Annotated in this window: 413 protein-coding genes, 2 tRNA genes, 3 rRNA genes, 1 other RNA gene, 2 pseudogenes, 1 riboswitch and 1 other annotated feature (2 of these 423 only partly in view); of the genes and pseudogenes, 238 read left to right on the top strand and 183 right to left on the bottom strand. The window is 57.1% G+C overall.

The features are described 5' to 3' along the window. The 3 genes from METAL_RS19370 to METAL_RS19360 all read right to left on the bottom strand — a co-directional run. Positions 1-181 carry the beginning of an alpha-E domain-containing protein gene (locus METAL_RS19370; protein ID WP_005375100.1) on the bottom strand. Its footprint begins 752 nt before the window's first position, so only the first 181 of its 933 coding nucleotides appear in the window; it begins with the start codon at positions 179-181; its stop codon lies beyond the left edge, outside the window. Positions 182-185: 4 nt separating this feature from the next. Further along, positions 186-1646 carry a circularly permuted type 2 ATP-grasp protein gene (locus METAL_RS19365; RefSeq protein ID WP_005375098.1) on the bottom strand — a complete coding sequence of 487 codons (1461 nt, stop codon included), beginning with the start codon at positions 1644-1646 and terminating at the stop codon, positions 186-188. A gap of 97 nt (positions 1647-1743) precedes the next feature. Beyond that, positions 1744-5046 carry a transglutaminase family protein gene (locus tag METAL_RS19360; protein WP_005375096.1) on the bottom strand — a complete coding sequence of 1101 codons (3303 nt, stop codon included), beginning with the start codon at positions 5044-5046 and terminating at the stop codon, positions 1744-1746. Between the two features lie 226 nt (positions 5047-5272). Between METAL_RS19360 and METAL_RS19355 the strand changes: the two genes are divergently transcribed. Beyond that, positions 5273-6019, top strand: coding sequence for a proteasome-type protease (locus METAL_RS19355; RefSeq protein ID WP_005375089.1), 747 nt, complete (start codon positions 5273-5275; stop codon positions 6017-6019). Positions 6020-6466: 447 nt separating this feature from the next. On the opposite strand, the gene METAL_RS19350 is transcribed toward METAL_RS19355, so the two are convergent. Continuing rightward, positions 6467-8095 carry an OprO/OprP family phosphate-selective porin gene (locus METAL_RS19350; RefSeq protein WP_245549552.1) on the bottom strand — a complete coding sequence of 543 codons (1629 nt, stop codon included), beginning with the start codon at positions 8093-8095 and terminating at the stop codon, positions 6467-6469. Between the two features lie 107 nt (positions 8096-8202). Here METAL_RS19350 and METAL_RS19345 point away from each other — a divergent pair, with 107 nt between their 5' ends. After that, positions 8203-8463: a hypothetical protein gene (locus tag METAL_RS19345; RefSeq protein ID WP_040578399.1), complete on the top strand. Its 261-nt coding sequence runs from the start codon at positions 8203-8205 to the stop codon at positions 8461-8463. Positions 8464-8494: 31 nt separating this feature from the next. Here the strand turns inward: METAL_RS19345 and METAL_RS19340 are convergent, their stop codons facing one another. From METAL_RS19340 to METAL_RS19315, 6 genes are all read right to left on the bottom strand, one after another. Next, positions 8495-9754 (bottom strand): coiled-coil domain-containing protein, encoded by a 1260-nt coding sequence (locus METAL_RS19340; protein ID WP_005375084.1) that lies wholly within the window; start codon positions 9752-9754, stop codon positions 8495-8497. After that, positions 9744-11036, bottom strand: coding sequence for a hypothetical protein (locus tag METAL_RS19335; protein WP_005375078.1), 1293 nt, complete (start codon positions 11034-11036; stop codon positions 9744-9746). Before METAL_RS19335 ends, METAL_RS19340 begins: the two co-directional genes overlap by 11 nt. 257 nt (positions 11037-11293) lie before the next feature. Continuing rightward, the gene (locus METAL_RS19330; RefSeq protein WP_005375077.1) at positions 11294-11593 is read right to left on the bottom strand and encodes a SemiSWEET family sugar transporter; all 300 of its coding nucleotides are present in this window, start codon (positions 11591-11593) and stop codon (positions 11294-11296) included. A 66-nt stretch (positions 11594-11659) separates the two neighbouring features. Further along, positions 11660-12964, bottom strand: a complete 1305-nt coding sequence (gene gltA, locus METAL_RS19325; protein ID WP_005375076.1) for a citrate synthase — start codon at positions 12962-12964, stop codon at positions 11660-11662. A gap of 59 nt (positions 12965-13023) precedes the next feature. Next, entirely contained in the window at positions 13024-13674 is a 651-nt protein-coding gene (locus tag METAL_RS19320; RefSeq protein ID WP_005375075.1) for a bifunctional 4-hydroxy-2-oxoglutarate aldolase/2-dehydro-3-deoxy-phosphogluconate aldolase, read from the bottom strand. Positions 13675-13933: 259 nt separating this feature from the next. Beyond that, positions 13934-15253 (bottom strand): MFS transporter, encoded by a 1320-nt coding sequence (locus METAL_RS19315; protein ID WP_005375074.1) that lies wholly within the window; start codon positions 15251-15253, stop codon positions 13934-13936. A gap of 156 nt (positions 15254-15409) precedes the next feature. On the opposite strand from METAL_RS19315, the gene METAL_RS19310 reads away from it, so the two are divergent. The 15 genes from METAL_RS19310 (at position 15410) to METAL_RS19255 (ending at position 23936) form a co-directional block, all read left to right on the top strand. Further along, positions 15410-17062, top strand: coding sequence for an AAA family ATPase (locus METAL_RS19310; RefSeq protein ID WP_005375073.1), 1653 nt, complete (start codon positions 15410-15412; stop codon positions 17060-17062). Between the two features lie 3 nt (positions 17063-17065). Next, a complete protein-coding gene (locus tag METAL_RS19305; protein ID WP_005375072.1) occupies positions 17066-17929 on the top strand; it encodes a general secretion pathway protein GspB in 864 nt (287 codons plus the stop codon). 288 nt (positions 17930-18217) lie between these two features. Further along, a complete protein-coding gene (locus METAL_RS19300) occupies positions 18218-18535 on the top strand; it encodes a hypothetical protein (protein WP_005375071.1) in 318 nt (105 codons plus the stop codon). Positions 18536-18675: 140 nt separating this feature from the next. Continuing rightward, positions 18676-18843, top strand: a complete 168-nt coding sequence (locus tag METAL_RS21335; protein WP_157203398.1) for a hypothetical protein — start codon at positions 18676-18678, stop codon at positions 18841-18843. 80 nt (positions 18844-18923) lie between these two features. After that, positions 18924-19289 (top strand): hypothetical protein, encoded by a 366-nt coding sequence (locus METAL_RS19295; RefSeq protein WP_031430318.1) that lies wholly within the window; start codon positions 18924-18926, stop codon positions 19287-19289. A gap of 27 nt (positions 19290-19316) precedes the next feature. Further along, positions 19317-19538, top strand: a complete 222-nt coding sequence (locus METAL_RS19290) for a hypothetical protein (RefSeq protein ID WP_031430317.1) — start codon at positions 19317-19319, stop codon at positions 19536-19538. A gap of 195 nt (positions 19539-19733) precedes the next feature. Then, positions 19734-19904 carry a hypothetical protein gene (locus tag METAL_RS21330; protein ID WP_157203397.1) on the top strand — a complete coding sequence of 57 codons (171 nt, stop codon included), beginning with the start codon at positions 19734-19736 and terminating at the stop codon, positions 19902-19904. Positions 19905-20118: 214 nt separating this feature from the next. Then, positions 20119-20697, top strand: coding sequence for a hypothetical protein (locus METAL_RS19285; protein WP_005375070.1), 579 nt, complete (start codon positions 20119-20121; stop codon positions 20695-20697). Continuing rightward, the gene (locus METAL_RS21325) at positions 20697-21437 is read left to right on the top strand and encodes a hypothetical protein (RefSeq protein WP_005375068.1); all 741 of its coding nucleotides are present in this window, start codon (positions 20697-20699) and stop codon (positions 21435-21437) included. Before METAL_RS19285 ends, METAL_RS21325 begins: the two co-directional genes overlap by 1 nt. Before the next feature lie 249 nt (positions 21438-21686). Next, on the top strand, positions 21687-22088 hold the full coding sequence (locus METAL_RS19275; protein WP_213069423.1) for a DUF4265 domain-containing protein: 402 nt from the start codon (positions 21687-21689) through the stop codon (positions 22086-22088). Between the two features lie 180 nt (positions 22089-22268). Beyond that, positions 22269-22553: a hypothetical protein gene (locus METAL_RS19270; RefSeq protein WP_031430312.1), complete on the top strand. Its 285-nt coding sequence runs from the start codon at positions 22269-22271 to the stop codon at positions 22551-22553. A 177-nt stretch (positions 22554-22730) separates the two neighbouring features. After that, entirely contained in the window at positions 22731-22928 is a 198-nt protein-coding gene (locus METAL_RS19265) for a type II toxin-antitoxin system VapB family antitoxin (protein WP_005375060.1), read from the top strand. After that, positions 22925-23335, top strand: a complete 411-nt coding sequence (gene vapC, locus METAL_RS19260; protein WP_005375058.1) for a type II toxin-antitoxin system VapC family toxin — start codon at positions 22925-22927, stop codon at positions 23333-23335. Before METAL_RS19265 ends, vapC begins: the two co-directional genes overlap by 4 nt. Then, positions 23332-23487 carry a hypothetical protein gene (locus tag METAL_RS21320; protein ID WP_157203396.1) on the top strand — a complete coding sequence of 52 codons (156 nt, stop codon included), beginning with the start codon at positions 23332-23334 and terminating at the stop codon, positions 23485-23487. Before vapC ends, METAL_RS21320 begins: the two co-directional genes overlap by 4 nt. A gap of 137 nt (positions 23488-23624) precedes the next feature. After that, positions 23625-23936 (top strand): immunity 53 family protein, encoded by a 312-nt coding sequence (locus METAL_RS19255; RefSeq protein ID WP_005375056.1) that lies wholly within the window; start codon positions 23625-23627, stop codon positions 23934-23936. 419 nt (positions 23937-24355) lie between these two features. Here METAL_RS19255 and METAL_RS19250 read toward each other — a convergent pair whose 3' ends face one another. Then, on the bottom strand, positions 24356-25402 hold the full coding sequence (locus METAL_RS19250; protein WP_005375055.1) for a hypothetical protein: 1047 nt from the start codon (positions 25400-25402) through the stop codon (positions 24356-24358). 627 nt (positions 25403-26029) lie between these two features. Between METAL_RS19250 and METAL_RS21315 the strand changes: the two genes are divergently transcribed. Then, complete coding sequence (locus METAL_RS21315; RefSeq protein WP_084675312.1) at positions 26030-26188, top strand: general secretion pathway protein GspB; 159 nt, start codon at positions 26030-26032, stop codon at positions 26186-26188. A gap of 86 nt (positions 26189-26274) precedes the next feature. Here METAL_RS21315 and METAL_RS19245 read toward each other — a convergent pair whose 3' ends face one another. Both METAL_RS19245 and METAL_RS19240 read right to left on the bottom strand, forming a co-directional pair. Further along, positions 26275-27468 (bottom strand): cytochrome-c peroxidase, encoded by a 1194-nt coding sequence (locus tag METAL_RS19245; RefSeq protein ID WP_005375054.1) that lies wholly within the window; start codon positions 27466-27468, stop codon positions 26275-26277. 48 nt (positions 27469-27516) lie between these two features. Further along, entirely contained in the window at positions 27517-28737 is a 1221-nt protein-coding gene (locus METAL_RS19240) for a hypothetical protein (protein ID WP_005375053.1), read from the bottom strand. A gap of 161 nt (positions 28738-28898) precedes the next feature. On the opposite strand from METAL_RS19240, the gene METAL_RS19235 reads away from it, so the two are divergent. The 6 genes from METAL_RS19235 to METAL_RS19210 all read left to right on the top strand — a co-directional run bounded on the left by METAL_RS19235 (position 28899) and on the right by METAL_RS19210 (position 34513). Beyond that, a complete protein-coding gene (locus METAL_RS19235; protein ID WP_245549426.1) occupies positions 28899-29108 on the top strand; it encodes a hypothetical protein in 210 nt (69 codons plus the stop codon). A gap of 138 nt (positions 29109-29246) precedes the next feature. After that, a complete protein-coding gene (gene gnd, locus METAL_RS19230; RefSeq protein ID WP_005375052.1) occupies positions 29247-30692 on the top strand; it encodes a decarboxylating NADP(+)-dependent phosphogluconate dehydrogenase in 1446 nt (481 codons plus the stop codon). 90 nt (positions 30693-30782) lie between these two features. Beyond that, positions 30783-30965, top strand: a complete 183-nt coding sequence (locus METAL_RS19225) for an addiction module protein (protein WP_245549425.1) — start codon at positions 30783-30785, stop codon at positions 30963-30965. A 452-nt stretch (positions 30966-31417) separates the two neighbouring features. Continuing rightward, complete coding sequence (zwf, locus tag METAL_RS19220; protein WP_005375049.1) at positions 31418-32902, top strand: glucose-6-phosphate dehydrogenase; 1485 nt, start codon at positions 31418-31420, stop codon at positions 32900-32902. Continuing rightward, positions 32903-33586 carry a 6-phosphogluconolactonase gene (gene pgl, locus METAL_RS19215; protein WP_005375047.1) on the top strand — a complete coding sequence of 228 codons (684 nt, stop codon included), beginning with the start codon at positions 32903-32905 and terminating at the stop codon, positions 33584-33586. 153 nt (positions 33587-33739) lie between these two features. Further along, positions 33740-34513, top strand: coding sequence for a DUF5765 domain-containing protein (locus tag METAL_RS19210; protein WP_005375044.1), 774 nt, complete (start codon positions 33740-33742; stop codon positions 34511-34513). 47 nt (positions 34514-34560) lie between these two features. On the opposite strand, the gene amrS is transcribed toward METAL_RS19210, so the two are convergent. After that, positions 34561-35646: an AmmeMemoRadiSam system radical SAM enzyme gene (amrS, locus tag METAL_RS19205; RefSeq protein WP_005375042.1), complete on the bottom strand. Its 1086-nt coding sequence runs from the start codon at positions 35644-35646 to the stop codon at positions 34561-34563. A gap of 136 nt (positions 35647-35782) precedes the next feature. On the opposite strand from amrS, the gene amrB reads away from it, so the two are divergent. From amrB to METAL_RS19185, 4 genes are read left to right on the top strand one after another with little or no spacing between them, the layout of a single operon-like run. Further along, the gene (amrB, locus tag METAL_RS19200) at positions 35783-36565 is read left to right on the top strand and encodes an AmmeMemoRadiSam system protein B (protein WP_005375040.1); all 783 of its coding nucleotides are present in this window, start codon (positions 35783-35785) and stop codon (positions 36563-36565) included. Positions 36566-36620: 55 nt separating this feature from the next. Then, a complete protein-coding gene (locus METAL_RS19195) occupies positions 36621-37220 on the top strand; it encodes an alpha-ketoglutarate-dependent dioxygenase AlkB family protein (RefSeq protein ID WP_005375035.1) in 600 nt (199 codons plus the stop codon). 18 nt (positions 37221-37238) lie between these two features. Next, on the top strand, positions 37239-38060 hold the full coding sequence (locus METAL_RS19190) for a nucleoside phosphorylase-I family protein (protein ID WP_005375034.1): 822 nt from the start codon (positions 37239-37241) through the stop codon (positions 38058-38060). A 50-nt stretch (positions 38061-38110) separates the two neighbouring features. Then, positions 38111-39289 (top strand): M20 aminoacylase family protein, encoded by a 1179-nt coding sequence (locus METAL_RS19185; RefSeq protein ID WP_005375033.1) that lies wholly within the window; start codon positions 38111-38113, stop codon positions 39287-39289. Positions 39290-39314: 25 nt separating this feature from the next. On the opposite strand, the gene ribA is transcribed toward METAL_RS19185, so the two are convergent. The 4 genes from ribA to METAL_RS19165 form a co-directional block, all read right to left on the bottom strand. Next, positions 39315-39929, bottom strand: a complete 615-nt coding sequence (gene ribA / locus METAL_RS19180) for a GTP cyclohydrolase II (protein WP_005375032.1) — start codon at positions 39927-39929, stop codon at positions 39315-39317. Positions 39930-39996: 67 nt separating this feature from the next. Continuing rightward, positions 39997-40614 carry a class I SAM-dependent methyltransferase gene (locus tag METAL_RS19175; protein ID WP_005375031.1) on the bottom strand — a complete coding sequence of 206 codons (618 nt, stop codon included), beginning with the start codon at positions 40612-40614 and terminating at the stop codon, positions 39997-39999. A 32-nt stretch (positions 40615-40646) separates the two neighbouring features. Further along, complete coding sequence (locus tag METAL_RS19170) at positions 40647-41495, bottom strand: sulfurtransferase (RefSeq protein ID WP_005375030.1); 849 nt, start codon at positions 41493-41495, stop codon at positions 40647-40649. A 5-nt stretch (positions 41496-41500) separates the two neighbouring features. Further along, positions 41501-42478, bottom strand: coding sequence for an NAD(P)H-quinone oxidoreductase (locus tag METAL_RS19165; RefSeq protein WP_005375029.1), 978 nt, complete (start codon positions 42476-42478; stop codon positions 41501-41503). A gap of 123 nt (positions 42479-42601) precedes the next feature. Here METAL_RS19165 and argC point away from each other — a divergent pair, with 123 nt between their 5' ends. Further along, on the top strand, positions 42602-43633 hold the full coding sequence (argC, locus tag METAL_RS19160; protein WP_005375028.1) for an N-acetyl-gamma-glutamyl-phosphate reductase: 1032 nt from the start codon (positions 42602-42604) through the stop codon (positions 43631-43633). 123 nt (positions 43634-43756) lie between these two features. Further along, positions 43757-44089 (top strand): iron-sulfur cluster insertion protein ErpA, encoded by a 333-nt coding sequence (gene erpA / locus METAL_RS19155; protein ID WP_036303796.1) that lies wholly within the window; start codon positions 43757-43759, stop codon positions 44087-44089. A gap of 57 nt (positions 44090-44146) precedes the next feature. Here erpA and METAL_RS19150 read toward each other — a convergent pair whose 3' ends face one another. Continuing rightward, on the bottom strand, positions 44147-45193 hold the full coding sequence (locus METAL_RS19150; RefSeq protein WP_245549424.1) for a M23 family metallopeptidase: 1047 nt from the start codon (positions 45191-45193) through the stop codon (positions 44147-44149). 393 nt (positions 45194-45586) lie between these two features. Between METAL_RS19150 and tyrS the strand changes: the two genes are divergently transcribed. The 6 genes from tyrS (at position 45587) to rrf (ending at position 52624) form a co-directional block, all read left to right on the top strand. Further along, on the top strand, positions 45587-46783 hold the full coding sequence (gene tyrS / locus METAL_RS19145; protein ID WP_005375021.1) for a tyrosine--tRNA ligase: 1197 nt from the start codon (positions 45587-45589) through the stop codon (positions 46781-46783). Between the two features lie 533 nt (positions 46784-47316). Then, positions 47317-48851: ribosomal RNA gene (locus METAL_RS19140) — 16S ribosomal RNA — on the top strand. A gap of 65 nt (positions 48852-48916) precedes the next feature. Continuing rightward, a tRNA-Ile gene (locus METAL_RS19135) sits at positions 48917-48993 on the top strand. Positions 48994-49062: 69 nt separating this feature from the next. Beyond that, positions 49063-49138, top strand: a tRNA-Ala gene (locus METAL_RS19130). 321 nt (positions 49139-49459) lie between these two features. After that, positions 49460-52355 (top strand): 23S ribosomal RNA (locus METAL_RS19125). A gap of 153 nt (positions 52356-52508) precedes the next feature. Further along, positions 52509-52624: ribosomal RNA gene (gene rrf, locus METAL_RS19120) — 5S ribosomal RNA — on the top strand. Together the 16S, 23S and 5S rRNA genes with 2 tRNA genes alongside form the textbook arrangement of a ribosomal RNA operon. 58 nt (positions 52625-52682) lie before the next feature. Here the strand turns inward: rrf and METAL_RS19115 are convergent. The 3 genes from METAL_RS19115 to METAL_RS19105 form a co-directional block, all read right to left on the bottom strand. Beyond that, entirely contained in the window at positions 52683-53594 is a 912-nt protein-coding gene (locus METAL_RS19115; protein ID WP_005375020.1) for an SDR family oxidoreductase, read from the bottom strand. A gap of 324 nt (positions 53595-53918) precedes the next feature. After that, the gene (locus METAL_RS19110) at positions 53919-54113 is read right to left on the bottom strand and encodes a hypothetical protein (protein WP_157203394.1); all 195 of its coding nucleotides are present in this window, start codon (positions 54111-54113) and stop codon (positions 53919-53921) included. 189 nt (positions 54114-54302) lie between these two features. After that, complete coding sequence (locus METAL_RS19105) at positions 54303-54635, bottom strand: cupin domain-containing protein (protein ID WP_005375017.1); 333 nt, start codon at positions 54633-54635, stop codon at positions 54303-54305. A gap of 95 nt (positions 54636-54730) precedes the next feature. Between METAL_RS19105 and METAL_RS19100 the strand changes: the two genes are divergently transcribed. The 14 genes from METAL_RS19100 (at position 54731) to METAL_RS19035 (ending at position 65822) form a co-directional block, all read left to right on the top strand. Further along, positions 54731-55162, top strand: a complete 432-nt coding sequence (locus METAL_RS19100) for an archease (protein ID WP_005375010.1) — start codon at positions 54731-54733, stop codon at positions 55160-55162. 10 nt (positions 55163-55172) lie between these two features. After that, complete coding sequence (locus tag METAL_RS19095) at positions 55173-56603, top strand: RtcB family protein (protein WP_005375009.1); 1431 nt, start codon at positions 55173-55175, stop codon at positions 56601-56603. A 12-nt stretch (positions 56604-56615) separates the two neighbouring features. Beyond that, complete coding sequence (locus METAL_RS19090; RefSeq protein WP_005375007.1) at positions 56616-56981, top strand: DUF2784 domain-containing protein; 366 nt, start codon at positions 56616-56618, stop codon at positions 56979-56981. A gap of 91 nt (positions 56982-57072) precedes the next feature. Next, positions 57073-58203 (top strand): GNAT family N-acetyltransferase, encoded by a 1131-nt coding sequence (locus METAL_RS19085; protein WP_005375005.1) that lies wholly within the window; start codon positions 57073-57075, stop codon positions 58201-58203. Between the two features lie 121 nt (positions 58204-58324). Then, positions 58325-58495 carry a rubredoxin gene (locus METAL_RS19080; protein WP_005375004.1) on the top strand — a complete coding sequence of 57 codons (171 nt, stop codon included), beginning with the start codon at positions 58325-58327 and terminating at the stop codon, positions 58493-58495. Positions 58496-58514: 19 nt separating this feature from the next. Further along, positions 58515-59528, top strand: a complete 1014-nt coding sequence (locus METAL_RS19075) for an NAD(P)/FAD-dependent oxidoreductase (protein WP_005374996.1) — start codon at positions 58515-58517, stop codon at positions 59526-59528. 40 nt (positions 59529-59568) lie between these two features. After that, on the top strand, positions 59569-60228 hold the full coding sequence (gene bluB, locus METAL_RS19070; RefSeq protein WP_005374995.1) for a 5,6-dimethylbenzimidazole synthase: 660 nt from the start codon (positions 59569-59571) through the stop codon (positions 60226-60228). Further along, positions 60212-61252, top strand: a complete 1041-nt coding sequence (gene cobT / locus METAL_RS19065; protein ID WP_005374993.1) for a nicotinate-nucleotide--dimethylbenzimidazole phosphoribosyltransferase — start codon at positions 60212-60214, stop codon at positions 61250-61252. The genes bluB and cobT overlap by 17 nt, the downstream gene beginning before the upstream one ends. A 60-nt stretch (positions 61253-61312) precedes the next feature. Further along, the gene (locus METAL_RS19060) at positions 61313-62146 is read left to right on the top strand and encodes an AlbA family DNA-binding domain-containing protein (protein ID WP_005374992.1); all 834 of its coding nucleotides are present in this window, start codon (positions 61313-61315) and stop codon (positions 62144-62146) included. 58 nt (positions 62147-62204) lie between these two features. After that, complete coding sequence (locus METAL_RS19055; protein ID WP_005374991.1) at positions 62205-62420, top strand: hypothetical protein; 216 nt, start codon at positions 62205-62207, stop codon at positions 62418-62420. A gap of 222 nt (positions 62421-62642) precedes the next feature. Next, on the top strand, positions 62643-63389 hold the full coding sequence (gene cobS / locus METAL_RS19050) for an adenosylcobinamide-GDP ribazoletransferase (protein WP_005374990.1): 747 nt from the start codon (positions 62643-62645) through the stop codon (positions 63387-63389). Next, the gene (gene cobC, locus METAL_RS19045) at positions 63374-63937 is read left to right on the top strand and encodes an alpha-ribazole phosphatase (protein ID WP_005374989.1); all 564 of its coding nucleotides are present in this window, start codon (positions 63374-63376) and stop codon (positions 63935-63937) included. The genes cobS and cobC overlap by 16 nt, the downstream gene beginning before the upstream one ends. Continuing rightward, positions 63934-65328 (top strand): cobyric acid synthase, encoded by a 1395-nt coding sequence (locus METAL_RS19040; RefSeq protein WP_005374988.1) that lies wholly within the window; start codon positions 63934-63936, stop codon positions 65326-65328. Before cobC ends, METAL_RS19040 begins: the two co-directional genes overlap by 4 nt. Further along, positions 65325-65822, top strand: a complete 498-nt coding sequence (locus tag METAL_RS19035; RefSeq protein WP_005374987.1) for a bifunctional adenosylcobinamide kinase/adenosylcobinamide-phosphate guanylyltransferase — start codon at positions 65325-65327, stop codon at positions 65820-65822. The genes METAL_RS19040 and METAL_RS19035 overlap by 4 nt, the downstream gene beginning before the upstream one ends. A gap of 60 nt (positions 65823-65882) precedes the next feature. Here the strand turns inward: METAL_RS19035 and METAL_RS19030 are convergent, their stop codons facing one another. Together METAL_RS19030 and METAL_RS19025 are read right to left on the bottom strand one after the other, a co-directional pair. Then, positions 65883-66452: a hypothetical protein gene (locus METAL_RS19030; RefSeq protein ID WP_005374986.1), complete on the bottom strand. Its 570-nt coding sequence runs from the start codon at positions 66450-66452 to the stop codon at positions 65883-65885. A 177-nt stretch (positions 66453-66629) separates the two neighbouring features. Further along, positions 66630-68705, bottom strand: coding sequence for a TonB-dependent receptor plug domain-containing protein (locus METAL_RS19025; protein ID WP_005374984.1), 2076 nt, complete (start codon positions 68703-68705; stop codon positions 66630-66632). Positions 68706-68813: 108 nt separating this feature from the next. Then, positions 68814-69023: riboswitch (cobalamin riboswitch) on the bottom strand. 209 nt (positions 69024-69232) lie between these two features. Between METAL_RS19025 and hemW the strand changes: the two genes are divergently transcribed. From hemW to METAL_RS19010, 3 genes are all read left to right on the top strand, one after another. Then, positions 69233-70366, top strand: coding sequence for a radical SAM family heme chaperone HemW (gene hemW / locus METAL_RS19020; protein ID WP_005374982.1), 1134 nt, complete (start codon positions 69233-69235; stop codon positions 70364-70366). 31 nt (positions 70367-70397) lie between these two features. Then, entirely contained in the window at positions 70398-71042 is a 645-nt protein-coding gene (pyrE, locus tag METAL_RS19015) for an orotate phosphoribosyltransferase (protein ID WP_005374981.1), read from the top strand. Positions 71043-71245: 203 nt separating this feature from the next. Then, positions 71246-73186: a dynamin family protein gene (locus METAL_RS19010; protein ID WP_005374979.1), complete on the top strand. Its 1941-nt coding sequence runs from the start codon at positions 71246-71248 to the stop codon at positions 73184-73186. 90 nt (positions 73187-73276) lie between these two features. Here the strand turns inward: METAL_RS19010 and trmB are convergent, their stop codons facing one another. The 3 genes from trmB to aroG all read right to left on the bottom strand — a co-directional run bounded on the left by trmB (position 73277) and on the right by aroG (position 76275). Next, positions 73277-73966: a tRNA (guanosine(46)-N7)-methyltransferase TrmB gene (trmB, locus tag METAL_RS19005; protein WP_005374976.1), complete on the bottom strand. Its 690-nt coding sequence runs from the start codon at positions 73964-73966 to the stop codon at positions 73277-73279. 248 nt (positions 73967-74214) lie between these two features. Then, positions 74215-75192, bottom strand: a complete 978-nt coding sequence (gene thiS, locus METAL_RS19000; protein WP_005374974.1) for a sulfur carrier protein ThiS — start codon at positions 75190-75192, stop codon at positions 74215-74217. Between the two features lie 3 nt (positions 75193-75195). Next, positions 75196-76275: a 3-deoxy-7-phosphoheptulonate synthase AroG gene (aroG, locus tag METAL_RS18995; RefSeq protein ID WP_005374973.1), complete on the bottom strand. Its 1080-nt coding sequence runs from the start codon at positions 76273-76275 to the stop codon at positions 75196-75198. Positions 76276-76299: 24 nt separating this feature from the next. On the opposite strand from aroG, the gene METAL_RS21310 reads away from it, so the two are divergent. Continuing rightward, positions 76300-76587, top strand: a complete 288-nt coding sequence (locus tag METAL_RS21310) for a hypothetical protein (protein WP_213069421.1) — start codon at positions 76300-76302, stop codon at positions 76585-76587. Positions 76588-76803: 216 nt separating this feature from the next. Next, positions 76804-78099 (top strand): OmpP1/FadL family transporter, encoded by a 1296-nt coding sequence (locus METAL_RS18990; protein ID WP_245549423.1) that lies wholly within the window; start codon positions 76804-76806, stop codon positions 78097-78099. Positions 78100-78153: 54 nt separating this feature from the next. On the opposite strand, the gene METAL_RS18985 is transcribed toward METAL_RS18990, so the two are convergent. Next, complete coding sequence (locus METAL_RS18985; protein ID WP_005374971.1) at positions 78154-79002, bottom strand: amidohydrolase family protein; 849 nt, start codon at positions 79000-79002, stop codon at positions 78154-78156. 329 nt (positions 79003-79331) lie between these two features. Here METAL_RS18985 and msuE point away from each other — a divergent pair, with 329 nt between their 5' ends. From msuE to METAL_RS18955, 6 genes are all read left to right on the top strand, one after another. Next, on the top strand, positions 79332-79898 hold the full coding sequence (gene msuE / locus METAL_RS18980; protein WP_005374969.1) for an FMN reductase: 567 nt from the start codon (positions 79332-79334) through the stop codon (positions 79896-79898). Between the two features lie 10 nt (positions 79899-79908). After that, entirely contained in the window at positions 79909-81090 is a 1182-nt protein-coding gene (locus METAL_RS18975; protein ID WP_005374967.1) for an acyl-CoA dehydrogenase family protein, read from the top strand. Between the two features lie 51 nt (positions 81091-81141). Then, complete coding sequence (gene sfnG, locus METAL_RS18970; RefSeq protein WP_005374966.1) at positions 81142-82233, top strand: dimethylsulfone monooxygenase SfnG; 1092 nt, start codon at positions 81142-81144, stop codon at positions 82231-82233. A 47-nt stretch (positions 82234-82280) separates the two neighbouring features. Continuing rightward, positions 82281-83426: an acyl-CoA dehydrogenase family protein gene (locus METAL_RS18965; protein WP_245549422.1), complete on the top strand. Its 1146-nt coding sequence runs from the start codon at positions 82281-82283 to the stop codon at positions 83424-83426. Between the two features lie 11 nt (positions 83427-83437). Then, a complete protein-coding gene (locus METAL_RS18960; protein ID WP_005374964.1) occupies positions 83438-84673 on the top strand; it encodes a bifunctional 3,4-dihydroxy-2-butanone-4-phosphate synthase/GTP cyclohydrolase II in 1236 nt (411 codons plus the stop codon). Between the two features lie 377 nt (positions 84674-85050). After that, a complete protein-coding gene (locus METAL_RS18955) occupies positions 85051-86238 on the top strand; it encodes a sigma-54 interaction domain-containing protein (RefSeq protein ID WP_084675309.1) in 1188 nt (395 codons plus the stop codon). Between the two features lie 67 nt (positions 86239-86305). Here the strand turns inward: METAL_RS18955 and zapE are convergent, their stop codons facing one another. From zapE to METAL_RS18895, 12 genes are all read right to left on the bottom strand, one after another. Next, positions 86306-87478, bottom strand: coding sequence for a cell division protein ZapE (gene zapE, locus METAL_RS18950; RefSeq protein WP_005374962.1), 1173 nt, complete (start codon positions 87476-87478; stop codon positions 86306-86308). Between the two features lie 99 nt (positions 87479-87577). Further along, positions 87578-90148, bottom strand: a complete 2571-nt coding sequence (acnB, locus tag METAL_RS18945) for a bifunctional aconitate hydratase 2/2-methylisocitrate dehydratase (RefSeq protein WP_005374961.1) — start codon at positions 90146-90148, stop codon at positions 87578-87580. Between the two features lie 102 nt (positions 90149-90250). Continuing rightward, positions 90251-91261, bottom strand: a complete 1011-nt coding sequence (locus METAL_RS18940) for an isocitrate/isopropylmalate dehydrogenase family protein (RefSeq protein WP_005374958.1) — start codon at positions 91259-91261, stop codon at positions 90251-90253. A 51-nt stretch (positions 91262-91312) separates the two neighbouring features. After that, on the bottom strand, positions 91313-91600 hold the full coding sequence (locus tag METAL_RS18935; protein ID WP_005374956.1) for a hypothetical protein: 288 nt from the start codon (positions 91598-91600) through the stop codon (positions 91313-91315). Positions 91601-92313: 713 nt separating this feature from the next. Further along, positions 92314-93234: a heme ABC transporter ATP-binding protein gene (locus METAL_RS18930; protein ID WP_213069420.1), complete on the bottom strand. Its 921-nt coding sequence runs from the start codon at positions 93232-93234 to the stop codon at positions 92314-92316. Between the two features lie 194 nt (positions 93235-93428). Further along, on the bottom strand, positions 93429-94499 hold the full coding sequence (locus tag METAL_RS18925) for a FecCD family ABC transporter permease (protein WP_005374953.1): 1071 nt from the start codon (positions 94497-94499) through the stop codon (positions 93429-93431). Then, a complete protein-coding gene (locus METAL_RS18920) occupies positions 94496-95359 on the bottom strand; it encodes a heme/hemin ABC transporter substrate-binding protein (RefSeq protein WP_005374951.1) in 864 nt (287 codons plus the stop codon). The genes METAL_RS18925 and METAL_RS18920 overlap by 4 nt, the downstream gene beginning before the upstream one ends. Then, a complete protein-coding gene (locus METAL_RS18915) occupies positions 95356-96324 on the bottom strand; it encodes a hemin-degrading factor (RefSeq protein WP_005374949.1) in 969 nt (322 codons plus the stop codon). The genes METAL_RS18920 and METAL_RS18915 overlap by 4 nt, the downstream gene beginning before the upstream one ends. Before the next feature lie 478 nt (positions 96325-96802). Continuing rightward, on the bottom strand, positions 96803-97360 hold the full coding sequence (locus tag METAL_RS18910; RefSeq protein WP_005374948.1) for a HugZ family pyridoxamine 5'-phosphate oxidase: 558 nt from the start codon (positions 97358-97360) through the stop codon (positions 96803-96805). A 316-nt stretch (positions 97361-97676) separates the two neighbouring features. Then, positions 97677-98831, bottom strand: coding sequence for a hypothetical protein (locus METAL_RS20160; RefSeq protein ID WP_051040429.1), 1155 nt, complete (start codon positions 98829-98831; stop codon positions 97677-97679). Between the two features lie 68 nt (positions 98832-98899). After that, positions 98900-101140: a PKD domain-containing protein gene (locus METAL_RS18900; RefSeq protein ID WP_005374943.1), complete on the bottom strand. Its 2241-nt coding sequence runs from the start codon at positions 101138-101140 to the stop codon at positions 98900-98902. A gap of 54 nt (positions 101141-101194) precedes the next feature. Then, positions 101195-103492 (bottom strand): TonB-dependent hemoglobin/transferrin/lactoferrin family receptor, encoded by a 2298-nt coding sequence (locus METAL_RS18895; RefSeq protein WP_005374941.1) that lies wholly within the window; start codon positions 103490-103492, stop codon positions 101195-101197. Positions 103493-103608: 116 nt separating this feature from the next. Between METAL_RS18895 and hemP the strand changes: the two genes are divergently transcribed. From hemP to METAL_RS18870, 6 genes are all read left to right on the top strand, one after another. Further along, the gene (hemP, locus tag METAL_RS22230; RefSeq protein ID WP_084675307.1) at positions 103609-103692 is read left to right on the top strand and encodes a hemin uptake protein HemP; all 84 of its coding nucleotides are present in this window, start codon (positions 103609-103611) and stop codon (positions 103690-103692) included. A gap of 138 nt (positions 103693-103830) precedes the next feature. Continuing rightward, positions 103831-103962: a sequence feature (AL1L pseudoknot), on the bottom strand. Positions 103963-104288: 326 nt separating this feature from the next. Continuing rightward, positions 104289-104957 carry a CerR family C-terminal domain-containing protein gene (locus tag METAL_RS18890; RefSeq protein WP_005374939.1) on the top strand — a complete coding sequence of 223 codons (669 nt, stop codon included), beginning with the start codon at positions 104289-104291 and terminating at the stop codon, positions 104955-104957. Then, positions 104947-106488 (top strand): efflux transporter outer membrane subunit, encoded by a 1542-nt coding sequence (locus METAL_RS18885; protein ID WP_005374937.1) that lies wholly within the window; start codon positions 104947-104949, stop codon positions 106486-106488. The genes METAL_RS18890 and METAL_RS18885 overlap by 11 nt, the downstream gene beginning before the upstream one ends. Next, the gene (locus METAL_RS18880) at positions 106485-107597 is read left to right on the top strand and encodes an efflux RND transporter periplasmic adaptor subunit (RefSeq protein ID WP_005374934.1); all 1113 of its coding nucleotides are present in this window, start codon (positions 106485-106487) and stop codon (positions 107595-107597) included. Before METAL_RS18885 ends, METAL_RS18880 begins: the two co-directional genes overlap by 4 nt. Further along, positions 107594-110707: an efflux RND transporter permease subunit gene (locus METAL_RS18875; RefSeq protein ID WP_005374932.1), complete on the top strand. Its 3114-nt coding sequence runs from the start codon at positions 107594-107596 to the stop codon at positions 110705-110707. The genes METAL_RS18880 and METAL_RS18875 overlap by 4 nt, the downstream gene beginning before the upstream one ends. A gap of 464 nt (positions 110708-111171) precedes the next feature. Then, positions 111172-112404 carry a TIGR03862 family flavoprotein gene (locus tag METAL_RS18870; RefSeq protein ID WP_005374931.1) on the top strand — a complete coding sequence of 411 codons (1233 nt, stop codon included), beginning with the start codon at positions 111172-111174 and terminating at the stop codon, positions 112402-112404. Between the two features lie 133 nt (positions 112405-112537). Here the strand turns inward: METAL_RS18870 and METAL_RS18865 are convergent, their stop codons facing one another. From METAL_RS18865 to METAL_RS18850, 5 genes are all read right to left on the bottom strand, one after another. Further along, a complete protein-coding gene (locus tag METAL_RS18865) occupies positions 112538-112885 on the bottom strand; it encodes a hypothetical protein (protein ID WP_005374930.1) in 348 nt (115 codons plus the stop codon). Next, positions 112882-113046, bottom strand: coding sequence for a hypothetical protein (locus METAL_RS21300; RefSeq protein ID WP_213069419.1), 165 nt, complete (start codon positions 113044-113046; stop codon positions 112882-112884). Before METAL_RS21300 ends, METAL_RS18865 begins: the two co-directional genes overlap by 4 nt. Before the next feature lie 201 nt (positions 113047-113247). Continuing rightward, entirely contained in the window at positions 113248-113637 is a 390-nt protein-coding gene (locus METAL_RS18860; RefSeq protein ID WP_005374927.1) for a type II toxin-antitoxin system VapC family toxin, read from the bottom strand. Further along, entirely contained in the window at positions 113634-113879 is a 246-nt protein-coding gene (locus METAL_RS18855; protein WP_005374926.1) for a type II toxin-antitoxin system Phd/YefM family antitoxin, read from the bottom strand. Before METAL_RS18855 ends, METAL_RS18860 begins: the two co-directional genes overlap by 4 nt. Positions 113880-114808: 929 nt before the next feature. Further along, entirely contained in the window at positions 114809-116062 is a 1254-nt protein-coding gene (locus METAL_RS18850; RefSeq protein WP_005372517.1) for an IS256 family transposase, read from the bottom strand. Between the two features lie 157 nt (positions 116063-116219). Here METAL_RS18850 and METAL_RS21905 point away from each other — a divergent pair, with 157 nt between their 5' ends. Further along, a complete protein-coding gene (locus METAL_RS21905; protein WP_005374923.1) occupies positions 116220-116927 on the top strand; it encodes a calcium-binding protein in 708 nt (235 codons plus the stop codon). Between the two features lie 554 nt (positions 116928-117481). Here the strand turns inward: METAL_RS21905 and METAL_RS18835 are convergent. The 6 genes from METAL_RS18835 to METAL_RS21295 form a co-directional block, all read right to left on the bottom strand. After that, the gene (locus METAL_RS18835; protein ID WP_005374922.1) at positions 117482-117751 is read right to left on the bottom strand and encodes a hypothetical protein; all 270 of its coding nucleotides are present in this window, start codon (positions 117749-117751) and stop codon (positions 117482-117484) included. A gap of 18 nt (positions 117752-117769) precedes the next feature. Continuing rightward, the gene (locus METAL_RS18830) at positions 117770-118240 is read right to left on the bottom strand and encodes a Tse2 family ADP-ribosyltransferase toxin (RefSeq protein ID WP_031430249.1); all 471 of its coding nucleotides are present in this window, start codon (positions 118238-118240) and stop codon (positions 117770-117772) included. Between the two features lie 368 nt (positions 118241-118608). Then, positions 118609-119076: a papain-like cysteine protease family protein gene (locus tag METAL_RS18825; protein ID WP_005374921.1), complete on the bottom strand. Its 468-nt coding sequence runs from the start codon at positions 119074-119076 to the stop codon at positions 118609-118611. A 259-nt stretch (positions 119077-119335) separates the two neighbouring features. Further along, positions 119336-119791 (bottom strand): PIN domain-containing protein, encoded by a 456-nt coding sequence (locus METAL_RS18820; protein WP_213069418.1) that lies wholly within the window; start codon positions 119789-119791, stop codon positions 119336-119338. Positions 119792-119987: 196 nt separating this feature from the next. Continuing rightward, positions 119988-120431, bottom strand: a complete 444-nt coding sequence (locus METAL_RS18815) for a DUF4952 domain-containing protein (protein ID WP_051040426.1) — start codon at positions 120429-120431, stop codon at positions 119988-119990. Further along, entirely contained in the window at positions 120428-121309 is an 882-nt protein-coding gene (locus METAL_RS21295; protein ID WP_157203391.1) for a hypothetical protein, read from the bottom strand. Before METAL_RS21295 ends, METAL_RS18815 begins: the two co-directional genes overlap by 4 nt. A gap of 581 nt (positions 121310-121890) precedes the next feature. On the opposite strand from METAL_RS21295, the gene METAL_RS21290 reads away from it, so the two are divergent. From METAL_RS21290 to METAL_RS18805, 3 genes are read left to right on the top strand one after another with little or no spacing between them, the layout of a single operon-like run. Then, complete coding sequence (locus METAL_RS21290; RefSeq protein WP_213069417.1) at positions 121891-122082, top strand: hypothetical protein; 192 nt, start codon at positions 121891-121893, stop codon at positions 122080-122082. 36 nt (positions 122083-122118) lie between these two features. After that, positions 122119-123813 carry an ABC transporter ATP-binding protein/permease gene (locus tag METAL_RS18810; protein WP_005374915.1) on the top strand — a complete coding sequence of 565 codons (1695 nt, stop codon included), beginning with the start codon at positions 122119-122121 and terminating at the stop codon, positions 123811-123813. 28 nt (positions 123814-123841) lie between these two features. After that, entirely contained in the window at positions 123842-124969 is a 1128-nt protein-coding gene (locus METAL_RS18805; RefSeq protein WP_005374914.1) for a glycoside hydrolase family 5 protein, read from the top strand. 364 nt (positions 124970-125333) lie between these two features. Here the strand turns inward: METAL_RS18805 and METAL_RS18800 are convergent, their stop codons facing one another. Further along, positions 125334-126350, bottom strand: a complete 1017-nt coding sequence (locus METAL_RS18800; RefSeq protein ID WP_005374913.1) for a glycosyl transferase family protein — start codon at positions 126348-126350, stop codon at positions 125334-125336. Continuing rightward, the gene (gene cyoE, locus METAL_RS18795; RefSeq protein WP_005374912.1) at positions 126347-127234 is read right to left on the bottom strand and encodes a heme o synthase; all 888 of its coding nucleotides are present in this window, start codon (positions 127232-127234) and stop codon (positions 126347-126349) included. Before cyoE ends, METAL_RS18800 begins: the two co-directional genes overlap by 4 nt. A 99-nt stretch (positions 127235-127333) precedes the next feature. Here cyoE and METAL_RS18790 point away from each other — a divergent pair, with 99 nt between their 5' ends. From METAL_RS18790 to METAL_RS18770, 5 genes are all read left to right on the top strand, one after another. After that, the gene (locus tag METAL_RS18790; RefSeq protein WP_005374911.1) at positions 127334-128686 is read left to right on the top strand and encodes a M16 family metallopeptidase; all 1353 of its coding nucleotides are present in this window, start codon (positions 127334-127336) and stop codon (positions 128684-128686) included. After that, entirely contained in the window at positions 128686-130002 is a 1317-nt protein-coding gene (locus tag METAL_RS18785) for a M16 family metallopeptidase (RefSeq protein WP_005374910.1), read from the top strand. The genes METAL_RS18790 and METAL_RS18785 overlap by 1 nt, the downstream gene beginning before the upstream one ends. Beyond that, positions 129992-130555 (top strand): 16S rRNA (guanine(966)-N(2))-methyltransferase RsmD, encoded by a 564-nt coding sequence (gene rsmD, locus METAL_RS18780; RefSeq protein ID WP_005374909.1) that lies wholly within the window; start codon positions 129992-129994, stop codon positions 130553-130555. Before METAL_RS18785 ends, rsmD begins: the two co-directional genes overlap by 11 nt. 254 nt (positions 130556-130809) lie before the next feature. Continuing rightward, positions 130810-131289, top strand: coding sequence for a pantetheine-phosphate adenylyltransferase (gene coaD, locus METAL_RS18775; RefSeq protein ID WP_005374908.1), 480 nt, complete (start codon positions 130810-130812; stop codon positions 131287-131289). Between the two features lie 15 nt (positions 131290-131304). Continuing rightward, entirely contained in the window at positions 131305-131553 is a 249-nt protein-coding gene (locus METAL_RS18770) for a YfhL family 4Fe-4S dicluster ferredoxin (RefSeq protein ID WP_005374907.1), read from the top strand. A gap of 66 nt (positions 131554-131619) precedes the next feature. Here the strand turns inward: METAL_RS18770 and METAL_RS18765 are convergent, their stop codons facing one another. The 4 genes from METAL_RS18765 to METAL_RS18750 form a co-directional block, all read right to left on the bottom strand. Then, positions 131620-132201 carry a Uma2 family endonuclease gene (locus METAL_RS18765; RefSeq protein WP_005374906.1) on the bottom strand — a complete coding sequence of 194 codons (582 nt, stop codon included), beginning with the start codon at positions 132199-132201 and terminating at the stop codon, positions 131620-131622. A gap of 239 nt (positions 132202-132440) precedes the next feature. After that, a complete protein-coding gene (locus METAL_RS18760) occupies positions 132441-133214 on the bottom strand; it encodes a hydroxypyruvate isomerase family protein (RefSeq protein ID WP_005374905.1) in 774 nt (257 codons plus the stop codon). Continuing rightward, positions 133214-134092, bottom strand: a complete 879-nt coding sequence (locus METAL_RS18755) for an NAD(P)-dependent oxidoreductase (protein ID WP_005374904.1) — start codon at positions 134090-134092, stop codon at positions 133214-133216. The genes METAL_RS18760 and METAL_RS18755 overlap by 1 nt, the downstream gene beginning before the upstream one ends. A gap of 89 nt (positions 134093-134181) precedes the next feature. After that, positions 134182-134583, bottom strand: coding sequence for an Hpt domain-containing protein (locus METAL_RS18750; protein ID WP_245549421.1), 402 nt, complete (start codon positions 134581-134583; stop codon positions 134182-134184). 140 nt (positions 134584-134723) lie between these two features. Between METAL_RS18750 and glnE the strand changes: the two genes are divergently transcribed. The 5 genes from glnE to METAL_RS18720 all read left to right on the top strand — a co-directional run bounded on the left by glnE (position 134724) and on the right by METAL_RS18720 (position 145309). Continuing rightward, a complete protein-coding gene (gene glnE / locus METAL_RS18745; RefSeq protein ID WP_005374903.1) occupies positions 134724-137576 on the top strand; it encodes a bifunctional [glutamate--ammonia ligase]-adenylyl-L-tyrosine phosphorylase/[glutamate--ammonia-ligase] adenylyltransferase in 2853 nt (950 codons plus the stop codon). A 902-nt stretch (positions 137577-138478) separates the two neighbouring features. Further along, positions 138479-138949 carry a hypothetical protein gene (locus tag METAL_RS18735; RefSeq protein WP_157203388.1) on the top strand — a complete coding sequence of 157 codons (471 nt, stop codon included), beginning with the start codon at positions 138479-138481 and terminating at the stop codon, positions 138947-138949. Positions 138950-139043: 94 nt separating this feature from the next. Continuing rightward, positions 139044-140387, top strand: coding sequence for a TolC family protein (locus METAL_RS18730; RefSeq protein WP_005374895.1), 1344 nt, complete (start codon positions 139044-139046; stop codon positions 140385-140387). Further along, positions 140384-141874, top strand: a complete 1491-nt coding sequence (locus METAL_RS18725; RefSeq protein ID WP_005374893.1) for an efflux RND transporter periplasmic adaptor subunit — start codon at positions 140384-140386, stop codon at positions 141872-141874. Before METAL_RS18730 ends, METAL_RS18725 begins: the two co-directional genes overlap by 4 nt. Before the next feature lie 12 nt (positions 141875-141886). Further along, entirely contained in the window at positions 141887-145309 is a 3423-nt protein-coding gene (locus METAL_RS18720) for an efflux RND transporter permease subunit (protein ID WP_005374892.1), read from the top strand. 105 nt (positions 145310-145414) lie between these two features. On the opposite strand, the gene METAL_RS18715 is transcribed toward METAL_RS18720, so the two are convergent. Genes METAL_RS18715 through METAL_RS18705 form a run of 3 tightly spaced genes read right to left on the bottom strand, consistent with a single transcriptional unit; the run spans position 145415 to position 146264 of the window. Next, positions 145415-145627: a GDCCVxC domain-containing (seleno)protein gene (locus METAL_RS18715; RefSeq protein WP_005374890.1), complete on the bottom strand. Its 213-nt coding sequence runs from the start codon at positions 145625-145627 to the stop codon at positions 145415-145417. Beyond that, a complete protein-coding gene (gene merP / locus METAL_RS18710; RefSeq protein ID WP_005374888.1) occupies positions 145624-145914 on the bottom strand; it encodes a mercury resistance system periplasmic binding protein MerP in 291 nt (96 codons plus the stop codon). The genes METAL_RS18715 and merP overlap by 4 nt, the downstream gene beginning before the upstream one ends. Positions 145915-145925: 11 nt before the next feature. Beyond that, the gene (locus METAL_RS18705) at positions 145926-146264 is read right to left on the bottom strand and encodes a mercuric transporter MerT family protein (RefSeq protein WP_005374886.1); all 339 of its coding nucleotides are present in this window, start codon (positions 146262-146264) and stop codon (positions 145926-145928) included. Between the two features lie 67 nt (positions 146265-146331). On the opposite strand from METAL_RS18705, the gene merR reads away from it, so the two are divergent. Beyond that, positions 146332-146742 carry a mercury resistance transcriptional regulator MerR gene (gene merR / locus METAL_RS18700; protein ID WP_005374884.1) on the top strand — a complete coding sequence of 137 codons (411 nt, stop codon included), beginning with the start codon at positions 146332-146334 and terminating at the stop codon, positions 146740-146742. 117 nt (positions 146743-146859) lie between these two features. Here the strand turns inward: merR and METAL_RS18695 are convergent, their stop codons facing one another. Then, a complete protein-coding gene (locus METAL_RS18695; protein ID WP_005374881.1) occupies positions 146860-148983 on the bottom strand; it encodes a copper-transporting P-type ATPase in 2124 nt (707 codons plus the stop codon). A gap of 407 nt (positions 148984-149390) precedes the next feature. Between METAL_RS18695 and METAL_RS21285 the strand changes: the two genes are divergently transcribed. The 4 genes from METAL_RS21285 to METAL_RS18675 all read left to right on the top strand — a co-directional run bounded on the left by METAL_RS21285 (position 149391) and on the right by METAL_RS18675 (position 152287). Beyond that, a complete protein-coding gene (locus METAL_RS21285) occupies positions 149391-149618 on the top strand; it encodes a hypothetical protein (RefSeq protein WP_157203387.1) in 228 nt (75 codons plus the stop codon). 46 nt (positions 149619-149664) lie between these two features. Next, entirely contained in the window at positions 149665-150564 is a 900-nt protein-coding gene (locus tag METAL_RS18690) for a hypothetical protein (protein WP_005374880.1), read from the top strand. Between the two features lie 385 nt (positions 150565-150949). Next, entirely contained in the window at positions 150950-151804 is an 855-nt protein-coding gene (locus tag METAL_RS18680) for an HU family DNA-binding protein (protein WP_005374879.1), read from the top strand. 60 nt (positions 151805-151864) lie between these two features. After that, the gene (locus tag METAL_RS18675) at positions 151865-152287 is read left to right on the top strand and encodes a hypothetical protein (RefSeq protein ID WP_005374878.1); all 423 of its coding nucleotides are present in this window, start codon (positions 151865-151867) and stop codon (positions 152285-152287) included. Between the two features lie 239 nt (positions 152288-152526). Here METAL_RS18675 and METAL_RS18670 read toward each other — a convergent pair whose 3' ends face one another. Further along, positions 152527-153483 (bottom strand): IS5 family transposase, encoded by a 957-nt coding sequence (locus tag METAL_RS18670; protein ID WP_005369238.1) that lies wholly within the window; start codon positions 153481-153483, stop codon positions 152527-152529. Between the two features lie 140 nt (positions 153484-153623). Here METAL_RS18670 and METAL_RS18665 point away from each other — a divergent pair, with 140 nt between their 5' ends. The 19 genes from METAL_RS18665 to gspD all read left to right on the top strand — a co-directional run bounded on the left by METAL_RS18665 (position 153624) and on the right by gspD (position 174632). Beyond that, a complete protein-coding gene (locus tag METAL_RS18665) occupies positions 153624-154154 on the top strand; it encodes a TlpA family protein disulfide reductase (RefSeq protein ID WP_005374877.1) in 531 nt (176 codons plus the stop codon). Next, complete coding sequence (locus METAL_RS18660; protein WP_005374876.1) at positions 154151-154378, top strand: DUF4266 domain-containing protein; 228 nt, start codon at positions 154151-154153, stop codon at positions 154376-154378. The genes METAL_RS18665 and METAL_RS18660 overlap by 4 nt, the downstream gene beginning before the upstream one ends. Further along, entirely contained in the window at positions 154365-156899 is a 2535-nt protein-coding gene (locus tag METAL_RS18655; protein WP_005374874.1) for a DUF3570 domain-containing protein, read from the top strand. The genes METAL_RS18660 and METAL_RS18655 overlap by 14 nt, the downstream gene beginning before the upstream one ends. A 243-nt stretch (positions 156900-157142) precedes the next feature. Next, the gene (locus METAL_RS18650) at positions 157143-158066 is read left to right on the top strand and encodes an FAD:protein FMN transferase (RefSeq protein ID WP_005374872.1); all 924 of its coding nucleotides are present in this window, start codon (positions 157143-157145) and stop codon (positions 158064-158066) included. 18 nt (positions 158067-158084) lie between these two features. Further along, positions 158085-159638, top strand: coding sequence for a fused MFS/spermidine synthase (locus tag METAL_RS18645; RefSeq protein WP_005374870.1), 1554 nt, complete (start codon positions 158085-158087; stop codon positions 159636-159638). 438 nt (positions 159639-160076) lie between these two features. After that, positions 160077-161003: a branched-chain amino acid transaminase gene (locus METAL_RS18640; RefSeq protein ID WP_005374867.1), complete on the top strand. Its 927-nt coding sequence runs from the start codon at positions 160077-160079 to the stop codon at positions 161001-161003. A gap of 2 nt (positions 161004-161005) precedes the next feature. Continuing rightward, positions 161006-162052, top strand: coding sequence for a lipopolysaccharide heptosyltransferase II (gene waaF / locus METAL_RS18635; RefSeq protein WP_005374866.1), 1047 nt, complete (start codon positions 161006-161008; stop codon positions 162050-162052). Positions 162053-162059: 7 nt separating this feature from the next. Then, the gene (waaC, locus tag METAL_RS18630; RefSeq protein ID WP_005374864.1) at positions 162060-163058 is read left to right on the top strand and encodes a lipopolysaccharide heptosyltransferase I; all 999 of its coding nucleotides are present in this window, start codon (positions 162060-162062) and stop codon (positions 163056-163058) included. A gap of 581 nt (positions 163059-163639) precedes the next feature. Beyond that, entirely contained in the window at positions 163640-165352 is a 1713-nt protein-coding gene (gspE, locus tag METAL_RS18625) for a type II secretion system ATPase GspE (RefSeq protein ID WP_005374862.1), read from the top strand. Position 165353: 1 nt separating this feature from the next. Then, positions 165354-166571, top strand: coding sequence for a type II secretion system F family protein (locus METAL_RS18620; protein ID WP_005374860.1), 1218 nt, complete (start codon positions 165354-165356; stop codon positions 166569-166571). A gap of 252 nt (positions 166572-166823) precedes the next feature. Beyond that, on the top strand, positions 166824-167249 hold the full coding sequence (gspG, locus tag METAL_RS18615) for a type II secretion system major pseudopilin GspG (RefSeq protein WP_031430208.1): 426 nt from the start codon (positions 166824-166826) through the stop codon (positions 167247-167249). Positions 167250-167339: 90 nt separating this feature from the next. Continuing rightward, complete coding sequence (locus tag METAL_RS18610; protein ID WP_005374857.1) at positions 167340-167837, top strand: GspH/FimT family pseudopilin; 498 nt, start codon at positions 167340-167342, stop codon at positions 167835-167837. After that, the gene (locus METAL_RS18605; protein WP_005374855.1) at positions 167834-168262 is read left to right on the top strand and encodes a type IV pilus modification PilV family protein; all 429 of its coding nucleotides are present in this window, start codon (positions 167834-167836) and stop codon (positions 168260-168262) included. Before METAL_RS18610 ends, METAL_RS18605 begins: the two co-directional genes overlap by 4 nt. After that, on the top strand, positions 168249-168965 hold the full coding sequence (locus METAL_RS18600; RefSeq protein WP_005374854.1) for a prepilin-type N-terminal cleavage/methylation domain-containing protein: 717 nt from the start codon (positions 168249-168251) through the stop codon (positions 168963-168965). The genes METAL_RS18605 and METAL_RS18600 overlap by 14 nt, the downstream gene beginning before the upstream one ends. Continuing rightward, complete coding sequence (locus tag METAL_RS18595; protein ID WP_245549420.1) at positions 168910-169968, top strand: type II secretion system minor pseudopilin; 1059 nt, start codon at positions 168910-168912, stop codon at positions 169966-169968. The genes METAL_RS18600 and METAL_RS18595 overlap by 56 nt, the downstream gene beginning before the upstream one ends. Beyond that, positions 169955-171073 (top strand): PilN domain-containing protein, encoded by a 1119-nt coding sequence (locus METAL_RS18590; protein ID WP_005374852.1) that lies wholly within the window; start codon positions 169955-169957, stop codon positions 171071-171073. Before METAL_RS18595 ends, METAL_RS18590 begins: the two co-directional genes overlap by 14 nt. Beyond that, complete coding sequence (gene gspM, locus METAL_RS18585) at positions 171054-171641, top strand: type II secretion system protein GspM (RefSeq protein ID WP_005374851.1); 588 nt, start codon at positions 171054-171056, stop codon at positions 171639-171641. Before METAL_RS18590 ends, gspM begins: the two co-directional genes overlap by 20 nt. Continuing rightward, entirely contained in the window at positions 171638-172396 is a 759-nt protein-coding gene (locus tag METAL_RS18580) for a hypothetical protein (RefSeq protein ID WP_005374850.1), read from the top strand. The genes gspM and METAL_RS18580 overlap by 4 nt, the downstream gene beginning before the upstream one ends. After that, positions 172386-174632, top strand: coding sequence for a type II secretion system secretin GspD (gene gspD / locus METAL_RS18575; protein WP_051040509.1), 2247 nt, complete (start codon positions 172386-172388; stop codon positions 174630-174632). The genes METAL_RS18580 and gspD overlap by 11 nt, the downstream gene beginning before the upstream one ends. A gap of 519 nt (positions 174633-175151) precedes the next feature. Here the strand turns inward: gspD and METAL_RS18570 are convergent. Then, positions 175152-176837 (bottom strand): lytic transglycosylase, encoded by a 1686-nt coding sequence (locus tag METAL_RS18570; protein WP_005374847.1) that lies wholly within the window; start codon positions 176835-176837, stop codon positions 175152-175154. 205 nt (positions 176838-177042) lie between these two features. Here METAL_RS18570 and METAL_RS18565 point away from each other — a divergent pair, with 205 nt between their 5' ends. Beyond that, positions 177043-177753, top strand: coding sequence for a class I SAM-dependent methyltransferase (locus tag METAL_RS18565; RefSeq protein ID WP_005374845.1), 711 nt, complete (start codon positions 177043-177045; stop codon positions 177751-177753). Continuing rightward, positions 177750-178196 carry a ribonuclease HI gene (rnhA, locus tag METAL_RS18560; protein ID WP_005374837.1) on the top strand — a complete coding sequence of 149 codons (447 nt, stop codon included), beginning with the start codon at positions 177750-177752 and terminating at the stop codon, positions 178194-178196. Before METAL_RS18565 ends, rnhA begins: the two co-directional genes overlap by 4 nt. 69 nt (positions 178197-178265) lie before the next feature. Here rnhA and METAL_RS18555 read toward each other — a convergent pair whose 3' ends face one another. Next, positions 178266-178643, bottom strand: a complete 378-nt coding sequence (locus METAL_RS18555) for a YajD family HNH nuclease (RefSeq protein WP_005374835.1) — start codon at positions 178641-178643, stop codon at positions 178266-178268. 450 nt (positions 178644-179093) lie between these two features. Here METAL_RS18555 and METAL_RS18550 point away from each other — a divergent pair, with 450 nt between their 5' ends. The 5 genes and pseudogenes from METAL_RS18550 to METAL_RS18530 all read left to right on the top strand — a co-directional run bounded on the left by METAL_RS18550 (position 179094) and on the right by METAL_RS18530 (position 195567). Beyond that, complete coding sequence (locus METAL_RS18550) at positions 179094-179624, top strand: REP-associated tyrosine transposase (protein WP_005374833.1); 531 nt, start codon at positions 179094-179096, stop codon at positions 179622-179624. 251 nt (positions 179625-179875) lie between these two features. Then, positions 179876-189022: pseudogene (locus METAL_RS20155) on the top strand (retention module-containing protein); the annotation flags it as partial. A gap of 283 nt (positions 189023-189305) precedes the next feature. Next, positions 189306-193619, top strand: coding sequence for a beta strand repeat-containing protein (locus METAL_RS21745; protein WP_040578389.1), 4314 nt, complete (start codon positions 189306-189308; stop codon positions 193617-193619). 1404 nt (positions 193620-195023) lie between these two features. Further along, the gene (locus tag METAL_RS18535) at positions 195024-195305 is read left to right on the top strand and encodes a type II toxin-antitoxin system Phd/YefM family antitoxin (protein WP_005374822.1); all 282 of its coding nucleotides are present in this window, start codon (positions 195024-195026) and stop codon (positions 195303-195305) included. Beyond that, the gene (locus METAL_RS18530) at positions 195298-195567 is read left to right on the top strand and encodes a Txe/YoeB family addiction module toxin (protein ID WP_005374820.1); all 270 of its coding nucleotides are present in this window, start codon (positions 195298-195300) and stop codon (positions 195565-195567) included. Before METAL_RS18535 ends, METAL_RS18530 begins: the two co-directional genes overlap by 8 nt. Positions 195568-196151: 584 nt before the next feature. Here METAL_RS18530 and METAL_RS18525 read toward each other — a convergent pair. From METAL_RS18525 to METAL_RS18510, 4 genes are all read right to left on the bottom strand, one after another. Next, a complete protein-coding gene (locus METAL_RS18525; protein WP_005374818.1) occupies positions 196152-197183 on the bottom strand; it encodes an Rpn family recombination-promoting nuclease/putative transposase in 1032 nt (343 codons plus the stop codon). Positions 197184-197294: 111 nt separating this feature from the next. After that, a complete protein-coding gene (locus METAL_RS18520) occupies positions 197295-197750 on the bottom strand; it encodes a DUF1249 domain-containing protein (RefSeq protein ID WP_005374816.1) in 456 nt (151 codons plus the stop codon). Next, entirely contained in the window at positions 197747-198163 is a 417-nt protein-coding gene (locus METAL_RS18515; protein ID WP_005374815.1) for a 6-pyruvoyl trahydropterin synthase family protein, read from the bottom strand. The genes METAL_RS18520 and METAL_RS18515 overlap by 4 nt, the downstream gene beginning before the upstream one ends. Before the next feature lie 5 nt (positions 198164-198168). Continuing rightward, positions 198169-198465, bottom strand: a complete 297-nt coding sequence (locus METAL_RS18510; RefSeq protein ID WP_005374813.1) for a PilZ domain-containing protein — start codon at positions 198463-198465, stop codon at positions 198169-198171. A 311-nt stretch (positions 198466-198776) separates the two neighbouring features. Between METAL_RS18510 and METAL_RS18500 the strand changes: the two genes are divergently transcribed. Together METAL_RS18500 and METAL_RS18495 are read left to right on the top strand one after the other, a co-directional pair. Continuing rightward, complete coding sequence (locus METAL_RS18500; protein ID WP_005374812.1) at positions 198777-199790, top strand: tryptophan--tRNA ligase; 1014 nt, start codon at positions 198777-198779, stop codon at positions 199788-199790. After that, positions 199787-200503, top strand: a complete 717-nt coding sequence (locus METAL_RS18495) for a hypothetical protein (protein WP_005374811.1) — start codon at positions 199787-199789, stop codon at positions 200501-200503. Before METAL_RS18500 ends, METAL_RS18495 begins: the two co-directional genes overlap by 4 nt. Positions 200504-200537: 34 nt before the next feature. On the opposite strand, the gene METAL_RS18490 is transcribed toward METAL_RS18495, so the two are convergent. From METAL_RS18490 to METAL_RS18480, 3 genes are all read right to left on the bottom strand, one after another. Continuing rightward, entirely contained in the window at positions 200538-201113 is a 576-nt protein-coding gene (locus tag METAL_RS18490) for a YigZ family protein (RefSeq protein ID WP_005374810.1), read from the bottom strand. A 418-nt stretch (positions 201114-201531) separates the two neighbouring features. Continuing rightward, on the bottom strand, positions 201532-202038 hold the full coding sequence (locus tag METAL_RS18485) for a hypothetical protein (RefSeq protein ID WP_005374809.1): 507 nt from the start codon (positions 202036-202038) through the stop codon (positions 201532-201534). A 45-nt stretch (positions 202039-202083) separates the two neighbouring features. Next, complete coding sequence (locus tag METAL_RS18480) at positions 202084-203490, bottom strand: P-loop NTPase family protein (RefSeq protein WP_005374808.1); 1407 nt, start codon at positions 203488-203490, stop codon at positions 202084-202086. A gap of 574 nt (positions 203491-204064) precedes the next feature. Between METAL_RS18480 and METAL_RS18470 the strand changes: the two genes are divergently transcribed. Further along, a complete protein-coding gene (locus METAL_RS18470; RefSeq protein WP_051040420.1) occupies positions 204065-204478 on the top strand; it encodes a hypothetical protein in 414 nt (137 codons plus the stop codon). Positions 204479-204687: 209 nt separating this feature from the next. Here the strand turns inward: METAL_RS18470 and nadB are convergent, their stop codons facing one another. Next, positions 204688-206340 (bottom strand): L-aspartate oxidase, encoded by a 1653-nt coding sequence (gene nadB / locus METAL_RS18465; RefSeq protein ID WP_005374806.1) that lies wholly within the window; start codon positions 206338-206340, stop codon positions 204688-204690. Positions 206341-206750: 410 nt separating this feature from the next. Here nadB and rpoE point away from each other — a divergent pair, with 410 nt between their 5' ends. From rpoE to METAL_RS18445, 4 genes are all read left to right on the top strand, one after another. Further along, positions 206751-207341: an RNA polymerase sigma factor RpoE gene (gene rpoE / locus METAL_RS18460; protein ID WP_005374805.1), complete on the top strand. Its 591-nt coding sequence runs from the start codon at positions 206751-206753 to the stop codon at positions 207339-207341. Positions 207342-207353: 12 nt separating this feature from the next. Continuing rightward, positions 207354-207920, top strand: coding sequence for a sigma-E factor negative regulatory protein (locus METAL_RS18455; RefSeq protein WP_005374804.1), 567 nt, complete (start codon positions 207354-207356; stop codon positions 207918-207920). Positions 207921-208006: 86 nt separating this feature from the next. Then, positions 208007-208897, top strand: a complete 891-nt coding sequence (locus METAL_RS18450) for a MucB/RseB C-terminal domain-containing protein (RefSeq protein WP_281023973.1) — start codon at positions 208007-208009, stop codon at positions 208895-208897. A gap of 215 nt (positions 208898-209112) precedes the next feature. Then, positions 209113-210519, top strand: a complete 1407-nt coding sequence (locus tag METAL_RS18445) for a DegQ family serine endoprotease (protein WP_005374802.1) — start codon at positions 209113-209115, stop codon at positions 210517-210519. A 335-nt stretch (positions 210520-210854) separates the two neighbouring features. Here METAL_RS18445 and METAL_RS18440 read toward each other — a convergent pair whose 3' ends face one another. From METAL_RS18440 to rnt, 4 genes are all read right to left on the bottom strand, one after another. Further along, entirely contained in the window at positions 210855-211283 is a 429-nt protein-coding gene (locus tag METAL_RS18440) for an HIT domain-containing protein (RefSeq protein WP_005374801.1), read from the bottom strand. Positions 211284-211300: 17 nt separating this feature from the next. Then, the gene (locus tag METAL_RS18435; RefSeq protein ID WP_005374799.1) at positions 211301-212329 is read right to left on the bottom strand and encodes a M14 family metallopeptidase; all 1029 of its coding nucleotides are present in this window, start codon (positions 212327-212329) and stop codon (positions 211301-211303) included. Continuing rightward, positions 212320-213747 carry a glutamate-cysteine ligase family protein gene (locus METAL_RS18430; RefSeq protein ID WP_005374798.1) on the bottom strand — a complete coding sequence of 476 codons (1428 nt, stop codon included), beginning with the start codon at positions 213745-213747 and terminating at the stop codon, positions 212320-212322. The genes METAL_RS18435 and METAL_RS18430 overlap by 10 nt, the downstream gene beginning before the upstream one ends. A gap of 571 nt (positions 213748-214318) precedes the next feature. Continuing rightward, a complete protein-coding gene (gene rnt, locus METAL_RS18425; RefSeq protein ID WP_005374796.1) occupies positions 214319-214948 on the bottom strand; it encodes a ribonuclease T in 630 nt (209 codons plus the stop codon). 122 nt (positions 214949-215070) lie between these two features. Here rnt and METAL_RS18420 point away from each other — a divergent pair, with 122 nt between their 5' ends. The 4 genes from METAL_RS18420 to METAL_RS18405 all read left to right on the top strand — a co-directional run bounded on the left by METAL_RS18420 (position 215071) and on the right by METAL_RS18405 (position 220821). Further along, positions 215071-215865 (top strand): MlaA family lipoprotein, encoded by a 795-nt coding sequence (locus METAL_RS18420; protein WP_005374793.1) that lies wholly within the window; start codon positions 215071-215073, stop codon positions 215863-215865. Positions 215866-216017: 152 nt separating this feature from the next. Next, positions 216018-219068: a putative Ig domain-containing protein gene (locus METAL_RS21900; RefSeq protein WP_005374791.1), complete on the top strand. Its 3051-nt coding sequence runs from the start codon at positions 216018-216020 to the stop codon at positions 219066-219068. Positions 219069-219812: 744 nt separating this feature from the next. After that, on the top strand, positions 219813-220004 hold the full coding sequence (locus tag METAL_RS18410) for a hypothetical protein (RefSeq protein WP_040578388.1): 192 nt from the start codon (positions 219813-219815) through the stop codon (positions 220002-220004). Positions 220005-220026: 22 nt separating this feature from the next. Continuing rightward, a complete protein-coding gene (locus METAL_RS18405) occupies positions 220027-220821 on the top strand; it encodes an MEDS domain-containing protein (RefSeq protein ID WP_005374789.1) in 795 nt (264 codons plus the stop codon). A 355-nt stretch (positions 220822-221176) separates the two neighbouring features. Here METAL_RS18405 and METAL_RS18400 read toward each other — a convergent pair whose 3' ends face one another. Further along, the gene (locus METAL_RS18400; RefSeq protein ID WP_005374787.1) at positions 221177-224101 is read right to left on the bottom strand and encodes a DEAD/DEAH box helicase family protein; all 2925 of its coding nucleotides are present in this window, start codon (positions 224099-224101) and stop codon (positions 221177-221179) included. Then, entirely contained in the window at positions 224098-226245 is a 2148-nt protein-coding gene (locus tag METAL_RS18395; protein WP_005374785.1) for a DNA methyltransferase, read from the bottom strand. Before METAL_RS18395 ends, METAL_RS18400 begins: the two co-directional genes overlap by 4 nt. A gap of 116 nt (positions 226246-226361) precedes the next feature. Here METAL_RS18395 and METAL_RS18390 point away from each other — a divergent pair, with 116 nt between their 5' ends. Continuing rightward, complete coding sequence (locus tag METAL_RS18390) at positions 226362-226763, top strand: transcriptional regulator (protein ID WP_005374783.1); 402 nt, start codon at positions 226362-226364, stop codon at positions 226761-226763. Between the two features lie 93 nt (positions 226764-226856). Here METAL_RS18390 and pyrC read toward each other — a convergent pair whose 3' ends face one another. Further along, positions 226857-227903, bottom strand: coding sequence for a dihydroorotase (gene pyrC, locus METAL_RS18385; protein WP_005374782.1), 1047 nt, complete (start codon positions 227901-227903; stop codon positions 226857-226859). A gap of 105 nt (positions 227904-228008) precedes the next feature. Here pyrC and METAL_RS18380 point away from each other — a divergent pair, with 105 nt between their 5' ends. From METAL_RS18380 to glmS, 22 genes are all read left to right on the top strand, one after another. After that, entirely contained in the window at positions 228009-228275 is a 267-nt protein-coding gene (locus METAL_RS18380; RefSeq protein WP_005374780.1) for an FmdB family zinc ribbon protein, read from the top strand. A gap of 84 nt (positions 228276-228359) precedes the next feature. Then, a complete protein-coding gene (gene aspS / locus METAL_RS18375) occupies positions 228360-230144 on the top strand; it encodes an aspartate--tRNA ligase (protein WP_005374778.1) in 1785 nt (594 codons plus the stop codon). Positions 230145-230268: 124 nt separating this feature from the next. After that, a complete protein-coding gene (locus METAL_RS18370; RefSeq protein WP_005374776.1) occupies positions 230269-230460 on the top strand; it encodes a type II toxin-antitoxin system HicB family antitoxin in 192 nt (63 codons plus the stop codon). Beyond that, positions 230460-230636 (top strand): type II toxin-antitoxin system HicA family toxin, encoded by a 177-nt coding sequence (locus METAL_RS21275; protein ID WP_005374775.1) that lies wholly within the window; start codon positions 230460-230462, stop codon positions 230634-230636. The genes METAL_RS18370 and METAL_RS21275 overlap by 1 nt, the downstream gene beginning before the upstream one ends. A 106-nt stretch (positions 230637-230742) precedes the next feature. Further along, positions 230743-231840: a quinolinate synthase NadA gene (nadA, locus tag METAL_RS18365; RefSeq protein ID WP_005374773.1), complete on the top strand. Its 1098-nt coding sequence runs from the start codon at positions 230743-230745 to the stop codon at positions 231838-231840. A gap of 157 nt (positions 231841-231997) precedes the next feature. Then, positions 231998-232537, top strand: a complete 540-nt coding sequence (locus tag METAL_RS18360) for a hypothetical protein (RefSeq protein ID WP_005374771.1) — start codon at positions 231998-232000, stop codon at positions 232535-232537. 42 nt (positions 232538-232579) lie between these two features. After that, a complete protein-coding gene (locus METAL_RS18355; RefSeq protein ID WP_005374769.1) occupies positions 232580-233254 on the top strand; it encodes a response regulator in 675 nt (224 codons plus the stop codon). Continuing rightward, a complete protein-coding gene (locus METAL_RS18350) occupies positions 233244-234668 on the top strand; it encodes a sensor histidine kinase (RefSeq protein ID WP_005374768.1) in 1425 nt (474 codons plus the stop codon). Before METAL_RS18355 ends, METAL_RS18350 begins: the two co-directional genes overlap by 11 nt. Before the next feature lie 80 nt (positions 234669-234748). Next, positions 234749-235861: an efflux RND transporter periplasmic adaptor subunit gene (locus METAL_RS18345; protein ID WP_031430142.1), complete on the top strand. Its 1113-nt coding sequence runs from the start codon at positions 234749-234751 to the stop codon at positions 235859-235861. A 10-nt stretch (positions 235862-235871) separates the two neighbouring features. Then, positions 235872-238976 (top strand): efflux RND transporter permease subunit, encoded by a 3105-nt coding sequence (locus METAL_RS18340; RefSeq protein ID WP_005374764.1) that lies wholly within the window; start codon positions 235872-235874, stop codon positions 238974-238976. Next, positions 238976-240265 carry a TolC family protein gene (locus tag METAL_RS18335; RefSeq protein WP_005374762.1) on the top strand — a complete coding sequence of 430 codons (1290 nt, stop codon included), beginning with the start codon at positions 238976-238978 and terminating at the stop codon, positions 240263-240265. Before METAL_RS18340 ends, METAL_RS18335 begins: the two co-directional genes overlap by 1 nt. A 161-nt stretch (positions 240266-240426) precedes the next feature. Continuing rightward, positions 240427-240720, top strand: coding sequence for an ATP synthase subunit I (locus METAL_RS18330; protein ID WP_245549418.1), 294 nt, complete (start codon positions 240427-240429; stop codon positions 240718-240720). A 21-nt stretch (positions 240721-240741) separates the two neighbouring features. After that, on the top strand, positions 240742-241518 hold the full coding sequence (gene atpB, locus METAL_RS18325; RefSeq protein ID WP_005374760.1) for a F0F1 ATP synthase subunit A: 777 nt from the start codon (positions 240742-240744) through the stop codon (positions 241516-241518). Positions 241519-241571: 53 nt separating this feature from the next. Next, positions 241572-241856 carry a F0F1 ATP synthase subunit C gene (gene atpE / locus METAL_RS18320; RefSeq protein ID WP_005374759.1) on the top strand — a complete coding sequence of 95 codons (285 nt, stop codon included), beginning with the start codon at positions 241572-241574 and terminating at the stop codon, positions 241854-241856. Positions 241857-241898: 42 nt separating this feature from the next. Further along, positions 241899-242369, top strand: coding sequence for a F0F1 ATP synthase subunit B (locus tag METAL_RS18315; protein WP_005374758.1), 471 nt, complete (start codon positions 241899-241901; stop codon positions 242367-242369). An 11-nt stretch (positions 242370-242380) separates the two neighbouring features. Next, positions 242381-242914 (top strand): F0F1 ATP synthase subunit delta, encoded by a 534-nt coding sequence (locus tag METAL_RS18310; RefSeq protein ID WP_005374757.1) that lies wholly within the window; start codon positions 242381-242383, stop codon positions 242912-242914. A gap of 12 nt (positions 242915-242926) precedes the next feature. Next, positions 242927-244468, top strand: coding sequence for a F0F1 ATP synthase subunit alpha (atpA, locus tag METAL_RS18305; protein ID WP_005374755.1), 1542 nt, complete (start codon positions 242927-242929; stop codon positions 244466-244468). 12 nt (positions 244469-244480) lie between these two features. Beyond that, positions 244481-245347 carry a F0F1 ATP synthase subunit gamma gene (gene atpG / locus METAL_RS18300; protein WP_005374754.1) on the top strand — a complete coding sequence of 289 codons (867 nt, stop codon included), beginning with the start codon at positions 244481-244483 and terminating at the stop codon, positions 245345-245347. Positions 245348-245382: 35 nt separating this feature from the next. Next, on the top strand, positions 245383-246786 hold the full coding sequence (gene atpD / locus METAL_RS18295) for a F0F1 ATP synthase subunit beta (protein WP_005374753.1): 1404 nt from the start codon (positions 245383-245385) through the stop codon (positions 246784-246786). A gap of 18 nt (positions 246787-246804) precedes the next feature. Beyond that, complete coding sequence (locus METAL_RS18290) at positions 246805-247227, top strand: F0F1 ATP synthase subunit epsilon (protein WP_005374752.1); 423 nt, start codon at positions 246805-246807, stop codon at positions 247225-247227. 239 nt (positions 247228-247466) lie between these two features. Beyond that, entirely contained in the window at positions 247467-248837 is a 1371-nt protein-coding gene (gene glmU, locus METAL_RS18285; RefSeq protein WP_005374751.1) for a bifunctional UDP-N-acetylglucosamine diphosphorylase/glucosamine-1-phosphate N-acetyltransferase GlmU, read from the top strand. Between the two features lies 1 nt (position 248838). After that, entirely contained in the window at positions 248839-250668 is a 1830-nt protein-coding gene (gene glmS, locus METAL_RS18280; protein WP_005374750.1) for a glutamine--fructose-6-phosphate transaminase (isomerizing), read from the top strand. A gap of 565 nt (positions 250669-251233) precedes the next feature. Here the strand turns inward: glmS and METAL_RS18275 are convergent. After that, complete coding sequence (locus tag METAL_RS18275; RefSeq protein WP_005374747.1) at positions 251234-252397, bottom strand: YncE family protein; 1164 nt, start codon at positions 252395-252397, stop codon at positions 251234-251236. A 147-nt stretch (positions 252398-252544) separates the two neighbouring features. Then, positions 252545-252916: a hypothetical protein gene (locus METAL_RS18270; protein ID WP_031430120.1), complete on the bottom strand. Its 372-nt coding sequence runs from the start codon at positions 252914-252916 to the stop codon at positions 252545-252547. A gap of 119 nt (positions 252917-253035) precedes the next feature. Here METAL_RS18270 and METAL_RS18265 point away from each other — a divergent pair, with 119 nt between their 5' ends. From METAL_RS18265 to METAL_RS21895, 3 genes are read left to right on the top strand one after another with little or no spacing between them, the layout of a single operon-like run. Further along, positions 253036-253224, top strand: a complete 189-nt coding sequence (locus METAL_RS18265; protein WP_005374745.1) for an AbrB/MazE/SpoVT family DNA-binding domain-containing protein — start codon at positions 253036-253038, stop codon at positions 253222-253224. Beyond that, positions 253224-253616: a type II toxin-antitoxin system death-on-curing family toxin gene (locus METAL_RS18260; RefSeq protein WP_005374743.1), complete on the top strand. Its 393-nt coding sequence runs from the start codon at positions 253224-253226 to the stop codon at positions 253614-253616. The genes METAL_RS18265 and METAL_RS18260 overlap by 1 nt, the downstream gene beginning before the upstream one ends. A 58-nt stretch (positions 253617-253674) precedes the next feature. Continuing rightward, positions 253675-253809 (top strand): hypothetical protein, encoded by a 135-nt coding sequence (locus tag METAL_RS21895; protein ID WP_281023971.1) that lies wholly within the window; start codon positions 253675-253677, stop codon positions 253807-253809. A gap of 118 nt (positions 253810-253927) precedes the next feature. On the opposite strand, the gene METAL_RS18255 is transcribed toward METAL_RS21895, so the two are convergent. The 9 genes from METAL_RS18255 to murJ all read right to left on the bottom strand — a co-directional run bounded on the left by METAL_RS18255 (position 253928) and on the right by murJ (position 266514). Next, the gene (locus tag METAL_RS18255) at positions 253928-254902 is read right to left on the bottom strand and encodes a FecR family protein (protein WP_005374741.1); all 975 of its coding nucleotides are present in this window, start codon (positions 254900-254902) and stop codon (positions 253928-253930) included. 228 nt (positions 254903-255130) lie between these two features. Next, the gene (locus tag METAL_RS18250) at positions 255131-255634 is read right to left on the bottom strand and encodes an RNA polymerase sigma factor (RefSeq protein ID WP_005374739.1); all 504 of its coding nucleotides are present in this window, start codon (positions 255632-255634) and stop codon (positions 255131-255133) included. 190 nt (positions 255635-255824) lie between these two features. Beyond that, positions 255825-256583 (bottom strand): ABC transporter permease, encoded by a 759-nt coding sequence (locus METAL_RS18245; protein WP_005374737.1) that lies wholly within the window; start codon positions 256581-256583, stop codon positions 255825-255827. Continuing rightward, entirely contained in the window at positions 256580-257305 is a 726-nt protein-coding gene (locus tag METAL_RS18240) for an ABC transporter ATP-binding protein (protein WP_005374735.1), read from the bottom strand. The genes METAL_RS18245 and METAL_RS18240 overlap by 4 nt, the downstream gene beginning before the upstream one ends. After that, positions 257305-259185: a TonB-dependent receptor gene (locus METAL_RS18235; RefSeq protein ID WP_005374734.1), complete on the bottom strand. Its 1881-nt coding sequence runs from the start codon at positions 259183-259185 to the stop codon at positions 257305-257307. The genes METAL_RS18240 and METAL_RS18235 overlap by 1 nt, the downstream gene beginning before the upstream one ends. Beyond that, the gene (locus tag METAL_RS18230) at positions 259185-260489 is read right to left on the bottom strand and encodes a Vgb family protein (protein WP_245549416.1); all 1305 of its coding nucleotides are present in this window, start codon (positions 260487-260489) and stop codon (positions 259185-259187) included. Before METAL_RS18230 ends, METAL_RS18235 begins: the two co-directional genes overlap by 1 nt. A gap of 115 nt (positions 260490-260604) precedes the next feature. Further along, complete coding sequence (locus tag METAL_RS18225) at positions 260605-261993, bottom strand: radical SAM/SPASM domain-containing protein (RefSeq protein WP_005374730.1); 1389 nt, start codon at positions 261991-261993, stop codon at positions 260605-260607. Positions 261994-262357: 364 nt separating this feature from the next. Further along, positions 262358-264655: a TonB-dependent receptor gene (locus METAL_RS18220; RefSeq protein ID WP_005374728.1), complete on the bottom strand. Its 2298-nt coding sequence runs from the start codon at positions 264653-264655 to the stop codon at positions 262358-262360. Between the two features lie 305 nt (positions 264656-264960). After that, positions 264961-266514: a murein biosynthesis integral membrane protein MurJ gene (gene murJ / locus METAL_RS18215; RefSeq protein WP_040578598.1), complete on the bottom strand. Its 1554-nt coding sequence runs from the start codon at positions 266512-266514 to the stop codon at positions 264961-264963. A gap of 104 nt (positions 266515-266618) precedes the next feature. Between murJ and rpsT the strand changes: the two genes are divergently transcribed. Beyond that, entirely contained in the window at positions 266619-266882 is a 264-nt protein-coding gene (gene rpsT / locus METAL_RS18210) for a 30S ribosomal protein S20 (protein WP_005374724.1), read from the top strand. A 167-nt stretch (positions 266883-267049) separates the two neighbouring features. On the opposite strand, the gene proB is transcribed toward rpsT, so the two are convergent. The 4 genes from proB to rplU all read right to left on the bottom strand — a co-directional run bounded on the left by proB (position 267050) and on the right by rplU (position 269930). Then, on the bottom strand, positions 267050-268171 hold the full coding sequence (gene proB / locus METAL_RS18205) for a glutamate 5-kinase (RefSeq protein ID WP_005374714.1): 1122 nt from the start codon (positions 268169-268171) through the stop codon (positions 267050-267052). After that, on the bottom strand, positions 268158-269195 hold the full coding sequence (gene cgtA, locus METAL_RS18200) for an Obg family GTPase CgtA (RefSeq protein ID WP_005374713.1): 1038 nt from the start codon (positions 269193-269195) through the stop codon (positions 268158-268160). Before cgtA ends, proB begins: the two co-directional genes overlap by 14 nt. A 147-nt stretch (positions 269196-269342) precedes the next feature. Next, positions 269343-269600 carry a 50S ribosomal protein L27 gene (gene rpmA, locus METAL_RS21270; RefSeq protein WP_005374711.1) on the bottom strand — a complete coding sequence of 86 codons (258 nt, stop codon included), beginning with the start codon at positions 269598-269600 and terminating at the stop codon, positions 269343-269345. 18 nt (positions 269601-269618) lie between these two features. Further along, positions 269619-269930 (bottom strand): 50S ribosomal protein L21, encoded by a 312-nt coding sequence (gene rplU, locus METAL_RS18190; protein WP_005374709.1) that lies wholly within the window; start codon positions 269928-269930, stop codon positions 269619-269621. A gap of 265 nt (positions 269931-270195) precedes the next feature. Between rplU and ispB the strand changes: the two genes are divergently transcribed. Both ispB and METAL_RS18180 read left to right on the top strand, forming a co-directional pair. Beyond that, complete coding sequence (ispB, locus tag METAL_RS18185; protein WP_005374707.1) at positions 270196-271206, top strand: octaprenyl diphosphate synthase; 1011 nt, start codon at positions 270196-270198, stop codon at positions 271204-271206. Positions 271207-271371: 165 nt separating this feature from the next. Beyond that, entirely contained in the window at positions 271372-271647 is a 276-nt protein-coding gene (locus tag METAL_RS18180; RefSeq protein ID WP_005374705.1) for a cupin domain-containing protein, read from the top strand. On the opposite strand, the gene METAL_RS18175 is transcribed toward METAL_RS18180, so the two are convergent. Continuing rightward, entirely contained in the window at positions 271644-272201 is a 558-nt protein-coding gene (locus METAL_RS18175; RefSeq protein ID WP_005374703.1) for a hypothetical protein, read from the bottom strand. The genes METAL_RS18180 and METAL_RS18175 overlap by 4 nt on opposite strands. A 203-nt stretch (positions 272202-272404) precedes the next feature. Between METAL_RS18175 and METAL_RS18170 the strand changes: the two genes are divergently transcribed. The 4 genes from METAL_RS18170 (at position 272405) to METAL_RS18155 (ending at position 275374) form a co-directional block, all read left to right on the top strand. Next, on the top strand, positions 272405-272944 hold the full coding sequence (locus tag METAL_RS18170) for a GbsR/MarR family transcriptional regulator (protein ID WP_005374701.1): 540 nt from the start codon (positions 272405-272407) through the stop codon (positions 272942-272944). 71 nt (positions 272945-273015) lie between these two features. Beyond that, entirely contained in the window at positions 273016-274302 is a 1287-nt protein-coding gene (locus tag METAL_RS18165; protein ID WP_005374699.1) for an NAD(P)H-binding protein, read from the top strand. Continuing rightward, positions 274299-274772: a DUF2269 family protein gene (locus METAL_RS18160; RefSeq protein ID WP_005374697.1), complete on the top strand. Its 474-nt coding sequence runs from the start codon at positions 274299-274301 to the stop codon at positions 274770-274772. Before METAL_RS18165 ends, METAL_RS18160 begins: the two co-directional genes overlap by 4 nt. A 2-nt stretch (positions 274773-274774) precedes the next feature. After that, positions 274775-275374 carry a DUF4166 domain-containing protein gene (locus METAL_RS18155; protein WP_213069415.1) on the top strand — a complete coding sequence of 200 codons (600 nt, stop codon included), beginning with the start codon at positions 274775-274777 and terminating at the stop codon, positions 275372-275374. Positions 275375-275747: 373 nt separating this feature from the next. Here the strand turns inward: METAL_RS18155 and METAL_RS18145 are convergent, their stop codons facing one another. The 5 genes from METAL_RS18145 to METAL_RS18125 form a co-directional block, all read right to left on the bottom strand. Continuing rightward, positions 275748-276212, bottom strand: a complete 465-nt coding sequence (locus METAL_RS18145; RefSeq protein WP_245549415.1) for a lipocalin family protein — start codon at positions 276210-276212, stop codon at positions 275748-275750. 108 nt (positions 276213-276320) lie between these two features. Then, positions 276321-276749 carry a hypothetical protein gene (locus METAL_RS18140; protein ID WP_245549414.1) on the bottom strand — a complete coding sequence of 143 codons (429 nt, stop codon included), beginning with the start codon at positions 276747-276749 and terminating at the stop codon, positions 276321-276323. 463 nt (positions 276750-277212) lie between these two features. After that, complete coding sequence (locus METAL_RS18135; RefSeq protein WP_005374692.1) at positions 277213-278550, bottom strand: McrC family protein; 1338 nt, start codon at positions 278548-278550, stop codon at positions 277213-277215. Then, positions 278547-280745: an AAA family ATPase gene (locus METAL_RS18130; RefSeq protein WP_005374690.1), complete on the bottom strand. Its 2199-nt coding sequence runs from the start codon at positions 280743-280745 to the stop codon at positions 278547-278549. The genes METAL_RS18135 and METAL_RS18130 overlap by 4 nt, the downstream gene beginning before the upstream one ends. A gap of 122 nt (positions 280746-280867) precedes the next feature. Next, a complete protein-coding gene (locus tag METAL_RS18125) occupies positions 280868-281140 on the bottom strand; it encodes a hypothetical protein (RefSeq protein WP_005374688.1) in 273 nt (90 codons plus the stop codon). A 455-nt stretch (positions 281141-281595) separates the two neighbouring features. Between METAL_RS18125 and METAL_RS18120 the strand changes: the two genes are divergently transcribed. From METAL_RS18120 to METAL_RS18105, 4 genes are read left to right on the top strand one after another with little or no spacing between them, the layout of a single operon-like run. Next, the gene (locus METAL_RS18120; RefSeq protein WP_005374687.1) at positions 281596-281841 is read left to right on the top strand and encodes a BrnT family toxin; all 246 of its coding nucleotides are present in this window, start codon (positions 281596-281598) and stop codon (positions 281839-281841) included. Between the two features lie 36 nt (positions 281842-281877). Beyond that, positions 281878-282087, top strand: coding sequence for a hypothetical protein (locus METAL_RS18115; protein ID WP_005374686.1), 210 nt, complete (start codon positions 281878-281880; stop codon positions 282085-282087). Between the two features lie 20 nt (positions 282088-282107). Further along, positions 282108-282362, top strand: a complete 255-nt coding sequence (locus tag METAL_RS18110) for a DUF4160 domain-containing protein (RefSeq protein ID WP_005374685.1) — start codon at positions 282108-282110, stop codon at positions 282360-282362. A gap of 3 nt (positions 282363-282365) precedes the next feature. Beyond that, positions 282366-282608 (top strand): DUF2442 domain-containing protein, encoded by a 243-nt coding sequence (locus METAL_RS18105; RefSeq protein WP_005374683.1) that lies wholly within the window; start codon positions 282366-282368, stop codon positions 282606-282608. A gap of 90 nt (positions 282609-282698) precedes the next feature. Here METAL_RS18105 and METAL_RS18100 read toward each other — a convergent pair whose 3' ends face one another. The 5 genes from METAL_RS18100 to METAL_RS18080 form a co-directional block, all read right to left on the bottom strand. Next, complete coding sequence (locus tag METAL_RS18100) at positions 282699-283229, bottom strand: REP-associated tyrosine transposase (protein WP_005374679.1); 531 nt, start codon at positions 283227-283229, stop codon at positions 282699-282701. A gap of 103 nt (positions 283230-283332) precedes the next feature. Next, entirely contained in the window at positions 283333-285333 is a 2001-nt protein-coding gene (gene recD / locus METAL_RS18095) for an exodeoxyribonuclease V subunit alpha (protein WP_005374677.1), read from the bottom strand. Further along, positions 285330-289025 (bottom strand): exodeoxyribonuclease V subunit beta, encoded by a 3696-nt coding sequence (gene recB, locus METAL_RS18090; RefSeq protein ID WP_005374676.1) that lies wholly within the window; start codon positions 289023-289025, stop codon positions 285330-285332. Before recB ends, recD begins: the two co-directional genes overlap by 4 nt. Beyond that, positions 289022-292516, bottom strand: coding sequence for an exodeoxyribonuclease V subunit gamma (recC, locus tag METAL_RS18085; RefSeq protein ID WP_005374675.1), 3495 nt, complete (start codon positions 292514-292516; stop codon positions 289022-289024). The genes recB and recC overlap by 4 nt, the downstream gene beginning before the upstream one ends. Before the next feature lie 207 nt (positions 292517-292723). Further along, the gene (locus METAL_RS18080) at positions 292724-293122 is read right to left on the bottom strand and encodes an RDD family protein (RefSeq protein WP_245549413.1); all 399 of its coding nucleotides are present in this window, start codon (positions 293120-293122) and stop codon (positions 292724-292726) included. On the opposite strand from METAL_RS18080, the gene METAL_RS21265 reads away from it, so the two are divergent. The 9 genes from METAL_RS21265 to egtD all read left to right on the top strand — a co-directional run bounded on the left by METAL_RS21265 (position 293112) and on the right by egtD (position 300984). Then, positions 293112-293387, top strand: a complete 276-nt coding sequence (locus tag METAL_RS21265; protein ID WP_213069550.1) for a hypothetical protein — start codon at positions 293112-293114, stop codon at positions 293385-293387. The genes METAL_RS18080 and METAL_RS21265 overlap by 11 nt on opposite strands. A gap of 191 nt (positions 293388-293578) precedes the next feature. Then, on the top strand, positions 293579-294955 hold the full coding sequence (gene pcnB, locus METAL_RS18075) for a polynucleotide adenylyltransferase PcnB (RefSeq protein WP_005374672.1): 1377 nt from the start codon (positions 293579-293581) through the stop codon (positions 294953-294955). A gap of 60 nt (positions 294956-295015) precedes the next feature. Further along, on the top strand, positions 295016-295519 hold the full coding sequence (gene folK, locus METAL_RS18070; RefSeq protein ID WP_005374671.1) for a 2-amino-4-hydroxy-6-hydroxymethyldihydropteridine diphosphokinase: 504 nt from the start codon (positions 295016-295018) through the stop codon (positions 295517-295519). A 1-nt stretch (position 295520) separates the two neighbouring features. Continuing rightward, complete coding sequence (panB, locus tag METAL_RS18065) at positions 295521-296312, top strand: 3-methyl-2-oxobutanoate hydroxymethyltransferase (RefSeq protein ID WP_005374670.1); 792 nt, start codon at positions 295521-295523, stop codon at positions 296310-296312. Between the two features lie 2 nt (positions 296313-296314). Next, entirely contained in the window at positions 296315-297160 is an 846-nt protein-coding gene (panC, locus tag METAL_RS18060) for a pantoate--beta-alanine ligase (RefSeq protein ID WP_005374669.1), read from the top strand. A gap of 199 nt (positions 297161-297359) precedes the next feature. After that, positions 297360-297746, top strand: coding sequence for an aspartate 1-decarboxylase (gene panD / locus METAL_RS18055; protein WP_005374668.1), 387 nt, complete (start codon positions 297360-297362; stop codon positions 297744-297746). A gap of 670 nt (positions 297747-298416) precedes the next feature. Next, entirely contained in the window at positions 298417-298698 is a 282-nt protein-coding gene (locus METAL_RS18050) for a DUF427 domain-containing protein (protein WP_005374667.1), read from the top strand. Positions 298699-298759: 61 nt separating this feature from the next. Next, complete coding sequence (gene egtB / locus METAL_RS18045) at positions 298760-300031, top strand: ergothioneine biosynthesis protein EgtB (protein ID WP_005374666.1); 1272 nt, start codon at positions 298760-298762, stop codon at positions 300029-300031. Next, a complete protein-coding gene (gene egtD / locus METAL_RS18040; protein WP_040578384.1) occupies positions 300028-300984 on the top strand; it encodes an L-histidine N(alpha)-methyltransferase in 957 nt (318 codons plus the stop codon). Before egtB ends, egtD begins: the two co-directional genes overlap by 4 nt. Positions 300985-301023: 39 nt before the next feature. On the opposite strand, the gene METAL_RS18035 is transcribed toward egtD, so the two are convergent. Both METAL_RS18035 and METAL_RS18030 read right to left on the bottom strand, forming a co-directional pair. Next, on the bottom strand, positions 301024-302157 hold the full coding sequence (locus METAL_RS18035; protein ID WP_005374664.1) for a PilT/PilU family type 4a pilus ATPase: 1134 nt from the start codon (positions 302155-302157) through the stop codon (positions 301024-301026). A gap of 55 nt (positions 302158-302212) precedes the next feature. Beyond that, a complete protein-coding gene (locus METAL_RS18030) occupies positions 302213-303250 on the bottom strand; it encodes a type IV pilus twitching motility protein PilT (protein ID WP_005374662.1) in 1038 nt (345 codons plus the stop codon). Positions 303251-303378: 128 nt separating this feature from the next. On the opposite strand from METAL_RS18030, the gene METAL_RS18025 reads away from it, so the two are divergent. Beyond that, positions 303379-304062, top strand: coding sequence for a YggS family pyridoxal phosphate-dependent enzyme (locus METAL_RS18025; protein WP_005374661.1), 684 nt, complete (start codon positions 303379-303381; stop codon positions 304060-304062). A gap of 14 nt (positions 304063-304076) precedes the next feature. Here the strand turns inward: METAL_RS18025 and METAL_RS18020 are convergent, their stop codons facing one another. The 3 genes from METAL_RS18020 to tusD all read right to left on the bottom strand — a co-directional run bounded on the left by METAL_RS18020 (position 304077) and on the right by tusD (position 305913). Then, on the bottom strand, positions 304077-304757 hold the full coding sequence (locus tag METAL_RS18020; RefSeq protein ID WP_005374660.1) for a hypothetical protein: 681 nt from the start codon (positions 304755-304757) through the stop codon (positions 304077-304079). Positions 304758-305160: 403 nt separating this feature from the next. After that, the gene (tusC, locus tag METAL_RS18015; RefSeq protein ID WP_005374659.1) at positions 305161-305517 is read right to left on the bottom strand and encodes a sulfurtransferase complex subunit TusC; all 357 of its coding nucleotides are present in this window, start codon (positions 305515-305517) and stop codon (positions 305161-305163) included. A 6-nt stretch (positions 305518-305523) separates the two neighbouring features. Beyond that, positions 305524-305913, bottom strand: coding sequence for a sulfurtransferase complex subunit TusD (tusD, locus tag METAL_RS18010; protein ID WP_040578594.1), 390 nt, complete (start codon positions 305911-305913; stop codon positions 305524-305526). A gap of 597 nt (positions 305914-306510) precedes the next feature. Here tusD and METAL_RS18005 point away from each other — a divergent pair. The 9 genes from METAL_RS18005 to rluB all read left to right on the top strand — a co-directional run bounded on the left by METAL_RS18005 (position 306511) and on the right by rluB (position 313671). Next, complete coding sequence (locus METAL_RS18005; RefSeq protein ID WP_005374657.1) at positions 306511-308172, top strand: multicopper oxidase domain-containing protein; 1662 nt, start codon at positions 306511-306513, stop codon at positions 308170-308172. Continuing rightward, positions 308169-308834 (top strand): hypothetical protein, encoded by a 666-nt coding sequence (locus tag METAL_RS18000; RefSeq protein WP_005374656.1) that lies wholly within the window; start codon positions 308169-308171, stop codon positions 308832-308834. Before METAL_RS18005 ends, METAL_RS18000 begins: the two co-directional genes overlap by 4 nt. Before the next feature lie 125 nt (positions 308835-308959). Beyond that, complete coding sequence (locus METAL_RS17995) at positions 308960-309235, top strand: hypothetical protein (protein WP_005374655.1); 276 nt, start codon at positions 308960-308962, stop codon at positions 309233-309235. Further along, positions 309232-309921 carry a tRNA (adenosine(37)-N6)-threonylcarbamoyltransferase complex dimerization subunit type 1 TsaB gene (tsaB, locus tag METAL_RS17990; protein WP_005374654.1) on the top strand — a complete coding sequence of 230 codons (690 nt, stop codon included), beginning with the start codon at positions 309232-309234 and terminating at the stop codon, positions 309919-309921. The genes METAL_RS17995 and tsaB overlap by 4 nt, the downstream gene beginning before the upstream one ends. A 73-nt stretch (positions 309922-309994) precedes the next feature. Further along, positions 309995-310615, top strand: a complete 621-nt coding sequence (locus METAL_RS17985; protein WP_005374653.1) for an L-threonylcarbamoyladenylate synthase — start codon at positions 309995-309997, stop codon at positions 310613-310615. Positions 310616-310630: 15 nt separating this feature from the next. Further along, on the top strand, positions 310631-311284 hold the full coding sequence (locus METAL_RS17980; protein WP_005374652.1) for a site-2 protease family protein: 654 nt from the start codon (positions 310631-310633) through the stop codon (positions 311282-311284). A gap of 32 nt (positions 311285-311316) precedes the next feature. After that, on the top strand, positions 311317-312138 hold the full coding sequence (locus METAL_RS17975) for a segregation and condensation protein A (protein ID WP_005374651.1): 822 nt from the start codon (positions 311317-311319) through the stop codon (positions 312136-312138). A gap of 14 nt (positions 312139-312152) precedes the next feature. Continuing rightward, entirely contained in the window at positions 312153-312833 is a 681-nt protein-coding gene (gene scpB / locus METAL_RS17970) for an SMC-Scp complex subunit ScpB (RefSeq protein WP_005374650.1), read from the top strand. Beyond that, positions 312778-313671 (top strand): 23S rRNA pseudouridine(2605) synthase RluB, encoded by an 894-nt coding sequence (gene rluB / locus METAL_RS17965; protein WP_005374649.1) that lies wholly within the window; start codon positions 312778-312780, stop codon positions 313669-313671. Before scpB ends, rluB begins: the two co-directional genes overlap by 56 nt. A 201-nt stretch (positions 313672-313872) precedes the next feature. Here rluB and METAL_RS17960 read toward each other — a convergent pair whose 3' ends face one another. Beyond that, a complete protein-coding gene (locus tag METAL_RS17960; RefSeq protein ID WP_051040506.1) occupies positions 313873-315255 on the bottom strand; it encodes a L,D-transpeptidase family protein in 1383 nt (460 codons plus the stop codon). 459 nt (positions 315256-315714) lie between these two features. Between METAL_RS17960 and METAL_RS17955 the strand changes: the two genes are divergently transcribed. After that, positions 315715-317328: a protein adenylyltransferase SelO gene (locus METAL_RS17955; RefSeq protein WP_005374644.1), complete on the top strand. Its 1614-nt coding sequence runs from the start codon at positions 315715-315717 to the stop codon at positions 317326-317328. Positions 317329-317466: 138 nt separating this feature from the next. Here METAL_RS17955 and METAL_RS17950 read toward each other — a convergent pair whose 3' ends face one another. From METAL_RS17950 to recQ, 9 genes are all read right to left on the bottom strand, one after another. Beyond that, positions 317467-318042, bottom strand: coding sequence for a CAP domain-containing protein (locus METAL_RS17950; RefSeq protein ID WP_005374643.1), 576 nt, complete (start codon positions 318040-318042; stop codon positions 317467-317469). Positions 318043-318190: 148 nt separating this feature from the next. Then, entirely contained in the window at positions 318191-318469 is a 279-nt protein-coding gene (locus tag METAL_RS17945; protein WP_005374641.1) for a hypothetical protein, read from the bottom strand. Positions 318470-318930: 461 nt separating this feature from the next. Continuing rightward, positions 318931-319200: a DUF2442 domain-containing protein gene (locus METAL_RS17940; protein ID WP_031430051.1), complete on the bottom strand. Its 270-nt coding sequence runs from the start codon at positions 319198-319200 to the stop codon at positions 318931-318933. Next, positions 319160-319333: a DUF4160 domain-containing protein gene (locus tag METAL_RS22225; RefSeq protein ID WP_425357676.1), complete on the bottom strand. Its 174-nt coding sequence runs from the start codon at positions 319331-319333 to the stop codon at positions 319160-319162. Before METAL_RS22225 ends, METAL_RS17940 begins: the two co-directional genes overlap by 41 nt. Positions 319334-319524: 191 nt before the next feature. Beyond that, entirely contained in the window at positions 319525-319791 is a 267-nt protein-coding gene (locus METAL_RS21720) for a hypothetical protein (RefSeq protein ID WP_245549412.1), read from the bottom strand. Positions 319792-320558: 767 nt separating this feature from the next. Further along, positions 320559-322256 (bottom strand): ATP-binding protein, encoded by a 1698-nt coding sequence (locus METAL_RS17930; protein ID WP_005374638.1) that lies wholly within the window; start codon positions 322254-322256, stop codon positions 320559-320561. A gap of 1008 nt (positions 322257-323264) precedes the next feature. Next, entirely contained in the window at positions 323265-323675 is a 411-nt protein-coding gene (locus tag METAL_RS21250; RefSeq protein WP_157203377.1) for a hypothetical protein, read from the bottom strand. A 243-nt stretch (positions 323676-323918) separates the two neighbouring features. Beyond that, positions 323919-324785: a hypothetical protein gene (locus tag METAL_RS21245; protein WP_005374635.1), complete on the bottom strand. Its 867-nt coding sequence runs from the start codon at positions 324783-324785 to the stop codon at positions 323919-323921. Positions 324786-324957: 172 nt separating this feature from the next. Then, a complete protein-coding gene (gene recQ / locus METAL_RS17920; RefSeq protein WP_005374634.1) occupies positions 324958-327081 on the bottom strand; it encodes a DNA helicase RecQ in 2124 nt (707 codons plus the stop codon). A 98-nt stretch (positions 327082-327179) separates the two neighbouring features. Here recQ and gshA point away from each other — a divergent pair, with 98 nt between their 5' ends. Then, the gene (gshA, locus tag METAL_RS17915; protein WP_005374633.1) at positions 327180-328787 is read left to right on the top strand and encodes a glutamate--cysteine ligase; all 1608 of its coding nucleotides are present in this window, start codon (positions 327180-327182) and stop codon (positions 328785-328787) included. Continuing rightward, complete coding sequence (locus tag METAL_RS17910) at positions 328784-329509, top strand: phosphoadenylyl-sulfate reductase (RefSeq protein WP_005374631.1); 726 nt, start codon at positions 328784-328786, stop codon at positions 329507-329509. The genes gshA and METAL_RS17910 overlap by 4 nt, the downstream gene beginning before the upstream one ends. A 369-nt stretch (positions 329510-329878) precedes the next feature. On the opposite strand, the gene mfd is transcribed toward METAL_RS17910, so the two are convergent. The 3 genes and pseudogenes from mfd to METAL_RS22025 all read right to left on the bottom strand — a co-directional run bounded on the left by mfd (position 329879) and on the right by METAL_RS22025 (position 334492). Beyond that, complete coding sequence (gene mfd, locus METAL_RS17905; RefSeq protein WP_005374630.1) at positions 329879-333340, bottom strand: transcription-repair coupling factor; 3462 nt, start codon at positions 333338-333340, stop codon at positions 329879-329881. Between the two features lie 385 nt (positions 333341-333725). Further along, a pseudogene (locus tag METAL_RS22030) lies at positions 333726-334124 on the bottom strand (IS5 family transposase); the annotation flags it as partial. Next, positions 334016-334492: an IS5 family transposase gene (locus METAL_RS22025; protein WP_031429487.1), complete on the bottom strand. Its 477-nt coding sequence runs from the start codon at positions 334490-334492 to the stop codon at positions 334016-334018. The gene METAL_RS22025 and the pseudogene METAL_RS22030, both read right to left, overlap by 109 nt. Before the next feature lie 88 nt (positions 334493-334580). On the opposite strand from METAL_RS22025, the gene METAL_RS21235 reads away from it, so the two are divergent. Further along, entirely contained in the window at positions 334581-334736 is a 156-nt protein-coding gene (locus METAL_RS21235; RefSeq protein WP_005374629.1) for a hypothetical protein, read from the top strand. A gap of 106 nt (positions 334737-334842) precedes the next feature. On the opposite strand, the gene METAL_RS17890 is transcribed toward METAL_RS21235, so the two are convergent. The 3 genes from METAL_RS17890 to METAL_RS17880 all read right to left on the bottom strand — a co-directional run bounded on the left by METAL_RS17890 (position 334843) and on the right by METAL_RS17880 (position 337088). Then, positions 334843-335976 (bottom strand): methyltransferase, encoded by a 1134-nt coding sequence (locus METAL_RS17890; RefSeq protein WP_005374628.1) that lies wholly within the window; start codon positions 335974-335976, stop codon positions 334843-334845. Between the two features lie 14 nt (positions 335977-335990). Beyond that, the gene (gene efpL, locus METAL_RS17885; protein ID WP_005374627.1) at positions 335991-336557 is read right to left on the bottom strand and encodes an elongation factor P-like protein EfpL; all 567 of its coding nucleotides are present in this window, start codon (positions 336555-336557) and stop codon (positions 335991-335993) included. Positions 336558-336635: 78 nt separating this feature from the next. Next, positions 336636-337088, bottom strand: a complete 453-nt coding sequence (locus METAL_RS17880) for a universal stress protein (protein ID WP_005374626.1) — start codon at positions 337086-337088, stop codon at positions 336636-336638. Between the two features lie 158 nt (positions 337089-337246). On the opposite strand from METAL_RS17880, the gene METAL_RS17875 reads away from it, so the two are divergent. Both METAL_RS17875 and METAL_RS17870 read left to right on the top strand, forming a co-directional pair. After that, positions 337247-341350, top strand: coding sequence for a hypothetical protein (locus METAL_RS17875; protein ID WP_005374625.1), 4104 nt, complete (start codon positions 337247-337249; stop codon positions 341348-341350). Positions 341351-341388: 38 nt separating this feature from the next. After that, positions 341389-342126: a tRNA1(Val) (adenine(37)-N6)-methyltransferase gene (locus METAL_RS17870; protein WP_005374624.1), complete on the top strand. Its 738-nt coding sequence runs from the start codon at positions 341389-341391 to the stop codon at positions 342124-342126. A 50-nt stretch (positions 342127-342176) separates the two neighbouring features. Here METAL_RS17870 and METAL_RS17865 read toward each other — a convergent pair whose 3' ends face one another. The 3 genes from METAL_RS17865 to METAL_RS17855 form a co-directional block, all read right to left on the bottom strand. Then, positions 342177-342572 (bottom strand): glycine zipper family protein, encoded by a 396-nt coding sequence (locus tag METAL_RS17865; protein ID WP_005374623.1) that lies wholly within the window; start codon positions 342570-342572, stop codon positions 342177-342179. A 90-nt stretch (positions 342573-342662) separates the two neighbouring features. Further along, positions 342663-345149, bottom strand: a complete 2487-nt coding sequence (locus METAL_RS17860) for an ABC transporter permease (protein ID WP_005374622.1) — start codon at positions 345147-345149, stop codon at positions 342663-342665. Continuing rightward, the gene (locus METAL_RS17855) at positions 345146-345811 is read right to left on the bottom strand and encodes an ABC transporter ATP-binding protein (RefSeq protein WP_005374621.1); all 666 of its coding nucleotides are present in this window, start codon (positions 345809-345811) and stop codon (positions 345146-345148) included. Before METAL_RS17855 ends, METAL_RS17860 begins: the two co-directional genes overlap by 4 nt. Before the next feature lie 27 nt (positions 345812-345838). Between METAL_RS17855 and METAL_RS17850 the strand changes: the two genes are divergently transcribed. Together METAL_RS17850 and METAL_RS17845 are read left to right on the top strand one after the other, a co-directional pair. Then, positions 345839-346465 carry an arylesterase gene (locus METAL_RS17850; RefSeq protein WP_005374620.1) on the top strand — a complete coding sequence of 209 codons (627 nt, stop codon included), beginning with the start codon at positions 345839-345841 and terminating at the stop codon, positions 346463-346465. A 3-nt stretch (positions 346466-346468) separates the two neighbouring features. Continuing rightward, positions 346469-346900 (top strand): GlcG/HbpS family heme-binding protein, encoded by a 432-nt coding sequence (locus METAL_RS17845; protein ID WP_005374619.1) that lies wholly within the window; start codon positions 346469-346471, stop codon positions 346898-346900. A gap of 229 nt (positions 346901-347129) precedes the next feature. Here the strand turns inward: METAL_RS17845 and ssrS are convergent. The 3 genes from ssrS to METAL_RS17835 form a co-directional block, all read right to left on the bottom strand. Continuing rightward, positions 347130-347309: non-coding RNA, 6S RNA (gene ssrS, locus METAL_RS21230), on the bottom strand. Between the two features lie 21 nt (positions 347310-347330). Beyond that, complete coding sequence (locus METAL_RS17840) at positions 347331-347633, bottom strand: cell division protein ZapA (protein ID WP_005374618.1); 303 nt, start codon at positions 347631-347633, stop codon at positions 347331-347333. Beyond that, positions 347630-347854, bottom strand: coding sequence for a TIGR02449 family protein (locus tag METAL_RS17835; RefSeq protein ID WP_005374616.1), 225 nt, complete (start codon positions 347852-347854; stop codon positions 347630-347632). The genes METAL_RS17840 and METAL_RS17835 overlap by 4 nt, the downstream gene beginning before the upstream one ends. A gap of 279 nt (positions 347855-348133) precedes the next feature. Between METAL_RS17835 and METAL_RS17830 the strand changes: the two genes are divergently transcribed. The 5 genes from METAL_RS17830 (at position 348134) to METAL_RS17810 (ending at position 353042) form a co-directional block, all read left to right on the top strand. Further along, positions 348134-348655, top strand: a complete 522-nt coding sequence (locus METAL_RS17830; protein ID WP_005374611.1) for a UPF0149 family protein — start codon at positions 348134-348136, stop codon at positions 348653-348655. A gap of 15 nt (positions 348656-348670) precedes the next feature. Further along, positions 348671-349981 (top strand): Xaa-Pro aminopeptidase, encoded by a 1311-nt coding sequence (pepP, locus tag METAL_RS17825; protein ID WP_005374609.1) that lies wholly within the window; start codon positions 348671-348673, stop codon positions 349979-349981. Then, entirely contained in the window at positions 349981-351192 is a 1212-nt protein-coding gene (ubiH, locus tag METAL_RS17820; protein ID WP_005374608.1) for a 2-octaprenyl-6-methoxyphenyl hydroxylase, read from the top strand. Before pepP ends, ubiH begins: the two co-directional genes overlap by 1 nt. 3 nt (positions 351193-351195) lie before the next feature. Beyond that, positions 351196-352416 carry a UbiH/UbiF/VisC/COQ6 family ubiquinone biosynthesis hydroxylase gene (locus tag METAL_RS17815; RefSeq protein WP_005374606.1) on the top strand — a complete coding sequence of 407 codons (1221 nt, stop codon included), beginning with the start codon at positions 351196-351198 and terminating at the stop codon, positions 352414-352416. Between the two features lie 173 nt (positions 352417-352589). Further along, the gene (locus tag METAL_RS17810) at positions 352590-353042 is read left to right on the top strand and encodes a hypothetical protein (protein WP_005374604.1); all 453 of its coding nucleotides are present in this window, start codon (positions 352590-352592) and stop codon (positions 353040-353042) included. 548 nt (positions 353043-353590) lie between these two features. Here the strand turns inward: METAL_RS17810 and METAL_RS17805 are convergent. Together METAL_RS17805 and METAL_RS17800 are read right to left on the bottom strand one after the other, a co-directional pair. Then, positions 353591-354940: a sigma-54-dependent transcriptional regulator gene (locus METAL_RS17805; RefSeq protein WP_005374603.1), complete on the bottom strand. Its 1350-nt coding sequence runs from the start codon at positions 354938-354940 to the stop codon at positions 353591-353593. Between the two features lie 4 nt (positions 354941-354944). Further along, on the bottom strand, positions 354945-356570 hold the full coding sequence (locus METAL_RS17800; protein WP_005374594.1) for a two-component system sensor histidine kinase NtrB: 1626 nt from the start codon (positions 356568-356570) through the stop codon (positions 354945-354947). A 125-nt stretch (positions 356571-356695) separates the two neighbouring features. Here METAL_RS17800 and sucC point away from each other — a divergent pair, with 125 nt between their 5' ends. The 3 genes from sucC (at position 356696) to METAL_RS17785 (ending at position 360475) form a co-directional block, all read left to right on the top strand. After that, complete coding sequence (sucC, locus tag METAL_RS17795; RefSeq protein WP_005374592.1) at positions 356696-357865, top strand: ADP-forming succinate--CoA ligase subunit beta; 1170 nt, start codon at positions 356696-356698, stop codon at positions 357863-357865. Then, positions 357862-358734: a succinate--CoA ligase subunit alpha gene (gene sucD, locus METAL_RS17790; RefSeq protein ID WP_005374590.1), complete on the top strand. Its 873-nt coding sequence runs from the start codon at positions 357862-357864 to the stop codon at positions 358732-358734. Before sucC ends, sucD begins: the two co-directional genes overlap by 4 nt. Before the next feature lie 121 nt (positions 358735-358855). Next, positions 358856-360475, top strand: coding sequence for an NAD+ synthase (locus METAL_RS17785; RefSeq protein WP_005374588.1), 1620 nt, complete (start codon positions 358856-358858; stop codon positions 360473-360475). 15 nt (positions 360476-360490) lie between these two features. Here METAL_RS17785 and mgtE read toward each other — a convergent pair whose 3' ends face one another. Continuing rightward, positions 360491-361933, bottom strand: a complete 1443-nt coding sequence (mgtE, locus tag METAL_RS17780) for a magnesium transporter (RefSeq protein ID WP_005374586.1) — start codon at positions 361931-361933, stop codon at positions 360491-360493. Between the two features lie 257 nt (positions 361934-362190). Here mgtE and METAL_RS17775 point away from each other — a divergent pair, with 257 nt between their 5' ends. From METAL_RS17775 to rdgB, 5 genes are all read left to right on the top strand, one after another. Then, positions 362191-363195 (top strand): DUF475 domain-containing protein, encoded by a 1005-nt coding sequence (locus tag METAL_RS17775; protein ID WP_005374584.1) that lies wholly within the window; start codon positions 362191-362193, stop codon positions 363193-363195. A gap of 71 nt (positions 363196-363266) precedes the next feature. Next, complete coding sequence (locus tag METAL_RS17770; RefSeq protein ID WP_005374583.1) at positions 363267-364472, top strand: ABC transporter permease; 1206 nt, start codon at positions 363267-363269, stop codon at positions 364470-364472. Between the two features lie 2 nt (positions 364473-364474). Beyond that, the gene (locus tag METAL_RS17765; protein WP_005374580.1) at positions 364475-365671 is read left to right on the top strand and encodes an ABC transporter permease; all 1197 of its coding nucleotides are present in this window, start codon (positions 364475-364477) and stop codon (positions 365669-365671) included. Positions 365672-365785: 114 nt separating this feature from the next. Then, positions 365786-366508, top strand: a complete 723-nt coding sequence (gene rph / locus METAL_RS17760; RefSeq protein WP_005374579.1) for a ribonuclease PH — start codon at positions 365786-365788, stop codon at positions 366506-366508. 148 nt (positions 366509-366656) lie between these two features. Continuing rightward, a complete protein-coding gene (gene rdgB, locus METAL_RS17755; RefSeq protein ID WP_005374578.1) occupies positions 366657-367268 on the top strand; it encodes an RdgB/HAM1 family non-canonical purine NTP pyrophosphatase in 612 nt (203 codons plus the stop codon). A gap of 66 nt (positions 367269-367334) precedes the next feature. On the opposite strand, the gene METAL_RS17750 is transcribed toward rdgB, so the two are convergent. Next, positions 367335-367649, bottom strand: coding sequence for a BON domain-containing protein (locus METAL_RS17750; protein ID WP_005374577.1), 315 nt, complete (start codon positions 367647-367649; stop codon positions 367335-367337). A 62-nt stretch (positions 367650-367711) separates the two neighbouring features. Further along, complete coding sequence (locus METAL_RS17745; RefSeq protein ID WP_005374575.1) at positions 367712-368032, bottom strand: BON domain-containing protein; 321 nt, start codon at positions 368030-368032, stop codon at positions 367712-367714. A 343-nt stretch (positions 368033-368375) separates the two neighbouring features. Here METAL_RS17745 and METAL_RS21225 point away from each other — a divergent pair, with 343 nt between their 5' ends. From METAL_RS21225 to METAL_RS17700, 10 genes are all read left to right on the top strand, one after another. Next, the gene (locus METAL_RS21225) at positions 368376-368552 is read left to right on the top strand and encodes a YezD family protein (RefSeq protein WP_005374574.1); all 177 of its coding nucleotides are present in this window, start codon (positions 368376-368378) and stop codon (positions 368550-368552) included. A gap of 97 nt (positions 368553-368649) precedes the next feature. After that, a complete protein-coding gene (locus tag METAL_RS17740) occupies positions 368650-370266 on the top strand; it encodes an alginate export family protein (RefSeq protein ID WP_005374571.1) in 1617 nt (538 codons plus the stop codon). Between the two features lie 117 nt (positions 370267-370383). Next, positions 370384-371388 carry a sulfate ABC transporter substrate-binding protein gene (locus tag METAL_RS17735; protein ID WP_005374569.1) on the top strand — a complete coding sequence of 335 codons (1005 nt, stop codon included), beginning with the start codon at positions 370384-370386 and terminating at the stop codon, positions 371386-371388. A gap of 329 nt (positions 371389-371717) precedes the next feature. Further along, positions 371718-372545, top strand: coding sequence for a sulfate ABC transporter permease subunit CysT (gene cysT / locus METAL_RS17730; RefSeq protein WP_005374568.1), 828 nt, complete (start codon positions 371718-371720; stop codon positions 372543-372545). A 12-nt stretch (positions 372546-372557) separates the two neighbouring features. Continuing rightward, entirely contained in the window at positions 372558-373415 is an 858-nt protein-coding gene (gene cysW / locus METAL_RS17725) for a sulfate ABC transporter permease subunit CysW (protein WP_005374567.1), read from the top strand. Positions 373416-373525: 110 nt separating this feature from the next. Continuing rightward, the gene (locus METAL_RS17720; RefSeq protein ID WP_005374566.1) at positions 373526-374575 is read left to right on the top strand and encodes a sulfate/molybdate ABC transporter ATP-binding protein; all 1050 of its coding nucleotides are present in this window, start codon (positions 373526-373528) and stop codon (positions 374573-374575) included. 281 nt (positions 374576-374856) lie between these two features. After that, the gene (locus METAL_RS17715; protein WP_005374565.1) at positions 374857-375756 is read left to right on the top strand and encodes a LysR substrate-binding domain-containing protein; all 900 of its coding nucleotides are present in this window, start codon (positions 374857-374859) and stop codon (positions 375754-375756) included. A gap of 322 nt (positions 375757-376078) precedes the next feature. Beyond that, on the top strand, positions 376079-377008 hold the full coding sequence (gene epsC, locus METAL_RS17710; RefSeq protein ID WP_245549411.1) for a serine O-acetyltransferase EpsC: 930 nt from the start codon (positions 376079-376081) through the stop codon (positions 377006-377008). A 47-nt stretch (positions 377009-377055) separates the two neighbouring features. Then, on the top strand, positions 377056-377988 hold the full coding sequence (locus METAL_RS17705) for a family 2A encapsulin nanocompartment shell protein (protein ID WP_005374558.1): 933 nt from the start codon (positions 377056-377058) through the stop codon (positions 377986-377988). Further along, on the top strand, positions 377972-379762 hold the full coding sequence (locus tag METAL_RS17700; RefSeq protein WP_040578383.1) for a family 2A encapsulin nanocompartment cargo protein cysteine desulfurase: 1791 nt from the start codon (positions 377972-377974) through the stop codon (positions 379760-379762). The genes METAL_RS17705 and METAL_RS17700 overlap by 17 nt, the downstream gene beginning before the upstream one ends. A gap of 278 nt (positions 379763-380040) precedes the next feature. Here METAL_RS17700 and METAL_RS17695 read toward each other — a convergent pair whose 3' ends face one another. From METAL_RS17695 to METAL_RS17625, 15 genes are all read right to left on the bottom strand, one after another. Next, on the bottom strand, positions 380041-380508 hold the full coding sequence (locus METAL_RS17695) for a cytochrome c (protein ID WP_005374555.1): 468 nt from the start codon (positions 380506-380508) through the stop codon (positions 380041-380043). A 94-nt stretch (positions 380509-380602) separates the two neighbouring features. Continuing rightward, entirely contained in the window at positions 380603-381319 is a 717-nt protein-coding gene (locus METAL_RS17690) for a cytochrome b/b6 domain-containing protein (protein WP_005374554.1), read from the bottom strand. A gap of 16 nt (positions 381320-381335) precedes the next feature. Continuing rightward, positions 381336-382229 carry a dienelactone hydrolase family protein gene (locus METAL_RS17685; protein WP_005374553.1) on the bottom strand — a complete coding sequence of 298 codons (894 nt, stop codon included), beginning with the start codon at positions 382227-382229 and terminating at the stop codon, positions 381336-381338. Between the two features lie 47 nt (positions 382230-382276). Continuing rightward, positions 382277-382684 carry an ExbD/TolR family protein gene (locus METAL_RS17680; protein WP_005374552.1) on the bottom strand — a complete coding sequence of 136 codons (408 nt, stop codon included), beginning with the start codon at positions 382682-382684 and terminating at the stop codon, positions 382277-382279. Then, positions 382684-383457 (bottom strand): MotA/TolQ/ExbB proton channel family protein, encoded by a 774-nt coding sequence (locus METAL_RS17675; RefSeq protein WP_005374551.1) that lies wholly within the window; start codon positions 383455-383457, stop codon positions 382684-382686. The genes METAL_RS17680 and METAL_RS17675 overlap by 1 nt, the downstream gene beginning before the upstream one ends. Positions 383458-383467: 10 nt before the next feature. Continuing rightward, positions 383468-384298 (bottom strand): energy transducer TonB, encoded by an 831-nt coding sequence (locus tag METAL_RS17670; RefSeq protein WP_005374550.1) that lies wholly within the window; start codon positions 384296-384298, stop codon positions 383468-383470. A 634-nt stretch (positions 384299-384932) separates the two neighbouring features. Then, positions 384933-386507 carry a cation:proton antiporter family protein gene (locus METAL_RS17665; RefSeq protein ID WP_005374549.1) on the bottom strand — a complete coding sequence of 525 codons (1575 nt, stop codon included), beginning with the start codon at positions 386505-386507 and terminating at the stop codon, positions 384933-384935. Positions 386508-386971: 464 nt separating this feature from the next. Beyond that, the gene (locus tag METAL_RS17660) at positions 386972-387679 is read right to left on the bottom strand and encodes a response regulator (protein WP_005374547.1); all 708 of its coding nucleotides are present in this window, start codon (positions 387677-387679) and stop codon (positions 386972-386974) included. After that, the gene (locus METAL_RS17655; RefSeq protein ID WP_005374546.1) at positions 387676-390387 is read right to left on the bottom strand and encodes a sensor histidine kinase; all 2712 of its coding nucleotides are present in this window, start codon (positions 390385-390387) and stop codon (positions 387676-387678) included. Before METAL_RS17655 ends, METAL_RS17660 begins: the two co-directional genes overlap by 4 nt. 1 nt (position 390388) lies before the next feature. Next, complete coding sequence (locus METAL_RS17650) at positions 390389-390586, bottom strand: hypothetical protein (protein WP_213069414.1); 198 nt, start codon at positions 390584-390586, stop codon at positions 390389-390391. A gap of 17 nt (positions 390587-390603) precedes the next feature. Next, entirely contained in the window at positions 390604-391725 is a 1122-nt protein-coding gene (locus METAL_RS17645) for a porin (RefSeq protein WP_245549410.1), read from the bottom strand. A gap of 50 nt (positions 391726-391775) precedes the next feature. Next, positions 391776-393344: a sodium:proton antiporter NhaD gene (gene nhaD, locus METAL_RS17640; protein ID WP_005374542.1), complete on the bottom strand. Its 1569-nt coding sequence runs from the start codon at positions 393342-393344 to the stop codon at positions 391776-391778. A 463-nt stretch (positions 393345-393807) separates the two neighbouring features. Further along, entirely contained in the window at positions 393808-395262 is a 1455-nt protein-coding gene (locus METAL_RS17635) for an efflux transporter outer membrane subunit (RefSeq protein ID WP_342633120.1), read from the bottom strand. A gap of 315 nt (positions 395263-395577) precedes the next feature. After that, on the bottom strand, positions 395578-396219 hold the full coding sequence (locus METAL_RS17630; RefSeq protein ID WP_005374538.1) for a TetR/AcrR family transcriptional regulator: 642 nt from the start codon (positions 396217-396219) through the stop codon (positions 395578-395580). 407 nt (positions 396220-396626) lie between these two features. Continuing rightward, positions 396627-397898 (bottom strand): MBL fold metallo-hydrolase, encoded by a 1272-nt coding sequence (locus METAL_RS17625; protein ID WP_005374536.1) that lies wholly within the window; start codon positions 397896-397898, stop codon positions 396627-396629. A gap of 116 nt (positions 397899-398014) precedes the next feature. On the opposite strand from METAL_RS17625, the gene METAL_RS17620 reads away from it, so the two are divergent. Next, positions 398015-398263, top strand: a complete 249-nt coding sequence (locus METAL_RS17620) for a hypothetical protein (protein WP_031430032.1) — start codon at positions 398015-398017, stop codon at positions 398261-398263. Positions 398264-398356: 93 nt separating this feature from the next. Here METAL_RS17620 and METAL_RS17615 read toward each other — a convergent pair whose 3' ends face one another. The 3 genes from METAL_RS17615 to METAL_RS17605 form a co-directional block, all read right to left on the bottom strand. Further along, positions 398357-399685 (bottom strand): efflux RND transporter periplasmic adaptor subunit, encoded by a 1329-nt coding sequence (locus METAL_RS17615; protein WP_005374534.1) that lies wholly within the window; start codon positions 399683-399685, stop codon positions 398357-398359. A gap of 138 nt (positions 399686-399823) precedes the next feature. Continuing rightward, positions 399824-402988 (bottom strand): efflux RND transporter permease subunit, encoded by a 3165-nt coding sequence (locus tag METAL_RS17610; protein WP_005374533.1) that lies wholly within the window; start codon positions 402986-402988, stop codon positions 399824-399826. Positions 402989-403328: 340 nt separating this feature from the next. Further along, positions 403329-403760 (bottom strand): hypothetical protein, encoded by a 432-nt coding sequence (locus METAL_RS17605; RefSeq protein WP_005374532.1) that lies wholly within the window; start codon positions 403758-403760, stop codon positions 403329-403331. A 499-nt stretch (positions 403761-404259) separates the two neighbouring features. On the opposite strand from METAL_RS17605, the gene METAL_RS17600 reads away from it, so the two are divergent. After that, positions 404260-405675: an FAD/NAD(P)-binding protein gene (locus tag METAL_RS17600; RefSeq protein WP_005374531.1), complete on the top strand. Its 1416-nt coding sequence runs from the start codon at positions 404260-404262 to the stop codon at positions 405673-405675. A 114-nt stretch (positions 405676-405789) separates the two neighbouring features. Here the strand turns inward: METAL_RS17600 and METAL_RS17595 are convergent, their stop codons facing one another. Next, positions 405790-406233 (bottom strand): CopD family protein, encoded by a 444-nt coding sequence (locus METAL_RS17595; protein ID WP_005374530.1) that lies wholly within the window; start codon positions 406231-406233, stop codon positions 405790-405792. Between the two features lie 64 nt (positions 406234-406297). Then, positions 406298-407890: an ABC-F family ATPase gene (locus METAL_RS17590; protein ID WP_005374529.1), complete on the bottom strand. Its 1593-nt coding sequence runs from the start codon at positions 407888-407890 to the stop codon at positions 406298-406300. Between the two features lie 323 nt (positions 407891-408213). On the opposite strand from METAL_RS17590, the gene METAL_RS17585 reads away from it, so the two are divergent. Then, entirely contained in the window at positions 408214-408600 is a 387-nt protein-coding gene (locus tag METAL_RS17585) for a hypothetical protein (RefSeq protein ID WP_031430023.1), read from the top strand. A gap of 375 nt (positions 408601-408975) precedes the next feature. Here METAL_RS17585 and METAL_RS17580 read toward each other — a convergent pair whose 3' ends face one another. Then, entirely contained in the window at positions 408976-409479 is a 504-nt protein-coding gene (locus METAL_RS17580) for a hypothetical protein (protein ID WP_005374522.1), read from the bottom strand. A 245-nt stretch (positions 409480-409724) separates the two neighbouring features. Between METAL_RS17580 and METAL_RS17575 the strand changes: the two genes are divergently transcribed. Beyond that, positions 409725-410300 carry a DUF2780 domain-containing protein gene (locus tag METAL_RS17575; RefSeq protein ID WP_005374521.1) on the top strand — a complete coding sequence of 192 codons (576 nt, stop codon included), beginning with the start codon at positions 409725-409727 and terminating at the stop codon, positions 410298-410300. A gap of 322 nt (positions 410301-410622) precedes the next feature. Here the strand turns inward: METAL_RS17575 and METAL_RS21220 are convergent, their stop codons facing one another. Then, positions 410623-410985, bottom strand: a complete 363-nt coding sequence (locus tag METAL_RS21220) for a hypothetical protein (protein ID WP_169740929.1) — start codon at positions 410983-410985, stop codon at positions 410623-410625. On the opposite strand from METAL_RS21220, the gene minC reads away from it, so the two are divergent. The 5 genes from minC to METAL_RS17550 all read left to right on the top strand — a co-directional run bounded on the left by minC (position 410894) and on the right by METAL_RS17550 (position 414041). After that, the gene (gene minC, locus METAL_RS17570; RefSeq protein WP_005374520.1) at positions 410894-411631 is read left to right on the top strand and encodes a septum site-determining protein MinC; all 738 of its coding nucleotides are present in this window, start codon (positions 410894-410896) and stop codon (positions 411629-411631) included. The two genes, METAL_RS21220 and minC, sit on opposite strands and share 92 nt — an antisense overlap. A 29-nt stretch (positions 411632-411660) precedes the next feature. Continuing rightward, the gene (minD, locus tag METAL_RS17565) at positions 411661-412470 is read left to right on the top strand and encodes a septum site-determining protein MinD (RefSeq protein ID WP_005374519.1); all 810 of its coding nucleotides are present in this window, start codon (positions 411661-411663) and stop codon (positions 412468-412470) included. Beyond that, positions 412470-412736, top strand: coding sequence for a cell division topological specificity factor MinE (gene minE, locus METAL_RS17560; protein WP_005374518.1), 267 nt, complete (start codon positions 412470-412472; stop codon positions 412734-412736). Before minD ends, minE begins: the two co-directional genes overlap by 1 nt. 30 nt (positions 412737-412766) lie before the next feature. Then, on the top strand, positions 412767-412964 hold the full coding sequence (locus METAL_RS17555; RefSeq protein ID WP_005374516.1) for a winged helix-turn-helix domain-containing protein: 198 nt from the start codon (positions 412767-412769) through the stop codon (positions 412962-412964). Positions 412965-413444: 480 nt separating this feature from the next. Beyond that, entirely contained in the window at positions 413445-414041 is a 597-nt protein-coding gene (locus tag METAL_RS17550) for a metal-dependent hydrolase (RefSeq protein WP_005374515.1), read from the top strand. Positions 414042-414484: 443 nt separating this feature from the next. Here METAL_RS17550 and METAL_RS17545 read toward each other — a convergent pair whose 3' ends face one another. The 5 genes from METAL_RS17545 to METAL_RS21215 form a co-directional block, all read right to left on the bottom strand. After that, positions 414485-415684 (bottom strand): HlyD family secretion protein, encoded by a 1200-nt coding sequence (locus tag METAL_RS17545; protein WP_005374514.1) that lies wholly within the window; start codon positions 415682-415684, stop codon positions 414485-414487. Positions 415685-415710: 26 nt separating this feature from the next. Then, complete coding sequence (locus METAL_RS17540; protein WP_245549409.1) at positions 415711-417258, bottom strand: efflux transporter outer membrane subunit; 1548 nt, start codon at positions 417256-417258, stop codon at positions 415711-415713. A gap of 26 nt (positions 417259-417284) precedes the next feature. Next, a complete protein-coding gene (locus METAL_RS17535) occupies positions 417285-418880 on the bottom strand; it encodes an MFS transporter (RefSeq protein ID WP_005374512.1) in 1596 nt (531 codons plus the stop codon). A 1039-nt stretch (positions 418881-419919) separates the two neighbouring features. Then, positions 419920-420876 (bottom strand): IS5 family transposase, encoded by a 957-nt coding sequence (locus METAL_RS17525; protein ID WP_005369238.1) that lies wholly within the window; start codon positions 420874-420876, stop codon positions 419920-419922. 252 nt (positions 420877-421128) lie between these two features. After that, on the bottom strand, positions 421129-421410 hold the full coding sequence (locus tag METAL_RS21215; protein ID WP_213069413.1) for a hypothetical protein: 282 nt from the start codon (positions 421408-421410) through the stop codon (positions 421129-421131). On the opposite strand from METAL_RS21215, the gene METAL_RS17515 reads away from it, so the two are divergent. Further along, on the top strand, positions 421397-421888 hold the full coding sequence (locus tag METAL_RS17515) for a glutathione peroxidase (RefSeq protein WP_005374510.1): 492 nt from the start codon (positions 421397-421399) through the stop codon (positions 421886-421888). The genes METAL_RS21215 and METAL_RS17515 overlap by 14 nt on opposite strands. Positions 421889-422050: 162 nt before the next feature. Here the strand turns inward: METAL_RS17515 and ylqF are convergent, their stop codons facing one another. Further along, positions 422051-422971, bottom strand: coding sequence for a ribosome biogenesis GTPase YlqF (ylqF, locus tag METAL_RS17510; protein WP_005374499.1), 921 nt, complete (start codon positions 422969-422971; stop codon positions 422051-422053). 76 nt (positions 422972-423047) lie between these two features. Between ylqF and METAL_RS17505 the strand changes: the two genes are divergently transcribed. Next, positions 423048-423281 carry a hypothetical protein gene (locus tag METAL_RS17505; RefSeq protein WP_005374498.1) on the top strand — a complete coding sequence of 78 codons (234 nt, stop codon included), beginning with the start codon at positions 423048-423050 and terminating at the stop codon, positions 423279-423281. Next, positions 423281-423892, top strand: a complete 612-nt coding sequence (yfbR, locus tag METAL_RS17500; protein WP_005374496.1) for a 5'-deoxynucleotidase — start codon at positions 423281-423283, stop codon at positions 423890-423892. Before METAL_RS17505 ends, yfbR begins: the two co-directional genes overlap by 1 nt. Before the next feature lie 115 nt (positions 423893-424007). Here yfbR and METAL_RS17495 read toward each other — a convergent pair whose 3' ends face one another. Then, positions 424008-424241 (bottom strand): hypothetical protein, encoded by a 234-nt coding sequence (locus tag METAL_RS17495; RefSeq protein ID WP_036303741.1) that lies wholly within the window; start codon positions 424239-424241, stop codon positions 424008-424010. A 135-nt stretch (positions 424242-424376) separates the two neighbouring features. Here METAL_RS17495 and METAL_RS17490 point away from each other — a divergent pair, with 135 nt between their 5' ends. Together METAL_RS17490 and METAL_RS17485 are read left to right on the top strand one after the other, a co-directional pair. Further along, positions 424377-425039, top strand: a complete 663-nt coding sequence (locus METAL_RS17490) for a DedA family protein (protein ID WP_005374494.1) — start codon at positions 424377-424379, stop codon at positions 425037-425039. Positions 425040-425069: 30 nt separating this feature from the next. Continuing rightward, positions 425070-428147 (top strand): efflux RND transporter permease subunit, encoded by a 3078-nt coding sequence (locus tag METAL_RS17485; RefSeq protein WP_005374491.1) that lies wholly within the window; start codon positions 425070-425072, stop codon positions 428145-428147. A 171-nt stretch (positions 428148-428318) separates the two neighbouring features. Here the strand turns inward: METAL_RS17485 and METAL_RS21715 are convergent, their stop codons facing one another. From METAL_RS21715 to METAL_RS17470, 3 genes are all read right to left on the bottom strand, one after another. After that, complete coding sequence (locus METAL_RS21715) at positions 428319-428651, bottom strand: hypothetical protein (RefSeq protein WP_005374489.1); 333 nt, start codon at positions 428649-428651, stop codon at positions 428319-428321. A 637-nt stretch (positions 428652-429288) separates the two neighbouring features. Further along, the gene (locus METAL_RS17475; RefSeq protein ID WP_005374488.1) at positions 429289-429990 is read right to left on the bottom strand and encodes an ABC transporter ATP-binding protein; all 702 of its coding nucleotides are present in this window, start codon (positions 429988-429990) and stop codon (positions 429289-429291) included. Next, complete coding sequence (locus METAL_RS17470) at positions 429987-431123, bottom strand: efflux RND transporter periplasmic adaptor subunit (RefSeq protein WP_005374487.1); 1137 nt, start codon at positions 431121-431123, stop codon at positions 429987-429989. Before METAL_RS17470 ends, METAL_RS17475 begins: the two co-directional genes overlap by 4 nt. A gap of 148 nt (positions 431124-431271) precedes the next feature. Between METAL_RS17470 and METAL_RS17465 the strand changes: the two genes are divergently transcribed. From METAL_RS17465 to dcd, 4 genes are all read left to right on the top strand, one after another. Beyond that, positions 431272-431892, top strand: a complete 621-nt coding sequence (locus METAL_RS17465) for a methylthioribulose 1-phosphate dehydratase (RefSeq protein WP_005374485.1) — start codon at positions 431272-431274, stop codon at positions 431890-431892. Then, complete coding sequence (locus METAL_RS17460; protein WP_005374483.1) at positions 431889-432449, top strand: 1,2-dihydroxy-3-keto-5-methylthiopentene dioxygenase; 561 nt, start codon at positions 431889-431891, stop codon at positions 432447-432449. Before METAL_RS17465 ends, METAL_RS17460 begins: the two co-directional genes overlap by 4 nt. Beyond that, a complete protein-coding gene (gene mtnC, locus METAL_RS17455; protein WP_005374478.1) occupies positions 432446-433138 on the top strand; it encodes an acireductone synthase in 693 nt (230 codons plus the stop codon). The genes METAL_RS17460 and mtnC overlap by 4 nt, the downstream gene beginning before the upstream one ends. A 66-nt stretch (positions 433139-433204) precedes the next feature. Continuing rightward, positions 433205-433771 carry a dCTP deaminase gene (gene dcd, locus METAL_RS17450; RefSeq protein WP_005374477.1) on the top strand — a complete coding sequence of 189 codons (567 nt, stop codon included), beginning with the start codon at positions 433205-433207 and terminating at the stop codon, positions 433769-433771. A 7-nt stretch (positions 433772-433778) separates the two neighbouring features. Here the strand turns inward: dcd and METAL_RS17445 are convergent, their stop codons facing one another. After that, positions 433779-434033, bottom strand: a complete 255-nt coding sequence (locus METAL_RS17445; protein WP_005374472.1) for a YcgL domain-containing protein — start codon at positions 434031-434033, stop codon at positions 433779-433781. 110 nt (positions 434034-434143) lie between these two features. On the opposite strand from METAL_RS17445, the gene METAL_RS17440 reads away from it, so the two are divergent. After that, positions 434144-434758, top strand: coding sequence for a CPBP family intramembrane glutamic endopeptidase (locus METAL_RS17440; protein WP_005374470.1), 615 nt, complete (start codon positions 434144-434146; stop codon positions 434756-434758). 166 nt (positions 434759-434924) lie between these two features. Here the strand turns inward: METAL_RS17440 and METAL_RS17435 are convergent, their stop codons facing one another. After that, positions 434925-435374, bottom strand: a complete 450-nt coding sequence (locus METAL_RS17435; RefSeq protein ID WP_005374469.1) for a hypothetical protein — start codon at positions 435372-435374, stop codon at positions 434925-434927. Positions 435375-435649: 275 nt separating this feature from the next. Between METAL_RS17435 and amoC the strand changes: the two genes are divergently transcribed. The 3 genes from amoC (at position 435650) to amoB (ending at position 438629) form a co-directional block, all read left to right on the top strand. Beyond that, positions 435650-436402, top strand: coding sequence for a bacterial ammonia monooxygenase, subunit AmoC (gene amoC, locus METAL_RS17430; RefSeq protein WP_005374468.1), 753 nt, complete (start codon positions 435650-435652; stop codon positions 436400-436402). A gap of 122 nt (positions 436403-436524) precedes the next feature. Then, on the top strand, positions 436525-437268 hold the full coding sequence (gene amoA / locus METAL_RS17425) for a bacterial ammonia monooxygenase, subunit AmoA (protein ID WP_005374467.1): 744 nt from the start codon (positions 436525-436527) through the stop codon (positions 437266-437268). Between the two features lie 116 nt (positions 437269-437384). Continuing rightward, the gene (gene amoB / locus METAL_RS17420) at positions 437385-438629 is read left to right on the top strand and encodes a bacterial ammonia monooxygenase, subunit AmoB (protein WP_005374465.1); all 1245 of its coding nucleotides are present in this window, start codon (positions 437385-437387) and stop codon (positions 438627-438629) included. Positions 438630-440303: 1674 nt separating this feature from the next. Here the strand turns inward: amoB and METAL_RS17415 are convergent. The 6 genes from METAL_RS17415 to groES all read right to left on the bottom strand — a co-directional run bounded on the left by METAL_RS17415 (position 440304) and on the right by groES (position 447080). Then, positions 440304-441149 carry a transglycosylase SLT domain-containing protein gene (locus tag METAL_RS17415; RefSeq protein WP_005374463.1) on the bottom strand — a complete coding sequence of 282 codons (846 nt, stop codon included), beginning with the start codon at positions 441147-441149 and terminating at the stop codon, positions 440304-440306. A gap of 288 nt (positions 441150-441437) precedes the next feature. After that, a complete protein-coding gene (locus METAL_RS17410; RefSeq protein ID WP_005374462.1) occupies positions 441438-442151 on the bottom strand; it encodes a M48 family metallopeptidase in 714 nt (237 codons plus the stop codon). A 4-nt stretch (positions 442152-442155) separates the two neighbouring features. Beyond that, a complete protein-coding gene (locus tag METAL_RS17405; protein WP_005374461.1) occupies positions 442156-442821 on the bottom strand; it encodes a transglutaminase-like cysteine peptidase in 666 nt (221 codons plus the stop codon). 37 nt (positions 442822-442858) lie between these two features. Then, positions 442859-444760 carry a bifunctional diguanylate cyclase/phosphodiesterase gene (locus METAL_RS17400; RefSeq protein WP_005374460.1) on the bottom strand — a complete coding sequence of 634 codons (1902 nt, stop codon included), beginning with the start codon at positions 444758-444760 and terminating at the stop codon, positions 442859-442861. A 322-nt stretch (positions 444761-445082) separates the two neighbouring features. Next, positions 445083-446741 carry a chaperonin GroEL gene (gene groL / locus METAL_RS17390; RefSeq protein WP_005374459.1) on the bottom strand — a complete coding sequence of 553 codons (1659 nt, stop codon included), beginning with the start codon at positions 446739-446741 and terminating at the stop codon, positions 445083-445085. Positions 446742-446792: 51 nt separating this feature from the next. Continuing rightward, a complete protein-coding gene (gene groES, locus METAL_RS17385; protein WP_005374457.1) occupies positions 446793-447080 on the bottom strand; it encodes a co-chaperone GroES in 288 nt (95 codons plus the stop codon). Positions 447081-447214: 134 nt separating this feature from the next. Here groES and METAL_RS17380 point away from each other — a divergent pair, with 134 nt between their 5' ends. The 3 genes from METAL_RS17380 to METAL_RS17370 all read left to right on the top strand — a co-directional run bounded on the left by METAL_RS17380 (position 447215) and on the right by METAL_RS17370 (position 452775). Next, the gene (locus METAL_RS17380) at positions 447215-447970 is read left to right on the top strand and encodes a HesA/MoeB/ThiF family protein (RefSeq protein ID WP_005374456.1); all 756 of its coding nucleotides are present in this window, start codon (positions 447215-447217) and stop codon (positions 447968-447970) included. A 739-nt stretch (positions 447971-448709) separates the two neighbouring features. Further along, entirely contained in the window at positions 448710-451556 is a 2847-nt protein-coding gene (locus METAL_RS17375; RefSeq protein ID WP_051040416.1) for a PAS domain-containing hybrid sensor histidine kinase/response regulator, read from the top strand. Next, positions 451546-452775: an EAL domain-containing response regulator gene (locus METAL_RS17370; protein WP_005374452.1), complete on the top strand. Its 1230-nt coding sequence runs from the start codon at positions 451546-451548 to the stop codon at positions 452773-452775. The genes METAL_RS17375 and METAL_RS17370 overlap by 11 nt, the downstream gene beginning before the upstream one ends. Positions 452776-452937: 162 nt before the next feature. On the opposite strand, the gene METAL_RS17365 is transcribed toward METAL_RS17370, so the two are convergent. After that, positions 452938-453144, bottom strand: coding sequence for a hypothetical protein (locus METAL_RS17365; RefSeq protein WP_005374450.1), 207 nt, complete (start codon positions 453142-453144; stop codon positions 452938-452940). A gap of 356 nt (positions 453145-453500) precedes the next feature. Here METAL_RS17365 and pqqA point away from each other — a divergent pair, with 356 nt between their 5' ends. The 3 genes from pqqA to pqqC all read left to right on the top strand — a co-directional run bounded on the left by pqqA (position 453501) and on the right by pqqC (position 455345). After that, positions 453501-453575: a pyrroloquinoline quinone precursor peptide PqqA gene (gene pqqA / locus METAL_RS21205; RefSeq protein ID WP_006892363.1), complete on the top strand. Its 75-nt coding sequence runs from the start codon at positions 453501-453503 to the stop codon at positions 453573-453575. Between the two features lie 116 nt (positions 453576-453691). Continuing rightward, entirely contained in the window at positions 453692-454603 is a 912-nt protein-coding gene (gene pqqB / locus METAL_RS17360; RefSeq protein ID WP_005374449.1) for a pyrroloquinoline quinone biosynthesis protein PqqB, read from the top strand. Positions 454604-454613: 10 nt separating this feature from the next. Then, positions 454614-455345, top strand: a complete 732-nt coding sequence (gene pqqC, locus METAL_RS17355; RefSeq protein ID WP_031430012.1) for a pyrroloquinoline-quinone synthase PqqC — start codon at positions 454614-454616, stop codon at positions 455343-455345. 56 nt (positions 455346-455401) lie between these two features. Here the strand turns inward: pqqC and corA are convergent, their stop codons facing one another. The 5 genes from corA to METAL_RS17330 form a co-directional block, all read right to left on the bottom strand. Further along, positions 455402-456370: a magnesium/cobalt transporter CorA gene (gene corA, locus METAL_RS17350; protein ID WP_031430010.1), complete on the bottom strand. Its 969-nt coding sequence runs from the start codon at positions 456368-456370 to the stop codon at positions 455402-455404. 180 nt (positions 456371-456550) lie between these two features. Further along, a complete protein-coding gene (locus METAL_RS17345) occupies positions 456551-459205 on the bottom strand; it encodes a cation-translocating P-type ATPase (RefSeq protein WP_031430008.1) in 2655 nt (884 codons plus the stop codon). 162 nt (positions 459206-459367) lie between these two features. After that, positions 459368-460810, bottom strand: coding sequence for a hybrid sensor histidine kinase/response regulator (locus tag METAL_RS17340; protein ID WP_005374432.1), 1443 nt, complete (start codon positions 460808-460810; stop codon positions 459368-459370). 15 nt (positions 460811-460825) lie between these two features. Beyond that, positions 460826-461188 (bottom strand): response regulator, encoded by a 363-nt coding sequence (locus tag METAL_RS17335; protein ID WP_005374430.1) that lies wholly within the window; start codon positions 461186-461188, stop codon positions 460826-460828. Positions 461189-461196: 8 nt separating this feature from the next. Continuing rightward, positions 461197-461373, bottom strand: partial view of a sensor histidine kinase gene (locus METAL_RS17330; protein ID WP_005374428.1) — the 3' end only. Its footprint extends 1755 nt past the window's final position; only the last 177 of its 1932 coding nucleotides appear in the window; its start codon lies beyond the right edge, outside the window — the gene reads right to left on this strand; the stop codon is at positions 461197-461199.

Here is a 461373-nt window from a genome sequence, read left to right as displayed (position 1 = left end):
GCTGAGCTTCGAACAGGTCCTGCGCGCCCGCCATCGCAATCAGCGGTTCCCAGGCCGGGGTAATGCCGCGCGGCAGGTCCAGATGCAGGGTCGCGTTGGCGGCCAGGAGGCGGGCGGTATTTTCGGCGCGTTCCAAATAACGCCCTACCCAGTAAATATTTTCGGCGACTCGCGATAGCATCTTTTTACTCCTTATCGATCGGTACGATCCAGGTATCTTTGCTGCCGCCGCCCTGCGACGAATTGACGACCAGCGAACCCTGCCTGAGCGCCACGCGGGTGAGTCCCCCCATCGTGACTTGCTGTTGATCGGCGCTGAGGATGAACGGGCGCAGATCGACGTGGCGCGGCTCCATGCGCTTCTCGACGATCGTCGGCACGGTCGAAAGCCCGAGCACCGGCTGCGCAATGTAGTTGCGCGGATCCTGTTTCAGGCGTTTGGCGAATTCCTCGCGTTCCTTTTGAGTCGAAGCGCTGCCGACCAGCATCCCGTAGCCGCCCGATTCATTGGCCGGCTTCACGACCCGGTTTTCGAGATTGGCGAGCGTGTCGGCGAGCGCCTCGGGTTCCATGCAGCGCCAGGTCGGCACGTTCGGCAGGACCGGTTTTTCGCCGAGATAGAATTCGATGATGTCGGGCACGTACGAGTAGACCACCTTGTCGTCGGCCACGCCGGCGCCGGGCGCATTCGCCAGCGCGACCTTGCCGGCCTTCCAGGCGCGGAGGAGCCCTGGCACGCCGAGCAGCGAATCGGGGTGAAAAGCTTCCGGGTCGAGAAACAGGTCGTCGACCCGGCGGTAGATCACGTCGACGCGCGCAGGGCCGCCGACCGTGCGCATGTATACGCAGTCGTCGCTGTCGACGTAGAGGTCGCGGCCTTCGACCAGTTCGCAGCCCATTTGCTGGGCCAGATAGCTGTGTTCGAAATAGGCCGAATTGTAGACGCCCGGCGTCAGCACGACCATTTCCGGGTATTCGATGTCGCGCGGCGACAACGCGGCCAAAGTGTCATAGAGTTGCGAAGGGTAATCGTCGACCGGCAGCGGCGCATAGTCTTCGAACAATTCGGGAAACACGCGCTTGGTGACCAGACGGTTTTCGAGCATGTAGGAGACACCGGAGGGCACGCGCAGATTGTCCTCCAGCACATACACGGTGCCGTCCCGGTCGCGCACCAGATCGGAGCCGCAGATGTGCGCCCAGACGCCGAAACGGGGCGAGATGCCGACGCACTGCGGGCGGAAATTGCTCGAACTGGCGATGATTTCCTGCGGGATGATGCCGGCCCGGATGATCTCCTGGTCGTGGTAGAGATCGTCGATGAAGCGGTTCAGCGCGGTCACGCGTTGTTTGAGCCCTTTCTCGATCGTATCCCACTCGTTCTTCGCGATAATGCGCGGTACGATGTCGAACGGCCAAGTGCGGTCGATCGCGCCCCGCGTTTCGTCCGAGTAGACCGTAAAGGTGATGCCCATTTCCTTGATCGCGAGATCGGCTGCCGTTTGCCGGGACGCAAGCTCGTCCGCGTCCATGCCGGCCAGCAACCTGGCGAGCTGTTCGCCGTGCGGGCGCGGCCGATTTTCGGTGTCGATCAGTTCATCCCAGACCTTGCCGGCTTCGTATGTTTTCCAATCGATGTTTTTCATGCAATTTTTCTCGCTTTTCGTAGGGTACGCTGTGCGTACCTTTTCAGGTTTCCCTACGCGCATAGCTCTCTATGGGGTACGCGCAGCGACCCTACCTTTATGTTCTGAGATCCAGCGTATAGGGGAACTCGTTGTTCACTTCCTCGCACGGCGCGATGACCGGCCCCGGCGTATGCCCATGTGCCCAGAACCGCGCCAGCCGCCGGGCTTCCGCCTCGTTCGCGTTGACCGGCAGGGTTTCGTAATTGCGTCCGGCCGGATGCCCGACATGGTAAGTGCAGCCGCCGAGCGCGATGCCGTTCCAACTGTCGATCAGGTCGAACACCAGCGGCGCCTGGGCCGGAATCGTCGGATGCAGGCCGGAGGCCGGCTGCCAGGCCTTGTACCGGATGCCAGCCACCCATTCGTCGCGGCGCGCGGTGCGGCGGAGCGGCACCCGGCGGCCGTTGCAGGTTACGACATGGCGGCCTTCGGTCAGCCCCCGCGCCTTGATTTCCAGCCGTTCGACCGACGAGTCGACGAAGCGGGACGTGCCTTGCGCGGTCACTTCCTCGCCGAGCACATGCCAGGGCTCGATCGCGAACCGCAGCGCCAGTTCCGCATCGCCGATCTGCACCGCTCCGTAATGCGGAAAGCGGAATTCCAGGAACGGCGCGAGCCAATCCATTGCGAACGGATAACCCCAGCGCTGCATCGTTTCGGTCACATCCTTCAGGTCGCCTGCAACAAAATGGGGCAGCAGAAAGCGGTCGTGCAGTTCGGTGCCCCAGCGCACCGGTTCGAGCTCGTACGGATGCTCCCAAAACCGTGCCACTAATGAACGTAGAAGCAACATCTGTACCATGCTCATCCGGGGGTGCGGCGGCATCTCGAAGGCGCGGAATTCGACCAGGCCGAGGCGGCCGCTCGGGCCGTCGGGGGCGTAGAGTTTATCGATGCAGAACTCGGCGCGGTGGGTATTGCCGGTCATGTCGGTCAACAGGTTGCGCAGTACCCGGTCGACCCGCCAGGGGGGCGGCTCCTGGTGCTGCGCGAGCTGCTTCAGCGCGATCGAGAGCTCGTACAGCGATTCGTCGCGCGCCTCGTCCACGCGCGGCGCCTGCGAGGTCGGGCCGACGAACAGGCCCGAGAACAGATAAGACAGGCCGGGATGGTGCTGCCAGAAGCGCAGCAGGCTGGACAACAGGTGCGGACGGCGCAGAAACGGCGAATCGGCGGCGGTATGGCCGCCCAGCGTGACGTGATTGCCGCCGCCGGTGCCGGTGTGGCGGCCGTCGAGCATGAATTTTTCGGTGCCGAGGCGCGCCAGGCGGGCTTCCTCATACAGGCTCTCGGTCAGTTCGGACAAGGCGGCCCAGTCGGCTTCAGGCGGCACGTTCACTTCGATCACGCCGGGGTCGGGCGTGATGTTGAAACGCTTCAGGCGTTCGTCGCGCGGCGGCTCGTAGCCTTCGAGCAGGATCGGAATGTTCAGGTCGGCGGCGGTGTTTTCGAGCGCAGCGACGAGCCGCAGCCAGTGTTCGAGATCGATCAAAGGCGGCAGAAACACATGCAGCCGGTTGTCGCGAATTTCGACGCAGAGCGCGGTACGGATCAGGTAACGGTCCCAATCGGCGGGGACCGCATCGGCAAAACCCTGTTCGCTGATGCCCGGATGCGGAGCGGCCGCACCGAGGCGGTGCGTGTAACGGGTCTGCAACGCGCTGTGATCGGCGGGCAGCGGCTTTTTCGGCGCGAAAGGATCGAGCGGAATCAACTGCTGGCGTTGATCGGCAGGCTCCCACAGCAGGCTGTCCAGCGGCAGCCGGTAACCCATCGGCGAATCGCCGGGCAACAGGAACATGTGTTCGCGGCGGAACTTCCAGCGCGACGAACGCCAGCAATCCTTGCTGTAGTCCCAGGCGATAAGCAGCACATGGCCGACGACCCGGTCGAGGCCCTGTTCGAAAACTTTGCGCAGGCGGGCCCGCTCGATCGGGTCGCGCAGCTTCGAATCGAGCACGTCGGCGTTCGCCGGCAGGTTGCCTTCCTTCCAGAGGTAGTAAAGCCCATCCTCGAAGCCGGGCATCGCATGGTCGGTCGGCACGCCGAGAAAACCGGCAAGGCGGCTGATGAAGCGGCCGGACAGATTGGTCTGCGACCGGAGGCGGTCCCGGTAAGCGGCGAGCAGGGCCGGGTTGCGCCAGACCGGCACGCCGTCGGTGCGCCAGAACACGCCCAGCGACCAGCGCGGCAGCTGTTCGCCGGGATACCATTTGCCCTGGCCGTGGTGCATCACGCCGCCTTCCGCCCAGCGGCGGTAAAGCCGGTGCAGCAGGTCCTCGGCGCGTTCGCGCTTGTGTTCGCCGAGCGCTTCGGTATTCCACTCGGGCGAGTCCATGTCGTCGATCGAGACGAAAGTCGGTTCGCCACCCTGGGTGAGCCGCACGTCGCTGCCGTGCAATCGTGCGTCGACCTGTTCGCCGAGCCTTTGAATGGCAGCCCATTGTTCCGCGCTGTAGGGTTGGGTGACGCGCGGATCCTCGTGCACCCTGACGACCCGGTTTTCGAAACGGAACGATACTTCGCACTTGTCGACCGCGCCGGTGATCGGCGCCGCGCTGACCGGGTCGGGCGTGCAGGACAGCGGAATATGGCCTTCGCCCGCGAACAGCCCCGAAGTGGGATCGATGCCGACCCAGCCCGCGCCGGGCAGATAGACTTCGGTCCAGGCGTGCAGATCGGTAAAGTCCTGCTCCGGCCCGGAAGGGCCGTCGAGGCTCTTCCGGTCGGCAGCCAACTGCACCAGATAGCCCGACACGAAACGCGCGGCCAGTCCCAGATGGCGCATGATCTGGACCAGCAGCCAGGCGCTGTCCCGGCAGGAGCCGGTGCCGAATTCAAGCGTTTCCTCGCAGCTCTGGATGCCGGGTTCCATACGCAGCGTATAGCCGATGTCCCGCTGCAGGCGGCTGTTCAATGCAACGATGAAGTTGACCGTATGGTCGGGCCGCTTCGGGATTTCCTGTAGCCATTGGCGCAGCCTGGGGCCGTTTTCCCGGATTTCGAAATAGGGCGCCAGCTCCTTGGCCAGCTGAGGTTCGTACCGGAACGGGAATTCGTTCGCGTAGTCTTCGATGAAAAAATCGAACGGATTGACCGTGACCAATTCGGCGACCAGGCTCACTTCGACCGAGAGCTTCCGGGTTTTTTCCGGAAACACATAGCGGGCGACATGGTTGCCGAAGGCGTCCTGCTGCCAGTTCACGAAATGCTTGGCCGGTTCGACTTTTAAGGAATACTGATGGAGCGGCGTGCGCGTATGCGGTGCAGGGCGCAGGCGGATCAGATGCGGCGCCAGCGCTACCGGCTGATCGTATTCGTAAACGGTAAGATGTTGAATCGCGATGGTCAGAGACATGGGCGTTCTCAAAAAAAGCTGCGTAATGAAGAAATGTCGAAAAACGGAACGGGTCTTGGCGTCTGTGCAGATATTTCAAAGCAAGAACCGCACCAAAAACTAGAGCTGTGCCGATAAAACAGTCCGGACGGCGTGAAGGGAACCATGCGGCAGGAAAAAAGTCGCTTTAACTAACCGCATCTTCTAAAATGGACGCGTTTTTTGATTTTTTCGGGGAGAAAATGCAATGACTTATTGTGTGGGGTTACTGTTGAAAGACGGCTTGGTGTTCGCGTCCGATTCGCGCACGAACGCCGGCGTCGATTATGTGACCTCGTTCAGTAAACTGCACATTTTCACGCCGGCGCCGGACCGGTTCTTCGTGCTGATGTCGTCGGGCAATCTGGCGACCACCCAGGGCGTATTGAACCGTATCGTGCGCGATCTGGAATATCCTTCGGATCGGGGGAGCCTGTTGACCGCGCGTTATATGTTCGAAGCGGCCGACTATATCGGAAAAATCAGCCAGGAAATTCAGCGGGAACACGGTCCGGCCCTGATGTCGTCCGGCGTCAGCGTCGAAACCACGCTGATTCTCGGCGGGCAAATCCAGGGGCAAAATCCCGGCTTGATGCTGATCTATCCGCAGGGCAACTATTTCGAAGCGACGCGCGAAACCCCTTATCTGCAGATCGGCGAAAACAAATACGGCAAGCCGGTGCTGGACCGTGCGGTCGGCGCCTTGACCGGCCTCGAAGAAGGCGCGCGCCTCTTGCTGGTTTCGCTCGATGCGACCTCGCGTTCGAACGCGACGGTCGGGCCGCCGTTCGAAGTCGCGATCTACCGGCGGGACGACATGAAGATCAACCACCACCTGAAACTGGCCGCGAACGATCCGTATCTGCTGCAATTGCAGCAATGCTGGAACGAGGGGCTGTGCGCCACGCTGCACAGTCTGCCGGTATTCGATTGGGAAACGCCGGCCTTGGGTTGAAGCCTGCATTGCGTATGCAGCCGGCTCTTCTGCTGTGCGGTTTCCCCCGGCTTTTGGGCTTAAAAGCTCCCGAGATCAGCGATTATTACGCCTCGCGGCTGCCGGGCGAGGCGGCTTTGGGAGTCAATTTTTCATATTGCGTGTAGGGAAGTCCTCACCTTCTGAAAGGTGCCCAGCCCCGTAGGGTACGCTGTGCGTACCTTCCATGTCGAAAGGTACGCACAGCGTACCCTACGGGAGCAGTCGTCCGGCAATCCCCTGATCGGGGCAGGCTCTGCCGGAATGAAGAGCTTTCCTTACGAAGGCCATATACCCAAAGTGAAAATGCTCTAGCGCCGACAGGAAGAGATTTCGCGCATAAAAAGAAGCCGCCCTGCAGGATGATTACAGGGCGGTTTTTATAGTGGCTATTGTAGAGTTGAAAACTATCCTGCCGAACTACGACGGTTACCAGTCGACTTGAACGCGGGTTTCAAGAATATCCAGATCGGCATTATTAAATGCCCGGCTTGTAGCATTTGCAGCAGTGCCGCCCGGAACGGTAGTGACGGCGCCCGTCTCGATGTCCAGGGCATGAACGTAATTCGCCATTACGCGGAGATGCGAATTGGGATACCAGTTGATACCGAACTTGGCTGTCGACGCGCGTCCGCCATTGATTATGCCGGAGTTCAAGTTCATGTAATCGTATCCGACCGCAAGTTCCCATGCGCCCCAGCCGCCGTGCATGTCGAAGTTGTGATTCGGTTTGATCCGGTCCCAGGCGGCGGTTTTAGCTTTATAGTTGCGTGATTCGCCGGTCAGGAAGTAGGTCATATAGCCGTAGTAACCTTCCAGCGATTCGTCTTTACTGTAGCCCTGACCGTGAATATTGGCTTGTATATATTCGCCTTGCACCGAGAATGGGCCATAAACCAGCGCGGTTTCGGCGCCCCACCGGTGGAGGTAATCGGCTTGAATGGCAGCTGCCGACTTAATATTGCCGGAAGTCAAATTTCCCGTATTCAAGATGGATGCACGATCTACGTTGGAGCCTATGCCGTTGGCGAAAATGACCCCCCCGTTGCTGTAGCTGCCATCGCCTTTGTAATTATTGTTAAAGGTAATGTACGATCCCGATGCGCCTACGTGCAGGAATTTGGTTTTGCTTTCCATCCACGGCAAGCCGGTCACGCGAAGGTTGGCTTCCCAGCTGGTATCACCGCCGCCGCCGTTCCGGTTGACGCCGCCATTAAGATTAATTGCACTGCCGGTACTCGTACCGTTAACTGCATTATTGCCATAGGCATTGTAGCCGCCGACCCCTTCGGTTTGCAGCGAGGTGCCGATTTGCCAGCGTTCGGTCGCGTAGTTCGCGCCGAAGCCCACCTTATAAGTATTCAGGTTGTCTACGAGGGTGTTGACGGCCATATTCCGTTCGATGAAAGTCGTATAGCGGTTGCTGGTCGCTTCTTCCAAGCTGAACGGTTCTTTAAAGGCACCGAATTTGACCGAGAAAGGCTTGGAAAAATTATAGCGAATGAATGCGTCGGTAATACCGCCCGCGTTCAAGCCATTGCCGCGCGTAAAATCGTATTCGAATTTATAGTCGGTATTTTTGAAAAAAGTTCCCTCGATGCCCAGACGCGCCCGGCGGAGTGTTGTGCCATCGTTTAATTCCGAGGGGACGCCTGTCGGGGTTACAAAATCTACAGGCAATTTCTGATTAATGTTGGCCTGTGAGTCGACCTGCATGCGCCCATTGATACCGGCGGTGAAATTGCCGTCTTTGGTAGCAAAATGTATCCCGTCGTCGAGTTTGAGATGAACCGACTCGGGTCCCGAAGCTTCCTGGGCATGCTCTTCGAGCGCCTTGATTTGATTGTCTTTTAACGCCATCTCTTCCCGAATCGCGGCGATCTCTGCGGCATTCTGTTGCTCGGCGGTTTTCGCGGGCGCATCCTCGACCCTTTCAAAGGAGCCCATGAGCTGCCGGTTCGAACCGGGCTCGGCGTAAATTTGCTTGGTTTTGACGTCGACATAGAGATCGATCGCAAACGCGGATGAAGATGCGCCGGCGCCCAAGACGGCCGCCACGGCCAAAGTCAGTTTGGAAATATGCATGTTGCTCACAGTGATGATTAAAACTGCGGCAAGGATAGAGAATAAAAATGACGGAAAAATGACGGAAATATTACGGTTTGATGACGGCGCAACAAATCGGTGAAGTCGCTGCGAATCTGCAACAACAAGGGAAAATCGCTGTACAGGCTTTCGATAAAGATGGCCCCAAGCAAGGGCCATCCTATCGAGAAGAAGGAAATTTTTTAATGCCGAATCGCTCACGGAAGGTCGGCAATTATGGAAAGCAATGGCCGGGTGATGATCCGCATGCCGGAAAGAAGCCGGTCCGTACGGCGGGTTTCCCGGCGCGCTTTTACCGGGATTTGCTTATGATGAAATAAAAAGGTATGAGGGGATTAAGGGGGGTAACGATTACTGGGCCTGCAATTGCGACAATCGATTCGCCGCCTCGATGTCGCTCTCGGCTTCCTTGATCGCCCGCGACAGTTCGGCGCGCTGTTTGTCCAGCACCAGCCACTCGATTTGCCGGTGCAGGTAAGCGTCCTTGTTTTTGGTGACTTCGACGCGCAGCTCCAGTTCCTTGATTTCGGCCTGCAGTTGCATTTCCTTCAGGCGGGTCTGGTGCTCGATGCGTTCGGCTTCGAGCTGCTCTTCGTATTTCTGCTGCTCCTGCTGCAGCACTTCCTGCGCCTTGTAGCCGGCCTGCAGCTCCCGTTCTTTCAGGATCGCTTCGTGTTCGAGCCTTTTTGCGTGCAGTTGCTGCTCCAGTTCCTGCCGGCGGGCCTGCTGTTCGAGCTCGAACTGCAGGGCTGCGGCCTGCTCGATGCTTTGCAGGTGCTTTTCGTGTTTGACCTTTTCTTCGTGCAGCTTCGCTTCGATCGTAAACTGATCGGCGTTCTGCTTTTCCTGCACAGCCAGCAGCTGGCGCTGGTTCTCCCGCTCGATCGCCAGTTTCTGCTGCTCCAACGCATGCAACTGGTTCAGGCGTTCGAGGCGTTCCTTTTCCAGCATCTGTTCCTGACGAGTCCGTTCGCGCGCCTGCCTCTCGCGGAATTCGAAATTTTTCTCCAGGATGCTCAGGTAAACCGCCTCCTGGGTAAAACGGCCGTCGAGGCCCCGGCTGTCTTCCAGGTCGGCGAACGACGGGGTCAGTGAGCAGACTGCGCGGCATTTGATGTATTTGACGGTCAACGCCTCGTTGATCGTTTTTTCGATCTGCTTTTCGGTGGCGAAAAGGCCCGATTCGATCCATTCGCCGTCGCGAAGATTTCTGAGCTCGGCATCGACGGTGGTCCGGATCAGCCCTTCATAGCCGGATTTGATATGCGCGTTGATGTCGGAGAGGATTTCGAGGTTGCGCTCGGCATAGCTGAAAGTCGCCTGAAAATGGATCTTCAATTGCGCCTCGATCGTGCAGAGTCCTCCGTAAAGGGCGGTGGAAACGCTGATTGGCCATTCGGCGACCGGTAAAGGATAGACGCGGTGGTAAAAGCGCGGAAAGAATTTGGCGGGATATTCGAACAACCGGTAATACGGCCCCAGTTTGGCAAGTACGACGCGGCTCTCGCCGTCGAAGCCGGGATCCCAGACCTCGGCTTCGGGGGCGTCGGAAAAAGTTTGCGGCGGCAGTCCGGCCAGCCAGGCGTCGAGCAACGCTTGTTTATTCGTCATCGGTCACCTCCACGGCGACCGGAACGGCCGGTCCGGAAGCGCGCATTGCCTGCTGCGCCTTCAGGGCGCGGATTTGCGCGCTCATCCGTTCTGCGATCAAAGGGTAAAGATTCGGCGCGAATTCGACAGACTTCGAATCGATCTTGCGCAGGAAACCGCGGCTCAATAAAAAGCCGACCGCGAACATCCGCGACCAGTCCGAATAGCGCCGGGCTTTTTCGATCTCCGATTTTTCGATCACCATTTCGAGTTCGTCGTTTTCGTTGATCCTGAACTCGGTAAACTGGCGGAGGCATTCGAAGGCCAGTTCCTGTTCGCGCTCGCTCAGCGGTCCCGGCGCGGTGAATTCCAGCCGGTAGGATAAAAACACCGTGAAAAAATCCGCCATGGACGCGCAGAGAAAGGCGAAGAGCGAAAAGTCCTTCCACATTGCGAACGACGGCGTAATGCCCTGCACGATTTCCGTATAAGTCATCAAAATCGGCATGTCCGGTGCAATGACGCCGTTGCTGGTCGCCATCTGATTGAATTTGAGCGAGACTTCCTGCAGGCTGGAAACGATTTTACGGTAGCGCGCTTCCGCATCGGGTGAACTCATGTTCCATTCGTTCAGTCCCGTTTGGAGTACGCGGATGTCCTGATTCAGTTTCTCGAATTCCTGCACGACCTGCGCCGCTTCCTTTTTCTTGGTTTCCAACACTTCGCGCTGGTAGCGGAAAAAAGGTCCCTGGCCGATCATGTTTTTTTGCGTCGGCGGGGCGTCCGGGTGAGTGCCGTAGTAAGCCTGGGTGACGCTCTCGGAAGCCTTGTCCAACTCGGCCTGCTGCTGTTTCAGGATCTTCGTTTTGGTGTCGGCGACGCTTTTCAGATAGGCGTTCACATCGGTGCGGATTTTGTTCAACCGGTCGATTTGAATGTTTTCCTTCTGGGAAATCTCGTAGAATTTGAAATACGAAAAGGTAATCGACGCGGAAACCGCCACCAGCAACGAAGCCAGCACGCTGAAAAAGCGCAGTCTGTTCGCTTTCCAGTGCATGCCGGCGATTTCCAGCGAGCTGATCACGATGATCGACTGGATCGCGATCGTGATGATCAGCGCAATCCAGGAAACGATAAAATGCGACAAGCCGTAAAAAGTGGTGAAACCGGTCGCCATACTCAGCATCAGCACGATCGGAATCGTCCATACTCTGAGGCCGGCAACGAACAGGGTCTGTATGCTGTTGATGATGCCGCCGAGCCCGCCGGAGTTGTGTTCTTTTCTGATTCTATTGATGTCCATCGTTGCCAGATTGGGGAAGTATCGCGCTTGAATCCCCGTAAATTAAAGAGAAACCGCCGTTTGGGAATGAGGCGCAGTCTATTTGATTTATAAGGAAAATGCAATCGGCCGCGCACCGCCGGCGCATTCGGGTTTCAGGAAACGGCCCGGCTGCGGGAGCCCGATAGCGGCGAGTCGTCACTATGAATTTGCATCCCGATTCATCGCAAAAAAGATATCAGCCGGGCTTCCGTCACGCATCTTCGATAAAACCGGAGTTATTCGGCCGCTGCCGCCGTATGGCTTTGTTCCCTGCCGGTCAGCCGGTTGTAAATTTTGACGTAAAGAATCGAGGCGGAAAGCAGCAGCGTGATCGAGTTTGCCGCAATGATCGCGTTATTGTGCAGAAAAATGCCGTAAATCAACCAAAGCGATACGCCCAGCGTAAAAATCGCGTACATCGACAGCGAGAGCGAGGCGGTATCGCGGGTTTTTAGGGTCAGGAGCGCCTGCGGCAGAAACGAGGCGGTGGTCAGCAGCGCGGCCAGATAGCCGATCAGTTCAGGAAGGGCCTGCATGATTTTTATCAAAACGTTGGAAAAAGACCTGCCGGGTTTTAAAAACCCGGCAGGTCTGCAATTAGCCTAAACGGTCCTGCCGTGCCGCGCCGGCACGTCGCGGCGGGTTGCTCCTGTATAGAGCTGCCGCGGCCGGCCGATCTTTTGCTCGGGATCCGCAATCATTTCGTCCCAATGCGAAATCCAGCCGACGGTGCGGCCCATCGCAAAGATCGCGGTAAACATCTTGCTCGGGATGCCGAGCGCGTGCAGCACGATGCCCGAATAGAAGTCGACGTTCGGATACAGTTTCTTTTCGATGAAATATTCGTCTTCGAGCGCTATCCGTTCCAGTTCGAGCGCCAGCTTGAACAAAGGATCGTCCTGCAGCCCCAGTTCGCCCAAAACTTCGTAGCAGGTTTCGCGCATCAGTTTGGCGCGCGGATCGTGGTTCTTGTAGACGCGGTGGCCGAAGCCCATCAGCCGGAACGGGTCGTCCTTGTCTTTCGCTTTGTTGATATAAATGCCGATGCGGGAGGTATCGCCGATTTCTTCCAGCATGTGCAGTACGGCTTCGTTCGCGCCGCCGTGCGCCGCGCCCCATAGACAGGCGATGCCGGCGGTGATGCAGGCGAACGGGTTCGCGCCGCTGGAACCCGCGAGCCGAACGGTCGAGGTCGAGGCGTTTTGTTCGTGGTCGGCGTGCAGGATCAAGATCCGGTCGAGCGCCCTGACCAGCACCGGATTCGGCTCGTATTCTTCGCACGGCGTCGCCAGCATCATGCGCATGAAGTTTTCGACGTAGCTGAGCTTGTTTTGCGGATACATGAAGGGCGATCCGGCGCTGTATTTATGGCACATCGCGACGATCGTCGGCACCTTGGCCAGGAGCCGGATCGCGCTCATTTCGCGGTCGCACTTCGAACGGATATCCAGCGCGTCGTGATAGAAGGCGGATAAAGCGCCGACCACGCCGACCATGATCGCCATCGGGTGCGCGTCGCGGCGGAACCCCTTGAAAAAGTTGGTCAGCTGGTCGTGCACCATCGTGTGCATCGTAATGTTGCGCTCGAATTCTTTCAGTTGGTCGAAGTTCGGCAGTTCGCCCCGCAGCAGCAGGTAGCAGACTTCCAGAAACGAACATTGCATGGCCAGTTGTTCGATCGGATAACCCCGGTACAGTAATATGCCGGCCTCGCCGTCGATATAAGTGATCGAGGACCGGCAACTGGCGGTCGAGGTAAAGCCGGGGTCGTAGGTGAACATGCCGGCCTGCTTGTACAGCGACTGGACATCCAGCACGCCGGGGCCTATCGTGCCGGACAACACGGGCAGCGTACACAGGGGTTCGGATTCGGGAGTGGATAGGACGATAGTGCTGGGTTTGCTCATGGTGTCAATCTCGGTTGGGACGCCGTTGCGGCGTGTTTTAGTGTCGATTGCGGAGTCAATTAATCGGGATTGGCGTTGACGATTGCCTGTCTCGAAAGCTCGGTGACTTTGGACCAGTCTTTCGCATTCAGCGCGTCCTGGGGAGCGAGCCAGGAACCGCCTACGCAGGCTACGTTAGGGAGTTTGAGGTAAGCCAGATAGTTATCGGGCGAGATGCCGCCGGTCGGGCAGAAAGTCGCCTGCGGGAAAGGGCCCGCAATCGCTTTCAGCATCGGAATGCCGCCGGCCGCTTCGGCAGGGAAAAATTTGAAGTGGTCCAGGCCGGATTCCATGCCCAGCATCAGTTCGGACAGGGTTGCGATGCCCGGAATTAATGCGATGTCGCCATTCACCGCCGCGTCCAGCAGGGAAGGGGTGATGCCGGGGCTGATCGCGAAGACCGCGCCCGCGTCCACCGCGGCCTGTAATTGCGCCGGATTCGCTATCGTGCCGGCGCCGACGATGGCGCCTTCGACTTCCCGGCTGATGCGTCGGATGGCTTCGAGCGCAACCGGCGTACGCAAAGTGATTTCCAGCACGCGAATGCCGCCTTCGACCAGGGCTTTTGCTAAAGGCACTGCGTCGTCGAGATTCTTGATGACCATCACCGGCATCACGGGGCCGGCGCTTAATACTTCGTTAGGCGGAATTTTCCAGTGCTGATTTGCCATGTGTTTCGTACGAATTCGGGTAGTTAAAGTCGGTCATCCTTGACGCCAAGTATCGCGGAATGCCCGGCGCAAGGCGCCGGACGATTGATTTTCGGCGAGAAGAACGGTTATTTCCCGGCTTCCAGGCAAAGGCCGTGGAACCCGAAAGGCCGGCGATTCTCTACCGAAACAATGAATTAAAGTTCACAACATTGTATCGGGCAAGGGACAAATGTCAAAACGGAAAGATAGGCCCATGAATTCAAAGCAATAATATCGATCAGCTATCGATTCGGCAGCCATTGCCGATTGGACCTGGGCTAGGCGCTTCTTCTTCCGGTTTCACCGCCACGAAAATCAGCAGGACACCCGACGCCATCGTCGCCGCCAGCAGCGGCAGCGCCAGCTTGAAATCGCCCGTCGCGGTTTTCAGCCAGGCGATCACATAGGGGCCCGCAAAGCCGCCCAGGTTGCCGATCGAATTGATTAGCGCCAGGCCCGACGCCTTGGCCGGTCCCTCCTTTAGTAGCCTATGCGGCAGCGTCCAGAACGGCGCCAGCGTGCTCCAGACGCCTGCCGCTGCGATCGCGATCGCGGCGATCGCCCAGACCGGCGAGGCGAGGTAGGGGCTCAGCGCGAACGCGGCGGCCGCGATCCAGGCGCAGATCACGATGTGCCAGCGCCGTTCGCGGGTCCTGTCCGAATGCGCGCCGACGATCACCATCGCGATTACGGCCGCGAGATAGGGCAGGCCGGTCAACAAGGCAGTGCGCACGTTGTCGAGTCCTGCCCAGCTCTTGATCAGTTGCGGCAGCCAGAGGCTGATGCTGTAATAATTGATCACCACCGCGAAATAGATCAGCGCCAGCAGCCAGACTTTCGGATGGCGCAGGGCCTGTTTCAGATCGGCGGCATGAGGGTGGGGAGCCGTTTCGCGTTCGGCAGCCAATGTCCTTTCGAGCCAGGCTTTCTCTTCACCATTCAGCCAGCCGGCTTCGGCCGGACGGTCGGTCAGCCAGAAATACAGCACAAAGCCGAACAACACCGAAGGCGCGCCTTCGGCCAGAAACAGCCATTGCCAGCCTTGCAGTCCGAACGCGCCGTCGATGCCGAGCAAGAGCCCCGCCAGCGGCGCGCCGAGCACGCCGGAGGCCGCGGTCGCGGTGATCAGCAGCGCGCCGTACTTGGCCCTGACCGGGGCCGGAAACCAGTAGCTGAAATACAGAATCATGCCTGGAAACGAGCCGGCTTCGGCAAGGCCGAGCAGAAAGCGCAAAATATAAAAACCTTGCGGAGTTTCGATAAACACCATCGCACAGCAAATCAGTCCCCAGGTAATCATGATCCGGGTCAGCCAGAGTTTCGCGCCGACTTTTTCCAGAATCAGGTTGCTCGGAATCTCGAACAGCATGTAACCGACGAAAAAGATGCCCGCGCCGAAGCCGTACACCGTGTCGCTGAACTGCAGCGCATCTTTCATCTGCAGTTGGGCGAAGCCGACGCACATGCGGTCGAGATAGGCCAGGATATAGATGATGTAGAGCGGGGGGAGCAGGCGCCAGGCCAGTTTGCGGTATAGTTGATTTTCGTTGATCGGCATGATGTGAATGGGGCGAGAGGCTGGGTGCCGGACGGCTGCCAGATTATATAGGGAAAATGCCCGCTATCGCCGAAGAAGGGGCATTTTTTACATCTTTTGACGGGTAATGGGTTAAAATCGGGGTTCATCCTAAATCTGTATTACCCGATTCCCGCTATGTACGAGCAGTATTTTCATTTTGCGGAATTACCGTTTTCGATAGCGCCAGATCCCCATTTCATTTATATGAGCCGCCGCCATCAGGAAGGCCTGGCGCACCTTTTATACGGGATTACCGTCGGCGGCGGTTTCGTCGCATTGACCGGCGAAGTCGGCACCGGCAAGACGACCCTGTGCCATTGCCTGCTCGGCGAATTGCCGGACACTATCGACATCGCGTTGATCCTGAATCCCAAGCTGAATGCGCTCGAACTGCTGGCGACGATCTGCGACGAGTTGGGGGTGGCCTACGATAAAGAGCGGCAGACGCTGAAACAACTGGTCGATGCCTTGAACCATTACCTGGTGGAGGCGCACGCGAACGGCCGGCGCACCGTGCTGCTGATCGACGAAGCGCAGAATCTGAGCATGGAAGTGCTCGAACAGGTCCGCCTGCTGACCAATCTGGAAACCAGCAAGACCAAGCTGCTGCAAATCATTCTGGTCGGCCAGCCCGAATTGAAGCAGATGCTGCGGCGGCAGGAACTCAGGCAGCTCAACCAGCGCGTCACTGCGCGCTACCATTTGCAGCCGCTGTCGCGCGCCGAAACCCGGGACTATATCCGGCACCGGCTGCGGGTTTGCGGCGGTGATCCCGATCTGTTCAAGGAGCGGGCGATCCGGAAAATATACAAATTGTCCGGCGGCATTCCGCGCGTGATCAATATCCTGTGCGACCGCGCCTTGCTGGGCGCCTATGCGGAAAACGCCGCGCACGTGACGCCGGGTAGGGTCAAAAACGCCGCGCAGGAAACCCTGGCGCCGGCCGGGCCGAAATGGCCGGCATGGCGTATCGCCCTGCTGGGGATGCTGGCGCTCGGCGGGGTGGCGGCCGGCCGTTATTATCTGTTTCCTGACCGGGACGCCGCGTTCCGGCACCGGTTTTTGGGCAGCCCATCCGAAACGGCGGAGGCAAAGTCCGGTCCGGCCGCTCCTAAATCCGTATCGGCGGCTCCAGCTCCCGTGCCGAAAACCGAACCGCTGCCTCCGAAGCAGGTTTCGTTTGCCGAATGGGTGACCGATACCCGCCTGACGCTGCCGCTGGGCTTTGCGAACGCACTGAGCGCGCTCGGAAAAACGGCTTCGCCCGTCGGGACGATCGATTGCGAGGCGCTCAAGGCCTTCGGCGTGTTATGCCAGTTCGGCAAGGCCAGTTGGAAAGAGCTGCTGGCGATGAACCGGCCGGTCATTCTGGAGTTTGTGCTGCCGGCCGAAGAAAAGCGCTACGCGCTGCTGACCGGCCTCAAGCAGGGAAACCCGGTATTGCTCGGAAACGACCGGCATGACTTTTCGCTGGCCGACGTGCTGAGTTATTGGAACGGCTACTATTTATTGCTATGGACGCCGACGATCGCCGATGCGCGAACGATTTTCCCCGGAGAACGGTCAGAGAGAATTGTCTGGCTTCGACAACAGATGGCGCTGTTCGACGGGTTGAATCCGCCCGTGGCGGCGCCCCAGCTATTCGATCAGGACTTGAAGACCCGGGTCCTCAAATTTCAGCACCAGCACCATTTGGCCGAAGACGGTGCGGTGGGAGTCCAAACCCTGTTTTATCTCGACAATCCGACCGAGGCGCCGAACAAGCCTCATCTGACCTTAACCGATTAACACATGTCTTATATTCTCAATGCCCTACGCAAATCGGAACGGGAGCGGCAGGCCAACCGGCCGGAAACCCTGACCGAACAAGTGCTGACGCCGCCGGCGCTGAAAAGCCGGAAAACCGCGATGGTGATCGGCGCTCTGCTGGCCGTCAATCTGCTGGCCCTGCTGCTGTTGGTCTGGTATTTGAAAAAAACGGACGATACGCCGGTGGCGGGAAGGCAAGCCGGCGCCCTGGCGTTACAGCAAAAAGCAGCGCGAAAGCCTCAACCGGGTGCGGTAAAACCGGCTGACGCTGATGCGCCTTCCGAAAAAGCGCCGGCCGCGGCGGCGCCGGCTCCCCAAATGATTAACCCTCCGGCGCCAACCGCCGCAGCATCTGCCACAAAATCGCCTTCAATCGAAGAACTGGCCGCGGCAAGCCGGGCCGCAGAGGAGAAAGGGCCGAAGCAGGCCATGTCCGGCAAACCCGAACGCGACGACCAAACCGCTCCCTCGACTGCCGCAACCGGCGCACGGGAGCAGGTCCGGAAGGAAAGACAGACAAAAAGGGCTCAGCCGGTGCTCGCGGCCGAAAGCCCGAGCGATTCCGAAAGCGATACCGAAAAAGGAAAGAGCGATGCCTCACCGCCGGGCCGGCAGGCCATTCCTTTATTCAAGGATTTGCCTTACAACTTCCGCAACTCCGTGCCGAAGATGGCAATCAACGTGTTCATGTACGCTGACAATCCCGCAGACCGCTTTGTCATACTGAACATGACGAAATACAAGGCCGGCCAGACCACCAAGGATGCGGTCGAGATCAGGGAAATCCGTCCCGACGGGATCATCGCGAGTTACGGCGGCAAAGTGTTTCGCATCGAGCGGCCTTGATGTGCCGGGGAAAAGGGCTCAGGCGTTCACCCGGCGTTCGGAAACGCTGCCAAGGCCGTCCCTCGGACGCTGGCTTTCGGTCTTCACGGGGCTTTAAATTGCCACGGTGACCCGTCGGTCAGTGTTTTCAAAAAAGCCTGCGTAACCCATAAGATACTTCAATGTTACGGAAACCAAATTTTAACTATAAGCACTTAGCAACAAGTCAACAGGCATTCCTGGCTTTCTGACGCTGCATTAACTAACACTGACGAAAATCAATACATGCGAACTTTTTGAAAGGCGCTTATGAATATTTTTGACCTGTTGGGTAATATAAAACTACGTCCAGGTCTATATTTAGGCGGGCGTTCTATTGTAAAACTGAGAAATTTTTTGGATGGTTACTACTATGCCTTGCTTGTCAACGGTATTAATGATGACGAAGCTTTCTGGAATAAATTTCAATTGTTTATTTCTAATAAATATCATATAGAAACATCACAAGGCTGGGATAAAATTATACTTTTCTTTTCTAATGATGAAGAAGATGCTTTCGAGAAATTCTTTGATTTATTTGAAGTATTCTGTGAGAAGGATTTGGATAAAAAATCCAATAATAACTAATGGGAACTTCAAAGCGAGTAGTAAGCCGTGTAGGTCGGGCACGCTTCTTGTGTCCCCCTAGGCATCAACTTAACAAAGTTATAAGCAGTATTCGATGCTTAACGGTCTGATAAATCAACTTCAGACAAAGAGGGTCATCGATGGATATTTTTTCAAGCATCGCCAGAGCGCTACAACGTATTCTCAACGAAAAAGCCAATGAATTGGCACAAAAACACGGCTTTATCAAGCGTCAGCGTAAAGTAAGCGGTTCGAATTTTGTGAAAGCCTTGGACGGCAGCTTGGTTCTTTTTCCGTCGGAGGGTTAGCGCGTGCCGGCTACAGCCACGGCTTAAAAATCTCGGCACAAGCGATCGATAACCGTTTTACGGAAGCTGCCTGCCGCTTTATGAAAGGCGTGTTGGACGCAGCGGCTGGCGAGGTGATTGCGGCCAGCCGTGCTGCCGAGATTGATTTGTGCAGCCGTTTTGAAGCCGTGTGTGTGATTGATTGCAGTACGGTAATCCTATCGGCTGAGTTGAAAGTTATTTGGCAAGGCATTGGCGGTCCGCCCGGAGACAGCCAGGCCGGCATGAAGATTGACACGCGGCTGGAATTGAAAAAAGGGCAACTGCATTTAGGCTATTTCAATCTTAAGCGCATGAAAGAGCAAGATGCGCGCGGCGAATACTGGATTTCCCGTTTGCAACCCCGAACCCAGGTTTATAACGACAAGGGGGAAGGGATTGACTTGGCTAATTTCCTACAAGCCTGAGTTAAACAAGGCGTTTTACAACATGAAATGGCCATCAAGGTCGGTACGTCGGAACGCTTGCCGGCCCGTTTAGTGTTGTGGAAACTGTCCGAGGAAGCGGCGAACCGGCGGCGGGCAAAAATGCATGAAAACGCCCGCAACCAGCGCCGAACCTTGAGCCGGCAAAGTCTGGCATGGGGTGACTGGAATCTTCTGATCAGCAATGTGGGCGTTGACAAGTTGAGCCATCATGAGTGTTTTCTGCTGTAGGGGGTCCGTTGGCAAATCGAATGGTTGTTTAAATGTTGGAAAAGCCACGGCGGCGTGGGCCATTCACGGAGCGAGAAACCTTACCGGGTACTTTGCGAACTGTACGCCAAATTACTGTGCGTCCTGGTACAACATTGGATTGTCCTCACCGGGCTATGGCGCCTCCCGGATCGTAGTTTGGTCAAGGGCTGCCAGATGATCAAAGAGCAATCGGCACGGCTGGCCGCCTGCATGGAAGACCTTGAGGCATTAACCGCGTTGCTCAAGGAATTAGCGGAACGGTTTAAACAGGGGTGTTCTTTAAATCCCAGGAAAAAGCACCCCAATACCTCGCAACGACTTAAATCAGGACGGGCTTTTTCTTAAGTTGATGCCTATGGGGCACGCTTTTTGTGCCCGACCTTTTCGATGCGACGGTATGAGGTCGGGGTTACGGATCATCGAGCCTCTTCGCCGCCCAAATGTCGGGCAACGGTGAAGCTGTTGCCCGACCTACCAGGCTACCAGGCTACCAGGCTATGCCTACGTCGGCAATAATCCCTTTAACCGGAACGATCCCCGCGGGTTGATTGCGGCCGATATGAAGCTACTGGCCGGCAACTTCAGCAACGAGTTCGGAGCGACGGCGAGTGCATTTGGCAGTGCTATCGCCAGCAGGCCCGCGTTGCAATCCTTTGCCGCCGGTTCTACACTCGGGGCGGGTTTAGGGCTTGCTACGACTTATCCGGTTGCCACAGCGGTAACATTATCATCTTTTGAATTGGAGAATCTGGCTTCCGGGGAGATGCCGGTTGGTGGTGTTTGGGGATTAAAACCACTGGCTCGTGGACAAGCAATTGAAAACTCGCTCGCTAGTACAGAATACAAAGATTGGTTTAGAATTGGTCAATTGAACAACGGTAAATTTCCTTTGGTTGACTTTCAACTTGAAAATAATTTGGTTAGTTTGAAGACAGTGAATACTAATGGTTCCAGTTGGCTGGGAAATATGCAGTCTCATATAGACGATTTAGCGGCCAGAGGAGCAACAGTAGATGGTGTTCCTGCTAATATGATTTTGGATTTACGAGTTCAACCAGGAGGATCTAATGCCGCTCAGTCTTTAATTGGATATGGACAGTCCCAAGGTGTTTCAGTAATGATTAAAGAGTTTCCTTAATGGTTGAAAAAATATATGTAATAAGTAGACTAGGTATGTTAAATGCCGATCTGATATTGAACTTAATATTAGATTTTTTTAAAAAGCGAGACATATCTGCTTCTGGTTATACACTCTATGGAGATGAGGTTCATTTAGAAGAAGTTGCTTCTATCCTTAAAAAAAAATCACGCCATACTTTTCTATTAAATGGGAATGGCTTTGAAATACACTTGGCTTCGGTGTTACGGTATCAGGTTGATATATTGAGTATTAGTGCCGAAAATGGAAAAAATATGTTTTGGGATGATTGGATTACTTCTATCAGTGAACAAGTAAAAGTTGTTCAAGCTTGGTTAGTTGATGCCGATTATGACTATTGGCAGAATGCCGAAGATTCTCTTCAATACATATCTCATGGTCGCCCGTGGGAACATTTGCCAAAAAGATCAAATGGATTGCCTCCTCCCCTTGAGAAACAAATTATTGATACCTCAAATAATCCGGGACACCGACGATTTTGTATGGGTTACCTTGAGGCAATTGGGGCTGTAATGTGGTTAGGAGATGATTTCTGGAGCTTAACTGGTGCCAATAAAAACGATCTTCTAAAGCAAAGTTGGCTAAAGTCGAGAGAAATACCGAATGGTTTGTTGCGTATTCAAGTTGGAAATACCTTATTTTCTACAGCTAGCGAGGGATCAGATGCTATCCAACTTATGCTAAGAGGGCTTTTGTTTCCAAGGGCCGTAGCCGTGTAGATACTCTGTTCAAAGTCAATCAACCCGTAACCCGTAACCCGTAAGGCGGAACCGGCTTTGCCGGGTTCCGCCATTCGGAACAATGACGATGCCGAACGAGCTCTGTAGGTCAGGCAATCGTTTTATCGTTGCTCGACGATCATGTGGCGATCCTGCTTCGGAATGTTGCGCGGATCTGAAACCCTGTCATCTTTCAAGGCATGGAAAATGTCGGGCACAAAAAGCGCGTGCCCGACCTACGAGGCTTATTTGGAAGAGAAAAATTCGAAGAATGAATGGGAGCAATTATGGGCCATACGCTTGGGAGACAAGCGCTTTTGTATTGGTTGCATCCCTTTTTTTGCTTTTGATCTTGCATTGGGAGATGAGGTAGAAACAGATGAAAACTATGTGATACAGCGGGTAATAAAGGAGTCGGGGCACTATACATTCAGGGTTTGGTTTGGAAACTCAACTGATCAAGAGATTAAAAATGAAGTACTTAAATTTATGGATAATCTTCCGGTTGAGTTAGAGTGGTCATCTGCTAATTTATTGGCAATCAGTGCACCCGATCCAAGTCAGGCTAAGCAAGTAGCTGATTACCTCTATACTCAGCAGAGTATGGAGTATCTTATTTATGAGACAGGTCGAACAACCCGTAACCCGTAACCCGTAAGGCGGAACCGGCTTTGCCGGGTTCCGCCATTCGGAACAATCACGATGCCGAACGAGCTCTGTAGCCGTGTAAGGCCGTAAGGCGCAATAACCAACGAGTATTGCGCCGAATGGGTAAACCAACTATACGGCGCAGCCTCGCTTATTGACGCCCTACAAATCCAATGGAAAAAGTTGACGGTTTCCGAACGGTCGTATTTAAAAGGCCTGGAGCCGGAAAAACATGGCGAATTATGTGCCGGCGCCTATCAGGAGCTCGCCCAGGGCTTTGGCGTGCGCGAATATGCGTTTATGTTTGCCAAAACCAAAGCCAATGAAGTACGCTTTAAAACCGGTACGGAATTTAAACGCGCTAATCTAGGCGGTAATAACTTTGCCGGGTCATTAATGCGGCGGGTGCTGTTTGCCTTGCATGAAACGGTCACTAAAGAGAATGTGCGAGAAGGCGTTACTACTTGAGGACGGAAGTCTCCGATTTTTAGGGCAACCGCAAGAAAATTATCGACATCTTGCGTTACTTGAATCCTCTTGCTCATATCGATCACATGCCGCATTGGGAAGTCGATGCGGAAGCAGCAAAAACCCTGGCAGAAACGATAAAGAACTTCAATGCCTAACGTGTGGAGGATAAATATCATGACAACACATCTTGCTATTGATGATGAATTAATTAATGAGGCGCTAACCTTAGGCCACTTTAAAACCAAGGAAGATACCGTAGTGACGGCGCTAAAAGAATTTATCAATCGCCGCAAACAATTGGAGATTATTGATCTATTCGGTCATTTTGACCCAGACCTCGATTATGATTACAAGAAGGGGCGTCTTTCTTGAAAGTATTGGTTGATACCTGCATCTGGTCGCACGCGCTCCGTTCTAAAAAGCCCGAGTTCGAAGCTCAGGTAAAGAGTTTGGAAATATTAATCTCAGGCCAACGCGTGCTGATGATTGGCCCTATTCGGCAGGAAGTCTTGTCGGGTTATAGTGACCCGAACAAGTTTGAGATATTAAAAACTAAGTTGAGTTATTTTGAGAATATAGCCGTTCTAGACGAAGATTATATTAATGCCGCTAAGTTCTACAATGAATGCCGTCAAAAAGGCATTCAGGGATCACATATCGATTTGCTGATCTGCGCGGTTGCAGTGCGGTTAAACGTACCCATCTTTACGACCGATAAGGATTTTGGATTTTATCAGCGGCACCTGCCCATCAAGTTGTACCCCGCAACAACGGCTTGATGGTATCCGGCCTGTCGCTTACGGTCAAGGACGCCAAGAATCAGCTGACCACCTACCAATACGACGGCCACGACCGCCAGACCAAAACCCTCTATCCGGACAAAACCACTGCCGGTGCCTCCTCGGCCAGCGACTACGAACAGCCCGCGTAGGGCCGTAGGGGCGATTAACGGAGTGTATTGCCCGATTCGAAGGCAAAATGCCTCAGATTACGCTAACGCTAATCGGAGCTACGCGGGCTTATCCAGACGAAATTCCAAGATAAATTCTTATTACTAACACTACAAATATGGAAAATACAGGCAGTATTTTAAAACGGCTTCAAGATTGGTACGTTTCTAGATGTAATGACGATTGGGAGCATACTTACGGCGTTTTTATCACTAATATTGACAATCCTGGCTGGTCTTTAAAGGTCGAGTTGAAGGATACTCCTCTTTATGAGCTAGCTTTTAAAGAAATTAAAATACAAAGAAGTGAAGAAAATGATTGGATTATATGCAAAGTAGAAGAAGGAAATTTTCAAGGATATGCTGGTCCCAATAATTTGGAGGAATTACTTAGTATTTTTTTAGACTGGGCTGAGGAAAATGATCGGTAAATTGCCAACGCGTAGCCCGCGTAGGTCCGAATAGCGGAGCGTATTCGGACGCATGTAGCCGTGTAATCGGGCAACTGCTTTATCGTTGCCCGACGATCATGTGGCGATCCTGCTTCGGGATGTTGCGCGGGTCTGAAATCCTATCACCTTTCAAGACATTGGAAATGTCGGGCACAAAAAGCGCGTGCCCGACCTACACGCCCAACCCGAATGGCGGAACCGGCTTTGCCGGGTTCCGCCATTCGGAACAATCACGATGCCGAACGAGCTCTGTAGCCGTGTAGGTCGGGCAACCGCTTTATCGTTGCCCGACGATCCTGCTTCGGAATGTTGCGCGGATCTGAAACCCTGTCACCTTTCAAGGCGTGGGAAATCCGTAACCCGTAAGGCGGAACCGCTAGCGCGCTTCGCCTTACGGGTTAAACACTTAAGTTAATTTGTTGAATGGTGCCTATTTTGCCGTCCTCAGTTAAATAAACGCCGGTATCGGTGACTTCTCCCAACGATTGATTATCGGTAGTACGTAATTGAAAGGGGGTCGTGGCGTGACCCAGATAAATAGCGCCTATGTTTTTATCACCCAACGCAATAAGCTGCTGGCTGCCGTCTTCATATCGCTGCCAGATTCTCAAACTGCCGTAGATCGGGTCGGCTTCGTCAATAAAGCCATTGCCGTCGCTGTCATATTGGGCTAGCTCTGAAAATCCATTATCTGAATTCGGGCCGAACAGTTCGGAACCGTTGTTGATAACGCCGTCGTTATTTTTATCCAGGGCCAGGAAACCGCTGCCCGGATTTAATATCGCAATTTGTTCGGTTATGCCGTTGGCGTCAAGATCGAATTCAAAACGTGTTTGCGATAGTTGCGCGGCATTGCCGTCGAAATTGATCACAAGGGGATCGATCTTCTTTTCGGGATCGCCGAGCCTGATTGAATTATTGGTTTCGATACGAAACTCGCGGCTCATATTCAGCGCGACTGAAAAATCTATGCTTCGTCCGTCTTGTGTTTGAATCGTGCCGGTTGCGGAAAAGTTTGTGCTTTCGGATTCCTGATAGACTGCCCGATGCTCATATATAAGTCCAAAGCCGGCAGAAGGCGGTTGATTGGCTGGCGGCGTTGTAGTGATCTCAATATTTGTAACGTTGGCGCCGATATTGGCAGACAATTCAGCGGGTGAAAACAGTTTAAAATCAAGGCCAGTTATTGCTTCAAACATATGCTTGACAATCAGCAGCGTAACGCTTTGGCTGGCATCAAGCGAGCCGCCGACATCTAACGACTGCTTCTCGATCTTAAGTGTCTGCGCGGAACTGCTTGGGCTAAACATATCGGCCAAACGCTCGTTTTTATTAGGCTCTGCCTGCACCGGAGTTTTCCAATACCGCAGAGATTCGGATTCTTGGGAGCTCTTTAACAAATGATGTTGGCTGTTTAATTGGATGGCGGAATTTTTTACGATCATTAGCTTAACCTCCTGAAATAAAAGTTGCTCACATGCGGTTATCGGCCAAGATCGAAATTAATTTAGCTGTGTAGGTTGGGATGGCCTCTCATTGAACTCTTAACAATGCGATAAGGTGCGCATCCTTAATTAGGCTGCTCGTTAGGCGCGGCGATCGAGACGCCAACGGCAATCTGAGCGACGACGGCGTTTGGATCTACGCCTATAACCTCGACAATCCACTGACCGCCGCCAACCAGACCGGTTTCAACCCGTAAGGTGGAACGCGCTAGCGCATTTTCGCTTTGTGTATGTGGCCTTCGTAAGGAAAACACGTCATTTCAGCAGAACCTGCCCCGGTCAGGGATTGCCGGACGACTGATAACCCCGTTCCCCACGTTTGAAGACCTACCGCCCGCATAAAATCATCGTCTGTGTTCGCCCGATTCTAAACGTTAAGGAGGGGATAAATATCCCGTCCGGCACCTGTATCTTACGGGTTCAGCCCGTAGGGTACGCTGTGCGTACCATCAATGTCGAAAGGTACGCACAGCGTACCCTACGGGGCTGGACTTAACCGCATGGTACCCTTCAGAAGGTGAGGGCTTCCCTACACGCGATATGAAAATGCTCTAGCGGTTCCGCTTTATGTATGCTGACAATCCCGCAGACCGCTTTGTCATACTGAACATGACGAAATTAAGATCGGCCAGACCACCAAAGAATGCGGTCGAGATCAGGGAAATCCGTTCCGACGGGGTCATCGCGAGTTACGGCGGCAGAGTGTTTCGCATCGAGCGCCCTTGATGGGCCGGGGAAAAGAGCTCAGGCGTTCACCCGGCGGCGTTCGGAAACGCTGCCAAGGCCTTCCCTCGGACGCTGGCTTTCGGCCTTCACGGGGCTTTAAATTGCCACGGCGATCCGTTTCTATAGCCGTCGGTCAGCGTTTTCAAAAAAGCCACCAGATCGCCGATTTCGCGCGGCGTGAGGCGCAGCGATCCCAATTCCCCGTGATTGACGTTGGCGATTACCTCCGCCGCCGGCCAGCACTTCTGCGCGCGTGCCTTGGCTTCGGTGGTCAGCGGGTTGCGGCAGCGCGGCTTGAGGTCGCGCGTGCTGTAAAACTCCACGACTCCGCGCAGGGTCTTGAAATAGCCGTTGTGCGTGTACGGCGCGGTAACGGCGACGTTGCGCAAGGTGGACACTTTGATTTTGCCTTCTTCCAACGGGGCATCCAGAATGCCTCCCAAACCCAGATCCACGAAGTAGGCGCCGTCGGGGTTGAATTGGGGAGCCAGGCCGTAGAACGGATTTTCCGGGTTTTTGGGTACGCCGATATTGTCGTAGCTGTGATCGGTAAACAGCGGCGGCGTGCCGTTCACCGGCCGATTGGGGTGGCAGGCCGCGCAATTGCCCTTGTTGCCGGCTTCGAAAACCGTCAGTCCGCGCCTTTCCTGCGCGGTAAACGCGGCTCTGCCGAATAGATAATAATCGTATTTCGAGCTGAAGCGGTTCAATACCGGGCTGCGCTCGAAGGCCGCGATCGCATCCGCAATACGGTCGTAGGCGACTCCGTTATCGTTCAGCGCGCCGGCGCCGTAGACGGTATCGAACATCGCTGCATAAGCCGCATTGCGGACTTTGTCGACTACCGTTCCGGGATCGGGATTGGCCATTTCGATGGGATTGAGGAAAGGCGCCTTGGCCTGGTCGGCCAGTGTCGAAGCGCGGCCGTCGAGGAACTGGCCGCCGAAATACAGACCTTCCCCGCGGTCGAAATGAAAGGCCGGCGCATAGGCCGAATACATTGCCGTCGGCGTATTGCGGTTGCCGAGCAGCCCGGCGATGACGCCTTTGGATGTGGGCCTGGATTTATCGGCATCGGTAAAGGCTGTCGCGGGGTTGTGGCAGGTGGCGCAAGCCTGCCCCGGCGGTTCGGATAAATGAGTGTCGAAGAACAATTGCTGGCCCAGTTGCTGCTTCGGGGTCAGATTCTGGCCGCCGGGCAGTATGGGGGCGGCAGCCCCGGCCGGCGCGGCGGCTAATCCGCCGGCAACGGCGATGAGGGCATAAAACTTTAATTTCATCGGAAAACCTGTTGTAAAGGCCGCTCGGCATGCCGGGCGGCGAAAATATCAGTAAATGAAGCCAACGCCGAGGTTGAATTCGTCGCCGAACGGCACGCCGAGCGGAACGAGTTTCCGATCCTGAATGTTGCGGTAATCCGCCTTGATGACAATATTGCTGATTGGCTTATAACTCAGGCCGGCTTGATAAATCCAGCGGTCCAGGCCGGTGCTCTGGTCGAACGGCATGCCGGTTGCCGGGTCTTTGGCCACGGAGGCCAGCGTGTTGTAACGTTCGACGCGGAAGAAAGGCGCCAGATATTGATTGCTGTCCTTCCAGAGGAACGGCATGATGTCGTGGGCCGCTTCCACATACCAGCCGTAATTTTCCTTGCCGACCGGGCCGCCCGCTCCCAGCAGAGGATTGAGGAATTCGGTGTTGTCGATCTTGCTCCAGGCTCCTAAAGCGCGAAGCTCCAGTCCTCGGTGCTTATATTCGATATGGCCTTCGTAAAGCTGAGTGAAAACGTTGACGGTATTGCCGTTGAAATCCACAATGTCTTTTTGCCCGCTGTTGCCGAGGAATGTCGAAGCGCCCACCATCAGGCCGGGCGCGAAGTTCGGCGAATAATCCAGTCGGCCGGTGAAGGCGAAGTCCTCGGCCTGGCTGTTGCTGCCGCCCTGGCGCCCTTCCGTGATGCCGACATTGCTGAATTCCTTGGCGTTCAATCCGTTCGTCGCATACATGCGGTATTGCAGGCCGGGCAGAATCTCGCCGAAAAGGCCGGCTCCCATTTCCCGCCAGGTCGATGGAATGATGTAGCGTTCCACGTCCGGACGATGGTTGCCGTGGAAGGTGGTGGGTTCGTGCATTTCGTTAATGAATCCCATCGGCATTAGCATCAGGCCGGCCCGGATGTTGTATTTGGGATCAAGCAGGAAATCGAGTTGGGAGAATTCCACCGAAACTTCGCCTTTTTCTTCGCCGCCTTCGCCGGTCGTGGCATGTTCGAATTCGAACTCGTTGTTCAGGATGATCCAGTCGTTGAACTTGTAACCGAGATAAATGACCGCGCGTTCCAGATCGGCGGTGTCCTTGTTGGTGGTGTTGTCGCCGCGCGCATTGGCGTAACTGGTGTACATCGCCTCGCCGTAACCGCCGATGGACAGGCCGCGGTTGACCCGGTAGACGTTGGAGGCGGCGGGGCCGAGGCCGTATTGGCTTTTATATTCGCGCGATTCCGGTATGAAGAGCTGGGTCTTGAGTTTTTCCACTTCGCCGGCGAGCACGTCGGTCTTGCGCTCCAGCTCGCCCTTGCCGCCGGCAGGCGCTGCCGCTGTAGCCGCTGCCGCCGGCGCGGCGGTGGCTTGTTGAAGCGCTTTGCTTTGCGCCTGCTGCGTTTCCTTCAGCAGGCTGATTTCCTGCGCATTTCCATCTGTTCTCGATGGGCATGCTGGTCGTGACCCTGACTCATCTGATGCTGATGACCGATTTTTCGATACGACTCAAAATCTGGATCAGCAGCCTGACCTATATTTCCGCGGTCGCGGATGAAGCGGGCGGCTGGCTGGTCCGTTTCGTGCACCCGGTGTTCGCTTATTTCAAGATCGGCGCATTTTTGCGCTGGAGTTTTCGCTGGCGGTCCTGTTGGCCGTGGTGATCTTTGCGATGATTCAATTCAGAATCAGGATGCGCCACGCCGGTTCGGGTTAAATCCCCGTTTTCTGCGCTTTTCTATCGGCCGTCCTTCCCGGCATGATAAAATTCGGCCCAACCCAATTTTTCTGGAGAACAACTGATGAAAGCGAATATCGGATTGATCGGCCTGGCGGTCATGGGCCAGAATCTGGTCCTGAACATGAACGACCACGGCTTCAGGGTCGCGGTCTATAACCGCACGACCCGGACCGTCGACGAGTTTCTCGAAGGTCCTGCCAAGGGAACCCAAGTGGTCGGTACCCATTCGCTCGAAGATCTGGTCGACAGCCTCGAAACGCCTCGCATCGTGATGCTGATGGTCAAGGCCGGCGAAGTGGTCGATCAATACATCGAAAAATTGATCCCGCTGCTCTCGCCCGGCGACATCATCGTCGACGGCGGCAATTCGCTGTTTACCGATACCGACCGCCGCACCCGCTATCTGGCGGAGAAAGGGCTCAACTTCATCGGCACCGGCGTGTCGGGCGGCGAGGAAGGTGCCCGGAATGGGCCTTCGATCATGCCCGGCGGCAACCCGGCGGCCTGGCCTGCGGTGAAGCCGATTTTCCAGGCGATCAGCGCGAAGGCGGACGGCGAGCCCTGCTGCGAATGGGTCGGCGAGAACGGGGCCGGACACTATGTCAAAATGGTGCACAACGGGATCGAATACGGCGATATGCAGCTGATCTGCGAAGCCTATCAATTGCTGTCCGAGGGACTCGGTCTGTCTGCCGACGAGATGCACGAAATTTTTGCTGAATGGAACCGGGGCGAACTCAGCTCCTATCTGATCGAAATTACCGCCAATATTCTGGCTTACAAGGACGAGGACGGCCAGCCGCTGCTTGAAAAAATCCTGGATACCGCCGGCCAGAAAGGCACCGGCAAATGGACAGGCATCAATGCGCTGGACCTTGGCATCCCGCTGACGCTGATCGGTGAATCGGTCTTTGCCCGTTGCCTGTCCGCGCAAAAAGACGAAAGGATCAAGGCTGCGAAGCATTTGCCGAAACCGCAGGGCCAATTCAGCGGCGACAAAAAAGCGATGATCGATGCGATCCGCGATGCGCTGTATGCCGCCAAGATCATTTCTTACGCGCAGGGTTTCCGACTGATGCGGGAAGCTTCGAAGGAGTATAAACTGTCGCTCAACTATGGCGAAATCGCGCTGATGTGGCGCGGCGGCTGCATCATTCGCAGCCAGTTCCTGAACGACATCAAGCAGGCGTATGAAAAAAATCCGGAGCTCGAAAACCTGCTGCTCGACGACTTTTTCGTCGCCGCGATGAAACAGGCCGAAGCCGGCTGGCGCAAGGCGGTGATCCTGGGCATCGAGCTCGGCATTCCGACCCCGGCGTTTTCGTCCGCCCTGGCTTATTTCGACGGCTACCGCACCGAACGCCTGCCGGCCAATCTGCTCCAGGCGCAGCGCGACTATTTCGGCGCGCATACCTACGAGCGGATCGACCGGCCTCGGGGCGAGTTCTTCCATACCGACTGGACCGGGCAGGGCGGCAAGGTCGCTTCGACGACATACAATGCGTAATTTGGATAGCGGCGTAGTCATAATTCATGCTACTTCGCTTTTCTCCGTTTTGAGGGCGAAAAATTCATGAATATTTCCGAGATATCACGAATGAGTCAAATCGAAAGGCTTCAAACGATGGAAATAATCTGGGATTCTCTTCTCCGTGAAGATGCGGAAATCGATACGCCCGATTGGCATGAAAGCGTGCTTGCCGACCGAAAGCTGAAAATTGAAGAAGGTAAAGCCCAATTCCGTGCTATTGAAGAGCTCAGAACAAAACGGGACGGATGAAAATAGAACATATCCGAATTCTCTCGGATGCCGAAGATGATCTTGAAGAAGGGCGCAAGTTTTACGGCAAACAGGGTAAAAACCTGGGTAATTACTTTTAGGACAGCTTATTGTCCGATATAGAGTCGTTAGTCATTTTTGCAGGCATCCACAAAAAAGAGTTTGGGTTTTACCGAATGTTCTCGAAGCGCGCTTCCCTTATGCAATTTATTATGATGTCAGCGGCAATGTCGCCTCAGTCGTTGCCGTACTGCCGATGCGAAGAAACCCGGCATGGGCAAAAACGAAAATGAGCGGCAGAACCCAAACAAACCGTAGGGCGGAATAGCGAAGCGAATTCCGCCAAATGTAAGGTATGGCCTATAAGGCGCAATAAGGCTATCTCCTAATTGCGCCGAGGGCTGAATTACCTCAATTACTCCCCAGAATTAACTCCAATACAAACCCGACCCATGAACGCCGAACCCTGTACCTACGTTATCTTTGGCGCCACCGGCAACCTCTCCCGAATCAAGCTGATGCCGGCGCTTTACCATCTCGATGTCGCGAAACAACTGCCCGAAGGCACGCGCATCGTCGCGATCGGCCGCCGGCCCTGGGATCAACAGAAATGGCTCGCCGAAGTCAGGGACATGATTCAGGCCAAGGTCAAGGACGACTTCGACGAAACGGCCTTCCAGAACTTCAGCCAGCGCCTGTGCTATCACCGGACCGATATTCAGCAGCCCGAGGATTACAAGGCATTGGCCGAACTTTTGAACGGTAAACAGCAATTCCCGCGCAATATCGCGTTTTATCTGTCGATCAGCCCGGCCGATTTCGGCACCGTGCTGGAACAACTCAGTCATAGCGAACTGTTCGACGAAGAATTCGGCTGGCGGCGCGTGATTATCGAAAAACCGTTCGGCTACGATCTGGACAGCGCGCAGGCGCTGCAAAAGCGCATCAGCCATTATCTGAGCGAGGAGCAGATCTACCGGATCGATCATTATCTCGGCAAGGGCATGGTGCAGAACGTGCTGGTGTTCCGGTTCGCGAACGTGATGCTGGAGCCGCTCTGGAACCGCAATTACATCGATCACGTCCAGATCACCCATTCCGAAGAGATCGGCATCGACAGCCGGGGCGATTACTATAACGGCGCCGGGGCGCTGCGCGACATGCTGCAAAGTCACCTGCTGCAGTTGTTGACGCTGGTCGCGATGGAGCCGCCGGTCTCGATGGAAGCCGAGGCGTTGCGCGACGAAAAGGTCAAGGTGCTGAAGTCGATCCGACCGATTCCGAAAGAAGCGGTGCATGCGCACGCCCACCGCGGCCAGTATGCCGCAGGCACGATCAAGGGCGAAAAGGTCAAGGGCTACCTGCAGGAAGAGGACATCCCGGCCGGCAGCGTGACCGAAACCTACGCCTCGATGAAACTGTACATCGACAATTGGCGCTGGCGCGGCGTGCCGTTCTATATGCGCACCGGCAAGCGGATGGCGAAGGCGCAATCGACCATCTCGATCTGTTTCCGGCATCCGCCGCTGCAATTCTTTCGCGACACGAACGTGAACTGCATGAATCCGAACTGGGTGCTGCTCGGCATTCAGCCTGAAGAATGCATCAAGATGGAAATGACCGTGAAGGAGCCGGGCCTGGAAATGAGCACCCGCTCGACCACGCTCGACGCGAGCTTCCGCAATCACGACGAGAAAGCGATCGATGCTTACGAAGATTTGCTGCTGGACGTTCTGAAGGGCGACCGTTCGCTGTTCCTGCGTTTCGACGAAGTCGAGCACGCCTGGCGCATCGTCGATCCGATCCTGCAGACCTGGGCGGTCGAGCGCGACTTTATCGCGACTTACCCGGCCGGTTCTTGGGGGCCGGAAGACAGCCGGCTTTTCGACAAAGACAACCAGACCTGGCGCAGTTCATTAACCCCGGAGTGCAAGTAAATGCAGAAAAACGTCCTCTGGCGGACTTTTTCGACCGCCGATCAGGTGGCCGAAGCCGCCTCCGAACAAATCCTCAAGACGGCCGAGGAGGCCATTGCGGAACGCGGCCGTTTCAAGCTGGTGCTGGCCGGCGGCACCACGCCCGAAAAAGCGTATCGCCTGCTCGCCAAGGCGGAAACCGACTGGTCGAAATGGCATATCTATTATGGGGATGAACGCTGCCTGCCGAGCGATCATCCGGACCGCAACAGCAGGATGGCGGCAAAGGCATGGCTTGCGCAGGTGCCGATTCCTGTCGCGCAGATTTTTACGATTCCGGCAGAGCTCGGCCCCGAAGCGGGGGCGCTGCAATACCGTCAGGCCGTCGCCGATGCGCTGCCTTTCGACCTGGTGCTGCTTGGGATGGGCGAAGACGGCCATACGGCCAGCTTGTTCCCCGGACATGTCCACAACCGCGACGAGCTGACCCATGCGGTTTATAACTCCCCGAAACCGCCTCCCGAGCGCGTTTCGATCAGTGCCAAAGCGTTGAGCGACACCCGCCGGTTGATCTTTCTGGTCACCGGCAAAAGCAAGCAGGAGCCGGTCAGGCAATGGCAGGGCGGCGCGGATTTGCCGGTCGCCGCGATCGAGCCTGGCTGTCCCGTCGAAATTTATATCGACAGCGACGCCTTGCCGGGCTGATTATTTTTTCCCGGCCGCCGGCGCTTGAATGCAGCGGCGCTTTTTCAGTTCGAGCCTCTGTAATAGAATAACCGGCCGAAGAAAGGGGGATGGCATCGTCTTCTTTCCCGGCAGAAAGTTTTATTCGATAACTATTATAAGAAGGTTCAAATTATGTGTTGGAGTGGAGAAGCGTCCGGCGTGCTGGCCGCCGCGGGGCTCAGTACCGCGGCTTATGTCGCCTACAAGGGGGAATCGAAGGAATTGTGGATTCCGTTGACTTATTTTGCGTTGATGGAACTGTTGCAGGCCGCCACTTATATTTATATCGATCTGTGCGGCAATCCGAAAAATCAGATATTGACAATGTTCGGCTATATTCACGTCGCGTTCCAGCCGTTTTTCGTGAATATGGTCGCGATGTACTTCATTCCGGAAAGCGTCAAACTGAAAATCCGTACGACCGTGTACACGATTTGCGCGATCGGCTCGCTGACGATGCTGGTCAAGATGTACCCGTTCGACTGGGCCGGCCATTGCGTGATCGGCACCGAAGGCTTTTGCGGCACCGGCGTCTGCTCGGTTTCCGGCGACTGGCACATCGCTTGGCAAATGCCGTTGAACGGCTTGTTGTCCGGTCCGCAGGAATGGCTGTTCGGCTTCGACTGGGGCCTGCATGCGCTGACCTATATCCTGGTTTCTTTCTATCTACCGGCATTGTACGGTTCCTGGCGTTTCGTCGCTTTCCATTACGTGATCGGACCGTGGATTTCCGACATCACGACTACCGATCCGAACGAATATGCCGCGGTATGGTGTCTGTTTTCGATCGCGCTCTGCGTCTCCGTGATCAAAACCCCCATCCGCAAGCATTTGCACGTCAAGACCTGGCTTTTTTACAGCAAATGCCAGCCTCCGGAACTCCGTACGGTCGAACAGACTTCCTAACTCGGTAAGATGAGCGAGAGTCCCAGGGATCAGATCGGTTCCGGAATTCAGCTCATCGCCACGCTGCGGCGTCTGGCTCCCCAGGAGCCGGGTCGTTCGGCGAAGACGCCGGCGCATGGCGTTCCGCAAAACGTGCAATGGCCTGTCGTGTCAAGGTTCCATTCGGATAGTTGATGCCAGTCCCGGCCGATCAGCAAGTTACCGCAGCTGTGGCAGTAGGTGCTTGAGGCCGACTTGTCGTGCACGTTGCCGACATAGGCGTAGCGGACGCCGTTTTCTATCGCGATCCGCCGGGCGTTCAGCAAAGTCTGCTTCGGCGTCGACGGTTTGTCGAGCATTTTCCAGTCGGGATGGAAGGCGGTGAAATGCATGGGTACGTCGGGGCCGAGATTTTCGACGACCCACCTTGCCATCTCTTCGATTTCCGCATCCGCATCGTTTTCGCCCGGAATCAGCAAAGTGGTCAGCTCCAGCCAGACCGGCGTTTCGTGCTTGATATATTTCAGCGTGTCGAGCACCGGCTGCAGGTGGCCGCCGGTGATCTGATGGTAAAAGCGTTCGCTGAACGCTTTCAGGTCGATATTGGCCGCATCCATCCATTGGTAGAATTCGGCTCGGGGCTCCGGGGTCACATAGCCGGCCGAAACCGCAACCGATTTCAGGCCGAGCTTGCGGCAGGCTTTCGCGGTGTCGACCGCGTATTCGTGGAAGATCACCGGATCGTTATAAGTATAGGCGACGCTGGCGCAGCCGTGTTCGAGCGCGGTCTTCGCGATCGCTTCGGGCGTGGCCTTGCTCATCAGCGTATCCATTTCGCGCGATTTGCTGATGTCCCAATTCTGGCAGAATTTGCAGGCCAGATTGCAGCCGGCGGTGCCGAACGAGAAGACCGGCGTGCCGGGCAGAAAATGATTCAACGGTTTTTTTTCGATCGGGTCGATCGCGAAGCCGCTGGAACGTCCGTAGCTGGTCATTACGACCTGGTGGTCAAGATTCTGTCTGACGAAGCACAGGCCGCGCTGGCCTTTGTGCAGCTTGCAAAAGCGCGGGCAGGCGTCGCATTGTACCCGTCCGTCTTCAAGTACATGCCAGAACCGGGTTTTGACGGTATCGGCAGAAATGAATTCAGTCATTACGACTCTCCAGGAACTATTGAATTTTCGATTTGTCTTTAGTGGTTGAAGTAATAAAATCAACCTGCAGTGCTGCTAATGGGCTGATAATCTTATAATCTAAGAATAAGATCGATTTTGGTGAAAAGGCAACATTATGAACAGACAACCCGCCGTTGCAGGAACTTTCTATCCTGCCGAACCTCAGCAACTTCATCTGCTGCTCGATCAATATCTCAATGATGCCGATACCGCGCCGAAAGTTCCCAAGGCGATAATCGTGCCCCATGCGGGCTATATTTATTCAGGACCGATAGCCGCCACCGCTTATGCGCGCCTGCTCAAGGCCCACGACCAGATCAGCCGGGTGGTGCTGATCGGCCCTTCGCACCGGGTCGGCTTTCATGGGCTGGCCATCACCAGTGCGCAAAACTTCGTTACGCCGCTCGGCAGTATCGAAGTCGATCAGCGAGCGGTGCACGCGATCGCCCAACTGCCGTTCGTCGATTATCTGGAGCAGGCGCACGTGATGGAGCACAGCCTGGAAGTGCATCTGCCGTTTCTGCAGGAAATGCTGGACGATTTCAAGATCGTGCCGATCGTGACCGGCGATGCGCCGGCCGAGCAGGTGGCCCAGGTACTCGGAATGTTATGGGGCGGCGAGGAAACGCTGATCGTGGTCAGCTCCGATCTCAGCCATTATCACGACTATGCGACCTGTCAGGAACTGGACAAGGCCACCAGTGCGGCGATCGAAAAGCTGCAATACGAAAGTCTGGGTATCGATTCGGCCTGCGGACGGGTAGCGATCGGCGGATTGCTGAAGCTGGCCCGGGACAAATCGCTGGCCGTCAAAAACATCGATCTGCGCAATTCCGGGGACACGGCGGGGGATAAGAAAAGGGTCGTCGGCTACGGGGCTTACGTGATCGAAGCCTGATCCCCGGCACCTTGTTTTTTGTCTCGCTGATCCTCCGCGCCGTTAAAATCGTTCTGTGATCGACCGGCCCAATCTTTGCCCTTTCGACGGTGAAATCTACTGGATCAAGGGCTTTTATTGCCCTCCCGAGGCCGACCGGTTATTCGACGATTTTTACCGGACCTTGGACTGGCAAGAGGAAGCGGTGCTGATTTTCGGAAAAGCGTGCAAGGTGCCGCGCTTGATGTGCTGGTACGGTGATCCGGAGACGATTTACCGCTATTCGGGCGTGGCGCATCGGCCCTTGCCGTGGACGGGCGAGTTGGCGGCGGTCAAGGCGCGAATCGAACTTTGCAGCGGCTACGCATTCAACAGCGTGCTGGCCAATTTGTATCGCGACGGACGCGACTCGATGGGCTATCATGCCGATAACGAAAAGGAACTTGGGATCAATCCGGCGATTGCATCCCTAAGCCTGGGCGATTCGCGCCTGTTCAGGCTGCGCCATAAAAAGCGCCGGGAAAACCTGGACATTGTGCTGGAACGCGGCGACTTGCTGGTGATGGCCGGCACGCTGCAGCATCATTGGCTGCATGCGTTGCCGAAAACCCGGCAGGTGAAACATCCCCGGATCAATCTGACGTTCCGCCGTATTCTGCCGACTTCCGGCCGTTAAGCTTTTCTCTTCGAACCCATGCCCCAATCCGCCCGGACGATTTTCATCCATACCGCCCTGTCTTGCGAAGCCCGGCCGCTGATCGACCATTTTCGGTTGAAAAAGGACCTGGACAGCCATCCCTTCGAACTGTACCAAAATGACCGGATTTGCCTGACCGTCGCCGGCATCGGCAAATGTGCGATGGCGGCGGGCGTGGCCTATACGCAGGCAAGGGTTGGCGGCGCCGATGTCCCGATCCTGCTGAATGTCGGGATTGCCGGCCACGCGGAGCATGAAGTGGGAAGCGTGTTCTTGGCGGGCAAAATCGCCGACGCGGATGCTTCGAAAAATTTTTATCCTCCGCTGGCGTTTTTGCCACCGTGCGCGCTCGAGACGGTCCGGACCGGATCGAGGCCGCAGTTGGATTATTCCGCGCCGCATCTTTACGATATGGAGGCGTCTGCATTTTACGAAACAGCGGTGCGTTTTTCGACCGGTGAGTTGATTCAATGCCTCAAGGTCGTTTCGGACAATCGGCAGGCGCCGGCGGTCCGGATACAGCCCAGACAGGTTACCGAACTGATTGCGGGGCAGTTGCCGGTTCTGGACCGGCTGTTGGCTGAGCTGTGCAGCCTTCGGGATTCGATTTTCTCGCCGGAACCCCGTCAATTCAAGGCTTTGCTTGGCCTTTTCCATTTTTCTGTAAGCGAACAGCGGCAATTGCGGAGTCAACTCTCGCGTTGGGAATGTTTGACCGACGGCAGACGGCTCGAAATCGACGAGGGCGGTTTCCGAAACGGCAAGGACGTTTTATTATGGCTTGCCCGGCAAATCGATGCGCTCGACTACGCCTTGTAAGAAGGGGCCGATGAATAAGAAATCGAATGAACTAAAAAGGAAATAACCGCATGACGATCACGAACGATCTGCAACCGCTTCACGAGGCCATGCGCGGCTGGCGGCAGCATCTTCACCGGCATCCCGAAACCGCTTTTGAAGAAGTCGAAACGGCGCGCTTCGTTGCGGAAAAGCTGAAGGCTTTCGGGTTGACCGTGCACGAGGGGCTCGGCAAGACCGGCGTGGTCGCGACCTTATCCTCGGGCATCGGCAAACGCACGATCGGTCTGCGTGCGGATATGGACGCGCTGTTTATCGAAGAGAAGAATACTTTCCCGTATAAATCCGAGCATCACGGCAAAATGCATGCGTGCGGGCACGACGGCCATACCGCGATGCTGCTCGGCGCGGCTAAGATATTGACCGAAAAGCCGAACTTCGACGGCACGGTGGTGTTCATCTTTCAGCCGGCCGAAGAAGGCCGCGCCGGCGCCAAGCGGATGATCGACGACGGTCTGTTCGAGCGTTTCCCGGTCGAGCAGGTGTTCGGGATGCATAACTTTCCGGATATTCCGGCCGGGCATTTCGCGGTCAGGCCGGGTCCGATGATGGCCTCGTTCGACTGCTTCGAAATCCGTGTGAAAGGCCGGGCGACCCATGCCGCAATGCCGCATTTGGGCACCGATGCGATCGTTGCGGCCGCGCAAATCGTCAATGCGCTGCAGACGATCGTCAGCCGGACAGTCGATCCGGCCGATTCGGCAGTGGTCAGCATCACCCAGGTGCATGCCGGCAATACCTGGAACGCGATTCCGGAAGAGGCCGTTATTCGCGGTACCTATCGCTGCTTTAAGCCGAGCGTGCAGCGGCTGGTCGGCGAAAAAATCGGCCGGATCGTGGATGGGGTTTGCGCGGGGCTCGGCGTTGCCGCGGAAATCGCCTTCAATCCCGAAAATCCGGGTTATCCGGTCACCTTCAACAGCGAGGTCGAAACGGCCTTGGCGACCCAAGCCGCGATCGCGGTAGCCGGAGAGGACGGTGTCGATCTTAGGCCCACGCCGTGCATGGGATCGGAGGATTTCGCGTTCATGCTGCAAGAAAAGCCGGGCTGTTATCTCTGGATCGGCAACGGTCCATCCCGTAACAGCTGCCTGCTGCACAATCCGCATTACGACTTTAACGATGAGATTCTGCCGACCGGCTCGGCTTACTGGGTAAAGCTGGTCGAAACCGTGTTACCTGCCCGCTGAAGGCAGGCAAGAGATGGCCGGAGTGCTATTCGTGTTCTTTTTTGCGCTCGAATAGCATGTGGGCCATCTTTTTGGCCTTGGTTTTCAGATAATCGAGATTGTCGTTGTGGGCGGCGGCGACGATCGGGATCCGGTTCACGACGTTCACGCCGAGTTTTTGTAGCCCTTCGATTTTCTGCGGATTGTTCGTGATCAGTTCGATCGATTTGACGCGGAGCGACTCCAGGATCAGCGCGGCAATGTCGTATTCCCGCTCGTCGGCTAAATGGCCGAGGTGAATGTTGGCATCGACCGTATCCATGCCCGCATCCTGCAGGTTATAAGCCTGCAGCTTTTTCAGCAGGCCGATGCCGCGCCCCTCCTGGCGCAGATAGATCAGAATGCCGACTCCCCTTTGCTCGATCATTTGCATCGCCATGTCGAGCTGTTCGCCGCAATCGCAGCGCCTGGAGCCGAGCACGTCGCCGGTAAAGCACTCGGAGTGGATTCGCACCGGCACCTGTTCGGCGCCCTCGACCCGCTCGCGGACCAGCGCGACATGTTCCTTGTCGTCGAGATTGTTGCGGTAATAATGCAGGATGAATTCGCCGTGCTGGGTGGGTATCGGCGTCTGGACTAAGTCTTCTACTGTCGGCTTCACGTCAATTATTAAAGATAAAAAGACCTTATATTTTACTCAAATCCGGTATTCGGGATAAATTTTCCGCTCATTTGACCGCTTCGATCAATTTGATGATGTCGCCGCTGCGTTCGTCGACCCGTACGTGCCGGAAGCCGCAGGCCTGCACGTTTTTGACCGTATTGCGGTTGATGTTCGCACCGACCGCCTTGACGACCAGCGGGTTCATCAGGTTCATCAGGCCGGCCAGCACGGCATGCGAACTGATCACATGCTCCAGCAGCAAAACGCGTCCGCCCGGCTTGCAGACCCGGTGCAGTTCCTTCAGGCCTTTCATTGGCGCAGGCACCGAGCAGAATACGAAGGAGGCGACGACCGTATCGAAACTGTTGCTCGCGTAATGCAATGACTGCACATCCATCAATTCCAGATCGACATCGACTTGTTTCCGGTGTTTTTTGTTCCGGGCCTGTTCGAGCATTTTCGGGCTGAAATCGATCGCGGTGATTCTTGCACCTGTTGGGTAGTAGTCGAAATTCTTGCCGGTACCGACGCCGACTTCGAGGATATGGGAGCCTTCCACGGACTCCCAAAGTTTTTTCCGCCAGCTCCTGAAAAACAGCCCCTCCATCATCGCTTCGAGGCCGTCGAAATAAGGCGCAAGCCGGTCGTAACGGCGCTGGATGGTGGTGCTGTCGATTTTCATGGGCGGATCCGAAGGCTTGAGTATTGGAAACGTTATTTGCCGGTCGCGACAGGCCGGTTTTTGTTTCGAATCCATTCGCTCCAGGAGCCCGCGTAAAGTTTCGAGCCTTTGAGGCCTGCATGTTCCATTGCGAGCAAATTGTGGCAGGCAGTGACGCCGGAGCCGCACATATGGACGACTTGTTCCGGCGGCCGCTCGCCGATCAGTGCCTGGAATTGCCGCCGCAACTGGTTGGTGGGTAGAAATTCGCCGCTGGCGGCCAGATTGGCCTGAAAAGGCCGATTCAGTGCACCTTTCACATGGCCCGCTACGGGATCGATCGGTTCGGCTTCGCCGCGGTAACGCTCGGGCGTGCGCGCATCGATCAGGCAAATCGATCGGGAGGCCAGACCGTTTTGCACGTGCGCGGCCGTCAGCCAGGACGCATCCTGCAGGTAAGGCCTGAAGATTGTAGGTTTGACCGCCGGCAGGGCGGTCGTAATCGGATAGTCTTTTTTTTGCCAGAGCTTGATGCCGCCGTCCAGTACCGCGACCTTGTTGTGTCCGAGGTAACGGAGCAGCCACCACAGACGTCCCGCAAACGCGCCGCCTGCGTCATCATAAACGACGACTTGGCTGCGGTTGTCGATGCCCCAATGGCCGAGTTTTTGCGCCAGTACGCGAAAGTCGGGCAGCGGATGGCGGCCTGTCCGGCTGGTAATGACCGATGACAGATCTTTGTCGAGATGAGCGTAGCGCGCATTCGGCAGATGCCCGTGCCGGTAATTTTTAGCGCCGAGCCCGGTGTCGGCCAACGCGAACCGGCAGTCGACCACGACCCAGTCCGGACGGTCGATTTGGGCTTTCAGGGCATCGGCGGAGATGAGTGTGCTGTAAGACATGCAAGTTATACCTTCAAGATGATTTTACCGATATGTTGGCCGGATTCCAGCCGTTCGTGCGCCTTGGCGGCTTCGCCGAGATCGAATACGCTGTCGATGACCGGCCTGATTTTACCCGAAGACAGCAAGGGCCAGACTTTTTCCTGCAATTGCCTAGCGATTTGCGCTTTAAACGGATCGTCCCGGGCGCGCAGCGTCGAACCGGTTAATGTCAACCGTTTCAGCATGATCTGCCAAAGGTCGATTTCCGCTTTAGCGCCGTGCTGGATCGCGATCTGTACCAGTCTTCCCTCGGTTGCCAGGCATCTCAGGTTCTTGGGCAGATAATCGCCGCCGATCATGTCCAGGATCATGTCGACTCCTTTGTTTCCGGTGAGTTGTCTGATCTCTTCGGCAAAATCCTGAGTTCGGTAGTTTATCGCGGCTGCGGCGCCGAGTTGACGGCAAAACTCGCATTTGGCATCGGAGCCGGCGGTCACCGCGACCCGGGCGCCGAAAGCGTTGGCCAGTTGAATCGCGGTCGTGCCGATGCCGCTGCCGCCCCCGTGGATCAGCAGCGTTTCGCCGGCCGCTAAACGAGTTCGATCGAAAACGTTGCTCCAGACCGTGAAAAAGGTTTCGGGCAGAGCGGCCGCCCGGATAAAATCGAGGCCTTCCGGAATCGGCAAGCACAGCGATACCGAGGCGGTGCAATATTCGGCATAGCCGCCGCCGGTCAGCAAGGCGCAGACGGCCTCGCCGATCTTCAAATGGCTGACGTTTTCACCCAAGGCTTCGATAATGCCGGCAATTTCCAGGCCGGGGATATCCGAGGCGCCGGGCGGAGGCGGATAGACGCCGCGGCGCTGTGCCGCGTCCGGGCGGTTGATGCCGGCGGCGGCGACCTTGATCAGGACTTGGTGCGGCAACACCGGGGGTAGGGGACGTTCAGCGAGGGCGAGCGCTTCAGGTCCGCCGGGCTGAGTGATTTCTATCGCGCGCATCGCATCAGGCACAGGTATGGGGGTATATCGTGAATATCCGGTTGATGATAACGATTTTTGAGAATTGGGAAGTATTATATACTCATGCAATTTCAAAGAAATGAACGAGAGGGATTTAAACCGATGATTCGAGCGGGAATAGTGGGCGGCACCGGCTACACGGGCGTGGAGCTGTTGCGGATTTTGGCCCTGCATCCGGAAGTCGAGGTTGCCGTGGTCACTTCGCGCGCAGATGCCGGGGTGCGGGTCGATGCGGTGTATCCGAGCCTGCGCGGCCATATCGACGCGGTGTTCACCGCGCCCGAGGTCGACACGCTGGCTGCCTGTGATGTGGTGTTTTTTGCCACACCTAACGGCACCGCGATGCTGATGGCCGAGCAATTGCTGGCACGCGGCGTTAAAGTGATCGACCTGTCAGCCGATTTTCGTCTGCAGGATGCAAAGGAATGGAGTCAATGGTACGGTATGGAGCACGCCTGCCCGGATTTGATCGCGGAAGCGGTTTACGGTTTGCCCGAGATTAATCGGGAGCGGATCAAATCAGCCCGGCTGATCGCTTGTCCGGGCTGTTATCCGACTTCGGTGCAGCTCGGCTTTTTGCCGCTGCTGGAAAAGGGGCTGATCGATTGCGATCATCTGATAGCCGACGTCAAGTCGGGCGTGAGCGGGGCGGGACGCAAGGCGGAACTTGCCGCATTGATGAGCGAATGCGGCGAAAGCTTCAAGGCCTATTCGGTTTCCGGGCATCGTCATTTGCCCGAGATCAGGCAAGGGCTGGCGTTGGCGACCGGCAAGCCGGTCGGGCTGACGTTCGTGCCGCATTTGACGCCGATGATCCGGGGCATTCATGCGACGCTATACGCGCGTCTTGAGTCCAATACCGAAGATTTGCAGGCGCTGTATGAACAAAAGTACAAAGACGAGATTTTCGTCGATGTATTGCCGAATGGCGCGCATGCCGATACCCGGAGCGTGCGGGGCAGCAATCGCTGCCAGATTGCGATCCACCGTCCGCAGGGCGGGCAAACGGTGGTGATTTTGTCGGTGATCGACAATCTGGTGAAAGGTGCCTCGGGACAGGCCGTGCAGAACATGAATCTGATGTTCGGCCTGGCAGAGGATGTGGGACTCAGCGCAGTCGCTTTGTATCCGTAAAGGCGAAGCACGGGATGGGCGGTAAATCTTGGCTTGCCCGGCAAGAGTCGAAATCTTGACTCTTTTACTGGGTATAGTCATAATTCCCGCCATACTTCAACTATTTTGTACATTGACAAGTTTATGGCAAATCCAATTAATTTTACCGACAGCGCGGCCGCCAAGGTCAGCGAACTGATCGCCGAGGAAGGCAACGATAATCTGAAGCTGAGAGTTTACGTGACCGGCGGCGGTTGTTCCGGTTTTCAATACGGTTTTACGTTCGATGAAGAAGTCAACGAGGATGATACCAGTATCGTAAAAGGCGGCGTGACGGTATTGATCGATTCGATGAGCATCCAGTATCTGCAAGGCGCCGAAGTGGATTATAAAGAAGACGTGAACGGTGCGCAGTTCGTGATTCGCAATCCGAATGCGACGACGACTTGCGGGTGCGGATCCTCGTTTTCCGCTTGATTTAAGATAAAAAAGGGAGCTTACAAGCTTTATATCAGTAGATTCAATGGATGAAATCTACTGATTCCTAACCAGCATGTTTCTGGATTTGGTCTGATACAGTTTCGCCAACAACGGTTTGGTCTGTTCTTTGAATTCGGCCAGTTGTTGATTGGCGAGGCGCATCGGGCGTTTGAGTTCCAATGACTCCGGATTTTGATGTATGCCGTCCTTCCGGAACTCATAATGCAGGTGTGGACCGGTCGCGAGCCCGGTTTGGCCGACATAACCGATCACTTCCCCCTGCATTACGCGGTCCCCGTCGTTCAAGCCGCGCTTGAAGCCGGAAAGATGTGCATACAGCGTCTCGTAATGATCTCCATGCTTGAGGATCAATACCTGCCCGTATCCGCCTTTCCTGCCTTTGAAAACGACTTCGCCGTCGCCCGCGGCTTTGACCGGGGTGCCTGTGCGGGCGGCATAGTCGACGCCTTTATGTGCGCGGATGCGATTAAGGACCGGATGCCGCCGGTGAGTATCGAAATGTGAGCTGATACGAGCATAATCGACCGGCGTGCTCAAAAAGGCTTTATGCAGGCTGTTGCCTTCGGGAGTGTAATATCCTGCATTGCCGTCGGCATCTTCGAACCGGACCGCCGTAAGAAATTTACCGCGGCTGACAAATTCGGCTGCATAGATACGGCCTCTTTTGGAGTTGCCCGTGTCGGAGCTGTTCTTATAGAGTACGGTAAATTGATCGCCGGGATGCAGATTTGATGCAAAATCAATGTCCCACGCGAAAATCCTGGTCAATTCGTCTATCAACTCGTCGGACAACCCCGCTTTGTAGCCGGCTTCGGCAAGATCGGTTTCGATGATGCCATAGGTTCCGGTCAACCCCGAGGACTCGACCGGTTCAGCCGATTCCAGATAACTGGAGCTCTGGCTGCCGAGTATGGCAATGGTCGAGGATGCGGGGGCGGTTTCGATAGGAGGAATGCCGCGCTGGCTGAATCTGGGAAAGTGCAGCTTGTTTTTTGCCAGCGGATAGAGAGTAGTGGAAATTCTTGCGGTGTTTGTTTCTTCCGTATCGAGAATGATCGGCTTTTGCTGGGCCTTTGCCAAAGTAGGCCTTTTTTTATATGGCGAAGCGGAGGAATGTGATCGTTCGGAAGATGATGCACGATGGTTCGCTGCTTTGCGTGAATGCAACTTGGAGCGCTTGGAGGCATCGCTCGCATGCTTTTTAATGGCCAAATGCGAAGTTCTGGCGTCCACGGTGGACGATGTAAGCGCCAGACCCACACTGATCAGCAAGGGGGCGTAAAATTGAATTTTCACGATGAAGAAGATTAAGTTATTGAAATTGAAACAATAAAGCAATAATTAACTCTATCCTGAAGTCATTGTACGGATTTTTTTGATATTTGCCAATTATAGATGGGTATTTTTTTCTTTATAATACCTATCCCACAATATTAATCGATTACTTATCTAGATTTTTAAGGGAGAAATAAGTTGCAAGCGGAAATAGTGGCGGACTTGTTAAGAGGAGCGCAAGATGTGCTGCTTGAGCAGGATCTTATCAAAAAAATTGAAGAAAAACGGCCGCTTAGAATTAAAGCGGGATTTGATCCGACGGCTCCCGATTTGCACCTGGGGCATACGGTATTGATCAACAAGCTGAAACAGTTTCAGGATCATGGGCATGAAGTGCTGTTCCTGATTGGTGATTTCACCGGCATGATTGGCGATCCGACCGGCAAAAACGTCACGCGTAAGCCGTTGACCCGCGATGAAGTGATCGAGAACGCCAAAACCTACGAAGAGCAAATTTTCAAGATTCTCGATCCGACTAAGACATTGGTCATGTTCAATTCCAGCTGGATGAATGCGATGTCGCCGGCCGATCTGATCCAGTTGGCCGCCAAGCATACCGTGGCGAGGATGCTCGAGCGCGACGATTTCAGCAAGCGCTATAAAAACGGTCAGCCGATTGCGATTCATGAGTTTCTGTATCCGTTGATTCAGGGGTATGACTCGGTTGCAATGAGAGCGGATGTCGAGTTGGGCGGGACCGACCAGAAGTTCAATTTGCTTGTCGGACGGCAACTACAGGAGCAATACGGCCAACAGCCGCAGGTTGTGATCACGATGCCCATTCTGGAGGGTTTGGATGGCGTCAACAAAATGTCCAAATCGTTAAACAATTATATCGGCATCACCGATACGCCGGATGACATGTTCGGCAAACTCATGTCGATCTCCGACGAACTGATGTGGCGTTATTTTGAATTGCTGAGTTTCCGTCCGATGACCGAAATCAGACAGTGGCGGCAGGAATGCCAGTTGGGGGCCAATCCGCGCGATTACAAGGTGCTGCTGGCGCAGGAGATCATAGAAAGATTCCATAGCGCGGCGGCGGCCCAAAAAGCACTCGAAAATTTCGAGGCCCGGTTCCAGCGTGGCGCGATGCCGGATGAGATCGAAGAGAAGGAAATCAAGATTCAGGGCGAACACTACGGTATCGCTAATATACTAAAAGACGCCGGTCTGACTGCCAGCACGTCGGAGGCGATCCGAATGATTAACCAGGGCGGAGTGAAAATCGACGGAGAGAAGATTTCCGACCCCAAGCTGGAAATTGCGGTGGGCGCGAGTCACGTCTATCAGGTCGGTAAAAGGAAATTCATGAAGGTGATGCTCGCTAATTGATCGAATGGATATTTGCAGTTGATTTTTTTATAAAAACTAAAGGGTTAACGGGTTTTTGGTTCTAAGGGTCGAGCAGAATTTCACAAAACCGTTTGCCAAGTCCGAAAAAGTGCGTATAATGCGCCTCTCTTTCGCCGGCGACGGCGAAGCGGCCGGGATGGCCCGTCGGATTCCGACAGAAACTGAAACGGATGGGTTGACAAATGGTTGAGCTAGGGTATAATGGCCGGCTCAATTCGCCAGAAGCAAGGCGGCTTCGGCGGAGCCTGAAAGGATTTCAGGTCAGGATGTCCAGAAAGGACACTGAGAAAAAAGAGTTGACAGGTTATAAAAGATCTTTATAATAGTCCGACTCAACGAGGCTTCAGCCTCGGCTCTTTAACAAGTCGATCAAAATAATTTGTGTGGGTGCTTGTGGTGGAATGGTCAGCAAAGAAACATTCGACCCAAGAACCGACGTTAATTCAAGTAATTTGCGTTGAATTCTGAAGTCGAGCCAAGATTGGCGACTGATCTATAGTCGCACCGAGATTGAACTGAAGAGTTTGATCATGGCTCAGATTGAACGCTGGCGGTATGCTTAACACATGCAAGTCGAACGGCAACAGGCCTTCGGGCGCTGACGAGTGGCGGACGGGTGCGTAACGCGTAGGAATCTGCCTGTTAGTGGGGGACAACGTGGGGAAACTCACGCTAATACCGCATACGCCCTGAGGGGGAAAGCGGGGGACCTTCGGGCCTCGCGCTAACAGATGAGCCTGCGTGGGATTAGCTAGTTGGTAGGGTAAAGGCCTACCAAGGCGACGATCCCTAGCTGGTCTGAGAGGACGATCAGCCACACTGGGACTGAGACACGGCCCAGACTCCTACGGGAGGCAGCAGTGGGGAATATTGGACAATGGGCGCAAGCCTGATCCAGCAATACCGCGTGTGTGAAGAAGGCCTGAGGGTTGTAAAGCACTTTTAATCGGGAGGAACATCTGATGGCGAATACCCATCAGTCTGACATTACCGATAGAAAAAGCACCGGCTAACTCCGTGCCAGCAGCCGCGGTAATACGGAGGGTGCAAGCGTTAATCGGAATTACTGGGCGTAAAGCGTGCGTAGGCGGCTGCTTAAGTCAGATGTGAAAGCCCCGGGCTTAACCTGGGAACGGCATTTGATACTGGGCAGCTCGAGTTGAGTAGAGGAGAGGGGAATTTCCGGTGTAGCGGTGAAATGCGTAGAGATCGGAAGGAACACCAGTGGCGAAGGCGCCTCTCTGGACTCAAACTGACGCTGAGGTACGAAAGCGTGGGTAGCAAACAGGATTAGATACCCTGGTAGTCCACGCCGTAAACGATGTCAACTAGCCGTTGGTCTTATTCGTAAGATTCGTGGCGCAGCTAACGCGATAAGTTGACCGCCTGGGGAGTACGGCCGCAAGGTTAAAACTCAAATGAATTGACGGGGGCCCGCACAAGCGGTGGAGCATGTGGTTTAATTCGATGCAACGCGAAGAACCTTACCTACCCTTGACATCCAGAGAATCTGTGAGAGATCGTAGAGTGCCTTCGGGAACTCTGAGACAGGTGCTGCATGGCTGTCGTCAGCTCGTGTCGTGAGATGTTGGGTTAAGTCCCGTAACGAGCGCAACCCTTATCCTTAGTTGCCAACGGGTGATGCCGGGAACTCTAGGGAGACTGCCGGTGATAAACCGGAGGAAGGTGGGGACGACGTCAAGTCATCATGGCCCTTATGGGTAGGGCTACACACGTGCTACAATGGCCGGTACAGAGGGCAGCGAACTCGCGAGAGCCAGCCAATCCCACAAAGCCGGTCCTAGTCCGGATTGGAGTCTGCAACTCGACTCCATGAAGTCGGAATCGCTAGTAATCGCGAATCAGAATGTCGCGGTGAATACGTTCCCGGGCCTTGTACACACCGCCCGTCACACCATGGGAGTGGGTTGCAAAAGAAGTAGGTAGTCTAACCTTCGGGAGGGCGCTTACCACTTTGTGATTCATGACTGGGGTGAAGTCGTAACAAGGTAGCCCTAGGGGAACCTGGGGCTGGATCACCTCCTTACAAAGATGCCTGACGCATCATGAGCATCCACAACAAATTATTTTGATCACGAAAGACATGAGCCTGGGCCTGTAGCTCAGCTGGTTAGAGCGCACCCCTGATAAGGGTGAGGTCGGAGGTTCAAGTCCTCCTAGGCCCACCAATGACCACGGTGAACATAGGCGAAAGGCATGGTGCAAAGTCTCCTGGCCTTGCAGTTTAAACCGACATTGGGGCCATAGCTCAGCTGGGAGAGCGCCTGCCTTGCACGCAGGAGGTCAGGAGTTCGATCCTCCTTGGCTCCACCATCAACTCTATAAAGTTTTCATGCACCGCCGCCGGCACTGCCTCGAAGCAGCGCGGACGGAGTGAACCGAGACTTTATAGAATTGATGAGTCCGCTCATCAATAGCTCTTTAACAAACTGGAAATCTGTAACGAAATCACACCATGGTATCACTGCCATGAAGTGATGTAACGAGTTCAAGTGAACTGACACAGAAAGAGTGACGAAGCTTCCTCACCGAAGCCGAGCCGTACTCGCTGTGCCAGCAAACAAGAACCCGTTCTCAAGCAGAACAAGCGAAAATGTCAGCTGATCGATAACTTCAGAATGATTGGGGTTATATGGTCAAGTGAATAAGCGCATACGGTGGATGCCTAGGCAGTAAGAGGCGATGAAGGACGTTGTAGCATGCGATAAGCCGCGGTGAGTTTGCAAACACACTTTGACCCGCGGATGTCCGAATGGGGCAACCCACTTGAGAGCACTCAAGTATCCTGCACTGAATCCATAGGTGCAGGAAGCGAACCCGGAGAACTGAAACATCTAAGTACCCGGAGGAAAAGAAATCAACCGAGATTCCCTTAGTAGCGGCGAGCGAACGGGGATTAGCCCTTAAGTTTTGGCACCTGTTAGTGGAAGGGTCTGGAAAGTCCCACCAAAGACGGTGATAGTCCGGTACACGAAAACGACGCCAAGATGAAGACGAGTAGGGCGGGGCACGTGAAACCCTGTCTGAAGAAGGGGGGACCATCCTCCAAGGCTAAATACTCCTTACTGACCGATAGTGAACCAGTACCGTGAGGGAAAGGCGAAAAGAACCGAGGAGATCGGAGTGAAATAGATCCTGAAACCGTATGCGTACAAGCAGTGGGAGCCGACTTTGTTCGGTGACTGCGTACCTTTTGTATAATGGGTCAGCGACTTAATCTCAGTGGCAAGCTTAACCGCATAGGGGAGGCGTAGCGAAAGCGAGTCTGAACAGGGCGTTCAGTCGCTGGGATTAGACCCGAAACCGGGCGATCTATCCATGACCAGGTTGAAGGTCAGGTAATACTGACTGGAGGACCGAACCCACTCCCGTTGAAAAGGTAGGGGATGAGTTGTGGATCGGAGTGAAAGGCTAATCAAGCTCGGAGATAGCTGGTTCTCCTCGAAAGCTATTTAGGTAGCGCCTCGTGTATCACTCTGGGGGGTAGAGCACTGTTTCGGCTAGGGGGGTCATCCCGACTTACCAACCCGATGCAAACTCCGAATACCCAGAAGTGCGAGCACGGGAGACACACGGCGGGTGATAAGGTCCGTCGTGAAAAGGGAAACAGCCCAGACCGTCAGCTAAGGTCCCAAAATCTATGCTCAGTGGGAAACGATGTGGGAAGGCCCAGACAACCAGGAGGTTGGCTTAGAAGCAGCCACCCTTTAAAGAAAGCGTAATAGCTCACTGGTCGAGTCGGCCTGCGCGGAAGATTTACCGGGGCTAAGCATAGTACCGAAGCTACGGGTTCATCGCAAGATGAGCGGTAGAGGAGCGTTCCGTACGCCTGCGAAGGTCGATTGAGAAGTCGGCTGGAGGTATCGGAAGTGCGAATGCTGACATGAGTAACGATAATGCGGGTGAAAAACCCGCACGCCGAAAACCCAAGGTTTCCTGCGCAACGCTAATCGACGCAGGGTTAGTCGGTACCTAAGGCGAGGCCGAAAGGCGTAGTCGATGGCAAACAGGTTAATATTCCTGTACCGGTCGCAACTGCGATGGGGTGACGGAGAAGGCTAGATCGGCTGCCGGTTGGAAGTGGCAGTGCAAGCCGGTAGGGAGAGCGCTTAGGCAAATCCGGGCGCTCAATCCCGAGACGTGATGATGAGCAGGCTCTACGGAGCCGCGAAGCGATCGATGCCAAGCTTCCAAGAAAAACCTCTAAGCTTCAGGTTGCGAGTGGCCGTACCCTAAACCGACACAGGTGGGTGGGATGAGAATTCTCAGGCGCTTGAGAGAACTCGGGTGAAGGAACTAGGCAAAATGGTACCGTAACTTCGGGATAAGGTACGCCTTGGTTAGGTGAAGTCCCTCGCGGATGGAGCCGAGCAAGGTAGCATAAAATTGGTGGCTGCGACTGTTTAGCAAAAACATAGCACTCTGCAAACTCGAAAGAGGACGTATAGGGTGTGACGCCTGCCCGGTGCTGGAAGGTTAATTGATGGGGTCAGCGCAAGCGAAGCTCTTGATCGAAGCCCCAGTAAACGGCGGCCGTAACTATAACGGTCCTAAGGTAGCGAAATTCCTTGTCGGGTAAGTTCCGACCTGCACGAATGGCGTAACGATGGCCACACTGTCTCCACCCGAGACTCAGTGAAATTGAAATCGCTGTGAAGATGCAGTGTACCCGCGGTTAGACGGAAAGACCCCGTGAACCTTTACTATAGCTTGACACTGGACTTTGAATCGACTTGTGTAGGATAGGTGGGAGGCTGCGAAGCGTGGACGCCAGTTCGCGTGGAGCCAACCTTGAAATACCACCCTGGTTTATTTGAAGTTCTAACCTCGGCCCGTGATCCGGGCTAGGGACAGTGTCTGGTGGGTAGTTTGACTGGGGCGGTCTCCTCCCAAAGCGTAACGGAGGAGCACGAAGGTACCCTCAGCCTGGTCGGAAATCAGGCAATGAGTGCAATGGCATAAGGGTGCTTGACTGCGAGACGGACAGGTCGAGCAGGTACGAAAGTAGGTCATAGTGATCCGGTGGTTCTGAATGGAAGGGCCATCGCTCAACGGATAAAAGGTACTCCGGGGATAACAGGCTGATACCGCCCAAGAGTTCATATCGACGGCGGTGTTTGGCACCTCGATGTCGGCTCATCACATCCTGGGGCTGAAGCAGGTCCCAAGGGTATGGCTGTTCGCCATTTAAAGTGGTACGCGAGCTGGGTTCAGAACGTCGTGAGACAGTTCGGTCCCTATCTGCCGTGGGCGTTTGAGATTTGAGGGAAGCTGCTCCTAGTACGAGAGGACCGGAGTGGACGTACCGCTGGTGTTCCGGTTGTGATGCCAATCGCATTGCCGGGTAGCTATGTACGGACAGGATAACCGCTGAAAGCATCTAAGCGGGAAGCCCCTCCCAAGATGAGATCTCACTGGGACGACAAGTCCCCTGAAGGGCCGTTGGAGACGACGACGTGGATAGGCACGGTGTGGAAGCGCAGTAATGCGTGCAGCTAACGTGTACTAATTGCCCGTGAGGCTTGACCATATAACACCCAATCGGTTTGGGTGAGGCGCAGAAGAAAACTGAGCCGACAGCTGACGCTTTAAAGCGAGAGAATTGAATGTTACAGATTTCCAAGGCAGAAGGCTAGCCTCCTGCCGATGATCGACCGCAGTACTTGTCGATCTAGCCAGTTTGCTTGGTGACCATAGCGAGCGTGAACCACCCGATCCCATCCCGAACTCGGCAGTGAAACCGCTTAGCGCCAATGATAGTGCGACAGGTTGTCGTGCGAAAGTAGGGAATCGCCAAGCTTTTAATACCCAACCCCCGCCCTCACCCCGAGGCCGGGGGTTTTTTTATGGCCGAGATTCAGGCCGCTCGCGTTTCGCCGCCCAGCAACGTCATGATTTCGCCATTGATGTAGCTGGAGTCGCTGTTCGAGGCGAAAAACACAAACGCCGGTGCAATTTCTTCCGGTTGGGCTGGTCGTTTCATTGGTGTGCTGCCTCCATGCTGGGCGACTTTTTCGGCCGGTTTATCGACGACGTTCAAAGGCGTCCACACCGGCCCCGGAGCAACGCAATTGACCCGGATGCCTTTATCCACCAGATTGAGCGCAAGCGATTTTGTGAAGGCATGAATGGCGCCTTTTGTGGTAGCGTAATCGATCAAATGCTTGTTCCCTTCCAAACCGGTAATAGAACCGCAGTTAACGATCGCATCGCCATCCTTCAAATGCTTGACCGCCGCCTTTGCCATGCGGAAATAACCATAGATATTGGTTTTAAACGTTTTATCGAATTGCTCGTCCGAGATATCTTCGACGGACTCCTGATTTTGCTGATAGGCGGCGTTATTGACCAGGATATTTAATTCACCGAATTCCTGGACGACTTTTTCCACGGCATTTTGACAAAATTCCGGACGGGTTACATCGCCGGCAATCAGCAAACAGCGACGGCCTTCTTTTTCGACTTGCCGCTGTGTTTCTTCGGCATCCGTTTGCTCATTAGGGAGATAAGTGATGGCGGAATCGGCGCCTTCGCGCGCGAAAAGGACCGCCACCGCACGGCCGATGCCCGAATCTCCCCCCGTGATTAATGCGACCTTATCTTTTAATTTATCTGCGCCCTTGTAAGCGGGGGCAAGATATTCAGGCCGCGGTATCATTTCCGCTTCAATCCCCGGACGCTCCTGATGTTGAGCGGGCAATGGGCTTTTCGGATATTTCTCGCTCGGCGTTTGTTCGTCGGGTGAGTAAGATTTAGCTTCTTTGGCCATAAACTTCCTCCTGTCATATACACTATACACTTGACTTTTTCCATAAGGCCTAACTCCGGCCCTGGAATAGGATCTTACAGTCCCTTGTCCGTGGGATGTATTTCGGATTCGATTGTTCAATCGGTCAAAGGAGGGGTGAGCAATCGGGAAAATAAAGTGAGAAGAAAAGCGAATCGTAAGCGAACCCTGGGGGCCCTATACGAAAATGCGAAGCTTGAAATCTTGATGATTAGAGCGGTCGGCGGGCCAGAGTGAAGCCCGTACTCATCAAGGCGGTTGGATAGACTTACTGAAGAATTTGGATAAGCGTACGAATGCTTTCAGTCAGCCGTGCAAACCGAACCAGTCTACAGGGTGAAATGAAGGGGAGGTCGCGGATTTTGCATTTTGAATCTGAAAAAAATCTTCGATGATGTATTCCAGACCATAAAAACTGATGCCATTGAATTCCTGGCAAAGCGATTCGAGTGAAGAACTCGGGTTATGGACCGGTGTATTCTGCATGTCAAATTCATCCATTTTGGTCACCCTGTGCATTTGGATCATAAACGTCCTGCAAGCGCAGGAATATATACCCGCTTAACCCGCATAGGACAAATAACGGGAAGAACTGTTTCTCTTCAATGAGATAATAGTCAACAGATACTGAATGCAGAGTGAACGAAATAAATGATCCCTTCGATCAGCTTTTCTGTAACAAGGCGAAGGCTAACGCCAATGGATCGCGATCCAGATGGTTTCCAGCACAGGATCCGTCCATTCGACGCGATGGCGGCGATGCGCAGGTATGAGTAAATAATCGCCAGGCTTCAGATGCATGGGGTTAGCTTCATCTTGGTAACTCAATGTCGCCCGCCCCTGAAGCAAGAGCACCCATTCATCCCAGCTTTGGTCATACCATTGATTCTCCGGGGTCGCATAACCTTTGGAAACGATCCGTTCGATTTCGATTCCGCCTTGTTTCAGCAGGGTTTCGAACAGTTCGTCCGGTAAGTGCTCCGGAACATTTGAGAAAAGATTGCCAAGCGTTGTCGAATGCATGTGTTATTTAACTGATTCGAAAATTGGGATTAATTATAGTGGAAGGCCGAATTTTGAACATGAACCTTTTATTCAGAGATCCGCCGGAAAAAAATATGCCGAGAGCACAGCTTCCGCATTGGGAACACTTCGATCATGACGCCGATATGGGAATCCGGGGCATTGCGCCGACGCTGGCCGGAAGCTTTGAACAGGCCGCCCTGGCCTTGACCGCCGTCACCACCGATCCGAATGCCGTCCGGAAAACCCGGACGATTTCAATAAAATGCCGAGCGCCGGATAATGAACTGTTATTTCTGGACTGGATCAACGAGTTGATCTACCAGATGTCGACGCAGCATTTGATTTTCGGCCGCTATGAAGTAAAGATTGAACAAGGCGAGCTGACCGCTACGGCCAGCGGGGAAACCGTGGACAGGGAAAGGCATCAGCCTGCCGTAGAGGCCAAAGGCGGCACCTTTACCGAATTGCGCGTTTACCGGAACGAAGAAGCCATGTGGGTCGCCCAATGCATTGTCGATGTCTAGGAGAAACGCGATGAATATCGGTCAGTTGATTCGGCGCGGCGAAACCTGCTGGGAAATTCCGCCCACGGCCGCCATGCGGGTGCCGGCCGTCATTTATGCGGATGAAGGGCTGATTCGCGCGATGGACCCAAAGGTCTACGAACAAATCACCAATGTCGCGACTCTCCCCGGCATCGTCGAAGCGGCGTATGCGATGCCCGATGCGCATTGGGGTTACGGTTTCCCGATCGGCGGCGTGGCCGCGTTCGATCCGGATCAAGGTGGCGTAATTTCGGCTGGCGGCGTCGGTTTCGATATTTCCTGCGGCGTGCGGACTTTACATACCGGTTTGACAATGGATAGGCTTGAATCGGACCCGCATAGGCTGGCGGATGAACTGTATCGGGCGATTCCAGCCGGGGTCGGCAGCCGCGGCAAAATACATTTGAATCCGCATGAAATGACCGCGATGTTGACCGGCGGCGCACGCTGGGCGATCGATCGGGGATTCGGGGAAGCAGCGGATCTGGAACGCATCGAAGAACGCGGCTGCATGGCAGGCGCCGATCCGGCCCAGGTTTCGGCGAGGGCTCGAGAACGGCAGCGGGAGGAAATGGGCACGTTGGGATCGGGTAACCATTATCTGGAAGTGCAGCGCGTCGTTGAAATCTATCACCGGCCGGTGGCGGAAAAGTTCGGTTTACGGACTGACGGCATCGTGATTACGATTCATTGCGGTTCCCGGGGGCTGGGTCACCAGATCGGGACCGAGTTTTTGAAAGAAATGGCGATGGCGGCCGCTCAATACAAAATCGCCTTACCCGACCGCGAACTCGCCTGCGCGCCGATCCGTTCGCCGCTGGGCAGGCGCTATCTCGGCGCGATGCGCGCCGCGATCAACTGCGCATTGGCCAACCGCCAGATATTGACGCATCTGACCCAGAAGGCGGTGGATACGGTGTTTCCCGGCGTCCGTCTGGAACTGCTGTATGACGTCTCGCACAATACCTGTAAAGTGGAACACTACACGGTAAACGGCCGCAAAAAGGAGTTGTATATTCACCGCAAAGGCGCAACCCGCGCTTACGGGCCGGGCCACCCGGATTTGCCCGAGGCGTTTCGCGAAGTCGGCCAGCCGGTACTGATCGGCGGTTCGATGGGCACCAGTTCCTATGTGCTGTGCGGGACCGAAAAAGGCGCAAACCGGGCTTTCAGTTCCGCCTGTCACGGCGCCGGCCGGGCAATGAGCCGGCACCAAGCTGCCAAACAGTGGCGCGGCCGCGAACTGGTGGACGAACTGGCCCGGCAGGGCATCATCATTCGCAGCCCTTCGTTGCGAGGAATCGCCGAAGAGGCTCCGCTGGCGTATAAAGATGCCGGAGCGGTCGTCGGTGCGGCGGACAAGGCCGGGCTGGCGCATAAGATTGCCAGGTTGGAACCGGTCATCTGCATCAAAGGCTAAGTTAACGTCCCTATGCTAAATCGGATATTTGCCGACCTGACCGTGGCTATTCACCTCGCCTTTATCCTGTTCGTGATATTCGGCGGGCTGTTGGTATTAAAATACCCCAGGATGATCTGGGTGCACCTTCCTGCCGCGATATGGGGCGCGCTGATCGAATTTGCGGGTTGGCTATGCCCCCTGACCCTGCTCGAAAACCGGCTGCGCTCGGCGAGCGGCGATCATTACGCCGGCGGATTCATCGAGCATTACCTCGTACCGATCATTTATCCTTCGATGTTGACCCCAAACATGCAGATCGTATTGGGATTTGGCGTGATTTTGCTAAATCTGGCCGTTTATGGAATGGTGTATGCGAGATGCCGCAAAATCAGCTAGCGCATCACTCGCTGGCCTGTAATTAGGGCCTTTCAATCAGATACGGATAAAATGCCGAGAGGGTAACGGCTCCACTTTATCGGGTTTGACCATGCAAGTAAAACAGATAGAAAGCATCGGCGATATCGCCGATGCGGACTGGAATGCACTGGCCGGGAGCGATTATCCGTTTATCCGCCATGAATTTCTGGCGGCGCTGGAAGAGAGCGGCTCGGTTTCGGAGCCGACCGGCTGGCTGCCGCGGCATCTGCTGGTATACGATGACGCAGAGCTGATCGCGTTGCTGCCTTTGTATCTGAAAACCCATTCGTACGGCGAGTATGTGTTCGATCAACAATGGGCGGCGGCTTACCACCAGCATGGCTTGGCCTATTATCCGAAATGGCTGACCGCGGTTCCGTTTACGCCGTGTCCGGGATCGCGCCTATCGATTAAAGAAACAATCGACCGGGCAAGCGTGATGCGGCTGATGCTTCAATTCATCCGGGAGCAGTCGATAGGCAAGGGAATCTCTTCATGGCACTGTCTGTTTCCTGTCGAACAAGAGGCCGGACAATGGCAATCCCAGGGATTATCGTTGCGTGAGGGCGTGCAGTATCATTGGTTCAACAAAGGCTATCGGAGCTTCGGCGATTATCTGGAAACATTCAATGCGGCCAAACGCAAGATGATCCGGCGCGAACGGCGAAAAGTCGGCGAAGCCGGGGTCGAAATGCGGCGCGTGCCGGGCGATCAGGCCACCGATGAGGATTGGCAGGCGTTTTACCGGTTTTATGCGCTGACCTATTTGAAAAATGCCTCGCAGCCTTATTTGGCGCCTGATTTTTTCAGGCGATGCGCCGCCGCAATGGGAGGTCGAATGCTGCTGGTGCAGGCGCTCAAACATGGAAAAACGGTCGCTGCGGCATTGAGCTTCATCGGCAGCGATACGCTGTACGGCCGTTACTGGGGCTGCGCCGAAGCGTTCGACGCCCTGCATTTCGAGGCCTGTTATTATCAGGGACTGGAGTATTGCATTGAACACAGTCTGCAACGCTTCGATTCCGGCGCGCAGGGCGAGCACAAAATCGCGCGCGGCTTCGAGCCGGTCCCGACCTATTCGGTTCACTGGCTGAAGGATTCCGCTTTTGCCGAAGCGATCGAAAATTTTTTGACGCGCGAGCGGCAGGCGGTAAAAATTTACCGGTTAAACGCGGCGGATTACCTGCCGTTTAAAAAATAATCGGCAACGCCGGTTTGAAAATGGTCGGAGAACTGATACAGTCAATCGTCTGTCTGATTCCGCACAAAACGCGGAACCGCATTTTGTTTTACCCAAGTTTTTCCAGAAGAGAGGAATGATCATGTCGGATTACAAAAGATACCAGTGCACGATTTGCGGGCATATTTACGACGAGAGCGAAGGCGATCCCGACAGCGGCGTGGCGCCGGGCACCCGCTTCGAAGACATTCCGGATGATTGGCGCTGCCCCGAGTGCGGCACCGTCAAAAGCGATTTCGAGTTGATCGACTAGGACGGGTACGGGATATCGCATGCAAGTCGTAATCATTGGCTCCGGCGTCGCCGGAGTGACTTTTGCGGAGAAATACCGCGCCCTGGATGCCGATGCGGAGATTACCCTGGTGACCCGCGAGAACGACGGCTATTATTCCCGGCCCTTGCTTTCGCGCGGCTTCAGCAAGGATACGATCGAAGAAACGATCGTTCTGAAGCCGTTCTCGGCGCTCAGGGAAAACCGTATCGAGGTGATCAGCGGTGCCGAAATCACCGCGATACACCGTATCCCGCGCCGGGTCGAGGTGGCGGGGGCCTGCCAGGAAAAATCGCTCAAATACGACAAACTGATCATCGCCCAAGGCTCCGCCGCCTTCGTTCCGCCGCCGCTCCAGCCTTACCGCGAACTGTTTTTTTGCCTGAACAGCCTGGCCGATTTAAAGGCGCTGCGCAAGTTCCGCCACGGTATCTTGAGCCAAAACCGCCGGCCGGACTGGGCGATCATCGGCGGCGGCTTGATCGGCTGCGAAGTGGCTTCCGATCTGGCCATTTCCGGCGACAGCGTAACGCTGTACCATGCGATGAACCGGTTAATGGAACGCCAACTGGCCGAAGAGGATTCATTGTCGTTGTTCGAAAACCTGAATCACGCCGGTGTCGACGTATTATTGAATCAGTCTGTCCATAGCCTCGCCGACGAGAACGACAAAGTGTGCGTGTTGACCGAAGCGGCGGCCGAATTCGATGCGGTGATCGTGGCGTGCGGCTTCAAGCCGCGCACCGGACTGGCCGAGCAGGCGGGATTGGCGGTCGGGCGCGGAATCAAGGTCGACGATTGCCTCCGAACCGAAGACGAGCATATCTATGCGCTGGGCGATGTCGCGGAACTGCCGAACGGCAGGCTGTATGCCTACATCATGCCGATACGCCATCAGGCGAACTGGCTGGCCGCCCATCTGGCCGGTCAGGAACACGGGAGCTGGACGCCGCCGGTTTTTAGCACCAAAGCGAAGGTGCACGGTTTCGAGGCGGCGCATCCTTACCATCTCTGAGCTTTGAGTTTGCAGCGAACGCTCGATTCTTACCGGTCCGATGACTGAACACCGTTATTCCGAGGCGGAGCGCGCCGCCGTCTACCGGGCGATCTACGAGCGCCGCGACATGCGCCATTTCCTGCCCGATCCGATCGCTTCCGATGTGCTCGGGCGCCTGCTCGATGCGGCGCATCAGGCGCCCAGCGTGGGTTTCATGCAGCCGTGGCGGTTCATTCGGATTACTTCGAACGCCTTACGCGGGCAAATCCATGCGCTGGTCGAGCAAGAGCGGGTCCGGACCGCCAAAGCGTTGCACGAGCGCGAAGACGAATTCATGAAACTGAAGGTCGAAGGTATTCTCGACTGCGCGGTCGTATTGGTCGCGTCGCTCTGCGACCAGCGCGAAAAGGCCGTGTTTGGCCGGCGCACGATGCCGGACATGGACCTCGCTTCGCTGGCCTGCGCGATCCAGAATCTCTGGCTGGCGGCGCGTGCTGAAGGCTTGGGCATGGGCTGGGTCTCGCTGTTCGAACCTGAGGAACTGAAACGCCTGCTGGCGATGCCCGAAGGCAGCCGGCCGGCCGCGATTCTGTGCCTGGGCCATGTCGAACGGTTTTACGAAAAACCGATGCTGGAACAGGAGCGCTGGGCGGAGCGGATGCCGCTCGACGAGCTGTTGTTCGAAAACCGCTGGAACAGCCGTGCCGGCGATATTTGATATTCAGCCGCTGCCACGGATCCTGGAACGGGCCTTGCAGTCCAGAATCGATCAAAAGACCAAACCGCTCGGCGCGCTGGGGCAACTGGAAACCTTGGCGCTGCGGATCGGACTGATACGGAACAGCCTGACGCCTTCGCTGGATAAGCCCTGCATTATCGTATTCGCGGGCGACCACGGCATCGCCGCGGCTGGCGTCAGCGCTTATCCGCAAACGGTTACCGCGCAGATGGTCGCCAATTTTGCCGCGGGCGGCGCAGCGATCAATGTGTTTGCCAGGCAGCATCGAATCGATTTGCGGATCGTCGATGCCGGCGTGAATGCCGACCTTTCGGCGCTGCCCGGTTTGATTCATGCCGGTATCGGCAAGGGCACGGCCAATTTTCTGGAACAGCCGGCGATGACGCTCGAACAAGGCGAAACGGCGCTCGGCAGGGGGGCCGAGCTGGTGCAGCAACAGTATGATCGGGGCTGCAACTGCATCGGTTTCGGCGAAATGGGAATCGGCAATACGTCTTCCGCGGCGTTGATCATGCACTGTCTGACCGGCTTGCCGCTGGAACGCTGCATAGGCCGGGGGACCGGTCTTGACGATGCGCAACTGCATCATAAATTCGAGATTTTAAAACAGGCGTTAACCTGCCATCCGGGATTGACCGGCGCAACCGAAGTCTTGGCCACCTTCGGCGGCTTCGAGATCGCGATGATGGCGGGCGCCTATCTGAAAGCCGCCGAACTGCGCATGCTGATCGCCGTCGACGGCTTTATCGCCTGCAGCGCCTTGCTGGCGGCGGCGAAGATTTATCCTGCCGTGCTTGACTATTGCGTTTTCAGTCATATGTCGGGAGAACAGGGGCATCGGGCCTTGCTGGAACATCTGAATGCAGAGCCTTTACTGAATCTCGACATGCGTCTGGGCGAAGGTTCCGGTATCGCGCTGGCCTATCCGCTGCTGCGGTCGGCGGTCTCGTTTTTGAACGAGATGGCCAGCTTCGAGCAGGCCGGCGTCGACCCAAAGCGGTGAAACTGCTGAAAATCCCTATCTTCACGATCCCTTTTCGCCCTGCGGAAAACTGAAGCGAGCATGAAGCGATTTTTCATCCTGATACTGAGAATCTGGCGGCAGCAATTGAAACTGTATTTGGCCGCGGCCTTGAACGGCGCGCTGATCGGCGTGCTGATTCTGGCGCCGAGCTACGATTATATCAGCGCGCGCGAGCAGTCTGTGGATCCGCTCTCTTCGTTCGAGTATATGTTCGGGCAGATCGCCGACATGGTGATGGGCAGGATTTCGCACAATAACTTGATGCTGCTGATGTTCTATGCGGAAATCGGCGCGGTGGTCGGATTGCTCTCGCTCTTTTTATTCAGACTGATCCATCAGCGTTTCGTCCATATCGATTATTTGAAAATGGAACTGGACAAGGATTTGCCGTCGATCATCCGCCAGGGCGAAGGCCCTCACCTGGAATTCAAATCGTCATTGCGCTGGGACATGGCGGAATCGCGGATCAATCGTGCGCTGGAAGGCGTGATTCTGAAGACCGTGGCCGGATTCCTGAACAGTTCTATCGGCGGCACTTTGCTGATCGGCGTGGCCGACAACGGCGAAGTGATCGGGCTGGAGAAAGATTATCAAACCTTGAAGCGGCCGGATCAGGACGGCTTCGAACAGGCGGTGATGACGGCGATTTCGGCGAACCTCGGCGCCGACCTGTGCGCTTTCGTGCACGTATTGTTCCATGTGATCGACGGCAAGCACGTCTGCCGCCTGATCGTCTCGCCGGCGAACCGGCCGGTGTTCGTCGAGCAGGGCAATACGCAAAAATTCTATGTGCGCACCGGCGGCGCGACCCGCGATCTGAATATTAAGGAGGCGCTGGATTTTATTGCCGGACGTTGGAAAGGGACCAAATAAAAAATTTTTGCCGGCGGCGCTCGTGTTACGATGAACCGATTCGAAAATGGAGATTAAAATGCTATTACATGAGCAAATTATTGAGGAAATAAAGCATATTCCAGCCGAAAAGCTCGCCGAAGTATACGATTTGATACATTATTTCCGTTTGGGATTGCAGCGTGAAAAAGAACAGCAAAATACAGCCCGAACCTATCCCTTGCGTGGTACAAAAATTCGCTATTCAGAACCGACCGAGTCGGTGGCACTGAATGATTGGGAGTCGCTCCGGTGATTTTGTTGGACACCCACATTTGGATATAGAGTCAACCCGTTTGCCTCAACCTTTTCACCGCGATCCCGCCGATCAAATTATCGTGGCGACAGCCCGGCTCTATGATTGTCCCTTGATGACGGTAGACAGTAAAATTACCAATTACCCGCATGTCAGATCATTGCGCTAAAGCAAGCCGATCCCATTCCCGAAGTGGAAGCCTCAATTCACTCATCAAGCTCAATGTTCAATCTAAAACGTTTGTTGTTGGCGCTTAGCTTTTATACCCGTTTGCCGTGCCCGAAAAATCTCGATTATCAACAATTGCCGCAATCGGCGATCTTTTTGCCGATGATCGGGTGGATTGTCGGCGGCTTGTCGGGGGGGGCATATTATCTGGCGGTGCAGCTCTGGCCGACGACGGTCGCGGCGGTGATTGCGCTGATCGCCGGTATCTGGATCACCGGCGCTTTTCACGAGGATGGCTTCGCGGATGTTTGCGACGGCTTCGGCGGCGGTTACGGTAAGGAACGCATCCTCGCCATCATGAAGGATTCGGCGATCGGGGTATACGGCACGCTCGGCCTGATGCTGCTATTGCTGCTGAAGGTCGGTTTGCTCGGCTCGCTGGACGTTCGCATCGTGCCCTGGATTTTGCTGGCGGGACACAGCATGAGCCGGCTGATGCCGTTGCTCTTGATGCGGCGATACCGTTATGCGCGGACCGAAAACAGCAAAAGCGGCGGCGCGATGTTCCGGCCCGGTTTTGCCGATCTGGCGTTTGCGGCTGCCATGGCGCTGCTGCCGTTCGTTTTCCTCCCGGCCAGTTGTCTGCTGGCGACGTTGCCGTCCGTGTTTTCCACACTGTGGCTGGGCCGGTATTTCAATCGGCATATCGGCGGCTATACCGGCGATTGTCTCGGCGCCTGCCAACAGGTCGCCGAAACGGTGTTCTATCTGGGCGTCGGCGCGTCATGGACATCTATCTGATCCGCCATACCCGGACCGCAACCGAAATCGGGCTGTGCTATGGCCAAACCGACGTGGCACTGTCGCCGGGTTTCAGCGAAGAACTGGCGGCTCTGCGGCAAAAGCTGCCTGCTTCGGTCGAGTGTTGCGCGGTATACAGCAGTCCTTTGACGCGCTGCATGCAATTGGCCGAAACGTTATCGCCGAGCGTGATTGTCGACGACCGGCTGCTTGAACTGAATTTCGGCCGATGGGAAGGCCGCCGCTTCGACGAAATCGAGCCCGATTTGCTCAGCCGGTGGACCGGCAATTTCGTCGAGACCGCGCCGCCCGACGGCGAAAGCTTCACCGATCTTTGCGAGCGCGTCGGCGGCTTCTGGCAGGAGCTGTTGAGTCAGCCGCACGAACAGGTGCTGATCGTGACCCACGCGGGCGCGATTCGTGCTCTGCTTGCACGGGTGCTGGACCTGCCGCCGGCGAATGCATTCCAATTGCGCATCGATCCCGGCTCGGTGCACAAGCTGCGCCGCCAGCACGATTATACTTATATCGATTATCTGAACCGATGATGAAACCGTTGGCCGTGTTCGGCACCGGTTCCGACGCCGGCAAAACCACCCTGGTCATGGCGTTGTGCCGGATTTTCGCCGACCGGGGAATCAGGGTCGCCCCGTTCAAGGCGCAGAATGTCTCGAACAATTCGGCGGTGACCGTCGAAGGCGGCGAAATCTCCCGTGCACAGTGTCTGCAGGCCGAAGCGGCGCGCACGGAGCCGAGCTGCCGCTTCAATCCGGTGCTGTTGAAATCGCAAGGCAGCGGTTCGGTGCAGGTGATCGTGAACGGCAAGGTCCATCGAAACCAGTCGATCGCCGATTATTACAACCACATCGGCGCTTTGCAGGCCGAGGTTGAGAAGGCGTTCAACGGCCTTCGAGCGGATTTCGACCTGGTGGTCGCCGAAGGCGCAGGATCGCCGGTCGAACTGAACCTGCTCGACAAGGATTTATCGAACACCTTCGTCGCCAAAACGTTCGGCACGAAAAACATCCTGGTCGCCGACATCGAGCGTGGCGGCGTATTCGCCTCGATTTACGGGACGCTCGAATTGATGGACCCGGTGATGCGGGCGAACCTGGCCGGGGTGATCGTAAACAAGTTCCGCGGCGACCGGCGCTTTTTCGACGAGGGCGAAAAGATTATAGCCGAGCGTTTCGGTGTGCCGGTGTTGGGCGTCGTGCCGTTCCGGCCGCTGAACATCGACATGGAAGATTCGCAGTCGCTGCAGAACTACCGCCAGCGCCTCGGCGCGGTCAAAGTCCGGGTTGCGGCGATTGCCTATCCGGGGCTCAGCAATTACAACGACCTGGACGCGTTGATCGCCGATCCCGAACTCGACGTCGAGGTAGTGCACCACTATCGCCCGCTGGCCGGCTTCGACATGGCGCTGCTGCCGGGCAGCAAGACCGTGATCCGCGATCTGCACTGGCTGAAGAAAGAGGGGCTGTTTGCGGAACTGCGACAGTTTAACGGACCGATATTCGGCCTCTGCGGCGGCTATCAGATGCTGTGCAACAGGCTGCACGATCCCGATGCGCTCGAACACGATGTGCCTTGCATCGAGGAAGCGCTGGGGCTGATCGACGACGAGGTGATCTATCGAAGCCCGAAAATACTCGCGCGCGGCGCTTACCGGCTGTTTTCGGAAGAGGCGGTGCAGGGCTATGAAATCCACTGCGGCCGCCTGCAGAAACATCCGTTGTTTTACCATCAGGGCCGGATTTCGGGGACGCATGTGCACGGGGTGTTCGATCATGACGCGTTCCGTACCGGTTATTTCCGGGCGATCGATCCGGCTTACCGGGGATTTTGCTATCCGGCTTACCGCGAGGCGGAAATCAGCCGGTTTGCGGAAACGGTCGCCGCGCATGTCGACATCGACCGCATTCTGGCGGCGTTATGAAAACCTTGTTTACCGGCGGCGTCAAAAGCGGCAAATCGCACCTGGCCGAGGCGTATATTCTGGAACAGGCGGGCGGCCGCAAGCCTTATTATTTGGCGACGACCGAGTTTGTCGATGATGAAATGCGGGAACGAATCAGGATTCATCGCCAGCGCCGGCAGGATGCGTTCGTCACGATCGAGGAGCCGGTCAACCTGCTGGGGGTCCTGCAGCGCTGCCCCGGTCCGGTGCTGGTCGAATGCATTTCGATGTGGCTGAACAATCAGCTCTACCATGGCGCGATGGAGGCGGACATCCTGGCCGAACTGGAAGCGGCGATGCAATTGCCGTGCGCGATGGTGCTGGTGTTGAACGAGGTCGGCCTCGGAATCATTCCGGACAATGCGCTGGCCAGGCAGTATGTCGATTTATCCGGCAGGGCCGCGCAACTGATCGCGGCCCATTGCGAGCGGGTGTTTTTCTGCTGTGCGGGGTTAAAGCTGCAGATGAAATAGGCAGCCGTCAGGTAGGGTGGATAAGCGGTAGCGCATCCACCTTGCGAGAGAGACGGTCTATTAAGCCGATGTGTGGCGGCTTTGAAGCGCCGGCAAAAAAGCCAGTAATTTGACCAGGGCGTAGCCCGCCGCGACATAAAGCAGAGTCGAGCCGACATAGGGCAGATAATACTGCAGGCCGCCGGCAATATAGGCGCTCAGGGAAACCTCCTCAAAACGTCCGGAAAGCAGGTAAAAGCTGCCGTTCGAAATGAGGAAGGCCGCCGTCGAGGCCAGCATCAGCATGCCGACGTTCAAAGGCAGACCGATCCGGTCGAAGGTTTTATATCGGCCGCAATAACGGCCGGCCAGCCACATCACCCCGTAAGTCGGAATCATAAAGACATAGGCCGGCGAAATGCAGTAAGCGCTGGTACCGTTCGCGATCGCCAGATAGTCGATCAATCCCGCCAGGATCAACAGGAATGCGGGCAGGGCGGGTTTCCGGTAGAAGCCGGCAAAGAAAAACACCGCCAGCGACGCATCGGGCAGATGCAGCGCATCGCCGAAATGATGATAGCGGGTCAGCACCATCAGCGCGATCAGCGGAATGGGTAAATACTTCGTTTGCAGCCATTGTGTCGTGTTCATCGGATTATCTCCTGTCAATCGGTTTGCGAGTCTGTCCGTCCGGCAGCCGGTTATTATAAAGGATAAGGGCGGAGAAGTTTCGCTCCGCGGAAGATTAAAGTATCCAACAGTTGGAGGCGTTTATCCAGCGGATTATCGAGTTCGACGCTTAACATGCCGTTGGGGTTTGATAGGTTGTCAAAAGCGGTAGCTGACGGAGCCCTGAAAAGTTCGTTGGTAATTGGTGGGATATACCACGGGGTTAGCGGTTCCGAAATCGACGAATTGCCCGTTCGCGCCGTTGAATAAATTTTGGATCGAAAAATCGACCGTCCAGTGTTTGCGGTCCGCCAACTGGTAAGTAAAGGTGGTCGCGTTGTAAGCCTGTTGTTTGCCCAACGAGTTGTCGAAGTCGCCTTCCGCATAACTGTCCGATTGATATTTATGGGAAAGGCTGATCGTATGATAGGGCAGCGGCAGCAGCGTACTGGTGAATTGTTTGCCGAGCGTCGCGAGTACGATGTGTTTCGGTTGGGCGGCGATTTGATAGGCTTGCGAGCCGACCTTGGCGCGCGTATCCGTATAAACGTAGTTGGCGCTGGCGTAAAAAAGAGCGAAATCCTTGTATACGGAGAGTTCTACGCCGTACTTGGAAGACGCGTCGTAGTTGGTGTTGTTGAAGGTGGAGCTGTTATAGAAAATCTCGTTGTTCAAATCCGAATAATAAAACTCCGCTTTCGCTTTAAACGTATCTTCCAGGTGTTTATACCCGATCGAATAGGTATCCATTTCCATCGTATTGATGAAACCGTTGAAGGTCTTTCCGATCAGCGTAAAGTCGGGAGCATACACCGGAGAAAAGAAACGGTCGATGTCGGGCGATTGAAATGCGTGCGAATAACCTGCAAATACGGCATCGTTCCTGGCCAGGGAGAAATTCGCCGCCGCGTTCACGCTCGCAGGGTTGACGGTTTTCGATAAAGGCTTGTTCGCTCCGTCGTTGTTGTGTTTGAAGGTGATGAAAGCCTGCCGGAAGCCCGCATTCAAAGACAAACGTTCGTTCACGAAATAGTCGGCCGAAATAAAGCCGGCGACGTTGTTTTTTTCGGTGACCTGGCCCGGTTCCGCGCGCAGATTGTCGTTCAGGTCGAAACCGGCCAGCACGGCGAAATCGTTCTGGATCGTCTGCAAGGTGAAACGATGGTCTTCCCCTTCGTAATGCGGCAGATAATTGTAGGCAGGGTATTTCAAATCCTTGGTTTTATTGGCATAGGTATAGGCAGCATTCCAGCGGTCGCTGAATTTGTATTTCATCGTGGTTACCCAGTCTTCTTTATGCACGATATTGCGCGAACCGTTGGTGACGGCGGCATTGGGGTCCCGATTGAAGGTGTCCAGGGACATCGGACCCGTATAGACGACATTGGAGTCGTCCTTGATGAAAGAGGTGAGGATTTCGAAATTGTCCTTTTGCAAACCCCAGGTCGCTTTGCCGTTTAAATTTTCGGTCGTATCCTTGCTGCCGTCCGCGAGCACCGGTTTTTTGCCTTCCGCGTCGAGGTAGGTGAAATTGCCGTCCGCCAAAATCTTGAACCCTTTAAAGTCGGTGACGGAGCCGAGATTGATGTGTTCGAGCTTGGTGTTGTAGGTGCCGAAACCCGACCTGACCGAACCGTACCACGGCTTTCGGTCGAATGAATTGTTGGTGCGGATGACGATGGTGCCGGCGCCGGCATAATCGCCGTAAAGCACCGAACCGCTGCTTTTGACCACTTCGATTTTTTCGATCGAATCGATGGGCACGGAGCCCAATTGCTGCGGCACCATGTCGATTTGATTCAACGAAACGCCGTCGACCAGGATGTTGATGTTTTGATAGCCGTCGCCGTTGCCGAAGCCGCGCATCGACAGCCGGGGCGTGATGACGTTGCCGAAGCTGGGGTCCGCCTGGATTTCGGTATTGTATTTGAAGAAATCCAGCAGATTGCTGACGCCGCTCTGCCGGATATTCTCTTTCGAATAGATGGTCACCGACTTGGGGGACAGCAACTCGTCCGCTACCGACGAGTTGGCAGTAACGGTCACCGGAGAAAGCAAGGCTTTATCCTGCGCTTTGACGTTGTAAGTTTCGACCGCTTCTTTCGCCGAAGGCAATTGATAGGAAGGTTTGATTTCTTTTTCTTCTTCGCTTGGGGTATCGGCGTTTTCCGCGGCCCATAACGGCGCCGAAAACACTAGGCTGGAAAACAAGAAATAAAATCGTGGATCGAGCATTTTATCCTCTGCGCCGCCCGCGCATCTGGGGGATTGACAGGGCGGAAGATGAAACGCAGAGAAAGACGGGCGTTGCCGCGGCTTTATCGTGCACAGCCCTCCGCTGTTCCGAATGATACTTTCCAGGCCGGTCTCCGGGCTTATAAGCGGCTGGTTGCCGGCGTCATCGCCTTCCCGTGCCTGAGCACAGTGGCGTATCGATGACGCTTGACTTATTTACCGTTGCGGGGGCAGCGCCGGCCTTGGAGTTTCCTCACCGGCTTCCCGTTTAACCGTTGATTTTGAAGAACCAACGGAACCTTAAAGCAGGCGGCAATTATAGAGGGTGGGGGAAGGATGTCAATCAGAAAGAAGTATTTGCGAATTTCGCCGCAAGGAGTCCGGGCAGGGCGCGTCGGCGCTGGCGTAATGTGCCGCACCGTCGGCAATTGGCGGCAGGTTCGGTTTTTGGGCGCGTTTCCGAATGCCCTCCTAGGGGGCGAACATGATAAACTGAACGTTTCGCCAATCATTTTTCCAGATAGCCGTTGCCGCCGCTCAGCTTATACATTCACATTCCCTGGTGCATCAAAAAATGCCCGTATTGCGATTTCAATTCCCATGCGGTGAAGGACGGCGCGCCGGAGGCGGCTTATATCGATGCCTTGTTGCGCGATCTGGCCGAGGATATCCGGCGCTATGCGATCAATAGGCCGATCCGGAGCATTTTCATCGGCGGCGGCACGCCGAGCCTGTTTTCGCCGGAAGCGTTCGACCGCTTGCTCGACGGAATTGCGGAACGGGTGCCGTTGCAGGACGATGCCGAGATCACGCTCGAAGCGAATCCCGGTACTTTTGAAAGCCGTAAATTCGCAGAATTCCGTGCGCTCGGGATCAACCGGTTGTCGATCGGGATTCAAAGTTTCGATGATCGGTTCTTAAAGGTGCTCGGCCGGGTGCATTCGGCGCGCGAGGCGCTCCGCGCGGTCGAGATTGCGCAGCGGTCCGGCTTCGACAATCTGAACCTGGACTTGATGTTCGGCTTGCCGGATGCAAGCGAAGACAGTGCCGTCAACGACATTCGGATTGCAATCGGCCTGGAGCCGGCGCACCTTTCGTTTTACCAGTTGACGCTGGAGCCGAATACCTATTTCCACAAATTTCCGCCGCGGCTGCCGAGCGACGAGTCGATTTTCGCGGCGCAAAAAGCCTGCCAGGCGCTATTGGCCGAGCACGGCTATGCGCAGTACGAAATCTCGGCTTACGCCCGGCCCGGCCGGCAATGCCGGCACAATCTGAATTATTGGCGATTCGGCGATTATCTGGGCATCGGCGCCGGCGCGCACGGGAAAATTTCCCTGGCATTACCCGGAAACATCGTCCGCACCTTCAAACCGAGAGGCCCTGAGCAATACCTTGCCGATACGCACCGGCAAGGCGGGGCGCAGGCGATTCCGGAAGCGGAGCTGCCGCTCGAATTCGTCATGAACCGTCTGCGCCTGAAGCGGGGTTTTGCGCTCGACGGCTTCACGGCGGCGACCGGCCTTGCGCCTGCCGCGCTGGAGCCGGGCTTGTCGGTCAATTGCCGGCAAAACCTCCTGATCCGGCAGGGCGACCGTTTTGTGTGTTCCGAAAAAGGCTGGGATTTTCTGGATACGGTTTTACAGAATTTCATCGCCTGAAGCTTTCTTTACTCTAAATATCTTTATTGCCATGCACGATTATCAAGTACAGTTCATCCGTTACGCGCTCGAATGCGGCGTCCTGAAATTCGGCGAATTCCAGTTGAAATCCGGCCGCAGCAGCCCCTATTTTTTCAATACCGGCCTGTTCAATACCGGCGCGAAGCTGGGCCGACTCGGCCGTTTTTACGCGCAGGCCCTGATCCGGTCCGGCATCGAAACGGACGTTCTGTACGGGCCCGCCTATAAAGGCATTCCGCTGGTCAGCACGACTTCGATCGCTTATGCGGAATTGACCGGAGGCGATATGCCTTTCGCGTTCAACCGTAAGGAAAGCAAGGATCACGGCGAAGGCGGCACGCTGGTCGGTGCGCCTCTGACCGGCAATGTCGTGATTCTGGACGATGTGATCACGGCCGGCACCTCGGTCAGGGAATCGGTCGAGATCATTCGCGCCGCAGGCGCCGTGCCTGCCGGCGTGGTGATTGCGCTGGACCGCCAGGAAAAAGGTCTGGACGACCGTTCGGCGATCCGCGAAGTCGAGGAACGTTACGGTATGCCGGTCGTTTCGATCGTTACGCTGTCGGATATTATCGGTTATCTGACCGGGCATGCCGGAGAGCGGCCCGGCGTATTGGAGGCGATTACGGCCTATCGCGACCGCTATGGCATCTGATCGAACATGCCGTGGCAGACAAAAAACAACCCATGCCGTTACGCCTCGATTGATTATGGTCTACACTTAAAAGCAAATTCGCCTGAGGAAACGCTTGCGTTTCCGATAGCCGGGTTTTTTTGTAACCGTTTGAATCTCAACATCTTGTTGGTCCAGACATTCGACTCTTAACCGACGCATATCGAAGAATAATAAGGCTTGCCATGAGGAATCTGGAATTTAAAGAGCAAATGCGCGAGTATTCACAGTGGCGTTCGAAGCTGATGCAGGCGATCGAAATGTATCAGCAGTGGCGCCTGCGCTACGGCATGCATGACGCCGAAAGCGACAATACGATTTTGAACCTGCTGAGCGGCCTCAAATCCGACCGCATTACGCTGGCGTTTGCGGCTGAATTTTCCCGGGGCAAGACCGAACTGATCAATGCGCTGTTTTTCGCCGAAACCGGCCTTCGGCTGCTGCCTTCCGCGCCGGGCCGCACCACGATGTCGCCGACCGAATTGTTCTGGGACGAAGAAGGCGGCAGCTATATTCGCTTATTGAATATCGAAACGCGTCTGGAAGATGTTTCGCTAATCGAATTGAAGCAAGAGCCGCAGCGCTGGAAGCATATTCCGCTGGATTGCAATTCCCCTACGCAAATGCAGGAAGCGTTCAAGGAGCTGACGGCGAAAAAGTCGGTGGATCGCGAGGTGGCCGAAAAACTGGGCTTATGGAGCAAGCGCGAAGCCGCCGAACAAGGCAACCTCAATCTCGCCAAAGTCGAAATTCCGTGCTGGCGCCATGCCCTGATCAGCTTTCCGCATCCTTTGCTGAAGGAAGGCTTGGCTATTCTCGATACGCCCGGCTTGAACGCACTCGGCACCGAGCCGGAACTGACTTTAAGCATGTTGCCGAGTGCCCAGACAATCGTATTCCTGCTCGCCGCGGATACCGGCGTGACCAAGAGCGACCTCGAAATGTGGCGCAGCCATGTGTTCAAGGTCAGCAGCGGCAGCAAGCAAAGCGTCGCCGTCGTCATGAACAAGATCGACGCGATGTGGGACGACTTGACCGGCGAAAAAGGCTATGAAAGTGCGATCCACTCGCAGATCAAGGCGTCGGCCGACATTTTGAGGATCGATGAAAAAGCCATTTTCCCCGTATCGGCCAAGCAGGCGTTACTGGCGAAGGTCAAGCACGATCCGGAGCTTCTGGAGAGAAGCCGCCTGGCGACGCTGGAAAATTATCTGGCCAACGATATTCTGAAAGAGCGCCGGACGATCCTGATGAATGCGATCGTCCGCGACATCGGCTTCATGGTCAACGAATCTTTGAGTCTGGTCGACGTGTCTTACAGCAATGCGATTTCCCAGCTCGAAGAAGTCAAGAAGATCGATTTCGAAAACAAGGACATGACCGGCAAGCTGCTGGCCGAAATGCGCGACAGGCAGAATCAGTACATGGCGACGGTCGAAAATTTCCAGACCAGCCGCCAGGTGTTTCTGACGCAGGCGAAAATGCTGGTCGATTCGTTCGGCAAAGAGCGGGTCGACGAAATCGTGAAACGGACCCGCGAAGACATGGCGAAAAGCCTGACGACTTACAGCATGAAGCAGAACATGCGCAAACTGTTCGACGAGCTCCGCGATCTGTTGCAGGATTCGGTCGATTTGACGAACGAAACCCGCCGGCTGATCAAGGCGATTCACAAAAAATTCAAGGATGAATACGGTTTTGTCGAAATCGAGCCGCAGCTTTTTTCGATTGCGGCCTATCAGCTCGAACTGGAGCAGATTTTCGCCGAAGGTGAAGCATTCCGCGCCAGCGCCAAAACGACGATGACCGAGCAAAGCATCGTGATCAACAAGCTGTACGGCACGCTGATCGCGAAGGCGCGGCATATCCTGAAACAGGCGCACGACGACGCGGCGACCTGGAGCAGCAACGTGATGACGCCGCTGATGCATCAAATCAAGGACTACAAGAAACAGATCGACGGCCGTCTGCTGATGCTCCGGAAGATCAACGAATCGAAAGGCAACGTCGCCGAAAGCATCACTGCCCTGGAAGAACAATTGAAACAGATCAGAAAGCAGCGGGAAGAGCTGGTCTTTATGATCAAGATGATGCGGACGGAAGGTCTGCAGTTCGACAACAAGTGAGATGGATCGGCCGTTATTCGACATCTCTTCCTGGCGAAGACCTGCCAGGTTTTTAAAACCTGGCAGGTCTGAACAACAAGCTCGGACCGCTCAGGCCTTGCTGAAGATCAGATCCCAAACTCCGTGCCCCAGCCTGATTCCGCGCTGTTCGAATTTGGTTAAGGGGCGGTAGGCGGGGCGCTCGCAAAATCCCCCCGCTTCACTGGTATTCGCCAGTTTTTCTTGTTCGGACAATACCGCCAGCATGTGTTCCGCATAGGGCTGCCAGTCGCTGGCGGCATGAAAATATCCGCCCGCTTTAAGCTTTTTGCTCAGCAGTGCGATAAAGCCGGGCTGCACGATCCGTCTTTTGTGATGCTTCTTTTTCGGCCAGGGGTCCGGAAAAAACAGGTGGGCGCCGCTCAGGCTGTCGTTCGGAATCCGTTTTTCGAGAATCTCGACCGCATCGTGGCAATAGATCCTGACGTTGGTCAGATTCCGCTCCGCCAGCAGCATCAGCAGGTGGCCGACGCCGGGCCGATGCACTTCGATACCGATGTAATCGATCTCCGGATTTGCCGCCGCCATCTGTGCCAGACTTTCCCCATTGCCGAAGCCGATTTCGACGCAAAGCGGCGCATGGCGGCCGAAGACTCCGGCAAAATCATAATCGGCGTTCGGATCGAGTCCGTAAGTTTTCCAGTGATGCTCCAGCGCATGCTGCTGGCCAGCGGTCAGCCGCCCCTGGCGGCGAATGAAACTCTGAATTTTGCGGGGAAATGAAACTTCGGTGGAGAGCATACACGCGTTGTAGGGTACGCTGCGCGTACCGTTTCTGATGATTTCGGGGTTTCGTTATATTGGTAAGGTACGCATAGTGTTAATGCCGTTAAGTTAAGGTAGGCGCGTCATTCCGGCAGGGAATGCCGGAATCCAGTTGCCACGGATGGCAAGCTTTATACATCCCTATAGTCTGGATCTCGGCAATCCATGCCGAGATGACGGCTTAACTTAGCGATAGCGCATAGCGTTTGCAGAAATAAGAAGGATTAAAAAAACAATCCTTCCAGCGGCGAAGAGGCGGAAGCGAAGCGTTTCTTGGGCATCCGTCCCGCTAAAAAGGCTTCGCGGCCGGCCTCGATACCCTTCTTCATTGCAGAGGCCATCAGCACCGGATTTTTCGCAGCCGCGATCGCGGTATTCATCAACACCCCGTCGCAGCCGAGTTCCATTGCAATCGCCGCATCCGATGCGGTGCCGACGCCCGCATCGACCAGAATCGGCACCTTGGCGTTTTCGACGATGGTCAGGATGTTATACGGATTGCGGATGCCGAGACCGGAGCCGATCGGAGCTGCCAGCGGCATCACCGCCACACAGCCGATTTCTTCGAGCCGTTTCGCGGCAACCGGATCATCGTTGGTGTACACCATCACGTCGAAGCCGTCCTTGACCAGTTGCTCGGCGGCGATATAGGTCTGCGCCACGTCCGGGAACAGCGTCTTCGGGTCGGCCAAGACTTCCAGCTTGACCAGTTTATGGCCTCCTAACAGTTCCCTGCCCAGGCGGCAGGTACGGACCGCTTCTTCGGCGGTATAACAGCCGGCGGTATTCGGCAGGATCGTATATTTATCCGGCGAAATCACGTCGAGCAGATTGGGCTCGTCCTTGTTCTGGCCGATATTGGTGCGGCGGATCGCCACGGTCACGATCTCGGCGCCCGAGGCTTCGGTCGCGAGCCGGGTTTCTTCCAGGTCTTTGTATTTGCCGGTGCCGACCAGCAGGCGCGAGCGGTAGGCTTTGCCAGCGATCACGAACGTATCGTCCTGGCCGCCGCCGATCGCATGCACGATCTCGAGACGGTCGCCGTCTTGCAATTTGTATTCGCCGTATTGATCGTAAGGCAGAATCTCTTGGTTCAATTCAACCGCGATTTTCTTGCCGGTCAATTCCAGCTCCGAAATCAGTGTGGCGACAGTGCTTTGCTCAGCGCATTCGCGGGCTGAACCGTTAACAGTAATCTTCATGCGTTAAACCCCTTTGCTGTCAAAGGCCCGCCGATTGCGCACGGCGGCAGCCAGTGTATTCAACAGCGGTATGGTATCCTCGAAACTGATGCAGGCATCGGTGATGCTCTGGCCATAGGTCAAAGGCTTGCCCGGTACCACGTCCTGCTTGCCCGCGACCAGATTGCTCTCGATCATCGCGCCCATGATCCGGTGGTCGCCGCCGGCAATTTGTTCGGCTACATCTTCGCCGACGATCAGCTGGCGCTGGCATTGTTTCAAGCTGTTCGCGTGGCTGAAATCGATCATGATATTGGGCCTGAGCTTCGCATTGATCAGCCCTTCCGCGACCTTCTCGACGTTGACCGCATCGTAATTCGGCTGATTGTTGCCGCCGCGCAGGATGATATGCACGTCTTCGTTGCCGGTGGTCGAGAAAATGGCCGAATGTCCGCCCTTGGTCATCGACAGGAAGTGATGCGGGCTCATCGCGGCGCCGATCGCATCGATCGCGATCTTGATCGTGCCGTCGGTCGAATTCTTGAAACCGATCGGACAGGAAACGCCCGAGGCCAGTTCCCGATGCCCCTGGCTTTCGGTCGTGCGCGCGCCGATCGCGCCCCAGGCGATCAGGTCGGAGATATATTGCGGGCTGATCAGATCGAGGTATTCGGTCGCGGCCGGCATGCCCAGGCTGGCGACGTCGAGCAGCAGGCGGCGCGCGATGCGCAGGCCTTTGTTGATGTTGAAGCTGGAATCGATATCGGGGTCGTTGATCAGGCCTTTCCAGCCGACGGTGGTGCGCGGTTTTTCGAAATAAACCCGCATCACGATCAGCAAGTCTTCCGCCAGTTCGTCCTTGAGCTCCTTCAGGCGTTTGGCATAATCGATCGCGGCAGCCGGATCGTGGATCGAACAGGGGCCGACCACGACCAGCAGGCGGTCGTCTTCGCCGGTCAGAATGTGATGAATTTGCTGGCGCGCTTTCGCTGTGGTCTCGGCCGCTTCGTCGGTAATCGGCATTTCATCGTGAACCTGAAACGGCGCGATGACTTCTTTCGTTTCGCAGATTCTCAGGTCGTCGGTTTTGTATTTTGTATGCATGGGATACTACGAGGCAACAGCCAAATGCGGTTTAAATCCGCTATTTTAACTCTTTTTACCGGATTGCGGATAGCTTTGCAGGCAATCGCGCTGTCCTCAATACCGGTAAACCGGCCTAAAACGTCCCAGCGATTTGCCGGAATGCACTGGGGCGGTTCTTGCCGCTTTCCGGTTTTGGATGGGGTGCGAAAGATAAAAACGATTCAAAAAAATCGCCTCGCTTCTTCAAAAAACTGTCACCTCTTGCGCCTAGGGCGGCAATTTTTCCATGGAATTGCTGCCAGTACGGCATTTCAAAACAATAATATATAATTTTCTTGTTAAGAAATAATAACTTATGTTTGGCATAAAGCTCGCAATAGAGGCTTTCAGGCAGACGGCGTTTGTCTTTACGGAAACCTGTTTGGACAAACTTCGGACATGGCCGATACCTGAAATATTTTATTGGAGTTTACAATGCAGAAAGAATTTACATTTGTTGGAAATGTCCGACCGATAAATTCAGCGCAACTACCGCGGCTGTTGCTGTTGGCGTTAGTTAGCGCCGCATCGCCCGGCGTTTTGGCGCTGAATAGCGGAACCGATCTGAACCTGTCTTTAAAGCCGATTGCCGGAGGCATGGCGGGCGCCGCTTATACGAAGCCACAAGAGATATCCGCGGCCTTGTTCGGTAATCCCGCAACCTTGACCCAATTCAAAGGATTCAATTTCGGCCTGGGCGCGGCCATCCTCGAACCCGACGTGGACAATTATCAAAGTAACAACGGCTTTACCCACCACTCGCACAGCTTGGCCCAGAATTATATTGCGCCGGACGTCGCGCTTGGCGCGGAAATCGCGCCCGGTTTCGTGCTGGGTGCCGGGGTGGCGGTCGATTCCGGCCTGGGAGCGGATTATCGCACCCAGCCGATCAATGCCGGCGCGGGCCTCGGCTTGGGCGGAGCCGGCGCCGGAGGCGCGGCGACATTGCCCCTCCTGGTCGAGTTACTGTCGTTTAGCGCCAATCTCGGCGCGGCTTACGAAGTGACGCCCGATCTGTCGTTGGGAGCGGCCTTGACGGTGGGATTCGGCTTGGGCCAGTTCGGTACCAGCGGGAGTACGACCGGACTTGCCGGTCTGACGGGCGATTTTGGCGGTACGACGTCCAGCGTGCACGATATTTCGATTCGTGGCTCGCTGGGGGCGACTTACCGGCTCACCGAGGATGTCAAGCTTGGACTTTCGCTCAAAACCCCCTTGCAATACCATTACCAAAATGTATTGGCGACAACCATCAACGGTCATCAGGTCTATCAAGACGTCAAGCTGGAACAGCCGTTCGAGGTGACCTGGGGTGCGGCTGCCAATGTCACCCCGAATCTATTATTAGAGGCGGACGTGGCCTGGAAGAACTGGTCGCAGTCTTCGCTGTACAAAGATGTTTACAAGGACCAATTTCTGGCGATGCTGGGCGGACAATACAGTCTTGGAAATTGGCAGTTCCGTACCGGCTACAGCTATGCCTCGAAACTGCTGCGCGACAATCCGAACGGCACGGTCGGCGGCTTCGGAGGCGTCGGCACGTTGCCTCTCGACACCGGGGTTCCGGGCGTGCTTGACCATAACGACATCATTAAAGTCGTCCAGACTACGTTGGGGCCGGTCGTCTGGGAGCATACCGCTACAGCCGGTCTGGGCTATGCCTTTTCGCCCAAATTCAGGCTGGATGCGTTTGCGGCTTATGCTTTCGAAGGTTCGGCGGAGCGCAGTACGCTGGCGTTGGGAGACTATCGCGCGACAGGCAGCGAGTGGTCGCTGGGCGCGGGGGCCAATTTCCGATTTTGAGCGAGGAGCGCCGAATAACCCGTTTCGGCTATTCGGCAAATCCGTCCTGTCCATTCAAAGCCGCAGCAAGCGCTGCGCATTGCGGCACAGCACTTGCTCCAGCGCATCCTCCCGCCAGTCCAGTCGTAGAAAATCTTCGAGCGTTTGCCGCATCGCCCGGAACGGGTACGAACTGCCGAACAGCAATTGTTCCCGCATGAAACCGTTGGCCGCTTCCACGTAGAGACCGCCGCCCGGCAGAAACAGATACATGTCCGGAACCACATACACGTTTTCATAGCGGAATGCCACGCCGATCATTTCGGCGACATACGGATAGAAGCCGTGGTAGCAGACAATCGCCAATCCCGGATACGCCCTGGCGACCCTGCCGATCGCGGCGGGTCTGGCGAATTCCAGATTCGGCGTGGTCGGCCCGGACATCAGAAACACGGGCACCTGAAGCTGCTTGTAGGCGTCATACACCGGGAACAGCAGCGGATCGTCGGCCTGCAGCGGCGGCGAACCGAATCCCGGTTCGATGTTCACGCCGGCCAAGCCCCATGTTTTTACCGCGCGTTCGATTTCGGCGCCGATTTCACGTTCGCTCAGGGCTTGCGGATTCAGCGACGCAATGCCGATCAATTCCGGATAAATCCGCGCGATGTCTCGAATCGTTTCGTTTGCGATCTTGATGTCGGGCGTATCGCGGCCGACGACGACGGCACGGCTGATACCGGCGTCGCGAATTTCGCCAATAAAACCGTCCGGCGTCAGCGAACGGACGAAGTGATCGTCCTGTTTCGATCCCAAGCGGCGATTCAGCCATCTGGCCGTTTCAAATTCCGGCGTTTCCGGCGTCGCGCCATAAAAATCATGTAGAAACGCAGGCCGGCTGCGCATATCGATGATCGGTCCGTGCATCGTATCAACTCTCGGTTTTGGGTGATTGAAGAAAGCGTTTTCCGCTTCTGCGGATGTTTCAAGTCCCGAAAGCAGCAGATAGTGTGCCAATCGCCGTTAACCGCATTGCCGCGCGTATTTGCCGGCATCCGGGCCAGGCGCCGCTGCCGCTACAGCGGCAACGGGTTTCCGCTGCTGCCGCGAGAGCAGCATTCGTCACGGATATTATTTAAATAAATCAATATAAATCATAGCATTATAGTTTGGCACGATCGGTGCTTAAGCCTAGTCATGGCGGTACGCAAAGCGCATCGAGCATTCGAGTTTTCAACCAAACAAAGGCAATCAACATGAGCACATTAAAAGTTGTAGTGGTCTCGGGCAATCTGGGGCAGCCGTCCAAGACTCTGGCATTGGCCGGACAAATCGTGGAGGCGGTCAAGCAGCGGGCCGCCGTTGACGTTCTCACCTATAGCCTGGCCGATCTTGCGCCGGTGTTCGGCCCCGCCCGCCATCCGGGCGAGCTGAACGACTTCGGCAAAGAGGTGCTGCAAGCCATCGGCGCGGCCGATATTCTGGTGGCGGTCACGCCGGTTTATAAAGGCTCCTATACCGGCCTGTTCAAGCACCTATTTGATTTTCTGGACCCGAATGCGCTGATTGACGTGCCGGTCGTCCTCGGAGCCACCGGCGGCGGCGAAAAACATGCGCTGATGATCGAGCATCAATTGCGCCCCTTGTTCGGCTTTTTTGGTGCGCAAACGGTTCCTTCCGGTATTTACGCCAGCGAACAAAACTTCGACGGCACGCGGTTCGGCCATCCTGTCGTACTCGAACGCATCAACGCCGCGGCGCAGCAGGCGGTGACCGCCGCGCGCACCCGCTCGCAACAACTTCCGTTACCACGCATCGCTTAAGGAACATCTCATGTCTGTCATCGATTACGAAAAAATCCGCTCCGACATTCGCGCATTGGTTGACGAGGTCATCAGGCCCAATGCCGAACGTACCGACCAGGGGCACTTTCCCCGCGAGAACCTGAACGCCCTCGGCCAGGCAGGTTGGAACGGCGTACTGATTCCGCAGGAATACGGCGGCTTGGGCCTCGACCATGTCGCTTTTTCGATCGTGGCCGAAGAGATCGGCCGCGCCTGCGCCTCCACCGGCTTGGTTTATGTGATGCACACCGGCGCGGCACAGACCATCAATTTGTTCGGCAACCGCGACCAAAAAGAGCGCTGGCTGAAGCCGGCCCGCGACGGTTTGGTCGGCACCTATTCGACCAGCGAAAAAGCCTCGGGCGGACACTGGTGGTTCAATTTTAGCGAGGCGGCTCGGGATGGCGACGATCACTACCTGCTCAATGCCGAAAAATCGTTTACCACCAGCGCCGGACAGGCCGATTACTATATTTTTCAAACCCGTTCGCCGGGCGCGAAAAGCGCGACCGACATCAGTTTCTTCATCGTCGATTCCAAACTCGACGGCATTACGCACGGTACCTGGGAGGCGCTCGGCGTGCGCGGCAACCACAGTGGGCCGATCACTTACAAAGACGTGCGCGTTCAAAGCATCGATCGCCTCGGCGAGGAAGGGCAAGGCAAGGACATCGTTTACCACGGCGTCTCGCCGGTTTATCTGGTCGGCCTCGGCGCGGTCTGGCACGGCGTGGCGCGAGCGGCGCTGGAAAAAGCTTCCGCCCATCTGACCGGCAACATCCATCGCGATTTCAACCGCAAGTTGTCCGACTACCAGGTGCTGCGCCAGCAATTGGGCGAATCCAAAATCCTGGTCGAAAGCCTGCGCCCCTGGCAACACGAACTGGCGCGGCAACTGGACCAGTTACAGGCGGCCGGTCAACCGCAAGGGCAAATCCTGTTGCCGTTGACCGAATTCAAGGTGCACGCGGCGGAGGTTGCCAATATTTCGGCGCGCAACGCGCTCGATGTCAGCGGCGGCTACGGATACAAGAAAGGGCCGATCGAACGGATCTTCCGCGACGCCCGCGCCGGCATCGGCATGGGGCCGTCGAACAACATTGCCCGCGAGTGGATCGGCAAGGCGCTGGTCGGGCTGCCGCTGGAACTGTTCGAGGCGGGCGGCGAGTAGAAAAAGCCGGTCATCTTAATCGACAATCACAGCCCTATTTCGGAGAACTTCATGAGCCACACCCCAATCAAATTCGCCTACTGGGTACCCAACGTTAGCGGCGGCCTCTTGATCAGCAAAATCGAGCAGCGCACCCGTTGGGACATCGACTATAACCGCAAGCTCGCGCAAATCGCCGAGCAAAACGGCTTCGAATACGCGCTGAGCCAGATCCGCTTTACCGCCGGTTACGGCGCGGAGTATCAGCACGAGCCGCTTGCCTTCACGCATGCCTTGCTGGCAGCCACCGAGAAGCTGCGGATCATCGCGGCGATTCTGCCGGGACCTTGGCATCCCGTCGTGGCGGCCAAGCAGATCGCAACCATCGACCAGTTGACCGGCGGCCGCATCGCGGTCAATATCGTCAGCGGCTGGTTCAAATCCGAATTCACCGCGATCGGCGAGCCGTGGCTGGAGCATGACGAACGCTATCGCCGTTCCGAGGAATTCATTCGCGCGCTGAAAGGGATTTGGACGCAGGACGATTTCAGCTTTTTGGGCGACTTCTACCGCTTTCACAACTACACCTTGAAACCCAAGCCCTTGCAGCAACCGCGCCCGGAGATTTTCCAGGGCGGCAGTTCCCGTGCGGCGCGGGACATGGCATCCCGCGTGTCGGATTGGTATTTCACCAACGGCAACACGCTGGAGGGCATCAAGGCGCAGGTCGACGACATTCGCGCGAAGGCCGAAGGCGAAGGGCATGCGGTCAAAATCGGCGTCAATGCGTTCGTGATCGCCAGGGACACCGAGGCGGAAGCGCGCGCGGTGCTCGATGAAATCATCGATAAAGCCGATCCGGACGCGGTCAACGCCTTTGGCCGTGAAGTCAGGCAAGCCGGCAAAGCGTCGCCGGAAGGCGAAGGCAATTGGGCCAAGTCCACTTTCGAGGATTTGGTGCAATACAACGACGGCTTTAAAACCAATCTGATCGGCACGCCCGAACAAATCGCCGAACGTATCGTGGCGTTAAAAGCGGCGGGCGTCGACTTGGTGCTGACCGGCTTTCTGCATTTCCAGGAAGAAGTCGAATATTTCGGACAGCGGGTGATACCTTTGGTCCGGGCATTGGAATCGCAACACGCCGACCCGGTGGCCGCCTAATGAGCGCCGTGACACCCCTCAAACAGGCGCGAGCAAGGTCTCAAGCCTTGTTTGATACCGCCGAGCAACTGGCGGCGGAATTTGCCGCCACCGCCGTCGAACGCGACCGGCAGGGCGGAACGGCGAAAGCCGAACGCGATCGCTTGCGTCAAAGCGGCCTGTTGAATCTGATTATTCCCGGCGAATACGGCGGCCACGGCCTGGATTGGCACGACACCTTGCGGATCGTGCGCCTCATTTCCAGGGCCGACAGTTCGCTCGGGCACTTGTTCGGCTTTCAGCATTTACTGCTGGCCACCGTGCGTTTGTTCGGTGACCAGTGGCCGCATTACTATCGGGAAACGGTTAAAAACCACTGGTTTTGGGGCAATACGCTGAATCCTCTGGATACCCGCGCCAAGATCAGCGCCGACGGCCAGGATTGGCTGGTGCATGGATCGAAAAGCTTTTGTTCCGGCGCCACCGACTCCGACCATTTGATCGTCTCGGCCGTGCCGGAAGCGGGCGACAAATTGGTGATCGCGGCCATTCCCAGCGACCGCGCCGGCCTCCGGATCAACGCGGATTGGGACAATATGGGCCAGCGCCAGACCGACAGCGGCACGGTGGATTTTCACGGCGTGCGCATTTACGACCATGAAATTTTACGCCGGCCAGGCCCCTTGGGCAGCGTGTTCGCGACCTTGCGGCCGCTGATCGCGCAATTGGTGTTGACCAATATTTACCTGGGCATCGGCGAAGGCGCCCTGGCCGAAGCGATCGGTTACACGCGCAGCCAAGCGCGCGCCTGGTTTTTGTCGGGCGTGGAAAGCGCGACCCGCGACCCTTACGTGCTCAAAAAATACGGCGAGTTCTGGGTCGATTTGAATGCCGCCGCGCAAGCAACCGACTATGCCGCCAATTTGCTGGATGCCGCCTGGCGGCTGGAAAATGCGCTGACCGAGGCCGAGCGCGGCAACGTGGCGATCGCCTGCGCGGCGGCCAAAGTCCTGGCCACGCGGGCGGGCCTGGACGTAACCCAGCGCCTGTTCGAAGTCACCGGTGCGCGGGCCACCAGCGCCAAAGCCGGGTTCGACCGCTACTGGCGCAATCTGCGCACCCATTCGCTGCATGATCCGGTGGATTATAAGCTGCTGGACCTTGGCGAATGGGTGTTGAACGGCAAGTCTCCCACGCCGAGTTTTTACTCCTGAGGATCGATTCAATGAGTGACGACACCCTAGCAGCGGCGCTGAAAGCCATCCGCAACGGCGAATTCGTCGTGGTCGCGGACGACGCGGACCGGGAAAACGAAGGCGATTTGATCATCGCGGCCGAAAAAATCACCCCGGAACGCATGGCCTTTCTGATTCGGCACAGCAGCGGCGTGGTTTGCGTTTCCCTGCCGGGCGAGCGTATTGACGCGCTGCATCTGCAGCCGATGGTCGCGAACAATACCGATGCGCACGGCACCGCCTTTACGGTTTCGGTGGACTTGAACAAAGGCACAAGCACCGGCATTTCCGCCGCGGACCGCAGCGCCACGATCCGCGCCCTGGCCAATCCCGCCTGCAAAGCCGAGGATTTCGCGCGCCCGGGTCATGTGTTTCCGCTGCGCGCCCGGGAGCATGGGGTTTTGGCGCGGCCCGGCCATACCGAAGCGGCGAGCGACCTGGCGCGTTTGGCCGGTTTGTATCCTGCCGGGGTGCTGTGCGAAATCGTCAACGACGACGGCAGCATGGCGCGCGGCGCGGCTCTCAGAGCCTTCGCCGAAAAACACCGCCTGCCGTTTATCCGCATCGCCGACCTGATTGCTTACCGCCGCCGCCACGAGCGCCTGGTCGAGCATGTCTCGGAAGCGCGCATTCCCACGGCCACGGGGGTGTTTACCGCGCATGTCTACCGTTCGCTGCTCGACGGCTCGGAACATCTGGCGCTGGTCAAAGGCCAACTGGCGGGGCAGCAAGACGTGCTGGTCCGGGTGCATTCGGAATGTTTGACCGGCGACGTGCTCGACTCCCTGCGCTGCGACTGCGGCAACCAGTTGAAAATGGCCCTGGCGAAGATCGAACAGGCAGGGTGCGGGGTGCTGGTTTACCTGCGCGGCCACGAAGGCCGCGGCATCGGTTTGGCCCATAAACTCCGCGCTTACGAATTGCAGGACCAGGGCCGCGATACCGTAGAGGCCAATCTGGACCTGGGCTTGCCGGTGGATTCGCGCAGCTACGATGTCGGTGCGCAAATTCTGACCGATTTGGGGGTAACGACGCTGCGGCTGATGAGCAATAATCCGGCCAAGTTTACCGAACTGTCGGGCTACCGCCTGAAAATCGTCGAGCGCGTGCCGCTGGAGTCCGCGCCCAATCGGGAGAATATCGTTTATTTACGCACGAAATCGGAAAAGCTGGGGCATTGGCTGAAGCTGGACGATTTACCTTGGGAAACGTCGAGCGCCCGATAGTTCATTAGGGTTCCCACGCTCTACGCTATACACAAATGCCGGCCTCCGTAAAACGGCTGTCGGCGCTTCTGCATGCACCGAAACCGGTCAATTCCGGTGAAAACGCTCGTAAAAAAGCCAGTGCAAACCGAGACTTGGGCAGTCGTCTCGCGCGGCCTGGCTTCGCAAACCTTGCGGGCTCGGGAAGTCGCGGCTCCCATGCCTGCGGAAGCGCGTGACTTATGGGAGCGATTCTCGGGTCGCGATCCGCGCGTTCTGCGGGAATGCTCCTCATTATCGTATTCGGGCATAAGAATATTGATTTTGATCGTTTTATAACTTGGGATGCCCATGCTATCTTGGAACCGGTTGTAACTTCAGGGAACCTGTTTTTACTCATGCCTTTACTCGCCTTTCCAAATTCCGCCGAGATGGCGCTGTCGATTCGCGCGTCCGCTTTAGTCTTCGAAGACTCGAAATCCAAAGAACTGCTCGAAAGGATCCAGTGCATCGCCCCCAGCGAGTTGAACGCTTTGATCATCGGCGAAACCGGTACCGGCAAAGAATTGGTGGCTCGCCACATACACGAACTCAGCCCAAGGCGCGGCGGGCCGTTTTTGGCGGTCAACTGCTGTGCCTTGTCGGAAACCTTGATCGAAAGCGAGCTGTTCGGCCATGAAAAAGGGGCCTTTACCGGCGCGACAACGGCCAAGCAAGGCTGGTTCGAGGCGGCTTCCGGCGGCACGATTTTTCTCGACGAGATTGGCGATCTGCCGTTGTCGATGCAGGTAAAACTGCTGAGGGTTTTGCAGGAGCGCGAGGTGGTGCGGGTCGGTTCTCATCGCGCGGTGCCGATCGACGTGCGGCTGATCGCGGCGACCAACATCAAACTGGAAGAAGCGATCATAGCGGGACGCTTTCGTGAGGATTTGTACTATCGCTTGAATGTCGCGGCCTTGCACCTGCTGCCTTTGCGGCAGCGCGGCGGGGATATTTTGCCGCTGGCCCGGCATTTTCTAAAAGTGTACGGTCAGCGGCTCGGCTGCCCGGATACCCGTATTTCCCCGGCCGCCAAACAAACGCTGCTGGCGCATGCTTGGCCAGGCAACATCCGGGAATTGGAAAACGTCATACACCATGCCTTGTTGGTGGCCCGCGACCGTGCCATTACGCCGGCGGATTTGCATCTCTCGCAGTTGCCCGGTCCGGCCAAAGCGGCCGATGCCGATGCCGATGAGGAAGCGTTCGAGAAATTGGGCCGGATGTTTCAAGCCTTGTGCGAGCAAGAGCACCCCGATTTATATGCCCGCGTCGAACAGGCCTTGCTGCAAGCCGCCTATAAGCATACCGGCCGAAACCAGTTGGCAACGGCACGCTTGCTCGGCTTGAGCCGGCATGTGGTTCGGGCCAAGCTGATTCAACGCCGGCTTTTGGCATCGGGGGAAACGGAAGCCGAAAAATACCCGCCGGCATCGCCGCCAGTGGCGGTTATTCCTCCCATCCTGGCGCCCGAGGCGATTCCAAGGCAGAAGGTCTATAAAGAACCTGTTTTTTCCGAAGCGGCGCAAGAGTGTTGGGGGTTTTAAGAGAACGCTCGGCATCGCTGCATCGGTCGGGTTCCTCGCCCAGGCGCTTCGCCGTCCGAAGACGGCTTCATGCTTGGCGATCGACAGCGCGTACATGCTCGCTGCGCAGATAGCTTTCCGACTGCATTTCCATCAGCCTCGATACCGTGCGCTGAAATTCGAACGCGCCGTCGCCCTCGACATAGAGTTCTTGAGCGGACGCCTCGGCGGTGCAGATCAGTTTGACTTTGTGCTCGTAGAGCGCGTCGATCAGGGTCACGAAGCGTTTGGCTTCGTTGCGGTAAGCGGCGGTCAGTTTCGGAATGTTCGCCATGATGATCGTACTGAATTGGCCGGCGATTTTCATGTAATCCGCCGCGCCCAAGGGCTGCACGCACAGTTCGTCGAAAGAAGTATAGGCGACATCGCCATGCGCCGCGGCCAGCCGCACCGTGTGCCCGAAGACCGGCAGCTCGATCGGCCGCATTTCCGAAGAATGGGTCAACTCGTCGTAGCTTTGCCGCAGGAACGCTTCGGCAGCCGAGTCTACCGGGGTGTAATAAGTCTTTTCCAGGGCATGCCGGCGGCATAGGCGGAAATCGCTCTGGGCCGCCAATTGCAGGATGTTCGCTTCGTTCTGCAGCACCTTGATGAAAAAAAGAAACTGCTCCCGTTGCAGGCCGCCCTGGTAGAGATCGTTCGGATGGCGGTTCGAAGTCATCACGGTCACGACCCCGAGTTCGAACAATCTGCTGAACAGCCGGCCCAGAATCATCGCGTCGGCGATGTCGGTCACATGGAATTCGTCGAAGCAGAGAAGGCGGGTCGATTTTCGGATTTGCCCGGCCAGTACGAGCAGCGCGTCGGGCGTTTTTTCCTGCCGGCAGCGGTGCACGAAGCGATGCACCTCGGTCATGAACGTATTGAAATGCACGCGCCGTTTTTGCGGCAAGGGACAAGCTTCGAAAAACAATTCCATCAGCATCGACTTGCCGCGGCCGACGCCGCCGTAGATGTACAGGCTTTTACAGCGCGGCGGCCGGGGAGAGAAAAATTTCCGTGGCGCCGGTTTGCCGGCGTGCGAGGCATGCGCGACAAGGTCGTTCAGCAGCTCCTGCAGATGCGCCAGTACGCCGTGCTGAGCGGCGTCGTATTGAATTTGGGCGTGGTCGATCAGCTCGAAATAGCGCCGTTCGAGTTCGCCCGACAGGTCGGGCAGGGGAGAGGCCGGCCGGGTTTTCTTCAGGAATTTTTTAAGCATGAAAGAAAGAGGGGGCGATGCCTGCAAGCTCAAACCGGGCAATCGTTTTTTATCGTTCCCACGCGCCTGCGCGGGAACGATCTCCGCTTCACCGATGCGTTACGCATTTAGCGCGACTTTGTCCGCCTTTTCCCGATAGCTTTTGATCCGGTCGAAATTCAGGTAGCGGTAGGTGTCGTCCGCCGTTTTGCCGATTTGCGCGGCATACTGCATGTATTCCTCGATGGTGGGAATCTTGCCGAGGATCGAGCAGACCGCCGCCAGTTCGGCCGAGGCCAGGAACACGTTCGCGCCGTTGCCGAGCCGGTTGGGGAAGTTGCGGGTCGAAGTCGACACCACGGTCGAATTTTCGCGCACGCGCGCCTGATTGCCCATGCACAGCGAGCAGCCGGGCATTTCCATCCGTGCCCCAGCTTTGCCGAACGACCCGTAATAGCCTTCTTCGGTCAGCTGGTTCTGGTCCATCTTGGTCGGCGGAGCCACCCAGAGCCGGGTCGGCAGGTCGCCTTTCTGTTGGTCGAGCAGTTTGCCGGCGGCGCGGAAATGGCCGATGTTGGTCATGCACGAGCCGAGGAAGACTTCGTCGATGTGGGTACCCGCGACTTCCGACAGCGGCTTGATGTCGTCCGGATCGTTCGGGCAGGCCAGCAAAGGTTCCTTGATTTGGTCCATATCGATCTCGATGATCTCCGCGTATTCGGCATCCGGATCGGGTTCGAGCAGCACCGGATTCGCGAGCCAGTCTTCCATCGCCTTGATCCGGCGTTCGAGCGTGCGCTTGTCGCCGTAGCTTTCCGCGATCATCCACCGCAAGAGGGTGACGTTCGAGTTCAGGTATTCGCGGATCGGCGCTTCGTTCAGCCGGATCGTACAGCCGCCGGCCGAACGTTCGGCCGAGGCGTCGGACAGTTCGAACGCCTGTTCGACCTTCAGGTCAGGCAGGCCTTCGATTTCGAGAATCCGGCCCGAGAACACGTTCTTCTTGCCTTTTTTCTCGACCGTCAAAAGGCCTTTCTGCAGCGCGACGTACGGAATTGCATTGACCAGGTCGCGGAGCGTGATGCCGGGCTGCATCGCGCCCTTGAAGCGGACCAGTACCGATTCGGGCATGTCCAGCGGCATGACGCCGGTCGCGGCAGCGAACGCGACGAGCCCCGAGCCGGCCGGGAACGAAATCCCGATCGGAAAACGGGTGTGCGAGTCGCCGCCGGTGCCGACCGTGTCGGGCAGCAGCATCCGGTTCAGCCAGGAGTGGATGATGCCGTCGCCGGGACGCAACGACACGCCGCCGCGGTTCATGATGAAGTCGGGCAGAGTATGCTGCATTTCGACGTCGACCGGCTTCGGATAGGCCGCGGTATGGCAGAACGACTGCATCACCAAGTCGGCCGAAAAGCCGAGGCAGGCCAGGTCTTTCAGTTCGTCGCGGGTCATAGGTCCCGTCGTATCCTGCGAGCCGACCGTGGTCATGTGCGGTTCGCAATAAGTGTGCGGACGGATGCCTTTCACGCCGCAGGCGCGGCCGACCATTTTCTGCGCCAACGTAAAACCTCTGCCGCTGTCCTGTACCGCGCCCGGCCGGCGGAATACGGTCGAAGGCGGCAGGCCCAGCGCTTTCCTCGCCCGATCGGTCAGGCCGCGGCCGATGATCAACGGAATCCGCCCGCCGGCGCGCACTTCGTCGAGCAGCACGTCGGTCTTCAGCTCGAATGTGCAGACGACTTCGCCGCTATCGTGGCGCTTGACCACGCCTGCGTACGGATAGATGTCGATCACGTCGCCCATCGCCATGCCGGTCACGTCGCATTCGAACGGCAGCGCGCCCGAGTCTTCCATCGTGTTGAAGAAGATCGGCGCGATCTTGCCGCCGATGCAGACGCCGCCTTCGCGCTTGTTCGGAAGATAAGGAATGTCGTTGCCCATGTACCAGAGCACCGAGTTGGTCGCCGATTTGCGGGACGAGCCGGTGCCGACCACGTCGCCGACATAGGCGACCGGAAAGCCTTTCTTTTTCAGTTCGGCGATCTGTTCCGGCGCGTTGGTGATGCCTTCGCGCGGCATCTTCAGCATCGCTTTTGCGTGCAGCGGAATGTCCGGGCGCGACCAAGCGTCCGGCGCCGGCGACAGGTCGTCGGTATTGGTTTCGCCGGTGACCTTGAACACGGTCACGGTCAGTTTTTCGGGGACTTCCGGTTTGGCCGTGAACCATTCCGCCTCGGCCCAGGACTGGAGCACTTGCTTCGCAAAGGCGTTGCCGGCTTCCGCCTTGGCCTGTACATCGTGGAACGCATCGAAGATCAGCAGCGTGTGCGACAGCCCCTTTGCCGCGATCGGCGCGAGATCGGGACGGTCGAGCAGGTCGATTAGCGGTGCGACGTTATAGCCGCCGAGCATCGTGCCCAGCAGGCGGGTAGCTTCGGCGGGGGATAGAATCGGCGAGGTCGCTTCGCCTTTCGCGATCGCGGTCAGGAATCCGGCCTTTACGTAGGCCGCCTCGTCGACGCCGGCCGGAATCCGGTTGGCAAGCAAGTCGAGAATGAAATCTTCTTCTCCTTTCGGAGGATTTTTGATCAGTTCGACCAGTGCGGCGGTTTGTGCGGCATCGAGCGGCTTCGGCACGATGCCTTCGGCGGCGCGTTCGGCGACGTGTTTACGGTATTGTTCTAGCATCAAAGGATTCCTCTGTTCGGGATGGCGCGGGAGCATTCTCGGCAGTGGAAAATGCTCAGCCGGCAAATTTCATCTGTTCAGACAGTAACTTAGCGATTGCGTTCATTCCATCGCGTCGACGATCGCATTGCCCATCTCGATCGTGCCGGCCTTGGAATGGGGATTCAAATCCGGCGTGACGTACTTGCCTTCGCTCACGACTTTTTCGACCGCCTTGATCAACCGGTTCGCCGCTTTGTGTTCGCCGAGATGGTTCAGCAGCATCGCGCCGGCCATGATCACCGCGGTCGGGTTGGCGATATTTTTGCCCGCGATGTCCGGCGCGCTGCCGTGCACCGCTTCGAACAAGGCCGCGTCGTTGCCGATATTCGCGCCCGGAATCAGGCCCAGGCCGCCGACGAGGCCCGCGGTCAGGTCGGACAGAATGTCGCCGAACATGTTCGTGCAGACCACCACGTCGAATTTCTTCGGGTCCATCACCATGTGCATGCAGGCCGCGTCGATGATCTTTTCGTCGAACTGGATGTCCGGATAGCGCGCCGCGGTTTCGCGGGCGACGTCCAGAAACAGGCCTTGCGTATATTTCAGGATGTTGGCCTTGTGGCAGACGGTGACCTTTTGACGGTTGTTCTCGCGTGCGTATTTAAACGCGTAGTCGATGATCCGCTCGGAACCGGCCCGGGTGACGACCGCCAGACTTTCGGCGATGTCCTTTTTCGGGGTCAGATAATGTTCGAGGCCCGCATAAAGGCCTTCGGTGTTTTCGCGGACGATCACGATATCCACGTCGTCGTAGCGGGTCTTGACGCCGGCCCAGCTCTTGGCCGGGCGCACGTTCGCATACAGTTCGTATTTCTGGCGCAGCGCGACGTTGATGCTGCGGAAGCCGGTGCCGACGATCGTGGTCAAAGGGCCCTTGAAGGCGACCCGGGTCTTGTCGAATGACGCCATCGTTGCGTCGGGCAGCGGCGTACCGAACTTTTCGTGCGCGCCGAGGCCGGCATGCGCTTCTTCCCATTGAATCTTTGCGCCGGACGCGTCGATCACTTTGACGGCCTCATCCATAATCGAAGGGCCGATACCGTCGCCTTTTATCAAGGTCACCAGATGCATTCAAAACTCCATACAAAATTGAAAAAACAAAATGACAGGTAAAGTAAAATCTTATAAAACCGTAACCACCAGCGCAAACACGAACGCGAAGATCACGAACAACGTGAATTTGGCGCGTCCGCCCAGCCCGGCCCACCCGCGCGTCACTTCGGCCTTCAGCGCGAGCTTGATGTTGTCCGACCGGAGGATGCGCCGGCATTGGCCGCGGAACGATTGTTCCTCTTCGGCGGCGGCTTCCTGATCGATCAACTCGATGATTTTCGAATAATAGCCCCCGCATTGGGGGCATTTTGTCTCGGGAAGCGGGTTTTCATGACCGCAAGCAGGGCATTTTTTCATCGCGCAGCACCTTAACCGGGGATCAAAGCAAGGAATACGCCAATCCTTCAGAGGTTCGGCTTTTAATTTTGGAGCGGCTATTGTAACTCGAAATGGCCGGTAAACGTGCGCATCGTCTCGTGGGATTGCGGCGGAATCGAAGACTCGATGCCCGGCCGCATCATGGCGAAAACCGGGCGAATGCGCGGCCGCGTCGAAAGCCATGGCGGATATTCGAGGATGTTTTTTGGGGAAGTGCTGATTTAATGCTAAGTGTTCAACCCCGCCACATAGCGAGTTGATGGGGGACGCGACTCTGAGCGGGACAGGGTTTATCTCCCCGTCCCCGCTGTTTGAAATTTTTCCGCAAACACAAAATCATCTTCCCTGTCCGTCCCGCTTTAAACGTTACGGACGGGATAAATATCCCGTCCGGCATGCAGGCGGCGGTTCATACCGTCAGGAACGATCGGGCGGCATGTCGGGAAGTTATTTTTAGCCGTATCCTTAGCTCATTGTGAGGATTCGGCGGCCAAGGGACCCGGTGCGCGACAAGTCCCGGCCTTCAGCGTGAGTAAGGCTCGCTCGGATGCCGCAGGTGCCCTGGTTCTAAGATGTTGGTCTCGCAAGATCTACCGCCGGGCGAGCGGGAGGCGAAGTCTGTGGAGAGGCCGTCAGTACAGGATGATTGGCGCCGCCATCCGCCGCCGCTCAGTCCTGCCGTGTTTTCAGGATCATCGGCTGCTTGGGGAGGGATGAATCGTTTTTGTATTCGGCGCCGTGGCGATCCACGGGCAATCGAGTTTCGGATGCCGTCCCACCAGTACCTCCACCTCGAAGGCCGATCCCAGGATGGCTTCCGTCAGCACTTCCCATGGCGACCCACAAGCGACAATCCGTCCTTCGGCCAGCACCGCGATCCGGTCGGCGTACTGTGCCGCCAGGTTGAGGTCGTGCAGCACGGCGCAGACCGCTCCGTTTTTCTCGCGAGCGAAGCGGCGGGAGGCGGCAAGGGCGGTGTGCTGATGGGCCAGGTCCAGGCTGGCGGTGGGCTCGTCCAGAAGCAGGGCGCAGGAGTCTGGCACGCCGTTGTCCAGCAATTGGCAGAGCGCCCGGCTCAACTGCACCCGCGCGCGTTCGCCACCGGAGAGGGTTGGGTAAAGCCGGTCCTGTAAATGGATCACATCCAGATCCGCCATCACTGCGCGGGCCAGCCGGATATCCTGCCGGGACGGATAGCCGCCGGAGTAGGGAAAGCGGCCCATCAGCACCACTTCCAAGGCGCTGAACGGGAAAGCCAGTCGGCTGTCTTGGGGCAGTACGGCCCGGCGCCGGGCCAGCTCCGGCAAGGACCAATCCGGCAGGAACCGCCCCACCAGCTTGACCTGTCCGCCGTCGGGTGGCCGGTCGCCCGCCAGGATTTTCAGCAGGGTGGACTTGCCCGCCCCGTTCACGCCCACCAGCGCCAATACCTCGCCGGACCGAACGGTGAGCGACACCCCCCGCAACAGGGCGCGGCGTTGGAAACTCAGGGATACATCTATGGCTTCGAGCATGGTTTTGTCGATGAAAAAACGGGAAATCCGCTGTGCAGTATTCCCGGAACAACTTCGGCTTCCTTTTAAAAAAACGGGGGCGTCCGATCCCCTAATCACCTACAGGTTGACGATGAAACTGTTTTGGAATCAGCCACAGAAGCCATGCCGTTAAGATAAACCCGAGTCAAGCCATTACTTAATGGAGTACAAAGCTCGCTTTGTCACTCGGTTTCGTCATTTGTAAAGCTAGCTTTGCAACGCCTCGGGGTTAAACTTAACGGCATTGGCCACAGAAGGGGGGCCTCTATGAGCTATTCCCCCACATCCTGCCGTCTCAGCAGCCATAGGAAGAATGGCCCGCCGATGAAGGCGGTGAGCAGGCCGATGGGTAATTCTGCCGGGGCGGCCAGCGTCCGGGCGCCCAGGTCGGCGCAGCCCAGCAGCAAGGCGCCGGCCAGGGCGGCGCCCGGCAGCAGCACGCGGTGATCGGGGCCGATGGAGAGGCGCACCAGATGGGGCGCCACCAGCCCCAGGAAGCCGATGATCCCCGTTACCGCCACCAGGGCGCCCACAGCCAAGGCCGACAAGGTAATCACCTGCCGCTTGAGACGCCGCACATCCACTCCCACGTGCCCGGCTTCCGCCTCACCCAGCAACAATATGTTCAATACCGCCGCCTGCCGCCGCAGCCCCCACAGAGCCGGGACGGTCAGCAAGGCCACCGGCAGCAGCACCGGCCAGGTGGCTCCGGAGAGGCTTCCCAAGGTCCAGAAGGTAAGATTGCGCAGGGCTGCATCATCGGCCAGATAGGACAACAGGCCAACCCCCGCCCCGGCCAGCGCGTTGACAGCGATGCCCGCCAAGAGGGTGGTGGACGGCGCCCAGCGCGCCTGGCGTCCGGTCAAGAGCAGCACGCCCGCCGTGGCGGCAAGGGCGCCCAGGAACGCCGCCAACGGCACGGCCAATCCACCCAGGAAGGCCAGCGTCCCGCCGGGTCCGGCGACGATCATCAAGCCCGCGCCCAATGCCGCGCCGCTGGAAATGCCCAGCAAGCCCGGATCGGCCAGGGGGTTGCGGAACAGGGCTTGCAGCGCCGCCCCGCACATCGCCAGGCCCGCTCCGGCCAGCAGGGCCAGGACGATGCGGGGCAGGCGGATATACAGCAGCACGGCTCGGGCCTGCTCGGACAAATCGGCGTCGAGCCCCAAAGGATTGCCGGGCCACGCCAGCAGTTCCCGCCAGCCCACCGGCATGGCGCCGATGCCTACGGCAATCAGGTTGACCGCCAGCAGCAGTCCGCCCAGCACGGCCAGGAAGACACCGGCGCGAAGATGCCCGGACGCCGTGCGGAATGCGTGAGGGCGGATCGGCACGGCGTTCATTCCGTCTCCGGGGTACGCAGGCGCCGGGCCAGTTCCTGCACCGCATCCGGCAGGCGCGGGCCGAAGCCCAGCAGGTAGAGGCTGTCCAGGGTGACGATGTGATGGGCATGGCCAGCCGGGGTTAGGCGCAACGCCGGGTGATCCCATAGCGGGTCGAGTCCGCCCAAAACGTCTACACCCTCGGTGGTTATGAGCAGCACCTCCGGGTTGGCGGCCATAATGGCCTCGGCGCTCATCGGCTTGTAGCCTTCGAACCCGGCCCCGGCGTTGTCAGCCCCGGCCAGACGGATCATGGCATCCGCTGCCGTGTCGCGGCCCGCTACCATCGGGTTGCCGCCGGTATGGGCCAGGATGAACAGCACCCGTGGCCGGTCCCGGTAACCCGCCACCGCCTGTTGCGTGGCTTGCCACGCCGCCCGGTAACTCTGTTCCAGTTCCTGCCCCCGCGACGATACGCCCAACGCGTCGGCCACCGCTATGATTTTCTGCGCCCCGCCCTCCGGTGTATTGGGAGTCGCGACGATTTCGACCCGCGTTCCGGCGGCACGGATCTGGGCCAGCGCTTCGGGCGGTCCGGCTTCGGCGATGGCGAGCACCAGATCGGGGCGCAGCGACAGCAGCCCCTCGCTGCCCAGGTTGCGGAGATAGCCAATCTTGGGTAGCTTCTCCGTCTCCGGCGGGAACGAGCTGGTAATGTCTACCCCCACCAGCCGGTCGGCCAGCCCCAGGGCGTAGACGATCTCGGTTAATGCCCCTCCGGCCACTATTACGCGGCGGGCTTCTTCCCCCTGGGCCAATGCCGGGCACAGCCAGACGGCCAGCCACAACAGGATGCTCATAGCGCGCTGTGTCTTTTTCATACCGGGCTCTCCGCTGTGGGCAGGGCCGTCAGCACGTCCCGCCACGTGTTCGGTTCCGCCTCGCCGCCGATGCGGACCACAGTGCGGCCCTGGTCGTCGAGTAGTTCCAGCCAGAGAGCGTCCCCCGCCGGGAGCGTTTCGCGCACCACCCAGGACGAGGCCACGGCGGTGTCCCGCAGATGCAGGTTGAAATCTTCGTCCAGTACATTGATCCAAGGGCCGGTGCGGCGGATGTGCTGAACGGGGCCGCGATGGTATTGGACTGCACCGGGACCGGCCACTTCGATCACCAGCGGGATACTCTCCTGTGCCGCCAGGGTGAGAACCCGTTCGGCGGCGCCGACGGCCACCGGCCAAGCCCGTTCGGGTTCGGCCAGACGCAGGGCTTGCAGCTGTTCGCGCCTTTGCCGCAGGTGGAGATCATCGAAACTAGGGGCATCGGCCTCGGAAGCGACAGCCTGCCAGGGGGATTGATCGGGCGCGGTGTAATGTTCTACCAGATTCTCATAATTGCCGGCATGACTGGCTTCGGTCAGGTAGACCTTGTGGGCGGCTTCGCCGTCGGCGGTGAAGAATTGCAGGCTGTGTCGCTCGCCGCCGTGGCCGCGCTCGATCACGGCGAATCCGAACCGCCAGCGCTCCGGGACCAGCCGCAGGTCGAGGGCATCCTCCGTCCCGGCTTGGCCGTCGGCTTCGTTGACATAGCGGCCATGCTTCTCGTGTACCGCCAGATCGTTGCGGGTCAGGGCCATCACCCGCTCTAGCCGGGGCAGGGAGCGAATCAGTTCGGCCCACTCGGCCTCCAGGCGGGTGACGGTTTGACCGCAGCCCAGAGCGAGCAGTTCGGCTTCGGACACCCCCAGCCGCTGGGCCGCATCCCGGATGCGCAGGGCGGGTTCAGCGTCCTTGAGTGTCTGCCAGGCGGTTCGGAGCGCTTCGGCGGAGTGTTTGCAATACTGTTCCATGATAATAAAGGATAGGAAAGCTAGGGTTTGAATGGAAGGGTTCCGGGTTAGGCGGCGAAACGCGCCGGGTCAGTGCAGCAGCGCCGCCGATGACTGATAGACGTGCTTATAGCAGGATCAAATCTGCCGCATAGGGTAAAAAGGGTCTCGGCTTTTGCATGGTTTTTGCTCCTTAAGTTAAGGGTTTCGTCAAAAACAACCTCCCCCTTTGAAAAAGGGGGATCGAGGGGGATTTATTTAATAAATCTCCCCCGGCCCCTCGGCAATCGCTCCTGCATTGCCCTACCTCCTGCATCCATGCAGTCGTCTTTTTCAAAGAGGGGAGTAAACAATCAACTTCGGAAAGTTATTTCCTACCAGATCCTAAGGAGACATCCAAGGGGTTCCGACGCCTGGCACGTTCATCCGATCGATGGCTTTTCTCTGGTAGGCTGCCGCGCGCCGTAACGTTGCCCGGCAACCTCATGTTCCAACGGCCTCAAGCCGTGCTGCCCAGCGCCTCCGCTGTATCTTGGCTGCTTGGTTGGTGGCCCTTGTCGTTGATGTGGCGGATGTGTCCGAGTTGTTCGCCGCTCAATTCGTAGGCCTGGGCGAAACCGCGGATATAGGTCGCCTTTTCCGGGGTCAGCCGGAACAGATGGAAATCCTGCAGCCCTCTCAGCATCTCCATGAGTTTACCGTGTTTGGCCACGAAACCGTCCATAACCGCTTCCCAGTCGGGCGCGCCACGGAGCAGCTGTTCGGCACGGCACTCGCAGGTCAGGCGTTTGCGCCCGAACAGGCTTTTGGCCTGCCCTTCGTCCTCAATGAACAGAGCGCTAGCCTCGGGCCGGACCCGCAGATTCGCGGTGTGGGCGGCCAGTTCGCTGATGTAGATGTGGAAACGACCCCGCTCGTCGGCGAGGTACACCGCGTAGCTGGCGTGGGGATGGCCCGCCGCGTCGGCGGTCGCCAGCAGCAGGGAGTCGAAGGCCCGGGGGAAGTCCAGGGCTTCGGGAAGGATTTCTTCCAAGGTGGGTTTGGTTTCGCTAGTCATCGTTTTGGTCTCTATAAAATATAAAAAATGTTGGATTTCTGCTTAGGATTTGGGCGGAAATAATTTCCCGGTTTTAACCTGTTCGCATCGCGTAGCTTTTTAGCGCTTACGCTTCAGTCCCCCTCTTTAAAAAAGAGGGGTTAGGGGAGATTTTTTAATAAATCCCCCTCAATCCCCCTTTTTCAAAGGGGGAAGCGAACGTTTATTTCAGTTTATCTGTAACCTACCGATTTCGGGAAATTATTTGGAGCCAAATCCTTACAAACGCTGTTGTGCCGCGGGTTTCCAGATGCCGCCCGGAAACCCGCAAAGCGCATCAATCGCTTTCCCGCCGGAACACCGCGTAATCTCCATCCAGCAGGGCCGGGACGCCCGGCTGGATGCCCGCCGTGGCGAGGTCCACATCGCAGAGCCCGAAGCGCTTGGTGAATTTGTTTTTCGCGGGCAATGTCACCGCTTTCAATTCGAGCCGGTATAGGGCGGTACCGTAGCGGCTGCGGCTAATGCCGTCGTCCAGCGTGACTTTCTTCCAGCGCCGGATTTTGGTGGCCTTGGGTTGGCATTCGGCGATCTTCACATCACCCGCCTCATCCGGGCGGTAGATATCCAAGTATACCCGGTTCGACCCACCCGCCGCCGTGTCCTGGAACAGAGCTGGAATACCGCCCTTGAGGATCTGGGTGACCCGCTTCCCGCCCCGATCGGTTTTCCGGGTGAACGTCAGCTCCCGGTCGGCCCAGGTTTCCGGGAACCAGCGCGGGTATTGCGCGTGCAATTGCGCGGCCAGGTTGGCGTCCAGCGCTTCGGCGGGCAGTTTCGCCAGTACGGTGCGGTCTTGGGCGGCCGAAGGCTCGGGGGGTAGCGGCAGGTCCGGGTTGCTGGCCGTTTGCGGACCGATGTCCACGGCGGCCTGGGTCAGGCTGACGTGGGGTTCCTTCGAAGCGAAGCGGAACACGAAGGCGGCGGGCGGGGTCGGCAAATCCCAAACGAACAGCCGATGGATCAAGTCGGTGGGTCCCTGCGGCGACGGAAAGGCGGCGTTCCGGTAGGTCTGAGTGCTCTGCGTGGGCTGGGTATCGTTGAGCGTGAAGCTGTCGTAATTCAGGAACTGCCCCTGGGTCTCCACTTGCAGAACCACGCGCAGCGGTGCGGCCGGCACGGTGCCGGCCAGATCGATGCTGAAGATTTCCGGTACGGTAAAACTGTACAGGTTGCCGGTGCCCGATACGAAGGTGCCGGTGTTCCAGCCCAGCCAGGCGGAAGACGTGCCGAAGCGGCCCAGGTCCGGTGCCGCCGAGCGGTCGTCGGCTCCGCCGTGGGAGTTGTCGTTGAATACATCCCACTCGGCGTAAAGGGTGCCCTCCGCGCCCCGCGTCCATCCTCCCCAGGCGGCTTCCGAGGGCAGGTCGAAACCGTAGCCCGCGGCGTAGGGATCGGGACCGATGCTGGTGTCGGCGAAGGCGGGGGACACCAGCGTCGCGAGCAGGGCACAAGCCAGTCGATGGGATCGCTTGTCAGGTTGGGATAGCGTCATGATGATTACCTCTTTATTTTCACGGTGGCGTCATGGGCTTGGCCGTCGTCCACGGCGGTGCCGTCCCGTGTCGGGGGCACTTGGACGTGGATCGAGCCTTCGCAAAACTGCGTGCCGTCGTCGGCGCTGAAATTCAACTGGTAAACCCGGCCATTACCGCTGAAAGGCTGGCTCTTCTTGCGGAGTCCCTGGCGTTCGGCCCGAAGCAGGGCGGAATCCCTGGTCATGGGATTCTTGCGAGTCGCTTTCGGGGTAACGATCTTGGCATCCCGGCGGGTCCGGTCCTTGAGCGCCGGATTGAAGACCGGCTCATCCTGGGTAATGCCGGTGATGGTGAGCCGGAACGGGTCCGGCCCGGTGACGCCGTCGATCCTGACCTTTTTCATGCCTCGATTGGATGGCCACAGGGTAGCGCGGCTGGGCACGGCATGGGAGCAGTCCAGGGCCTGGCCGTTGCTATTGACTAGCACCCGCACGGTATCCGAGGCCGACAGCGGGTCGGGTGCGTACCCGTCGCTCACCGTAAGGCGGAACTCCAGCACCACCGTACCTTCCATCACTGACGGCGCAATGAACTCGGGGCTCGGTGTATCGGGCCCGGACAGGACCACGGTCGGTCCGCCGGTCTGCTCCCAGGAGTAGGTCAGTTCATCGCCGTCGGGATCGCTGGCCGTGGAGTGGAGGACCACCCGGGCGTCCTGCCCGAACACCTGGCCGGTGTCCGCATCCACGGTGGGAGCACTGTTGGCGACGATGGCGACGGTGACGGTTTGTTGTGAGCTTTCCAGACGTCCGTCGGACACGGTGAGCGAGAACGTCAGGGTTTGGCCGATGGCATCGACCGGCGCCACGAAGCTGGGATTCGCCGCCGTGTCGCTGGACAGGGCCACCGTTGGTCCGCCGGTCTGAGTCCAGTGGTAGGCAAGCGGATCGCCGTCCGGGTCGTAACTTTCGCCGCCCAGCACTTTCACGGCGCCGGCCCGAAGGGTGGACGCCGCCCCCGGATCGGCCACCGGTGCCTCGTTATGCCATTTCACGTCCACGTTCACGGTGGCGGCGTCGGACTCGTTGCCATCGGTATCGGTGATCACCAACTGGAAGGTCAGTACGGTGTCATTGCCCAGGCGCGGCGTTGTGAAGCGCGGTTTGATGGCCGTGGGATCGTCGAGGGTGACGGTGGGCCCGGCCAATTGGGTCCATTGGTAGCTCAATGCCTGCCCTTCCGGATCGCTGCTTGCCGACCCATCGAGGACCGCCTCCACGCCGGCCCGGACGCTCTGGTCGGTGCCCGCCTCGGCGAAAGGCGTGCCGGGCGGCTGGCTGTCCAGGTCGCGCACGTTGACCTGGGTGTTGGCGGCGTTGCTGGGCAGCCCCTCGGCGTCGATGGCCACCAACTGGAAGCCGAGCGTCGTGGTGGCGTTTACCTCCGGTGCCGTGAAGCGCGGTGTGGCGGAGGCGGCATCGCGCAGCATCACGCTGGGTCCGGCGGTCTGGATCCAGTGGAAGCCGAGCGCCTGCCCTTCGGGATCGCTGCCCGACCCGTACAGGGTCACCTCCGTGCCTTCGCTCACCCATTGCGCCGCGCCCGCCTGGGCCTCGGGTGCCTGGTTGTGGCGGGGACCTACGTCTACGGCGACTTGGGTCAGGCTCATGGAATGCTCCGCCGAACCGAAGACGAATTGATAGGTAGCGGGGGCCGTGGGCAAGTCCCAGAAGAATAGCCGGTGTTGCAAGGTAACCGGACCCTGGCTGGTGGCGAACGCCGGATCGTTGAACGTGACCGCGCTGAAGGTGGGAGCGGCCCCGTTCAGGGTGACTCCGGCGACATCGAGTGCGGTGCCTTGAGTTTCGATCTGCAAAACGGCCCGCTGGGGTTCGGCGGGAACCTCGCCTTCGAAATTTACCTCGAAGCGTTCCGGCCCGGAGAAGCTGTACAGATTGCCCGTGCTGGTGCGGATAGTCCCGGCGTTCCAGCCCAGCCAGGGGGAGACCGCACCGAACGTGCCGACATCGGGCGCCGAAGTCCGGTCACTGTCGGTGCCGTGGGAGGCGTCACTGAAGCTATCCCATTCCGCGTACAGGGTTCCGGCATCGCCCCGAGTCCAGAGGCCCCAGGGAGCCGTATCGGGTTGGTCGAAGCCGAACCCGGCCCCGTACGGGTCGGGGCCTCGGGCGTTATCCGGGCAGGCCGGTCCTGCGGCGGCCAGCAGGCCGGCCGCTAGGGTCAATCGATACAGGTGACGCATGGTTCGTGTCCTCTCGTGGTAATGGAAAAAAATCGCCGGTCCGGCATTCATGGTTCAGAACTCCACCCGGAGGCTCGCGCTCACGTTGATACCGGGTTGGGTGAACCGGTCGCGGATGTCCACCGGGCCGCCCAGCCCCGCGTGGGGATCGCTGCCCAGGCCCCGGGCGGTCTCCCACTCGATGTAGCGTTTGTCGAAGATGTTGAAGAGCCCGAGATTCAGGGTGACGTGGTCGGTGTAGCGGCAGTAGGCCAGGAGGTCGACAGTCCCGTAGCCGGCGGTCGGGAACACCGCCCCGGCGGTTTCGAAGTCGATGTCCTGGGTCTTTTTGGGCGCCGCCAGGGTCAGGATGGTCTCGATGCCCCAGCGGCCGCCCGCCGCGTCGTAGCCGAGCCCCAGTACCCCGCGCATCGGATTGACCGAGTTCACGGGGGCTTGGGTGTGGAGGTTCCAGCCTTCGGCGTAGGCATAGCTGCCCACGGCCTTGAACCCTTCCAGCACGGGCCAGAGCCGGCTCAGCTTCAGTTCGCCCTTGAACTCGAAACCCTGGATGCGCACCGGGTCCGGGACGTTGATCGTCATGTAAGTCAACAGGCCGAAAGGTGGACAGCTGGTCCCGGCAGTCGGATCGCAGACGGTCTCGCTCTGGATGAAGTCCTGGTAATCATTGCGGAAGAAGGTGGCGTCGGCGTAGCCCGCCCGTCCTTCCGCCCGTAGCCCCACCTCGCCGCCCGAGCTGGTCTCGGGCTTCAGGTTGGGATTGGGAATGGAGGCGTAGCCGAAGCTGAAGTTGACGAAACCGGAGTTGGCGTCCGAGAAATTGGGCGCGCGGAAACCCTCCGCGTACTGGCCGTGCAGGGTGAAAACGTCGTTCAGGTGGAACAGGGCGCCGAACTTGGGGGAAAAGGCGGTGGCGTCCTGATCCACGACCCGGTTGCCTTTGTTGTCTTTGGCATAGATGGCATCGACCTCCGGCCGCAGTCCGAAATAATCGAAACGCAGGGCGGGCAGCAGTTCCACCCGGCGCTCCCAGAACGTCATTTCATCCTGCCAGAACAGGCCTGCCCGGAACGTGTCGGATACGGGAAAGTCCCGCACCGGAAAGGAGTCGGGGGTGACGACATTGCTGACCGCGCCGGTGTTCAGGTCGGCGAGATGGCCGTCCCGCAGGGCTTCGGTGCGGAAGTGGAAGACTTCGCCGCCAAACACCGAGCGGTGTCGGGTCGGCCCCAAGGCGAACTCGGTGACGCCCTGGATTTCGCCGCCGGCCATGGACTGTTGGTAAGTGAACAGCCGCGACACCTGCTGGTTGTCGCCCAAGAGCGTGTTGCGCGCCTCGTCTACCGCCTGACGGGTTTCGCTCTGCTGGCCGTAAATCTTCCAGTTGAGCGTGTCCAGCCAGCCGAGATCGAGGTGCTTGATGGACTGATCCAGGCTGACCCGCCAGCGGTTCTGCCGGTCGTCGGTGAGGAAGCGGTAGACATCGCGTCCGGTGTAGTTCAACCCGTACAGCGAATACACCTGGGTATCGACATCGTTCGCCAGGGCTTCCCCGGTCAGCCGGAGAACGTTATCCTCGCTGAACCGGTACAGCAGCTTGGACAGCAGGTTGAGCGTTCGGGCATTCTGGGGATTGGGCTCGGTACGGGCGCGGGACAGGCTGTCGTTGCTGCCTTTATTCTCCGTTTCCCCGGCCTGATTGTGGGTCAGTAGCAGCATCCCTTCCAGTCCCGAGTACTCGCCCGCCAGGGTGGCGGTTTGCAGGAAGCCCTGGTTGGCGCTGCCATAAAGCAGCTTCAGGCTTTCGTAATGGGAGTTGCCGAACAGTTCCAGGTAATCGCGGGGATCCTTGGTGACGAAGTTGACCACGCCGCCGATGCCGTCGCTGCCGTACAGCGCGGAGCCGGGGCCGCGGACGATTTCCACTGCCTTGAGGGAGTCCACGTCCACCATGTTGCGGCGGGCGCTCTGGAAGCTGCCGATGGAGAAAGCATCGGGAATCCGCACGCCGTCCACCAGGGTCTGGATGCGGTTGCCGCCGACCCCGCGGATATTGAACCCGGACAGTCCGAAGCGCTGGGGATCGTTCTGCACGTAGACCCCCGGCTCGTAGCGGACCACGTCCTTGATGGTGCGGGCGAGCTGACGTTCCATCGTCTCGGCCTCGATCACCGAGGCGGTACCCGGCATGTCGAGGACGCCGCGCTCGGTGCGGCTGGCCGTCACCAGGACGCTTTCCAGTTCCGCCTCCGATTGGGATTCCGCTTCCGATTCGGGCATGGCCGCTTCGGCCGCCGCTGCACAATCGGCAGCGAGCAGGGACAGGATCAGGCACGCCGAAAACTTTGTCATAAAAGAGACGGCTCCCGCTTCATTCCGGGTTGTGAGCTGGCTGCCTTGTGCCGAAGCACTCGGTGGCTGGCGGGTGTGAATCCGTTCGAAGCGCATTGCCGCGCAGGGACGAAGCAATGAACGGACCATCCATGCACGACGGCGAGGAATACCGGTTGCGGATTACCCGCAACAACAAGCTGATTCTGACCAACAAATAGCGCATTGCCGCAAACAGAGTTTCGCTACGGGAGGGACTGCGTTCCGCCGGAGACGGCCTTGGTTTTTGTTGATCGTCCATTATTAAATAACAGCAGTTATCATTTATGAAAAAGTAAATGATAATTGTTATCATTCGTAAAAGCAATCGGTTTCCGCTTGCGCAGAACACACTTGCAGATCGGCTCGACTCTATAAGCGTCGCGGTGCCGGTCAATAAATTCCTTCATCGCTTGAAGGGGTGGTCGAGCTCCGCCTGAGCGAAATCAGCCGATGCTTTAGCAGGATCTTAGGGAACGTCCGGTATATCCCGTCATAAATCCTCCCTGAGCCGTCTTATCACCTATCACTTTACTTAAATAGCACGTCATACCGGCATGGACTGCCGGTATCCAGGACACAGGGATGTGATTTGAGCCTTGCCATTCCTGGTTTCTGGATTCCGGCAATCCCTGCCGGAATGACGTAGTAGAGATTTTCGTTAAACTGATAGGCGTTAAGCTGAGCCGTTCACTGAATTGCCAATCCATTCATCGATTGCTATGATATTAAATCAATCGATTGATTTATTTACTTCCGAGCAATTTACCGGGGCGGCATGGCCAAAAACAGAAATACTGAAACGGAAATTCACGATGCGCGTAGCCGGCTCGTCAGTTCGGCATTGCGGCTGTTTGCCGAGAAAGGGTTCGAATCGGCCACTACCCGCGAAATCTGCGAAGCGGCGGGGGCGAATATTTCGGCCATCCGCTACTATTTCGGCGACAAGGCGGGCCTTTACCGCGCCGCCTTCACCGAACCGCTGGGCGATGCGCCCTGCCGGTCCGATCTTCAGGCTTATGCCGGTCTGCCGTTGGCCGAAGCGCTGGGCCGGCTGTTCCGGGAATTTCTCGAACCGTTGAAAAAGGGCGAGGAACTTCAACTGGTGATGAAACTGCATTTTCGGGAGATGATCGAGCCGACCGGCGCCTGGCAGCAGGAAATCGATGCGGAGATCAAGCCGCAGCATGAAGCGCTGGTGGCGCTGCTCAAGGCGCATTTGGAGCTTCGGGAGGTCGATGTGGATGCGCATCGGCTGGCTTTCGCGATCATCGGCATGGCGGTGCATTTTTATGTGGGCCAGGATGTGGTTTCGGCGATTTCGCCGGCGGTGTTGACCGGTCCGGAGGCGATCGACGTGCTGGCGGAACGTCTGGCCGGCTATGCGGTTTCGATGATCGAGGGCGAGGCCCGGCGGCGGGCGCAGGAGGCCGGTGGTGAAGCATAAAAGCCTTTTGCCGTTCAGTCTGCTGCCTTGCGTGCTTTCGGCCTGCGGCTCCGGCGGCTTACTGGCCACGGTGGGTCCCGATTACCGAAAGGCGCCGCTGCCGGCGGCGGCGCAATGGCAGGCGCCCCGGCCCGGCGACGATCACTCGCCCGTTGCCCACCGGGGCGACCCGGCCGATTTAAGCCGCTGGTGGGAGCGTTTTGACGATCCGGTCCTGAGCCGCTTTTTGGCAGCCGCCCAGCAGGCGAGCGCCACCGTCGCCGATGCCAAGGCGCGCATCGAGCAGGCCAGAGCCAACCTGGTTAGCGCGGATGCGGCCTTGTTGCCCAATATAGACTTCAGCGGCGGCGCCACGCGTTCCTCGGCATCCTTCGGGGGCGAACCGTTCATCTGGAACCAGTTCCCGTTCGGGCTCCAGTCCCGCTGGGAAATCGATCTGTTCGGCGGCCTGGCCCGCCAGGAAGAGGCGGCGCGTAGCCAGTTGGAATCGAGAAACGCCGCCTGGCACGATGCGCGGGTGGCGGTGGCGGTCGAAGTCGCCGATGCGTATCTGGCGTATCGCTATTGCGAAGCGCAAGTGCAGATCGTAAAGGCCGATACCGAATCGCGCCGGGAATCGGCGCGCCTGACGGAAATCGCGGGTAGCGCCGGGTTCCGCGCTCCGGGCGATGTCGCGCTGGCGAACGCCAGTGCCGCCGAAGGCAACAGAACGCTGCTGCGGCAACAAGCGGAGTGCGAACGCTCGATAAAGGGATTGGTCGCCCTGACCGGCCTGCCGGAAACGGAAGTCCGCCAATTACTGGCAGGCGTTCCGGAACGGCTGGCCAAGCTGCCCAGCCCGCCGGCCTTCCGAATCGGTGCCGTACCGGCGCGCGTGCTGCTGCAGCGGCCCGACCTGGCCGCCGCCGAACGCGACATGGCCGAAGCCAGCGCCAAAATCGGCGTCGAGCAGGCCAAACGGTTCCCGAAACTGAGCCTGTCCGGCAACATCACGCCGACCTTGCAAAACATGAACGGCGCGGCGTTTTTTCTCGCGGAAACCTGGTCCCTCGGCCCGACGCTCAGCCTGCCGCTGTTCGATGCGGGCAAGCGGGCCGCCGATGTGGACGCGGCGCGAGCCCAATACCAGGCGGCCGAAAGTCAATTCCGCAGCAAGGTGCGTACCGCGGTAAAAGAAGTGGAAGACGCCTTGGTGCGCCTGGACAGCGCCAACCGGCGCCTGCCCGAGGCGCAACAGGCCGTCGGCGGTTATCGCGCCCATTTTCAGGCGGTCCGGCAGCTTTTCGAAGTCGGCCTGGGTGATTTGCTCGACGTCGAGACCTCCCGGCGCAACGTTTTGTCCGCCGAGATGGCGCTCAAGGAGTTGGAGCAGGAGCGGGTCAGCGCCTGGATCGCCCTTTACCGCGCCGCCGGCGGCAGTTGGGAGGGGAATGAGGTTTCGGGGAAAAGCGGCGTGGCCGCCTCGGCGCACCCGAAAGCCCCGAGCAATTTTTTAGATCGGCAAGTCGGTTTCATCAAAGGTAAATCATGACAAAACGAAAAACGGGGTTGTTTCTGACCACCTTGGGCATATTGACCGGCTTGGGCGTTTTTATCGCCGGACGCAGCAACCAGCCCGCCGCAGACACGGTTGCCGCGCCCAGGCCCGCGCTCAGCGTGACGGTCATCCGGCCGGTCCTGCGCGATATCGCCATGACGCTGAGCGCGAACGGTTCTATCGCCGCCTGGCAGGAGGCGGTGATCGGCGCCGAAATCAGCGACTTGCGATTGACCGAGATCAATGTGCAGGTGGGGGACAAGGTCGGAAAAGGGCAGGTGCTGGCGGTTTTTGCCGACGAAAGCGTGTTGACCGACGTCGCCCGGAGCCGCGCGGCGCTCGCCGAGGCCGAGGCGAATCTGGCCGATGCGCGCGACAATGCCGAACGGGCGAAGCAGATCATGGCTTCCGGCGCACTCAGCGGCCAGCAAGTGAACCAGTACCTCACCGGCGAAAAAACCGCCAGGGCCAAGGTGCAATCGGCCAAGGCGCAGTTGGATTCGCAGCTTTTGCGTCTCAAATACACCCAGGTACTGGCCAGCGACGACGGCGTGATTTCATCCCGCAGCGCCACGCTGGGCGCGGTGGCCGCAAGAGGGCAGGAATTGTTTCGCCTGATCCGGCAAAACCGTCTGGAATGGCGGGGAGAAGTCACCGCCGCCGAAATGGCGCAGCTCGGCATCGGCATGACGGCCAGCGTCGAGGTGCCCAATGTCGGCGGCTTGCAGGGCAAGATCCGCGCGCTGGCGCCGACCCTCGACGAAAACAGCCGCAACGGGCTGGTTTACGTGGATTTGCCCGATGCGTCGCGGCACGGCTTGCGGGCGGGAATGTTCGCGCGCGGCGAATTCGACATCGGCGCCAAAGCCGGACTCATCGTTCCTCAGACCGCGCTTTCCCTGCGCGACGGCTTCAGCTATGTATTCAGGCTGGACGAGCAGAACGGCGATTTGGCCAAGGTGTCGCAGGTGAAAGTGCAATTGGGGCAGCGAAGCGGCGACAGTTTCGAGATTCTTTCGGGGCTTGCGCCGGAAGATCGCCTGGTCGCCGGCGGCGCCGCCTTTCTGGCCGACGGCGATACGGTGCGGGTGGTGCAGCCATGAACGTCTCCGCCTGGTGTATCCGCAATCCGATGCCGGCATTGATGCTGTTCGTGCTGCTGAGTTTCGGGGGATTGGCGAGTTTTCGGTCGATGAAGGTCCAGAACATGCCCGATCTGGACCTGCCCACCGTGACCGTATCGGCTTCGCTGCCCGGCGCCTCGCCGTCGCAGTTGGAAACCGAGGTGGCTCGGAAAATCGAAAATTCCATCGCCACCTTGCAGGGCCTGAAGCACATCACCACGAAAGTGCAGGACGGCAGCGTCACTATCACTGCCGAATTCCGGCTCGAAAAGCCCGTCCAGGAAGCCCTGGACGATGTGCGTTCGGCCGTTTCGAAAGTGCGCGCCGACCTGCCGGGCGATCTGCGCGACCCGGTGGTCACCAAGCTGGACGTGGCCGGCTCCCCGATTCTGGCTTTTACTGTCGCTTCCGCGCAGCGCGACGACGAAGCGCTGTCCTGGTATGTGGAGGATACCGTCGCCAAAAAACTGCTCTCCGTAGCCGGCGTGGGGCAGGTGAACCGGGTGGGCGGCGTCAGCCGGGAGGTGACCATTGCTCTGGATCCGGTCAAATTGCAGGCGCTGGGCGCGACGGCTGCCGATATTTCCCGGCAGCTCCGCGAAATCCAGCGGGAAAGCGCGGGCGGCCGCGCCAACCTGGGCAGCGGCGAGCAGCCGGTGCGCACCCTGGCCAATGTCGCTTCGGTTGAAGAAATGCGGCCGCTGCCCATCGCGCTGGCGGATGGCCGCCGGATCCGGCTCGATCAGGTCGCGACCGTCGACGATACGGTGGCCGAGCCCCGTTCCCTGGCCATGCTCGACGGCAAGCCGGTAGTGGCGTTCGAAGTGACGCGCAGCCGCGGCGCCAGCGACGTGGAAGTGGGCGCCGGCGTGCAAAAAGCCTTGGCCGAATTGCGCGCTTCCAATCCGGATATCGAGTTTACCGGGGCCTTCGATTTCGTTACCCCGGCGCATGAAGAATTCCGGGGTTCGATGACCATGCTGTACGAAGGCGCCCTGCTGGCCGTGCTGGTCGTCTGGCTGTTTTTAAAAGACTGGCGGGCGACTTTCGTTTCCGCCGTTGCGCTGCCGCTGTCGATCATTCCGGCTTTTTGGGGCATGGACTATTTCGGCTTTTCCCTGAACGGGGTCACCCTGCTGGCGCTGTCGCTGGTGGTCGGCATTCTGGTGGACGATGCGATTGTCGAAGTCGAAAACATCGTGCGCCACCTGCGCATGGGCAAATCGCCTTATCAGGCGGCCATGCAGGCGGCGGACGAGATCGGTCTGGCGGTAGTCGCCACCACGTTTGCGCTGGTGGCGGTATTTTTGCCGACGGCCTTCATGAGCGGGATTGCCGGACGCTTCTTCAAGCAATTCGGCTGGACCGCCGCGCTGGCCGTACTGGCTTCGCTGGTGGTGGCGCGGATGCTGACGCCGATGATGTCGGCCTATCTATTGAAGGGTAATAACCACGCCGAGCCGCCGGAAGGACGCCTGATGCGGGGCTATATGAAGCTCGCGGCCTGGTGCCTGCAGCACCGCCCGGCCACGATGATCGCCGCGGCGGCGTTTTTCGCAGGGTCTCTGTGTCTGATCCCGCTGTTGCCTCAGGGCTTCATTCCTCCCGACGACAATCCGCAGACCCAGGTCTTCGTCGAATTGCCTCCCGGCGCCAGCCTGGTACAAACCCGGGCGGCGGCGGAAGACGCCCGGCACCTGGTGGCTGGCGTGCCGTACGTGAAATCGATTTACACCACCATCGGCAGCGGTTCGGCGGGCAGCGACCCGTTTGCGGCATTGCAAGGCGGCGAAGTGCGTAAAGCCACGCTGACGATCCTGCTGGCCAATCGCCAGGACCGCCCCGTGCGCAAGCAGGCGATCGAGCAGGACATTCGCCGGGCGCTGCAAAATCTGCCCGGCGTGCGCACCAAGGTCGGCCTCGGCGGCTCGGGCGAAAAATACATCCTGGTGCTGAGCGGCAACGACCCGCAGACGTTGAGTGCCGCGGCCCGCAGCGTGGAGCGCGATCTGCGGACCATTCCCGGCCTCGGCAGCATTGCGTCGAGCGCCGCGCTGGTCAGGCCGGAAATTGCGGTAAGGACCGATTTTGCCCGCGCGGCCGATCTGGGCGTCACCACCACAGCGATCGCGGAGACCTTGCGTATCGCCACGCTGGGCGATTACGACTGGTCTTTGCCCAAGCTCAATCTCGCCCAGCGCCAGGTGCCGGTGGTGGTGAAACTGGCCGCGGGCGGGCGTAGCGATCTGTCGGTGCTGGGACGGCTTGCGGTGCCCTCCTTCAAGACGGGTTCGGGATCGGTGATGGTGAGCCAGGTGGCCAGCTTGGAACTTTCCAGCGGGCCGGCCGTGATCGACCGTTACGACCGTTCGCGCAACATCAATTTCGAGGTCGAACTCTCCGGCCTGCCGCTGGGCGACGTGGCGGCGGCGGTGCAGAACCTGCCGAGCATCCGCAACCTGCCCGCCGGAGTCAGGCAGATCAATATCGGCGATGCCGAAATGATGGCGGAGCTTTTCGCCAGTTTCGGCCTGGCCATGCTCACCGGCGTGCTGTGCATCTTCATCGTGCTGGTGCTGCTGTTCAAAGAGTTTCTACAGCCGATCACCATCCTGGCGGCGCTGCCGCTGTCTTTCGGCGGCGGCTTCGTGGCGTTGCTGCTGACCGGCAAGGCGTTTTCGATGCCGTCCCTGATCGGGCTGGTCATGCTGATGGGCATCGCCACCAAGAACTCCATATTGCTGGTCGAATATGCGATCGTGGCACGCCGGGATCACGGCATGTCCCGGCCGGCGGCACTGCTGGACGCCTGCCGCAAACGCGCCCGGCCCATCGTGATGACGACCATTGCGATGGGGGCCGGCATGCTGCCGATTGCGGTCGGCGCGGGCGAAGCGGACGCCTCCTTCCGCAGCCCGATGGCGGTCGCCGTGATCGGCGGCCTGGTGACCTCCACCTTGCTCAGCCTGCTGGTGATTCCGGTGGCCTATACCTATCTGGACGATTTCAGGCAGTGGAGCAAGTCGCTCCGGAGGCGATTTGCCGGCGTTAAGGCATCTTCCGTTGCGGGATCGAAATGTTCGAGCTGAAACAGCCTGAGGTTTAGGATCGGTTTCCCGCCGATCGCTTATCGTGATACCTCTTTTACCGGCTCGGGTTACCCCCCAAAGGGCACAAACGTAGGGTACGCTGTGCGTACCTTTTGACATTGAGGGTACGCACAGCGTACCTTACGAGGTTGGCTGGACTTAACGGCATGGCAACCTTCAGAAGGTGAGGACTTCCCTTCACGCGATATGAAAATGCTCTAATGGTACGCACAGCGTACCCTACTGAAAAAAAATTACGGGGCTTGCTTACTGAAGTTTTTTCGTGATTTTGGTGTGTTTCGTGGACCGTCAGGATATTGGAGCAGGCGGTCGGATGGAACGCTTGCCATACAAGCGTTGAGTTTCCGTCTTTCATTGGCCTGAAAGGATTATTGGCACGTCCGAATTTTTAACAGCGGTATTTGAGTTAAAATGCGCGGTTTTTCAAACTTCAACAGACTGCCATGTCCGAAAACACCGTCCCGCAAGTCGCCGTGATCGGCGGAGGCCCGTCCGGGCTGATGGCTGCCGAAGCGTTGAGCCTTGCGGGCGTGCAGGTCGATGTGTACGACGCCATGCCGTCGCTCGGCCGCAAGTTTTTGCTGGCCGGCATCGGCGGGTTGAATATCACCCACAGCGAAGACTATACCGCCTTTTGCGCCCGCTACGGCGATCGCCGGCCACAGCTGCAAGCCATGCTCGACCGGTTTCCGCCCGAAGCCTTGCAGGCGTGGGTACATGGACTCGGTATCGAGACCTTCGTCGGCAGTTCGGGCCGGGTCTTTCCCATGCAGATGAAGGCCGCGCCGCTGCTGCGGGCCTGGCTGCATCGCCTGCGCAGCGCCGGGGTGCGTCTGCATGCCCGTCATCGCTGGCTGGGCTGGGATGCGGACGGCGCCTTGCGGTTGGCCAATCCGGAGGGCGAAATTTCACTCAAGCCGCAGGCGACGGTGTTGGCTTTGGGCGGCGCCAGTTGGCCGCAATTGGGGTCGGATGCTGCCTGGGTACCGTGGCTGCAAGCGCGGGGTGTTGAGATCGTGCCGCTGCAAAGCGCGAATTGCGGCTTTGAGGTGGCGTGGAGCCGGCATTTGCGCGACAAATTCGCCGGCGAGCCGCTGAAGTCGGTCGCGCTGACGTTCACCGACACGCAGGGCCGCACCGAGCGGCGGCACGGCGAAATGGTAGTCAGCGCGCGTGGCGTGGAAGGCAGCCTGATCTATGCGTTTTCGCAGCGGCTGCGCGACTGCCTGAATGCCCACGGCAGTGCCACCTTTTCGCTCGATCTGGCGCCGGGACGCAGCGCGGAGCGGGTCCTGGCCGAACTCGGCCGGCCGCGCGGGTCCCGGTCGCTATCCAGCCATCTGCAAAGCAGGCTCGGCCTTGCCGGGGTCAAGGCGGCCCTGCTGCATGAGATCCTCGACAAGCAGCAGCTCGCCGATCCGGCCGCGCTCGCGGCGGCGATCAAGGCTTTACCCCTCACGGTACGCATGCCCTTTCCCCTCGCCGAAGCGATCAGCACCGCCGGCGGCGTCAGCTTTGACAGCCTCGATCCACACCTCATGCTCACCGCGCTGCCCGGCGTTTTTGTCGCGGGCGAGATGATCGACTGGGAGGCGCCCACCGGCGGTTACCTGCTCACGGCCTGTTTCGCCACTGGTCTGCACGCAGGGTTGGGCGTGCGCGACTGGCTGAAATGAAAAAATAACTTCCTCTTATTGCCCAAAGCAAGCTTTGGACTTCTGGGTGCCGCAGTAAAACTCAAGCTCTGGCGTTCAAAACTTGCTTTGCCCCCATCCTTCCGTTTAGGGAAATGGCTTGCGGCAAAGATCCTTACTTGCTTTCGAGTTTCTTTTTGGCGGCGTCGGCTTGCCTGCCGATGCTTTCGACCGTGGCGCGGTATTCGGCTTGCGCGGCGTTCGCCGTGTCCGCGATGACCGCGTTGTCCGTGTTCGCTTCCTTGACCAGGCATTCGTAATAGGCCTTGGCCTGCTGTTGCCAAGTATTGATCTTCGCGACGCTTCGGTTGAAGGCTTCGACGTTGGTTTGATCTATCGCCGGTACCTCGGGCTTGTTGCCGCAGTCGGCGAGCGACCATTTGCCGTTCGCGAGGGTGCCGGCGTTGACGCACAAAGGTATTGCCAAGATAAGGCTCAGCAATCGCAGAGTGTTTCGGGTCATCGGTTTTCTCCTGTCAAGTCATCGTTGTAGGGTATGCTGCGCATACCATTTTTTAAGCGCTTGTAGGGCGGATTCGCCGCCAGGCAATCCGCCTCGCTTTGAAGGGGATTGGCGTTTTGCTGACGCGAAAACGCCCTGCAACGCTGCTCTTCATCATTCATAACGCTTAGCGTGGGTGGATAACAGCCTGGTAGGCCGGGCACGTTTTTTGTGCCCGACCTTTTCGATGCGGCGATAGGGCGATAACGGTTACGGATCACCGAAGACATCTTCGCCACCCAAATGTCGGATAACGGTGGCGCTGTTGCCCAGACCTACTGGACTTTCGATAGTACGGACAGCCGCTTATTTTTTGCTGCCATTCATTGGGCATGTTGCACAGGACCTGGGTATTCGGCCAAATAGGCGTCGGATGTCAATAGCGTGATGCCCTCGACAACGGCTTGGGCGATCAGTAAGCGGTCAAAGGGATCTTTATGGATTGGCGGCAACGCGCCGATGGCTACCGCATGCTCGCTCAGGATCGGTAGTTCACTGTAGCCATTGTCCAGCAGGCCGCGCCGCAATAGGCGCGGATCGACCTGGAAGTCTTTACGGCCTAAGCCGCATTTGATAACGATTTCCCAAAGACTGGCGACGCTGAATAACAGTTCGTTTTCAGGGGCGCTCATCAGCGTCTGGGCAGCCGGCGGCAAATATTCAAAACCTTCCGCCGCCCACAGCAATAGATGGGTGTCCAGCAGCAGCTTCATGCGCCATCCTCAAATAACTGCACGATTTCCTGTTCGCCCATCCGGTCAAAATCATCCGGCACTTGGATCTGTCCCGCCATAAAACCGAAGCGCTTGATTTGAGAAGGCTCCGGCGCATTAAGCGCAATCACCTTGACCATCGGCTTACCGGCCTTGGCAATGACAAACGGCTTACCGTTGGCAGCTTGCTCTACCAGTCGGGATAGCTGAGTTTTGGCATCGTGAATGTTGTATATTTGCATGATGATCCTCTGATTAAACTTAGTCCACTTGGTTTAGTTTATCACGGCTCGATACGCTATTCTAGAACATTTATTCATTGAAAGTCGGTCCGAGCTGCGAGCGCAGGTATTTCTCGAAAGTGTCGTCCTTCATCGCCTGATCCACTCACCACGGACGCGGTCAGCCGATCGGCCCGTAACCCGGCGATAAAGGTCAGCGTTTTCCAATGGCCGGCCGGCGTAGCATCCACGCAGCGGGCACCGCCTAAAGCCCGGCCATAACGCCGGAGCATATGGGTGCTGATTCCGGTTTCATCCAAAAACACCCGTTTGGAGAGATCACGGCTTTTTTGCCAAGCCTGCCATTGATCCCGTGCCGCGGCAATACCAGGGTCGTGAGATTGAAAGGGTCAGGCGGTGTCCGGTTTCCAGCCAGCTTTGCAGTTTCTTCAAGGTCATTGATGAGTGTTGCGCTAACTGTTCCACAAGGGCATCGGCATAGGGTTCCAGGATGGCCCGTCGGTAGCCGCCGATGGGCTTGTTCGGCACGCTCCCACTATTTCGCCAAAACTGGTGGATGCGTGAAACAACTCGTAACCCGTAAGGCGGAACCGGCTTTGCCGGGTTCCGCCGAATGAGGTTTGGAATGCCGGATCGCTTGGCATGCCGGTAGGCGATCCGCCAACCCTAGGCCGACAGATAAATAAAGTTTGGTGCATCGCATCAAAGGTGAAGGACTCGTTCGGTGTCGTGGTCGTTCCGAATGGCGGAACCCGGCAAAGCCGGTTCCGCCTTACGGGTTATAAAGACTCAACGATGTCCTCTGGCCAAACGGCTTAATCAAAGGAATTCCCATCGGCGTAAGCACGTCCATTGCCAAATGTAGCAGACCAGAAAGGCAAAAACCATAGCCCACGAGAAATGGTCAAATGTTGTGTACGGGACATTGATTAAGCGGCGACTTTCTCCTGATCTTCCCGTACTCCATCCTTGAAGGAAACTCCCTGAATCACTTCGGCCAGGCGTGCAACGCCGCGTAACTTAAGCCAGCGGCGCTCGGCGCTTTTGACCAGCATGAACACCATCGCCAGGATGCTCTCCCGCGAGACACAGCCCCGCGTCTTGGCCGTGCGCAGTCGCACGGTGGCGAAGGTGGATTCGATCGGGTTGGTCGTCCGGATATGAATCCAGTGCTCTGCCGGAAAATCATAAAACGCGAGCAAGGCATCCTGATCCTTTTCCAGGCAGTCCGCTGCCTTCGGGTACTTCGGCCGATAAACGGTCAGAAAACGACTGAACGCGGTCTCGGCTTCCTTCCGGCTCGCTGCCATCCAGATTTCATGCAGACCCGCCTTGGCTTTCGGTTGTTGGCTCTTGGGCAGCTTGTTCAGGATATTGGCCGTCTTATGCACCCAGCAGCGCTGACTGCGCGTCGTACCGAAGACCTGCGGCAGCGCTTTCCAAAAGCCGAGGGCGCCGTCGCCAATCGCCAATTGGGGATCGATCCTCAAGCCCCTCAACTTTAGGTCCAACAACACTTCCCGCCAGGAAGCTTCGCTTTCCCGGTAACCGTCAGAGAGCGCCACCAGTTCCTTCTTGCCTTCCGGTGTCGCCCCAATCACCACCAGGATGCATTGCGCCGCATCTTCCAGTCGCACGCCGAAGTGGATGCCGTCAACCCACAGATAGACATAGCGCTGGTGCGAGAGATCGCGGCGCGACCAGCACTGCTGCTCGTCTTTCCAACTTTCCTTTAAGCGACTGATCGTGCTCGCCGACAAGCCCGGCGCCTCGGGGCCTAACAGGGTGCTGAGCGCTTCCTGAAAGTCTCCGGTCGAAAGTCCTTTCAGATACAGCCAGGGCAACAATTGCTCCACGGTCTTCGTGCGCCGTAAGTACGGCGGCAGTAGCGACGAAGTAAACCGTAGCTGGCCTGCGCGGTCGCGGATGCGCGGTACCGAAACCTCAATGTCGCCGATGCCAGTCTGGATCGTGCGTTTCGGCAAGCGGCCATTGCGCACGACCCGCTGCAAACCGGCTTGAGTCTTTTCCGTTTGAAAACGCTCCAGAAAGGCGCTGACTTCCGCTTCGATCGCCACCGCCAGCATTCGCTGGGCGCCTTCTCGCAAGACATCGGTTAAAGCATCGGCTATAGGGCTCGCACCCGCTAGCGTTTTTAACGGGATGACCTTATCATTGCTCATGGCGTATTCACTCCTCTTTGTTAGGATTTGATGACCTTGAAGACCATCAAGAATACGCCGCTTTCCTCATTCCTTCATCCACAACTTTCAAGCATAACTCCCGGCAGGGCAGACCGACGTCCTCCAGTTTGCCGCCGACCTGACGCCCGCCGACATCGTGCTCACGCGTACCGGTGACGACCTAGTACTGACGATTGCCGGCACCGGCGACAAGGTCACGATACAAAGCTACCTCTACAATGAGGCGGCCGGCTCTTACCGACTCGAAGAAATTCGCTTCGCCGACGGGACGGTATGGACCCTCGACACGGTCAAAACGTTGCTCATTACCGGTAACGACAGCGCGCAAACGCTGCGCGGCTATGCCACGGCGGACGTGATCGAGGCGGGCGGCGGCAACGACGCCGTGTACGGCGGAGCCGGCGACGACCTGCTGCGGGGCGGCGACGGCAACGACAGCCTGTACGGCGAAGCCGGCGACGACACCCTTGACGGCGGCGCCGGCAACGATACCCTGAATGGCGGCGAAGGAAGCGATATTCTTAGCGGTGGTCTCGGCAAAGACACTTATGTATTAACTGAAACGACGGCCGCTACCGATACTTTGCGGATAGCTGCGGGTGACAGCTTGGTGAATAATTTTGATGTGGTGACTGGTTTCAAGCTGGGCAATGGAACGGCCTCTACTGCGGGTATTGACAGACTTGATCTGGATGACTTTCTAATTGCCGCCAATGTCTCTGCTGCTGATGGCGTTGATTCAGGCATTATCCGTAGCCATAGTATCACCAATGGCTTTATCAGCTTTGATGATATAGACAGCTACACAACGCCACTTTGCCCTTACGACAAGCAATTTAACTAATGTGTATAGTTATCTGCAAAGCAACATTGACACACCAGGTAGCACGGTTACTTTCACGGCCAGTGGCAACACTTATGTTTTCAAGGATGACGGCATTGACGATATGCTAATACAGTTAACGGGCATTACGGCTAACAGTATCGATACAACAGGGTTGGCAGCGGGTGCGGTATGGATTGTTTAACCTTTGCAGTCTGAAGCTGGAACCGGCAGGCAGCATACAGGCGATCGTCGCCGGCGCGTCTGTCGGGGTAATCAGCCCGACATCTTAGCGGCTGTTTGGAAATTATCAACCAAGGCTACGGCTGGTGTGGCATTTGGCCATAAACCTCAGTTCCACGATTAGAGCCCCCCAAAACCTTGCCCTATCTGGCTTGGCTTTGGAGTTTCCAAACAGCTTCTAACGTTCACCATAACCGGCGTGCCAAAGCAGGGTGCAGCGGCGCTTTGGCACGTCCGGGTTGATGGTGTTGTTAGGTCAATATATTGAATTAGAAGTCTAAAATGTTGGGGTTCGTACCTCACCCCAACCTACCGCGCTGGAGACTTTTCCTTCAATACAGTTCAAACTTACGGATGAGCTGTTCGTAACTGGGTAGATTGATTCCTTCCGCCAAGGCGCTTTCATATTCAGCCTGTAGCGCTTCCAAAACGTCGTAATACTGTTCTATCGTTTCCTGAAGATTACATTTTTCGTCAATCTTTTCATCATCCAATTCTTGGATGCTGGCGTTCAAGGCATTCAGTTCGCCATTCAAGTCATGAATCTTCGCGGCGAGTATCGGGATGACAACAGAAAGGTCTCTTTCGCTGATTGATCGCACAGGTCACCTCACATGGGGTCAAATAGAAGAAAATTTGAGGGAATCGCGCTTGTCTTCGACCGCCCTTGCAAGCGCCGACCTTGCGAGCGTGTTGAGTGCACCCTCGTAAGCGGTTTTCGTCATGGCGTTGATACACCGCAACGAATAATGATTGGGGTCGCGTTTGCTGGGAGTATGTTTGACATCTAACGATGCTGGAATTGGTGTGTCTTTGGGTAGCAGGAAATAAAACCACCCGCCATAGCCGAAACAGCCTGGGGTCCCGCTCAACGATGTTCCTTCTTTCCAGCTCACATAAGGATTATTCGATTGATTGCGGTCATTGATCCCCCGTATCCAAATAACATCATTCGTATCCTTGAAAGTGGTAACGTCTGGCGCACGGAAAGTTCCATCGCCACGTTCAAACCCTTCATATTCAGGGTGCAGGCTACCGGAGCCTTCCCGCCGGATAAAATTCTCCTGCCGTTTCGAAGTATTTTCCCCCATGCAGATGCTTTGCAGGCGCGGTATAGATCAAGCGGGATATTGGTCATGATGAGCCTTTTTAAGGTGTTATTAATCGCGTATTCGTTTCGAGCGCTGTGCGTATCCTACATGGCTTATAAATTAACAGGCTGTTGAAAAATGCAGTTCCAGAACCAAAGGATGCTACATGTTGTATTTTATGAAAAACATAAACACTGTATATGGAGAATAGCCATCAAGATTTTGCAAAAATCAACAGCCTGTTAAAGCCATCTAACGTAGAGCTAACCGGGCGTGGCCCGAAAAGCTGAAAAACAAAAACGGATTATAACTGCGCTCCGGTTGAGCGCCATGTTATGCGTCACGCAGACTTCCTCGCAATATGCTGACTAATAGCGACCAGGATCTTTTACCATAAGACAACCAGACAATTGCGATGCCAGTTTTTCATTAAACCATTTCACTGTTCCCTCCTTTTTGACACCTTGATCGGGATCGTTAAAGTAAGCCTTGCCTTTCCCTACGCCGGTCAGCACTATGATATGACCTACACCGAACCAGTAACCTGCGCACCATACTGGACCGCCATCACGGAGGTACTTAAAAAGATCATTTTCTGAATGTTGGTTTTTTACTGGAAGTTTGTAGAGCCCGACCTTCTCGGCAAGTGTTATAAATTCTGTAGGATAGAGTCCTGTGGTATCGGCAACTTCATATTTGCTTGCTACTGTGTTCATCGGGCCAGCACCTTTGCCATTTTGTTGCCAATACAGCCAAATCATGTAGGCACTGGTGTGCCAACAACAATTCGCTTTCTCTTGAGCCTCTAAAGGAACATTAAGTTGAATGCTTGGCATGGGATACTCCTGTTGGTTGAACTGAAGACGTATAACGTAGAGCTAAGCCGACCGCTGGAGCGTAGCGGAAGCGGGTCGGCTTGAGCGTATTGTTAGGCATGCGACCTATCGCGTGATTGGTTCACGCTGCTAGCCTTACGTGGTGGTAATGAAACCACTCGTTCCAAGTGGGCAGCCTGCTTTGCCATAAGATCTTCAAACATAGCGTCAGCGCTATAAGCTAAACTGGCGCGCATATTCGTCTCTAAGTGCTCGTGTTTCAGTAACAATGGGGTCTTTCCACATATTTATTCCTCGGTAAGTTCCAATGGTGTGCAGATAACGGGTGGTTCGTAACCAGGTGCCCGACAGGTAGCTTCGATTTTAGGTCTCGTATGTGCGTGCAATTCCACGTTAGCAGATACTCGATGCCATTTATAACGGCAATCAAGTTGGCTTTAGCTTGTCTAATGATAATTTCTGCCTTTTCGAAATATTCATCTGATAAAAGATGTAACGCCGCTTCTGCTATCCAGCCTTGCTTTATGGTAAATTGTGGATTTAAGCGCTCAATATGAAATCGCAGAAGATAGTCAAAGGCAGTCCCGACTAAACTATAGCGCTTTGTTAATGGTGGAGCAAGTATCTCCTTTTTGACCTGCAACTTAGGTTTTGTAAACTCACTGCTGAATCTTTCACGAATATCGGGTTTCGTCAAAAATGTTGTCGAACTCATGATATTCACTTCCCTATTAAAAAACAAATTAACTAACGTTTAAATCCAGCTCTACAACCCTATAGGTCGGGCACGCTTCTTGTGCCCGACATTTGCAGGGTTTCAATTGGGCAGCGGTTTCAGATTGTTGCAATAGCAGAGCAAGATTGCCTCCTAAACGTCGGGCAACGATGAAGCTGTTGCCCAACCTACCCGGCTAAATGTCTTCAGTTAACGTTTCCACCACAATTTCAAAGCTAGGTATGTTGCGCCATTGCTTTCGACGTTTAACGTCGGTTTCTGCTGACATCATATAAACCATGTAGGTACGACCATCGTCGCCAGTGAATTGACCTGGAGGGCTGTCCCACTGGCAGCAGGATTTTTTCAGGTGCGGCAAATTGGCTACGCGTTCAAAAAAAGCCTCGACCGCCGCCGCATGGGCACCAGCGACACGATAGACGGCTCGTAACGGCTTGCCTTGCTGACCCTTGTCCAGCTCGCATTTAATAAACAGGACGTGGGGTGGTTTTATATGCAGTCTACTCAAAAAATCTGCACACCCGAATTTTAAGGGCGCAGGTGCAGCAGAGCGCCCCATCGCGCCGGAGGCATGCGCCATTATAACGGCAAGAAGAAAAAAGCGAAAAAGTCGCATCATTGTTTCACAATAAGATGACCCACCTTTTTGCCTACGGAACCGGGCACGCGATGGGAAATTAGATAATTATAGATAGCAGTCCATTTTCCAAGCTCATGGACGGTTACGCATCCTTCTGACAAATGACCAACATGAATGTACCGACTGCTGTTCTGCATTGTTCCGTTTATGCCAATCGGAAACCAGACATCATTACCGATCATGCCGGGGGTTGCCGCCACATAGCCTGCTGTAGAAATCATTTGATGTGAATAATCGGGTGCAAGGATGATATGAGAACCCGGCGGAATGGGAGAATAACTGCCATTCCAAACGCTATTTAGGGTTACCAAAGCTGCTTGTGTATTAAAAGTTAGCGTTGCCCATTGCTGTTTTAACTTGCCCTTAAATTTCGATATTTCTTCGACTGGCTTACCTTGGTACTCCACAGTAACAGATGCCGCCCCCGCTGGACCAGCTATATCTAAATAGCGTCCAGCATTAGCATTGGTGAGAGATGCTATTTCTCCAAGAGAAATATACCCGTCCATGATTTTGAAATATGTGCGGTCTTTATCACGTCGGAGAACAGCTACTTGGGTATATTCGCACAAAGATATTCGTTGATCTGATTTGCTTAATTTTACTGTCAACCAGCCAGATGAATCAGCTCGACGAGTATATTTAATTATTACATTACCGATATGATGTGAGCCAAGAGGGCTTGGACTATTAACTATTTGCCCTGTTGCGGGCACTCTGCCTGTCGGCATTTTCAATTCTCCATTTTCTCGTTCCCAAGCTTTGCTTGCACAAACCCGTAAGGCGGAACCGGCTTTGCCAGGCTCCGTTGAATGAGTTCCGTCGAATGAGGTTTGGAATGCCGGATCGCTTGACATGCCGGCAGGCGATCCGTCAATCCTAGGCCGACAAATAAAATAAAGTTTGGCGCATCCCATCCAAGGTGCAGGGTTCGTTCGGCATCGTGATTGTTCCAAATGGCGGAACCCGGCAAAGCCGGTTCCGCCTTACGGGTTACGGGTTACGGGTTACGGGTTACGGGTTACGGGTTACGGGTTACGGGTTACGGGTTACGGGTTTTTTTGAGCGATGTGGCTCAATGTGTCGCCATTTTGAACAATATATTCGAACATTTCATTCTCGGTGAAAGCCTAACTAAAATTAGACCCCAAAAACAACCCATAAAAATTTATGGAGTCAGTCTGCTAAATATCTAGGCGAAACTATAATTCAAACAATATCATGAGGCAAATCAATTTTAGTACGCCCAGTAGTGCATCGATCAGACATGAAAAACACACCTGACCCAACCAAACCGCCAAGGCTATTAGATCAAGTTGTCTCTAAAATGCGGGCTAATTAAACATTTTAAACATTTAGCTCGATGCGTATGGGGTTATGGCTTTGGTCCAATGGGTTTGATTCTACAAAGCCACAATGATTGTTTCGAGATGCGCCGATGGGCAGTTATCTGCTGCGCCCATGTTGTGCAATGGCCGATCGGGCAAACGCCGAAAAGCCCCGCTGCTCAAACAAAACATATTTCTTTCAAAGTAAAAATTCAATTACAATCGCGGACCAATGCGCTTCAATGGGTCTGCTGGGAGCAAAACTGGCTGGTGTCGGAGAATGGCCTATCCTTGATGATTGAATGTCATAATTTTTACTTCGAGACAGAGAATGACCTATGCATAACGCCAAGGGATTTTTTCTTCAGTTTATCGCGCTGGCCGGCCCTTACTGGAATTCCGAGGACAAGGCCGTCATCCGCAAGCGGGCCCTGGCGCTGATTCTGCTGACCATTCTGCAGATCGTGATGGCGATCTTGATCAATGCCTGGAGCGCGGGACTTTTCGATGCGCTGGAACAGCATTCGATGGCTGGGCTGCTCAAGCAGATCGGTCTGCTGGTGCTGATTTTCGTGGCTGGCATTCTGATCATTTCGAAGCACCTGACGGTCAAGCGTAGCCTGCAGATTGGCTGGCGCCGCTGGCTGACCGAGCGGGTCAGTTCGAAATGGATGGACCACGGCAAGCAATACCAGGTCATCTTTATGCCGGGCGAGCACGATAATCCGGACGGACGCATCGCCGAGGATATTCGCATCGTGAGCGAAGAAGCGATTCAACTGCTGCATTCGCTGTTCTACAGCCTTTTGCTGCTGATCAGCTTCACCAAGATTTTATGGACGCTTTCGGGCGTGCTGACTTTCACGCTGGCCGGGGCGGAATTTCAGCTTCACGGCCATCTGGTTTGGATTGCCATCATTTATGCGCTAGGCGCTTCCGTTCTGGGCTGGTGGGTCGGACGGCCGCTGGTCAGCGCGACCAACGTGCGGCAAACGGTGGAAGCGAATTTCCGTTTCGGATTGGTCAAGGCCCGCGAAAATTCGATGGCGATTGCGCTGATTCATGGCGAAGACAACGAAAAAGAACGCTTCAAAACCTTGTTTGAGGCCATTTCGGAGGCTTACGACCGGCAAACCCTGGCCTGGCGGAATATCATGATGTTCACTTCCGGTTATTCGGTGCTGTCGATGGCCTTTCCGATTCTTGTTTCCGCGCCGCGTTATGTGCTGGGCTCCATTTCGCTCGGCGCCCTGATGCAGTCCGCGCAGGCCTTTCAGCACATGGCTTCGGCATTGTCCTGGCCGGTCGACAACATGGCGGCGGTTGCCAACTGGCGCGCGTCGGCGGACCGCGTGTTGGGATTGGTTCAGGCGCTGAGCCATCTGGAGGAGGAAATCGCCTGTGGCGGGCAAGATCGAATCTGTCTGTCCAAATCGCAATTACCGGTTCTGAGCGTGCATGATCTGTGCCTCGCTAAGCAGGATGGCGAAGCGGTCGCCTCGGGTATCCATGTGGAAATCAAACCGTTCGAGCGCGTCCTGGTGAACGGCAATACCGCTACCGGTGCCAAACTGTTCAAGGCAATTGTCGGGCTCTGGCCGTGGGGCAGCGGGCGGATCGAGCTACCGGACGACGAACCGATGTTTTTCATGCCGCCGCGCCCTTATCTGCCGAGCGGTACGCTCAGAGAGGCGATCTGTTATCCGCACCGCCCGGACGATTTCAGTACGGCGAAGCTTAAAGAAATCCTGAATAAAGTCGGCCTCGGCGAGTTGCAGGAGCAACTGGATGGCGTCGAAAATTGGGAAACGGCATTGAGCCGCGAGCAGCAGCAGCGCCTGGGCGCAGTACGGTTATTGTTGGATCGTCCCAAATGGATTTTGCTGCAGGAGGCATTCGATTCGCTGGACCCGCGCGGCGAAGTCGAGATGCTGCGCTTGATCCGCGAAGAACTGCCCGAGGCCGCGATGCTGACCATCACCAACCAGCCGACCGCGGATGCGTTTCATCAGCGGCGTATTGTTTTGCCGTGAGTAACAAAAAACGACCCGCAAGAGGAGCATGACGCTGAAGTTGGCACACGAACCACATCAAGGCAAGAAATTGCGCGGAGTAAACCTGGGTGGCTGGCTGCTGCTCGAAAAATGGATTACGCCGAGCCTGTTCGAAGGCCTTGCCGCGGCCGACGAGACCACCTATTGCGCAGAGCTCGGCGAACGCGCCGATGCGCTGCTGAAGCACCACTGGAATACGTTTATCGCCGAGTCCGATTTTGCCTGGCTGGCCGGCGTCGGCATCAATGCGGTCAGGATTCCGGTCGGGCATTGGCTGTTCGGGCCCGATTATCCTTACCATCGCGCCTACGGCGCTGCGGCGCATCCTTTCGTCGTCGGCGGCCTCGGTATTCTCGACCGTGCTTTCGACTGGGCGGAAACCTATGGATTACAGATCGTGCTCGACCTGCACGCGGCGCCGGGTTGCCAGAACGGCTTCGATAACGGCGGCATCAAGGACGTCTGCGAATGGCATACGCGGCCGGAATATCTGGAACATTCGCTGAACGTGCTCGAAAAACTGGCCGAACGCTACCGGGGCCGTTCCGCGCTGCATGCGATCGAGGTGTTGAACGAACCCCGCTGGGACGTCCCGACCGACTATCTGAAGCGCTACAGCCAGTCGGGCTATGAAAGAATCCGGAAGCATTGCCGGCCCGAAGACGTCGCGGTCGTTTTTCATGACGGTTTCCGTTCGTTCCGCGAATATACCGGATTTATGGCCGGGCCCGAATTCGGGAATGTGGTGTTCGATATCCATCGTTACCAGTGTTTCGACCGCGCCGACATCGACCTGGACATCTACGGGCATATCGAAAAATCGGCCATTACCTGGAAACAGGAAGCCGACGAGATTATTCGGGAACTGCGCCTGCCGACCTATGTCGGGGAATGGAGCTTGGGACTTAACCCGCATGTGGTTTCTTTGTGGGAGGAAGGCCCCTTCAACTATACTCTCGAGCACATGGATAGATTCCAAATGGATGTCGGCTACCGCGCCTACGCGGCTGCGCAGGTGGCCACCTTCGAAAAATATCTCGGCTGGTTTTTTTGGACCTACAAAACCGAAACCGCGCCGGAATGGTGCTTCCGGGAATGCGTCGAAAGAGGCTGGCTGCCGGCGCGGTTTGATTGATAAAGCTCATTATCCGCTCCGCAGCCTTACCCAGCCCAGAAGCTCCTGAGCGGGACGGGGTTTATAACCCCGTCCCCCACGTTTGAAGACCTACCGCCAGCATAAAATCATCGTCTGTGTTCGCGCGATCTAAATGTTACGGACGGGATAAATATCCCGTCCGGCGCCTGTATCTTAAGGGTTCAGCCCCGTAGGGTACGCTGTGCGTACCTTTCGACATGGATGGTACGCACAGCGTACCCTACGGGGTTGGACTTAACGGCAGGGCACCCTTCAGAAGGTGAGGACTTTCCTACACGGGAGATGAAAATGCTCTAGCGGCGAGAAAAGCCAAAACGATAGGGAATAAGCCTACCCGGACAGTTTATGTTTTACCTTTATTGCGGCGTTCCCAATATATTGCCGCCAGTTGCTGCGCGGCCTCCTGTGTATCCGCCTTGCCCAGCAGTTTCAAGGCGACGGCGCACGTGCCTATGACGGAGGCCTCGGCAAATTCGTCCCGCGCTTCGCCTCGCCAGACTTTGACCAGTTGGGCCGGATCGAGCGTTTCGGGTTTGACGTGGCGCTTCGCAAATAAGGCCGGCCATTCCTCGTCGAACAGTTCGCCGCAATGCACGCTTTGCACGAGGCAGCTCATGTCCGGATTACGCTCGGTCTCGCCGCCTTCGCCTTTCAGCACGGCGGCGTGCGGCTGCTTCAGCAACTGCGCGGCGAGTTGGTGCACGGGCCGGTAGCCGGGATGGAAGATGCCCTGGATGCTGTAGTCGGCGTCGAGCGGGTTCAACAGCCGCACCAGCGTGTGTACCGGCGAACGCAGGCCCAGAATCGGGCGCAGTTCGATGATCTCGTGCAGTTTCGGGCAGAAATGTTCCAGGGGCAGATAGCTGAACGAACGTTCGGCCAACTGTCGTTTGGCCTCGGCGATCGAGTGCGCGGGCGAAAGCCCCAGCACGTCGAGCATGTCTTCGGTATAAAGCCGTCCGGTCGCCGGTCCCTTGGCGCCGTGCATCAAAACCTTCACGCCGTTTTCGGCGAGCAGGAGCGCCGACAGCAGATACCAGGGCAGATGCCGACGTTTGCCCGCGTAGGTCGACCAGTCCAGATCGGCGAGATTCTGCGTGTCGCCCACAGTGAACGACTCGCGCGCGGCCTGCGCGAAACCGGCCAGCTCTTCCGGCGTTTCTTCCTTCACCCGCATCAGCATCAGAAAGGCGCCGAGTTGGATCGGCAGCACTTCGTCCGCCAGGATCATCCGCATCGCCCGGTAGGCTTCATCCTGCGTCAGCGGGCGCGAGCCGTGCTTGCCCTTGCCGAGAATCCGGATGGTTTCGGCAAACGGATGTTCGGGCGAAGACGTTTGCAAGTGGTGGGAGAAAGTCATGGTCTTATCATGACATAATGATCGAGCAGCAGCACCGCGAACAGCACGGTGAGGTAGATGATCGAATAGGCGAAGGTCTGCATCGCGGTCTTGTTGTCCTTCCGCCGCATCATCAGCACGGCGTAATAAATGAAGATCGATCCCAACAGTACCGCCGCGGCGAGATAAATCAGGCCGGACATGCCGGTCAGATACAGCAGCACGGTCACGATCAGCAGCAGCACCGTATACAGCAGAATCTGCAGGCGCGTGAATTCGTTGCCGTGGGTCACCGGCAGCATCGGAATGTTCACTTTGGCGTACTCTTCGCGCCGGGCGATCGCGAGTGCCCAGAAATGCGGCGGCGTCCAGACGAAGATGATCAGCATCAGCAGCAGCGCGTAAGGATGTACTTGGTTGGTCATCGCGGCCCAGCCCAAGAGCGGCGGAGTCGCCCCGAAGATGCCGCCGATCACGATGTTTTGCGGGGTCAACCGTTTCAGGTAGACGGTGTAAATGAACGCATAGCCGAACAGCGATACAAAGGTCAAAACCGCGGTCAGCACGTTGACCTTAGTTACCAGCAGCGCCATCGACGCGATGCCGAGAACTGCGGCGAACGCGATCACTTGTGACGCGGAAAGTTCGCCTTTGGGCAGCGGCCGGTTTTCGGTCCGGCGCATTTCAGCGTCGGCCTTGCGGTCGATAAACTGGTTAATCGCGGCGGCCGAAGAGGCGGCCAAAGCGATCCCGACAACACTGTAAGCCAGCGTGTCCAGCGGCGGCATGCCGGGCACCGCCAGCAGCATGCCGACGATCGCGGTAAACAGCATTTCCAGGACCACGTTCGGTTTGCACAGGGTCAGGTATTTTTTCCAGGCCAGGGCCGGAGAGAGGCTCGTCATCGTAAATCACACCATCTTTCACAATTCTTATAGAATACAGGGAACGCTAGCTGATGGAAATAGTCGGAAGCGCTAACATTGGGTCAACAAGAGGGAGTCATGAAAAAGCGATTATTTTGTGCGATAGTGCTGGGCCTGCCGGTTTGCGCCGGCGCCGCAGAGCCGAAAGTTTCGGAGCATCAACTGAAAAACGGCCTGAAAGTCCTGGTCCAGGAGGATCACCGCTCGCCGGTCGTGGTGTCGCAGGTCTGGTACAAGGTCGGTTCCAGTTACGAGCCGGGCGGCATCACCGGCATCTCGCACATGCTGGAACATATGATGTTCAAAGGTACAGACAAATTGAAGCCGGGCGAGTTCTCGCGGATCATCGCCGAAAACGGCGGCGAGGAAAACGCGTTTACCGGCACCGACTATACCGCTTATTTCCAGACCATGAACGCTTCCAGGCTGGCGGTCAGCTTCGAACTGGAAGCCGACCGGATGCGGCACCTGCACCTGTTGCCCGAAGAATTGAAAAAAGAACTGGAAGTCGTGACCGAAGAGCGGCGAATGCGCACCGAAGACAATCCGCAGGCGAAAGTCGGCGAATATTTCTCGGCCGCGGCCTATACCAACAGTCCCTACCAGCATCCGGTAATCGGCTGGCCGAGCGATATCGCCCATTACACGGTCGAGGATCTGAATGCCTGGTACCAGCGCTGGTATGCGCCGAACAATGCGACCCTGGTCGTGGTCGGCGATGTCAAGGCCGACGAAGTGTTTGCGCTGGCCGAAAAATATTTCGCCGAATTGAAGCCGAGCGAAATCAAGCCGATCAAACCGCAAACCGAAGTGCCGCAACTCGGCGTGCGCAAGATCACCGTGAAGGTGCCGGCCAAGCTGCCGTATCTGGCGATGGGCTACAAAGCGCCTTCGCTGGCGACTGCGGCAGAGGACTGGGAAGCCTATGCGCTGGAAGTGCTGGCCGGCGTACTGGACGGCGGCAACAGCGCGCGGCTGTCTTCGCGCCTGGTGCGCGGCAAACAGATCGCGGTCAGCGCGGGCGCGGGTTATAGCCTGGCTTCGAGGCTGTCGACTTTGTTCGAACTGGAAGGCACGCCGGCGGAAGGCAAAAAGATCGGCGATCTGGAAGCCGCGCTGAAAAAAGAAATCGCGGAACTGCAAAAAACGCTGATCGGCAAGGAAGAACTGGAGCGGATCAAGGCGCAGGTGCTGGCCAATCAGGTCTATCAGCGCGATTCGAACTTCTACCAGGCAATGCAGCTCGGCATGTTCGAAACGGTCGGGCTCGGCTGGCCGAAGGTCGACGAATACGTCAAAAGAATCCAGCAGGTCACCGCCGAGCAGGTGCGCGACGTCGCGAAAAAATACCTGATCGAGGACCATTTGACCGTGGCCTATCTGGAACCGCAACCGATCAACGAACCAGCCGTCCACAAGGGAGACAAGTAATGCGTAACAGTTTATGGGGATTATTCTTGCTCGCGGTCAGTCAGGCCGTCTGGCCGTCGGTCAACATCGAGCATTGGCAGACCGCGCAAGGTTCCCGGGTTTTTTTCGTGCATACCGACGGCTTGCCGATTGCGGACATCGTGATCGATTTCGATGCGGGCAGCGCGCGGGACGGCAAACGGGCGGGGCTGGCGGCGCTGACTTCGAACGTGCTGGACACGGGCGCCGGCCAATGGAATGCGGACCGGATCGCCGAACGCTTCGAGAGCGTCGGGGCGCAGTTCGGGACGAGCATTTCGAATGACACCGCCAGCGCCACGCTGCGTACGCTGACCGAAAAGCCGCTGTTCGACAAGGCGATCGAAACGCTGCATGTGATTCTGACCAAGCCGACATTCAACGAGGCCGACTTCCAGCGCGAGAAAAAACGGACGCTGGCCGGGTTGAAGCTGCGCGAAGAATCGCCCGGCGATCTGGCCGACATCGCTTTTTCGAAGGCGCTGTACGGCGAGCATCCCTATGCGCATCCGGAGAGCGGGCTGATCGAAACGGTGGCTCCTTTGAAAGCGGCCGATCTGCGCGCCTTCTACCGGCAATATTACGTGGCCGCGAATGCGGTCGTCGTGCTCGTCGGCAACCTGAGCCGCGAGCAGGCCGAAGCCACCGTCGCCGCTTTGTTGAAGGATCTGCCGGCCGGGCAAAAGGCCGCGCCGCTGCCCGATGTGGCGATGCCGGCAAAGGCGACCAGCCAGTATACCGCGTATCCTTCGACTCAGACCCATGTGCTGGTCGGGCTGCCCGGCATCGACCGCAAGGATCCGGATTTTTTCAGCCTGTTCGTCGGCAATCACATTCTCGGCGGCAGCGGACTGGTGTCGAAACTGTTCGACGAAATCCGCGAGAAGCGCGGGCTGGCCTACAGCGCCTACAGCGCCTTCAAACCGATGCTGAAAAAAGGGCCGTTCGTGCTCGGGCTGCAAACGCGCAACGACCAGACCGGGGAAGCACTGAAGGTGTTGAACCAGACGCTGGCCGACTTTATCGCGAAAGGCCCGACCGAAGCGGAATTGACCGCCGCGAAGAAAAACATCACCGGCGGCTTTCCGATGCGCTTCGACACCAACAAGAAGCTCGCCAATTATGTCGCGATGATCGGCTTTTACGATTTGCCGCTCGATTATCTGGATACCTTTACGCAAAAGGTTAACGCGGTCACGGTCGCCTCGATCGTCGATGCGTTCAAACGCCATGTCGACCTGAATTTGTTGCAGACCGTGACCGTCGGCGGCGACGCGCAGGCGAAAAGTGGCCAATAAGGTCAGGATCATCGGCGGCGAATGGCGCAGCCGCCTGCTGCGCTTTGAGGATGTGCCGGGACTGCGGCCGACGCCGGGCCGCGTTCGCGAAACCCTGTTCAACTGGCTGCAATACGACATTGCTGGCAGCCGCTGCCTGGACTTGTATGCCGGCAGCGGCGCGCTGGGCTTCGAGGCCGCCTCGCGCGGCGCGAAAGAGATCGTGCAGGTCGAAAGCGATGCGACGGCCTGCAAAAATCTGCGCGCGAATGCGGCCGCACTGGGATCGAACCGGAACCGTATCGTGGAAAAGGAGGTGGAGCGGTTCCTGTCCGGGCCTTCGGATGCCTATGACGTGGTTTTCCTGGATCCGCCGTTCGCGAAAAACCTGGTGCTGACAACCTGCCGGCTGCTGGAGCAAAACGGCTGGCTGGCGGACCCAGCGCGGATTTATGTCGAAGCCGAGGCCGGTCTGGCGCTTGAGGGGCTGCCGGACAACTGGGAATTGTTGAAGTACAAAACGGCGGGCGAGGTGGCTTACCGGTTATTCGCCCGGCACTTGCAGTCAGCATAAACCCCTCTTCCTGAGGGATAATGCCGCTCAATTAGGGCATTACGTAGGGTGGATAAGCGAAGCGCATCCGGCATCGGCGTGGTGGATGCGCTTCGCTTATCCACCCTACGGCCCATTCACTTAACGGCATTGCCCTGAGGGAAGGAGAGGGAAAGGGCATCAAAATCGAAATTTTCTTTCGCCTGCCGCGTCGATTCCTTTACATGGCATCTTGGGTTAAAATCGCCGCTTTTTAAAACCCCATTCCCAAGCCCATGAAAACCACCGCGATCTATCCCGGCACCTTCGACCCGATCACGCGCGGGCATCTGGATCTGATCGCCAGGGCATCCAAATTGTACGACAGGATCATCGTCGCGGTCGCGCTGAACAAGGGCAAGACGCCGCTGTTCTCAATGGTTGAGCGCGTCGAGCTGGCTGCCGCGGTCACGACCGAATTCCCGAACGTCGAGGTCAGCGGCTTCGATACCCTGCTGGTCGAATTCGCCCGGAAGCAAGGCGCGCATGTGATTCTGCGGGGCCTGCGCGCGGTATCCGATTTCGAATACGAGTTCCAACTGGCCGGGATGAACCGCCGGCTGGCGCCCGAGCTCGAAACGGTGTTTCTGACGCCCGCCGAACAATATGAATTTATTTCTTCGAGCATGATCAGAGAGATAGCGCAACTGAAAGGGGACGTCTCCAGCTTCGTTCCCGATCTCGTGCACCAGCGTTTAATCCAGAAATTCAGTTAGGAGTAGTAACCCACCATGGCCCTTAAAATCAGCGACGAGTGCATCAACTGCGATGTCTGCGAGCCTGAATGCCCGAACGGCGCCATTTCCCAAGGCGAAGAGTTTTACGTGATCGATCCCCAACTGTGCACCGAATGCGTCGGCCATTACGGCGAGCCGCAATGCATGGCGGTCTGTCCGGTCGACTGCATCGACAAGGATCCCGAGCGTCCCGAAGACAAGGAATCGTTGTATCAGAAATATCTGAGGCTGACGGCGGCTTGAGAGCTGTAGGGCGTTTTCGCGATAGCAAAACGCCAACATTATTCAAGGCTATGGCGGATTGCTTGGCTACGGGCTTGGCTTCCTTACCTCCGGCACCCACAAGTCATCGAGTTGCAAAACCACTTCGGCGAACGGTGCTGCACGTACTTTGTCGTCGTCTTTCCAGGTGCCTTCGAGCAGCCAGTGGCCGTCGGCTAGACTGTAAACTTCCAACGTGCGGATATCGGGATCGAGCAGCCAGAGCCAGTTGATCTGTTGCGCGGCGTAAATCGGCATTTTGACGGCGCGGTCGATGCGCGCGGTACCGGGCGACAGCACTTCGCAGACCCAGTCGGGGGCGAGGCTGAAATAGGCTTCTTCTGGCAATGCCGGCATGCGTTCGCGCCGCCAGCCAGCGATGTCCGGGACCAGAATATGCGGTCCCAAATGCAATTCCGGCTCGAACAGAATCCACCAGCCGCCGGGGCCGCCGCGCCCGTAATGAAACGGATCTCCGAATCGCATACTGAGCCCGGAGATCGCCAAAGCGTGTTTGGGTGCCGGCCGGGGTTGGGTGATCAGTTGGCCGTGAATGATTTCGCCGATCACATGATCGGGCAGGTCGAAGAGGTCTTCGTAGGTGGCGAAGCGCTGCGCGGGTTGGTTCATGGTCTGCCTCGAATTTCCATCCGGTATCGATGGGTTTATCTTACCAGACATGAAGTTGCTTCCTACATCCCAGCAGATTAAAGATGCGTAGGATGTGCTGAACGAAGCGAAGCGCATCAAGAGCCCTTCAGGATATCGTTCGCGATCGATACCCTGAAGGGCACTCGGTGCGCCTCCTGACGTCGGCACATCCTACAGTTTACTTATTCGGATAATGGTGCCCAATACCGTACCGGTCATCAAGCATAATTCAGCCAGCCGAAGCTTGCGGAAGTCTCGCCGATAGGTTTGTATTCCGCGCCAACCCAGCCGCCGTATCCCGACCGGTCGATCGCCGAAAACAGCGCCGTCCAATCGGCCTCGCCGGAGCCGGGCTGCCCCCGTCCGGGGCAATCGGCGAACTGGATATGGCCGATGCGGCCGGCATGTTCCGCGATAAACGCGGCCGGATCCTCGCCCATCCTGAGCATGTGGTAAATGTCGTATTGCAGGCAGATATCCGCCCGCTGCAGTTCGTCCTGCACCGCCAGCAGCTTCGCGCTCGTGTCGATAATAAAGCCGGGCATGTCGAGGCTGTTGATCGCTTCGAACACCGTTTTGACGCCCAAAGGCTTGAACATGTCGGCGGTCAGGCACAGATTGCGTTTGAAAGTGGCAAGGTAGGCGTCTAGGCGCGAGGGATCGAGGCAGCGGCCGGGCAATACGTTGATCGCGGCGGGCCGCAGCACTTGCGCATAACCGACCGCCAGCGCGAGCGCTTCCCGGAACCGGGTCTGTTTTTCCGGCACGCAGGCCAGCCCTTCGCCGCCTTGCAGCAAGTCGCCGGCCGGCACGTTGAACAGGACCAGTTGGAGATCGTGCTCGTCCAGTTTTCGCCGAATCGTCTCGGCTTCGAGTTCATAGGGGAACTGGATTTCGACCGCGCGAAAGCCGGCCGCACGCGCGGCCGCGAAACGGTCGATCAATTCGACTTCGGTGAACAGCAGGCTCAGGTTGGCCGAAAAACGCAGCATCAGTCTTTCCTGTAAAGTTTGATCAGGGTGGCCGGATCCTGCTCCAGATAGCCGTGGCTGCCGTGCAACTGCATCAGCTGCGCGGCGAGCCCGGACATCGGCAACGCGTTTCCGGTTTGCTTGGCCAGCTCGGCCGCCATCTGCAAGTCTTTCAATAAAGTCTTCACGCGCCATTTGACCGGCTCGAATTGTTCGAGCGCCATTTCGGGGCCGGCGATCTGCAGCGGCTTCGAGTCCGCAAAGCCGCCGGCCAGCGCCGCCGGAATTTTCTCCGCCTCGACGCCGGCCTGCTTCGCCAGCGCGATCATTTCCGCGATCACCAGCATGTTGCAGCTTACAATCATCTGGTTGCAGATTTTGGTGATCTGGCCGCTGCCGACCGGGCCCATGTGAGTCAGTTGCTTGTACAGCGGCTTTAGCATCTCGCGGGCGATCTCGATATGGGCGGGTTCGCCGCCGGCCATGATCGCGAGCGAGCCCTGTTCGGCGCCGCTCACGCCGCCCGATACCGGCGCATCGACCCAGCCCATCCCGCAGTGGTCGTGCAGCGCGGCCGCAAACGCACGGGTGCGGTTCGGGTCGATGCTGGACAGGTCGATTACCAGCTTGTCCGGCGCTCCGTGATTCAGGATGCCGTGATGGAGCGCCCATTCGACCGCCGGCGTGTCGGCCAGGCAGATAATCGCCACGTCGGAAGCGCGCACCAGCGCCGCGATGTCCGGCATCGCGGCTGCGCCGGCGGCGATCACGGGCTGGAGTTTCGCCGGGCTGCGGTTCCAGACGTTGACCCGGAAGCCGTGCTGCAGCAGCCGCAGCGTCATCGGTTTGCCCATCAGGCCGATGCCGATGAAGCCGAGAATAGGGAGTGAGTGTGGCATGAATCGTTGTAGTGGCGGAGGTTTTGAATCGTTCAGGGCGGTTTAACTGGAACGCCCGGTTTTTTTACGAGCAGGCGCGGCGGAGCGCTTCATTCGAGAGGCGGCAAAGCCTTTTCCTCGGACAGGGCCTCCAGCAGCGCCTGCTGTTGATCGGTAAAATCGAATATGCCCTGCTGCAGTTGAAACCAATAGCGGCTGATCGCGCCCAATTCGTTGTCGGCCAGGCTCCGTTCGAGATTGTGGGCTCGCCTCCGAATGTTTTCGAGGCCGCAAAAACTCAGCGAGCCGTGCAGCTTGTGGGTGATTTGCCGGGCCTGGTCGTATTGCCGGCGGTTGAGCGCGTTCTGGATGGTCTCCAACTGCTCCGGCAGTTCGGCGAACAATTGCGCGAATATCGTGAAAGCAAGTTGCTTGTCGTTGCGGGTCTTGGTCAAAATCATGAGGAGGTAATCCTGGCCGTCGCCGGATGCCGTCCCGTTGCTGTCGCGCATAGTCGTCCATTTATAAACCGATTTAAAATCGATGGGGCAGAAAGCATCGCCGCACGGATGCCCGGTTCCGGCGATCAATCTATATTGCGCTTTATTTTATGGTTATTATGTCCCGTTTCAAAATTCCTATCGAGCCGCCCATGAATCACGCCGAATCCGCCCTCGCCGTTCCGTCCGAATTACAAGCCGCGCATGCCGCCAATCTGCAGAAAATCACCGAACGGCTGGCCGAGCTGAACCTGAAGATGCCCGATCTGCCCGAGGTGGCGGCATCGCTGCCGAAAGTCTGGTGTGGCAGCGCGTTTGTCGCCGAACAGTGCTGCAAACGTCCGGAACTGCTGATCGATCTGGCCGATTCCGGCGACCTGACGCGCGCTTATCCGGCCGACTGTTACAAGGCCAGGCTGGACGCGTTGGACCCCGATTCCGAGAGTGCGCTGATGGCCGGGCTCCGGAAATTCCGCAACCGCGAGATGGTGCGGATCGCCTGGCGCGATCTGGCCGGCTGGTCGGAGCTGCCGGAAACCCTGATGGACCTGTCGCTGCTGGCGGACGCCTGCGTCCAGTACGCGCTCGATTTCCTGTACCGGCAGGCGACCGCCAAGCGCGGCGCGCCGCTGCTGAAGGACGGCAGCCCCCAGCAGATCGTCGTGCTCGGGATGGGCAAGCTCGGCGCCTACGAGCTGAACTATTCGTCCGACATCGACCTGATTTTCGCCTTTCCGGAAGAAGGCGTGCTGCCGGACCGCAAGGAAACCAGCTACGGCGAATTTTTTACCCGCCTCTGCCAGAGCCTGGTGCGGGTGCTCGACGACATGACCGTGGACGGTTTCGTGTTCCGGACCGACATCCGGTTGCGGCCTTACGGCGACAGCGGCGCGGTGATCATGACCTTCGACGGGATGGAAAACTACTACCTGACCCAGGCGCGCGAATGGGAACGCTACGCGATGATCAAGGCGAGGCAGGTGGCGGGCGACTTCAAGGCCGGCAGTCAGTTGATGGCGATGCTGCAGCCCTTCGTTTACCGGCGCTATCTCGATTACGGCGCGTTCGAGGAATTGCGCTCGCTGAAGCAGCAGATTACCCAGGAATTGAAACGCAAGGACCGGATGGAAAACGTCAAGCTCGGACCGGGCGGGATCAGAGAGATCGAATTCATCGGCCAGGCGTTTCAGTTGATCCGCGGCGGCAAGGAAAAGTCGCTGCAGCAGCGCGGCATCCTGGCGGTGCTGAAACGCCTCGGCGAATTGAATCTGCTGACCGCCGAAGACGCCGGTCAGTTGCAAAAGTCCTACGTGTTCCTGCGCATCGTCGAAAACCACATTCAGGAATACCAGGACAGGCAGGCGCACGATCTGCCGGTATCGCCCGAGGCCCGCGCGGCGCTGGCCTATTCGCTCGGTTTTTCCGGCTGGGATGCGTTTAAACAGGAGCTGGACCGGGTCAGAAAAGCCGTGCACGAAGTGTTCGACCAAGTGTTTTCACTGTCCAGGCAGGAAAATCATCGGGAAGCCGGCCGGCTGATCTGGAACGGGAGCGGCGACGATGCCGAACGGCTCGCGGCCTGCGGTTTTACCGATCCCGAGGCGACTCGCGAAAGCCTCAGGGAATTCAAGGCTTCGGCGGCGGTGCGCCGGCTGACCGCGAAAGGCGCCGCTGTCCTGGACCGCCTGATGCCGCAGGTGCTGGAGGCGATGCGCGAATTCGAGCGGCCCGATGAAGTGTTCAAACGGGTGCTGGACATCTTTATTGCGGTCGCGGGCCGAAACGTTTACCTGGCCTTGCTGTCCGAAAATCCGCAAGCCCTGGCGCTGCTGCTCCGGTTGGCCGCCGCCAGTTCCTGGATCTGCCGCTATCTGGCGCAATACCCGGTGGTGTTCGACGAGCTGATCGACGCCCGGACGCTGTTCGCGCCGCTGAAGAAACAGGATCTCGCCGAACAGTTGGACCGGCTGCTGCAAGCGGTCGGCGTGGAGGAAATGGAGCAGGCGATGATTCTGCTCCGCCAGTTCAAGCAGCAGCAGGTGCTGAAGGTCGCGGCCGCCGATTTGATGGGCGCGGTGCCCCTGATGGTGGTCAGCGACTACCTGACCTATATCGCCGAAAGCATCGTCGAAAAAACCGTCGAATGCGCCTGGCGGGCGCTCGCGCAGAAGCACGGCCATCCGCCCGGCAGCGACGGCGAACGCACCGGATTCGGCGTCATCGGCCTTGGCAAGTTCGGCGGTATCGAGCTCGGCTACGGCTCCGACCTCGATCTGGTATTCATCTACGACTGCGCGGACGGCAATGCGTCGACTTCGGGGAACAAGCCGATTTCGGCCATCCAGTTTTACGGCAGGCTCGGCCAGCGGGTCCGGCACATCCTCGATACCCGGATGCTGTCCGGCGTGCTCTACGAAGTCGACATGCGCCTTCGGCCCAACGGCGACTCCGGTTTGTTGGTGTGCCACATCAATGGCTATGAAGATTACCAGAAAAACCAGGCATGGACATGGGAGCGCCAGGCGCTGGTGCGGGGCCGTTTCATCGCCGGCGATCCGCGGCTGAAAGCGAAATACGAAGCGGTGCGGCACGCAATCCTGAGTTTGCCGAGGGATGCCGAGGCGTTAAAAAAAGAAGTCCGCGAGATGCGCGAAAAAATGCGCGCCGCGCTGACGCCCAGGGAAAACGGAAAATTCGACCTCAAGCAGAGCAAGGGCGGCATCGCGGACATCGAGTTCCTCGTGCAGTACGGGGTGTTGAGCCAGGCGGCAGATCATCCTTCCCTGACGACCTACACCGACAATATCAGGCAACTGGACGGTCTGGCGGAGGCCGGATTTTTGTCCGGAGCAGATGCCGAAACGCTCAAGGCGGCCTATTGCGCTTACCGCGATTACGGCCACAAGCTGGTTCTGCAGGACGAGCGCGCGGAAATCGGCCAACCCGAGGCGGCGGAGTTGAGCGAGCAGGTCGGGCTGTTGTGGCGGCAAATCATGGAGGCATAGCCAATTGCGCTATGTCAATTAACGCATCCATTTTGTGGCATATGACCTGGTTCGGCGCCAAGCCGCCTTTTAGGCGCCTGCATTGAACAAAATATGGAAAAATGATGCGGCATTTGACACAGCGGTGATCGGTCCGATCGAAAAGGGCTGCCTCGCGGCCGGGTCGATGGCTTCGGCGCCGGCAAAAAAACAGCTTTACCGGGAGACGGCATCGGATTGTCCGCGGAAAATAAGCCCTTTCGCAAGATACCGGTCCGTCAGCAACGCCTATTTTCTGGCATGCTATGTGCTTAATGATTGATGTCATGGCTATGCTTGGCGCTACCTGCAGGGAAAGGAATGGGATAGCGCATTTCCCTAACCGAGCGATGCTATGCTTCTCTCACTCGCTTAAACCGATACGTGGCTCTTTCATTGTTCAAAGTATTTTTTCGAATGCTCTCGATCAATGTCTTCAACCCGGATGTGCCGTGCAATGCGGAGGGTCCGGGTCTTTTTTCTTTATGGGGTAAGCACGGACGGAATTCGGAAAAATCGTACGCTAAAGAAGCTGTCCGGCAAAACATTAAACGCATTTTGCATGCGTAATTTTTAACATGGCGGTGCGTAAAGGCTTGTGTACGGTTTCCGAGCAGCAAGTGATTGCGGCCGTTCTCTCCTGGCCCATACGCCGCGTTTATTCCATTGCCCGACATGGCCATAAACCGTTTGTCGCGGCGGAAAACCGTTGGGCATCGCCACTCAATGCAGCCCCTCTGACACCATATAGAATGGCTGGTTGCTCTGTGCTTTAGCGGGCTGACGAGAAAAGCCGCCTACTTGATGTCCCTCTCATTTGATGAAATAATCGGATAATGCAAATCCGTAGCCGAAACGCTTTATCCAAATCAATTGCAAGCTATGTGCTTGTCGCGCTGATTTGCCAGCTGTTTTTCGGCTATGGCGCCTTGTCTCCTTTTGTCTTGTGTTTCGGCCAGAACGGTCATGTCGCGGTGGAACGGGCAGGCCACGATCATACGCGGGAGTCGTTAATCCCGTCCGGCGCTCCTCGGGAAGCTCATCAAGCCGTTGTTTCGGCTCATGCCGGCTCCAGTTCTTTGCAACAGAAGCCGCCGGTTTTCAATCTGCAAGGCCCTGATCAGGTCAAGCCTTGTCTCGATTTGCCCGTCGGCGAGAAAGACCAGGGTGGCCATTACACGCTTGAACCGATACTGCAGCATCTCATCGACATCGGCTGGGCCCTGACGGCCGCCGCCGTCTTGTTGATTGCCGTACTTCAATCGGCCCTCTTAAACCCTTATCGCCTCTTCACGACGAACAATCCCATTTCGTCGAATCCTGCCCTAAGACGCTGCGTCGTCCTTTTGATTTAAGCCAACTCTCAAAATCTTATCCGTCTTCGGGCGGTTCGTCTTTTTCCGCCCCGGATTGGCGGAAAATAGTCTTACAATTTTTGGGAGACCCTCCGTGTTTTTCTTTGACAATCCCACGGCTGCCGGGAAACTGGCGGCGATTTTGCTGTCGTCCAGCGTATCGTTTAACGCACTGGCCTCGCCAGAGGCACCGGATACGAATGGGCCAGCGCCCTTACCGATTCATCGTCCCGGCCATCAACAGCCGGCGGTTGCCGGCAACCGCCTGACACTGCAACAGGCGCTTGCCCGAACGCTGACCGGCAACCCGGATTTGGCGGCCTTTTCCGAGGAAGTCCGTGCGCAGGAAGCCCTCGCGCTGCAAGCCGGGCTGTTTCCAAACCCGGTGTTCGGCGCCAGTGCGGCGAATTTCGCCAACAGCGCCGCCAAAGGTTTCGACGGCGATGCCGTCACGCTGCAACTCAGCCAATTGATCGAACTGGGCGGCAAGCGCGCCGCCCGCATCCAGGTCGCGGAAGCCGGCCGGGAGGTGGCGAATTGGGCGTATGAAATCAAGCGCGTGACCGTATTGGCCAGTGCGGCGCAGGCGTTTATCGAGGTGCTGGGCGCACAAGCTCGCACCGATCTTGCGCGGCATTCGCAGCAACTGGCGCAACAAGTCGTCGACACGGTCGGCAACCAAGTCAAAGCCGGCAAGGTGTCGCCGATTGAAGAAACCCGCGTTGCCGTGGCGTTGGCAACGACCCAAAGTGAAATGCTGCGCACCGAGCGGGAACTGGAGGCGGCCAAGAAAAAGCTGGCCGCCTATTGGGGCAGCACGAAGCCGGAGTTTTCAACCGTCCGGGGGGATCTCGAAGCCATCAAAACGCTGCCGTCGTTGCAGTCGTTGACCGACCGGCTGACGCAAAGCCCGGAACTCAGCCGTTGGGCGTCCGAACTGTCGCAACAGCAAGCGCTGGTGCAATCGGAAAAAGCCAAAGCCATTCCCGATCTGACCGTGACGTTCGGCGGCAGCAATTACCTGGCGAATCAAGACTATGTCGTCAATGTGGGCGTTTCCCTGCCGTTGCCGGTCTTCGATCGGAATCAGGGCAACATTCAGGCGGCGGAACGGCGCCACAGCAAAACGGCCGACGAGCTGCAATCCGCCGAAGTCCGCGTCGGCACCGAACTGAATACCACTTACTTGAATCTCGATGCCGTCCGCGCCGAAATCGAAACTTTCCGGTTCACGATTCTACCGCAGGCCGAAAGCGCCTATCAGGCCGTGCAAAAAGGCTACCGTCTCGGAAAATTCGCCTTGCTGGACGTTTTGGACACCCAGCGCACGCTGTTTAACGCCAAAGGCCAATATCTACGCGCTCTGGTCGCCTACCATCAAAATCTTGCCGACCTTGAGCGGCTGATCGGCGGCGCTGTCAACGAGGACTTGAAATGAATCGAAAATCTTTAATCGTCATCATCGGCCTGTTCGTTGCCGGCATCGTGCTGGCCGGCATGATTCTCACGTTGAAGCCGCCGGTCGCCAACGATGAAGAGGAACATGCCGGGTCTGCCGGGCAAAGCGAAACGTTTCCGCGCGGCCCGCATCACGGCCGGCTGTTGACGAAAAACGGTTTCGCGCTGGAAATCGTGATCTACGAAACCGGCGTTCCGCCGCAATTCCGCATTTACCCTTACCAGAACGAAAAACCGCTCCCGCCCGGACAAGTGCAAGCGGACATCACCTTGCATCGTTTCGGCGGGCGCAGCGAGACCTTCCGTTTTAAACCGGAAGCCGATTATCTGATCGGCGATGCGGTCGTGGAAGAGCCGCATTCCTTTGACGTCGCTGTCAACGCGCGTTTCGGCGGCAACGCTTATCAATTCGCTTATTCCCAGGTGGAAGGCCGGGTGCAATTGTCCCCGGCCTCCCTCAAAAGCGCCGGCATTACGGTCGAGACGGCGGGGCCGGCCGAGATCGAAAGCGTGTTGAAATTGCCGGGCACGATCGAATTCGACCAGAACCGTTTTGCGCATGTCGTGCCCCGCGTCGGCGGTGTGGTCGTGGACGCGCGTAAAAAGCTGGGCGAAGCCGTCGCTCAGGGAGAAGTGCTGGCCGTGCTGGAAAGCCGCGACCTGGCGGATTTGAAAAGCCGTCTGGCGACCGCCCGCAAACGTTTGGAGCTGGCCCGTTCGTTGTACCGGCGCGAAGCCCAATTATGGCGGGAAAAGATTTCCGCCGAGCAGGATTATTTGCAGGCCAAAACGCAACTGGCGGAAGCCGAAATCGCTGTGGCCACGGCCAAGGACCAGTTGGAAGCTTTGGGCCTTGAGGCCGATCCTCGCAAATACCCGGGCAATCTGGCCCGTTATGAACTTCGCTCGCCGCTGAACGGCACCGTGATTGAAAAACATCTGGTGGTCGGCGAGTCCGTGCAAGCCGATGCCACCGTCTTGGTCATTGCCGACCTGAGCCAAGTGTGGGGCAATTTCAGCGTGCCGGCCAACGACTTGAACCGGGTCAATGTCGGCCAGAAAGTGCGCGTCAAAGCGCCGGAACTGGGTTTGGAAGCCGAAGCGACGATCGACTATCTGGGCGCCTTGGTCGGTGAGCAAACCCGTTCGGCGCCTGGGCACGTGCATATCGACAATCCGGAACAGCGTTGGCGTCCCGGCCTGTTCGTCAATATCGAAGTCATTGAAGAAAAAGCCGCCGTGCCGGTCGCGGTGATGCTCGAAGGCGTGCAGACCTGGCACGATGCCGAAGCGGTGTTTGTGCAGGTCGGCGACCAATTCGAAGTGCGCCCCTTGCGGCTGGGGCGGCGCGATGCCAGCCGGGCTGAGGTTTTGCAGGGGCTTGCGGCCGGCGAACATTATGCAGCGGCTAACAGCTTCGTATTGAAAGCGGAACTGGGCAAGGCCGGCGCGGCGCATGAGCATTAAGGAGAAATCGGCATGTTCGAACGTATTTTAAAATTCTCCATCCACAACCGCCGGCTCGTTTTGCTCGCCACCGCCGCAGCCGCCGCACTGGGCATCTACAATGTCCTGCGCCTGCCGATCGACGCGGTGCCGGACATCACCAACGTCCAGGTGCAGGTCAACACGGCCGCGCCCGGCTATTCGCCGCTGGAAGCGGAACAGCGCGTCACGTTCCCGATCGAGGTCGTCATGGCCGGCTTGCCGGGGCTGGAACAGACGCGCTCTCTGTCCCGCTACGGCTTGTCCCAAGTAACCGTTATCTTCAAGGACGGCACGGACATTTATTTCGCCAGGCAGCTCGTCAGCCAGCGTATCCAGGAGGCGAAAAGCCAGTTGCCGCCGGGATTGGAGCCGACGATGGGGCCGATCGCGACCGGCCTCGGCGAAATCTTCATGTGGACGGTAAACGCCGAACCCGAAGCGCGCAAAGCCGATGGCGAGCCGTACAACGAAACCGATTTGCGCATCCTCGAAGACTGGATCGTGCGTCCGCAATTGCGCACCGTCCCCGGCGTCACCGAAGTCAACACGATCGGCGGCTACGTCAAGCAATACCACGTTACGCCGCACCCCGAAAAACTGATTGCTTACGGGCTGAGTTTCCGCGATGTGCTGACGGCTTTGGAAAGCAACAATGACAATATCGGCGCCGGTTATATCGAACATCATGGCGAACAATATCTGATCCGGGTCCCCGGCCAGGTCAAAACCCTGGACGAAATCGGCCGCATTATCGTCGGCAATTATCAAGGCACGCCGATCTTCATCCGCGATGTCGCCGAGGTCTTGCTCGGCAAGGAACTGCGCGCCGGCGCCGCCACCGAAAACGGCCGTGAAGCCGTGCTCGGCACGGTGTTCATGCTGATCGGTGAAAACAGCCGCCAAGTCTCGCAGGCGGCCGGCGAAAAACTCGCCGAAATCAACCGCAGCTTGCCGGTCGGCGTTAAAGCCAAGCCGGTTTACGACCGCCGCATTCTGGTCGATAAAACCGTCGCCACGGTCAGGAACAACCTGCTGGAAGGAGCGCTGCTGGTCGTCGCCATCTTGTTTCTCTTCCTCGGCAACCTGCGCGCCGCGTTGATCACCACCGCGGTGATTCCGCTGGTGATGCTGTTCACGATCACCGGCATGGTCGCGCAAGGCGTCAGCGCCAATTTGATGAGTCTCGGCGCCCTGGATTTCGGCATTATCGTCGACGGCGCGGTGGTCATCGTGGAAAATTGCGTCCGCCGCTTGGCATTGGAACACCACCGGCTGCAACGGCCTTTGTCGTTAAAAGAACGGCTCGATGCGGTGTTCGACGCCTCGCAGGAAGCAAGGCGGGCGCTGTTGTTCGGCCAAGCCATTATCATTACGGTGTATTTGCCGATATTCACGCTATCCGGCGTCGAAGGCAAAATGTTCCATCCGATGGCGTTTACCGTCGTGGCCGCGTTAGTGGGCGCGATGCTGCTTTCCATCACCTTTATCCCCGCCGCGCTCGCGGTTTTTATCGGCGACCGGATGGCCGAAAAAGAAAATCCGGCTATGCGTTTTGCGCAACAAGCCTACCGGCCGCTGCTGGAAGGAGCCTTGACGAATACGCCGGTCGTGTTGACGGGCGCCACGGTGCTGGTGGGGTTGAGTTTGCTGCTGGCTACGCGCCTGGGCTCGGAATTCATTCCCACGCTGGATGAAGGCGATATCGCCATGCATGCGCTGCGCATTCCCGGCACCAGTTTGTCGCAAGCGATCGACATGCAGCACACGCTCGAAAAGAAAATCAGCGCCTTTCTGGAAGTCGAACGTGTATTCGCCAAGATCGGCACGGCCGAGATTGCCACCGACCCGATGCCGCCCAGCGTCGCGGATACCTTCATCATGTTGAAAGAGCGTTCCGCATGGCCCGATCCCGGCCGTTCCAAAGCGGATTTACTGGCGGCTTTGGAACAGGCGGCCAAGGAGGCGCCCGGCAACAATTACGAGTTCACCCAGCCGATCAAAATGCGTTTCAACGAACTATTATCCGGCGTTCGGGCCGATGTCGCCGTCAAAGTCTTCGGCGACGATCTGGACACGCTGCTGGAAACGGCCGGACAAATGAGCCGGGTACTGGAAAAAGTGCCGGGCGCGTCGGACGTCAAAGTCGAGCAGATGACCGGCTTGCCGTTGTTGACCGTACGGATGAAGCGGGACATGTTGGCGCGTTTCGGCCTGAATACGCGCGACGTTCAGCAAGCGGTGCAGGCGGCGATGGGCGGCGCCAAAGCCGGGGAAATTTTTGAAGGCGACCGCCGCTTCGACTTATTGGTACGCCTGCCGGAAGCCCTGCGCAGCGATCCCGACGCGATGCGGCAAATTCCGATCCCGCTGCCCGCTCGGCAAGCCGCCGAGCGGCAAACCTTGATCTTGCTGGGCACGGTGGCCGACTTTGAAGTGACGCAAGGACCTAACCAGATCAGCCGCGAAAACGGTAAACGCCGCGTCGTATTGACCGCCAATGTGCGCGGCCGGGATTTGGGTTCTTTCGTCGCGGAAGCCCGGCAAAAGATCGGTACCGAGATCAAGCTGCCCGCCGGTTGCTGGGTCGCCTGGGGCGGCCAATTCGAACAGATGATCGCCGCCGCCGAACGGTTGCAAGTGGTCGTGCCGTTGGCATTATCGATTATATTTTTATTGCTGTACGCCACTTTCGGCAATATCCGCGACGGTTTGCTGGTATTCACCGGCGTGCCGTTCGCCCTGACCGGCGGCATCGTGGCGCTGTGGCTGCGAGGCATTCCGCTGTCGATTTCGGCGGCGGTCGGCTTTATCGCGCTGTCCGGCGTGGCGGTGCTCAACGGCTTGGTGCTGATTACCTTCATCAATAAATTGCGCCAAGACGGGTTGGCACTGGAACGAGCGGTCCGCGAAGGCGCGCTGGTCCGGTTGCGGCCGGTGTTGATGACCGCGTTGGTGGCTTCCCTGGGATTCATCCCGATGGCGCTGGCGACCGGCACCGGCGCGGAGGTGCAGCGTCCGCTGGCGACGGTGGTGATCGGCGGCATCTTGTCATCGACGCTGCTGACGCTGTTGGTGCTGCCGGCTCTTTACCAGCTGGTTAAATCCCGTCAACCGCCCAGCGGTCCGCCGCAAGCCGGGGACGGCTGCTGCGCTGAGCGCCAGGGAGATCGCCTGTCCAGCGAGCCTGCTACGCCATCGACAACCCTGCGATTCAAGATTCAAGGCATGGACTGCGCCGAAGAAATCGCTACGCTCAAGCGCGAGGTAGGGCCGCTGGTGAACGGCGAAGACCGGCTTAGCTTCAATTTGCTGGAAGGCGCCATGAGCGTGGATCGCGAGGCAAGCCACATCTCAGGTTTGGTTGCTCGGTCGAATCGGGATTTCTATTTAGCTCTTAGGACGAATAGCACATAGGGCAATGCCTTACGTGCTAATTCTGCGTTTCTCCCTGCAAAGAAGGTTGATTGATGCCAGCGAGTGGAACGACAACAGAGTTCGGTGGTTGTGACTAAAAACTTTTTATCCGCAACAAGGCTTATGTTGCTGGATCGGCGGGCATTTGACCGAGCCGTAAGAACAAAAGACGCAGCAATCGCCCTTCTTCGGCTTTAGCAGCGCACCACAGCCTTTGCACTCATAGAAAAATTGGCACGCATCGGTCGGCATGATCTCCGTCTCGGCGTGCCCGCACTGCGGACAGGTCAGCGTGGATTCGAGAATCACCGCATTCATTTTGGCGCCGCCTGGATAGAAGACGGATAACCGGCGTTTTTAGTGGCTTCGGTCAATTGACCGGCTGACGTAGCCGCATCGTCGAACTGCACCGTCGCGGTTTTATCCGCGTAGCTGACTGAAACCTGCTGTACCCCGGCCACGCGTTCGAGCGCTTTCTTGACCGTAAGCGGACAGACGGCACAGGTCATATTTTTGACATCGAGCGTCACGGTGCGGGGCGCGGCCAACCCGACGCCGGATGTAGCAACGCACGCCAGAAAGAACAGAAAAATACGTGTTTTCATCAGCTTATTCCTCAATAAAAGAAAGGAGCGATCCACGGGAACGCCAATAAACCGATTAACGGGAGGGTTACGCCCCAGAAAATAAAGCGCTGCTTGCGGATCACGTCTTCTTCAGCGCAAGGCTTTCCGGTTTCGCAGGCTGGGCTTATTAAATGGAGTTTGCGGAACGACAGGCCGATAAATAGCGCGGCTAATCCTAGAAAAATCGGCCGCAATGGCTCGAAGGCGGTGAGAGTTGCCACCCAAGCGCCGCCAATGCCGAGGCTTAACAACAGTAACGGCGCGACACAGCATAGGCTTGCGCCGATTCCGGCAAAAACCGCCGCCATCAGAGTTTGTTTTGGATTCATGACAGTCGCCAAAGTGATTTGGAATGGCTTACTATAAGCTCTGTACCAAAGTACGGAGTCAAGTGTCATGGCACATGAAAATTTCACGATCGGCCAATTGGCGAAAACGACAGCGGTGAATGTCGAGACCATCCGTTATTATCAGCGGCGTGGCCTGCTCGCGAAGCCCGTAAAGCCGCATAAGGGGATTCGACGTTATACCGAAAGGGACGCCCGGCGCGTGCGTTTCATCAAGCAAGGCCAGAAACTCGGCTTTTCGCTCGACGAGCTGAAAGAATTAATGAGCCTCGAAGATGAACGGCAATGCCAGCAAGCGCGGAATATCGCGCTGAAAAAGCTCTCGTCGATTCGGGAGCGTATCGAAGGATTGAAGAATATGGAAAAAGCTTTGTCCGGTTTGGTCGAGTGCTGTTCACACAACGCGGACGGGGTGTCTTGCCCTATTATCATGGCCTTGCTGAACGCTTCGCACCCTTAACGTAGGTTTTTTCCGAATTCTGCCGCTACCCCTACTTCGTCCATGGGACATATCGTTTGAAAAGGTTGGCCGCTCCCAAGAGGATTCTCTTCTACACACCTTGCCAGGTATTTCTATTTATAATGTCACCCGCCTGAGCCGCAACGCATTGCCGATGACCGAAACCGAGCTGAGACTCATCGCGGCCGCCGCAATCATCGGAGACAAGAGAATACCGAAAAACGGATAGAGCGCGCCGGCGGCAACGGGCACGCCCAGGGCATTGTAGATAAACGCGAAAAACAGGTTCTGGCGGATATTACGCAAAGTCGCCCGACTTAAATGGCGGGCTTTGACCAGCCCCATCAGATCCCCTTTCACGAGCGTAATGCCGGAACTTTCCATCGCGACGTCCGTGCCCGTGCCCATCGCGATGCCGATGTGGGCCGCCGCCAAGGCCGGCGCATCGTTGATACCGTCGCCGGCCATCGCGACGATACGGCCTTCACCCTGTAATTTTTTGATCACCTCGGTTTTTTGCTCCGGCAACACTTCCGCCTGCAGTTGATCGATCCTCAGGCTTTTGGCCACAAACTCGGCCGTGGTGCGATTGTCGCCGGTTAACATCACCACCCGAATGCCTTCTTTATGCAAGTCCGCCAAGGCTTTGAAGGCGGTAGGCTTGATCGGATCGGCTACGCCGAGAAGTCCGGCCGCTTTACCGTCGATCCCGATCATTACCACCGTTTGGCCTTGTTGGCGCAACGTCTCCATCGAGTTTGTCAAAATGTCCGTCGCGATGCCCGAGTCCTTCATCAACTGCGCATTCCCCAACGCCACGTTCCTGCCGTTTATCATCCCGACCACTCCTCTACCGGTCAGCGATTGAAACTCGGCGACAGGCAGCGGTTTTAGCCCCTGCGCTTCTGCGCCTTTGCCGATCGCCGCCGCAAGCGGATGTTCGCTGGCCCGTTCCAGACCGGCCGCATAAGCCAAGACCTCTTCCTTCGTGAAGCCGTTGGCCGCCTCGACCGTGATCAGTCGCGGTTTGCCTTCGGTGAGCGTGCCGGTTTTATCAACGACCAGGGTGTCCACTTTTTCCATTACTTCCAGCGCTTCGGCATTTTTAATCAGGACACCCGCCGTCGCCCCGCGCCCGGTACCGACCATGATCGACATCGGGGTGGCCAATCCCAGGGCACAGGGACAAGCGATAATCAACACCGCTACCGCGTTCACGACCGCGTGGGCCAATCGGGGCTCGGGCCCCCAACGCCACCAGACGACAAGCGTAATGGCGGCCGTCAGCACCACTGCGGGAACAAAGTAGCCGGAAACCGTATCGGCCAATTTTTGAATCGGCGCCCGGCTGCGTTGCGCTTCACCGACCATGTGCACAATTTGGGAAAGCAGGGTTTCGCTGCCGACGCGTTCGGCACGCATCAGCAAGCTCCCGGTGCCGTTAATCGTCGCACCGATCAGCGGCATATCCGTCAATTTCTCAACCGGCACCGGCTCACCCGTTACCATCGATTCATCAACCGCGCTGATGCCTTCGATCACGATCCCGTCCACCGGTATTTTCTCGCCTGGCCGCACCCGCAGAATATCGCCGGGCTTCACTTGCTCCAAGGGAATATCCGTCTCGCTGCCGTCGGCATGGTGAAGCCGGGCGGTCTTGGGCGCCAATCCCAGCAACAGTTTAATCGCCGCGCTGGTTCGGCTTCTGGCCCGCAATTCCAGCACTTGGCCGAGTAAAACCAGCGTCGTGATCACCGCCGCCGCTTCGAAATACACCGCCACCCGACCCTGCTGATCCCGCAGCGACGACGGGAAGATCTGCGGCAGAAAGGAGGCCAGCACACTGTAAATCCAGGCGACGCCGATTCCCAACGCAATCAAGGTAAACATATTCAGGCGGCGAGTCAGCACAGAAGACCCTCCGCGTTGAAAAAAAGGCCAGCCGCCCCACAACACGACGGGGGTGGCCAGGGCGAATTCCAGCCATTGGAGCTGGCGTAGGGATAATGTGCCGGCGATGAATGCCGGCATCAGGTCATGCAGCATCGCCATCAAAAATACCGGCAAGGACAGGGCGAGACTAATCCAAAACCTTAGCCGCATATCGCCGAGTTCTTGGTTTTCCCCTTCCTCGTCCGAAGCGTTGCGGGGTTCCAGGGCCATGCCGCACTTGGGGCAGAATCCGGCTTCCTGGCGGACCACTTCGGGATGCATCGGGCAAGTGTAAATTCTGGGGGCCATGATTTTCTTCCCGTTTCGAGGCATGCTATCCCGTTTAAAACGGGTGCTCATCAGCGTAGAGTACCGGAATCACGATCAAGGTCAACAGTAAAGACCGGAAACTCGGCTTTGCGCGCAACGAGCTGACAGAATTAGAGCCTCGAAGAGGAACAACAGTGCCCTTTATCGAGCTTATCCGTGCCCGTGCCTTGCTCCGTTCAGAATCCGAAGATTTGTATTGCCGAACCGCCGTGCGGCAAACGGAAACTCCGGGCATTTAATTGAACTATGTTATTTAACTTGGTTTAGGCGCGTCATATGCCGCAATTTAGAGGCCGTGGAATGAATTCGCGATGATGAGTGTGTCCAATGAAGGGCGGAATACCGAAAGGCGGCCAGGCATCCGGAATATCGGTCAACGGCATTATATGACCGATTTTGTTGGGTATTTCGGCGGTCATCGCCGTTGGGGCAAAGAAGCTGAACGAGGAATTGCTGTTGAGGAAGTGATAAAAAGTAAGGGAAAAAAAGGGCCAATTACGATGGCATGGCGTTTGCTTAAGATAACATTGTATGTCATTACTCGGAAAGGCGGGATTTGTCCAAGGCACGCAATGGCATCGAGTTTAACTTTAAGAATAATCATAAATGCCTAAGGGGGGCAGAATGAAGCGTTCCACAATAAAAACGACAGCATCATTTATGTTTGTGGCGGCATTGGGCATCGGTCATGCCTATGCGCACACCGGAGTGCGGGATCAGGTCGACGAAGGCAAAGCCAGTTACAACGGATTTACCATTACCCACGGCTGTGCTTCCGGAGCCGAAGGTCAGTCGGGGCAGGCTTATCCGGTATTGGGGCAGACGGCGCTGTTTCCTTACGGCAGCACGGCGGTCTGGCGCGACGAGACGGGCGCGGTGATTCAACAAGGCGGCGACGGCAACGGCACGATCACGGCGGCCTCCTTGTCGTTGAACGTCACCGGCTATGCCGGCATGTCCTCGGCTTTCGCGACCTCGCAGGAAATCGTCGATACTGCCGGCGTGGTTCGGGCCCTGCACTGGCGCGACGGAGCGATGGAGCCCAAATTGAATACCATTACCCCGTTCAAAATCACCGCGCCGACCATCAAAAATGACTGTGTCAAGACCTTGAAGATCCGCGTCGCGGTCATCAACTGGTGCGACCTGAAAAAGAACGAAGCCAACGACGTGAAGGGGCCTTATAAAAAACCGAAGGACGCTTTCGGCCGTCCGATTCCGCTCACTTCGATCGTCGACGTGAACAACGGCCTGCAGGCCAACGTGGCGGACTCGCGGATCTACAAGAACCAGGGCGGCGGCAATGGCGATAACAACCGCGCCGACTGGTGGTTCTCCGATCTGTACAACGGCAGCCAATTGTATAAAGATCCTGAAGTTATCGGCGCGGATGCCAGTTACTGGTCGGCTGCAATTACCGTGAACAACGCCGCGGCGGATACCGCGAATTGTGGAAGCCCTTTGGTCAATTATACGGTCGAACCCGCCGGCATCGATCTGGATACCTACCTGACCGGCCCGAATACCCAGCCGTTCACTTCGGGTAATGGTCCGTTCTAACGTTATCGAAAATATCTTGAAGGGAAACTCCGCCTGCTTCGGCGCCTGGGCGCCGGAGCAAGCGGCCGATCGAGGCCAAGCACGGGAAGTGCCTTGGCTTTTGCCGTTTAAGGAGAGAAACTTCCTCTCCATCGAACCAATCTACCGGATTGGCCGCCGACTGTCGTTCTCCGTGTTTCGCGGGCGGCGACGGGTTGTTGTGCAAAGCGGGCAAAGGTGTATACTTGCCCGGATTTATTTTTGGCGTAGCGCCCGACTGATGCTGCGCCTCGAAAGGCTTAAATACTTGAGTATAAGCAAGCGGATCGATAAGGATCGTTAAAAGTCGGAGGGTTAGGCGCCAAGCCTCTTGTGTATATAACGGCCTCTTGTGGGGCGCGGGGATATGATGAGATTAACGAACAAAGTCATTGCCGCATCGGTTGGGACGATGCTTTTAGGTAGCGTATCGGCCGTGTCGGAAGCCGATACTTTTGACCAAAGCCTGGGTAATTTTATTGGCGCGACCGACTCGTACCGGATCACCTGCCAGTCGAGTCCGGAAGGAGCGATCGGCCCGACCGATCACCTCAATTTCAAAATCATCGATACGACGCCGTCGGACGATGGTTCGACGCCGCTGTTGCTGAATATTCATGTCAAGAAAGGCAACAAACGGATCGGTTTCGTGACGCACGACGAAACGGAAGTAACGCCGGGAACGCAGCGGGAATTCGAGGTGGCGGGCGGCAAAGGGACGTACAAAATCACTGTCGACACCCTCGGCACGACGGATACTTCGAAAACGACCAAACACATGTTTTCGGTCGAAACGCGCTGTTTGAACGATAACGGCGAGTTCACCAAGCCGAAGGTCGCCAAAATAAAGACAAAGACCCTCAAGAACGGTAAAAAAGCCAACTTATCGGCTGTTTGCGGCAAAAACAAACTGACCGGCGAAACCGGCAAGCTCTACGTGAAGTTTGCCAATACGACGGCGGATCCGGCGCGCGTGGTGCTCAATGCCCAGGTGTTGAAGGATAATTGGGCAACCAACGTCACGGACGGCAACGGCGACGACATCTATAGCGACGCGGGCAATCTGAAAGGCGGCAACGGCGATTACACGGTATTGGTCAACAGTACCGCTTATAACCCTCTGCAAGACAATGCAAGAGATTACACGATGGACTACCGGTGCGAAAATAGCGCCAATGCCGACACCGGCACGGCCGATATCGTGCCGGTTCAGGATCAATGAGTCGGGCAACCGGCAACAGTGCGAAGTGGGGCGGCCATGAGAAATAAGAGAAAGTTTTTAATGCAGATCGGGATTGTCTGGCTGTGCCAGGCGTCGGGCGTTCTGGCCCACGATCAGAGCGGAACGCTGGGCGCTCAGGCTTCGGCTACCGATTACTACGAGCTGACGTGCTTCGATGACAACAACGGCCCTCCCGATCATTTGTTCTTTGAAGTTCGCGGCGATACCAGTAATACGGCGGTACAAGTCAGCGGGCAAGTCGTCAACGGCAGTCAGGCGGCCAGCGCGACCGATCATACGAGCGGGGACAGCAACTATAGCCCTCAGTTGAAAGTCGTTCACGAAGGCGATAACGATGTATATCGCATGGTGATCGACAAAAACGGCCCCGGCACGGCCCGATATTCGCTGGAATATCACTGCCAAACGGCCAGCGGCGTCCATACTGGAACGTCCGATCTCAACTATTTGCAAATCCAATAACCCACGGATGCCCAATGGAAGCGACAGGCGAAAAAATTGGCGGTGGTTTCCGTACGGCCTCAAAATTCGATTGGCGAATTTCATTTAAGGAAGCTCTGAATAAGTGGTTTTTATAAGCGACACCGTGCGACATCCGTGGCACCTCGCCGAAAATGGGCAAATCCTTCCCGGCAGCGCCCGCTATCGGGGTGATTTCACTCAGTGTTCTCGGTTTTCCAGGGCGAAGGACAAAGGTCTCCCTAGGTCGGCTGCAGCGCCTGCCGAACGTGATAAAGATTGCCCAGGGCAAACAGCAAGTAGAGTTGTTGGGCATTCTTGAACAGCCCCCGGTAACGCACTTTGGTATAGCCGAACTGGCGCTTGACGATCCGGAACGGATGTTCGACCATGGCGCGTAACGGCGCCAGCATGTGGTTGTGAAGGGCTTGCTCTACCGGCAACTCCTCACCCTTCCCTCGCTTGAACGGAAAGGCCCAAACCGGCTCACCTTCCAGGCGATCCGCCGCCAGATTCCGGTCCTTGCGGGTATAGGCCCGATCGCCCAGCACGACCCGTTCCTCGCCGTGCAGCAACGCCTCCGTCATGACCCCATCCGCCACCTTGGCGGTGGTCATCTCCACAGTATGCACTAACCCCGACTCGGCATCGACCCCAATGTGCGCCTTCATCCCAAAGTGGTAATTGTTCCCTTTCTTGGTCGAACTCATCTCGGCATCCCGTTTGCGCGCCCGGTTCTTGGTGGACGGCGGGGCAGCGATTAATGTCGCATCGACGATCGTGCCTTGCCGTAGCAACAGGCCTTTTTCGGCCAACAGCGCCGCCGTTTCATCAAATAGGGTTTGTGCCAACTGATGGCGTTCCAGCAGATGCCGGAACTTGAGGATCGTGGTTTCATCCGGCAGGGCGTCCTCGCCCGCATCGAGCCCGGCAAACTCGCGCAGCAGCGGCATGTCGTGCAATACTTCCTCCATCGCCGGATCGGAATAGCCGAACCACTGCTGCATCAGGTGAATGCGCAACATCGTCGCCAAGGGAAAGGGGCGGCGGCCTCGGCCCGCTGTCGGGTAGTGCGGCGCTATCCGGCTCGTCCACAAACTCCAAGGCACTACCTGCTCCATCTCTTGGAGAAATTGCTGCCGCCGAGTCTGTTTCGGTTTCTTCACAAACAGTGGGGCACTGAGTCCGAGTTGCTTCATGGCGGGCACCTATCGAAAATGGCAAGCTGCGGATATTTTATCCCAGGCGTAGGACTTATTCAGAGTTTCCTTAACAGCTTCGAACGCGCGGCCGAAACCGTTTGGGCCGTCTTCAACCAGAATCATTCCGGTCATTTTTCATGCTAGTAGTCCATCCCAAAAAAATCGCTCTGTTCGGGGTATTCCTGGCTGTGCTGTCGATGCCGCTGTTCGCGGTGGAGCGCGGGGAGATCTCCGGCAATTGCACGCTGCCCCTATTGGATGGCTCTGGCAACGTGGCGTTAAACGAACTCAAGGGAAAGGTGGTCTATCTCGATTTTTGGGCGTCCTGGTGCGGACCCTGCGCCAAATCGTTTCCGTTCATGAACCGGTTGCATGACGAGCTCGGCGGTAAAGACCTGGCGATCATCGGCGTCAATCTGGACGAAAACCCCGAGGATGGGCAAGCGTTTTTAGCGCAATATCCGGCCAGTTTCACGATTGCCGCCGACAAGGGCGAACAGTGCGCCCGGCTGTTCGACGTGAAGGCGATGCCGTCGACGTACCTGATCGGCCGGGACGGCGTCATCCGCGACGTGCATCTGGGCTTTCGTGCGGATGAAGGAAAAGCGCTGCGCGAAACCGTGGAGAAGCTGTTGAACGAGAACCCTTCGGCGACGGGCGCGAAATGATGCCATCGGTTCGACGGACTTACGCGGCGCTGGCTTTTTTTCTGGCGATCGGTGCGGCCGGTTGTACGGAAGTCGCGCCCTGGCAGCGCGGCAATCTGGCCAAGCCGCAGATGGCGCTGGAACCCTATCCGCTGCAGAGCTCCTTTCGCGGCCACATCTACGGCAGCCGGGAAGCCGCTTCCGGCGTGAGCGCGTCCGAGGGAGGTGGATGTGGCTGCTATTGAGCCGGTTCAACCGGCCGACGACGCTCGGAAACCGTCGGCAGGCCCGTTAAATGCCCTGACCGCCGCCGCCCTGGCGTTGCCCGGCTTGGTGTTGCCGGCGGCGCAAGCGGCGGACGACGAATTCGCCGTCCAGTACGGCCATTACCAGGAAGAGAATCGCCAGCTGTTCGGCGTCGAAAGCAAATTCCGGCCGATTACGGTCGATACCCTGCAGGGCAGCGGCAATCTGAAGCTGACCGACCGGGTCAAGTTGACTTTCAACTACACGCAGGATACCTGGTCGGGAGCGACGCCGATCGCCACCGCGCCGCTCGACCTACGCGGCAACAGCACTTCGCATTCGCCGGACGGCGTGACCGGCGCCACGCCGATTATCAATGGGGACTTGTTCTTCGATTCGAAGCTGAATCCCTTGCAAACCGATGGTTTTAGGAACGTGACCGGAGGCATCGACCGCCGCTTGGTGCATACGCTTTCCTCGGCGTCTCCCGAGACCCGAAAACAGGGCAGCTTCAAGCTTGGCTATGAATGGGACGAGGCGGCACTCGATGTGGGCGGCGGCCTGTCTTTGGAAGATGATTATGAATCGAGCTTCGTCAACCTGGGCGGGCGGCTCGACTTCAATCAGAAGCTGACTACCCTGAGCGGCGGCTTGAGCTATACGTCGAGCGATACCCACGCGCGAATCGATCACGATGCGTTGCCGTATATCAATACCGGCGCCTATGACGGCCAGATCGAGCGGACCGCGGAAGGCGGAAAGATCATTCACGGTGAACGTAAGGATTGGGGCGCCCATCTCGGCCTGACCCAGGTTCTGAACAAGAACGCGCTGATCGAGGCCGGTCTGGGTTACACCCTCGGCAACGGCTATATGGAAAACCCTTACAAGGTCGTCGAAGTCGCCTTCATCAACGACGCTATTCCGCCGCCCGAGGGCGCGGCCTATGTGGGGCAAGTCCGCGCCTTGCTCGAACAGCGCCCGAACGTGCGCAACCAGTTCAACGGGAATTTGGGGTATGTGCAGCATATCGACATGTTGGACGCGGCGCTGCATTTCAATTACCGCTATTATCTCGACGACTGGGGCATCAACGCCCACACCTTCGAGTCCGACTGGGTGCAGCCGCTCGGCCACGGCTGGAGCGTGACGCCGAGAATCCGCTATTATTCCCAGGATGCGGCCGATTTTTATGCTCCTTACCTGATTTCGAACCAGCCCTACAATTCGGGCCGGTTTAACCGCAATCTGCTGCCGAACCATTTTTCCAGCGATCAACGCCTTTCCGGTTATGGCGCCTTGAGCGGCGGGGTGACGGTCAGTAAAAAGTTTGCGAAAGGCATCGACGTCGACCTGGGTTTCGAATATTACACCCACCAGGGCGGTCTGAAAATCGGCGGGGGCGGCGAGGGCGACTACGCGGATTTCGACTCCTGGAACGTCAACGGCACGCTCAAGGTCAATCTGGAAGCCCTGGCGGTCGGTAGCGACCACGGCAGTCATGCGCATCACCACCACCATCACGGCGCCACGGCCCCGGCCGGCGTGATGTTCGATCACATGCTGGGCAAGAACGGCTTCATGGTCGGCTACCGTTACATGTACAGCAGCCAGGGCGGCGACATGCTGCACGGTTCGAACCTGGTCGGCGATCCTGCGATCGTGGCCGGCGGCTGCGGGCCTAACCCGTGCTTCGTCAAGCCGAACAGCATGGTGATGCACATGCACATGCTCGACATCATGTATGCGCCGACCGACTGGCTGAACCTGATGGTGATGCCCCAGTTCATGGACATGAGCATGACGATGCACCGATTGGCCGGCGCGCCGCCGGATAACGAAGCGCCAGAGGGCGGAGGCGCGCATATCCCGCATCATGTCGAGAACGGGCACGAAACCGGCGGCATCAGCGACATGGGGGTGTATGCGCTGGTCAAATTGTTCGATGCCGGCCGCCATCACCTGCACATGGGGCTCGGCCTGAGCATTCCGTTCGGGGCGGTCGACATCGAACTGCGGCGCAATCACCAGGTGGAAGGCGGCCTGATCCATTACGGGATGCAGCTCGGCAGCGGCACGCTCGATTTCAAGCCGAGCCTGACCTATACCGGCAATTACGATGATTGGTCGTGGGGCGCGCAGCTCAGCGGCACCAAGCGGCTCGAAGACCATGGCGAAACCGGCTACCGTTTGGGCGACATCTTCCAGAGCACGGCCTGGGGCGGCTACGGGCTGACGAACTGGCTGACCGCGACCGTGCGCGGCGTCTATACGGTTCAGGGGGCAATACACGGCCAGTTCAATCAATTCATCGACCAGCTGGGGCCGATGGATTACCCGATGAACTACGGTGGCCGGTTCTGGGACGTCGGTTTCGGACTCAACGCGACGGTGCCGGGCGGCGATCTGGCCGGTAATACCCTCGGCGTCGAATGGCTGCAGCCGGTCGCCACCGATTACAACGGCTATCAGCTGGACCGCGACGGCACGTTGTCGGCGACCTGGCATTATGCGTTTTAGATGGGAGGCGTTGGGCAATCCGCCAAGAAAAAAATTCTTTTCTCTCGCAGTATGTAGGGCGGATAAGCGCAGCGCATCCGCCAACTATGCCAGCAGAGGCGGATGCGCTGCGCTTATCCGCCCTACTTGAAGATGTTTTCGGTAATCGCAATAACCTAGCCCTTGCTTCTGCAAATGTAACGGCGATATCGACAAATCCTTTTTGGCCGCCGCTGCGGTGGGCACCCAGAGGTTCACTCTGCCTTGAATACCTTCGAACTTTATCGGCACGATTTCAAAGCCATGGGCACGTCCTGCGAAATTCAGCTTTTCGCGAAAGTTAGGGCTTCGGCCGGGCGGGCGGCCGAAGCCGCCGTTGCCGATATTGCGCGCTTGGAAGCGCGTTATTCGCGCTACCGCGCCGACAGTTTCCTGTCCGAAATTAACCGCATTGCGGCGGCAGGCGGGCGGATCAAGGTGGACGATGAAACTGCGGGCCTCTTGAATTACGCGGCCACCTGCCATGAACAAAGCGGGGGACTGTTCGATATTACCTCGGGCATCTTGCGGCGCGCCTGGCGCTTCGACAGCGGCGCGTTGCCGGAGCAAAGTCTGATTGACGATTTGCTCGCCAGGGTCGGCTGGGACAAGGTCGTCTGGCAACCGCCGGTGCTCGAATTCCCGCTGCCCGGCATGGAAATCGATTTCGGCGGCGTGGTGAAGGAATATGCGGCCGACCGGGCCGCCGGTCTGTGCCGGGCGGCGGGCATCCGGCACGGCATGATCAACCTCGGCGGCGACATCAAGGTGATCGGCCCGCGCGCGGACGGCAGCCCGTGGCGGATCGGCATTCGCCATCCCAGGCAAAAAGGGGAGCTTCTGCAAACGGTGGAATTGTCCGGCGGCGCGATGGCCAGCAGCGGCGATTACGAACGCTGCCTGACGATCGGCGATGTGCGCTACGGACACATTCTGAATCCGCGCACCGGCTGGCCGGTCGGGCACCTGGCGTCGGTTACCGTGATCGCCGACTTCTGCGTGGTGGCCGGCAGCGCTTCGACTATCGCCATGCTGAAGGCGGAGGCGGGGCCGGCCTGGCTGGAATCGCTCGGGCTGCCGCATCTTTGGATCGACGTGAACGGCGGAACGGGCGGGACTTTGCAAAATGCTGCCGTCCACTCTCAATAAAGGCTTTAGGAATCCGACATGACGTACAACGCTGTTAACACGCTCGAACGTTTCGGGCTCTATCTGACCGTATTTCTGACCGGCGCTTCGGTGATGGTGATCGAACTGTTAGGCACCCGGATGATCGCGCCGTTCTACGGCGCCAGCCTGTACGTCTGGTCGTCGCTGATTTCGGTCACCATGATGGCGCTGGCGATCGGCTATTTTGTCGGCGGGCGCTGGGCCGACCGCGCGAGGCGCAGCGGCCTGTCGCTGATCGTGGCTCTGGCCGCGGTGTTGACGCTGCTGATTCCCTGGCTGACCCGGCCGGTGCTGCTGGCGACCGATCCTCTGGGCCTTCGCTTGGGCGCGTTGGTCAGCGCCCTGGTTTTGTTCATGCCGAGCCTGACGATGCTCGGGATGGTCGGGCCGTTCGCGATCAAGCTTGCCACTTCGCGCCTGGACGGCGTCGGTTCGAGCGCGGGTTCGATCTACGCGGTTAGCACGCTGGGCAGCGTGGCTGGCACGTTGTTTCTCGGTTTTTATCTGTTCCCTTTGCTGGGGTCGCGCGAAATTTTCATCGGCACCGGCGTGTTTTTGTTGCTGCTGGCGGTTTCGGTGGCGGTGTTCGAGCAAAAACGCCTGGCGATGAATTCGGCCATCGTTTCCAGCCTGTCGTTACTGGTCATCGGCCTGGGCTTGCTGCCCAAAATCGTCGATGCGGGTCATTTTCAGGACCGCAGCGGCAAATTCCGGATGCTTTCCGAAGAAGAAAGCCTGTACGGCTGGGTGCGGGTGATCGACCAGCCCGCGCGCAATCTGCGCATGCTGACTTCCGACGCGTCGATGATCGGCGCGGCCGGGATCGGCGACGGCGGCAACCGGCTCAGCTACCAGGATATCGTCGGCATGATCCCGGCGCTCAGGCCGGGCATGAAGCGCGCGCTGATCGTGGGCTTGGGCGCCGGCAAGATGGTCGACGTACTGCAGGGGCGCTACGGCATCGAAACCGACACGTTGGAAATCGACCCGGCGGTGGCGAAGGCGGCCGGCCGTTATTTCGGCTTCAATCCGGGCGGAAAGAACATTATCGGCGACGCGCGCTATGAAATCCGCCATCTCCGGGGGCCCTACGATCTGATCATCCACGACTGTTTTACCGGCGGCTCGGAGCCCGCGCACCTATTGACCGTGGAAACCCTGCAACAATTGCAGGGGCTTTTGTCCGAACAGGGCATTCTGGCGGTCAATTTTGTCAGCTTTGCGGAAGCAAAGGACAATCTGGCGCTGCCTTCGGTCGCGAAAACGGTCGATCAGGTCTTTCCTCATCAATCTGTGTTCATCTCGGAACCGGGCAAGGATTTCAACGATTTCATCTTTCTGGCCTCAAACCGCCCTTTGGACTTGCAGGCCAAATCCCTGTTTGCGGATCAGATCGGCTGGCTCGGGGAACGGCGGTTTCAGGTCGACAAAAGCCGCGGCGTGCTGCTGACCGATAACCTGAATCCGCTCGAACATCTGCAGGTGAAAAAATCCGAGCATTACCGCAGCGTGCTGGTCGATTGGTTCGGGGCCGATCTGCTGGTGCGTTGATTCGATCCTTCCTGCCAAGGGCGTGAAGATAAAGCGCTTGTAGGGCGGATTCGCCGCCAGGCAATCCGCCATCGCTGCTTTGAAGCCTGTTGGCGTTTTGCTATCGCGAAAACGCCCTACGACTCTTTGTCGCTCCGTCTCGTCGGCTGCAAAACCAGCTTTGCAACTCCTCGGGGGGGATTTGACGGTATTGCCCCCGTTCTGTTTCTCCGACGCCGCGCCAAAGTGATCCCAATGCCGATCGATGAAAGCCGGTATGGCGGGTGCTGACTTTATAGTACAATTCTCCCTTTTATAAAGGTATGCGCCGGTTAACTCGGCGGCATGGCCGTCGAACAATCCCTGCGTTGAAGCGGAAAACAGATAAAAAATCTTCCTGTTTTCAATGAAGGCAGAATTTTTAAGATTAAAACGTAAGCACACTTTGGAGTATCCGAGATGACGATGGACGATAGAGACGGCACTATCTGGCTGGATGGAAAATGGGTCGACTGGCGCGATGCGAAAACTCACGTCCTGACCCACACGCTGCATTACGGCGGCGGCGTGTTCGAAGGTCTCAGAGCCTATCACGCCGAAAAAGGCACGGCCATCTTCAAGATGAAGGAGCATACCGACCGCCTGTTCCGCTCCGCGCACATCATGAACATGCCGATGCCGTTCAGCAAGGACGACATCAACGATGCGCAGCGCGGCGCGATCGCGAAGAACAACCTCGACAGCGCCTATATCCGCACGATGTGTTTTTACGGTTCCGAAGGGATGGGGCTGCGCGCCGACAATCTGAAAGTGCATGTGATGGTGGCGGCCTGGACCTGGGGCGCTTATCTCGGCGCCGACAACCTGGAAAAAGGCATCCGGATCCGCACCTCGTCCTATACGCGCAATCACGTGAACAGCACGATGCTGAAGGCTAAGGCTAACGGCAACTACATCAACTCGCTGCTGGCGTTGCAGGAAGCGATCTCGACCGGTTACGACGAAGCCCTGCTGCTCGACCATGAAGGCTACTGCGCGGAAGGCAGCGGCGAAAACCTGTTCGTGGTTCGTAACGGCAAACTTTATACCCCGGAAACCACCTCCGCGCTGGAGGGCATCACCCGCGACACGATCATGACGATCGCGGCCGAACAGGGCCTGGAAGTGATCGTGAAACGGATCACCCGCGACGAAGTGTACATCGCCGACGAAGCGTTCTTCACCGGCTCCGCCGCCGAAGTGACGCCGATCCGCGAATACGACGGACGCCAGATCGGCAGCGGCAGCCGCGGTCCGATCACCGAAAAGCTGCAGTCGCTGTATTTCGACTATGTGCACGGACGTCGAAGCGACCATGCCGAGTGGCTGGCCTATGTCGCCAAATAGATTTGAAACCTGACGCCGCCTTCGCCATCACGAAGAAGATTCTGGTGGTCGGCCCGTCCTGGGTCGGCGACATGGTGATGGCGCAAAGCCTCTTTATCGCGCTGAAAGCCGCCGATCCGGCCTGCCGGATCGACGTGCTGGCGCCGGCGTGGACTTTTCCGCTATTGGACCGGATGCCGGAAGTGGCGAGGCCGATCGCGATGCCGCTTTCGCACGGCCAGTTCGGGCTGGCCGAGCGGATCAAACTGGGCCGGCAGTTACGCAGCGAAGCCTATGATCGGGCGATCGTGCTGCCCAATTCCTGGAAATCTGCGCTGGCTCCCTTCTTTGCCCATATTCCTCTTCGCTCCGGTTATATCGGCGAATGCCGTTGGGGCCTGTTGAACGATGCCCGCCGGCTCGACAAGCAGACCCTGACGATGACCGTGCAGCGCTTCGTGGCGTTGGCGTTCCCGAAAAATGCCGTTCAGCCGCCCGTTTATCCGGTTCCCGCGATTCCGGTCGAGCCGGCGCGGCAAGCGGCGGCCGCCGAAAAATTCCGGGTCGAAACCGGCGGCAATATTTTAGCTTTGTGTCCCGGCGCCGAATACGGCCCTGCCAAACGCTGGCCTTCCGGACATTTCGCCGAACTGGCCCGGCTGAAGATCGCGGATGGCTGGCAGGTCTGGCTGTTCGGCTCGGAAAAAGACCAGGCGGTCACCGCCGAAATCAACCGGCTGGCCGGAGGCGCCTGCATCGATTTTGCCGGCCGCACCCAACTGGACGAAGCGGTCGATCTGCTGTCGCTGGCTCATGCCGTGGTCAGCAACGATTCCGGCCTGATGCATCTGGCGGCCGCGCTGGACAAGCCGCTGATCGCGATCTACGGCTCGTCGGATCCCGGCTTTACGCCGCCCTTGCATGCCAAGGCCCGGATTGTCTCGCTGCATCTGGATTGCGCGCCCTGCTTCAAGCGCATCTGTCCGTTGTATCCGGCCGGTCATCCGGAGCACGCCCGCTGCCTGAGCGGGATCGGTCCCGAGCGAATCCTGGCTTTGCTGCCCGGTTGACCGGCCGATGCGGATCGCGATCGTCAAACTCTCCGCGCTCGGCGACATCGTGCATGCGATGGTCGCATTGCAATTCATCAAGGAACGGTTTCCCGAATGCCGAATCGACTGGATCGTCGAAGAGCGCTTTGCGGGCGTGTTGGCCGACAACCCCGACCTGGACGGGATTCTGACCGTCAATCTGAAAGCCCTCAAAGCCGACAAGTCGCGGTTCCTCGCCGAGCTCCAAAAAATCCGCGCATTTGCGGAACGCAATTACGATCGGGTCATCGATGCGCAGGGACTCATCAAGTCGGCGATCGTCGCCCGATTGATCGGCAAAAAGATTGCCGGCTTCGATGCCGGATCGAGCCGCGAAAAAGCCGCGTCCTGGTTTTATAGTCAGAAAATCCATTGCGCTTATGATGCCAACACGATCGACCGCAATGCGCGGGTGCTGTCGCGGCCGCTGGGATTCGAGATCGTCCCCGAACAAATTCTGAATAAGCAGCCGTTTCTGTTTTATCGCAACCCGTCGTCCTGCATTGACGATTGTTTGCGGCAGGACCGGAAAAACATCGTGCTGGTGACCGGCTCGACCTGGGAAAGCCGGAATTATCCGGCCGAAAGCTATGTCAAGGTTGCCGAGGCGTTGGGACAAAATTGCCTGGCGGTTTGGGGCAGCGAGCGGGAAAAAGCCCGCGCGGAATGGATGGCCGCGCAATCGGAGGCTATTAAAGTGATGCCGAAACTCGATTTGAACGATCTAAAGGCATTGATTGCGCGTTGCGACCTCGTGATCGGCAACGATACCGGCCCGACGCACATGGCCTGGGCGCTGAATCGGCCGTCGCTTACGATCTTCGGCCCGACGCCGGTCAGCCGGGTATATCAGACCGGCATCAACCGCGTGGTCAAGTCCGCCTCGCAAGTGAATCCTTATAAATTGAACAAAAATGATTTTTCGATTCGCGAAATCGAGCCGCAGATTATCGTTCAGGAGGCGGCAAGACTGATCGAGCGGTAAAATGGCGGGGTTCTAAAAGACCTGCCAGGTTTTTAAAACCTGGCAGGTCTTCACCAAAGTCTTGCCGTATACGATTTTCATACCTTGCCGGTCAGGATTGCGGTGTAATGATCACGGACGAGCCGGGAACGGGCAAGGATTTGATGGCCGGGCCGGTGCATAAAAAATCGGGACAGACGGCGGCGCAGCCTTATACTTAGTCGCGTCGATGGTGAAACTTTATTGGAGGCAGAGGGTCAGACTGGGTTTTACGGTGCGGAAAAATCGGAAGCACAAACAGGAAGCCGGGGATGATTGGACCGCACTGGAAGAACATCGCCCCAAAGCCGGCCGGGGTGCAATTCTTTCGGCAATGCGTTATGCTAGTTAGGGCTTTACCCAGGCAGCCAGGATTTTAAATGTTTTCAGTATTACGCTTTACAGCCTGATCGATAAATAAAATTTACATTTCGTGTCCAGTCAGCATAAACCTTCTCGGGAATTGGAGTAACCGGCGGCCTGTTCATTCTTTAATCATTCATCCTCGATCTCACCGATCCAAGCCTTATTTTGAAGTTCACCACATCATTGAGGGATGCAGCATGGCAATCGTAATGGAAAATGCAGCGAAACCTTATCAAGCCTTTCTACAGATTCTGCTCGACAAGAACAAACTGTCCGCCAACGAATTGAAAAAAGTCGAGCGGATGCAGAAGTCTTCCGTGGCCGAAAGCCTGCCCCATCTTCTGGTCAAGCTGGGCCTGTGCTCCGAGCACGATGTCGCCGATGCGTTTGTCGAATCGGGGGATTTCGAGAAAATCCTGACCGGCGACTATCCGCTGGAGGCGCCGCTGCCCGAGAGCGTATCGCTGCGGTTCCTGAAAAACTTCCATGTGATCGGGATCGGCGGAAACGACGATGAAGCCCGGGTCGCGATGATGGATCCGGAAGACCGTTTCGTGATCGATGCGTTGACGCTGGCGACCGGCAAACGCGTTTCCGCGAAGGTCGGCGTGCTGTCCGAGATCGATGCGGCGCTGGAAGTGCAATACGGCGAAGGCCGGTCGCAAATGGACCGGATCGTCGACGATCTGACCGTCGACGAAGTCGGCGAAGAAGATCTGGAGCATTTGAAGGATTTGGCCAGCGAAGCGCCGGTGATCAAAATGGTGAATCTGATCATGCAGCGCGCGATCGAAACGAAGGCATCGGATATCCATATCGAGCCGTTCGAGCATGCGTTGAAGGTCAGGCTGCGCATCGACGGCGTGCTGCAGGACATCCATTCGCCGCCGGTCAAATCGACCGCGGCGGTAATCTCGCGGATCAAGATCATGGCGAAGCTGAACATCGCCGAGCGCCGGTTGCCGCAGGACGGCCGGATCAAGGTCCAGATGCTGGGCAAGGAGCTCGATTTGCGGGTATCCACGATTCCGACCATGTACGGCGAAAGCGTGGTGATCCGTTTGCTGGACAAGGAAAACATGGTGTTCGACTTTGCCGCGCTCGGCTTCTCCGGGCGGCATGCGGAACAATTCATGGACGTGCTGGCGCAGCCGCACGGCATCATCCTGATTACCGGCCCGACCGGCAGCGGTAAATCGACCACGCTGTACGCGGCGCTGAAACTGTTGAACACCTCCGAACGCAAGATCATCACGGTCGAAGACCCGGTCGAATACCAGCTCGAAGGCGTCAATCAGATTCAGGCCAAGCCGCAGATCGGTCTGACGTTCGCCTCCGCGCTGCGGTCGATCGTCCGGCAGGACCCGGACGTGATCATGATCGGCGAAATGCGCGACCTCGAAACCGCCAAGATCGCGGTGCAGTCGGCGCTGACCGGTCACCTCGTGCTGTCGACGCTGCATACGAACGATGCCGCCGGCGGGATCACCCGGCTTCTGGACATGGGACTGGAAGAATACCTGCTGAGCTCGACCGTCAACGGCATCCTGGCGCAGCGGCTGGTCAGAAGGCTCTGCCCCCAATGCAAAGAAGGGCAGCCGGCGCCGCCCGAAGTGGTCGCCGAACTGAATCTTCGTCGTTACCGGCCGGAGGGCGACATTACTTTATTCAAGCCGGTCGGCTGTGCGTCCTGCGGCGGTCTGGGCTATCGGGGACGGATGTCGATCATCGAGTTTTTGCCGATGACCGATCCGGTCCGTAAATTGGTGATGGCGCACGAGGAAGCCGGCGTGATCCAGAAACTGGCGATCGAAGAAGGCATGCGGACGATGTACGAAGACGGCCTGGACAAGGTGGTGCACGGCGTCACGACTCTCGAAGAAGTCTTGCGGGTAACGACGGAAAGCTGATATGCCGCTGTACGCCTATAAAGCGATCAACAATCTCGGCGAAACCGAGGAAGGGGTCCGGGACGCCGGCGATGAACCCAGCCTGATCGGGCTTTTGCAATCCGAGGGCTATATTCCGATCAAGGTGTGGCCGGCCAGCGCGAAAACATTTCTCGGCTTGAGTCTGGGAGCAAAACAGACCAAGTTGAGTCAAAAGGAAATCGCGCTATTTACCGGCGAACTGGCCACCTTGCTCGACTCCGGCCTGCCGCTGGACAAATCGCTGACCGTGCTGATCGATCTGACCGTAGACAATGAAAAGCTGAGCAAGCTGATCGCGAGAGTGCTGGAGAGGGTCAAGGGAGGCGCTTCGCTGGCCGATGCGCTGGAAAAACAGTCCGGCGTGTTTTCGCGTTTTTACCTGAACATGATACGGGCCGGCGAGGCCGGCGGCAGCCTCGGCGAGGTCTTGAACCGGCTGGCGGAATATCTGGAACGCTCGCGCGAATTGCGGGACACGGTCAGCACGGCGCTGATCTATCCGGCGGTGTTGTTGGTGATGTCGCTGGCCTCGCTGTTCGTGATGCTGATTTTCGTGGTGCCGCAGTTTACCGAAATGTTCGAAAGCGCGGGGCAGGAGTTGCCGGTTTCGACCCAGATCGTGGTCGGCATCGCCGAATGGCTGCAAAGCTATTGGTGGCTGTTGATCGGCGGGGCGATCTTTGCGGTCGCCTATATGAAATTTCAACTGGCCGACCCGGCCAGAAAGAAAGTCTGGGACGGCCGTGTGCTTAAACTGCCGCTCGCCGACCTGGTGATCCTGACCAAGGAAACGGCGAACATGAGCCGGACCTTGGGAACTTTATTGGGCAACGGCGTTTCCATACTTTCGGCACTGGCGATCGTCAGGGAAACCGTCGACAATCTGGTGCTGGTAGACGCGATCCAGTATGCGGAAGAAGAATTGAAGCAGGGCAAACGGATGTCCGATGCGCTGGTCAAAACCGGGATCTTTCCGAAAATGGCGGTACAGATGATCAAAATGGGAGAAGAAACCGGCCATCTCGAAGAAATGCTGCTCAGAGTGGCGGAAATCTACGATAAACAGTTGAAAGTGGCGATCCAGCGCATGCTGGCTTTGCTGGAGCCCGCGCTGATCATCACGCTGGGCCTGATGATCGCAGGCATCATCGTTTCGATTCTGCTGGCGATTTTGAGCGTCAACGATTTGGCTTTTTAAAGTCATGGGATGAGGTTTGCCAGGGAAAAGGCCTGCGGCCGTCCGGGTTTGGGCGATCTCGTTAAGTTAAGAGGCAGATACCCGGTAGTGGTGGATAAGCGAAGCGCATCCACCACGCAATTGCCGGATGCGCTTCGCTTATCCGGTCTACGGATATCCTTAATTTAACGGTATTGCGGACTTGGGGCGGAACAACGATTTTTTAGTAGAAATGAAATATTCAACGGCTATTTAATGCATAACTATAAAGAAATGAGACATATTCATTATAAACAGACCGGTTTTACCTTGCTGGAATTACTGGTCGTTCTGGGCATCATCTCGATGCTGGCCGGTCTGGTCGGGCCGAAAGTGATGAAACACATGGCGGATGCGAAGACCAAGGCGGCGAAAGTGCAGATTTCCGAATTGAGCCAAGCCTTGGAAATGTACAAACTGGACATGGACCGTTACCCTAACTCCTCTCAAGGTTTGGCGGCGCTGGTCGAGGCGGCCGATAATTCCAAGCGCTGGAACGGGCCTTATTTAGGCAAGTCGAAAGTGCCGGTGGATCCGTGGCAAAACGAATACCATTATGTTTCGCCCGGCGAGCACGGTGCGTTCGACCTGTATTCTTTCGGCGCGGACGAAAAGGAAGGCGGCGAAGGCGAAGACCGGGACGTGGTGAGCTGGGAATAATCGCCCGTTGGTTGTCGGGGCCGGCCTGGTCCATATTCAGCGCCGATGCCTTTTCCGTCTTGCTCGGCCCAAGGCGTGCGCCCAAATGATATGACGCTTTTTTTGCCTGTTTCCTGCGTTCGGTCCAAGGGTTTTACCCTGCTTGAGCTATTGATCGTATTGGTGATCATCGTGTTGGGATTTTCGGTGGTCGCGCTGAATATGTCGTCGGGTTCAGGCACTTTCGAACACAAGGCTGCCGTCAGGGATGTCGTATCGGCGCTGCGTTATGCGCGCGGCCAGGCGCTGATGGCGCACCGGGAAATGACCGTCGCCTTCGATCTGACCGACAACACCTATAAACTCAGCGGCCGAGAAAAAACCTATAAGATTCCCGATTCGATCGCGGTTACGGTGGTGACTGCGCAGAGCGAGCTGACCGGAGAAGGCCAGGGCAATATCCGCTTTTTCGCCGACGGCTCCTCCACCGGCGGGCGCGTCGTGCTGGACCGCGGCGAGGTGTCCAAGCAGATCGATATCAATTGGCTGACCGGCCAGCTGGAAGTCGAAGACGTCACGCGCGACGACCGGCCGAGGCGCCGCAAATGATCTGCCTGCAAAGACCGCATAAAGCGCAGCGCGGCTTTTCGCTGCTGGAGATTCTGGTTGCCTTCTCGATCATGGCGATCTCGATAGGGATGCTGCTCGGTATTTTTTCCGCGGGGCTGCGCAACGCCTCGGTTTCCGAAGAATACACCGCCGCCGTGCAGATTGCCGAGGCGATGATCGCAAGGCCCGGTACCGAAGTGCCGTTACAGCAAGGGCAGTCGGCCGGCGTGATCGATGACAAATATCGTTGGGAGCTGGCCGTCGCGCCTTTCGTACTCACGACCGAAACGGTCGATACGCGGACCCTTCCCGCCCAGCTCTTCATGGTGACCGCCGTCGTCAGTTGGGAGGAAGGAGGCGGCGGCGAGCGACGGTTCGAATTGTCGGAACTTAAATTGACCACGAATGCCGATGCGAAACCTTAAAACGGGCCAGGGGTTTACGCTGATCGAAGTATTGCTGGCGATGACGCTGCTCAGCGTGATGATGACGCTGCTGTTCGTCAGCCTGAAAATTTGCGCGGAAAGCTGGGAGAAAGGCGAGAAGAAAATTTTCGAAGTCAGCGAAACCGCCGGCGTCGTCAACTTCTTTCAGCGCCATTTGGTGATGGCGAAGCCTCTCTGGAACGATTTTACCAAAGAAGAGCGGCTTTTTTCCTTCCAGGGCGATAGCCAATCGCTGCAATTCGTCTCTTCTTTTCCGGCGAGTGCGGGCCGGGCAGGACTGCAGCTGTTTACCGTGCGGTTAGTGAACGAGAACAGACAGAATGCGATTAAAGTGACCATCTCGCCGTTTTATCCGGTTGCCGAAGGCGATGAATGGCTTACGGAGGAAGAGACGTTGATCAAGGGAGTTGCGGGGTTTTCGCTGGCCTATTTCGGCCCGGAAGAAGGGGAAAGCGAGAACGGCTGGCTGAATCAATGGCGAGAGAGAGATCAATTGCCCAGATTGGTCAGAATCAAGATCGACCTCGAAAATGGCGTTTTCTGGCCGGAAATGAATTTCGAATTGAAGCTGGCGGCCGTTGCGGGCGCTTCAGATCCGGACTCCGAGGACGCCGGAGACGAAGAGGGTGATAGTTCGCAAACCGATGGCGATGCGCAGGATCGGGATGATGCTGGCGAATGATGCCCGTAGTGCCGGAACCGCTCGGATGCCGGCGCATTTCCGCCCGCTGGCGATCGCTGCGCAGGCTGATAAAGGCTTTGCGTTGGTGCTGGTGCTGTGGGTGCTGTCGCTGTTGATGATCATGGCGGCCAGTTTTTCGCTGACGATGCGGAGGGAAACGGCGGTGATTGCCGGGATTACCGGCGGCGCGAAGGCGCTGACGGCGGCCGAGTCCGGGATTGCGGTGGCGGAGATGATGCTGTTGAATCCGGATGCCGCCAAACGCTGGCGTACCGACGGCAACATCTACCAAGTGCAATTTTTGGATGCGCTGGTAAGAATCAGGCTGAAAGGCGAGACCGGCAAGGTCGATCTGAACGGCGCGAATCAGATGCAGTTGCAGCAACTGATGGCGCAGCTTCCGATCGAAAGAGAACAACAGACCGCTCTGGTTTCGGCGATCATGGATTGGCGGGATTCCGACGATCTGGTCAATATCGACGGAGCGGAAAAAAACGACTACAAAAAGGCCGGCAAGCTTTATCAGCCCAGAAACAAACCGTTTCAGTCGCTGGAAGAACTGCAGATGGTTTTGGGAATGGACGAATCGATTCTGGAACGGCTGGAGCCGCTGATCACCCTCTATTCCGGCAAGCCGCAAGTCGATTTGTCGCAGGCTTCGCGAGAGGTGATGCTGGCTTTGGGACTGGATCCGGCATTGGTCGATCAATGCATCGAATTGCGCAGGCAGAGCGCGATCACCGGCACCCCGCTCCAATCGGTGAGCCTGGCGCCGGGATTCAATTGCGGATCGGGCCGGAGCGATATAATCGAGATTATTGCCGAATCCCGGCTTGAAAACGGTTCGGGCGCCATCATCAAGACCATTGTGGCGAACACTCCGGCGGAAGGCGGCGGTTTGCCGTTTCGGATTTTAAACTGGAAACGCGAAGAAAGGGCCGATACATCGTTATTTTCCGAGGACAAAGACTCATTATTAGTGACCCCGAATGCTGAATCTTAATTCGACGCTCGAACTCGACTTTAAAAAGTTTTTCAGATGGTGGCGGAAAGAACTCGCTTTTTTAGTCCCTGAAAAGCTCAGGCTTCTGGTCAGCGACGAACACGACACCGTGATCGTCAAAACCCGAGGCCATCAATTCGAGTTGGCTTATGCCGGCGAGCCCGGCCAACCGCTGGCTCTGTTGAGCCGTAATGAGGAAGGCGCGGCCGGTTTCGACATGCTGCGGGCGAAGGACGAGCGGCTGGCCAAAGCCAATTTTGTGCTCCGGCTGCACCGTGCGGAAGGACTTTGCAGGGAGTTGGTTCTGCCTGCGGCTGCCAAAGAGAATCTGGCTCAGGTGGTTTCCTACGAATTGTCGAGATTTACCCCGTTCAAACCGGAGCAGGTCTATTTTTCGGTGAAACCGCTGGCTGCGCCCGGTGAGCCCGGCATGATCAATGCGATGCTGATCCTCACCCCGCGCGAGGTGCTGGACGGGCTTTACACGGAGCTCAAGGCGATCGGCATTTCCCCGTTATTGGCCGATTACGAGGGGGTCGAAAACAATCCGGAGCAGATCGACGAAGCCTATGATTTGTTGCCGGAGCAGCTGAGAACGAACGCCGGCAAAACGCCGGCCCTGATTTATGGGACGCTGGCAGGAATCGTTACCCTGCTGCTGGCGTCCGTGTTATTTTTGCCCGTGCTGTTCGAATATCAAACGGTGGCGCTATTGCAGGAAAAAATCGATGCGATCGAGAAAGACGCGAAAAAGATTAAAGGGATGCAGTCCGAAATCGATGAAGTGATCGCGGAGACCGGCAATCTGATCAAAGCCAAAAACGCCTCGCCTCCGGTCATCGAGATGCTGAACACGCTGAGCGCCTTGATCAAGGACGACAATACATGGCTGACTTATTTACAATTTGCGGACGGGCATTTGCAGATACAGGGAGAATCGCCTTCCGCGTCCGGATTGATCGCGGTATTGGAGGATTCGGACATTTTTACGAATGCCAAATTCGTTTCCCCGGTGACTCAGGATACGGCGACCGGTTTTGAGCGGTTTCAGATAACCGCCGATATTGTCAAAGCGGAAGTTCCAGGTGAGCAACGAAAAAAATAGAAACATCGAGCGGTGGCTGGCGATTGGCCTGCTGGCCGCTTTGGTCCTGCTTCTGATCGCTGCGGTTTTCGTGCCGGTGGTCGGCAAGTGGATAGCACTGCGCGAAGAAAAGGACCAGCTTGCGATCAAGTTGAGGCAGTACGAAAGAATACTGGCCGGCAAGGATGCCGTGGTCAAAGGGATGGGGTCCGTCAAGGAGGCGATTCAGGCGCAGAACTATTTCAACAGCCAAACGACCGAAGCGCTGGCATCGGCCGAAGTGCAGGAGTTCATCAAAAAGGCGATCGTGGATGCGGGAGGCAAGCTCAGCAGTACCCAGGCCCTGCCGGTGAGAAGTAAAGATAACTTCAGCCTGTTGACGGTCAGCGTGCGGATGACCGGTAATTCGGAGGTGTTGCGGTCGGTTTTGTACAGGCTCGAAACGTCGGCGCCGCTGATCATCATCGATCAACTGGACATCCGGCCCATGCGCGGCGTGAGAAACCGGCGTACCCGCCAGATCGAGCAGACCAATGATTTGAATATCAATTTTCAGGCGGTCAGTTTTATGAGGAAAAAGACCGAATGAATATCAACGGCAAAATTTTAAAATTGGTGTCGGCCGTCTGTACGGGGCTGCTGATCGTCATCGTGATGGAATGGCTGATAGCGCAGTATTCCGAAAACCGCCTGCTGAAATCGATCGAATCGTCGGCTCCATCGAATGCCTCGACCGACCGGTTGCCGGAAGTCGATCTCGAAGCGAAACCGGAAGAGAGCTATGTCGATCTGGTGTCCAGGCCGTTATTTTTGAAAGGAAGAAAACCGGTTGAAGAGGTCAGCGCCGAAAACGAGAAGGAGCAAGCCGGGAACGGAACGTTCGATTGGCGGCTGGATGGCATTTATACCGGCAGAAACGGCCTTTCGGCCTTGTTGAGCCGAAGCAGGGAAGCGGGCGCCTCTCCGGTTCCGGCGGCCGACTCGGCGCCGTCCGCCTCCGGCCCGAAGGTAAAGCCCGATAATTACCGGAAAGTCTCGGAAAACGAAGACGTGGACGGCTGGCGATTGGTCCAGATCAAAACCGATAGAGTGGTTTTTGAGTTGGGGGGAGAATCCAAGGAACTGGTATTGAGAAAACCCAAGCCGAAGGACTTGCCGCCGGAAAAAGAGAAAAACCAGGACCCACAACAAGCGCAGCGGCATGCACGGCAACCGCAAGCGAGAACAAAAGACGCAGAGCGACAGGATGAGGCTGGCCGGCGAAGATCCAATAGAGGACAACCTGTTGACTCCGAATCCGAGCCTGCCGTAGATGAATCCGAGAATGGCGAAAATGAAGAATAATTTGAACACCTTAAGAACCGCTTCGTATTTTGTGGCAGCAGGGCTGACGCTTTCCGGCTGCGAACTGATGGGGCCGAAACCGCCCGAGAAGCTTAAGCTGACCCCGATATCGCCGGGGCTCATGAACGAAAAACCCGGTGTGGTATTTGAAGGGTTGCAGAATAAACAACCGTCGGAAGATGCGTTGCGGTCGAAGATCGAATTGTACCCCGCTTCCGGCCGCCCTTCGCCCAAGCGTCCAGGCGGAGCGCGGTCGGGTGCCGGTGCCGGGCAGCCTCAAGCCAAAACGGCGGGGCCGGGTACGTATAGCCTGAATTTCGACGAGGCCGACCTCGGCGAGGTTTCAAAGGTAATCCTCAGCGATATCCTGGGGCAGAATTATATCTTGAGCCCGAAGGTGGCCGGTAAAGTGACGCTGCAAACGACCGAGCCTCTGAGCAAGGAGGAATTGCTGCCGGCCCTGGAAATGGTGCTGCGCGAGAACAACGCGGCATTGGTCAAGGAGGGGCGTATCTACCGTATCGAACCTGCGTCCGATGCCGTGTTCAGCTCGAACGTAGGCCAGAGCGGCAGAGGCAAGGCGGGATTCCAGAGTCAAGTCATCCCGATCCGCTATGTTGCGGCGGCGGATTTGTTTGAGGTGATCAAGCCGCTGCTGAATGAAAAATCCGGGATTAACGTCGATGCGGGCAAAAACACGCTGATCGTGTCAGGATCCGCGGCGGAAATTGACCGGGTGATGGATATGGTGGCCACTTTCGACATCGACATCCTCCGCGGGCGCTCTTTCGGCCTGTTTCCTTTGGCGCATGTATCCCCCGAGGATGTGATCAAAGAGCTGGAAGCGGTGTTCAACTTGAAGGAAGGGGAAGAGAAAAACACTTTTTTCCGTTTCCTGCCGATCGAGCGTTTGAATGCGGTATTGGCGATCACCCAGCAGCAGGACTATTTGCGCGATATCGAAAGCTGGGTGTTCAGGCTGGACAGGGCGACCTCGGCGAACGGCGGCGGCGTGAATGTCTATAAGGTCCAGCATATGGATGCGGTTGAGCTGGCGGACATCCTGAACGCGATTTTTACCGGAGCCTCCATGCCGAGCAAGCAGGCCAAGGTTGCGCCTGGGCAGACTGCGGCTACGATCACCAATAAAAATACCGACAAGTCGGCTTCAGCCCGAAGAGAAAGGACGGCGTCAACCGGAAAAACCGGAGAGGCGTCGGTTTCGAACGTTGGAGAAAACGTCAGGATTATTGCGGATGAATCGAATAATTCGATCGTGACCGTGTCGACCCCACAGGAGTACGAGGTGATTCACAAGGTGATCACGCAACTCGACGCGATGCCGCTGCAGGTGCTGATCGATGCGACGATTGTCTCGGTGACGTTGACCGATAATTTGAAATACGGAATTCAATGGTACCTGGGACATGCGAACGGGCAGTCGATCGCTACGCGAGGCAGCGGAGCCGCCGCTTCGCAAGCGGACGAAAACGGCAATCCAACCGGGGCGGATCTGGCCGCGATTGCGGCCGCCGCGGTGACCGGCGGTTTCGGTTATTCGTTCATCAGTCATTCGGGTGACATTCGTGCGATATTGAGCGCGGAAGCGAACGACAACAAGCTGAACGTGATTTCCTCGCCGTCGATCATGGTATTGAACAATCACGAAGCATCGATACAGGTCGGCGATGAGATTCCGTTGCGGACTTCGCAATCCACCAGCGTGACCAACGTCAATACAGGCGTCGTCGATAGTAATCAGACGACAGGCGGGTTGATTACCAGCGGTATCCAGCAACGTAAAACCGGGGTCAAACTGAAAGTCAAACCTCGCGTCAATGCGAATGGTTTTGTGATCATGGACATCGAGCAGACCGTGGAAACGCCGAAAACCACGACCGTCAGCGAGATTGACTCTCCGACCATTCAAACCCGCGAAATCACCAGCAATGTCGCGGTGCAGAGCGGCGAAACGATCGTGCTGGGCGGTCTGATCGACGAAAACGATACCAATAACCTGGGTGGCATTCCTTTCCTGCACAAACTTCCGTTGATCGGACCGTTGTTCGGCACTACAAGTAAGGAAAAGCTTAAAACCGAGCTCGTCGTGTTGATCACGCCTCGCGTGGTGAGCACCAAGCTGGATGCGAGCCTGATCGCGAATGAATTCAAACGTAAATTGACGGGGCTCTACGAAGATCCGCCTGTTCAGGATCGATCCGTGCGCCCTGATTGATCCGCACCTGACGCGGGTTGCAGCCTTCTGCGGCGGGACTGTTATCCACGTCAAGTGTTATGAAGAGCAGCGTTGTAGGACGTTTTTGCGATAGCAAAACGCCAACAGGTTTCAAAGGGATGGCGGATTGCCTGGCGGCGAATCCGCCCTACCAGCGTTGTAGGGCGTTTTCGCGATAGCAAAACGCCAACAGACTTCAAAGCAAGGTGGATTGCCTGGCGGCGAATCCGCCCTACCAGAGCCGTAGGATGGGTAGAGGCGCCAGCCGAAACCCATCGCCCTCCGAACGCCTCGGTTCTCGCGAATAATCGATGAGCTGTTATCCACGTCACGCGTTATGAAGAGCAGCGTTGTAGGACGTTTTCGCGATAGCAAAACGCCAACAGGCTTCAAAGGGAGGCGGATTGCCTGGCGGCGAATCCGCCCTACAAGAGCCGCAGGATGGGTAGAGGCGCCAGCCGTACCCCATCGATCTTTTGAAATTTTATGGCGGATCTGCCCAGCCCAAGGCTTATAGGGCTAAATCATCGAGTGGCTGCTGTCCGCCACGATTTTCAGTATCTGTCCGGTCTGCAAGCCGTTGGCGAGCGCGGGCGCATTTGACCGTTTCAGGTCGCTCACCGAAACATTGAATTTTTTGGAAATCTGAGTCAAAGTGTCGCCTTTTTTCACCGTATAATGGACCAAACGCAAAGAATTGGAAGAAGAAGCGACCTGCTGCTCGCGGCCTTTGATGATCAGCTTGCGGCCGGGGACGAGCGCAGTTTTTAGGGTAATCCGGTTCCAGCTTGCCAATTCTTTGGGGCTGACCGAATAGCGCTGGCCGATATTGTAGAAAGTATCTCCCTTGCTGATCGTATGGTACGTCTCGGAAGGGCGAGAAGATTTTGCCAGCATCACGGCGTTGCCGTTCGGTTTGGCGGCAGGCGGAACTTTTAAAACGGCGCCGTAATTGACCGAGTTCTTGCCCAGATGGTTGGCGCTGCGCAGGTTCTGTACTGTCGTGTGGTGCGCTTTGGCGATCGACGTCAGGGTTTCGCCGCGCTTTACCTTATAGCTGGCAAAGCCTCCCGTTGGGACAAGGGAAGTGTAACGCGCGGCCGGCTGCTTGGCGACCACGGGCTCGGGTTTGCGATCATTGGCCTCGGCAATGATTTCTTCCTGTTGTTCCGCGATCAGCTTGGTAGAGTTGAATCGTTCGTAATAAGGAATTTCGGCCAGGTTCTTCTTGAACAAAGGCGCGTTCTTGACCGGAATCAGCAAGCGATGAGGCCCGTCCGGCGCCGTGCACCAGCGACTGAATCCCGGGTTCAGTCGAAGAAACTCGTTGATCGGCGTATTCGCCATCTGCGCGGCTTTGCTCAGATCGAGCGGAGCCTTGATATCGACGACTTCAAAGTAGGGCTTGTTCGGAATGTGCCTCAGCGGAATATGGTAACGATCCGCATTTGCAAAAATCTTCGCGACGGCGAGCAGTTTCGGGACGTAATGGTAGGTTTCGTCCGGCAGGTTCAGCGACCAGTAGTCGGTCGGCATGTCCATATTCTCGTTTCGTTCGATGCACTTTCTGACATTGCCCTTGCCGTAGTTGTAGGAGGCCAGGGCCAGCAGCCAGTCGCCGTTGAAGTTTTCGCTGAGCTGCTTCAAATAGGAGGTTGCCGCTTTGGTCGATGCGTAAACATCACGGCGGCCGTCGTACCAGGAGTTTTGCTTGAGCCCGAATTCCTGACCGGTGGAAGGAATGAATTGCCACAGCCCGGAAGCAGCGCTTTTGGAATAGGCGGTAGGTACGAAGGAGCTTTCGACCACAGGCAAGAGGGCCAGTTCGCCGGGAATCCGCTTCGCCTCGATCTCGTCGAGGATGTGGTGCATATAGGGTTCGGCGCGCTGCTGCAGGGAAATCAGCGATTGGGGATGCTGCAAATACCAGTTGATCTCGCGGTCTATCCGTTCGTTATTGATCTCTGGCAGGGCGTAGAGCGATAACAGCCGGTCCCATACTGTTTCGTACTGCGCGTTGTTCGGTTTGCTCTTTCTATGGGAAAGATAAGGAAAGCGGCCGAAAAAGCTGTTGTCGTCTGGCGAAACCTGGGGCGGTCTCTCGCTGACGCTCAGCGGCTCTTTGGAAGATTGCGAACACCCGGCCGCTGCCAGCGCTAACGACAGAGACAGTAATTTGAATGACCTGTTAGAATTAATTTGCATTTTCTAACCCTTTTTTTATCTATAAAATGCTGAATCTATGGCATCATAAAAAAACGACGCCCCCGTTAGCAGATTACGAGCGAATCCAGCGGCGACACATGGCGGTTGTCATTTTTGCAAACGAATTTTAAAGTCGTTTATAACTGCAGAGTATATAACATTTTTTTTCGGAAAACACTAATTTATCCTCAGCCGTTGACTTGCAATGAAGCGCGACTTTTTATTTTCCTATTACCGAACCCTGCGCGGCGAAGTGCTGAGGCGGCAGGAGACGGACTACTTGCAGCGCTCGATTACGGTCAGTTGCAAACAGACGATCCTGCAGATCGGCGCCCTGGGATGGGAAACGGAATTGGTCGATTGCTCCTTATACAAGTATTACGCCATCCTGGATGCGGAAGGGGCGGGCGCTCCGGCCGCTAAAAAAATCAGGGCGGAAGCCAGCCGCCTGCCTTTGCAGTGCGACAGTGTCGATATGATTATTTTGCCCCATTTTCTGGAGTTCGATCCCTGCCGCCTCCAAACCATGCGCGAAGTCGAACGCGTATTGAAGCCGGAAGGAATTCTGGTCGTAGTCAATTTCAATCCCTGGAGTTTGCGGATAAGATATGAATATTTATGGGAGCGGCAAAAACATGATGCCTGGTCCGGGCATTTTATTAGCCGTACCCGCGTCGTCGATTGGCTGAAGCTGCTCAATTTCGAAGTGATTTTATTCACCGAATTCAATGCGAAATCGGTGCGTTCGACCCACGGCAAATTTATGGAAAACTGTTATTCGCTAAGCGCTTCTGCCTATGCGATCAAAGCCATCAAGCGGCGCTACAATATCATTCCGTTGACCCCGGTTTATCAAACCAAACCGCGCCTGGTGCTGGTCAATCCGATCAACTCCACGACACGGATCGGTTCATGACGGATACGGTGGTGATTTATACGGACGGCGCTTGCAGAGGCAACCCGGGGCCGGGCGGCTGGGGCGTGATTTTGAGCTACAAAGGGGCCGTCAAGGAATTATACGGAGGCGAAATGGAAACGACCAATAACCGTATGGAATTGACGGCAGCCATCCAAGGGCTGGAAGCGCTGAAAAAGCAATGCAGGGTGGAGTTGAATACCGATTCCAAATATGTCTTGCAAGGCATTACCGAATGGCTGCCCAACTGGAAGAAACGGGGCTGGAAAACCGCAGGCAATAAACCGGTCAAGAACGAGGATTTATGGCGCCGGCTGGATGCCGCCGGCAGCCGGCATACGATCGAGTGGAAATGGGTGAAAGGGCATTCCGGGCACAAGGAGAATGACCGGGCGGATGAGCTGGCGAATCTGGGAATTGACGGGTTAAACAGGTTGAAGTAGATACCGGGCTGCGCTTCTTACCGCAATTTGTTGCGCGAACGAAGCTCGGCGTTATTTCAATTCCTTGCGCTATTTCTTCGTCATCAATTCCTTCAGACCTGCAAAAGGATTATGGGTGGCGGCAGGTGACGAGGTTTTCAGTGCCGATGCGCTGCCGAAGCGCATTTCCTCGTAACGGGAATGTTCGTTGTCGTGGCAATAAACGCACAGCAATTCCCAGTTGCTGCCGTCCGGAGGATTGTTGTCGTGGTTGTGATCCTTGTGATGGACGGTCAATTCGCTGAGGTTTCTGGATGTAAATTCCCGCGCGCAACGGCCGCAAATCCACGGATACATCTTGATCGCCCGTTCCCGGTAGGTGGCTTCCTTGAGTTGTTGATTGCGTTTGACCTCGGCGATGAATTGATCCATTTTATCTTTGTCGAGGGTGGTCTTTTTTATAGTCATGGCAAAAATTCTCCCAAAAGGCGGACGAAGCGGAAAAGCGAGGCTTTTCCGGGTAAACGGTAGAAGGAGTGAATCGAAGCGCCGGATTGTCCCGCATTCCGGCTGGTCAGCGCCTTGAATGTTCCCGATGCCGCTGAACAAAAATACTCCTGCTTCCTATTATATTTATATGGAAAAAACGGACAAGCATCGGATACGCAATGTATCGAGAAGGCTTTGAATAACCCCTTCTTCCTCCGCTCTACGCCGTTAAGTCAAGCCTGCAGGAATTGCAAGCTGGCTTTGCGGATAACGCAACCGGATCGACAAAGTTCTTGTAGTAGGGCGGATTCGCCGCCAGGCAATCCGCCGCTTTGAAGGCCATTGGCGTTTTGCTATCGCGAAAACGCCCTACAGTCGTGTATCCTCGTTCCCACGCTCCCGCGTGGGAACGCATACGGAGTCAAATAGATGGGCAGAAGCCGTTATCGATTCATCCACCCCGATCAACCCCATTTTATGACGCTGACCGTTCTGCATTGGATTCCGGTATTTACCCGGCCCGCTACGGTTGAGATCTTATTTGAATCACTGCGTTTTTTAGTCAATGAGGGGTTAACGATCCATGCCTATGTGATTCTTGAAAATCACCTTCATCTGATTGCACAAAGCCAACAATTGGATAGGGACATTTATCGTTTAAAATCCTATACAGCTCGAGAATTGATTCGGCTTCTGGAAGCCAATCGGATAAATACGATCCTTGATCAATTGGCTTTTTATAAAAAAGCGCATAAAAGTGATCGTGCGTATCAGTTTTGGCAGGAAGGCGTTCATCCGGAATGGATTCAAAGCGAAGAGATGATGCGGCAAAAAATTGAATATATACATCTGAATCCGGTGAAAAGGGGGTATGTAGAGCAGGCGGAGCATTGGCGGTATTCGAGCGCTCGGGATTATGCGGGACAGGCGGGGTTGTTGCCGGTGACTCGGCGTTGGTGAGCACGTATGCATTCCCACGCGGGAGCGTGGGAACGAGAAAAGCCGCTCCTACATGCCGTGACAATCGCGGGTAGTCGTGTAGGTCGGGCACGCGTTTTTTGTGCCCGACATTTCCTTCGAAGAAATCATTGTCATTTAGTACCAAAGTACAATATTCAACTTGCAGGGTTTGTGGAACAATTACCTCATGCGCTAACTCGATAGCGCGCGGATTATAGAGCGATAAAATCCCCAAGTGGAGGGCACTAAAAATGGCAAAGTTCGGCATCGTTAAATTTGTGACAGGTATGGTAAAGGCGGTTTCGGCCGACGGTACCGAGCGTGTGCTTTACACGGGGGACAGAGTACTTCCGGACGAAGTCATCGTGACCGCGGACAACGGCAATGTCGTGATCGAATTCAATGACGGCACGACCATGGATCTGGGCCGCAATCAGCAAGTTTCCCTGAACGAAGATATGCTGTCGTCTGAGAACCCGGTCACGCAGGCTGCCGGGCAAACCGCGGCAGGCGCGCAAGACGAAGTGGCCGCCATCCAGCAGGCGCTGTTCGATGAAAACTTCGATCCGACCAAGTCTCTGCAAGCGGCCGCCGCCGGCGGTGCCGATGCGGGCGGCGGCACCGCGTCGGGCGGCAATGAAGGTCATGGTACCGTATACGTTGTCGACTATCAGAATCCCGTATCCCAACCGAACAGCGGTTTCGACACGAATGGAATTAGTTTTTCATTTTCGCAGATCCAGGAAAACCTGATACTCAATCCGACGCTGACGGAGGGAGTGAATAATCCGGTAATAATAAACGGTATCGGCGTTACTACAGGCGATCACAGCATCCTCGAAAGCGGCCTGCCGGCGGGCAGCAGCCCGAATACGGAGGGAGTGACGCAGGCCGGCAGCTTCGAAGTGGTGGCGTTGGACGGCATTGCCACGGTAACCATAGGCGGCGCGACCCTCACCTTCGCCCAACTACAGGATCTGGCGAACAATCCGGTAACCATTGATACCCCGTACGGCGCATTGACCTTGGCCGGCTTCGCGGGCGGCGCGACAGGCGGCACCGTCAGTTACCGCTACACGCTGGACGCGGCGGTCGATAACGACAGCCAAGCGGGCGCCGACAATGACCGCTTCATCGAGACAGTCGCGGTAACCGTGACCGATAACGACGGCAGTACCGCGAACTCGTCGATCAATATCGAAATTATCGATGACGTCCCCGACGCGATCGACGACACCAACGCCCAGGCCGCCAGCGAAAACCAGGTCACGCTGACCGGCAACGTCTTCACCAACGACGTGCTCGGCGCCGACGTAACGGCCAACCCGATCACCCCGGCGACCCTGACCGGCCTCTACGGCACCCTGGAACTGGCCGCCGACGGCAGCTACACCTACACGCTGAACCCCAACGGCGAAGCTTTCCTCGCCCTGGGCGGCGGCGGTACCGCAGTGGAAACGTTCCCGTACACCTTGACCGATGCCGACGGCGACAGCGACACCGCAATCCTCACGCTGAACATCGAAAATATCGACGACAACGTCACGATCACCGGCATCGGCAATACCGCCGGCGATGAGACCGTGCTGGAAAGCCACCTGCCGGACGGCACCGCGCCCGATGCCGCCAGCCTGACCCAGACCGGCAGCTTCACGCTCGATGCGCCGGACGGGCTGCAGACAGTGACCGTCCACGGCACCGAACTGAGCGTGGCGCAGCTTCTGAACCTCGGCGCCGCCCCGGTCACCGTCACCACCCCGCAAGGCACCTTGACCCTGACCGGCTACACCGGCACCGCGTTCGGCGGCACCGTCGACTACAGCTACACCCTGAACACCACGGTGGACAACAGCGGCCAGAGCGGCGACTTCATCGACACGCTGGCGGTCGCGGTGACCGACGTGGATGGCGACAGCGCGAATTCGACGTTGAACATTCATATCGTCAACGACGTCCCCGACGCGATCGACGACACCAACGCCGAAGCCGCCAATGAAAACCAGGTCACGTTGACCGGCAACGTCTTCACCAACGACGTGCTTGGCGCCGACGTAACGGCCAACCCGATCACCCCGGCGACCCTGACCGGCCTCTACGGCACCCTGGAACTGGCCGCCGACGGCAGCTATACCTACACGCTGGACCCCAACGGCGCGGCGTTCCTCGCCTTGGGCGGCGGCGGTACCGCGACGGAAACCTTCCCGTACACCTTGACCGATGCCGACGGCGACAGCGACACCGCGGTTCTGACGCTGAACATCGAAAATATCGACGACAGTGTCACGATCACCGGCATCGGCAATACCGCCGGCGATGAGACCGTGCTGGAAAGTCACCTGCCGGACGGCACCGCGCCTGATGCCGCCAGCCTGACCCAGACCGGCAGCTTCACGCTCGATGCGCCGGACGGGCTGCAAACAGTGACTGTCCACGGCACCGAACTGAGCGTGGCGCAGCTTCTGAACCTCGGCGCCGCCCCGGTCACCGTCACCACCCCGCAAGGCACCTTGACCCTGACCGGCTACACCGGCACCGCGTTCGGCGGCACCGTCGACTACAGCTACACCCTGAACAACCCGGCGGACAACGGCGGCCAGAGCGGCGACTTCATCGAAACCCTGGCGGTCGCGGTGACCGACGTGGACGGCGACAGCGCGAATTCGACGTTGAACATTCATATCGTCAACGACGTCCCCGACGCGATCGACGACACCAACGCCCAGGCCGCCAGCGAAAACCAGATCACGCTGACCGGCAACGTCTTCACCAATGACGTGCTCGGCGCCGACGTAACGGCCAACCCGATCACCCCGGCGACCCTGACCGGCCTCTACGGCACCCTGGAACTGGCCGCCGACGGCAGCTACACCTACACGCTGGACCCCAACGGCGAAGCTTTCCTCGCCCTGGGCGGCGGCGGTACCGCAGTGGAAACGTTCCCGTACACCTTGACCGATGCCGACGGCGACAGCGACACCGCGGTCCTGACGCTGAACATCGAAAATATCAACAATGGGGTCGCAATCACCAACCTGACTCCGGCCGCCGAAGGCGGCGATGTGGCCGTCAACGAAAGCCACCTGGCCGACGGCTCCAGCCCGAACGCCGCCGCGCTGACCCAGCCCGGCAACTTCACGATCAGCGCCCCGGACGGCGTAGGCAACCTAACGATCGACGGCCACCCCGTCATCACCGACGGCGTATTCGCGGCCACCAGCTTCACCACCGGCTTGGGCAATACCCTTACAATTACCGGTTACGACAGCAACACCGGCACGGTCAGCTACACCTACACCCTGACCGACAACGAAACCCATGCGGCCGGGCAGGGCACGAACAGCCTGTTCGAAAACCTCGACGTGGTCCTGACCGACCTGGACGGCGACAGCACCCAGAGCACCCTGGCGGTCAACATCATCGACGACGTGCCCGTCGCCGTGGACGACGTGGACAGCATCGCCTCCGGCGTGGGGCCGGCCACCGGCAACGTGATCACCGACGCCGAAGGCGACGGCGGCGCCGATACCCGAGGCGCGGACGGCGCCGCCGTAACGGCGGTAGCCAGCAACAACATCCCGGCGAACAGCGACGGCAGCGCGGACGGCAGCGGCAACTTCCAGGTCGCCGGCCAATACGGCGTCTTGACCCTGCACCAGAGCGGCGACTACAGCTACACCCGTAACGAAGGCACGCCGGGCAACGTCAGCGATGTCTTCACCTACACCCTGACCGACGGCGACGGCGACAGCGCCACCGCGACCCTGACGATTACCATCGGCAACACCTTGCCGACGATCGGCAACCTGACCCCGGCCGCCGAAGGCGGCGATGTCACCGTCAACGAAAGCCACCTGGCCGACGGCTCCAACCCCAACGCCGCCGCGCTGACCCAGCCCGGCAGCTTCACGATCAGCGCCCCGGACGGCGTAGGCAACCTGACGATCGACGGCCACGCCATCATCAGCAACGGCGCGTTCACGGCCGGCAGCTTCACCACTGGCCTGGGCAATACCCTTACAATTACCGGCTACGACAGCAACACCGGCACGGTCAGCTACACCTACACCCTGACCGACAACGAAACCCATGACCCCGTCCAAGGCACCAACAGCCTGTTCGAAAACCTCGACGTGGTCTTGACCGACCTGGACGGCGACAGCACCCAGGCCACCCTGGCGGTGAACATCCTCGACGACGTGCCCGTTGCCGTGGACGACGTGGACAGCATCGCCTCCGGCGTGGGGCCGGCCACCGGCAACGTGATCACCGACGCCGAAGGCGACGGCGGCGCCGATACCCTTGGTGCGGACGGCGCCGCCGTGACGGCGATCGTCAGCAATAATCCAGGCGGGGCGGCACTAACGGAAGTAAGCGCCGCCGGCGTGACCATTGCCGGCCAATACGGTGACCTGACCATCCATCCGGACGGCGCCTATAGCTATATTCGGTACGAAGGCATGCCGGGCAACGTCAGCGATGTCTTCACCTACACCCTGACCGATGGCGATGGCGACAGCGCCACTGCGACCCTGACGATTACGAGTGGCAACACCCTGCCGACGATCGGCAACCTGACCCCGGCCGCCGAAGGCGGCGACGTCACCGTCAACGAAAGCCACCTGGCCGACGGCTCCAACCCCAACGCCGCCGCGCTGACCCAGCCCGGCAGCTTCACGATCAGCGCCCCGGACGGTGTAGGCAACCTGACGATCGACGGCCACGCCGTCATCAGCAACGGCGTGTTCACGCCCGACAGCTTCACTACCGGATTGGGCAATACCCTGGCCGTTACCGGCTACAACCCGGCGACCGGCGAAATCAGCTACACCTACACCCTGACCGACAACGAAACCCATGCGGCCGGGCAGGGCACGAACAGCCTGTTCGAAAACCTCGACGTGGTCCTGACCGACCTGGACGGCGACAGCACCCAGAGCACCCTGGCGGTCAACATCGTCGACGACGTGCCCGTCGCCGTAAACGACGTGGACAGCATCGCCTCCGGCGTGGGGCCGGCCACCGGCAACGTGATCACCGACGCCGAAGGCGACGGCGGCGCCGATACCCGAGGCGCGGACGGCGCCGCCGTCACGGCGGTAGCCAGCAACAACGTCCCGGCGAACAGTGACGGCAGCGCGGACGGCAGCGGCAACTTCCAGGTCGCCGGCCAATACGGCGTCTTGACCCTGCACCAGAACGGCGACTACAGCTACACCCGTAACGAAGGCACGCCGGGCAACGTCAGCGATGTCTTCACCTACACCCTGACCGACGGCGACGGCGACAGCGCCACCGCGACCCTGACGATTACCATCGGCAACACCCTGCCGACGATCGGCAACCTGACCCCGGCCGCCGAAGGCGGCGACGTGGCCGTCAACGAAAGCCACCTGGCTGACGGCTCCGACCCCAACGCCGCCGCGCTGACCCAGCCCGGCAACTTCACGATCAGCGCCCCGGACGGCGTAGGCAACCTGACGATCGACGGCCACCCCGTCATCAACAACGGCGCGTTCACGCCCGGCAGCTTCACCACTGGCCTGGGCAATACCCTTACAATTACCGGCTACGACAGCAACACCGGCACGGTCAGCTACACCTACACCCTGACCGACAACGAAACCCATGCGGCCGTCCAAGGCACGAACAGCCTGTTCGAAAACCTCGACGTGGTTCTGACCGACCTGGACGGCGACAGCACCCAGGCCACCCTGGCGGTCAACATCATCGATGACGTGCCGGCGGCAAACCCCGACACGAACGCCGTTATGGAAGGCGGCGTGGTTAGCGGCAACGTACTGACGGACGGTGTGGACGACGTATTCGGCGCCGACGGCCCGGCAGCGGCCGGCGGTGTCGTAGGCGTGCGTGCGGCGGGGGGAAATACCACGTCCGAAGTAACCACCGGCGTGGGTTCCACGATCACCGGCCAGTACGGCACCCTCACCCTGAATGCGAACGGCGGCTATACCTATGATGGTAACCCGAATGAGGTCCCGCCGGCAGGGGCGAACGATGTCTTCGTATATACGATTCAGGATAGCGATGGCGACCGCTCGACCACGACGCTGACCATTACCCTGACCGACAGCGGCCTGACGGCGAGCAATAAAGACATTACCGTAAACGAAGCGGCGCTTCCTTCGGGCAGCGATCCCAACAGCTCGGCCGAAACGGCGGCGGGTACGCTGACGGGCAATGTTAGCGGTGGCGCGGCGGGCTACAGTTTTACGCTGATAGGTTCGGGAACGGGCACCTATGGCTCACTGACGCTGAATGCGAGCGGCAGTTACAGCTACACGTTGACGCAGCGGTACGATACCACGCCGGATGCGAACGACGGCCCCAACATCGAGAACAACCGCGACACTTTCACCTATCAGGTGACGGACGCCAACGGCAACACAGCGACCAACACGCTCACTATCGACATCATCGACGACGTGCCGCATGCCGTCGCGGATGAGTTTACTGTAGTGGAAGGCAGCACGATCAACGGTAACGTGCTGACCGAAGGTACGGATGACGTGTTCGGTGCCGATGGTAAGGAGGCGGCAGGCGGCGTCGTGGGCGTGCGCGCGGCGGGGGGAAATACCTCGTCCGAGGTAACCACCGGCGTGGGTTCCACGATCACCGGCCAGTATGGCACGCTGACGCTGGGTGCGGACGGCAACTTCATCTATCAAGCGGCGCCGAACCAGATAACCCAGGGCGCGACGGACACCTTCGTTTACACCATCCAGGATGGTGACGGCGATCGTTCGACCACGACATTGACTATTCATATCTCCGACGCCGGGGTGACAGCGCCGGATGACCGAGATATCACGGTTTACGAAAATGCGCTGGACACCGTACAGGATGGTCAGGACTTAGCAAGCAGTACTTTTACGGGTAGCTTGCCGTCCAGCCCTAACGAGACCGGTTCTGGCCAGCTCAACGGATCGGCTAGTACTTCGATAAGTTACGCGCTGAACGGAGCAGTGGCGGCGGGAGACGGCAGCACGACGCTGACAGGGACTTATGGCGTAATCAAGCTCCAGGCGAACGGCAGCTATGTCTATACGCTGACGTCTCCCGCGAATGCAACGGGTACGAATGATGGGCCGCAAACCCAGCATGATGCGGAATTTTTTACCTACACGGTAAAAGACGCCCACGGCAACACGGCGGAGGGAAAGATTTATGTGAATATCGTGGACGACGTGCCGGCGATCGACGTGGCAGCAGCGAATGAATCGGGTGTAGTGCTGACGACGCAAGACGCAGATACCCTCGGCGCCAACTTTGACACCGCGAGCAGCACGGCCAACTTCGGCGGCGTGTTCAGCATTGCCAGCTCGAACTATGGTGCGGACGGCGCAGGCACGGCACCGGCATTGAGCTACACGCTAGGTTTTGCGGCAGGCTTCACAGAAGGCTCGGCCTCGGGGATGACCAGCAACGGAGCGGCGATCAATCTATGGCAACTGGCGGACGGCACCATTGTGGGTGCGACGGGCACCGAGCCGGCCACGGCCAATGCGGCGAACGTGGTGTTCTCACTTTCCGTGAGCGGTACGGGCGTAGTGACCCTGACGCAGTATCAGGAACTCGACCATGATGCGCCCGGCGCGACGGCTGGCCCCTACGATGGCCAGTACGAAGTGCTGGCGAACGGCCTGGTCACGCTGACGGCGACGGCGACCATCACCGACGGCGATGGCGACAGCGCCACGGACAGCGAAACCGTGGACCTGGGCGGCAACATCCGCTTCGCGGACGACGGCCCGGCGATCGACGTGGCAGCAGCGAATGAATCGGGTGTAGTGCTGACGACGCAAGACGCAGATACCCTCGGCGCCAACTTTGACACCGCGAGCAGCACGGCCAACTTCGGCGGCGTGTTCAGCATTGCCAGCTCGAACTATGGTGCGGACGGCGCAGGCACGGCACCGGCATTGAGCTACACGCTAGGCTTTGCGGCAGGCTTCACAGAAGGCTCGGCCTCGGGGATGACCAGCAACGGAGCGGCGATCAATCTATGGCAACTGGCGGACGGCACCATTGTGGGTGCGACGGGCACCGAGCCGGCCACGGCCAATGCGGCGAACGTGGTGTTCTCACTTTCCGTGAGCGGTACGGGCGTAGTGACCCTGACGCAGTATCAGGAACTCGACCATGATGCGCCCGGCACGACGGCTGGCCCCTACGATGGCCAGTACGAAGTGCTGGCGAACGGCCTGGTCACGCTGACGGCGACGGCGACCATCACCGACGGCGATGGCGACAGCGCCACGGACAGCGAAACCGTGGACCTGGGCGGCAACATCCGCTTCGCGGACGACGGCCCGGCGATCGACGTGGCAGCAGCGAATGAATCGGGTGTAGTGCTGACGACGCAAGACGCAGATACCCTCGGCGCCAACTTTGACACCGCGAGCAGCACGGCCGCCTTCGGCGGCGTGTTCAGCATTGCCAGCTCGAACTATGGTGCGGACGGCGCAGGCACGGCACCGGCATTGAGCTACACGCTAGGTTTTGCGGCAGGCTTCACAGAAGGCTCGGCCCTCGGGGATGACCAGCAACGGAGCCGGCGATCAATCTATGGGAACCTGGCGGACGGCACCATTGTGGGTGCGACGGGCACCGAGCCGGCCACGGCCAATGCGGCGAACGTGGTGTTCTCACTTTCCGTGAGCGGTACGGGCGTAGTGACCCTGACGCAGTATCAGGAACTCGACCATGATGCGCCCGGCACGACGGCTGGCCCCTACGATGGCCAGTACGAAGTGCTGGCGAACGGCCTGGTCACGCTGACGGCGACGGCGACCATCACCGACGGCGATGGCGACAGCGCCACGGACAGCGAAACCGTGGACCTGGGCGGCAACATCCGCTTCGCGGACGACGGCCCGGCGATCGACGTGGCAGCAGCGAATGAATCGGGTGTAGTGCTGACGACGCAAGACGCAGATACCCTCGGCGCCAACTTTGACACCGCGAGCAGCACGGCCAACTTCGGCGGCGTGTTCAGCATTGCCAGCTCGAACTATGGTGCGGACGGCGCAGGCACGGCACCGGCATTGAGCTACACGCTAGGCTTTGCGGCAGGCTTCACAGAAGGCTCGGCCTCGGGGATGACCAGCAACGGAGCGGCGATCAATCTATGGCAACTGGCGGACGGCACCATTGTGGGTGCGACGGGCACCGAGCCGGCCACGGCCAATGCGGCGAACGTGGTGTTCTCACTTTCCGTGAGCGGTACGGGCGTAGTGACCCTGACGCAGTATCAGGAACTCGACCATGATGCGCCCGGCGCGACGGCTGGCCCCTACGATGGCCAGTACGAAGTGCTGGCGAACGGCCTGGTCACGCTGACGGCGACGGCGACCATCACCGACGGCGATGGCGACAGCGCCACGGACAGCGAAACCGTGGACCTGGGCGGCAACATCCGCTTCGCGGACGACGGCCCGGCGATCGACGTGGCAGCAGCGAATGAATCGGGTGTAGTGCTGACGACGCAAGACGCAGATACCCTCGGCGCCAACTTTGACACCGCGAGCAGCACGGCCAACTTCGGCGGCGTGTTCAGCATTGCCAGCTCGAACTATGGTGCGGACGGCGCAGGCACGGCACCGGCATTGAGCTACACGCTAGGCTTTTGCGGCAGGCTTCACAGAAGGCTCGGCCTCGGGGATGACCAGCAACGGAGCGGCGATCAATCTATGGCAACTGGCGGACGGCACCATTGTGGGTGCGACGGGCACCGAGCCGGCCACGGCCAATGCGGCGAACGTGGTGTTCTCACTTTCCGTGAGCGGTACGGGCGTAGTGACCCTGACGCAGTATCAGGAACTCGACCATGATGCGCCCGGCACGACGGCTGGCCCCTACGATGGCCAGTACGAAGTGCTGGCGAACGGCCTGGTCACGCTGACGGCGACGGCGACCATCACCGACGGCGATGGCGACAGCGCCACGGACAGCGAAACCGTGGACCTGGGCGGCAACATCCGCTTCGCGGACGACGGCCCGGTGGCACCAACATTGACGCTACAGGGCAGTGTAGCGATCGATGAGACGCCTGGCGTGCAGGCGGCTGCCGATCCGAACGCGGCGAATGACGTGTTAGGCACGGCAACTGCCTACGGCACAACTACGGTGGCTGATTTGTTTGCCCATGTTCCTTCAACGGGTAATGATCCGGACATGGCTGTGGGCTATGCGGCGAGCACGGGTTCGCTCGTGGCATTGGCGAACGGCAGCTTCGGCGCGGATGGTGCGGCCGCGGGTGGCGGTGTGAACTATGCGCTGCAGGTAACGGATGGAACTTTCTCCGGCGTTCGTACGACGGATGGGCATGACATTTTTCTGTACAACGGAACGGGGGCGAATGCCGGTCTGATTCTGGGTCGGGTTGGAACGGAAGCATCGCCAACGCTGGGCGGTGACACGGCCAATGTCTCGGGTACGGTGGCGTTTGCCTTGGCGACCGATCAGACAACAGGCAAGGTATTTATCGCGCAATATTTGTCGCTGGACAACGGTACGGGTGGCAGCACTTCCGCAGAAAAGTACGACAACCCGATATCGCTGGCCGCGGACGCGGTGAAGATGCAGGTGACGTATACCGATGGCGATGCCGATACAGCGAGTTCGAGTGTAAATATCGGCAATGGCATTCAATTCCAGGACGACGGCCCAAGCCTGAATATCGTCGACACGCCAAACGCCGTTAACGAGTCGCAGTCGATCGACGGTACCTGGACGCTGTCTGCCGGGGCGGACGGTGTGACCAGTGTGGCTGTGACGGTCGACCAGGTGACCAAGACGCTGTCGTTGGGTTCTTCCGCCAACACGGTGACCTTCGGCGCGGACGACGGCCTGACGGTTGGCACATTGACGGTCGATGCCGACTTGCAATGGCATTTCACCGCCGGTTCGGTGACGGCCGATACGTCGGTGAGCTTCAGCATCGAGGCAACCGATGGCGACGGCGACAAAGCCAGCGACACCCAGACCATCACGGTGCTTAACACCGCGGTGCCGCCGACGATCCATGTCGACGCGCAGCCGGACCTCGTGTCCGAGTCCGGTCTGAATACCGGTTCCGCTCCGGGTTTCGCCATATTCACCAGCGGCACCTTCACGATTACGGATTCGGACAACAACATCACCAGCATCACGATCAAAGGCACGACTGTCACCATCGGCCAGTTGAACAACGTCGGCACCACGTCGATTGCCCCGATTACCGGCGACCACGGCAAGCTGACCATCATCAGCTACGATCCCAACACGGGCAAGGTGACGTATCAGTATGAGCTCACCGGGGCCACGACCCACAACGACAACGACACGGATGAATTCGGCCTCACCGTCACCGACGCCGATAACGGAAGCGACCAAGCGACGCTCACCATCCACATCGCCGACGACGCCCCCAAGTCGCAAGCCGATTCGCTGGCACTGATGGAAGGCGGTACCACGGCGGGCGACGTCAACATTCTGCTGATTCTCGACCACTCCTACAGCATGGCGGATACCAGCCCGGGCGGCACTCAAACCGGCGGCTGGGAAGCGTTGAAAGCTGGCGTCCTGGCCTTGCTGCAAAAGTATGAAGCGACGGGCGTGGCGATCAATGTTCAGGTCGTGACCTTCAGCGTCAACGCGACCGCCGCGACCACCGTGTTCCACAGTTCCACGGAGGTGAATAACTATCTCAATGGACGCGGCGAACCCACCATTTCGAGTGATGCCGGCACCTACTACAAGGAGGCCATCAGCAAAGCGGAGATGGAGTGGAGCACAACGTTCAGCGGTGCGTCCGCCGCAAGCTCCGTCGCCTACTTCTTCTCGGACGGCACGCCCACGAGCGGTCATACGTTGACCGGCACCGACAAGACGACGTGGGAAAACTACGTCAATAGCCACTTCGTCAAGTCCATTGCCATCGGCATCGACACGACGGGCAATACCGTCAACCGAGGCGGCAGCCAAGGCGGCAGCGGTTCGGCCTCCAACGCGGACTTGCAGTCCGTCGCCTACACGCCGGGCGGCGCGGACGAAATCTACCCCGGCATCCTGCCCACAGATCTTGCCGGCGCGATCGACGGCATCTACGTGCCGGTTTCCGCCGGCGGCAACGTGCTGGGCAACGACGCGCCGGGCGCGGACGGCTGGGTCACGGGCGGTTCGCTCGTGTCGGTTGCTTACGGCGGCACGACGGTTACCTTCTCCGATTCGACCACTTCGGCTACCTTCAATACGACCGCCGGCACGGCCACCATCAACAGGGACGGCAGCTACAGCTTCACCAGCCTTGAAGACGTGAAGGACGACGTAAGCGCCGTGATCAGCTACGTTGCGAAGGATGCGGACGGCTCGACGACCAACAACACGCTGACCCTCACTACGCTCGACCGCAGCGAGGTCACGGCCTACGACAACTACAACCAGGCGGTGTTGACCGAGGTTACCGTGCCCGGTACCCCAACCACCACGACGTTGGCCGATTTCTCGACCGTGGCGAATCCCGCCAGCAGTGGCCCCACCTACAACGGCTGGATATTCGACACCACCGACAACGGCACGCCGTCCGGTGACGAGATGACCGTAGTAGACGGCAACACCAACGTGCTGGGCCAAATTGCCAACAGTACCGACAAGTGGATTGTCAGCTCGCTCAGCGAAAGCACTCTGGACGCTTCGGTGTCGGGGTCTTCCGGCCGCTTGCTGCTTGAAGACAACAACGACGACAGCAACGGTGCGGCCCAGATGCTGACTCCGGAGTTTGTCGTCGGCGCAACGGGTACAACCACGCTGAGTTTCGATTACCAGCGCGGTAACACCAATAACAACGACACGGTCAATTGGCAGCTCTACAAGTTCAACGGTTCGACCTGGGCGGCGGTGAGCGGCGCCGGATATTCCGGAACCTTGCCTAACACTAACAATACCACGGCGGCTTCGGTGACGACAGGACCTCTTGACTCAGGTCAATACCGCGTGTACTTCAGCGTCAACGACGGCGGCGGCAGCAGCGACTCGCGGTTGTATCTGGACAACATCAAGCTCAACCATACCACGGATGCGACCACCTCCATCCAGGTGGCCGGGCTGGCCGGCAACGTCATCACCGACCTGAGCCATGTGACGGAAGGCATCGCCGATAGCAAAGGCTCGGAAGGCGCGAAGGTGGTCGGCATCGGCTTCGGCGTCGGCACTGACGACACGTTCGACGGCAGCGGCAACCTCTCCATCGCGGGTGACTACGGCACGCTCACCGTCAAGGCCGACGGCAGCTACACCTACACGCCACGGGCAGGTCTGGATAACGGGGATCTCGGCAAGACCGATACCTTCAGCTACACCATCGCGCAACCCGATGGCGACAGCAGCACCGCCGACCTCGTCATCAAGCTCGCCACAGGTTCTTACGTGGCGACGAACGGCGCGGATGGCCTAGTGCTCGGCACGGATGGCAACGACTCGCTGGTCGGTACGGCGGGCGACGACGTGCTGGTGGGCAAGGCGGGCAACGATACACTCGACGGCGGTGCCGGTCACGACGTGCTGATCGGTGGCGCGGGCAACGACATCCTCATCGGTGGTGCAGGCAACGACACCCTCATCGGTGGTGCCGGTAACGATACACTGACCGGCGGCGACGGCAGCGACACATTCAAATATCAAAATGGAGACCTGAGCGGTGGAAGCTTCGACCGAATCACGGACTTTAACGTCGCTGCGCCGGCAAGCGGCGGGGATAAGTTGGATATCTCGGATTTGCTTACCGGATTTAGCGGTACCGTGAATGAGGCCGTGTCGCAAGGATTTCTGCAATTCGCCAATGACGGCAGCGGAAATACGGCTGTGCAAGTGGATACCAACGGCGCTACTACGGGAGGAGCCTCGTTCCAGACGGTCGCCGTCTTGCAAAACGTGAGTTTTACCGACGCCTCTGCCGCATTGACGCAATTGCAGGACAATATCATCGTACAGCAGTAACCCGCGTAGGACCGTAGGACCGTAGGGCGGTTTCGCGTCAGTCGTGTAGCCGTGTAGGTCGGGCACGCTTTTTGTGCCCGACGCTTTCGATGTGACGGTATGAGGTCACGGTTACGGATCGGCGAATGGCCTTTCCGCCACCCAAATGTCGGGCAACGGTGAAGCTGTTGCCCGACCTACCAGACTACCAGACTTAGGACCGTAGCGGAACGCGATAGCGGTTCCGCCGGAGGAGGATGGCCGCTCAGTGGCGGATCGCCTGACGGCATCCGCCCTACCGCGGGGGCGGCATTTGATTGTCAGCGGGGAATGGCCCACTCCATACGTCTTCCAGCCGCTCGGCAGTCGTGTAGGTCGGGCACGCTTTTTGTGCCCGACACTTTCGATGTGACGGTATGAGGTCACGGTTACGGATCAGCGAATGGCCTTTCCGCCGCCCAAATGTCGGGCAACGGTGAAGCTGTTGCCCGACCTACCCGGCTTGCATAAGGAGGACCGTAGGGCGGTTTCGCGTCAGCAAACCGCCAACTTGCATAAGGAGGGCTCTTCAATGGCGGATTGCCTGTCGGCGAATCCACCCTACCGCCGGGGCGGCACTTGGCTGTCAGCCGTGTAGGTCGGGCACGCTTTTTGTGCCCGACACTTTCGATGTGACGGTATGAGGTCACGGTTACGGATCAGCGAACGGTCTTTCCGCCGCCCAAATGTCGGGCAACGGTGAAGCGGTTGCCCGACCTACCCGGCTTGCATAAGGAGGACCGTAGGACCGTAGGGCGGTTTCGCGTCAGCAAACCGCCAACTTGCATAAGGAGGGCTCTTCAATGGCGGATTGCCTGTCGGCGAATCCGCCCTACCGTGGGGCGGCATTTGGCTGTCAGTCGTGTAGGTTGGGCACGCTTTTTGTGCCCGACACTTTCGATGTGATGGTATGAGGTCACGGTCACGGTTACGGATCAGCGAACGGCCTTTCCGCCGCCCAAATGTCGGGCAACGGTGAAGCGGTTGCCCGACCTACCCGGCTTGCATAAGGAGGATCGTAGGGCGGTTTCGCGTCAGCAAACCGCCAACTTGCATAAGGAGGGCTCTTCAATGGCGGATTACCTGTCGGCGAATCCGCCCTACCGTGGGGCGGCATTTGGCTGTCAGTCGTGTAGGTCGGGCACGCTTTTTGTGCCCCACACTTTCGATGTGACGGTATGAGGTCACGGTTACGGATCAGCGAACGGCCTTTCCGCTGCCCAAATGTCGGGCAACGGTGAAGCTGTTGCCTGACCTACCCGGCTTAATTTAATGGCAGTGGCGCTGGAGCCTGGGAACGAGAAATAAGGCCAATACCCGCCTGGGCGGGTATTGGCCGCGCTTCTTTGTTTATGTACAATATGCTTGTACAAATTAGGGTGTGTTATGACAATTGAAACGACTTATAGCCAAGCGCGCGAGCAATTGAAAACGTTGATGGATCGTGCTGTGGATGATCATGAGGTGATCGTTGTGCGGCGCAGGAGCGGAGGGGCTGTTGCTATGATTGCGGCGGATGAGCTTGAAAGCTTGCTGGAAACCGCGCATTTACTGCGCTCGCCCAAGAATGCGGAACGTTTGCTGATAGCATTGGCGCGTGCACGGTCAGAAAATAGGGCGCCGACGTCGCTTGCGGATCTTGAGCAAGAGATGGGGATCAATGCATAGCGGCGACCGCGTTGCCGTTTTTCATCCTGAATTTCTGGAAGACTTGCAATATTGGGTCGAAACTGACCGGCGCGTCGCCAAACGCTTATTGGAACTTGTGAAAGCCACGTTGCGCGCGCCCTTCGACGGCATTGGCAAACCCGAACCGCTAAAGTATCTGGGACCGGATGTGTGGTCTCGCCGCATCACGCAAGAACACCGTTGCGTTTATTTGGTCAAGCAAGGCCGCGTTGAATTCTTACAGGGACGTTATCACTATTAACCCGTTCGCGGTGTTTTGTATCGCCAAAAATCGGGCGTATGGGAGCGATCCTCAGATCGCGACTAATAGTCGTGTAGGTCGGGCACGCTTTTTGTGCCCGACACTTTCGATGTGACGGTATGAGGTCACGGTTACGGATCAGCGAACGGCCTTTCCGCCGCCCAAATGTCGGGCAACGGTGAAGCTGTTGCCCGACCTACCAGACTTGCATAAGGACCGTAGGGCGGTTTCGCGTCAGCAAACCGCCAACTTGCATAAGGAGGACTCTCCAATGGCGGATTGCCTGTCGGCGAATCCGCCCTACCGCTGGGGCGGCACTTGGCTGTCAGCGGATAATGGCCCGCCCCACACCTCTTCCAGTCGTGTAGGTCGGGCACGCTTTTATGCCCGACACTTTCGATGCGACGGTATGAGGTCACGGTTACGAATCAGCGAACGGCCTTTCCGCTGCCCAAATGTCGAGCAACGGTGAAGCGGTTGCCCGACCTACCAGACTTAGACCGTAGGGCGGTTTCGCGTCAGCAAACCGCCAACTTGAATAAGGAGGACTCTCCAATGGTGGATTGCCTGTCGGCGAATCCGCCCTACCGCTGGGGCGGCACTTGGCTGTCAGCGGATAACGGCCCGCCCCATACCTCTTCCAGCCGCTCGGCGGTCAAAATACGCTCGACCCAGGCGTCCAGTTGGGCTTTCGCGGCCGCGTGCACCCGCTGCTCCACGTCCGCGGTCAGCGGGCCGAATTTTAGCCGGAGCAGTTTTAGCAGCGTTTGGGCTTCGCCCTTGGTTTCGCCCCGGGCTTCCCCCCGAGCCTCCCCCCGGGCTTCCCCCCGGGCCTCCCCTTGCGCCTCGCCCTGTAATCTCGCTTCTTGTAGCCATTGCGGAATGCGTTGTGCCAGCATGGTCTTGATCTCCCGTAAATCGTTCGGTTCGGTCGGCCGGTCCTCGCCCGGCGCGTGCAGCACCCGGTTGATCCAGACGCTGAAACTGCGCCGCAGCCGGGTTTGTTCCGGTGCTGCCAGCCATTCTATCAAATTGGAGATGACTTCGAGAATCGCCGCCGGTTCGCGATGATGCTCCAGCCGGAAGATCGCCGCGACCAGATTGGGGAGCGGATCCAGCGCCTCCAGGTCATAAGCGCCTTCGTCCAGTATCAGATAACGCAGAGTGGGCCGGTAGCGTGCCAGGCCGCCGGGCAAGGTGGCGATCAACTCCGCCAGCTCGGTGGGCGCCCGCCAGCGCCGGTCGCCGTTGTACAACACGACCGGAAACACCGGCGGCAGCCGTCTGTCGGGCAGGGTTTGCCGGGTCTTGATCAGGTCCTGATAGAGCAAGCCGATATAACTCATCAGCCTGACCGCCATGTAATGATCGACGGTCGATTGAAATTCAATCAGCAAGTATACGTAAATCCACTGATGCCGGGACTTGACACGCCAGATCACATCGTCCTCGCGATGCCGTAGATCGTCGGTGACATAACTGGTGGCCACCGACTCCAGGGTGGAAAAGTCGAGTTCGCCGACCCAGGGCTCATGCACGAAGCCTTGCAATAAATCCCGGATGATTTCAGGCTCGGAGAACAGCAGTTTGTAGGAATGGTCGTGCGATGGGTTCATGTCCGGATGATAGCATGAGCGGTGATATTTTGCGAAGCCGGAGCTTGGGCGCTAGAAAATTCGCCTACGTGTTGCATCGGGTGGAGACGAATTTATCGGTCCGCTCCGGATTTAGGCGATGACGGGCGTCTTGCTGTTTTCAGGGCTGAACCGGTAGTTCTTGTTCAGGCAGTGTTCCAGCCATTTTTGCAGAAAGTAATTCAAGCGCCATTTATAGTTCATGATTTCCAGGCTCAGGCCGGGGTTCCTGTAGACCTTGGCAACGGCGGCGCGGGCATGGTCGTTGATCACTTCAGCCAGTTGCAGGTCCAGATAAAGCCGTATGGTCACGGCGGGTTCCAGAAACTCTTCCAGATTCCTTTTGAAACTGTGGCTTAACAGGATCGTCAGCGTATAGGGCGAGCGTTCGAGCACTTCGAGATGGAGGGCGGAACTGTTGTCGGCGACGCCGATCGCGGTATCGCGGCAGTCGAGCAAATGCGGAATCAAACGCAGGAGTTTCCGGTAATTGGCGGCGCAGATCTGTTCGAGGCAGAAGGACTTATTGACGGGATTCAACTGGCTCATAATCGTGGCGAATCTTCGCTGTAGCAGGCATGGGCGCTGGCGGTTTCCCAGAGCACGACTTGCGCGACATTCAATCCGGCCTGCCGAAGATAACGGTAAATCATCTTGCTGAGCACTTCGGCGGTCGGATGTTCGTCGAGGGCCAGAAAGCGTTCGTTGTTCGCGATCAGCATCGGGATGATCGGATCGTCCTTGTGCAGTAAAAAGTTATGATCGAGATATTGATCGATATAGGCTTCGACAGCATCCCTGATGTCCGAAAAATCACAGACCATTCCTTGATCGTTAAGCTGTTCCTGCCTGATCGAAATCGAGGCCTTGACGCTGTGCCCGTGCAAATGGCGGCATTTGCCGGGATGATTCATCAGCCGGTGCCCGTAACAGAAATAGACCTCTTTGGTGATGGTGTACATGTCAATCAACATCCTTTGATGCTTTTGATCGCCGCGGCGATTTCGAAGCCGCGGCCGGTTAATGGAATACAGCGGACGATTTCGATGAAGGCGGTAACCGGAGGGCCGAGCGGGCTTTTGACGACGTGTATCCTTGCGGCTTTGCCCGGTGGCAGCGCCTCGGGGAGAACAAAAGAGACGCCCGCGCCGCTGATGGTTTTGCAATGCCCTACGAGTTGTTCGGTCGAACCGGCCAGTTTGACGGCGATTTCGCCGCCGCTCGTCAGGCGCGCGTGATGACGTTGTTCATTCGGATCGGGCAAGATGGATAACCTGGATTAAGTGGTAAAACAAAGGAATTATGGTAAAACAAAGGAATTCGAAAAATGCGGTGGTTTACTGTACTCAGCTTAGCAAAAATCAACCGGAAAAGAAAAGCCTCTTGGCGCGCGCCGGCCCGGTCCGGCCATTTTGCCGGTATTTGGACTGCAAAATGGCCGGAATTTCGGTAAGATGTGCGTCTGACCCGATGCCGTTCGGGCTGCAGGCTGTCCTGTGACGCTGCAGCGGCTTTACTGGCCGGTATCGATTTTTGGGTCGTATTAAACAATCGAAGACCATCGAGTGGGTATCAATGACGAAAGCAACGGTATTAACAGGCATCACGACCACGGGCACGCCGCACCTGGGCAATTATGTCGGCGCGATTCGGCCGGCGATTGCGGCGAGCAAGAACGACAATGTCGCGCCTTTTTATTTTCTGGCCGATTATCATGCGTTGATCAAATGTCAGGAGCCGGACAGGGTACGCCAATCCAGCCGTGAAATCGCCGCGACCTGGCTTGCCCTGGGCCTCGATACCTCGAATGCGGTTTTTTACCGGCAGTCGGATGTGCCCGAGATCCTGGAGTTGACCTGGATTTTAACTTGCGTAACCGCCAAAGGTTTGATGAACCGGGCGCATGCTTACAAAGCCGCTGTGGCCGAAAATGAACAAGGGGACGAAAAGGATCCGGATAAGGGGGTCACGATGGGGCTGTTCAGTTATCCGATTCTGATGGCGGCCGATATTCTGATGTTCAAGGCCGACAAGGTGCCGGTCGGCAGGGATCAGATTCAGCATATCGAAATGGCGCGGGACATCGCGGCGCGCTTCAACCACATTTACGGCGAGCATTTTACCCTGCCCGAAGCGGTGGTCGAGGAGCACGGCGCGACACTGCTGGGGCTCGACGGACGCAAGATGAGCAAGAGCTACAACAACACGATACCGCTGTTCGAACCCGAGAAAAAACTCAGAAAGCTGATCAACAAAATTAAGACCAATTCGCTGGAGCCGGGCGAGCCCAAAGACCCGGATACCTGCACGCTGTTCAGTATCTACAAAGCCTTTGCCACTCAGGCCGAAGTCGCCGAAATACGCCAGCGTTATGCGGACGGCATCGGCTGGGGCGAGATGAAGCAGGTATTGTTCGAATATATCAACGAGCATATCGCCCCCGCCCGTGAGCGCTACGAGGCGTTGATGCAGGCGCCGGACCATATCGAACAGCAGTTGCAGGAAGGAGCGCGGAAGGCGCGCGCGATCAGCGTTCCGTTTCTGAAGGACTTGCGCGAAGCGGTCGGTATCTCCAGGATAGCGGTGTGAACGACATTACCTTCAGCAACTGGTTGCGGGAGTCCCTGCAGTTCATCGGCCGCGGCCCCGGTACCTGGTTCGGTTGTTGTCTGGCGATCGGCTTGCTGATGCTGCTGGGGCATATCTCTTTGGCGCTGGGTGTGTTCGTGTCGATTGCCGGCCTGTTTGTCGGTGTCGGCGTGGCGAAGTATATCGATCTGAAATACAACGCGGACAATCCGGTGCCGTTACTGTGGGCGGTCAAAAAAAGCCTGCCGCTGGCCATTCTGGCGGCGGGCGCCCTGGTTTTTTTCTGGGGAGTTTTCAGGACGGTTGCAGGCGTTACAGCCGGCGACTGGCAGAACATCGTCAAGTTTTTCTTCGAATGGGAGTACACGCCGGAAAACCTGCAGAGGCAAACGATGCGCGAGCTGGCAATCTGGCTGTTCGGCTATGCGAACGTCGCGCTGATGTTTTGCCTGTTGATGCTGAACAGTTTCGCGAGCTGGTTCAGCTATCCGCTGATGCTGTTCAGAAACTATCGCTGGAGCGCGGCGAAAGAGGAGGGAAGGCAAATGCTTTCCCAGCACGCGAATGCGTTCTATAAGATGCAGGGTTTCATTTTCCTGCAGGCGATGCTTTGCCTGTCCGTGACGCCTTTCTTGACGCCGGTCCTGTATATGCTGACGTCGACAATGATGTATGTGTCTTACCAGAGCTTGTTCGGGACCAAGACCAAGTAAAAAGCGCCTGTTAAGGTTTAAATGCAACTTCTCGTCAGATTTTTTCGAACAGCGGAAAGGTTTGTTGCAGCGTGGGCAATTGTTCCGCCGGCAGTTCGAGCACTAGGTGGATCTGCTCGGCAAATTGCTGATCGACGATGCGCCCGTTCAGCTTTTTGAGCAGATATTCCAGGGGCTGCAACTGGCTGTAGGTCACCGATAATTTGACGTTGGCCATTTCGATAAAAGGTTCGATGTCGGCTTCGTCGATCACCCGTTTGGCCGCGTTCCCGTAAGCGCGAGTCAAGCCGCCGGCGCCGAGCTTGATGCCGCCGAAATAGCGGACCACCACCAGCAGCACGTCGATCAAATGTTTGCCTTCCAGGTGTTGAAAGATCGGTTTTCCGGCCGTGCCGGACGGCTCGCCGGCGTCGTGGAACCGGTAGACGAAGCCTTGCGGCGTCTTCAGGCGATAAGCGTAAACGATATGCGTGGCGTCCGGGTATTCGCCGTGCAGGCGCTGCAAGTGCCGAACGGCGGTCTGCTCGTCTTGGCAGGGGAAAATCATCGCGATGAAACGCGACTTTTTGATGTTGTCTTCAATCGTGTGCTGAGATTTGACACAATACAAGGATCACTCCGAATCTGGACCGCAAACCGCGTATGATAGCAATACATCCGTATGCTTCCGAAAAAATTCACCCTCAGGTCGACCGCAACCGCCCGCTCGAAGAATTCCGGCCTGAGCGGGACGGGGTTGAGAACCCGTCCCCAATGTTTGAAAATTCTCCGCCAACACCAAATCATCTTTCCTGTCTATCCCGCTTTAAACGTTACGGCCGGGATAAATATCCTGTTCGGTACCTGTATCTTACGGGTTCAGCCCCGTAGGGTACGCTGTGCGTACCATCAATGTCGAAAGGTACGCACAGCGTACCCTACGGGGCTGGCATGGCACCCTTCGGAAGGTGAGAACTTCCCTTTACGCGATATGAAAATGCTCTAGCAGCGAAGCGGCCGGCGAAATCTTCCGCCGCTGAGGCGAGGGGTCAAATCAGTTGACCGAGCCCGAACGCGCCGAGATAGGTCGCGATGAAATACAGCAATGCCAGCACGGTGCTGGCGATCACATTGATTTCGATGACCTTTTTGAAGATGTAGGTGATCAGGGTGAAATCCCAGAAAATCAGCGCGAACAAAAGGTAATAGCTTAGCGGATCATCGCTGACGGTCACCCAGATCATCACCGGGATGACGAACAGTGCGACTACGTTCGCGCAGAGCATCATCGCGGTCGTCACCTGCACGAAACCGTACAGTGTTTTATTGAAAAACATCATCAGGCCGATAAACAGCAGGGTCAATCCCGTTTCGAGCGCGACTTCGTAAAACGACTCGAACGGGTCGTCGGTCATGTTGGCCTGCAGGAAATACTGGATCAGGAAATAAAAAACCAGATTCTGTTTAAAAAAACCGGTCGACCGGGTCAATTCGAGCGGATTGTGCCTGAACCAGCATAAAGGCAGATACTGTCTGATGATGTCGACGGTTGCCATGATGGTTCGAACCCGTATGGTACGCTAGCGGCCGATGATGTTTAGTCAGGGTATTTGTTTGGGTCCCTTGCTGTCTGCAAAAACGTCGAAAAGCTGTGCATTATAGGCGCTGAACGTGTCGTTCAGCGATTGAACCAGATCCTTCGTTCTGCTCGTCAGTTGAGCCAGCCGGGCCTTGGTCTTTTTGTTCCAGAGGGCCGGTTCGGAAACCGGCAGCAGCATCCGCGAGAAAGTCAGGTTTTTTTCGAACATGCCGGCCGGATTCTCGAGCAGGTTGAGTTCCTTTTGCCGGTTATTCAATTGGTTGATCACCATCTTTGCGTGCAGCCGGCTAAAGATCAAATGAATCGGCGTCATGATCACGATCAGCACCAGCAGCGCAATCGGTCCCAAAATCGGATCGATCAGCGTCGCCAGGACAATGCCGGTGTTGATTTCGGCGAACAGCGCGAGCACGATGAACAGGCTGAGCACCAGCAGGCTGGACATGTTGACCCGTTCTTTCCAGGTCGCGATGCCTTTTTTGACCTCGGGTACGATGACGTTTTCGATTTCGGCGATATGGCTTTCGAGCGCCTGCAAAATTCGGTACGTCCGCTCGTAGCCGACATTGGCAAGCCGCTGATCGATCAGGCTGAAGTCGACCTTGCCCGGCTGCGGGATGAATCCGCTGTCCTGGCTCGGCAAAATCATGAACTGGCCGGAGGCAATGCCGAGATCGGCCAGCCGCCGCTGCCAGCTGGAGATGATCTCGCCGCTTCTTGCCGAGTTCAGCGCGGCGGGGGCATCGATCAGGTAAATCACTTTGTTGGTGTCCTGATGCCGTTTGATCTGTTCGATCAGGTCATCCAGCAAAGGCGACGGCGTCTCGAAAGTATCGGTGAAGACGAACACCGTATCGGAGTTTTCGATCGCGTAACTCACGAGAAAGGACGTTACGGCGGTAGCAGGCGTCGCGCTGATGCTTGGCGCTTCGATGAACAGCTTGCCTTTCAGGTGATCACTCGGCAGCGTTTTGAGTTCCAGGTAGGCGTTGATGCGGCCGCCTTCGCCACGCCGCAACTGTTCGAGCTTGCGGCTGATTTGATAAAACGGGAAACGATGATCGACATCGAGCGCCGTGCCGGGCAGGGTGGTCGGGCTGGTCTGATTGTTGTGCAGCAGCACCGAGAATTTGTTATGCGAGGTTTGCAGGCCGGTGAGCTGGAGATCGGAGCCGAAATAAGCGTTCATGAATTTCGACTTGGCATTCGATGCTCCGCCGATCAGGGTGACGATCGGCCACCAGGAGCATTTGGTGGCGGTGGTGTCGTCCGCGCCGATCAGGCCGAGGTCGTATTCCAGTTGGTCGAGCTCATGAAAGACTTTGGCGGTTTTTTGCAAAATCGGGCTGTCGCTGGCGAAGTATTTTTCCAGATTGGACAGGTATCTGCTTAAAGTCTTTTCAGTCATGTCTTCGCACCGGTCTATTAAATTATTATTGTTGGTATAAAAAGCCCCATGCTTGCCGTCATGTTTCGGGCTGGGGAACTGCTACTCGGCATCGGCACACCAATGAACATGAGCGACAGAGGCTCGCTACCGGTTTGTGAGTCCGTGCTTTACAGATTTTTAATCCGCTTGCGCGATGAATCCACCCATGAGCCGCTGCGCAGAAACGCTTACCGAAGCGGTTAAAAACCCTTATCCTTGTTCCGAAAAAAAACCGCAAAAAAAAGCATATTTGTACGATGATACAAAAAATGGGGTAAATATCAAAGGTATTTTATTGATCGAAGACGGCGGCGTTCGGGCGCGGCAGGCGATTACGGCCGATCGGGAGACTCGGGTTTTGAATGATGCTTCATCGCAAAGCCGTTTTGTCTGTACTCGACCGCTCGGGCGGACGCAACGCGCCGATCGGCCGATTTTTTGCCCGGTAGAAGTTTTGTGGATTTTTATCCACGCGGACAATGAATTTGTGTATATTTGATAATTTTTAGACCGGGCCGTTTAGAGGACCCTCTGTTTGAATGTCCGATCGATTATGACGCAGCCGTATTTTTTCCGTTTGCCGATCTTGATGCTGATTGCCTTGTTGACAGGGTGCGCGTGGCCCTGGGCCGGCAATCTCAGCGGCACCGGTTTGAGCAAGAAAGAGTTTGCGCGCTATGTCGAAGAAGTGTTCCGCTTTCAAAACCGGATGACCAGCGAGGTGATGATGCTGACGGCGACGGACGAGGGCAACGACTTTTCCGGTTTGCTGAAATCCGAACAGCGCATGCAGCTGGTTTGTGCGCCATTGAACGAATATGTATCCCGCGATATTGAAGGGCTCGGCAGCGGCCTGGGCCTGCAGCGGCAAGTCGCCAAGACCGCTTTCGATTGCGACCGCGCCGCGCATGAGGTCGATCGGCTGTTGAAATTGAGCCGGCCGCCGTTCGGGGAGGGCTCGGGATAAGCTGGTCCTTAGGTCCTTAATCGCATGTCTTTATACACAAATTCGTCATTCCGGTAGGGATTGCCGGAATCCACGACTGCACGGATGCAGGAGGTAGGCAACGCAGGAGCAGTTGCCGGGGCTACAGGGACGTTTTGAGCTTGCCATCCTTGGCGCTGGATACCCGCTTCCCGGCGGGTATGACGGCATTTATGTATAGAGCATGCCCCTTAATCGCCCATTTCATACGTATTGCGTCCTGCGCGCTTCACCGGACGCAGTATTGTGGGGTGGGGCGGTTGGCTGCGGTCGGGCTCCGGATAGTCCAGCGTGTAATGCAGCCCCCGGCTTTCCTTGCGCAGCATCGCGCTGCGGATGATCAATTCGGCCACGATGACCAGGTTGCGCAGTTCGAGCAGGTCGCTGGTGACCCGGCAATTGCCGTAATACTCGGCGATTTCCTTCTTGAGCAGTTCGACTCGGTTCCTGGCCCGGTGCAGCCGCTTGTTCGTCCTGACGATCCCGACATAATCCCACATGAAATTTCTGAGTTCGTTCCAGTTGTGCGAGACGACCACTTCTTCGTCCGAATCGCCGACCTGCGACTCGTCCCAGGCCGGAAGCGCCGGCGGCGGGGCAATCTCCGGCAATCTCCCGGCCAGGTCGATATGGGCGCGTTCCGCGAAGACCAGGCATTCGAGCAAGGAATTGCTGGCCATCCGGTTGGCGCCGTGCAGCCCGGTGCAGGCGACCTCGCCGATCGCGTAAAGGTTGGCGATGTCGGTGCGCGCATGGCTGTCGGTCATGATGCCGCCGCAGGTGTAGTGGGCTGCCGGAACGACCGGAATCGGCTGGCGGGTGATATCGATGCCGTAGTCGAGGCATTGTTGGTAAATGGTCGGGAAGTGCTCGCGGATGAAGGTTTCCGGCTTGTGGCTGATGTCCAGGTAGACGCAGTCGATGCCGCGCTTTTTGATCTCCGCATCGATCGCGCGGGCGACGATGTCGCGGGGCGCGAGCTCGCCGCGTTCGTCATAAGCGTGCATGAACGGCGCGCCGTTCGGCAGGATCAGCTTGCCGCCTTCGCCCCGCACCGCTTCGCTGATCAGAAAGGCGCGCGCCTCGGGATGATAGAGGCAGGTCGGATGAAACTGCATGAATTCCATGTTGCTGACCCGGCAGCCGGCGCGCCAGGCCAGGGCTATCCCATCGCCGGTCGAGCTTTGCGGGTTGGTGCTGTAAAGGTAGACCTTATTGGCGCCGCCGGTTGCCAGCACGACGGCGCGCGCGGCGATCGTTTTGACCTGCTGTTTCCGGGTATCCAGCACATAGGCGCCGAGAATGCGCCGGCCGGTCGGGCTGCCGCTGTTTTCTGCGGGGCCGGTGATCAGCTCGACCACGTTGTGGTTTTCGAACAGTTCGATATTGGCATGCTCGCGCGCCCGCTCGATCAGCGAGAGCGAGACCGCTTTGCCGGTCGCATCGGCCGTGTGGACGATGCGGCGGTGAGAATGGCCGCCCTCGCGGTGCAGATGCAGTTTGAATTCGCCGGATGCGGTTTCTTCCCCGGTAAACATCACGCCCTGGCTGCGCAGCCAATTGATTGAGCTTTTTCCGTGCGTGACGGTCAATCTGACAATTTCGGGATCGCAGAGGCCGGCGCCGGCAATCAGGGTATCCTCGATATGCGATTCGATCGAGTCGCCGGCGTCGAATACGGCGGAAATGCCGCCCTGCGCATAAAAAGTGCTGCCTTCGGTTAGCGCAAATTTCGAAAGTACGGCGAGACGGATGCCGTGTTCGGCCAATTTTAAAGCTAAACTTAAGCCGGCGCCGCCGCTGCCGATGATCAGGACATCATAATAGGGTGCTGGAGTATGCATCTGTAAAGTGAAGAGGATATGCGGAATGGTAGCCGGAGAATGAGTTTTGTTGACCGGGCGAAAGCGCAGTGGGTACGGTCGAGGCTAGTATTACTCGATAATTTATGTTAATTGAATAAGGTGTCACAAGAAAAATATATTTGCTTAAGGAAAACCGCGAATCAAGCGGAGAAACTCCCTTTCCCGTTAGGAGAAGGCTGGGGCGAAGAAATGAAAATCAATGGGTTATCTTCTCGTTTCGACCTTTTTCGGGAAGGAGAGAGCGCTTATCCGGAGCTTCCTTAAGGGCTGGGCTGGCTTAGTTCGCAAGCATGATGGATAATAGCCATTTTTGCCGCGAGAGCAATTATTTTTGTTACTGCCGAACTAATACAGTTTAATTCTGTCCATTCTACCATCCACAGGCACAAGTGAAGAGTCATTCAAGGGCGAGCGAACAATTGGACGAAGACCTGGTATTGCGGGTGCAGCAGGGAGACAAGTCCGCATATGATCTTCTCGTGATCAAATACCAGCATAAGATTGTCCAATTGGTCAATCGCTATGTTAAAGATCCGAGCGAATCCCAAGATGTCGCGCAGGAGGCTTTCATTAAAGCCTACCGGGCGCTGGGCAGTTTTCGCGGCGAAAGCGCTTTTTATACCTGGCTCTACCGGATCGCGATCAATACGGCGAAAAATTATCTGATGTCCAGGTCGAGACGAAATGTCGATATGCAGATAGATGTTCAGGATGCGGAAGTCTATGAAAACCTGCCGCAACTGCATGGTCAGGAAACTCCCGAACGGGAATTGCTGAGCCGCGAGATTGTCGAGACGATCAAGTCGGCGATCGCAAAACTGCCCGAAGAAATGCGGGTGGCCATTATGCTGAGGGAATTTGAAGGAATGAGCTATGAGGAGATTGCTCAGGCGATGGATTGCCCTGTAGGAACCGTGCGTTCACGCATTTTTAGGGCGCGCGAAGCAATTGATAGTAAACTCAACCCCTTGCTCGATTGACGGTGATATTCGATGCATGAAGATCTGATTCAAAAAATTTCTCGATTCCTGGACGATGAGCTTCCTGAAGACGAAGCATTGAGCCTCTTACAAAAAATGCGGATCGATTCCGAGCTGGCCGACAAGATGCGCCGTTATGAGGCGATCAGTCACGCAATCAAAAACGACGACTTATTGGTCGCGGCAAGGCCCGATTTCGTTAGTTCGGTCAATAGCCGGATTCAGCACGAACCGACTTACCTGATTCCGAACGCCGAACGGCGCTGGATTCGTCGCCGGCATTTTACGCGTTCGCAAAAAATCGCTGCGGCCGCCGCGTCGGTTGCCGTGGTTGCTTTTGTCGCGCACCTGCAGCGCCCCGAGCCGGCCCCGAACCCGAAAATGGTCGTCGCCGCGATCAAGCCGCCGGCCGTCTCGACTGACTCCACTCCTAAACCGGTGACCTCCAAAATACTTCACGATTCCTATCCGGTCAACCGACAAATCAGCGATTATCTGCAGGCCCACAGCAGCATTTACACGCAGGGAGAGGTTGGCTTCCATCCTTACGCACAAGTCACTCAATACAGTCAAAAATGACGCTGGTCGTTCGCTTCATCCTGATATTTTTCTTTTCAACCGGATCGGTTTTCGCTGAAGATAACAAGTTAACTGCCAGACAGATCTTGACGAATATGATCCAGGCTTTGAGGACTCTCAATTACGAAGGCACTGTGGTGTTCTGGCGCAACGGAAGGCTCGAAACCATGAAATATTTTCATGCGGTCGATCGTGGAAAGGAGCAGGAGCGCCTGGTCGCTTTGAACTCGCCCTTGCGGGAGGTCGTCAGAAACGGCGATGTGGTCAGTTGCCGTTACAACGATACGCAAGACGTGGTGTTCGACCATCGGCCCTACGAGCGCTCTTTTTTGGTCAATTTTTCCAGGACGCTGGCCGAGCTGGACGATTTTTATGAATTCTCGCTCGCCGGTAAAGAAGACGTGGCGATGCTTCCCGCCTATGTGATCGATATTGAACCGAAAGACCAATTCCGCTATGGACGGCGGATCTGGGTCGAAAAGCTCCAGTTCTTGCCGCTGAAAATCGCCGTCTACGATGTTTCGGGCGCGCTTCTCGAACAGGTCGTGTTCACCGAACAGCATGTCAGGGCGGCATTGCCGTTCAGGGAAGCGAGAGCTGAGGTCGGACGAGCAAATATGTTGGCGGGGCAGGCAATAAAAGACGGCAATGCCGGCGTTTTACCGTTTACCGTAACGGATTCGCCGGCCGGTTTCAGGCCGATCTATTTTGCGCGAAAAACGATGCACGATTCCCATTTGCCCGTCGATTATTTATTGATGAGCGACGGCATCACGTCCATTTCGGTCTATAAGGAAAACAAAAATCCCGAGATGGATCTGGGGCTGCGGTCGGTCGGCGCAATCAACTACTACAGCCTGAGTCTCGAAGATTATCAGATAACGGCAATGGGCGAGGCGCCGCCGGAGACCGTGAAATCCATCGTTGAGGGCGTCAGGTTGAATCCGCCAATCGTTCGGAAACTTCAGCCAGAATAACTTCCGATGCGCAATAAAGCCGGATCGATGCACCGGGAAGCCGGCAGGGCTTTCCCGGCATGTGGCGCTTCGAGCTTTTTTCCCTTGCGCTCCCTTGTTCGACCAAGCTGTGCGAATCGGTACTTTTTGATTTTTGAACAATTTATTTTCGGCCCTGCCGCCCATACCCATGAGCGGACAGGTGATAATTTTTATTGATTGGGATTAGAAACTTTATGCTTAAAAGGCTCGGTTGGTCCGTTTTTCTGGTCTTTTTGTGGGGCCATGCTGCGTACGCGCAATTGCCTGATTTTACCGAAATGGTCAAAAGAAACGGCGTGGCGGTCGTCAACATCAGCACTACCCAAAAAGCTTCTCCGGAAGCCAGCAATCTTCCTCCCGAACAACAGTTGCCCGAAGGCTTGCCTCCGGAAATGGAAGAATTCTTCAAACACTTCTTCAATGGGCCTGGAGGGGATTACATTCCCAGGGATACGCAATCGTTGGGTTCCGGATTCATCATCTCGTCGGACGGCTATGTGCTGACCAATCATCACGTGGTCAAGGATGCCGACGAAATCGTCGTCAAGCTGACCGACAGAAGGGAGCTGGTTGCAAAACTGGTCGGTTCCGATGCGCGGACCGATGTCGCCCTACTGAAAGTGGAAGCCAAAGACTTGCCGACCGTGACGATCGGATCGCCGGAAAAATTGCAGGTCGGCGAATGGGTGCTGGCGATCGGTTCGCCTTTCGGCTTCGAGCAGTCGGTAACGGCCGGCATCGTCAGCGCGAAAGGGCGCAGCCTGCCCGGCGGCAATTACGTGCCGTTCATCCAGACCGACGTCGCGATCAATCCGGGCAATTCGGGCGGACCGCTGTTCAACATGAACGGGGAAGTCGTTGGCATCAATTCGCAGATCTATAGCCGGACAGGCGGTTTCATGGGCTTGTCGTTCGCGATCCCGATGGACGTGGTCAGCAATGTCGTCGATCAGATCAAGACGAAAGGCAAAGTGTCGCGCGGGTGGCTCGGCGTGCAAATCCAGGACGTTACCCGCGAGCTGGCCGAATCGTTCGGGATGAAGCGCCCGCATGGCGCGCTGGTCGCGAAGGTCGTTCCGGGAAGCCCGGCGGAGAAAGCCGATATTCAAATCGGCGACATCATCACCGAATTCAACGGCCATGAAATCGAAACCTCGGGCGAGCTGCCGCCGATGGTCGGCATGACGCCGATCGATGAAAAAGCGGAAATCAAGCTGATCCGCCAGGGCGAGACGATGACCGTGCCGATCCAGATCGGTTTGCTGCCCGAGCAAGAGGAAAAGTTGGCGGATATCGGCAATAAAGGCCAGATCAAATCCGACAATAAACTCGGCATTATCGTTACCGAACCGACCGCCGAACAGCGGGAAGCGCTGGAAGTGACGAAGAACGGAGTGCTCGTGCAAAACGTCGGCAAGGGGCCGGCCAAAGAGGCCGGAATCCAGCCGGGTGATGTGATTTTGCGCATTCAGAGCACGGCGATCAAAAACGTCGCCGATTTCAACAAGGCGGTCAAAAACCTGCCGGAAGGCAAACCGATTGCGCTGCTGGTTCAGCGGCGCGGTAATCCGATCTTTTTGGCGCTCAAGATCGGCAAGTGACCTTGCCGTTTCAACCGGAGCCGCAGGCAGATGCCTGCGGCTCCGGTCCCTCCTTTCCTCGGGTTTTTAAACCTCGACTAAAACGCTAAAACGGACTTTATTTGTTCGAAAATCGTAGGGCGGATTCGCCGCTAGGCAATCCGCCATGGCTTTGAAGGCTGTCGGCGTTTTGCTATCGCGAAAACGCCCTACAGGTTGCTGAACCTCTTTTCCCCGTCACATTGAAAAAGATCGAAAGAACTTCCAAAAGCCCGCGTGGTGAAACACTGGGGACAGACCCATACCAGACACAGGTTCCGGGCGTTTCCTCGGTCCGGTGGTTCGGGATTGACCTTTTAAGTCTCGATCAAAAAATTTCCAAAACAGGCCTGCACCTGTTCTGTAATCGCAGCGATCCGATCTTGGGTATAAGGGATACGGTCGAATTTTCCCCATACCGGAGCAGGCCAAGCCGCGTCGGTCTTATATCTCACGATATGATGAATATGGAGCTGGGGAACCAGGTTGCCGATCGCCGCGATATTCATTTTGTCGGCCTGGTAGAAGGCCGCAAGATTTTCCGCGAGAAGACTCGATTCCGCCGTCAAGATGATCTGATCGGCCTGACTTAATTGATAAATTTCGGTCAGACCGGTTTTCTCCGGCACCAGAATAAACCAGGGATAACGGCTGTCGTTCATCAGCAGGAGCCGGCACAAGCCGAAGCGTCCGAGCGTGACGGCATCTTCCGCCAGGCGCGGATGCAGGGTAAAGGGTTCGTTCATCGGCGGGAGTCGTGGAGTCAGGAAAAATTCAGGCGTTCCATCAAATAACACAGGCAATCCTGTCGGATCACGCGTTCATCCAGCGTCAGCATCGAAGGCATCGTCGGGCGGGTGATTTGCAGGATGCCGTTGTTCAGGCGGAAGAACTGGCCGGCCACATCATGGCCCTGTTCGTCCTGGACGAGCAGGAGGGAGGAAAGCGGGACGTTGCGAGCCTGCCCCAGCACCGTGCCCGCCGCAATTTCGGTAAAATTCATCCGCTCCAGATCTTCGCTCAATAACAGGTCCGAGTCGCTTCGGCTGAAGCTGAACGAGACAGGGTCGGCAATCCGGACCTGCGCGACCGTATGGAACAGGTCGATGTCGCCGGCGTGCACCGGCTGCTCCGGCAACGCGGACAGGTGCAGGCAGCTGTCCAGGAACTCGAACGCATGGTCGACGCCGTATTGCTGGCCGGGCCGTCCGCATTCCAGGGTTACCGACGGGCATAATTCGGCGAACGCGGCCGACTGCACGCCGGTAGGGCGTCTGAAATAAACGACCAGCCGCCCGAACAGCGCCGCCAGTTGCAAAAAACGGTTATCGAGCCGGTTGACGCAGGCGTAATGCGGATTCAGGCCGGTATTGTTATGGATATCGATGCTTGCGAAGGGCCGGCGTTCCCGCATCGCCTCGAATACGGCCGCCGCCATCGCGGTTTCCGGGGAAGCCGGCAATTCGGTGCCGGGCCAGATGCGGTTGTAGTCGGGCTGATTTTCCAGGCGCCTGACATCGCGCTCGGCCGCCTCGACATTGCCGAAAAAGAGCGCGAGCGACCGCGGTAATTCCCGATCCCGGTATTTTTTGAGCAGGCGCTGCACGGCCATGAAGCCGGTCGGTTCGTTGCCGTGCAAGAGCACCGAGACGAACAGCGGCTCGTCCAGCCTGCCCGTCAGATGGATCAGCGTGGGTTTTGGCAACAGCGCCCGCAAACCTGCCGTGTCGATATCCGGCAAGCCGGCCGGCAGGCTGTTCAATTGGGTAAAAAGACGCTCCGTCACTGCCATTCACCGACCGGTTTGCCGCTGTTCTGATTTTTTAGATAGGAACGGGTCATCGCCGCAAAATCGTGTTGATGTTTCCTCGCATAGCGCCTTTGCCAGCCGCAGCCGTTTTGCTTGTTCGCGAGGCGTTGGCGGATGATTCCCAAATAATCGTCGATGTCGGACGCATTGACGCCGAATGACTGTAAGCCTTTAACCGCGCGCGGCAGGAACTCGGTTTGCAAAAGCTGCTCGATCCGGTGCCGGGAACCGTCGGACCAGACGAGCGTGCTGTCGAGGCCGTGCCGGGCGGCATGATAGAAGTTGTCCTTGGCCGCCGGGAAAGTCAGCGGCAGGCCATGCTGCATCGCCTGCTCGCAGAGGTTTTGCGCCAGGCCGAAATAGAACGCCGCATTGGCGATCGCATCGACCGGGGTCGGGCCGGAAGCCGGTGTCCGGTGCTCGATCCGGATATGGGGCGTGCCGTCCGCGTCGAAGCCGATCAGGGGCCGGTTCCAGCGCCAGATCGTGCCGTTGTGGAGGCGCAAATGCGCGAACTGTTCGGCGTCAGTGTCCTGATTGACCGGCAGCAAGGGCGGAAAATGCCCGAGATTTTCTTCGAAACATTCGAACACCGACTGCCGCAAATAGCCCGAGCCAAAGCTGACGCGATGCAGCGGGCCGCGCGCTGCCCCATTGTAACCGCCTGTTTCTGCGGCCTGTTCGAAGAGCGGAATCCGGGTTTCGTGCCAGAGCTCCTTGCCGAACAGAAACGGCGAATTGGCGCTGATCGCTACGACGGGAGCGGAAGCGATCAGCGAGGCGTTATAAAAATGGTGCGCCCATTTCAGCGGCAGTTGAATGTGCGTTTGAAAAGAGGTCGTCGCCGATTCGATCATTACATCGTAATGGTCGAATCTGAGATGTTCGAGGCCGTGGATATCGATATGGATCGGCATCCCGCGCGCCTGCAGGATCTGCTCGTTCAAGGCCCGGTAACGGTGCATCTCGGACATGTTGCCGAGGTGCAGGTCGCTTTGCGCAAGAGTCGGCAGAATGCCGATCATGACCGCGCTATGATCCATTCTTTCGGCATGGCGGACGGCGTTTTGCCAGGTGCGCTCCAGGCGCTCGTGCAACTGGCCGAAGACATTGCCGGTCAGGGGCGCCGGTTCGCAATTCAGTTCGAAATTGAACTTCGCGAGCTCGGCGCTGGCCAACGGATCGCTCAGCGTTTCCAGATACTGTTTATTGACCGGCGCGGGACGCATCGCCCTGTCGACCAGCCAGGCTTCGAGCTCGAACCCGGCAACGGGCGGCTGCTTCGAGCACGAGTTCCGTTCGATTACCTGCTTGAGCAAAGTCGTTTCCCGGGCGAGTTTCTGGCGGAAAGCGATAAAATCGCTTTCTTCAAACTGGGTCCGCGTGATTTCTTGTCCCATGGCGGAGTTCCTGGTTGACGGCGATAGTTCATCATACGGGCTTTTCAAAGGCAGCGTCAATGCTTGTAAAGTACGAAAGCGCTAAAAACTTCTGCAGTTCTCCCATTACAACGGCCTAACTTTTCCAGATACTACGCGCCATTAAAAAGTAGGCGGGAATTAAACCGAATGCTTACAGGGTGCTGCGAACTCCGCAGTTCGCCTGACCCAATGAACCCAAAACCAACCACGGCGTTGCCGGCATGAACGGATTGCCAAAAGCGGTTATCGCAAGGCTTTGATATTTCGGCTGTTAGAGGACAAAGTGCATTGGTTAACTGGCCGTTTACGACTCAAAAAGCACGGCGAAAATTGGCCAAACTCTATCCTTGTATTTCAAGTTAACTGACTCTATTAAGGATGGCCTACGTACGTAAAAAATAATCAACCCGTAAGGCGGAACGCGCCAGCGGTTCCGCCGTAGGATGGCGGATCGCCTCGGCAACCGCTCCCCGCGTTGCTCTAACTCCTGCCTCCCGGTAGTCGCGACGGCATCCGTCCTACACGCTTTGACCTCATGCCTGCACCGCGCTTAAAGTTTCCCTGCCGCCGTTTCCAGCTGCTTCCACCGGTTCACGATCTTGCAGAATAGCGCGGCGGTCATTTCCGCATCGTACAGCGCCGAATGGGCCTTCTCGTTGTCCCATTCGAGGCCGGCGGCTTTGGCGATTTTGGCCAGTACCGTTTCCTGATAGGCGAGACCGCCCAGCGTGGCGGTGTCGAAGGTGCTGAACGGATGGAACGGGCTGCGTTTGTTTTGCGTGCGCTGAATCGCCGCATTCAGGAAGCTCAAATCGAACGCCGGATTGTGCCCGACCAGGATGGCGCGGGTGCAGAGATTGCGTTTGACCGCCTGCCGGATGGGTCTGAAAATCATGTGCAGCGCTTCGTCCTCGTCGACCGCCATCCGGAACGGATGATAGGGATCGATGCCGTTGAATTTGAGCGCCGATTCGTCGAGCTCGGCATTTTTGAACGGAATCACATGAGTCGAATAACGTTCGGTGATCTCCAGATCGCCTTCCGCGTTGAATTCTACGATGACTGCCGCAATTTCCAGCAAGGCGTTCTTCTTCGGATTAAATCCGGCCGTTTCGATGTCTATAATGACAGGTAAATAACCTCTAAAACGTTTGCCTAGAGGAAGTGAGGATATATCCATTAAAAAAGGAATTAAGCGAGTTGATAGAATGAGGCCGTGGTGCGCTCGAAGAGCGGTTACATTTATGATATGTTACGCAAAGTTTAACGGTATTGAAACCATAGCGGAATAGAGTGAGCCAAATGCAAAAGTTTAAGATACTAATGAAATGGGCAATATTGGGCTTGGCATCGTTAGCGGCCGGTTGCGCGAGCGCATTGAAGGATGAGCGCGATCCGTGGGAAGGGTTTAATCGCAACATGCAATCCTTTAACGACAATCTCGACGACTACGTGATGAAACCGGTCGCGCAAGGTTATCAATGGATCACTCCCCACTTCGTCGATCGCGGGATTACCAATTTTTTCAGCAATATCGGCGATATCGGCGTCACGATCAACGACTTGCTGCAGATGAAAATGGCTCAGGGCGGGCAGGACGGCGCGCGCTTTCTGGTGAATACGACGGCCGGCCTTGCGGGTTTTATCGATGTGGCCTCGATGATCCACCTGCAAAAACATAACGAAGATTTCGATCAGACGCTGGGTTATTGGGGCACTCCGACCGGCCCTTATCTGGTGCTGCCGTTTTTCGGCCCCAGTTCGCCGCGCGGCGTGGGGGGCTTGATGGGCGATGCGGCGATGAATCCGATCAGTTACGTGAGTTTGGGCTTGTCTACCGGTATTTCCACCGCCATATCCGGTGGTCTCTTTGCGACGAATGCGGTCGACTTTCGGGCCGACAACCTCACCTCCGAGAAGATTGCCACCGAAGCGGCGTTGGACCGTTACGAGTTCTTCAAGAACGCCTATCTCCAGCAGCGCGAATATCTGGTGCACGACGGCAAGATTCCGCAGGACAAGGCGCATGAAGAGTATCACTTCAATATCGATGAAGAGCTGGATAAGGAGTTGACTCCGCCCGTCAGCCCTTATTGACCGGGACCGTTTCCCCGGTGCTTCGGAAACCTGACGCCCGAATACCCGGAAGGAGGTTCCCTACCGCATGTCATGCCGTTGCGCTGGCCGCGCATGTGAGCCGGCCCGCGCAGTAGTGGGCAGGCGATCCTGGCTTCTGCCGATCCTTTGTATTGTCCTCGCTCGATCCCAATTATTTCGTTTCCATTTTCGGCGCCGACGGCAACGCGGCTTCCGGGTTGGGTGCGGCATTCATGCCGGCGACCTCCGGTAACTACTACATCAGCGTCAGCGGCACGGCAGAAGGCGATTATGCGCTGAATCTGAGCGAATCGCCGGACGATTATACGAACAATCCGACCACGACCGGTATGATCGAAGTCGGCGGCAACGCGACCGGCATACTCGATATTCCGGACGATCAGGACTGGTTCAAAACGACCCTGAGCGAAAATACGCTGTATACGATGTCCGTCAATTATACGGAGGCCGGTGACCAGGATGTCGGATGGGTGTTCGTGTACGATGAGAACGGCGTGCCGGTCGGCGTGGCGGGAGGCAGTTTTATGCCGTCGGCTTCCGGCACTTACTATCTTGGCGTCGGCGGCACGGCGGCCGGTGCCTACACGCTGAATCTGACGTCGTCTCCGGACGATTATACCGACAATGCCTCCACGACCGGCACGGCTGCGGTCGGCGAAAGCGCCACGGGCATTATCAATGCGGACGGCGATCGCGACTGGTTTCAGGTCACTTTGAACGCGAATCAATTGTACGCCTTGTCGGCCGACTATACGGCGGCTGGCGAGCAGGACACGGCGCTGGTGTTCGTTTATGATGAAAACGGTCTCCCGGTCGGTGTGTCGGGTTCCAGTTTCATGCCGGCGGTTTCGGGGACTTACTATCTCGGCATCAGCGGGACTGCGCCGGGAGGTTATACGTTGAACGTTGAGGCGTCGCCGGACGACTACACCGACAATACCACGACGACCGGCACGATCGAAGTCGGCGGCAGTGCAAGCGGTATTTTCAACCTGGCGGGCGATCAGGATTGGTTCAAAGCCGCTTTGCAGGCGAATACCCTGTATGCGGTCACTTCCGATTCCGGGAGTGCGTTTTTCGTCATCTACGATGCGAGCGGCAACATCGTAGGGCAAACGGACGCAATTGGCACGAAACTCGGCTTTATGCCGGCGGCGTCCGGCGATTACTATATCGGCATCCGAAGTTTGACGGCGGGCGGTAATTACACGATCGATTTGGCGGCAGTAGACGACGATTATGCCAACAACCCGACGACTGCCGGAGTGATCGATACCGGAGTCGTCATTGATCCGAACACGCCGCCGACCCTCGAACATGCGCTTGCCGACCAAACGGCCGCCGAAGATAGCGTTTTCAGCTATTCGGTACCTGAGGACAGTTTTGCCGATGCGGACGCCGCCGATACGCTGTCCTATGCCGCGGCATGGGTCGACGGGGCGGGCGCACCGGTAGGCAGCGGGGCGCTGCCCGGATGGCTGGCGTTCGATGCCGAATCCAGAACTTTTACCGGTACTCCCGGAAACGGCGAGGTCGGCCAAATCCATGTCAAGGTCACGGCGACGGACAGCCAGGGCGCCAGCGTAGCCGGCACCTTTACCTTGACCGTTACGAATGTGAACGATGCGCCGGCTGCCGACGATGTGATGGTCAACGACATGGAAAATGCCGATTCCGTGAAAGTGACACTTCAGGGCAGCGATGTCGATAGCAGCGTGCAATACGTGGTGCTGAGTTTGCCGGCGCACGGCACGCTTTACAGCGATGCGGCCCTGACGGCGCCGGTTGTTGTCGGCGTGGCGTTTGGCGGGAACGAATTATATTTCGTGCCCGACGCCAATTGGAACGGTTCGACCGCTTTCGATTATAAAGCGACCGACGGCGCATTGGAGTCCGCCGCGAGAACCGCGACAATCAACATTGCCGAGGTAGATGTGGCGCCTGTCGCGAATGAGGTGTCCGTCGACGGTGAGGAAGATGCCGTTTCCATCGCGATCCAGTTGTCGAGCAATAACAATGCCGCCATTTATAAAGCCGCTTCATTGCCGCAGAACGGGACCTTGTACCAGGATGCCGCGCTCACTCAGGCGGTCGCGGTCGATACGCCGCTTGCCGCTGCCGTACTGTACTTCGTTCCGGACCACAACTGGAACGGGTCGTCCGACTTCGCTTATACGGCCACGGACGGAGCGGCGGCGTCGGAGCCGAAAACGGTTACGATCCAGGTGGCGCCGGCGAACGATTCGCCGACCGGCGCCGTTACTATCAGCGGGCAAACGTCGGAAGGCCAGACGCTGACCGCCGGCAATACGCTGGCCGACCCCGACGGCCTGGGCGTCATCGGTTATCAATGGTTGAGAAACGGCGATCCGATTTCGGGCGCGAACACTTCGAGCTACGTCATAGGCCAGGACGATTTGGGGCAAAGCCTGTCCGTGCAGGCGAGTTATACCGATGGCGCAGGCACCCTGGAATCGGTACTCAGCAATAGCCTTGCCATTCTGCCTGCGGTCAATGTGACCGGACAGCCCGTTAAAGGCACGTTGAAGGGAAGCGACGGCGGCGACGTCTTCGACAGTGCCGCCGCGCCGGGAGCCAAGCTGGCCGGCGGGAAAGGGGACGATACTTATATCGTTCACGATGCGGGCGCCAAGATAAAAGAAGCCGGCAAACAAGGCAGCGATACCGTCTATTCCGATGTCAGCTATACCTTGCCGAATAACGTCGAGAATTTGATCCTTACCGGCACGGGCAACATCAGCGGCAAGGGCAATGCGTCGAACAACGTCTTGATCGGCAATGCCGGAGACAACATACTGAACGGCGTGAAAGGCAACGATACCTTGACCGGCGGCGCCGGTTCGGACCGCTTCGTTTTCGACACCCCGCTCAATGCAAAGAAGAATGTCGACACGGTCACCGACTTCGTTTCGAACGAAGATAAAATCGCCTTGAAAGCTTCGCTGTTCAAAAAACTGGGGCCCTCGGTCGAGGCATCCGAGATTTGGTTCAAAGCCTCCGGCGAGGCGCAAGGCCAGAAAGCCTATCTGGTCTATGATGCAAATACCGGGGTATTGGCCTACGACAAAGACGGCAGCGGCAAGGCGGCGGCCGTCGAAATCGCCTTGATAGGCGTTCAGGTGCATGAAGAGCTGCAGGCGTCCGATTTTGTAATGATTTAACATTGCGTTTGGCGTCCATTTCCAAGCCTCGTTGGCTGGTTGGTCAAGGAGGCTTTTTTATGCGCAATCGCTTTTTCTCGCTTTTCTTTTGCATAATTATGAGTCATTCATAATGGTCGTTTGGTAAATCGACCCGAATTTGGGATAAGCCGTTAGGTCTGAGACAGTCAGATTGAATGCGAATTGAGCGCTGCATCGGCGTTGCCCCATCCACTAATTGCAGAGCAAATCCCCCTTGCCCCCTTTTTCAAAGGAGGGATGTCGCCAGCATGCCCGCTCTCTTTATCAAAGGAAGATGTCGGTTGGGCCATGGTTGAAGCGACTTTTGCCCTCGCCCCTTTGACCATGCAGCCTCCCCTCTTTTGAAAAGGGAGCGCTGGAGCATTGGCTACATCGACAACAATTAGCGTGTGACAATACCGCTTTCCCCCCTTTGAAAAAGGGGGCAGGGGGATTTATATAAACTGCTTTCACAGCATAACAGCCTTTAGCACTTAATCCGCATGTGACTTTGATAAATGAGCGCATGGGTTTGTCGTTTCTTATCCCGAACTCAGGTTAAATTAATGCTTTTTCATAGTTGTACACAATGGTAAAGTTGAACCATAAATAAATGCTTTTCGGTGGTCTTTACGCCCTTCTTAAGGTTCGAGTCAGGAGAGGAAGCCATGACGAGTGCGGCAGAACTCCATAACGACGAGACCGCGGACTACATCGGTCGCGCCCGGGACGCGCAGTAGCGCATTGAAGACCCGCAGGAGTAGGTCGACGGCAGGCTGGTCAAGCAAGCCGGCCTACAGTTCCGGAACGCCGGCCTATGGCGTCGGCAACAGCGTCCACGTGGTCGATGAGACCGCCGATCTCGACGAAGCGGTGCTGTTTAGGAGCTATCTCGCGCCGGATCAGACAGGCGGCGTAAAAAAGCGGACAACCTAATTATTTTTAGCGAGTTTTCGAGATGGGCGATAAAGAAAGATTGATGACGATCAGCGAAGCGGCCGACTTGTTGAAGGTAAGCAAGGCCTCGCTCAGAAGATGGAGCAACAGCGGAGTGCTGAAGAGCTACCGGGTCGGCAATCGCAGCGAAAGACGCTTCAAACTCGCCGATTTGCTGGCTTTCGTGACGACCGCAAACGGCACCTCATCGCTGCTGGAAACTTCCGGAAATGCCGCGGCTTCCGCTGAGAAGGCGGAGGCTGCTTTCCTGGGGCGCGAGCCGCGCAAACATATCTGTGCGTTTTACAAAAGTCCGAGAGAACAATGGCAGTTTTTCCGTTCCCATTTCCTCGACCATATCGGGAGCGACGCCCGCATCGTCTATTTGTACCACGGCGACAGTCAGCGCGTGATCAACTGGATCCGGAGCGAGGGGCTGGATTTTGAAGCCTCGCGGGGAGACAAGCGATTACTGCTGCTGTCCACGGCCGAATCCTACAGCATCGGCGGCTTTTTCAACACCGCGCGGATGCTGGAGTTCTGGCGGAACATCGCCGCCGAAGCCAAAGCGGACGGCATCAAAAAGCTGCTGCTGACCGGAGAGATGGGCTGGGCCCATACGGATCTGCCGGGACACGAACAGCTGATCTCCTATGAGGCCGAGCTTGACCAGATGCTCGAATCTCATCCCTGGATCACCGTGGTGTGCCAGTATCCGGTTTATCAGATCTCGGGGGTTACGGTGTATGACAATCTTTGTGTGCATACGCATGTGCAGCTATCGGATCGCCTCGCGCCTTGCTTTTCGCCTTTGTGACGGTTTTGTAAGCTGGTAGGGCGGATTCGCCGCCAGGCAATCCGCCACACATAGCTTTGAAGTCTATTGGTGTTTTGCTGTCGCGAAAACACCCTACAACGCTGGTAGGGCGGATTCGCCGCCAGGCAATCCGCCACACATAGCTTTGAAGTCTATTGGTGTTTTGCTATCGCGAAAACACCCTACAACGCTGGTAGGGCGGATTCGCCGCCAGGCAATCCGCCACACATAGTTTTGAAGTCTATTGGTGTTTTGCTATCGCGAAAACACCCTACAACGCTGGTAGGGCGGATTCGCCGTCAGGCAATCCGCCATCGCTTTGAAGCCTTCGGCGTTTTGCTATCGCGAAAACGCCCTACAGCTCCGATTTCAGGCGGTTCTGCGAATCGTGCAAAACCGGCGCGCTTAGGCGGGCGAAGTCGCAAAGCTCGGCCAGGCGCTCGCCTTTATGCCGCCATTCGTAAAACAGGCTTTCGCCCAGCGGCGCATAATGCCATGTCAAATGCGAACGCTCTTTGCCCGGCAACGCGTTGATCCTCTCGCACCAGGCCGCCGCCGCTGTCAGTTTTCTTTGCGCGTTCGGCGATGAAATCTGCGCTTGCGCCTGGGTTTCCACCAGATAAACCGCCTGGCCGGTACGCAGCAGAAAATCCGGCGCATAAAACGCGAACACGCCGTCTTCCCTGACATAGCGCCGCTTCGCAAAATCATGCCGGGTTGCGCTGATTTTACAAAATGCCCGGACGCTGTCGTCGAGGTTCGCCCACTCGATCAAGGCTTTCTCCAGGTCGCCATTGCGGGCGGCATAGGGCAGGCGCGGATAAATGCACTTGTCGACCGCAAGCGAACAGCTTTCCCGCATCGGCCATTGGTTAAGCTCCGACAGGCGCCGGTAATGCACTTCGCCCGTACTACCGGCATGCGTTTGCGCCGCTTCGAGCAAAGCCGGCGCCATTACTCGGGTGATGTGGTCGACGACCGGCTGCAACAGCAGCAGGCGCCAGTTTTCACCGTCAAAAGGCTCGAACGGCCGGCCGAACAAGCGTTCGCGAATATAGCTTTCCAGCCATCCGGCCAATTCGGCGGTATTGACTTGCTGATAAGGGGCGGCAATCCGGCTGCCTTTCGGTAGCGGCCGGCTGAGCGCCTGGGCAAGACGCCGGGTGAGGCGCGACAGAAAATCGTTATAGCCCGTTACCTTTATCACCGCGCCGTCGATGCGGTAATCGCCGAACAGCGCGCTGCTTTGCAAATCCCGGGAGACGAACGCATCGCCTTTGCCGAGCATCGCCTTCAGTTGCGCCGGGCTCAACGCGGAAAACGGCGGCAGCTTGCCAATAGCGAGTTCCCGATGTTCCAGCCACGCTTCCGCCTCATGCAAAATGAACGGTATCGCGAAATCGAACGCCTCGAAGCCTTCGCGCAAGTTGACCGAAATCATGTCGCCGACGCCGCTGGCGGTATGCCGTTCTTCGCCGACGGTTCCCGCCAAACCTTCCTGCAGCCATTCCGCGTAAAACGGCGCGAACGCCGGATGCTCGACGATCCAGAGAATATCGATCAGGCTGTCCGGTTCCCGGCCGCTGGCGATGCGTTCGCGGTTTTCACGCTTGCTGTCGGCGAATTCAGGCTCGCGCCACATCAGCCGCAAGCCGCGGCCGATGCTCTGTTCCAGTAAAACCGGCGCTTGCGAGGAACGCAGCGGCACGATCACGCAGATGTTGTTGACGTCGAAACCTTCGCGCAGCATCGATACGCTGACGATGATGCGCGGCGTAGCATGCCGGTCGACCTCGAACAGGCGTTCACGCACCCGCGCCCAGTCCTGTTCGCCCAGTTCGACCTTTTTGCCGGAGTCGATCGCGATGATATCCATTTCCGCCAGTCCTTCCGCGCGGAAGAAATTCACGACCCGCGGCAACACCGCCGCGTCTTCGCAGATCACCAGCATTTTCGGATGCCGGTTGGGATCGAGGCGGGCGAAACCGGCTTCCAGCTGGCGTAGCTTCTGCAAGCCGGCGCGCAGCATCACCCGCTGGCCTGCGCTTAAGATCGGATTGCCGTTCTCGTCGCGTTCGGCCTTGAATTCCAGCGGCAGCGCGCCGATTTTCTTGCGTTTATCCAATACCGGCGACTTTACCAGGCCCTGCCGCAGCGCGGTTTTCAGGTCGAAATCGGCGATGATGTGCGGAAAATACACCTTGCGTTTGTTTTTGCCGGAACCCACGGTGTTATAGGGCGTCGCCGAAAAATCCACTTGCATGAAGCGGCGGTCCTTGTTCTCGGCGATCCGCGTCAGGCTCGGTTGCCATTCCACCTCGGTGGTTTCGCTCTCGCGCTTGAGGTCGTGAATGTGAAGCGCCGCGTGGTTGAACACCATGAGCTCCGGCAGGCCGGCCAGAAAATCCAGTACGTCGCCGCGTGCGAAACGTTTGTCCAGCACGTCGAGACTATTCCCCGCCGCTTTGCCCGGCATGACCGGCAGCAGGGCGTTGACGACCGCTTGCGGGTCGGGCGCGGCGCCCGGCGTTTCCAGTTTGGTTTCGCCGAAGGCTTCCGTGCCGGCTTCCCGAAGCAAGTGCCAGTCGGCAATCGCGATCATGCCGTTGCCGGTGGTTTTCAGGCCGATTTCGGTTTTGTCGCAGACATTGCCGCGCACGAAATGGAACACCGCCTCGCGATGGTTTTCCGGCACGAACAGCTCGGCGTATTGCGCGATGTCCGAGGTCGCGAAATCGCGCCCGCCCTCCGTCTGCTTGCCGCAGAATGCATCCAGCAGGCGGTCGTAAGCGATCAAGCCGGGGGTTACGATCAGAAAATGCCGGGTAAAACGCGCGTCATCCACGCCTTCCGCGAGCGCCGCGTTCTTGTTCAGCAACTGCCAGATCAGCAAGGCCTGCAGCACCCAGGTCTTGCCGGTGCCGGCCGCCATTTTCAAGCAGTATTTCGGATGCCGGTGCTTGCTTTGCGATACTTCGGCCAAACGCGTGCCGGTCGATAGCGCAGCGGGCGCGGCTTGTCGATAAAGGCTTTGCAAGTCGGCAGCGGCATAAATTTCGTGGGCGGTGATAGTATTCAAAATCGCCTGTTTTTGCCCCGGATGAAAATTCAGGCTTCGTATCGCACAGGCTTCCTCGCCGAACCACCCGTGTAAAAGTGCGGCCGTGGTCGGCGTGACCTGGTCGAAAATAGCGGCAACGCCGTTTTCGAGGCCGATGCACAATTGCCGGGTTTGGTCGGTCAGCCCGGCAGCCAGCGCCAGTGGCGAATTGCCGCTCATGCGTCTACCTCGACGACGACTTCCGCTTCAAAGCCGAACACGTCCACCGCCCGCACGCACACCTTGCGGCTGCCGTTTTTGGCCGGCACGACGAGCCAGGCCAAGGTCGCCACACGCAGCGGGTCGTCGTTGTCGCCGCGATAATTCTGCCAGACCGAGCGGAACAGTTTGCCGTCGTAATCTGGGTCCACCGCCCAGTATTCGAGCAGCGCCAACGGTTCGCTGTCGATGATGCCGTGCAATTTGGCGCGGTTGGTTGCGTCGAGGTTGATGGCTTCCGGGGAGAGCAGGATGTAATTGTCGAGGGCGACGGATAAGATTTCGTCTTCGCCTTGCCGCTGCCTTTGCACCGGTTTGATGGTCAGATATTGCAAGCCGGCGAAACGCACGGCGCCTTTCAGCTTGTCGAGGCCGCCTTTCTTTCTCAGCCGGTCCGGCAAATCCGGCGGAATCACCCGGACTTCCAGGCGGTCGTCGTTCAACGCGGCAAGGGTTTCGCCGATGGATGGCTCGAAATTCCAGCCCAGCACCACGACTTTATCCCAGCCGCCCATCAGTGTGTCGCGCTGGGCGATGGCTTTTTTCAGCGTCGCCGCGCCGGTGAGTTTGTTGGGAGAATCGGCGTAGACCAAGGTTTTATTTTTTGCCTCGGCACTTGTGTAGGTCGGGTTAGGCGTAAGCCGTAACCCGACGTTTGCGGCTTCGACTAGTCGGGTTACGCTGTCGCTAACCCGACCTACGGACGCTGCGCCTGCGGGGAGATAACCCAGATTGTGCTCCGGATTGTCTTCCGGCGCCAGCGGCAGCGCGCCGAACAGTTGCAGGACGATTGGCGCCAGCTCGCCGATTTTGGATTGCTGTCCCAGCGATTTAGTGGCTTCGGCCTGATAATCGCCGATGGCCTGATACAAAAACGGCCGGGCGTTCCGGTCGATCAGGCGCTTGCGCATGATCATGCAGGCCGGTTTGCCGAGATCGGCGGTAATCCAGCGGCGGCCCAACTTCTCCGCGACCGCGGCGGTGGTGCCGGAACCGCCGAAGAAGTCGGCGACTAAACCTTTTTCGGGGCAGGCATGTTGAAGAATTCGTTTGAGCAATTGTTCAGGTTTTTGTGTTGCGTAGTCGACGCGTTCAATCGCGGCGGGGTTGATCATGGAGATATTCCAAATACCGCCATCCCATACATCGGCCAGTGAGCTTCCGGTCGCCTCACCATCTGCACGGGTTGCGGGGCGCTTACCCGACTCATCAAAAACGGTTTGCCGTTTCTTTTCTTTCCCTGGTTTTAAAGTCCCCGCCGGCTGTTCTTGAAATTCGGTAATGAAGTGACGATTTTCCGCATTTTTCCCATACCAAAAAATGGTGTCGTGGTTACGTTGGAAGTTTTTTGATTGAGGAGACCATTTTCGGTAATGCCAAATGATCTCGTTAATGAAATGATCCTTCCCGAACACCTCGTCCAGAACCAATTTTACATAATGCCCCACATGCCAATCCAGATGTACATAGATCGAGCCGGTGTCGCGCAATAGCTCGCGCATCAGGATCAGGCGCGGCGTGATCATCGCCAGATAGGACGCCGTGCCGTCCGCCCAGGTATCGGAATAGGCGAACTGTTCGATCACGGCCGGTTTTTGTTCCAGTTCCATGCCGGGCAGGGTGATTTTGGTGCGGCAGTCGGCTTTGGAATCGAACGGTGGGTCGATGTAGATCAGATCGATTTTGCCGCGCAGGCTGGGCGTCTCGTCGTCGCCGGCCAGCAGTGCGGCCATCGCCAGCAGATTATCGCCGTGGATCAGGCGATTGCGCCAAGTTTGATCCGATGTGTAGGTCGGGTTACGACTTGCAGGGATGCCACCATTAAAGGGTGGTCTATGGACAGAGCTAGAGCAATGCAGGAGCAATTGCCGAGGCGTTAGCCGTAACCCGACATTTGTGGCTTCGACTTGTCGGGTTACGCTATCGCTAACCCGACCTACGCTTTGAAACAAATCATTCTGGGTATTGTCTCTGGCAGACAACACCCATTCGCGGGTTTGCAGTGTGATGCGGTGACGGCCTTCCAGGCTTTCCAATATTTTTTCGGCAGTTTGCCGCCCTTCGGCGACGATGCCGGGAAGTTGTTCGAGCAGGCCTTTTGCCATGTTTTCATCCTGAGACGGCAAACCCAAACGGTTAAACCAAGAGTTCAATTAAAAATTTAACAAATAATACAACAAAAAGTTGGATGGGATGGCTATAAAAATTTAACTTTTTGTTCATGAATGAAAAACTCGAATTCGCCGAACGGCTGCGCAAGGCCATGCTGTCCGCAGGCTATGAAGCCCGTCCCGCCGTGCTGGAAAAAGGTTTCAACAGCCGCTATTGGGGGCGGTCGGTGTCGTTTCAGGCGGTTTCGCGCTGGTTGCGCGGCGAGGCGATTCCTTCGCAGGATAAGTTACAGGTGCTGGCGGAGTGGTTGAAAGTCGAGCCGCATGCCTTGCGTTACGGCGAAGAGGCGGCGCTGTCGATACGCGAAAAACGGAAACAATGGGAGGAAGCGCTGGATTACGGGGAAAGGGAGGCGATCGAGCAATATCTGAGTTTGCCCGCCCCGCAGCGCAAGATCGTCCGCGAGGTTATCAGCGCCTTTGCCCAGGTATATTCCGGGAAAAACCCGTAGCGCGTTAAGGCGGAATAAGTTTTGGAGTGGCAAAGCCCGGCTTTACGACTCCGATAAAGCCGTTCCTCATGCAAGGACTTAATCCGAGCTTCTTCAGACTCGAACAGTGGCTTGCAGCTTCCATGTCAAGGATTCTCCTGCTTTCAACGGCGTAATGGCGATGTCGCCGTCGTTATAAACACCGGGCACCTGCCAGGCCGATTTTTCCAGCGTCACTGTGCCCCGGTTTCTCGGCAGCCGGTAAAAATCGGCCCCGTAAAAGCTCGCGAAACCTTCCAGTTTGTCCAAGGCGCCGGCCTTTTCGAAAGCTTCCGTATACAGTTCGAGCGCTAAAGGCGCGCTGAAACATCCCGCGCAACCGCAGGCGTTTTCTTTCAGAGAAGTCAGATGCGGCGCGCTGTCGGTGCCGAGAAAGAACTTCGGACTGCCGCTGGTGGCAGCTTGAACCAGCGCCTCCCGGTGCTGTTCGCGCTTCAGGACCGGCAGGCAATAAAAATGCGGACGGATGCCGCCGGCCAGAATCGCGTTGCGGTTATATAAAAGGTGTTGCGGTGTGATTGTGGCGGCGATGCGGGGTCCTTGCGCTTTTACGAAATCGACTGCCTCGCGCGTGGTCACATGCTCGACGACGATGCGCAGCGCCGGGAAACGATCGACGATTCGGGCCAGCCGGGTCTCCAGGAAGACGCGTTCCCGGTCGAAGATGTCGCACGTTTCGTCGGTTACTTCGCCGTGAACCAATAGCGGAATGTCCTGTTTTTCCATTTCTTCGAACAACGGATAGACGGCCTCGATATCCGCCACGCCTGAGTCGGAATTGGTCGTCGCCCCGGCCGGATAGAGCTTGAATGCGTGCACATGCTCCGAGGTGGCGGCTTTGCGGATTTCTTCAAGCGAAGTCGATCCGGTCAGGTACAAGGTCATCAAAGGCGTAAAATCGAGCCCTGCCGGAATCGCCTGCAGAATTTCCTCGCGGTAGGCTAACGCTTGTTCTACGGTTGTGACCGGCGGCTTCAGGTTCGGCATGATAATCGCGCGGGCAAACTGGCGGGCGGTATGCGGCAGCACCGCTTTCAACAGCGCACCGCTCCGGACATGCAAATGCCAGTCGTCGGGCCGGGTGAGGGTTAATTTCTTCATTTGAAAGGCCATTTTCTTGTAGAATAACCTTATATTCTATCTTAGCCACTTGAAAAATACGCGCCTAGCCTTATCTCAAGTATTGTTTTTTTACCGGAGTCATCCATGCCAATCTACGAATATCAGTGCCAGTCCTGTGGGCACGAGCACGAAGCCTTGCAAAAACTTAGCGACCAGCCGCTGATTCATTGCCCGGCGTGCAGCAAGCCCGATCTGATCAAAAAAATTTCCGCGGCCGGATTCCGCTTGAAAGGCGGCGGCTGGTATGAAACCGATTTCAAGAGCGGCGCGAAAAAAAATGTGGCGGGCGAAAGTTCTGCAAGCTCCGAACCGTCCAAGCCGCATAACTGCAGCGGCAGTTGCAGCCACTGATGGTTTGAACAAGCCGGCTTGAATTCAACATGATAAGCCGTTAATATCGGCGATTTTTTTCGGATTGACAGGAACAACACCACCATGCGTACGCACAAGTGCGGGGAATTAACGAAACAACATACCGGCCAGACCGTCGAATTGTGCGGTTGGGTGCATCGCCGCCGCGACCATGGGGGGGTCATTTTTATCGATCTCAGAGACCGTACCGGCCTGGTGCAGGTCGTTTTCGATCCGGATGTGCATGAAGCGTTCTCCCTGGCCGAACATGTGCGCAGCGAATATGTGCTGAAAGTCAAAGGCAGCGTGCGCGGGCGTCCCGAAGGGACGATCAATCCGAATATGGGCACCGGCGAAATCGAAGTGCTGGTAAGCGAGATGGTCGTGCTGAACGAGTCCGAAACGCCGCCGTTCCCGGTCGAAAGCGAGATCGAGGTCAACGAGGAACTGCGTCTGCGCTACCGCTATATTGATCTCCGCCGTTTTGCGATGCAGGAAAAGATGAAAGTGCGTCGTGACGTGGCGCGGGTGCTGCGCAACTTCCTGGACGATCATGAGTTCTTCGAAATCGAAACCCCGTATCTGACCAAGGCGACCCCGGAAGGCGCGCGCGACTATATCGTGCCGAGCCGGACGCATGAAAATGCGTTCTTCGCGCTGCCGCAATCGCCGCAGTTGTACAAGCAGATTCTGATGGTCGCGGGCATGGACCGCTACTATCAGATCGTGCGCTGCTTCCGCGACGAAGACTTGCGCGCGGACCGCCAGCCCGAGTTTACCCAGCTCGATGTCGAGACTTCGTTCATGGACGAAGACGAGATCATGCACATCATGGAAGAGATGATCCGCCAACTGTTCCAGAAAGTGATCGGCGTGAACCTCGGCGCGCATTTCCCGCGTATGACCTATCAGGAAGCGATTTCGAAATACGGCATCGACCGGCCGGATCTGCGGATTCCGCTGGAACTGGTCGATATCGCCGAGGACATGAAAAATGTCGATTTCAAGGTCTTTTCCGCGCCGGCGAACGATCCTCAGGGCCGCGTCGTCGCGATGCGCCTGCCGAAAGGCGGCGATTTGAGCCGGAAGGAGATCGACGACCTGACCAAGTTCGTCGGCATCTACGGCGCGAAGGGGCTCGCTTATATTAAAGTGAACGACCTGTCTGCCGGCGTCGACGGCCTGCAGTCGCCGATCGTGAAGTTTGCGCCGGCAGAGGTGTGGGACAGCGTGCTCGCGAAGACCGGCGCGCAAAACGGCGACCTGATCTTCTTCGGTGCGGACAAGGCTTCCATTGTGAACGAGGCGATGGGCGCGCTACGCGTGAAGCTCGGCCACGATCTGGGGCTTTTGGAAGGCGAATGGAAGCCGGTCTGGGTGGTCGACTTCCCCATGTTCGCCTGGGACGAAAAAAGCCGGCGCTATGCGGCCATCCACCATCCGTTCACCGCGCCGAAGTGTTCCATCGAAGAACTGCAGGCGAATCCTGGCGAGGCCTTGTCGCGCGCTTACGACCTGGTGCTGAACGGCACCGAAGTCGGCGGCGGCTCGATCCGTATCAACCGGCCGGCGATGCAGCGGGCCGTCTTCGAAATTCTCGGGATCAAGGAAGACGAAGCGCGCGAAAAATTCGGTTTCCTGCTCGACGCGTTGAAATACGGCGCACCGCCGCACGGCGGCCTGGCCTTCGGCCTGGACCGCCTGGTCATGCTGATGACCGGTTCGACCTCGATTCGCGACGTGATCGCGTTCCCGAAAACGCAGTCGGCGGCCTGTCCCCTGGTCAGCGCGCCGGCGGTCGTCCCCGAGGAACAATTGCGCGAATTGGGTATCAAACTGGTCAAACAGCCGGGCAAAGAGAAGGCTTGATGTAGGGTGGGTTCGGCGCGCCACGCAAAAATTTTGGGGTTTAAGCGTTTTTTCCGCGCGCCGAACCCACCGTTCGAAGCCGCAGCCCTGTCCGCGTCGGGGAAGTCTGTGAGGTATCAAAGTGATGAAAACGGTGAGTTATACCTATTGGAAAAGCAAAGATTTCTTTCTGGGCTTTATCAATGATTATCCGGACTATATTACTCAGGGCGAAACCAAAGAGGAATTGCAGGAGAATCTGAAGGACTTGCTGGCTGACCTTGAAAGCAATGAAATTCCGTATATTCGCAAGGTAGAACAAATGCAAGTGGCCTGATGAAAAGAAAGGATTTGATACGGTTCCTTGAAGCAATGGGTTGTAAATTGAAGCGGCACGGCGGAAAACATGATTGGTATGTCAATGAAGAAACTCAACAATCGCAACCGGTGCCGCGGCATGGCGAAATCGATGAATATTTAGCCAAGTCAATCATTAAAAAATTATCCAAATAGGGTTAGAACAAGAATTTTGATAAAGAGATATCAACTTTGGAGAACGGATCGGCGTTGGCGCATCCGTCAATACTGCTTTTAACCCTGCCGTGAAGATCTAAGCAAAATGTCTAATACCCCCTTTCCGATAGAAGATTACGCTCTGCTGAGCGATGCCGAATGCGACGAGCGCATTGTCGCGGCCAAAGCCAAACTCGGCAAACGTTGCGTAATTCTGGGCCATCATTACCAGCGCGACGAAGTGTTCAAGCACGCCGATTTCACCGGCGATTCGTTGAAGCTGTCGCGCAATGCGGCCGAGTCCGACGCCGAGTACATCGTGTTTTGCGGTGTGCATTTCATGGCCGAAGTGGCCGACATCCTGTCGCGCCCCGAGCAGATTTCGATTTTGCCCGACCTCGCGGCCGGCTGTTCGATGGCGGATATGGCCAATCTGCTGAAGGTACAGCAGTGTTGGAAAGAGCTGGCCGAAGTGATCGATGTCGAAAACGAAGTGACCCCGGTCACCTACATCAATTCCGCGGCCGACCTGAAAGCCTTTTGCGGCGAGCATGAAGGTATCGTCTGCACCTCTTCGAATGCGCGGAAAATCCTCGAATGGAGTTTCGAACGGCGACCCAAGGTGCTGTTCTTTCCGGATCAGCATCTGGGGCGCAATACCGGCTACCGGATGGGCATTCCGCTCGAACAGATGGTGACCTGGGATTTTACCCAGCCGCGCGGCGGGTTGACCGACGAGCAGATCAGGAACGCGAAGATCATTCTCTGGAAAGGCTTCTGCTCGGTGCACCAGGCTTTCAAACCGGAACATATCGACCAGTTTCTCGAACGCTATCCCGAAACCAAGGTCATCTCGCACCCCGAGGCGGCGTTCGAAGTCTGCCAGAAATCCGAATATATCGGTTCGACCGAATACATTCTGAAAACGGTGCGCGAGGCCGAATCGAATACCCGCTGGCTGGTCGCGACCGAACTGAACCTGGTCAACCGCTTGAACGAGGAATGCAAGGCGCAGGGCAAGCACGTACATTTCATGTCGCCGATGCTGTGCATGTGCTCGACGATGTTCCGGACCGATCCGCAGCATCTGGCCTGGGTGATGGACAATCTGGCGGCGGGACACGTCATCAACCGGATTACGGTGCCGCCGAAAGAGTCGGAACTGGCGAAAAAAGCGCTGGATAACATGCTGGCGGTGGCGTAGTCCGCCTTTAGCGGCATCGGAGTTCAAAGCTTGCTTTGAACGGGGTATTCAGGCATGTTCCAAAGCCAGCTTTGGACTCCGGGCGGCTGGTGTATAACGACAAGTGCCGTAGCATGGGGGACGATGTGTTTCGATCAAATTCGACGGAAATAACTTTATGCCTATGAACTCATTCTCATTCCCTCGGGGCGTCCTGGCGGCGTCTCTTCTGGCGTTGATTACGGTTGCCGGTTGCGGAAACGAGACGCCGAAAAGTGCCTTTCCGCAGCAAACGGTCCGCAAGTACGAACAGGCCGTGACGCTGGAAGGGATGGTCTCCGACGACAAAGGGCCGGTCAAGTCCGGAACGGTCAAGGTCAGCGACGAAAAAGGCGCGGTGATCGCCGAAATGGCTTTGCAAGGCAGCGAACATTACCGTGTGCAGGTGCCTGCCGGGACAGCGTTGCCGATTCTGTTGACCTTTTATCCAGTGGCCGGCGGCGAACAACTGGTCACTGCGGTCATCCATCCGACCGTCACCAAATACGACATCACTCCGCTCTCGACCGCGATCGCCAAAAAAGCCAAAGCGCTGGGCGGTTATACGCACGGCAACCTGCTCGTGGCGGCCGAAAGTATGGGCACTGTGCCGGAGTCCAACAAAACGACCGCCGGTTTCCGCGGCGATCCGACCAAGCAATATGGCGGCTGGCACTGATTTCACCGCGCTGCGCCGGAGGTTTTCCGCATCCGCTCTGCGATGAATGTGCTGCTTGTCGAAGACGACGCCATTCTGGCGGACGGCCTGTCGCGCAGCTTGAGCGACTGGGGTTTTGCCGTGATTCATGCAATGACGGGCAGTTACGCGATGACGGCCTTGCTGACTCAGGTTTTCGATTTGGTCATACTCGATCTGGGTTTGCCGGATTGCGACGGCAGGGACGTCTTGAGGCAGCTCAGATCCCGTAAATCGCCCCTGCCGGTGCTGATTCTGACCGCGAGAAACGCGCTCGACGACCGGATCGGCGGCCTGGAATCGGGAGCCGACGATTATTTGGCCAAGCCTTTCGATCTGCGCGAATTGCAGGCCCGGGTAAGGGCGTTGATCAGGCGGAGCCAGGGCCAGATAGGTCACGAGACCGTGGTCGGACGGTTGACGCTCGATACGGTGGGGCAACGGGTAACGGCCGACGGCCGGCCGTTGTTGCTGCCCGCCAGAGAGTATGGCGTGCTGCTGGCGTTGATGCTGCAGGCCGGGCGCGTCGTCAGCAAGGATGCGATTGCCGGAAGGCTGGCGGTCGAAGGGGAGGAACTCGCGGACAATGCGATCGAAGTGTATGTGTCCCGCTTGCGCAAGCGCCTCGCCCCGTTCGGGATCAATATCAGAACGCTGCGCGGTTTGGGTTACGTGCTGGAGGCCGGTCATGGGGCCTAAGCCGAAGAGTATCCGCTTCCGGATTCTTTCGCGGCTGACGCTTCCTTTTTTCGTGCTGGTGCTTCTGGATGCGGCCGTGTCTTACTTCGTGGCCTTCTATTTTGCCAATACCGCTTACGACCAGTGGCTGCTCGATTCCGCGAGCTCGTTGGCGCAGCAGGTCAAGGGAAAACAGGATAAAATCACCTTCGAATTGCCGCCCGAAGCGATGGCGGTATTCCGCTGGGACGCAATCGATAAAACCTTCTTCAAAGTCGAATCGGCCTCATCGGGCTTCATTGCCGGCGACACGGCGCTCCCCGTGCCGGCAGGGCCGCCGGTCGAGCAGGCGTCGCCTTACTTCGGCGACGGCAGGATGCAAAATAAAAACGTCAGAGTCGTCTCGTTGATCACGATTCCACGCGACAGCCGCGAAGCCGTCCGGGTTTCCGTGGCGGAGACGCTGAATAAACGGCGCCGGATGATGGTCCAAATCCTGACCGCCGTCATCGTCCCGCAATGCTTGTTGGTGGTCTTTGCCGGTTTTCATATCTGGACGGGCATCGGCGGCGGCCTAAAGCCGTTAAAGGCGCTTGCCGCCGCGATCGAACAGCGTTCGGCGAAAGACCTCGATCCGATACCCGACAAGGATGCGCCTCTTGAAGTCCACTCGCTGACGCATACGATCAACGCCTTGCTGCAAAAGCTCGGGGCGGCCATGCTGAGCCAGCGCCGGTTCGTCGAAAACGCCGCGCATCAGATGCGGACACCGCTGGCCGGGCTCAAGCTGCAGGCGGAGCGCGCCTTGTTGTCGGATGATTTCGAGGCGATGAAGCTGACGATGGGGCAGATCAAAAACGCGGCCGATCGCGTCGCGCATCTGAACGAGCAGTTGTTGACGCTGGCCCGCTCCGAGTCGATCGCGGGCGGCATGGCCGAGTTCAAAACGGTCGACTTGAAGGCGCTGGCCCGCCGGTGTTGCCTCGAATGGGCGCCGAAGGCGCTCGAACGCAACATCGAATTGGGCTTCGATGCGCAGCCGTTGCCTCTGGCCGTCTCGGCGGACGCCACGCTGCTGCGCGAGCTGGTGAATAATTTACTCGACAATGCGATTCGCTATAGCTTTCCTGGCGGGCAAATCAACGTCGCGGTGCAGGCCGACCCGTGCCGTATGTTGATCGTCGAAGACGCCGGCCCCGGCATCGGGGCCGGCGAAATCGACAAGGTTTGCGAGCGGTTTTACCGGCCGCCGGGCAGTCCAGGCGACGGTTGCGGCCTCGGGCTGGCGATTGTGAAAGAAATCGCGGAACTGCACAACGCCCGGGTCGAAATCGGCAGCGGCGTCCAAGGCGTCGGCACGCGGGTCGCCATCGTCTTTCCCTCTTCCGTCGGCCACTTGCGGGGCGCCTCCCGACATGACGCTGTGACAGGTTGATGAAAGGTTCGATTGGTAACATGGCGGGGACCGGGCGGAAAACGCATCCGGTTCTCTCTTTGTCATTCGATCGAAAGTTCATGCGAATTGTTGCTTTGCTTGCTTTTCTTGGGTTGTTGGCTGCCATCGGCTGTGAAAATCACAACCCGCAGGCTCCCGAGCCTTCTTCAAAATCATCCATCGAGCCGGCCGGCAAGGGCGTGGTGACGCTGCGTCCGGAGTCGCTGCCCTATATTACGGTGCGCGAAGTGCAGCCGGAGACCGTTGCCAGCGTGGTCACGGCGCCGGCAAGAGTGGATTTTCGGGCGCAAGCGATTTCCTCGGTAGGAACGGTGGTGGCCGGACGCGTGAGTAAAGTGTTCGTGCAGGTCGGCGACAAAATCAAGGCGGGTGCCCCCGTCGTGGCGCTGGCCAGCAACGATGCGGTCCAGATACGTGCCGACCACACCCGGGCGGGAACGGAGCTTGCGCGCGCGCAGGATCATTTGAACCGGCAATTGGAAATGCAGCGCGCCGGGGTCGGCCTGGACATCGAACGGATGGAAGCCGAAACTCAACTCAAGCAGGCGCGGGCCGAATTCGAACGCAGCCGGGACTTCCTGCGTCTGCTCGGCGACGGCCGCGCCGGTGAAGTGATCGTGCGCGCGCCGGTCGACAGCACGGTGCTGAAAGCGCACGTGGCGACCGGCGCCGCTGTGGAAGCGGGGGCTCTCCTGCTTGATTTGGGCGAGCCTTCGGCCGCCTGGATCGTCGCCGACGTTTTCGAGAAAGAATTGTTGCTGGTCGAAAAAGGCGCCAAAGCGGTTATCGAGCTCGCCTCGCTGCAAGACCCGATTCAAGGCCACGTCGTTGGCGAAAGCGCCGCGATCCAGACCGAACTGCGCCGGGCATCGGTTTTCATCGTCGCGGACGATCCCAAGATTCCGCTGCGTCCCGGCATGTACGCGCGAGTCTCCATCGAGGCGTCCGCGCCCAGTCGTATCATGCTGCCGGCGTCGGCCGTGCTGATCAAGGACGGACGGGAAACCGTGGTCTATGTCGAAGTCGGCCCCGGCCGATTCAAGGCGCGTCCGATCCAGATCGGCCAGGCGCGCGAAGGTCTGACGCCGGTATTGAAAGGCTTGTCCGGCGGGGAGCGGGTGGTCGTCGACGGCGCGCTGCTGATCGACGGCGAAGCTTCGATGCTGTTGTAGGAGGCCGGCCGTGCTCAAGTTGCTGATCGAAACCTGCGTGCACCGGCGGGTCGCCGCCCTGGTGATTACCGCTCTCATCGCGTTGTTCGGGATCCATGCCTATCTGGAAACCCCGATCGAGGCTTATCCGGACGTGACCAACACCCAGGTGACCGTGATCAGCCTGATGCCGGGTTATGCGCCCGAAGAGGTGGAACGGCAAGTGACGGTGCCTTTGGAGCGGGTCTTGAACGGCACGCCCGGCATGCTGCAGATGCGCAGCCAGAGCCTGTTCGGCTTGTCGCTGATTACCATTACCTTCGAGGACGACGTCGACAGCTTCTATTCGCGCACGTTGATCACCGAGCGCATGAACGGCGCCGAACTGCCGGAATCGGTGCAGCCGGTATTGGCGCCGGATTACACGCCGCTGGGTGAAATCTACAAATTCGTGGTGACCAGCGATCGCCATTCGCTCTACGAACTGCGCTCGGAGATGGAGTGGAACGTCTCGCGGGTGCTGCGCCAAGTGCAGGGGGTTGCCGACGTGCTGACCTTCGGCGGCTACTACAAGGAGATCCATGTCGAAATCGATCCGATTCGGCTGGAATCCTTCGGCCTGACCCTGGACGAGGTCAACCGCGCCGTCGCCAGCGCCAACCGGAACGTGGGCGCGGGCTTTCTGCGCCACGGCGATCAGCAGATGGTGATCCGCAGCGTCGGCTATCTCGGCTCGCCCGAAGATGTGAAAAAAATCGTCTTGAAAAGCGAGGGCGGTACGCCGTTGACGGTAGGCGATGTGGCCCGTCTGGTGCAGGCTTATACGCCGCGCCAGGGCACGGTGGGTTTGGACGCGCATAAAGAGGCGGTGGAAGGCATCGTGCTGTTGCGGCGCGGGCAAAATCCATCGCGGGTCCTGGCGGCGGTGCACGACAAGGTCGAGGAGCTCAACACCCGCATGCTGCCGGCCGGCATGAAGCTGGTGCCGTTTCTGGACCGTACCGAGCTGGTCGATAAAACCCTGCACACCGTTTACGACAACCTCTTGCATGGGTTTTTGCTGGTCGTCGGCGTGGTCTGGCTCTTTTTGCGCAGTATTCGCGGTTCGCTGATCGTCGCCTGCGTCATCCCGCTGTCGTTGCTGGTTGCGTTTGCCGGACTTTACCGGCTGGGGATGCCCGCCAATTTGATTTCGATGGGCGCCATCGACTTCGGCATCATTCTCGACGGCGCCGTGGTTCTGGTCGAGAGCGTCATCCATCAGGCCAGCCATCGCCATCCCAAAAGCCATCGCGACATGGTCCGGCTGATCGTCGATGCCGCTTTTAGCGTCGCCAAGCCGACATTTTTCGCGATGCTGATCATCATTGCCGCGTTGTTGCCGGTGTTCACCCTGGAACGCGTCGAAGGACGCATCTTTCGGCCTTTGGCGCTGACCTACAGCTTCGCGCTGGGCGGTGGCTTGATCTTTGCGATGACCCTGGTGCCGGCGCTCTGTGCCGTGTTGATTCAACCCAAGCATGCGATGATCGAGGAGCCCCGTTTCCTGCTCTGCCTCAGGGCGCTTTACCGCCGTCTGTTGGCGTGGTCTCTCGGGCGGCGGCCAGCCGTTCTGGGCGCGGCCGGTGTTTTGCTGCTGACCGGTGCGCTGGCGGCCGGCCGACTCGGCAGCGAATTTCTGCCGGAGCTCGACGAAGGCGATGTGCATGTGTTCGTGGAGATGCCGGCCAGTATTTCGCTGGCCAAAGGCCAGGCGATTTTGCTCGATATGCGCGAGCGCCTGCTCTCTTTTCCCGAAGTCAAAAGCATCCTCAGCCAGCAAGGGCGTTCCGAAGACGGCACCGACAACGAAGGCGTCAACATGAGTGAAACATTCGTGCATCTGAAGCCGCACGAAGAATGGCGCGCGGGTTTGCACAAGGAACAGCTGGTCGAGGCGATGCGCGAGGAACTGGCCGCGATTCCCGGCGTGCGTTTCAATTTTTCGCAGCCGATCAAAGACAACGTCGAAGAAGCAGTCAGCGGCGTGCGCGGCAAGGTCGTCCTGAAAATTTACGGCGATGATCTGGAACGGATGCGGGCGACGCTGGAACAGGCGAAAAGTTTGTTGAAGGCCATTCCCGGCGTCATCGACCTGGATTTGTACCGCGAGTCCATCGTGCCGCAGCTGCAGATCAATTTGGACCGTTCCGCTCTGGCGCGCGAGGGGATTACCATCGATGCGGCGCAGGATACGATCGAAACCGGCCTGGCCGGCAAGGTGACCACCGAACTCTGGCAAAACGAACGGCCGGTGCCGGTGCGGACGATTCTGCGGGCCGGCGAGCGTAGCGACAAAGAGCAGATCGGCGATCTGAAACTGCCGGCACCTTCGGGGGCGCGCATTCCGCTGCGCGAAGTGGCCGCGATGCCGATCGAACGCGGCAGGACTTCGATCGAGCGCGAGGCCAATCGCCGTTTTCTGGCGTTGAAGTTCAACGTCGAGGGCCGCGATCTGGGTTCCGTCGTGCATGACGCGATGGCCGCCGTGGACGGTAAGGTCGAGCTCGAAGAGGGCAGTTTCCTGGTGTGGGGCGGCGAGTTCGAAAACCAGCAACGGGCGATGGGGCGGCTGGCGGTGGTGGTGCCGATCGCGGTACTGATCGTGCTCGGCTTGCTGTACAGCGCCTTGCAGTCGGCGCGCAGCGCACTGGCGATTCTATTGTGCACGCCGTTTGCGCTGGCCGGCGGCGTTTTTTTGCTGCTTGCCGCCGGCATTCCGCTGTCGGTCAGCGCGGCGATCGGTTTTATCGCCTTGCTGGGGCAGGTGTCGTTGATGGGGCTCTTGGTGCTCAGCGCGATCGAAGAGCGCCGGCGCGGCGGACAGCTTCTGTCCGAAGCCATCGTGGAAGGCGCGGTGGACCGCTTGCGGCCGGTGTTGATGGCGTCGCTGCTGGCGCTCCTGGGGCTGTTGCCGATGGCGGTGTCGACCGGCATCGGCAGCGAAACCCAGCAGCCGTTTGCGGTCGTGATCGTCGGCGGCATGTTCACTACGTTTTTCGTCGCCATGCTGGTACTGCCGGTCATTTATGCGTATATCACGCCGAAGCGCCTGATCACTCCGGAAGAGGCCGACGATATACAGGAGGAGTCTTGATGAAAACACGCGATCGGAAAATTCGAGCCGTCGCTTTTGCCTGTCTGGCCATGCTGGCCGCGGTCAGGGCCGTTGCCGCCGAGCTGCCCGAAACGGTGACCATGCAGCAATTGCTGGATATCACCCGCGAACGCAGTCCGCGTTATGCCGCCTTGCAGCAGCGCATCGAAGCGGCCGGCGCGGAAATCGTCGAAGCCGGCGTGCTGCCGAATCCGCGGCTCAGCTACGGGCGCTTCGACCTGTTGACCCGGACCAACACGATGTACGACGGCAACGTGCAGCAGCAGGTCATCCTGGAGGTGCCGGTGCTGATCGCCGGCCAGCGCGGCATGCGCCTGGAGGCCGCGGAAAAAAAGGCGGACGCGGCCGCCGCCGATATCGCCGCCGACTTTGCCGGCCTGATTTACGACGAATGGGCGCTGTTCGTCAAACAGTTGGCGAATCGGCAGCGCATCGCCGTGCTCGACGAAACGGCCCGCTACGTCGAACATCTGTCCGGCATCGTCTCCGGACGTCTGCAGGCGGGCAGCGCCAGCCGCTACGATCTGCTGCGCATCGACATCGAGGCCAAAAATGTCGAGACGCGCCGGCAAACCTTGCGCAACGATTTGTCCGCGTCGGCGGCCGAATTGAGCATTCTGCTGGGATTGTCGGATTGGCGTCCGGAGGCGCGGGGCGAACTGTCGAGCCTGAACGTGCCGACCGACATTAACGCGTTATGGGCGGATGCCGAAGCCTCGCATCCGGACATCGAAGCGGCCCGGCGCGGAGAGATCGCCGCCGAGGCCGATGTGGCGCGGGCCAAGCGCGAACGCTGGCCGACGCCGACTTTTCAGGTCGGGTCGGTGTTCACCGATTCGCCTTACGGCAACACCAGCTTTGCCGGTGTCTCGGTCGATTTACCGATTTTCGATCGCGGTCAGGGCGCGATTGCGCGTGCCAATGCGGCAAAACATGCCGCGCGGCTGCAGCACGATTTGGCGCTCGCACGCACGCGGGGCGCGCTCGAACGCGCCGTCGAAATGCTGGCGCGGCGCCGGGAAACGCGGGCCGACTTCGAGCGCAACGTGATCGCCAAGCTGCCGGATCTCCAAGAAATGGGAGAGTCCAGTTACCGTCTGGGGAAAGGCAGTCTCCTGGAGCTTCTGGATGCGTCGCGTTCCAGGACCGAAACCCGTTTGACCCGGCTGGATCTGATGCAGGCGGAAATCGAAGCCGAGCTGGACGTCCTGCGCGCTTCCGGCCTGTTGATCCGGCGCTTCGAAAACGATCCTGTCCGCATGAATTGACCCCAAACGCCGCAGCGTTGCGGCGGCTTCATTCCTCCTTGATTAAAAATGCCTCGGCCGTTATAATTCCCCAGCTAAATTGACTGGAGCGCTGTGTGGCAGGTAGAACCTTGTCTACTGTCAGCAAGATACTGCTTTATCAAATTCTGATCATGATACTGATGGCGGCCGGTTTTGCCGCCGCCGTCGGAAAAATGGCGGCCTTGTCCGCGGCGCTGGGCGGGGCGGCGGCGTTTTTTCCGAACCTGTTTTTTGCATACAGGATTAAAAAGGCGACCGGGCAGGAAGCGCGCAAGATCGTCGTATCATTTTACACTGGCGAAGTGGGCAAGCTGCTGTTGACGGCGGCTATTTTCGTCCTGATTTTTCAAATCCCTGACATAGAGTTATTACCGCTGCTCGTCGGCTATCTGACGGCATTGTCGGTTTTTTGGTTTGCGCTATTGATGCGCTGAATTTTTGACGAGAGAGGAACGATGGCAACCGAAGCGCACGCGGCTGAAGGGGCAACCGGCTATATCATTCACCATTTGACTCCGTTGAGCGTCGGCGAGGGGTTCTGGACCTTGCACCTGGATACCCTGTTTTTCTCGGCTCTGCTCGGTGGATTGTTCATCTGGTTTTTCAAGACCGCGGCCGAAAAGGCGACCTCCGGCATACCCGGCCCCTTGCAGAATGTCGCGGAAATGCTGATCGAGTTCGTCGATACGCAGGTTAAGGACACTTTCCACGGCCGAAGCGCGCTGATCGCGCCGCTGGCCTTGACCATTTTCTGCTGGGTGTTTCTGTTCAATTTCATGGACCTGTTCCCGGTCGACATTCTGCCGATGATCGGTTCGGCGATGGGCATTCCCTATCTCCGGGTCGTGCCGAGCACCGATCTGAACGCGACCTTCGCGATGTCGATTTCGGTATTCCTGCTGATCATTTTCTACAGCATCAAGGTCAAGGGCGTGTTCGGTTTTGCGAAGGAATTGCTGCTGCAGCCGTTCGGGCCCTGGCTGATGCCGTTCAACCTGCTGTTGAAAGTGGTCGAAGAAATCGCCAAGCCGATCTCGCTCGGCCTCCGGTTGTTCGGCAACCTGTATGCGGGCGAATTGATCTTCATCCTGATCGCACTGTTGCCCTGCTACGTGCAGCCGGTCCTGAGCCTGCCGTGGGCGATTTTCCATATTCTGATCATCACGCTGCAAGCGTTCATTTTCATGGTATTGACGATCGTTTACCTGAGCATGGCGCACGAAGACCATTAATCTTTATTTTTCAACTGTTCTCTACAACTTAACTTTTTACCTTTGGAGGTATCATGGAAATTGCAAAATTGATTGCTGACGTGCAGGGCATGACTGCGATTGCGGTCGGTCTGGTATTGGGTATGGGCGCGCTCGGAACCGCGATCGGCTTCGGCCTGTTGGGCGGAAAATTCCTGGAAGGCGCGGCGCGTCAGCCGGAAATGGTGCCCATGCTGCAAGTCAAAATGTTCGTTGTTGCGGGTCTTTTGGACGCGGTCACCATGATCGGCGTCGGTTTGGCTCTGTTCTTCACTTTCGCAAACCCGTTCCTGTCCGCCGTGCAAGCCGCTGCGGGCTAAGTTGAGCCTACTATTTCCTAAAAACGACAAGAGGAACGCATCGTGAGTATCAATGCTACTCTGATTGGACAAATGATCACCTTTGCACTTCTGGTATGGTTTACCATGAAGTACATCTGGCCGCCTTTCATCAACGCCATGGAAGAGCGCAAAAAGAAAATTTCCGACGGTTTGGCGGCGGCCGACAAAAGCCAGGAAGATTTGAAACTGGCCGAAAAGAAAGCCAAGAATATCATCAAGGACGCAAAGGATCAGTCTTCGGAGATTGTGAACCTGGCGCAAAAACGCGCGAGCGAGATCGTCGAAGAGTCCAAGGACAACGCCAACAAGGAAGCGGAGCGCCGTATCCAAGCAGCCAAAGCGCAGATCGAGCAGGAAATCGAACAAACCAAGGAAGCGCTGCGTAAAGAAGTGGCGGCTCTGGCAGTCAGCGCGGCAGAGCAGATTCTCGGTGCGGAAATCGATCAAAACAAGCATCAGGGCATCATCAGCAAAGTCTCCGATAAATTATAAGGTTGAGCATAATGAGCGAATTGGCAACATTGGCAAGGCCTTATGCAGCGGCTGTCTTCAAGAGAGCCAAAGAGACCGGAACTTCCGAAAAGTGGTCGAAAACGCTGGCGTTCCTGTCAAGCGTTTTGAGCGATGACATCCTTGCGGCTTATGTCAATAACCCGAAGGTCAGCAACGAGCGTTTGACGAAATTGATGCTCGATATCGGCGAAGGCCGGCTCGACCAGGAAGGCGCAAATTTTCTGAAACTGCTCGTAGCGAACCGGCGGCTGAATCTGGTCCCGCAGATCGCAAGGATTTTCGAAGCGCACAAGGCGGAGGACGAAGGCTATCTGGATGTCGATGTCCATGCCGCTTATGAGTTCAGCGAAGAAGGCAAGCAGAGTTTTGCGGCCAAGCTCGAAAAGCAGTTCGGCAAGAAAGTCCGCATGAACGTGTCGATCGACAAGTCGTTGATCGGCGGCGTTCTGGTGCGCGCAGGCGACAAGGTGATAGACGGTTCGATCAAAGGTCAACTCCAACACATGCAAAAAGCGCTACAGTGAGAGTGATATAAAATGCAATTAAATCCATCCGAAATTAGTGATCTGATTAAAAAGAAGATCGAAGGCTTCGATCTGGGCGCTGAAGCGCATACCGAAGGCACTGTAGTCAGCGTGACCGACGGCATCGTGAGAGTTCATGGACTTTCCGAAGCGATGCAGGGCGAAATGCTCGAATTCCCCGGCAATACCTACGGCATGGCGTTGAACCTTGAGCGTGACTCGGTCGGCGCGGTGGTCCTGGGTTCTTACCAGCACATTTCCGAAGGCGATACCGTCAAGTGCACCGGCAAGATTCTTGAAGTGCCGGTCGGCGAAGCCTTGCTCGGCCGCGTAGTCGACGCGCTCGGCAAGCCGATCGACGGCAAGGGCGCGATCGAGACCAACGAAACCTCGCCGATCGAAAAGATCGCGCCGGGCGTTATCGCGCGGCAATCGGTCAGCCAGCCGGTACAATTGGGCCTGAAATCGATCGATGCGATGATTCCAGTCGGCCGCGGCCAGCGCGAGTTGATCATCGGCGACCGCCAAACCGGCAAGACCGCGATCGCGATCGATGCGATCATCAACCAGAAAGGCACCGGCATCAAATGTATTTATGTCGCGATCGGGCAAAAACGCTCGTCGATCGCGAACGTGGTGCGCAAGCTCGAAGAACATGGCGCAATGGAGCATACGATCATCGTGTCCGCGTCCGCGTCCGAATCGGCCGCGCTGCAATTCATCGCGCCTTACACCGGCTGCGCGATGGGCGAATATTTCCGCGACCGCGGCGAGGATGCGCTGATCATTTACGACGACTTGACCAAACAAGCCTGGGCCTACCGCCAGGTGTCATTGCTGCTCCGCCGTCCGCCGGGACGTGAGGCGTATCCGGGCGACGTGTTCTACCTGCACTCGCGTCTGCTCGAACGGGCCGCGCGAATCAATGCGGATGAAGTCGAAAAACTGACCGGCGGCAAGGTCAAAGGCAAGACCGGTTCGCTGACCGCGCTGCCGATCATCGAAACGCAAGGCGGCGACGTGTCCGCGTTCGTTCCGACCAACGTGATTTCGATCACCGACGGCCAGATCTTCCTGGAAAGCAACCTGTTCAACTCGGGTATCCGTCCGGCGGTCAATGCCGGTTTGTCGGTCTCCCGGGTCGGCGGCGCCGCGCAAACCAAGATCATCAAGAAGCTCGGCGGCGGTATCCGTCTCGACCTCGCGCAATACCGCGAGTTGGCGGCATTCGCGCAGTTCGCGTCGGATCTCGACGAAAGCACCCGCAAGCAGATCGAACGCGGTCAACGGGTGACCGAACTGATGAAGCAAAATCAGTATTCTCCAATGTCGGTTGCGCAAATGGCGGTTTCGCTGTACGCCGCGAACCAGGGCTTCCTGGATCCGGTTGAAGTGAACAAAGTCCTGGCGTTCGAATCCGCGCTGCAGTTGTACATGAAAACGGAGCACGGCGCATTGATGGACAAGATCAACGCGACCGGCGACTGGAACAGCGAAATTGAACAAGGCTTGCAGGCAGCCATCGAAACTTTCGTCAAAACGCATAGCTGGTAAAGGGCGCATCCAATGGCAGTCGGCAAAGAAATACGCACCAAGATCGCGAGTATCAAGAATACTCAAAAGATCACCCGCGCGATGGAAATGGTCGCCGCGAGCAAAATGCGTAAGACCAAAGACAGAATGCAGGCGACGCGGCCGTATTCGAAGCAGATCGGCCGGATCATCAAGCATCTGGCCCATGCGAATCCCGAGTACAAGCATTCGTACTTGATCAAGCGCGATGTCAAGCGGATCGGAATGATCATCATCAGCTCGGACCGCGGCCTGTGCGGCGGTCTGAATTCGAACCTGTTCCGGCGCACGCTGAGCCAATTGGCCGAATGGGACAAAGCCGGCATCGAGGTCGAGGTCAGTACGATCGGGACCAAGGCGACCGTCTTTTTCAGCACGCTGAAAAAAGTGCAGCTGGTCGGCCAGATTTCGAAGCTGGGCGACACGCCGCATCTGCATGACATCGCCGGCATCATCCGTTTGATGCTCGACGAATACGAGCAAGGCAAGATCGACGAACTGCACGTGGTCAGCAACGAATTCGTGAATACGATGACGCAGCGTCCGACGATCGAAAAGTTGCTGCCGGTCGTAACCGAAGAAATCGAAGAAAAGCTGGGCGGCCATTGGGACTACATCTACGAGCCCGATGCGAAAGAAGTGCTGGATCATTTACTGACCCGCTATATCGAATCGAAGGTATACCAGGGGCTGGTCGAAAACAATGCCTGCGAGCAGGCGGCCCGGATGATCGCAATGAAGAGCGCATCGGACAATGCCGGCAACCTGATCGGCGAGCTGCAGTTGATCTACAACAAAGCCCGGCAGGCAGCCATTACCCAGGAAATTTCAGAAATCGTCGGCGGCGCAGCTGCTGTTTAAGCCCAAAAAAGCGAGACAAACAAGAGGAAAACTCAATGAGTTCGGGTAAAATCGTACAAATTATCGGCGCGGTCGTCGACGTGGAATTCGCACGCGAGGAACTGCCCAAAGTATATGATGCATTGAACGTGGAAAGCGCCGGCCTGGTGCTGGAAGTACAGCAGCAATTGGGCGACGGCGTGGCCCGGACGATTGCGATGGGCAGCACCGACGGCCTTAGCCGCGGCATGGCAGTCACCAATACCAAGGCGCCGATTTCGGTGCCGGTCGGTTTGGAGACTCTGGGCCGGATCATGAATGTTCTCGGTCAGCCGATCGATGAAAGAGGGCCGATCGGCGAAAAGACCTCATGGGGCATTCACCGCGAAGCGCCGAGCTATGCCGACCAAGCGTCCGGAAATGAATTGCTGGAGACCGGCATCAAGGTCATCGATCTGATCTGCCCGTTCTCGAAAGGCGGCAAGGTCGGTCTGTTCGGCGGCGCCGGCGTCGGCAAAACCGTCAATATGATGGAATTGATCAACAATATTGCAACCGCGCATTCCGGGTTGTCGGTATTTGCCGGCGTCGGCGAGCGGACTCGTGAAGGTAACGATTTCTATCACGAAATGCAGGAGGCGGGCGTCATCAATGCAGACGATCTGACCCAATCCAAAGTGGCGATGGTTTACGGCCAGATGAACGAGCCGCCGGGAAACCGTCTGCGCGTGGCGTTGACCGGTCTGACCATGGCGGAATATTTCCGCGACGAAGGCCGCGACGTGTTGTTCTTCGTCGACAACATCTACCGTTACACCCTGGCCGGTACCGAAGTTTCGGCATTGCTCGGCCGGATGCCGTCCGCGGTAGGCTACCAGCCGACCCTGGCGGAAGAAATGGGCGTACTGCAGGAGCGGATCACCTCGACCAAGACCGGTTCGATCACCTCGATCCAGGCCGTTTACGTGCCTGCGGACGACTTGACCGACCCGTCCCCTGCAACCACTTTCGCGCACTTGGATGCGACCGTCGTATTGTCGCGGCAAATCGCCGAACTGGGTATTTACCCCGCGATCGATCCGCTCGACTCGACCAGCCGCCAGCTCGATCCGCTGGTTATCGGCCAGGAGCACTACACTGTCGCGCGTAAGGTGCAAAGCATCCTGCAACGCTACAAGGAACTGCGCGACATCATCGCGATTCTGGGTATGGACGAGTTGTCCGAAGAAGACAAACTGACCGTGGCACGGGCGCGGAAGATTCAACGTTTCCTGTCGCAGCCGTTCTTCGTCGCGGAAGTGTTCACCGGATCGCCGGGCAAATATGTTTCGTTGAAAGACACGATCGCCGGTTTCAAGGGCATCATCGACGGCGAATACGATTCGGTTCCGGAGCAGGCGTTCTATATGGTCGGCACGATCGACGAAGCGCTCGAAAAAGCGAAGACCCTGAAAGCTTAATTTTTGACGGGATAAAACATGGTCATGACCGTACACGTAGATATCGTCAGCGCCGAGAAGGAAATCTTTTCCGGCTCTGCGGAAATGGTGTTCGCACCCGCCGAAATGGGTGAAGTCGGCATCGCGCCGCGGCACGCGCCGATGATCACGCGCTTGAGTCCCGGCGAAGTCAGAGTCAAGGTCAGCGACAAGGAGAGCCTCCCGTATTTCATTTCGGGCGGCATTCTCGAAGTACAGCCGCATCTGGTCACCATTTTGGCCGATACGGCGATCCGCGCGAGGGATATCGACGAAGCGGCGGCCTTGCAGGCCAAAGCCAGAGCCGAAGAAGCCCTGGCCGACAAGTCCGGAAAAGTCGACTACGCGACCGCGCAGGCGCAGCTCATCCAGGCGATCATGCAGCTTCGTACGCTGGAACGGCTCAGAAAACGCGGCGGCTAAACGCGAAAATCCGCGTTTTCTACGCGAATAAATCAAGCCCGATAGCGCCGAATGACGTTATCGGGCTTTTTATTTTGTATAATTTCTCTCGATCCCAAGCTCCGCATTGAGCGAAACCCCTGGTAGGGTACGCTGCGCGTACCTATCAGTGCTTGATGCGCTGGAAAAAGGTACGCGCAGCGTACCCTACACTTTCTACTGGAAATCCGCATACAACACAGAGGCGCAGGAAAATTGCCATGAACCTGACCACAATCATACTCGCCGCCGGCAAAGGAACCCGGATGCGTTCGGAATTGCCGAAAATCTTGCACAAGATCGCCGGTAAACCCTTGCTTCGCCATGTCTACGACATGAGCCGCGGCCTCGAAAACAACCACATCCTGATCGTTTACGGCCACGGCGCGGAACGGGTGCTCGATACGTTGAAAGACATCGAAACCGGCTGGTTCGAGCAAAAGCAGCAGCTCGGCACCGGCCATGCGGTCCAGCAGGTCGGTGATCAGATCCGGGAGCAGGATAATGTATTGATTCTGTACGGCGACGTGCCGCTGCTGAAAAAATCGACCGTGGAAGGGCTGCTGGCGAACGTCGGCGAAAAATCGCTGGGCCTGCTGACCGTGATGCTCGACAATCCGAAAGGCTATGGCCGGATCGTTAGAAATGGCCAAGGCGCCGTTACCCGAATCGTCGAAGAAAAAGACGCGAACGAGTCCGAGAGGCAAATCCGTGAAGTGAACACCGGCATCATGGCGGTGCGGGGCGGACAGCTCAAAAAATGGCTCGGTCAGTTGAAGAACCACAACGCCCAGGGCGAATATTACCTGACCGATATCATCGAAATGGCGGTCGCGGAACAGGTGGCGGTGGTGACGAGCCGGCCTGAAACCGAGGACGAAGTGCTCGGGGTGAACGACCGGAACCAGCTCAGCCACCTGGAGCGAGTGTATCAGAACGAACAGGCCAGGGTCCTGATGGCGCAAGGCGTCACGCTCTACGACCCCGCGCGTTTCGATCTGAGAGGCACGCTCGAAGCGCTTGGCCAGGACATCGAAATCGACGTGAACGTGATTCTGGAAGGCCGCCTCAACATCGGCAGCAACGTCAAAATCGGCGCCAACTGCCAGATCAAGGATTCGATTATCGAGGACAATGTCGAAATCCTGCCGAACTGCGTGATCGAAAACGCGGTGATCGGGCAGGGCAGTCGGGTCGGTCCATTCGCGCGGTTGCGCCCGGAGACGGTATTGGCCGAAGAGGCGCATATCGGCAATTTCGTCGAGATCAAAAAATCCACGGTCGGTCAGGGTTCGAAAATCAATCATCTGAGCTATATCGGCGACAGCACGGTCGGCAGCCAGGTCAACATCGGCGCCGGCACGATCACCTGCAATTACGACGGCGTGAACAAGTTTCGGACCGTAATCGGCGACGGCGCGTTCATCGGCTCGGACACGCAATTGATCGCGCCGGTCACGATCGGCAATTATGCGACGATCGGCGCCGGCTCGACGATCACCAAGGACAGCCCTGAAAATCAGCTCACCCTGTCCAGGGCGAAACAGGTTTCAATTCCCGGCTGGCAACGGCCCGTAAAAAAGGAGAAATGACATGTGCGGCATCGTAGGCGGCATTGCGGAACGAAACGTGGTTCCGATTTTACTCGAAGGTTTACGGCGGCTGGAATACCGCGGCTACGATTCGGCCGGGATCGCGATCGTTGCCGGTCAGAACATTCGGCGGAAACGGGAAGTCGGCAAGGTCAAGGGATTGGCGGATTCGCTGGACGCCGATCCGATGTCCGGCACGCTCGGGATTGCGCATACGCGCTGGGCGACACACGGGAAGCCCTGTACCGAGAATGCGCACCCGCATGTCAGCCGCAACAAAGTCGCGGTCGTGCATAACGGCATTATCGAAAATCACGAAGATTTGCGTTGTGCGCAAAAGCGGAACGGCTACGAGTTCACTTCCGAAACCGATACCGAAGTTGTCGTGCACGAAATCAACCATGCGCTGGAAACCACAGGCGGGCTGCTGGATGCGGTCAAGCAGACGGTCAAAAAGCTCGAAGGGGCCTATGCGCTCGGCATCATCAGCACGGCCAGTCCGGAGCTTCTGATCGCCTGCCGCAAAGGCAGTCCTTTGGTGATCGGGGTCGGAATCGGCGAATATTTCATCGCCTCGGACGTGGCCGCCCTGCTGCCGGTCACCCAGCGCTTCATCTTTCTCGAAGACGGCGATATCGCCGCCCTCAAGACCGATCAACTGGTCATTTACGATGCGAAAGGCCATGTCGTCGAGCGTCCGATCAAGGAAAGCGGCCTGAAACCGGATGCGGTCGATAAAGGCAATTACCGGCACTATATGCTGAAGGAAATCTACGAACAGCCGTTCGCGATTTCGCAGACGCTGGAAGGCCGCTTCGTCAAGAACCGCCTGCAGGAAAACGCGTTCGGGCACAACGCCAATGAAATCTTCGACCGGATCAAATCGGTGCAGATTCTCGCCTGCGGAACCAGCTACCATGCAGGACTGGTCGCGCGCTACTGGTTCGAACGGTTCGCGCGCGTCCCTTGCGACATCGAAGTCGCCAGCGAATTCCGTTACCGTAATCCGGTGCTGGCGCCGGATACGCTGATCGTCACGATCTCGCAGTCGGGCGAAACCGCAGACACCCTGGCCGCGCTGCAGGAAGCGAAACGGCAGGGCGCCAAATACTCGGTCGCGATCTGCAACGTGCCGGAAAGCTCGCTGGTCCGGGAATCCGACTTGGCGCTGATGACCCGGGCCGGCCCGGAAATCGGGGTCGCCTCGACCAAGGCCTTCACGACCCAGCTGGTCACGCTGATGCTGCTGGTGATCGCCATCGGCCGCCGATTCCATCTGCCCAATGCGTTGGAAGAAAAAATCACCTCCGAACTGTTCGGCCTGCCCGGCAAGATCGAAAAAGCACTGGAATTGAACGACAAGGTGAAGGAATTGGCCGAGCAGTTCGCGGAGAAAGAGCACGCCTTGTTCCTCGGCCGGGGGACGCATTACCCGATTGCGATGGAAGGCGCGCTGAAGTTGAAGGAAATCTCCTACATCCATGCCGAAGCCTATCCGGCCGGTGAGTTGAAGCATGGTCCCCTGGCGCTGATCGACGCCGACATGCCGGTGATCACGGTAGCGCCGAACAACAGCCTGCTCGAAAAGTTGAAATCGAACATGCAGGAGGTCAGCGCCCGCGGCGGCCAATTGATCGTATTCAAAGACGAAAGGTTTAGCGCTTCGGATGACGGCAACGTGCAGTATATTGAAATCTCCCAGGTCGAAAACGAAGTTTCGCCGATCGTGTTTTCTATTCCGCTGCAACTTCTGGCCTACCATGTCGCGGTATTGAAAGGCACCGATGTCGACCAGCCAAGAAACTTGGCGAAATCGGTGACGGTGGAATAACCGTTGCCTCGGTCCCTTCCGCATTGTTTCGTGATGATAAAGTCGTAAAAATCCATACCGACGAATTTAAAATCGTAAATTTTTTTGGTAAAGGAACTCAATATCCTCTGTATGAGCCGGTACGCTTGCTCATGCAACCCTCTGTGCAGTTGCAGGGCCTCTGGGAAAAGTGTTGATTTAGAGCATTTTCGTTTCGGGTTTACGTTCATAAGCCATGCCGCTAAGTTAAGGGAAACTCGTCATTCCAGCAAGGATTGCCGGACGACCGCAGGGATGCAGGAGATAGAGCAACGCAGGGGCGGTTGCCGAATCCAGAAGCCAAGGATGGCGGGTTCTCATACATCCCTGTCATCTGGATCTCGGCACAAATCTGTCTGGAACAGATTTGCATTGACCCGAAGGGGGCCAGGCAGGAAAGCCTGGCATGAATCCCGGCCGAGATGACGGCTTGACTTAACGGTATTGCGCCCTTATACGCGATATGAAAATGCTCTAGCCGACACTTTCAGAAAGAGGAATCGGGCTTCCGTGGGAGAGTTTCGGGACGTTACTTTTGGGCGTATCCTTAATGCGCATCATCCGTGTGCCATGCCGGCAGCATGTAAATGTCGTGGGGTTTTAAACCCATCTTTTTCAGCGTATCGATACTGGTTTTCCTGGTCATTTTATACAAATCGATCACGGTAATCGAACCATCGTCCATTTCGGGCAGATTTAAAAAATTATTCTGTACGAACGCATATTTTTCATCGGGCGAAAAGACGACATGATGAGAGCCCGCGGCGGTTGGAATCGATTTCAGTAAAATAGGTTTTGCTATGGATTGGCCGCTGATGTCGAAAATATTCAAAGCGCCGGGCTTTGCGGTAGTGACGTATAACCGATCGTGTGCTCGGTTAAAGTAAATTTCCAAAGGAACGCCCTGCTTGATTGCCGAAAAGTCATAAATGGGCTGAAAATCAAACGTATCACTATTCGCCTGCCATGTCGCCCGCCATAATTTACCTTCGAACAGGGTATTGATATAAGCCAGCGGTGGGTTCGCATGCGGCACGAATACCGCTTCTACCGGCGCTGAACCCGACGGACTGGGTTGGTCGGACAATTTATGCGTGGAAAGTACCTTGCCGCTCGCCGCTTCGATGACGGTGACGGTTTCACCGGGATCTTTCAGGTCGGACGGACGCACGGTGCTGGTAACGATGAGCCGATTGATCTCTTCCTGCAGCCCAATGCCGTGCGGGTACCGAATAAAGGTGTCCGGGCCATTGGCGGCAATGACCTGTCTGACTTTATCCGTCCGCGCATCGCCGACAATCACGTTACTCGATCCCATACAGGTGAGATACCAGGTTTTTTGGTCCGCAGTGAACGCCATGTCTTCGCCGACTTCGCACTCAGGCACATCCAGTAATTTAATGGTGTACGGCGTGCGCTTCATGTCGATCACGCGCAAGGCGCCGTTGCCCAAGGCGGTGATATAGGCCTTGCTTAAATCTTTGTTATAAAAGAAATGATGGGAAACCGTATCCGGCGGCAGAGGCAGATCGGTTAAGATTTTGCCGAATTGCGGCGACTCAGGATCTACATCGAGGATCGCAATGCCTTCCCGGCGCGGGGTGCTGCCCGGCTTGCCGTCGTAGTTCACCATCGCCAATATTTCGGCATGGGCCATCGTTGAAGTCAGCAGCAGGCTGCACAAGGTCTTTATGAGTGTTTTCTGGATCATGGTCATGGCTCGGATTGAATGTCGAAATTTTAAAAATGCGCGTTTGCAAACCGCTACAAACGCGCTATTTAACTCGGTTAAACTTCCGCTGTTGCCGGTCGATGCCGATTTTCATCTGCGAAATTCGATTGCTCGAATCCCACTTTTTCAGCATGTTCTTTGACCGTCGTTTGACCTGGAAACAGAGACGCCATAGGCTTCAAGAAAGTCCAAGTCATTCGGGAAATCCTCTATTCCACGTAAATCACTATGCAGTGAGCGATCGACGCGGCTGCAAAATCTTGAAATAGCGGTAAAAAGAATTTGTACGGCCTCAAGAATCTCTTTTAGCCCGCCCTGAAGCATGAGCAAGGAGACGTCTTGATTGAGTAAATTTTCACGCTTGGTTTGTTTTTGAGTGAGCTTTTGCAGGCGATTAATATACGACCGGTCGTCTAAAATGTCAAAAAAAATTGGACCGGTCGTCTTTTTGTTTGGTTCGATTATCCCCGTTTTTAAGAGATAGGGATCGACGTTCAATTCTCGAAGTGGCCTTCTGGCAAACGCTAACTTTCGATTATCCCTACAATTCTTAATAACTATCTCTTGAACTTATTTCTGAATAATTCACGCTGAAGCTGACAACGGCTGGCAATTCCGTGGGCGTCGTCTTGCCTAAGGAAGCATTGGACAAGCTGCGCCTTGAAAAAGGCGATAGGGTATTTTTGACCGAATCGCCGGAAGGTTTTCGACTGACGCCCTATGATCCAGAATTCGAGAAACAAATGACCCTGGCGCGGCAGATCATGAAAAAGCGCCGTGATGTGCTGCACGAACTGGCGAAGTAATGCCGGTTGTTTGGGTCGAGGAATCCGTTGTTCTTGCTTTGCATGAGGAACACCTTGCAGAGCATGGCGGCGCGGTGGGGATTCGTGAGCGTGGCTTGTTGGAATCGGCGCTGTTTCGCCCTCGAAATTCAGCCAGTTACGATGACCCGGATTTGTCGGCGCCGGCTGCCGCCTATGGCTTTGATCTTACTCGTAATCATCCTTTTATTGACGGCAACAAACGAACAGCCTTTACGGTTACCGAGCTGTTTCTGGCTTTGAACGGTCAGAAATTGATGGCCGATGATCCGTCTTGCGTGGTTGCCATGTTAAGGCTTGCGGAAGGGCGTCTGTCCGAAACAGCATTTGCAGACTGGATTAGAGCCAATACGAAGCCGATGGAAATCACTTAAGTTCGAATATTACCTGACCGATATCATCGAAATGGCGGTCGCGGAACAGGCGGCGGTAGTGACGAGCCAGCCCGAAACCGAGGACGAAGCGCTCGGAACGAGCGACCGGAACCCGCTTAGCCATCTGGAGCGGGTGCATCGGAACGAACAGGCCAAGGCCCTGAGCTTCTGGCCTGCCATGTCGCGGTATTGAAAGGCACCGATGTCGACCAGCCAAGAAACTTGGCGAAATCGGTGGCGGTGGAATAAGCGGGGGGCTGCAAAGCCTGCACGATCCCCTTCTGTGATTTATGTTTTTCAGGTCACTACGGTTACTTTGAAAACTTTCGGGAGCGACGGCGATCGATCAACACATCACCGTTTTTATCGCGTTTAATGTCGACCGGCAAAACCGCTTCCAAGGTAACAAGAAAGCGTTCGAGATCGTTATTGTCGAAGACTCCGCCCAGAGGCAAAAAAGCCAATGACGGCTCCGCAAGCCGGAAATGCACGGGATGATAACGCTCCAATTTATTGAGGACTTCCGACAACGGCGTATTGCGGAAAATCAATTTGCCGGTATGCCAAGCCGTGAGCGCCTTGACATCGGCCGCTTCAGGTTCCGAAAGCACTGTCACGGCATTGTAGGTTATTGCCTGTCCGGCTAAGGTTTGGCGTTGATCGCCCGTGGCGGCCAATCGCAGATCAATGGCGCCTTCCAATACCGAAACGCGATTTTGCGAAGCGCCGACGACCACATCGAAACGGGTGCCGATATCGCGAATTCGTCCGCCTCCCGCCGTCACCTCGAAAGGCCGCAGTTTACCCGGAGCCACGCCGAACAAGGCTTCGCCGCGCAGTAGCGCTAAAGAACGGCCTCGCCAACTGTAATAGACGGCAAGCTCGCTGTCGGAATTAAGCTCGACGGAAGAACCATCGGCCAAGGTAATATTCCGCCTCTCGCCTTTCGCGGTACGAAAGACGCTATTGTCGGCAAGTGGCCAACCTTCCCAGGCACAAAGCCCGACGGCAAGCGCCATGCTGGCAGCAATCGCCAAGGCCAATCTTTGACTATGCCGCCATAAACGCCGATCTTTTTTACGCGCGGCCGCCAATTCGATGCTCGGGCAAGGCAAGCCCATCCATGCCGCCTCTATTTGCCGGTAGATTCGGCTATGATCGGGATCGGCCGCCAACCAACGCTCGAACGCCTGTCTCTCCTCTGCGCTAAACGCTCCGGATTGCTTGCTAACCAACCACGCAATGGCCTGTCGGCGAACGGCATTGGAATCGAGTTGCTCTATCATAAATCTTTCATTATTCGGTAAACCGAGGTTCTGATGGTTGAAAGCCGCATAAAAATACCGCTGTTTTATTCGAAAAATCAGTTGAATGCCAGGCATCCAAGCAAACCGGAACCCCGAAAGCGCCTCCGGAAAGACCGGTTATCGCTGTATCGGGCCAGTATACCGGCATAGCGGTCAAATATAAACTTCAGCCCAGCCTCTTATAAACTAACTTGTATTTGTACCCTTTTATAATTCGAGGCTGCTCAAGCAATGATCGAAGGCTTTCGTAATGTAACGCTTTACGGTTTTATCGGAAACCCCCATAAATTGCGCGATTTCCATATGAGACAAACCTTCGAAACGATTCAGCAAAAAGGCTTGCCGATGATCGGCGGGCAATTGCGCCAAAGCATCGCGAAACTTTCTTAGGCGTTCTTTTCCGCACAAAGCATCCTCCGGTCCCAGAATACTGGTAATCGTCTCTTCTTCGATTTCTTCATAATTGTCGCATTGGCGGTAGCTCTGTTTACGAACATGGTCGACGACCAAGTTGGCGGCTATTTTGAACAAAAACGCGCGCGGCTGAATAATGGCCGCCGATGATGAATAGGTTATCGCCCGTAGATAGACTTCCTGCACCAGATCCGGGGCATCCGATTCGCCAATCTTTCGGCAAAAGAATATTTCGAGATCGGACGAATAACGGTGAAACCAAGCCTGTAACATGTTGTGAGATATTTTTTCGGTCATGAAAAGGTCATCCTTTGTCGACATAACATCGTTACTAAATAAGCACGATATATGCCAATTATTTAATCCTTTATATTCAATAGGTTGTATCTCTCTAAAAATTAAACTATGTTATATTTCGCGTATTCGGCGATATGCCCTATTTTCCGAATAACCCAAAAACAGACAGACCATTGTCACCGTTTTTTAATTACCAAAGAAAATCACGAAACCTGCGCCGGAAAGACCAATCGGCGACAATGAATAGCAATATAAGCGCGGCGATGCCGCCGCCGACGATCTGCGTTGGATCGAGAGCGGAAGATTGACTGCCGTAAGCTATGCGCAAGGCTTCGCTGAGATAAGTGGTTGGTAGCAGCAGCGCGACGACATTCCAGGGGGATTCCAGCATCGCATAGCTGAAGAAAGTACAGCCGAGAAACATCATCGGCATCAACAAAAATGCCAGAAAGTCCTGAGCCTTGGCTGGTGTTGACGGCAAGGTATAGCCGATGCAACACAATAATGCGAACGCCGCCGCGCCGTATAGCAGGCATAGCAATTCCGCCCACGGGGATACCGGCTGATAGCCTAAAAGCAGGTACAGTATCAGGCTGCCGATCAAACCCGCGAAGGTGGCTATCAGCACTGTTCCCGTCACCCAGGCTAACATTAGGGCGCGAAGGCTGAGGGGTGCCAGTAACCAACCTTCCATGCTGCGGAAATAGTAACCGCGCGAAAACAGGCCGCCGATACTGTTCAATGCCGTATTCATCACCAGCATGGCTATGATGCCCGGCCCTACGGTTAACGAATAACCGCTGCCCGATAAGGCTTGGCCGAGAATTTTGCCGAATACCAACAGATAAACAAAAGGCTGAAACACCATACGAAACAACGCGTAGCGCCAGTTTTCCAGACTTTCGGCCAAGGTCCTGGCGACAAACGCCCAAAATCCCGACGATATCATGCCGCTTCGTTTGCCGTAAGCGCATGAAAGCGGCTTTCCAGCGATTCGGCGCTATCCAGCGTCTGCAATCGACCTTGATGAATCAGCTCGACTCGACCGCAAAGATGCTCGGCTTCCTGAAAGTGGTGAGTGGACAGCAATACCGTGCCGCCCTGATCGGCAAAGGCGCATATCCTGTCCCAAACCACGCTGCGCACCGACGGATCGAGCGCATTGGTCGGCTCGTCCAGGATCAACAGTTGCGGCTCGGTGATGAAGGCGCGCGCGATCATCACCTTACGCTTGTTGCCGCCGGATAGTTGATGGATGGACTGGTGGGCGGCGTGTTCCAACTGTAAAATGTGCAGCCATTCGGCAATGCGTGCCGAGGCTTGCCGGCGGGGAATCGAAAAATAACTGCAATGCCGTTGCAAATTGCCGAGCACGGTCAACGGTTGATCGAGATTGATATCTTGCGATACCACGCCCAAGCAGCGCTTGATGTGATGAAAGCCGTTCTTGGCTTCCATATCGAGTATCCTGAGCCGGCCGCGGCACGGTTGCAGTAAACCGCAGAGAATTTTCAGCAAGGTGGTCTTGCCGGCGCCGTTTTGCCCCAATAGACCGAATACCTCGCCGCGCCGAATCTGCAGATCGACACCCTCCAAAGCCAGATGGCCGTTAGGATAGCGTTTGATCAAGCGTTCGGCCGAAACGGCCCAATTTCCTGCTTGAGCTGCCATTAAAATTGCACTTCAATCTCGCCGCGCACCACCCGGCCGACATCGACTTGAAACAGGCTTTTCTGGAAGCGGTTGTCGGTCAGATTATTCAGCGCCAAGGTCAAATTCACGCCGTTGCCGGCCCATTGCAGTTTTTTGGTCAGCAGAAAATCCAGCGTGGCGTAGGCTTGGTTGTACCAGGCGTTGCCTGCGGCATCGCGGCGCAGATTGCGAAAATCCATATATTGCTCCGATTCGTGGTGTAGATTCAGCCGGGCGGTCAAATCCTTGATGCCGGTATAGGTCAGTACCGCATTGATCCTGTGGCGCGGTTGGTAGGCCAGTTCGTTGCCGATGTAGGCGGCATCAAGGCTTTTGGTGATTTGCGTGGCCGTCAGGGTATAGTTGAAGCTCAGATTTAAGTCTTCGAGCAGACCTTGCTGTAGGCTGAATTCCAGACCTTGCGATTCCGATGCGCCGAGATTGACGGTTTGCTGGGTCGTCGGCGTACCGGCAGTCACCAGCCGCTCCATCTTGTCGGTCCAACGGGTATAAAACCAAGTCAGTTCCGCCTTCCCGCCCTGCCAAGCGGTTTCGAAACCGAAATCCAGCGTGGTCGATTGTTCGGGCCGCAAGCCGGGATTGGGCAGAATCAGATAATTCGGCCGCGTCTGCCGAAAATACAGCGTGGCCGGATCGGGCGGCATGAAGCCGGTGGCGGCGGAGCCGCGCAAACTCAGCCACGGCCAGGCTTTCCAGGATAAGGCCAGTTTGGGGTTGAAGGCTTGTTTGAAGGTATCGGCCTCGTGCGTTTCCAGGCCGGCATCGTAGATCGATATGCCGGAATAGTCGTATTGATCGTAACGGCCGCTGACATCCAGATGCCAGTCGTCGAAAAAATCCAGACCGTAACCGCCGAACACACCGATTCGGTCCACCGTGCTGCGCATAGCGAACAAACGCTGGCCGTTGCTTGCCAGGTTTTGTTCGACGGCGGCTTGATTGACCGCGTAAACCAGGCCAGCATTGAAGTTGCGGTAATCCGCCTGCACTTCCAGATTGAAGCTGTTTTCAGTTTCGGGACCCAGCATATACAGCGCCAGATTTTGAACGTCGCCGACATCGCGAAACACATCGATACGGCTGTCTTCGTACATCAGTTTACCGTTCAATTTTAGCTCGCCGAAGCGCATTTCTGAAAACAATCTGGGCCGTATTGTGATGTATTGGTTGTAATTATTAGGCCGGCCGTAATTGCGGGTTTGTTCCAGATAGTTGAGTTCGGCGCCGGCTGTCAGCCAGTCGTTGCGGTAGCTGGCCTTGATGTCGCCACCACGTTTGGCGAGCCAGGTAGTCTGAGTCTGTGCCAATGATGCCAGAGGACTGTCGCTACGCTGAATCATCCACCGATTGCTCAGGCTGTCTTCGAAACTGGCGCGCAAATCGATGCCGTTTTGACCGCCGGAAGCGATGGCGCGGCTGTAATGGCTATCGAGGCTGTCATAACCTTGCACCAAGTCCAGAGACATTTTCGGTTTGGCTTGCAAGGTGGTGACGATGATCGCCCCACCCAAGGCATCGGCGCCGTAACGGTTGGAGGCTGCGCCGCGAATGATCTCGATACGGGCGACATCCTGAGGCTTGACCTTGTCCAGTTCCAATACCGAACCGCTGCGCGAAAAACCGTCGACATACAAGGCCACCTTGGGAACGCCGCGCAAACTCAAAGCGCCGGAACTGTCGCCGACGCCGCCGCGTTTGCGCAGCAATTCCATCAGGCTGGCCGGTTTTTCGCGCTCGATGTCCTCGGTGGTGATGACCTCCAGGCCGTTGTCGGCGAACAACACCGGCGCCGTCACGACCAGACACACGGCCGTCAAGCCTGCTCTCGTTAGATCCATCAAGGTTTGGCCAGCGTGTAATGCCGGTTCAGATAATCGACGATCAATTCGCGCTGTTCGTCCGCTATCGGCGCCTTGTTGAACTCGATCATCCGTTCCACGGTCGGCCGCCAGTCGGTACGCCGTTGGCCGGCCCTATCCACCCGGTACCAACTATGGCAAGCCGTATGGCAATTTTGCTCGAAGGCCTTGGCGCCGGCATTGTCCGGATAGTTTAAAGGATGGCGAAGCACTGGATTCGCCGCCGCGACCGGTTGCGGCGGCGTTTTGGCAGCCATCAGGCTCAAGGCATCCTTGGGTTTCAATACGCAGGCGCTCAAGCCTTCGGCGGCATTTTTCGACCAGTTGGAGGGTACCGGCAGCGGGAAGCTTTGGATTTGGCCGCTGTCGGGATCGAGGCGGAACAGATCGTAGTTGAACAATACCGAGAACCAGACTTTGCCGTCGGCATCGACCGCCAAAGTTAAAGGCGATTCTTCTTCCGGCGGAATCGGATATTCGCGAATATGGCCTGTGCTGTCGATACGGCCGATCTTGTTGCCGTGCCATTCGGTAAACCACAGATTGCCGCGCGTATCGCTGGTCATCATCGACGGTTGAGCGCCCGGCGTGGGTAAGTGATAGCGTTCGAAAGTTTTGTTGTGTTTGCGCCAAATATCGTCGCCGGTCGCCAGCCATAAATCGCCTTGCGCATCGACATGCAGCCGGGTAATAAAGGTCGTCATTTCGAGCGGGAGAGGCACCGCTTCGAATTGGCCGTTGCGAAAGGCGTACAAGCTTGGCAATGTGTCGTCGTTGGCAATTAGCGATGCCCAAACCGTCCCATCCCGGCCCACCGTCAGGCTGGGTACCTTGGCTTTGCGCACTTGCAGCGCAAACGCCTGTTGTTCCAGTTGCGGATTGATTTTTACCAATTGCAACTCGCCTTCCTGACCGCAACAGGGGCCGGCCAAGGTCCAGACGTTGCCTTGCGCATCGACCGGCAATACGAAACGTCCCAGACTGCGACCAGGCAATTGAACATCGGCGAATAGTCGGTCGTTGCGCGAAAAACGGGTAAGCTTGTCGCTATTGAATGCCAACGACCAGACCGTATCGTGGCTATCATCCATGCCCAAGCCATAGAAACCGAAATCGAATTTGTAACTGAACCCGTCCTTGTCATCCCAGGTGTCGCGCTTTAACACCGTCGGATTGGCAACGGTGGTGGGCAGATATTCCTCGAACCGACCGCTGGCAGGCGTTAGTTTTCCCAGGCGCACATCTTCGTAGTGCGCAATCCAGACGTCGCCGTTTTTGTCCACAGCAATGCCATCGGCTCCATAAACCGGACCGCAGGCAGAATGCGCAGGGGATGCAATTAACACTAACACGAAGGCAGTGAATCGATATAAGCAAGTTTTCATGATGGGCTCCGATTCAATGACATAGATAGGTAACGTTATCAATGAGCCGTTGCTTACGTTGCGGATCGGCCATAATCTCGGCAAACTCGGTTAACAGTCGCTCGTAAACCGTCTGTTTCAGATAGCAGTAGCGGGCGGGCGGTTTAAAAATGTCGCCTTCTCGCAGATGCGAGATGACATAACAACTACCGCCGCACAAATGTTGTGCCCAACAGTGGCTACATTGCGGGTTTTTGTCGACAGGCATAGCCTTAAACGATTGACGTAATTCGGTATGGCGATCATTGAGCGGCTGATCGTCGTTAACGTTGCCGACACAAAACGCCTGGTAACCCACGAAGCGGTGGCAGGGGTAAATATCGCCATCGGCAGCTATCGCCAATACGGTTTGGCTGGCATTGCACGGGCGCGGCCTGAATTGCCGGCCTAGCAATAGCTGGCACAGGTCGCCGGTATATTCGTTGAATTGCGGATGGTCGCTATCCGCCAGGGAATGCAAGTTATCTGAATTGATTTCGGCGATTTCGTCGACCAAGGCCCGATGCTCGGCATCAGTTAAACCAAGCGCGTGCCCGTCGGCGACATCGACGCTGCTCAGACCCACCCCGCCTTTCCCGGCCAGCGCACTATTATGCCGATAAATCTCTTTCAAGCGGCCAAAACTGTTTTTGGTCATGATGGTACGTACCGTATAACGGACCTCGCTTTGCCGCAGTTCGTCGATAGTCCGCACGGTTTTATCATAAGGCGAGAAACTGCCTAGCCCAGGACGTTGAGAGTCGTTGATGTCCTTGGGGCCGTCGAGGCTGACGGTAACCGTATCGAGGTTTGCTGCTACAAAATTGGCAATTTTTTCGTTCCAGACCGTGCCATTGGTGGTCATATTGAAGACCATCCTGATGCCGTAAGGCTCAGTCTTGGCTTTGCAACGGTCGATAATTCTTTGCATCAGCGGTAGATTCAGCAACGGTTCGCCGCCGAAAAAATTAATCAGATAGCCGGGGTTTCGATCGGTAATGAACTTGTCGATAAAATTATCGGCGGTGCGTTGATCCATCATCATTTTGCCTTTGCGGTACTCGCCGCCGTCGCCGTAACAATACGTGCAAGCGAGATTGCATTCCTGACTGACAAACAGATAAAACCCGGTCAAGCTTTCGCTTTCGCCCAAAATATTAGTTCTCGTGCCCAAGCCTTCGGATAAAGCCACCCGCAGTGTTTGTTCCAGACGCTCCCGTTCAAAACAGGGCAAAGCATCAAAGGACTGATCGCCTTTTTTCAATGCCGAAACGCTGGATGCAATATCGGGCTGTAATTCAAACAGTTTGGCAGATGGGCCGTGAAAACCAACGGGGCCGATTTTGGTATTGAGTATATGAAATTCCTTCAACAAATTTTTCATTGACAAACTCCGATATATCAGGGATCGGGAAACCCGAAAGCTTCCCGATCAAGTTAAGTTGACTAACAGTTAGTGTGCGCAATCCGTCGAGCATTTAGGTCCGGTATTGCAGCATTCGGCCATTTTCAGACGGCGCCCAAAAACGGCACTCAGATCGTCGATTTTGATTTCATTTAACATGGTCAATACCTCGTTTAATAATGATAAAAAACCCTTGCGGGCAACATACAAACCGCGCCCTCCCTGGAACAGCTTGCTGGGATACCGGCGATAACCGACTTCCCTTTTATCCAGGCGTTTTAATCCCTGGACATTACGCTACCGTCCCGGTAGCGGCGGCATCGGTCGATGCCGTTTCACTGTGTTACAACTCCAAGCCAAGCCTAATGAATCCGATCCGGGGTTCGTTGTAATAACCTATGCTTCGAGTTTCATACTGGCGGTTGAAGATATTGTTGATGCCGGCGGTAATATCCAACGTCTTTTTATTACCGAGCGGATGCCGGTAAGTGGCGTTGATATCGGCGACGACATAGGAATTCAGCGCATAGGCATCCAGATTTCGGCTGTCGCCACTGATAAATTGCTTGCCGGCATAGCGGCCTTCCAGGCGACCGCGAAACTGTGATGAATCGAATAACAGGCCGAATGCAACCTTATCTTCCGGTACATTGGGCAATTGGTAACCTTCTTGAGGTAATCCCGATGCGGTGGCTGCCAGGGCGGCGGCGGTGCGGGAAATGGTATGGGTGTAGTTAGTGAACAGACTGAGATGATCTGTTAACTTTTGTGTTAACTCCAATTCCGCGCCGTAGCTCTGCACTTTGGCCAGATTCTGGAATTGGATGATGGTTTTGCTGCCTTCCTGGCCTCTCGATGCCAGAATGTAATCGGAAATATCGTTGAAAAATCCGGTCGCGCCAACGTGTAATCCGAATGGCGTATCGAAATTAACGCCCAGATCATAGCTGTTGGATGTTTCCGGTTTCAATCCGTAATTAGGCCGCAATTCAGAATTGGTGCTGTTGGCACCGCCGACGACAGTAACGGGTTCGGGAGCGCGAAAACCGGTGCCTATGCTGGAATGAACCGAGATGGCATCGTTGAATTTATAGCGAATGCCGCCTCTGGGATTAAACGTCTCGAAAGAGGTGTTGCTGAGGCGCTGCGTATTGCTGGAAACGATATGGGAATTAACGTCGTAATTAAACCAATCGTAACGCCCGCCCATCGTGACGAATAGTTTGTTGTCAAATTCCAGTTCGTATTGCAGATACAAACCGTGGTTACTGATATCGGCTTTGCGGCGGTCTGTTTCCGCCCCGGTCAAGGCTTTGACATTACGTCGTTTGGTCCAATCCTGAGCAGCGTTGTAACCGAACAACAAGGTATGGCCTTGCACCGGAGCCCAGCGAGCGCGCACTTCGCCGGTCAATTTTTGCGCATCCTCGTACAAGGTGCTGTCGGGCGCGATATCGGTCGTCGTGTACGGATAAAAATAGCTGTCCCAGGTCAGGTCGGCGACATGGCTGCGATGGCTGACGATGGCCGTGACATCGAAACGGTCGGAAAACTCGTGCTTGAACTCTAGACTGTACTGGCTATAAGTACCGTTTTGCGGGGTATGGGGACGGTCGAAGGCCAAGGCGGATTCATCCATGTAATTGAAGGCGAAATCGAGTTTATCCCGCTCCGAGATTCGATAGCCCAGACGGCCGCCAAGCATGCTTCTATCCCATTTGCCGTTTTCCAAAGAATGCGAAATCGTCCCCGAAGAACCGGGATAAATGGCCGGTTTGGGCGTACTTTTATAGCCGTCCGAATTCAAGTGCTTGAAATTTATCAGATAGGTAAAATCGTTTAGCGTGCCTCCGCTCGACACGCCGCCGCCGTAAGTTGGTAAGCTATCGAATACGAAAAACGGCCGGGTGACGTTTTTTTCTTCCGGCGCATCTTTGGTAATGACGTTGACCACGCCACCCATCGCATTGGGGCCGTATAACGCCGAACCGGCGCCGCGCACGATTTCGACGCGCTCGACATCGTCCCAGTCTATGGTTTGCAGTGTACTGCGGTTGCCAATGCTGGTATCCAGAAATTCGGCATATTGGCCGTTGACCAATACCGACGAACGCAGGTACCCAGTGCCGCGAATATTCAGCGTCGATATGCCGGAACTACCGGAACGGGCGATGTCGATACCGGCCGAGCGAGTCAGCAAATCGCCGCTATCGCGGCTATACATGTTTTCGATTTGTTTGGCCTCGACGGTCGCCACGGTGGCCGGCACCTCGGAAATATCGCGCTCGGTCTTGGTGGCGGTAACGAAGACTTCGTCGAGTTGGGCCGCGCTAGGGGCGCCGCCGGGTGTGCTTTTTTTGATAGTAACGGTGCCGGGATCGACGAATTGATAATTCAAATTCGAACCGGCCAGGAGTTTGTCCAATATTTGTCGCGGCGAATAGTGCCCGGAAACGCCGGGTGAAGTTTTACCGGCAATGGCCTCGGCCGGATACAGGATTTGCAAGCTGGTCTGACGGCCTAATTGTTCCAGCGCGGAAGACAGCGATTGGGCGGGAATGTCTATCGCCACTGTTTCCGCTGCTTGAATCAGTGGGCTGGCCAGCAAACCGGCGATTAACGGCAAGGCATGTTTGTTCATATTTAAGGGGTCCGTGGTGGTTTACCTCCTTAAAGACGTATCAACATTCGTAAACTGGACAAAAATTATGGTTTTTTATCGCTGTTGGCGGCGATTGAAAATTGATCGCTTAATTGATCTTTTTTATCAGCATGTTACAAAAACAGTGAATCATGAGCTTCTTTGATTTAAGAAAACGCTGGATAAGTCCTCTCTCCCTTTGGGCATAGGTACCTTCGCGTTCTTTATACAGCGTTTTATCGTCGTTTCTCGGTGCTGTTCTATTCTTCTTTGGTGGAATCACAGAGTCCTAAGGCGGATTTCAGTCAGCCGTTCGAACGGCCCGTCTGCGTTTTAATCGTGGGAAGAGGTGTCCGCATGCCCGTTAGCCATAAGGTCGCCCCGTAAAGCAGCAAGCCGATGCCTATCCACTCCAAAAGCCGCAGAACCCTTTTGCCCGAACTTGCGTCTAGCCAGTCGTTCGGATCGGTTTGACTGTATAAAGCCGCCGACATTACGCCGGTGGCGAGCCCAATGCGCACTAAAAAAAGCCTCCAGCCGGTGGCCGGCAGATAAATACGCTCGCGCCGCAGTTTGACGAGCAGCAGGGCGGCATTGAAGAGAGCGCCAAGCGACGTCGCCAGCGCCAGCCCCGCATGCGCGTAAGGGATCGCGAGTACGTTCAGGAGCAGACTCGCGATCATCGCATAAATGCTGTAGCGGACCGGGGTTTTGATATCCATCCGCGCGGTGAATGCCGGGGCGAGCACTTTGATCAGAATGAAGCCCAGCAGGCCCGCCGCATAAGCCTTGAGGCTTTTTCCGGCGAAATGTACGTCTTCGGCGCCGAAAGCCTCGTACTGGAACAGCGTGGACAGCAGCGGTTCGGCCAGTACGATCAGGCCCATCGTCGCCGGCAATCCGATCAGCAAGACCAGACGCAGGCCCCAGTCCAGCGCGGCGGAAAACGCGGCGGGGTCGCCGGCAGCATGGGTTTTCGATAGATTCGGCAGAATCACGGTCGAGACCGCGATGCCCAATATGCCGAGCGGAAACTCGACCAGCCGGTCGGAATAATACAGCCAGGACACGCTGCCGGCAGCCAATAGTGAGGCGATCAGCGTATCGAACAGCAGGTTGATCTGGGTGACCGAGACGCTGAACATCGCCGGCAGCATCAGCCCGATCACTTTTTTGACGCCGGGGTCGGCAAAGCCCGGGCGAAAGCGCGGCAGCAGCCCCAAACGGACCAGCGCGGGCAGTTGGAACGCCAGTTGCACGATGCCCGCCGCAAACACGCCCCAGGCCAGCGCGGTGACCGGTTCGTCCAGCCGCGGCGCGAGTTCGAGCGCGGCGGCGATCATCGCGATATTCAGCCAGACCGGCGTCAAGGCGGGCAGCGCGAACTTACCATGCGCGTTCAAAACCGCCCCGGCAAACGCAGTCAGAGAGATGAAAAACAAATAGGGCAGGCTGATCCGCAGCAACTGCGAGGCCAGCTCGTGCCGGGCGCTTTGCCAGGCGAAACCCGGCGCGATTCCCATGATCAGCAGCGGGGCGGCGATGACGCCGGCGGCAGTGATCAGAAACAGGATTAGCGCCAGCGTGCCGGCGGTTTTATCGATAAATTCCTTTAATTCGGCCGGGCCGTGATGTTCCTTATAATCGGTCAACACCGGCACGAACGCATGCGCGAAGGCGCCTTCGGCGAACAGGCGGCGCAGGAAGTTCGGCAGTTTGAAGGCGGCAAAAAAAGCGTCCGTAGCGGGATCGGCTCCGAAAAGGCGGGCGATCAGCATGTCTCTGACGAAACCGAGCAGCCGGGAGGTCAGGGTCATGGCGCCGACCAGCGCGGTCGATTTGAGGAGTTGTCCGTTCAAGAACAATTCGAAAAAGAAGTTAAATTCTTGACAATCATAACATTTATCATCATAATAACCAGTCTTTTAACTTACCTTGATACTTTTGCACGAGTCGAGACACTATGGCTAATACAGCACAAGCTAAAAAGCGCGCGAAGCAAGCGGAAAAAAGCCGTGTTCGCAACGCAGGACAACGCAGCAACTTGCGTACTTTCATCAAAAAAGTGATTGCCGCCGTTAACGCGGGCGACAAGGAAAAAGCGCAAGCCGCTTACAATACTGCGGTGCCTGTCATCGATTCTGCCGTGAACAAAGGTCTGATCCATAAAAACAAGGCTGCCCGCAGCAAAAGCAGATTGAACGCAAAAGTCAAAGCGCTCGCGTAATTCCTTACGCAGATAAAGTAGCAAGGCGGATAGCTTCCAAAAGGGCCGAACTCTTCGAGTTTCGGCCTTTTTTGTTTCCGGAGGATTGCGGCTATGTGTATGGATGTGTAGGGCGGATAAGCGAAGCGCATCCGCCGCTCTCTTTGCCAGAAGGGCGGTTTGGGGGGTTAAATCAGCACCATATTGTCGCGGTGGATCATTTCCGCGTCGTCCGCATAGCCGAGAATCCTTTCAAAGTCCGCGCTGTTCTTGCCGGCGATCAGTTCGGCTTCCGCTTTGCCGTAATTGATCAGTCCGCGCGCGATTTCATTACCTTCCTCGTCTATGCAGGATACCAGCTCACCGCGTTCGAAACGTCCCGACACCGATTTGACGCCGGCTGCCAAGAGGCTTTTGCCGTTGGTCTTCAAGACTTTCACCGCGCCCGGATCGAGCACCAGTTGGCCCTTGATTTGCAGCTGGCCGGCCAGCCAGCGTTTCCGGGCGACCAAAGGTTCCAGATCCGGCACGAAATAGGTGCCGATGTTTTTGCCTTCCATCACGCGGCTGATCACCTGTTCGGCGGCGCCGGGCGCAATCACCGTCGCGGTGCCCGAGCGCGAAGCGAGACGGGCTGCGCGGACCTTCGTATACATGCCGCCGCGTCCCAGGCCGCTGCGGCTTGCGCCGGCCATCCGGTCAAGGGTCGGGTCGTTCGCGCGGATTTCGGAAACCAGGGTGGCGTCCGGGTAAACAGTCGGGTCGCCGGTAAACAGGCCCTGCTGGTCGGTCAGGATGATCAGAAGTTCGGCTTCGACCAGATTCGCGACCAGCGCGGCCAGCGTATCGTTATCGCCGAAGCGGATTTCTTCGGTTGCGACCGTGTCGTTTTCGTTGATCACCGGCACGGCACCGAAATCGAGCAGGGTCAACAGCGTGCTGCGCGCGTTCAAATAGCGGCGGCGGTCGGAGAGATCGTCGTGGGTCAGGAGGACCTGGGCGGCATGCAGTCCGTGCTGCTGGAAATTGTCGTCGACCACGCGCACCAGGCCCATTTGGCCGACCGCGGCCGAAGCCTGCAGTTCGTGAAGCGTTTTCGGGCGGGTTTTCAGTCCGAGGCGGCACATGCCTTCGGCGACCGAGCCGGAGGAGACCAGGATCACGTCGATGTCCTGCTTGCGGAGTCCCGCCATTTGGGCAACCCAGCCGGCGATAGCGGTTTGGTCGAGGCCCTTGCCGCCTTTGGTCAGCAGCGAGCTGCCGATTTTGACGACGACGCGTTTTACATGCGAAAAATCATTCCTCTTCACTGTCGTCTTTCCGCCGCCGTTCTTCTAAAAAGTCCATGATCGAAAACATCAGTTCGCGGGTGCCTTCGCCGCTGGTGGCCGAAATTTTGTAGACCGGCCCGTCCCAGTCCAATGCTTTGACGATCGTATCGCAGTGTGCGTCGACTTCGTCGGGTGGTACGATGTCGATCTTGTTCAGCACCAGCCAGCGCGGTTTGTCCGCCAGATCGTCGCTCCATTGCTCGATTTCGTGGATGATTTTTTTTGCGGAAGTGACCGGATCGTCGCTGCTCTCGTAGGGCGCGATGTCGATCACATGCAGTAGCAGGCCGGTCCGCGACAGATGTTTCAGGAATTGCAGGCCGAGTCCTGCGCCTTCGGCCGCGCCTTCGATGACGCCCGGAATGTCCGCGATCACGAAGCTCTTCATCTCGTCGATCCGGACCACGCCGAGATTCGGGTGCAGGGTGGTGAAAGGATAATCGGCGACCTTCGGGCGGGCGGATGAGACGGCGCGGATCAGGCTCGATTTACCCGCGTTCGGCATGCCGAGCAGGCCGACGTCCGCAATCAGGGTCATTTCGAGCAGCAGGTTGCGGTGTTCGCCCGGCGTGCCTTTGCTGGCTTTGTGCGGAGCGCGGTTGGTGCTGCTTTTGAAGCGGGTATTGCCGAGGCCGTGAAAGCCGCCCTTTGCGACCAGCAAGGTCTCGCCCACCGTGAGCAGTTCGCCCATCACTTCGTCGGTATCCGCATCGCTGACGCGCGTGCCGAGCGGGACGGGGACATAGCAGTCTTCCCCTTTTCGGCCGGTGCAGTTGCGCGCCATGCCGTTCTGGCCGCGTTCGGCCCGATGCACGGCGTGATAGCGGAAATCGGCCAGCGTGTTGACGTTTTCGGCCGCGATCAGATAAACGCTGCCGCCGTCGCCGCCGTCGCCGCCGTCCGGGCCGCCCATCGGAATGTATTTTTCGCGCCGGAAGCCGATGACGCCGTTGCCACCATCGCCCGCTTCCACGCGTATTTCTGCTTCGTCAACAAACTTCATTGATCAACTCTGCCGTGCAGGTTTGCCATCGGTTAAAACAAAAAAAGCCCCGCGATGAATTGGCGGAGCTTTTTTGGGGAGTTCCGGGCTGCTAAGCGCAAATCCCGAAGCATAACTTACGGAGTTGCCCTGGATTTCGGTTTTGGCTTAGGCAGCAACGACGCTGACGAATTTACGGCCTTTGTCGCCTTTAACCTGAAATACGACTTTGCCGTCTGCCGTTGCAAACAGGGTATGATCCTTGCCGAGGCCTACGTTGTCGCCGGCATGGAAATGCGTGCCACGCTGGCGCACGATGATGTTGCCGGCTTTGACGACTTCGCCGCCGAAGCGCTTGACGCCTAATCTTTTCGCGTTCGAGTCGCGACCGTTCCGAGTACTACCACCCGCTTTCTTATGAGCCACAATGCACCTCTTTGAAAATTATGCGGAAATACCGGTGATCCGGACTTCCGTGTAATATTGGCGATGGCCCATTTGTTTCATATGGTGCTTACGCCGTCTGAATTTAATGATTTTGATCTTTTTGTGGCGGCCTTGCGACAATACGGTCGCGGAAACTTTGCCGCCTTCGATGAAAGGTGCGCCGACTTTGACTGCATCGCCGGATCCGACCAGCAGAACCTTATCGAATTCAACGCTGTCGCCAGTACCGAGTTCCAGTTTTTCTATTTTCAAGGTCGTACCTTCGGCCACCCGGTACTGTTTACCACCCGTTTGAATTACCGCATACATCAGAGTAAGCTCCGTCAAGCATTTACTGTAAAAAGTGAACAGACTATTATATTCGCATTTAACGGCTCGTCAACCAAAATCTGGCCGGGCCGTGAGTGATCCTTATTAAGATAACATAAAAAAGCTATTGACATCAATAGACCTTATTCAATACGATGGGGGAATTTGCTGTTCATCGGGAAATCTCGGACAGCGTAGCGTCAAAATGCAGCGGATTTGCAGCTTTACGATCAAAAATAACTCCCCAATTCTCATACCGATTAGCATGGCATTGCAAACACATACCGCCCCGAGTCCGATGGCGCCGATCGATTTCGAATCGATCAAGAGTCTAACGAAAACCGAAGCCAGAGCCGTCGACCAACTGATCATCAACGAGTTGAGCTCGGATGTCGTGCTGATCAATCAAATGGGCCACTATATCGTCGGCAACGGCGGCAAGCGGCTCAGGCCGATGCTGCTGCTACTCGCGGCGAAGGCGCTCGGCGAGGCGACCGACAGGCATCTGATTCTGGCCGCGGTGATCGAGTTCATCCATACGGCGACCTTGCTGCATGACGACGTGGTCGACGAGTCCGACCTGCGGCGCGGCAAGGAATCGGCCAATGCGGTCTGGGGCAATGCGGCCAGCGTATTGGTCGGCGATTATCTGTATTCCCGGGCTTTCGAGATGATGGTGCGCACCGGCAACATGCGGGTGATGGAAATCCTCTCGAAAACCACCACGCTGATTGCGGAAGGCGAGGTGTTGCAGTTGTTGAACTGCAACAATCCCGAAACGACCGAAACCAAATACCTCGAAGTGATCTCCCGCAAGACGGCGATCTTGTTCAGTGCGGCGACCCGCCTCGGGGCGGTGATTTCGGGGGCTTCTCAGGAAACCGAGGAAGGGCTCGCGAAATACGGCCAGCATTTGGGCATTGCGTTTCAGTTGATCGACGACGCGCTCGATTACAAGGCCAACCAGGACGAGCTCGGCAAGAATCTGGGCGACGACCTGGCCGAAGGCAAGCCGACCTTGCCGTTGATCCATGCGATTCAGAACGGCAGCGAAAGCGATGCGAAAATCGTGATCGATGCGATCCGGAACGGCAAGCGCGAATTGTTCAACGAAGTCTACGCGGTCGTACAGCGCACGCAGGCGATCGCATATACCGAAAAGCGCGCCGACGAAGAAGCCGAAAAAGCGATCGAAGCGCTGGATGTGTTGCCCGAATCCGACTACAAAGACGCCCTGATTCAACTGGCGAAGTTTTCAGTACAGCGGAATTATTGACCAGAATGCCGCAAATCTGCTGTGATGAATTTTTTTGCGACGCTTCACCTCCCCCTTTGAAAAAGGGGGATCGAGGGGGATTTATCTAAAATCTCCCCTAACCCCTCTTTTTCAAAGAGGGGGATACTCCTTATCTTATAACCTTACTCAATAATCGGAACTCACATGCCGCAAATTACGATTGAACACAACCCCAGCGAAGAACGCCTGCAAGAATTGGGCGTCGCCGATTGGGCAATCTGGGAAAAAGAAGTCTCCCGTTTTCCGATCGACTTCGACGAGACCGAAACCGCGTATATTCTGGAAGGCGAGATTCTGGTCACGCCGGAAGGCGGCGAGCCGGTGCGGATCCTGCCGGGCGACCTGGTGGTGTTTCCGGCAGGCTTGAACAGCCAGTGGGAAGTAGTCAAACCCTTGCGCAAGCATTACAGCTACGATTAATCCTGAATCCGCGCTACCCGGTCATTTTCAAAATGGACGATAAACCGGTTGAACCGCGAACTCCAGTAAGTCCATTGATTCATGCTTAAATTCGGCGTTTCGGTAATCGGCGGATAGCCGATTGCCGCAATCACCGCTTTCTTACTCATCGATTTCGCGACTTTTCCGGCCGGAATGTTTTCCTGTTCCAGCTTCGAAAAGCGCGACAAGTCCAGCTTATTTTTGCCGAACAGCTTGGCGAACGCGCGGGCCGTGCTGTCGCCGGTATGTTTTTCCACGTTGACCACGCGCAGTTTGGCATGCGACGGGAGGAGCTCCACGAAAATCTCGTCCGAAGCGATGTCTTCCAGCCGGACGGGCGTATTCACGGGGACCAGAATGCCGCGCCGGTAATTGGTCGTCAAATGCCGGCCTTTTTCATACTGGAACGATACCTGTGCGTAATAGGTCTCCCCGATGCTAATGCCTGACGAGGCGTCGTCCAGTCTTTTGGCGCAGCCCAGCAGCGCGAGCAAGGCGAACACGATGAAACTCCGGCGAAAACACATTTTCATAGTCATTCCTTCAAACTGTAAAAAATATAACGGTAAACGGCAGGCGTTGCGCCCGTTCCGCGAGGATCCCGGCTGGGTTCCGGGTTGGGGGCGCTATACCTTACGAGTCTTGCCGTAACGATGCAATGATGCCGGTAAAAAATAGTTTGACAGGGACTATGAGTTTCGCTAAATTCTGTCAAAACAGAAATAAGAGAAGTTCGATGCGGCTTACGAATGCAATGGAACGTTTTATTTTGCACTGGGGAGAAATGGGCGCGCGTTGGGGCGTTAACCGCTCCGTAGCCCAGATCCATGCATTGCTGTATTTGTCGCCCAAGCCGCTGAATGCCGAAGAAATCGCCGATACGCTGGTGCTGGCGCGTTCGAATGTGTCCACCAGCCTGAAAGAACTGCAGAGCATCGGGCTGATCAAGGTCACGCATCTGGAGGTCGGCGACCGGCGCGATTATTTCGAGGCGATCAAGGACGTGCAGGAGATGTTCAATATTGTGGTCGAGGGACGCAGGAAACGCGAGGTCGATCCCACCCTTTCGCTGCTGCGCGACCTGAGCATCGAAGCCGATGCGGATACCGAGACCGACCCGGAAGTCAAAAAACGCATTGCCGACATGCTGGATTTTCTGGAGGTGATGACGCACTGGTACGACCAGTTGAGAAAGCTGCCCAACAGCACGTTGATGCAACTGGTCAGGTTGGGGGATTCGGTGGTCAAAATGCTAGGGTTTTCCAAAAAATCATAAGGCGTGGCCATTTTCGAGGCGTGTTTGGCGTATTTATTTCTCTTATTTCAGAAATTACGGTAAATAAAATTATGAATATTCTGCTTACCGGTGCGACGGGCTTTATCGGCGGGAATTTGCTGCGCGCTTTGCTGGCCGAAAATCATCGCGTGACCGTGGTTTGCCGCCGTCCGGAAAAACTGCTTCGGCAGTTTCCGGATCTGCAGGCGATCGCGCTGGATTTTGCGGGTGCGATCCGTAGCAGAGACTGGTTGCCGCATCTGGAAGGTATCGATGTGGTCGTCAATGCGGTGGGGATCATCAGGGAGACGCCCGGCGCCAGCTTCGAAGCGGTGCATCATCTGGCGCCTGCCGCCTTGTTCGGCGCCTGTAAACAGATGGGTATCAAAAAAGTCGTGCAGATTTCCGCCTTAGGCGCGGCGCTCGATACGGAAACCCTCTATTTCACCAGCAAGGCGAAGGCGGATGCCCATCTGCAGACGCTCGATCTGGACTGGTTCATCTTCAAGCCGTCGATCGTGTTCGGGAAGGGAGCCAAAAGCATGGGATTGCTGGCGGCGATGGCGGCTTTGCCGGTCACGCCGCTGCCGGGCGGCGGTGAACAGAACCTGCAGCCCGTCGATATTGACGATATATCGCAGGCGGTGGTGCTGGCGCTGAAACCTGAAACCCCGCCGCGCCGGATCCTTGATGCGGTGGGGCCGCAGCCGATCCCTTTTGCGGCGCTGCTGGGGCTGTTGGCCGACTATTTGGGCAGGCGTTTGAACACAATCCCGGTATCCGGCGTTTGGCTCGACAGGCTGTTGCCGCTGGCGCCGGTTCTGGATGAGCCGATCCTGAACCGGCAAAGCCTGGCGATGCTGCAGCGCGGCAATACCGCCAATCCCGATCCGTTTGCGGCGTTTATCGGCCGCCGTCTTGCCGGGCTGGAACGGTTTCTGCGGGAGACGCCCGTTTCGCAGGCCGAACGCTGGCATGCCAGGCTGTATTTTTTGCGCCCTTTATTGACGCTGAGCATCGCGCTGGTCTGGCTGTGGACCGGCTGGATATCCGCTTTCGTTTTCCCGTCCGCCGAAAGTTACCGGATGCTGAGCCGCGTCGGGATCGAAGGCGGCTTGGCCTCGATTGTTCTCTACGGCGCGTCGCTGGCCGATTTCGCCATGGGCCTGGCATTGCTGATGCGTTGGCGGCTGCGGCGGGTAGTGGCGGCGCAAGTCGCGATCATGCTGATTTACATGGGCGTGATCAGCGTTTTTCTGCCGGAGTTCTGGCTGCATCCTTTCGGGCCGTTAACCAAAAATCTGCCGCTCTTGGCGGCGACCCTGATCATGTTAATTCTTGAAGAGGAAAAACCGTGAGCTACCTGACTCTAAAAAGTTTGCATATTTTCAGCCTGGTGTTGCTGTTCGGCACCGGCCTCGGCAGCGCCTTCTACAAATTCATGGCCGATTTGCACGGCGATGTGCGGGCGATCTATACGACCAACAAGCATGTGGTGCTTGCCGATTGGTGGTTCACCACCCCGACGGTGCTGATTCAGCCGATTACCGGCTATTACCTGCAGCAGCAGTTGCCTTTCTCGCTCACTACGCCCTGGCTGCTGGTTTCGGTCATGCTGTATCTGTTGGCCGGCGCCTGCTGGCTGCCGGTCGTTTTTCTGCAAATCCGGATGCGCGAACTGTCCAGGCAGGCGGTGGAGCAAAATACCGGACTGACCGGCGAATATTTCCGCTGCGCGCGCCTCTGGTTCTGGCTGGGCGTGCCGGCGTTTGCCGCGATGGTTTTGATCGTGATGCTGATGGTCCTTAAACCGGCTCTGTGGGGGTAGATATGTCTTCAAATACGGCTTTAATGCAATGGGTGCTGGGTGCGGAATGGGAGGCTCTGCCGTTGGCGATTCGGAGCCATTACGCCATTTCCGATCCGGAGGAAAGTACGCTCGTGACCGGCAGTATGATCATCGATTATCCGGACTGGTTAAGGCCGGCGCTGAAGCTGCTGCGGTTGGGCAAGGCGCTGGTCGATCTGAAAGGCGGACCGATGACCGTGGAAGTCAAGAAATGGCGGGGTGAAGATAGCTCGGTGCTGTGCTGGCATCGTCATGTTCAGGCGGACGACGGGCGGCGCTGCGTGTTTCCTTCGCGGATGGTCAGCCGGCGGGCGCATGAATTGGTCGAATATGTCGGAATGGGCTTCGGAATCCGTCTAAGGGTTCACGTTGAAGAAGGCCGGCTCGTTTACCGCAGCAACGGGCATTTGCTGAAACTCGGGGCGGTCACGCTGCCTATTCCGGACAGCCTGTTGCTTGGACGGGCGGTGATCAGCGAAGAGGCCTTGTCGGACGACTCGTTCCTGCTGCGGTTTGAGATCGTACACCCCTTATGGGGCAGGACGTACAGCTATGGGGGAGTTTTCAAGATAACCCGATAAGCTTGAGGGATGAGGGTGAGATTAAGCCTGGCATTCACGCCATCCATGGCGTTCATGCAGGAGGTACGGGGGAGGTAGATCGCGTCGGGAACACGCGATCGAGAGTAACGCAGGAAGCCGTTACCGACGACTGCAGGGATGCAGGAGGTAGGCAATGCAGGAGCTATATTGCCGAGGGGGCGGGGGAGATTGATCAAATAAATCCCCCTCGATCCCCCTTTTTCAAAGGGGGAGGTGTTGTTGACGAAGTCCCTTTTTTTCAAAGGGGGAAGTTATTTTTGGCGAAATCCTAATACGATCACTCATCTCTGATGAGGGTAGCAAAGAACTTCACCGGTAAAAACCCAGGAGCCGCTGCCGGTCTATCAGCGAGTCAGCGGTCATGCTTTACCGTGACCAGCTTATCGGTCGCGAAGCCCATTCTCCTGGCTTTATCGATCAAGGCGTCCAGGGTTTCCTTCGGCATCGTCTTGGTTCTGGACAGGATCCAGAGATAGGAACGGTTCTGTCCCGTCACCATCGCATACCGGTAGTTTTCCCGGTCCAGCGCGATGATGTTGTAGCTGCCGTAGAAGGGCCGGAAAAAGGATACCTTGAGTCTGCCCACGGTCGGCTGATCGATAAAAAAAGCCTTGCCTTCGGCTTGTTTCCATTCGCCGGTTTCCGGATTCCTGCCCCGGTTCAGCACTTTGACCCCGCCGTCAGGCGCGAGCGTATAATTGGCCGAAATATTGTCCAGGCCTTTTTCGAAGCTCTGCTCAAGCCGGGCGATTTCGTACCATGTGCCGAGATAGCGGTTTATCTCGAACGCTTCGACAGGTGTGAGACCCTTCGGCAAACCTGTACAACTCGTGAGTAAAAATGCCAAAAGCCAGAAAATGTTCATCTTGAATCGGTCCGGGCTAATTACATGGAAAGAGAAAAAACTACCGGGCAGGCATGAAAATCAGTAAGGCTTTGTTTTAACATTTATATTTTTCTCGTTCGAAAAATACGCCGACAGCCCGAAAGCGATGTGCGACAAGCCGGTGTACGCGAAAAAAATCGACAAATCGGGATCCACTTCGATGCCGTTTATCATGCCGTAGATTTCCAGGGAACCGATCATCATCACCAGGGACAGGCCGATCAGGATGAAGAAGTGGGATTTTCTCAATAAAAAACACCCGATGCAGAGAAAAACTTCGGTAAGCGCCAGATAAACCAAGATCATCCGCAGGTTGTTCGCCAAGGGGCCGTAGAGGTCGACATTGAACTCGAAGAAAGAAGCGTCTTCCGAAACCGATAGGACGCAGCCCGCAATCAGTACGGCTACGGACACATAGAAATTGATCTCGACCAGCCCTTTCAGGACTGTCGGGCTTTTCGACGGCATTGCCTTCATGTTGCGCGATCCATAAAAAAACTCCCTTTTGTGAAAGGGAGGTTGAGAAGAGGATATATGTTGCTCACTGAGCACTTGCAGAATGGAAGCCACTCCAACCCGGTTATCGTGTCGGCGAAGACTCCATCTTCTGCACAGCCAGTGTACCCGGGCTTATTTTGTTGTCAAGATAAAGTTATACAATATCTGTACAAAATTGAAGGGGATTGATGTTAATTTGCGGTGCAGAAAGTTCAACCGGCGGTTTTTCTGCGTAGGATATGGAATAGGATAGGCTGAGGTACGAAGCCCACCCAGTGCCCTTTAGGGTATCAATCGCGAACGATGGGCATCCTTCGTCAGCCCGTCCTATGGGCCTGGCTACATCATGCCCGGAATGGCTTTCGATCAGTCGTGGATCTGATGTGAAGAGCTGTGGATGCCGGCAGGCGATCCGCCATTTTGCCATCCTCTCTTACAGACGCCATCCGGCGGAACCGCTATCGCGTTCCGCCTTACGGGGGTTATCCTGCAAGCTGTAACGAGGGTAAGAAGGCGTTCTTGATGTCATCGGCCAATGCATCCGGTCGTTTTCGAGATCGAAGGGGGTTACCCATAAGCGCAATTTTTCCGAAAATTCGAATGCCGGCAAGGTCTCCGAAAAATTCTCGGTTTTCGGATAAATCAGGATCATGTCGCCCTCGCCGGACAGATAGCGGTGCCCGTAAGCGAACATCTGGTAGAAATCGCCCTGGCTCAGGCCGTATTTATTTTCGTTATCGGCGGCCGAGAGTAGTTTCCATTTGGTGTCCAGTACCAGCGCGGTTTTCTGAGGGCTTTGAATCAGCAAATCGGGTCGCAACTGGAATAAGCTTTTGTCTTCATGGGTACAAAGAAATTGGCTTTTCGCTTGCCTATTTAAGGTATAGGGAGCGGGAAGCTCCCGGCGCAATTTGACTTCCACATAGCGCTCGAACAGTTTTTCCATCGGAAACAGCAGGCTGATGCCGTGCGTTTTGCCGCGCATCGCCAGCGGCATGTGCTGGCCCAGCACCAGTTCGCACCACGGGCGCACCGGCTGGTAATGCGCCATCAGCCGGTCGCTCCGCCATTGGCGGAAATCGGCGGCAATGTTCGGGCTGCCGGGGATTTCGGCCAGCAATCCGGCCAGCTCGTGGGAGAGCCGCCAGGTGTCGGGCTCCTGGGTCAGGCCGCACACCCGCATCAGAGCCGACTTGAGCAGGCGGTTCTCGGGACGGTCCGCCAGAAACAGGTCATGGCGGATATTGAAAATATGCGCGCGCCCCGGCGGCTGGCGCAACTGCTTGTTCATGTCCAGCCGGCCGCGCAGGTAGCGCTGTTCTTCCTCGACGCGGCGGTAATCGAAACGCAAGCCGCGTTTCAACAAATGATCCAGCGCCAGCACGAATTCTTTCATCACCCATTCCAGCAGGGGACGGCGATAAGTCTGGATATCGGTTTTGTCGGTGGTGCGCTTCGGCAGATCGAGCGCCGTTTCCAGCATCTTGATCAGCAATGCTCGGGAAGCAGCTTCATTTGACGCCTCGGTATGCTTGGGCAGGATTTCCAGCAACGTGCCGCAAGGCGTTTCCACGATCCCGACAAAATTGTCCAGACGCAGCCACTGGCGATTCTCCAGATGCAGCAGTGAGGCGCCGTTTGATTTGAAGCCGGCGGACAACCGGCACAGCCAATCGAATGCCGATTGAGGGATGCAGGCTCGGTCCAGGCTGGTTTCTATCGAATCATCGGTCGTGAGCCTCGCGTATTCGCGCACGACGATGGGTTTCATTCGCTCGCTCCGAGAATGCCGCGATAGCTTTCGATATTGCCGAATGCTTCCTCATTGATATGCCAGCGCCTATCCTGCACGTTTCCTTCAAACCTGCTTCCAAACAAGCTTTCAGGCGTAGCTGAGGCTTTTTGTATGAATTGATGTGCAAGGGATTTGTTATGATCATTCAATACCCAATGGATGCGCTCCCAATCTTCGAAGAAATACTCTTCCAGAAGCGGCAGGATTTGCTGACGGAAAATGAACGCCAGATTTTCAATGGATCTGTCGTTTTTCAAAGGCATGAAATAGGCATGGCCCAGACAATGGTCTCGATCCAGCAGCACTTCGATGCGTTCGTTCATTTTGCGCAGCATCTTTCCAATGTTGATCTCTTCTACATCGACATCATCAAGTAAATTCGGCCTTGGCGGCATTTCTTTAAAAGTAAAACGCCGACGTAGAGCAATATCTAATCCTGCCAGTGAGCGATCAGCCGTATTCATGGTTCCGATCAAATACACGTTTGACGGCACACTGAAGGGAATCTTTGAATAAGGCAAAATAATATTTAGGGCTTCATCTGCTCCTGCTCGTTTAGTGGGTTCGATTAAAGTGATCAGTTCGCCAAAAATACGTGAAATATTACCCCGGTTAATTTCGTCAATAATTAAAACGTGAGGTTTATGTTCATCAGTCACTATCCCCGATACGGAGGGATTAACACTGAATTTTTCAATGTGAGATAAAAGATCGCCCCATTTTAACCGTAACGGGTACACCGTCTGTTGAGTAAATCGTTTACCATCGTTGAGTGGGTCTATTGGAAGTTGTAGATCCTGATACAGCCAGTTTACAGGCAGAACATGGTTGTAGTTTTTACGATCGACTTCAGTTGGTACGTTTTGCTCGTAATAATAATCTCCTGTCACCACACCCACGCCAGCGATTGTTGTCGCTGAGTGGATACATACCAGAATGTCACCTTTCTCTATTTTCTCGGAAAAATACTTTAGTGTTCCTTGGTTCTTTGCGCTCAGATCATTGTAATAATCGTTTGGGGTATATGGCTCGCGTAAGTCGCCAGTTTGACCCCATCCAATTCGCGCTTCGCCATGATTAAAGCAGTATGTCTTTGTCGGGTTTTGCCCAGTACCATTGATAGCGATCTTCCAGATTCTTGCATCCCTATGGATGCCAAGCTCAGGCTTAACACCTTGCGTTCTGGCATCATCGCATAAGCGCTTGAATATACCGGGCTCAACCAAATACTCTAACTGATTTTCGTCATTGGTTTCAGCCCGCAACCCTTCTACAAAGTCTTCATAACTAAAACTCTGATGGAACGTTACAAAGCGAATTAGATCTTCTTTTACCAGAGCATCATAACGTTGCTTCAACTTCTCCCTTCGCTCACATTGAGTTTTCCAATCCGAACCGGATATTTCTGGATGTTTTGCCAAAAACTCCGGATCAACAATTTTAAGGGCGGCGTCGATCGTGGTATAGGTTTTTCCGGTTCCCGGTGGCCCGAAAAGAATTTGATTCAGAGGTGAAGTTGCCATGGATTTATTTGCTTCTGTAGCTTTTGGTGAGGGTTCTTTGTCTAATATCTCGTTGGTTGCAATCGATTGGATGTCTATGGTTCTCACGCCCCATCCAATATCAGAGGAGCGTGGCTTAAGTTGTAGCCAGAATGTCTTCCCGTCCCGCTCTTCTATGCGCGCAGGTACGCAGTCAAAGAGGTGTTTAAGGCTGCAGCGATGACTTTTGTAATCCTTGAGTATCCCGATGATAGGGATTCCTTGTTCGAGGGCAAGATTTACTCTATTCCAGTGAGCTTTTGATGTCCGGCTTGCTTTTTTGCCTGGCATCGATACTGGATACCAATATGTTCCGTCATGGATGTCGCGAGCTATCCCATTTTCTTTCGGGACCCAACGACCAGGAGCATCTTCAGAACAGAAAACATTCCAGAGAGTCGTAACAAAGAGCTTGGCTTTGCCATTTTTCGCCTCATGTCTTGATACGTCAAAAGAAGACCAGTGCTGTCCAGGCTTCCGCGCTCCCAGTTCATGAAACGCTTCGTCTGTTCCTGTCAGAAACTGAGTTGAATCGTATTGGAGATCTAGTGAATGGGAAGAGCTTCCTTGGGTTAAATTCTTTTCTTGAGATAGGCTGTTTTTTTCTTGTTCGGTTATAAAGTCATTCATTCCGCAGTTTTCCTAAATTTATTTTTATTCACTTCCTATCTTCATGCTGAGATATCGTAGGATGCGGTGAACGAAGGGAACCGCATCGTTCGCGATCGGTGCGGTTCGTGCTTCATCGCACCCTACAGAGTTTTCTCATCAAAGTTCAACTCGCCCATCATTGCAGAGTCGGCGTCAAACTTTTCATCCCGGATACGTTCCTGCCGGCTTTTCTCTTCGAAATAACGCCTGGGATTGCCGCACATCCAGCAACTGCATTTGGCGGGCGTATTCACGTGCCGGCCCAGCGCGGTAGAATCGCCCTGCCGGCTTTCGCCGATCGCCTGGTCGAAGGCGCGGGCTTTCTTCAGCCGTTGCAGATGATGGCGCCTGATTCCTCGAATAATGCTTTTCATAAGCCTCCCGTATGCGGATTGTTTTTCGCCGTGCCGTAAAGCGCACTGAGCTGGCAGGTATTCTGGATCATTCGTTTTCTTGAATTCAATCACTTTCGGAGACGTTATGTCGTTATCGAGGTTAAGGTCTTGAACTATTGATGTTTTTTTCTGGGAAGGACCATGGCTTTTGTCAAAGCGTTGTGAAGTTCCCAAGGCCATAAGCGTGGCGCACTTGTCCCTGTGGGCATCTGGCGCGGCATCAGAGGGAATGCGTTATAATCCAGTGGCCAATAGCCGAGAAACCTAAAGTTTCCAATGTTACGGAAACCTGGACAATCCGGGCTTTTTATATCCATCTGCAATCGCAATGCCACCAAAATGCGCCATATTAAAGTGCCGGTGCCGCTGTTGCCCGAACAGCAACGTCTCGCCGCCCCGTCCAAAAAACAGGCGATCATGCGGGCATACTTATCATGAGATTCGAATGGGACGAAACCAAGAACCAGGCGAACATCCGCAAGCACGGCATTGACTTCCGCCAGGCCTCGTATGTGTTTTCCGATCCCTTCGCGCTGAGCATCCCGGATGATGAACATTCGGAAAATGAAGAGCGCTGGTTGTTATTGGGCAAAAGTTTGAGTGAACAAATCCTGCTGGTTGTCCAATACTATTCGCCACGACGACGCCATACGCATCATTTCCGCACGCAAGGCGACTAACAGTGAAAAAACGACCTATTTGAAGAGGGCAATGAAATGAAAGATGAATACGATTTTTCCAACGCCGAGCAAGGCAAGTTTTATATTCCCTCCGAAGCAATTCAAATTCCCATTTATTTGGACGACGATGTTGCGCGCTATCTCGCTGAAAAATGCCAAACGGCCCCGGAAAGCCTGCAAGCATTGGTTAACGACCTGCTGCGCAAGGATATAGAAATCGCAAGGCGTGTAGCGTCTTCCGCTTAACGAAAGGCAGAACCGCCGCCATGCCCGAAATTTGCCGCTTCTATGGAATTATTATCCGAATGTATTTGATCGACCGCGAACATCCGCCGCGCCATATCCATATTAAATACGGCGACCATGAAGCGGTGATGGAGTTAGTCAACCTCAACATCATCGACGGGAGCATTCCTAAAAAATGTCGCCAATTGGTCAGGGAATGGGCGGAATTGCATCAAGAGGAATTAATCGAAATGTGGGATACTCAAAATTTCCATGCCATTCAACCACTGGAGTAATTTATGAAACTCAAATGCTTTGAGCATCTGGAAGGTTATCGTTTTATGCTGACTTTTGAGAACGGGGAGATTAAGCAGGCCGATTTGCAAGAATTGATCGGCGCTTATGTGGCCCCGGATGCGTTGTCGACGGCGCGTATCAATCCGGAGTGGGAATGTTTGGAGTTTAATGACGGCATGGTTGATATAGAACCCAAAACGCTGTATCGGTATGCGACCGCGGCTGAATCCAGGCAGGCCGCATAATGCCGCTGCCGGACGACAGAACGTAGGCTGGGTTGAAGCGCAGCGGAAACCCAGCAAAAGCCATAAAACCGCTGTAAGTTTCTCAGCCATTTATTCCCATAAACTTTCGGCGATTTCCGCTGAAGCGCCCCAATTTTCCGGATACCAGCCGAACTTAACCCAGCGGTAAAACGAGGAATGCGGCCATTCTTTAGCGGTTTGTACATAGCCGTGTTTCACGGGATTGTAATGGATGTAATCCAAATGATTTTGATAATCTTGATCGTCGCGAATGGCGTGCTCCCAATAACGGCGCTGCCATATTCCGCGCTCGCCTTTGCGTATTCGGCTCCTTGAAATACGTTCATCCTTAGGCACAGCCATCGAAAACCGGGCTTTGATCAGTCGCCAACGGGTCGGATAATCGTCGTCGCCGGCCGGCAACTGCCAAATGCAGTGGAGATGGTCAGGCAAAACCACGATCGCGTCGATTTCGAATGGATGATGGTTACGCGTTTGTCGGAAAGCTTCCCACAGACAGTCGATATGTCGGATGAGCAGATCGTTATTCCGTCGCTCGGCAAGATTCACGGTAAAAAAATATTTTCCACCGCTGATACGAAGGCGTTTATAGGTTCGCATTTTCAATTGGACGGTTTTGGGGATTTAAATTTCAAGTTAGCTGGGTTTCCGCTGCGCTTCAACCCAGCCTACAACGAAGCTTTTCCTGCTGATCGAAGTTTCCTCAGCCTGAATCCACGGGATTTTTCATCCGCGCCTTGACGGCCTGATCGAAAACCCCTTCGCGGCTTTCCAGGAGCGTAAAGTTTTCCTTGGCCCGGGTGATGCCGGTGTAGATCAGCTCGCGGGTCAGGACCGGGCTTCGGGTTTCGGGCAGGGCCAGGACCACGTGATTGAACTCGGAGCCTTGCGACTTGTGCACCGTGATCGCGAATGCGGTTTCCGCGTCGGGCAGGCGTAGCGGCGACAGCCAGCGGATTTTGGCTGCGGCCAGCGGGTCGTCGGTTGAAAAAGCCACCCGCAGTTTTCCGGTATGATCGTAAAGCGCGATGCCGATATCGCCGTTCATCAGGCCCAGGTTGTAGTCGTTGCGGGTGATCATCACCGGCCGGCCTTCGTACCAAAGCCCCGGCGCCTGCTTCGGAAACAGCCAGGCTTCGATGCGCCGGTTCAGTTCTTCCACGCCCCAGCGGCCGCGGCGCAGTGCGCAGAGCACCTGGAAGGCGTCGAAGGCGGCCAGGACCCGTTCGGCCCAGGCGTCGTATGCAACGGCGTCGTTGGGCGGGCGGTTCAGGATCGCGTCCAGGTAATAGCCGTAACCCTGGCCGGGATTCGGCTTGCCGTCGGCATGAGTGCCGGCATTGACCGCGACCAGTTTTTTCAGCAGCGCGTCGGCCGCATCGGGTTCCGGCCGGGCTCTGAGCCGCAGATAGTCGCCGGCCGGTGCAGGCAGCAGGTCGGAATAGACGGCCGTGTCCTTCAGGATTGCCTGCGCCTGGGTGCCGTCGCCCGCATTGACCGCGCGCGCCAGCCGGCCGATGCCGCTGTGTTTGCCGAAGCGGTGGCTGTGGCGCAGCATCACGGTCTGTTGATTGATACCGCTGCCTTTCGTTTCGGATAGAGGCAGCCTTTCGCCGGAGTATTTCTCGATCCATAGGCGGGCGTGATCATCATAGGCTGCGTTTTCGGCGCCCTGGCATAAATCGCCCATCACCGAGCCGGCTTCGACGGATGCCAACTGGTCCTTGTCGCCGAGCAGGATCAGCTGCGCGTTGTCCGGCAGCGCATCGAGCAAGGAGGCCATCATTTCCAGATCGATCATCGAGGCTTCGTCGACGATCACGATGTCTGCGGCAAGCCGAAGGTGCCGGTTATGTTTGAAGCGGCGGGAATCGGGGCGGCTGCCCAGCAGGCGGTGCAGCGTGCCGGCCTTTTTGGGGATGCGCTCCTTGATGCCGGCATCGATGTCGAGGCGTTCCAGCGCCTTGGCGATCGATTCGCTGACCCGGGCGGAAGCCTTGCCGGTCGGCGCGGCCAAATGAATGATCGGTTTGCGCGCACCGGGCGCTTCGATTTCCAGGCGCTGGATCAGCAGCGCGAGCAGCTTGGTCAATGTCGTGGTTTTGCCGGTGCCCGGGCCGCCGGTAATGATCGCGAAGCGCGAGCGCAGCGCCAGCACGCAGGCGATCTTCTGCCAGTCCGGCTGCTCGGGGCTGCCGGGAAACAGCGCGTCGATTCGATTTCGCAAGGCTTCGGGCAGACCGGAACAGACCGCCGCCAAGCGCTCCTGAATGCATCGGTCCAGTGTCCGTTGATATTGCCAGTAGCGGCGCAGATACAGGCGGTTGCCGTTCAGCACCAGCGGCGTTTTGCCTTCTCCTGTCGAAACCAGCGCGGAGTTTCGGAGCTCGGATCGCCATTGCGTCAGGCCGAACGCTTTGAGCACCGAAAGCTCCGCCTGGGCGGGTTCAAAGCGGGAAGTCCGGTCTTCGTCGCTCGGGATCGCCAATGTTAGGCCGGGGTTTCGTGACAGGCTTTCCAGGTCCAGGTACACCTCGCCCCGGTCCATCTGATGGCTGACCAGCGCGCCGGCCCAGAGCACCGCATCGCCCGCATGCGGTTCCAGTTCCCGCAGGAAACGCGCGAAGGCGCGGTTTAGCCGGCTCAGCCAGCCCGCTTCGACCCAGCGGTCGATTTTTGCCAGTACGGACGTTTCCCGGTTCATGCCGCGCCTCCGGTCGTAAAGAGCTCATCCAGTCCTTCGATCAACGCTTTGGGCGGCTTCACGAACAAGCGTCCCCCGGTCGGGCTTTGGCAGCCGCGCAGGAACAGGTAGAGGCTGCCGCCGATATGCGCATCATAGTCGTAATTTTCTCCTATTCTGGCTTTCAGCAGGCGGTGCAGGGCCAGCAGATATAAGGCGGACTGCAAGTCGTAGCGCTTCGCGAGCATTGCCGCGCTCAATGCTTCCGGCGTATAGGCCGTATCGCCGCTGCCGAGGCTATTGAATTTGTAATCGGCCACGTAATAGCGTCCTTTATGGACAAAAACCAGATCGATGAAGCCTTTCAAGAGGCCGTTCACCTGCGCGGGCAGCAGCGCCGGGCGGGGCAGGCCGGAAAAAGTGTGGCGGGTGACCAAGCGGTCCAGCACCTGCGTATCCACTTTATCCGCGCCGATCAGGAATTCCAGTTCGGGCTGGTAGGCGCCTTGAGCCAGCCTGCCCAGGCAGAGGTCCGCATTTTCCAACAACGGCAAGGCCAGCCAGTCCGACAAGGCGGCAGCAACCAGCGCTTGTTTGCCGGTCCAGTCCTTGGCTGCGAAACGCTCTTGTATCCATTCGTTCGCCAGATCCGGCTTGGCGCGGATTTCCGCAAAGCCGAACCGCGCGCAGCGCTCGAGCAGGTCGTGGATCAGCACGCCCGGAGCGGCGCCGCGCGGCAGGCCGTGAATCCCGGTCGCGGCGGCAGGTCCCGTGTCCGGCTCCGCTTCGTCGTTGCGCTTGTCGTCCCGTGCCGTTTCCGGTTCGTTCGGGCCGTCGCCGGCCGGAGATGGTTCCGCCTGAGGTTTGTCTTCGGTCGACAGCGCGCTGTAGCTGGCGATCCACCAATCGGACGGAATCCGCGTTTTGACCGTGCGTGGGGGATTGAACTGTCCGGCCTCGGCCTGAGGTGTGTACTGCGCATCGCTGACCGCCGGCAATGCAGCGATTTCGATGGCCGCACAATCGCCTTTGAGTTCGGCGAGGCGCGTTCCCAGCTGTTCGGTCGGTGTATCGGTTTCCCAGTTCAGCAGCGAGCCGACTGCGGATTTTTCCAGCTGACACTTTTCGCCGGTGCCCGATTTCACCGGCGCGATGCCCAGCCAGCAGGCATGGCACGCCCGGGTCATCGCGACATAGAGCAGGCGCAGATCTTCCTGAAGGCGTTCGGCGTCGTGTTTTCGCTTGTTTTCCTCGCTCTTGCCGAAGTCGATGATCAGCCGGCGGTCGTCGTCCCGTTCGTCATGGTAGCGGTAATGCGAGTCTCTGCCGGTGACTTCCTTGTAGCTGCAGATGAAGGGCAGAAAAACCAGCGGGTATTCGAGCCCCTTGGACTTGTGGATGGTCACGATCTTGATCAGATCGGCGTCGCTTTCGAGCCGGATGATCTCCTCGTCGCCCAGCCGGCCGCTGCCGTTTGCGACCGATTCGGCCAGATAGCGGATCAGCGCCTGCTCGCCTTCGAGCTGGCTGCCGGCCTGCTGCATGAGTTCGGCCAGATGCAGCAGGTTGGTCAGGCTGCGCTCGCCCTCGCTCTCGGTTTCCAGCCTGGCCCGCGTGTAGAGGGCGTAGTCGTCGATCAACTGCCGCAAGGCCGGTAGGATGCCGTCTCGCCGCCAGCGCGCGTGATAGGCGAGAAAGCGGTCCAGATGCAGCTCCCACTCCGGCTCGTCCTGGGCCAGCCGATGCAGCTTCCGGTAAGTCCAGCCGAAGGCGGCAGTGCCGAGCGCCGCGCGCACCTTGCGCTCGTTGCGCGGATCGGCCAGCGCTTTCAGCCAGATCAACAGATCGGAGGCTTCTCGTGTTCTGAAAATCGAATCCTTTTCGGACAGATAGACGCTGCGCAGATTTCGCTTCGCCAGCGCCTTGCGCATCGCTCTGGCTTCGGTGCCGCTGCGGACCAGGATTGCGATGTCCGAAGGTTTCAAGGGCTCCAGGCTTTCCGCTGATTTGAATCCGGCCTGTCCCGCGTTGGCGAGGTTCAGCAGCCTGACGATCTCGCCGGCCGCCGCCTCGGCCATCTTTTCGCGGTATTCGGGCATCCCGACCGCTTTTCCCTCGTTCCAAAGCCAAAACGTGAGGGCAGGCGCGGCACGATGGTCGATCTGCCATTCTTCTTTGCGGCCTTTCGCCTCGACTTCGAGGAAGGGGAGGGGATTTTCCCGCTCGCGCTTGAAGCGGAAAACGCCGGCCGGATGCCGGCCGTCCGCATGCAGGAAGACCCGGTTGACGGCTTCTACCATCGCGGCCGTGGAGCGGTAATTGGTGGTCAGCGTATGGCGGCGTCCGGCCGTGTGTTTATGGGCTTTCAGGTAGGTATAAATATCGGCGCCGCGAAACGAATAGATCGCCTGCTTCGGGTCGCCGATCATGAAGCAACCCGAGCCATCCTCGATGTTCGCCGGGTAGATGGACGAGAAAATCCGGTACTGGATCGGATCGGTGTCCTGGAACTCGTCGATCAGCGCCACCGGATATTGCCGGCGGATCGTTTCCTTCAGCCGCTCTCCGCTGTGTCCGTGCAATGCGCTATCGAGACGGGTCAGCATGTCGTCGAAGGTCATCCGGGCCATGCGCTGTTTTTCGCTGGCGTAGCGGTTCCGTATCCACTGCAATGCATGCAGGCAAATCTTGCCGTCGATGTCGATTTCTTTGCCGCAGTGGCTGACCAAGTCATCCATAGCTTCTAATGCGGGGTGCCGCATCAGTTCGGCTTTGTCGATATGACTCTTGACCAGGGCGGAAGACAACCTGCTGCGGCCGAATCTTTCCAGGTCGTCGATTGCCAGGTAACTGCGGCCGTTCGCCCACTCGGCCATCGCTTTCAGTTTATCGCCGAAACTGGTTTTACGGTATTTGTTTCCGTTCAGCCAGCCGTTTTCCGAGGCGTCGTTCAATAATTTTTCGGTGCTGTCCCGCCCGTTGCTCCAGCAGGTGCGGGCCGATATCTCTAATGCCTGGCGTTGGGTTTCCCAGGCTTCCCATGACTGGAAAACCGAGTCAATGTCTTCATTGAAATCGAGGCCCAGCGCTTCCGTTTCCGGTAATAAGGGAGTGAGCAGGCCCGCGAGATCCACGGGCGATTTGATGAACCGGGTAACCGCCCGGGAGGCGGTATCCGTCAAGGGATAAAAAAAAGTTCGCCAATAATCCTTGACGACCTCATGCAGCAGTTCCGTATCGCCGGTATTCACTTCCTGGCGGAACAGGCTGCCGCTGTGGAATGCATGCTGTTGCAGCATTTTGTTGCACCAGCCGTGGATGGTATAAATTGCCGCTTCGTCCATCCAGTTGGCGGCCAGTTCGAGGTCGCGGGCGCGGGCCGGCCAGGCGGTTTCGGGAAAATCCGCGCGCACGGCTTTCAGGAATTCGTCCGCTTCGACGGCTTGCTTGCGAAAATAGCGCGCCGCCTGGCTCAGGCGGTCGCGGATGCGTTCCCGGAGTTCCTGGGTCGCCGCCTCGGTAAAGGTGACCACCAGGATGTCCGGCGGCAATAACGGGCGCGCCGGCGTCGAATTGTCGGGGGAATGGCCGAGGATCAGCCGCACATACAGGGCCGCGATCGTATAGGTTTTGCCGGTTCCGGCACTGGCTTCGATCAGGCGGACGCCGGACAAAGGGAAATCGAAGGGGTTTAACGGGATGGCCGCGGTCATGATTGCGCTTCCGCTGCGGATGAAGAATTCTGGATATGGTCATAAAAAGGACCGTACAGCGTTTCGGCCCAGGATTCGAAGCCGGAGCCGGTTCGCTGCAGTTCCTCGAAGGTCGGGAAAAACCGTGCCAGATAGGGGTCGTAAGTGACTTCGCCGTCTTTCCAGTCGCTGCCGTCGTAGCAGGCTCGGGCGGCTTTGATTTTATTGTCCGGCTGGGCGCCGAGCCAGGCGAACGCGGTCTTGCAGGCGACCGGCAACGGATGGCGCAGTCCCTGGCACACCGCTTCGAGCAGGATTTGCAGATGGCCGAAAGCCTTTTCCTTATCCATCGGCGGCATTTCGATCACGCCGTCCGCCGCGGCGACCAAAGTCCAAGTATCCAGGCCGTCCGCGCAGGCAGTCAGATGCCGTACCCAATATTCCACCAGTTTGGGGTATTTGATTCCTTCTTTCGGCATCAACGGCTGCACGGTCAGATACACCAGGGCGAGCTTTTCATGATCGCGGTGTTGGCGCAAATGGCCGAGTTCGCCGGTCAATTCCATCGGCGCCCCGTCACTTAGCCGGAACTTCAGTGCCGTGACATGCGCTTCCCGTGCGGTGGGCCAATCCAACCGCAGCGCCTGATAATTCTTCCAGGCCGTTTTTACCGGTTCGGTCAGGGTGGTATAGAAAGCTTTCGCGAAACCGCCGAGCGGCAGTTGGCCTTTTTGTGCCATGATGGCGCGTTGATGGTCGAGAAACGCCTCGACATCGTCGGGATTCGTGTCTTTCAATGCGCCAAGCAAATCATTGCCATACAGATAAGTCTGCAGGCTGTCGAAATGAAAAGGCTCGTGGTCCTTGCTGGTGACCGTTTCATCGTCGAAGCCGAATTTCAGCGCATATTTGCAGAAAGCCTTGACCGGCGCTTTTAAAAAACGCTCCAGGAACTCCAGCGGAACGGTCAGGAGTTTTTCTTCCGCCGGGACAGGCGCCGATGCGTCCGCTTCGGCCGGGAGCGTTTCCGAAAACCATTCCTTCGCATAAGTGAACAGTTCCGGCCTCGGTCCTTGAGGTTTCGTCACATATTTGAGGCTGAACGGCTGCAACGGATGGCAGACGGTGATCGCTTCCAGCAACGGGCGGCCGTCCTTGAGTGCCCAGCCCTGCGCCAGCACGTCGCGCAGTTGGCCGACCAACACCGACGGCGGCCGCTTACTGTCGTCGCGGATGCTGCGGCCGATCCAACTGATATAAAGCTGTTCCCGCGCGGACAGCAGGGCTTCCAGGAACAGGTACTGGTCGTCCTGCCGGCGCGAGCGGTCGCCGGGGCGGTACTGGCCGCGCTGGCTCATCAGGTCGAAACCGTTCACCTGCCGGCTGCGCGGATAATCGCCGTCGTTCATGCCCAGCAGGCAAATTTGGCGGAACGGAATCGCCCGCATCGGCATCAGGGTGCAGAAATTGACCTTGCTGCTCAAAAAGCGCTGGTGCAGCGCCGGTTCGTCGACGCCGGCCAGCCAGGCTTCGCGCACCACCTGGATCGGCAGCTTGTCATCCGGGCCGAGCCCGGCCTGTGCGCAGTAGCGGCACCACTTTTCCAGGGTCTCGGCCAAAGTATCCAAGGTCTTGCGTTCCGCTTCGCTGCCGGCGGTGAAGAAAGCATCGAGCAGGCTTTGCAGCGTCTGCCGCCAGTCGGTAAAACTTTGCGGCTGAGCGAGCCTTCGGGCATGGTTTTCCAGCGTTTCGAGCAGGAAGGCCAGGCCGCCGAGCCACTGCGCGTCGAGGCCGCCGATTTCCTCGTAGGGCTCGATGCCGTCGAACGCTTCGCCGGCGCCGACCGCATAGCCCAGCAGCATCCGGCGCAGGCCGAACCGCCAGGTATTGGCTTCCAGTTCCGGCATGCCGATGACCCGGGCGCGCTGTTCGGCGTTCAGTCCCCAGCGGATGCCGGCTTCCTCGATCCATTGGTGCAGTCTGGGGATCGCGTTTTCCTCGATTTCGAAGCGCGCCCTGAGCGCGCCGACTTCGAGCAGGTCGAGGTATTCGCTGACCGTGAAGCGCGAATCGGGCAAGTCGAGCAGGGCTTCGACCGCCGTCAGCAAAGGATCGTTGCCGCGCTGCTCGCGGTCGGCCAGGCTATAGGGGATATGCCGCGGGTCGCCGGGCGGATGCAGGCCGAAGACGGCGCGGATGTGCGGCGCGTAAGCGTTGATGTCCGGCACCATCACGATGATGTCGCGCGGGGACAGCGGCTTCCCGTTTTTTTCTGCGGCTTCGAAACGCGCCAGCAACCGGTCGTGCAGAATTTCGACTTCGCGCTGCCGGCTGTGCGCCACATGAAAAACCATCGAGTCGTCGGCGCGCTTCAGCAAGGCCGGCGCTTTGGGCAACGGTTCCAGATCGAGGATCGATTGCTGGAGATGCTGCAACAGGGTGCGCCGGTCCGGGGACTCTCCGTAATCGGCGAAAAGATCGATTTTGTTGTCCGGCCAGTGCCAGTCCCGGTAGCGTTGCTTCTCGTCGAAATGGTCCAGCAGGCGGATGTAGTCGCGCCCCTGCTTGCCCCAGGCCGCCAGCAGGGGCGGCGCGTCGAGGTGAAGATCGCCAGTATCCAGTAAAGAGGTTTGTTCGGGTTTTTTATAGGCCTGGCGGCGGCGTTCGGCCTTGAGCAGATCCTTGTCTTCGATGATGTCGGCCCAGTAGTGCCGGCAGGGATTGTGCACGAACAGCACGATCTGGCAGAATCTGCCCAGCTTTTCCAGGACTTCGAGCGACTGCTGAGGCAGGGAAGACAGGCCGAACAGGATGATTCGGCGCGGGATGCCGGGCGGCCGGTCCGTCAGTGTGCCGATCCGGCTCATGAATTGCGTGTGCACGGCGGAACGGCTGGCGAACGGGCTCGCTTCGCCGCCCAAGTCGGCGAGTACCGCTTGCCACAAGCCGGTTTGCCAACACTCCGCTTCCGGCATCGGCTGGCTTTCGCCGTGCGCGTCGCGCAACACATTTTCGCCCTGGGCCCAGTCGGTCAGCCAGTCGGAACGGTACACCTGGTACTGATCGAACAGGTCGGCGAGCTGTTCGGCAAGCTGGTAACGTTTCCGGCTGTCGCTGCCTTTGGCCAGGAAGGCTTTCAGCGTTTCGAAGCCGGGCTTGGAGACGAGCGTGGGCAAAAGACGATAAAGCCGCCAGGTTAGCGGCGCTTTCGCCAGCGGCTGCTCCAGCGGGATGCGCTCGCCCAATACCGCCCGGTAAACGCTCCAGATGAACAAGGAAGGCAGCTGCATCCGGATCGCCGCGGCAATGCCCAAAGCGGAGTTCTGCGCCAGGCTTTGTTTCAGCCATTGCCCCATGCCGTTGCTCTGGACCAGGAAGACCTCGTATTCCAGAGGATTCAAGGGATGGTGGCGCAGCCAATAGGCCACGACGTCGCGGAGCTGTTCCAGCTGATTGGAATGGATGACGGCAATGCCGCTGTCCAGCGAAGTACTAGAGCTTGATTCGGGCATGGGGTTGGGATTTTTTTATATCCGAACAGGGTGATCGGGTTTTGGGCGGCTGGCCCGCCAAGATGGAGCTTGCAGGCCGGCTCTCGCTATATGATCGCATGAAACAGCCCCAAAAATCACAAGCGGAGCATCAACCTCAGCCCGGATAGCTCGTCGTATTACCGTCGAATTAACGGTGTGGCCGGACGCGGGCGGAAAAGGCGGGCTTTATCGGGAGCCGGCCGAATTCGGATCGAGATAGACTGCAGTGTCGGATAAATGGTCGTGCCAGCTCCGCTTCCGCTTATCGAAAAGAATCCACCAGAAACCGATCCCGAAAATCAGCCAGGAAAAGAGGGCGGAGAAAAAGCGCAGGCCGGCCTGGCGCCAGTTGAGAGATTTTCCGTCCTTCGTCAGGACTTTGATTTTCCAGGCGCGCATGCCCAGGGTTTGGCCGCCGTGGGTCCAGAACCAGCCGAAAAACAGGAAACTGACGCCGATCAAATAGGCGGGGTAGAAATATTGATCCGGCCGGAAGGCATGGCCGGAATTGAAGGGCAGTACCGCGGCGGTGGCTGCAAACAGCACGGCCGCAAGTAAAAGCGAATCGTAAACGATGGCCGCCAAACGGCGGAAGAGGCCGGGCGCCGAATTTGCACCCGGGGCATCGGAAGTTTTGGACGGCCGTCGCAATTATTTGAAAGGCGCCGTTTTTTGGCCGAGATACATGCTGCTGGCGGCAAGAGTGCCGAGCATGATCAATGAAAAGAAAAAGGGCGGACGAATAAAGATCAAAAGGAAGAAGTCCGCTAAAAAGATGCTGCTTGCCAGCGGGTTGTCGATGAATCCGTCAATTATTTTTTTCATAGCAATCTTGTCAAGCTCAGGATGAATGTGTTCGGTGATTAAATGGACATTATCCTGATTTCCGAGGCTTAACTCAACGCTATGCCGATCAGGATCGGGTTTGCTCGCTAACGCAAATCATTCTACTATATCCGAATGGATTGTAAAAGGATAGTGCCAGTTGGGTTATCGGGTGCGAAGTGGTATGATTTAGGCAGATAAGAGATAAACTAGGGAATGTCGATTATTTTAAACTTCTTCAAAAAAATAGTTAAATCGGCCGGTGGCAAAACCGCGGACGAAACGCCGAAAGTTCGAATTTACCCACGTTCGGAACATACGATTTCGCGGGCTCAGATCAGTGAGCATGCGTTGAAGGTTTTGTATCGCCTGCAAAAATCCGGATACGACGCCTATCTGGTCGGCGGTTGCGTACGCGATTTGCTGCTTGGGCGCGAGCCGAAGGACTTCGATGTCGTGACCAATGCGCATCCGGAACAGATTAAGGGGGTATTCCGCAATTGCCGGCTGATCGGGCGGCGTTTTCGTCTGGCGCATGTGCATTTCGGGAATGAGGTGATCGAGGTTGCCACGTTTCGCGGCTTCGGCAACGAGCAGGACGACAATCAGGTCACCAACGACGAAGGACGCCTGCTGCGCGATAACGTGTACGGCACGATCGAGCAGGACGTCTGGCGGCGCGATTTTACGGTCAATGCGCTGTACTACAATATCAAGGATTTTTCGGTGGTTGACTATACCGGAGGGATGGATGACCACAAGTCCGGTATGCTCAGACTGATCGGCGATCCTGAAATCCGGTTCCGCGAAGATCCGGTGCGGATGCTGCGCGCGGTCCGCTTTGCGGTCAAGCTGGGCTTCAACATCGACCCCGATTGCCGGAAGGCCATTTACGGCTCCGCCGACCTGCTTTACAGCATTCCTTCCGCCCGCCTTTACGATGAAGTATTGAAGCTGTTCCTGTCGGGCTTTGCGCTGCAGACTTTCGAAATGCTGCGGCATTACGGCCTTTTTCAGGTCTTGTTCCCGGACACCGAAAAAAGCCTTGCGGTCGAGGAAAATGGTTTTCCGAAACTTCTATTGATCAAAGCACTGCAAAATTCGGATAACCGGATCGCCGAAAGCAAAACGGTAACGCCCTATTTCCTGCTGGCGGCGTTTTTGTGGGAGCCGCTCCGGATGTTGACCCGGATCAATCAGGAGCGGGGCCTGGACGATTACAACGCTTTCCAGAGCGCAGCCGGCGAGATTCTGACCCGCCAGGTCAGGCGTACCGCGTTCCCGCGGCATATCAGCCTGGCGATGCGCGAGGTCTGGAGCCTGCAGCCGAAATTCGAGCAGCGGATAGGCCCCCGGCCGGCTCGCCTGCTGACCCATCCGCGTTTTCGCGCCGCCTACGATTTTTTGCTGCTTCGTGCGGAAACCGGCGATGCCGGTCCCGAATTGGCCGACTGGTGGAGTAAGTTTCAAGAGGCCGATGAAGCCGCGCAAAAAAAGATGACGCAGCCGTCCAGAAATCTGAAAAACACTCGGGCCCGTCGCCGGACCGGTAAAAAGAAAAATACGGGGCCGATCGAAAATCCACCGAGCTAGAAGAAGACCTGCCAGGTTTTTAAAGCCGGGCAGGTCTGGGGATGCAAAAAGGTTATCTCTATGAACAAACCCAATAACGGTACTGTCACTGCTTACCTAGGGCTGGGCAGCAATCTGGCCGATCCTGTGAAACAGGTGCGCTCGGCGCGCGCCGATTGCGCCGCGGTTCCGGGCGTGCGGGAGCTGGCATTTTCCAGCCTGTACCGCAGTCCGCCGATGGGGCCGCAGGATCAGCCCGATTATGTGAACGCGGTGATGGCGGTGTCGACCGATTTGACTGCGCCGGCACTGCTTCGCCAATTGCAGTGCATCGAGCAGGCGCACGGACGGGTCCGGGCCGGGGAACGCTGGACCGCGCGCACGCTCGATCTGGATTTGCTGATTTATGGCGCACACCGGATCGAAACGGGCGAGTTGACCGTGCCTCACCCCGGCTTGGGCCAGCGCGCTTTTGTGCTGTATCCGCTGTTCGAAATCGCGCCGGCACTGGTGATCCCCGGACTGGGGCGGATTGCCGATCTTATCGTAAACTGCCCGCGCGACGGGCTGGAAAGGATTGAATGAAATGAACCGGAAGCCCTTATCCATTCACGACCTGGCGGCGATGAAGCGGCAAGGCGAGAAAATCGCCTGCCTGACCGCTTACGACGCCAGCTTCAGCGCTTTGATCGATCAGGCCGGCATCGATGCGATATTGGTCGGCGACTCGCTGGGCATGGTGATTCAGGGGCAGGCCTCGACGCTTCAGGTCTCGCTGGACGATATGATCTACCATACCCGCTGGGTAGCGGCCGCGCGCCGGCGAGCGTTGGTGATTGCGGACATGCCGTTTTTGACTTATCCCGATCCCCTCGGCGCAGCCATGAATGCGGCCAAACTGATGCAGGCGGGCGCGCAGATGGTCAAGCTGGAAGGCGCGCGTTTCGAAGCGGTCCGCTTTCTGGTCGATCAAGGCATCCCGGTCTGCGGCCACCTGGGGCTGCTGCCGCAGTCGATCAACCGTCTCGGCGGCTACAAGGTGCAGGGCGTCGACCCGGCCGAAGCGGACAAAATCCTGGCCGACGCGTTGCAGTTGGAAGCGGCCGGCGCGGCTTTGCTGGTGCTGGAATGCGTGCCTGCGAAGCTGGCTGCCGCCATCAGCGCGCGTCTGTCCATTCCGGTGATCGGAATCGGCGCAGGCATCGATTGCGACGGTCAGGTGCTGGTGCTTTACGACATGCTGGACATCGGCATCGGCAAGCGACCGCGTTTTTCGATGAATTTCATGCAGCCGCCGGTTGCGATCGCCGAGGCGTTCGGCAATTACCGGTCTGCCGTCAAAGAATTGCGTTTTCCTACCCCGGACCACAGCTTTTAATCATGCAAACCGTCAAAACCATCGTAGAACTGCGCGCGATTCTCGGCAACCGGCGGCGTGCCGGCGAGCGGATCGCGTTCGTGCCGACGATGGGCAATCTGCACGCGGGACATATCCGCCTGGTAGAGACGGCGCGGCGGCAGGCCGAACGCGTCGTGGTCAGCATTTTCGTGAATCCGACCCAGTTCGGCCCCGGCGAAGACTTCGAGACCTATCCGCGCACCGAAGCCGAAGACCGGGAAAAATTGCTGGCGGCCGGCGCCGACCTGCTGTTCCTGCCCGAAATCCGGAACATGTACGATCCCGGCGCGAAAACGGTAGTCAGCGTGAAAGAATTGTCCGATCTGCATTGCGGAGCGTTTCGGCCGGGCCATTTCGATGGGGTCGCGACCGTGGTTGCGAAATTGTTCAATATCGTGCAACCCGACAGCGCTTTTTTCGGTCTTAAGGACTACCAGCAATTTGTGATTATCCGTACGATGGTGCGCGATTTGAATATTCCGGTGGCGTTGGTTCCGGTCGAAACGGTCCGGGAACCGAGCGGACTGGCGATGAGTTCCCGGAACGGCTATCTGACCGAAACCGAAAAAGTTCAGGCGGCCAAGCTTTATCAGGCTTTGCTCAATGCCAAGGAGGCGGTATTGTCGGGTGGCCGGGAGGCTTACGCGGATATCGAGCGGCAGGCGCAGTCTTTTCTCGCGGAGGCGGGCTTCAAGACCGATTATTTTTCGATCTGCCGAAGTTCCGATTTGGTCGCAGCGGTGCCCGAAGACCGGGAGATCGTGATCCTGGCCGCGGCGAGGCTCGGAAAAACGCGGTTGATTGATAATATCGCTTTTTCCAAGTAAAGTAATGGCGAAACGGAAGGTGCCGGCTTCAGGCGGTGCGGCGGATCTTTAATATTGTTGTACAAAGCCGCCTTTTTCTCGGCGTTTAAAAGCAGGGTTCGGCGTTTTCAAGGCGAATGCCTCGTTTTTCATGTATTGCCGGATCTACAGGAATGAGCGATAATTGAAGGTTTCTTAAAGCACTTTATATCGGGTTATTATGCAAACTACGATGCTGAAAGCGAAACTTCACCGGGCGACCGTTACACGATCGGAGCTCGGTTACGAAGGCTCATGCGCAATCGACTCCGACTTTCTCGATTTGGCGGGGATCAGGGAGTACGAACAGATCCAGATATACAATGTCAACAACGGCGAGCGTTTCACGACTTATGCGATCCGTGCGGAAGCGGGGTCCAAGGTCATCTCGGTCAACGGCGCGGCGGCGCGTCTTGCCTGTGCGGGCGATGTGGTGATCATCTGCGCCTACGCGATCTACGATCAGAAAGAGTTGGCGAACTACAAGCCGGCTTTGATCTATTTCAACGAAAAGAACGAGGTGGTGCGTACCGCGTCGTCGATTCCGGTGCAAGTTCAGGCGGCTTGACCGGCAACCTTTATTCCTGGAAGCGGCTTTAACTCGGATTGAAAAAACATCCGGTTAGAGGCGCTTCTTTGCGGTCCGGACTCTAACGGATAAAGGGTTTCGCTATCTTCCGATAGAGTAAAGTCTGGCGTTTCGAACCCCCTCGTTCTCAGGCCTGCCAGATTTATAAAACCTGGCAGGCCTTTTGATTTCTCTCCCATTATCCTTCTATCGCCCGCCCCGGACCTACGGCCCAATGGCCGTCGCCGCCATATTAAACAGGGGCAAGCTCGGGTGCCGGGCAGCCTTTAGGTGCGGCTAAAAATAACCTTTCGGCATGCCGCTTGATTGTTCCCATCGCGGCGCACGCCATGAGGCACCTCATTGGGCGGCCGTGGGGTGTAGGGTACGCTGTGCGTACCATCGGGGGCGGGAACGGTACGCACAGCGTACCCTACAACGGTTTGTACACTCTTTGGGGTAACCCAAGCCGGCAAAGGGGGTATCACGGTAAGCGCTCGGCGGGGGAACGAGGGGGAAGTTATGATCGACTCAATCCTTAGGCCTATTTACAAGCAGTCGGAAGGGATAAAAAGGCCTTTTTCTTCTCCGTAAAAGCGGCGGGCGGGGAACTCCGCCGGTTGCCCCAAAGTCCCATTTCACTAAGATAAACCGGCACGGAGCGAGCGTCATGAAAGCTTTATGGAATAATGCGGTGATTGCCGACAGCGATGAGGTGATCAAGGTCGAGGGAAATTGTTATTTTCCGCCGGCTTCGGTGCATACCGAATTTCTGCGCGAAAGCGCCACTCATACTGTTTGTCCGTGGAAGGGCCAGGCGAGCTACTGCGACATCGTGGTGAACGGTGCGACCAACCCGGATGCCGCCTGGTACTATCCGGAACCGAAAGAGAAAGCTTCGTCCATAAAAAACTATATCGCTTTTTGGAAAGGCGTCGAGATCACCGCATGAAGGCGCATTGCGGAAGAGGGGGGCAATCCGCAGATGCTTCGTTTCGTTAAGGAGCCGCGTTATGGGCGAAAATTCCGAAAGCGTGTCCGGCCAGCTGGAAGCTTATTGCCGAGTGCGCCGCCAAAGCGAGATGCTGTGCAAACCGCTCACGGTGGAAGATTATGTCGTACAGACGATGCCCGACGTCAGCCCTCCGAAATGGCATCTTGCGCATGCCAGCTGGTTTTTCGAGACTTTCATTCTGGTGCCGTACGTTTCCGGCTACCGGCCGTTCGACGTCCGCTTCCACCCGCTTTTCAATTCGTACTATCAAGGCGTCGGAACCCCGTTTCCGAGGGACCGGCGCGGACTTTTGTCGCGTCCTTCCGTCGTCGACATTTATCGTTACAGGCGCCATGTCGATGAGGCGATGACCGAATTGATGGAGCGGCTGGATGATCGTGCTGAAAATCGGGACATCCACCTGCTGATCGAGCTGGGTTTGCATCATGAACAGCAGCACCAGGAACTCCTGTTAACCGACATTAAGCATATTCTTGGAAACAATCCGCTTGTGCCGGTCTATGCCGAAGACCGCTTTGCCGAAGAGGAGGAGGTGCCGGTGCCGTTGCGGTGGATCAAAGTGCAGGGCGGCGAAACCGCCGTGGGGCATGACGGCAACGGATTTTGTTTCGACAATGAACTGCCGCGCCATCGTATGCGGATGAATGAGTTTCTGCTGGCCAACCGCCTGGTGACCAATGTCGAATATCTCGAATTCATCGACGACGGCGGCTACGCCAATCCCTTGCTGTGGCTGGCCGACGGCTGGGCCTCGGTGCAGCGGGAAGGCTGGCAGGCCCCTTTGTACTGGCGAAAAATGGACGGCGCCTGGCGGTATTTCACGCTGGCGGGGGAAGAGCCGCTGACGGCTGAAGAGCCGGTCTGCCATGTCAGCTATTTCGAGGCGGACGCTTTTGCGACCTGGGCCGGTAAGCGTCTGCCTTCCGAAGAAGAATGGGAACATGCGGCTGGGACGGCAGGATTGTGGCCCGGAAATTACCTGGAATCCGGCCGATTCCGTCCGCAGGCCGCTCTAACAGGGGAGGGGGTCTTACAGCTTGGCGGCGATGTCTGGGAATGGACGCAAAGCGCTTACCGGCCTTATCCCGGCTTCCGGCCTTGGGCAAATGCGGTCGGCGAGTACAACGGCAAATTCATGTGCAGTCAGATGGTGCTGCGCGGCGGCTCTTGCGCCACGCCCGAAAGCCATATCCGCAAAAGTTACCGCAATTTTTTTTATCCGCATAACCGCTGGCAGTTTATGGGGATTCGCCTGGCTCAGGATACATGACGATGGCCTGCCTGCATTTTTACGATTTTCATCCGCCCTTGAGCGATTTTCAGGCGGAAATCCTGGCAGGGCTGAGCAGCCGGCAGAAAACGATCGCTCCGAAATTTTTTTACGATGCCGAAGGCTCGCAGCTGTTCGACCGGATTTGCGAACTGCCCGAATATTATCTGACGCGGACCGAAATCGGCCTGCTCGAACGGTATGGGGATCAGATCGCCGGCGCGGTCGGGCCGGAGGCGCTCCTATTCGAACTCGGCAGCGGCAGCAGCCGGAAAATCCGGTTATTGCTCGACGCGTTGCGGCCTGCTTCTTACGTGCCGATCGATATTTCGAAGCATCATTTGCGCGTTGCGGCCAATGCCCTTTTCTCGGATTATCCGTGGCTGGAGATCCATGCCGTTTGCGCCGATTACGCGGGGAGTTGGAATTTGCCGCCGGGCCTGGAAGGACAGCGGCGCATCGTATTTTTTCCGGGTTCCAGCATCGGCAATTTAACGCCCGGGGAGGCGGCCGCGCTGTTGAAGCGGATGGCCCGGCTGGTCGGCGACGGCGGCGGTTTGCTGATCGGCGTCGATCTGGTCAAGAATGTCGATGTGCTGGAAGCCGCCTATAATGACCGGCAGAAAGTGACCGAAGCGTTCAATAAAAATTTGCTGGTGCGTATCAATCGTGAATTGGACGCCGATTTTCGGATCGATCGTTTCGACCATCTCGCCTTTTATAATCCGGAACTCGACCGTATCGAAATGCACCTGGCGAGTCCTGAAGCGCAGTTGGTCCGGATAGCGGATCGAACGATCCGTATGGCGGCAGGAGAAACGATCCATACCGAAAATTCCCATAAATACAGCCTCGCAAGCTTCCGCCGCCTGGCTCTGCGGACGGGGTTCCGTCCGGGCAAAGTCTGGATCGACCCCGAAGGCTTGTTCAGCATCCATTACTTGAGCGCCTAGCGTTTCCGTTGCCGGCAATACCCTGCCCGCGGCGATTTTTTAATATAAGGCGCCTTTATCGTCTTCCGCTTCGCTCAGCATCATGTCGTCGCCGGCCATGCCGCTGATGCCTGCCGTGCCGAGCTTGATCATCAGGCGGACTTCGTTTCTCGAATCGGCCGAGCTCAAAGCGTCTTCGTAGCTGATTTTGCCTGCGACATACAGATCGTACAAGGCTTGGTCGAAGGTCTGCATGCCCTGTTCGCGCGATTGCTTCATCAGTTCCTTCAATTTGTGCACTTCGCCCTTGCGGATGTAATCCTTCGCCAGCGGCGTGTTGATCAGGATTTCGACCGCCGGATAGCGGCCTTTGCCGTCCGCACGTTTGATCAACTGCTGCGCGACGATCCCGCGCAGATTCAGCGACAGATCCATGAACAACTGCGGGTGCATGTCCTCGGGAAAAAAATGCAGAATCCGGTCGAGCGCCTGGTTCGCGTTGTTCGCATGCAGCGTCGACAGGCAGAGATGGCCGGTTTCGGCAAAGGTAATCGCATTCTGCATCGTTTCGCGGGTCCGGATTTCGCCGATCAGAATCACGTCGGGCGCTTGCCGCAGCGTATTCTTCAAGGCGACTTCGTACGATTCGGTATCGACGCCGACTTCGCGTTGGGTCACGATGCAACCCAGATGCGAATGCATAAACTCCATCGGGTCTTCGATGGTGATGATGTGGCCGCTGGAGTTCTGGTTGCGGTGCTTGATCAGCGCGGCCAGCGAAGTCGATTTACCGGTGCCGGTCCCGCCGACGAAGATCAACAGTCCGCGTTTTTCCATGATCAGCTCTTTCAGGATCAGCGGCAGGTGCAGTTCTTCGGCCGTGGGAATCACCGTTTCGATCCGGCGCAGGACCATGCCGGCGGCGTCGCGCTGCATGAAGGCGCTGACCCGGAAGCGGCCCAGATTGGGGACGCTGATCGCGAACTGGCATTCCTTGGTATGGTCGAACTCGTCCTTTTGCCGCTGGTTCATGATGCTCTGCACGATCTTCATCGACTGGTCGGGCATCAGCGGCGTTTTGGAGACCTCGACCATCGAGCCGTCCACCTTGATCGTCGGCGAGCGGCCTGCCGTGATGAACAGGTCGGAGGCTTTTTTTTGCACCATCAGTGCAAGCAATGCTTTGAAATCCATAAGTTTTTCTTCCGTCACGGTGGTAGCCGATTGAAAATGAGTTTGCCGCTCCCGCCTAGCGGAACATGTCTTTGTTGACCGCCCGGGTCATTGCGGTTTTCGAGGTGATCAGCCCCTTGTCGACCAGTTCCTTCAGATTCTGGTCGAGCGTCTGCATGCCGTCCTTGCGTCCGGTCTGGATCGCGGAATACATTTGCGCGACTTTCGCCTCGCGGATCAGGTTGCGGATTGCGGCGGTGCCGACCATGATCTCGTGCGCCGCGGTCCGGCCGCCGCCGACCTTTTTCAGCAGCGTCTGTGAAATGACCGCCTGCAGCGATTCGGACAGCATGGCGCGGATCATGTCTTTTTCCGCGGCCGGAAACACGTCGATGATCCGGTCGATCGTTTTCGCGGCGGAAGTCGTATGCAGCGTGCCGAATACCAGGTGACCCGTTTCGGCCGCGGTCAAGGCGAGCCGGATCGTTTCCAGGTCGCGCATTTCGCCGACCAGGATGATGTCCGGATCTTCCCGCAACGCCGAGCGCAGGGCCTCGTTGAAGCCGTGCGTGTCGCGGTGCACCTCGCGCTGGTTGATCAGCGATTTCTGGCTTTCGTGCACGAATTCGATCGGGTCCTCGACGGTCAGGATATGGGCGTAGTCGTTCGTGTTGATATGGTTGATCATCGCAGCCAGCGTGGTCGATTTGCCGGAACCGGTAGGGCCGGTGACCAGGATCAGGCCGCGCGGTTTGCGGGTGACTTCTTCGAAAAACTTCGGCGCCTTCAAGTCTTCGAGACTCAGGACTTTGGAAGGAATCGTCCGGAAAACGCCTGCCGCGCCGCGTTCCTGGTTGAACGCGTTGACCCGGAACCGCGCTACGCCGGGCAGCGCGAACGAAAAGTCGGTTTCGAGAAATTCCTCGTAATCGCGGCGCTGTTTGTCGTTCATGATGTCGTACATCAGCGCGTGCACCTGTTTGTGGTCGAGAGGCGGCACATTGATTCGGCGTATGTCGCCGTCGACCCGGATCATCGGCGGCAGTCCTGACGATAAATGTAAATCCGATGCATTGTTTTTGACCGAAAAAGCGAGCAGCTCGGCAATATCCATACTTTCCTCTGAATTCAAGCGGGTAAAATTGGTTGACCTGTTCCTAAAAGTAGTTCAACTCTTTGTTTTTTTAAAGGCGTGGTGTTTAATACTTGGCTCTCCCTGTTTTACTTCGACGCCAAAACATCATGATCAGCCGGAATCTGAACCTCGTCCGCCAGCAAATTCGGGAATATTGCCGCATCGCCAAGCGCCCGGAAGATTCGGTGCTGCTGCTCGCGGTCGGCAAAACCAAGCCCGCCGAGGACATTGCCGAAGCCTACCTGGCGGGGCAGCGCCATTTCGGCGAAAGTTACTGCCAGGAAGCGTTGAAAAAACAGGCCGAGCTTGGTGCCTACGACATTACTTGGCATTTTATCGGTCCGATCCAGTCGAACAAGACCAAGCTGTTGGCGGCGCATTTCGATTGGGTGCACAGCGTCGATTCGTTCAAAAACGCCAAACGGCTGAACGACCAGCGGCCGGCGCACTTGCCGCCGTTGAATGTGTGTTTGCAGGTGAATATCAGCGGCGAACAATCCAAATCGGGCGTCGAACTCGAAGAACTGCCGGCGCTGTGCGAACAGGTGGCGGATATGCCGCGTTTGAGGCTGCGCGGGGTGGTGGCGATTCCGGCGCCCGAAAGCGATTTCGAACGGCAGCGCTTGCCTTACCGAACGCTGGGTGACGCGGTAAAACGGCTGGGAAGAGCGGATCTCGATACGTTTTCGTTCGGAATGTCGGACGATTTAAAGGCCGCGATTCTGGAAGGCGCGACGATCGTTAGGATCGGGACGGCGCTGTTCGGCGCGCGCGGAGCGCGTTCCGCCTGATTTCAGGATCAGGCTCAGGTTGCCAGCGTGTCGAGCACGCCGATGATTTCCTCGCAGGCGATCGTTTTCTTGCCGGCGTTCAGAATGAAATCGGCCAGCGCCGTAATGGCCTGCCAGTGCGGGCGCTGGCTGATGAAATGATGGGCCGCCAGAAACAGTTCGCCAAGCTTTTGTTCTTTTTCGAGGGTTTCCAGGAGAAGGCAGTCCATGTATTCCTTCGCCAGCGCGACATCCGCCGCGCCGCCGTAAAAATGCAGCGCGTCGAGATTCACCAGGCGCGGATTGAAGATTTCGCCGTCGCATAACGCCACGTATCTGGCTTCGGCGAGCGGGCCGGCCAGAAAATTGACGATATCGGCCTCGAACGCAGCCCGGTAGGCATCCCGTTCGGACGGCGGCAGGCGCCGTGCGGCTTCGGTCAGCGAGGGCGGCAGCGTATGAATCAGCCGGCCGCCCTCGACCTTGGCGAAACAAGCCATCGTATCGGGAGCGGCATGGCGTGTCCGGCAGGGCCATTGTCCCTCGTGCACCACGTCTTTGATGATGATTTGGAAAAAAACCGGCGGCAGTTGCTTTTGTTTGTTGCCCAGATAAATCGCGGCCGCGTGTCCCGCTTCGTGAATCGCGGTTTGTTTTCTCAGCATCTCGGGATGCGTCGGAATCTTGTTTGATTTAAGCGTGTCGTAGCGTTTCATGTCGGCTCCTTTCAAAAAAAGCGCGGACCGGAAACCGGTCCGCGCCGAGTGAGGAAGGATGATAGCTTATGCTGTCTTACAGGCCTTGCAAAAGCTGGAGAAGAGTGTATCGGCATGGTATGTGTTAGAAAATGCGGCGAATTGACGCGCGGTAAAATGTCGCGGTTTTTGGCAAGGTTCTTGCTAAATTCATGGGTTTGTCTGGCAAAAATAAGCCATTATCAATGGGTTATATTGCGCTGTCTGGAGGAATTTGGGTGATTTGACCGACCGGGTGAGGCATATGACATAGTTTCTTTATTTATGATCGGAGGTAACCGGCAAGCCGATCTTCGCCGGGGCTGAATGAAGTTTTCGGCGCTCCGCAACGACTGCGGAGGCCGTTCGTTGGCAGAGCGGCGGTTTACCCCGGAAACAGCACCTGATGGCGGCGCATCAGGCTGGCGATATCTTTCCTATAGATGGTCTGGACGGGCAGGCCGAGGTCGGCCGGCTTCAGGCCGCGTTCTTCGAGCGATTCGAGTTCCGCATAGACGTGCTTTACATCGTAAATTTCGAGCGCACGGTAAATCGACGCGGTATCCTTCATCCCGAAATCGGCCGGCTGCTGGCCGTGTTTCAAATGGAAGACCGCATCGTCGAGCAGCAATACCGAAGCCGGCTGGTCGAAGGCGGCGGTCGTCAGCACGATGTCGAGCATTTCCTGGACGAAGGCGCCGCTGTGCGGCGGCCTGCGGAGAACGAATAAAAATTGCTTCATAAGGGATCAGCCGAAAACCAGGAAACGGTCCGCGTGCCGGATCGCCTCGACCAGTTGCCCGAGGCCGGCAATCCTAAAGCCCGGCGCCAGGTCGTCATCGTGTTTGCCTTGCCGATCGGCTTCGTCGCGGCACAGGAGCCCGCGCTTTTGCGCCGCCGAAATGCACAGCACCAGGTCGATCCGATGGCGTTCCGCCAAGGCGCTCCAGCAGGCGGTGCAGTCGAATTCGTCGTCGGGCGGCGTGGCATAGCGCAAGCCGTGATAGATGCCGTCATGGTAAAAAAATACCCTTGCTACTTCGTGCCCCATCGCGAGCGCGGCTTCGATGAACCGGTAAGCGGTGTGGCCGGCGTTCGAGGCATAAGGGCCGGCATTGATTTGTAGTGCGAATTTCATCAGTTTGATCGATTTTTTACCTTGTAGATTAACACAATCCGGCATGAGTAAAAATTCCGGGCAAACTTATCGGCAGCTTTTATGGTCTGAGGTTGTGCTGTCCTATGTAGGGTACGCTGCGCGTACCTTTTCCTGAGAGGCCGCTAGAGCATTTTCATATCGCGTATAAGGGCGCAATACCGTTAAGTCAAGCCGTCATCTCGGCATGGATTCATGCCAGGCTTTCCTGCCTGGCCCCCTTCGGGTCAATGCAAATCTGTTCCAGACAGATTTGTGCCGAGATCCAGATGACATGGATGTATTAGAAGTCGCCATCCTTGGCTTCTGGATTCCGGCAATCCTTGCCGGAATGACGAGTTTCCCTTAACTTAGCGGCACTTAAACCCGAAACGAAAATGCTCTAGCGACGTCCCCACTGTTTGAAAATTCTCCGCCAACATAAAATCATTCTCCCTGTCCGTCCCACTTTAAACGTTACGGACAGGATAAATATCCCGTCTGACATGCAGCGTTTGACTTGGCTAACAGTATCTACGTTTATTTTTCCGGCACGTCCCTTGTACAATAATCCTCTTTTTTAAAGTTTTTCGTCATTCCATGACTCCCAAAAAACGTTATATAGCGATATCGCTCGCCGTCTTATCGGCCGGCTTTGCCTGGTGGCTGTTGCCGTCAGGCATGGAAAAAGGCAGCGCATTGGCGCCCTCGACCGTTTATACCCGTTCGGCCGAAGCGGGAGGCACCGAAAACCCGTGCCCGAATGAACATCCCGAATGGCGCAAGGCGCAGACGATCGACGGCGTGAGCATCGACGAAGCGCTGTCCTGTGATCCGGACAATCCTTATGACATTGCGGCGGCGGTCAAAGGCACCAATAACGTATCGATGGCGACGCTGATGCAGACCCGGCTGGCCCAGGACGCGGTCGTCAAAAGCGACGATCTCGACGGTGACGGCGATCCGGATGTGATCCGGATCAAGCTCGAAGTGGTGGAACTGAACGGGGCCAGTCCCGACGGCGAATTCCTGATCAATACATTCGACATCGCGCCCGGCCTCAAGCCGGGACTCTGGGTGTTCGCGCCCAAATCGCAAGGCATGGCGCTGAAGAACTTTTTCACGATGCAGGCGAACCCGCTGCTGCGCGCGCCGTCGCCGACGATCCGGGTCGAGCAGGGCGACAAGGTGTTCGTCACGCTCGAAAACATCCACTACCTGCCGCACACGATCCATCTGCACGGCGTCGACCATCCGTTCATGACCGCCGCGGGCGAGGACAACGACGGCATGGAGGAGCATGCGGTGTTTCCGGGCGCAAGCCATACCTACGAAATGCAGCCGCGGCATGCCGGCACGATGCTGTATCACTGTCATGTGCAGACCGCGCAGCACATGATGATGGGGCTCAGCGGCATCTTCGTGGTCGAGGAAAACAAGCCGAACAACTGGGTGCAGACCTTCAATGTCGGTGCCGGCCAGGTCCGGCATCCGTCGGTGCAGGTGAAGGAAAACTACAATCGCGAGTTCGACTTGCTGTACCAGTCGCTCGACAAGAAGCTGTCATCGGTGATCCAGGAGGCGAACGACGTTCGCCTGATCGCGAAACGGATGAGCCGCGAATACAACATCACCGAATCCCATGAAAATTATTTCCTGTTGAACGGCCACTCCTTTCCTTATACGGTGCGCGACGGGCTGATCGCGACCGGCGAAAACGAGAAGGTCAAACTGCGCATCGCGAATGCGCAGCGTTCGCCGATCGCGCTGCACATTCACGGCCACAAGGTCACGGTGACCGCGACCGACGGCGCCGAGCGGCCCGAGGCGGCGCGCGAGACGCGCGACGTGCTGGACATCGCGCCCGCGCAGCGGCTCGACGTCGATCTCAAAACGGTCAACGACGGCCTGCACAGTTACGGGCCGGGTGTGTGGATGTTCCATGATCATGCCTCGAACGGCGAAACAACCGACGGCATGGAACCGGGCGGCAATATCTCGCTGCTCGGTTACCGGGCTTTTCTGGACGAGAAAGGCATGCCGAAAATGCACGGCGAAATGCTCGATGTCGCGTTCGACAAAAACTATTATGCGAAAAAACAGCCGCCTTGGGCAGAAGGTGATTTTACCGCGATGCTTGGCGAGCCGGGATTGATCGAGCCGAACGTGTTGAAGTTGGTTGCCTTCGGCCTGGCGGGCGGCGCGGCAATCGGATTTGCCGTCTATCTGATTTTTACCGGCTACCGGAACCGTAAATCATGAAAGTCGTGAAAATAACAACGTTTGCCGCCGCTTTGTGGCTGCTCGGCATTTCAGGATGGCCCGTCCATGCCGAAATGATGCATCACCCAGGCATGATGATGGATGAAACCGGCATGATCATGAACGCGAATCCGGACCGGCTGCCGCGCGATTGTCCGCAGATTTCCGAAACGGTCGAACTGACGATCCGCGCCGGCCACGAACATGCGAAAAAGTTTCCGGGCCGGATGTTCGCTTACGACCGGCAGGAGTGGAACGTCAAACCCTGCGCGAAGATCAACATCACCTTCATCAACGACGACCATGTCCGGCATCAGATGATGATCCACGGCCTGCCGGGTTACCTTTACCCCGAAGGCATGCTGCACCTGGAACTGTTCGGGCATGGGCAATTGAAAGCCTCGATGATCGTGCCGAGCCGGAAAAAGACTTACCTGGTGCACTGCGAATTGCCGCAGCATCAGGAAAAAGGCATGAAAGCGCAATTGAAGGTCGACGGCGGCGACGGCGATTTGCCGAGCATTCCCGGCCTGACCGATCCGGTCAGGGCCGATCTGTATCCGGTCGACTGGAACCGCCAGCATATCGGCATGGTGCTGTTCAGCATCCTGATCGGCACGCTCGCACCGTTGTTATTGCGATTGCGCATCGGCAAGAAATGAGGCCGAAAATAACAAACATGGCTACCTCGTCTTGCCGGAACTGGGCACATAGATGGTGCAGCGCAATCCTCCAATCAAAAACTTTTACCGAGATAGAAACCCGGCACAAACATCGGTATACGGCGATGACATTGATGGACAGGTTAGAGAAAAACTTAAAAATTTATTCGGTGGGGCTTGAGTTTTGGGAGCCTCATGCCGGCGACACGTTTTTGCTAATCGATCATAGGCGTTTTTTACAGAATCACTTGGACGATTTGAGCGCAGAACAAACACGCCGGTTGCGCGTGGCCGACGGCAGGGTATTGGATTTTGCGAGCCGAGACTATGCCGAAGTTACCGGGGACGTTGAAGTACTTGGAACGCTTGTCGAGCTGCTGACACCACAGGATAAAGAATGAAATTACTCGCGGTGGAGACCGCCACCGAAGCGTGTTCGGCCGCGCTTTACCTCGACGGGGAAGTGATCGAGCGTTATCAGGTATCGCCAAGGGATCATGCCCAATTGATTCTGCCGATGGTCGACGGGTTGATGCGCGAGGCGGGATTGAAGCTTGCCGATCTCGACGCGCTGGCCTTCGGGCGCGGGCCGGGCTCCTTTACCGGCGTGCGGATCGCGACCGGCGTGATTCACGGCATCGCCCTGGGCGGTGATTTGCCGGTCGTGCCGGTTTCGACGCTGGCGGCGGTCGCGCAGGCGTTTTTCGATCGGAACGGCGATCGCTGCGGTACCGCCTTTACCGCAATGGATGCCCGGATGGGCGAAATCTATTTTGCGGTTTACCGGCGGGAGGCCGCCGGCTTTGCCGAACTGATCGGCGAGGAAACGGTGACCCCGGCCGAATCGATCGTCTTTCCGGACGTTTCGGGTGCCGGGATCGGTACCGGTTGGGGGCCTTACCGGGATGCGTTGGCGGGCAGGCTGTTCGGCTGCGTCGATTTGATCGAAACGGACAACCTGCCGCGCGCGGGCGCGGTCGCCCGCCTGGGCGCGCGCGGTTACGCGCAGGGCCTGGCGGTCGATGTCGAAGACGCGCAGCCGGTTTACTTGCGCAACAAAGTCGCTAAGAAAGAATCGGAACGTTGAGGGAGGCGGCCGAAAAGCTTTCTGGATCATTAATACGGTATAATGACGCCTTAGTTCAATGCCTTCCTAAAACATGGCCCAGTTTTTTGAGATCCACCCCGAAACCCCGCAGTTGCGTCTGATTCATCGCGCGGTGGAGATTATCCGCCAGGGCGGCGTGATCGTCTATCCGACCGATTCTTCGTACGCGCTCGCCTGCCAGATCGGCGACAAGGCGGCCCTGGACAAGATCCGCCGGATCCGCCAGCTGGACGATAAGCATAATTTCACGCTGGTCTGCAAGGACTTGGCACAAGTCTCCAATTTCACGAAAATCGGCAACGATGCCTACCGGATGATCAAGGCGCTGACGCCGGGGCCGTTTACTTTCATTCTGGATGCGACCCGGGAAGTGCCGCGCCGTCTGCAGCATCCGAAAAAGAAAACGGTCGGCATCCGGATTCCGCAGCATCCGATTGCGTTGACGCTGGTCGCCGAGCTTGAAGAGCCTTTGTTTACGACCAGTCTGTTATTGCCCGGAATGAGCGAGCCGCTGACCGATCCTTTCGATATCCGGAAGCGTCTGGAGCGCGAAATCGAACTGGTGATCGATGCGGGGATTATCGAATACCGCGAAACCACGATCATTGAATTTTCGAACAACGGTCCCGAGATCGTCCGGCAGGGCATCGGTATCGCGCCGATGCTGATTTAACCGAGGATATTGAATATGATGAACGAATTGTCGCTGGTTCAGCGGATCGTGGTCTGGATTCTGCCGGTGATCTTCGCGATCACCGTGCATGAGGTCGCGCACGGCTGGGTGGCGAGAAAATGCGGCGATAACACCGCGTATATGCAGGGCCGGCTGACTCTGAACCCGATGAAGCACATCGACTGGTTCGGTACCGTGATTTTGCCGGGACTGCTGCTCCTGACCGGTACGGGCTTCATTTTCGGCTGGGCCAAACCGGTGCCGGTCGACGCGAGAAATTTCAAGAATCCGCGCAAGGACATGGCCTGGGTCGCGCTGGCGGGGCCGGTTTCCAACCTGTTGATGGCGGTCGGCTGGGCGCTATTGGCGCGGCTGGGCGTCCTGATCGGTACCGAGTCGATTTCATTGCCGCTGATCTATACCGGCATTGCCGGCATTTCGATCAATCTGGTGCTGGCCCTGATCAATCTGTTGCCGATTCCGCCGCTGGACGGCAGCCGGGTAGTCACCGGCATCTTGCCGAATTACTGGGCCTGGCAGTACAACCGCCTCGAACGCTACGGCTTCATCATCCTTTTAGTGCTGCTTTATACCCGGATACTGAATTTGATTCTGGAATATCCCATGTATCTTGCGCAACAATTGTTTTTCTCCATCGCCGGCATCTGATGCGTATGCTTAGGCCGGACGGTGATTGAGCGATGAACGACTTGAGCCACGAGTTCGTGCCGGAACGCGCCGCGGTGATTGCGATCGTCAACGGCGAGCCGATCGAGCAATTGCCGGACGACCTTTACATTCCGCCGAACGCGCTGGAAGTATTCCTCGAACTGTTCGAGGGGCCGCTGGATTTGCTGCTGTACCTGATCCGGCGGCAGAATCTCGATATCGTCGAAGTGTCGATCGCCAAGGTTACGCAGCAGTACATTTCCTATATCCAGATGATGACCGAAATCAATCTGGAACTGGCCGCCGAATACCTGGTGATGGCGGCGCTGCTCGCGGAAATCAAATCGCGGATGCTGCTGCCACGGCCTCAGGAAACGGAAGAAGACGAGGAAGATCCCCGGGCGACGTTGATCCGCCGCCTGCAGGAATATGAAGCGATCAAAAAGGCGGCCGAAGAGATCGACAAAATGCCGAGGCTGGAGCGCGAGCTTTTCACCTGTGCGGCCGATACTTCGAACCTGACTTTCGAAAAGAAACTGCCCGACGTGACGATGAAAGAGCTGCTGTTCGCGTTGCAGCAGGTGATGAAGCGGGCCGAACAGTTCAGTCACCACCATGTGAAGCTGGAGCCGCTGTCGGTCCGCGAGCGCATGTCGGCGATCCTCGACACCCTGAAACATGTCGAAAGCCTACGTTTTACCGAAATCTTCTTCCGCAAAGAGGGACGCCCCGGCGTATTGGTCGCCTTTTTGGCGATTCTCGAACTTGCCAAGGAAGGGTTGATCGAGATCATTCAATCCGAGCCTTTCGACGAAATCCGGGTTCGCGGCGCTGCCGCGGCGATGCCGAACTGAAACGTCGCACTCTCATGGAAATTCAATCGATTGTAGAAGCCATTCTGTTTGCCGCGAACCGGCCGATGACCTGCAAGGACATCCGGCAGGTCTTCCCCGAGATCGAGCAGCCCGAACTTGCCGAGATTCAGGCGGCGGTCGACGCGGTGGCGGAAGATTACCGGTCCCGTCCGATCGAGTTGCAGCAGGTCGCCAGCGGCTACCGTTTTCAGGTTCGGCAGGAACTGTCGCGCTGGGTTCAGCGCCTGTTCGAAGAGAAGCCGCCGCGCTATTCGCGCGCCCTGCTCGAAACGCTGGCGATCATCGCCTACCGGCAGCCGGTCACGCGCGGCGACATCGAGGACATCCGCGGCGTCAGCGTCAGTTCCGGGATCATCCAGACGCTGCTCGAACGCGAATGGATCCGGGTGGTCGCCCATAAAGAAGTACCGGGCCGGCCGGGATTGTACGGCACGACCCAACAGTTTCTGGATTATTTCAATATCCAATCATTAAGCGAAATGCCGACGCTGGAGCAGATACAGGAGCTCGATCCGGCGCCGGAAGTCATCCCAGCCCCCGAACAGGAAGCCAGTGAAAAACAGGAAATCCGAGAAGAATCCGCCGAAAACCGGGAAGCATCCTTCGAAACCGAACCGGATGCCTCCGAAAGCGGAGCAGAAGCCGCCGAAGCCGTTCCGGAAACCGGCGCCTGAGATCCGGCCGAAAACCGCCGCGGCCGCGCCGGACGAGGGCGCGGGCGAGCGCATTCAAAAAGTTCTTGCGCGCGGCGGCGTCGCTTCGCGCCGGGAAATCGAACGCTGGATGCAGGAAGGCCGGGTGACGGTCAACGGCGCGGTCGCGGAATTGGGCACGCGCCTGCGTTCGGGCGATCACCTGCAAATCAACGGCCGCTATGTCGACTGGCAGAAGTTCGATCGGCAGCCGACCCGCGTGCTGCTTTACCACAAGCCGGCCGGCGAAGTCGTCACGCGCCGCGACCCGGAAGGCCGGCCGGTCATTTTTACGCAATTGCCGAAACTGGCGACCGCGCGCTGGATTGCGGTCGGGCGGCTCGACATCAATACGTCGGGGCTGCTCCTGGTCACCAACAACGGCGAACTGGCCAACCGGCTGATGCATCCGAAAACCCGGATCGAACGCGAATACGCGGTGCGCATTTTGGGCGAAGTGTCCGAGGCGGCGATGGAGAAATTGAAACAGGGCGTCGAGCTCGAAGACGGTTTGGCCAAGTTCGACGAGGTTCGTTTTTACGCCGGCGAGGGCGCGAACAAATGGTACTATGTGACGGTCACCGAAGGCCGCAACCGTCTGGTCCGCCGCTTGTGGGAATCGCAGCAGGTGGTCGTGAGCCGGCTGATGCGGGTCCGCTACGGGCCGGTCGTGCTGCCCGAGCGGTTGAAGGCGCATTCGTTTTACGAGCTGTCGGACAAGGAACTGGATACCTTGTTTGAATTCGCCGGGCTGCCGAGAGACAGTTTTCCGGCTCAGCCGAAAGATGCTTCCAAAAACGCCAGGGCCGGCAAAAAATAATCTTTCTGTCAGTTTTACATAGTGGGGTCTGAAGTAGGGTACGCTGCGCGTACCTTTTCAACTTCTAATGGTACGCACAGCGTACCCTACAGCGGCCGCTCCATGAGTGTAATTCCGCCACTAAAGGGGCAAGGAGGTTGAGGGTGGACGGGGCATCTGCCGATTGACTCCCTGAGCCTCTGCCCCGGTTCGCGTTGTCCCTTAATTGACCGGGCTGTCGGAGCCGATACTGGAAACGACCGCCAAATCGGGCCGTTGTCCCGGCTCGATCGCTTCGGCTTTCAGCTCGAAATCCATCAGTACACGTTTGGCGGCTTTATTGACTTCCTTCCTGTTTTTGTATGGGCCGGCGATGACCTGGTATTGGTCGTTCAGTTTCACCTTGCGGGCGGGAATCGGCGGCCCCTGGTGATTCAGCATGGCGGCCAGCTGTTCGGCTTCGGTTTCGGTTCTGAAGGTGGCGACCCGCATCGACCAGTCGCCGTCTTTGAGTTCGGCGATTTCGGGTTGCCCGTACAGGCGTTCGGGGTGGGCCAGTTGCACGGCCTGTTGCGTCAATACCGCCAGGTCCGGGCTGTTCTTCAGCACCGGCGCCGGGATGCCGTCCGAGCGCCGGATCACCTGCTCGACCCTCTCCCAGTCGACATCGGCCTGTTTTTCCGCAGCCAGACTTTTCAGTTTATTCAGGAATTGCTTCTTCAGCCTGGTTTTGCCGGCGGCCCATTTGTCGAGCGGTTCGTGCGCTTCGATATACAGTTGATCTTGTTGCCAGGCGGCCAGATAAGGCTGATGCACGATGCGGACTTTCGCCCCGACCGCGACTTTGCCGAACAGCGTTTCGATGTCCTCGGGATAAAGCTGGATACAGCCGTGACTGATCTGCATGCCGATGCCGTAAGGCTTGTTGGTGCCGTGGATCAGGTAGCTCGGGAACCCGAGCCGCATTGCATAATAGCCGAGCGGATTGTCGGGGCCCGCACGCACGGCGGCCGGCAGTATATCGCCTTTTTCCGCATGCTCGCGTTGGATCGACGGCGGCACGTGCCATACCGGATTGGCCTGTTTTTCGACGATGCTGGTCGCGCCGATCGGCGAGCTCCAGCCTTGCCGGCCGATGCCGACCGGATAGGTATAGAGCGTGTTCGGTTCTTTCTTCGAAAAATAGAACAAACGCATATTCGCCAGATTCAGCACGATGTCCTTGCGCGGCGCATCGGGCACAATGAATTGCAGCGGCAGGATCACCCGGCTGCCGGGCTGGGGTGTCCAGGGTTTGATCCCCTGGTTCGCTATCGTGATGTCGTTGAAACCCAGGCCGTAATGGCGGGCGATATCGGACAGAGTATCGCTTGGGTGCGCGTCGATCGCGGCAAGTGTTCCGACCATTTCCTGGCCGGGCCCCAGGCCGAACCGATGGCTGGCGATCGTGCCGATTTTCGGGCGGCCGGCTTCCGGAACGCTGACGACGGGGGACTCGCCGGCAAACCAGGAAGGCAGCGTTTGACAGCCGCTCAACAGGCTGCCGAAAACGGCAATCAGGATAGGCGCAGCGCGCCGGCATGGGGAAGGGGACGGTGGGGTCATGTCGGTTTCGATCTCTAATGGCAAGTCATTCATCTTCTTGAGTACAGGCTTGAGCATACCGCTTCATGATTAAACCGGAATTAAACCGGCATTCCCGTATATCAGGGATGCCTGGAGAGCGGGTCGTTGATGGGATCGAAAGGCCGCGATACGGATGCGTTTGCGCAGGTTTTCCCCGGAGCCGGCCGATGCCGTCAAGTTTACTCCCCGAGGCGTGCAGGGCTGGCTTTGCAAATAATCAAGCCGATTGACAAAGCCGGCTTTGCCACTCCTTCAGGCGGCCTGATTCCGGTTTATCATGACGGCATTGGGGATTTGGCTTGGGGACTTTGCCGGCCGACGTTCTTCAAGAGCGGGCGAATGAATGGATCGTCCATGTATTCGGCGAAAACTTGACATATTCCGACTAAAAAAGTCAGAATTAAAGAACATCAAATCGTAAGGGTTGTCTTACTTCCCATGAATTTATCTCCTCAGCTTGCCAGCCTCGACGACCTGGTTTTCGACAACCGCTTTATCCGCGAACTGCCCGGCGATCCCGAAACGGCCAATTTTCGCCGCCAAGTCGCCGATGCCTGTTATTCCCGGGTCAACCCGGCCAAAGTGGCGGCGCCGCAATGGGTCGCCTATTCCCGAGAAGTGGCCGATCTGCTGGACTTGTCTCGGGAACTCTGCGCTTCCGAGGATTTCACTCAGGTATTCGCGGGCAACCGGCTGGCGCGGGGCATGGAGCCTTTCGCGATGTGCTACGGCGGCCACCAGTTCGGCTTTTGGGCCGGCCAGCTCGGCGACGGGCGCGCGATCAATCTGGGCGAAGTGGTCAACCGCCACGGCGAACGCTGGGTCTTGCAGCTGAAGGGCGCAGGCCCGACGCCTTATTCGCGCAATGCGGACGGGCTGGCCGTGCTCCGCTCGTCTATTCGCGAATTTCTGTGCAGCGAGGCGATGCACCATCTCGGCGTGCCGACCACCCGCGCCTTGAGCGTGGTGCTGACCGGCGAACGGGTGATCCGCGACATGTTCTATGACGGCAATCCGCGTTCCGAGCCGGGCGCGATCGTCTGCCGGGTGTCGCCGTCGTTCATCCGCTTCGGCAATTTTCAGATTCTGGCCGCGCGCGGCGAGACCGAACTCTTGCGCCGTTTCGTCGACTATACGATCCGGGTCGATTTTCCGCACCTCGGCGAACCGTCGCCGGCCGTGTATGCCGACTGGTTTCAGGAAATCTGCCGGAAGACCGCGGAAATGATCGTGCACTGGCAGCGAGTCGGTTTCGTGCACGGGGTGATGAATACCGACAATATGTCGATCCTGGGGCTGACGATCGACTACGGTCCCTACGGCTGGCTGGACAATTACGACCCGCACTGGACGCCGAACACGACCGACGCCGAACAGCGTCGCTACCGTTTCGGCCAGCAGCCGCAAATCGCTTACTGGAACCTCGGCCAACTGGCCAATGCGTTATTCCCTGTGTTCGGCGAGGCCGAACCGCTGCAGGCGGGTATGAGCGCCTATGCCGAAACTTTCGACCGGGAATGGCAGCGGATGATGGCGGGCAAGCTCGGTATTGCGGATGATCGCCCTGCAACCGACGAGGACCTGATTATCGAACTTCTGGTGCTGCTGCAGAAGGCCGAAACGGACATGACGCTGTTTTTCCGGCGGCTCGCCTCACTGGATACGGGCGGCGATCGTCCCGATTGGAAAACCCGGATCGCCGCACGGTTGGAAGACTGTTACTATCGGCCTGAGCAATTGTCCGCGGATTACCTGGAAAGGCGGGACGCTTGGTTAGGCCGGTATCATGAGCGGCTCCGGCAGGGCGGGCTGCCCGACGTGGAGCGGCGCAGGCGCATGTATGCGGTCAACCCGAAATACGTGCTGCGCAATTATCTCTCGCAGCTGGCGATCGACAGGGCGGAACAGGGCGATTTTTCGACGGTCGACGAACTGCTCGACTTATGCCGCAGGCCCTACGACGAGCAGCCAGGGAAGGAGCATTACGCCGCGAAACGCCCGGACTGGGCGCGCAGCCGGCCGGGCTGTTCGATGCTGTCGTGCAGTTCGTAAGCAAGCATGGCAGGGCGGGTTACGACTATATGTATGCAGAAGTAAGAGCAACGCATGAAGCAGTTGCCGGGACGCGCATAACCTGCGGATTTTCCGACGCAATACCCCTATCCCGCGCGTTGTGACCCGCGACCGAATTTAAAACAAATTCTCGGTCACGTAGACATCGTATCCCGAGATCACGACGCCGATTCCCTGACGGTCGTATTGCGATGACAGCATCACTTTCCGGTGGTGCGGGCTGTCCATCCAGCCCTGGACGACCGTTCGAACCAGCCGGTCCGCGTCCGTCCACTCGTATTCTTTCCCAACGGTGATGCCGTTTTCCTTGAAGGTATGGATCTTCTCGTAAAGGCGCGTCAGAAAAATGTTTTCGGCGATGCCGGTGGCCACGGTGGTCGGCGCTATCCGCTTCCGTTTGTTCCAGCCCTGGCGCCTGGCCCGGTCCGAAGGGAGTTCGCCTCGCAGGTTCACATGGTTGAAGAAATGATGCCGCGCCATGTCCAGGCTATGATTGCGCGCAATCGCAACCAGCTCCCCGTCGTCCCCCAACGGCGCCAGCCCGTGCTTTTGCCGCTCCCGATTGATCTGCCGATGGATTTGCCGCTCCAGCTCGGCTGGATCGATAGAGGGAGGCGTCACCGCCGCATTCGCCGATGAAGCGGCCGGGATCAGGCCTAGCCATAAAAGGAAAATCGGACGCAGTTTCAGCATGAAGCGGAAGGATAAAGCCGGGAACGAGGTTTATCTCCCGCATTTTACAGGAAAAAACAAGAAGATCCTTAAGGGATTTTTTGCATGCCGGCCGGTGCCCGTTGCCCCGGCCGTTCCATTAAAACTGTTTGCCCTCGTTGCTTGGCTTCTACGGTTTCGCCTGTCTGAAATGCAAAAATTTGACGCCGGCAGCGCAGCCGGCGCCCACCAGGATATAAGCGTAATTGACGAACAGCCCGGACAGGGTGCCGGGGTTATGTTCGACCGCATCGCGCAGGCCCGGCGTTACGGCCAGGGTCCAGGCAATGCAGGGAATCAGATAGGCCAGAAAGCCGAGTCCGGCCGAAGATAAAGGATTCCTGCCGGTCGCTTCGGCGCTTTTGTAAAACCAGTAGGCGATCAGGAAAGCGGTAATGGTGCCGATCATAATGAAATTCCTTGAATGAAGTCAGTAACGGCGGCACAGTATCAAATTGTTTCCATGCACTCAAGCAGAACGACTGCATCCAGCTTTTGGGTGTCTCGGGTTCTGGGTAGGTGTAGGGCGGAAGCCGATAGGCGTTCCGCCAACCCGAGGCCAGCCAAATAAAACAAAGCCTGGTTCATCGCTCCAAGCTCACGGAAACCGGTCGGCATCCTGGCCCGTTCCGAATGGCGGAACCCGGCAAAGCCGGTTCCGCCTTACGGGTTATTCCTCATCTGATTTGTAGTGTTTTGTCAGATAGGCATCCATCTTTTCGTCCTCAGCCGAGTAGGTCGGGCACGCTTTTTGTGCCCGACATTGTAGGGTTTCAATTGGGTAGCGGCTTCAGATTGCCGCAATAGCGAAGCAAGATTGCCACCTGACGTCGGGCAACGATGAAGCCGTTGCCCGTCTACCCGGCTGTGTTAGGTATTGACTTGACTTATCAGTGGAAATTGTTCGGGATGGCGAATTGACTCAACGGCTAAGTCAATATCCAGTTCGGGCCAGTACAGGTGATTTGAAGATGGACGTTCGACATGCAAGATATTTCCAACAGCAGCATTTCGAAACCAAGGAAATTCAGAGAATGGTAGGAAAAGCTCTTCATCCCCCAACAGCAGCCAGAAGCCGTATTGAGATATGTTGGTAACTTCAACTGGGGAAATGCTTGTGCCAAGCGTTGCGAATGTCATGTTCATGCTCCTGTACAAGACGTAGTGCTTCATTGATTTCACGCCGGGAGAGACCCACGGATTGAGCAAGCTCAATTTTAGGTTCAAGCCAGTATTTGGCTTCGCCGTTTTGTCCTTGAACATGGACATGCATCCTCGGCTCTTCCCGAGAGAAGAAGTAAAACCGGAAGCCTGCTTCGCGGAAGACTGTTGGGCTCATAATATTTCGAATGATACACGTAACCTTTGTTCATAGGAATAGTGCGCTAACGTAGAGCTAACCGGTGCTGCGCGGCTTTATCGCGTAGCGTCCAGCGACCGAAGGGAGCGAGGTTGAGTATCATGTTAGGCATTTTGTTCAAGTACCAACTCATAATGTTCAACAATAGGAAACGGATTATAAAAATGGTGGAGCGACCGTTTCCATTCCTGATATTGGGGTGAAGTACTCAAGCAGAACGACTGCATCCAATTTTTTGGTGTCTCAAGTTCATGGCGCAATAGCCGGGTAGGTGTAGGGCGGAAGCCGATAGGCGTTCCGCCAACCCGAGGCCAACCAAAATAAAGCAAAGCCTGGTTCATCGCCCCAAGCTCACGGAAACCGGTCGGCATCCTGGCCCGTTCCGAATGGCGGAACCCGGCAAAGCCGGTTCCGCCTTAGTGTGCCCGGCATGGGCTAAAACTTGTTATCTGAAAAGAGATAACCGGAAGGAGTAACGACAACCGTAGCGAAACGCAAGGGTGAAGCCGCGAGGCCAGGCTGAAAGAAGCGCGTAGCAAAAGCACGACCGTAGGAACACGAACAAGCAGAGAGGCCGGGTGCGGGCGATGAGTGTGCTAGGGAACACGAAATCCAACCGTTACCGAAAGACGCATCAGGTAGAGCTTGACGGCACGGGCAGAAAGTTTTAGTCCCTTACCCGGGGAAATCTCCCGAATGAGAGTTTGGGAGAAGTCAGCAGAAGCCGTAGTAGCGAAGAAGCCTTGGAAACCAGGCAGAGCGAAGGGCCGAAGAACCGAGAGACAGACCATTTTGAACATCTCCAGGGAACGGCGCGCAGTATTCCGAAACGGGCGAACGTTGCCACGGCGGCAGCTATTCGCGCCGGTGGCTGAGTGAGACGGGTGGATTCCCGTCGGTAGCCAGGGCACGAGGTACGAGTCGAGACTTGGGCGAAGGAGAAAGAGCAGGTGCTGAATGAAAATCTGATGGAAAGTGTCCTGAATCGCTTATGGGTTCCATCAGATTTTGCGACAGGATAAGTCGCTAGGTTCAACCGCCGGATGCGGAAAACCGCATGTCCGGTGGTGTGGGAGGGGTAACGGGCGCAATCCCGTTACCTCCACCCGATCGGGTTACGGGTTACGGGTTGATGAATTTAATCACGATTAACATAGCTTGCAGACGAATTTTTATATTTTCCAAGAAACTCCTGAAGAAATTGGATTACGGATTGATCATCTTCTAAGAAAGTCATTAACTCTTCATCTTCCAAATCTTCGTCATAAAGATCATTCATACTGTGCTGAAGAATAAGCTGCCACTGCACGTCATCTTCTTCAGTGATATTGAAGTTTTCCAACAGCCAAGCGTACTCATCTGGTTCGCCGCCTAAACCATCTTCGCCCCAAACACGATCCATTTCTTCAAGTATAGAATCGATTAACTCAGCTTTCGTTATATCTTTTCCTGAGTTGCCGAGAATCTTGCTGCAAAGATCGCCAATTTTTTCAGTCAAAGAGTTTTCAAATGCCCTTGAGATACTATCATGTCCGGTTTTTGCGTGTATTAATTCATGAATTAGTGTGCCAGAGTAGTCAGGGAGTGACTTTAATGTTTTACGAGCCAAGATAATTGAACTCGTTTTCTGATCCCAACAGCCAAGCGTTTCTGTTTCATCAAAAAAATCTTTCCTCATCGTAGAGGATATTTTAATTTCCTTTACTTTCTTTGGTACTCTGCCGAACAAGTCAAGTATCTTTGGTGTAAATTGGTAAACAACTCTTTCCTCGTTGCTCAATTTGTCTGGGTCAACAAAATTGAACTCAAAGCTATCATTATAATTTTCAACAAATTGAGTAATATCGATAATAGGATTCCCGGATAAATCTCTTACTCCTTGAATTTTATCCTTCAAATTATCAGGTATAGTAATGATCTCATGACCACTATTTCTCGCGTGGTCGATCATGTCAGGATGTTGCATCGCCTCAAAGGAGGTAATAAAAAGATACTTCCCTGTTTGATTTAAAATTTTAACTGAGTGTTCTTGAACATCAATCCAACTTAATTCATCATGAGCAGTTCCTCTATTGATATTCGTTAAGTCTTTTGCAAGGGTTTCTGCAATTTCTTTTTGTTTTGAATTGAGCAATATTTTTTTAACAGAATCTGTGTAGGCACCACGCCCAACATTCGATCTTTCTCTATTAATAGCTTTCTTTATTGGGGCGCTCAATCTCGTGATATTATAGCTAAACAAAAAATTCTCTTCTTCTGATACTTTTACGCCATTTATATAAATATTCCCATGATTTCCATGTCGCTTGACAACTTGCCCCTGCATTGTAGTTTCTATAACCTCTTCACCAGAGAATTTCAGAAAAAGTTTCTTTGCCGTATCAACCTCATCATCTGCCACACCCTTTAACTCAAATTCTGTACCTATAAAGTGGGCGTCAACGGGATCTTCAATTATTGCATGCAATGTACTGATGTCTTGGAAGTCCTGTTTTGGCGACTTCTCAATGGATATTTGGCCATATCTTGATTTTACAGACACTATCGCTTCTCTCCTGTCAAAAGTCGCCAGGGCATCTTTCAGTCCAATACCGAACTTTCCAATTACATTTGTACTAGAAAGTTTTTCTTGGTTTTCTTTTTGTGTAAGATGTGAATACTTTAGCCCGCGACCAAAGTCCCGAATGATCCAAGAATTGCCATTCTTGGCAATTACTATATCATCAGTTTTCGTCAAAAGCTGCTCGTCTAGCGCATTTGCGATTATTTCTCTAATCGCATGATGCATTTCCCAGTCTTCAAGTATTTTTTCGATATTAAGGTCAAACTTCTTCATACGACGGTCTCCCTCAAAGCACATAACTCTAATTAGCCGAGTAGGTCGGGCACGCTTTTTGTGCCCGACATTGTAGGGTTTCAAATTTGGTAGCGGTTGCAGATTGTCGCCATAGCGAAGCAAAATTGCCACCTGACGTCGGGCAACGATGAAGCTGTTGCCCGACCTACCCGGCTTTTGCCGAATCCTCTAGGTTGGCGACATCCCGTGCGACTTGGGTATGCAACCACGACTCCATTCTTTGCGCTAACGAGGATGCTGTTGTCTTACCCTCGCGATTTGACTTGTAATGTGTTGAGTAAACAGCTTGAATTTCCTTCGGCAACGGTGGGCGGGTTTTCGGAAAGTTTTCGAACATGGGGCTTCTCTGGTTTAGCGTATAACTAGCCGAGTAGGTCGGGCACGCTTTTTGTGCCAGGCATTGCAGGGTTTCAATTTGGTATCGGCTTCAAAGTGTAGGGCGGAAGCCGATAGGCGTTCCGCCAATCCGAAGCCGATAAGCAAAGCTCGGCTCATCGCATCAAGCTTGCAGAATCCGGCCGGCATCCTGGCCCGTTACGAATGGCGGAACCCGGTAAACCGGTTCCGCCTTACGCGGATTGGTGCGGGGATGCTTCTTCTGAAGTAGAGGGCGATGCCTGACATGCGTCCGATTACGCTGCGCTAATCGGACCTACGCGGGCTATTCCGAATTATACGGGTTGCCCCTGATTGTTGAAAAGCCACGTAGGTCGGGCACGCTTTTTGTGCCGGACATTGCAGGGTTTCAATTGGGTAGCGGCTTCAGACTGTCGCAATAGCGAAGCAAGATTGCCAGCTGACGTCGGGCAACGATGAAGCTGTTGCCCGACCTACCCGGCTGTAGGGCGGATTTGCGTCAGCTCGTAGGATGGGTTGAGGTACGAAGCCCATCAATCGCGAACGATGCGCTTCACTTCGTTCAGCGCATCCTACGGTCCTATTCCAAATGGCGGAACCCGGTAAACCGGTTCCGCCTTACACGGGTTTTTATTGGAAAGAATATTTAATTACTTCGAACTCAGATATTTGAGGTATTTCTGTTATCCACATTGATCCAGCCCATACGCCGCCTTCAAACCAAATAGACATATAATAAACTCTGTTTTCTTGGAAATAACTAGAATTTATTCTATCGATAACCTGGCCTGAGGTTTTTGTATATAACTTATGTTCCCCAGGTGAAACGGTAACCGTAAGTGGTGATATGGTATTTACTGTTCCAACAACTTTGTCGTCAATAAATACTTTAGTTTTGTGTGTTTCATATATGCCAAGACCCTTATATATAAAAACTATTGTGGCTTTGTCAGGTGATGGAAGTGGGGAGGGGGCAGGGATTATTATAGTAGTGCTGCAGCCCCCAAAAAATATACTTATTAAAAGTAATAATGTTTTCATGTTGTTAATTTTCTCCAAAAGAGAAAGCCGAGTAGGGCGGATGTCGAAGGTGATCCGCCAACCCAAAGCCGACAGATAAAGCAAAGCTCGATTCATCGCCCCGAGCTCACAGAAACCGATCGGTATCCAGGCTCGTTCCAAATGGCGGAACCCGGTAAATCGGTTCCGCCTTATACGGGTTGGTGTGGTGATGCTTCTTCTGAAGTAAGAGGCGATGCCTGACATGCGTCCGATTACGCTACGCTAATCGGATCTACGCGGGCTATGAAATATCTTTGAGAAAGCATCTATCACTGGATCACCATTTGGATCGTATTTTAGAAATTTTTTACAACTGAAACTTTCAGTGATAATGGGTTTTTGCGACCTGTAGAAAACATAATTTTGGCTATAGATCATGGTGGTTTGATTTATAAAATCAACCTCGGTTTGCTCTAACTCTATGGTAATCAAGCGTGGATTTCTCTTGCAATATGATGGGTGGCTGTAAAATACGCAGATATTTGGCAAGATGGGAACGATTGCTCTAGGTTCTATAGGTGCGCCAATCGAAGAAGTGAAGTTATTATAAAAACCATCACCAAAGATAAATTCATAATCTCTCGAAAACGCGATACAGAATTTTCCATGATCTAGCAACGCCGTTTTAAATTTATGAAAAGTATCTCTTTGGTTTAGGCTTATCAGGTTTTTCCTTAATGATGTGCCAGTTATATCAATATTAAGTTTTATTTGATTGCGAAACCTTGGACTCCTCACGATTAGTGATAATACACATTCGAGCAGTTTATCTAGGTTATCTTGTTCTTCTTTTGGTGAATCAATACTACTTTCTAAGCTTTTAAGCCAAGCAATAATATACCGAAATCCTTTGTTATTATCTACGGAATCAAAAGAAGACTCGAAACATTCGTCCCAATCTGTTGGTTTATCTGCAAACTTAATTGAGTGGGCATCGGTAATATAACCCAATTTTTCATGTTTTTTATATATGTCATCGATTCCATCCGCAGATAATCTATGCACAAACCCTTGGTCATCTTTCCAATGTTTAGAAACACATTTTGGCCACCAATGATGATCTTCACTTTTTAGGGGATATTTTTTCAAGATTGGGTCCGCAGTTATAGGTGTTTGATAGAAGTAAAATTAACCCACGCTACTGGTATTTTAGAGAGCCCATCCTATGGGCCTTGACGTCGGACAACGATGACGCTGTTGCCCGACCTATCCGACTGACATGCGTCCGATTACGCTGCGCTAATCGGACCTACGCGGGCTATCATACGGTAGACCTGTCCAACCCCGCCCGCACACACCGCAATATCTCATACGAATAAACCCCGCCGAATTGCTCGTAAACCGGCTTCAACGCCCTCTTCTGTGCCTCGGGAAGATTCAATATCGCATCCTGAATCAAATCGATCTCGCGCTCCGGCAATTCGACGACCTCATTCAACGCCACCAATCCCCGCTCGATCCCTTCGGCCAGATGCCCGTAAACGGTGGTTGTTTTCAAGCCGCGTTGCGCGGCAATCCGTTCGACGCTGTAGCCGAGCCGGAACAGTTCGATCGACGCACCGACCGTATCTTCGGAAGATGCCGGATCAGGGGTTTCGGCATGCCCCCGGATCACATCCAGGAACTGCTCCCCGTATAATTCCAGCTTGCGTGCGCCGACGCCCGAGATCGCGGCCATTTGCCGGAGGTTTTGCGGCATCGCCGAGATCATTTCCATCAGCGTCGCGTCATGAAAGATCACATAAGGCGGCACGTCTTGTTCCTCGGCGATTTCCCGGCGTTTGGCGCGCAGCGCTTCCCAGAGCGGCGAGCCGGCGGCGATGCCGGTTTTCCTGGCGGCGCGTTTGGTTTTTTCCGGGCGGATGTCCTCGCGCAGCATCAGGGTTTCCTCGCCGCGCAGTACCGGCCGGCCGGCGTCGTTCAGCTTCAGGGTGCCCATGCTGTCGAAGTCGACGTCGACCAGGCCGCGCGCGATCAGTTGTCGGTACAAGGAATGCCAGCGCTGTTCGTCCAGTTGTTTGCCGATGCCGAAAGTCGAGACGCGGTCATGCCCGTTTCTCAGCACTTTTTCGGTGGCTTTGCCGAGCAGCACGTCGATCAGATGCGCAACGCCGAAGCGCTGGCCGGTCCGGTAGACGCAGGACAGGGCCTGTTGCGCGGCCAGCGTGCCGTCCCAGGTCTTGACCGGTTCCAGGCAGGTGTCGCAGTTGCCGCAGGGCCGGTCCAGTTGATCCCCGAAATAGGCAAGCAGCGCCTGCCGCCGGCAATGCACCTGTTCGCACAGCGCCAGCATCGCGTCCAGCTTGTGCAGCTCGAGCCGCTTGCGCGCCGCGTCGGCGGGCGAATCGGCGAGCATGCGCCGAAGCATGATCACGTCCTGCAGGCCGTAGGCCATCCAGGCGTCGGCGGGCAGGCCGTCGCGCCCGGCGCGGCCGGTTTCCTGATAATAGGCCTCGACGCTTTTCGGCAGGTCCAGGTGGGCGACGAAGCGCACGTTCGGTTTGTCGATGCCCATCCCGAACGCGATCGTCGCGACGACGATCAGCCCTTCCTCCATCAGGAAACGGTGCTGGTTGTGCTGGCGTGCCGGAGCCGCCATGCCGGCATGGTACGGCAGCGCCTTGAAGCCCTGCGCCGCCAGCCACACGGCGGTTTCTTCGACCTTTTTGCGCGACAGGCAATAGACGATGCCGGCATCGCCGTCGTGCTCGGCGCGGATGAAGTCGAGCAACTGCTTGCGCGCGTTCTGTTTCTGCACGATCCGGTAGCGGATGTTCGGGCGGTCGAAGCCGCGCTGGAACAGCCGGGCTTCGGCAAGGCCGAGCCGATGCCGGATCTCCTCGCGAGTTTTCGGGTCGGCGGTCGCGGTCAGCGCAATGCGGGGGATGGCGGGAAAACGTTCGTGCAGCAGCGAGAGCTGCAGATAATCGGCGCGGAAGTCGTGGCCCCACTGCGAGACGCAGTGCGCTTCGTCGATGGCGAACAGGGCGATTTTGATGCGAGAGAAAAGGGACAGCGTCCGTTCGGCGGTCAGCCGTTCCGGTGCGATGTAAAGCAGATCGAGTTTGCCGCCCACGAGTTGCTGTTCGATCCGCCGGACATCGTCCAGGCTCAGCGTCGAATTCAGAAACGCCGCGCGAATGCCGAGCTGGGTCAGCGCACTGACTTGGTCCTGCATCAGCGCGATCAAGGGCGAAATCACGATCCCGACACCGTCGCGGAGTAGGGCCGGAATCTGATAGCACAACGATTTGCCGCCGCCGGTCGGCATCAGCACCAGCGCGTCGCCGCCGGCCGCCAGATGGCCGATCACGTCGGCCTGGGGCTCGCGGAAGCGGTCGTAGCCGAATACCGATTTCAGAATGCGAAGCGCTTCTGCGCTCATCGCCTCATACTCCGTCTCGTCATTTAATTTTTCTCGAAGGGTTCCAACCTTTTATAATAGTCCGATTATACAGGACAGAAGCGCATAACGACCTTCCCATGACTCATTCCGATACGATGCTTTCGCCGCGGCTGGAGCGGCTCTTGAACAGCGGACGCCAACACCTGATTTCGGGAGGTCTGAAAGGCATCGAAAAGGAGAGTCTCCGTATCGGCAAGGACGGTTTCATCTCGCAAAAACCGCACCCGAAATCGGTCGGTTCCGCGCTGACGCATCCCTACATCACCACCGACTATTCGGAAGCGCTGATCGAGCTGATCACCCCGCCGTTCGCGGAAATCGACGACACGATCGCCTACCTGACCGACCTGCACCAGTTCGTTTACGATCATCTGGACGATGAAATGCTGCTCGGCGCGAGCATGCCGTGCGGGATCGACGGCGACGAGAGTATCCCGATCGCGACCTACGGCACCTCGAATGTCGGAAAAATGAAGCACGTCTACCGGCGCGGCCTGTGGCACCGCTACGGGCGCACGATGCAGTCGATCGCCGGGATTCATTTCAACTATTCGGTGCCGGTCGAATTATGGCCGGCGCTGCGGGAGCTCGAAAACCGCGAGGACAGCCTCGAAGCTTTCACGGCCGACGGCTATTTCGGCCTGATCCGCAACTTCCAGCGCGTCGGCTGGATCATTCTTTACCTGTTCGGCGCCTCGCCGGCGATCTGCAAAAGCTTCTTCAAGAGCCGGCCGTCGTTGATGAGCCAGTTCGAAACCTTTAACAAAGGCACGCTGTACCATCCTTACGCGACCTCGCTGCGGATGAGCGACATCGGTTACAAAAGCAAGAATCAGGCATCGCTGAACATTGATTATAATTCGTTGCCCGCCTATATCAAGAGCCTCTATCATGCGATCACGACCCCGTATCCGGAGTACGAACGGATCGGCGTAAAAGTGGACGGCGAATACCGGCAGTTGAACGGCAACATTCTGCAGATCGAGAACGAGTTTTACAGCACGATGCGTCCGAAGCAGATCGCGATGTCCGGCGAAAAGCCGACGCTGGCGCTGAAGCGGCGCGGCCTTCGGTATATCGAAATGCGTTCGCTCGATCTGGATGTGTTCGAGCCGGTCGGGATTAACCCGAGCCGGGGGCGTTTCATCGAGGCCTTGCTGCTCAACTGTCTGCTCCACGAAAGCCCGCCTAACACGCCGGAAGATTATCGAATCTACAATGCGAATCAACTGGCGGTCGCGAACAGCGGCCGGAAGCCCGGCCTGGAACTGAACAAGAACGGCGAATCGATTCCGTTGCAGGACTGGGCGAACGAGATCCTTGATGCGATGGAGCCGATTTGCCGGGTGCTCGACGAGGGCCTGGCCGATAAGCCGTACGGCGCGGCATTGGCGGAACAGCGCGAGGTGGTGCGGAATCCGGATCTGACCCCGTCGGCCCGCATGCTGAGCGCGATGTCGAAGAACGACGAGCCGTTCGCCTGTTTTGCGCTGCAGTCGTCGATCGAGCATGTGCGGTATTTCAAAAGCCGCCATCTTCCGGAAGTTCGCCAGCAGGAATTTATGCAACTCGCCGAACAATCGCTGATCAAACAGGCCGAGATCGAGAGCCGGGATACGCTGTCGTTCGACGATTTCCTGGCGTGCTATTTTGCCCAATGTGACGATATGACCCTGCCCGCATGACCGACTTCGATATTCAAGCCCTGCAGACCGAACTGCGGAACAAAAATCCGCGCGTGATCCTGAGAAAAGCGCTGGAACTGTTCGACAACATCGCGATTTCGTTCAGCGGCGCGGAAGACGTGGTATTGATCGACATGGCGGTCAAAATTCGTCCGGACATCCGGGTCTTTTCATTGGATACCGGCCGCCTGCATCCCGAAACTTACCGCCTCATCGAAAAGGTCCGGAAGCATTATGGCATTGCGGTCGAGGTGCTGAGCCCGGACCGGGAACTTTTGGACGAGCTGGTCAAAGCGAAAGGTTTGTTCAGTTTCTACGAAGACGGTCATCACGAATGCTGCGGCATCCGCAAGGTCGAGCCGCTCAAACGCAAGCTGGCGCATCTGGATGCCTGGATCACCGGGCAGCGCAAGGACCAGAGCCTGGACACCCGGCAGAACATCCCCGAAGTGCAGATCGATACCGCGTTTTCGACGCCGGCGCATACGCTGGTCAAGTTCAATCCGCTCCTGAACTGGACGTCCGCGCAGGTGTGGGATTATATCGAAGCCTACCAGGTACCGTTCAACGAACTGCACCAACGGGGCTATATCAGCATCGGCTGCGAGCCCTGCACCCGGCCGGTACTGCCCAACCAGCACGAGCGAGCCGGAAGATGGTGGTGGGAGGATGCGGCCAAGAAGGAATGCGGGCTGCATGCGTCGAATGTGGAAGGGAAATAGGCGTTTCACTCTAAAACTCGGGCCCGTAGGGTGCGCTGAACGAAGTGAAGCGCACCGAGTGCCTTTTAGGGTGTCGTTCGCGATTGATGCGCCTCCTTTGTCGGCACATCCGGCTCTTGTAGGGCGGATTCGCCGTTAGGCAATCCGCCGCGCTTTGAAGGGGATTGGCGTTTTGCTATCGCGAAAACGCCCTACGCTCTGCTCTTCATAATTCATAACGCTTGACGTGGATAACAGCGAGATAGGATGGGTACGACTGCACGGATGCAGGAGGTACGAGCCCAAGGAAGCCAAGTAGGATGGGTAGAGGCGCCAGCCGAAACCCATCAATCGAAACCCATCGATGAGGATATAAATAATTCCGCGCCCTCACCCAACCGCCAACTGCGCCAATAACCCCCGGATAAACTCCAACTTCTGCTCGACCGTCTCGAACTTTTTGACGAACCGCAGCTTGTCCGCCCCGTCGAATTTGTAAACCTGCGCCTGGGTTTGAATCAATAGAATCAATTGGTCGGTGTTGATTTTCGGTTCCTTGGTAAACACCAGCCGACCGCCGGCCGCATTCGCCTCGATCTTTTTCAGGCCCAGTTTTTGCGCCTCCTGCTTGAGTCCGGTCACGCTGAACAGGGTTTTGACCGGCTCGGGCAACAGGCCGAAGCGGTCGATCATTTCGACTTGCAAATCGCGCAGGTCTTCGCGCGTTTCGGCGTTCGCGATCCGTTTGTAAAGCACCAGCCGCGCATGGATGTCCGGCAAGTAGTCTTCCGGAATCAGGGCCGGAGCCTGCAGATCGACTTCCGGGCCGATTTCGGCCGGCAGGTCCAGTTCCGGCTGCTTGCCCGACTTCAGCGCATGCACCGCGCGGTCGAGCAGTTCGGTGTACAGGGTATAGCCGATTTCCTGAATCTGGCCGCTCTGTTCGTCGCCGAGCAGCTCGCCCGCGCCGCGGATTTCGAGGTCGTGCGAGGACAGCATGAAGCCCGCGCCGAGGTCGCCGGAAGCTTCGATCGCTTCGAGCCGTTTCAAGGCATCCTTGGTCATCAAGGTTTTCGGCGGTACGATGAAATAGGCGTAGGCGCGGTGGTGCGAGCGGCCGACGCGGCCTCGGAGCTGGTGCAACTGAGCGAGGCCGAGCTTGTCGGCGCGGTTGATCAGGATCGTGTTCGCGCTCGGAATGTCGATCCCGCTCTCGATGATGGTGGTGCTGAGCAGCAGGTTGAAGCGCTGGTGGTAAAAGTCGAGCATGATCCGTTCGAGGTCGCGCTCGGGCATCTGGCCGTGCGCGATTTCGATCCGCGCGTCGGGCACCAGCTTTTGCAGTTCGCCGGCCATTTTGCCCATCGACTTGATGTCGTTGTGCAGGAAGAAAATCTGGCCGCCGCGCTTGATTTCGCGCAGGCAAGCCTCCTGCACCAGCGCGTCCACCCACTCGCTGATGAAGGTCTTGATCGCGTGCCGGTTCGGGGGCGGGCTGGCGATGATCGAAATGTCGCGCAGGCCGGACATCGCCATGTTCAGCGTCCGCGGGATCGGCGTTGCGGTCAGGGTCAGCAGGTCCAGTTCGTTGCGCAGCTTCTTGAAATGCTCTTTCTGATGCACGCCGAAACGGTGCTCCTCGTCGATGATCACGAGGCCCAACGCCTTGTATTTGAGTTCTTTCGACAGCAGCTTGTGCGTGCCGATGATGATGTCGACATGGCCTTCCGCGAGCGCATCGCCGATCTCCTTCTGCTGTTTCGGCGTCACGAAGCGCGACATCACTTCGACGCGGACCGGCCAGTCCGCGAAACGGTCGCGGAAATTCTGGTAATGCTGCTGCGCAAGCAGGGTGGTCGGCACCAGCACCGCGACCTGTTTGCCGTCCTGCACCGCGATGTAGGCCGCGCGCATCGCGACCTCGGTCTTGCCGAAGCCGACGTCGCCGCAGATGACCCGGTCCATCGGCTGCGGGCTGGCCATGTCTTCCAGGATCGCCTCGATCGCGGTCTGCTGGTCGGGCGTTTCCTCGAACGGAAACGCGTCGGCAAAAGCTTGATAATCGTTGTCGGCGATATGAAACTCGTGGCCTTTCTTGGCCGCGCGCTTTGCATAGATTTCCAACAGCTCCGCCGCGACGTCGCGGATTTTTTCGATCGCCTTCTTTTTCGCCTTGCTCCACTGGTCGCCGCCGAGCTTGTGCAGCGGCGCGGTTTCCGGGTCGACGCCGGTGTAGCGCCCGATCAGGTGCAGGGACGAAACCGGCACGTACAGCTTGTCGCCCTGCGCGTATTCGAGCGCCAGAAATTCGGCCGGGATGCCGCCGATCTCCAGCGTCTGCAGGCCCAGGTAGCGGCCGACGCCGTGTTCCTGATGCACCACCGGCGAGCCGATCGTCAATTCGTTCAGGTTGTTGACGATCTTTTCGAGTTCCTTCGCCGCCGCCATCCGTCGCCGGCGCCGCTGCTGGGCTTTTTCGCCGGACAGCAGGCTTTCCGGGATCACCGTGATCTTCTGCTGTTTGAGCCACAGGCCTTGATCCATCGGCGCGACCGTGATGCAGAGCTTGTCCTCGGCCGCGATGAAGTCGCGCCAGCCTTCGACCGTTTTCAGCCGGATTTTGAAGTTTTTCAGCCGGTCGATCAGGCCTTCCCGGCGGCCGGCCGATTCGGCGACGAATAGAATTTTGCCGTCGAAGCCTTCGATAAATTGGCGCAGCCGTTGCGCGGGCTCCTTCAGTTTCGCGTCGATCGTCAATTCGGGCAGCGGCGTGCAGTCGAACGCGATTTTAGCTTCCGGCGCCGCATCGCCGCTCTGCAGAGCGATTTGCGCGAAAGATGCAGTGCGCTGTTTCAGCTCGGTTGGGTTCAAAAACAACAGTTCCGGCTTCAATAACGGCCGGTCGAGATTAAACCGGCGCTGTTCGAAACGTTCGTGCGCTTCCGCGGCAAAGGCCTCGGCCTGCGCCTCGAGCTTTGCCGGCAGCACGAATACCGCGTCGGCGGGCAGGTAGTCGAACAGGGTCGCGGTGCGTTCGACGAACAAGGGCAGGTAATATTCGATGCCGCCCGGTGCCATGCCTTTGCTGATGTCGCTGTACAGGGCGTTTTTGGTCGAGGCGTCCGGAAAAAGCTCGCGGAAGGCCTGTCGGAAGTGCTTGATCGCCTCGTCGGTAAACGGGAACTCGCGCGCCGGGAACAGCTCGATCCGGCCGATCTTGTCCAGGGAGCGCTGCGTTTCGGGATCGAATGTGCGGATCGATTCGATTTCGTCGTCGAACAGTTCGATTCGGTAAGGTGCCTGGCTGCCCATCGGGAACAGGTCTACGATCGAGCCGCGCACCGCGAATTCAGCGTGCTGATACACCTGCGAGACGCACTGGTAGCCGACGCTTTCGAGTTTGATCCGGTTCAGCTCCAGGTTGAAAACCTCGCCGACGCTCAGCGAAAAGCTGTATGCCAGCACATGCTCCCTGGGCGCGAGCCGGTGCATCAGCGTCGCGACCGAGACGATCAGCGCGCCGCGCTTGACCTGGGGCAACTGGGCGAGCGTTTTCAGGCGTTCCGAGATGATCTCCGGCAGCGGCGAAAACACGTCGTAGGGCAGGGTTTCCCAGTCCGGAAAATGCAGGATCGACAGGCCGGTATCCTGCAGGAAAAATGCCAGCTCGTGTTCGAGCCGGAGCGCGGTGTGGTTGTCGGCCGTCACGATCAGAAACAGCCGGTTCTCGTTTTTGATCGCCGAGGCCAGCGCCAGTGCGTCGGCGCAGCCGTAGAGGCCGTTCCAAATCTGCACGGCGTTTTTGGACGCGGGCACGGTCGGTGAAAAAATCAAGGCGTTATCTTCAGCCATGGGGGGCAGGAGTGGTCCGATGCGCGAATCGCAACAAAAAGCGATAGTTTAACACTTTGATCGCAGCGATGCTGTGCGCGGAAGCCGCAACGGGGATAGGGCAATACTGTTCAAATTAATGAACTGTAGGGTGGATAAGTGAAGCGCATCCGCCACATGATCGCCGGATACGCTTCGCTAGCCCGGCCTACGCAATTCTTAACTTAAAAGCATGGAGATAACGGGAAGGTGAAGCCGATGCTCCGGTGTAAGGACAGTAGGCGCTATTGTCAATAAGCAGGAAACTATTAATTAACTGTTGCTAATATTGTAAACGCCGGATCTCAACCCTATACTGTAACCGTGAAATTTTCATTTACTATCAACTACATCTTAGATAGTGTCGTCATAAGATAGCTGTCCACAGGGCGATGCACCGGATCTGCACAGCGGCCAGGAACGATGCGGTGTTCTTGGCATAGCGTGTGGCAATACCTCGCCAGCGCTTGAGGTGCAAGAACGCGTTTTCTACTAAATGCCGCAGTTTGTACAGGTCGCGATCGTAGTCGCGGGGTTGTTTTCGATTGCGGCGTGGCGGAATGACCACCGTCATCTGATTTGCTTCGGCTTGGGCTACGATAGCATCGCTATCGTAGCCTTTGTCCGCCAATAAGTACTGAGCATCCACGCCTTCGATCAAGGCTGAAGCCTGCGAACAATCTGCTGTGGTACCTGCTGTAATAAGGATTCTGACCGGCATACCATGCGCATCCACGGCCAGATGTATCTTACTGTTGAGCCCCCTTTTGTGACCGCCATGCCCTGATTGCCGCCTTGCGCGCCGGTCGCATGCGGATGGACTTTGATGTGGCTGGCATCAATCATCAACCATTCATAGTCGGGTTCGGTGACCAACTGTTCCAACAGGGCTTCCCAGACGCCGTGATCTCGCCAACGGCAAAACCGGCGATGGGTGTTCTTCCAATCGCCATAGTCAGGTGGCAGGTCGCGCCATGGCGCACCGGTACGCAAAATCCAGAAGACCGCATTGATAAACAAGCGGTTGTCTCGCGCTTTTCCGCCCCAGGCCCCGGCACGGCCGGGCAGATGGGGTTCCAGTAAGCTCCAAACCGTATCGGAAATGTCATGGCGGCGGTGGGCAGGTTGGGACATGGCTCTTTAATCTCATCAGCAACGACAATCTCCGTATTATACCTGACAAAGACTTATCTTGTGACGACACTATCTAGGAGTAAACACTATGTCGAACGTCAAACGCGACATCATCATCGGCCTTATGTTCATCAGCGGGATTGCCGGTTTCATTTCCGGCGAGTTCATTTTTTCGAACGTCTTTTTCGCGTCGGCCGCGATCTACACCAACATGTTCCTGAACCGCAGAGCCACCAACGGTTAAGGAATTTTTTCCATGTATAACTGCTTCTTCATTCTCCGCGCCGCTGTTCCAGCTTCGGCGCGGGCCTTCTTTCCCGGCTGATTCAGGCCGAATCGATCGTACTTCTCTAGCGTCTTTTCCGGGTCTTGTGAATCACGAATTTCGGATTGGCCGCTACCCCGGAACATCCTCCGAACAAGCGATCCAGAACGGCATGATAATTGAGATGCCGGTTGCCGATCACCCATAATTCGCCGTCCCGGCGCAATACCCTCTTCGCGTCCCTGAACATCCCGACCGCAATCTGGTCGCCCTGCAGATATTGCTGATGAAACGGCGGATTGCAGAGAATCAAATCGGCCGATTCCGATGCGAATGCCTTCAAACCGTCGCCGGCCTGAAAGGTTGCCTTGCGTTCAGTGCCGAACGCGGCTTCGAAATTTTCCTTGGCGGAAGCGACCGCCATGTAGGATTCGTCGATAAAATGCAGCACGGCTTCCGGATTGCGCCGCGCCGCGATCAAGCCGACCACGCCGTTGCCGCAGCCCAGATCGACGATCTCGGACCGGCCCAAGCCTTCGGGAAGATGCCGGAGAAAAAAACGCGTGCCGATGTCCAGACTGTCCCGCGAGAACACGTTTGCGTGATTGACGATCCGAAAACCGGTATTTTCGAGCCGGTAGCGCACCGGATACGGATTCGGCGGCGGATCGTCGCGCGGAATCGGCTTCGCGAAGATCAGTTTGGCTTTTTTGCGCGCCAATGCGGTCGTGGTCGGGCCGAGCAGGCGCTCGGCCAATTGCCAGACCGAGCCGGGCAGCATCTTGACCATCCCGGCCAGAATCACTTGCGCGTCCGGCTGCAAATGGCCGTGCAGGCTGATCAGCTGGTGCTCCAAAAGGCCGAGCGTCTTCGGGATTTTGATTAGCACCAGGTCGTAAGAACCCTGCAACGGCTCCAGACTGTGCAGGAGTCGTGTGCTGTCCCGTGTCTTGCCGTTCTTTTCCAGATTGATTTCGGTGGCCCGATGCGACAGAAAAGAGTCGGACACCGCATCGGGGCGGTAATCACTCAACGCGACCGCCAGCGCGCCGAAACTGTCGTTGACGATCAGCACGCGGCTGCCGGCTTTCGGCAGGCCCTGCTCGGCCAGATGCGTCAGCAGATACTCGTCCGCCGCGTCGAAAGGCTGCAACAGTTCGTTAGGACGCAGCGGCAGACGGATCAGGTCGAAGGCGCCCTGGGGGCAATTGAACAGCATCCGGCGGCCGACGTTCAAGCCCGGGACATGAATTTTCCGGTTTCGGTATTCACCTTGATCGATTCGCCGGTTTCGATGTATTCGGGCACCTGCACTTCGAGGCCGGTATGCAGCCTCGCGGTCTTGGTCCGGCTCGATGCGGTGGCGCCCTTGATTGCGGGCGGCGTCTCGACGATCGTGAACACGACCGAGGACGGCAGTTCGATGCCGATGATCTCGTCATCGACCAGCAGCGCCACGATCCCTTCCAGGCCATCGGTCAGGTATTCGACCTTGCCTTCCAGGTCGTCGGCGTTCAGGGTGTACTGGCTATAGTCTTCCTGGTTCATGAAGATGAAATTGCCGACGTCCTGATACGAAAACTGCACCTTCGCGCGCACGCAGTCGGCGTCCTTGAAAGCATCGTCGCCTTTCAGCGTTTCGTCGAGCTTTTGCCCGGTCTTCAGGTTGTTGAAGCGCACCTTGTACAAGGTCGAAGCGCCACGCGACGACGGGCTTCTGACTTCGACCTGTTTGACTACATGCGGGGCGCCGTTGATTTCGACGACCATGCCTTTTTTTAAATCACTGGCCTTGGCCACGGTTGTTCTCCTCTATCAGGTTTTCTAACTTTGAATAGCATCGTTCCCACGCGGAGCGAAGGAACGATAATGAAGGATTCAAATCCCTTCGTCATCGGGAATCCGGACCGCGAGCAGATCACAGGGCGCATGATGCAGCACGCCGTTCGCGGTCGAGCCCAGCAGCAAGGTCAACCCGTGCCGCTCGTGCGAGCCGGTCACGATCAAGTCGGCCGCGATCTTTTCGGCATGCCGCACGATTTCGTCTTTCGGCACGCCCCAGATCAGCCAGAGATCGGCAGAAGCGACGCCGAGTTCGGCGCCCAGCGCAAGCAGCTTGCCGCGCTCTGCCTCCAGCAGGCCGTATTCGGACGGTTGATCCACCGGAATCACGGTGCCGTAAGGCGTGTCGGGCATCGGGATGTCGTCGAGTACATGCAGGATACTCAATTTTGCCCGGTACGAGGCGGCCAGGGATTGGGCGCGCACGGCAATCGACGCGCCGTCTTCCGAAAAATCCGCGGTTAGGAGAATATGGCGATAAGCCGTCATGAACATTGTCCGTTTCACTGTCAGTCGATCGGCTATTCTACCAAATTCAGCGTTTCGATCGTGTAAGCGATTGTCTTTCGGCGGCCAACAAACCCGTTAGAAATTTTGCCAAGTTCCAAGTAAGATACCGCAGCAAGTTCACTCGCTGGGGAGCCTTCATGAACCGTTTCGCCCGTCTGTGCTTTGTCTTGTTTTTGGGTTTTTCCTCGGCCCAGGCCGTGCCGCTGGCGCCGGAGCGGGCGCCCGAACCGCTCAAGCCCTGGATCGACTGGGTCCTTCACGATAGCCCGGAACACGGCTGTCCTTTCCTGTACAACCGCTTCGACGAAAAGCACTGCGGCTGGCCGACCGAACTGGCGCTGGACATCGGCGACCGGCGCGGCGCGTTTTCGCTGCGCGGCGCGGCGTTCCGGGATGGCTGGATCATGCTGCCGGGCGACGACAGGCACTGGCCGCAGGCGGTCACGCTGAACGACGGTTCGGCGGAGGTGATTAGCCGGAACGATTTGCCCGCGCTCAAATTGGATAACACTGGCCCGGAGCCGAAGGCGTACCGGATCAAGGGCGAATTTTTCTGGGACGCGATGCCCGAAACGTTGGCGGTACCGGCCGATACCGGGCTGGTGAGCCTGAACGTAAACGGCAGCCCCGTGCCTTACCCGGTATTCAGGGACGGCCAGATTTGGGTGAGAGCCCCGGAGCAGCGTCCGGGCAAGCCCGCGGGCATCGAGAACAAAGTTGTATTGCAGGTATTCAGGCGCATCGTCGACGAGGTGCCCCTGGAACTGATCACCCGGCTGGTACTCGACGTGTCCGGCGAACCGCGCGAACTGAAGCTGGCCGTGCCGGTGCCGGAAGGCTTCATTCCCTTGCATTTGAGCAGTCCGTTGCCGGCGCGGCTCGAAGACGACGGACGGCTCTTGCTCCAGCTGCGCCCCGGCCGCTGGCAGGTCGATCTGGCCTATCGGAGCGCCGGGCCGGTCGAGTCATTGCCGTTCCAGGCGCCGGCTGTCACGGACGAGCAGGAAGCGGCCTGGCCGGACTCGGAAATCTGGGTCTTCGATGCGCGCCCGGCGCTCAGGGTCGTGGAAGTCGAGCAAGTCGGCGCGGTCGATGCGAACCTGACCAATTTGCCGGACGACTGGAAAGCCTGGCCCGCTTACCGGATTGAATCCGGCCAGGCGATGCGGTTCAAGGTGATCCGGCGCGGCGATCCGGAGCCCGAACCGAGCCAGCTCAATTTGACGCGCAAACTGTGGCTCGACTTCGACGGCGGGGGCTATACCGTCAACGATACGATCAACGGGCGAATGACGCGCGGCTGGCGGCTGAATGCGCTGCCGGAGCTGAAGCTCGGCAAGGTCGCGCTGGACGGCAGCGATCAACTGATCACGCGCCTCGAAGGCTCCGGCAAGGAAGGGGTCGAAGTCCGGCGCGGGATCCTCTCGCTGGAGGCGGACAGCCGCCTGACCGGCGCGATCGGCAAGATCAGCGCGGTCGGCTGGGAGCAAAGCTTCCAGCAGGTCAGCGCCGAGCTGAACCTGCCGCCGGGCTGGCGCCTGTTTGCGGCGGGCGGCGTCGACAACGTGCCGGATTCCTGGATCGCCCGCTGGACCCTGCTTGACCTGTTTCTGGTGCTGGTCTCGGCGCTCGCGGTCTACAAGCTGTGGACGCCATTGTGGGGAGGCACCGCGGTGGTCGCGCTCGCGTTGATCTGGCACGAAGCCGGCGCGCCGCATTATGTCTGGCTGCATCTTCTGGCGGCAACCGCGTTGATCCGGGTGCTGCCGGAAGGCCGTTTCCTGCAATTCACGCGCTGGTACCGGCGCGCGAGCTGGCTCGGCCTGATCCTGATCGCGGTGCCGTTCATGATCGATCAGGTACGCATCGGACTTTATCCGCAACTGGAAAGGCCCTGGCAGAGCCTGAGCGCGCCGCCTTCTCCGGTGGCCGCGCAAATGGCCGCGCCGGAAGCGGACGCGATGAGTGAAGCAAGAGAGCCGCGGCGAATGTTCAGCAAATCGAAAATGGCCGAAGCGGTCGGCAGCGTCGCCGAAGGCATGGCATATATCGAAAACCAGCCGGCCGACGTCGAACGCGTCGACCCGAACGCGAAGATTCAGACCGGGCCGGGCCTGCCCACCTGGCAGTGGCATAGAGTGCTGCTGACCTGGAACGGTTCGGTCGACCAGGGCCAGACATTGACGCTCTGGTATTTGCCGCCCGGATTGACGCTGGCGCTGAATTTTCTGCGCGTTGCCTTGATTGCGGTGCTGGCGCTCTTGATGTTCGGGGTTGCCGAAAAATGGATTTTCCGTTTCAAAGGCTCTCCCGCGTTGATTTTCTGGTGCTTGCTGATGCCGGTGCTGTCGCTGCCGTCCGAACAAGCCCATGCGGATTTTCCGGGCCAGGCGGTGCTGGATCAATTGAAAGCCCGCCTGCTCGAAGCACCCGACTGCCTGCCGGCCTGCGCCGAAAGTTCGGCGATGCAGATCAAATTCGACGGCGAAGCGCTACAGCTTTTGCTGGAAATGCATGCGCAGCAGGACGTTGCGGTACCGCTGCCGGCGGATGACCTGCAGTGGTTTCCGAATCGGGTGACCGTCGACGGCGTGCCCGCTCCGGGGTTGTTCCGTACCGGCAACAATCTCTGGCTGCATCTCGATCCGGGCCGGCATGCGGTCGTGCTGCGCGGTATTTTGCCGGCGACCGGCCAATTTACCCTGCCGCTGCCGCTGAAACCGCATCGGGTGACGGTGGAGGGCAGCGGCTGGGAAACGGTAGGAATCGGCGAAAACGGCCTGCCGGGCGAGCAACTGCGGTTCGAACGCGTGCAAAAGGTCCAGGACAAGACTCAGGCCGAGGCATTGGCGCCCGGCGTGCTGCCGGCGTTCGTCCGGATCGAACGCACGCTGCAGTTGGGCCTGGACTGGCGGGTGACGACCCGGATCGTCCGGCTGTCCGAGCCCGGCTCGCCGGTTTTGCTGTCGGTGCCGCTGCTGTCCGGCGAAGCGGTCACCACGCCCGGCGTGCGCGTCAGGAACGGCAGGGCCGACGTAAACATGGCGGCCGGCCAGAATGAAATGGCGTGGGTGTCGACGCTCGCCAAAGCGGACAAGCTCGAACTGGCCGCTGCGCCGACCAACCCGTGGATCGAGGTTTTCAGGGCCGACGTGAGTCCGGTCTGGCACATCGAAACGTCGGGCATTCCGATGATCTACCTGAATCACGAACAGCGCTGGCTGCCCGAATGGCGGCCCTGGCCCGGCGAGAAAGTCGTGCTGGCGGTTTCGCGGCCGCAGGCGGCTGCCGGCCGGACGCTGACGATCGACAATAGCCGGCTGACGGTGACGCCCGGCAAGCGCATCCGCGATACGGAGCTTTCGCTCAGCCTGCGCAGCTCGCAAGGCGGACAGCATCCGCTCTTGTTGCCGGAGGCTGCGGAACTGCAGACGGTCGCGATCGACGGCCAGCCACAGCCTTTGCGCCTGGAAGGCCGCAAGCTGGTCCTGCCGATCAGGCCCGGCACGCAAACGGTCACGCTGCGCTGGCTCGAAGCGCAGCCGATTGCCGCCAGAGTGGCCACGCCCGAGGTCGACCTCGGCGCGCCCAGCGTGAATGCAGGCCTGAACATCCGGCTCGGCGAAGACCGCTGGGTGTTGTGGGTCGACGGTCCGAAAATGGGGCCGGCGGTGTTGTTCTGGGGCGTATTGATCGTGCTGGCGCTATTGTCGGCGGGGCTCGGCAGGATACCGCTGACGCCGCTGAAACACTGGCAGTGGTTCTTGCTGCTGGCCGGGCTCAGCCAGATTCCGCTGGCGACCGCGCTGGTCGTGATCGCCTGGCTGATGCTGCTCGGCTGGCGATGCGGAAAATCCGCCGCCGAGATCCGCTATTTCAACGCCCTGCAGGTTCTGCTCGGCGGTTTGACGATCCTGTCGCTGGGAATCTTGTTCGCCGCGGTTTCGCAAGGCCTGCTGAATACGCCCGACATGATGATCACCGGCAACCAGTCATCCCCGTATTCGTTGAACTGGTACCAGGACAGAAGCGCAGCGCCGTTGCCGAAAGCGGCCGTCGTTTCGGTGCCGCTGAAGGTTTACCGCCTGTTGATGCTGGCATGGTCGCTGTGGCTGGCCGCCGCCTTGCTGAATTGGCTGAAATGGGGATGGGGGTGCTTTTCGAGCCGCGGCTTGTGGAAAAAGAGCCCGCCGAAAGCGGCGAAACATGAGGCGCAGGCGAATGTCGGTCATCCCGAATAAGGGCCTGCGGCAGGTTTAACGGGACCTGGAGACAAGCGATGTCGATATTTCGCCTTCAGCAATTCTCGGTCAGCCAGGAACGGGCGGCGATGAAAATCTGTACGGACAGTTTGTTGTTCGGTGCGATGATGCCGGTCGGTTCGGAAGATCGCGTGCTGGACATCGGCGCCGGCTGCGGCCTGTTGTCGCTGATCGCGGCCCAACTCGGCGCCGGCCGGGTAACCGGCGTGGAGCTGATGGACGACGCGTGCCGGGAGGCGGCGGAAAATTTCCGCCGCAGTCCCTGGGCCGACCGGCTGCAGGCGGTTCGGGACAGCATTCAGCATTTCGCGGACATGGCATCCGGCCGCTACGACCTGATCGTCAGCAATCCGCCCTTTTTCGAGGACCATTTGAACGCCGACGAGCCGATGCGCAATGCCGCCCGTCATAATGTGCATCTGACGCATGCCGAACTTGCGGGGATCGCGGAGCGGCTGCTCGCGCGGGAAGGGGTGTTTTATGTATTGCTGCCCGTGCAGTCGGGGATAACGTTTACCCGCTTGGGCGCGCAGGCCGGTCTACATTTATGGCGCCAGACCGTTTTCCGAGGCTATGCGCACAGCAAAGCCAAGGTAGCCGCCTTGACGTTCGGCCGGCAGCCTGTGCCGGGACCGGTTTTCGAAACGATTACGGTTTATGACGAGCCTGGTGTCTATTCGGCAACGGCCCGGACCTGTCTGGCGAAACTTCTGATGCGCTTCGCGGAAAGCGAAAACGCCAGGGACAGTGGTTGAAAGAGCCGATGGCGCAAGCACTTCCTTGTGCCTGCCCGGGAAGATGACTTTTAGTTGACTACGCGGTGTCCGCGGTTGCGCATGCAGGTCGCATACGCGCGCTTGTAATCGGTTTCGGCTTCGTAACCTTGTTTGGCGCCGCCGCCGAAACCGCCTGCCGCCGCGCCGATCGCCGCGCCCGCGCCCGGATTGCCGGTGAAGGCGCCGACCACCGCGCCGCCCGCCGCGCCGATCAATGCGCCGGCGCCCGCGCCGATCGCGGTTTCCTTGGTCGTGCCGCCGGAGGCCTGTTTGGCGAGCTGCTGGCATTCGGCCATATCCTGATTGATTCGATAAGCATTCGGGTCATTGTAAGGGTCTACAGTCGGCTGCCAGCCGCCGTAGCTGTAGCAGCCCGTCAGCAGGACGCTGCCGATAATGACCAAGCTTAAAGCTGATTTTTTCATGGGTTTACCTTCTTTAAATTTTAGTTGGAACAAAGTGTAGCCGATCTTTGATGAATAACGGATGAACGGTCTGATCTTAATCCGATCATATTATAGCTCTCTTAAACTCCGCAATGGAGGCCTGCGGACTACCCGGCGCAACCCCCACAGGCCCGACAACCAGACGATCACGGCGTTGAGTAAAGGGACGGTCAGCCATAAGTCGCGGTGTAGCTGGAACGGGATATGCATTACTTGGCGGTACAGCGCAAAGTTCAGGGATTCGGCGATCAATACGCCGATCACTCCTGAGATAGCGCCAAGGCAGAAAAATTCAATGCTCTGCATTTTCCTTAGAAAGCCGCGCGAGGCGCCGAACGTCCTGAGCAGCGCGCTTTCGTGGATACGCTGGTCCAGCGTGCCGTACACGGACGCGAACAGGACCGTCAGCGCGGCCGACAAAGCCAGGTAGAACAAATAATTCACCGCTTCCGTCAATTGCGTGAACAGCGTCTGCAATTGCCGCAGGATCCGTTCGACTTCGAGGATGGACATGCCCGGGAATTCTTTTGCCAGCGCGTTCAATGCGCTTTTTTTCGCTTCCGGCAGATAAAAACTGGTCATCAGAGTAGAGGGAAAATCTTCCAAAGTGCCGGGCGAAAAAATCATGTAAAAATTCGGCTTCATCGATTCCCAGCGCAGCGCCCTGAAATTGGCCACAGTCGCTTCGAACTGCCGCCCTCCGGAGCTGAAGGTCAGGCGGTCTCCCACTTCGATGCCCAGACTGTCGGCAAGTTTCCGTTCGACCGATACCAGGCCGGGCGCGTCTCGATTCCACCACTCGCCGGCCGCAATCGTATTCTCTTCCGGCAGCTCGCGGCTCCAGGTCAGGCTCAATTCGCGGTGCGTGGCGTTGTCGCCCTGCGAGCCCTTGACCGCGATCCGCTGCACCGGCGTTTGGTTGATATGTGTCAGCCGACCCCGCACGATCGGATAAAACGGGCTGCTTTCGATGCCTTTGGCTTGAAGGGATTGTTTGAACGCCGCCAACTGGTCGGGGAAAATGTTCAGCGCAAAATGGTTTGGCGCATTGTCGGGTAATTGTTGACGCCAAGTATCGAGCAGCTCATTTCGAACCATTAGACTCGACAATATCGCGGCCAGCGTGACGCCGAATGCCAGAATCTGGGCAATGCTCGCGCGCGGTTCGCGGAGCAGGCCGCGCCAGCCGAAACGCCAGCTCAGTGGCAGGCGGGGCAGCAGCTTGCGGGTCGCGGACAGCATAGCCCAAATGACCAAGGCGAGCAGCAGCAATGCTGCAATCGTGACGACGGCGACGACCGCGGTCATGCGGGCGTCGCCGGTGTAGCGCCAGACCAGCGCGCAGACCAGCGTCAGCGCCAGGCCGTAAACCAGCCAGGCGCTGCTCGGCAACGGTTCCAGCTCGTGGCGCAGGATTCGGAGCGGCGGTACCCGCTTAAGGCGCAGGATCGGCGGCAATGCAAAGCCGAAGAGGATAATCAGGCCGGCGCCGGCGCCGAACAGTACCGCGAGGATGCCCGGCTGCTGCGCCAGCGAAGCGGGCAGCAAGGGGCGCAGCAAGAGGAACAGCCCTTCCTGAAACAGCCAGCCGAATCCGCAACCCAGCGCGCCGATGGCCAGTCCCAGGATCGCGAACTGCAGGCAGTAGAGCCTCAGGATTTCCCCCTGCGTGCAGCCGAAACAGCCGAGCAGGGCCGAGGCATCGAAATGGCGTTCGCTGTAGCGCCGCGCCGCCATCGAGATCGCGGCGCCGGCAATGATCACCACCACGATGCTCGACAGGCCCAGGAACTGTTCGGCGCGGGTCAGCGCCGAGCCGAGTTCGGGCCGGTCTTCGTGAACGTCCAGCAGGCGCTGCGAGGGATTCAACTGCGGTTTCACGAAGCGCCGGAAGGCGGACAGCGCTTTCGAGTCGCCGCTGAACTGGAAGAACCGGTGCACATGGCTGCCGGGCTGGATCACTTTGGTCGCTTCCAGGTCGGCTGCGTTGATCATCACGCGCGGCGAAAAACTGAAGAAGCCGCCCTGCTGATCGGGCTCGTAGGTCAGGATTTGAGTGATCCTGAGCTTTTTCTCGCCGATCGTCAACACATCGCCGAATTTCAGCTTCAGTGCGGACAGGATACGGCGTTCGACCCAGGCTGCGCCGATTTCAGGGCCGTGAGTGACGACCGTTTCGGTCCGGTGCTCGGCATCGGCGGTTTTCAAGAAGCCGCGCAACGGATAGGCGGCGTCGACCGCCTTGATGCTGGCCAGCAGCATTTCGTCGTTCTCGATCAGCATGCTCGAAAACTCGGTCGTCCGTGCCTCTTTCAGACCCAGCCGGCGGGCTTCGGCCAGCCATTCCGCCGGGATCGGGCCGGGGCTCTGGATGACCAGGTCGGCCGCCAGAAATTCGGCGGTTTGCGCGGTCATCGCCCGTTCCAGGCGGTCCGCGAACAGCGAGGCGGCGGTCAGGGCAGTGACCGCGATCAAGAGCGCCAGCATCAGCAGCGTCAACTCGCCGGACCGCGCTTCGCGGCCGAGCAGGCGCAACGCCAGTTTCATTCTGTTCATATCTGCCTCCCGAAAGCCAGTTTGACCGTGCGTCCGCAGCGTTCCGCCAGCGCGGCGTCGTGGGTCACCAGGAGCAGGGTGGTGCCGTTTTCCCGGTTCAATTCGAATAAAAGATCGATTACCGTCGCGCCGGTCCGGCTGTCGAGGTTGCCGGTCGGTTCGTCCGCGAACAGGATCCGCGGACGGGTCGCGAACGCGCGCGCCAGCGCCACGCGCTGTTGTTCGCCGCCGGAGAGCTGCTTCGGGGTATGCTTCAGGCGTTCGCGAAGGCCCACCCGGACCAGCCATTCGCGGGCCTTCGATGTGGCCTGCCGGTCGCCTTTCAGTTCGAGCGGCAGCATCACGTTTTCGAGTGCGGTCAGGCCGGACAATAACTGGAACGACTGAAACATGAAGCCGATCAGTTCGTTGCGTAGCGCCGCGCGGCCGTCTTCGTCGAGTTGGGTCAGCGAGCGGCCGTCCAGCCGGACGGAGCCGGCGCTGGGCGTGTCGAGTCCCGCCAGAAGCCCGATCAGCGTCGATTTGCCGGAGCCGGATTCGCCGGTGATCGCGACGCTCTCGCCGCGCCGGATCCGTAAATCGATCGAGTTCAGGATAGGCAAGACGCCTTCGGAAGTCGCCACCGATTTGCTGAGGTTTTCTGTTACGATAATGTCCGTCATGGATTCGTTGCGCGGGTTAGTTTAGTCATGTTGTCGAAATTAAGTTTATGGCTGGGTGCGGCCTTGTTTTCGCTCAATCTACACGCCGAAACGGTGGTGGTGCTGGGCGACAGCATCAGCGCCGCCTACGGGATCGAAGTCGAGCAGGGGTGGGTACGCTTGCTGGAGTCCAAACTGCGGCAGGCGGGCAGCAAGGCCCGGGTCCGCAACGAAAGCATCAGCGGCGAAACCAGCGCCGGCGGCCTGGCCCGCATCGACCGCATCCTGGACGAGCAAAAGCCTGCCGCCGTGATCGTCGAGCTCGGCGCGAACGATGGCTTGCGCGGACTCTCGCCGGCTGCGTTGAAGCACAATCTGGGCGAGATCATCCGCCGCAGCCGGGAGCGCGGCGCGAAGGTGCTGCTGCTCAGCATGACCATCCCTCCGAATTACGGTAAACGCTATATCGATATGATTTATAATGTGTACCACGAATTATCCCGGGAAATGGCCGTGCCTTTGGTGCCGTTCATCCTCGAAGATATTGCGCTGGCCGAGGAACTGATGCAGCCCGACGGCCTGCATCCGAATGCGAAAGCCCAGCCGCTGATCGCGGACAAGATTTGGCGGTACTTATTGCCTTTACTCAACACATCACCTGAAAAAAGAGATTGAAGGATGCACATTTTGACATTGGAAAAAGCCAATTTGATTATACAGACTGCGATTGCCAAGGCCAGAGAACTGAAAATGGCGCCGTTGACCGTGGTGGTGCTGGATGCGGCGGGGCATTTGAAAGCGATGCAGCGGGAAGACGGCGCCAGCATGATCCGCCAGGATATCGCGACCGCCAAAGCCTGGGGGGCGGTCAGCATGGGCGTGTCGTCGAGAAGCCTAGCCGGCGTTGCGGTGCAGCGGCCGGACTTCATGAATTCGTTGGTTACGCTGTCGCAGGGGAAGGTGATGCCGGTGCCGGGCGGCGTACTGATTCGCGACAAGGAAAATAATCAATTGATCGGCGCGGTCGGAATCAGCGGCGACGTATCGGACCAGGATGAGCGCTGTGCGATCGCCGGCATCGAGGCGGCCGGATTTGCGGCAGGCGTATAGGAAGCGGTGAACCGGCATCGGTTTGGGGAAAAGGGAGTTTCCAGGCTCCGGGCCGCTTGCTGGGGAAGGCGGAAGTTTTTGATTAGGCAAGGACGCTCCGGTTTGTCAGGATATACGTAATCGCCGGACCGGGCACAGGAAGTGAATGGGTAACTTGAACTTGCTTTTGCGGGGAAGAAGACTGAATCGGTTTAGGTGCGGTTTTTGGGAGCGCCGAAAAAGGAATGTTGCATCTCCCGCCTGCGCCGTAACGTACTTTCGTCCTTGAACCGTAGGTTCAAGTGGAGGCTGGATCGGTAAATCAGGCTTCCCGACAAGTACGGGCATGCTCACCATTGCCGGATGTTCGCCCCCGGGGTAAAAATAGGTTCAGGAAACACCCAATACATTTCGAACGCTGCAGGAGATACAAGGTTCTATTGTATCGCGTTTATCGATTTTCCAAAACGTTTTCTATTTTCTGGATCATGCTGGCCAGCGACGAGCCGAAATCGAAACGCAGGCTGTCGTTCTGGCTTTTGAGAAAGGAAAGCTCGTGCACAAGGTTCAGTGCCGCCATCACGGCGATCCGGTCGGCACCGTTCACTTTGCCGGAGTCGCGGATTTGCCGCATTTGCCTGTCGAGCAGTTGCGCCGATTCGATCAGGCGTTGACGCTCTTCCGGTTCGCAGGCGATTTTATATTCTTTGCCCATGATCGTCAGGGCGACCGCTTCTTTTTTGACCGTGCTCATGAACCGTGTTCCATCGCTTTCAGGCGGGAAATCATCGCTTCCACGCGAATCCGGGCCTGTGTGGTTTTTTCGATCAGTTTCGCTTTTTCCTTTACCAGGGCTTCCTGTTTGATTTTCAGCGAATGATTTTCGTTTTTGAGTGCATGGTATTGTTCGATCAGCAAGTCCAGCTTTTCTTCAAGCTCTTTCAATTCGAGTGATTGATTCGGTTGTGTGTTCATCGTCATCCGAACTTGGCGTTAAGGGTGTTAGGAGATGTTTTTCATGCCGGGCATAAACACGAAATACTTTCTGTTAAAATGACGGACATCAATGAGTTACCCCGATGCGAATGCCATTATACACATATTGGGCAAGTGCCGGTAAGAGGATTGCGCACGGAAAACAGGCTATTTTCCACTCTTCCGGAAGGCGGCGGCGAATGCGCGGGATAGCGTATTTATCGGCATGCGGCGCTTTTCGGTGATAGCATAGCGACATTCATCCCGTCTATTCGAATCATGACCTACCAGGATATAGACAGTTTTTTCAAAGGCAGCGACGAAGCCAACTCGGCTGCGGAAGCGCACGGTTTGGCGACCGGCATGTTGTGCGTGAATGGGCAGACGCAAAGCACCGCCTGGATCAAGCAGCTGTTTGACCAAGGCGACGATATCGGAGCCGAGCAGTCGCGACAGCTTGCGCAACTGTTCGAGGAAACCAGGGCGTCTCTGGAAAGCGGGGATTACGGCTTCGAGCCGTTTCTGCCTGCGGATGACGTTCCTTTAAGCGAGCAGATCGCCGCGCTTGCCGATTGGTGCCAGGGTTTTTTGTTCGGCGTCGGCGCGCTGTACCGGAACGGCGAACAATCCGGCCAGACCCGCGAAATCCTTCGCGACATTGCCGAATTTACCCGGCTGGACCCGGATGCGGAGGGTGAAGAAGACGAGGTTGCGTTCATGGAGGTCACCGAATATCTGCGTACCGCGGTCTTATTGTTGCGCGCCGAACTCGGCTCGAACCGGCGCGCCAGGATTCATTAACCGGCAATACCCATCATGAAACAAAGCGAATTCAAAAAACGCCGCAAGCAGCTGATGCAGCGCGTCGGCAAAGGCAATATCGCGCTGATCGGCAGCGCGGCGGAACGCGTCCGCAACCGCGACGTGCATTACCCCTATCGGCAGGACAGCGATTTTTATTACCTGACCGGCTTCAACGAACCCGAAGCGCTGGCCGTATTTATCCCCGGCCGGGAACAGGGCGAATATATCCTGTTCTGCCGGGAATACGACGAGACCAAGGCGCTGTGGGAAGGCGCCCATGCCGGGCTCGAAGGCGCGGTCAAGCATTATGAGGCCGACGATTCGTTTCCGATCGACGATCTCCACGAAATTCTGCCCGGCATGCTCGAAAACAAGGGCAAGGTGTTCTATCCGCTGGGGCGCGACCCCGATCTCGATCACAGCCTGCTCGAATGGATCAATCATCTGCGCGGCCAGACCCGCCGGGGCATCACCGCGCCGGGCGAACTGGTGTCGCTCGAACACATCCTGCACGAGATGCGCCTGTTCAAGAGTCCGGCCGAACTGAAACTGATGCGGCGCGCGGCCGAAGTGTCGGCCAAGGCGCACGTCAAGGCGATGCAGGCCTGCAAGCCCGGCCTGTACGAATATCAGATCGAGGCGGAGCTTTTGTACCAGTTTTACCAGGGCGGTTTGCGCCATGTCGCCTACCCAAGCATCGTCGCCGGCGGCAAGAATGCCTGCGTATTGCACTACATCGAAAACAAGGATGTGCTGAAGAGCGGCGATTTGCTGCTGATCGATGCGGGCGCGGAGTGCGACCATTACGCGGCCGACATTACCCGCACGTTTCCGGTTTCCGGCCGGTTTACGGAGCCGCAGAAACAGCTTTACCAACTGGTGCTCGACGCGCAGTCCGCGGCGCTCGAACAGATCCGGCCCGGCCTGCCCTGGAATGCGGCGCACGATGCGGCGGTCGAAATGATTACTAAAGGCCTGGTCGAGCTGGGTATCTTGAAGGGCAGGGTCAAGAAACTGATCAAGGACGAGAAATACAAGCCGTTTTTCATGCACCGGATCGGCCACTGGCTCGGAATGGACGTGCACGATGTCGGCGACTACAAGGTCGAACAGGAATGGCGCCTGCTCGAACCCGGTATGGTGGTAACCGTCGAGCCCGGCCTGTATATTCCGCACGATTACGAGAAGGTCGAGGAAAAATGGCGCGGCATCGGCATCCGGATCGAGGACGATGTGCTGGTGACCCAAGGCGGTTACGAATGCCTGACGGCTGGGGTGCCGAAAACGATCGACGAAATCGAAGCCCTGATGCAGGCCGCCTGATGCAACCGGCATACGATTTATTGATCGCCGGCGGCGGGCTGGCGGGTAATTGTCTGGCCCTGGCGCTGCGGGACTCGGGCCTGAAGCTCGCGATCATCGAAGCGAACACGCGCGCCGAGCAGCGGGTGTCTCCTGCCGGCGACCGCGCGCTGGCGCTGGCGGCCGGCACGGTCACCCTGCTGGATGCGCTGGATGTCTGGCAAGGCATCCGGCAGGCCGCTACCCCGATCGAGACGATCCACGTATCCGATCGCGGCCATTTCGGCAAGACCCGGCTGTCGGCCGAACAGGAAGGCGTCGAGGCGCTGGGTTATGTGATCACTGCGCGCGATCTGGAAGGGCACGTTGCGGACCGCGTCGAAGCGACCGGCATCGAACGGCTTTGTCCGGCGCGGGTCGCGGGCCTCTATTCCGGCGTGGACGAGATCGGCGTCAGCCTGAAACTGGGCGGCGAGTCCGTTACCTTATCCGCAAAACTGCTGGCCGGCGCCGACGGCGGCCTGTCGTCGGTGCGCAAACTGCTCGATATCGGGCAGCAGGTGACCGATTACGGGCAGACCGCGCTGGTGACTACGGTCAGCACTTCGCGCCCTAACCGGTTCACTGCGTACGAGCGCTTTACCGCCTCGGGGCCTTTAGCGTTGTTGCCGGTAGGCGAGCGGCATTCGGCGGTGGTCTGGACGCGTACCCGGGAAGATGCCGAGACGCTGCTTTCGCTCCCTGAAGTCGAATTTACCGCCGAGCTGCAGGCCTGCTTCGGCTACCGGCTCGGCGAACTGGCCCTGGCCGCGCCGCGGCGGGCGTTCCCGCTGACCTTGATTCGCGCGGAGCGAATGATCGAAGGACGCGCGGTGATTGTCGGCAATGCGGCGCATCAATTGCATCCGGTCGCGGGCCAGGGATTCAATCTCGGCCTGCGCGATGTGGCCGCGCTGGCGGAAGCGCTGCTTCAGCAGCATGCGCAAGGCGGCGATATCGGCGAACCGGCGCTCTTGAAGGCTTACGCCGAGGCGCGGCGCCGGGATCATGAGCGCACGATCCGTTTTACCGATCGGCTGATTCATATTTTCTCGAACGAATGGCTGCCGGTGGCGGCGGTCCGGAATGCCGGCTTGTGCCTGCTCGACCGGATTCCGGCGGCCAAATCGCTGCTGTCGCGGCATGCGATGGGCCTGTCCGGCCGGCTGCCGCGCCTCGGCGCCCGGAGATAAACGATGAGCGAACGTTTCGAAGTGATCGTGGCGGGCGGCGGCATGGTCGGTGCGGCGGTAGCCTGCGCGCTCGGTCATGGCGGCGTGCGCGTCGCGTTGCTCGACAAAGCGGCGCCTCCGCGGGAGTGGCCGCCGGAGCCGGTCGATATTCGCGTTTCGGCGCTGACCCGCGCCTCGCAACGGATCCTGGAGCGTTTGGAGGCATGGCCGGGCATGGTGCGCCGCGGCGTTTCCCCGTACCGCGAAATGCGCGTTTTCGATGCGCGCGGAGGCGGGGAAATGCATTTCGATTGCGCGGACACCGAATACGGCGAACTCGGCCACATCGTCGAAAACCGGGTGACGGTCGCCGCGTTGTGGGACGTACTCGATACGCTGGACAGTGTAACTTGCATCACGCCGGCGGCGGTTTCCGGGATCGAGGCCGAACCGGACGGCGTGCGCCTCAGGCTCGACGATGGACGGATTTTTGCGGCCGATCTGGCGGTCGGGGCAGACGGTCACGATTCGCTTCTGCGCAAGCTGGCCGGTATCGGCGTAACCGGCTGGGATTACGGCCAGCACGGGCTCGTTGCAACGGTGACCACCGAGCTGAGCCATCGGGCGACGGCCTGGCAGCGCTTCCTGGACGAAGGCCCCTTGGCGTTTCTGCCGCTGGCGAACGGCCGGTGCTCGATCGTCTGGACCTTGCGCTCGGATACCGCGAAGGCGCATCTGACCCTGCCGGATGCCGATTTTCTGGCCGCCTTGGCGCAGGCTTCGGATGGATTGCTCGGCAAGATGCTGGCGGTGGGACCGCGCGCGGCTTTTCCTTTACGCTTTCAATATGCCAACAGTTATACCGCGGATCATCTGGCGCTGGCCGGCGATGCGGCGCATGTGATGCACCCGTTGGCCGGGCAGGGCGCAAACGCGGGCCTTCTGGATGCGGCTGCCCTCGCGGAGGTGATCCTGGAGGCCAGGCGCGGACAACGTTCGTTGGCACGACGGGGCTTGCTGCGCCGGTACGAACGCTGGCGTAAAGGCGACAATCTGATCATGATGGGCAGCATGGATGCCTTGAACAAGGTCTTCGGAAGCCGGACTGCCGGGTTGAGCGAATTGCGGTCAGCAGGCATGGGCTGGGTCGACCGGGCTGGGTTGCTGAAGAACTATTTCAACCGCTATGCGATGGGGCTGCGCGACGATTTGCCTTCCCTGGCCAAAGGCAAGGATTGCTGGTAGCGTTTATCCCGCTAAAACCCTCATTTATTTTGATGGCGAAGGTTTACCGCCCTTGCCCGCATCTGGTATATTCGGCACATGGCTAGGCGGCTTGCCGGGGAACCGTAGGCTCTTGATGATAATAATGATCGCCGGCGTATCAATTCAATAAAATTTAGAGGGGGATTTGCGTCATGACTGAAGGGTTGTTTATTCTGACCGTTATTTTTGTGGCTTATGTCGTTTATCAGGTCGTAAACGATAAGAATGCCGGCACAAAAACCGCTGTTCATGAGGCGAAGCCGGCACCTTCGGCCGCCGCTCCCGCTCCGAAACCGCAATCCGCCGCCAAACCGGAACCCGCAACTGCCCCCAAACCTGCCGTACCGGCATCCGCTGCTGCGAGTACCGCCCCGGCTCCCGCTTCCGGCGCGTCGGCCAAGACCGGGTTGCGCAACCCCGAAACCGGTGAAGTAACCCCCGTATTTACCAACTACCGTTTCGCCAAGCGCTGGATCAAGGAAGCGCTGGTTGCCGAAGGATTGCTGGACAGAATCTACAAGAACAATGAGCTGGATGCCGCCGTCGAGGCCAAAATCAAGGACGCGGTCGCCAAGCTCGAAGCGATGCCGAAATACCGCGCCTGAACATAGAAAGCGTTTTTCCCTGCGGCGGTAAGTACAGGGGGCGGATAAAATGCAGTGAACCGCTAAAGGATGTGGTTAAAAATAATCTCCCGGCATGCCGCCTGATCGTTCCCACCGGCGCGCGTCATCAGGCACCGCGTAGGGCGGTTTTGCGAAGCAAACCGCCTCATCCTCAAAAACGGGGAATGGCCTGTGGCGAAACCCGGCGGATTGCCTTCGGCGAATCCGCCCTACAGCGGTTCGTGCTCTTTGGGGGTAACCCAAGCCGGCAAAGGGGGGCACGATAAGCGCTTGACCGGCGGGGGAATGAGAGGGGGAAGTTATTATCGACCCAATCCTAAACGCTTGTGGAGCCGCTTTGGGGCGTCACGGCCGGGGAAACGTCGGCTCTGCCTTTCTTACGAACGAGAGGACTTGCCAGGGTTAAAAAAACGGCAGGTCTTGACGTCCATCCTTTCTTCGAACATCCATCTGATCGGCGCACCCTTCAGACCGGCAGGTCGGCTTTGGCGCTTCATTCGCGCAGCCGCGTTCCCGGGTCTCCAATTTCAGTCGTCCAGTTCCAGTTTTTTCAGCCGATAGCGGAACGAGCGGAACGTCAACCCCAGTTGTTTGGCCGCTGCGGTTTTATTCCATCTGTTTTCTTCGAGCGCATGCAGAATCGCTCGTCTTTCGATCGCTTCCAGATAATCTTCGAGCGAACCCCGGCCCGGATCGTAGCGGGATTCTTCGGAAAGATGCGTCTCCGCGATTCCGACCGGCAGATTCAGGTCGTCCACGCCGATGCATTTCCCATCGTACAACGCCAGCGCCCTTTCGAGAATGTTTTCGAGCTCCCGGATATTGCCCGGAAAACGGTAGCGCTGCAATGCGTCGAGCGCCGCCGGTGAAATTTCAGGCTTGTGCGTCTGTGTCTGCCCGGTCAGTCTGACCAGAATATGTTCGGCCAGCGCCGGCACGTCGGCGGTACGCTCGCGCAGGGGCGGCACATTCAACTCGATGACATTGATCCGGTAAAACAGATCCTGGCGGAAACTGCCGTTCTGCACCATCTCGGCCAGATTCCGGTGCGTCGCGCTCAACAGCCGCACATCGACCGGAATTTCCTGTTGTTCGCCGACCGGGCGGATCTTTTTTTCCTGGATTGCCCGAAGCAGTTTGACCTGCAGCGACGGAGGCAGGTCGGCGATTTCGTCGAGAAACAGGGTGCCGCCGTCGGCGGCTTGAAACAGGCCTTTTTTATCGCCGACCGCACCGGTAAAACTGCCTTTTTTATGTCCGAAGAATTCGCTTTCCATCAGTTCGTGCGGGATCGCGCCGCAGTTGATCGCGACGAAAGATTTATCGCTGCGGGTACTCTGCTGGTGTATCAAGCGCGCGACCAGTTCCTTGCCCGCGCCCGATTCGCCGTGAATGTGGACCGGCGCCTGGCTGCGCGCGAGCTTGGCGATTTTGGAACGGATGTCGCGCATCAACTGCGACTCGCCGAGCAAGGTATGACGCATCCGTCGGTCCTTGGCCGAGGCGTGATCCTTGAACTTCAGTGCGTTCGCGACCAATTGCCGCAGCGCCGGCAGATCGACCGGTTTGGAAACGAAGTCGAACGCACCTTTTTTCATCGCGGTGATCGCGGTGTCCATATTGCCGTGGGCAGTGATCACCGCGACCGGGTGCGGGGCATCGGAGGACTGAATCAGTTCGACCAGTTCGAGGCCGTCGCCGTCGGGCAATTTCAGGTCGGTCAGGCAGAGATCGAAGGTGCGCTCCTGTAATAATCGTCTGGCGCCGGAAGCCGTGCCGGCGCTCCGGGTCTCGACGCCCATCCGGTGCAGGGTGATTTCGAGTAATTCGATAATGTCGGGCTCGTCGTCGACGATCAATGCAAAAGGTGTCTTCATTTATTCAACGGAATGATTTATCGGCGTCGCTCAGATACAGCCTGAAGCTGCTGCGTTGGTTTCGGGTTAAATGATAGCCTAATTTGGCGTGGTTTAATTCGGCCAATTCCTTACAGATGAAAAGCCCTAACCCGGTGCCTTTGTTGGAGGTAGTGAAAAAGGGTTCGAACAGGCGGCTCTGATGCTCGGGGGCGATGCCGGGGCCATTGTCGATCACTTCGATGCAAGGCGAATTTTGCGCTATGAAAACGTGCACAGTGATCGGCCCGTGCTCGGGATGGCCGTAGAACAGCGCATTCCGGCATAGATTGTCGAGGATTTGCTTCAAATGGCCGGGGTCGATGAATGCGGTTAGCCGGTCCTGGTCAATATGGAGCCTGAGCGCTTTCTGCCCGGCCAGTTGATGTTCCAGCGTAAACGTTTCCAGGTAGTGCGTCAGCCAGGGCTTGAGCTGAATTTTTTCCCGGCGCGAGGCATTGCGGCGGGAAAGCTGCAGAATGTCCTCGATGATCTTGTTGACCCGTTTTGAATGGGTCTGGATGATCTGCGCCAAACGCTGGTCCTGGGGGGTGAAATTCGGATTTTCGGAGAGCAGTTGTCCGGCATGGCTGATCGCTCCGAGCGGATTGCGGATTTCGTGCGCAATGCTCGCCGTCAGGCGTCCCAGCGAAGCCAGTTTGCTTTGCTGGACATGCTGATTGTACAGCGCGATGTCTTCCAGCATCAGCATGTAGAAAGCACGGTTGCGGGTCGGCAGCAGGATGAAGCGGACGCGGATTTCGGCTTGATCGGGGAGGGTCAGTTCCGCCTGATCCAGCTCCTGGTCATAGAGCCAGTCGCTGAAGTCTTCGGAGAGACGGGCCGAGATATCGCGCAAATGCACGGGCCTCTTCCCCAGATTCAGCATTTTCAAGGCGGCCGTATTGGTCAATTGTACGATTTGTTTCCGGTTGGTGATGAGGATGCCGGTTTCCAGATGCTGGATGATGTAGTGATTCAGTTCTTCCAGATTCGCGATCGTTTGTTCGTGCCGGGCCGCCAGTTCCAGAAGGCTTTCGCTCCGCTTCGCGAGTACGTAGGACAGCAGTGCGATCGTCAGAAAGGCGGCTCCGAGCATGCCTGCATAAGGGTAGGACGCCGCGGCGAAACTGTCCGTGAGATCGGCGTAAATCTCTTCGGCCAGCACCAGCAGACTGGCCATCGCGGCAAAAAACATGGCGCAGCGGCCGCCGATCGTGACGCCGCCCGACGCCACCGACACGGCCATGAGAATTCCGATGCCGCTTTTGAGTCCGCCGGAAGCGTGCATGATCAAGGTCAACAGGATGATGTCGGAAAACAGCAGGAATTGCGCCTGAAAACTGTAAGCGGCGAGCCGGGAACGGAGCAGAAAGCCGGAGATCAACGTCAGCAGTAGATAAAGCAGGCTGGCGGAATGGTAAAGCTGGGCATTTAGAGAACCCAGCACCGAGGGTGCGGCGCGGGCGTAAAACAGCGCGATGAAAAAGCCGGCCAGAAACAGCCGGTAAACCAGGTAGACCTTCAAAAGCAGCCATGCCTGCGGTTCGGGAATGCCGTAACCTTTCGACAGCGGGCAGGGATGGATGATGCTTTGATTATTTTCCGGCATGCCGACTAATGTTGATGCTGTTTTTCCGGTAATTTATTAGAATATCCGCCAGCCAGTAAGCATAGCATTGCCGCGCGCGATCTTGCGAAAAATCAATACCGTCAACCCGCCTCATCGGAGCATCCATGAATATCCACGAATATCAGGCCAAACAGCTGTTTCGCAGCTACGGGATACCGGCGCCGGAGGGCCGGCCGGCGGCGTCCGCGCAGGAAGCCGATCGTGCAGCCAGAGGGCTGGGCGGCGCGGGCTGGGTCGTGAAGGCGCAGGTGCATGCGGGCGGACGCGGCAAGGCGGGCGGCGTGAAGCTGGTGAAAACGCTCGAGGACGTTGCAGCGGCGAGCCGCGACCTGCTCGGCGGCCGCCTGGTGACGCATCAGACCGGCAACGCCGGCTTGCCGGTCCGTAACTTGTTGATCGAAAGGACCTATCCGATCAAACGCGAACTCTATCTCAGCCTGATCGTCGACCGGGGCAGCGAGCGGATGACGTTCATCGCTTCTGCCGCCGGCGGCATGGACATCGAAGCGGTCGCCCACGAGTCGCCCGAACAGATCCTGTCGGTCGCGATTCACCCGGCCGCCGGCCTCCAGGCCAACCAATGCCGGCGCTGCGCCTACGCATTGGGCCTCAAGGGGGAACAAATCAAGGCGCTGACCGGGATCATGCAAGGCATGTACCGGCTGTTTCTGGAAAAAGACGCCAGCCAGATCGAAATCAATCCATTGATCGAAACGGAAGCGGGCGAATTGCTCGCGCTCGATGCGAAGATCAACTTCGACGACAATGCGGTCGCCGCGCATCCGGACATTCTGGCGCTCAGGGATCACGAACAGGAAGACGCAAAAGAAAACAAGGCGCAGCAATACGGCCTGAACTATATCACGCTCGACGGCACGATCGGCTGCATGGTGAACGGCGCGGGGCTGGCGATGGCGACGATGGATCTGGTCAAGTTGAAGGGCGGCAGTCCCGCCAATTTCCTGGACGTCGGCGGCGGCACCAACGTGGAGAAGGTCTGCGAGGCGTTCAAGCTGATCCTCTCCGACGGCAACGTGAAGGCAGTGCTGGTCAATATTTTCGGCGGCATCGTCCAGTGCGACATCATCGCCAGCGGGATTCTGGCCGCCATCAAGCAGGTCCATGTTGCGGTGCCGGTGGTGGTCAGGTTGGAAGGCACCAATGCCGAACAGGGCCGGGCGCTGCTGAACAGTACCGGTCTCAATTTATATGCCGCCGACGATTTGACGCATGCGGCGGAACAGGTCGTAGCGTTGGCGGAGGCCGCAGCATGAGCATCTTGATCGATAAAAATACCAAAGTGATCTGCCAGGGCTTTACCGGCAAACAGGGCACTTTCCATTCCCAGCAGGCGCTCGAATACGGCACGGAACTGGTCGGCGGCGTCACGCCGGAACGCGGCGGCAGTCGGCATCTGGGTTTGCCGGTATTCAACACGGTCGAGGAAGCGGTCAAGGCGACCGGCGCGGACGCCAGCATGATTTATGTGCCGCCGTTTTACGCGGCCGATGCGATCCTCGAAGCGGTCGATGCCGGGATCAAGCTGATCGTCTGCATCACCGAAGGCATTCCGACCTTGCACATGCTGCGCGTAAAAGCCGCGATGGCCGGCGCCGGCGCGCTGCTGGTCGGCCCGAACTGCCCCGGCGTGATCACGCCGGGACAATGCAAGATCGGCATCATGCCCGGCAAGATCCATATGCCGGGCTCGATCGGGATCGTCTCGCGCTCCGGTACGCTGACCTATGAATCGGTGCATCAGACCACCCACGAGGGCCTCGGCCAAAGCACCTGTGTAGGAATCGGCGGCGATCCGATCCACGGGATGAACTTCGTCGACGTGCTGAGCCGCTTCCAGCAAGACGATCAGACTCAAGGCATCGTGATGGTCGGCGAAATCGGCGGCGGCGAGGAAGAAGATGCGGCCGAGTATATCAAGGCGCACGTGACCAAGCCGGTGGTGGCCTATATCGCCGGACAAACCGCCCCGCCCGGCAAGCGCATGGGCCACGCCGGCGCGATCGTGACCGGCGGCAGGGGCACCGCGGCGGGCAAAATCGCGGCGCTGAAAGCGGCCGGAGTCGAAGTGGTCAGCTCGCCGACCGATATCGGCGCGGCGATCAAAGGCTGCTTGCCGCGGTAATTCAGGTTTACCGCTTTTGAAGGCTCATGCCGAAGACCTGCCGGGTTTTTAAAACCTGGCAGGTCTTTATTCAATTTCTTCTTTCCCTTAAATCCAACGTCTCGAAATTTTACGAGCCCGCATGACTTTAAAAATCGCCCTCGCTCAAACCCATTTCCTGGTCGGCGACATCGACGCCAACGTCCAAAACATCGTCCGAAATGCCAAACATGCCCATGAAACCCTCGGTGCGGACCTGATCGTTTTTCCGGAACTGACCGTGACCGGCTATCCGGCCGAAGATTTGCTCTTGAGGCCTGACTTCATCGACGCGGCCAACGAGGCCGTCGGCCGGCTGGCTTCGCTGCTGCCGAAAGATATCGCCGTGGTGGCGGGTTTTCCGGAACAGGACGGCGGCAAGCTTTACAACAGTGTGGCGGTCTTTTATCAGGGCAGGATCCTGGCCGGATACCGCAAACGGGCGTTGCCCAATTACGGCGTGTTCGACGAGCGGCGTTATTTTTCCGCCGGCGATAAGACCTGCGTATTTTCCTTCAAGGGGACGAAGATCGGCCTCACCATCTGCGAGGATGTCTGGCACGCCGGCATTATCGCCGAAAATCGGCGCGAAGGCGCGGATTTGCTGCTGACCCTGAATGCCTCGCCGTTCCATGCGGGTAAGATTCGCCAGCGCGAAGCGGTGGTTTGCGGCCAGATCAAAGCCGCGCAAATTCCGCTGGTGTATGTGAACCAGATCGGCGGCCAGGACGAATTGGTCTTCGACGGTGCCTCGTTCGTGGTCGATGCGCAGGGCGAGGTCGTGTTCCGGGCCGAAGAATTCAAGGAGCAGATCGGCGTCGTCGATTTTGCCGACGGCCGGCCGCTCAAGGGCGATTGCGCGCCGCTGTATACGCCGGTGGCGAGCGAATACCAGGCGCTGGTGCTCGGGATTCGGGATTACGTCCGCAAGAACGGCTTCAAGGGGGCGCTCTTGGGGTTGTCCGGCGGGATCGATTCCGCGCTGGTGCTGGCGCTGGCGGTCGATGCCTTGGGCGCGGACCGGGTCGAGGCGGTGCTGATGCCGTCGCGTTATACCCAGCCGATGAGCATCGAGGATGCGATCTGGGAGGCCGAGGCGCTCGGCGTCAGGCACCATACCGTACCGATCGACCCGGCCGTATCCGCCTTTGGCGGGATGCTGGCCGGGATTTTCGCCGGTACGAAACAGGATACGACCGAAGAAAACATCCAGGCGCGCTGCCGCGGGGTGATTCTGATGGCGATTTCCAACAAACAGGGCAAGCTGCTGTTGACGACCGGCAACAAGAGCGAGATGAGCGTCGGCTATGCGACGCTGTACGGCGACATGGCCGGCGGCTTCGCGCCAATCAAGGACGTGCCGAAACTGCTGGTCTATCAATTGGCGCGCTACCGGAACGGCGTGGCCTTCGTGATTCCGGAGCGGGTGCTGACCCGGCCGCCGTCGGCGGAACTGGCGCCCGGCCAGGTCGATCAGGACTCCTTGCCGCCTTACGAAGTGCTCGATCCGATCCTCGAACGCTATGTCGAGCTTGACCAGTCGGCCGATGAAATCATTGCGGCCGGCTTCAGCCCCGAGGACGTGGCCCGGGCCGTCAGCCTGGTCGACCGCAACGAATACAAGCGCCGCCAGTCGCCGCCCTGCGTCAAGATCACCGAGCGGGCGTTCGGGCGCGACCGGCGCTATCCGATCACCTCCGGTTATCGGGGGATGAAGCAGTAGGAAAGATTGTCTTTCCTATAACAGGAACAGGCTCGCCAGCCCCAAAAAGATAAAGAATCCCATCGCGTCGGTAATCGAGGTCAGCATCACGCTGGCGCCGGCGGCGGGGTCTTTGTCGAACTTGTGCCGGAGCAGCGGAATCGCGAGGCCGGCTACGACCGCGACCAGCAGGTTCAGGAGCATCGCCAGCGCCATCACGCCCGCCAGCGGCCAGTCCCGGTACAGGAAGAAGGCGACCGAACCCACGACCAGGCCGATAAAGATACCGTTGAGCAGGGCGAGGGTCAGCTCTTTCCGGATCAGCCGGCCGACATTGATCGAGGTGATCTGCCCCAAAGCCAACGAGCGAATGATCAGGATGCTGGTCTGGTTGCCGGTATTGCCGCCGGTGGCGGCGATGATCGGCATTAGCGACGCCAGCGCCACCAACTGCAGGATCGCGTCTTCGAAAAAGCCGATGATCCGGGTCGAGATAAAGGCGGTCGTGACGTTGATCAGCAGCCACGGCCAGCGGTTCTGTACGCTTTTCCAGACGCTGGAAAACAGGTCTTCCTCTTCGGTGACGCCCGCCTGAATCAGCCGTTCTTCGTCGTTTTCTTCGAGGATGTAGTCGAGCACACTGTCGATGCACAGCCGTCCCTGCAGCCGGCCTTCGCGGTCGACGACCGGGGCCGAAATCAAGTCGTAACGTTCGAATGCGTGCGAGGCCTCGGCAATTTCCTGGTCGACCTCGAACTGTACGAAATCGGTAACCATGGCGTTTTCGGCAGTCAGCGCCGGCGCATGGGTCAACAGCCGCGACAGCGGCAGTACGCCCTGCACCTTGTTGTCGTGGTCGACGACGAACAGTTTATCGGTATGCTTCGGCAATTTGCCGAGATTGCGGATGTAGTCCGAGATCGCGTTCAGCGTGAGATCGGCGCGAATCGTGATCGTGCCGAAATCCATGAACGCGCCCACTTGGTCGTCTTCATAGGCCAGCACGTCGTTCACGTGCTTGCGTTCCAGATTATTCAGCGAACGCAGGATCTTCAGCATTGCGTTCTTGGGCAGATCGTCGGCTAGGTCGGCGATTTCGTCCGCATCCAGGTTTTCCGCCACGCTGGCCAGATCCGCCGATTCCATACTCGAAATCAGGGTGTGCCGGACCGCATCGGACACTTCCACCAAAACCTGGCCGTGATGGCTGGCCTCGATCGCGTTCCAGACCAACATGCGCTGATCCATCGGCAGCGATTCGAGGATGAACGCGATATCCGCCGGATGCAGCTCCGCCAGTTTGTCTTGCAGACGGCTTTCCTGTTGTTTGCGCAGGACCGTTTCGAGAAGTTCGTGATGCTCGCCCGGCGTTCTTTCGAGCAGCGATTTTTCCAACTGCTGTTTTTCGAGCAGGTTGATCACTTCCCGGAGCTGGTGTTGTAAAAACTGGGCAGGGCTGAGCTTGTTTACGAAATCCATAACATCACAGAGTCATATGCAGCGTGCGCTGGCGGGAGTAAGCGGACTCGCCGTCGGCTCGGCGATGGGGCGGGGCGAGAATTGCGCGGTCATTATAAGCGATAAAGATAAGACTGGTACGAAATATGCATTCTCTTCGGAATCTTGCCGGCCTTAGAACCGCAGCCTTAATTTTAAGGGAAGAACTGTTGATTTTCGGTTAAATCACTTATAGTTAGGGTTTTATAATAAATGTCATTTATTACAAGGAGATTTGCATGCAGCATTTTCGTCTTTCCATGATCGTGACCGTTTTGTCCGTCGCGATCGCGTTTTATTGGGGAGGCCTGACCGGTGCGTTCATCGCGCTGATTCTGGGTGTCCTGGAAGTCAGCCTGTCGTTCGACAACGCGGTGGTGAACGCCTCCGTTCTGAAGCGCATGGATGAACGTTGGCAATTCTATTTCCTGACCTGGGGCATCCTGGTTGCGGTATTCGGGATGCGGCTGTTGTTCCCGATCCTGATCGTCTCGGTCGCGACCGGCATTGGCTTGGTCGGCGTGGCCGGCATGGCGCTGCACGAACCGATGACCTATGCGCAGCATCTGGCCGAATCGCATGTCGAGATTGCCGCGTTCGGGGGAATGTTCTTGCTGATGGTGTTCTTCGGGTTCATCTTCGACGACGCGAAGGAGCTGCACTGGCTCGGACGCATCGAAGAAAAACTGGCCGCCTGGGGCAAGCTCGAATCGATCGAACTGATCGTGGCGCTCTGCTTGCTGCTGGTGATCCAGCACTGGTTGCCTGCCGAGCTTCGCCTGCAGGTGATGGTGGCCGGCGTATCGGGGGTGATCCTGTATGTGATGGTCGATAGTCTGGACGCGCTGTTCGAAGACGAGGAGGAAGGCGCGCAGGTAGCCGGCGCCCTCAAAAAAGCCGGGTTGACCAGTTTTCTCTATCTGGAAGTGCTCGACGCTTCGTTTTCGTTCGACGGCGTGATCGGCGCCTTTGCGATTACCCAGGACGTGATCATCATCATGCTCGGACTGGCGATCGGCGCGATGTTCGTGCGGAGTCTGACCGTCTACCTGGTGCGTCAGGGGACGCTGGATGAGTACGTTTTTCTGGAGCACGGCGCGCACTACGCGATCGGCGTGCTGGCCGGCATCATGCTGATGAGCATCACCACCCACATTTCCGAAGTGGTGACCGGCCTGACCGGTGCGGTTCTGATCGGACTGTCGGTGTACTCTTCGGTCCAGTACAAGAAGGCGCAGGCATAACCCTTGTAGGGTACGTTGCGCGTACCTTTCGAAGGTATTGAATAAGGTACGCGCAGCGTACCCTACGGACCATGCTTCCGGCCGACCTTTTTTTCCAATCTCTGCTGGCGATCAAATCCCAGCCGCTTCGGACCGCCTTGATCGTTCTGGCGATGAGCATCGGAGTCGCCTCGGTTTCGGTCCTGGTCGCGTTGGGGGACAGCGCGCGCCGTTATATCGTGCACGAGTTCGAAGCGCTCGGCACGCACCTGGTGATCGTGCTGCCGGGACGCAACGAAACGACCGGCGGTCCGCCGCCGTTATTCGGCGAGACGCCGCGCGATCTGACGCTCGGCGATGCCCGGGCGCTGTCGGCCAGTCCCCATATCGCCGCGATCGCTCCGCTGATGATCGGCGCCGCGCCGGTTTCGAGCCAAGGCCTGGAGCGCGAAACGAACATTTTCGGTTCGACCCGAGAACTGTTCGGGGCCAGGCACCTGCATATGGCGCAGGGCGGTTTTTTGCCCAAAATCCCGGCCGATCAGGCGCGTTCGGTCTGCGTGATCGGCCAGACGATCCGCAAGGAACTGTTTCCAAACCGGCAGGCGATCGGCCAATGGCTGAGGATCAACGACCGACGTTTCCGGGTGATCGGTGTCCTGGCTCCCGAAGGCGAGTCGATCGGCACCGATTTCGACGAGATGGTGATCGTACCGGTCGCTTCCGGCCAAGCCTTGTTCGATACCGAGGCGCTGTTCCGGATTCTGGTCGAGGCCAAGTCCAAGCAGGCGATGCCGAAAGCGGTCGATGACATTCGCAAAATCATCAAGGCGCGCCACGAAGGCGAGGAAGACATTACGATCATTACCCAGGACAGCGTGGTCGGGACTTTCGACAAAATACTGGCGGCGCTGACCCTGACCGTGGCCAGCATCGCCGCGATCAGCCTCGCGGTCGCGGGCGTGCTGGTGATGAACGTGATGCTGGTCAGCGTGACCCAGCGCACCGCCGAAATCGGCCTGCTCAAGGCGCTGGGCGCGACCCGCCGGCAACTGCACATGCTGTTCCTGGCCGAAGCCGCCCTGCTGTCGCTGGCCGGGGCCGCGGCCGGCGCGCTGCTCGGCCAGCTCGCCCTAGCCGGTCTGCAATTGGCCTATCCGAAATTTCCGCTGGCGCTGCCGCCGTGGGCATTCCTGGCGGCGCTCGGCGTTGCGCTGCTGACCGGCCTGACCTTCGGGCTTTTGCCTGCCCGCAAGGCCGCCAGGCTGAATCCGATCACCGCTTTGGCCAAACGCTGAAGATGCGCATCCCTGACCTGCTGCACTTCTCCTACGGCTCCATCGTGAGCCACAAGCTGCGTTCGTCATTGACCGCGCTGGGCCTGGTGATCGGTATTGCCGCGGTGGTCATTCTGACTTCGATCGGACGTGGGGTTCATACCTTTGTATTGGCCGAGTTCACCCAGTTCGGCACCCATCTCCTGTCGGTCAATCCCGGCAAGAAAAGCACTTTCGGCATCTCCGGCGCGACGATCAGCACCGTGCGCCCCCTGTCGCTCGACGATGCGGCCGCGCTGCGCAAGCTGCCGCCCGTGCTGGCGGTCGTGCCGGTCGTGCAGGGCAATGCGCGCGTCGAAGCCGGCAGCAAACAGCGCCGCACCAATGTGCTGGGCGTGGGCAGCGCGGTGCCGGAAGTGTGGCGGCTGAAAGTCGCAACCGGCCGCTTTCTGCCGGACGATGAGGGGAATCCGCGCGCCCTGGCCGTCTTAGGCGACAAACTGGCGCAGGAACTGTTCGGCGCGGCCGGTCCGCAGGGTCAAAGGATACGCATCGGCACGGACCGTTACCGGGTGATCGGGGTGATGCGGAAAAAAGGCCAGATGCTCGGTTTCGACATGGACGATACGCTCTACATTCCGGCCGCGAAAGCGCTGGAACTGTTCGACCGGGAAGGCCTGATGGAAATCGACGTGCTCTATAAAAGTTCGGTTTCGGTCGCTTCGGTCCAACGCGCGGTTAAAAAATTGATGACCGCCCGGCACGGCTTCGAGGATTTTACGATCATTACCCAGAACCAGATGCTCGAAACGATGGATTCGGTCTTGAGCATCCTGACGCTGGGCGTCGCCGCGCTGGGCGGCATTTCCTTGCTGGTCGGGTCGGTCGGGATCCTGACGATCATGACGATCGCGGTTTCCGAACGGATCTCCGAGATCGGCCTGCTGCGCGCGGTGGGGGCGGAGAGGCGGGTCATTTTCCGGCTGTTTCTGAGCGAGGCGCTGGCGTTGAGCGTCGCGGGCGGCTTGGCCGGGGTGCTGGCCGGCATTCTGGTGATCGAGGCAATCGATTATGCCTTGCCCGCCTTGCCGGTCGAGCTGGCCTGGGGCTATATTCTCTCCGCTTTTGCCGTTTCGGTATTGATCGGAATCGCCGCCGGGGTTGCGCCGGCGATCAAGGCCTCCCGGCTCGAACCGCTGGAGGCGCTGAGGACCGAATAAAACCGAAAGGGAATCCGGTGCGATTCCCTATAAATATCAATGGATTGATAATTTGCTCCTTCCAGGCGGGACAGTTCGGGTATACTGTGCGGATTTAATTTTGGCATCACACCCATGAGACCGAGCGGAAGACAACCCGATCAATTGCGAGAAATCAAATTTACCTGCGGCTATACCAAACATGCGGAAGGCTCCGTGCTGGTCGAGTTCGGCGATACCCGCGTAATCTGCACCGCCAGCGTCGACAGCCAGGTGCCGCGCTTTCTCAAGGGCAAGGGCGAAGGCTGGGTCACGGCGGAATACGGCATGCTGCCGCGTTCCACGCACAGCCGGATGGGGCGCGAAGCCAGCTCCGGCAAACAGGGCGGGCGCACGATGGAAATCCAGCGCCTGATCGGCCGCTCGCTGCGCGCCGCGGTCGATCTGAAGGCGCTTGGCGAGAACACGATCACGATCGACTGCGACGTCTTGCAGGCCGACGGCGGTACCCGCACCGCCTCGATTACCGGCGGCTTCGTCGCCTTGTCGCTGGCGGTCAGGCAAATGCTCAAGAAAAGGCTGATCAAGGCCAGTCCGCTGCACGGCCAGGTCGCCTCGGTGTCGGTCGGGATCTATAACGGGGTGCCGGTGCTGGATCTGGACTACAACGAAGACAGCAACGCCGAAACCGACATGAACGTGGTGATGAACGATGCGGCGGCGTTCATCGAAATCCAGGGCACGGCCGAAGGGCATGCGTTCCGGAAGGACGAACTGGACGCCATGCTCGAACTGGCCGGTTTCGGCATCAGGCAATTGATCGAGAAGCAGCGGGAAGCCCTGGAGAAATGCGGATGAAGCCCAAGATCCGGGAGGAGAACCTACCGGCCGGGGCGTGTTGCCCCGGCCGTTTCGTTTCAGGACTGCATCCGAAGCCGTATTGTTAAAACGTTCGGAACGGGGTTGCAAACCCTGTTTCGCGCAACTTTCGTTTTTCGTCCGAGTTATGCTCTTCACTAAACACCAAAAAATCGTACTCGCCAGCGGCAATCCGGGAAAAATCCGCGAAATCCAGGCCATGCTGGCCGATCATCCGATCGTGCCGCAATCCGACTTCTCGATCGGCGACGCGGAGGAAACCGGCACGACCTTCGTCGAAAACGCGATCATCAAGGCCCGGCATGCGGCCCTGCACAGCGGGCTGCCCGCGATTGCTGACGACTCGGGGTTGGTCGTCGACGCGCTGGACGGCGCGCCGGGCGTCTATTCCGCGCGCTATGCGGGACCCGGCAGCAGCGACCTGGACAATCTGCAAAAACTGCTCAGGGAGCTCGACGGCGTACCGGAAGCGGAGCGCAGCGCGCGCTTCATCTGTGTGTTGGTGTTCATGCAGCATGCGGCCGACCCCATGCCGGTGATCGCTCAGGGCGTCTGGGAAGGCAGGATTCTGACCCGGCCGGCCGGCAGCAACGGCTTCGGTTACGATCCGGTGTTTTGGGTGCCGACGCACGCTTGCGCATCCGCCGAATTGACCCCGGAAGTCAAGAATGCGCTGAGCCACCGCGGACAGGCGCTGCGCGGCCTGACTGCAATGCTGAGCGCCAGGGAGACGGAATAGCGGGCCCGTGGCTCTTCGTGAGCCCGGAAGACCTGCCAGGTTTTTAAAAACCTGGCAGGTCTTTTTTTATTTCACGATCAGGCTGTTGTTGACCTGCTTGACGCCTCTAACCTTGCGGGCCAGATCCACGGCCCGCTCGGCGGCTTCCTGGGAGTCCACGAACCCGCTCAACTGAACGATGCCCTTGAAGGTTTCCACGTCGATCTGCAGTACCTTGAGCTTGGAGTCGCCGAGGATCGAAGTCTTGACCTTGGTGGTCAATACCGAATCGTCGATGTATTCGCCCGTGCTTTCATAGTGCTTGCTGGCCGCACAGCCGGCCAGCGAAGCGATGACCAGCAAGCCCAATAAAAAACGCAGGAATGATCTGAATTTTTTCATGATGTTTTCGTGAGGTAAAAAATGGATCGGTAAATGGCGCGGATGCGCGTCAAGAATCCGGTTTACTTGACGATCAAACTGTTGTTGACCTGCTTGACGCCGTTGACGGTCCGCGCCAGATAGATGGCCCGCTCGGCGGCAGCCTCCGAGTCGACAAAGCCGCTCAACTGGACGATGCCTTTGAAGGACTCGACATGGACCTGCAGAAATTTAACCCCGGCATCGCCGAGAATCGAGGTCTTGACCCTGGCGGTCAGCGAGACATCGTCGAAATACTCTCCTGTGCTTTCCTGCCGCCTGCTGCCGGCGCATCCCGAAACCGAGAGCGATAGAACGACCGCTAACCCTAACAGCACAACTCTGGCCGAATCGAATATTTTCATGATATTTCCAAACCACATGAAGAGTTAAAAGTAATATCTTGAAGGACCAAGAAAAGCAAGTCTGACACGGTTATATTAACATCATGTTAACGGAGATAGAAATAGCGGGGAAAAATTGCGTTGTACCGTCCCTGGCCGTGCGCCGGAGAGAGGTTGCCTTTCGGCAGGCCGGATTGCGGGGGGCGCCGATCAGTTTTTTGCCGTGCTCCATGCAGGTTATCGCTGCAAAGAATTTCACCGCTTTCAAAAAAACAGATATTTAAATCGAATAATATCGTTTTTTCAGATTCAATCGGCTATTTAAAATTCGCTCCAACAAGACTTTTTTGTACGGAGTACCGGCATGGCCAATCACGTTGAACCCAGTCCGACCAAGAATCAGCACCTTGAAATCATGCATCAGATCAGCCAGATGCTGGAAGGCATCCGTTTCGGCTCTCTCGAAATCATCGTGCACGACGGCAAGGTCGTGCAGATCGAGCGCAAAGAAAAACTGAGGCCCGACTACTCCCGTAAATAATGCGGCCGAAATCCAGCGGAACACCGCGGATGGCGAGTGAATTTTTTTGGCAGCGATTGACCGGGTAACTGGAGAAGGCTGTTTCCCCGAGAGAAGTATGAGAACGAGAAAATTTTTATTATTAACCGTAGCCGTCAACGACCTGATCGGGATATCCGGCTCGCCGCCCGCCTTTGCGGCCGGCGACGCCGATGCCGAAATGAAAGCGAAGATCGAAGCCAGAAAAAAAGAAGTCCAGGAAGAAATTGCCGCGGAGGCGGCGCAACGGAACGGCTATTACAAGGAAGCCGGCAGCTACGGTACCAAACGGATTTCCACGCCGCCGCCTTATAGCGTCACATTGAACAAAACCGGCATTGACGCATTCAGGGACATTACCTGGCTGGACGTCGGGCTGGAGCAACGGACTCGCTACGAGCACCGCGACGACGATATTCGCCGCAGCAATCCGTTGCCGAATGCGGGCCCCGCGGCCAAACGCGCCTACGCCGGCGGCGTCGACGAGCCGGTGCTGCTGAAGACGCGCGCCTACCTGGGCTTGAAGGAGATTCTGGATCCGTTCCGTTTCGCGGTCGAAGTCCAGGATTCCCGGCGCTACAACAGCCGTTTTGCCGAGGACAACCGGGATGTGAACGAGTTCGAGTTCATTCAGGCTTATGGCGAATTGTTTTTCAAGGATGCGCTGGGCAAGGACGACTTGGGCAATAACCGGCCGCTGAGCATCAAAGCGGGACGCTTGAATTTCGAATTTCTGGATCGCCGCCTGATTGCCAGCAACGAATGGCGCAACACGACCAACACCTTCCAGGGATTCCAGGTTGCGCTGGGCCAGGACAAAAACGACTGGAGCCTCGACGGGCTGGCGCTGCAGCCGCTGGACCGCCTCAAGTACAACACCGACAAGCCGATCGAGCAGCAATGGGTTTACGGCGCGATCGGGCACTGGCGCAAATGGAGCAAATGGATCACGCTGGAGCCTTACTATCTGGGCCTAAGAAAATCGGCCACCCAAAATCCCGGCGATCTGGACAATCGGGACATTATCGCACCCGCCCTGCGCGCCTACGGTTTTATTCCGGGCACCGGATTCAACTGGGACATGGACGCGATGTACCAGTTCGGCCGCAGCAACGACAGAAACACCGGGAAAGCGCTGCAGCAGGATGCTTTCGGTTTTACCTTCGAGGCCGGCTACACCTTCGACCATCCCTGGAAGCCCCGGATCAGTGCGCAGTACGGTTATGCGAGCGGCGATAAAAACCCGAACGACAACAAAAACAACCGGTTCGAGCGCTTTTTCGGTTTTGCCCGGCCCTGGAGCGCGGATGATTACGTCGTGATGGAAAACATCAGCGCGCCGAAAATCAGGCTGGAGTTTCAGCCGCGCAAAAATCTGAGTATCGACACGGGATTCGGCCTGTATTGGCTGGCCAGCGACAAAGACCGCTTCAACAACCTGTTCAGCGTCTCCGACGCCAACGATTTCAACCGCGACAAGACCGGGCAAAGCGGCGATTATCTGGGCAACTCGGTCGATATCCGCGTGCGCTACCAGCCCTTCGCGCATGTCGCGACCAATATCGGCTATTCGCACTTTACCACCGGCGACTTCGTACGCAACCGGATGGTGGCCTCGAACGGGAACATTCCGGGGATGTTTGAAAAAGACACCGACTTTTTCTACGTGGAACTGACCCTCAATGCCTTCAAATGAAAAGAGGGCGGTTATCTGAAAATCAGATAATAAATTCGGAATATATCGTTTTTTATTCAAAACGGTAGCCCCTATGATGGTTACAGATATTTTTATTCCTTTTGTGCGAGTGAACCGATGAACACCAAACACGTATTGAAAACCGGCCTGCTGGCGGCGGCCTTGCTGCTCGGCGGCAACGCGTTCGCGAACCGGAGCCTGCTGAATGTCTCTTATGACCCGACCCGCGAGTTGTATCAGGACTTCAACCAGGAATTCGTCAAATATTGGCGCGAAAAGACCGGCGAAACGGTCGACATCAAGCAGTCGCACGGCGGCGCGAGCAAGCAGGCCCGGGCCGTGATCGACGGCCTCGAGGCCGACGTGCTGACGCTGGCGATCACCTACGACATCGACAACATTGCTAGAAGAACGGGTCTCTTGCCCAAGGATTGGCAGTCCCGTTTGCCGAACAAGAACATTCCTTACACTTCGACGATCGTGTTTCTGGTGCGCAAGGGCAATCCGAAAGGCATCAAAAACTGGGACGATCTGGTCAAGGAAGGCATTTCGGTCGTGACCCCGAATCCGAAAACCTCGGGCGGCGCGCGTTACAACTATCTGGCGGCCTGGGCGTTCGCCGAAAAGAAATACGGCGGCAAGGACGCGGCGAAAGACTTCGTGAAGAAACTGTACAAGAACGTGCCGGTGCTCGATTCGGGCGCGCGAGGAGCGACCACCACCTTCCTGCAGCGGGAAATCGGCGACGTGCTCCTGACCTGGGAAAACGAGGCGTATCTGGCGATCAAGGAACTCGGCGAAGGCAAGGTCGACATCGTGGTGCCGCCGAGCAGCATTCTCGCCGAAACGCCGGTCACGATCGTGGACGGGATTGTCGACAAACACAAAACCCGCGATCTGGCGGAAGCCTATCTGCAATTCCTCTATTCGCCGACCGGGCAGAAACTGGCGGCCAAGCATTTTTACCGGCCGAGCGAACCGAAATATGCCGATCCGGCCGATATCGCGCGGTTCCCGAAACTGGAACTGTTCAAGGTGAACGACGTGTTCGGCAGTTGGGACGATGTGCAGAAAGATCATTTCGACGACAACGCCATATTCGACCAGATTTACGAACAGTAAGTAACGCGTTCGGCCTGTACGCAGGATTGGGCTAAACGAGCCGGGCGGTTTTGAAAATACCGATTCCGGCAAGGCCAGGAAGAACCTCCTCAACGATCGGTGCGGAGCCATCGATCGGGTCATCCCACGGTGAATGCCTCTCGTGGTTGGCGTTGGATAGTCAAGGGACGGACGCATTCAACGCTCTTTTTTTGTAGGGTACGCTGTGCGTACCGTTTAAAAAATTCAAGTTTTAGCCAATGTCAAGGTACGCACAGCGTACCCTACGGGACCGTAACGGCTTCTAGAGAATACCGATTTATGCTCACCACCACCAAAGCGTAAAATTCATGAGACAGAGTCACATCATGCCGGGTTTTCGTCCGGCTCTCGGCTTTACCCTGTTCTATCTGGGGCTGATCGTGCTGATTCCGCTCAGCACGCTGATCGTCAAAAGCCTCTTGCTCAGTTGGGATGAATATCTCGCCATCATCACCAACAAGCGGGTGCTGGCCTCTTTTCGCGTCAGCTTCGCGGCCTCGCTGATCGCCGCGGCCATTGCCAGCTTGTTCGGCTTCATCATCGCCTGGACCTTCGTCCGCTATCCGTTTCCGGGCAAGCGCGTGCTCGATGCGCTGATCGATCTGCCGTTCGCGCTGCCGACCGCGGTGGCCGGCATCGTGCTGGCGACGATCTACCAGCCCGGCGGCTTTCTCGGCAGACTGGCTTCCGAATCGTTCGGCATCAAGATTGCCTATACCCCGGCCGGAATCGTGGTTGCGCTGATCTTCATCGCGCTGCCGTTCGTGGTGCGCACCGTGCAGCCGGTCTTGCAGGAGTTCGATGCGACGATGGAAGAAGCCGCTTCGACGCTCGGCGCGACCCGTCTGCAGGTGTTTTTAAAAGTGATTTTCCCGAACGTGTTTCCGGCCCTGCTGACCGGCTTTGCGCTGTCATTCGCGCGCGGGATCGGCGAATACGGTTCGGTGATTTTTATCGCCGGCAATCTGCCGTATGTTTCCGAAATCGTGCCGCTGATGATCATCACCAAACTGGAGCAATACGAATACGCCGGCGCGACCGCGATCGCGCTGACCTTGCTGGTGGTTTCGTTTTTGCTGCTGTTCGTGATCAATCTGCTGCAATACTGGGTGCGCAAGCGCTCTGGCCAACTCTAGGAGAATCATGGGATGAATGCGATCACCTCTTCCGGACTGGCCGAACAGGGCGCCCGGCGACAAATTTCCCTCGGCGACCCGTCCTGGGTCAAGTGGGCTCTGATCACGGTGACGGTCGGCTTTATCTTTTTGTTTTTATGTTTGCCGCTCGCGGTCGTGCTCGTCGAAGCGTTCGCGAAAGGCTGGCAGGCCTATGGGGCCGAGCTGGCGCAACCCGACGCGCAGGCGGCAATGAAATTGACGCTGCTCACCGCGCTGGTGACGGTGCCGTTGAATACCGTATTCGGCATTGCCGCCGCCTGGGCGATTACCCGCTTCGAATTTCCGGGCAAAAGCCTGCTGACCACCTTGATCGATCTGCCGTTTTCGGTATCGCCGGTCATTTCCGGCCTGATCTTCGTCTTGCTGTTCGGCGCGCAGGGCTGGTTCGGCCAATGGCTCTCGGAGCACGACATCAAGATCATTTTTGCGGTGCCCGGAATCATTTTGGCGACGCTGTTCATCACTTTCCCGTTCGTCGCCCGCGAACTGATCCCTTTGATGCAGGAGATGGGCAGCGAAGAGGAAGAGGCGGCCCTGTCTTTGGGCGCCGGCGGCTGGAAAACCTTTTTCCTGATCACCCTGCCGAACATCAAGTGGGGGCTTCTGTACGGCATTTTGCTCTGCAATGCGCGTGCGATGGGCGAGTTCGGCGCGGTGTCGGTCGTTTCCGGACATATCCGCGGCCTGACCAATACGCTGCCGCTGCACGTCGAGGTCAGCTACAACGAATACAATTTCGTCGGTGCGTTCGCGAGCGCGTCGATCCTGGCCGGTCTTGCGATCGTGACGCTGATTTTGAAGAGCATGCTGGAATGGAAAAAGCGATAAGTCGTGTAGGTTGGGTTAGCGATAGCGTAACCCAACGTGTTGTCGATCATGCGTGTTGGGTTACGGCTAACGCCTAACCCAACCTACAAACTGAATTTTGAACCCGAATCATGAGCATCCTACTTTCCAACATCAGCAAAAAATTCGGCGATTTCGTCGCGCTGGATCATATCAACCTGGAGATCCCGGAAGGCGAACTGGTCGCTTTATTGGGGCCGTCCGGCTGCGGCAAGACCACGCTGCTGCGCATCATCGCCGGGCTGGAGCAGCCCGATTCGGGGCGCGTGCTGTTGAGCGGCGAAGACAAGACAGACTACCACGCCAGCCATCGCGGCATCGGTTTCGTGTTTCAGCATTACGCGCTATTCCGGCACATGACCGTGTTCGACAATATCGCTTTCGGGCTTCGCGTCAAACCGCGCAAGGAACGCCCCGGTGAAGCGATGATCCGCCGGAAAGTGCACGAGCTGCTGCAATTGGTGCAACTGGACTGGCTGCACGACCGCTATCCGGACCAGCTTTCCGGCGGCCAGCGGCAGCGGATCGCGCTGGCGCGCGCGCTGGCGGTCGAGCCTTCGGTCCTGCTGCTCGACGAACCGTTCGGCGCGCTCGATGCGAGCGTGCGCAAGGACCTGAGGCAATGGCTCCGCAATCTGCACCATGAATTGAACGTGACCAGCATTTTCGTCACGCACGATCAGGAGGAAGCGATGGAAGTCGCCAGCCAGGTCGTGGTGCTGAATCATGGACGGATCGAGCAGCAAGGGTCGCCGAGCGAGATTTACGACCATCCGGCCAACGCATTCGTCTCGAAATTCGTCGGTCAAACCAATGTGTTTCATTTCGACAATGAGGATAAAATCTGGCTGCAGCATGCGGGGATCGTTCTGGACGATCCGGAGGCGCTGATTGCGCACGTGCGTCCGCACGACATCGACATCGAAAAAAACGCCGATGCGTCTTCCTCGCCGTTCACCCTGAAGGACTGGCAGCATCTGGGTTCGGCGATTCGGGTCGAACTGGCGAGAGAGGTGCGGGAGCAGGGCAAGCGGGCTCCGGTCGTCTATGCGCAAATGCCGAACGAACGGTTCAAGGCGTTGCAGCTCGCGAAAGGCGACCGGGTTGCGCTCAGGATTCGGCATGCGCACTGGTTCAATTAAGGGGATGTGTGCGGTGCATACCTTTGTGCAATGCCGTCCGGGTTGATGTAAGGGGTAGGCACGGCAAAACTTCGAATCCTTGAAGAATCCGTCGCAGAACCGTAGGGTACGCTGTGCGTACCTTTATAAAAAGGCCGCAATCTCTCTGAAAAAGCTTTAAAAGGTACGCACAGCGTACCCTACATGGAGTTAACCCCCCTTTTGTGGAAGCGGGAATGAACGTTGACAAAGCCTCGCGGCTCTCTGCAAAAATCTATCGCTGAATTGACGTCAAGGAAAGCATGAACCTGAATCAGCTCGAACTCCTGCGGGTTTTGCAGGAGACCAACTTCAACCTATCGAAAGCGGCGGAGAAAATGTTCGTCGTGCAGTCGGCGGTCAGCCGCCAGTTACAGTTGCTGGAGGGCGAACTCGGCGCGCCGGTGTTCGAGCGTCAAGGCAAGAAATTGGTCGGCCTGACGCCGCTGGGCGAGCGGATCATGGAAGAAGTCACGCTGATCAATGTGTCCAAGCGCAATATCCAGACGATCGCCGAAGATTTTTTGCATAACCGCAACGGTGAATTGCATATTGCAACCACGCACACGCAGGCCAAATATTTTCTGCCGGAACCGATCCGCAAATTCCGCGAGAAATATCCGAACATCAAAATCTACATCGTGCAGTCTTCGCCGACCAATCTGATCGACCTTCTGCACCATCATCAGGCCGACATCGCGATCTGCACCGAAAAGCTGGATGAAAGCGACGACAAATTGATCATCAATCCGTGTTATGAATGGCATCATGTCGCGGTCATGCCGAAAGATCATCCTTTGTCCGAAGGCGAGATTACGCTGGAGCGTCTGGCCCGTTTTCCGATTTTGACCTACAGCAAGGGCTATACCGGCCGGTCGAATATCGAAAAAGCCGTGGCTGACGGCCATGTCGGTCTGGACATCACGCTGGAAGCGGCCGATTCGGACATCATCAAAACCTATGTCCGGATCGGTCTCGGGGTCGGCATCATCGCGGCGACCGCGATCGAGCCGCAGGCCGATGAGGATCTGATCGCGCGCGACCTCGGCCATTTGATTCCGCCGTCGGTAACCCGCTTCGCTTATTTGAAACAGTTGTATTTGCCGACTTTTTGCCGGTTTTTCATCGATGAATTGTTGCGTGCGGCGGGCCGGACATCCTAAGCGTTGGGGTGGTTCATTCTTGGCAAATCTCTGCTGACGGAAAGCACTAGATGAGATTTGTCGGAATGTGTATATCTAATTTTGGCATATATATATCTTTTTTATTGACATACTCGATGCGCTTGCATTATTGTAATGGGAAGTCAACTGCTGACCGGATAACCGGAAGCCAGTGACTCCGATGAGGAGTCACTGGCTTTTTTTTGGCCAAAATTTTGCGGGGGGTTATTCCCCAAAGTGGAGTCAGGTTTGCGGAATCTGCCGCCATCGGCCCGAATTATTTATCCATGCGAGACAAAGAAACAACATGAAGGAAAGCCATGTGAACGGAAACCGCCTGGAAATTGAAAGCCTCGTCGCGGAACTGCGCGATTTGCGTTTGCGTTCGCTCGAAAGCCGCGCCCGCCTGAATAAGCCGCCGAAGCTGCCGTCGCGCAAAGTGCTGATTACCATCATCGACGGGCTCAGCGCGGCCATGTTTCCGAATCGTCTCGGGCTGCCCGACCTGACCGACGAAGGCATCGACAGTTATGTCGGCCATACTCTGGACGTGACGCTCAGGGAGTTGCAGAAACAGATTCGCCGCGAGTTGTATTTCATGGCCCGCGACGGTGCCGATGCCGAGGAGATTCTGCTGCAAGCAACGGAGATTACTCGCACTTTCGCAGTGACGATTCCGGCGCTGCGCCGTCTGATCGACAGCGATATTCAGGCCGCCTATGAGGGCGACCCCGCCGCCGGCAGCATCGACGAGGTGCTGGTCTGTTATCCGGGCGTCACCGCGATTATTCATCAGCGTATCGCGCATGTGCTGTATGGACTCGGCGTCCGTCTGACCGCGCGCATGATCACCGAAATCGCCCACTCCGCGACCGGCATCGATATTCATCCCGGTGCCCAAATCGGCGAGAGCTTTTTCATCGACCACGGCACCGGGGTGGTTATCGGCGAAACGGCGGTGATCGGCCGTCATGTGCGCCTTTATCAGCAGGTGACGCTCGGCGCGAAACGCTTTGAAAAAGACGCGGACGGGCATTTGACCAAAGACTACCCGCGCCACCCGATCGTCGAAGACGATGTGGTGATTTATGCCGGCGCGACGATCCTCGGCCGCGTGACGATCGGCCGGGGTTCGACGATCGGCGGCAATGTCTGGCTGACCGAAAGCGTCGCGCCCGACAGCATCGTGACTCAATCACGCGCGCACTGTGAAATCCTACCTAAAAAAGAAGCCCCGGTTTACAGTGGCTAATGCGTAAACCCTTGTTCATATTCAATCACTAAAAGAGGAAAACTCCGATGTCCGATATTCATGAAGCCCATACCGCTTTAGGCGACGTAGCCGCCCGTACGCTTTCCAATGCCACCAAGACCGTCCCGATGATGGGGACGATTACGCCGCGCTGGCTGGTGCACCTGCTCCAGTGGGTGCCGGTCGAAGCGGGTATTTACCGGGTCAACAAAGTCAAGAACGAAACCAGCCTCGCGGTGGACTGTTCCAGCCTCGACGAAAAAGTGCTGCCGCAAACCTTCGTCGATTACGAGGAATGGGGCCGCGAATACCGGCTGAACGCGGTCAATACCGTGCTGGACGTCCATACCCGTATCGCCGATTTGTACAGCAGCCCGCACAACCAGATCCGCGAGCAGTTGCGCCTGACCATCGAAACGGTTAAGGAGCGCCAGGAAAGCGAATTGATCAACAATACCGAATACGGCCTGTTGAACAACGTCGCCGATTCGATGAAGGTCAAGACCCGCAACGGCTCGCCGACGCCGGACGATCTGGACGAACTGATCGCCAAAGTCTGGAAGGAGCCGGCGTTTTTCCTGGCGCATCCGCGCGCGATCGCGGCGTTCGGCCGCGAAGCGACCCGCCGCGGCACCCCGCCGCCGACCCTTTCGCTGTTCGGCTCGCAGTTTCTGACCTGGCGCGGACTGCCATTGATCCCGACCGACAAGCTTCGCATCACCAACGGCAAGACCAACATCCTGCTGCTCCGCACCGGCGAAAGCCGCCAGGGCGTAGTGGGCCTGTACCAGCCGAACCTGACCGACGAACTGAGCATGGGCCTGTCGGTGCGCTTCATGGGCATCAACCATAAGGCGATCGCGTCGTATCTGGTCTCGTTGTACTGCTCGCTGGCCGTCTTGACCGAAGATGCGCTCGGCCTGCTCGAAAACGTCGAAGTGGACAACTATTATGACTACGCGTATGACTACAAGAAGTGATCTGGATGAGTTGACCAACGCGCCGCCCCTGCCGGACGTCGAGCAGCTGAGCCGCTGGGCGAACGAATTTTTCGCGGCGCCGCCGTCCGGTGAAAGTCCTCATTTCGTGCAACCGGCGGTGAGCCAGCCGGTCACCGAGGCTATCACCGATATTCCGCCGTCTTCGGGGCATGCGAAAGTGCCTCCGTCGTTCAGCGTTCCGCACGAAAGCGGCTTGCATGAACTGGCGGCGCCGAGTCGAACCGCAGAACCCGCGGCGTCGGGCGCATCGTATTACTTTCAGCAATATGCGAATGCGGAAGGGCTGGATGCGGTGCCGCATGCGTCGGCGACGCATGGCTTGGCCGGACTGATCGGCGATTCGTCGTCGTTCGGCGTCAAGCCGGAAAATTTCGGCTTACCGGGCGTTGGCGAACTGAAAAGCCTGGCGTCGCCGAAGAGCGGCGCTCCCGGCTTGTCCGGCGTTTCTTTGTTTTATTTTCTCGAAGAAGCGACCAGCGTCGCCCGGCATACGGCCGCTCCGAGTCTCGGCTCCGCGCATCCGCCGTTCGACGTGCAGGCGATTCGCCGCGATTTTCCGATCCTGAACGAAAAGGTCAACGGCCGCCCTTTGGTATGGTTCGACAATGCGGCGACGACCCAGAAGCCGCAGGTGGTGATCGACCGGCTGAGTTATTTTTATCAGCACGAAAACTCGAACATCCACCGCGCCGCGCATGAACTGGCAGCCCGTTCGACCGACGCCTTCGAAGCCGCGCGGGAAACCGTCGCGCGCTTTATCGGCGCGAGTTCGCCGGATGAGGTGGTGTTCGCGCGCGGTTCGACCGAGGCGATCAATCTGGTCGCGCAAAGCTGGGGCCGCGCGAATGTCGGGCCGGGCGACGAGATCATCGTCAGTTGGCTTGAACATCATGCGAACATCGTACCCTGGCAGCAGTTGTGCGCTGAAAAAGGCGCGGTTTTGCGGGTGATTCCGGTCGACGAGACGGGACAGATCCTGTTGTCGGAATACCAGAAGTTGCTGAACGCAAAGACCAAGCTGGTCGCCTTCACGCAAGTTTCGAACGCGCTTGGCACGATCACTCCGGCGCAGGAAATCATCGAACTCGCTCATCGTGCCGGGGCCAGGGTCTTGCTCGACGGCGCGCAGTCGATCTCGCATATCAAGGTCGACGTACAAAAACTCGACTGCGACTGGTTCGTGTTTTCCGGACACAAAATCTATGGTCCGACCGGAATCGGCGCCTTGTACGGCAAGCCGGAGGTGCTCGAAGCGATGCCGCCCTGGCAGGGCGGCGGCAACATGATCGAGGACGTGACTTTCGAGAAGACCGTGTACCAGCCCGCGCCCGCGCGTTTCGAAGCCGGCACTGGCAACATCGCCGATGCGGTGGGGCTCGGCGCCGCGCTGGAGTATGTACAGAAGGTCGGCATCGACAACATCGCCCGCTATGAGCACGAGCTGTTGGCCTATGCGACCGAGCTGTTGTCGAGGATTCCCGGCTTGCGGCTGATCGGCACAGCGCGCGAGAAAACCAGCGTCTTGTCGTTCGTATTGAAAGGGCTCAGCACTGCCGATATCGGCGCCGCGCTGAACAAGGAAGGCATCGCGGTCCGCTCCGGCCATCACTGCGCGCAGCCGATCCTGCGCCGTTTCGGGCTCGAAAGCACGGTCCGGCCGTCGCTGGCGTTCTACAACACCTATGCCGAGATCGACTGGCTGGCGACGGTCGTGCGCAAGATACAGTGCGGAAATATTCCGCTGGGACGTTGAGGAAGCTAGAGCTGTAGGGCGTTTTCGCGATAGCAAAACGCCAATAGCCTTCAAAGCGAGGCGGATTGCCTGCCGGCGAATCCGCCTTACAAGAGCCGTAGGTTGGGTTAGGCGTTAGCCGTAACCCGACATATCAAAGCCTGAAAGTGTTGGGTTACGCTACGCTAACCCAACCTACGGGCTACGGGCTACGGGCTACGGATACCCGAAGCTCGGCGTTTCCAGAATAGGAGATACCCGCCCGGCGCCAGCCGGAGCGGGTATTTTTTTAGGGCGGATTATTGGCGGATACGGATCAAGTCGTGGCAGCTTTTGCAGGCGGCGGCGAGCTTGCCGAACTGCGCCTTGATCGCGGCGGGATCGCCGCCGGCCGCCACCTTCTGCAATTCGTTCGCCTCCTTGATGAAGGTGGCGTTGATTTCCTTGGCTTCGTCCTGCTTTTCGAAAAACTCGGGTTTCAGCCGGCTCGGCTTCCAGCCGGTGCCTTTGTCGGTGCCAGGGCCGTACAGTTTTTCGAAAACGCCCGCATTGGCGACGCCGGCGATCGCATTCGCGGCGGCGATGACTTCGTCCTTGTTGAAAGTATCCGGATGATCGGAAGCTTGCGCCTTGATCTTTGCGGTGTTCCAGCCCAGGAAAGAATAAGCAGACTGACGGAAGCGAATCTGGTCTTCGACGTCTCCGGCCGCTGCGGTGGCGGTAACGGCGCCGAATGCCAGCGCGATTGCCAGTTGGGGTTTTTTCATGAATAAAGCTCCTTGCGGTAAAGGGGTCACGGATTGAGAGTTAATGAAAGGAATGCGCCGGGTCGGCCGAAGCGTCGAGGCGCGATGGAATGAATCAGTTCGAGGTTTCCGCATCGGCGGACGCGGTTTGAACCCCGGCCAGCGGCGCCAGATAATCGACGAAGCTGCCGCCCCAAACGCCCCAGACCGTCGAGGCCGCGACTAGCAGGCTGAAGGCCAGGGGCAGAAGCCGCACGGGTTGAACCGTTCTCGGGGCCAAGGCCGCCGGCAGCTGTTTTTTGCCGGTCAGCATCGGCAGGATCAGGTTGTTTTGTTTCACGCGCTGGTAAAACGCGATGGCTACGAGGTGCAGCCCGACCAGCCCGACCAGCAGGTTCACGATCCGGATATGCCAGCCGCTGAGCTTGTCGCTGAGATCCTTGTCGATCAGGTGGAACAGCGGTCCTTCGAAAGCGATGTCGTCGTTTGCGAACAGGCCGGTGCCGGCCAGCGCGGCCAGGGTGCCGAGTAGCGCGAATACCGCCAGCGCCCCAGCCGGATTATGGCCGGCGCCTTGCCAGCGGCCTTTGAAGTAGGCGATCAGGCGCGGCAGGGTAGGGAAGAAGTTGGCGAAGCGGGCATGCCGTCCGCCGACGAAGCCCCAGAACAGGCGGAATACCAAAAGGCCCAGCACCAGGCTGCCGAAACGGCCGTGCCAGTCGGTCCATTCGCCGCCGGCCTTGCCGCTGGCATAGACGCCGACGACCGCGACGACCAGCAGCCAGTGAAACAGCCTGAGCGGCCAGTCCCAAACGTGCGTTTCGATTTTCATGGTTTCCTCCTGACGATTAGCCGGCGCGCAGATGTTTGTTGAAGAAGGCGAGGGTTCGGTCCCAGGCCAGTTTCGCGGCCGCCGCGTCGAAGCGCGGGGTGGTGTCGTTGTTGAAGCCGTGCTGCACGCCGGGATAAATGAAGGCTTCGTAGCTGACGCCGGCTTTTTTCAATGCCGCCTCGTAAGCCGGCCAGCCCGCGTTGATCCGCTCGTCGGCGCCGGCATAATGAAGCAGCAGCGGCGCCTTGATGTTGGCCGCGTCCTCGGCCGACGGTTGGGCGCCGTAGAACGGGACGCCGGCCGCCAGGTCGGGCAGTTGAGTCGCCAGGTAATTGACGATGCCGCCGCCGTAGCAGAATCCGACCGCGCCGATCTTGCCGTTGCCGTCCGGCAGTTTTTTCAAGGCCTGGGCCGCGGCCAGGAAGTCGGCCTGGGTCTTGGCTTTGCCCAGGTTTTTGAACAGTTCCCGGGCCTTGTCCTCGTCGCCCGGATAGCCGCCCAGGGTGTACAAGGCGTCCGGGGCGAAGGCGATGAAATTGTCCAGCGCCAGCCGGCGGGCGATGTCTTCGATGTGCGGGTTCAGGCCCCGGTTTTCGTGAACCACCAGCACGATCGGCAGCTTGCCTTCGATCCTGGCCGGCTGGGCCAGATAGCCGTGCACTTTGCCGTTGCCGTGCGGCGACGGGAATTCGACGATGCGGGTGATAAGGCGCGGATCGTCGTTCGAGACCTGCTGCGCCTGGGCGAAGCGCGGATTCAACGCTTCCAGCAGCGCTTCGGCGCTCAGGCCCAGGAGGGCGTATTTCGGTACGGAAGACAGGAAATCCCGGCGCGAGATTTCGCCGTGGACATATTTGTCGAAGAGTTGCAGCGCTTCCGGGTGGAAGTCTTTGGCCGTTTTGCGAGCCATAAAAAAGTCTCCTTGCGATATCGGGTGAGTTCGTAGGGTACGCGGCTTTAACTCGGCGCGGTCAGCACCGACAGTTTGGTGATGCCGGCGCGTTCGATCGCGGCCATGACTTTCGCGACGACGCCGTACTGTACGCCCTCGTCCGCATTCAGGTTCAACGCCAGTTCGGGGTCGGCGGCCTGGCGGGTCTTCAATTCATTTTCGACCGCGTCGATTGCGATTTCCCGCTTGTCGATGAACACTTTGCCTTGCGCGTCCACGCTGAGGTAAACCGGCGCTTTTTCTTCGGGCGGCGCGGTCTCGGCGGTTTTCGGAAGGTTTACGTGCACCGCGTTAGTCAACAGCGGCGCGGTCACGATAAATACGACCAGCAGCACCAGCATCACGTCGACCAGCGGGGTGACGTTGATTTCGCCCAGTACGTCGCCGTCGTCTTCTTGGGTTTTAAAGGCCATCAGGCGTGCGCCTCCTTCGCTGCGGTCAGTTCTTCATGAGGGGCGCGAGGAGCGGCTGTTTTTTTGCCGCCGCTAATTTCTGTCAAGCGTGCGGCATTCGCCGGTTTGCCGCCCGCGCGCTCGATAATGAACGAAGCTTTTAGCGCCAGATGCACGAAATCGATCGCGAAGTCGTCCAGGAAAGCCCAAACCACTTTGTTCCGGCGGATGAAAAAGTTGTAGCCGACCACGGCAGGAACTGCGACCGCGATGCCGACCGCGGTCGCGATCAATGCTTCGCCGATCGGGCCGGCCACCACTTCCAGGCTGGCCGAACCGGTTTTGCTGATATTGGTCAGTGCGCCCATGATGCCCCAGACGGTGCCGAACAGGCCCACGAACGGCGAAATGCTGCCGATGGTTGCCAGGATCGCCAGGCCGCTTTCCAGCGAGCCGCGCTCCTTCTGCATCTGTTGGCGCAGGCGGCGATCCAGCAGTTCCTGCCGGTCCCACGTATGTTCCAGGTCGTGCGTGGAGGCGCCGGACTCGGTTTCGATCAGCGTCGAAAACCCGATTCCGGCGACCCGTGCGGCAGGGCCCTTTTGATGATCGAGATGGGCGGCCGCCTGAATGTTCGGGGCGCTCCAGAACTCCTTGCTGTATCGGCGATTGTGGTAAGCGATCCGCAGATGCTGGATGCCCTTGATCAGGATCAGCGCCCAGGTGACGACTGACGCGCCGATCAAAGTGTTCAGAGTGCCGTCGACAATCAGGCTGGTAGGTATATTGGACATTGAAGTCTCCTCAGGATAAGTTGAAAGTAATCGGAACGGTGACCCAGCCGGCGATCGGCGTATCGCCGCGTTTGGCAGGGACGAAAGACCATTGGCGGACGGTTTTCACGGCCGCATCGTCCAGCACCTTCTGGCCGCTGGACTTGACTACGGTAATGCTGTCCGGCTTGCCGTTCGGCAGCACATGCACCTTCATCAGCACCTTGCCTTCCAGGCCGCGTTCCATCGCGATTTCGGGATATTTCGGCGGCGGGTTGTGCAGGTAATCCGCGCCGGCGGTCGGTGCGGTGATCTTTTCCTGCACGACCGGAGCCGGCGGTGCCGGAGGCGCCTGGACCGGCGCGGGCGGCGCGTTGGTAATCACCGGAGTGGGCTGCGGAGCCGGGGCCGGCTCGACCGTTTTCGGCGTCGGCCTGGGTTTCTGCGGTTTCAGCGGCACCACTTTTTTGACGGGCGGTTTGGGTTTGGCAACCGGCGGCTTCGGTTTCTCGACCGGCGGAGGCGGCGGGGCTACCGGTTTCGGCTGGGGCCTTGCCAGCGTGATCTGGACTTTCGGCACCAGCTTGACCGGTTCGATGATTTCCTGTTCAAGCGCGGCGCCGTCGAAATGCCGGACAAAGCCGGTGTGGATCGCGATCGACAGCATGCCCAGCAGCAGGTAATCGAGCAGCTTGCGGTCGTGGTCTTCGCCGGTGTATTTGAAATCGGCCAGTGCTTTGCCGAGCGGTGCCGGCGCGAACTCTGCGGCGGAGGATTTTAGAGAAGCCGCGCCGTCCGCCTGCCAATCCAGCGAGGGGGTGGCCGAGGCAAATGAAGAGGTAAAAGGTAAAGGACTGCTCATTGCGATGTTCCCGTTGAGTGACCGTTGCACAGGGATTCCACTCTCGCCTATTTTTGGCGGATGTCGGACGAGTGGAGCCTTGCCCGCAAGCGATTCGGCCAGGCTGAATCGCTTGCGCAAACACAAAATGAAAACGCCGTTTATCCGTTTGCCTGCCGGCCTGGACGCGTGCGTTCCGTTTAACGTATCAAGCACAAGCCGTGCCAGCTTGGTTTGATGAACGCCGCACGCTGTCGAATAATTTCTAATGACTTGTTGTTTAAGGGGTTTTTTTAGGGCGCCCCGATGAGCCGTCGGGGCCGGGAGTGGAGGGTTCGGGGGCAAGGAAAAACCGGAGGCTGCTCGTTGAGCATCAATTTTGCCTTGCTCGCTGCTGACGGGGTGTTGCTAGTTCAGCAGGCGGCTTTGGGGAGCCGTAACGGAAGGGAGGGCTTGTAAATTTCGTTTATCCTCGATGGCATACCCGATACATCAAGGCTGTTTGCGGTCCTGAACGGTGAATAGCGAGCCGGTACCTTTACGGCCCCGGCCGGTGCCCGTCCGGCCAGGATGAACGGGAACGCATCAATCCCCGCCGGACTCGCCACAAAAGCAAGCGCCGAATTCAACGGGCGGCGCAAGGCGAGGCTTCCTGTTATTCGGGAGATTCCCCTTTTTCGCCAAGTATCTGCCGGGCTAACTGGTTTCCGGCTTCGACCAGCGGATGAATCATAAAATCCGCGCCGAGCAGTCCCAATTGCTGTTTCTCTTCGGGATGATAGCAAATTGTACCTATCTGTCCTTGGTAACCTCTTTTTCTGAGCAGGCGCACCGCCGAGCAGCGCGCATCAAATTCGGGCAGGGCCAGAATGATGCCTTTCACCCGGTCCAGCGGCAGTCCCGACCAGAGCTCCGGATCTTCGGCATCCCCGTAGATGACGCGCCGCTTTTCGGCTAGCAGGCTTTCCAGAACGGTCGGATCGTCATCCAGGCCGAGGACCCGCTTTTCCCGTCGGGACAAAGCCAGATAGGCCGACAGGCCGGTACGCCCCATGCCCATGACCAGCCATTCCGCTACGCCGATGGACTCGGGCAACCGGTCCGGATGCTCGGGCAGTCGCCCCAGAAGCCGGGCTTTTTTTTCGAAACGGGCCAGCAGCGGTTCGTAGCGTGAAAACAGCTCATGCGAGTTGCGGTTCAACGGCGCCACGAGCGCCAGCGATCCGGCCACAGCCAGGGCGATGGTGGAATTCCATTCCGGCACCAGCAGATTCGCTTTCACCATCGCGTCGGTGACGATCAGCGCGAACTCGCTGTAAGTCATCAGCGCGAGCGTCGAGATAAAGGCGGTGCGGGAACGCAAGCCGGCCAGCAAAAACAACGCGAAGAATAAGAGGCCCTGCAACGGCAACAGTCCCAGCAGCCCGACCGCGTACAGGAATTGCGCAGGATTCGGTAAGTCGGCCAGGCCGATTTGCAGAAAAAAAGCGACGAGAAAGATTTCCTTGAGACTCCAGAGTTTCTCCGAAAGGTTGTTGGTTTGAGGATGGGAGGACAACATGACGCCCATCAGCAAGGCGCCGATATCGGGCGAAACGCCGACTTTTTCTGCTACCAGGCCGCCGGTTAGCGCGAAAGAAAAGCCCAGCAGCAACCTCAGCTCATCGGCCTGGCAGAAGGCGAGCAATCGATGCGCCCAGGGGCGCAGCAGCGGCAGCGGCAATAAGGCGAACGCCCAATACGAGAACGGCCTGTCGTCGGCAAAAGCGAGCAATACCATCGCCACGACATCCTGCAGAATCAGAATGCTGATGACGTCCCGGCCGTGCAATGAAGTCAGTTCGCCGTTGTCTTCCAAGACCTTGATCGCCAGTACGGTACTGGAAAAAGCGAGGCTCGCGCCCAGTATCACGTCAACGATCGCCTCATCCCCTCCGAGCAGAAAAGAAATCCCGGAAACGCCGGTGACAATCACCAAATGCAAACCGCCGACGCTCAACACTTCCTGCCGCAGCAGGGAGCGCACATTAATCTTCAGGCCTACCGTAAACAGCAAGAGCTCGATGCCGATGTCGGCCAGATGCGTCAGGGTTTCAGCAGACTCGACGCCGAATGCGTGCAGGATATAGCCGGCGGCCAAATACCCGACCAGCGGCGGGAAAGCTAAACGACTGGCGACCAGACCGGCAAGAAAAGCCGTGCCGACCCAAACTAATTCTATTTCTATCATGTGTTAATTGTCCTGTTCTATCCGAGCAATTCAAACAAATTTAAAATTTAGACTTTCGTTTACCGAGAACTTGCGGCTGATTTATGTTGACGGCCAATTACTTGGAACTTGAGCGAAGGCCGGATGCCGGTTTTTTGTTTGAGTGGGTTGAAAAAGTCAATTTTGAATAAAAAATCACTTTCCGCTCAAATTTTTTGTTGTTAATACCTTAAGAATAACATATAGCTTAGGGGTCGAATCAGCCTAAATTTTGCAAAATCGCCTTTTCCAATACAAGCTGTTGTAGGCTACCCAATAGAAATATCGCGTGAAAAACGCCTCAGGCGGCAATAGCGCCCGTTCAATCGCCATAGAGCGGTAGCGGGCTAAGTTAGCGGCATTCAAGTCGTAGAAAAATTTAAAAAGAGCATGCGTATCCGAGTGCATAGGCGTATAACCGGCTCATAACCAGCGGCTTTGCCGCTTCACGGGATTTCCCCTTCATCCAGCCGGTAACCCACGCCGGCTTCGGTCAGCAGATAGCGGGGCTGGGCCGGGTCGGATTCGATCTTGTGGCGCAGTTGTCCCATATAAATGCGCAGATAGTGGCTGTGGTCGACATGGGAAGGCCCCCAGACTTTTTCGAGCAGTTGCCGGTGGGTGACCACGAATCCGGCGTTGCGGACCAGTACGTCGAGCAGGCGGAATTCGATCGGGGTCAGATGCACTTCGCGCTCGCCCACGTAAACCCGGCGTTTGGTTAGTTCGATTTTCAGTTCGCCGACCTGGAAAGATTCCTGAGCACTGCCGCCGGGCGCCCTGGCGGTACGCCGGAGCAGGGCCTTGATTCGGGACATCAGTTCGGCTGTGCCGAACGGCTTGGTCAGGTAATCGTCGGCGCCGTTGTCCAGCGCCTGGGTGATATCGCCTTCCTGGTTGCGGGCCGAGAGCACGATGATGGGTACTTCGGATAGCTTGCGCAGGCGGCGGATGACTTCCTGGCCGTCGATATCCGGCAGTCCCAGGTCGAGTATCAGCAGCGCCGGTTTCTGATGGCGTGCGGCGGTCAAGCCCTCCCGTCCGGTTGGAACGGCGAGCACCGAATAATCCTGGCTTTCCAGCGTGGTGCTCAGCAGCAGCCGAAACTGCGGATCGTCTTCGATGAGCAGAAGCAAGGGTCCGGCCGTTTTCATAAAGTTTTTTCTTCGAGGTCGATGGTGGGCGGGCGTTCCAGCATAGGCAGATGCAACTGCACCACTGTTCCGCCGCCGCTGCGCTGGCTTGCCCGGATCGTGCCGCCGTGGGCTTCGACGACGGCCCGGCAAATGGAAAGCCCCAGGCCGACGCCGCTTTGCGCGCTTTCGGCGTGGACCCGGAAAAACTTGTCGAAGATTTTTTGCTCCAGGCCCTCGGGAATGCCGGGGCCCCGGTCTGCCACGGCGATCGACACGCCGGACGGTGCGGATTCGATCGTAATATCGATGGGCAGTTCCGGGGGAGAGTATTTGTCGGCATTGTCCAGCAGGTTCACCAGAACTTGCTGCAGCAGTACGGCGTCGACATGGATCAGCGCCGGGCCGTCCGCCATCCGGACATTGATCCGCCTCGCCTTAAGTTTTTTGTCGAGCCGGCGCAAGGCGCTGCCCACGATTTCCTCGGGCGCGTACCACTGCCGGTTGAGCCGCACTTCGCCGGCTTCGAGGCGCGCCATTTCCAGAATTTTGCTGGTCAGGTCCGACATGCGCCGGGCTTCCTCGCTGATTGCGCTCACCAGTTTTCGCTTGCTGCTTTCCTCCAGGCGTGCCGCATCCGTTTCGAGCGTGCTGGCGGCGCCCACGATGGTAGCCAGCGGGGTTCTGAGATCATGGGAAATACTGCTGAGCAGCGAGTTTCGCAGGGCTTCCGCCTGCATTTTCAAGGTCGCCTCCTTGGCGTGTTCCGCCATATTCGCTCTTTCGAGCGTATGTACGATCTGGTTCACGAAGGTGTTCAGGAGCTGATAGGGTTCGGGGAGAAAGATCCGCCGCAGTTCGACGGGTTCGAGCGCGAGCACGCCGATGGTCCCGGTCGATCCGTTGAGGGGCAGGTACACCGCCGGGGCGTCGGGTAGGGTATCGGTGCCGCGGCCGGCCAGCTGGCCGTGCTCGAAGACCCAACGGGCTACATCCAGATCGGCGCCGCGCAGGGAAATGGCCAGCGGCGGTTCGTTCGGATAGTGCAGCCGGCCGTTGCGGTCGGGAAACAGGAAGGTGTTGCGGCCGCCGAACTGGGCATGGATATGGTAGACGCCGATTTCGGTGATTTCCCGTTCCGAACGGGCTTCGGCCAGGCCCTTGCTGAGCCGGTGCAGGGCCGATGCCCGCCGTTCCCTGGATTCCGCCACGCGCGCCTGGTGGCGGACGTTTTCCGCCAGATTGCCGGTCACCGCGCCAATGACCAGGGTGACCGCCAGCCCGGCCAGGTTTTCCGGCTCGGCGATGGCGAAGGAAAAAATCGGCGGTGCGAAGAAATAGGCGAAGGCGGCGGCGTTGGCCAGGGATGCCAGGATCGACGGCCAAAAGCCGAACCGTATGGCTACGAAAAAAACGCCCAGCAGATAAAACATCAGGATGTTGGCGGGCGTGAGGAGGTCGCGGAAAGGCCATTCGATCGCCGTCAGGAGCAACGGAATGGCGAGGCTCCACAGCCAATGCCCGTACTTATGTTCGACAAGTTGGCGGTCGAAGGATTTGCTCGGCGATGGGGCGCTGGATTGCAAGCGCGGCGTTTCTTCGTCGCCGAGCAGATAGAAGTTGAGGTCGTGAGCCTGGCTGATGAGGCTGTCGACCACCGATCCCAGAAACCATCGGCGCCAGCCTTTGCGGCCCGGCTTGCCGAGGACCAGCTTGTTGACATTGTGTTCGTGCGCGAATGTCAGGATCGCCTCGGCCATGTCCGGGGCCGACAGCGTGACCGTTTCCGCACCCAGCCGTTCGGCCAGGCGCAAGGCTTTCAGCACTCCATCCCGGCGCCGGGCGGAGAGGCGCTGCAATGCGGGCGTCTCGACATAAAGCGCCAGCCAGTCGGCGTGCAAACTGGCCGCCAGCCGTTTCGCCGCGCGCACCAGACGCTTGGCCCGCGCGTCGGGCGCCACGCAGACCAGTATCCGCTCGTCGACGTTCCAGACCTCGCGTATGGCGTAGGCCTGCCGATACTCCCGCAATTGCGTGCTCACCCATTCGGCGGTGCGGCGCAGCGCCAGCTCGCGCAGCGCGATCAGATTTCCTTTGCGGAAAAGATTGAGCAGGGCGCGTTCGGCCTTTTCGGGCGGGTAAATCTTGCCCTCGTGCAATCGCGCCAGAATGTCGTCCGGCGGCAGGTCCACCAGTTCCACCTCGTCGGCTTCCTCGAAAACGGTATCGGGCACCGTTTCCCACACCCGGATTCCGGCGAAGCGTCCGACATCCTCGTGCAGGCTTTCCAGATGTTGTACGTTCAGGGTGGTATAGACGTCGATGCCGCCGTCCAGCAATTCCCGAATATCCTGCCAGCGCTTGGGATGGCGCGAACCGGGCAGGTTGGTATGGGCCAGATCGTCCACCAGGATCAGATCCGGATGGCGTGCCAGCGCGGCGTCCAGGTCGAACTCCGCGCGCCTGGTCCCTTGATGGTATCTGATCTGCGGAGGGAGCAGCTCCAGCCCCTGCAATTGCGCCGCCGTATCGGCGCGGCCGCGGGTTTCCACCAGGCCCGCCACCACTTCGCAGCCCTCGGCCTGGTGGGCCCGGGCGACTTCAAGCATGGTGAAGGTTTTGCCGACGCCCGCCACCGCGCCGAAAAAAATCTTCAGGCGCCCGCGGCGCTTGCGGATCTCCGTCCGGTTCGCGTGGGCCGAGAAGAATTCGGGGTCCAGTTCACGCACGTTACGCCGCTGGAACGATAAAAATGTTTGCAGCCATAAGATTATCCGGGAAGATCACTGCCAGGTCCTCCGCATCGGCGAGGCGCGCGGCTTCCCGTTCCCCCGCGCAGAGCAGCGTGGTGTCCCAGGCGTCGGCCCAGGTCGGGGCCTCGTGCAGCAAGGACTTTCTCGTTTTCATTTTCATCGTGTCTTTAGCCACATAGCATGAGGCTCGTATCAGAATTGGATAACCGCATCCACGTTCAGCAATACTTGGTCGGCCTGCCGTCCGCCGTCGAACGGCGCGGTTTGCGCCTCGCTCCAGTCGTAGCGAAATTCCGGCCGGATCATCAGCCAATCCTTGGGTTTCCAGTTTACTCCGGCGGTCAGCGCGTAATAGTTGGCGGCGCCTGCGGCATAGCGCGCGCCGTCGTCGTCGCGGAACCATTCGCCGCGAATGCCCACCCCCCAGGTTTCGGCGACCTGATAGCTCAGGTACTGCACGATGGAATACCATTCGGCATCCTGGCCCTGAACGGCATGACGCTGGCTGCCGCCGTCATGCTGCAGCACATAGCGCCACGGCCCGAGATCCTGCTGCAGAATGGCCGAGTAATACACCAGCTCGGAGCTTTGGTTTTCATAGACATCGCCCTGCAACACCGAAAAGGAAAGCGTCGTGCCGGTTTCGGCATTGGCCCAGGTCAGTCCGCTCATGTGGCTCCAGGCGCCGAGATCGCGGTCGAAGTTATCCCCGCCGGTCACCGCGCCGAGGTTGACGCTCCATTGCTCGTTGAGCGCATAGTTGAACAGCGCGCCGGTCGTCGTAAACGGAGAGGACTTGAAGCTGTAGCTATGCGAAGCGAAGAAATTCGGCGCCGACGGGACCGATTCGTAACCGAGGAGGGTGTAAAAATGTCCGAACTTTCCGCTCAGGCCGTTACCGATGGGGGCGAAGACTTCCACATAAGCCTGCGGCAGCGCGATGTCGTAAAAACGCAGGTCGCGTTCGCTGATCAAAGCGTCGTCCCAGTGGCCGGTCGCCTGGGCATAGCGGGTGTCCGTGCCGAACATGAAGTCGAAACGTCCGCCCACGTCCCAGGCCGTCCCCTTGACAACGGCTTTTTCGACGAACAGGTCCAATTGATACAAATTGAATTCTTCGCTCCGGTCCGTCATGGACACCGGGCCGTTGCTGCGATCGCCGGGCGTGTCGGTGTTGTAGTTGATGCCGGCGGCGGCCCAGCCGCCGACAGTCACCCCATATTTCCGTAAACCCATCCAGTCGGAAGCCTCTTTTCCGGAAAGTTCGGCAATCAAGCCGGTCGGCGTATCGTCCGCGCTTGCTACGGGGTTCAATACGAAAAGACTGCAGATGCTTAATAAACAGTGACTTTTATTCATAAAAATTAAAACTTGCCGCCGTTTATTAGCCAAAGCGTAAAAATACCGGCGAAGAAGCCCAATAAAATGACCGGCATCCAGCGTAAATGCAGGGTAAAGGTATACCCTTCGCCTTCTTTCATGCGTCCTTTCATCAAGCCCAAGACATGCAGCCCCGGCGCAGAACCGATCGCCAACAGGCTGCCGCCGACACCCAGGGTAAAGGTCAATAACAGCCATTGCCCGAACTCGAAAGAAGGATGCATGTTCAACACCGCGAACATCAACGTGCCGTTGTCGATGGCCGAAGACGACAGACCGATCAGGATGTTCGCCACGGTGGCGCCGATGACCGTAAACAGGTAATGCGCCATGGCGTCCAGATAGCCCAGGAAGCTGAGCGCGCCGACGATCATCATCGCGCCGTAGAAAAACAGCAGAGTATCCCAATCGACGCCCGCAATACATTTGAAAACGTCGAAACCTTTTTGCGATTCGATATAGCTTTGTTTTTCGTGTTCTTCATATTCGGTCAGGAAATGATGGATTTTCTCGGATTTGGTCAAATAGTAAGCAAAGAATTGCAGCATCGCCAGGCCGAACATCATGCCGATGATCGCCGGCATGTCGAGGAAGACGTTCGACAGAATGGCCGTGCTGAAGGTGAGGATGAAGATGAAAATGATCCGTTTGCTGCCGCGCTTTAAAACCGGCTTTTCTTTGGAGAAATTGGGCGTTTCTTTGGTCACCGAAAACTGCATGATGAATGCGGGTACCAGAAAGTTTACTATGCAGGGGATCGTTAAAGTAAAAAATTCGGTGAACTGCAACGCATTCTGCTGCCAGACGAAGAAGGTCGAAATACCGCCTAAAGGACTCATCGTACCGCCGGCATTGGCGCCGACCACCGCATTCAAGCCAGCCAGACCGACGAATTTGGACTGGCCTTTGCCTATCTCCAATATGATGTATCCCATCAACAAACCCACCGCCAGGCTGCTGATCACGGTGGACAGCAAAAAGGCCAGCGCGCCGGTAATCCAGAATAACTGCCGATAAGTGTACTGCTTATTGGCTAATACGATGCGCAGGGAGTCGAAAATACCCCGCTCGGTCATGGCATTCAAAAAAGTCATCGACACGGTGATGAACAGAAACAATTCGGCATACGCCATCAAATTGCTTTGAAAGATGGGGACGATTTCCTTTGCCGTTCCGTATGAGGTCGAATAATAAATAAAGATCGCGAACCAAATGAGCACCGAGCCCAATACCATCGGTTTCGCCTTGCTCAGTTGATGCAGGTCTTCGGTCATGGCGATGATGTAGGCAATGACCGTGATTGCGATCGTCAAATAGCCGATGAAATGATGCTGCAAGTCGACTTGTGTTGCGGCCGCTGCCTCTTGCGCAAAACCCGGCGAGGGTAACAGAAAAGCCAGGATTGAAACGAAGAACGGGAGGCTATTGATGCAGTAGCGGGATTTTTTTATTGGAAATCCGGAGGGGATGCCCGATTCTCCATGATCTTGCGGCTTTTTGACGGGGCCAAGGCCGGGAAATGGCAAAGATAAGGTATGGTAAGTCATGTCCATCGGTTACGGGCGCCTAATGTGGTTGCAACGATGGGCGTAGATTAGAGTTTTCCAGGTAAAAATATCGTAAAGATTTGCTTGCAATTTTGAAACAGAGCATTTCTTATTTGTAAATTATTGAGGTGGATTTAGGTGTCATGGAGCGGTTCTGTCCTTGCTCTTTGATATAAATCCGCGCTGTCGGAGCGGCTCGAACCCAAACGGTCCGGTAATCAAAGAAAGCTCTGAATTAATTCCTCTTTCCTTTTTGGCTATGCCGTTAAGTTGAGCCCCGAAGAGTCGCAAAGCTTGCTTTGCGCATGACGAAACGGAGCGACAAAGCCGGTTTTGTCACGCCATTAAGCGAGCCGGTTCCGGCCTATCTTAACTGCCAAGACTCCTTCCAAACTCTGGCAGATGAAAAATGCGTAGGATGTGCCGACGCAGGAGGCGCATCGGATTTGCTTGCGTGATGAGATAGACCTTAATCCACCGGCAATATCAGATAATCCGTCCATTTGCGGTCGCCGTCGGCCTCGTCCTCCGTCGGCAGCAAGCGCTCGTTCCAGCCGCCGCCCAGGGCCTTGATCAACAGCACCGCGACGTTCAACTGTTCGCCTTTCAACTGCACGGCGATCTGCTGATTGGACAGCGCGACGGTCTGGGCGGTCATCACGTTCAGATAGCTGACGGCGCCGGCCTTGTATTGATTGAGCATCAACGCCAGCGCCTGTTCGGCGGCGGTGACTGCCTCATCCTGTACTTGGACTTCTTCCGCCAGAATGCGCAATGCGGCCAGATTGTCCTCGACTTCCTGGAACCCGGTCAGCACCGTCTGCCGGTAGGCGGCGACGGTCGCGTCGTGCGCGGCGATGGCCTGTTGGTATTGGGCGTTCTTGGCGCCGCCGTCGAACAGGGTCAGCGCCGCGCCGGCCGGGCCCAGCGCCCAATAGCGGCGCGCCATCGTGAACAAGGTATCGGCGTCGCCGGATTGATAGCCGCCGCTGACCGCCAGATTCAGGGACGGGAAATAGGCGGCCTTGGCGACGCCGATCCGGGCATTCGCCGCAGCCATCTGGCGTTCGGCGGCGGCAATGTCGGGGCGGCGTTCGAGCAGTTCGGAAGGCAGGCTGACCGGAATCGCCGGCGGCTCAACCTGTAGCGGCGCCGGCGGCAGCGAGAATTCTGCCGGCGTCTTGCCGATCAGTACCGCGATCGCGTGTTCCCGCGCGGCCCGTTCCACGCCGAGGTCCACGGCCTGGGCGCGGGCCGATTGCAGTTGCGCCTTGGCCTGCACCACCTCGGATTTGGCCGCGACGCCCACCGCATAGCGGTTTTGGGTGATGTCGAGCGTTTTCGCATAGGCGGCTACCGTATCGTCGAGCAGGGCTTTCTGCGCATCCAATATCTTCAGATGGAAATAGTGCTGCGCAAGCATTGCCTGGCTGGATAGGATCAGCGCGTGCAAAGTCGCCGCGCTGGCCTGCGCGTTGCCGGTGTTGGCTTCGATCTGGCGGCGGATTTTCCCCCACAGGTCGGGCTCCCAGACCGCGCCGACGCCGAGGCCGAACAGGTTTCGGATTCCCGTCGGCGCGAGGCTCTGCCCCGACGCGGCCTTGAATCGGTTCAGCGTGCCGGTCAGCGTCGCGACCGGCAGCAGGGACGATTGCGACGATTGCACCAGATGCTGGGCCTGGCGATACTGGGCCTCGGCTTGCGCCACCGATTGATTGGCCTGGGCGACCTGTTCTTCCAGCGCGTTCAGTTCGGGATCGTCGAAAAGCCGCCACCATTTTTGGGGCAGGGCGGTATCGCGCGGCTGTGCCTCATGCCAGCCTTTCATCTCCTTGAATTGGGCAGAAGTAGCGGCCGGCGCGCGGCTATAATCCGGTCCGATCGCGCAGGCGGTTAATTGGGCGGCGGCCAAGTGACAAATCAAAGCGGGAATGATCCTAAAGCGCATGAGAATAATCGGGGTGGTGGGCAATGTCGTTAAGTTAATGGGCCGTAGGATGGGTAGAGCGAAGCGAAACCCATCGATCGAAACTCGCCACAATCTTATGCTGGTCTTCGCTTCGCTTCGCTTCGCTCGCGGCAACCGCTCCATGCGTTGCCCTATCTCCTGCATTCGTGCAGTCGTACCCATCCTACACTTTAGGGTGTAGGTGAAGAGTGAACCGCCGAGCGGGCGGACGGTTAAAAGTTTCGATCGGCGGAGGACAAAAGTCGGTCCGGCATGAAAGCACTTCACGGATTAAGGGAATCGGGAACGCAGCGCCTGGATGCCGGCCAACGAAAACTGCACGACATGGTCGGCATAGGCTTTGATGTCGCCGTTGGCGGCGGGAGGCTGGCGGCGGTGCCGGGCCAGTTGGATTTGCTTCAGGCGCAGCAGCTGGAAACACTGCCCCATGATGCTGTCGTGGCAAAACTGCAAATGCCGCTCCTCGGCGGCCTGGCCGAGGCATTCGCGGAGCAGTTCGAACATCTGCGAGCGTTGCGGTTCGATTTCCTTTTCCAGGATGTCCGCCAGCAAGCGGGTCGGCCGCGCCATTTCCTTGTAGAGAATCGCAAACGCATAGCCGTCCTCGTCGGCGACCCGTTCGATCAGCGAATGGATCAGCGCGGCCAGGCGCTTCTCCGGGGCGGCGTCGCGGGATATGCCTCCGTCGGGCGGATACTGCGAAAGTTCGCGGTTGAAGGCGAAACGCCAGGATTCCAGGTACAGGGTTTCCTTGTCCCGGAAATGGTAGTTGACCGAAGCGATATTGGTTTGCGCCTGTTCGCAGATTTCCGCGATCGTCGCTTCCTGAAAGCCTTTCTCGGCAAAGATGCGGCTGGCGGCAGTCAAGAGTCGGTTGCGCGTGCGCTCCGATTTTTTTTTCAGATCAGTCATGCAGGTCGAATGAAGTCGTAGGGCGTGAGCCGGATAATTGAAATTTGAAATTCAAATCGGCTTTAGAGTAAGCAGGCTTCGTGCCATCGAATAACCGTTTGTTTTGAATGGGAACTTGTACTTAGAGTCGGCGGTAGACTGCTGAATCCGCAGCAGTTTTTGCTTGTGGGGTGTTGGCTGATCAACAGTTTCGTGCGGAGAATGAAAATCGTTTGAGTGCAATGTAAAAAACGGTCTATCGCCCCCGAAGGCAATGCCGTCAAGTTTAGCCTCGGCGTTGCAAAGCGGGCTTTGCAAACAAGTTGACAAAACCCGCTTTATCACTCCTTTTAAGCGGTCTGATTCCGGTTTATCTTGACGGCATTGGCCCCGGAAGCCCAGGCGCTTCCGGGGCGTTGGAGGCGGATTTAGCGGGCGCTGGTCTGCAGGCCGATCGCGGCGCGCAAATCGTCCAGCGTCGCGACGCGCGGCCCGTGCAGGGCGGCGATCTTCTCGACGTTCAGCTTCAATTTGCGGATGTTATCGTAAAGATTGACCGAGTAAGGGTTCGGCGATCCCGGCGGCGCAACGTTGGCCGCGGCCGGGGTATAGGCATCGGCTTCGATCAGGATTTTTTCCTTGGGCAGATAGACCGCGGCGAACGCATCGTTATGGCTATTGCCGGCCAGCGTGTGGATTTCGATGGCGCGCTTGCCGTCCGAAAGTACGTGCTTGCCGGTGAAGCTTTCGAAACGGGCCGGTTTTTTCGACGCGGCCAGCCGATCGGGACGGATCGTATGAGGCGCCGCCCAGATCGCTTCGTAATAAACCGGATTCGGCTCCGGCGTCACGATTGTTGCGCCCGCGTCTACGAAGGTGCGAAGGCCGCCGGCATGGTCGAAATGGGCATGCGTATTGATCAGGTATTTGACCGGTTTGTTCGGAATGATTTCCTTCAGTTTGGCGATCAGCGCCAGCGAGCGTTCTTCGTTCTGCGGCGCTTCGATCAGCACGATATGGTCTTTCTGCGCGATCGCGACGCTGTGGTGGGTGCCGCCGGTCAGATAATAGACGCCCTTGGCGAGCTCGTTGACGGCGACCTTCATGGCGGGCGCCTTCGCGGCTTCCGGTGGAACCGCAATATTGACTGCCGGATTGGCTTTGACCGCGGTCACATCGATGTCCAGCACCGGATAACCGCCCTGGCTGCGCGCAATATGGCCGGGGAACCGAATGCCGCCGAAGTCCTGGTAATCGCTGTAGCGCGTTTCGACCAGCGTATCGCCCAGCACCGGGTTGTCTATCCAGGTCTGCACGGTCTCCAATTGGTGCTTGTCGTTCAGCAAGCCGACGTAGCGGTGCTTGCCGTCGATCGTGAACGCGATTTCGGTGCCGCCGTCGACGTCCCGCTGCTCGGCATGATGCTGAATGGCCGCTTTGACGAAGCCTCGCGGCGTGGCCAAGATTTCGGCGGTGCGTTCTTCGACGGCGGCCGGTTGCGCCGTAACGGTCGGTGCGGAATTCGGTGCGTTCGCGGCAGGCGGCGCCACGTTCCAGGCCGTATTGCCGCTGAGGAATTGTTCGACTGTTTGCAGGGTCGGCGCCGGTCGGTTGCGTCCGGGTTCGATGATTTGCTGGCGACTGATCTGCACCCTGGCGCTGGCGGTTGTGTAATCGATGTCGGCGGTATAGTTTTTCACTTCGCGGCCGCGGCCAGTGCCGCGGTCAGGGCGGCAAACGCAGGGAAGGATTTGGACATATTGTCTCCTTTGAGGGGATTAAAAGGCAGAAAAAATTGGCAATGAGATTCGCTGGCGTGCAAGACGCATACCAGCCGGTATTGATTGAGGATCTGGTGGAAAATAACTTTCCGAAATGGATGGTTATGAAAAGTGGATTATTCACTCCCCTCTTTGAAAAAGACGACTGCAGGGAGGCTGGAGGTAGATTGCGTCGGGAACACGCGATCGAGAGTAATGCAGGAGCGATTGCCGAGGGCAGGAGGCGATTTATCGAACAAATCCTCCTCGATCCCCTTTTTTCAAAGGGGGAAGTTGTTTTTTGACGAAAGCCTAAGGAGCATCTGGGCAGGACGGCCGGTACGAGGAGTGCGCGAGAAACGGTTGGTGGATGAGCAGCAGCGATTGCTGGAACCTTGTTACTCCGGAAGCAGCGGATTAAAACGATTTTCGATGCGTTGGCCGGCGTTTTGCCGACCTGCCAGGTTTTCAAACCCTGGCAGGTCTTGGGTAGCCAAGTAAGCGATGAATTTCCGTTTTTTTAAAGCGTGGCGACCGGCTTCTCTTTCGGCTTGCCCCCCGGCCTCCACCACGCTGACCGCCTCGCCCTGGGTCAGCAAGTCGGAAGGACTGGCTACCAGGATATCATTCAAGGCAATCCCTTCCAGAATTTCGACTTCGCGGCCGAAATCGCGGCCTATCCTGACCGGCTGCACAGCGATCTTGCCTTCGCCGTCGACGATCACGACGTGCGCGCCTTCCTTATCCATCACCAGCGCATTCGCCGGCACCACCAACGGGCTGGCGTCGACTGCAACGTCGATCGCGATTTCCAGATAAGCCCCCGGCAGCAGTTTGCCGTCCGGATTGGGCAGGCTGATTTCGGCCAGGCGGGAGCGGGTGAGCGGATCGAGCGCGCCGGCGACATGGTCGATATGGGCTTTTAAGGGTTTTTCCTGCCCGTCGAGCGGACGTACCGACACGGTCTGGCCGGCTTTGATCTGATCCGCGTAGGCTTGCGGCACCCAGACGCTCAGGCGCAGCGGATCGGTCTGGGTCAGCGCGAACAGCTCCTGGGCGCCGGTGCCGATCAGGCTGCCGACATCGACCGCGCGGCGCGTAATCACGCCGTCGAACGGCGCGACGACGCGGCGGTAGTTTTCGATATTTTCCAGGCGCTTCACATTCGCGGCCGCGGCGGCCAGATCGGCTTCCGCCTGCAGAAAGGCGGCATGCTTCTCGTCGACCTCCTGGCGCGGCGCGCCGTCGGTCAGGCTCAACTGGTTCCAGCGCTCCCAGGTCGAATGCGCCAGCTCCCGCCGGGCTTTCACCTGCGCCAGCGCGGCCCGGCCTTGCGCCAGTTCGTGTTCCAGTTCCGGCACGTCGATTTCAGCCAGCAGGTCGCCTTTCTTGACTTTATCGCCGATGGTCTTGTACCAGGCTTTCAGATAACCGTTGGTGCGCGCGAAAGCCTGCGTTTCGGAATAACCTTTCAGGCTGGCCGGCAACACCAGTTTGCGTGAAGTCTCGCCGGGCTTCGGATGCACCGCGATCACGCTGCGCCGGAGGCTGGCGAGCGTATTTTCGCGCAGGGTTTGCGCTTCGCTCCGGTTGACCGCATAACGCCAGCCGCCGCCGGCGAGCAGCAGCGATAGCAGAATCGACGCGGCCGCGCCGGCCCTGGCCAGCGTTCGCCGGGGACGGCCCGCGGGCGGAAAAGCGAAGGTAGGCGAGAGTTGACTGGACATAAGCTTCTTCCTATTGGGTTATTTTGATAAAACTGTAGAGGCGTAGAGCTGTAGGGCGTTTTCGCGATAGCAAAACGCCAATCCCCTTCAAAGAGGCGGATTGCCTGGCGGCGAATCCACCCTACATTCGACGCGCCATCAAACGGCTATCCGGTTTTGCCGGTGCTGCAACCATTGATGCACCGCCACGAACACGATCGGCACGAACAGCAGCGTCGAAGCGGTCGCGAAGGTGAGTCCGCCGATCACCGCCCGGCCCAAGGGCGCGTTCTGTTCGGCGCCTTCGCCCCAGCCGACCGCCATCGGCAGCATCCCGACGATCATCGCGAACGCGGTCATCAGCACCGGCCGGAGCCGGGTCGCGGCGGCTTCCAGCGCGGCGGTCGCGGGCGGCACGCCTTCCTCCAGCCGGCTGCGCGCGAACGAGACCAGCAGGATGCTGTTCGCGGTCACCACGCCCATCGCCATGATGCTGCCGGTCAGCGCCGGAATGCTGAGCGTCGTGCCGGTCAGGTACAGCATCCAGGCGATTCCGGCCAGCGCCGCGGGCAGGGCGCTGACGATGATCAAAGGGTCCAGCCAGGATTGAAAATTCACTACCAGCAGCAGATACAGCAAGACGATGGCGACCGCGAGACCCGACGCCAGCCCGACAAAGGAGCCGTTCAGCGTTTCGATCTGGCCGCGCACCGCCAGCTCGACGCCGCGGGGCAAGGCGGGGCGGGTTTCGCCGATCAGTCGGTCGATCTCGCCGCTGACCGAGCCGAGATCGCGGCCTTCGACGCTGGCGTAAACATTGAAAACGTTGTCCGCGTTGTAGTGGGTCACCGCGGCCGGCTGCTGCGACCGTTTCAGTTTGACCAGATTGCCCAGCAGTTGCGGCGGGCCGCTGTTGCCGCGGACCGGCGTGCTCAGCAGCGCGTCCAGGCTGTCGAGTTTCAGCGGATTGCCCATCACGCCGATATTGACCGTATTGCCGTTGTTCGGATTCAGCCAGTACGACGGCGCGGTCTGCATGCTGCCGCTCAAGGTCAGCAGCAGGTTTTGCGCCACGTCGCGCGCGGACAGGCCGAACTGTTGCAGTTGAGCGCGGTTCATTTCCAGGTCCAATGCCGGCCGGTTCAGGCGCTGGTAAATATGCGCATCGACGATGCCTGGAATCTGCCGCAGCCGGTTCTGAAACGCCCGGACCAGCGGCATCACTTCGTCCGGTTTGCCGCCGATGAACTGCACGTCGATCGGCGCCGGCACGCCGAAGTTCAGCGTCTGGCTGACCTGGTCGGCAGGCTGGAAAAAGAACTCCAGGTTCGGGAAGCGGCGCGGCAGTTCGGCGCGCAGGGATTGGATATAGTCGGCGCTGGGCGCATGGCGTCCCGGCGTCAGCGAAATCATGATTTCGGTGTCGGCCGCTTCGACCGTGCCGGAGTTGCCGAACAGCGTGTTCCGGGTGCTGTAAGGGCCGCCGACGATATCCAGCATGTCGCTCAGTTCTGCCGGAGGGATGCGTTGGCGGATGAAGGCTTCCACGGCGTCGATCTGCTGGGGCATCTCTTCGACCCGGGTGCCGGAGGGCGCCCGGACATGCAGCCGTATCTGGCCCGCATCGACCGCCGGGAACAGGTCGCGGCCCAATAAGGGGGTCAGGCCCAAGGATAACAGGCAGAAACCCAGGATCGTCGAACCGTAGCGCCGCCGATGGTTCAGCAGATGGGCGGTCAGCACGACATAATGGCTGCGGAAGGCCTCGAAACCGCGTTCGAAAGCCTGATGCAACTGGCTGAACGCATGCGCGAGGGCATGGCGGGGCGGCGCGTCCGTATGGCCGTGATGGCCGGCCATCACAAACATCACCAGGGTCGGCACCAGCGTGCGCGACAGCGCGTAGGAGGCCAGCATCGCGAACACCACCGCCTCGGCCATCGGCGCGAACAGGCTGCGCGCGACGCCGGTCAGAAAAAACATCGGCACGAACACGATGCAGATGCACAGGGTCGAGACGAAGGCCGGCATCGCGATCTCGGCCGCGCCGTCCAGGATCGCCTGGCGCGGATGCTTGCCGAGCAGCATCTGCCGCTCGATGTTCTCGATCTCGACGGTCGCGTCGTCGACCAGAATGCCGACCGCCAGCGCCAGGCCGCCCATCGTCATCAGGTTGATCGTTTCGCCGATCAGGTACAGCGCGATCAGCGACACCATGATCGACAGCGGGATAGAGACCGCGATGATGCAGGTGGTGCGCCAATTGCCCAGAAACAAGAGCAGCATCGCGGCGGTCAGGCCGGCCGCGATCAGCGCTTCGTGCAGCACGTTGCCGATCGCGGCTTTCACGAACAGCGACTGGTCGAACATCAGCCGCATGTTGATCCCCTCCGGCATCAGCCCGAGCATTTTCGGAATCGCCTGTCTGACGTGTTCGACCACTTCCAGGGTCGAGGTGCGCCCGACCTTGAAGACCGAGGTCAGAATGCCGCGTTCGCCGTTCTGGCGGGCGATCGTGGTGACCGGAGCCGTGCCGTCGCGGACGTTCGCGACATCGCGGATCAGCGTGGTCGCGCCGTGGTCGGTGCGCACCGGCAGGTCGGCGAGGCGCGGTATCGCCGCGACCGCCCCGTTCAGCGTCACGTCGTACTCGGTCGGGCCGATCTTGATCGTGCCGGTCGGCAGGATCAGGTTCTGCTCGGCCAGCGCATCCGACAGGTCGGTCGGCGTCATCCCGCGCGCCAGCAGCGCCGGCACGTCGGTATCGACAGTGATCTGCCGGCTTTTGCCGCCGAACGGGTAGGTCATCGCGACGCCGGGTTTGGATTGCAGCATATTCCGGACGATGTTGTTGGTCAGGTCGTTCACCTCGGTGTCAGGCACCGTGCTGCTGGAAATGCCGAGCTGCACCAGCGGCAGGTCGGAGGCCGAATACTGGATCACCTGGGGCGGCGAGACGTTGGTCGGCAGCGAGCGGTAGACCGAATTGCTGCTCGACATCACCTGCGCGATCGCGGTCCGGATGTCGGTGCCCGGATGGAAAAACACCTTGATCACCGCCGCGCCGGCATAAGACAGCGATTCGCTGTGCTCGATGCCATCGATCAGGCTCATCGAGCGTTCGACCGAACCGGTCAGCCGGTCGGCGATTTCCTTCGCGGTCATGCCGTTGTATTGCCAGAGCATCGCAACGACCGGAATGTCGATCGTCGGAAAGATGTCGGTCGGCATTTTGCGCAGTACGTAAACGGTAGACAAAAGAATCAGCAGGGCCGCCACGATAAAGGTATAGGGGCGGCGGAGAGCAATTTGAACGATCCACATGAAGAGGGCTTGAACGATCCGTTGTGATGGAGCCTGAATTGAAAACGCGGGTAACCGGATAGCGCAAGTTACATGCCAACCGGCGCATTGCGCCTGTTTGTCCGCGGTTTGGCGGTTGTTTGGCGAAGGTGAAGGTGTTTTACGGCCTGGTCTTGTTGAAAAACCAGCAGGCGAGAGGCACGGGGTGTTTGCAGATCAACAGGGGGCGGGCATGCTTTTTATTTCGAGTCAGTCCGTAGGGCGGATTCGCCGCCAGGCAATCCGCCATTGCTTTGAAGTCTGTTGGCGTTTTGCTATCGCGAAAACGCCCTACAGATTTGTTTACAGCGCCAGGCTGGCATCATGGTTTATGCTGTCTGGTCAATTCGGCACAGCCCACGGTCGCGTCGCCGCCGGCTTCCACGTAACAGGCGCTGATCTTGTCGTTACTGTGAATGTGGCCGTGGTTATAACCCTGGCTATCCTCCGCAACCCATGTAAACGTCGTGTTATCGGGATAGATGACGCCGAAGAAATGCTTTGTCCCGGCCGAATAGGTAAATTGCCCTTTGAATATGCGCCCTTTCTGTTCGAATATTTCTATCGTCTTCGTCCAGTTCAAATGGCCCTTTTTGTCGGAGTAAGTGTGGTTTTCTCCCGCCCAAATGCCGACAAGATTGGGGACCGGCTCGTCTGCCGGGGCCGCCAGGCCATCGCCGATGCTTGCAAGGGCCACGATAAAAACGGCGATGATTGGCATTGAAGGGGTAAAGTTTTTGATCACGTTGTACATGGACGGTTTCTCGTTGTTGGTTTGGAGGACGAATGTAAAGGTTCATGTTTCGCGCCGAACCCATCCGGACAGGGCTATGACGAGTGCGGGTTCCGCGGCGGAGGCGGTCAGGAACCGATCCGGCTCCGGCAGCGTCGATACTGTGACCGCAGTCGCCGATACATGCAAAAACAGGGCCGTTTTGTGGTTCGGTCGCGTAGGTTTGGGCAATGGCTTTATTGTTGCCCGGCATTTTCGTGCCGGGTAACAATATCGACGGTTGAATTCAAAAGCAAGCTCGTACTTGTAGGGCGGATTCGCCGAAGGCAATCCGCCAATGGCTTTGAAGCATATGCCGGCGTTTTGCTATCGCGAAAACGCCCTACAGATCTCTTTGGGTTGGAGCTGCTTCGTTACAGGCGAATAGCCTTGCTTGGAATAAGGCATCGGTAATACACTTAAAAGCACATTCCGCCTTTGTTTGTGTTTTTCCCGTTCACTTTTCGAGAATCCGCCCACAATGCCGACGCAAAAAGACAATAATTCCTTTCAGAAACGCACGATCGTCATTTTAGGTGCCGGTTACAGCGGCACGCTCACGGCCGTGAACATCCTTCGCCAAAACACTGGGGACCCGGTGCGCCTGGTTTTGGTGGAACGCAAGGCCCCTTTCGGGCGCGGGCTTGCCTACCGCACCTGGGACGACAATTTCGTATTGAACGTCCCGGCCGGCAATATGAGCGCATTGGCGGACGATCCCGATCATTTCGTCAATTATTGCCGGAATATCGATCCGGCTTTCAACGCCTCGTCGTTTATCGCCCGGCGCATTTACGGCGACTACCTGGAATCTACCTTGGCCGAAGCGGAAAAAGGCAGTCCCATCGCCGTTCAAAAAATCAGTGGAGAAGCGCTTTCCGTTCGCCCTCGGGAAGAGGGAGGCGGATTTTCGGTGGAACTGGAGGACAGCCGGAGCCTGTCCGCAGACCAAGTGGTGCTCGCGCTTGGACACGCTCTGCCCGGAAATTTGAGACCGGCGCCGGATGGCTTCAAACCCGGCAATTACATTGCGAATCCCTGGGATTTCGCCGGCCTTGACCGGGTGGACGCCGACAAGCCCATTCTCTTGCTGGGAAGCGGGCATACCGCGATCGACGTGTTGTTCAGGCTGACCCGGAACAGCAATTCCGGAAAAGTTTTTCTTCTCTCCCGCCGCGGTTTATTGCCGCAAGGACATCGGTTCACCGCCAGGCCGCCCGTTACGGCCGCTTTTCCCGCCTATCTGGAGGAGGCGGCAGCCTCCTGCTCGGTTCGCGCTTATATGCGCGCGCTGCGCCGGGAAGCGCGGCGCAGGGAAGCCGAGGGCGGCAACTGGCGCGATGCGATCAACGAGCTGCGTCCGCATACGCCCGAGATCTGGCGGCGTTTGCCCTTGACGGAGCGGCGACGGTTTCTGGTTCACGTCCAGGCGTACTGGGATATTCACCGCCATCGTCTGGCGCCCTGCGCGCATCAGCGTTTGCACCAAATGGCGCATTCCGGGCAGGCGGAAATCGTGGCGGGCAAGATCCTGAGCTATCGAAAAGAGGGAGACGCCGTTACCGTCGTCGTCCGGCCGCGCCATGCGGAAACGCGCCGGGAATTGACGGTGGGCGCGATGGTCAACTGCACGGGCCCCAATTACAACCTCGCCGCCTCGGACATTCCGCTGCTTGCCCAGTTGCGGGACGAGGGCCTGATCCAGCAGGACCCGGCGAGAATCGGCTTGGAAGTGGACGATCAGTATCGGGTCGTCGGCACTGACGGGCAATCGGTCCCCGACCTGTTTTACATCGGGCCGATGCTCAAAGCCCGCTATTGGGAAGCGATCGCGGTTCCCGAACTGCGTATCCATGCCCTGCGGCTGGCCAAGCTGATCCTTTCCGGAAGCCTGTAGGAAGCTTGTAGGGCGGATTCGCCGAAGGCAATCCGCCTCTTTGAAGCCTGTTGGCGTTTTGCTATCGCGAAAACGCCCTACAGAGCTGCCTCGGATATAATGGCTTATCCCGAATTAAAGTAGCCCGCTGGTTCTAAATGACACTCCCACGATGACAAAAAGAACGGAAATCACCGTCACGGGAATAATGTGATACGCCAGAGGCATCAGGTTCTCCTCAGTCAGATTCGGGATGATTCTCAGCCTTGCATCTATGGCAAACAGGAGGGTCGCCAAGAGTAAACCGAGTTTTAGTAAAATCAATCGCGATAGGGGGTTGTCGAAGCTGAACCACATGGCAATGTCCGGCATGATATTATGGGCCAACAGTAATCCGGTGACTACCTGAATCGCGAGCGCCGGGACTCCCACCTTTTCGTAACCGGCTTCGAAGCGTAATAAATCCGTGGGCGATTTCTCCTTCAGTGCTCTGGGAAGAATCGTAATGGCCAGAACCAGATGTCCGCCGGTCCAGATTGTGGCTGCCAGGAGGTGCAGGAGGAGTATGTAATCGTTCATAATTAACCCGGTGCATCGGAGAAATCAAAGTCGGATTGCGCAAAGCGCAACCCAAACAGCGATATTAGGACAGGTTTTGACTGGCCAGATAATCTTCATAATTGCCGTTGAAATCGACGATGCCGTTCGCCGTCAGCTCGATGATCCGGGTCGCCAGCGAGGACACGAACTCCCGGTCGTGGCTGACGAAAATCAGCGTGCCGGGGTAGTTTTCCAGCGCGGTATTCAGCGATTCGATCGATTCCATGTCGAGGTGGTTGGTCGGCTCGTCCAGTACCATAATGTTGTTCTTTTGCAGGATCAGTTTGCCGAACAGCATCCGCCCCTGTTCGCCGCCGGAAAGGACATTGACCGATTTTTTGATTTCGTCCTGCGAGAACAGCATCCGGCCGAGCGTGCCGCGTATCGTTTGATCGTCATCGCCTTCCTTCCGCCACTGGCCCATCCATTCGATCAGCGAGAGGTCTTCGGCAAAATCTTCGGCATGATCCTGGGCATAATAGCCCACTTCCGCGTTTTCCGACCATTTGACGAGGCCGGTGTCCGGCTCCAGGTCGCCGACCAGCGTGCGCAGCAGCGTCGATTTGCCGATGCCGTTCGGGCCGATTACCGCGACCCGCTCGCCGACCGCAATCATCAGGTTCAGGTCTTTGAATAACGGCTCCGCACCATAACCCTTGCTCAAACCTTCGGCCTCCAGCGCCAGTCGGTGCAGTTTTTTGGTCTGGTCGAAACGGATGAACGGATTGACCCGGCTGGACGGCTTCACTTCATCAAGCTTGATTTTTTCGATCTGCCGGGCGCGCGAGGTGGCCTGCTTGGCCTTGGAGGCATTGGCCGAAAAGCGGCTGACGAAGGTCTGCAGTTCCGCGATCTGGGCTTTTTTCTTCGCGTTGCTCGCCAGCAATTGTTCGCGGGCCTGGGCCGAGGCGGTCATGTAATCGTCGTAATTGCCCGGATAAACGCGCAGTTCGCCGTAGTCCATGTCCGCCATGTAAGTGCAGACGCTATTCAGAAAATGCCGGTCGTGCGAGATGATGATCATGGTGCTGTTGCGCTCGTTCAGCACGTTTTCGAGCCAGCGGATCGTGTTGATGTCGAGATTGTTGGTCGGCTCGTCGAGCAGCATGATGTCGGGGTCGGCGAACAGCGCTTGCGCCAGCAATACCCGCAGCTTCCAGCCCGGCGCGACCGCGCTCATCGGGCCGCCATGCTGCTCGCGCGGGATTTCCAGTCCCAGCAGCAGTTCGCCGGCTCTCGATTCGGCGGTGTAGCCGTCCATTTCGGCAAATTCGTTTTCCAGGTCGGCGACCTTTAAGCCGTCTTCTTCGGACATTTCCGGCAGCGAATAGATGCGGTCGCGTTCCTTTTTGACTTCCCAGAGTTCCTTGTGGCCCATGATGACGGTGTCGATCACGCTGAATTCTTCATAGGCGAACTGGTCCTGGCGCAAAATCCCGAGCCGTTCGTCCGGACCGATGCTGACGTTTCCGGACGTGGGTTCGAGCTCGCCGCTCAGGATTTTCATGAAAGTCGATTTGCCGCAGCCGTTGGCGCCGATCAGGCCGTAGCGGTTGCCGTCGCCGAATTTGACGGAGACGTTTTCAAACAGGGGCTTGGCCCCGAACTGCATGGTGATGTTTGCGGTGGTTAACAAGGTGTTGTTCCGAAAGGATAAGTAAAAGATTTAGGGGACAAGGGCGCAAGCGGTTTCGGGCTTACGCTCCGCCATTTTACCGTAATGGCTTTGCAGGCATCGGGATAAAACAGGCGTCGCGCTGATCGCGTAAGAGAAGGCGTCCAAGCAATGCGTTTTGTTCACGCGGGAGCTTACCGTAACGAAGTTCAAAATTTATGTGCTAGAATAACTGACTTATTTAGTCAGTTAATTTGAATTTGTGCGATTTTTTGTATGAAGCCTCATGTTGATGACTATATAAAAACAACAACATTATCAATTTATTAGGTTTAATGATCGTCATGAATTCTTTTAAAAATGCACTGGTTTCCTTAACGATGGCGGCAACCCTTTTTACCGCTTCAACTTCTGCATTCTCCAAGCCGGTCGGCGAAGAGGCGGTAAAGACTGCCGTTGAAAGCACGATTGCCAGCCTCGAGCAGGCTGTCGGCATGCTGGAAAAAGGTGAAGACAACGCCGCGGTCAGCAAAGTGATCGGTACGGCCCGCCAACAGCAAAAAGAGTTTCGCTTCGAGGTGACCGAACGTCAACGCCAAAGAGCGGTTAACACCATGGTCAAGGCCCAGGCCGACTTGAAGAGCGGCAACATGCAGCCGGCGGAACAAAATCTGAGAGAATCCCTGGCTTCTTTTAAAGAAATGAAAGCCATCTACGACAAGACCCACTAAAAAATAACTTCCCGACATACCGCCTGAGCGTTCCTATTTTCAGTTGTAGGGTACGCTATGCGTACCTTTTCACCCCCCCCCAATGGTACGCACAGCGTACCCTACAGCGGTTTGCGCCCTTGGGGGGGAACCCAAGCCGGCAAAGGGGGTATCACGATAAGCGCTGGGAGAGAGTACGAGAGGAGGAAGTGATGATCGACCCAATCCTAAGCTCAATCAGGGGTTGAAGGAAAACGAAACGGTGCCAATCCGGACAGGCGGTCGACAGAAAGCCCGCAGCTTGCAAAAGACGGGTTTGATTCGGCATCGTTTTAGCTTCGGGTCTGCCCTGAAACGCTGCATTAACGGGCCTCCTATTCAATAATAGAGTAGGCATCAGGCCTGCAGCATGCCCACCGCCTCGGCCAGTTCGGCCAACAGGGTCCGTTCGTGTTCGCTGACCCGCTCGCCGCCGAAACCGAGAAATCCGCCTTCCTTGGCCGCATTGGCGACCTTGTCGCCGAGATGGATCAGGAAATCCCTGTAGACGGAGACATCTTCGGGCGATCCTTTCTTCCGCAAAATCCCGATCGCGGTCCGCGATTTATCTACGGCTTCCTGGCGCAAAACAGCCTGAATGTTGGCAAAATCGCCGCTGGCCCTGGCCAGTTCTTTAATCGATTCGATCGAGGATTTGATTTCTTCCCGCCCGCACACTTCCCGCAATAATGGATTACTGCCTTGCAAAGCCTCATTGATGATGCCGGACGGGGCCAATGCTTCCGCGATGCTGCCGAAAAAGCCGCTGGCGCCGGCTACGGTGACCGCAAGAATCACAAGATGGGGCGCATCTCTCAATACCTCCCATTCGGCAGAAGAAAAATCGGATTTTGTTGCCATGTCGGTTCTCCTTGATTCGGATCGTTAAAATTTACACTCCCTGCAATAGTGCGCGCGAGTTTTGCCGCCTACGCCGGGGACTTTTTCGGCTGACCTGCAATGCATGCAGGATACCGAAAATTAGATTTTAAAGAGTCCGTTGGGTTTTTTAAAGCCGACTAATTTGGCGGCTCGAAACATTTTTGAGCTAACGGTATTCCCTGCCGGTCTGAACAGGTTGAAAGGGTCTTTGAGGAGGCATTGCCATGAAAAATTCAGACCGTATAAAAATAACGCTGTCATTCATTTCGATTGCGCTTGCCGGTTGCGCGAGCAATGGCAGCGAACGGGTTTTCGGTACCGTCGATCGAGGTTTGGAGACTGCCGGACGAACCATGGAGACGGGAAGGGCGGTGATGCAGGCCGGCCGAACCGCCGCGACCGGCACGCCGGCCCAGCCAGCCGTTTTAACCGATGTCCTGGTCAATCGACTCGGCGTTTCCCGGCAGCAAGCCCTTGGCGGGGCAGGGGCCATATTTCAGGCCGCCCAAGCCCGAATGGCGCCGCAAGCTTTCGATCATTTATCCCAATCGGTTCCCGGCATGTCCGATATGCTGGCGGCCGCTCCGCAAGTCGGCCCGCCTCTGTCCCAAACCATGCCGGCGGTGGGCGACCTGGGCGGGTCGATCGACACGATGACGTCGCTTGCCGCTTCGTTTCAGCAACTGAACATGCCGCAGAGCATGGTCAGCCAATTTATTCCGGTCGTCGTCGATTATGTGAGAACCACTGGCGGCCCGACGACTGCAAATTTGCTGCAATCGGCGTTGGTCATGCATTGAGCGGAGACTTGGCTTTTTTCGGGTCGTGATCCCGCCGGCTGGATGTGCAGGCCGATGCGGCGATTGTTTAACGTTAGTCAGTCCTGTGTGTCGGGATTCGGGTGGCAGGGCTGCAGTGTTTTGCCGGGCGGGAACGATTTATCCGGCGTTTCTTGACTCACGCTTTGGATGTGGCTAAAGACAATCTTCCGGCATGCCGCCTTGATCGCTCCCGCGCGCGGCGCGCGTCATGAGACACCTCATAGGGTGACAATGGGGTTTAAACACAGTAGGGTACGCTGTGCGTACCTTTTCACCTCCCCAATGGTACGCACAGCGTACCCTACAGCGGTTTGTGCCCTTTGGGTGTATAACCCAAGCTGGCAAAGGGAGTACCGCGATAAGCGCTCGGCGAGAAAACGAGAGGGGAAGTGATGCTCGACCCAATCCTAAGCCGAAAACCATTCCGCGAAACCGATAGCCGCAGCGCCCGCATCCCGCGGCGCGAACCGTGCGCCAATCGGGCTTGTTCGGCGATAATACGCTGATAATGTATGCTTTTTACATAGTTAATGATAAAATCAGAACCACAACTGAATTCAGCAGATTGACGGATGTCGACAGACCCCCAAAAAACGTCTTCCAGCCCCCAGGCGCTGGAATTTAAAAGCAGTACTTTTTCAGTACCCGTTTTGGTCTTATTCAACAACAGCCTCCAGCACATCGAACAACAACTCCAAGAAAAAATCGCCCTGGCGCCGGATTTTTTCAAACATTCTCCGATCCTGCTGGATCTGCAGGAATTGAATAAGCGCAATCTGGATGTCCCGTTGGCGGTTCTGGTCAAGGCGATCAGGGAGCTGAATTTATTGCCGATCGGCCTGCGCGGCGGCAATGCCGTACAAAACCGGCAGGCCCTGGAACTGGGCATTCCGGTTCATGCCTTGCATGGCGGCGGATCGTCCCAGGAAAACGCGAAAACCAAAACGCTTGCGGCCACACCCGAGCAGCCGGCCCCGAACGAGGACGCTTCCACGCTGTTGATCACCCAGCCGGTGCGGTCGGGCCAGCGCGTTTATTCGCACGGCGACCTGATCGTGCTGGCGACGGTCAGTTCCGGCACCGAGATCATGGCCGAGGGCAATATTCACGTCTACGGTTCTCTGCGCGGCCGGGCGCTGGCCGGGGTACAGGGTAACGAAAAAGCGCGGATTTTCTGTTCCGATCTGCAGGCGGAACTGATTTCGATCGCAGGCATTTACAAAGTCAGCGAAGACCTGTCCAAGGAGTTCCGGCATAAGCCGGTACAGATTTATCTTCAGGATCATTCGCTGATCATCAAAGAAATTTAACTCATACGCTCTATTCGGAGGAAACACCATTGGCCAGAATCATTGTCGTTACATCAGGTAAAGGCGGAGTTGGCAAAACCACCACCAGCGCCGCCATTTCGATGGGACTTGCGAAACGAGGCCATAAAACCGCCGTCATCGATTTCGATGTCGGCTTGCGCAACCTGGACTTGGTGATGGGCTGCGAGCGCCGGGTCGTTTATGACCTGATCAACGTGATCAGCGGCGAGGCGTCGCTGAATCAGGCGTTGATCAAGGACAAGCATTGCAACAATCTGTACATTTTGCCGGCCTCCCAAACGCGCGATAAAGATTCTCTGACCCAGGAAGGCATCGGCAAGATTCTGGACGAATTGTCCAAAGATTTCAAATACATCGTTTGCGATTCGCCGGCGGGTATCGAAAAGGGAGCGCATCTGGCGATGTATTTCGCCGACGACGCTTTCGTGGTCACCAATCCGGAGGTGTCTTCGGTGCGCGACTCCGACCGCATGTTAGGCATTCTGGCCAGCAAATCGCGCCGCGCCGAGCAGAACCAGGAGCCGATCAAGGAATACTTGCTGTTGACCCGTTATTCGCCCGAGCGGGTGAAACTGGGCGAAATGCTCAGCGTCGACGACGTGCAGGAAATCCTGTCGCTGCATTTGCTCGGCGTGATTCCGGAATCGAAATCGGTATTGAATGCTTCGAACTCCGGCGTTCCGGTGATTCTGGACGAAAAGAGCGACGCGGGCCAGGCTTATGCCGATATCGTCGCCCGCTATCTGGGGGAAGACCGGCCCCACCGATTCATCGATGAGAAGAAAGGACTCTTCGGGAAACTCTTCGGGAGAGGATGATGAGCTTGCTGGATTACTTTAGAACTTCGCGGCCTAGTTCTGCATCCGTTGCCAAAGAAAGGCTGCAAATTCTGGTGGCGCACGAAAGAGTGTCGCGCAACCAGCCTTCCTATCTTCCGCAATTGCAGAAAGAATTGCTGGAGGTGATCCGCAGGCACGTAAACGTCAACCAGGATGCGATTTCGTTCAATTTCGAACAGGACGGCAATCAGGAAACGCTCGAGCTGAACATCGTGCTGCCGGATCAACCCCCTAAAAAATCTTAGTTTTCTCAATCAGTGCAACAGGAGGCTTTTATGGCTGATAGCATAGGCGACGTGGCGGGCAAGATTTGGCATTATCTGAATCAGAACGGACCGTCCAGCGTCAACAAAATCACCGTCGAAACCGGTGAAAACAAAAACGACGTCCAGCGCGCGATCGGCTGGCTTTTGAAAGAAGACAAGCTGAATATCGAAATGGTAGGCCGCGCGGAAACTTTGTCGTTGAAATAAAGCAGCACCCCCATTCATCCCGGCAGGCTCCGATCGATTCCGAACCTGCCGTAAAACTGACAACGCCGAGGGATCATCGCATCCTCCGGCGTTTTTTTATGCCTTCCGCACCGGTCAATAGGCACCCGGCTATTCCGTGTGCCTTTGAGTTGCCGGCCTGTAGGGTGGATAAGCGTAGCGCATCCACCACGCAATCGCTGGTTACCCATAGAGACCAGTGCGCTACACTTATTGTCCGGCCCCGGATTTCTTAACTTAACGGCATGGGGATTATTTTGCAGGTCGAGTTAGCCGTTACGACTCATGCCATTCCGGCAAATGGTGGGGCCGGCAGGCGGGTAGCCCGAATGGCTCGGCCCGGGTCTATCAAGCCGGTAAAAATCTAGCGCCGCCTAGCCCTTCAAACCGCGGAAACCGGTAACCCGGTTTCATCTTATACGGGTTATTTTGTAAAATGTCCGGTTTTGAGTGAAGGAATCCATGGCGTCGAAAAAAGCTCATCAAGCGTCCGGTATCGCTGCCGGCATACTTGCGGCTGTGATTGTGGTACATCGAGGCGCAGGAGGACCATTTCAATTGCTGGCGATGCTGGCATTGGTGGCAGGCGCGTGGGGAGGAACGGCTCCGGACTGGCTGGAAATCGCGTGGTGGCGAAAGAAACATCGTGGGAAACGCCGTTTATGGATTACGCATCGCACCTTGACCCATTGGGGCATTCCCTGGGTAACGCTGCTGTGGTACTCGTATGTCAGCCTCAATTCGGCAGGGTGGGCGCCCGTCGCCTTCGGATTTGCGGCAGGCGGACTCATGCATCTGCTTACCGATTGGCCCAATCCGATGGGCGTACCGTGGATTTTTCGGCGCCATTCGCTGTCCATGTGGCGCAGCGGCAACCTTGAATTCGTGGTGATCCTGTTATCCTGGAGCCTGTGCGCCGGGGTGGCCGATGGCCTGTTGTTCAATGGCGTCCACACGACAAGGCTGATCGCTTTGTGCCAGAGCCAATTGAAGAATTTTTCGGGCGATGCGGTCACTAAAGTGATACCCAGGCAGTTCATCCGGCAGTTTAAAACTTAAGATGTGGCTAAAAATAACCTCCCGGCGTTCCGCCTGATCGTTCCCGCGCGCGGCGCGCGTTATGAGGTCCTTCGTAGGGCGGCAACGGGTAGAGCATTCTTTAAACACAACCCCTATTTTGCAAGCTTCGTCACTCTTTTCAGCGGTAGGGTACGCTGTGCGTACCATCGGAGCGGGAACGGTACGCACAGCGTACCCTACCGCGGCTTGTGCCCTTTGGGATGTAACCCAAGCCGGCAAGGGGGTATCACGATAAGCGTTCGGCGAGGGAAACGAGAGGAGGACGTTATGATCGACCAAATCCTTAATAAGCAAACCTGGGGAACCGGCTCCGCCATATGCTGGTTAAAATCGTTGTAGGATCAGAGTTTCCTTAACTTAACGGCATTGGCGACGGGGGGCAAAATAATGGATGCTGTCTCGACCGGGACCGAGTCGGCCGATCATTTTTTCAGCGCCACCCTGCCGCAATCCGAATCCAGCGTCGCGTCGGGCGTAATCAAGTTCTTGGCGACGATGGCTTTCGCCTTGGCTTCTGCCTCGGCGAGTTCATCCGCGAAAATATCCGTTTCATATTCCTGGCTGACCGCTTGCGTGAGCGAATCTTCCGGGGATTTTTCCGTGTTGTCCACATGAATGGAGGTAACGGTGGAAAGCCCCGGACGAATGGGGTGCGCCAATAATTCGTCTTCCCGCAAGGCGATGCGAACGGGTACCCGCTCGACGATATGGATGAAGTTTCCGGTTGCGTTATCGGGAGGCAACAAGGCGAAAACGCTGCCGGTCCCCGGCACCAACCCTTCAACAGTCCCTTGAAACGTGTAGTTTCCTCCGTAAAGATCCACGGCAACCTCCGCCAACTGGCCTGGTCGTACGCGTTGCAGCTCGGTTTCCCGTAAGTTCGCTTCGACCCACAGATGATTCAATGGAACCAACGTCATCAGAGAATCTCCCGGTTGCACCCGGTCGCCGACCTGAACCTTCCGTTTTGCGACATAGCCTGAAACCGGCGCATAAATACGCTGGCGGGTATATTCGATGTAAGCCTTGATAAATCGATGCTTGGACGCTTCGATGTCAGGATGATTCGCTCGGCTGGTGCCGCCGATTCTGGCTCGAATCGCCTCGAGTTCGGACCTTGCCTCCAGCATCTCGGCATCCAGCGCCGCCATTTGATCTTCGGCGTTTTGCAAAACCTGCTGCGACACCGAACCGCTGGGTACGCCTTGCCGAAACCGAACGACATCATGGCGCACCCGGGCCAGTTTTGAAGAACGCCCAATGAGTTTTTGACACATTTGCTGATGCGTGGCGAAAAGCGCGCCGATTTCCCGTACCGTTTGCCCGAGTTCGCCTTCGGTCTGCTTTAAGGCTGTTTGAGCGCGGTGTTCGTCAAGGCGGACCAAAAGATCGCCCTTTTTGACAAATTGGCTTTCCTCCACCCATACATGAGTCACAATGCCAGTCGCGTCCGCCTCGACCGGAATCAGGTTGCCGGTGACAAAGGCATTGTGGCTGACGATCCAGTCACGGCGATACAACCAATAACCGGTATAAATCAAAGCCGCCAAGACCCCTATTGAAACAATCCATTGCAGGCGCCGCTTACGGCGGGCGCGAAGACTTTGATGACGCGTTTTCATAGAACTTGTCACTGACAAAACTCGCTTCAGTTTTTGTTGAATATGGCCGGCATGGCAAGCAACCATCCGAACAAGCCGAAACCTTCGGGATGGTCCTGCGAGTGGGCGATTTTCTGTTGCACGATCCGAAGATCATTGGCGTATCCCCCGCCTAGCGCTTCGATTAAATCCACCCTGGCAATCCAATGATCGGCTTCCACTGTCTGCAAGGCAAATTCCTGGTCGAGCGCGGCGTGTGCGCGGCTCAGCATGGCTTGGCGATCGTCCACGCCGATACTGAAACGATCTTCCGCAAGCCTTTGGTTCTTGCGCGACGAAGACAGTAAGCGAACTTGAGCTTTCAATATGGCATGGGTTTCCTCCCAACTGCTGAGGCTATCGCCGACTTCCTGCACGGCATGCAGCAAGGTGTCGTTATAAAGTTCCACTGCGCCGTCGTATTCGGCGCGTTGGGCCGATAATTCTCCTCGCAGCCGCCCGCCTTCGAACAAGGGAAGGCGCAGGCCGGGCGCTACGCCATAAGAGAAACTGGAGCCTGAAAATAATAGGTTGGCTAAACTGCTTGCGCCTTTGGTCATTGCCAAAGCGTTTATGCCGGCGAATGCCGTGAGATCGATCGTCGGCAGAAAGCTGGCTTTGGCCATTTTTATGCGTTCCGAAGCGGCCTCGGCGCGGCGCAAGGCCGCCGCAAGATCGGGACGATGGGCCAGCAGTTCCAGAGGCAGCTTCGCAGGCAATTGCAGTGCTTTTGAATCATGAATCCCGGCGGTGAACAGGTTAGCCAGTGAAACCGGTCCGTCTCCTGTCAAGCGGACCAGCAGATTTTTCTGAATATCCAATTGATCCCGAATACCGGCTTCGCGCTTGTTGGCCGCCTCCAATTCGATGCCGGCCTGTTCCGCAGGGTCTTCGGAATCGATGCCTAATTCGAGCCGCGTCTCGGCCAGATGCAGCATTTCTTTCCGCAACTCGACTATTTTTCGGGATAGATCGAGCTGTCGGCGCAACGCTAGGCCGCGGATATAGGAGCGCGCGATCGCAGTCGTCAACAGCAGCCGGGTTTCGGCCAGTTCCGCGTCTTCGGAAGCCGCTTCGCCGATTGCCGCTTCAAGCGCCGCGCGGTATTTCCCCCAGAAATCGAACTCGTAGCGTAAACTCAAGGGATTCATTTTTCCGAAGACAATATTGGCGCCGGCCGCCTCTTCGCGATTGAGCGCCGCATACACGCCATGCTCCGAGATCCGTTCATTCGCAAGCTCCGCATCCGCGTCCAGAAACGGCAGCAGGCGGGCGCCTTCCACGCGAATCAGGGCTTGCGCCTGACGCAGTCTGGCGGCCGCTGCCTTCAGGTCAGGATTGCCCTGTAAAGCCTTTGCCATAAGGCTATTGAGTTCATCGCTGCCGAATTCGCGCCACCACTCCGGTTTCGGCCATTGCTTCGACGGAGCCCCTGTCTCATCGACGCGGACCTGCGATGAGATGTGTTCCGTGGACGGCATCTCGATAAACTGCGCAGGCTTTTCTCCTTCAGGTATCCAGGCGCAGCCCGAGACGACAAGCAGTAAGATCAACATCCATCGCCGCGGTTTCAATGGACTTATCATGGTTCCTCCATCAATTGTTCCGCTTGAATATCTTCTATCTCTTGGCGTCTGCCAGGATGTGGAGAAGGGTACACGGGGGACGCGAGCCAGATCAGCCCGGCAAGCCCGGCAAATAAATAACTGGCCAGTAAAAAAGTATCGTTCATGGCCAGGATGGCCGCTTGCTTCCTGATGAACAGCACGAATTCATTATTGATGGCCTCCGGCGCGACGCCGGCGGTTTTCAACCGAAGCGAAAATTCTTGCAGCAGGTTTAGCGAGGCGAAGCGTCTTCCGCCAAAATTATCCGCCAGATGCAGTTGATGGAACGGTGTTCTGCGAAAAAATAAAACGCCTTGCAAAGTAATGCCGAATGCCCCCGCCGCGATACGCAGCAGGCCGGTTTCTTCGGCGGCCCGCCGTTCTTGTCGACCCGACAAGCCGTGTACGGTTAAACGGGTCAACGGCACAAAAAACGAACCCAGACAAAATCCGAGCAGCAGCATCGGCCAAAAAATTTGATCGAACGAACCCGGATCGTCGAATAATCCGAGCCAGTACCAAACGCCTGCAAAGCTCAGAAAATTGAGACAGACCAGCAAGCGTGCATCCCATTCCAGGGTTACCACATGCATCGCAATGGCGACAGGCACGGCCAGCAGGAGCATAGGCAGAAAAACCATGCTGGCTAAAAATGAGGAATAGCCCAGCAAGACTTGCAGTTGAACAATAAACAGCGAAAGGATTCCCTGAATCAACAGAAATCCGACGGTCGAAGCGAGCACGCCGATAGTGAAATTGCAATGGCCGAAAAGACGTATTTCCAGCACCGGATGGCGCTCGCCAAGTTCCCAGACAACAAAAAGAATTAAAGCGGCGATGACCAAGGTCAGTAGTACGCTCAAAAAAGTGGAGTCCAGCCAGTCAAAATCGTTTCCCTGATTCAAAATGGTCTGAATGCCGCCCAAAACGATGGCTAAAAGCACAAAACCGATAGCATCGAAACGGATGTAACTGCGTTCGAATTCTCTGCCGGCAAGCAATGCGCCGGTGATTGCGGCAACAATGAGGGCGACGGGAATATTTAAATAAAATAAGGAACGCCAGCCAAACTCGTCGGCAATAATGCCGCCGACTGAAAAACTGATCGTGAATGGCATCATGCTGACTAGCCCCCATACCCCCAGGCCCAGCAGCTTCAGGTGATCCGGATATTCTTCGAGCAGCAGGGACTGGCCAACCGGGAGCGTGAGTCCCCCCACCAAACCAAGCAAAATGCGCGCAGGAAGGAATAGCCACAGGGTTTCGCTGATCGCGCACAGAGAAGACGCCAACGCGTAGACGACGAACGCCGTGACCCACACAGAGCAAGTACCGTATTTTCCTGAAAGCCAGCGGCTTAACGGGAAACCCAGTGCGATGGCAATCATGAAATCGGTTTGGGCCCAAGTTCCGAAACTGGGTTTTACTCCACCCAGATCACCGGCGACATGAGGCATCAACGCAATATAAGAACCCGCATTGAACAATACCGCCATGTGCCCAAAAGCCAGCATGGCATTAAACAGAACGAAGCGCCAGCCGTGTAATCGCTCATCAAAAATTATAGCCATGAATATCGAATCAGTGGGTGAACACACTAGGCGATGTATTTTTTGCAATACCTTCTATGGGTAGTTCGCCGTTTTTCAGATATATTTTTATTCGTTGATTCTCTGATTTTATCTATGCTTAACTTAATACCCCTAATACCAACATGCCGGAAAATACAGCTAAAACCGCCCACCCTATGACTTTGTTGACCGTGCTTGTCGCCTGCCACAAGCCAGAAATCTTCTCGCACCTGCGATGATAACTATTGCAAATCCTATATTTAATAAAGTAATACCCTGTCGGTATCAAGGTAATCAGTATATAGGAGGCAAGTCCCGCAATAATCAGTATGAGGTAAAAACTGATTATCTGTGTAGTACGGGCATCGGTATGAAAAATATGTTCTACTAAGTGATCCAGAGTCGACTCCAGTATTTCAAATAAAATATGAAGAAGCTCAAGCGACAAATGTATAATCGTATCTATTTGGCCATAAACTATAATTACCAGGATTATCCACGCAATAGCTTTATGTGTTGTTGAAAATTTATTTTCATTGAAGACATTCCGATTCATTGGAGCTTGCCTCGCTAGCCATGATTCAGCAATTTCTGAGTTTTTTCTCCAGTAAAATCTTTAACCCAAGCCATTCTTTTAAAAACCATCACGATTACCGTAATCCAGCTGTCTCGAAACGGTTATCTGGTAGCATTTTTTATTTATTAACGCTTCGTTTTGGAATTGCTAGGGGATTTACGAAGCAATCGAATATCAAAATAGGAATAAATAATAATTAGAAGTGCCATAACAAAGATTTTAAATTTTGTTATGAGTTTTTTCTCATTAAAAAGTTTCCAATTCATTGCATATTTACTCTGTAACCATGATTTAGGGGCTTCTTTATTTAAGGAAGCTCTGAATAAGTGGTTTTTATAAGCGACACCGTGCGACATCCGTGGCACCTCGCCGAAAATGGGCAAATCCTTCCCGGCAGCGCCCGCTATCGGGGTGATTTCACTCAGTGTTCTCGGTTTTCCAGGGCGAAGGACAAAGGTCTCCCTAGGTCGGCTGCAGCGCCTGCCGAACGTGATAAAGATTGCCCAGGGCAAACAGCAAGTAGAGTTGTTGGGCATTCTTGAACAGCCCCCGGTAACGCACTTTGGTATAGCCGAACTGGCGCTTGACGATCCGGAACGGATGTTCGACCATGGCGCGTAACGGCGCCAGCATGTGGTTGTGAAGGGCTTGCTCTACCGGCAACTCCTCACCCTTCCCCCGCTTGAACGGAAAGGCCCAAACCGGCTCACCTTCCAGGCGATCCGCCGCCAGATTCCGGTCCTTGCGGGTATAGGCCCGATCGCCCAGCACGACCCGTTCCTCGCCGTGCAGCAACGCCTCCGTCATGACCCCATCCGCCACCTTGGCGGTGGTCATCTCCACAGTATGCACTAACCCCGACTCGGCATCGACCCCAATGTGCGCCTTCATCCCAAAGTGGTAATTGTTCCCTTTCTTGGTCGAACTCATCTCGGCATCCCGTTTGCGCGCCCGGTTCTTGGTGGACGGCGGGGCAGCGATTAATGTCGCATCGACGATCGTGCCTTGCCGTAGCAACAGGCCTTTTTCGGCCAACAGCGCCGCCGTTTCATCAAATAGGGTTTGTGCCAACTGATGGCGTTCCAGCAGATGCCGGAACTTGAGGATCGTGGTTTCATCCGGCAGGGCGTCCTCGCCCGCATCGAGCCCGGCAAACTCGCGCAGCAGCGGCATGTCGTGCAATACTTCCTCCATCGCCGGATCGGAATAGCCGAACCACTGCTGCATCAGGTGAATGCGCAACATCGTCGCCAAGGGAAAGGGGCGGCGGCCTCGGCCCGCTGTCGGGTAGTGCGGCGCTATCCGGCTCGTCCACAAACTCCAAGGCACTACCTGCTCCATCTCTTGGAGAAATTGCTGCCGCCGAGTCTGTTTCGGTTTCTTCACAAACAGTGGGGCACTGAGTCCGAGTTGCTTCATGGCGGGCACCTATCGAAAATGGCAAGCTGCGGATATTTTATCCCAGGCGTAGGACTTATTCAGAGTTTCCTTAAGCTGTTTAAAATGAATCTCCGATTAATATGATCCAGCTATTGCGAAACGATCCGCAACGAACAAAGAATTATTCAAGTACATGATGGATAATGGTAATCTAAGTATTATATTTGACAAGCGAAATTTATTTACATTTAATATCGAAGAATCGAATGTTATTTTTGAAATAGAGAAAATTCAGGCGCTTATCATTTCAGTAAGCGGCGGGGAAGATTTCGGCGCCATAATTGATTCAGGATTCGGCGAGATGGTCGACAGCTTGTTTTCAAAAGAAATCTCTGGGGCAAATAGGGGATGCCCGCGATATTCCGAATCGCTTTCCGTCATTTTGGGTCCGAGAAAGACCCGGCAAGAGCCGCCCGGAGCGGCAAGCCGCAAAAACGGCGCGCGCCGGTACGACAGTCCGATTTCTTGATGTGTGTTCACAATTTTAAGGAGAAAAACGATGACAACTTCCATTTATGATTTTAAGGTAACTTCTCTGAACGGCACCGAGGCCTCTCTCGATCAATACCGCGGCAAGGTGCTGCTGATCGTCAATACGGCCAGCCGCTGCGGCTTTACGCCGCAATACCAGGGGCTGGAGGAGCTGTACCGGCGCTACCGCGACCGGGGACTGGCGGTATTGGGATTTCCCTGCAACCAGTTCGGCGCACAGGAGCCGGGCAATGCGGAAGATATCCGGTCGTTCTGCACCGTCAATTATGGGGTCAGTTTCCCGATGTTTTCGAAAATCGAGGTCAACGGCGAACAGGCCGATCCGCTGTTCAGGTATCTCAAGGCGCAGGCGAAGGGCATTCTCGGCTCGACCGCGATCAAATGGAATTTCACAAAGTTTCTGGTGAACCGGCAAGGAGACGTCGTGGGGCGTTACGGTTCTGCGACCAAACCCGAGCAACTGGCCGCTGCCATAGAAGGTTTGCTGCCGCCGGTTTGAACGGGCGCAAGATCGAGCCGGCAATACGGTTGGCGGTATTGCCGCGCCGGAGCCGGCCATCGACCTTGAAGGGTGGCTCGATCATCCCGTAACATCCGCAGGCGGATTCGCCATGACTGGCAGTCCGCGTAGTATGTTGCAGGTTAAAGAATGGGTGTTTAATTATTCATGAGATAATTTATTCAGCTTGCGCAAACGCTTCTTCTTCGCCTTTTGCTCCCGGATCACAGTCACTTCGGCCAGTTCCTGTTCCATCATCGGCGGCGTTTCGAGGGTAACTCGTCCCACTGTACCGGCGCGGAATTCTGCAAGCAGGATTTTGGCCGCCTTGTCCAGATCCATCTGCCCGCCGGCGCGCAAGCAGCCGCGTTTGCGGCTGATCGCTTCCAGCACCGCTTCGTCGGATTCCGGAATCCGCTCCAGCCGGAAACGCTCGCGCAGGTAGTCGGGATACTGTCGGTTCAGGTAGCCGGCCACGAAGGCGGCGACCGCCTCATGATGCAGCGCGGTGTCCTTGATCGCGCCGGTGGCGGCGAGCCGGAGGCCGCTGTGCCTGTTTTCGATGTTCGGCCAGAGCATGCCGGGAGTGTCGAGCAGCACGACGTTGCTGCCGATGGCGATGCGCTGCTGGGTCTTGGTCACGGCCGGCTCGTTGCCGGTCTTGGCGACCGTGCGGCCGGCCAGGATGTTGATCAGGGTCGATTTGCCGACGTTCGGGATGCCCATGATCAGCGCGTGCACGATCCGGTCGTTCTGCATCTGCCCGGCCAGCATGTTCCGGCAAAGCGCCGGAATTTTGCGTATCTTTTCGGGTTCGCGGCTGGTCAGGGCGAGCGTTTTGACGCCTTGCTCCCGTTCCAGGTAATCCTGCCAGACGGCGGTCAGTTCCGGGTCGGCCAGATCGCTCTTGCTCAGTACTTTCAGGCAAGGCTTGTCGCCGCGCAGCGAAGCGAGCAGCGGATTGGCGCTGCTGAACGGAATGCGCGCGTCGAGCACCTCGATCACGATGTCGGTTTTCGGCAGGATTTCCTTTATTTCCTTGCCGGCCTTGTGCATATGGCCGGGATACCACTGAATCTGCATGATGTGTCGGGAAGGGCAAAATGCTATATTTAACCATCAAAATTCCCATCGTCACGCCAAATTGATCGAAGACCTCATGAAAAAATTGATTTCCTTTGTCCCGTTCGCCCTGTTGACGGGATGTTCGCAGGACTGGTTTAACCGGATGTCGCGCAAGGTGGTCGAATATAGGGGCGGCAACACCGAAAAGACCCGGATCGTCAGAAACGACAAGGCGACTTCGACCGACAAGGGTTACTATTATTTCTGGGAGGAACACAGGCATTACGTGCAGACGCCGCTGGACAACACCTTTGTGGAAGAATTCTGATGGTTGATGCGGCAAAAATCTCGGTTTCGACCCCTTTCTACGCCTATCTGTCGCGGCTTCGGTGGATCAAGCGCTGGGGGCTGAAGCGCAACGCGCACGACGAAAACGTGATGGAACACAGCTGGGAAGTGGCGGTGATCGCGCATACGCTGGCGTTGATCAAGAACCGCTACTACGGCGGCAATCTCGACGCGAACGCGGTCGCGGCCGCGGCGCTCTATCACGACATTACCGAGGTGATCACCGGCGACCTGCCGACGCCGATCAAATACCATTCCGAAGCGATCAACGTCGCCTACAAGCAGATTGAAAAGCAGGCCGAGAAGGAACTCTTGAAACTCTTGCCGTCCGAGCTGCAGGCCGATTTCGAGACGCTGATCCTGCATGACGCGATGCCCGAAGAGCATGTCCGGATCATCAAGGCGGCGGACAAGATCTCCGCTTATCTGAAATGCCAGGCGGAGATGAAGGCTGGCAATACCGAATTCGAAACCGCCGCGCAGGAACTGGCCGAAACGATAGCCGGCTACCGGCAGCCGGAAGTGGTGTTTTTCATGCAGGCGTTCGCGCCGAGCTGCGGGTTGACGCTGGACGGGTTGATGAGGACGTAATCGATGGGCGCCGCCTCGATGAAGCGCAGCGAAATCGAGGAATGCCGTCTCCGATTTAGGTTCCCCCCTCGGCTTCGTTGCACTGCATCGAGGCTACGGCACTCTGGAACGGGTCTTACCGCTTCAGATTGTCGATGCTGAAATTATCCAGATACAGGATCGCGGCGCCGAGGCCGATGCAGACCAGATAGCTCAAGGTCGGCGAGCCGGGGAACAGGTAGGTGTCGAGCAATCCCCACGCGCCTCGCCATAACATCACGATCGCGAAAACGATGACGACCACATTGGCGTTCGGATGGCGGGCTTTGAACTGTTCGAGTTTGGGTGAATCTTTGACTTGTTTTAACATGGCTTGCGGCGGTCTCATGGATTCGGGGGATGGATCGGTTATTCTATATAATGTGTCCCAGCTTCATCAATATGCTTTTCTTGGAAGTCGAGCGTTCGGCTCCTGATCCGATTGCTTTTATAACTCGATTTTTTTATGGATATATTGACCCACGTTCTCGACTTCTTCTTGCACATCAATGCGCATCTGGCCGACATTTTCGCCCGATACGGCGTGCTGACCTATACGATTTTGTTCCTGATCGTGTTCTGCGAAACCGGTCTGGTCGTGATGCCCTGGCTGCCGGGCGACTCGCTGTTGTTCGCGGCCGGCGCGCTGACCGCCAGCACCGGGCAACTGGACATTTACGTGCTGATCGTGCTGTTGATCGCGGCCGCGTTGACCGGCGACAATGTGAATTACGTGGTGGGCCGGTTTCTCGGCCAAAAAATCAAGGCCAGGGAAAAAATCGGTTTCTTCAAGCGCGAGTACATCGAGCGCACCGAGGCCTACTACGAACAATACGGCGGCCGCACCGTGATCATTGCGCGCTTCGTGCCGCTGGTCCGGACTGTCGCGCCTTTCGTGGCCGGCGCAGGCAACATGTGCTATGTGCGTTATCTCGGCTTTTGCATCGGCGGCGCGATGCTCTGGGTCGGCGGCCTGACGATGCTGGGCTACCAGTTCGGCAATCTGGAAATCGTGCAGAAGAATTTCGAACTGGTGATTTTAAGCATCGTGGCGATTTCGCTGCTGCCGATCGTGCATCAGATCTGGAAGAATTTCCGTAGTAAAACCTCAGAAACCGCATCGGTTTAACGGCCATTGTCTAGGCAGGGCGGATAACGCATGCTGGCAGCGCTCGTCCGTTTTTCGATTCGTTTCCACGGCGTCGTGATTGCGATCGCCATGATGATACTCGGCTACGGCGGCTACCGCTTCGCGACCGCCGGGCTCGACATCTTTCCCGAATTTTCGCCGAAGCGGGTGATCATTCAAACCGAAGCGCCGGGCCTGTCGGCCGAGCAGGTCGAAATCCTGGTCACGCAGCCGGTCGAGATGGCGGTCAGCGGCTTGATCGGACTCGAAACGGTCCGTTCCGAGTCGATCCAGGGGCTGTCGATCGTGACGGTCAATTTCGCCGAAGAGACCGATATCTACCGCAACCGGCAACTGGTCGGGGAACGTCTGGCCGAATTGCCTTCCCGCTTGCCGCCTGGCGTGATTCCGGTTGCGGTGCCCTTGTCCTCCTCCTCGGCGACCGTGCTGACGCTGGGCCTGACGTCGGACAGCAAGGACCTGATGGCGCTGCGCAGCCTGGTCGACTGGACGATCGTGCCGCGCCTGCTCGCGGTGCCCGGCGTCGCGGACGTGAATGTGTTCGGCGGCGACGTCAAGCAATTGCAGGTTCAGGTCGACCCGGTTCGGCTGCGCAAATTCAATCTGGCGCTCCAAGACATCACGCAGGCGGCTTCCCAGGCGGGGGTGATCCAGGGCGGCGGCTTCATCGAAAACCACAACCAGCGTTTCACTCTGCAAACGGCGGGAAGTGCCGCCACGCCCGAACAGCTGGCGAAAATCATCGTCAAGCGCGACAAGGGCATGAACGTCACGCTCGGCGATGCGGCGGCGATCGCCTATGCGCCGGAGCCGCCGATCGGCGCGGCGCAGATCGGCGGCAAGGCCGGCATCGTGATGATGGTGATCGGGCAGTACGGCGCGAATACGCTGTCGGTGTCCCGCCAGGTCGAACAGGCGTTGACCGGATTCGACCGCCTGTTCGAACAGCAAGGCATTACTTTTTATCCGCACCTGTTCCGGCCTGCCGATTATATCGAACGCTCGGTGTCGAATCTGTCCGGCCATCTGTTGATCGGCGGGCTGTTCGTGGCGCTCATTTTGTACCTGTTTCTGTATAGTCTCCGCACCGCCTTCATTGCGGCGCTGGCGATTCCGGTGTCTCTGGTCGGTGCGGTGATCGTGCTGCTCGAAGCGGGCATGAGCCTGAATATCATGGTGCTCGGCGGGCTCGCGATCGTGCTCGGCGAAGTCGTCGACGACGCGATCATCGACACCGAAAACATCTTCCGCCGTCTGCGCGAAAACCGCCTGTCGCCTGTGCCGATGCCTGTGTCGGAGATCGTTTATAACGCCTCGCTGGAAGTACGCGGCTCGGTCGTGTACGCGAGCTTCATCGTGGCGCTGGTGTTCGTGCCGCTGTTGACCCTGCCGGGGGTGGCCGGCCGTCTGTTCGCGCCGCTCGGCTATGCCTACATTTTGGCGATTCTTGTCTCGCTGCTGGTCGCGCTGACGCTGACGCCGGCGCTCTGTTATCTGCTGCTGGGCCGTTCGACCTATACAGCGGACGATCCTCCGTTGATCAAACGCCTGAAGCCCCGGTATCGGGCGCTGCTCGACGCGGTTTACCACCGCTTCAACCTCGTGATCGGCGGCAGCCTGGGCATCTGTCTGGCGGGGCTCCTGGCATTTACGGCGCTGAAAAGCGAGTTTCTGCCGGAACTGCGCGAAGGCCATTTCATCGTGCATACCAGCAGTCTGCCGGGCACGTCCCTGAAGGAGTCGATTCGGATCGGCACGCAGCTGACTCGGCAAATGCTGCAAATTCCGGGCGTCGAATCGGTGTCGCAGTGGGCAGGGCGCGCCGAGCGCGGTGCCGATACCTACGGCAGCCATTACAGCGAGTATGAAGTCCGTCTGAAGCCGATGTCCGGCTCCGGGCAGGGCGCAGTGCTGGAACGCATCCGCGGCGTCCTGGACGATTTTCCGGGTATTTCGTACGAAGCGAACACCTTCCTGACCGAGCGGATCGACGAGACAATTTCCGGCTACACCGCGCCGGTCGCGGTAAACATCTACGGCAACGACCTGAACGCGCTGGACGAGAAAGCCCGGCGACTGGCCGCCTTGCTGCAGGAGATCGAAGGGGCCTCCGACGTGCAGGTGCGTTCGCCGCCCGGTGCGCCGCAGATCCGGATTGAGATGAATCCCGACCGGCTCACCTTTTGGGGCGTCACGCCGAAGACCGTGCTGGATACGTTAAGGATTGCCTACGAGACGCAGATCACCGGACGCAAGCTCGAAGGCAACCGGATTTTCAATATTGCGGTGGCGCTGTCGCCGAAACTGCGCGAACGGCCCGAAGCGCTCGCGGAACTACCGATCCGAACCCTGGACGGCAAGCTGATCATGCTGGCTCAGGTCGCGGATATCCACTATGGGCTGACCCGGTACAATATTCTGCACGAGGGCGCGCAACGGCGGCAGACGGTCACCTGCAACGTCCAGGACAGGGACCTGGATGCGTTCATGGCCGACCTGAAAGCCAGGATTGCGAAAGATCTGCCTGAAACCGGCGACAGCTATATCGAGTTCGCCGGCTCGGCAGTCGAACAGGCGAAGGCGCGCGCGGATTTGATCGTGCATTCGGCGCTGGCCGGCATGGGCGTGCTGATCTTCATCTATCTGGCGATCGGCAATCTCCGGCATGTCCTGCTGACCCTGTGCAATCTGCCGTTCGCACTGATCGGCGGCATTGCGGCCGTGCTGGTTACCGGCGCGACGCTGTCGATCGGCTCGCTGGTCGGTTTCGTGACCCTGTTCGGGATTACCGTGCGCAACAGCATCATGCTGCTTTCGCATTACCGGCATTTGATCGAGATCGAGCGAAAGGCCTGGAATTTCGACACGGCCGTGCAGGGCGCCCAGGAACGATTGCCGTCGATCCTGATGACTGCACTGGTCACCGCGCTGGCGATGTTTCCGATCGCGTTCGACAACGACAATCCCGGCCGCGAAATCATGGGGCCGATGGCGGCGATCATCATCGGCGGGCTGGTGTCTTCGACCGCGCTGAATTTGCTGTTATTGCCGGGGATGCTGCTGAGGTACGGGCGCTTCGGAAAATAATTTTTCGGATGTATTCACCGGTGTCATGCGAAACCTAGAGTGGGCTGAGACGGAAGGGATTTACTGGCTTATCGGACAAAAAAGCAGGGCGATCTGACCAAAGCCCGTCTGCCGTCCGCTGTAGGGAAGGCAGGCGCTAACCGTCGGTCACCCCTGCTTCGAAAAGAGCCGCTAAGACAGGCTGAAGCCGTCCTGATCTTCGTTGTAAGGTACGGAAGCGCGTTTGAAAGCATACAGCATCAGGAACAGCGTCGTGATTAAAAACAGGATGGGCAGCGAGGCGTTATAGCTCAATCTGAACGGGACGAGATTGGCCGACAATATCGCATCATAGAGGCCGTGAACGAGTCCGGCGAACAGCACGCTGTCCGTATGAATGAAAATACTGCCGAAGATGATCCCGGCGAAGGCGATCAGCGCCAGTTCCCGGAACTGGCCTTGGTAGAGGTATTGCAGATGCGAAAGCGTGTAGCCGTATTTCATCTGCAGGGTTTTCTGGATCATGCCCCGGTAAAACAGCTCTTCTCTCAGGCCGGCCGCAAGGCCCGAAATAAAGAAGACGAGTTGCCAGAGCGCGGTTTCATTTTCTGTATTGGTATAAACGATCGCAAATAAAAAGAATAATTGGATTGCCGCGGCGAAAGGCGGCGTTAACGTTTCCTTTTGGTCCGAATCAGTTCTCCCGGAATGGACCAGTGTCCGTAAGTTTGCGATAGGGAAAAAGAAAAGGCGAGATACAGGATTTCGGAAACCGCCGCGAATAAAATTATTTTTTCATTTTATTTCTCGTAAGTCAGGATATTGATTATGAAGGCGCCATCAATTGAATTTGCCGTGCGCATTCACGGGTCGATACAGCCGAGTTACAACAAATAACCCCGGTCAAGGAATGACCGGCGATAATTTACCCGAGCTTCCGGATAATTTCCAGCCTTAGAAAACCATATAAATTAGTAAGATAAGGAGGGTTTTGCCCGGAAATCCAGCAGGTGCCGAGCTATAGGCCGGGCGGGTAGGGCGAGAGGTGAAACATCGGTTTGCAAAGAGGCTGAGTTTTCGCCGAGGCGAATGGATGGACGTCAGGAAAAGAAGAAGCATCCATCATCCGGGCGGGCGGCAGGGTTTCAGGACTGGGCGGAGGCTACGGATTCGGTTTGTTTGTGCTCGAAGCGTGATCGGCCGCGTTGACGATTTTGCCGTCGACGATCCGTATTTTGCGCGCCGCCCGGCCGCCGATAGACGGGTCGTGCGTGATGATCACCAGTGTAACGCCTTGATGGTTGAGGCTTTCCAGGAGTTCGATGATTTCCTTGCCGGACTGGCTGTCGAGGTTGCCGGTCGGTTCGTCCGCGAGCAGGATTTCGGGGGCCATGATCATCGCGCGGGCGATCGCGACGCGCTGGAGCTGCCCGCCCGAGAGCTGGTCTGGCTTGTGGTGGGCGCGGTTTTCCAGGCCGACATTGGCGAGGGCCGTGGCTACCTTTTGTCGGCGTTTTTTGGGGGCGACGCCCGCCAGGATCAGCGGCATTTCGATGTTTTCGGCGGCGGTCAGGCGCGGGATCAAATGGAAAAACTGGAACACGAAGCCGATGTTTTCGCGGCGGACCTTGGCGAGTTCGTCGTCGCTGAGCTGGGTAACCGGGCGGCCGTTCAATAGGTAACGGCCTTCGGAAGGCTGATCGAGCAGCGCGATCACGTTTAATAAGGTCGATTTTCCCGATCCGGACGGTCCCATCACGGAGACATATTCGCCTTTGGCGATGGAAAGGCTGACACCGTCCAGCGCCTGGACGGTTTGTTCGCCGACTTGGAAGGTGCGGCGAATGTGCGCGAGCTCGATCACGGTTTTGCCTGTGCCCGCGCGCCTGCGGTCACGCCCTCCTGGCCGACCGACAGCACGACCTTGTCGCCGGGCTTGAGGCCTTCCAGCACCTCGACATAATTCCAGTTGGCGAGGCCGGGTTTGAACGTGCGTTCTACCAGCACGCCGTTTTCATTCAGCAAAAGGACTTTATGATTTTCGATCACCGCTTCGGCGGGTACGCGCAACGCCTTCGGCTTGCCGGCCAACAAGACTTCGATATCGGCGCTGTAGCCGGGCAGCAATTCCTGCAAGTCTTTCGGATCGGTCAGCTTGACCTCGACTTCGACCGTGCGCGCCTGTTTTTCCTTTTCCAGCACATAGGGGGCGATGCGCGAGACGGTGCCCAGCGAGCGCCTGCCGGGAAAGGCATCCAGCGATACATAGGCCGTCATGCCGGTCTTGATTTGCGGGGCATCGACTTCGTCGATCGGCGCGGACACGTACAGACAACTGACGTCGAGCAGATCGATGGCGGGGAGAGTGGGGATGCCGGGCGGCGAAGGCGTCACATATTCGCCGAGTTCGACGTTGATTTCAGCGACCGTGCCGTCGAACGGCGCCTCGACATAGGTCCGTTCGATGGCGGCCTTGGCCGCATCCCGGCTGGCCTGGCTGACATCGACGGCCGCTTTGGCCGAAAGGCAGGCGGCGCTTTGGGCCTTGGCGTTGGTGACTTTCGTGTCGACCTGCTCTTCCGAAACGATGTGGTTGTACTTTTGCAGGCGGGAAATGCGCTCGGCTTCCCGGATCGCGCCGCCTTTCAACTGGCAGGCCTGTTCGGCGGCGGCATGGTTCGCGCGTATTTGCGCTTCCTGCAGCGCGAGTTGCGCTTTCAGATCATGGTTCCAGACTTCCATCAATAATTCGTTTTTCCGGACTTTATCGCCTTCCTTGACATTCAGTTGGGCAACCTGGCCGCCGGCTGCCGGCGCCAGATAGGCGCGCCGGCAGGCTTTGACGGTACCGACGCGGGTATTGGAAACGGTGGACCGGACTTCGCCCTCTTCAATGCTGACGATTTTCACCTCCACCGGCTCGGGGCGTTTATAATAGACTGCCAGCGCGAAGGCGATGGCGAGGATTGCCAAAGTGGTCAGCGTTTTTTTGCGCATCGAAGCTTCAGTGGGATGACGAGACAAGAGAGAAAAGGCTGCAAGTCTGCCGGCGCGGCTATTTTACGCTATTAAGTTTACATTCTTTAGCGATCTCAACTTATAATCTTGTCCGAATACGCCGACAGGCATTTTTTATCATGATTTCATGAAATACAGCGAAGCATTTTTGAACGCCGCCGCCGATCTTTGCGAAGCGGGGCGGTTTATCGACGGCAAAGGCTGGGTTCCGGCAACCAGCGGCAATTTTTCGGTTCGGCTGCCGGACGGCACGATTGCAATCACCGTTTCGGGCAAGCACAAAGGCCGCCTGCAAATCGAGGACATCATGCTGATCGATGCGGACGCCAATCCGCTCGACGGCAAAAAACCGTCCGCGGAAACTCTGCTGCATACTTCCCTGTATAAGCGTTTTCCCGCCGTCAATTGCGTATTGCATCCGCATACGATGCATTCGGTACTGGTTTCCAGAATTTTCAAGAGCGAGATCGTGCTCGAAAATTATGAACTGCTGAAGGCTTTCAGAGGAATTGGCACTCACGAAGCCCGTCTGGTCATACCGGTCTTTGCCAATGACCAGGATATTCCGCGCCTTGCCGTGGAAGCCGAACGCTACCTGGACCGGCATCGGGACTGTTACGGCTACGTGATTGCCGGGCATGGGGTTTATACCTGGGGGGAGTCGATCGACGAAACCTTACGGCATCTTGAAGCCCTCGATTATTTGTTTGATTGTGAATTACGCCTGCACGGAGCGAACAGATCATGAGCGCATTAACCGTTTATCCCGATAATCAGCCGCAATCGGGAGCCTTGTACACCGACTATTCCGATATTGCGGCCGAGTTGAGCCGGATCGGCGTGCAGTTCGAGCGCTGGACCGCGAACCGTGTACTGGCGGACGATGCCGATCAGGAAACCGTCATCGAAGCCTACCGGGATTCGGTCGAGCGGCTGATGCTGCAGTACGGCTTCCAGTCCGCCGATGTGGTCAGCCTACAGCCCGATCATCCGCAAAAGGCGGCGTTTCGGGAAAAATTTCTGGCCGAGCATATTCATGAAGATTTCGAGGTCCGATTTTTTGTGGACGGCAAAGGGCTGTTTTATCTGCATGCCGGTGATAAGGTCTATGCAATACTTTGCGAAAAAGGCGATTTGATTAGCGTGCCGGCCAACACGACGCATTGGTTTGATATGGGGGAGAATCCCTGTTTCAAATGTATCCGGCTATTCACTACGCCGGAAGGCTGGGTGGCCACGTTTACCGGCAGCGACATTGCCCGATCGTTTCCGACTTTCGATCAATACGTTGCCGCTTTATCATGATCAAAGCGATCGTTACCGATATCGAGGGCACGACGTCGTCGCTGTCTTTCGTTAAAGACGTGCTGTTTCCCTATGCGCGGGTCCATATTGCCGAGTTTGTGCGGGATCATGCGGACGATCCCGAAGTGCGGCAATTACTGCGCGATGTTTCCTGGGAGGCAGGAAAAGAGTTGGACCTCGGGCAGACAATCGCGCAATTGATCGAATGGATCGATCAGGATAAGAAAATCACGCCGCTGAAGGCGCTGCAGGGGCTGATTTGGGAAGAAGGCTACCGGAAAGGCGCCTTCGCCGGTCATATTTATGAAGATGCCGAAAGAAATCTGAAGGCGTGGAAGGCTTGCGGGCTGGGCCTTTACATTTATTCTTCGGGTTCGGTGCATGCACAAAAACTGCTGTTCTCGCATACGGATTACGGCGATTTGACGCCCTGGTTTTCGGGCTATTTCGACACCCGGATCGGCGGCAAGCGGGAGGTCGATTCGTACCGGCGCATTGCGGACGAGCTGCGGCTGTTGCCCGAGTCTTTGCTGTTTTTGTCCGATATCAAAGAAGAGCTCGATGCGGCGAGGCAGGCCGGATTCCACACCGTCTGGCTGGTCCGCGATGGCAAACCGGATTCCGATGCGGAGCATCGCCAGGCGCAGGATTTCGATCAGATCGAGATCGTTTTTTCAAACGATCGGTGATTTTAGGGTTATTTGTTACAATGCGCCCTTTATGTTTGTATCTTTATTTAAGGTTTTAAAACTGCGATGAGCATTAAATCGGATAAATGGATTCGCCGCATGGCGGCCGAATACGGCATGATTACGCCGTTTGAAAGCGGCCAAGTCAGAGATTCCGAAAAGGGGCGGGTCATCTCGTTCGGGACGTCGAGCTACGGTTACGATGTGCGCTGTTCGGACGAGTTCAAGATATTCACCAATATCAATTCCGCGATCGTCGATCCGAAGGATTTCGATTCGAACAGTTTCGTCGACGTGAAGTCCGATGTTTGCATCATTCCGCCGAATTCGTTTGCCCTGGCGCGGACGGTGGAGTATTTCCGTATTCCGCGGGATGTGCTGACGGTTTGCCTGGGCAAATCGACTTATGCGCGTTGCGGGATTATCGTGAATGTGACGCCGCTCGAACCCGAATGGGAAGGGCATGTGACGCTGGAGTTTTCGAATACGACGAATCTGCCTGCGAAAATCTACGCGAATGAAGGTGTCGCGCAGATGCTGTTTTTCGGCAGCGACGAGGTTTGCGAAACGTCTTATAAAGACCGCGGCGGCAAATACCAGGGGCAAATCGGAGTGACTCTGCCGCGCGCGTGACAGGTGGTCATTGTAAAGTTGCGGGCTTGGTCAGCACGGGCGGCAATTGCAGGAAATAGCCCCGCTCATTTAAATTGTTGATCACCGAAACCGGATCGGCGCTTGCAAGTTTCCGTTCCGGCGTGACTTCGAGGCTGAAAACGAATTCCATTCTGCCCAGAGAGGCCTTTAAGGCTTCCGGCAGGCAGGAGAAATCGTCCTGGTTTCGGAGAAATAAATAAAGGTCTTGTTTTTGGAGGCTTTTATAAATAAAACAGTGCATGTTTAAAGTAAGGATACGAAACGTATGCAGCGAAGTTTACGGTCCGGCCGTGCGGGTTTGCAGCAAGCCATAACGGGGAGTTGTCACACTATTATTCCTTCTCTCCCTCGATGAATCAATCCACTTTCAAATCTCGGGATTTTTTTCTCAAGGCCTGCTGTTTCGAGGCCTCGCTGATCCTGGTCGCTCTCATCCTGGGTGGGATAGCGGGCATCAACCCGTTTGCAAAGCTGTTTTTCTCCGAGGCCGCGATTTTATACGGAATTATCGGCACGGCGCCGATGATCGTGTTGTTTCATCTGGCGGAACTGCGGCAGCAAGAGGCGTTTCAGAAAATCAGACGGTTATTGCTCGAAACGCTGGGTCCCAGCCTGCATCGGCGGCACTGGGCCGATTTGCTGATGCTCGCCGCGATAGCGGGATTGTCGGAGGAAATTCTTTTCCGGGGTCTGATTCAGCCGTGGCTGGAGGCTGTTTTGGGAATGCGTGCGGGTTTGGTCGGTTGCAACGTTCTGTTCGGCCTGGCGCACGCGGTTACGCCGCTTTATACCTTTCTCGCGTTTTTGATAGGGATCTATTTGAGTTTGTCGATGGATTACGGGGTGGAGCGGAATCTGCTCACGCCGGTAGTGATCCATGCGCTGTATGATTTCTGGGCTTTTTGGGCTTTGATAAAGACTTACAGGCTGAATCGGACGAAGCGGGAGTTCGGCGATAAGCCGTAAAGGAGTCTATGGGGATGGCTAGTTGAGCCGCCTTCCCTGGGGCTCAATTGACCGGCATTCGTTTCTTTTTACGCCCGGTAGCTGGACCGGCTCCGGGCGGCAGCCCATACAGCCAATTGCCGATTCAATCGGCAACCGCCGCTAAAAAACATGAATGGCTGTTCCGCTAGATCTCATCAATGCCGGAGACGCCTACCATCGTCCAGTTGTCAAAATCGAGGACGCCTTCCTGGTCGTCTCCCTTGTCATAAGTGATTCGGCAAACATATCTTTTCGTGGTCATGTTGCCGGATTCGTCAGTGATATTGATGTCGGCGTTAATCAGAAATTGGTAATTGCCCAAGCTCCAAGCTTTGACCGGCTTGTTCGTGAATGTTACGGAAATATCGGAATCGAGTTCCGACTTGATGTAATTATTGCAATGGTTGAATGCAATCGCCGTCATCTCCGTGGAGATGGGAAGCTGGCTGCCTTGGTCTTTGCTGTCGACTAAAAAGGCATCGGACTTGATAACTTCGGTTACGAGAGGCATGACCGCTTCTCTTTGAAATACAATCAATAAGCCAAGACCGCCCACGAGTAGAAGAAAAGGATGTTTTTTAAAAAAATTGTTCATGAATGAAAGCGCCAATGGTTAGTTTTATCATCACAATTGTATCAGAAATCAATACATTAATCGTACGCTAGTATACCGGCCTGTTTGAGTGCTGAGCGATTTTTTTGACGAAAATATTTTTTGTCTTGACAAGGTGCTTCGAGCTGGTAAACTGACCGCTCACCAAACTGGACTCGGTGCGGTTCCTGGCCAAAAGCCAGTGAATGTGGAAATGGAGTTGAACAAGAAACTCCCAGCCAAATAGCTGGGGATTGTTAAATTTTTAGGAGGTAGAAATGGCAGCTACAACTGAATCAGTGAAAGCTGATGCTGCGGAAGCACCGCTGTTAAATAAAAGAAATCTGTTCCTGGGCATCGCGTTGTACAACGTATTCTATGCTTGGGTTCGTTGGTACGAAGGTGTTTATGGCTGGTCCGCCGGTCTTGACTCTTTCGCACCAGAATTCGAAACCTACTGGATGAATTTCCTGTACATCGAGTTCGTACTGGAAGTATCAACCGCAGGTATTCTGTGGGGCTACATCTGGAAAACCCGTGACCGTAAAGTCATGTCTATCACTCCAAGAGAAGAACTGAGAAGACACTTTACTCACTGGATCTGGCTGTGCTGCTACGCGACTGCAATTTACTTTGGCGCTAGCTACTTCACCGAACAAGATGGCACGTGGCATCAAACGATCGTTCGTGATACTGACTTCACTCCAAGCCATATCATCGAATTCTATTTGAGCTACCCAATCTACATCATCACCGGTGGCGCTTCCTTGCTGTATGCAAAAACCAGACTGCCTACTTATGCGAATGGTTTCTCCATTCAATATATGGTATCTGTTGTCGGCCCATTCATGATTCTGCCAAATGTTGGTTTGAACGAGTGGGGTCACACTTTCTGGTTTATGGAAGAGTTGTTCGTTGCTCCTCTGCACTATGGCTTCGTATTCTTCGGATGGGCGGCTCTGGGTGCATTGGGTGTTCTGAGCATCGAAGTTCAAGCACTTGCGAAATTGCTGAAAAAAGACTTGGCTTAATTCTTTAAGCTGTAGCCTGTAAAATAACTATCTCCTGGCCGTTTCGCTCAAGTTCCAATAGGCGAAACGGCATAGAGAAAGATAGTATAAAAATAATTTTAAACCCTTTAGGAGGTAAGCTAATGAGCGCATCTCAATCAGCTGTACGTTCACGTGCCGAAGCTGTCAAAGTTTCACGCACGTTTGACTGGTTAATTTGCTTTACTTTGTTCTTCATTATTCTCGGTGGCTATCACGTTCACTTCATGTTGACGGGTGGTGACTGGGACTTCTGGACCGATTGGAAAGACCGTCGTCTGTGGGTAACCGTATTGCCAATCGTTGGTATTACTTTCCCAGCCGCTGTTCAAGCAGTTGTGTGGTATCGTTGGCGTCTGCCATTCGGCGCAATGCTGGCTGTTCTGGGCCTGCTGTTCGGCGAATGGGTTAACAGATATTTCAACTTCTGGGGATGGACTTACTTCCCAGTTAACTTCGTGTTCCCATCACAATTCGTTCCAGGCGCAATCGTTCTGGACGTAATTCTGATGCTGTCTAACAGCATGCAGTTGACTGCGGTTCTGGGCGGCTTGGCTTATGGCCTGTTGTTCTATCCTGGCAACTGGCCGGTCATCGCTCCATTGCACGTGCCAGTTGAATACAACGGCATGGTAATGACCCTGGCTGACTTGCAAGGTTACCACTATGTAAGAACCGGTACTCCAGAATATATCCGGATGGTTGAAAAAGGTACTCTGAGAACTTTCGGTAAGGACGTTGCTCCAGTATCTGCATTCTTCTCTGGTTTCGTGAGTATCATCATCTACTTCTTGTGGCACTTCTTCGGTAAATGGTTCGGCAGCACCGCATTTACCCAAGCCACCTAATTCTTATTAGGTTCTGAGGCTAGTAACACAATAAATAAATGGCTAGTGGATAAATGAACAATTTATCAACTAGATACTCAAGAATAAATAGATTCTCTATTATTAGAGGAGGATATATGAAGTTAATTAAAGACAAGGTAGCAAAGTTGTCCTTTGTCGCACTGTTGCTGACAGTTGCAGCAGCGATGTTCTATACACCAGCTGCATCCGCACACGGTGAAAAGTCTCAGGCGGCTTTCATGCGTATGCGTACTATTCACTGGTACGATCTGAACTGGTCGAAAGAAGTTGTTAAAGTCAATGATACAATGACAATTTCTGGTAAGTTCCTGGTATTCTCAGGCTGGCCAGAAACTGTGGACAAACCGGAAAGCGCTTTCTTGAACATCGGTATTCCAGGCCCAGTATTTATCCGTGCTGGATCTTGGATTGGTGGCCAATTGGTTCCTCGTTCCGTTTCTCTGGAACTGGGCGAAACCTATGAGTTTAAAGTTCTTTTGAAAGCACGCCGTCCAGGTGACTGGCACGTTCACACCATGATGAACGTAGAAGGCGGTGGCCCAATCATCGGTCCTGGCAAATGGGTAACGGTTGAAGGTTCTATGAGCCAGTTCACCAACCCAATCACCACTTTGACTGGCCAAACTGTTGATCTGGAAACTTACAACCTGAGCAACACCTACTTCTGGCATGCTTTCTGGTATGCTTTCGGTGTGGCTTGGATGGTTTACTGGATGCGTAAGCCAATGTTCATTCCACGTCAACTCGCAGTGGAAGCTGGTAAAGCTGACACTCTGATCACTGCAACTGACAGAAAAGTCGCTTTGGCTTTCGGTGCTGGCGCGATTGGTATCGTTGCTTTCACGATGGCACAAACCAACTCTGAATACCCAATCACCACTCCTCTGCAAGCAGGTTTGTTGCGTGGTATGAAGCCTCTTGATCTGCCTACACCAACTGTTAGCGTTAAAATTGACGACGCTACCTACCGTGTACCAGGTCGTTCAATGAACATGACTCTGACTGTGACCAACAATGGTGACTCTGCGGTCCGTTTGGGTGAATTCAACACCGCTGGCGTTCGTTTCTTGGATGCTAACGTAACTGAAGACACCACCGGCTATCCAGATGACTTGTTGGCTCCAGAAGGTCTGACTGTTAGCGACAACAGCCCACTGGCTCCAGGCCAAACCAGAACTATCCAAGTCACTGCGTCTGACGCAGCTTGGGAAGTATATCGTCTGGCTGACTTGATCTATGACCCAGATAGCCGTTTCGCTGGCTTGCTGTTCTTCCACGACGAAAACGGCAACAAGCAACTGGTCCAAATCGACGGTCCTCTGATCCCAACCTTCATCTAATCGAAGATTGCTGATCTAATAACAATAATAAATCATTAAAAAATTGGAACCCCCGCAATTCAAGTAGTTGCGGGGGTTTTTTTATGGGAGAGAATTCAGAATTGGGTTGTAGGAAAGGCTAAAGCATTTTCAAATCGTATAAACGGAAACTTTAATCGATTGGAAGCGTCGCCCATGTTTTGTTAAAAGAGGTCCTGATGTCGAAAGCTTATCCGATGGATTTAAGGACGCGGGTGATCGAAGCCTGCGACGAAGAGCAGGTCATTGCCCAGGCGGTCAGTGGCTCAAGGTAAGCCCTTTGTTTGTGGGTTTGTGGAGTAGTTGCAGAGCAGCAGTGGCGGTGTGGAGAGTGGCACGTTGGAAACCAAAGCTTACGCGAGAGCCAACCTTTGTTATTGCCGATGCATGACGAGACTCTGCGTGCGCTGTTGATTCAAAAAAGCGCTGGCGGCCGAGCAAGCACGTGAAGACGTGCGTCCTCGGATTTTCGAAAGGATATGTCAGCCAAGAGGACAGCAATGCGAAAGCTTAAAGAAATCCTTAGAGCATTTTCGCTTTGGGTATATGGCCTTCGAAAGGAAAGCACGTCATTCCGGTAGAGCCTGCCCCGGTCAGGGATTGCCAGACGACTGCACCCGTAGGGTACGTGTGCGTACCCTCAATGTCGAAAGGTACGCACAGCGTACCCTACGGGGCTGGACTTAACGGCTGGGCACCTTTCAGAAGGTGAGGACTTCCCTTACGCGATATGAAAATGCTCTAGACTACGAGAGGGACCAGGTCCTCACCACACTGATCTTGGTGCTGGCACTGATTTGCCGAATACTTAAATCGGTACTGTAACGCAATTGGGTTGGCGAAGCGGTAGAAGTTCATGCGCCGACGCTTGCCGGACGTTTATTTTCGTCACCAGCGCGTCGCGCGTATCATGCCCGTAAATTTTACCCCGTCGTCCCATCCATCCTTCACCCATGCCAGAGAAACATAATCGGACACCCGGGCGATTAATGAACTGGATGCAGACCTTGAGGTTCTTGGGTCAAGGCTCAATTACAGCGTCAACTGCTGCATCTGGAACAGATGTCATGCGCCACGGTACAGTCGGTCGAGCGACTCGCAAGCCGGCAATGAAGGTCAAAGTTTTCCAATGGCTCCGGTGCAGTCTATACGCAGCCGGCACCATCTAAAGCCCCTCCATAACGGCTGCGCAGGTTCGTGGTGCTCCCGATTTCATCCAGAAACACCGCTAGGACACAGCGCGTTGCGATTGCCAGGCTTCTCATTGATCCTGTTTGGCAGCCACATTCTCATACTGATGCTCACTGGCGAACCGTTTTTTTATAGTGGTAGCCCAGCTTTTGACGTAGAAATTGATCGATAGCGAGAATTGAAACGGTCAGAACCATTGGATGTGCTGAACGCAGTGAACGCATCATTCGCAACCGATGCGGCTCCTGCGTCGGCGCGTCCTACAAACCATAATTCTAAGTTTGAAGGGTGTTGCGATCCGACTTCGCGGGCCGCTTTGCCGCTTACGCGATCCGTAAACATAACGCTTCCGAATAAGGAGGATCTTGGATAATCTTTACGGCAACAAGAATTTCATTTGATTAAACCCGGATGATCATGGCAAGTGGATCGGGAAGAGGCAGTAAGCAGGATTCAAAGAGAATCTTATAACTTGCCGAGGTTGAAGGCATGTCTGCGGGATTGGTAACGATGAATGACTTTATTCACATAATTCTGCGTTTCGGGATAGGGCGGTATGCCTTTGTATTTGTCTACTGCGCCTTCCCCGGCATTATAAGCCGCAGCCACCAGTTCGATGTCGCCGTTATATCGATCGAGAAGCCAGCGTAAATAACGAACACCGCCTTTGACATTTTGACTTGCATCGAAGGCATCCCGTACACTGAAACGCGTGGCCGTTGACGGTATCAGCTGCATAAGCCCCATGGCATTGGCTTTGGAACGGGCGTTGACCTGGAAAGCCGATTCGACACTGACGATGGACAAAGCCAGCCTGGGGTCGACTTGATGCCAGGAGGCGATTTGCTTGACCATATTGATAATCCAGTGACGATCCTTTCTCAGTGAAGAGAGAACTGCATCCAAAGTAGCGTCGTTGAACCCTCGTGAATAAAGCTGACCGCGTGGCGGCTTAGTATTCGAAAGAACGCAATCGGGCAACTTGTCGGAGCTATAAAGAATGGTTTCAAGCATTTTGCCGGCTTCCGAATGCCCTTGTTGAGCGGCGGTGGCAAATAAAGAGGCGGCGACTTCCCTATTTTCAGGAACGCCTTGGCCGAAGGCAAACAGCATGCCCAGCCGGTAATAAGCTTCAAGAGAGCCGTTTCGGGCAGCTTTGCAATAAAGTACCGCCGACTCCCAGGGATTAAGAGGTTCGAGCTTTCCAGCCTTCGTCAATAATTTTTGCTGGCCCTCTTCAATGTCTGTATAGGCGTAAGATGCAGAGCAATATAAAAACGTTAAAAAAATCAAAGAAGTTAATCTGGACATGTAAGGCCCCCATTTTTAATCGTAATTAAATCATAGATGAGGAAAGTAATAAATCCAGATTTCAAAATAAAATCTTAATAAAATGTCAATTAGCCGTTATATGAAATAGCCTAATAATAAAATGCTTGTATATTAAATAATTGCGGAATAATTAAAATTTATTAATAAATAGAATATAGTAACTATATGATTATTGTGGTGCATCAATGAAAGTGCGGTATTTTGAGATAAAACCTGAGCAAATTTGTGCTGTGGTCGAGAGACGATGGCAAAACGATCCTCGATTTTTTATAAGCCCAGCATCAGCACTTGACCGTGCTGCTTAAGCCATAGCTGTGCGCAGCGATAATTTGGAAGATGTTGGGCGACGAGTGACCAAAAATGCTTCGAATGATTTTTTTCTTTGATGTGGCATAGTTCGTGGACAACGACATATTCCAGAATCTCAAGCGGAGCCAGCGCCAGAAGCCAGTTAATGGTGATATCGTTATGAATGCCGCAGCTGCCCCAGCGCGATCTTTGAGATTTGATGGTAATCGATTTCGGGAAAAGCTGATGTTTGGGACCGTGTTGAAGCACCAGCTGTTCTACGGTGATTTTGACGTTGTGCTTCATCCACCGGATAATGGCGGAGCGAATCTCCTCGCTGTTGACCGTCTCCCATTGCGTATGAGGGATGTGTGCCTTGAATACATCGGTATGCTCGATCTTGATTCTTTTCAATCTTGTCGGTGCCAAAGACAAAGGATAGGTTTTTCCCCGATAAGGAACGGGAGCGCCGTGATGATAAGTTTTGGGCGCGAGGCTTTGACTATGTACTTTACGGGCTTTTAGTCTTTGCATCGTGGCAGTAATCCAAGGCCACTTTTCCTTGACGAACTGGTGCAGTACGTCGTCCGAAACATCAGGCGGTGCGATCACTTCAATTTTTTCGGCGGTGACGACGATTCGGGTTCTAGACGCTCTCGACGTACGCTTGATTTGGTACGACAGGGGTTTCATCGGGCTAAAAAGGATTTTTAAGCATTCTGAGCTTGAGATCGTTCCACAAACTTAGCCGATCCGAATTGCCTACCTGTTTGCCGGCATTTCGGGATTTGGCAATCCATAAACCGGTACCGTTAAAGCTGTAAACCGGCAATAAGTCGGTGCGCTGCGTAGCCGGTTTGATGTCGGGGATCAAGTTATCGAGCACTTCTGGAACCGCCTTGGGCGTTTTGAAATAAGTCAAGACCATATGCGCCTGATTCAATCGTAACGCTTTAACATAGGTGATGCGCATTTTATTTTCATCGACGCCCAGTTCTTTCAGTGTAAAGTATTTAGCGATCGCGAAATCCTCGCAATCGCCAGCGCCCGTTGCGAGAAATTCCAAAGGAGTCGCCCAATAATCTTCCACTTTCCAATGTATTATATCGTCAACGAATAACGAATTCAGGTTAAAAAAATCATTAACTTTGTCAAGTTTGTCTTTTTCGGGCAGATTTTTAGCGGAACGGAGCAGGTTTTGCCATTCGATCAGGCGGCGTTCGGCTCGGTCACCATACTTAGCTTTTACCTGAAGCAGTATTTCGCTGGTCAGTTCAATCCAGCCTAATGCATTGCACGCTATCGCAAGGCTGAGGAAAAAAATGGCCAGCTTGACGGGAAGAGGACGTAAAAGGCTCGGCATGGCGTTTGTTTATTGAGGCCTCTTCTGTAGCGCATCATCAGCGGCTTGCGCCGTCGAGCCCGATACTCTTGACGATATCGAAATCGACATCCGCGCGGACGTTTTCGGCAAGGATGGAAATGTCCAGCAATTCGCCGATTTCTTTGACGGTCTGTAAGAACGAGATTTTTTCCTCATTGCCTTGTAAGCCGTTGCTCAACTCCTGGCTGAGGCGGACGAAATCCGGCTTTAACATTTTGAGCTGATTGAGCGACAGCGAATGGCTGTCGAAGCGTTTAAGGATGACGCGTACGCCGGAAGCATGTAAAAAATCAATGAATTCATGATAGGCTTCGAAATTCTTGGCTACCGCATAGGCAGAAGAGCAAATGATCAATCGGGCGGCGGCAGAAGTATTCTGTTTCAGGAGATTTGAGAACCATGTCCTGAAACCGCTGTTTTTGATCGTTCGTGTCGAAATATTGATGGCGATATGCTGCGCGGAAGAGGTATTGTTTAAATGCGCGACGACTTTCTCGATCATGCCGCAATCCAGGGCGACGATCTTTTCATATTTTTCGGCAATCGAAACGAATACCCCGACCGGCAGAGGGACGCCTTGCTTGTCGAAGACCTGAATAAAAGCTTCCTCCATTAAAATCCGGTTATCGGCGATATGAATTATCGGGCCGATAAACTGAATTTTATAGAAATTCCGATCGACGATGTCGAATACCAGCGCTTTCCATTCGGTGACATCCTTTGCCTGTTCGCCGCCTGTTCTGATGTAATAGCTGTTAGGGCCGATCACGACAGCCTGTTCATAGGCCTCGTGGGCGGCGGGCAATATTGTTTCGGGAGAGCTTAACGGGTCGACAGCCACTACGCCGATATGGCCGATGTCGTTTTTCTGATGGACGCGGCCTAATTCGGTCAAGGCAAGGCTCAAGGATTTTGCCAGTTTTTCGGCTTCAGGCCACTGGAGATTGCGAGCCAGTACAGCGAATTCCGCGCCATAGAAATGATAGACGGTGGCTTCGGCCGAAAAGATTTCCGAGGTTTGCTTCAATTGCGAAGCGCAGCTTTGCAGAAAAGCATCGATCGCTTCGCTGTCGCGTTCTTTGACAAGGCTTGCCAAGCTGTCGGTTTTGACCAGAAAAAGAAAACCGTCGGTATTTTCCAGATAAAGCTGTTTCAGGTCGGAATCGAAAGTACTTTTATTGTAAAGGCCGGTCAAGCTGTCGAGCTGCAGTTTACGGCCCAGAGAAGACAGTTTGTCGTTCAGGTTCGCCATCACGCCGCTTAATTTGCGCGACATGAGATTCATCGAGTTTGCGACATTGTTAACTTCGATGGTCCAGGGTAAGCGAGTGATGGTTTCGAACTGGCCTTCGGCAATTTTCAAAGCAAGATCGTTGATGTGCTTGAGCGGTTTCAGCGTGAAGCGCAGCGCGAAAATCAACAGGCACACCGATAACAGGAACGAAACCAAAGAATAACAGAACGCACTTTGGGCTTGCTGATAAAGCTTCAAATAGGCGTAGCCGGGGTTGACCGTGACATAAACGGTGCCGCCGGGCGTCCACCCCGCGCTGATTTCGCTTTCCGCGGTTGCAGGTTCCATCGGCAGCAAATTCACGAACCAGTGCGGCACTTCATCGAAAACCTGGTTATTGCTTAATTTGACTAACGTTTTGTTTTCAGCATTATCCAGCTTGATCTCTTTGTAATAGCCCATGTCAAATATGGCGCTGATCATTGTTTTCAGGATCGGGTCGGATTCGTTGACAATATGGGGACTTAAGGAGAGCCCCAGCGAGGTCGCGGTATCCTGCGCATGGACTTGCGATTCTACTTGCAGATAACTCCTGATATTGTGGATGCTGATGACATAATTGACGATGAATATCGCTAAAAACAGCGCTGAAATCAGGAGTAACAGTTGCTTGGATAATGTCATGAAATGAGTCTGCCAACGATGAACAAGATAAAAGGCTCGAAACAGAAATCTTTATTCAACCAAGTTTAGACTATAGATTTCAAAACCGGAAAACCGGAAAACCGGAAAACCGGAAAACCGGAAAACCGGCAAGCGGCAAGCGGCAAGCGGCAAGCGGCAAGCGGCAAGCGGCAAGCGGCAAGCGGCAAGCGGAAAAACTCTGCCGGCAAAATCCGCTGTATCGCTTGTTTGGCAGAGACGATAAAGAAAAAAGCCCCGGCTGAATTCACATTCAGCCGGGGCTCTGGATTTAAAGCGAAAAGGCTTTATTCATGCAGGGCAACTACATCATGCCGCCCATACCGCCCATGCCGCCCATTCCACCCATGCCGCCCATATCCGGCATGCCGCCGGCTTTATTGTCGGCTGGCGCATCGGCGATCATCACTTCGGTGGTCAGCATCAGGCCGGCAACCGAAGCCGCGTTTTGCAGCGCGGTGCGGGTAACTTTCGCAGGGTCCAAAATACCCATTTCGATCATGTCGCCGTATTGGCCGGTTGCTGCATTGTAGCCGAAGCTGCCGGAGCCTTTCTTGACTTCGTTGAAAATGACAGAAGGTTCGTCGCCGGCGTTCGCAACGATCTGCCGCAGAGGCTCTTCGATTGCGCGGCGCAGAATGTTGATGCCGACCGTTTGGTCATGGTTCGCACCTTCCAGATTTTCCAGGGCGGAAATCGTACGGACCAGCGCAGTGCCGCCGCCGGCAACGACACCTTCTTCAACCGCCGCGCGGGTGGAATGCAGCGCGTCTTCGACGCGGGCTTTCTTTTCCTTCATTTCGATTTCAGTCGCCGCGCCGACCTTGATCACCGCAACGCCGCCTGCCAGTTTGGCCAGACGCTCCTGCAGTTTTTCCTTGTCATAGTCGGAAGTCGCTTCCTCGGCTTGCGCACGGATTTGCGCAACGCGGCCCTTGATTTTTTCTTCGGAGCCGGCGCCGTCGATGATGGTGGTGTTCTCTTTGGAAACCTGAACTTTCTTCGCCGTACCCAGCATCGACAGTTCGGCTTTTTCGAGTGACAGGCCGACTTCTTCTGCGATTACGGTGCCGCCGGTCAGTACCGCGATGTCTTCCAGCATCGCTTTACGGCGATCGCCGAAACCGGGCGCCTTAACCGCCGCGACCTTGACGATGCCACGGATCGTGTTCACGACCAGCGTCGCCAGCGCTTCGCCTTCCACGTCTTCGGCGATGATCAGCAGCGGACGGCCTTGCTTGGCCACCGCTTCCAGGATCGGCAGCATTTCGCGGATATTGGAGATCTTCTTTTCGTAGATCAGGATCAGCGGATCGTCCAGCTCGACGCTCATGCTGTCTTGCTTGTTGATGAAGTAAGGGGACAGATAGCCGCGGTCGAACTGCATGCCTTCGACGACATCCAGCTGGTTGTCGAGGCCGGAACCTTCTTCGACGGTAATCACGCCTTCCTTGCCGACTTTTTCCATCGCTTCGGCGATGATGTTGCCGACCGACTCGTCCGAGTTGGCGGAGATCGTGCCGACCTGCGCGATCGCCTTGTTGTCGGTGCATGGGGTTGCAGAAGCCACGATCGCATCGACCGCTTTGGTGACGGCCAGATCGATGCCGCGCTTCAGGTCCATCGGGTTCATGCCGGCCGCAACCGCTTTCAAACCTTCGTTGACGATCGCCTGCGCCAGCACGGTCGCGGTGGTGGTGCCGTCTCCGGCCACGTCGGAGGTGTGGGAGGCCACTTCCTTGACCATTTGCGCGCCCATGTTTTCGAATTTGTCTTTCAATTCGATTTCTTTTGCAACGGATACGCCGTCTTTAGTGATGGTCGGTGCGCCGAAACTTTTGTCCAGAATCGCGTTGCGGCCTTTGGGACCCAGGGTAACCTTGACGGCGTTTGCCAGGATATTGACGCCTTTCGCCATCCGGCTGCGTGCGTCATCGCCAAAATATACGTCTTTTGCTGCCATTTTAATTCCTAATCCAATGTGTTGATGGTTGTGATTGCGTGAGGGGGAGGCTTAGCCCAACACACCCATGATGTCGTCTTCGCGCATCACGATAAGTTCTTCGCCGTCGATCTTGACTTCATTGCCGGAATATTTGCCGAACAAGACTTTGTCGCCGACCTTGACTTCCAGCGGACGCATTTCACCATTGTCGAGCACTTTGCCGGTGCCGACCGCCAGGATGACGCCCTGGCTTGGTTTTTCGGCGGCAGAACCCGGCAGCACGATACCGCCTGCGGTTTTGGTTTCTTCTTCAACGCGTTTGACTATCACTCTGTCGTGTAACGGACGTATTTTCATCAATCTCTCCTGAAAAAATTAAAGGTAAAAAATTATTAGCACTCGCGTTTAATGAGTGCTAATAATAAACGGGTTTTGCAGTCTGTCAAGTTCTTTGGCATCATCCTCGCCACTTTAGCCAATTCAAATGACTCATGAATGACAACCAACTTTTGCGTTACAGCCGCCAAATCATGCTGCCTCAGATCGATGTCGAAGGTCAGCAGAAACTGCTTGCCGCCAAGGTGCTGATCGTCGGCGCCGGCGGGCTCGGCTCGCCCGCTGCGATTTATCTGGCGGCGGCGGGTGTCGGTCATCTGGCGATTTTCGATCACGACGATGTCGACTTGTCCAATCTGCAAAGGCAAATTGCGCATTACACCGACGATATAGGGACCGCGAAAGTCATTTCAACCCGGCAGACTTTGAGCCGCCTGAATCCCGATGTGGATGTCCGGGTGGTCAAGCGGCGGATCGCCGGTGAGGAACTGGCCGCAGAAGTCGAAGCGGCCGATGTGGTGCTCGACTGCAGCGACAATTTCGCGACGCGCTTTGCGATCAATCGGGCATGCGTCGAACACCGAACGCCGCTGGTGTCGGGAGCCGCAATCCGTTTTGAGGGGCAGGTCGCGGTATTTACGCCGGGCAAAGGAGACAGCCCCTGTTATAACTGCCTCTATCGGATGGACGGCGACGAACCGCTCAATTGCGCGACGAACGGCGTCATAGCGCCGGTGACGGGAATCATCGGCGCCATCCAGGCGATGGAGGCGATGAAGTTGATCACAGGCATTGGCGAAACATTGACCGGGCGGCTGCTCTTGCTGGACGGGCTGACGATGGAGTTCGACACGATGCGGTTCAGGAAAAATCCGAAATGTCCCGCATGCGGCAGAGTCGCTTCGAGTTGATATTTTTTTGAACGATGCGGACAGGTTTCGTGGGGGCGAGACTAACGCGGAAAGACCGGAGATGTTCGAATTCGCTGGTCGAACGAGGGGGAGGGAAACCGTGCGTTTACCGGCTTTTTTCGGCGCTGCAAAAAAGACGGCTTGACACGGTATTGAGCATGAGATACTAATAGAACTAGCGACTTGATTGACTCTACGCCGAAAAGAGGCGGCGGGGCAGCGCCGGGGAAATTTGGACGCGCCTTCATTGTCCGTGATGATTTTTAAAGCAAAGACGCTCGGTAAAAGGCCGGGATAAAAGAAAAATGTTTAAACGGAGTCGCCCGCATTCCGGCGACAGACAAGACGGAATTCTCGTGGCAGTTCCGAGCCTCTGCTCCGCGATTGAAGATATTTCCGGATGAATGTAAGGCGTTAAGGCGAAGTTTTTGCCGGCCGCTCTCATACGCTTGTAAATACCAGGGTTCCGGTATGATCTCATCTGGATGATTATTTTTGAAAATCGGCGGCAGGTCTGCCTGACGCCTCTGTTTCGATGATAGAGTTTCCTCATCGCTTTCGTTTGGTTTTCCCGATTCATGCCGGGCATTCGCCCACCGGGGGCGCATATGATTGTAGAAGGTACTGGGAGTCCGTTGTCAGGATTCGGTTTGCGGAGCCGGTGCTCATGATTAAGGCCGGGGACGTAGAGCCTTCGAGTCGACGAAGCCCCAAGGCGGTGCAGGAACCGGATTTTCGAGTGCTCTTCGAATCCCTGCCGGGCTTGTATCTTGTGCTGAATTACGATTTCAATATCGTTGCGGTCAGTGATGACTATGCGCGCGCCACCATGACCCGCCGGGAAGAAATTATCGGCTGCGGCATTTTCGACGTTTTTCCCGATAATCCTAACGATCCGTCCGCCGATGGCGTGCGCAATCTTCAGGCTTCCTTGCTATCCGTGCGGCATACCGGAAAAGCCCATGCGATGGCCATTCAAAAATACGACATTCGCAAGCCGGAAGCGGAAGGCGGCGAGTTCGAGGAACGTTACTGGAGTCCGCTGAACTCTCCCGTTTTCGATGCCGATGGCACGCTTGCCTATATCATTCACCGGGTCGAAGATGTGACCGAGTTTGTCCGGCTGAAGCAGCAAGGCATTGAACAAAGCGAGCTCACCGAAGAGCTGCGCGAGCGGATGAAAAAGATGGAGGCTGAAGTCTACCTGCGTGCGCAGGAGACGGCCAGGGCGAACGAAAGCCTGCGCATCAGCGAGGAAAACCTCTTGGTTACCTTGAACTCGATCGGCGACGCCGTATTGACGACCGATGCGGCGGGGCGGGTGACGCGTCTGAATCCGAGAGCCGAACGGCTGACGGGCTGGCAGCGCAGGGAAGCCATAGGCCGTCCGGTTGCCGAGATCTTTCATATCGTCAATCAGGAAACGCGCCAGCGGATGGCGATTCCGGTCATCGAAGTCCTGGCGAGAAGGGCGGTTCGGGGGCTGGCGAATCATACGGTGCTGATTGCCCGTGACGGTACCGAGCGTTCGATTGCCGACAATTGTGCGCCGATCCGCAGCCGGGACGGCGAGGTCATCGGTGCCGTGCTGGTTTTCCGCGACATCACTGAAGAATATGCTACGCAGAAGGCCTTGCGCGACAGCGCTATCCATATTCAGACTATTCTCAACAATATGGCCGACGGCATCATTACGATCGATGAAAAGGGCATCCTCGAAACGGCAAATCCCGCCGTCGAGCGTATCTTCGGATATGCGCGTGACGAACTCATCGGACGAAACATCAAAATGTTGATGTCGCCGTCCTACCATGACGAATACGACAGCTATGTGCAGCGTTATCTCGCTACCGGCGATGCGCGTATCATCGAGCGAGTCCGCGAGATCCAAGGGCGCCGTAAAAATGGCGACATCTTTCCGCTCGACCTGAAAGTCAGCGAAATGTGGCTGGATGTCGGGCGCCGGCTCATCGGCATCGTGCGCGACATTACCCAACGCAAAGAAACCGAAGCGTTGCTGCAGCAGGCAAAGGAAAAGGCCGAATTCGCCAATCGCGCGAAAGATTCGTTCCTGGCAACCATGAGCCATGAGATCCGTACCCCCCTCAGTGGCCTGTTGGGCATGCTGGAGCTGCTCGCCCTCACGCCTCTCGACAAGGAGCAGAAAAAAACCTTGCAGTCGGCCCGCGATTCCGGGTACAGCCTGCTGCGGATTTTGAGCGACATTCTCGACTGGTCGAAAATCGAAGCCGGCAAGCTCGGACTCTCGGTACAGGCGACTTCAATCGCTCAGCTCGTGCAGGATGTGGTGAATACCTATGCGCATGTCGCCAGCGCGAAGAAACTGATCCTGCAGCATGACGTCGATGAGCTGATCGGCCAGGCACATCTTGTCGATTCCCTCAGGCTTTCGCAGATCCTGAACAATCTCGTCAGTAATGCGATCAAGTTCACTCCGGCGGGCTCGGTTCAAATACGCGCCGAATTGCTCGAACCATTCGACGGCGCTCAAAAAATACGCTTTTCGGTCAGGGATACTGGCATCGGCCTCGATCAGGCGCAAAAAGCTTGCCTGTTCCAGCTTTATGCGCAGGCTGCCGAGAATACGGCCCGGATGTACGGCGGCACCGGACTGGGGCTGGCGATCTGTAAGCGCCTCGCCGAAATGATGAACGCCCGTCTCGATCTGGAAAGCGAGCCGGGACAAGGCTCGACTTTCAGCCTGACGCTGATCCTGCCTTTGACCGAGAATCTGCCGGTGCAGCAACTCGCCCGGGATGCCGGGCGAGTTGTTGTCGAACCACTGGCTGCGGATGCTGCCAGTGCCCCGGTCGTGCTGGCCGTCGATGATCATCCCGTCAATCTTGCGCTCCTGGTGCGGCAGATCGAAATTTTGGGATTGCGCGCCGAAGCGGCTCAAGATGGAGAAGCGGCTTTGGCGATTTGGCGGAGCCGGCGGATCGACGCTATCGTCACCGATTGCCATATGCCGAACATGGACGGCTATGAACTTGCCCGTGCCGTTCGTAAGGCCGAGTTTCGGGAGGCGCGCCCGCCAATACCGATCGTAGCCTGTACGGCAAACGCTCTTGGCGAGGAGAACGAACGCTGCCGTGCCGCCGGCATGGATGAAGTCATGGTCAAGCCGACCAATCTGCGTGTGTTACGGGAGATGCTCTTGCGGAGGCTTCAATGGCATGGCATGGACGAGGCGGCGGCTTCTTTTGAAGACGCCCCGCGAGAGGACGATGCGCCTGTCGATTTTTCCGCGCTTGCCGATACCGTCCCGGATAAGGCGGGGCAGATTGCGCTGCTGCGCAAATTCCAGCTTCATCAGCGCCATGACCGCGAACAATTGCAGAAGCGCTTCGAGGAACGGGATATGGCCGGCGTGGCGCTCATGGCGCACCGTATCAAAGGCGCCAGTAAAATGGTGGGCGCGCGCGAACTCGCGAATGCCTGTGCAGCCATCGAGCAAGCCGCGAAGCGGAACGATTTCGATGCCGCAGGTCTCGGCATTCAAATCCTGGCCGATGCGGCGCGCAAGTTTGAAAGTTATGTCTCTGGATTGTCCGATGCCGAATGAACATATTTTGAGGAAAGCCGATGAGGCCGGAGAATTGCATTTTCTCGTCGTTGAGGATGATGACTTTCAACGCGAAACGCTGGCCGACATGCTGTTGTCCATGGGGGCGAAGTCGGTGCGGCAGGCGGGAGACGGTAAACAGGCGCTGGAGATATTGCAGGCGCAATCCGCGCCTGCGGTCGACATTGTGCTCAGCGACCTGGAAATGCCGGAAATGGATGGGATGGAATATTTCCGGCACATGGGGAGTTATTACGCCGATATTTCACTGATCATCATGAGTGCTCTGGATGCTGCCTTAATCGCTTCGGTGGAAGCAATGGCGCGGGCCTACGGAATCCGATTGCTGGGCGCGATCGAAAAACCCGTAACCCGGTCCCGCCTGCAAACGCTGATAGCCCGGCATGAAGCCGTCTGGCCGAAGCAGGAGAGGATAGCCTCTTTGCCGGCAAACTTTTCTCTGGAAGAAATTCTGGCCGGTTTGGAGAAAGATCAGTTCGAGCCGTTTTTCCAGCCGAAAGTGGACGTCGTTTACGGGCAAATCAAAGGTGTGGAAGCATTGGCCCGATGGATCCATCCGGAGCATGGCGTGATCGGGCCCCATGCGTTTATCGAAGTACTCGAACGTAACGGCAAGCTCGATGGCTTGACCTTCACCATCCTGAAAAAAGCCGCGTTCGCCTGCCGGCGGCTGCATGAAAGCGGCCGGAAGCTGAGCATGGCGGTCAATATTTCCCTGACTTCGCTGACCGATACGACGCTGGCGAACCGGATTACGCAGGTCATGCACGATGCGGCTGTCGATCCCCGTTACTTTATTCTGGAGGTGACCGAAACCGCGGCCATGACCGACGTGGCCCACGCGCTGGAAAATCTGGCGCGGCTGCGCATGCGCGGGTTCGGGCTGTCGATAGACGATTACGGCACCGGTTATTCGAGCATGCAGCAGATTTCGCGCATCGCTTTCAGCGAGCTGAAAATCGACCAAACCTTCGTGAAGGGCTTTTCCGATAATGAGTCGCTGCGCATCATGGTGCAGTCGAGCATCGATCTGGCGCACAAGCTCCGCATCAAATGTACCGCCGAAGGCGTCGAGGCCGAGCAGGACTGGCGCGCGCTCAAAGCGGTGAGGTGCGATCTGGCGCAAGGCTATTTTATCGCCAAGCCGATGAGCCTGGAGTCCTTGCTCGAGTTCTGCGAAAGCTTCGCGATTTCCTGAGTTGGAATGACGAGGGGCCCTGCCGGGCGCTTCGCTCCGGCCTGCTCGATGGAATTTGCCGGGGAATGCGGGAAAACGCCGCCGGGTAGCGAAACCCGGCGGGTCTGGTTCGCAAGCAGGTTGTTGCGTCTTGTTGAAAATGCCGGTGGGCGATGGCGGCTGTTATTTGCCGCTGACAAGGCCTTTGATCAGGCCGATGATCTTTTCGGCAAAATCGTTGATCACCGACGGGCTATCGCCATGCGGTTCGGTTTCGCCGAAAGGTTTCGCCTGGGTTTGCGAAAATTTATAGATAAAATAGCCGAGCGGCGCAAACGCGCCCGCCGCGAGTACCAGCATGACCAGAAAAAGTTCGGTAACTTCACCCATATCGCCTCCTCATGAATTTTTTTAGTTATATTCGAAAATCAGGTGAAAAAAGATCATACCCTTTTCCGTATTAAAAAAACACCCGTAAGTCCACTCTTTCTGTGCGGTTTTGGCGCCTTCATTTTCCAAGGCGCAACTCGGCGGCGGGCAAAAAACCGAAGGAACTTAGTCGCCTTTTCGCGCGTCTTCTCAAGAGCTTGACAAAATGGCCGGGAAAATCGAGCGAAAGACTTGAAACGATCGGCGTCCGGGACCGGGCAATAAGGTTGCGTTGATCTGGAGATTCGTCGTATACTTCGGCTTGGCTTACTTGATCAAGCTGGCATAAACACAAATAACTTCTGGAGGTTACTGCTATGAAATGGGAAACACCAAGCTATACCGATCTGCGTTTCGGTTTTGAAGTCACCATGTATATCTACAACCGTTAATCGGCTGTTAGAACTGGTCAAAAAAGGGGATCGCAAGGTCCCCTTTTTTTTGCCTGACGATCGGGATTCCCTTATAGTATGAGCATTTTCACGCAAGAGCAGGATCATCTTACCTCATGAAAATCAGAGTTCTCGGCGCCGGAGCCGGCGGCGGTTTTCCGCAATGGAATTGCAACTGCAACAATTGCCGGAGGATCCGGCGCGGCGAAATGAACGGCAAGGCCCGCACCCAGTCCTCGATTGCAGTCGGTACCGACAACCGTAACTGGCTGCTGATCAATGCCTCGCCGGATATTCGCGCGCAACTCGAAGCGTTTCCGGCGATTCAGCCGCAACAAGGCGTCCGCGATACGGGCATCAAGGCGATTCTGCTGATCGACAGCCAGATCGACCATACCACGGGCCTTCTGATGCTGCGCGAAGGCAAGCCGCTGGACATCTATTGCACCGAGATGGTCCGTCAGGACCTGACCACCGGTTTTCCGGTGTTCAACATGCTTTCGCATTATTGCACGGTCAATCACCATCCGGTGCCGACCGACGGCGGCAGCTTCACGATTCCAGGCATCGACGATCTGCGCTTTTACACGCAGGCTTTGAAAAGCAAGGCGCCGCCTTATTCGCCGCACCGTTACGACCCGCACGAGGGCGACAACATCGGCCTGATCGTCGAGCAAATTTCGACCGGCAAAAAACTGTTTTATTCGCCGGGCCTCGGCGAAATCGAACCGCATGTACTGGAAGCGATGCAGGCGGCCGCCTGCGTGATGGTCGACGGCACCTTCTGGACCGACGACGAGATGTGCGCGCAGCGGATCAGCCACAAAAGGGCGCGGGAGATCGGCCACTTGCCGCAGTCCGGCGAAGGCGGCATGATCGAAGTGCTGAACGGCATCGGCGAGGCCCGCAAGATTTTGATCCATATCAACAATACCAATCCGATTCTGGACGAGGATTCGGAACAGCGCAAAATTCTCGATGCGAACGGCATCGAGGTCGCGTATGACGGGTTGGAAATCGATCTATAACGGAGACGACATGAGCCAGAACGACAAGCAGCCCTGGAGCCGGCAGGCATTCGAAGCCGAATTGCGCGGCATGGAAAAGTACTACCACATCCATCACCCGTACCATGTCCTGATGAACGAAGGCAAGCTGACCCGCGAGCAGATCCAGGGCTGGGTCGCGAACCGCTATTATTACCAGGTCTCTATTCCGCTGAAGGACGCGAACATTCTGGCTAACTGTCCGGACCGCGAAACGCGCGCCAAATGGATTCAGCGCATTCTCGACCACGACGGCCACCCGGGCGACCCGGGAGGCATCGAAGCCTGGATCCAGCTCGGCCTTGCGGTCGGCCTGACGCGCGAGGACATCGTTTCGGAAAAGTATGTGCTGCCCGGCGTGCGTTTTGCGGTCGATGCCTATGTCAATTTTGCGCGCCATGCGGAATGGCACGAAGCGGCCAGTTCCTCGCTGACCGAACTGTTCGCGCCGAAGATTCATCAGCAGCGCCTCGACAACTGGCCGGAGCATTATCCCTGGGTCGAAAAGGAAGGCTACATCTACTTCCGCAAGCGCCTGACCGAAGCCCGCCGCGATGTCGAACACGGCCTCGAAATTACGCTGGACTGGTACAAAACCCGCGAACAGCAGGAGCGGATGATCAAGATTCTGCAATTCAAATTGGACGTGTTGTGGACGATGGCCGATTCGATGTATATGGCTTACATCCACAAAATGCCGCCGTATTTCAATATCCAGCCCTAATATCGTTCGCCGTCCTTAATTCGAGGACGGATCGATTTTTGCAGGCGGCGGCAATTTTACAGCCAGCCGATGCTTTTGAGGCGGCGGTACAGCCAGATGCAGCCGATCACCACGACGCCGAGCGTGGCGGGATAGGCAAACTCCCAGCCGAGTTCGGGCATGTGCCTGAAATTCATCCCGTACAGGCTGAACACCATCGTCGGCACCGCCAGAATCGCACCCCAGCCGGCCAGCCGTTTGACCACTTCGTTCTGGCGCACCGTCGCCATCGTCAGATAGACCTGCATCGCATCGTTCAGCATTTCGCGCATGCCGTCGGCGGCGTGCTGAATACGCAGTGCGTGGTCGCGAATATCGCGAAAATAAAAGCGCGTATCTTTCGGGATAATATGGGTGTGAAAACGCATCAATTCGCTGCAGATATCCAGCCAGGGCAAGGTCGCGGAACGGAGCAGCAGCAGGTCGCGTTTGAGATCGAAAAGCTGTGAACAGGTTTCGTCGCGGTAAGCCTTGTTGAAAATGCCCACTTCCAGTTGCTCCAGTCTTTCTTCCAGGCCTTCCATCACCGGCAGGTAATGGTCGACGATGAAGTCCATCAGCGCATACAGCGCAAAACCCGGTCCTTTGGCCAGTTTTTCGGGCAGATTTTCGCAGCGTTCTCGTACTTTCGCATAACTCAGGGTAGAAGAGTGGCGCACCGAAACCAGGAAACGCGTCCCGATAAAGAAATGGGTTTCTCCCAACGCCAACCGACCCTCCTCGTTGAGTTGAGCGGTCTGTACGACCAGGAACAGGGAATCGCCGTATTCTTCCAGCTTCGGGCGCTGGTGCGCGGTACAGGCATCCTCGATGGCCAGTTCGTGCAGCCCGAATTCTTCCTGGATCTTCAGCAGCAAGGCTTTGTCCGGTTCGCGAAGTCCCGCCCAGACGAAAGTTCCTTCTTCGGCCAGGACATTGCTGATCTCTTCGAGGCTGATCGTGCCGATCCGCGCACCGTATTTATAGGCGACACAGTTCATGATCATCGACGCATCTTCATATTCGGAATATGCCGGAGTTATAGGCGGGTTTGGCATAGCATCAGTACCTGTTAATGAATGATTCGCATGATGATAACGTGGTTGGGCCAACATTAGAATTCCGCGTCTGCGTCGGCAGGTCATGCCGAACGATTCTCGACGGTGGAAGTGTTCCGGCCGAAGCCGTCAAACTTCCAGTCCGTGCCATCCATGCCGGCCCAGCCATTTACGCGCTTCGTCAAGCGCCAAAATGATGAAGGGGGCCGGCGCGATCCATAGCCAATAGGCAAGGGCGATCGGTGCGGTATTGAAAAAGAGCTGCGCCTCGGGCAAATAGACAATCGCCAGGATAAACGCCAATTCGAAGAGGATGCCGCAGATGATCCAGGGATTGAGGCGCGTCAGGGAGCCGAGAGCACTTTGGCGGCTGGTGCGGCAAGCCATGACGTTGCCGATCTGGCAGAAGATGATCGTGGTCAGAAATGCGCCGGAGGCCTGCAAATACAGCGGGTCGTTTTCCGCGATCACCTTGCCGAAACTCCATCCGCCGTCGAACAGGAGAGTGAAAAATACCACGAACGCCAGCAGGGCCTGGGCGGATCCGATGATGGCATAGCTGCGGATGAAGGTCCTCAGGCTGACCAGCGGTTCGTTGCCGCGTCTGGGCGGCTGATGCATGATGTCGCTTTCCGGGGGCTCGTTGCCGAGGCCGATCGCCGGCAGCATGTCGGTGATCAGGTCGATGCTGAGGATCTGGATCACCGTAATCGGGAGCGGAATCGGAAACAACACGTAAGCGATGTACGGCACGACTTCCGGAATGTTGCTCGCCAGGATATAGGTGATGAATTTCTTGATGTTTTCATACACGGTACGCCCTTCCTCGACGGCCTTGACGATGGTTGCGAAGTTATCGTCGAGCAGAATGATATCCGAGGCTTCCTTGGCGACATCGGTGCCCTTTTTGCCCATGGCGACCCCGATATCGGCACGTTTCAGCGCCGGAGAATCGTTTACGCCGTCCCCGGTCATCGCCACGACTTCTCCCATGGCTTTCAGCGCGTCGACAATGGCGAGTTTTTGTTCCGGCGCGGTGCGCGCAAACACCACTTGTTCGTTCCGCAGCGCCTCCAGCAAATCATCCGGGGACATTCCGGCGAGCCGGTTCCCCGTAATGATGCTCGGGTTGTCGACGATGCCCAGACGTTTGGCGATATAGGCTACCGTTTCGCCCGAATCGCCGCTGATCACGATGATCCGGATGCCGGCGGTGCGGCAGGCGGCAACCGCATTCGGCACTTCCGGGCGGGGCGGATCGACCAGCCCGGCCAACCCGACGAACACCAGATTTTCGGGGACGTCTTCGGGGTGTTCGACAACCGCGTAAGCGAACGCCAATACGCGCAGCCCGAGTCCGGCATATTCGTCCGCTTTCGCCGTTAATCCGCGTTTGGCCTCGGCGCGCAGCGGGTGGACGAGTCCCTCGCTGTAGATCTGCGTACAGCGTTCGAGAATGACTTCCGGAGCGCCTTTGGCGGTGAGCAGCAACGCTTTCCGCGAGGTCGAATACGTGGCCGTCATGAATTTCAGGGCCGCATCGAAAGGCCGGCTGTGCCGGAGACGGTAGCGGCCGCGAATCGCGCCGTAGCCGTGTTGGCGGTCGACGAAACTCGCCAGCGCAATTTCGGTCGGATCGCCGGTGAACGTCGGCTTGCCCTCTTCGTCGAGCGTTATGACGGTCTCGTTGCATAGCGCCATGATTTCCTGCATCGTCCACGCCGTGCGGTAGCGCAGCCGGCCGTTTACCGTATCGGCATCGTAATCTTCGAAATCCATATACAGTTTTTCGACGTGCAGGCGGTTCTGCGTCAGCGTGCCGGTCTTGTCGGTGCAGATGACCGACGTGCTGCCCAGCGTTTCGACCGACAGGATGTCTTTGACGACCGCGTTGCGTTTCGCCATTCGCAGCGAGGCTTGCGTCAAGGCCAGCGTGACGGTCGGCAGCAGTCCCTCCGGGACGTTCGCCACGATAATGCCGATCGCGAAAACCAGGTTGGTCCAGAAGCTGTCTCCGATCAGGAAACCGATACCGAAAAATACGCCGCCGAAGGTGATTGCCAAATAGGTGATCTTACGCACAAAATTGCGTAATTCCTTTTGCATGGGCGTCAGATCGGCCTGTACGCGTTGAGACAATTCGGAAATGCCGCCGATTCGGGTGTTGCGACCGGTATTCACAACCAGAATGCGGGCATGGCCTTTGATGACCGTGGCTCCGGACCAGGCGCAATGTTCGGCTTCGATCCTGTCTTCACCGGCCTGTTTTTCGACGCTGAGCGATTCGCCGCTGAGAAGCGACTCATCGACCCGCAGTTGGGCCGATTCCAGGATCGCGCCGTCAGCGGAAATTTTGTCGCCTTCCTGAACCAGCAGGATATCGCCGGGCACCAGTTCTTTTGCATCCCGCAGCACGGATTTGCCGTCGCGCAGAACGTTGACCGATTTGGGAATGTAATCGAGAAATGACAGCATCAGTTTCTCGACCTTGTAATTTTGCAGGAACGACATGACCGCATTGAGCAGTACGACGCCGCTCAGGGCCCAGCCGATCAGGTTATAGCCTTCCCCGGGATTTAAGCCGTCGGCCCAGAACGCCAGCAGCGCCGCAGTCAGCAGCAAGAGCGGGAACAGCGCTTTGAATTCATTGAAGAATAACAGCCAGGGCGAGCGGGTGCGGTGGAAGACGATTTGATTTTCGCCGTAACGGCTTAGCCTTGACCGGGCCTTTTCGGAGGTCAGTCCTTGCGGAGAGGTTTTGAGGGTTTCCAGGAGTTTCGGCAATCGTTCCCCTTGAAAACAGAAGGCTTTGGGAGGATTTTTCGGGGAGTGGGACATGGATGGCCGTTTTTCAAGTGTCTTTAATTCATTTCATGACGCTATTTTAACGGTTCCCGAGGCGGGTTTATGTGATTTCGCCGTTCATCGGCATGAACCTCCCGCGCCTTACTGCTTTGGAAACGTGACAGTGAAGCAGGTTCCTTTATGAGGTTCGGAATCGACGGATATCTTGCCCCGCAACGCCATCGTGACCATATTCTTCACGATCGCAAGCCCCAGACCGGTACCGCCCCGCCCGCGTCCTGTCGTAAAGAAAGGATCGAATATTTTGGTAAGATGTCCGCTGTCGATGCCGGTACCGAAATCGCGCACGCTCAGCGTGAAGACCGGTGTACGCCGTTCTTCGTCCATGCCGTCCTTCACGGTAATCTCCACCCTGCCTCCGCCTCCGTCCGGATAAGCGTAGCGTTCGATATTCTGTAGAAAATTCAGCAGGATTTGTCTGAGATAGCCCGGATAACCGCGCCATTCCGGCGCCTGACGGATTCCGGAAACATCGAGCGAAATTTCGAGCTTGGCTTCCCGCGCACTGAGTTTGAAAAGGTCGACCGCATCCTGTACCGTTTCCGGCAGATTGACCGTTTCCTGCTGTTCGACCATCTGATCGACCGCGATTTTTTTGAAGTTTTCGATCAGCCGGTGCGTGTGGTCGACATGTTTGCCCATCAGGGCGGCCGCCTCCAGGATGTCTTCCAGCGATTCGGCGTGTTCCGTGCCGATCGAGGCGGCAATGGCCGGCTGCGACAGGCGGTTCTGGATCACGCTGAGCGCGGTCCGTACGATTCCGAGCGGCGTATTGATTTCGTGCGCGATGCCGGCCACCGCCTGGGTCAGGGCCCGGTGGCGGTCCAGGGCGGCCTCCGCCAGCATGGCTTGGCTCAGAAGATGCATTTCCTGATCGCGCAGCCGTTTCTTTTCGAGGCTTGCGCCGATGCGGGCATGCAGCAAGGTCGAATTGAACGGTTTGGGCAGATAGTCCTCCGCGCCCAGTTCGATGCCCCGGATTACCTGGTTCATTTCGGTACAGGCCGAAATCAGGATGACCGGAAGGGTGGCCAGCGTTTTATCCGCCTTGAGTCTGGCCAGGACGGTGATGCCGTCCATTTCAGGCATGATCACGTCGAGCAGGATCAGGTCGAAGCTTTCATCGGCCAGGCGCGCCAGCGCGTTGGCGCCGTTGTCGGCGGTTGCGATCCGGTAACCCCGGGAATGCAGGAGCCGTGACAGATGGGCGCGGTTATCGGGGTCGTCGTCGACCACCAGAATCCGGCTGCCTTCGGTCTTGCCGGCGTCGGCAGGCACGTGATTCCTGCTGGTTGCGCATATGGGCAAAAAGTCTTCCTCGCAACCGGCATCGGCGGCAAGCCGGCCGGAAAAGGCGCCTTTTAGATGTTGGGCCACGCCTTGCGCCGCGCAGCGGATGACGGCGAGATCGTCGCATTGCTTCTGCCGGCTTTCGGCGGCCGCTTCTTCGATCAGCATCTCGGCATAGCCGATGATCCGGTTCAGGGCATTGAGCAGCTCATGGCGGAGCTTGGGGTCGATCATCGTCGTCTTCTTCCGTTAGCCTGCAAACCGGCCGATTTTGGCGAGCAGCCGCACGAGGTCGATCGGTTTGGTATCGTAGTCGTCGCAGCCGGCCGCCAGGGCCTTTTGCCGGTCGTCGTCCATCGCGTGCGCGGTCAGCGCGATGACCGGGATATGCCGGGTCAGGGGATCGGCCTTGATCAGCGAGGTTGCTTTCCAGCCGTCCATCACCGGCAGACTCATGTCCATCAGGATCAGGTCGGGCTCGCAGGCTTTGGCGATTGCCACACTGTCCTCGCCGTTGACCGCAATCAGGATTTCGAAACCGTGCTTGCCGAGCCGCCTTGAGAGCATGTCGCGGTTCAGTTCGTTGTCCTCGACGAGCAGGATTTTGGCCATTTTTCCCCTCAGCGGCCGATGGCCAGCGGCAGTTTGACGACAAACAGCGAGCCCGCTCCCGGTTTGCTGTCGACGCTGATCGTGCCGCCCATCATTTCGCAGAATTTTTTCGTGATCGTGAGGCCCAGGCCGGTGCCGCCGTACTGGCGCGTGGTCGAATTGTCGGCCTGGGTGAAAGGGGCGAA

The organism is Methylomicrobium album BG8, from assembly GCF_000214275.2.
Taxonomy (GTDB): domain Bacteria; phylum Pseudomonadota; class Gammaproteobacteria; order Methylococcales; family Methylomonadaceae; genus Methylomicrobium; species Methylomicrobium agile.
Note: the sequence above shows the minus strand (reverse complement) of the source record. Positions and strands in the feature narration are given on the sequence as shown.

What these genes read in the sequence shown, in the direction of transcription:
- METAL_RS18955 (WP_084675309.1), top strand. Translation starts at nt 85,051, where the DNA reads ATGCCTTTACTCGCCTTTCCAAATTCCGCCGAGATGGCGCTGTCGATT.
- cysT (WP_005374568.1), top strand. Translation starts at nt 371,718, where the DNA reads ATGAGACAGAGTCACATCATGCCGGGTTTTCGTCCGGCTCTCGGCTTT.
- atpG (WP_005374754.1), top strand. Translation starts at nt 244,481, where the DNA reads ATGGCAGTCGGCAAAGAAATACGCACCAAGATCGCGAGTATCAAGAAT.
- METAL_RS18030 (WP_005374662.1), bottom strand. Translation starts at nt 303,250, where the DNA reads ATGGATATTGCCGAGCTGCTCGCTTTTTCGGTCAAAAACAATGCATCG.
- METAL_RS21250 (WP_157203377.1), bottom strand. Translation starts at nt 323,675, where the DNA reads ATGAAAACATTATTACTTTTAATAAGTATATTTTTTGGGGGCTGCAGC.
- egtB (WP_005374666.1), top strand. Translation starts at nt 298,760, where the DNA reads ATGGGCGAAAATTCCGAAAGCGTGTCCGGCCAGCTGGAAGCTTATTGC.
- METAL_RS17850 (WP_005374620.1), top strand. Translation starts at nt 345,839, where the DNA reads ATGTTGTCGAAATTAAGTTTATGGCTGGGTGCGGCCTTGTTTTCGCTC.
- recQ (WP_005374634.1), bottom strand. Translation starts at nt 327,081, where the DNA reads ATGAGCGCAGAAGCGCTTCGCATTCTGAAATCGGTATTCGGCTACGAC.
- METAL_RS17525 (WP_005369238.1), bottom strand. Translation starts at nt 420,876, where the DNA reads ATGAAGCAACTCGGACTCAGTGCCCCACTGTTTGTGAAGAAACCGAAA.
- METAL_RS18880 (WP_005374934.1), top strand. Translation starts at nt 106,485, where the DNA reads ATGACAAAACGAAAAACGGGGTTGTTTCTGACCACCTTGGGCATATTG.
- METAL_RS17340 (WP_005374432.1), bottom strand. Translation starts at nt 460,810, where the DNA reads ATGATCGACCCCAAGCTCCGCCATGAGCTGCTCAATGCCCTGAACCGG.
- METAL_RS19265 (WP_005375060.1), top strand. Translation starts at nt 22,731, where the DNA reads ATGACAACACATCTTGCTATTGATGATGAATTAATTAATGAGGCGCTA.
- sucC (WP_005374592.1), top strand. Translation starts at nt 356,696, where the DNA reads ATGAATATCCACGAATATCAGGCCAAACAGCTGTTTCGCAGCTACGGG.
- gspD (WP_051040509.1), top strand. Translation starts at nt 172,386, where the DNA reads ATGAAGAATAATTTGAACACCTTAAGAACCGCTTCGTATTTTGTGGCA.
- METAL_RS17700 (WP_040578383.1), top strand. Translation starts at nt 377,972, where the DNA reads ATGACTACAAGAAGTGATCTGGATGAGTTGACCAACGCGCCGCCCCTG.
- gltA (WP_005375076.1), bottom strand. Translation starts at nt 12,964, where the DNA reads ATGAGCAAACCCAGCACTATCGTCCTATCCACTCCCGAATCCGAACCC.
- METAL_RS19075 (WP_005374996.1), top strand. Translation starts at nt 58,515, where the DNA reads ATGCAAGTCGTAATCATTGGCTCCGGCGTCGCCGGAGTGACTTTTGCG.
- nadB (WP_005374806.1), bottom strand. Translation starts at nt 206,340, where the DNA reads ATGCATACTCCAGCACCCTATTATGATGTCCTGATCATCGGCAGCGGC.
- METAL_RS17690 (WP_005374554.1), bottom strand. Translation starts at nt 381,319, where the DNA reads ATGAAAATCGAAACGCACGTTTGGGACTGGCCGCTCAGGCTGTTTCAC.
- METAL_RS18640 (WP_005374867.1), top strand. Translation starts at nt 160,077, where the DNA reads ATGACGATGGACGATAGAGACGGCACTATCTGGCTGGATGGAAAATGG.
- METAL_RS18000 (WP_005374656.1), top strand. Translation starts at nt 308,169, where the DNA reads ATGAAAGTCGTGAAAATAACAACGTTTGCCGCCGCTTTGTGGCTGCTC.
- METAL_RS17585 (WP_031430023.1), top strand. Translation starts at nt 408,214, where the DNA reads ATGAATTCTTTTAAAAATGCACTGGTTTCCTTAACGATGGCGGCAACC.
- sfnG (WP_005374966.1), top strand. Translation starts at nt 81,142, where the DNA reads ATGAGCCACACCCCAATCAAATTCGCCTACTGGGTACCCAACGTTAGC.
- METAL_RS18470 (WP_051040420.1), top strand. Translation starts at nt 204,065, where the DNA reads ATGACGCAGCCGTATTTTTTCCGTTTGCCGATCTTGATGCTGATTGCC.
- METAL_RS18555 (WP_005374835.1), bottom strand. Translation starts at nt 178,643, where the DNA reads ATGACTATAAAAAAGACCACCCTCGACAAAGATAAAATGGATCAATTC.
- METAL_RS18645 (WP_005374870.1), top strand. Translation starts at nt 158,085, where the DNA reads ATGACGTACAACGCTGTTAACACGCTCGAACGTTTCGGGCTCTATCTG.
- METAL_RS19355 (WP_005375089.1), top strand. Translation starts at nt 5,273, where the DNA reads ATGACTTATTGTGTGGGGTTACTGTTGAAAGACGGCTTGGTGTTCGCG.
- cobC (WP_005374989.1), top strand. Translation starts at nt 63,374, where the DNA reads ATGGACATCTATCTGATCCGCCATACCCGGACCGCAACCGAAATCGGG.
- METAL_RS19010 (WP_005374979.1), top strand. Translation starts at nt 71,246, where the DNA reads ATGAGGAATCTGGAATTTAAAGAGCAAATGCGCGAGTATTCACAGTGG.
- METAL_RS17815 (WP_005374606.1), top strand. Translation starts at nt 351,196, where the DNA reads ATGAGCGAACGTTTCGAAGTGATCGTGGCGGGCGGCGGCATGGTCGGT.
- mtnC (WP_005374478.1), top strand. Translation starts at nt 432,446, where the DNA reads ATGATCAAAGCGATCGTTACCGATATCGAGGGCACGACGTCGTCGCTG.
- METAL_RS17490 (WP_005374494.1), top strand. Translation starts at nt 424,377, where the DNA reads ATGGATATATTGACCCACGTTCTCGACTTCTTCTTGCACATCAATGCG.
- amoB (WP_005374465.1), top strand. Translation starts at nt 437,385, where the DNA reads ATGAAGTTAATTAAAGACAAGGTAGCAAAGTTGTCCTTTGTCGCACTG.
- METAL_RS18345 (WP_031430142.1), top strand. Translation starts at nt 234,749, where the DNA reads ATGCGAATTGTTGCTTTGCTTGCTTTTCTTGGGTTGTTGGCTGCCATC.
- METAL_RS18455 (WP_005374804.1), top strand. Translation starts at nt 207,354, where the DNA reads ATGCATGAAGATCTGATTCAAAAAATTTCTCGATTCCTGGACGATGAG.
- METAL_RS19340 (WP_005375084.1), bottom strand. Translation starts at nt 9,754, where the DNA reads ATGACGAATAAACAAGCGTTGCTCGACGCCTGGCTGGCCGGACTGCCG.
- thiS (WP_005374974.1), bottom strand. Translation starts at nt 75,192, where the DNA reads ATGAAGATTACTGTTAACGGTTCAGCCCGCGAATGCGCTGAGCAAAGC.
- METAL_RS17535 (WP_005374512.1), bottom strand. Translation starts at nt 418,880, where the DNA reads ATGGCTATAATTTTTGATGAGCGATTACACGGCTGGCGCTTCGTTCTG.
- METAL_RS17830 (WP_005374611.1), top strand. Translation starts at nt 348,134, where the DNA reads ATGACCTACCAGGATATAGACAGTTTTTTCAAAGGCAGCGACGAAGCC.
- tusC (WP_005374659.1), bottom strand. Translation starts at nt 305,517, where the DNA reads ATGAAGCAATTTTTATTCGTTCTCCGCAGGCCGCCGCACAGCGGCGCC.
- METAL_RS19225 (WP_245549425.1), top strand. Translation starts at nt 30,783, where the DNA reads ATGAGTCAAATCGAAAGGCTTCAAACGATGGAAATAATCTGGGATTCT.
- METAL_RS17600 (WP_005374531.1), top strand. Translation starts at nt 404,260, where the DNA reads ATGCCGACGCAAAAAGACAATAATTCCTTTCAGAAACGCACGATCGTC.
- METAL_RS19025 (WP_005374984.1), bottom strand. Translation starts at nt 68,705, where the DNA reads ATGCTCGATCCACGATTTTATTTCTTGTTTTCCAGCCTAGTGTTTTCG.
- METAL_RS18920 (WP_005374951.1), bottom strand. Translation starts at nt 95,359, where the DNA reads ATGAAAAAGACACAGCGCGCTATGAGCATCCTGTTGTGGCTGGCCGTC.
- amoA (WP_005374467.1), top strand. Translation starts at nt 436,525, where the DNA reads ATGAGCGCATCTCAATCAGCTGTACGTTCACGTGCCGAAGCTGTCAAA.
- zwf (WP_005375049.1), top strand. Translation starts at nt 31,418, where the DNA reads ATGAACGCCGAACCCTGTACCTACGTTATCTTTGGCGCCACCGGCAAC.
- METAL_RS18480 (WP_005374808.1), bottom strand. Translation starts at nt 203,490, where the DNA reads ATGACTGAAAAGACTTTAAGCAGATACCTGTCCAATCTGGAAAAATAC.
- METAL_RS18020 (WP_005374660.1), bottom strand. Translation starts at nt 304,757, where the DNA reads ATGAAACGCTACGACACGCTTAAATCAAACAAGATTCCGACGCATCCC.
- METAL_RS18620 (WP_005374860.1), top strand. Translation starts at nt 165,354, where the DNA reads ATGCCGCTGTACGCCTATAAAGCGATCAACAATCTCGGCGAAACCGAG.
- METAL_RS18135 (WP_005374692.1), bottom strand. Translation starts at nt 278,550, where the DNA reads ATGAAACCCATCGTCGTGCGCGAATACGCGAGGCTCACGACCGATGAT.
- METAL_RS17960 (WP_051040506.1), bottom strand. Translation starts at nt 315,255, where the DNA reads ATGACCCCACCGTCCCCTTCCCCATGCCGGCGCGCTGCGCCTATCCTG.
- METAL_RS18525 (WP_005374818.1), bottom strand. Translation starts at nt 197,183, where the DNA reads ATGAACCCATCGCACGACCATTCCTACAAACTGCTGTTCTCCGAGCCT.
- METAL_RS18830 (WP_031430249.1), bottom strand. Translation starts at nt 118,240, where the DNA reads ATGGGGGAAAATACTTCGAAACGGCAGGAGAATTTTATCCGGCGGGAA.
- METAL_RS18125 (WP_005374688.1), bottom strand. Translation starts at nt 281,140, where the DNA reads ATGAAAAGCATTATTCGAGGAATCAGGCGCCATCATCTGCAACGGCTG.
- METAL_RS18530 (WP_005374820.1), top strand. Translation starts at nt 195,298, where the DNA reads ATGCATAGCGGCGACCGCGTTGCCGTTTTTCATCCTGAATTTCTGGAA.
- METAL_RS19235 (WP_245549426.1), top strand. Translation starts at nt 28,899, where the DNA reads ATGCTGGTCGTGACCCTGACTCATCTGATGCTGATGACCGATTTTTCG.
- hemP (WP_084675307.1), top strand. Translation starts at nt 103,609, where the DNA reads ATGAACGGACCATCCATGCACGACGGCGAGGAATACCGGTTGCGGATT.
- METAL_RS18260 (WP_005374743.1), top strand. Translation starts at nt 253,224, where the DNA reads ATGCCGGTTGTTTGGGTCGAGGAATCCGTTGTTCTTGCTTTGCATGAG.
- METAL_RS18100 (WP_005374679.1), bottom strand. Translation starts at nt 283,229, where the DNA reads ATGCGAACCTATAAACGCCTTCGTATCAGCGGTGGAAAATATTTTTTT.
- METAL_RS18690 (WP_005374880.1), top strand. Translation starts at nt 149,665, where the DNA reads ATGTTTGTGGCGGCATTGGGCATCGGTCATGCCTATGCGCACACCGGA.
- METAL_RS17870 (WP_005374624.1), top strand. Translation starts at nt 341,389, where the DNA reads ATGTCGATATTTCGCCTTCAGCAATTCTCGGTCAGCCAGGAACGGGCG.
- METAL_RS18330 (WP_245549418.1), top strand. Translation starts at nt 240,427, where the DNA reads ATGGCGGCCGGTTTTGCCGCCGCCGTCGGAAAAATGGCGGCCTTGTCC.
- METAL_RS17615 (WP_005374534.1), bottom strand. Translation starts at nt 399,685, where the DNA reads ATGTCCAGTCAACTCTCGCCTACCTTCGCTTTTCCGCCCGCGGGCCGT.
- METAL_RS19030 (WP_005374986.1), bottom strand. Translation starts at nt 66,452, where the DNA reads ATGAACACGACACAATGGCTGCAAACGAAGTATTTACCCATTCCGCTG.
- METAL_RS17910 (WP_005374631.1), top strand. Translation starts at nt 328,784, where the DNA reads ATGACCGACTTCGATATTCAAGCCCTGCAGACCGAACTGCGGAACAAA.
- egtD (WP_040578384.1), top strand. Translation starts at nt 300,028, where the DNA reads ATGACGATGGCCTGCCTGCATTTTTACGATTTTCATCCGCCCTTGAGC.
- METAL_RS17950 (WP_005374643.1), bottom strand. Translation starts at nt 318,042, where the DNA reads ATGCTGAAACTGCGTCCGATTTTCCTTTTATGGCTAGGCCTGATCCCG.
- METAL_RS18790 (WP_005374911.1), top strand. Translation starts at nt 127,334, where the DNA reads ATGAAAAAGCGATTATTTTGTGCGATAGTGCTGGGCCTGCCGGTTTGC.
- METAL_RS17365 (WP_005374450.1), bottom strand. Translation starts at nt 453,144, where the DNA reads ATGGGTGAAGTTACCGAACTTTTTCTGGTCATGCTGGTACTCGCGGCG.
- atpD (WP_005374753.1), top strand. Translation starts at nt 245,383, where the DNA reads ATGAGTTCGGGTAAAATCGTACAAATTATCGGCGCGGTCGTCGACGTG.
- METAL_RS17415 (WP_005374463.1), bottom strand. Translation starts at nt 441,149, where the DNA reads ATGTCCAGATTAACTTCTTTGATTTTTTTAACGTTTTTATATTGCTCT.
- METAL_RS18590 (WP_005374852.1), top strand. Translation starts at nt 169,955, where the DNA reads ATGCTGAATCTTAATTCGACGCTCGAACTCGACTTTAAAAAGTTTTTC.
- mfd (WP_005374630.1), bottom strand. Translation starts at nt 333,340, where the DNA reads ATGGCTGAAGATAACGCCTTGATTTTTTCACCGACCGTGCCCGCGTCC.
- METAL_RS19320 (WP_005375075.1), bottom strand. Translation starts at nt 13,674, where the DNA reads ATGGCAAATCAGCACTGGAAAATTCCGCCTAACGAAGTATTAAGCGCC.
- amoC (WP_005374468.1), top strand. Translation starts at nt 435,650, where the DNA reads ATGGCAGCTACAACTGAATCAGTGAAAGCTGATGCTGCGGAAGCACCG.
- METAL_RS18535 (WP_005374822.1), top strand. Translation starts at nt 195,024, where the DNA reads ATGACAATTGAAACGACTTATAGCCAAGCGCGCGAGCAATTGAAAACG.
- gshA (WP_005374633.1), top strand. Translation starts at nt 327,180, where the DNA reads ATGACTCATTCCGATACGATGCTTTCGCCGCGGCTGGAGCGGCTCTTG.
- METAL_RS18570 (WP_005374847.1), bottom strand. Translation starts at nt 176,837, where the DNA reads ATGCAAATTAATTCTAACAGGTCATTCAAATTACTGTCTCTGTCGTTA.
- METAL_RS17975 (WP_005374651.1), top strand. Translation starts at nt 311,317, where the DNA reads ATGAACGACTTGAGCCACGAGTTCGTGCCGGAACGCGCCGCGGTGATT.
- METAL_RS21335 (WP_157203398.1), top strand. Translation starts at nt 18,676, where the DNA reads ATGGATATTTTTTCAAGCATCGCCAGAGCGCTACAACGTATTCTCAAC.
- METAL_RS19335 (WP_005375078.1), bottom strand. Translation starts at nt 11,036, where the DNA reads ATGGACATCAATAGAATCAGAAAAGAACACAACTCCGGCGGGCTCGGC.
- METAL_RS19245 (WP_005375054.1), bottom strand. Translation starts at nt 27,468, where the DNA reads ATGAAATTAAAGTTTTATGCCCTCATCGCCGTTGCCGGCGGATTAGCC.
- METAL_RS18815 (WP_051040426.1), bottom strand. Translation starts at nt 120,431, where the DNA reads ATGATGCGACTTTTTCGCTTTTTTCTTCTTGCCGTTATAATGGCGCAT.
- METAL_RS18675 (WP_005374878.1), top strand. Translation starts at nt 151,865, where the DNA reads ATGCAGATCGGGATTGTCTGGCTGTGCCAGGCGTCGGGCGTTCTGGCC.
- groES (WP_005374457.1), bottom strand. Translation starts at nt 447,080, where the DNA reads ATGAAAATACGTCCGTTACACGACAGAGTGATAGTCAAACGCGTTGAA.
- METAL_RS18900 (WP_005374943.1), bottom strand. Translation starts at nt 101,140, where the DNA reads ATGCGTCACCTGTATCGATTGACCCTAGCGGCCGGCCTGCTGGCCGCC.
- cgtA (WP_005374713.1), bottom strand. Translation starts at nt 269,195, where the DNA reads ATGAAGTTTGTTGACGAAGCAGAAATACGCGTGGAAGCGGGCGATGGT.
- METAL_RS19210 (WP_005375044.1), top strand. Translation starts at nt 33,740, where the DNA reads ATGTGTTGGAGTGGAGAAGCGTCCGGCGTGCTGGCCGCCGCGGGGCTC.
- METAL_RS21330 (WP_157203397.1), top strand. Translation starts at nt 19,734, where the DNA reads ATGATCAAAGAGCAATCGGCACGGCTGGCCGCCTGCATGGAAGACCTT.
- bluB (WP_005374995.1), top strand. Translation starts at nt 59,569, where the DNA reads ATGACTGAACACCGTTATTCCGAGGCGGAGCGCGCCGCCGTCTACCGG.
- METAL_RS19035 (WP_005374987.1), top strand. Translation starts at nt 65,325, where the DNA reads ATGAAAACCTTGTTTACCGGCGGCGTCAAAAGCGGCAAATCGCACCTG.
- METAL_RS18050 (WP_005374667.1), top strand. Translation starts at nt 298,417, where the DNA reads ATGAAAGCTTTATGGAATAATGCGGTGATTGCCGACAGCGATGAGGTG.
- aspS (WP_005374778.1), top strand. Translation starts at nt 228,360, where the DNA reads ATGCGTACGCACAAGTGCGGGGAATTAACGAAACAACATACCGGCCAG.
- atpB (WP_005374760.1), top strand. Translation starts at nt 240,742, where the DNA reads ATGGCAACCGAAGCGCACGCGGCTGAAGGGGCAACCGGCTATATCATT.
- METAL_RS17685 (WP_005374553.1), bottom strand. Translation starts at nt 382,229, where the DNA reads ATGGCTCGCAAAACGGCCAAAGACTTCCACCCGGAAGCGCTGCAACTC.
- METAL_RS18550 (WP_005374833.1), top strand. Translation starts at nt 179,094, where the DNA reads ATGGGCAGAAGCCGTTATCGATTCATCCACCCCGATCAACCCCATTTT.
- dcd (WP_005374477.1), top strand. Translation starts at nt 433,205, where the DNA reads ATGAGCATTAAATCGGATAAATGGATTCGCCGCATGGCGGCCGAATAC.
- METAL_RS18865 (WP_005374930.1), bottom strand. Translation starts at nt 112,885, where the DNA reads ATGACCCGAAACACTCTGCGATTGCTGAGCCTTATCTTGGCAATACCT.
- METAL_RS18915 (WP_005374949.1), bottom strand. Translation starts at nt 96,324, where the DNA reads ATGGAACAGTATTGCAAACACTCCGCCGAAGCGCTCCGAACCGCCTGG.
- METAL_RS17670 (WP_005374550.1), bottom strand. Translation starts at nt 384,298, where the DNA reads ATGAGCAGTCCTTTACCTTTTACCTCTTCATTTGCCTCGGCCACCCCC.
- METAL_RS19175 (WP_005375031.1), bottom strand. Translation starts at nt 40,614, where the DNA reads ATGAAAATCGACAGCACCACCATCCAGCGCCGTTACGACCGGCTTGCG.
- METAL_RS18390 (WP_005374783.1), top strand. Translation starts at nt 226,362, where the DNA reads ATGAATGAAAAACTCGAATTCGCCGAACGGCTGCGCAAGGCCATGCTG.
- METAL_RS18255 (WP_005374741.1), bottom strand. Translation starts at nt 254,902, where the DNA reads ATGATAGAGCAACTCGATTCCAATGCCGTTCGCCGACAGGCCATTGCG.
- merR (WP_005374884.1), top strand. Translation starts at nt 146,332, where the DNA reads ATGGCACATGAAAATTTCACGATCGGCCAATTGGCGAAAACGACAGCG.
- METAL_RS18115 (WP_005374686.1), top strand. Translation starts at nt 281,878, where the DNA reads ATGAAAGATGAATACGATTTTTCCAACGCCGAGCAAGGCAAGTTTTAT.
- cobS (WP_005374990.1), top strand. Translation starts at nt 62,643, where the DNA reads ATGTTCAATCTAAAACGTTTGTTGTTGGCGCTTAGCTTTTATACCCGT.
- METAL_RS17865 (WP_005374623.1), bottom strand. Translation starts at nt 342,572, where the DNA reads ATGAAAAAATCAGCTTTAAGCTTGGTCATTATCGGCAGCGTCCTGCTG.
- glnE (WP_005374903.1), top strand. Translation starts at nt 134,724, where the DNA reads ATGAATCACGCCGAATCCGCCCTCGCCGTTCCGTCCGAATTACAAGCC.
- METAL_RS17440 (WP_005374470.1), top strand. Translation starts at nt 434,144, where the DNA reads ATGAATCAATCCACTTTCAAATCTCGGGATTTTTTTCTCAAGGCCTGC.
- METAL_RS17675 (WP_005374551.1), bottom strand. Translation starts at nt 383,457, where the DNA reads ATGTCCAATATACCTACCAGCCTGATTGTCGACGGCACTCTGAACACT.
- recD (WP_005374677.1), bottom strand. Translation starts at nt 285,333, where the DNA reads ATGAACCGGGAAACGTCCGTACTGGCAAAAATCGACCGCTGGGTCGAA.
- METAL_RS19105 (WP_005375017.1), bottom strand. Translation starts at nt 54,635, where the DNA reads ATGCATTCGACAACGCTTGGCAATCTTTTCTCAAATGTTCCGGAGCAC.
- METAL_RS17805 (WP_005374603.1), bottom strand. Translation starts at nt 354,940, where the DNA reads ATGAAGACACCTTTTGCATTGATCGTCGACGACGAGCCCGACATTATC.
- METAL_RS18250 (WP_005374739.1), bottom strand. Translation starts at nt 255,634, where the DNA reads ATGACCGAAAAAATATCTCACAACATGTTACAGGCTTGGTTTCACCGT.
- METAL_RS17765 (WP_005374580.1), top strand. Translation starts at nt 364,475, where the DNA reads ATGCGCATCCCTGACCTGCTGCACTTCTCCTACGGCTCCATCGTGAGC.
- METAL_RS18175 (WP_005374703.1), bottom strand. Translation starts at nt 272,201, where the DNA reads ATGAAAATGTGTTTTCGCCGGAGTTTCATCGTGTTCGCCTTGCTCGCG.
- argC (WP_005375028.1), top strand. Translation starts at nt 42,602, where the DNA reads ATGATTCGAGCGGGAATAGTGGGCGGCACCGGCTACACGGGCGTGGAG.
- METAL_RS18785 (WP_005374910.1), top strand. Translation starts at nt 128,686, where the DNA reads ATGCGTAACAGTTTATGGGGATTATTCTTGCTCGCGGTCAGTCAGGCC.
- METAL_RS21715 (WP_005374489.1), bottom strand. Translation starts at nt 428,651, where the DNA reads ATGATCCAGAAAACCCTGCAGATGAAATACGGCTACACGCTTTCGCAT.
- glmS (WP_005374750.1), top strand. Translation starts at nt 248,839, where the DNA reads ATGTGCGGCATCGTAGGCGGCATTGCGGAACGAAACGTGGTTCCGATT.
- METAL_RS21720 (WP_245549412.1), bottom strand. Translation starts at nt 319,791, where the DNA reads ATGCCGACCGGTTTCCGTGAGCTTGGGGCGATGAACCAGGCTTTGCTT.
- METAL_RS21315 (WP_084675312.1), top strand. Translation starts at nt 26,030, where the DNA reads ATGTATGCTGACAATCCCGCAGACCGCTTTGTCATACTGAACATGACG.
- rph (WP_005374579.1), top strand. Translation starts at nt 365,786, where the DNA reads ATGAGACCGAGCGGAAGACAACCCGATCAATTGCGAGAAATCAAATTT.
- METAL_RS17515 (WP_005374510.1), top strand. Translation starts at nt 421,397, where the DNA reads ATGACAACTTCCATTTATGATTTTAAGGTAACTTCTCTGAACGGCACC.
- METAL_RS18665 (WP_005374877.1), top strand. Translation starts at nt 153,624, where the DNA reads ATGCTAGTAGTCCATCCCAAAAAAATCGCTCTGTTCGGGGTATTCCTG.
- METAL_RS22225 (WP_425357676.1), bottom strand. Translation starts at nt 319,333, where the DNA reads ATGCATGTCCATGTTCAAGGACAAAACGGCGAAGCCAAATACTGGCTT.
- METAL_RS18245 (WP_005374737.1), bottom strand. Translation starts at nt 256,583, where the DNA reads ATGATATCGTCGGGATTTTGGGCGTTTGTCGCCAGGACCTTGGCCGAA.
- METAL_RS18310 (WP_005374757.1), top strand. Translation starts at nt 242,381, where the DNA reads ATGAGCGAATTGGCAACATTGGCAAGGCCTTATGCAGCGGCTGTCTTC.
- rnt (WP_005374796.1), bottom strand. Translation starts at nt 214,948, where the DNA reads ATGGATATATCCTCACTTCCTCTAGGCAAACGTTTTAGAGGTTATTTA.
- METAL_RS18155 (WP_213069415.1), top strand. Translation starts at nt 274,775, where the DNA reads ATGTCTTCAAATACGGCTTTAATGCAATGGGTGCTGGGTGCGGAATGG.
- METAL_RS17940 (WP_031430051.1), bottom strand. Translation starts at nt 319,200, where the DNA reads ATGACATTCGCAACGCTTGGCACAAGCATTTCCCCAGTTGAAGTTACC.
- METAL_RS18445 (WP_005374802.1), top strand. Translation starts at nt 209,113, where the DNA reads ATGCTTAAAAGGCTCGGTTGGTCCGTTTTTCTGGTCTTTTTGTGGGGC.
- gnd (WP_005375052.1), top strand. Translation starts at nt 29,247, where the DNA reads ATGAAAGCGAATATCGGATTGATCGGCCTGGCGGTCATGGGCCAGAAT.
- METAL_RS18170 (WP_005374701.1), top strand. Translation starts at nt 272,405, where the DNA reads ATGCGGCTTACGAATGCAATGGAACGTTTTATTTTGCACTGGGGAGAA.
- METAL_RS18750 (WP_245549421.1), bottom strand. Translation starts at nt 134,583, where the DNA reads ATGCGCGACAGCAACGGGACGGCATCCGGCGACGGCCAGGATTACCTC.
- METAL_RS18935 (WP_005374956.1), bottom strand. Translation starts at nt 91,600, where the DNA reads ATGAAAAAATGCCCTGCTTGCGGTCATGAAAACCCGCTTCCCGAGACA.
- pqqC (WP_031430012.1), top strand. Translation starts at nt 454,614, where the DNA reads ATGAGCCAGAACGACAAGCAGCCCTGGAGCCGGCAGGCATTCGAAGCC.
- METAL_RS18290 (WP_005374752.1), top strand. Translation starts at nt 246,805, where the DNA reads ATGGTCATGACCGTACACGTAGATATCGTCAGCGCCGAGAAGGAAATC.
- rpsT (WP_005374724.1), top strand. Translation starts at nt 266,619, where the DNA reads ATGGCTAATACAGCACAAGCTAAAAAGCGCGCGAAGCAAGCGGAAAAA.
- METAL_RS17720 (WP_005374566.1), top strand. Translation starts at nt 373,526, where the DNA reads ATGAGCATCCTACTTTCCAACATCAGCAAAAAATTCGGCGATTTCGTC.
- METAL_RS19170 (WP_005375030.1), bottom strand. Translation starts at nt 41,495, where the DNA reads ATGTCTTACAGCACACTCATCTCCGCCGATGCCCTGAAAGCCCAAATC.
- METAL_RS18005 (WP_005374657.1), top strand. Translation starts at nt 306,511, where the DNA reads ATGACTCCCAAAAAACGTTATATAGCGATATCGCTCGCCGTCTTATCG.
- scpB (WP_005374650.1), top strand. Translation starts at nt 312,153, where the DNA reads ATGGAAATTCAATCGATTGTAGAAGCCATTCTGTTTGCCGCGAACCGG.
- METAL_RS18860 (WP_005374927.1), bottom strand. Translation starts at nt 113,637, where the DNA reads ATGAAGCTGCTGCTGGACACCCATCTATTGCTGTGGGCGGCGGAAGGT.
- METAL_RS18025 (WP_005374661.1), top strand. Translation starts at nt 303,379, where the DNA reads ATGATCAGCCGGAATCTGAACCTCGTCCGCCAGCAAATTCGGGAATAT.
- METAL_RS18925 (WP_005374953.1), bottom strand. Translation starts at nt 94,499, where the DNA reads ATGAACGCCGTGCCGATCCGCCCTCACGCATTCCGCACGGCGTCCGGG.
- METAL_RS17875 (WP_005374625.1), top strand. Translation starts at nt 337,247, where the DNA reads ATGAACCGTTTCGCCCGTCTGTGCTTTGTCTTGTTTTTGGGTTTTTCC.
- METAL_RS17845 (WP_005374619.1), top strand. Translation starts at nt 346,469, where the DNA reads ATGCACATTTTGACATTGGAAAAAGCCAATTTGATTATACAGACTGCG.
- METAL_RS17465 (WP_005374485.1), top strand. Translation starts at nt 431,272, where the DNA reads ATGAAATACAGCGAAGCATTTTTGAACGCCGCCGCCGATCTTTGCGAA.
- METAL_RS17435 (WP_005374469.1), bottom strand. Translation starts at nt 435,374, where the DNA reads ATGAACAATTTTTTTAAAAAACATCCTTTTCTTCTACTCGTGGGCGGT.
- METAL_RS18810 (WP_005374915.1), top strand. Translation starts at nt 122,119, where the DNA reads ATGCATAACGCCAAGGGATTTTTTCTTCAGTTTATCGCGCTGGCCGGC.
- tusD (WP_040578594.1), bottom strand. Translation starts at nt 305,913, where the DNA reads ATGAAATTCGCACTACAAATCAATGCCGGCCCTTATGCCTCGAACGCC.
- gspG (WP_031430208.1), top strand. Translation starts at nt 166,824, where the DNA reads ATGAGACATATTCATTATAAACAGACCGGTTTTACCTTGCTGGAATTA.
- METAL_RS18875 (WP_005374932.1), top strand. Translation starts at nt 107,594, where the DNA reads ATGAACGTCTCCGCCTGGTGTATCCGCAATCCGATGCCGGCATTGATG.
- cyoE (WP_005374912.1), bottom strand. Translation starts at nt 127,234, where the DNA reads ATGACGAGCCTCTCTCCGGCCCTGGCCTGGAAAAAATACCTGACCCTG.
- panD (WP_005374668.1), top strand. Translation starts at nt 297,360, where the DNA reads ATGCAAACTACGATGCTGAAAGCGAAACTTCACCGGGCGACCGTTACA.
- METAL_RS21215 (WP_213069413.1), bottom strand. Translation starts at nt 421,410, where the DNA reads ATGGAAGTTGTCATCGTTTTTCTCCTTAAAATTGTGAACACACATCAA.
- METAL_RS17380 (WP_005374456.1), top strand. Translation starts at nt 447,215, where the DNA reads ATGAATGACAACCAACTTTTGCGTTACAGCCGCCAAATCATGCTGCCT.
- METAL_RS17855 (WP_005374621.1), bottom strand. Translation starts at nt 345,811, where the DNA reads ATGACGGACATTATCGTAACAGAAAACCTCAGCAAATCGGTGGCGACT.
- rdgB (WP_005374578.1), top strand. Translation starts at nt 366,657, where the DNA reads ATGCTCTTCACTAAACACCAAAAAATCGTACTCGCCAGCGGCAATCCG.
- METAL_RS19365 (WP_005375098.1), bottom strand. Translation starts at nt 1,646, where the DNA reads ATGAAAAACATCGATTGGAAAACATACGAAGCCGGCAAGGTCTGGGAT.
- METAL_RS19055 (WP_005374991.1), top strand. Translation starts at nt 62,205, where the DNA reads ATGCTATTACATGAGCAAATTATTGAGGAAATAAAGCATATTCCAGCC.
- METAL_RS21325 (WP_005375068.1), top strand. Translation starts at nt 20,697, where the DNA reads ATGGTTGAAAAAATATATGTAATAAGTAGACTAGGTATGTTAAATGCC.
- pyrE (WP_005374981.1), top strand. Translation starts at nt 70,398, where the DNA reads ATGCACGATTATCAAGTACAGTTCATCCGTTACGCGCTCGAATGCGGC.
- METAL_RS17610 (WP_005374533.1), bottom strand. Translation starts at nt 402,988, where the DNA reads ATGTGGATCGTTCAAATTGCTCTCCGCCGCCCCTATACCTTTATCGTG.
- METAL_RS17660 (WP_005374547.1), bottom strand. Translation starts at nt 387,679, where the DNA reads ATGAAAACGGCCGGACCCTTGCTTCTGCTCATCGAAGACGATCCGCAG.
- METAL_RS18335 (WP_005374762.1), top strand. Translation starts at nt 238,976, where the DNA reads ATGAAAACACGCGATCGGAAAATTCGAGCCGTCGCTTTTGCCTGTCTG.
- METAL_RS21225 (WP_005374574.1), top strand. Translation starts at nt 368,376, where the DNA reads ATGGCCAATCACGTTGAACCCAGTCCGACCAAGAATCAGCACCTTGAA.
- METAL_RS17555 (WP_005374516.1), top strand. Translation starts at nt 412,767, where the DNA reads ATGGCTGATAGCATAGGCGACGTGGCGGGCAAGATTTGGCATTATCTG.
- METAL_RS17980 (WP_005374652.1), top strand. Translation starts at nt 310,631, where the DNA reads ATGATGAACGAATTGTCGCTGGTTCAGCGGATCGTGGTCTGGATTCTG.
- METAL_RS21290 (WP_213069417.1), top strand. Translation starts at nt 121,891, where the DNA reads ATGGGCAGTTATCTGCTGCGCCCATGTTGTGCAATGGCCGATCGGGCA.
- METAL_RS17860 (WP_005374622.1), bottom strand. Translation starts at nt 345,149, where the DNA reads ATGAACAGAATGAAACTGGCGTTGCGCCTGCTCGGCCGCGAAGCGCGG.
- METAL_RS19305 (WP_005375072.1), top strand. Translation starts at nt 17,066, where the DNA reads ATGTCTTATATTCTCAATGCCCTACGCAAATCGGAACGGGAGCGGCAG.
- METAL_RS19165 (WP_005375029.1), bottom strand. Translation starts at nt 42,478, where the DNA reads ATGCGCGCGATAGAAATCACTCAGCCCGGCGGACCTGAAGCGCTCGCC.
- minC (WP_005374520.1), top strand. Translation starts at nt 410,894, where the DNA reads ATGTCGACAGACCCCCAAAAAACGTCTTCCAGCCCCCAGGCGCTGGAA.
- METAL_RS18870 (WP_005374931.1), top strand. Translation starts at nt 111,172, where the DNA reads ATGTCCGAAAACACCGTCCCGCAAGTCGCCGTGATCGGCGGAGGCCCG.
- METAL_RS18805 (WP_005374914.1), top strand. Translation starts at nt 123,842, where the DNA reads ATGACGCTGAAGTTGGCACACGAACCACATCAAGGCAAGAAATTGCGC.
- groL (WP_005374459.1), bottom strand. Translation starts at nt 446,741, where the DNA reads ATGGCAGCAAAAGACGTATATTTTGGCGATGACGCACGCAGCCGGATG.
- METAL_RS17745 (WP_005374575.1), bottom strand. Translation starts at nt 368,032, where the DNA reads ATGAAAATATTCGATTCGGCCAGAGTTGTGCTGTTAGGGTTAGCGGTC.
- pyrC (WP_005374782.1), bottom strand. Translation starts at nt 227,903, where the DNA reads ATGAAGAAATTAACCCTCACCCGGCCCGACGACTGGCATTTGCATGTC.
- METAL_RS21745 (WP_040578389.1), top strand. Translation starts at nt 189,306, where the DNA reads ATGACCAGCAACGGAGCGGCGATCAATCTATGGCAACTGGCGGACGGC.
- METAL_RS19300 (WP_005375071.1), top strand. Translation starts at nt 18,218, where the DNA reads ATGAATATTTTTGACCTGTTGGGTAATATAAAACTACGTCCAGGTCTA.
- pepP (WP_005374609.1), top strand. Translation starts at nt 348,671, where the DNA reads ATGAAACAAAGCGAATTCAAAAAACGCCGCAAGCAGCTGATGCAGCGC.
- METAL_RS19330 (WP_005375077.1), bottom strand. Translation starts at nt 11,593, where the DNA reads ATGCAGGCCCTTCCTGAACTGATCGGCTATCTGGCCGCGCTGCTGACC.
- METAL_RS19255 (WP_005375056.1), top strand. Translation starts at nt 23,625, where the DNA reads ATGGAAAATACAGGCAGTATTTTAAAACGGCTTCAAGATTGGTACGTT.
- panC (WP_005374669.1), top strand. Translation starts at nt 296,315, where the DNA reads ATGCAAACCGTCAAAACCATCGTAGAACTGCGCGCGATTCTCGGCAAC.
- METAL_RS17705 (WP_005374558.1), top strand. Translation starts at nt 377,056, where the DNA reads ATGTCCGATATTCATGAAGCCCATACCGCTTTAGGCGACGTAGCCGCC.
- METAL_RS19095 (WP_005375009.1), top strand. Translation starts at nt 55,173, where the DNA reads ATGAATATCGGTCAGTTGATTCGGCGCGGCGAAACCTGCTGGGAAATT.
- coaD (WP_005374908.1), top strand. Translation starts at nt 130,810, where the DNA reads ATGAAAACCACCGCGATCTATCCCGGCACCTTCGACCCGATCACGCGC.
- METAL_RS17810 (WP_005374604.1), top strand. Translation starts at nt 352,590, where the DNA reads ATGACTGAAGGGTTGTTTATTCTGACCGTTATTTTTGTGGCTTATGTC.
- METAL_RS19315 (WP_005375074.1), bottom strand. Translation starts at nt 15,253, where the DNA reads ATGCCGATCAACGAAAATCAACTATACCGCAAACTGGCCTGGCGCCTG.
- METAL_RS18360 (WP_005374771.1), top strand. Translation starts at nt 231,998, where the DNA reads ATGCCTATGAACTCATTCTCATTCCCTCGGGGCGTCCTGGCGGCGTCT.
- atpE (WP_005374759.1), top strand. Translation starts at nt 241,572, where the DNA reads ATGGAAATTGCAAAATTGATTGCTGACGTGCAGGGCATGACTGCGATT.
- rnhA (WP_005374837.1), top strand. Translation starts at nt 177,750, where the DNA reads ATGACGGATACGGTGGTGATTTATACGGACGGCGCTTGCAGAGGCAAC.
- waaC (WP_005374864.1), top strand. Translation starts at nt 162,060, where the DNA reads ATGCGGATCGCGATCGTCAAACTCTCCGCGCTCGGCGACATCGTGCAT.
- METAL_RS19060 (WP_005374992.1), top strand. Translation starts at nt 61,313, where the DNA reads ATGAAGCGATTTTTCATCCTGATACTGAGAATCTGGCGGCAGCAATTG.
- METAL_RS17335 (WP_005374430.1), bottom strand. Translation starts at nt 461,188, where the DNA reads ATGGCCAAAATCCTGCTCGTCGAGGACAACGAACTGAACCGCGACATG.
- cysW (WP_005374567.1), top strand. Translation starts at nt 372,558, where the DNA reads ATGAATGCGATCACCTCTTCCGGACTGGCCGAACAGGGCGCCCGGCGA.
- corA (WP_031430010.1), bottom strand. Translation starts at nt 456,370, where the DNA reads ATGATCATGAACTGTGTCGCCTATAAATACGGTGCGCGGATCGGCACG.
- METAL_RS18520 (WP_005374816.1), bottom strand. Translation starts at nt 197,750, where the DNA reads ATGAGCCAGTTGAATCCCGTCAATAAGTCCTTCTGCCTCGAACAGATC.
- METAL_RS18940 (WP_005374958.1), bottom strand. Translation starts at nt 91,261, where the DNA reads ATGCATCTGGTGACCTTGATAAAAGGCGACGGTATCGGCCCTTCGATT.
- METAL_RS19290 (WP_031430317.1), top strand. Translation starts at nt 19,317, where the DNA reads ATGGCCATCAAGGTCGGTACGTCGGAACGCTTGCCGGCCCGTTTAGTG.
- METAL_RS18350 (WP_005374768.1), top strand. Translation starts at nt 233,244, where the DNA reads ATGGGGCCTAAGCCGAAGAGTATCCGCTTCCGGATTCTTTCGCGGCTG.
- METAL_RS22025 (WP_031429487.1), bottom strand. Translation starts at nt 334,492, where the DNA reads ATGTCCCAACCTGCCCACCGCCGCCATGACATTTCCGATACGGTTTGG.
- METAL_RS17400 (WP_005374460.1), bottom strand. Translation starts at nt 444,760, where the DNA reads ATGACATTATCCAAGCAACTGTTACTCCTGATTTCAGCGCTGTTTTTA.
- panB (WP_005374670.1), top strand. Translation starts at nt 295,521, where the DNA reads ATGAACCGGAAGCCCTTATCCATTCACGACCTGGCGGCGATGAAGCGG.
- METAL_RS17470 (WP_005374487.1), bottom strand. Translation starts at nt 431,123, where the DNA reads ATGCGCAAAAAAACGCTGACCACTTTGGCAATCCTCGCCATCGCCTTC.
- METAL_RS19185 (WP_005375033.1), top strand. Translation starts at nt 38,111, where the DNA reads ATGACGATCACGAACGATCTGCAACCGCTTCACGAGGCCATGCGCGGC.
- METAL_RS18165 (WP_005374699.1), top strand. Translation starts at nt 273,016, where the DNA reads ATGAATATTCTGCTTACCGGTGCGACGGGCTTTATCGGCGGGAATTTG.
- ispB (WP_005374707.1), top strand. Translation starts at nt 270,196, where the DNA reads ATGGCATTGCAAACACATACCGCCCCGAGTCCGATGGCGCCGATCGAT.
- METAL_RS18725 (WP_005374893.1), top strand. Translation starts at nt 140,384, where the DNA reads ATGAATCGAAAATCTTTAATCGTCATCATCGGCCTGTTCGTTGCCGGC.
- METAL_RS18960 (WP_005374964.1), top strand. Translation starts at nt 83,438, where the DNA reads ATGAGTGACGACACCCTAGCAGCGGCGCTGAAAGCCATCCGCAACGGC.
- METAL_RS18420 (WP_005374793.1), top strand. Translation starts at nt 215,071, where the DNA reads ATGCAAAAGTTTAAGATACTAATGAAATGGGCAATATTGGGCTTGGCA.
- METAL_RS18770 (WP_005374907.1), top strand. Translation starts at nt 131,305, where the DNA reads ATGGCCCTTAAAATCAGCGACGAGTGCATCAACTGCGATGTCTGCGAG.
- nhaD (WP_005374542.1), bottom strand. Translation starts at nt 393,344, where the DNA reads ATGGACATGACTTACCATACCTTATCTTTGCCATTTCCCGGCCTTGGC.
- METAL_RS18500 (WP_005374812.1), top strand. Translation starts at nt 198,777, where the DNA reads ATGACGAAAGCAACGGTATTAACAGGCATCACGACCACGGGCACGCCG.
- METAL_RS18765 (WP_005374906.1), bottom strand. Translation starts at nt 132,201, where the DNA reads ATGAACCAACCCGCGCAGCGCTTCGCCACCTACGAAGACCTCTTCGAC.
- METAL_RS17695 (WP_005374555.1), bottom strand. Translation starts at nt 380,508, where the DNA reads ATGAAAAAACCCCAACTGGCAATCGCGCTGGCATTCGGCGCCGTTACC.
- METAL_RS18515 (WP_005374815.1), bottom strand. Translation starts at nt 198,163, where the DNA reads ATGTACACCATCACCAAAGAGGTCTATTTCTGTTACGGGCACCGGCTG.
- METAL_RS18110 (WP_005374685.1), top strand. Translation starts at nt 282,108, where the DNA reads ATGCCCGAAATTTGCCGCTTCTATGGAATTATTATCCGAATGTATTTG.
- METAL_RS17985 (WP_005374653.1), top strand. Translation starts at nt 309,995, where the DNA reads ATGGCCCAGTTTTTTGAGATCCACCCCGAAACCCCGCAGTTGCGTCTG.
- METAL_RS19110 (WP_157203394.1), bottom strand. Translation starts at nt 54,113, where the DNA reads ATGGATGAATTTGACATGCAGAATACACCGGTCCATAACCCGAGTTCT.
- METAL_RS19100 (WP_005375010.1), top strand. Translation starts at nt 54,731, where the DNA reads ATGCCGAGAGCACAGCTTCCGCATTGGGAACACTTCGATCATGACGCC.
- METAL_RS17715 (WP_005374565.1), top strand. Translation starts at nt 374,857, where the DNA reads ATGAACCTGAATCAGCTCGAACTCCTGCGGGTTTTGCAGGAGACCAAC.
- METAL_RS21275 (WP_005374775.1), top strand. Translation starts at nt 230,460, where the DNA reads ATGAAAAGAAAGGATTTGATACGGTTCCTTGAAGCAATGGGTTGTAAA.
- METAL_RS19190 (WP_005375034.1), top strand. Translation starts at nt 37,239, where the DNA reads ATGCCCCAATCCGCCCGGACGATTTTCATCCATACCGCCCTGTCTTGC.
- ylqF (WP_005374499.1), bottom strand. Translation starts at nt 422,971, where the DNA reads ATGCAGATTCAGTGGTATCCCGGCCATATGCACAAGGCCGGCAAGGAA.
- folK (WP_005374671.1), top strand. Translation starts at nt 295,016, where the DNA reads ATGAACAAACCCAATAACGGTACTGTCACTGCTTACCTAGGGCTGGGC.
- METAL_RS18820 (WP_213069418.1), bottom strand. Translation starts at nt 119,791, where the DNA reads ATGAGTTCGACAACATTTTTGACGAAACCCGATATTCGTGAAAGATTC.
- aroG (WP_005374973.1), bottom strand. Translation starts at nt 76,275, where the DNA reads ATGCATACAAAATACAAAACCGACGACCTGAGAATCTGCGAAACGAAA.
- METAL_RS17630 (WP_005374538.1), bottom strand. Translation starts at nt 396,219, where the DNA reads ATGACTGATCTGAAAAAAAAATCGGAGCGCACGCGCAACCGACTCTTG.
- METAL_RS18440 (WP_005374801.1), bottom strand. Translation starts at nt 211,283, where the DNA reads ATGAACGAACCCTTTACCCTGCATCCGCGCCTGGCGGAAGATGCCGTC.
- METAL_RS19310 (WP_005375073.1), top strand. Translation starts at nt 15,410, where the DNA reads ATGTACGAGCAGTATTTTCATTTTGCGGAATTACCGTTTTCGATAGCG.
- pgl (WP_005375047.1), top strand. Translation starts at nt 32,903, where the DNA reads ATGCAGAAAAACGTCCTCTGGCGGACTTTTTCGACCGCCGATCAGGTG.
- METAL_RS18035 (WP_005374664.1), bottom strand. Translation starts at nt 302,157, where the DNA reads ATGGATTTCAAAGCATTGCTTGCACTGATGGTGCAAAAAAAAGCCTCC.
- METAL_RS18720 (WP_005374892.1), top strand. Translation starts at nt 141,887, where the DNA reads ATGTTCGAACGTATTTTAAAATTCTCCATCCACAACCGCCGGCTCGTT.
- METAL_RS17550 (WP_005374515.1), top strand. Translation starts at nt 413,445, where the DNA reads ATGGCGTCGAAAAAAGCTCATCAAGCGTCCGGTATCGCTGCCGGCATA.
- METAL_RS17750 (WP_005374577.1), bottom strand. Translation starts at nt 367,649, where the DNA reads ATGAAAAAATTCAGATCATTCCTGCGTTTTTTATTGGGCTTGCTGGTC.
- METAL_RS19295 (WP_031430318.1), top strand. Translation starts at nt 18,924, where the DNA reads ATGAAAGGCGTGTTGGACGCAGCGGCTGGCGAGGTGATTGCGGCCAGC.
- METAL_RS18140 (WP_245549414.1), bottom strand. Translation starts at nt 276,749, where the DNA reads ATGCCGTCGAAAAGCCCGACAGTCCTGAAAGGGCTGGTCGAGATCAAT.
- METAL_RS17545 (WP_005374514.1), bottom strand. Translation starts at nt 415,684, where the DNA reads ATGAAAACGCGTCATCAAAGTCTTCGCGCCCGCCGTAAGCGGCGCCTG.
- merP (WP_005374888.1), bottom strand. Translation starts at nt 145,914, where the DNA reads ATGAAAACACGTATTTTTCTGTTCTTTCTGGCGTGCGTTGCTACATCC.
- METAL_RS18680 (WP_005374879.1), top strand. Translation starts at nt 150,950, where the DNA reads ATGATGAGATTAACGAACAAAGTCATTGCCGCATCGGTTGGGACGATG.
- METAL_RS18910 (WP_005374948.1), bottom strand. Translation starts at nt 97,360, where the DNA reads ATGACTAGCGAAACCAAACCCACCTTGGAAGAAATCCTTCCCGAAGCC.
- msuE (WP_005374969.1), top strand. Translation starts at nt 79,332, where the DNA reads ATGAGCACATTAAAAGTTGTAGTGGTCTCGGGCAATCTGGGGCAGCCG.
- METAL_RS18605 (WP_005374855.1), top strand. Translation starts at nt 167,834, where the DNA reads ATGATCTGCCTGCAAAGACCGCATAAAGCGCAGCGCGGCTTTTCGCTG.
- METAL_RS17770 (WP_005374583.1), top strand. Translation starts at nt 363,267, where the DNA reads ATGCTTCCGGCCGACCTTTTTTTCCAATCTCTGCTGGCGATCAAATCC.
- acnB (WP_005374961.1), bottom strand. Translation starts at nt 90,148, where the DNA reads ATGCTAGAACAATACCGTAAACACGTCGCCGAACGCGCCGCCGAAGGC.
- sucD (WP_005374590.1), top strand. Translation starts at nt 357,862, where the DNA reads ATGAGCATCTTGATCGATAAAAATACCAAAGTGATCTGCCAGGGCTTT.
- yfbR (WP_005374496.1), top strand. Translation starts at nt 423,281, where the DNA reads ATGGTTGATGCGGCAAAAATCTCGGTTTCGACCCCTTTCTACGCCTAT.
- METAL_RS17575 (WP_005374521.1), top strand. Translation starts at nt 409,725, where the DNA reads ATGAAAAATTCAGACCGTATAAAAATAACGCTGTCATTCATTTCGATT.
- amrB (WP_005375040.1), top strand. Translation starts at nt 35,783, where the DNA reads ATGAACAGACAACCCGCCGTTGCAGGAACTTTCTATCCTGCCGAACCT.
- nadA (WP_005374773.1), top strand. Translation starts at nt 230,743, where the DNA reads ATGTCTAATACCCCCTTTCCGATAGAAGATTACGCTCTGCTGAGCGAT.
- METAL_RS18180 (WP_005374705.1), top strand. Translation starts at nt 271,372, where the DNA reads ATGCCGCAAATTACGATTGAACACAACCCCAGCGAAGAACGCCTGCAA.
- METAL_RS17775 (WP_005374584.1), top strand. Translation starts at nt 362,191, where the DNA reads ATGCAGCATTTTCGTCTTTCCATGATCGTGACCGTTTTGTCCGTCGCG.
- METAL_RS21265 (WP_213069550.1), top strand. Translation starts at nt 293,112, where the DNA reads ATGGCCGCCAAACGGCGGAAGAGGCCGGGCGCCGAATTTGCACCCGGG.
- METAL_RS17945 (WP_005374641.1), bottom strand. Translation starts at nt 318,469, where the DNA reads ATGATCGGCACCATTACCGCTTTCCTGATCGCCTACTGGTTTTACAAA.
- METAL_RS17605 (WP_005374532.1), bottom strand. Translation starts at nt 403,760, where the DNA reads ATGTACAACGTGATCAAAAACTTTACCCCTTCAATGCCAATCATCGCC.
- METAL_RS18580 (WP_005374850.1), top strand. Translation starts at nt 171,638, where the DNA reads ATGAATATCAACGGCAAAATTTTAAAATTGGTGTCGGCCGTCTGTACG.
- METAL_RS19345 (WP_040578399.1), top strand. Translation starts at nt 8,203, where the DNA reads ATGACGGCGCAACAAATCGGTGAAGTCGCTGCGAATCTGCAACAACAA.
- METAL_RS18755 (WP_005374904.1), bottom strand. Translation starts at nt 134,092, where the DNA reads ATGCCACACTCACTCCCTATTCTCGGCTTCATCGGCATCGGCCTGATG.
- METAL_RS17405 (WP_005374461.1), bottom strand. Translation starts at nt 442,821, where the DNA reads ATGCCGAGCCTTTTACGTCCTCTTCCCGTCAAGCTGGCCATTTTTTTC.
- METAL_RS17890 (WP_005374628.1), bottom strand. Translation starts at nt 335,976, where the DNA reads ATGCTGTTCAATTGCCCCCAGGGCGCCTTCGACCTGATCCGTCTGCCG.
- METAL_RS17955 (WP_005374644.1), top strand. Translation starts at nt 315,715, where the DNA reads ATGAATTTATCTCCTCAGCTTGCCAGCCTCGACGACCTGGTTTTCGAC.
- METAL_RS18695 (WP_005374881.1), bottom strand. Translation starts at nt 148,983, where the DNA reads ATGGCCCCCAGAATTTACACTTGCCCGATGCATCCCGAAGTGGTCCGC.
- METAL_RS18485 (WP_005374809.1), bottom strand. Translation starts at nt 202,038, where the DNA reads ATGGCAACCGTCGACATCATCAGACAGTATCTGCCTTTATGCTGGTTC.
- pcnB (WP_005374672.1), top strand. Translation starts at nt 293,579, where the DNA reads ATGTCGATTATTTTAAACTTCTTCAAAAAAATAGTTAAATCGGCCGGT.
- METAL_RS18975 (WP_005374967.1), top strand. Translation starts at nt 79,909, where the DNA reads ATGTCTGTCATCGATTACGAAAAAATCCGCTCCGACATTCGCGCATTG.
- METAL_RS18240 (WP_005374735.1), bottom strand. Translation starts at nt 257,305, where the DNA reads ATGGCAGCTCAAGCAGGAAATTGGGCCGTTTCGGCCGAACGCTTGATC.
- METAL_RS18800 (WP_005374913.1), bottom strand. Translation starts at nt 126,350, where the DNA reads ATGACTTTCTCCCACCACTTGCAAACGTCTTCGCCCGAACATCCGTTT.
- recC (WP_005374675.1), bottom strand. Translation starts at nt 292,516, where the DNA reads ATGCCCGAATCAAGCTCTAGTACTTCGCTGGACAGCGGCATTGCCGTC.
- METAL_RS17930 (WP_005374638.1), bottom strand. Translation starts at nt 322,256, where the DNA reads ATGAAGAAGTTTGACCTTAATATCGAAAAAATACTTGAAGACTGGGAA.
- METAL_RS21310 (WP_213069421.1), top strand. Translation starts at nt 76,300, where the DNA reads ATGCGGTTTAAATCCGCTATTTTAACTCTTTTTACCGGATTGCGGATA.
- METAL_RS18985 (WP_005374971.1), bottom strand. Translation starts at nt 79,002, where the DNA reads ATGCACGGACCGATCATCGATATGCGCAGCCGGCCTGCGTTTCTACAT.
- METAL_RS17460 (WP_005374483.1), top strand. Translation starts at nt 431,889, where the DNA reads ATGAGCGCATTAACCGTTTATCCCGATAATCAGCCGCAATCGGGAGCC.
- METAL_RS17370 (WP_005374452.1), top strand. Translation starts at nt 451,546, where the DNA reads ATGCCGAATGAACATATTTTGAGGAAAGCCGATGAGGCCGGAGAATTG.
- mgtE (WP_005374586.1), bottom strand. Translation starts at nt 361,933, where the DNA reads ATGGATTTCGTAAACAAGCTCAGCCCTGCCCAGTTTTTACAACACCAG.
- METAL_RS18660 (WP_005374876.1), top strand. Translation starts at nt 154,151, where the DNA reads ATGATGCCATCGGTTCGACGGACTTACGCGGCGCTGGCTTTTTTTCTG.
- METAL_RS18565 (WP_005374845.1), top strand. Translation starts at nt 177,043, where the DNA reads ATGAAGCGCGACTTTTTATTTTCCTATTACCGAACCCTGCGCGGCGAA.
- glmU (WP_005374751.1), top strand. Translation starts at nt 247,467, where the DNA reads ATGAACCTGACCACAATCATACTCGCCGCCGGCAAAGGAACCCGGATG.
- METAL_RS17595 (WP_005374530.1), bottom strand. Translation starts at nt 406,233, where the DNA reads ATGAACGATTACATACTCCTCCTGCACCTCCTGGCAGCCACAATCTGG.
- METAL_RS17505 (WP_005374498.1), top strand. Translation starts at nt 423,048, where the DNA reads ATGAAAAAATTGATTTCCTTTGTCCCGTTCGCCCTGTTGACGGGATGT.
- METAL_RS19285 (WP_005375070.1), top strand. Translation starts at nt 20,119, where the DNA reads ATGAAGCTACTGGCCGGCAACTTCAGCAACGAGTTCGGAGCGACGGCG.
- METAL_RS17800 (WP_005374594.1), bottom strand. Translation starts at nt 356,570, where the DNA reads ATGCCGGAAAATAATCAAAGCATCATCCATCCCTGCCCGCTGTCGAAA.
- METAL_RS21295 (WP_157203391.1), bottom strand. Translation starts at nt 121,309, where the DNA reads ATGTCAAGCGATCCGGCATTCCAAACCTCATTCGACGGAACTCATTCA.
- METAL_RS18105 (WP_005374683.1), top strand. Translation starts at nt 282,366, where the DNA reads ATGAAACTCAAATGCTTTGAGCATCTGGAAGGTTATCGTTTTATGCTG.
- METAL_RS17410 (WP_005374462.1), bottom strand. Translation starts at nt 442,151, where the DNA reads ATGAAACCCCTGTCGTACCAAATCAAGCGTACGTCGAGAGCGTCTAGA.
- METAL_RS17580 (WP_005374522.1), bottom strand. Translation starts at nt 409,479, where the DNA reads ATGGCAACAAAATCCGATTTTTCTTCTGCCGAATGGGAGGTATTGAGA.
- rplU (WP_005374709.1), bottom strand. Translation starts at nt 269,930, where the DNA reads ATGTATGCGGTAATTCAAACGGGTGGTAAACAGTACCGGGTGGCCGAA.
- METAL_RS17665 (WP_005374549.1), bottom strand. Translation starts at nt 386,507, where the DNA reads ATGATAGAAATAGAATTAGTTTGGGTCGGCACGGCTTTTCTTGCCGGT.
- atpA (WP_005374755.1), top strand. Translation starts at nt 242,927, where the DNA reads ATGCAATTAAATCCATCCGAAATTAGTGATCTGATTAAAAAGAAGATC.
- recB (WP_005374676.1), bottom strand. Translation starts at nt 289,025, where the DNA reads ATGACCGCGGCCATCCCGTTAAACCCCTTCGATTTCCCTTTGTCCGGC.
- METAL_RS19080 (WP_005375004.1), top strand. Translation starts at nt 58,325, where the DNA reads ATGTCGGATTACAAAAGATACCAGTGCACGATTTGCGGGCATATTTAC.
- ubiH (WP_005374608.1), top strand. Translation starts at nt 349,981, where the DNA reads ATGCAACCGGCATACGATTTATTGATCGCCGGCGGCGGGCTGGCGGGT.
- minE (WP_005374518.1), top strand. Translation starts at nt 412,470, where the DNA reads ATGAGCTTGCTGGATTACTTTAGAACTTCGCGGCCTAGTTCTGCATCC.
- METAL_RS18220 (WP_005374728.1), bottom strand. Translation starts at nt 264,655, where the DNA reads ATGAACAAACATGCCTTGCCGTTAATCGCCGGTTTGCTGGCCAGCCCA.
- METAL_RS17445 (WP_005374472.1), bottom strand. Translation starts at nt 434,033, where the DNA reads ATGCACTGTTTTATTTATAAAAGCCTCCAAAAACAAGACCTTTATTTA.
- rluB (WP_005374649.1), top strand. Translation starts at nt 312,778, where the DNA reads ATGCCTCCGAAAGCGGAGCAGAAGCCGCCGAAGCCGTTCCGGAAACCG.
- METAL_RS18855 (WP_005374926.1), bottom strand. Translation starts at nt 113,879, where the DNA reads ATGCAAATATACAACATTCACGATGCCAAAACTCAGCTATCCCGACTG.
- METAL_RS21235 (WP_005374629.1), top strand. Translation starts at nt 334,581, where the DNA reads ATGTCGAACGTCAAACGCGACATCATCATCGGCCTTATGTTCATCAGC.
- METAL_RS18600 (WP_005374854.1), top strand. Translation starts at nt 168,249, where the DNA reads ATGCGAAACCTTAAAACGGGCCAGGGGTTTACGCTGATCGAAGTATTG.
- METAL_RS18705 (WP_005374886.1), bottom strand. Translation starts at nt 146,264, where the DNA reads ATGAATCCAAAACAAACTCTGATGGCGGCGGTTTTTGCCGGAATCGGC.
- METAL_RS17840 (WP_005374618.1), bottom strand. Translation starts at nt 347,633, where the DNA reads ATGAGCACGGTCAAAAAAGAAGCGGTCGCCCTGACGATCATGGGCAAA.
- METAL_RS19085 (WP_005375005.1), top strand. Translation starts at nt 57,073, where the DNA reads ATGCAAGTAAAACAGATAGAAAGCATCGGCGATATCGCCGATGCGGAC.
- METAL_RS18850 (WP_005372517.1), bottom strand. Translation starts at nt 116,062, where the DNA reads ATGAGCAATGATAAGGTCATCCCGTTAAAAACGCTAGCGGGTGCGAGC.
- METAL_RS17495 (WP_036303741.1), bottom strand. Translation starts at nt 424,241, where the DNA reads ATGTTAAAACAAGTCAAAGATTCACCCAAACTCGAACAGTTCAAAGCC.
- erpA (WP_036303796.1), top strand. Translation starts at nt 43,757, where the DNA reads ATGGCAAATCCAATTAATTTTACCGACAGCGCGGCCGCCAAGGTCAGC.
- METAL_RS17680 (WP_005374552.1), bottom strand. Translation starts at nt 382,684, where the DNA reads ATGGCCTTTAAAACCCAAGAAGACGACGGCGACGTACTGGGCGAAATC.
- pqqB (WP_005374449.1), top strand. Translation starts at nt 453,692, where the DNA reads ATGAAAATCAGAGTTCTCGGCGCCGGAGCCGGCGGCGGTTTTCCGCAA.
- METAL_RS18395 (WP_005374785.1), bottom strand. Translation starts at nt 226,245, where the DNA reads ATGGCAAAAGGCCTGCTCGAACAACTTCCCGGCATCGTCGCCGAAGGG.
- METAL_RS18760 (WP_005374905.1), bottom strand. Translation starts at nt 133,214, where the DNA reads ATGCTGCGTTTTTCGGCCAACCTGAGCCTGCTGTTCACCGAAGTCGAA.
- METAL_RS18275 (WP_005374747.1), bottom strand. Translation starts at nt 252,397, where the DNA reads ATGATCCAGAAAACACTCATAAAGACCTTGTGCAGCCTGCTGCTGACT.
- METAL_RS18225 (WP_005374730.1), bottom strand. Translation starts at nt 261,993, where the DNA reads ATGAAAAATTTGTTGAAGGAATTTCATATACTCAATACCAAAATCGGC.
- trmB (WP_005374976.1), bottom strand. Translation starts at nt 73,966, where the DNA reads ATGCTCTCCACCGAAGTTTCATTTCCCCGCAAAATTCAGAGTTTCATT.
- METAL_RS19250 (WP_005375055.1), bottom strand. Translation starts at nt 25,402, where the DNA reads ATGATCGTAAAAAATTCCGCCATCCAATTAAACAGCCAACATCATTTG.
- METAL_RS19040 (WP_005374988.1), top strand. Translation starts at nt 63,934, where the DNA reads ATGATGAAACCGTTGGCCGTGTTCGGCACCGGTTCCGACGCCGGCAAA.
- METAL_RS17735 (WP_005374569.1), top strand. Translation starts at nt 370,384, where the DNA reads ATGAACACCAAACACGTATTGAAAACCGGCCTGCTGGCGGCGGCCTTG.
- METAL_RS18890 (WP_005374939.1), top strand. Translation starts at nt 104,289, where the DNA reads ATGGCCAAAAACAGAAATACTGAAACGGAAATTCACGATGCGCGTAGC.
- METAL_RS18120 (WP_005374687.1), top strand. Translation starts at nt 281,596, where the DNA reads ATGAGATTCGAATGGGACGAAACCAAGAACCAGGCGAACATCCGCAAG.
- METAL_RS18400 (WP_005374787.1), bottom strand. Translation starts at nt 224,101, where the DNA reads ATGAGCGGCAATTCGCCACTGGCGCTGGCTGCCGGGCTGACCGACCAA.
- METAL_RS19090 (WP_005375007.1), top strand. Translation starts at nt 56,616, where the DNA reads ATGCTAAATCGGATATTTGCCGACCTGACCGTGGCTATTCACCTCGCC.
- METAL_RS18370 (WP_005374776.1), top strand. Translation starts at nt 230,269, where the DNA reads ATGAAAACGGTGAGTTATACCTATTGGAAAAGCAAAGATTTCTTTCTG.
- METAL_RS18430 (WP_005374798.1), bottom strand. Translation starts at nt 213,747, where the DNA reads ATGGGACAAGAAATCACGCGGACCCAGTTTGAAGAAAGCGATTTTATC.
- METAL_RS18715 (WP_005374890.1), bottom strand. Translation starts at nt 145,627, where the DNA reads ATGAATGCGGTGATTCTCGAATCCACGCTGACCTGTCCGCAGTGCGGG.
- tsaB (WP_005374654.1), top strand. Translation starts at nt 309,232, where the DNA reads ATGAAATTACTCGCGGTGGAGACCGCCACCGAAGCGTGTTCGGCCGCG.
- METAL_RS17785 (WP_005374588.1), top strand. Translation starts at nt 358,856, where the DNA reads ATGACTTTAAAAATCGCCCTCGCTCAAACCCATTTCCTGGTCGGCGAC.
- METAL_RS18895 (WP_005374941.1), bottom strand. Translation starts at nt 103,492, where the DNA reads ATGACAAAGTTTTCGGCGTGCCTGATCCTGTCCCTGCTCGCTGCCGAT.
- zapE (WP_005374962.1), bottom strand. Translation starts at nt 87,478, where the DNA reads ATGCTTAAAAAATTCCTGAAGAAAACCCGGCCGGCCTCTCCCCTGCCC.
- amrS (WP_005375042.1), bottom strand. Translation starts at nt 35,646, where the DNA reads ATGACTGAATTCATTTCTGCCGATACCGTCAAAACCCGGTTCTGGCAT.
- METAL_RS17485 (WP_005374491.1), top strand. Translation starts at nt 425,070, where the DNA reads ATGCTGGCAGCGCTCGTCCGTTTTTCGATTCGTTTCCACGGCGTCGTG.
- METAL_RS18435 (WP_005374799.1), bottom strand. Translation starts at nt 212,329, where the DNA reads ATGGCAGTGACGGAGCGTCTTTTTACCCAATTGAACAGCCTGCCGGCC.
- METAL_RS17835 (WP_005374616.1), bottom strand. Translation starts at nt 347,854, where the DNA reads ATGAACACACAACCGAATCAATCACTCGAATTGAAAGAGCTTGAAGAA.
- METAL_RS19115 (WP_005375020.1), bottom strand. Translation starts at nt 53,594, where the DNA reads ATGGCCAAAGAAGCTAAATCTTACTCACCCGACGAACAAACGCCGAGC.
- METAL_RS17540 (WP_245549409.1), bottom strand. Translation starts at nt 417,258, where the DNA reads ATGTTGATCTTACTGCTTGTCGTCTCGGGCTGCGCCTGGATACCTGAA.
- METAL_RS19360 (WP_005375096.1), bottom strand. Translation starts at nt 5,046, where the DNA reads ATGTCTCTGACCATCGCGATTCAACATCTTACCGTTTACGAATACGAT.
- METAL_RS17995 (WP_005374655.1), top strand. Translation starts at nt 308,960, where the DNA reads ATGACATTGATGGACAGGTTAGAGAAAAACTTAAAAATTTATTCGGTG.
- METAL_RS17880 (WP_005374626.1), bottom strand. Translation starts at nt 337,088, where the DNA reads ATGACGGCTTATCGCCATATTCTCCTAACCGCGGATTTTTCGGAAGAC.
- METAL_RS18670 (WP_005369238.1), bottom strand. Translation starts at nt 153,483, where the DNA reads ATGAAGCAACTCGGACTCAGTGCCCCACTGTTTGTGAAGAAACCGAAA.
- METAL_RS18355 (WP_005374769.1), top strand. Translation starts at nt 232,580, where the DNA reads ATGAATGTGCTGCTTGTCGAAGACGACGCCATTCTGGCGGACGGCCTG.
- METAL_RS18405 (WP_005374789.1), top strand. Translation starts at nt 220,027, where the DNA reads ATGGGCGATAAAGAAAGATTGATGACGATCAGCGAAGCGGCCGACTTG.
- METAL_RS18825 (WP_005374921.1), bottom strand. Translation starts at nt 119,076, where the DNA reads ATGCCAAGCATTCAACTTAATGTTCCTTTAGAGGCTCAAGAGAAAGCG.
- METAL_RS17740 (WP_005374571.1), top strand. Translation starts at nt 368,650, where the DNA reads ATGAGAACGAGAAAATTTTTATTATTAACCGTAGCCGTCAACGACCTG.
- gspE (WP_005374862.1), top strand. Translation starts at nt 163,640, where the DNA reads ATGGCAATCGTAATGGAAAATGCAGCGAAACCTTATCAAGCCTTTCTA.
- METAL_RS18380 (WP_005374780.1), top strand. Translation starts at nt 228,009, where the DNA reads ATGCCAATCTACGAATATCAGTGCCAGTCCTGTGGGCACGAGCACGAA.
- METAL_RS18130 (WP_005374690.1), bottom strand. Translation starts at nt 280,745, where the DNA reads ATGAATGACTTTATAACCGAACAAGAAAAAAACAGCCTATCTCAAGAA.
- METAL_RS21285 (WP_157203387.1), top strand. Translation starts at nt 149,391, where the DNA reads ATGACCGATTTTGTTGGGTATTTCGGCGGTCATCGCCGTTGGGGCAAA.
- METAL_RS21300 (WP_213069419.1), bottom strand. Translation starts at nt 113,046, where the DNA reads ATGAATGATGAAGAGCAGCGTTGCAGGGCGTTTTCGCGTCAGCAAAAC.
- METAL_RS18235 (WP_005374734.1), bottom strand. Translation starts at nt 259,185, where the DNA reads ATGGATCTAACGAGAGCAGGCTTGACGGCCGTGTGTCTGGTCGTGACG.
- METAL_RS18610 (WP_005374857.1), top strand. Translation starts at nt 167,340, where the DNA reads ATGACGCTTTTTTTGCCTGTTTCCTGCGTTCGGTCCAAGGGTTTTACC.